Source organism: Polynucleobacter sp. MWH-Aus1W21 (genome assembly GCF_018687275.1).
Taxonomy (GTDB): Bacteria; Pseudomonadota; Gammaproteobacteria; order Burkholderiales; family Burkholderiaceae; genus Polynucleobacter.
In genome coordinates this window covers 113,773-575,145 of the sequence record NZ_CP061287.1, presented here as the reverse complement: position 1 = coordinate 575,145, position 461,373 = coordinate 113,773, and the positions used below count along the sequence as shown (strand labels likewise).

The window sequence follows — 461,373 nt, the reverse complement described above, 5'->3', positions numbered from 1 at the left end:
AACAACGCAATATCTTGGGGTGTAGTAACAATCACTGATCCAGTAACGGGAACTTTTTGCGCCAGAGTCAATTGAATATCACCAGTACCTGGTGGCATATCCACAATTAAATAGTCCAAATCACGCCAACGGGTTTGACGAAGCAACTGCTCTAGAGCAGAAGTCACCATTGGACCACGCCAGACCATTGGAGCATCATCATCAATCAAGAAGCCAATTGAACTTGCCTGCAAGCCGAAAGCCTCCATAGGCTCAATCGTGTTCTCTTCAAGAGAGTCAGGTCTACCAGTGATACCCAACATCATTGGCTGACTCGGACCGTAAATGTCTGCATCCAAAATACCAACCTGTGCACCCTCAGCAGCGAGCGCTAAAGCCAAGTTCACTGCTGTTGTAGATTTACCTACACCACCCTTGCCACTAGCGACTGCAATAATATTTTTTACACCGGGTAATAACTTCACGCCACGCTGAACTGCATGCGCAACTATTTGGCTAGAAACATTGACGCTGACATTTTTAACGCCAGGCAGTTCACGCAAAGCATTAATAACTAATTTGCGAATTGAATCAAACTGACTTTTTGCTGGATAACCTAATACGATATCCAAAGAAATGTCGCCATTTTCTACGCGGAGATTCTTAACGTTTTTTGCAGCAACGAAGTCAATTTTAGTATTAGGATCAACTAAGCCTTTGAGCGCTGCCTGGACCAACTCTGGTGTAACCGACACAACCTTCTCCCGATATGAATAAACCTAGAAGGAGATTCTAGGTTTTGGTATTTTTCTTAATTAGCGCTAGCTTACTCGTAGCCGCAATTATTTGCTGAAAGATTCCCCAGCCACCTGCAATAAAGCGCTTTAGAAAATAAGCAGACTTAAATAATAGACCGCCATAGACATGAGCGCAGTCGCTGGAATGGTGAAGATCCACGCCCAGACGATGTTTCCTGCAACCCCCCAGCGAACCGCACTAGCCCTTTGAGTTGAGCCAACACCCACAATAGCCCCAGTAATGGTATGGGTAGTGGAAACGGGAATACCGATTGCCGTTGCCGCAAATAAAGTTATGGCGCCACCAGTTTCAGCACAGAAACCACCCACTGGCTTCAGTTTGGTGAGCTTCTGACCCATGGTTTTTACAATTCGCCAGCCCCCAAACATTGTTCCCGCAGCAATCGCGATATAACAAGAAATAATTGTCCAAGTAGGCGGCATCTTTGCGCTAGCTTCAGCGTAACCGGTAATGATCAGTAAAAGCCAAATAATACCGATCGTCTTTTGAGCATCATTACCACCGTGACCTAAGCTGTAGGCACTTGCAGAAACCAATTGCAAACGACGGAACCAGCGATCAGTTTTGGCTAAATTTGCATTTCGGCATACCCAAGCAACTATCAACATCATTAAAGAGCCAAGCAAGAAGCCAACAAACGGTGAGATAAAGATGAAGGAAACTGTTTTAATGATTCCTGACCAAACCAAACCATCTGTACCCGCTTTTGGCAACGCAGCACCAACTAAGCCGCCAATTAATGCATGGGAAGAGCTTGATGGAATACCGTAATACCAAGTAATCACATTCCACACAATTGCACCTACCAAGGCGCCAAAGATAACGTGCAAGTCAACTGCTGAGGGATGGACAATGCCTTTGCCCACTGTGGCTGCAACACTTAAATGGAAAATGAAAATCGCCAGAAAATTAAAGAAGGCTGCAAATACTACCGCCTGCTGCGGCTTCAAAACTCCGGTGGAAACTACGGTTGCAATAGAGTTAGCAGCATCATGAAAACCATTCATGAAATCGAATGCAAGCGCTAACGCTACTAAAAGCGCTACAACCCAAAAAGCTACTTCTATCGCTGGCAACTTAATTCGCCTTAAGAGTTTTCAAGAACGATGCCTTCAACCAAATTGGCAACGTCTTCACATTTGTCGGTAACTTCCTCAAGCAACTCATAAATGCGCTGGCACTTAATGAGTTCGCGCACTTCGATATCCTCGCGGAATAAGCGGGTAATCGCAGTAGATAAAAGGCGATCAGCCCCTGACTCTAAATGATCTATCTCGTCACAAGTCTTCAAAGCGGCTTTGGCAACCTCTGGATCAGATATATCTTTTAACGTAGCAACTGCGTTCTTCATACTGATGCAGCACTGATTACAAAGCTCTGCCATTTGCACCATTTCTGGGGTCATTTGCTTTACATCATATAAATGCATCGCCTCAGTACCGTTTTGCAATAAATCGGCTACGTCATCCATCGTATTGATGAGTGAGAAAATTTGATCACGGTCGATCGGGGTGATAAACGTTTTGTGCAAACGACGATGCACTTCTTTTACTACGTCGTCGCAAGCATGCTCTGCTTTATCAACATCTTGCGTGTATTTGGCGCGCAAGGCTTCATCGTTGTAATGCTCGACGAACTTTAAGAAAGATTCGGAGGCGGAAACGATATTGCTAGCGTGCTCGTTAAAAAGCTCGAAGAAATTACCATCGTGAGGCATTAACTTGCTGAAGAACATAAATCACGATCCTTTAGGAACAAAAACTACGGGTTTTGTTAGGTTTAATGACATTCTAAACAATTGCTATTTAGCAACTGGAAAGCCAGCGTCTGTTATGAGTTGACTGGCCTGCGTTTCAGATAATGTCGTTTCTAGATTGACAGTCTGGCTCGCCAAGTCGGCCTGAACTTTGGCTTGAGGGTCCTGGGCCTGGATTGCTCTTGTGACCGCATTAATACAGCCTCCACAAGTCATCCCAGATACTTTTAAAGTCAACATATAGGCCTTTTTGATGTAAATACGGCTTGCATGCAGTAGATTATCTTCTATATGAACCCCCAAATAGACACTAAATCAGAGCTATTTACTCTGGATATCGACGGGATGACCTGCGCCTCTTGTGTAGGCAGGGTTGAAAAGGCTTTGGACAAAATGCCCGGCGTAGAGGCTGCCAGCGTGAATTTAGCAACGGAACAGGCCAAAGTACGCTTAAAAGCAGATTCTGGGCTCAATGCGAATGACCTTATCACCACAGTCCAAAAAACAGGCTATGAAGCAAAAATCAGTAGCCCTCATCAAATTTCAGTAACAGCACCCTCTAAGCTGTTTTGGGGGGCGGATGGTTTGGGGCGTGTATTACTGGGGTTCGCACTCTCTGCCCCACTTTTTCTCCCGATGATCCTCATGCCTTTTGGCATACATTGGGCGCCTTCGCCAAAGTGGCAACTTCTGCTTGCCACTCCAGTGCAATTCTTTTTGGGATGGCGTTTTTATAAAGCAGGCTTCAAATCTCTCATGTCGGGTGTTGGCAATATGGATTTGTTAGTGGCGCTTGGCACAAGCGCAGCATATGGTCTAAGTCTTTATCAAATGATTGCATCACCTCATGCAAATCATGAGCTGTACTTTGAAGGATCTGCAGTCATTATTTGTATGGTCTTACTAGGTAAGTGGTTGGAGGCTAGAGCTAAGCAACAAACCAGTGAAGCGATTCGCGCATTACAAAAGCTATGGCCAGAGCATGCCAAAGTCATTGAACGAGATATTGTCATCACCGAGAACTCTGCCTTAGATCAATTTCGTGATCTACCTTTAGATCAGGTATTTCCGAAAGACCGTGTCTTGGTTCTGCCCGGCGAGCGCATCCCAGTGGACGGCATCATCCTACTTGGCAATAGCCACATTGATGAATCATTACTCACTGGAGAAAGTGATTCAGTCAAAAAACATATCGGAGAAAAAGTCATCGGCGGCTCACTCAATGGCGAAGGTGTCTTGGTCATTGAGGCTCAAGCGGTGGGCGTTGAGAGCGTACTTTCTAAAATCATCTTCCTGGTTGAAGATGCGCAAACCCAAAAGGCACCAATACAAAAGTTGGTTGATCAGGTGAGCGCTATTTTTGTACCAAGCGTGCTCGTGATTGCAATCATGACAGGATTGGCAAACTGGTTGTATTTGGACTCGACATCTATTGCCATATTGAGAGCAGTATCAGTACTTGTGATTGCCTGCCCATGTGCACTAGGACTCGCAACGCCAGCAGCCATCATGGCAGGAACCGGGGTGGCGGCGCGTTTTGGAATTTTAATTAAGGACCCCCAAGTTTTAGAGTTGGCACATCGCTTGAATATTGTCGCGTTTGACAAAACGGGAACACTCACTGCTGGGAAGCCAAGGCTACTCAATGTAATTTCTTTTAGCAGCGCCATTTCTGAGAATGAGATTCTGGCAACAGCTGCAGGCCTTCAACTTGGTAGTGAGCATCCTCTCGCAAAAGCACTTCTGGATGCTGCTAAACATCGTGGTTTGAATCCGATCACGCCGACCGATAGCAGAGCATTGCCGGGCATTGGCATTAGCGGCAAACCTAGCGCTGGCGCTCTTGCTGGGCAGAGCCTTACCCTACAAAGCATTGCATCCCTAGAGAGCAATCACCATCATGCCGAAATTCTAGGGAAGGCTCAGGCTTGTTTTGAGGCCGGTCAGACTGTTTCAATCTTGATGAGCAATGAAGCGCCCACCTCGCCAATTGCCATATTCTCATTTGGGGATGAGCTGAAAGAGAATGCTCAAGAGGCAATTACCTCATTACGCCACCTCAATATTCGCGCTGTAATGCTTTCTGGTGACAACATCGCTGCAGCGAATCGCGTTGCAGGAAAAATTAGTATTGAGGAAGTATTTGCGCAAATTATGCCAAGCGATAAAGCAGAGATTATTCGCAATCTTCAATCTAAAGATGGGCATCGCCAATTTGTTGCAATGGTAGGTGATGGTGTCAACGATGCGCCCGCCTTAGCTACTGCAGATGTTGGTATGGCCATGTCTACCGGTACTGATGTTGCAATGCAGGCTGCTGGCATCACCTTAATGCGAGGCGATCCCACATTGGTTGCAAATGCGATTGATATTTCCAAGCGCACTTGGACAAAAATTCAGCAAAATTTATTCTGGGCTTTTATCTTTAATGCCACCGGGATTCCTTTGGCCGCGCTTGGTTATCTCTCACCAATGCTGGCAGGAAGTGCCATGGCGCTATCTAGCTTTTGCGTTTTGAGCAATGCACTTTTACTCAAGCGCTGGCGCCCTACAAACTACTAAAAATATCTTTTTAATACGTTTTACTTATTTTGTATTCTTGCGAATCAATTCAATATCGCCATAAAACGCGCGCGTCTCTGACTTAGTGTTATCGGTGTCTGTCAATAAGGCGATGCCAATAACTTCACCAGGTGCTTCGCCATACGCACGTTTATAGTCAGCAGCCAAATCGCGCTGGTGTTTATGCCACTGCCCTAAATTATCCCAACCAGAATCGACCACAATCATTTTGATACGAGAAGTATGTGCATTTGTAATGATAGTTTCGATAGGTGATTTTCCAGACCAGATATACATCAGCGTGGCATAAGGCATCTCTTGACCACTAATGAGATTGGCCATCTCAAAAGTCATTTTCTCTTTTAAGGGTAGCTTGGACTTATTGCCATCAAATGCAACCAAAATACGCAGAGGTGCATCGTCAGTATAGCCATCAGCGTTGTCAGCATTGATGATTGGGTTTAATGCTTTCCATTCCCATTGCAGAAGCAAATTTGAGGCCTGACGCGGACGTAGCTTCACTGCCAACCCAGAGGCAGAAGTTTTTGAATTCGCACTCAGTACTGTTTTTCCTTGATAGTTCTCAAGGCGATACACCGTATTCTTTTTAAAGGGTGCTATGCGATAAAAGTTCCAACCGTTTGGCATGCCGTTACGGGCTGTCTCAGCAGAGAACTTTGGCAACTCCTCCTGAGCCGGCAGGAGGTCTGGATTAAACGGTTGACCGGCCTCGTTTTGCACTGAATCACTACTAAAGCCAGCACAGCCGACCAAAATAAGGATCGTGCTGAGAATTAAAAATAAAGGGGCTCGCTTCCACATGCCTTAATTGTCCCAAAGATTGCTCAATGTGAGTCTAAAATCATCTCATGCGCCATCAATCACCCTCAAGCTGGGCCGCAATCTGCGTCTTTATTGCCGCAGCGGTGCATTTAGCCCTAGGTTTTTCAATTGAGTTCTCAGTGGATGAGGCTCACTATGCTTTATATGCTCAACATTTGGCTTGGAGCTATTTCGATCACCCACCTTTAGTAGGCTGGATTCAGTGGCCCTTGGTTGCCCTGACCTCTTTAGAAGGTGTTATTCGTTTTATCCCTGAATTATTGTGGATTATTTCTTGTTATTTGGTTTATCAAGTCACGATTGAGTTGCATCGTCTGATTCAAGGTCGTAATGCTGGCTACCTCACCAGCGCACTTCCATCGGCAAATTTATGCGGACTGTTGGCAGTTTTAATTATCACTGCCGCACCCATGTTACATGTCCTGGCAATTGGCCTATTGCCCGATACCCTGCTAGCGCCGTTAAGTCTTGGCCTGATGCTAATGGCACTTCGTTGGCTAAGGAAAGATCAATTCAGCATTGGTGATTGGGTTATTACTGGTATCTTACTGGGTCTCGCAGGCTTAAGTAAATATACTGCCGCCTTTACTGCGTTTGCATTGTTATTTGTATTCCTTAGTTCTCCGAGCAAATCCTGGCTCACCAAATTGGGCTTCTGGCTAGCAGTGTTGACAGCCTTATTACTCATCTCACCTGTGCTTTATTGGAATTGGGTGAATGACTGGATTTCTTTTAAATACCAACTTGCTCATGGCGGCGGCGGTGAATGGCTTTGGCGTCGATTAGCTGCATACATTGGCATTCAAATTTTCGTCTATGGCCCACTCTTCATCTTGGGCTGCGTAATCTTTATAAAAGACTGCATGCATGGGGCGAGACTTTCTCTAGTTGCACTTTTAGGATTCTTTTTTATTCCTTTTGTAATTTTTACTAGCTTAGCGGGTGGAGGCGGCCTTCCTCACTGGACCTCACCTGCATGGTTCTGTCTCGCTCCTTTTGCCGGAATTGGTTTAGCAAAAGCATGGGCAATGCAACATCGTCATTGGATTCGCATTTTGTTTTTCATCCAAATTGCAATGTGTTGCATCGGCTTTGCTTATGTCTTGTCTGGAGGCATCAATACAGCCTCGATTAAATCCAACCCAATTGCCGATTTATATGGATGGAAAGTTGCCGGCCAGAAAGCAGTAGAGCTTGCTAAAGCCACCAAAGCAAGTGGCATCTCTGTTCAAAACTGGACCTTAGGTAGTCGCGCTGCCTGGTATGCATCACCTAACCCGGTATTTGTCTTAGATCAGAGGCAAGATCAATTCGACCTCTGGTTTGGCGAGATTCCGATTGGGGCAAATATCCTTCTTGTTAGTTGGTCTGGTATGCCTTATTCGCTACCGGTAGGCAATAAATCCTCTTTTGAGGCATGTCAGCCCTTAGAGACCCTTGAAATTGAGCGATTTGGTCGAGTTTTGTCTAAATTCGACTTTAGCCTTTGTACTAATTGGCAGGGCCAAGGCTCTTTGAAGTAATTCCCCCTAAATTCAAGACCATAGGCGCCCAAGGCATTATCCTTACGCTTATGAATTTAAAAGTTCCGCCCACTACAAAAAGCCCATCGCGAGTGAAAGCCATTCTCAAGCGAGCATGGCCCACCATTCGCGTTTTGCTATCCATTGCCTTGCTTTGGAAGGCGACCAGCGGAATTGATTGGCACACGCTCTTTGACACCCATATTCAAATGCAGCCCCTGTGGTTTCTGGCGGCGCTTGTTAGCTTGATGGGGGCCTTTATTTGTGGCGGCTATCGCTGGGCCTTGTTAATGAAAGCGGTGGGATTTCCTCCTCGCATAGGCGCTTATATTGGCCTCTACTTTGCTGGCGGCCTAGTCAATCAAGGTCTTCCAAGCACCTTGGGTGGTGATAGCTATAGAGCCATCACAGCAACTCACTTAACCAACACTGGCAACCTCTCTGAAACTAAAGAGTTAGATGAAGAGCTTCATCATTCAGTAGACCTTGAACACGCCACCCCGAAATTACGCTTAAGTTTTGCAATGGTTTTAGTTGATCGCCTTTTGGGTTTAGCGGGCAATAACTTACTCGGTGCCATTGGCTTGATATTAGGTGGCGCTACTCTTGCAGCATGGGGACAGGACCTAGGCTACGCAGTCATGGCGGTAATGCTGTTAGCTGGCGTAGCTATTGCGCTTATCTTGGCTTGGGAGCCAAGCAAACAGCTTTTACAAAAATTTCTGGATCGCTTCAACATGAATCATGCAATGCCTGGAATTGAGTTAGCTTTTTCATGGCCCAAAAATATTGCCCAAGCAGGCTTAGCTATTGGCATCCACTTCCTCACTATTTTGGCTCTACTTTTTTGCCTTAAGGCTTACGGCGTAAATGCCCCTATTGAAGGCCTCATGATTGGCTTACCAGCGCTTAGCTTATTGCTCATGCTACCCATTAGCATCTCTGGATGGGGATTGCGCGAAGCCACCCTTTCATCAGTCTTGGCCCTATGGGGTGTGAACCCATCATTAACTGTGCTGGCCTCCATCAGCTATGGAGCAATTGGTGTTTTAGCAACCTTGCCAGGCGCCTATTTCTTATTAAAACGAAAATAATTCTGTAGATTGAAGCCATGACTATAAGTGTCAACACTATGCGCGCTATTGACCACTGGGTTGGAGTGCCGCTTTGCGCAGTAGTTAGTCCATTCGTCGCCTTGATTGATGGCATCAAAAATATCTTTAGTCGTGCAACAGGGGCTCCTAAAAAAATACTTTTTATTGAGCTCTCTGAAATGGGTAGCGCGATTTTGGTAGACCCGGCCATGAGAAATGCGCAAGCGCGTGGGGCGGAGATTTTTTTTCTAATCTTTAAAAGCAATCGTGCCAGCCTTACTTTACTCAACACCGTAAAGCCAGAAAATATCTTTACCATCGATTCATCCAGTTTAGGTAGTCTAATAAAAGACACGCTGCTCTTTCTTTTACTAGCTCGCAAAAATCGTATTGATACCGTTATTGATTTAGAGTTATTTTCCCGCTTTACGGCTTTATTAACCGGCATGTGTGGTGCACGACGTCGCGTTGGCTACCACATTTTTCATGGTGAAGGGTTGTGGCGCGGCTTCATGCTGACCCGCAAGGTTCATTACAACCCACACATTCACATTACTAAGAACTTTATTTCACTAATTCATGCGGCCTTTGCACAGGAGATTGAAGTTCCTTTTAGCAAGATTGAAATTCCAGATTCAGAAGTTCGCTTAGAGCAAGCCATTATCAATCCAAGCGCTTTAGAAAAAGTTCGCGCACGAATTGAGAAGCTAGCCAAAGAAGCCAAAATCCATTACGAGCCTAGCAAAAATCGTCTTATTCTGATTAACCCAAATGCAAGCGATCTACTGCCGCAACGCCGTTGGGCACAACAGCGTTTTTCCGAATTGATTCAAGCTATTCATCAAAAATATCCAGATGACCTTATTCTCATCACGGGGTCTCCTGCTGAGTTTGTATATGTAGAAAAAGTTCGTGCGGTAGCTAATGTTAAAAATGCCCTGAACTTTGCTGGACAGGTCAGTTTTGCGGAACTGCCACCCCTTTACACCTTATCTGATGTGATGGTGACCAATGACTCTGGCCCAGGCCATTTTTCAGCGGTAACCCCATTAAGAACTGTTGTTCTCTTTGGTCCTGAAACTCCAGCCCTCTATGGCTCAGTTGGTAACTCTATTGCAATCACCGCAAACTTAGCATGCTCTCCCTGTGTGAGCGCTGCGAATCACCGTAAAACACCTTGCCGTGACAACGTATGCATGCAAGCCATCACTGTCCCGCAAGTACTCGATAAAGTGATTAAGCAACTACATGACGCTGATCTGGCAAAGGCTCGTTAAGCCGGATGAGCAAAAAGGTAATACCTGGATTTGCTTGGTTTATCCCACTAGCTCCGCTCGCACTTGCAGCGATCATCTACTTTGGCGATCTTCAGAGTAGTAGCTTTCTATTCATCAATCAACTTACTCAGCGGCTACCAGACACACTGTGGGCGTGGCTTACTTTTTTAGGTAATGGTTGGGGCGTTTTTGCATTGGCTTTCCCGCTTTTATTGTTAGCGCCAAGAATCTTAATGGCGGGTATATTTGCTGGCGCGATAGCAGCTGTAGCAAGCTCGGCATTGAAAGGTATATTTAATTTACCAAGACCTGCAGGAATTCTGACTGAAGGAAGCTTTTATCGCATCGGTGAAGCACTACTTCACAGGGCCTTTCCTTCCGGTCACACCCTTACAGCATTTGCCATTGCCAGCGCTTTCTATTTTTCAGCGCCCAGAGATAAAAGAGCGCCAGTTCTGCTTTTATTTGTCATTGCTGCGTTAGTTGGGCTTTCGCGTAATGCTGTTGGTGCGCATTGGCTCACCGATGTTTTAGGGGGAGCAGGGCTTGGCATATGGTGCGGCATGATTGGGGCCTTATTAGCCAATCACTTCCCAGAGTCTCAACTGGGCCCCAAAAAAATATGGGCCCATCTCATTGCACTTGGTGGTGTTGTGGCGACCTACTCTCACCTCACCCAACAAATGGATCTTGATTTAAATCAACCGCTGCAATACGGATCCATAGCTATCATCGTGATTACGCTTGCACTCTATGGCAAGGCGCAATTTACTCAAACGCGCCCAAAATGAGCTCGTCCTAATATGTTTAGTTACAGACATGCGTTTCATGCTGGCAGTCATGCAGACATCCTAAAGCATCTCACCCTCATTCATTTAGTTGAGTATCTGCAAGAAAAGCCTGGAGCTCTCACCATGGTGGACACCCATGCTGGTGCAGGTATTTATAGCCTGCAAGACGGCTTCTCGACCGTAAGTAAAGAAGCGGATGGCGGAATTTTTCGCCTCTCGCAATATGTAGAGACCTGCTTACATTCGAATACACCAATTCCAGAAAGTATCTTGGAGTACTTGAAATTCATTAATACAGAGAATGTTGATGAGCAACTAAGCACCTATCCAGGCTCCCCTTTTATTCTGGCTCGCCTATTGCGCCCGCAAGATCGCCTTAAATTATTTGAACTGCATCCGAAGGAGATTGATATTCTTCGCCACAATATTGGTGAGCTCAAGCAATCTAAACAGATTGATATCTATTCTGAGGATAGCTTTGCCAGACTGAAGGGCTTGCTGCCACCCCCAAGTAGACGAGGCCTGGTATTGATTGACCCCTCCTACGAGGACAAACAAGACTATCGCTATCTTGAGGTTGCCCTTGAGGAGGCGTTGCAGCGCTTTGCCACAGGCTGCTATGCAATCTGGTATCCCGTTATTTCCAGAAGAGAATCCATCGCCTTACCTGATCGCTTGAAAAAAATTTCCGCAAACCATAAACGCTCTTGGCTTCATACGGAATTACGAGTTGAAAACGCGCCAGGTGAACGTCGCCTTCAGTCCAGCGGTATGTTTACCATTAATCCCCCCTGGACACTAGAAAAACATTTGACTCAAGCCTTACCTACCCTCACGAAAGCTTTAGGCATTAATGGTGGTGGTCAGTTTTTATTGAAAAGCTTTGAGGCAAAGAACTAGTCACGTAGATTGATCATAATCTCGTTGCGGCGCATGAACGGCAAAGTCCAGGGCGGGTTGTAACGCGCAAAATTCGGTGTTCCGGAACCCTGCAGACCTCTAGACCTCATCCACTGCTCGAGCTCTAGAGTCTTTTCAGACACTTTTTGGTCGTTATAAAAACCACTAAAGCTAATAACAGCCTTTTTCACTGCCGGAATTTGACGTAATTGCACCTGAGAATTAATCGGTTTAGGAATCGTTTCCAAGGTGTACTCAGCGGGCATCACAAATGACACAACCCATTTACCGGCATTTGACTCAATCCCTACAGGAGCAGTCATAGCAATCTTTGCGCTCTTTATTGTTTGATCCACCACCGTCACCGGTGCAGTCATTGCTATTTTTTCACTCACCTGGTTCTGGCCGAAAATATAGGCAGCAATTAGACGAAAGCCCTGGCTAGATGCCCCATCCAAATCGCCGTCAACCTGGACCTCAGCCACAATTATTGGCCCATAAGCTCGGATTTCAAATGGGGATTCTTTTTCAAGAACAGTGTATTTTGGCTCTTCAGTTGCCATAACTGCTCCTGTAAATGTAAATGCAATGAGAACGAGAGTACCTTTTAAAAAAAGGTGACTCAGAAGATTTCTAATAACTACCACTGGGCCTTGAGCTCAAATCCATTTGGGTTGAAGCCCAAATTCGCTGAAGCACCAACAGGCAAAGTTAATTTATTTGCCTGATGTCCAAATGGAAGACCTGTCAAGATCGGCATCTCTTCTGGCAAACGCTTACGAATAGCCTCTATAGCCCGCTCGAGCGAATAACCTTTATCGTTATCATACAAACGGTAAGCGGAGAATCCGCCCAGCAGAATGGCACCCTGATTTGCAAGTATTCCCGCATCCAGAAGCTGCATCATCATTCTCTCAATCCGATAGGGATGTTCATTGACATCCTCAAGGAATAAGATGCCGCCTTGCGTTTGCTTATTGCTGGGAAGGTAAGGCGTACCAACTAATCCCGCTACAACAGTTAAGTTTCCACCCCATAACAGGCCTGTGATGGGGCTAGTCTTGGCTTTACCCAAGAAAGCTTGCGGGGCTGATACTGCACATTCCAACTTGCGGCCTTCAGTAGCATTTTGAAAATGCTGCCACATGAAGGCATCCGGCACCACTGGAGAGCCGTCATCCCCAAGCCGTCCAAAGTCATAATTAAGCATTGGTCCAGCCAATGTCATTGCACCCGTTCTTGCTAATAAACCCAACTGAAATACTGTGAAGTCACTATGACCACATACTTGCAAACCATTTTGAATTGCTTTTGCTATCGCATTCCACTCAATACCCGGGAGTAAGCGATGAAGGCCATAACCGCCTCGCATTGCCATCACCAAGGAATGCGCATCCAAATTGGATAAGTGATTGAGCTCCGCAAGACGTGTGTCATCACTACCTGCAAACCGCTCGTAAACTCGATTCACACAATCTGTATTTTCTACAGCAATACCTTGACCCTCTAACCAGCTGATGCCAGCTAAAGGACTTTTGCTATCTAAGCTTGCTCCAGATGGAGCAATCAGGTGAATGGATTTCAACGTCGTCCCTTAAAAAAATCGCGCAACAACTGACCGCACTCTTCACTCATGATGCCACCTTCTACGCTAGTCTGATGGTTAATTTGCTTGGAGGCAAAGATATCTAAAACACTGCCCGCAGCGCCCGTCTTGGGATCAGGGGCCCCATAGACCACACGACCTATCCTAGCATGGAGCATAGCTCCAGAACACATTGCGCATGGCTCTAGAGTGACATATAAAGTGCTATCTGGAATTCGGTAATTTTCTTGAGCCAGTGCAGCCTCTCTTAGCGCGAGCATTTCAGCGTGCGCGCTAGGATCATGATTTGCAATTGGCTTATTAAAAGCTTTAGAAATAACTTGGCCATCTTTGACTAATATGGCGCCTACAGGAACTTCACCTGATTGCGCCGCCAACTGAGCTTGCTCAATTGCCATACGCATATATTGCTGGTCAAGCTCAGCTTGTGTCATTTAGGTAGAGTGAATATCAGCCCAACAATTGGGCGTCTCATAAAGGCGAATGGCTGAAAGCTCTAAGCGCCCACCAAAAGCCTTACTAAACACAGGTTGCAGAATAGCAAACGCTGCATTCGCGAGGTTTTCTACAGTAGGCACATGCTCCATGATGACGGTCTTATGGTTAGGTAATGTTGCCAAGAAAGCAACCAACCCTTCATCCTCTTTTGCCACCAAAAATGCATGGTCCCACAATTCAACAACGTGTTGATTGGTTAAACGTTTAATATCGCCAAAATCTAAAACCATCCCATCATCCGCTTTACCGGGATGATCTGCCACTTGACCAGTCAATGTCACCTCTATGGCATAGCGATGACCATGAAGATGGCGGCATTGCCCATCATGATTCGGGATACGGTGCCCAGAGTCGAACTCGAGGCGGCGTGTAATGGAGATGGGAGGTTGTTTAGTTGTCATGAAGTACTCAATTAATATGTTTTGGCTTAGCCAGCTTACCGAATCCCAATCAGTTTATGAGACTGCAGACTCAATCTCCATAAAGGACGTTTTTGACAAAGGCCTACGGCTAATTCTGTATTGCTTTTCAGGTTAGGTCCATCCATGGGCTGCAAGAAACGATTGCGATAGTCCATCTTCTCAAAACGAGCCATGATCTTTTCCAAGTCGGAATGACCTTGTTGTGGAATCACCAGCTTTAGCTCATCCGCTTGTAGAACAATCAAATCAGAACCGGCCTTAGGACTTACGCAAACCCAATCAATTCCTTTAGGAACTTTAAGAGTGCCATTGGTTTCTATGGCTATTGCAAAACCTTTTTGGTGAAGCGCTGAGATTAATTCCCCATCCAACTGAAGAAGAGGCTCGCCACCAGTAAAAACGACATAACGTTGCTGAGGTCCTGCGGAAGTACTCCGCCATGAAGTCTCGATTGCATCTGCAAGTGAAATTGCTGTATCGAACTTACCACCACCAAAACCATCACTGCCGACAAAATCGGTATCGCAGAATTGGCAAATAGCAGTAGCGCGATCCTCCTCGCGCCCACTCCAAAGATTGCACCCAGCAAAGCGACAAAATACTGCCGCCCTACCAGCATGTGCACCCTCGCCTTGGAGGGTGGGGAATAGTTCTTTTACGGTATACATAGCAATGCACTTATTTTAAGCGCTTTGCCTATTTCCAGGAGATTAACTCCCACTCCAGGTAATCCTCCCAGTACGCGTCAGCCCAAAATACGCCCAAGGTAACGTAACGACCAGAGCTTCTGCGAATCACCCACCGACCAATCTCCGGCGAAAACCATAACTCCTCGTCCCGAAGGTTGGCCACTCTAAAAAGGTCGTTACTGACAAAATTCGGTATTTCGTTATGAACTCGCAAAACTAAAAACTCACCAGCAGGAGATTTAAGACGCTCCCACTGGGTTGCAGTCATACCAAGACCCCAGTAGTAAGTAGCCCCAGGATAAGTAAGAACCTCATATTGGGAGGTGAAGAATTTATTCCAGCCCACCTGCAATTGCTCGGGCCACAAGGGAATGGCTTTAGTAAATTTCTGAGGAGGCTGCCAGTGCGGATCTTGAATGACATACCCCCAAGGCGACTGAATTTCATCAGGAAGTGGACCTGCTTTAACTCCTGAGCGACTAATGCGAATCTGGTCGCCCACCGATACCACCCTCTCGGTGATGGTATCCACAATCTCTTCGTTGAAAACATTACGAACCTGATAGACCCATTCTTGACCAATCTTTGGTGCTCTGACCGCAGGAGGCGGCATAGGCTGTGCAACAAGCTGACCCCGAGGAAGCGGCTGAGAGGTGATGCAACCTACCAGCAAAGCTGGTAGTACCATCCAAAATAATCTGCGAAAAGTATTTACTTGTACGAAGTCAGTTGCCATTGATAACTATCCTCCAAGATAGGCGTGCCTAACTGGCCCTGAATCATGTACGAGCCAGAGGACTCTTTAGCTACCCAGCGACCAATGCTCGGGGCAAACCATATGGTTTGCTTGCGAATGCAATTCACTTTATTGTCGTCATTACTTTCGTAATTAATCAGGTTTTGATATCGCAAAGTTAAGAAGGTTCCAGCAGGAACGGTAATTTGCTCCCAACCATGTGCACTCATAAATTCTTGCCATGCATAAGCATTTTCAGAATTTCCACCTAAACTGTATTTGGTATTAAATTGCTTGCTCCAGTTTGACGAAAGCTCCTCAGGCCACAAGGGAATTGGCGGTTTAAAACTCGTCAGACGAGGCCATGATGTATCCACTTGAACAACACCCCATGGCCCCTGGATCTCGCCGGGCAATTGACTGCCATTCTCATCCCTGCGCTCCACAACAATAGTGGGGCCAACACTGGCAACTCTTTCCGTAATTAATCCAAGGATCTTTCCATTAAAAACATCGCGCTTGACATAAGCCCACTCCTGACCAACCTGAGGGGCTCTCACACCTGGGGTTGGCTTTGGCTGGGGAACAGGAGTGCCTCTTTGATAGGCTAATGGCGCGACACAAGCGACTGGAGCCAAGGCGGCTGATGCAATAAAAGTACGACGCAATAAATTCATTTTCTTCCTCCGTATTAATCTTCTTACTTCACGAAATAATTTTAAGTCTGAATCCTACGATCAGGCTATAGGTATAGTGAATTCTCTATGAAATTCTTACGGATAGTTGTCTTTGGTATTTCAATTCCTAACCCATCAAACCAAGACTGCGCTTTGATTTCAAAGCCTACCCCATGCATATAGTTATATAACGCCTTCCTCAGGCCCTGACCTAATAGATCATGATCGACCCCAGAAGGGTCAATAAAGGAGACATCATTCTTAGCAAAAGTGATTTCCGGTAAAGGCACCAATTCAATTCCATACTCTTGTGGATTTAGCCCTACCGGGGAATGGACTGTACAGATAAAGCGGTGAAAGAAGCCACTTTGGATGCAGCCATTTTCAAATAGCTGTCGCACATACTCTAATGCGTCTACAGTTTCTTGCACGGTTTGAGTTGGGAAACCATACATTAGATATGCGTGCACCAAGATACCGGCATCCGAAAATCCTTTGGTTACTTGAGCCACCTGCTCGACCGACACACCTTTTTTCATCAGATTCAGCAAGCGATCAGAGGCCACCTCAAGACCACCAGACATAGCAATACAACCACTCTGAGCTAGAAGTTCAGCCAATTCTGATGTGAAAGTTTTTTCAAAGCGAATATTGCCCCACCAGGAAATTACAACTTGACGACGAATAAGCTCCTCAGCCAAAGCCTTTAGTATTTTTGGTGGCGCTGCTTCGTCAACAAAATGAAAGCCCGTCTGCCCAGTCTCGGCAACAATTTTTTCAATCCGGTCAACTAGCAAACTTGCTGATGCAGTTTCGTAGCGAGAAATGTAATCAAGCGACACATCGCAAAAGCTGCATTTCTTCCAATAGCACCCATGCGCAACTGTGAGTTTATTCCAGCGACCATCGCTCCATAGGCGATGCATGGGATTAAGCATGTCTAGAAGTGATAGATAAGAATCTAGCGGCAATCCATCCCAGGTGGCGGTACCAACTTCCTCGAATGGTATATCAAGCTCCTGCCAATTGAGATATTGCACTTGATTATTTACATTACGAATAAACGTGCGAACCAATCGCTCAACAGAACGTTTACCAGCTAGATGTTCTAGCAAAGCCAATAGTGGCCTTTCTCCAGAATCCAATGTAATGAAATCAACATAATTAAATATGCGAGGATCAGATAGCTCGCGCAACTCTGTGTTGACATATCCACCACCCAATGCGATCCGGGTTTGTGGAAAAGCTTTTTTAATGACTTGCGCTATCCGCAAGGCAGCATACATCGCACCAGGAAAAGGTACAGACAAAAGGACTAGGCCAGGCTTATGGCGCTCAATTACCTCAGCGGCAAGTGATTGCAAACGCAGGTCCATTAACGTCGGCTCAGCATTAAGCGCATCGGCTAAAGGCGTGAAAGTAGGCTGACTACTTGCTAGAGATTCCGCATAACGTACGAACTCGAAGCGGTCGTCAATGGCATCACGCAGGACATCAGATAGGTCATTGAGATAGAGCGTTGCCAAATGACGTGCTCGATCCTGGGAACCTAATGCCCCAAAAGCCCAAGCCAATGAATCACCAGCCTCTTCATCTTCAAATGCATCAAGAGATGCAAAACGAGGTCCCTCAGGTAGAAAAGTTCGGCTATTGATGCGATGACTTAGTGTACTATCGCGCCCCTGCAAGAAAGCAATTGCTGGCGAGATTGTGGATTGATATACGGGAAAGTAATCTAGGAAAAAATTAATGCTAGCGCTGCGATTCGCCTCAGGAATAAGCAACGCCTGGGCATGAATTTCAGACAGACCTTCTGGCGTAAAAAAACTGAGTACCAGAGCTAAAGCCAAATCCTCTTGTACAGCATCCACACCACGCGATCGCAAAAATCCGGTAAGGTAAGCCGTAGAGGGATACGGGGTATTAAGCTGTGTCATCGGAGGGATGAGGCTTAATACCTTCATTTGGCTATGCTCCAAGAAGACTTAACTCTTCAGACGTAAAGCCCGCCTGTTTACGAGCCTCGATATTGAAAGGCCCCTTAAGAACAGGTGCCCGATATTTACCAGCCAACTCTCGATAAGCGGCAATCGGAGAAAGATTATCTTTGTCGCATAAGAAATTAAACCAACGATTACCAATCAGCACGTGGCCAATTTCATCATTGAGAATTATCTCTAGAATCTCAACAGCGCGTGCCTCTTTGATCTGCTTAAAGCGATCTCGAATTGAAGGCACTGCATCTAGTCCTCTTGCCTCCATCGTTCTGGGAACAAGCGCCATTCTGGCGATGACTGAATCCGTTGTTCTCTCCACCATCTCCCACAAACTATTGTGAGCTGGAAACTCACCGTATGCAAAGCCAAGCGTATGCAGATGCTCATTAACCAAACTGAAGTGATACGCCTCTTCTTTGGCGACTTTTAGCCAGTCTTCATAGTATTCCTTGGGCATATCTGGAAAACGCCAGATCGCATCCAAAGCCAAATTCATGGCATTAAATTCAATATGAGCTAAGGAGTGCAATAAGCCCGCCCTACCTTCAGGCGTATCCATTCTTCTCTTGGGAACCAGCTTAGGAAGCACTAGCTCTGGCTTTGCTGGGCGCCCAGGAAGAATGAGATCTTGAGAATCAATCTTGCGAGAAGTGTTAAGAGTCACGCGTTGCTGTTGATATCCATCAAACAACTCAAGCAACTGACTGACTTTAGTCTGCGCATCAGCGCTTGCTAGGATTGCGAGTGATGTTGCGCGTAACTCAAGCATAGGAATTAGTAGGCTGGTTTAGCCCACACCTTATTCCCACTCAATCGTTGCTGGCGGCTTTCCACTAATGTCGTATACGACCCGATTGATGCCACGCACTTCATTAATGATGCGATTGGAAACCTTACCAAGTAATTCGTGTGGCAAATGGGCCCAGTGCGCAGTCATAAAGTCTTGAGTTTGTACCGCACGAAGAGCGACAACATATTCATAGGTTCTACCATCACCCATAACACCAACAGACTTCACAGGTAAGAAGACAGCAAATGCTTGGCTAGTAAGGTCATACCAAGACTTCTGACTTGCTTCGTCGATCGTATTGCGTAATTCTTCAATAAAGATGGCATCAGCACGCTGCAAAAGACTAGCAAATTCTGCTTTGACTTCACCTAGGATGCGAACACCAAGCCCAGGACCTGGGAAAGGATGGCGATATACCATTTCGCGAGGCAATCCGAGGGCAACACCAAGCTCGCGCACTTCATCTTTAAAGAGTTCGCGGAGAGGCTCAAGTAATTTAAGATGCATGTCTTCAGGTAAACCACCAACATTATGGTGACTCTTGATCGTATGCGCGCCCTTCTTGCCCTTACCAGCCGATTCAATCACGTCTGGATAGATAGTTCCTTGAGCAAGCCATTTTGCATTCTTAATTTTTCCAGATTCCGTTTGGAAAATTTCAACGAATTCTTTACCAATAATTTTGCGTTTTGCTTCTGGATCGGAAACGCCAGCCAATTCACCCATGAAGGTATCTTTGGCATCGACACGAATGACTTTCACCCCCAAATTACGTGCGAACATTTCCATCACCATATCGCCTTCATTGAGACGAAGTAAGCCATGGTCAACAAATACACACGTCAGTTGATCGCCAATGGCTCGATGAATTAAAGCTGCAGCAACACTAGAGTCAACACCGCCAGACAAACCAAGTATGACTTCCTCATCCCCAACTTGCTTGCGAATATTTTCAACCGCTTCAGCAATGTAATCACCCATCACCCAGTCTGGTTTGCACTGGCAAATCTCATGCACAAAACGATTAATGATTGCAGTGCCTTGGATGGTATGAGTTACTTCAGGATGAAACTGGAATGCATAGAAACGGCGATCTTCATCCGCCATCCCAGCAATAGGGCAAGATTCAGTTGATGCCATTAACTTAAATGATGGAGGCAATGTAGTAACCGAATCACCATGACTCATCCACACCTTGAGAATGCCATGACCTTCGCCAGTAGAGAAGTCCTGAATACCTTTAAGCAAATTGGTGTGACCATGCGCACGTACTTCAGAGTAACCAAACTCACGCGCTTTACCCAATGACTCTGCTGATGCTACTGCGCCACCCAACTGGGTAGCCATGGTTTGCATACCGTAGCAAATACCTAAAACCGGTACGCCAAGCTCAAAAACAATTTGAGGTGCACGTGGACTGCCCTCTTCAGTTACAGAGCTAGGGCCTCCAGAAAGAATAATGCCTTTGCCGCCCTGCTCTTGAATGAACTTGCGGATAAATTCAGGATCGCAATCGTAAGGATGGATTTCTGAATACACACGTCCATCGCGCACGCGCCGAGCAATGAGTTGAGTTACCTGTGAACCAAAGTCGAGAATCAGTATTTTGTCGTGCACGAATGAAGCAATCTTATTTAAGTCTTAATCAATATGGTAATTTGGCGCTTCTTTAGTGATCTTCACATCATGAACGTGTGACTCACGCACACCAGCCGAAGTGATTTCCACAAAATTGGCTTTCTCATGGAGCTCAGCAATAGTTTTGCAACCGAGATAACCCATGGAAGAACGAATACCGCCAGTAAGCTGATGCAAGATTGCTAAAACACTGCCTTTATATGGTACTTGACCTTCAATACCTTCTGGGACAAGCTTCTCAGCATTAGCAACAATATCGCTTTGGAAATAACGATCAGCAGAACCATCGGCCATAGCGCCCAAAGAGCCCATCCCGCGATAACTCTTGTAAGAGCGTCCTTGATAAAGAAATACTTCACCTGGAGCCTCTTCGGTTCCGGCAAACATACCGCCCATCATGACTGAACTTGCGCCAGCTGCCAATGCTTTAGCAACGTCACCAGAGTAACGTACGCCGCCATCAGCAATCAACGGAATGCCAGTACCTTTAAGTGCAGTTGCCACATTCACAATCGCTGTGATTTGAGGAACACCTACACCTGCAACAATACGAGTTGTACAAATAGAGCCTGGGCCAATACCCACTTTCACACCATCAGCACCATGATCGGCTAATGCTTTAGCGGCATCGCCAGTCGCAATATTGCCGCCGATTACTTGCACATGAGGATAGTTTTTCTTAACCCACTTCACGCGATCTAAAACACCTTGACTATGACCGTGCGCAGTATCTACCACGATGACGTCAACACCAGCGCGCACCAACAACTCAATACGCTCGTCGTTATCAGGACCAACACCTACTGCCGCACCCACGCGCAGCTTGCCTTCGCCGTCCTTACAAGCATTTGGATGCTCGGTGGCTTTTAGAATATCTTTTACAGTAATCAGACCGCGTAACTCAAACTTATCATTAACAACTAATACACGCTCTAAGCGATGCTGACTCATCAAGCGTTTTGCTTCATCCAGTGAACATCCCTCTTTCACAGTAATCAAACGCTCACGTGGAGTCATCTTACTTTTTACTGGCGCATCTAGATCTTCTTCGAAACGCAAATCGCGGTTGGTAATAATGCCAACCACTTCTTTGCCAACGAGCACCGGGAATCCAGAGAAGCCATGTTCACGAGAAAGCTGAATGACTTGACGCAAAGTAACATCAGGGCTGATGGTGATCGGATCACGCAGCACACCAGATTCGTAGCGCTTTACTTTCGCTACCTCACGCGCTTGCTCAGCAGGCTTTAAGTTTTTGTGAATGATGCCAATACCACCTTCGCTAGCCATGGCAATTGCCAAACGGCCTTCGGTCACGGTATCCATAGCTGCAGACACCAATGGTGTATTGAGTGAAATTTCTCGAGTTAATTTACTTGCCAAGCTGGCATCTCGAGGGAGTACCGATGAATAGGCCGGTACGAGGAGCACATCGTCAAAAGTGAGTGCTTTTTGAATGAGTCGCATGCAAAACCCCTAGTCGCAAAAACCGATTATAGCCTCCTAGCCTTTCTTTTAGCTGCGGCAGCCTGGAATTTGGCATCCTGGTTCTGGTTAGCCTTTTTACGCCGAACCGTCTTGGGGTCTATTAGCAAGGGTGCATAAAGCTCTAGGCGATCGCCGTCATAAATGGGACTATCCCAGTCTTTACGCTTCCCAAAGACCCCAAAGCAGCCCTTTCTAGCCATAACCGGATCATCGGCTCCAGCCGCAATTCCAGCCTTTACTAAGGCCAACCCCACTGTTGCTGACTGCCCTTGATCGAGAAGCAGATGAAACGGCTTGAGCACTGGCTCCCCTTGCCTGGCATCACAGAGGATGAGATGAATTAGGCGCTCAGCCATAGAGTTCTTCGGCACGCTTAACAAAACAATCCACAAAGGTTCCAGCTATGTGACCAAAGACGGGTCCAATGATCTTGTCTAGGATGGCGCTTTTAAACTCCCAGTGAAGCTTGAACTCAACCTTGCAAGCATCCTCTCGCAAAGGGATAAAGTTCCATTGCCCTGAAAAATGCTTAAACGGACCATCCACAAAGACCATATCAATGGTTTCCGGGCGATGGTTCACGTTTCGCGTATGAAAGTACTGGGTAATGCCCTTGAAATGAATATTGATTTTGGCATCCAGCACAGTCTCAGTTTGCTCAAAAATTTCCACGCCGCCACACCATGGCAAAAACTCAGGATAGCGGGCAACATCCGTCACCAAGCCATACATGCGGTCGGCCGATTGGCCAATTAAAACGGTCTTGTAGACGTCTGCCATAATCGTTCTTGAGAGCTAAATAAATATGAGTATCGTCGATAACAAAAAAGCCTTCTTTGATTATTTTATCGAGGAGCGCTTTGAGGCAGGGCTTGTGCTGGAAGGCTGGGAAGTGAAAGCCATCCGCGCAGGTCGCGTGCACATCAAGGAAGCGTATGTTGTCATTCGCAAGGCGGAGCTATTCCTGATTGGCTGCCATATCACCCCACTCCTATCGGCCTCTACGCATATCGTGCCAGATAACACGCGCACCAGAAAGCTGCTGCTCAACGCCATTGAAATCCGCAAGCTCATAGGAAAAGTAGAGCAAAAGGGTTATACCCTTGTCCCACTCAACCTGCATTTTTCCAAAGGAAATGTGAAGTGCGAAATCGGCCTGGCAAGGGGTAAAAAGCAGCACGACAAACGTGCGGCCACCAAAGAACGCGAATGGGAAGTGCAAAAAGGTCGAATTGCCAGGGGCGATTTAAACGCTTAATAGCCCTAAAACTGGGGTAGACTGGCTTGAGGGCTAGTATCTGAGCATTTATGCACTAATTCGGTGCAATACGGCACCAAGCAGCTTCAAACCATTCATTCCAGCTTTTATAAAGGCATTAGTTTTGTAACTATGAAATTGCCTTTTGACGAAATGCTCGATGCCGCAGGCAAAGCGCGCCCCCACTACCAAATCTTTCACAACTGGTTGAAGCAGCAAAGTGACACCCTCATGGGTCTCAAACGTGCTGAAGCCGACCTCATCTTTAGACGAGTGGGCATTACTTTTGCCGTTTATGGTGACGACCTAGGCTCAGAAAGAACCATTCCTTTCGATCAAGTGCCTCGCATTTTTACTGCAAAGGAGTGGGAGCAGCTTGAAGCAGGTTTACGCCAACGCGTTAAAGCATTAAATAGATTCATCTACGACATCTATCACGATGAAGAAATTATTAAGGCGGGCATCGTTCCAGCGGAACAGATTTATAACAACGCGCAATATCGACCTGAGATGCGCAACGTAAGTGTACCGCGTGACATTTATGCACAAATTGCCGGTATCGATATCGTGCGCGCAGGCGAAGGTGAGTTTTACGTATTAGAAGATAACTTGCGTGTTCCATCAGGCGTTTCGTATATGGTTGAAGATCGCAAGATGATGATGCGACTCTTCCCCGACCTCTTCCAAAAATATCGCATTGCGCCAGTTGAGCACTACCCCGATCTTTTATTGGAATGTCTAAAGTCTGTAAAACCAGATGATGTTAAAAAACCAAATGTAGTGGTGTTAACGCCTGGCATGTATAACTCTGCTTACTTTGAGCATAGTTATCTTGCGCAGCAGATGGGCGTTGAGCTTGTAGAAGGTAAAGACTTATTTGTAAAGAACGAGCAAGTCTTTATGCGCACCACCCAAGGCCCCGAAAGAGTAGATGTCATCTACCGTCGCGTTGATGATGACTTCTTAGACCCATTAGCGTTTCGCTCCGACTCCACTCTAGGTGTTGCAGGCCTCCTATCTGCACATCGTGCTGGTAATGTGACATTAGCTAATGCCATTGGGACTGGCATTGCTGACGACAAATCAATTTACCCTTATGTTCCAGAGATGATTGAGTTCTATCTTGGCGAAAAACCAATTCTCAACAACGTTCCTACTTTCCAATGCCGGAAGACGGATGACTTGGCATACACCTTAGCCAATTTGGATAAGTTAGTGGTGAAGCTGACTCATGGGGCTGGTGGGTATGGCATGTTAGTGGGTCCAGCCTCTACTAAAGCAGAGATTGAAGAATTTAGAACACATCTCATTGCTAATCCAGATAAGTACATTGCTCAGCCCACCTTAGCCCTTTCTACTTGCCCTACTTTCGTAGAGTCAGGTGTTGCTCCAAGACATATTGATTTAAGACCCTTTGTTCTCTCAGGAAAAACCATCAAGATGGTGCCAGGTGGATTGACTAGGGTTGCGCTCAAAGAAGGTTCTTTAGTGGTGAATTCCTCCCAGGGTGGTGGAACTAAAGATACCTGGGTGCTAGAGAAATAAGGAAAGAGTAAACATGCTTAGTCGTACCGCTGATTGTTTGTATTGGATGGCTCGCTATACCGAGCGCGCAGAAAATACTGCTCGTATGCTCGATGTCAATCATCAGACATCCCTACTTCCACAGCCTGCTGAGTTTTTAGAGCAAAGCTGGAAAAAATTGCTAACGATTTCTAAGTTAGAAGAAGCTTTTCTGAGTAAATATGATGTGATTAATCGCGAGAATGTGTTGGATTTCATGATTTATGAAACCAGCAACCCTTCTAGCATTGTCTCGTGCCTTTATGCCGCCCGAGAAAATGCGCGCGTTATTCGCGGCAAAATTACTTCCGAGGTTTGGGAGACACAGAACACTACTTGGCTTGAGCTACAGCGCATCCTAGAAGCGAGACATCAAGCCGACCCCAGTCGCCTTCTAGAGTGGGTCAAACATCGCTGCCACCTCTTTAGAGGCGTTCTCTATGGCACGATGCTCAAGAACGAGGCCTTCTACTTCATTAGCGTTGGAACACTGCTTGAACGCGCCGATAACACTGCCCGTATTCTAGAAACCAAATATGAAGATCAGGCAACCCTAAAGGTGCTTGGCGCCAATAAATCGTCAGACGATGGCACTGATGGGGAGTTCTTTGATTTCTATCACTGGGCTGCACTTCTTCGCTCAGTCTCAGCATTTGAGATTTACCGTCAAATATACTCAGATCAGGTAACACCAAAACAAGTTGCAGAGCTGCTGATCTTTAATAAACAAATGCCGCGCTCTCTAGTGTGCTGTGTGAATGAGCTAATCCCTCTGATCTCTGAAGTAAAGAATCAGCAATCCAAAGAAATTGAACGCTTACTTGGCAAACTCAAGGCAAGCATGGATTACTCCGATATCGATGAAGTTTTTGCACAAGGCCTGGAAGAATATATTGAGTCTTTCTTGGAGCGCATTAATCACATTGCTGATGAATTTAGTAATGCATACCTCATACCATTAGCTGTCGCTTAAGACTTCCCCAAAGAATATATGCACCTAAAGATCCGTCACCGCACTGAATATCGCTATGAAACCCCCGTGCGTTACTCCATTCAGGAATTACGCCTGACTCCGCCAGCAGTCGCAGGTCAACAGATTGATAAGTGGAAGATTAGCACCCCGATTAAGGCGTCCAACTCCATAGATACCTTCGGGAACGTATGCAGCGTCTTTGTGCAAGAGAGTCCATACACCTCGATGATGCTTGAGGCTGAGGGTGAAGTTCATACGCAGGACGCTTTTGAGTTCATCGACGATGCCAGAGCAGTCTCCCCTTATTACCTACTGCAGCAAACCAATCTGACCGAGCCAACAGAAACCATGTTGGAGTATTTCTCATACAGTCTTCCAACGAAAAATTCTGTTGATCAAGTACTTAAGCTCGCCGAGGCCGTTCAAGGCTTGATTGTTTACACCCCTGGACAGACTAACTTTGCAACTACCGCTGCACAATCTTTCGCTATGAAATCCGGTGTCTGCCAAGATCATGCCCATATTATGTTAAGCCTATGTCGTGCCTCCGGAATACCTGCTCGATATGTCAGCGGCTATTTCTTTGCCGAAGAATCTCCAAACCTTGCAAGTCATGCATGGATAGACTTCTGCAGCGACATTGAAAAAGGTATTTGGACGAGCGTTGATATCACCCATGCTTGCCTCATTGATTCACGTCATATCAGGTTGGCAGTAGGCCGTGACTACTACTCTGCAGCCCCTGTAAAAGGAGTGCGCACCGGTGGCGGTGGCGAAGAGCTGAGCGCCAATATCTCCATTCAACAGCTAGGCTAGCCCATCTGGTTTTTAAGAGATAATCACCAGAAATAATGAAGAGGGTTAGAGAATGACGTACTGTGTTGGACTTTGTCTAAAAGATGGTCTTGTATTTTTATCGGATACCCGCACAAATGCAGGTGTCGATCAAATCGGCACCTTTAGAAAGATGACCTTATTCCAAGAAAAGGATCGTTTTTTTACTCTAATGAGCGCAGGTAATCTCGCCATCACTCAAGCTGTTAAAGAAATTCTCTTGCAAGGCCAACTGCTGAACGGCAAGAATCTTTGGACCACCGAGAACTCCCATGATGCTGCTGTTGTCGTTGGCGATGCCATTAAACAGGTTTACGAACGCGACCACAAGGCACTAGAAAAAGCAGGGATCGACTTTAACTGCAACCTCATTTTTGGCGGACAAGTTAAAGGTGAAAGACCGCGCCTATTTAATATTTACTCAGCCGGCAACTTTATTGAGGCTACGCCAGAGACTTGCTACTTCCAGATTGGTGAATCCAAGTATGGCAAGCCAATTCTAGATCGAGTATTGAACTACAACACCTCATTGAATCTCGCAACCAAGTGCGCATTGATCTCAATGGATTCAACTCTAAACAGTAATATTTCTGTAGGCCTACCACTAGATTTACTTGTTTACGAGAAGAACTCCCTCAAAGCCAATAAGCTAGTTACGATGGATGAGTCTAACCCCTACTTCCAGATGATTCATCAACTGTGGGGCGAAAAACTCCGTGCAGCATTTAACTCAATTTCAGAACCAAGCTGGAGTGGCGCCAATAAATCGAGCGCTATCTCAGCGCCAGCCAAAAAGATGGGTGCAGTTCCCATTAATCGCCAGCCTGCAAAATCAAAAGCAAAGGTAGCAACACCAACTGCCAAGAAGTCATCCAGGAAAACCAGCGCTAAGTTAAAAGCAAAATAAATAGCTACAGCGCTCTTCTGCTTCAACAAACAAAAAGGCCTAGAAGAATCTAGGCCTTTTTACTGTTACTCACTTATTAGATATTAGGCTTTTAAATTCTTACCCAACATCTCCCAAGTAGCTACTACGCTATCTGGATTTAATGAAATAGAAGTAATACCTTTCTCAACCAACCAACGCGCAAAGTCTGGGTGATCTGAAGGGCCTTGACCGCAAATACCAACGTACTTGTTTTGCTTGCGGCAAGCATCAATGGAGCGGGCAATCATGAACTCCACTGCAGGATCTCGTTCATCAAAGTCGATTGCCAACAACTCCATGCCAGAGTCACGATCCAGACCCAAAGTTAATTGAGTCATATCGTTGGAGCCGATAGAGAAGCCATCAAAGTATTCGAGGAACTGATCAGCCAAAATAGCATTCGATGGGATCTCGCACATCATGATGAGGCGCAAGCCATTCACACCACGCTTGAGGCCAAACTTCTCCATCATATTGATCACACGCTCCGCCTGCTTGATGGTACGCACAAACGGGACCATAATTTCTACGTTATCCAGGCCCATATCTTCACGTACACGTTTCATTGCTGCGCACTCGAGAGCAAAAGCTTCGCCGAAGTCCTCTGATACATAACGTGATGCACCGCGGAAGCCCAGCATTGGGTTTTCTTCATCTGGCTCGTAACGTGATCCGCCGATCAACTTCTTGTACTCATTGGATTTAAAGTCTGACAAACGAACGATTACTGGCTTTGGATAGAAAGCAGCAGCAATAGTTGCAACACCTTCAACCAACTTATCTTCGTAGAACTGACGTGGGCTAGCGTAACCGCGAGCCACACTCTCAACTGCACGCTTGAGATCTGGATCAATGTTTGGGTACTCCAATACTGCACGTGGATGTACGCCAATGTAGTTGTTAATAATGAACTCGAGACGAGCTAAGCCAACACCAGCATTCGGAATTTGACAGAAATCAAATGCCAATTGAGGATTACCAATATTCATGGTGATCTTCACTGGAATCTCTGGCAATACGCCACGAGATACTTCTGTAACTTCAGTTTCAATCAAGCCATCATAGATGTGACCTTCGTCACCTTCAGCACAAGAAACGGTCACCATCATGCCGTCTTGTAAATGCTCAGTCGCATCACCGCAACCAACTACAGCAGGCACACCCAATTCGCGAGCAATAATCGCAGCGTGACAGGTACGGCCACCACGATTGGTCACAATCGCAGAAGCACGCTTCATGACTGGCTCCCAGTTCGGATCAGTCATGTCTGCAACCAATACATCACCAGGCTGAACACGATCCATCTCGCTTGGATCACGAATGATGCGTACTGGGCCAGCACCAATCTTTTGACCAATTGCGCGGCCTTTTGCCAATACCTTTGAGCTACCTTTTAACTTGTAGCGCATCTCTACTTGGCCTGCTGCCTGACTCTTCACTGTCTCAGGACGAGCTTGCAAGATATAAATACGACCATCTTGACCATCTTTACCCCACTCGATATCCATCGGGCGACCGTAGTGCTTCTCAATGATCATGGCGTATTTTGCCAACTCAGTAATATCAGCATCCTCTAATGAAAAACGATTGCGCTTCTCTGGAGCTACATCTACTGTCTGCACTTTTTCTGCAGAGCCTTTAGGTGCAAATTGCATCTGAATCAACTTGGAGCCTAAAGAACGGCGAATGATTGCTTTCTTATCTTTGGCTAAGGTGGTTTTAAATACATAAAACTCATCAGGATTTACTGCGCCCTGAACAACAGTCTCACCCAAACCATAACTTGAGGTTATGAAAACCACATCCTCAAATCCGGATTCAGTATCCAATGTGAACATCACACCTGCTGCACCTAGATCAGAACGCACCATGCGCTGAATACCGGCAGATAAGGCTACTTCAGCGTGAGCAAAGCCCTTATGAACACGATAGGAGATGGCTCGATCGTTATAAAGAGAGGCAAATACTTCACGTATCTTCTTAAGCACATCATCAATACCTTCGACGTTCAAGAAAGTTTCTTGCTGACCCGCAAAAGAGGCGTCTGGCAAGTCTTCTGCAGTAGCTGATGAGCGAACTGCGAATGAACCTTTACCGGAATCATCCAGCACCGCAAAAGCCTTGCGAATTTCTTCCTCAAGCTTAGGCTGAAATGGTGCTGTTTCGATCCAGTTGCGAATCTCTGCACCAGCTTGCGCCAATGCACGCACATCATCAATATTCAAACCCTCTAAACGCTGTTGAATGCGCTCAGTCAGATTATTGTGTTTTAGAAAATCACGGAATGCCAAGGCGGTGGTAGCAAAACCAGTTGGGACACGAACCCCAGTAGAAGCTAACTGAGAAATCATCTCCCCAAGTGATGCATTCTTACCGCCGACGGACTCAACATCCGTCATGCGAAGTTGCTCAAAAGGCAAAACATAGGCATCAGCCATACTGCTATTTTGTTGCTGTTGGTTGGACATAAAATACTCTCTAAAGATAAGGAAACTGGTGTAGCGGCCATCCTAAACGGGGCATGCTTTAATATGATTCTATTGTAGTGCTGACCCCGACTTTTAAGCCAAATCCATGACTAATGAAACCCGCATTGTTTTTATTGTTTCTGACGGTACCGGCATTACCGCCGAGAACTTCAGCCAGTCGATTTTGGCTCAATTTGAGGCCACTTTTAAGCATATTCGGGTGCCATTCGTCGATAGCGTTGATAAGGCCCATGATGCCGTCAGCAGCATCAATCAAGCGGCCAGCAAGTATGGAGTTCAACCCATTGTTTTCACCACATTGGTGAATTCCGAGCTCAATGCCATTGTTGGGAAGGCAAACGGTCTTATCTTAGATATGTTCCAGACTTTCGTGGCACCGCTGGAGGAGGCTCTCGGCATGAAATCGACCCATGCCATGAACCGACTTCACCACAATGCCGATACCGAGGCCTATAAGAACCGTATTGAGGCGATCAACTATTCCTTGGCACATGATGATGGCCAATCCAATCAAAACTTAGCGGAAGCCGACGTCATTCTGATTGGCATCTCACGAGTAGGCAAAACACCAACCAGCCTCTACCTGGCAATGCAATACGGCCTCAAGGCAGCAAACTACCCACTTATTCCAGAAGACTTTGAGCGGGGGCAGCTTCCGAAAGACCTGGTTCCGTTCCGCCAGAAGATCTTTGGACTGATGATTGATGCAGAGCGCTTATCTGAGATTCGTAATGAACGCAGACCTGGTAGCAATTACGCCAAACTTGAAAACTGTCGCTATGAAATCAATGAAGCGACAGCGATGATGAAAAAACAATCTATTCCATGGGTACTCACAACCAGCAAATCCATTGAGGAAATTGCGACCACTGTTCTACAAGCGATTAAGTCCGACAAAACAATTTTGGGTTAATCGTTTTGAGGTAAAACTAGCTTCGCCTTACACGCATTGTTTCAAACAAACACACAGCTGCTGCCGTTGAGACATTGAGAGACTCTACTCTAGGATCAATTGAAATGGAAATCCCTTTAGCCTGAGCAAGAATGTCCTCAGACACTCCTTGGCCCTCACTACCCATTACCCAAGCAACTGGATGCAGAAGTTCTTTTTTTAGGGAATACAAGTCATGTTCCGCATCGGCTGTAGTTGCCAATAATTGCGCGGTTAAAGCACTCAAGACTTGCTGGTTAGACCAGCCTTCATATAAATCTAGCAATTTGTGAGCACCCATTCCGGCACGCAATACCTTGGTGGACCAAAGATGGGCGCAACCAGACAATGCAATCACTTGTGTAAATCCAGCTGCAGCTGCAGTACGCAAAATCGATCCTACATTTCCGGCATCTTGCACTCTATCCAAGATCACCACATCACCTTCTAAGGTTGCAATTGATTGTGGTGTAGTAATCGTTGATTTAGGAAGGTTTAATAGACCGGCAATATGAGGTGCATTCACTAAATCTGAGAGCAAGCCCCAGAGTGCGCTATCCAACTGAAATACTTTGGTCTCAGGACAAATCTCGAGATGTTCGTAGACTGCTTGAGAGATTTCAATATTCTTTAGACCAATTTCTGAAGTAAGCAAAGTCTTTAACGCTGGATCACCCACCCAGGTTTGCACAAGATGAATGCCCTCCAATAAAGCCTGGCCGCTAGCTAGTCTAGCCTTCTGTCCTTTAGAGCCTGTGGCTTGCAGGTTGCGTATTTCTTTAAATAAAGGATTCTCTTTAGAGGTGATCAGATCAAAGTTCATAACTTATTTATAACTTAGTTTTCAATCGATTCGAGCACTTTACGTACCGGAGAAAAGCTTTTTCTATGTTGATCACATGCGCCATATTGCTTAAGGGCTGCAAAATGAGCTTCTGTTGGATATCCCATATGCTGTGCAAATCCGTACTGTGGATGAAGCTCGTGTAGAGACATCATTTGACGATCACGCGTCACCTTAGCAATGATAGACGCCGCTGAAATCGCCGGTTCTTTAGCATCACCCTTCACAATTGCTTCTGCAGCAATTGGTAATTCTGGGCAGCGATTTCCATCGATCAATGCTTTATCAGGCCAGGCGCCTAAGCGGATTGTGAGGTCTTCAATCGCCCTGCGCATTGCCAACATAGTGGCTTGCAGAATATTGATCTGATCAATCTCTATCGGACTAGCCTCACCAACGCCCCAGGCCTTTGCCTTTTCCATAATTTGCTCATAGAGATATTCGCGACGAGCAGGAGTTAATTTCTTGGAATCTTTTAATCCTTCAATCGGATTGCTGGGATCGAGCACTACAGCGCCAGCTACTACAGCGCCTACTAATGGTCCACGCCCTGCCTCGTCAACACCGCAGACCCAAATGAGACTCATGAACTTGCTTGCTTTTTGCGATTACTGGCAATTGTTTGTGCCACTGCTTGTGCTACCAATAGACCTGTTGGCCGACGTAGAGTTTCATGCATCTGCGCAAAGCGATCTTTTAGTTCGGCCACCTTTACCGGGTGGTTCAACCATTCTTGTAAAGCATTAGCCAACCTCTCTGGCGTAGCATCATCTTGCAAGAGCTCAGGGACAACAAATTCACCGCATAGGATGTTTGGTAAACCCACATAAGGCAAATAGCCTTGACGCTTCATGATTTGCGCAGTTAACCAAGGCACCTTATATGAAATCACCATCGGCTTTTTCCATAAAGCAGCTTGTAATGTGGCCGTACCACTTGCAATCAACACTACGTCAGAAGCTTCTAATACTTCATCGGCCATGCCATCGAGTAAATGGATCTGAACATCAGGAGTAGTGTTTTTAGTCTTGAGCAAAAGTTGCTCAAGAGGCTCACGTAATCGCGGTGTCGCAATCGGAATTAAAAAGTGCAGTTTCTGCCCCTTTAATTGCGCGGCAAGCAACTGCATAGTTTCAAAAAAGACAGGGGCAATAAGCTCGATTTCTGAACTGCGGCTTCCTGGGAGTACTGCAATGACTAAGCCTTCAAGAGAAGATTTTTGAAGTTTCAGGTGATGACAGATTTTTTCTCTTGCCTCCTGGATATTGGGCTCAAGCGGAATCTCACTAGCCAATGGATGTCCCACATAAGTCGAGGCTACACCCGCCTTGTCATAGATTTCAGTTTCAAACGGGAAGATGCACAACATGCGCTCAACAGCTTGCGCAATTTTCTTAATGCGTCCCGCCCTCCAAGCCCAAATCGAAGGAGAAACTAGATGTAAAGTCGGAATACCTGCTTTACGCAACTGTAGCTCGACGCCTAAATTAAAGTCCGGGGCATCTATTCCTAAATAAACATCAGGTCGCCCCTCATTTAGAAGATTCTGAATAAGCTCCTTGCGTAACTTGAGAATAGCTGGAAGTTGTTTAATGGCCTCAACGTAGCCGCGCACACTTAAAGTTTCCATAGGCCAATCAGAACGCATGCCTTCGTCTTGCATCCGAGGACCACCAATGCCGTAAACCTCAAGACCGGACATATCCGGTATCTGGTTTAGCGCACTAAGAGCTGGCGCCGCTAACAGATCGCCGGATGGTTCGCCAGCAACACAAGCTAACTTTGGCAAAGTGATTCCGTTATCGAATAATGCCGCGTGTTGAGGCGGCAATAAAATCGTGGAACTGAGCAATTTTCTCGGAGGTTGCAGGATCGCCCGCAGAAGCAACTACCATCTTCTGAATTTCTACTTTAGCCTCTTCAAAACTCAAGCCATCTTTATAAAGCACCTTATAGGCTTGGCGTAATGCAGAAATTGTTTCGCTTGAAAATCCGCGGCGCTTCAAACCCTCTACATTAATCCCATGGGGTGAGGCCTTATCTCCAGCAGCAATCACAAACGGAGGAATATCCTGAACTAAAGCAGATGCGCCACCCAGCATGGCGTGCTGACCAATGCGAACAAATTGATGTACACCAGACATACCGCCCATAATTGCCCAGTCATTTACTTGAACATGGCCGGCAACTTGAGCATTGCTTGAGAAGATCGTGTGATTACCAACTTGGCAATCGTGAGCAATATGCACATAAGCCATGATCCAATTGTCATTGCCAATGCGAGTTATGCCTTCGTCTTGTGATGTACCTGTATGAATCGTCGTGAACTCGCGAATAGTATTGCGATCTCCAATAATTAATTGGGTTGGTTCCCCGCGGTATTTCATATCCTGCGGAGGACCACCAATGGCAGCAAAGTGCGCGAAATTGTTCTCCTTGCCGATAGTTGTGTAACCTTCGATCACGGTATGAGAGCCAACCTTGGTTCCAGCGCCAATCTTAACGTTGGGTCCAATTACGGAATAAGGACCAACTTCAACATCACTAGCTAGCTCAGCCTTGCTGTCCACTACAGCAGATGCATGAATCCGAGTCATTACGCGCCTTTCGTACGAACCGCACAGGTGATATTCGCTTCTGCAGCAATTTCACCATCAACGGTTGCCTGAACTGCAAACTTGTATATGCCAGCACGGCCGCGTTCTAACTTGGCAGTCATGATCAACTGATCACCAGGCAGTACCGGCTTTTTAAAGCGAGCACCATCAATACCTGCAAAGTAGTAAATCGCATCCTCGGCACGCTCTTCTGAGAATGTTAATAAAGCAGCTGTTTGTGCGAGGGCCTCAATGATGAGCACTCCAGGCATCACTGGGAAGTCAGGAAAATGACCTTGAAAAAATGGCTCATTCATAGTGACATTTTTTAAGGCAGTAATACTTTCGCGCGGGGAAATTTCTAGCACACGATCGACCAATAAAAATGGGTAGCGATGCGGCAACAATTTAAGAATCTTGTTAATGTCGATTGCGATTGGTGTGCTCATAAATGACCTGCTGAAAAGTAAATATTGATTTTAGATTGATAGAATCTTAAGACTCTGAAGATTTGCTCTTATCTAGTAAACGCAAGCGCTGACGTATTTTATCTAGGCCACGTAAAATGGCGGCGTTTTTCTCCCATGCGCCATGGAGCATTGATGGATAAACGCCCGTGAAATGCTGCCCAGGCTCTGTAATGGAGCGGATAATTGAAGTATTACCAGAAACCGTTGTTCTATCGGCAATCGTCAGATGACCTGCAAAGTTAGCTGCGCCACCAATGATGCAGAAATTACCAATCTTGGTACTACCTGAGATTGCAGCACAACCAGCTATTACACAGCAAGCGCCAACGATTACGTTGTGAGCAATTTGCACCTGGTTATCTATCTTGGTACCAGCACCAATCACTGTGTCACTCATTGCACCACGATCAATAGTGGTTGATGCACCGATCTCTACATCATTACCAATAACAACGCGTCCAGTCTGTGGAATCTTGACCCACTCTCCGCCCTTTGCAGAAAAATCAGGGGCAAAACCAAAGCCATCGGCACCAATGACTGCGCCACTATGAATAATGCAGCGTTCGCCAATTTGAGTGCCGTAATAAATTGATGCAGATGGGTAGATCAATGTGTCGCTTGCAATTACACAATCACTAGCAACGCTAGTGTTTCCTAGTATTGAAACGCGCTCACCAAGTTTTACGCCAGCACCAATTTGAACAAATGGGCCAATGTGACAAGTACTTGGAACAATTGCAGTGGAATCAATTACTGCACTAGGATGTACTCCAGGGGAATATTTTGGGCCGTTTGTTTTAGCAAAGTGTTGGGCCATTCTTGCAAAAGTAGCATATGGATTTTTGGCAACGAAATACACGCGCTTTGCTGAGTTGGCGCTAGGGTTGGCCTGTAAAAAGTCGAGATCTGATTGGCTAACGATCAAAGCTCCGGCAGCACTTTCGCTAGCCTGCTGGCGGTAGAGCGGATTGGATAAAAAGGAAATTTGATCCGACTGAGCTCGCTCCAATGGAGCGAGACCGGTAAATTCGTGGGAGGCCTCCCCCACCAAGCTTGCTTGAAACTGTTCGGCCAGCTCGATGGCGGTGGGCATAAAACTTACTTAAGACTATTCAAAGCCTTGATGACATCATCAGTTACGTCAGCCTTTGGGCTCACATAAGCTGCTTCTTGAACAATGACATCAATTTTTCTTTGTTCAGCAATTTGCTTTAAGACTGCATTTGCTTTCTCCGCAATCTTTCCACGCTCTTCGAAAGTGCGCTGATTGAGATCTTCGGTGAACTCACGTTGCTTGCGCTGCAATTCGCGATCTTGGTCAGCCAACTCACGTTGACGACGAATGCGCTCTGCTTCATTCATTACGGCAGCATCGCGATCGAGCTTTTCAGCTGCAGACTTAATCTTTTGTGCGCTATCACGCAAATCATTCTGACGCTTTGTAAACTCATTCTGCAAACGAGTCTGCATTGCTTTAGCGAGATTAGACTCGTTAAATACTTTCTCAGAGTTCACAACCGCAACACGCGTACCGGCATCTTGGGCAAAAACTTGAGGGGCAAGGATTGTAGTTACAGCAGCAATAATGCCAACTTGAATCCATTTTGAAGATTGATAGAGCTTCATAAAGCTTTCCTTAAACAATTAAAACGCTGTACCCACTTGGAACTGCAAACGCTGGATATTATCCGTTGATTGAGACTTATACGGAATACCATAGCTAAACTTTAAAGGCCCTAGCGGTGATATCCATGATAAACCTAATCCATAGGAGTATCTCAGAACTAAATTAATGTTTTCCCCAAAAGCATTACCTCCGTCCACGAAGGTAAAGAGGCGTAGGGTTTTGTCCGCGCCAGAGCCCGGAACCGGGAAGGTGTACTCCACATTTGTCACAATCTTAGACTGACCGCCCGTCGGCTGGAGGGCGCCGACGATAGTGTTGTAGTACTGGGGCCCCAAGGAACCGGGGGCGTATCCGCGAACAGAACCAATACCGCCGACGAAGTAGTTTTTAGTAATTGGGAATGGTTTATTGCCGTACGCCTCGCCATACCCAACCTCACCATTAAAGGACAAAATATTTCCCTTGGAGAATGAATGGTACTTCTGATACTGGCCATAAATTCGATAGAAAGTCAGATCGCCAACTGGGGTTCCCACTTCAGCAGAGAGTTGCTGCATTGAGCCTTCAGATGGAATTAAAGTGCTGTCACGACCATCACGCGCCCAACCAACCGTCAGTGGCACGTTATAAGTTTGTAGACGTCCTGGCACAGTTCCACCATAACTAGTGACATAGTTTTGGTACGGAACTGGCGTATTGGTAGTGGCATAAATACTAAATACCTCTATGCCCGTTCCAAAGAAGACACGGTCTACTTCGGTATATGGGACGCCAAACTTGATATTTGAACCAACCGATTTAATTTGATAGTCAGGGTCGCCTGCGTAGTACAAAGGCTTAGAAGAGCGATAGTACAAATCAGAGTATCGACTAATGCCGTCTTCCGTGAAATACGGATCGTAATTGGAAAGCGTGAAGTTTTGATTGATCTTACCCAGTGATGCGTTTAAGCCAACTGCAGTACCAGTACCAAAGGCATTGTCTTGATTGATACCAGCAGATAAGATAAGTTTTTCAGTTGAAGAGAAACCGGCACCAATTGTGATCGCACCTGTTGGCTTCTCTTTCACCTTCACATTAACGTCCACTTGATCGGGGGATCCGGGCACATCTTCTGCGGTGATATCGGTTTCAGTAAAGTAACCCAAACGACCTAGACGCTTTTTAGATAGGTCGATCTTGTCACTATCAAACCAAGAGCTCTCAAACTGACGCATCTCGCGACGAATAACTAAATCGCGAGTTTTAGCATTTCCAGTGATTGCTACCTGACGAACATATATACGACGTCCAGGGTCCACCACCAATGTGAGGTCAACTTCGGCAACATCACGTCGAATATCGGGCTGGGGATTGATCGTTGCAAAGGCATAACCATAGGATCCTAATATCTCAGCAATTGCTTTGGTGCTCTCAGTAAGCCTTGCAGATGAGAAGGTGTCCCCAGGCTTCAAAACAATCAACTGCATCAACTCAGCTTCTTTACCTAAAGTTTCTCCTGCCAAGCGAACATCTTTAACCGTGAATTTTTTTCCTTCACGAATACTGATGGTGAGGTAGACACCTTTCTTATCAGGAGTAATGGATACCTGTGTAGAGTCAATCACAAACTCAAGGTAGCCACGGTTGAGGTAGTAAGAACGAATACTCTCTAAGTCTGCAGTTAATTTTTGCTTAGAATAAAGATTGTCTTTGCTATACCAGGATAACCAACCGCCTGTTTTTAACTGCATCTCACTTTTTAAAGTGCCTTCGCTAAATACCTCATTACCGATGAAATTAATTTCTTGAATTTTGGCAACAGGACCTTCGTCAATATTGAAGTAAATTGCAACCTGATTGCGCTCAACCGGGGTAACCGTAGCAACAACCTCCGCCGCATACATACCTTTACCAACATACTGACGTTTTAGCTCTTGCTCAGACTTATCGATCAGAGCTTTGTCATAAAAGCGAGCTTCGGCCACGCCTACTGTTCTCAGGGATTTACGAATAATCTCAGGATCAAACTCTTTCATTCCTGTAAATTCAATACGAGAAATTGTTGGACGCTCCTCAACAATGACAATCAAAACACTGCCTTGCGCTTGGATCTGTACATCTCTAAAAAAGCCAGTGCCATAGAGGGCTTTGATCGACTCGGCGCCTTTTTCTTCTGTAAAAGTATCACCTACTTGAACGGGCAAATAACTAAATACCGTACCAGGCTCTACACGCTGAAGACCTTCAATACGAATATCTTTAACCACAAAAGAGTCTGCCGCTGAAACATTCAAACTCAACCCGAGCGCAGAAAGCATCATGACGTGAGCAATGAAACGGGCAAAAATACGGAAAGATAATGTCAGAGAATTCAAGGCGAAATATAGCGTTGTAAATCGTTAAACAATGCCAGTAATGACATGGAAATCAGCAAAATAAAGCCCAGTTTTTGAAACTGTTCCTGCATTGATATCGAAATGCGCTTACCGGCGACCAACTCCCATGCATCATACAGTAGCTGACCCCCATCAAGCATCGGAAAAGGGAGCAAATTTAGCAAGCCAATACTAATGCTCATAAGTGCCAAAAAGGCTAAAAATGGTTGCCACCCTACCTGAGCAGTTTTACCTGCCATATCAGCAATACTGAGAGGTCCACCGAGCTGCTTTAGGGAGGTGCTCCCCGTGAATAAACCGGCCATTAATCTTGCCGATACCTTGGTAATAACCCAGACCCTTTTCGAAGCAAATATGATGGCATCCAGAGGGCCTAATCTCAGTTCCTGCCACTTTTCTAATGGGGTGGGCGCAGGCAGCAATCCCAGAGCCATCATCGGATCCTTTTCAGGGCTGATTTTGGGTAAATCTACGGCATAAAAGGCCTTCAAATACCGAGCGCCAGATGGGGATTGGATCTCAAGCGCAAAACCATCCTCCCCCGTAATGGCATCCATTAGATTCCAGCGCAATGCATTCCAACTAAGAACTGGCTGAAATTCACCAAAAAGGGGCACGCTACCCGATTGCGGAGCCAAATCCTGCCAACCAATTACTCGATCACCCTCAGCAACTCCCAGCTTGGATGCCAACGAGCTTTCAGGGGGAGCCTGCAATATAGCCGGCAACTGGGGGGCGCCAGATAGATAGATAAAGGCAAAGAAAGTAATCGCCAAGAAAAAATTAGCGAGGGGGCCGGCAGCTACAACCAAAGAACGTTGCCAAAGGGGTTTTTTATCAAAAGCCTGGGACTCTTCCGCTGGCGCAATAACTTGCTGACGATCTCTTCCGTCAAGCAATTTCACATAACCGCCTAATGGAATGGAGGCCAGTACCCACTCGGTTTTATTTTTCGCATGATAGGTATAAAGCGGCTTACCAAAACCAATTGCAAAACGAAGTACTCGAACACCACAACAACGAGCTGCTAAAAAATGTCCGAACTCATGAAAACTCACCAGCACACCCAGAGTCAATAAAAAAGCAGTGAGAGTAATCAATGCCTGCAAAGAATCTCCTTTACCACTGCTTGTGCCGCATCCCGCGCACTTGCATCGACATTTAAGATCAACTCAAGAGAATTTGCACTGGATGTGGGAATAGCATTTAACACTTTCTCCACTACAGCTGGAATCTGTAAATATGGCAAGCCTTCATCCAAGAAAGCAGCCACTGCAATTTCATTAGCAGCATTGAGCACTGTTGGGGCAGTACCGCCCACTTTAGCAGCAGCGAATGCTAACGAAAGACAGGGAAAGCGCTCCAAGTCGGGCTCAGAAAAACTCAAGGATGCCAACTGCGTCAAACTCAGTGGCGCCACTCCTGCATCAATACGCTCTGGCCATGCCAAGCCATAAGCAATCGGGGTACGCATATCTGGCTGACCCAGTTGCGCTAATACCGAACCATCACGGTAACGAACCATTGAATGCACTACGCTTTGCGGATGTATTAAAACCTTAATTTTTTCTAATGGCAAACCGAATAGCCAGAATGCCTCGATGACTTCAAGACCTTTATTCATCATGGTTGCAGAATCGACAGAAATTTTTCTGCCCATCACCCAGTTTGGGTGTGCACATGCTTGCTCAGGTGTAATGCTCACCAGTTGATCAAGTGATGTATTTCTAAATGGTCCACCTGAAGCGGTTAACCAAAGCTCTTCGACCCCAAGATGAGGATTTGGCTCTTTGGAAAATTGATCGGGTAGACATTGAAAGATGGCATTGTGCTCACTATCAATTGGGAGTAGTTCACCGCCACCCTCTTTTATTGCCTGCATGAACAAATCACCAGACATCACCAGAGCTTCTTTATTTGCCAACAATACTCTTTTACCTGCCTTCGCGGCAGCCAATGCCGGAACTAATCCAGCCGCACCCACAATTGCTGCCATCACAGTGTCGCAATGAGAATCGGTAATGGCACTCACTAAGGCTTGTGGCCCATACAAAACTTGAGTGTTAATTTTTTTCTCAAGCAAAATCTTACTCAGGCGAGCAGCGCCATCAGCATCAGATACAACGGCGATATGTGGCTTAAATTCAAGACATTGCTGAGCGAGCAAATCAACTTGCTTGGCTGCAGTGAGCGCAACCACATTAAAACGATCAGGATGTGCACGGATCACATCGAGCGTATTGACGCCGATCGATCCGGTTGAACCTAGAATAGCAACCTGCTTTACTGACATCAGATAAGCCCTGCTAAAAGCGCTGCGATCGGCATCGTTGGTATCAAAGCATCTACGCGATCCAATACACCACCATGACCAGGCAATAAATGACTGGAATCCTTAACTCCTGCCAAACGTTTGAGCTGAGACTCAAATAAATCCCCAAAAATACTGAAGGCTGTTAATACTGTCACCATCAAAAACATTGGAATCCAACCAAAGCGAATTGCCCATGCACCAAATAAAGTAGATTCAAAAGATAAGAAGTAAACGCATGCAAAAGCGTAAACATAACAAAGGATTAAGCCGCCAATTGCGCCTTCAATTGATTTACCTGGGCTAATTTGCACAGCAAGCTTACGCCTACCAAATGCCTTACCAACAAAGTAGGCGCCAATATCAGCAACCCAAACCAAGGCCATTGTGCTCAGCAAAAAAATGAGGCCCAGCTCGCGCAAAAACACTAATGCAAACCAAGTGGCAGGCAGCAAAATAAGTCCAAGCACGACATAAAAGGGTTGTAGCTTCTGCAAGGAAAGATTCATTCCCTTAGCCAATATGAATGGTGCAATAAAGAACCAAAAAAGAACTGCTAGTAGCAATAAAGCAAACTGCCAGGAGGCATTTTGCATACCGAGTAAAAACAAAATAATAGTTAAGCAAAATAAAGCATAGAGCCAAGCTGCACGACCTGCTTCAGGAGCAAGCAAGCGACTCCACTCCCAAGCTGCAGCCAACAAAGCCACCAAAAAGAAGCCGCCAATATAAATTGGGGGAAGCAGAAACAAGATGGGCAGAAGCACCGCCAACAAGACAAGGGCGGTAATAACTCTGGTTTTTAGCATGGGAACGGGTTGTTAACGGACTACATCAAACTGCATCGCTCATTGCTTGCGATGCAAGCTGAGCACTGGTACGACCAAAACGACGCTCGCGCTGACTAAACCAGTCGAACGCTTTGTGCAATTCTTTCTCATCAAAATCAGGCCATAGGATATCCGTGAAATACAACTCTGTATAAGCCAGTTGCCATAACAAGAAATTGCTGACACGCTGTTCGCCACCAGTGCGAATAAATAAATCTGGCTCCGGAGCGTAAGCCATTGATAGATGAGGTTGAAGCAACTCTTCAGTGACCTGCTCTGGTTTCAAATTAGGATTTGCCGCCATGCATTGACGCATTGCCTGCAAGATATCCCAGCGACCACCATAATTTGCGGCAATCGTAAAAGTAAGACTTTTGCAACCAGCAGTCTTTTTCTCAGAAAAATCTACCATCTCTTGGATGGCTGAATCAAAGCGACTCAAGTCACCAATTAATCGCAATGCAATATCATTTTCAGCAAGGCGCGACACTTCGCCCTTGAGGGACTTTAAAAATAGCTTCATCAAGAAGCCCACTTCTTCAGGTGGGCGACGCCAATTTTCAGAACTGAATGCAAATACAGTTAGATACTCAACACCAAGCTTGCGACACTCTTGAACAATTCTGCGAACGGCACTTAAGCCTTCTGAGTGCCCCGCAACGCGCGGCATCATCCGCTTAGTAGCCCAGCGCCCATTACCATCCATGATGATTGCCACATGGCGAGGTACAGCACTGACCTCTGGAATGGCTAGAGTTGAACTGGAGTGCTGAGTCATTAGAAGGTGAAGTTCAATCAGGTTTTTAAACCGTCATGATTTCCTTTTCTTTTTCAGCAATGATTTTGTCGATATCGATCACTGCTTTGTCAGTCATCTTCTGAATATCATCAGTAGCACGACGCTCATCATCCTCAGAAATTTCTTTATCTTTAGTTAAACGCTTAAGATGTTCATTGGCATCACGACGCAAATTGCGCACAGCAATCTTGGTATCTTCGCCTTCACTCTTAACAACTTTAGTGAGCTCACGACGACGCTCTTCAGTCAAAGCTGGCATTGGTACGCGAATCACAGTGCCCTGAGATGCTGGATTTAGACCCAAATCAGAATCGCGAATTGCCTTCTCTACAGCAGCAACCATAGTCTTTTCAAATGGCTGAACGTTGATTGTGCGCGCGTCAGCTAAACCCAAGCTAGCAACCTGACTTAATGGCGTTGGATTACCGTAGTAGTCAACATGAATATGCTCCAGAATCCCCGGATTCGCGCGGCCAGAACGAATCTTTGCCAAATTGGTTTTCAAAGCCTCGAGAGACTTTTCCATCTTTTGATTGGTAGTGGTTTTAATTTCTGCTGCTGACATCAGGCCTCCTGTTAAACGTGCACCAAAGTACCTTCAGACTCGCCTTGCACTACACGCATTAATGCACCTGGCTTAAGAATTGAAAATACTTTGATTGGTAATTTACGATCGCGACACAACGCAAATGCAGTTGCATCCATCACTTGTAGATTTTTGATTAACGCTTCATCAAACGTAATCGTTTTATATAAAGTAGCTGTTGGATCTTTTACTGGATCTGCACTATAGATGCCATCCACCTTTGTTGCCTTCAGCATGACTTCAACGCCCATCTCAGCCCCGCGTAGAGCGGCGGCCGTGTCGGTCGTAAAGAAAGGATTGCCAGTGCCCGCAGCGAAGATGACTACCTTGCCTTCACCCATTGCACGAATGGCGCGAGGACGAATGTATGGCTCTACCACCTGATCCATGCGAAGAGCAGATTGCACGCGTGCTTCAACGCCTTTTTGACGCAAGGCATCTTGCAGCGCTAAAGAATTCATCATGGTTGCCAACATACCCATGTAATCGGCAGTTGCACGATCCATGCCGGCAGCACCGCCAGCAACGCCGCGGAAAATATTGCCGCCGCCAATCACAATCGCTAGCTCTACTCCACTATTCACAACCTCGGCGATTTCCTTGACCATGGAATCAATAGTGACTGGGTTAATGCCAAAAGCATCGTCACCCATAAGGGCTTCACCAGATAGTTTTAGGAGGACTCGTTTGTAGGCTGGCATGTTTTTAATTTTCCGTAATTTGCCAAGTAATTAACTTACTTAGCTTATTGATCTTTAAGCACTTTTTAATATCTCCGCCAAATTATAAAGGGCTTGAGAGAGATCAAAGAAAAGGGCACAGAAACTAAGGTTTCTATGCCCTTTAGGGTATTGCCGACCGGCTGGGGCAAGCCCCAAACCAGCTAATTAAGCAGTTGCTTTAGAGGCGGCAGCTACTTGTGCAGCAACTTCAGCTGCAAAGTCATCTTGACGCTTCTCAATGCCCTCGCCTACAACAAACATGGTGAAACCCTTGATTGTTGTATTTGCAGCCTTGAGCATTTGCTCAACAGTTTGCTTGTCGTTTTTAACGAAAGTCTGGTTCAACAGAGAAACCTCTTTGAGGTACTTCTGAATTGAGCCTTCAACCATCTTTTCAACGATTTCTGGTGGTTTGCCAGATTCAGCAGCTTTTTGCACAGCAACGCTACGCTCAACAGCAATCGCTTCAGCTGGAACGTCAGCCATAGACAAAGCCACTGGCTTCATTGCGGCAATATGCATCGCAACGTCTTTAGCAGCAGTGTCGTCGCCTTCGAACTCAACCACTACACCAATACGTGTACCGTGGAGGTAAGAAACCAACTTGTTGCTACCAGCAAAACGCTTGAAACGACGTGGCATGATGTTCTCGCCGATCTTACCGATCAATGCGCTACGAACTTCATCAACAGTTTGACCATTCAATGGCAATGCCAATAATGCAGCAACATCAGCTGGGTTCTTTTCAGCAACCAACTTAACACAATCGTTTGTAAATGCCAAAAAGTCATCGTTCTTAGAAACGAAATCTGTTTCGCAGTTCACTTCTAACAATGCACCAGTAGTGCCATTGATAGAAGCAGCAACAATGCCTTCAGCGGTTACACGAGAAGCTGCTTTACCAGCTTTGCTACCAAGCTTTACACGCAGAATTTCTTCTGCACGAGCCATATCACCATCAGCCTCTGTCAAAGCTTTTTTACACTCCATCATCGGAGCATCAGTTTTGGCGCGTAACTCGCCAACCATTGCAGCGGTAATAGCGGCCATTATTCAGCTTTCCCTTCTTCAACAAACTCTTCTTCACCTTCTTTAACTGCTGTCAAGATTTCTTGAACAGAGTTAGCTTTGCCTTCGAGGATTGCGTCAGCAATACCACGTGCATAGAGGGTTACTGCTTTGCTTGAGTCATCGTTACCAGGGATGATGTAATCAACACCTTCTGGTGAGTGGTTGGTATCCACAACAGCGATGACTGGAATGCCAAGCTTGTTAGCTTCAGTAATAGCAATCTTGTGATAGCCAACGTCCACCACAAAAATCGCATCAGGAACGCCGTTCAAATCTTTGATACCGCCAAGTGCTTTTTGCAATTTGTCGAGATCACGGTCGTTAGTCAAAGCTTCTTTCTTAGAAAGCTTTTCCCAGTCGCCTGCTTCTTTAGCAACTTCCATGTCTTTCAAACGCTTGAGGGAACCTTTAACAGTTTTGAAGTTAGTGAGCGTACCGCCCAACCAACGGCTGTCGATGTAAGGCATACCAGCACGAGCAGCTTCTTCAGCAATAATCTCGCGTGATTGACGCTTAGTACCAACAAATAAAATCGTGCCACGATTTGCAGCAACTTGTTTTGCAAATTTCAGGGCGTCCTGAAACATTGGCAATGTTTTTTCCAAGTTGATGATGTGGATTTTGTTGCGATGACCGAAAATAAATGGGGCCATCTTTGGGGACCAGAAGCGAGTTTGGTGACCAAAATGGCAACCGGCTTCCAGCATTTGACGCATAGTTACTGACATAACTTCTCCTAAGGGTTGGTTCTAAAGTTGAGTCCTAGCTGCGCTAAAAAACGCCACCCTGGAAGGCTCAACTCGCGATTTCAAGTCCAAAATAGACCCGAGACCGAAATTATAGCTTAAATATCAATGCTCTAGCCACCCTGACCCCTAGGCAGAATATGAGGCTTGCCCTCAAAATAGCCTCCAGACGCCCTAAAAATGGGATATTTGCCTAATTTTTAGGCAATTAGAGCAAACCAAAACTCTCCAAGTCGTTGATAATCAAGGCATGAATAGTGTATTTACCGCAGAAAAAGACATCCAAGGGATGCGCGAAGCTGGCCGCTTAGCCAGTGAGGTTCTGGATCATGTAGCGCCCCACGTCAAAGCTGGGGTTACAACAGGAGAGCTGGATCGTATTTGCCATGAATACATGCGCGATGTCCAAAAGACCATTCCCGCTCCACTGAACTATCAGCCGCCCGGCTACCCCCCTTTTCCAGCTTCAATTTGCACCTCAGTAAACGATGTGATCTGCCATGGCATTCCTGGCGACAAAGTTTTGAAGGTTGGTGATGTAGTAAATCTAGACATCACCGTTATTACCCCTGATGGATATTACGGCGATACAAGTCGCATGTTCATGGTGGGTGAAGTTTCCGTCATGGCAAAACGTCTCACACAAATTACTTTTGAATGCATGTGGCTTGGCATTGCCCAAGTGAAGCCAGGCGCATCACTAGGTGACATTGGTCACGTGATTCAGACGCATGCTGAGAAAGCTGGCTACTCAGTAGTACGAGAATATTGCGGACATGGCATTGGTAAAGTGTTTCACCAAGATCCACAAATTCTTCACTATGGAAAACCTGGCACTGGTGAAAAACTAGAAGCTGGCATGACTTTCACGATTGAACCGATGATTAATGCCGGCAAAAGAGATATTCGCACTATGCCTGACCAGTGGACTGTCAAAACAAAAGATCGCAGCCTGTCAGCGCAGTGGGAGCATACCTTGCTGGTAACTCAGACTGGTGTTGAAGTATTGACCTGGTCAGAAGGTAGCAACCCACCACCTGATTGCGTTAAAGGCTTGTCTTTTAGACCCACTCTAGCAAGCGCATAAATCCATGAGCAAGCTCGAGGCAGCCAGCAATATCATTGATGCAGCTAGCCTGCGTGCCGCTCGCGAAGTTGCTTACGACGAATTTAGAAAAACACAAGCAGTAGGTAAGTTAACCAAACAACTTACCAAGATGAGCGATCAAATACTCGCCCATCTCTGGAGTAATAGCGGCTTAAAAAATGAAGCCGCTTTAATAGCGGTTGGTGGCTATGGAAGAAATGCTTTATTCCCATCCTCTGATATCGACATCCTCATCCTTTTGCCGGAAGATGAAAAGCAGGCCATCGCTCTATCAAAGCAAGTTGAACAATTTATTGCCAGTTGCTGGGATGTGGGTTTAGAGATAGGCTCCTCGGTCCGCAATATCGCTGAATGCATGTCTGAGTCTGAGCAAGATGTTACGGTACGTACCTCACTTTTGGAAGCCCGCTTCCTGTGCGGCAAGAAACAGTTATTCAAAGACTTCGCCAAAGCTTTTGAAGCGGCCATGGATCCCAAGGCTTTTTTTCAAGCCAAGCAAGCAGAACAAATTCAGCGTCACTACAAATACCAGAACACCCCTTACTCTCTAGAGCCAAATTGCAAAGAGAGTCCTGGCGGCTTGCGTGATTTACAGGTGATCTCATGGGTCAGTAAGGCTGCGCTATTGGGTGATACCTTTAAAGATCTCCATGAGGCTGGCCTTGTCACACAACGCGAACTGACTGAACTCAACCGCAATCAACGATTTTTAGAAACCTTACGCGCCAACCTCCACCTCCTAGCAAAACGTAGGCAAGATGTTCTGGCTTTTGATTTACAGGCGCCCCTAGCGGCATCTATGGGAATCAAGGAAGAATCCTCAAGGGTTGCTAGTGAAGCAATCATGCGCCGTTACTATTGGGCAGCTAAAGCAGTAACCCAATTGAATGATGTTCTATTACAGAACATTGAGGCCATTCTGTTCCCGCAGGAATCCAAAACTACTCACCCTATTCCAGGTGAAGGTAATGAATATTTTATTGAGCGGCAAGGAGTATTGGATATTACCGACCCGCAGCTCTTTCAAAAACATCCAGAGCAAATTTTAAGAACCTTCCTAGTGTTTGCCCAAACAACTAATGTAAAGAGCTTATCGGCAACCATCTTCAGGGCGCTCTACAACGCCAGAACTAAGATGGATAGCAAATGGCGCAAAGACCCGATTAATCGCGCGCTTTTTATGGAGATCTTGAAGCAGCCCGAAGGTGTAAGCCGTGCTTTCCACCTGATGAATCGTAGCAGCGTATTAGGACGTTACCTTCCAGCCTTCAGAAAGATTGTTGGACAGATGCAGCATGACCTGTTCCATATATACACAGTCGATCAACACATCCTGATGGTGCTACGAAATGTACGCCGCTTCATGGTGATTGAACACACTCATGAGTTCCCTTTCTGCAGCAGTCTCATTGCTCACTTTGAGAAGCCTTGGTTACTCGTCATTGCAGCCCTCTTTCATGATATTGCCAAAGGGCGTGGGGGCGATCATTCGCAACTAGGAAAAGCAGATACACGCAAGTTCGCCAAAGAACATGGCTTAGATAAAAAAGATACTGAGCTTTTAGTATGGCTGGTAGCTGAACATCTTAATATGAGCCAAACAGCTCAAAAGCAAGACATCACTGATCCTGATGTCGTGAAAGCTTTTGCAAAAAAAATGGGTGATGAGCGTCATCTCACTGCGCTCTACTTACTCACCGTTGCTGATGTTCGAGGTACTAGCCCTAAAGTCTGGAATGCCTGGAAAGGCAAACTCCTTGAAGACTTGTATCGCGCAACGCTAAGAGTATTAGGTGGAGCCAAGCCGGATGCCTCCTCAGAGTTAGCGCAACACCAAGAAGAATCTAAAGCAAAGTTGCGCCTCTATGGCATTAACGATGATGCTTATGAAGACCTATGGAAGCAATTGGATGTTGCCTTCTTCTTAAGACAAGACTCTTCCGACATTGCCTGGCTTACACGCCATCTATTTAATAAAGTAAATAGTGAACAGCCAATTGTCAGAGCCAGACTGTCCCCCATTGGCGAAGGGCTGCAAGTAGCTGTCTACGTTAAAGACCAAGAAGATCTCTTTGCCAGAATCTGTGCGTACTTCGAGAGACACGGCTTCTCCATTTGGGATGCTCGTATTCATACGACGCGTCATGGCTATGCCTTGGATAGCTTCCAAATTTCAGGCAGTAACTTGGTGGATGAAGGCGGTAGTTATCGCGACATTATTCAGCTAGTAGAATTTGAACTTACTGCTGCACTTACCAATAGCGAGCCATTACCAACCCCAAGTATGGGTCGTCTATCAAGGCAGTCACGCACCTTCCCAATACAGCCCCGCGTGCATATGGTTCCAGATGAGCGAGGCAGATATTACACTCTCGCACTCTCAGCAAGTGACCGTACTGGTTTGCTCTACACCATCTCTAGGGTGTTGGCTAAACATCAGGTATCAATCCACACAGCACGCATTAATACTCTTGGCGAGCGAGTGGAAGACGTTTTGCTTCTTGATGCCGCTAACTTGGGTAAGAATCCCAAGTTACAGATTCAATTGGAGACGGAATTGCTAGAGGCGTTGGGGGCTTAAATCTTTAGCTTCAATTATTTCAGCAAATCTAGCATTGCAGCTTCATCAATCACTGGCACACCCAATTCTTCTGCTTTAGTGAGCTTGCTACCAGCATCTGTACCGGCAACTACATAGTCTGTTTTCTTGGACACCGATCCAGCAACCTTGGCGCCTGCTTTTTCGAGGAGATCTTTGGCCTCATCCCTTGTCATCGTTGGGAATGTACCGGTCAGAACAAAAGTTTTACCTGCTACTGCAGCACTAATCACTTTTTCTTCTACGGCTAGCTGCATTCCGGATGCTAGCAGTTGCTCAATCACTTCACGATTGTGGGCTTCTTGCATGAAACTCGTGATGGAGTCGGCAACAACAGGACCAACATCTTTTACTGTTAGCAGGTCTTCGAGATTTGTATCCATTAATGCATGCATAGACTGATAGTGATTGGCTAAATCCTTGGCAGTGGTCTCACCCACATGACGAATACCCAAGGCAAAGATAAATCTGGCTAAGGTGGTGTTTCTGGATTGGTTAATTGCTTGAATGAGGTTATCTGCAGACTTCTCACCCATACGTTCAAGATTGGCTAGCGCTGTAAAGCCTAATCTGTAGAGGTCTGCTGGTGTTCTAACCAAATTATTATCCACCAACTGGTCCACAATCTTCTCGCCTAGGCCTTCGATATCAAGTGCTCTTCTATGGGCAAAGTGAATTAAGGCTTGCTTGCGCTGAGCTCCACAGAAAAGTCCGCCACTACAACGAGCCACAGCCTCATCTGCCAGGCGCTCAATATGAGAATCGCAGACAGGGCAACGAATTGGCATGACAAATTCTTTTGCATCTGCTGGACGTCGATCCTTAATTACCGATACCACCTCAGGAATTACATCACCTGCTCTACGTACTGAAACGGTATCGCCAATTCGTACATCTTTGCGTTTGACTTCGTCTTCGTTATGTAAGGTTGCATTAGTGACTGTGACGCCACCCACTTCTACAGGAGCAAGTCTTGCTACTGGAGTGATTGCGCCCGTGCGCCCTACTTGTACGTCAATACCTAAAACGGTAGTGAGGGCTTCTTGAGCGGGATACTTATGGGCCAACGCAAATCTAGGGGCTCTTGATACAAATCCCAACTTAGCTTGCTCGGCGAATGAGTTCACCTTATAGACAATGCCATCAATGTCATATGGCAATGAATCTCTCTTTGCACCTATCTCGTTGTAGAAGGCCAATATCTCTTCCACAGAATGGAGTACTTTGCGCTCCGAGCAAACCGGTAGACCCAATTCAGCATAGGTATTAAGTAGTTCTGCATGGGTTTTAGGCAACCAAGACTGAGGCTCTAGAGCACCCAAGCCATAGGCAAAGAAAGACAATGGTCTTTTGGCGGTAATCTTCGAATCTAGTTGGCGCAGGCTACCTGCCGCTGCATTACGAGGATTGGCAAATTCTTTCTCACCCAACTCTGCTGCCTGTCGATTCATCTTCTCAAAGTCTTTGAGATACATAAAGACCTCGCCGCGCACCTCTAAGACTTGTGGAATGTTTTTTCCAGTTAGCTTGAGCGGAATAGCGCGAATCGTTTTGATGTTGGCCGTGACATCTTCACCGCTAGCTCCATCACCACGAGTTGCAGCGGTAACTAATGAGCCATTTTCATAACGAAGCGATATTGCAAGGCCATCGAACTTGAGTTCACCAGCATAAGTGACATGATCTGAGTGGAGCGCCTCACGACAGCGACGGTCAAAGGCAATCAATTCAGCATCTTCAAAGGCGTTATTCAATGAAAGCATCGGCACTGCATGGGTGACCGAATCAAACTCTTTTAATGCTGCCCCACCTACACGCTGAGATAAAGACTCTGGGGTAACCCATTCTGGATGAGCGGCTTCAATATCCAATAACTCGCGATAGAGGCGGTCATACTCAATATCAGGCAGGAGTGGATTATCTAGAACATAGTAAGCATGCTCAAGGCGCGCGAGCTCGGCCTGCAAGAATGCGTAGCGCTCCGCTAAATTTGTCGGACTTGTGGACGACAAGGCGATTTCCTAGCTAAATAGTCTGCTAGCTGTAGAAGATCCAGCAGGAACGCCAGACTTCTCGAGATTGGCATAGAGAACATCAAGGTGCTGGCGAATACTAATAACCGCAGCTTCACTTAAGTTAATGCTATTGTCATCCACTAAGCGGCCATGAGCGGCTTGTGCAATCTCAACGCCTTCGGAGAGCATTCTTTCAAATGCGCGTTCTTCTTGTGGAACCAAAGGAATTTCCAACAGCAAAGTAACTTGAGTGACAGACCTATTCGGATCCAAGTCGGCGCTATTGAAAAGTACTAAGGCTTTGCTAAGGTATTCATATTGGCGTCCGTTACGAGATAACTTGAAGCCGCGTTGGCGCATGAGGGCATCAAAGTTACCCCAAGGGCATGGTTCATCAAATAGCACATTGATGCTCAATTGAATATCACTCTCAGCAGCCATCACGTCCAATTCTTTAGCGCTCTCCAGCATGGTGCTGACGCTAGGCATATCAATTTGCGAACCTAAAGTTTCGGCAAGAGCCTGGGCACGAGAGCAGAAATCAGAAAGTTCCAAAACACCAATCGGACCTTTGCGGCTAGCCAACTGAATGGCCAGCTGTAACTCTGAATAAGATCCTTCAGGATTTAATTCTTCCCAGTCTTCAGCGGCATCGACATCCGCGTTTAAACCTTCGCACATCCAACGTGCTGTAGATTGTGCTTCAAGGTCGGTCCAAGCGTTAATTTCTGCCAGAATTTCTGCGCCGCTAATAGCGTCATCAAAACGCAAAGTAATAACGCAATCAATGCGAGGATCAATCGCAAACTTTTCTGGGGCGGAGATTGTTGTGAGGATTTCACCAAAGCTTGGCTCTGCTCGACCCGATGCATCAGCATCTGCAAATCCCTGGGTAAAGCTTGGTTCACGTGCAAAGCGATCATCGACAGCATATTCGCTTTGCTCTTTTGCTTTTCGGCGAGCGCGAGCGTACTTAATGTTCAGAACAGCTACGGCTATCAGAATTAAAAGGCCAATAACAGCCAGCGCCAATTGCAAATCAGACAAACCCAACATCGTCATGATTTGTTCTACATACATTTAGGCAGCCTCTACCATTGATACTGCAGAAGAAATATCCACCGCAACAATACGGGATACACCCTGCTCTTGCATCGTGACACCAATCAATTGATGAGCGATTTCCATAGTGATCTTGTTATGGGAGATAAACAAAAACTGTGTCTTATCTGACATTTTGGCCACTAGATTGGCATAACGCAAGGTATTTGCATCATCCAATGGCGCATCAACCTCATCCAGCAAACAGAATGGAGCTGGATTCAAGAGGAATAGTGAGAACACCAACGCGATCGCAGTCAAAGCCTTTTCGCCACCAGAGAGGAGGTAAATAGAGCTATTTTTCTTGCCAGGAGGCTGCGCCATTACTTGAACACCGGAGTCCAGAATCTCTTCCCCTGTCATCACCAACTCAGCATGACCACCGCCGAATAATTCAGGGAATAGCTTTCCAAAGTGGGCGTTAACCTGATCGAAGGTACCTTGCAATAAATCACGGGTCTCTGCATCGATCTTGGCAATCGCATCTGTCAAGGTCTGCATTGCTTCGTTCAAGTCAGCAGATTGAGCATCCAAGAACTGCTTACGCTCACGTGAACTAGACAATTCATCCAAGGCAGCCATATTGACTGGGCCTAGAGATTGAATTTCAGTATTCAAGCGATTCACCTCACTCTGCAATGCACCAACCTTCAGATCAGGGCTGAAACTTGCTTCAAGCGCAGTGAGATCAGCCTCAGCATCAGACAATAAAGTAGCAAATTGCTCAAAGTTCAAGCGTGCAGCTTGTTCACGCAATTGCAAATCTACAACCTTGTCGCGCATAGGTTGCAAGCTACGCTCTACTTGCATGCGAGACTCATCAGCCTCACGCAGTTGATGCAATAAAGCATCTTGCTCAGTACGCGCATTTGCCAAAGCTGCTTCGCGTGCGCTGCGTGCTAGTAATAAGCCCTGCAATTTATCTTGTGCTTCTTCATCACTCAATGTTTCTAACTCTTGAGCGGCTGCATCATGCTTATCTTGAATCTCCATGATTTGTGTACGCGCAGTACTTTGATCACGTTGCAAGTCAGCAATACGCTGCTGCAATGAACGAGTAGCAAATGCCGCCTCTTGTGCAGCCATCTCAGCAGCACGGAGCGATTCACGCAAACGATCACGCTCTTCAGTAGAGTGCTCTAATTTTTCTTGAGCTACTTGTAAAGCCTCTTGCAAGCCTTGCTTGGACTCTTCTGACTCGAGCAACTCAGCAGCAGACTGCTCTTGAGTCTGACTCACTTGCTCCATCTGCTGACGCAATTCACTTAACTCACCCTGAATCTGCGCCGCACGTTGACTGTACTGTTCTTCAGCCTGGGTCAACTGCATTCTTTCTACCTCAAAGCCATGTGATTCTTGAACGGCATGCTCAGCATTTTCACGAGCTTGCTCAGCCGCTTGATGGGCCGCCTGATAGTTCGCTACACACTGATCTAACTCGCCCTTGAGTTCACTTTGCATCAACTGTTGCGCACGTAATTGTTTCTCGAGACTCTCCATCTCTTGAGCACGAGCCAACATGCCGGCTTGCTCAGAGTCTGCCGCGTAAAGCTGCACACCAACACGGCTTACTAAGTGGCCTTGTTGAGTAACAAATGCGCCACCAGCAGGTAGTTTTTCACGGCGATGTAATGCGTCTTCAAGACTGCTAGCAATATAAATATTGTCTAACCACTCTTGTAACACTGATGTGAGTCTTGCTGCGCCGGCACTCTGAACGCGACTTAACAATGGCGTGAAGTCAGCGGGGGCGGATGTATGTGCCGGAGTAATTTCTTCGGTAAGCAAAATTGCCAAACGGCTTGGAGGTGCATCATTAGCCAAAGCCAATGTTTCTTGAACGCTCTTTGCTGTGACTGCAGCCAAACGCTCACGCAATACTGACTCAAGCGCGGCCTCCCAACCACTCTCAACTTTGAGCTCTTGCCAAAGACGCTTGCTTTCTTTGAGGCCCTTGCTTTCTAACCAAGGTCCAATCTTGCCTTGCGCCTGAACGCTAGCCTGCAAGGCTGTTAATGCAGTCAATTTAGCTTCGGTTTGAGCTAAATCCTGATTTGCTTCCTGAATCTTTTGTTGAGCGGCATTACGTGCCTCATCGGCAGCAGGAACGCGTTGCTGGGTTTCACCAGCGCGCTGTTTGGCTTCTTCCACTTTGCGAGCAGCCATTGCTTGACGGTCAATCGCCATCTGCAAAGCCTCAGCATCAGGACGACGTAAACCATCGAATTCACCAACAAGGCGAGTCTCGCGCCCCTTCAATTCATCTGACTGAGCAGACATAGAGCGAAGACGTTCACCCAAACTCGCCAAGCGTTGCTCAATTGAAGCTAATGCATCACGTGCGCTATTGAGTTCGCGTGAGGCATTTTGATACGCCTCTTCACGACTTGGCATTTGCTCTTGCAGACCATTCAAATCCGCTAAGAGTGTTTGCTCTTTTTCAGCGGCTAAAGAAAGCTCATGCTCAGTAGTACGTTGCGCTTGTGCTGCATCAGTTTCTTGCACAGTCCAACGCTGTAATTGCGCCTGCAAATCTTGAGTTTGCTGTTGCAAACGTTGACGCGCTTCTTGCACATAAAGAATCTGTGACTCAACCTGACTCACATCAGAATTGGTTTGATACAAATCACCTTGTGCTTGAGAAACTTTATCTTGTAATGCGTACTGTTGTGTGCGCATTGTTTCTAGCTCAGCTTCGACGTGACGGAGCTTAGCAGTCTGTTCCTCTAGGCCAACTTGCGTATCACGGATGCCATTTGCATGACGCTCTTGCTCTTTACCAGCCTCGGTCTGACGCACAAACCACAAAAGCTGTTGTTGTGATTTCATCTGTGTAGAAAGCTCAGCGTGACGCTCAGCAACAGTCGCCTGTTTTTCTAAGCGTGTTAACTGTTGATCGAGTTCGCGCAAGATATCTTCAACGCGGGTTAAATTTTCTACCGTGTCTTCTAAGCGTGATGCAGTTTCTTTGCGACGCTCTTTATATTTAGAAACACCAGCAGCTTCCTCTAAGAACACACGCAACTCTTCTGGCTTTGCTTCCAAAATTCTGTTGATGGTGCCTTGACCGATGATTGCGTAACCCCTTGGACCCATACCGGTGCCCAAGAAAATATCTTGAATATCTTTACGACGCACTACTTGGTTATTGACGTAATAACTTGAATTTCCATCGCGCGTTAAAACACGTTTGATACCTAATTCTGTAAATGCGCTCCATTGACCTTGAGCACGTCCCTCGGTATTGTCAAAAATGAGTTCTACGCTGGCACGTCCAGATGGTTTACGTAAACCAGAGCCGTTAAAAATAACGTCTTGCATTGACTCGCCACGCAATTCGCTAGCGCGGGATTCGCCTAAAACCCAGCGAACGGCGTCAATAATGTTCGACTTTCCGCAACCGTTAGGACCAACAACACCAATTAATTGGCCAGGCATTTCAAAATGGGTTGGGTCTACGAAAGACTTAAAGCCGGAAAGTTTGATGGATTTCAGTTGCACGGCGTACTTTGCAGGGAAAAAAGGGGTTCAAATAAAGAGGTAAAAATATACAGCTTAAGTGGGAAGATGATAGCAAGCTTGACGGTGCTTAGACGTGTTTTTGCCCCATCTATATAATGATCAATCTACCTTCAGGGACAAAATCCCTTAACAATCTGATAGTTAACCAAAAAGCATGAGCCAATCACCACAAAACATCATTGAACAAGCCTGGGAAAACCGCGCAAACCTGTCCCCAGATAGCGCCCCTGGGGATGTCCGTAATGCCGTAAATGCGGTCCTAGAAGGCCTAAATGCCGGCACTATTCGTGTGGCTGAGCGCCGTGACGTAGGCAAATGGGAAGTTAACCAGTGGGTTAAGAAGGCTGTTTTGCTCTCTTTCCGCCTAGAAGACAACAAACCTATGAGTGCTGGCGGCTTTACCCAGTTCTATGACAAGGTTCCAAGCAAGTTTGAAAACTACACAGCTGCTGACTTTGCTGCTGGTGGTTTCCGAGTGGTACCCCCTGCCGTAGCCCGCCGCGGCTCATTTATTGGCAAAAACGCTGTTTTAATGCCCTCTTACGTCAATATTGGCGCTTATGTAGGTGAAGGCACCATGGTTGATACCTGGGCGACCGTCGGTTCTTGCGCCCAAATCGGTAAAAACGTTCACCTTTCTGGCGGTGTTGGTATTGGCGGCGTTCTTGAGCCAATTCAAGCTGGCCCAGTGATTATTGAAGATAACTGCTTTATCGGCGCCCGCTCCGAAGTTGTTGAAGGTGTCGTGATCGAAGAAAACGCTGTTTTATCTATGGGCGTCTATATCGGCCAAAGCACCAAGATCTACGATCGTGAAACTGGTGAAGTGCACTACGGTCGCGTACCCGCAGGCTCAGTTGTAGTGCCAGGCTCCCTCCCATCTGCATGCGGCAAATACAGTTTGTATGCTGCCATCATTGTGAAGAAGGTTGATGCTCAGACCAGAGCTAAGACCGCCATCAACGAATTACTCCGCGACTAATCCAAATCTATGAGCGCCACACTCGAGCTCACCGAAGCCCTCATCGCCTGCCATTCCGTAACACCGGCTGATGGTGGTTGCCAAGATTTAATTGCCAAGCGTCTTCAGGCTATCGGCTTTCATACTGAGAGCGTGGTGAGCGGACCTGAAAATTTTCAGGTCACCAACTTGTGGGCAATCAAAAAAGGTAAGGCCGGAGATCAAGGCAAAGTCTTGATGTTTGCCGGTCACACTGATGTGGTGCCCACAGGACCACTAGAGAAGTGGACAAGCAATCCTTTTACGCCAACGATTCGTGACGGCATGCTTTATGGACGTGGCGCAGCGGATATGAAAACCTCACTAGCCGGTTTTGTAGTGGCTACCGAAGAATTCGTTACCGCACACCCAAATCATGAAGGCTCTATCGCCTTCTTAATCACCAGTGATGAAGAGGGTCCCGCTAACGATGGCACAGTCATTATGTGTGAGCGTTTACAAAAGCACGGTCAACGCTTGGACTATTGCGTCATTGGCGAGCCTACCTCTGTGGATCAGCTTGGCGACATGATCAAAAATGGCCGTCGTGGATCCCTATCAGGCAAGCTCAAAGTAAAAGGTATTCAGGCGCATATCGCCTACCCTCACTTAGGCAAGAATCCGATTCACCTTTCTGCACCAGCAATTTCTAAATTAGTAGAAGCTGAGTGGGACAAAGGTAATGAATACTTCCAGCCTACGAGCTTTCAGATTTCTAACGTCCATGCTGGCACTGGCGCAAATAACGTCATCCCTAGCGAACTCGTTGTCGACTTTAATTTCCGCTTCTCAACAGAGAGCAAGCCAGAGCAATTGCGTGAGCGCCTAGAAAAAATTCTAAAAGATGCGGGTCTCGAGTTTGAAATTGATTGGGTATTAGGTGGCAGCCCCTTTATTACTGGTGATGGTGACTTGGCTGGCGCATTACGCAAAGCCATCAAAGCAGAAACCCGAGTAGATACTGAGCTCTCAACTACTGGTGGCACAAGCGATGGTCGCTTTATTGCCAAGATCTGCAAAGAAGTTGTGGAATTTGGTCCGCTGAATGCAACTAGCCACAAAATCGATGAGTGTGTCATTGTTGATGACGTGGTGCCACTCAAAAACATCTATCGCAAGACTCTCGAGCAGTTAATCGCTTAATTAATCAATTGCGCGCCTGCTTTCCTCTTTAAAGAACCTCTCCATCATGGACCCTGAGCCTCAGCAACACCTTACAGTGAACCAGTGCATCGATCAGATTGCACAAAAGCTCGAAGCAGCAAACCTGCATTATGGCCATGGGGCAGTTGATGCGCAAAGCGAAGCTTTGTGGATCGTCAGCAAACAACTTGATATCAGCCCAGAGGAAGCACTTGATCATTTAGACAATGCAATCCCTGAAGATCAACAACAAAATGCATTCATTGTTGCTGACACCAGAATCTCTACCCGCAAACCACTTGCCTACATCCTGGGTGAAGCTTGGCTGATGGGTGTGCCATTCTTTTGCAGTGAACAAAGTATTGTTCCGCGCTCTTGGATTGCAGAACTCATTGTTGATGGCTCACTAGAACCTTGGTTACCAGCAGACGGCAAAGCACTAGATCTTTGCACCGGCAATGGCTCACTCGCAATCCTCTTAGCCCTATCTTGTCCTGATATTCATGTAAGTGCGTGCGATATCAGTCTGCCTGCACTATCAGTTGCCGCTCGCAACGTTGATCGCCACAGCTTAAGCTCTCAAGTAGAACTATTGAATGGTGACTTGTGGGATGCGTTACCCGAGCCAAATGATGACAATCTCTTCGATCTCATTATTTGCAATCCGCCCTATGTGAATGCAGCTTCTATGAGTGCGCTTCCAGCCGAATATCACGCAGAGCCAGAGCTGGCATTAGCAGGTGGTGATGATGGCATGGATATCATTAGACGCATTCTTGCTCAAGCCCCCGATTATTTATCGGAGCGCGGCGCCATCTTGCTTGAGATTGGCAATGAGTATGAGAACTTCAAAAAGGCTTTCCCGCAAATTCCGGCAATCTGGATGGAAGTGTCTGCCGGTGAAGAGCAAGTCTTACTAATTCAAGCAGAAGACTTGCGTTAAGGCAAAGAGAGTTAGCTCAACTCTGCTGCTGCCGCGATTGCTTGATCAATTCGCTCGACCGGAATCACCTTCAACCCCGGAATCTTAGTCTTAGGCATATTGGCTTTTGGAATGATGGCTACAGTGAAGCCCAATTTAGCAGCCTCCTTCAAACGTTCCTGACCACGCGGACAGGGACGAATTTCTCCAGCTAAACCAACCTCACCAAAGACAATTAATTCTTTTGGTAAAGCGCGATTTCGGATCGATGACTGAATAGCCAGGAGAACGGCTAGGTCAGCAGCTGGCTCAGAAATTTTGACGCCACCGACCGCATTTAAGAAAACATCTTGATCAAAGCAAGCAACACCAGCATGACGATGTAACACAGCCAAGAGCATGGCTAAGCGGGCCTGCTCTAGACCAACAGCTAAACGTCGAGGATTGGGTACATGCGCTGTATCCACCAAAGCCTGTATCTCCACCAATAAGGGTCTACTACCCTCTTGAGTCACTAGTACGCAGGCACCGGGGACCATTTGCTCATGCTGCGACAAGAAAATGGCAGACGGGTTAGTAACGCCGCGCAAACCTTTCTCTGTCATGGCAAAGACACCCAACTCATTAACAGCGCCAAAACGGTTCTTGATCGAACGCACTAAGCGGAAGGAAGAATGGGTATCGCCCTCAAAATACAACACGGTGTCTACGATATGTTCTAAAACTCTTGGGCCAGCGAGATGGCCATCCTTAGTCACGTGACCAACCATCAATACACAAATACCGCTCGATTTTGCAGCTCGAGTGAGTTGCGCCGCACACTCACGAACTTGCGCAACAGAACCAGGAGCTGAACTCAAAACCTCAGAGTACAAAGTCTGGATGGAATCCACCACCAATACTTGCGGCTTCACGGTATCCATAATGGAAATCAGTTTCTCCAACTGAATTTCAGCCAATACTTCTAGTTGAGGTGCATCCAATGCAATACGTTTTGCACGTAAGGCAATCTGTGCAGCCGATTCTTCACCGCTGCTATAGAGGACATTCATGCCGGCAGCACTCATCTCTGCAAGTGCCTGCAACAGTAGAGTGGATTTACCAATACCAGGATCACCACCCAAGAGCACTACACCGCCTGGAACCAAGCCGCCACCCAGCACGCGATCAAACTCTTCTACGCCCGTGCTAAATCTTGGTAAGTCTTCAGCTGTAATGGCGGAGAGTTTTTGCCTTGGCAATGATTGCGCCAACCCCTGAAAACGAGAATTAGAAGTAGTTTCTGGAAGACCCTCTTCCATGGTGTTCCAGGCCTGACAAGAGGGGCACTGACCTTGCCACTTGGCCGAGGTACCGCCACAAGACTGACAGATATAAACCGTTTTGACTTTAGCCAAGAGTTGCCCAATGAAATTGAAATTAGTAAAACATTAATCGAGCTGAGTGCCCGCTTTATTTTCTTGCGCACGCTTAGGAGCATCTTTGCGACGCTGCTCTAGATCAGCCGCCCTAGTAGCAGCATCTTTTTGCTTCTGCTCAAATTCACGCTGATTTGCAACACGCTCAGCCGCTTTTTCTGGTGACGCTCTCTCGGCAGCGCGCTTGATATCTTCTTGGTTCTTAAGGCTTTCACGCAACTTACGCTGCACCTCATGCAAAGCCACCTCTTGCTCACGAATAGGGTCAATTTCTTTTCGATACAGCGCTCTGGCATCTTTTAAACAAGAATTAACCCAGTACTTTTGATAGCACTCAGACGAGGATTTTTCCCAGCGATACTTTGCCCACTCGCGCTGAATCTCTAACTCCTGTTCAATCCCGTTTAACTGCTCAAGCTCAGCCTCTTCTGCTGGAGTGGCCGATACAACACCGCTCAACGCAGATGACAACAAAAATATTGATATGAATATCTTTGATTGGAGTGAAAGATTCTTTCTCAAATCTCGACCTTCGCACCCAGCTCAACTAATCGATTCGCCGGAATCTTAAAGAAGTCAGATGGTTTAGCGGCATTTTGCATCATCCAACCAAAGAGCTTCTCTCTCCATAAAGCCATACCAGGAGAAGATGAGGGTACGATTGTATCGCGCGAAATAAAGAAAGAGGTGTCCATAACATCAAACTGAATGCCTTCTTGCGCCTCAATTAACTTGAGTACGTTATTAATATCCGGAGTTTCTTTAAATCCATGAACCGCTCGAACCAAATACACGCCGCCACCTAAATCCTTCATCGTAATACGCTGATCATCGTTTACGTATGGAACATCCCATGTGCTCAGCTTGACAAAAAATATACGCTCATGCATCACGCGATTATGTTTTAAGTTATGCAACATTGCCACAGGTACATAATCAACGTGCGCAGTCAAAAAGATGGCGGTACCCTCAACACGATGAGGTGGGTGAGCAAGCAAGCTTTGAACAAAAGCCTGCAAAGGAATAGAACCCTCCACCATCTTTGCACGCAAAAGTTTGCGGCCGCGATACCATGTAATCAGACATGTAAAGATTAAAAGACCGAGGAAGAGTGGATACCAACCACCATCTTTAATCTTAATGAGGTTTGCGCTCCAGAAAGCAAAATCCAAAGTAAAGAAAACTGTAGTAAGTCCGATAACCAATAATAGATTCATCTTCCATTCACGATACATCACCACCGCAAGTAAAACTGCAGTAATCATCATCGTTGACGTTACCGAAATACCGTATGCAGCTGCCAAATTAACAGATGCTCTAAACTCAATAATGGTGATTACCACCATAAACAAGAGAGCCCAGTTCACGACCGGTATGTAAATTTGCCCTTGCTCAGAATCCGATGTGTGCATGATTGTCATCCGCGGCATAAACCCGAGCAAAATTGCTTGGCTCACAAGCGAATATGCTCCTGAGATAACTGCCTGAGATGCAATCACAGTAGCCGCAGTTGCAAGCCCAACCACAGGCCACAGCGCCCAATCTGGAACCATTAAATAAAATGGGTTCGATGCCGCTTCAGGATTTGAAAGTAGCAACGCACCCTGACCAAGATAATTAATCAACAAACTAGGCAGAACAACAAATAACCAGGCATAGCGCACAGGATTGCGGCCAAAGTGACCCATATCCAAATACAAAGCCTCTACACCTGTCACCACGAGCACTACTGCACCCATCACGATATAAGCAGTTGTCGGATGCGCGACCACAAAGCTAACGGCGTGCAATGGGTTAATGGCTCCAATAATTTGAGGTGCCGCGCCAATATTAATTAGACCCAAAATAGCCAACACAATGAACCAGGTTAACGTAATGGGGCCAAAAAGCTTACCTACCGCTGCCGTTCCGTATCGTTGGATTAAAAAAAGTGCCACCAAGATAGCCAAGGAAATTGGAATAATAAATTTATGCAAGCCAGGAGCTGCAATTTCAATACCCTCAACTGCGGACAGAACGGAGATAGCCGGCGTAATTACCGACTCACCTAACAACATACAAGCACCAAGCATGCCAAGGATCATCAAGAAAAAATAGGTCTTGGAATCGCTTTTGTATGAACGCAACGCTAAGGCCATTAAAGATAGAACACCACCCTCACCCTTATTGTCTGCGCGCATCACAAACAGCACATACTTAAAGGTCACCACCAAAATGAGGGACCAAATCATCATGGCAATCACGCCAAAGAGCGCTTCAGGCGTGTATGCAATCCCATGCTCAGGATCAAAGCATTCTTTGAGAGCATACAAAGGACTTGTACCGATATCACCAAAAACTACGCCAATGGCAGCGAGCATCACTGCACCCAAACTTCCTTTTTTATGGCTGTTGGGGTCATCTTGCAAATTGACCGGGTTTAATAGCGTCGAACTGGAAAACTCTGGATTGCTAATTGACATTGCAGGCCTTTGGCTCTTTGTTGCGTGGCAATATATTACTCCCTAAATTGCGCCACCCCTAATGACTTTGGGCAAGCTAAAACCGCGTTTTTTGAGTCAATTTTGCAGAAAAGGTCGACAGTGGACTGCAAAAAATGGTAGAATCTACGCTTCAGACGCGGGGTGGAGCAGTCTGGCAGCTCGTCGGGCTCATAACCCGAAGGTCGTAGGTTCAAATCCTGCCCCCGCAACCAGTAATTCAGTACTAAGCCCTTAATTTTTAAGGGCTTTTTGCTTTTTTGGGTAATAAAAAAGTCTGATTTCTCAGATTTTTGAATTATTAAGTCTTGGGCTTAGCTGAAAAGCGCATCCATCTCGCCCATGTTGGAATGTTGTTATGCATAAAAAGTGGATTGGACGACCAACTTATTCAACTCCACATCTAGCGATGCCACAGTCGTTTTACATTACGCCTCCAAAATTGCGTCGAAGAATTTGCGCCATTCTTAAATAGCCAAGTCTGAAACCCTGTTTCCGGAGATTGATAAAAAGGAATACCTAAATCCTTGTAACGCGCAGTCACATCCGGATGCGGGTGTCCATATCGATTTCGATACCCATTTTGTGCAAATGCTTGATCAGACTCCAATTGCTTTAGAAGCGCCAATGAAGAAGATGTTTTGCTGCCATGATGGGGCGCCATAAATATCAACTCTCTTGTACCAATTTCTTGGAGCATTGCATCATCTAAACGTTCTGTGATCTCAGCTTCACCCTGTTTCTCAACATCGCCCGTTAACCAAAGTGAGCTTTGCGTATTGCGCACCTCAAGCACACAACTCATCTCATTTGGCTTTCCAGAATATTGATTAGAAAATATCGTTTCCTTGTCTGGATGCCAGATTATGAATTCAACACCATCCCATATCCAGCGTTGACCAAATCTACAAGGAATACTTGGGATTTTTCTGGCCCGAAAATTTTCCAGCAGGGGATTGTTAATAGGCAATGACCCCATCATAGAATCAAACTGAATATGTTTTAGCAGTGTCGCAGCACCGCCTACATGATCACTATCGCTATGACTAATTACCATGCGATCAATATGATCCACTCCCCCGCCACGCAAATATGGAAGAATGATTCTATGACCTGCATCATCCTTCTTACCCTGAATAGGCCCGGTGTCATAGAGCAATCTTCTATTTGCAGTTTCAATGAGCACCGCAGTACCCTGACCAATATCCAAAACGCTGGCTCTAAATTCTCCTTGAGCTAGACGAGATGCACTCAATAATTGGAAGATCGGAATAAACAACGGAATAGAAAAAACAATGCCAAGCAATCTCCCTTTCCATGTACCCCCAATATTGCCTGGACGGATCGCATAAATAATTCCCGCACTAGAAATTAGCAACAGCCACCACTCTGGTTGCCTTGACCAAACTACAGACCAACCCCAATTCGCCATCCATTCAAGAGCGATTGCCAAATATTCCATAGCCGCATGGGCAGGCCACATTAACCAGCGACCAATGAATTCGGGAAGCATGGCTCCAACGATTGCTAACGGCGTCACGATATAACTCACCAAAGGTATGGCAAAAGCATTTGCTAGTGGTGAAACAACCGAAACTTGATAAAACCAATACAAGGTAAGTGGTAACAATGCCAGCGTGACAACAGCCTGCACTCGACACGCCTCACGCAAAGCTTGAATCGCACGAAAAGACCAATGAACCTGCAACTCTTTCCCGGTTGGTATACCCAGCAAGCCAGATGAATCACCCATCGCATACAAAATGGCTGCAACCGCACCAAAAGATAGCCAAAAGCCTGGGGTATAGGGAGCCATAGGATCAATGAGCAGCACAAAAGCTAAAGCCCACCACCAGATATCAAACGATCGAGGATTTCTGCCGGTCCATAAAGCAAATGCCACAACACCGACCATGTACATGGTTCTCTGTGCGGGTATCTGAAAGCCGGCCAACCATGCGTAAATAAATGCTGTGACAAATCCAGAGATTGCTGCAACCTTGCTGACCGGCGCAATTAAAGGCCAAGTACGACGACGCCAAATAAAAGCGGCAATAGAAGCGCCCACGCCAGCCAACATCGTGACATGTAGTCCCGAAATTGAAATGAGATGCCCGATGCCAGTGGCATTGAACACTTGCCAGTCATCCTGATCAATTGCGTTTTGATCACCCATCACTAAAGCAATCAACACACCTACATATCTAGCATCGTCCGGCAGCATAGACTGTATCTTTTTTCGTAAGTGCCAACGCATAAGCTCCATACGCAACTCAATCTCAGTCCAGGCGATATCTTTATCCAGCAATAACTCTGCTGTCCTAACTGAACCACTTGCGCCAAAGTCCTGATGAAAGGACCAGCGCTCAAAATCGAAGGTATATGGATTAAGTGAGCCATAGGGACGCTTCAATTTAGACTTGAACCTCCAGCGCTGACCAGGAACAATATCTGGAATTGCCTGAGGATTCCTCCAGGCAGGCTGCCAACTTAAATAAATTCGCCTTGGAGAGTGCTCAAGAAGTTCTTTGCCCACACTAGCCCTATCAACCTCAAAAGCAAACTTTGCTCCCGACGAATTGCTTTGCGGCAATGCCGCTACCCTGCCCTCAAGATTTAACTCTTTGCCCTCCAACTCGAGAGCAAGAATATTCTTTAAGCGGCTTTCAGCATATCGAGCATTCCATACAAATCCCATTGCAAATAGCAAACCGATGATTGCAATCTTTTTAATCAGCGTGGATTGATGGTTAAAGTAAATTACTGACAAACACAGACTGCCGAATGCGATTCCGGCAAACGCCCAATGTTCCGGAACTTGCGGCAAAAAGAGAAGGAGCGACCCCCCGGCGATGAACGCCGTAATGGCTAAACGCAATGAATTAAGGGGCTAGATTGAGATTAGGTAAATCAGCGCAGAGAGCCGACCAGCGCGGTAATACATGCATCGCATTACTCCAAACCGCAGAAGCAAACTCAGCATCATCAACACCCCGAATCGATGCTAATTCTTTTGCAATTCTCTCAACAAAAGCAGGTTCATTAAAGGCAATGCCTTCTTCTCTAAGCCATGCAGGCGGAATATCAGGAGAATCCGTTTCAGTCACGATGCTATCTAGCGGCAACTCTTTTAAGAGTCTTCGAATTTGTAAGGCACGCTCATAGGTAGCTGCACCGCCAAAGCCTAACTTAAACCCAAGCTCAATAAATTGTTCGGCCTGCTGAAAGCTGCCATTAAAAGCATGGGCAATACCACCAGAGATATTGCGACGACGCAAAGCTTTTAGGATTGCGTCCTGTGATCGACGCACATGTAGGATCACAGGCAATTGATACTTCTGCGCTAAATCCAACTGTGCATTGAAAAAGAATTCCTGTTTATGAGGATCCAGATTCTCGACAAAGTAATCCAAACCAATTTCACCCACACCCACAAAACGGCAGTCAGAAAGCGCTTCAACGATATGCTTCTCAAGCGTAGCGATATCACTCTCTTGCGCTTGATTTGTATACAGAGGATGAATTCCAAGGGTGTAAACCAAGCCAGGGATCTCTTGGCTATATTGGTGGGTCAATTCTGTTACATGAGTGCAGTCGGCCGCCTTCACGGCTGGCAGCAATATTGCTTGAACGTTTTTTTCTTTAGCCGCACGGATCACTGCAGGCAATGAGTCTGCATATTCCGGGGCATCCAGGTGGCAATGGGTATCGATCCACATGGGATGTCTACTCACGCTGAAAATGTTTTCAATACTCCGCGCTCTAAATGCAAAATACGATCACAACGTTTAGCGCGCACGGGATCATGAGTCACGATCACAAAGGCAGTGCCTTGGTCGCGAGCTATGTTTAACATTAAATCAAAGACGCCATCAGCTGTCTCAGTATCTAGGTTACCAGTGGGTTCATCTGCCAGAACGCAAGCAGGATTGCCAACCAAGGCGCGAGCAACGGCGACACGCTGACGCTCTCCACCCGACAACTCACCCGGGGTATGTAACTCTCGAGCGGACAAGCCTACTGCTTTGAGCATTTTGCTAGCGCGATCCATCGACTCATCATTACTTAAACCGCGGATACGCAGCGGTAATGCAACATTCTCAGCAGCGCTAAATTCATCTAAGAGGTGATGGAACTGGTAAATGAAGCCCAAACTATGATTACGCAGCTGATCCAATTTCTTCACTGATAAGTTATTCAAGTTAGACCCAGCCAAAATCACTGAACCAGAGCTTGGATTATCTAAACCGCCCAAAAGATGTAGCAAAGTGCTTTTACCAGAACCCGAGGATCCAACAATGGCAAGCTTTTCTGAAGGCGCGACATCTAAATCAATCGCTTTAAGAACCTCAACTGCAGTAGGTCCTTGACCGTATGTCTTAGCCAGGCCTCTGGCTTTGAGCACTAAGTTCTCTAAATTACTCATAACGTAAAGCCTCCGCTGGCTGAACCTTAGCGGCTCTGCGACTTGGATACAAAGTTGCCAACACAGATAGGCCAAAGGCCATTAAGCCAACTGTCAACACATCACTAGCTCTAACATCAGAAGGTAGCTCGCTAATGAAATACACCTCACGCGGCAAAAATTGCACCCGGAATATTGCTTCAATGACAGGAACGATGACATCAATATTGAGCGCTATTAATACGCCTAAAGCAACCCCAGCTAAAGACCCTAACAAACCAATCGACAAACCTTGAATTAAAAATATTCTCTGAATAAGTCCAGGGCTTGCACCCATCGTTCTCAAAATGGCAATATCCGCCTGCTTCTCGTTTACCGTCATCACCAAGGTAGATACCAAATTAAATGCCGCAACAGCAATAATCAAAGTCAGAATGATGAACATCATCTTTTTCTCAGTCTGAACTGCTGCAAACCAATTGCGGTTAGATCTTGACCAGTCAGTCACCCATAATGCTTGAGGAACAATGGCAGCTAATTCATTGGCGATTGCCGGAGCGCGTTGCATATCGTCTACCTTGACACGTAGACCGGATGGATCGCGAAGCCGCAATAAGGCAGCAGCGTCCTTCCAATGCATGATAGCCAGGGAACTGTCATATTCATAATGACCGCTATCCACAATGCCCACTACCTGAAGTGTGCGCATACGAGGCATAGCGCCTGCTGGCGTTAAATCACTTTCAGGAACAATCAAATTAATACGATCGCCCACGTGCGCACCAACAATAGCTGCCAGTTGTGCACCTAGAGCAACCCCAAAACTTCCTGGCTTTAAATCATCAATACTGCCTGCAACAAATTGTTTTGGTAAGTCAGAAACCTTACCTTCCTCGCTAGGTAAGATGCCACGAATTGCTACACCGCGCATCATGCTCTCACGACTAAGAAGTCCTTGAGAGCTCACCATAGGTGCCACACCAACTACATGCGGCTGGGCCGCCACTTTAAGCGCCAGCGGCTCCCAGTTTGCCAAGCCATCAGGTGCGGTAATTTCCACATGGGATAGAACTGACAACATGCGATCTCGCACTTCTTTCTGAAAGCCATTCATGACAGAGAGAACCACGATCAGCGAAGCAACCCCTAAAGCGATACCTGCAGTAGAGATTCCGGAGATAAAGGATAGGAAGCCATCACGCTTTCCCACCGTCTTGCGACGCTTGGATCGGGTGTAGCGCAGGCCAATTTCTAGCTCAATAGGAAGTCTCAACATAGCCACAGTTTAGTGAATCGCGCGGGCAAACTGATGGAATACTCAAATGCCACCTAAAATCAGGGGAATGACTGCTAATTCCACCCCCACCCTAGGCCAACTTCGCCGTTTTACCCTGTTACTTTCAGGGGAAGACGTTTTGGACGAGCCTGAATACAAGGATGGGCCAAGGCAAGGTCTACCCCATGAGCGTTTTTTGCTCGGGGAAGCGGTACCCATTGCTCCGGTATTACTTCTTGGACAATCTGATCAGACAGTCAATCCAACCGAAGTCATTGCATGCCTACAACCAGTTCATCTTCACGCCACACGAGATCATCTCATTTTGATGGGGCAGAACCAGATTGATCTGACGGCAGAAGAATCCGTCCAACTACTCAATGCAGCACTCCCATTGTTAGAAGAAGATTTTCAGAACTCTGTCCTTTTTCAAAACCAGCACTATTGGTTTATGCCTGCAGGACCTTTTTCTAGTCTTGCCAGTTATAGCGTTGATCAAGCGCATGGCCGCAATATTGATTGGTGGATGCCGCGAGATACTCACGAAGAAGGTATTGCTAAGCGTTGGCGCAAACTTCAAAATGAAATTCAAATGCTCTGGCATATTGGTCCAGTAAACGAAGAGCGTGAAGAACGCGGCATGCCCAGCATTAACTCGCTCTGGATTAGTGGCATTGGAAAACTTAACGATGTTCGAGCACCTAAAGCACTGGAAAAATCAAAACGCTTAATTGGCCAGCACCCGATACTGGCTGGCTTAGCAAAGCTATTAGACCTTCCCTACGAAGTGATTTTGAATGGGAATAATCTAGCTGGCGCATTTGCTTGGCTTGAGCAACCTCAATTGGCATGGCCGCAACTCAGTGCAGCACTGCTAAATAAAAAGATTGATGAAGTTGCCCTCATTGACTTTCCAAAAGGTAAAGTTCGTGAGCGCGTTCTCACAATTAAAGATCTTCATAAAAAATCTTGGGCATTCTGGAAAAAGCCAGAGCCATTGACTTGGAAAGAAATTACTCAGCTATGAGTGATGTATGAGTTTTATATGAGTCTATTTTCTCAACGCCCTTTTTCAGAACGCACTGCCACTTGGTTGGCGCAGAGTGGATTGCATCCATTGCTAGCTCGTCTCTATGCTGCACGCGGTCTACAGTCTCCTGAAGAACTCTCACTGGACTTAAAGCAGCTCATTTCACCGGTTGAGCTTATGAATTGCATTAGCACCGCCACGTTGCTTGCAGATATTCTCGAGAAAAAAGAGTCGATGCTCATCGTTGCTGATTACGACTGCGATGGGGCTACCGCCTGTGCTGTTGGTCTCCGAGGCTTACGCATGCTGGGTGGGCCAGAGGCGCCCATTCAGTTTCTAGTTCCCAATCGCTTTACGATGGGATACGGACTCACACCCGAAGTGGTGGAATTGGCTGCACAGCAAAATCCCAAACCAAAATACTTGATTACTGTTGATAACGGTATCGCAAGCGAAGCCGGCGTTAATCGCGCCAAAGAGCTTGGTATGGAAGTTATTGTGACCGATCATCACCTGCCCGGAGACCATTTACCAAAAGCGCTGGCAATCGTAAATCCCAACCAACCGGGTTGCAACTTCCCAAGCAAGGCGCTTGCCGGTGTTGGCGTCATGTTTTATTTACTAGTCGCCCTTCGCGCTGAACTTCGCAAGCGTGGCAAATTTACAAATGAAACTCAACCTAAAGTTGAGAATCTTTTAGACCTGGTTGCTTTAGGAACAGTCGCAGACGTTGCACAACTCGATCGCAACAATCGCGTGCTGGTTTCTAATGGCTTAAAGCGCATTCGCGCAGGGATATCTCAGCCAGGTATTCAAGCGCTATTTCAAGCGGCTACACGTGATCCACGCAAAGCTAATACTTTTGACTTAGGATTTGCTATCGGCCCCAGACTTAATGCAGCCGGGCGTCTGGCGGATATGACTTTAGGCATTCGCTTACTCCTTACAGATAACCCCGATGAAGCCATGACACTGGCACATGAACTTGATCGCATTAATCGTGAACGCAGGGTCATTGAAACGGGAATGCAAGAAACTGCCCTCTCTCACCTAGCCGAAGACCAGCTTGCTGGATCGATACCAGAACGCAACAGTATTTGCTTATGGAATTCAGAGTGGCATCAAGGAGTCGTCGGCATCGTTGCATCGCGCTTAAAAGAACGCTTTAATAGACCGGCAATTGTATTTGCACCTGCTGATGGCAGCACGGGTGAAGAATTGCGTGGCTCAGGTCGTTCACTCACCGGCTTTCATTTAAGAGATGCATTAGACCTTGTTTCTAAACGTGAGCCTGGACTCATTCTGAAGTTTGGCGGCCATGCCATGGCGGCTGGCTTAACCATTCGTAAAAGTGATTTTGAGAAGTTTGATACCTGCTTTCAGGAAGTGGCGAGCAGTTTATTAACGGATGAATTACTAGAGCGTCGCCATGCGCACGATGGCTCTCTCGAGCTTTCTGAATTTACCCCTGAAATTGGCGACCTCCTGGCAGAAGAAATCTGGGGCCAAGGCTTCCCTCAGCCGGTGTTCTACGGGGAATTTGAGATTGCCCAGCAAAGCCTCATGAAAGAAAAACATCTTCGCTTAATGGTGAAGCCCATGGGGGCTGGAGCAAGCCTGAAACCATTAACAGCAGTTTGGTTTAACCGCACGCAAAGCCTGCCGGCCAAAGCCAGACTAGCCTATCGATTGGTAACTGACCGCTATCAAGGTCAAGCTCGCGTTCAGCTGATGATTGAAGCCCATGATGAGGCCTCTGGCGCCTGAGGGTCTGCAGCAATAACCCCCTTATAATCAGGGGATGGAAGCTGAACAACTAAATATTATTTCGAATACCTTGTCCGATCTGCTCACCCGTGAGCAAGCTCTTCGGGGGTATCTTTGACTTCGACGTAAAGTCACGTCGCCTTACCGAAGTTAATTCAATACTGGAAGATCCCACAATTTGGGATGATCAAAAGAAAGCACAAGCGCTGGGCAAAGAAAAGAAATTGCTCGATGGCGTAGTTGCCACTCTTACCGATCTCAATACCAATATTACTAGTGCTCTTGAGCTATTCGATATGGCTAAAGAGGAAAGCGATTTTGAAACAATTGCTGCCATTGAGCAAGATGTTGAAAGCTATAGCAAGATTATTGGCGACCTCGAGTTCCGTCGCATGTTCCACAATGAGATGGATTCTTGTAATTGCTTTATCGATATTCAAGCAGGCGCTGGTGGAACAGAAGCCTGCGACTGGGCCAGCATGCTCTATCGCCAATACCTCAAGTATTGCGAACGCAAAGGCTATAAAACTGAAATCCTCGAAGAATCAGACGGCGACGTTGCTGGTATTAAGAGTGCAACCATCAAGGTCGATGGTGAATATGCTTATGGTCATCTTCGCTCCGAAACTGGTGTGCATCGTCTAGTACGTAAGTCACCATTTGACTCTTCTAACGGACGTCACACTTCGTTTGCTTCTATCTACGTGTATCCAGAGATCGATGACTCGATTGAAATTGAAGTGAATCCAGCCGACATTCGTACCGATACCTATCGTGCCTCTGGTGCGGGTGGACAGCATATTAATAAAACGGATTCTGCAGTTCGTTTAACCCATATTCCAACCGGAATTGTGGTGCAGTGTCAGAACGACCGAAGCCAGCACCGCAACCGTGCTGAAGCTATGACGATGTTGAAGTCTCGCCTCTACGAACATGAGATGCAAAAGCGTCGCGCTGAGCAGGACAAACTAGAGGCTAGTAAGACCGATGTAGGTTGGGGTCATCAGATCCGCTCCTATGTATTAGATCAAAGCCGCATTAAAGATTTACGTACTAACGTTGAGATTTCGAATACCCAAAAAGTATTGGATGGCGATCTCGATGCCTTTATTGAAGCCAGCCTGAAACAAGGCGTATAAAACTAACACCCATTACCGCGTCACTATAGATATGAACGATAAAACTACCCCAGCAGCAACGACTCAAATCGTAGATGAAAATCACATCATTGCGGAGCGCCGTGAAAAACTTGCCAAGCTCCGCGCTGGCGGTGTTGCATTCCCAAATGATTTTGTCCCAACTCATTTATCTGCTGACTTACATGCACACTATGACAGCTTGACCAAAGAAGAGTTGGCTGAGAAGCAAGTTCATGTCAAAGTAGCGGGACGTATGGTTCTTAAGCGCGTTATGGGTAAAGCGAGTTTTGCAACCATCCAAGATCGCAGTGGACAAATTCAGTTCTATATCAATGATGAGCTCAGCGGCGCTGATGTTCATGGCGCCTTCAAGCATTGGGACATGGGCGACTTTATCTCTGCTGAAGGCAATCTCTTTAAGACTAATAAGGGTGAGTTGTCCGTAGAGTGCAGCAATTTACGCCTCTTGAGCAAATCCTTGCGCCCATTACCAGATAAGTTCCACGGCCTCTCAGATCTAGAGACTAAGTATCGCCAACGCTATGTTGATTTAATTGTTAACCCTGAAAGTCGTAATACATTTAAGGCACGTAGTAACGCGATCGCCTCATTACGTCGCCATATGCTAGATGCCGACTTCATGGAAGTTGAAACACCGATGCTTCACCCGATTCCAGGTGGCGCAGCAGCTAAGCCGTTCATTACTCACCACAATGCTCTTGATATGCAAATGTTCTTGCGTATTGCACCTGAGCTTTACCTCAAGCGTTTGGTAGTCGGTGGTTTTGAACGTGTCTTTGAAATCAATCGTAACTTCCGTAACGAAGGCGTAAGCCCACGTCACAATCCAGAATTCACCATGATGGAATTCTATGCAGCCTATACAGATTACCGTTGGCTCATGGACTTCACCGAAGGATTAATTCGTGCTGCCGCAATTGATGCACAAGGCACTGCCGTATTGACACATCAAGGCCGCGAGCTTGATCTGAGCAAGCCATTCCAACGCTTGACCATTACTGAAGCAATCCTCAAGTACTGCGGTCAATCAGGCAAGAGCTATGAAGCGGCCCAGCTTGATGACATCAACTTCATTCGCACTGAATTGAAAAAAGGTGGTGAGAATCCAGATGCCCCTACTCTCAAGAATGCCGGCATTGGCGCCCTTCAATTGGCTCTTTTTGAATTGGTTGCTGAAGAGCACCTCTGGGAGCCGACTTACATCATTGATTACCCAATCGAGGTAAGCCCACTCGCAAGAGAATCCGATACTCGCCCAGGCATTACTGAGCGCTTTGAACTCTTTATTACTGGCCGTGAAATTGCCAATGGCTTCTCCGAGTTAAACGATGCTGAAGATCAAGCCAATCGTTTCCGTAAACAAGTAGAGCAAAAAGAAGCTGGCGACGAAGAAGCAATGTACTTCGATCATGACTTCATCCGCGCGCTCGAGTACGGCATGCCTCCAACTGGTGGTTGCGGTATCGGTATCGATCGCTTAGTAATGCTACTTACAGACGCTCCAAATATTCGTGACGTGATTCTGTTCCCACACTTACGTCGCGAAGAAGAGTAATTAATTCTAGAGTAAGCAAAAGGCACCCTAGGGTGCCTTTTTTATTACTTAGGATTTCCTAAAGAAGGTAATTAACAATATCAATAAGAGAACCGTAAACCACAGCAAGGACCACTCTGGTACTTGCAATCCCAAAATAGCCGGGAGCTTTGCAGAACACAAACCATCTGCCTTAAATAACCAAGGAAAATTATTCGCTAGCTGAAATTGATTAATCCAAGTCTCCAAAGGATCTATTCCGCAGGATTCACTTGGGTGAGACAAGAGCCAAACATGATGGCCAGCTACTGAAGTACCATATCCAGCAGCCAAAATTGCCAAGCTATGAAATAGCTTTCTAAAGGGTGTAATACAGGCAGCAAACAAACAAGAAAAGGCGACCCCGAGATAGCCAACCCTTTGCAAAACACACAAAGGACATGGCATGAAACTGACACCTTGGTACCCAACCTGCTGCAAGACAACGGCAAATATCACCAAGCCCAAAATAAAAAAGGACAGGAATAGGTACTGGATTCTTTTCATTACTAGATGATAGTCAATGGGCTTTAAACCCCCTGTAAATATGTCCTTTATTACTAAAAGTCTGATCTATATCACTACAGAGTCCTATTTTTGCTGGGAATGACCTCAATTTAGACCTACAAGAATGGGATAATTATCTCTTTGCTACCTTCTAATTAATACGCATTTATGGCCGCATACAACACCGAAACCGTTTTATCAGTTCACCACTGGAACGACACTCTTTTTAGTTTTACAACCACCCGCAATAAGGGCTTGCGCTTTCGTAGCGGTCACTTCTTGATGATTGGCCTGGAAGTAGAAGGTAAACCCTTGGTGCGCGCTTATAGCGTTGCTAGCCCTAACTATGAAGAGCATCTCGAGTTCCTAAGTATTAAAGTTCAAGATGGTCCCTTAACTTCACGCCTGCAAAAGATTCAAGTTGGCGACCCAATTCTAGTAAGTGAAAAGTCAGTTGGCACCCTAGTGTTAGATGACTTAAATCCAGGAAAGCATCTTTACTTATTCAGTACTGGCACTGGTCTTGCGCCATTCATGAGCATTATTCGTGATCCCGAAACGTATGAGAAGTTTGAAAAGGTTGTTCTTATCCATGGCGTACGTCTAGTAAGCGAATTAGCTTATGAGGACTACATTAAAAATGAGCTCACTCAAGATGAATACTTGGGCGAACTCATTCGCGAAAAACTCATTTATTACCCAACAGTGACACGCGAGGCTTTCAAGCACACCGGTCGTCTCACTACTGCTATTGAATCTGGTCAACTCTTTAAAGATATTGGCTTGCCACCGCTTGATCCAGCAGTGGATCGCGCCATGATTTGCGGCAGCCCTTCCATGCTTAAGGAAACCTCAGAGATGCTTGATGCCAAAGGCTTTAAGGTCTCTCCAAGCCTTGGTCAACTCGGCGACTACGTCTTTGAACGTGCATTTGTAGAGAAATAAAGATATTCTATATATCTAAAAGTAATTTAGATATCGCTATATATTCCTTGTGGATATATAGCCCCCTTGGTAAATTATTCCTAACAAGATATTTACCAAGGAATTCAAATGTCACCTGTACGTGAACATTACAACCCAGTAATCACAAAATTGTTGCGTGAACACGATCAACTCCCTATTGAACGGGTGGTTGAACGGAAGTCTTTTCAGCGTCAAATTCTGTTCCTCATGAATGCCATCAAGCTCGAAGAGTTTGAACAATCATTTGCCTAAATCGAGGATCATTTCATGCTGCAATTTTTTCAAGAGTCGTCTCAATTTATTATTTCTGGGGCTTTGGTTGGGTTACTAGTAGGGATGACTGGCGTTGGCGGAGGCTCACTAATGACGCCTTTATTAACAATTCTCTTTGGTGTTGCCCCAACAACAGCAGTAGGAACAGACCTTGCCTTTGCTGCGATTACAAAAGGTTTTGGCACTGCCGCGCACCGCTTACATGGCAATGTTCGCTGGGACATAGTTAGATTACTCTGTATAGGTAGCTTGACTACAGCCATCATCTCTATCTTAGCGTTGAAATATATCGGGCCAGTCTCAAAAGACTTTAATCACCTCATTAGCTTTTCCATTGGAGTTTCGGTGCTATTAACAGCAGCTTCACTTCTATTTAGAGCAAAAATTCTGAAGTGGATCCAAGCCAATCCGAAATATCTCCCAACTGGCAAAGCATTACAAATTTCTACCATTAGCGTTGGCGCTGTAATTGGTGTTCTCGTAACGGTTTCATCAATCGGTGCCGGAGCAATTGGTGCAACCTTGATTTTGTTGCTATATCCCCATCTCAAGGCATCTGAAGTCGCTGGTACTGATATTGCTTATGCGGTCCCATTAACAGCACTCGCAGGATTAGGCCACTGGTGGCTTGGCAATGTTCACTTCGACCTTTTATTTGGTTTATTGCTCGGGTCAGTTCCTGCCATATGGTTAGGAGCGAAACTTTCTAGCACCCTTTCAGAGAAAGCCACAAGAACAACGCTTGCTGGCACCCTATTCCTAGTGGGAATCAAGTTAGTCACCTCATGATCGCTCCTGAATTTTGGTCAATTCCACCAAGTACCCTAACCCCTGCGGAGCTTGCCGAAAAGTCTGCCGTTCTAAAGCAGCGTTTAGCTGACATTTCCTCACGCTTCTCTGATGTTCGCTTTGCAACCAGCCTCGCTGCAGAAGACATGGTGATTACCGATGCTATTGCTAAGGCTGGTGCCGAGATTAAGTTATTCACATTAGCGACAGGACGCCTGCATCAAGAGACGGTGGATATGGTCAAAACTACAGAAGATCACTACGGTATAGCTATTGAAAAGGTCTACCCACAAGAAAGCGATGTTCAAGCTTTTATTGATCAATATGGCATGAATGGTTTTTACGATGGTGAAGAGCCTAAAAAAGCATGCTGTGGTGCACGCAAGATTAGACCCCTAAATGCCGCATTACTTGGGGCCGATGCCTGGATCACCGGTCAGCGTCGCGAACAATCTACTACACGTACCGAACTCAATCTAGAAGAGCTTGATGATGCGAGAGGCATCGCAAAGTTCAATCCTTTGTTTGATTGGAGTGAAGAAGATATTTGGGCTTACATCAAACAAGAAAACGTTCCCGTTCATCCACTACACCTCAAGGGCTACCCCAGCATTGGCTGCGAGCCCTGTACCCGTCAGGTGAAGAAGGGTGAAGACATTCGAGCTGGTCGCTGGTGGTGGTTGCAAAGCGATAGCAAAGAATGTGGCTTGCACGTTAATAAATAATTCAATTTCATCATTAAAACTTAGCAGAAATTACTTTCAGAATGTCAGAACAAAAATTACTTGATGATCACTTAGATTGGCTTGAAGCCGAATCGATCTACATCATCCGCGAAGTGGTAGCGCAATGCTCCAACCCAGCTATGCTGTTCTCCGGTGGCAAAGACTCTATTGTGATGTTCCACCTAGCTCGTAAAGCGTTTCAATTTGGCGATCGTCCTGTAAAGCTGCCTTTCCCTATATTGCATATTGATACTGGCCACAACTATCCAGAAGTGATTGCCTATCGTGATGCTGTGGTCGAAAAAACTGGTGTGAAATTGATCGTAGGTCATGTTGAAGACTCGATTAAGAAAGGCACCGTTCGCTTACGCAAAGAAACGGATTCTCGCAATGCGGCGCAAGCAGTAACCCTCTTGGAGGCTATTGCTGAGCATGAGTTCGACGCCTTAATGGGTGGCGCACGTCGTGATGAAGAAAAAGCCCGTGCTAAAGAGCGTATCTTTTCTTTCCGCGATGAATTCGGTCAATGGGATCCAAAGGCACAACGTCCTGAGCTCTGGAACCTCTACAATGCCCGCATCGCCAAAGGCGAGAACATGCGCGTGTTCCCAATCTCCAACTGGACTGAGCTTGATATTTGGCAATACATTTCTCGCGAGAAATTAGAACTTCCAAGCATCTACTACACACATGAACGTGAAGTAGTGAAGAAAAATAATTTACTAGTTCCGGTAACTGACGTAACGCCAAAAGCAGCTGGTGACATCAGTGAAATCCTAAATGTACGTTTCCGTACCGTAGGTGATATCAGTTGCACCTGCCCCGTGTTGAGTACTGCAGGCACCCCTTTAGAGATCATTGCCGAAACCGCGATTACTGAAATCACTGAGCGTGGCGCAACTCGCATGGACGATCAAACCAATGAGGCCTCAATGGAGCGCCGCAAGAAAGAAGGTTACTTCTGATGACTACTAATCAACATCAAAACGTTGTTCGCTTCATTACTGCTGGTAGCGTAGATGATGGAAAAAGTACCCTGATTGGGCGCTTGCTCTATGACACCAAATCTATTTTGGTAGACCAATTAGAGTCTCTCTCTAAAACCAAACATGCACGCGTTACCTCCTCTGATGCAGGCGTTGATCTAGCCCTCCTCACAGACGGCCTAGAGGCTGAGCGTGAGCAAGGCATCACCATTGATGTGGCTTATCGCTATTTCTCTACCCCTAAACGTAAGTTCATTGTTGCTGACGCTCCAGGTCACGAGCAATACACTCGCAACTTAGTGACTGGTGCATCTCAATCTGATGTTGCAGTCATTTTGGTTGATGCAACACGCGTTGATCTCAATACCACTCCAGCCACTTTATTAGCGCAGACTAAACGTCACGCAGCGATTGTGCATTTATTAGGTCTTCGACATGTGGTATTTGCTGTCAATAAGATGGACTTATATGAGTTTGATGAGAAAGTATTTAATACCATCAAGACATCTATTGAAGATCTCACCCAAAAGATTGGCTTACCTAAGCCAACATTGATTCCGATCTCCGCATTGCTTGGGGCCAATGTCGTTACTGCCAGCAAACATACTCCTTGGTACAAAGGCCCTACCCTTTTAGAGTGGCTTGAGAGTTTAGACGCCAGCCCCGAGTCTGAAAAGCTTGCACTCCGTTTCCCGGTGCAGTACGTTGCACGTCAAGACGGCAGTGCTTCAGATGATTTCCGCGGCTACCTCGGAGAAATTGAGTCTGGCAGCATCCGTAAGGGTCAAAAGATTAAAGTTCTGCCAAGCGGGTCTGAAGCGACTGTTACCGAGATTTATTTAGGTAATCGCTCTACCAGCAAGCAAACCAATGGCAGCAATACCGTAGATTCAGCTGAAACGGGTCAAGCAGTTGCCATTCAATTATCTGAAGATATTGATGTATCACGCGGCTCTTTATTTATTAGCGTTGAAGATAGCAATCCACCGGTATTAAGCAAGCAACTTTCTGCTGATTTATGCTGGTTAGATAGCGAACCACTCTCATTGAGTCGTAAATATGCTTTGCGACACACCACCAATACCGTTGGTGCAAAAGTGAAGAACATTCAACAAGTTTTAGATGTTCAAACCTTGTCTCAAGCTAGTGATGTCCACGCACTATCCACCAATGAGATTGGTCGAGTTGATTTCATGCTGCAAAAACCAATCGTTGCGGACTTGTTTGATCAATCCCAGCGTACTGGTGCCTTTATCTTGATCGATGAAGCTACAAACCATACGGTTGCTGCAGGTATGATTCGTGAGGCCGTAGCGCAGTAAGCATTGTTGCCTCGTATTTAAAAAGCCTCGCAATGCGGGGCTTTTTCATTTACCAAAAAGAAAAGCCACCCCGAAGGATGGCTTAAAAGATTTTTTTGGAGGTACTACCTAAAGAATGAACTACGAATTCATACTAATCCTCTAGAAACTTCTGCTTTGTGTCATATGCATGATTGCAGGCATTAATGCTTTATTTTGGTGCGTTAATGGTTCTCTTTGGCGTGATTTATTGAATATTTAGGGATTTCAATTACTAAATCCTGCTTTGCCACAATAGCTTGGCAAGACAAACGGGACTGAGGATTTAAACCCCAGGCGCGGTCAAGCATGTCTTCCTCATTCTCATCAGGAGGATTGAGACTTTGGAAACCCTCTTTCACAATGACGTGGCAGGTGGTACATGCGCAGACCATATCGCAGGCATGTTCAATCGGAATGTCATTCTCTAGCAAAGCTTCACAAATCGAAGTGCCTGGAGCAACTTCTACAACTGCACCTTCAGGGCAATACTCACTATGCGGTAGTACAACGATTTGAGTCATGATTCTTTTCTATTTGTATTTAGTTTGAATTCGTTTTGGTTTTTTGTTTTCTTAAATCTCAGCAACATTCTTACCGGATAAAGCCTTCTGAATGATGGCGTTCATACGTTTTTGCGCAAAGTCATCAGTAGCTTTAGCGGCATGATCAACCGCTTTACGAACTACTGCGCTATCTGTTTCTTCATTGAGTATCTTTTGCAATGCTGCCATCTCTTGATCAATGATTGCCTGCTCTTCTACATTCAGTAGATTGCGATCACTATCGAGAGCTGTTTGTACTGCATCAAGTAATCGCTGGGCATTAACCTGCTCTTCGCGCAAGGATCTTGAGAGCAAATCCTCTTTAGCTGAGGCGAAACCATCCTGCAGCATGCGCGTAATCTCTGCATCAGTTAAGCCATAAGAAGGCTTGATATCAATCGATGCCTTAACCCCAGAACCCTGCTCAGTTGCACTAACAGACAGAAGGCCGTCCGCATCGACCTGAAAGGTCACTCGAATACGTGCTGCGCCTGCAGCCATGGCAGGTATGCCACGCAACTCAAACTTACCTAGTGAACGACAGTCTTGAGCTAACTCACGCTCACCCTGTACCACCTGAATAGCCAAAGCAGTCTGGCCATCTTTAAAGGTCGTGAAATCTTGCGCTCTAGCAACCGGAATCGGTGTATTGCGAGGAATAATTTTTTCCACCAAGCCGCCCATGGTTTCAACGCCAAGAGAAAGTGGAATGACATCTAATAAAAGCCATTCATCGTCTTTACTCTGATTACCAGCTAGTAGGTCAGCCTGCATCGCCGCGCCCAATGCAACGACTTGATCGGGATTGAGATTGTTTAATGGTTGTGTACCAAATAACTCTCCAACAGCACGTTGTACGTTTGGCATACGAGTTGAGCCGCCAACCATGACCACGCCTTTAACGTCTTCAGCCTTGAGACCGGCATCACGCAGTGCTTTTTTACAAGCCATCAAGGTCTTAGTCACTAGATTCTGGGCGATCTCAAAAAATTGAGCCTGGCTAATGCCAACGTTAACTACCGTGCCATCGGCAAGCGTTTCGTGAACGCGCGCCAGAGGGTTGTGACTCAACTGTTCTTTAGCGTGCTTACAAGCTTGCAAGAGTGTTGCATGATCATGAATCGATAGCGGCGGAAGCTTGGCTTGCTCAATCACCCAGCAATACAAGCGATGATCGAAGTCATCGCCACCTAAGGCTGAGTCACCACCAGTAGACAGGACCTCAAATACTCCCCTGCTCATACGCAGTATAGAAATATCAAAGGTGCCACCACCCAAGTCGTAAACGGCGTATACTCCTTCCGAGGCATTATCCAACCCATAAGCAATTGCAGCAGCAGTTGGCTCATTCAATAAACGGAGGACTTCAATACCAGCTAATTTCGCAGCATCTTTCGTTGCTTGACGTTGCGCATCATCAAAGTATGCGGGAACTGTAATGACAGCGCCGACAATTTCATCATTAACAGAGTCTTCTGCTAGCTGACGTAAGCGTGCCAGGATTTCTGCAGAAACTTCAATAGGGCTTTTATCGCCAGCTACTGTTCTTAACTTGAGCATTCCAGGTTGATCAACAAAGTCATATGGAGCACTTTCAATATGCTCGACATCAAGCAAGCCTCTGCCCATAAAACGCTTCACTGAAACAATCGTATTCTTTGGATCAAGCACAACACTCTCGAGCGCCTCAAATCCAGCCTGAGTCCTACCATTAGGCAGATAACGAATGACAGATGGAAGTAGTTCGCGACCCTGCGCATCGGGCAACACCTTAGGCAATGCATCGCGCACAATGGCCACCAAAGAATTAGTGGTTCCCAAATCAATACCAACAGCAATACGCCGCTGATGTGGCGCTAAAGATTTACCGGGTTCTGAGATTTGTAATAAAGCCATAAGAGGTAGATTTTAGCTTGTGAGCGCCTATATCAGGGCTGCAATGCTGTCATCCAGCTCAACTGCAAACTTATCAATAAACAATAGACCACGCAGCAACTCAGCTGCACGCTGATAATTTTTGGCGTCGTCGATTGCCTGGGTAATTTCAGCAAGGGTCTCAGCTTTTGATTGCTCCACTTCTGCCATCAAGGCTTCAAGTGCAGGCAAATCTTCTGACTGATCATCCAAATTCTCGCGCCATTCCATTTGCTTCATGAGAAAAGCAGCGGGCATCGCGGTATTGGTTTCTAGTTTGGCATCAACCCCGTGAAGTTGGCAAATATATAAGCCGCGTTGAATCGGATTCTTAAGGGTCTGAAAGGCGGTATTCGCCAAGGTGGCCATTTGCATAGCAATGCGTTGCTCTGAATCACTACCGCGAGCATGGCGATCGGGATGTACTTCCTTCTGAATCGCTAGGTATGCCTGATCTAGAGCAGGCAAATCAATTATGAATTGCTGATTTAATCCAAAGAAACGAAAGTAATCGTCAGACGCGGAAGGATTCGCCACAACCGCACTCGTCTTTTACGTTTGGATTTTGAAACTTAAAGCCTTCGTTCAAACCCTCACGTACAAAATCTAACTCTGTACCATCTAAGTAAGCCAGACTTTTTGGATCTACAAATACCTTAATACCGTTGGACTCAAATACTTGATCCTCAGCAGCGGGCTCATCAACATACTCGAGTTGATATGCCAAGCCAGAGCAGCCTGTTGTACGAACACCTAGGCGCAAGCCACAACCTTTACCGCGCTTTTCTAAATTGCGGTTAACGTGTGCAGCTGCTTTGTCGGTTAAGGTGATTGCCATAGTTATGCCTGCTTATTTCGCTGGATGCTTTTCTTTGTAATCTGCTACTGCGGCCTTGATAGCATCTTCAGCCAAGATAGAGCAGTGAATTTTTACTGGCGGCAATGCCAATTCTTCGGCGATGAGTGAATTCTTAATCTCAAGCGCTTGATCCAAAGTCTTACCCTTCACCCACTCGGTCACCAATGAGGATGAGGCAATCGCAGAGCCACAGCCATACGTCTTGAACTTCGCATCTTCAATCACGCCCTGATCATTAACCCGGATCTGCAACTTCATTACGTCGCCGCAAGCTGGCGCGCCAACCATGCCGGTGCCTACACTGTCATCGCCCTTTTCGAATGAGCCAACGTTACGGGGATTTTCGTAGTGGTCAATGACCTTTTCGCTGTATGCCATGGTATTTCCTCTTTAATTTCTTTATCTTTATATTTCTTTTAGTGTGCAGCCCATTGAATCGTGCTCAGATCGATTCCATCTTTGTACATTTCCCAGAGCGGTGATAGCTCACGCAACTTGGCAATCTTTTCTTTCACCAACTTAATAGTGAAATCCACCTCTTCTTCGGTTGTAAAGCGACCCAAGGTAAAGCGAATAGAGCTATGAGCTAATTCATCATTGCGACCAAGAGCGCGCAATACATAAGAAGGCTCTAAAGAAGCTGAAGTACATGCTGAACCAGATGAAATAGCCAAATCCTTCAGAGCCATCAACATGGACTCACCCTCAACATAATTAAAGCTAATGTTCAGGTTATGGGGCACTCGATTGTCCATGTCACCATTGACATAGACCTCTTCGATATCTTTCAAACCATTCAATAAACGATCGCGCAAGGCACGGATACGCTTGTTTTCTTGGGCCATATCAATGCGGGCAATACGGAAAGCCTCACCCATGCCTACGATCTGGTGAACAGCTAGGGTGCCAGAACGCATACCGCGCTCATGACCACCACCATGAATCTGGGCTTCAATACGAATGCGGGGTTTGCGGCGAACAAACAAAGCGCCAATACCTTTAGGGCCATAAGTCTTATGAGCAGAGAAGCTCATTAAATCAACCTTGGTCTTCTCTAAATCAATTTCTACTTTGCCTGTTGCTTGCGCCGCGTCCACATGGAAAATGACGCCACGTGAACGACACAACTCACCAATCGCAGGAATGTCTTGAACAACACCGATTTCATTATTCACATACATCACTGAAGCCAAAATCGTGCCTGGCTTCATTGCAGCTTCTAGTTGGGCAAAATCAATCAAACCGTTCGGCATTACATCCAAGTAAGTCACTTCAAAACCTTCGCGCTCTAATTCGCGACAAGTATCTAAAGTAGCCTTGTGCTCAGTCTTTACAGTAATGATGTGATTGCCACGATCTTTGTAAAAATGTGCAGCACCTTTTAATGCCAAATTAATACTTTCAGTGGCACCACTGGTAAATACAATTTCTCTTGGATCAGCATGAACTAAGAGTGCAACCTCTGAACGCGCCCATTCAACCGCTTCTTCTGCAGCCCAGCCATATGCATGACTCCGTGAAGCAGCATTGCCAAACTGCTCGCGCAGATAAGGCAACATTTTGTCGACCACAAGTGGATCAATCGGCGTAGTAGCTGAATAATCCATATATACCGGAAAGTGCTTAGGACTAAACATCGGAACCGGTTGTTGTGGAAGGTCTTTTGGTGCGTTCATGGTTTATTTATCTATAGGTAATACTGTTGTTAACTTTGTCGCGCCAAGTTAAATACGGAGTTCACTAGTGGTAATTTAGGGGCAACATCTTTTTTAGCTGCAAGCGCTGGAGCAGGCTTATCTGCTTTAGAACTTTCAACCTTAATTTTCTTTTGGCGCATATCTTGAATCACAACGCCGCGGCCTTCTTGTTGCTGAACCAAATCTTTTAAGCTCACCGAACTAAGATACTCAACCATCTTGGAGTTGAGATTGCTCCAAAGATCATGTGTCATACAACGACCATGATTTTCTTCATCGCTATGACAATTACCTTTGCCACCACATTGAGTGGCATCAAGAGGCTCATCAACAGCAACAATAATGTCAGCAACGCTCACCTCGGAAGATGGTCGCGCCAGGGTGTAACCACCGCCAGGACCGCGAGTACTCTCCACGATATTGAAACGGCGTAATTTGCCGAACAATTGCTCGAGGTAAGAAAGGGATATTTTTTGTCTTTGGCTAATTCCGGCCAAAGTTACAGGACCATGCGTTTCACGCAGGGCTAAATCAATCATTGCGGTTACTGCAAAACGACCTTTAGTTGTAAGTCTCATATGTCACCTTGGTAATGGATTGTTATGGACAGCTCACAGTCGGGCGGGTAATACCCGACCATTCCGCTCAACTTTAACATAATCCCTAGCAATCTGCTCGGGAATTATCCCAAAAATCCCTCTTACAAGCGAGGAATTGCGGGGTGAATCCTCAGACTGAGTCCCTAGAGCGAGCCCCAAAGGCCATTTCTTTGACCTTGGTGAGCCTATCTCGAGTGCTAGCAGCCTTCTCAAACTCCAAATTCTTGGCCTCGGCGTTCATTTGCTTCTCTAGACGCTTAATTTCGGCTGCCAGGTCCTTCTCGCCCATATCTTCATAGCGAGCCCGCTCCTGCTCAACCTGCATCTCCTGACGCTTCTCTTTGACGTCATAGACGCCATCAATAATGTCCTTAATGCGCTTTTGAACCCCTTTGGGCTCAATGCCATGAAGCTTATTAAAAGCAATCTGTTTGGTACGGCGTCTTTCGGTCTCCCCCATGGCGCGCTTCATGGAGTCGGTAATCCGATCGGCATACAAAATCGCTTTGCCACGAACGTTACGAGCCGCACGGCCAATCGTCTGAATCAAGCTGCGCTCGGAACGCAAGAAGCCCTCTTTATCGGCATCCAAAATCGCAACCAATGAAACCTCGGGAATATCCAAACCTTCGCGTAATAAATTAATACCAACCAACACATCGAAGACACCTAAACGCAAGTCGCGCAAAATTTCGACACGCTCCACTGTGTCGATATCTGAGTGAACGTATCGCACCTTCACGCCGTTATCCGAAAGATAGTCGGTTAATTGCTCGGCCATACGCTTTGTTAATACAGTCACCAATACGCGCTCGCCTACTTTGACACGCGCATGAATTTGATCCAGCAAATCATCTACCTGCGTGCTTGCTGGCAAAACTTCAATTTCAGGATCGACTAACCCGGTTGGTCTAGCTACTTGTTCAACGACCTGACCTTGGTGGGTATTTTCATAATCTGCTGGTGTTGCAGATACAAAAATCGTTTGACGCATCTTCGTTTCAAACTCGGTAAATTTCAGCGGGCGGTTATCCATCGCTGAAGGCAAACGGAAACCAAATTCCACCAAGGTATGTTTACGAGATTTATCGCCGTTATACATTGCATTAAGCTGCCCAATTAAGACGTGGCTTTCATCAAGGAACATCAAAGCATCATTAGGTAGGTAGTCCACCAGCGTAGGCGGAGCTTCGCCAGGCGCGGCGCCAGAGAGGTGGCGCGAGTAGTTCTCGATCCCTTTGCAAAAACCCAATTCATTAAGCATTTCCAAATCAAATCGAGTACGTTGCTCAAGACGTTGCGCTTCAACCAACTTACCATCTTTAACAAACTCATCTAAGCGAGTGCGCAATTCTGTTTTGATTGTTTCAATAGCTTTCAGAACAGTGTCGCGCGGAGTAACGTAGTGCGAACTTGGGTAAACCGTAAAACGTGGAATCTTCTGACGAATTTTTCCAGTGAGAGGATCGAAGAATTGCAAACTTTCGATAACATCATCAAACAACTCAACGCGCACTGCCAACTCATTATGTTCAGCAGGGAAAATATCAATCGTGTCGCCGCGTACTCTGAATACGCCGCGCTTGAAATCCAATTCATTACGGTCATACTGCATAGCAATGAGCCGCATCAAAATATCGCGTTGACTCATCTTGTCACCAGGGCGCAATGTCATCACCATACTGTGATAGTCACCAGGATTACCGATACCGTAGATTGCAGAGACTGTCGCAACAATGATGACATCACGACGCTCTAAAAGACTCTTAGTTGCAGACAAACGCATCTGCTCAATATGCTCATTGATTGAAGAGTCTTTTTCAATAAACAAGTCGCGCTGAGGCACGTAGGCTTCTGGCTGGTAGTAGTCGTAATAGCTGACAAAGTACTCAACCGCATTCTTGGGGAAAAACTCCCTAAATTCACTATAGAGCTGGGCGGCTAAGGTCTTATTGGGGGCAAAAATGATGGCTGGACGACCTGTTCTTGCTATGACATTAGCCATAGTGAAGGTCTTTCCAGACCCAGTAACCCCTAAAAGCGTCTGAAAGGTCAATCCATCCTCTATACCCTCCACCAGGGCATCAATAGCCTGAGGCTGGTCGCCAGCAGGAGCAAACGGCTGATACAGCTGATAAGGGGAGTCTGGAAAGGTCACAAACTTAGCCGGATCAAGGTCATGCCCAACCTCACCCAGAGGATCGGCCGCTGGGTTTTTATTTACCGTTTTTACTTCGGAATTTGGAGCAATTTTGGGTAACTTAGGGGGCATCTCGGCTATCATTTCACCTGTGAGATTTCTTCACAGCGAATTTTGTACAAACAATGATTTTGCCGTTTTTCTTAGGAAATAGTTGATTCTGGCCTCAAAAACCGACAATTAAACTGAATTTAACGTCAATTACAAACAAAACCACCCTTTAACCCTCAATTTCAACCCAAAATGACCCTGTTTGCCTCAGTTCAATTAGCCCCTAAAGATCCTATTTTTGGCCTCACAGAAGCCTACGTTGCAGACCAACGCGCCGACAAAGTGAACTTAGGTGTTGGCGTGTATTACACAGACGAAGGCAAGGTTCCACTTTTAAAAGCAGTGATCAAAGCTGAAGAGGCAATTGTTGCAAAGCACTCACCGCGTAGTTACATCCCTATCGAGGGTCCAAACCCATACAACAGTGCAGTGCAAAATTTATTGTTTGGTGCTGACTCTGCATTAATTAAAGATGGTCGTGTTGTCACTGCCGAATGCCTTGGTGGTACAGGCGCTTTGCGCGTTGGCGCAGACTTTATTAAACGCCTCAACTTAAATGCACCTTGCGCAATTAGCAATCCTACCTGGGAAAACCATCGCGGCATTTTTGAATCCGCTGGCTTTGATGTTGTTGAGTACACCTACTTCGATGGCAAAACACGTGGTGTTGATTTTGATGGCATGGTGAAATCTTTAGAGTCATTCCCAAAGAACACTACCGTGTTGTTGCATGCTTGCTGCCACAACCCAACTGGTGCAGATATTACTGAAGCGCAATGGCGCCAAGTAATCGATATCTGCAAAAACAAGGGCTTGATTCCTTTCTTGGACATGGCTTACCAAGGCTTTGCGGCTGGAATTGAGCAAGACGGTGTTGCGGTTCGCCTCTTTGCTGAATCAGGTATGTCTTTCTTTGTATCTAGCTCTTTTTCCAAGTCATTCTCACTTTATGGTGAGCGTGTAGGTGCATTGTCTATCGTGACACAAAGTAAAGATGAATCTACTCGCGTGCTTTCACAATTGAAGCGCGTCATTCGCACCAACTATTCAAACCCACCAACTCATGGTGCCGCTATTGCTGCTGCCGTATTGAATTCACCAGAATTGCGCAAGCTCTGGGAAGATGAGTTGGCAGAAATGCGTGATCGTATTAAAGCGATGCGTCAAGGTCTCGTTGCAAAACTCGCTGCCGCTGGTGTGAAGCAAGATTTTGCTTTTATCGAGAAGCAACGCGGAATGTTTTCTTACTCAGGCTTAACGGCTGAGCAAGTTGAGCGTTTACAGAAAGAAGATGGTATTTATGCCCTCTCTACTGGACGCATTTGTGTGGCAGCCCTCAATACCAAGAATATTGATAAAGTGGCTAAAGCAATCGCCCGCGTATTGGCTTAACAAAGCGTAATAAGCGGATATCCTGAATTACCGGAGGCACCATGCTATATCAGTTACACGAGTTTCAAAAAGCCTTACTTCAACCCATGAGCTCATGGGCGCGAGCTGCATCTGAAGCCTTTATTAATGCTTCTAATCCAGTATCTAAGGTTCCGGGATCAGAACGCTTGGCTGCCAGCTATGAACTGCTATACAGGCTAGGCAAAGACTATAAGAAACCAGAATTTGGCATTCGTTCCGTTCAGGCGCATGGTCGTGAAGTTGCTATTCATGAAATCACCACCCTTGCAAAACCATTTTGCAAGTTGGTTCGTTTCAAGCGCTTCTCTGATGATGTTGAGGTCATTAAGAAACTCAAAGATGATCCCGTAGTGTTGGTAGTTGCCCCTTTATCAGGACACCATTCCACCTTGCTACGCGATACCGTTCGCACTCTTTTACAAGATCACAAGGTTTACATCACCGATTGGATTGATGCTCGCTTAGTGCCTGTTGAAGACGGAGATTTTGGTCTTGATGACTACGTGCATTATGTACAAGAATTTATTCGCACCATTGGCGCAAAAGATTTGCATGTGATTTCTGTTTGCCAGCCAACAGTACCAACCTTAGGCGCAATCTCCTTGATGGCATCAGCTGGAGAGGCCACTCCAGCATCGATGATCATGATGGGCGGCCCAATTGATGCACGCAAGTCACCGACTGCAGTCAACAACTTGGCTGATCAGAAGTCCTACGAATGGTTTGAAAGCCATGTTATCTATAACGTGCCGCCGAATTACCCTGGCGCTGGCCGTCGTGTGTACCCAGGTTTCTTGCAGCACACGGGCTTTATCGCGATGAACCCGCAAAACCATTTGCAGTCTCATTGGGATTACTTCCAAAACCTGGTACGCGGCGACGAGCAGGATGCTGAATCACACATTCGCTTCTACGACGAGTACAACGCTGTATTAGATTTGGACTCCAAGTTCTACTTGGACACCATCAAGACTGTTTTCCAAGATTACTCATTACCGAATGGTACTTGGGAAGTTGCTGGCGAACTCGTGAAGCCACAGGATATTAAAAAGACCGCTCTTCTAACTGTTGAAGGCGAGCTTGATGATATTTCTGGAAGCGGTCAAACACGTTCAGCCCACACTTTATGTGCTGGCATTCCGAAAGAGAATAAAGACCACTATGAAGTTGCTGGCGCAGGTCACTACGGCATCTTTGCCGGACGCCGTTGGCGCGAGAAGGTTTATCCAAAGATTAAGACGTTCATTCGTGAGCATCAGAACACGAAGAAAACCGCTACTCGGACTACTAAGTCTGTATAAATTAAGGGCTCTTCGGAGCCTTTAATTTTAAGAAAATTCCTGCAAGCAATTTCCATGAGCCAAGCCAATAACCTCGTTGATGAACTTGAGGATGTTCTTCCGCAAACACAATGCACTAAATGCGGCTACCCTGATTGCCGCGGATATGCAGAAGCTATGGCTAGCGGCGAAGTCTTGCCGAATCGCTGCCCTCCCGGTGGCGTAGAAGGCATTAAACGTCTGAGTAAGGTTTTGGTTCCGATTTATCCACAAAATGCTTTTGATCTGCACCCCACTATCAATTCAGAGTGCGGCCTTGAGCGCCCGCGCCCAGTTGCATTCATCGATCCACAAAAATGTATTGGCTGCACGCTATGTATTCAGGCATGTCCTGTTGATGCAATCGTTGGCGCCTCTAAACAAATGCACGTCGTGCTAACAGAGTGGTGTACAGGCTGTGACCTTTGCATTCCACCATGTCCGGTAGATTGCATCAGCATGATCAATGTCACCGAAGATAAAACTGGTTGGGATGCTTGGTCATCCGATCTTGCTGATACTGCTCGCAAGCGCTATCACGATCGTGAGATGCGCCTAGATCGAGAGCAAAAAGATAATGATGATCGACTTGCCAAAAAAGCTGCAGCTAAATTACAGTCTGTAAACAGTGAGTCACCTCATTCTGAAACAGCGTTAAAAGAACAAGAACGCAAGCGCGCCATCATTGCAGCAGCTATAGCGCGCGCGCAAGAAAAGAAATGATGAATCTAGAAAAGCGTCGTGCTTTTTTTGAGCAACTCAAAGCGAATAATCCCAAACCAGAAACTGAGCTGGAATATAGCTCACCATTTGAGTTATTAATTGCGGTGCTATTGTCTGCGCAAGCGACCGATGTATCGGTTAACAAGGGAACACGCAAGCTCTATAAGGTTGCCAATACACCTCAAGCCCTTCTGGATCTTGGTGAAGAAGGGGTCAGGCCCTACATTCAGCATATTGGTTTGTTTAACTCCAAGGGCAAACATATTCAAGAGACTTGTCGACTGCTCCTTGAAAAACATGGTGGTGAAGTTCCTCAAACTCGTGAAGAATTAGAGGCTTTACCAGGTGTTGGCAGAAAAACTGCGAACGTCATTCTCAATACCGCCTTTGGACAACCCACCATCGCAGTCGACACTCACATATTCAGGGTTTCAAATCGCACAGGTCTTGCGCCAGGTAAAGATGTGGTTAGGGTGGAAGAGCAATTGCTTAAACGTGTGCCAAAGGAGTATTTGCACGATGCCCATCATTGGCTCATCCTACATGGTAGATACACTTGTAAAGCGCGCAACCCAGATTGCACACAATGCATAGTAGAGCCACTATGCGGTTTCAAACAAAAAACTGGCAAAGGAAAAGTTCGTGGCGATATTTAATCCAACCCGTGAAGAAGTACGTCGCTTTTTCTGCGATACCTGGAAGAAAAAGACTGAGAATCAGATTCTTGATCCGATGGAGACACTTGCTAGTGACTGGATGGTAGAGCATCCCGAATACCACCCCCTTCTCGCAGACCCAGAAGGTGCTTTAGCGCAGGACTACACTCCAGAGCGCGGAGAAACCAATCCCTTTCTGCATTTGTCGATGCACTTATCAATTAGCGAGCAGATATCCATCAATCAGCCACCTGGGATCAAAGAGATTGCAGAAAAGTTATCCCAAAAATTAGGCTCCATGCATGAAGCCCAACATCTGATGATGGAATGCCTAGGTCGGGTAATGTGGGAAGCGCAACGCGAAGGTAAAGCACTGCATCCTGAAAATTATCTAGAAGCCTTAAAAAACTTAGTCTAAAGATAAATTCTTAGTTGCCGTGACTCCCCAGAATGACCGTAGCCTGACTAGATAGCACCCCGCCATTGCCATGCGCTAAAGCAATCTCACAGTTTGGCACCTGCCTCTCACCACATTCACCGCGCAACTGACGCACAGTTTCAATTAGCAAGAAGAGGCCATACATACCAGGATGGCAATAAGATAGGCCGCCGCCATTGGTATTTACTGGCATGCGCCCACCCGGAGCAATACCACCATTAGCAACGAAATTGCCACCCTCGCCTTTAGGACAGAATCCCAAGTCTTCCAAAAATAAAATCGTATTAATTGTGAAGGCGTCGTACAACATCGCCAAATCAACTTCTTGAGAGGTAATGCCAGCCATTGCATATGCCTTAGGCCCTGAAATCGCTGCGCCACTTACCGTTAAGTCAGGCATCCCCGAAATGCCGATATGCGATAAATCTTCGCCAACACCCAAAACATAGGCGGGCGCATTTTTCAGATCCCTTGCACGAGCGGCACTAGTTAAAATGATTGCACCTCCACCATCAGTCACTAAGCAACAATCACGAATAGTAAGTGGTGAACTCACCATACGCGCATTGATTACCTCATCGATGGTTAATGGTTTTTTCTCCCAAGCTACTGGATTCATTAGCGCCCATTTTCTGGCGGCCACTGCAACCTCAGCCAACTGCTCTCGTGTAGTGCCATATTGATACATATGTCTTGCAGCAACCATTGCATAAGCTGAAGTCGGTAAAAATGGCTTATAGGGTGTTTCATATGCGTTGTATTCTCGGGGGCTTGCAGCAGCACGGCTAACTGATTTCTGGGTACTGCCATAAGCAATCAAAGCAACATCACATAAACCATTATTAATGGCGGCCATCGCATGTGCTACATGGGACATAAATGAGGATCCACCCATCAAGGTATTGTCTTGATAACGAGGCTTTAGCCCTAAGTATTCACAAAGGCCAAGGCTAGAGAATCGGGCTTGAGATGTCGCCGTAAAAACGCCATCGATATCATTTAATTGCAAACCGCAATCGTCTAGCGCGCGATAGGTAGCCTGGGCCATCAAATCGTATGGCGTAGTTCCAGGAGCACATAGGCCTAGCTCAGATTCGGCTGCACCAACAATAGCAACACTGCCACGACGAAGACTATTAGTCATTAAATAGCCTCCTTTACCGGGGAAAATATTGGATACTTCTTTCCATCATCAAAAGTGACCATCTTCACTTGGACGCGCATACCTATGCGAACATCTTCCGGATCTACACCTTCTACACGCGACATCATTCGATAACCCTCGTCCACATCGATTAAAGCGACGTTGTAGGGCTTTTCATCGCGCAAATAGATGACCGTTGTGGAGTAAACCGTACCCAAGCCTTGGCTAACCTCCCAGCTTAAGTTATTGCCCGTCTTGGGCTCTACGATACGCGGGTAAAAAATAGCCTGGCCACTGGGAGAGCGCTGAAAAGCTAATTGATCATTCCGACAATAATCCATGTAAACACTATTGGGGGATGCCTTAGCTAAATCAAAGTCACTCAAAATGGGTCTCCATGTTTACGAATTTGTCTATTGAATTGTTATTTTGACTAAATTATGCACCTTACTTAAAATCAATCGAACAAAAATATATTTAAGACAACGGTACTGCGCTCGTCAGGCAGCCAAATGACGATGACACAGAAAGAAAGTATGCAAAAAGCGATGTTAGTCACGCCTTTGGAAGTACTCAATCAGTTCGAAGCGCATAACTACACTCTTACCGCTGCCTTTGAGAGTAGGCTAAAGGCCAACCCAGACAAAGTATTTTGCTATTTTGATGGCAAAGAACATACCTGGGCAGAATTCGATCGCGATGTGCGCAAGATGGCGGGCTTCTTGCAGGCCAAACAAATTCAAGCTGGTGATCGGGTGGGTATTATTGCCAAGAATCACTATGCTCATTTATTGCTGTTATTTTCTTTAGCGAGACTTTCGGCAATCTTGTTGCCAATTAACCCAGAATTTGGCGCTGCTGAGCTTGGTTATGTTCTTAACAATTCTGAACCGAAATTACTATTCATCGAAAGCGATCTTTTAGAGGTCGTAAAAGTGGCCTGCAATGAAAATAGCTTGAGTCCAATCATTACATTTTTAGATCAATCCCAGAACTCAGATCATCATCAACATCAAAATATTGACGAAATATTAAGTCATTCCGAGAGCTTCAAAAGCGATCTATCAAATGCCCAAGCAGATGACACCTGCGTCATTATTTACACCTCCGGCACTACAGGATTTCCAAAAGGAGTAATGCACAGCCAACGCAGCTTTTTGCTTTGCGGGGAGGCATATATTGAGCGTCTCTACATTCAGAGCAATGACCGCATCATGGTGGTGTTGCCGTTATTTCACATGAATGCATTGTTTTATTCTGTTGCTGGCGCACTCTGCGCAGGCGCCACTCTAGCTGTAATGCCACGCTTTTCTGCATCGCAATTTTGGCGGCAAGCGGTGGAATCCAAGGCTACTACCGTCAATCTCATTGAAGCAGCTTGCAATATCTTAAAGCTACGCCCTAGAAGCGAGTTTCATGCCGAACATCAAATCCGCTGTGCTTATGGAGTTCGTCATAGCGCTCATGATGTCTTCTTGAATGAGTTTCATATTCCTTATTTTGTGAGCGGCTATGGCATGACTGAAATTCCAGGTGTAACGTGCAGTCCTTTTGGAGGCTTACAAAAACCAGGCACTATGGGACCCATTGGCAAGCATCCAAATCCCCATCAATTATGGGCCGAATGCCGGGTGATTGATGAGGCAGGTAATGATGTACCCAATGGGGTTTCTGGCGAAATGATAGTCAAAACCCCCATCATCATGCAGGGCTACTTTCGTGACCCCGAGCAAACGCGGTCCAGCTTCAAGGATGGCTGGTTTTTGACTGGGGACCTGGTCAATAGGGATGAGGATGGCTACTACACGTTTGTCTCCCGTAAGAAAGACATCATTAGGCGTCGAGGTGAAAATATATCTGGGGCTGAATTAGATCGTATCATCAGCACACATCCCAATGTCGCTGAAGTAGCAGCTATTGCTGTTCCTGCAGAACTCGGGGAAGATGAAATCTTAGCAGCCATAGTGCTCAAGCTGAATACTCTAACTAGCCCCCAAGAAATTCAAACTTGGTGCGCCCAACATCTCGCGCCAATGAAAGTACCTCGATATATTGTATTTATGGATGCCCTACCCTACACGCCCACACAAAAAATATCAAAAGCGGTATTGCGCGCTGATAAGGGCCTAATAGCAAAGGCTGTTGACCTATTAAAGCCCAACCCAACGGATCATGGCCTTAAGCATTAGACTGTGACTTAACTAAGACTTATCAACCAATATTGGCAGCTAAAGATTATGAAACTCTCATTCCAAAAAATTAGCCTTGGTCTTCTTCTTTTGTTTTCCTTGGCTTCTAGCTTTGCGGCCGAACCCTATCCCAACAGACCTATTCGCATCATTGTTCCATTTGCCGCAGGTGGAGGTGGAGATTTTTTAGTACGCGCCTGGTCTGAAAAATTTTCTGAAGCACTAAAGCAGCCAGTCATCATTGAAAATCGCGGGGGCGGCAACACCACTGTTGGTACAGAAGCCGTCGCGAGAGCCACACCAGATGGCTATACCCTGCTCTTTGTCAGTACTAGTCTTTCAACAAACCCAACCTTAATGGCAAGTCTTCCATATAAGACTCCTGATGATTTCACACCAATTTCGATGGTACTTTCATATCCGTTTGGCTTGGCGGCAAGAAGCACTCTTCCAGCCAATACGATTGGAGAGCTTGTGGAGTTTGCCAAGAAAAATCCCGGAAAGGTAACTATTGCTAATTCAGGAGATGGATCTGCATCGCACCTATCTGCACTGATGCTAGAGGATATGACCGGAACTGATATGACTACCATCGCCTACCGCGGTGCTGGCCCGGCCATTACCGATGTTGCAGCAGGTCATGTAGATCTCACCTTTACCGGCATGTCTCAGATTAAGCCTTTTTTAGATAACAAGCGTGTAAAGCTTATTGCATCTTCAGGATCCAAACGCCTGCAATCCAATCCAGATCTCAAAACAATTTCTGAGCAAGGTATCAAAGACTACAATTCTTTTGTTTGGTGGGGATTACTAGCGCCTGCTGGAACTCCAAAAGATGTGGTCGATAAAATTTATCAAGCCCTGAAGGTCAGCATTGCATCCCCGGAAGTTGTTAAGAAAATTAACTCTATTGATGGCGAAGTACGACTCTCAAGCCCTCAGGAATTTGATCAGTTTTTGCGCGATGAAATTGCTCGCTGGAAAAAACTACTGACAAAGAAGAAAGTCTCGGGTACTTCTTAAATTTCGCTTTATAACCATAGCCAATACTGTTGATAAGACCATGAATAAGCCCTCCCTAGAGCAGTTGATGCAAGCACGTTACGGTAAGAGCATTCCCCTTGCCTGTGAAATGAATGAAACGCTTGAAACTATTTTTCAGCACCGCTCCATTCGAACATATTGCGATAAAGCGCTACCCAAAGATACGCTTGAACTTTTGATTGCAGCCGGACAATCAGCCTCAAACTCATCGAATCTACAAAGCTGGAGTTTAGTTGCCGTAGAAGATCAGGGTCGTAAAGACCGTCTCTCAAAATTAGCAGGCAATCAAGAACATATCCGCACGTGTCCATTATTTTTAGTTTGGCTAGCCGACCTCTCCCGGCTAGAAGCACTTGGCAAAAAACGTGATCTGCCTCATGAGGGTCTTAACTACTTGGAATTGTTGACCGTAGGAATGATTGATGCAGCGCTAGCCTCACAAAACGCAGCGCTTGCAGCTGAGTCCATTGGTCTGAGCATTGTCTATATCGGTGGAATTCGAAACAATCCAGAGGCTGTTGCAAAAGAACTAAATTTACCGCCAAGAGTCTTTCCCGTATTCGGAATGTGCGTTGGCTACTGTGACCCTGAAAAATCCAGCTCTATCAAACCGAGATTACCTCAAGCCGCAATTGCACATCGTGAGCAATACAACGCACCCAAATCAATTGAGGCGGTAGAGGAATACGTTAATGAAATGAATGCGTTCTACGAGAAAAACAATATGAAAACCAACGGCGACTGGGTACAACATAGTCTCTATCGCATTCGCGGTCCTGAATCCTTAAACGGCAGAGAGCATATGCATGAATGGCTTAAAAAGCTCGGATTCCAAGCCAAGTAATTCGTTACCTAAGTATCAAAACGAGGGTAATTTGAAGGTTCAGCATTTAATAAACGACGCAAAGCATGCCACTCCAAAACCCCATAAGGGCGGCGTGTACCTGGCTGATAGAGATGGGCCGTTTTCTCCAAGACTTCTTTAGACGGAATCAACAAATCAGCGCGTGAGTTCACGGCATCGACTTGAGCTCTGCAAGATAACTCTAGTTGATACATAGTATTAAATGCTTGCTGTATGGTTGCGCCGCATGTAAGCAAACCATGATTGCGCAAAATCATGGCGTCATGCTGACCAAGATCTTGCACCAGTCGCACCCTTTCATCTAAATCAATAGCCGGACCTTCATAGTCGTGATACCCCATATGCCCAACAAAACGCATTGAAGTCTGGGTCATAGGTAACAAGCCATCCTTCATACTAGCCACCGCCATACCTGCCCTAGTATGCGTATGGATAACGCAATTGACATCAGCACGAGCACCGTGAATTGCCCCATGAATAACATATCCAGACTTATTGATTCCATAATCCGTATCCGGCTTGGAAAGAATATTTCCTTCCAGATCAATCTTTACCAAGCTAGAGGCAGTGATCTCTTTATAAAGAAGGCCGTATAGGTTAATTAATAGATGCTCGGTATTGGGAATTTTGGCTGTAATGTGGTTATAGATTAGATCAGTCATTCCATACAGATCCATTAATCGGTAGCAAGCAGCCAAATCAACCCGGGTTTGCCACTCCTCAGGACTCACCGAATCCTTTACAGACTTAAAGCTTGTCTCGTAATTCATTGTTAACCTTTTTGTCCAAGCAACAGAAGAATCTATTTTTTTGTTAGAGTACTCTAAATGAAGATTCTATAACCGATTTGAAATAGCGACCTTTCCCAATAACGATGAAAATTTATATCCTGGACGCATTTCACCCGGCCGGTATTGAGCTAGCAAAACAACATGCTGAGGTAATTTACTGGCCAGACCCTGCAATCTCCAATTGGCCAGAAGAAGCCGATGGCGTCATGGTTCGCATGACACCAATTACAGGGGAACAGATTCTGAGAACTAAAAATCTCAAAGTGATCTGCAAGCAAGGAGTGGGATTTGAGACGATTGATGTTGCAACCGCACATAAAATGGGGATTCCTGTTTGCCGAACTCCTGGAATCAACAGTGAGGCAGTTGCTGAGATGGCGCTCGCCTTATCTCTGGACGTTGCACGCAGAACTTCACGATTTGACAGAATGCTGCGACGCGGCGAAAAAATTATTCGTCCACAACATCTTGGCATTGAAATGCATGGCAAAACCATTGGTATTGTTGGCATGGGTAATATAGGTCGCAATGTTGCCAAAAAATGGATTGGTGCATTTGACGCCAAAATTCTTGCTTTAGACCCCAACGCACCGCCCGATAGATGGGCCGACATCCCTCACCATCGCTGCTCCAGTCTTAATGAACTTCTTCCACAGGTAGATCTTTTATCGCTGCATATACCGATGCGTGAGTCTAATCGCCATATTATTGGCGCAAAGGAAATAGCTCTCATGAAACCAAATGCGATATTGATTAATGTTTCACGCGGAGGTCTAATTGATGAAGCCGCCCTGTTTACATCATTAAAAAATGGCCACCTATTTGGTGCAGGATTAGATGTCTTTGAGGTTGAACCGCCACCACCCGATTACCCTCTACTCTCCCTAGAGAATGTTGTAGCAACACCCCATGCTGCCGGAGGCACTGAAGAGACACAAGAGCGTAGCGCACTCCAAGTGGCTCAACAAGTTATCGATGTGCTAGCAGGAAAACCGCCAACCAATCAAGTGATATAAAACAAACATTCCGTCAAAAAATTAGCCATCAACTATATAAATTATGAGACTACAGAAAATAATAAAGAAAATATTGGTGTTGACACTGCTATTCCCTAGTCTCTGGGTATATAGCGCTAGTGCAGCAACTTTACCTAAGAAAATTCGCATTATTGTTGCCTTCGCACCAGGCGGAAGCAATGATATTGTTGGTCGTGCTCTTGCTCAAGAATTAAGTGCACGCTTGCAACGCACTGTCATTGTTGAAAATAAACCAGGCGCTGGCGGCACTCTTGGGGCAGATCTAGCAGCACATTCCGACCCTGATGGCAGCACACTTCTGCTGGTCTCATCGACCTTTACGATGAACTCATCCATCATGAAATTAAATTACGATCCGAATAAATCATTTGTACCAGTTGCCATGCTAGGTATGGGTCCCAGTGTTATTGCAGTTAACAGCAACTTTCCCGTCAACTCTATGAGTGAATTTGTGGAATACTCCAAAAAGAATCCCGGGAAAGTAAATTTTGGGTCCGCTGGCGTTGCAAGCTTTCAACACTTTGCCCTTGAGCTCATCAAACTGCGTTCAGGCGCTGACTTTGACATCGTCCACTACAAGGGTGGCGGCCCCGCATTGGTAGATTTAGCTGCAGGGCATATTCAGGGTTCGATCGGCAGCTTAATTCAAATGCAAAGCTTCTTAAGTTCTGGACAGATCAAGTTACTTGCAGTAGCAGGACCCAAAAGAATCAGCATCATCCCCAAAGTGCCTACGCTAGCAGAAGGAGGTATTGACGTTGATGCCAGCAACTGGTGGGGAATACTTGCCCCAACAGGCACCCCCCAACCTATTGTTGATCAACTTCATCAGGCAATTAATGCATCTCTCGCTTCAGCTGATATCAAGAGAAGATTTGAGAATGAGGGTGCTGAAGCAATGCCTATGACAAGGGCAAACTTTAAAAAATTTATGGGTGATGAAACCAATAAATGGGCTAAGGTAGCCCGCGAAACTGGAATCAAGGCGGAATAATATGGCGATAGACGTCTCCCCAATAACACCTCATTTTGGGGCGAAAATCACTGCTATAGATCTCAAGAAAGATTTAGATGGCGACCTTCAAATAAAACTCAAATCGTTGTTGAGTGAATATGCCGTTCTAGTATTCCCCAATCAATTCCTAGGTCCAGCAGAGCTCATTAAGGCGGGGGAAATATTTGGTGCTTTGATGCCGCAGCAACTTCAAAAGTATGTACTACCTGACTATCCTCTAGTGGGATATAACTCCACCAAAGACCTGCCCCTAAAGGACGGGAAGCTACAAGTTCGCGGTGAAAATTACCATACCGACCATTCCAACTCAATTTGTCCACCCATGGCTACAGCACTCTCTGCTGTCAACATTCCCAAGATTGGTGGGGACACACAATTTGTGGACGTCCGCCAAGCATATGATGATTTACCATCCAACGTTCAAGAAAAAATTATCCATTTACGATCCTTGCATGTTCATGAGAGCAGTCGAAGCCCCCGCACATTCACCAAGCTAAGTGAGACAGATCTTGCAAAGATTCCTCAAGTATCTCAACCACTGGTTATACGCCATCCTATGAGCCATCGACCAGCCCTTTATCTCAATACAGGACGTATGGAAGGAATAGAGGGAATGAATGCTGATGAAGGGTTTACGCTCATTAACTCCCTTTACGAGCATGCCACTGATAGTAAATACGAATATCGTCACCACTGGATCGAAGGTGATTTTGTTATTTGGGACAATCGTAGCGTGATGCATCAAGCAAATGCAGACTATAACCCCGATGAATTTCGCTATCTCTATCGAATCATGCTAGAGGGCGACGCATTGCAAGCATTCGCACAATGATCTGAATCGCTAAAAATTAACCCGCTTTTAATAATAGGCCACCATCAACCGGAATCAAGACACCGGTCACATAATTAGATTCATCGGAAGCCAAAAAAACTGCTGCATTAGCAACATCCCATGCAGTACCCATTCTCTTCATGGGTACCAATACTTCTCTTTCTGCACGAATAACATCGCGTGATACACCGCGCTCTTCCGCTCTTCGTTCAATCGCCATAGGCGTATCAATAAGTCCTGGCAAAATTGCATTAGCACGAACTCCATAAACAGCATTTTCCATCGCAATATGTTGGGTCATAGTATTGATTGCCCCCTTACTTGTTTTATAAGTAATAGTTGGCCGAGCGGCAAATGATGATGTAGAAGATATATTAATAATGCTTCCCGATTTCTGGGCAATCATTTGTGGCAACACAGCTTTGCATGTCATAAACATGCCTTTGAGATTCATGGCCATGATCTCATCCCACATTTGCGCATCCATATCAATCGTTTTACGATCGCCTCTTGAGCGACCTACGTTGTAATGAAGGACATCAATCCTGCCGTAGCGATCTATGGCTGTTTTTGCAATAGCCTGACAATTCTCCTCCTTAGTAACATCAGCAATCAATATTGATGCTTCGCCACCATATTCTTTTACGGCTGCATAAGTATCATTGACCCATGCGTCATTGATATCAACCAAAAGCAATGTTGCGCCTTCTTGAGCAAAGCGAATTGCAGTTGCCTTGCCATTGCCCGGCGTCTCGCCAGGCTGTTGACCTGCGCCCACAATGATGGCCACTTTGCCATCTAATCTTTTATGAAAAATAGGTGATGCCATCTTCTTTCGTTCTTCCCGAGTTAAATAGTTACTTTGGCCTGACTGACCACTTTCCCCCAACGCTCCTCATCGGTCTTAATTTGACGTGTTAGATCCTGAGGACTGCCAATTGCAACCGTTAAACCTTCTCCTTCAATACGACTTCTGAACTCTTGTGTATTTACCGCGGCTCGAGCTGCGGCGTTTAATTGTTTCACAATCTCAGGGGGCGTTCCCCCCGTAGTAAATAAAGCATACCAAACGTCCGCTTCAAAACCTGGCACACCAGACTCCGCAATAGTTGGAATTTTTGGCCAATTAGGTGAACGAGTTACAGATGTGACTGCGACACCATACATCTTTCCTGCGTCAATAAATTTGCCCACTCCAGCAGCCGTTGCGAATACAAAATCAATTTGACCACCCATTAAATCTACATAGGCTGGACCGGCACCCTTATAGGGTACATGCGTAATATCAACCTTGGCCATTAACTTAAAGAGTTCTGCAGTAAGGTGGACCGCGCTTCCGTTGCCAGAAGATCCATAAGTTAATTTGCCTGGATTAGCTCTGGCCGCAGTAATAATATCTTTAACTGTTTTATAGGGACTATCTGGCCTAGTAACCAAGATGTTGGGCCCCTTGCAAATGAGTGCCACATCAGCAAATGATTTTTCCGTGTTGTACGGAAGGTTTTTAATGAGACTGCTGTTAATTGAATGAGCAGAAGTTGTTAAAAGTAGCGTATATCCATCTGGCGCCGCTTTGGCAACATAATCAGATCCAATGACAGTTCCGCCACCTGGCTTATTCTCATAAATAATGCTTTGACCCAGAATTTGTGACATTGCGGTAGCTAGATTACGCCCAACTAAGTCTGTCCCACCTCCGGGAGTCCAGGGAGAAACCATCTTGATGGGTCGGCTGGGGTAGGCTTGCGCAGCGGCAGGCGCACTTAGAAAAAAGAGGCTGGGTGCACTCAAGCCCGTTAAGGTAGCAGCCCCCAACTTACACCATTCGCGACGGGTTACCAATTTACGCTTCAAAATACACCTCTCGTTTCTGAAAACTTAGACGATATTGAACATTGCTCTTTTGACGTTGGTGAAATGGGGCCTGACCCGATCACTCCATGTCGTCCCTCTTACTTTAAGCCAAGCATCACATCCCAATACTTCTGGATTTATTAGGTCATAAAAAGCAAACGAGAGCGGGCTGTGATCCAAATTAATGCAACGCGTAGCAGAGATACAACCAGGCACACTAGCAAGGCCCGGTAAATGCTCTTGGTCGTACCATGCGAATAACTCCTCCTGCCAGCCTGACTCTGGATCCATCTCTACCACATAGCGATTGAGAGCGTTTTCCCCATCAGCGTTGCCTTTGATGAAGTCCTGAATTACTAAGCGGCTTATTTCTACCTCCGAGAAAGCGCCTACTTGATCAGCTAAAAAGGTATCGGGATCTATTGAAGACAATTCTTCAGGCTCTTTTAGATAAAAGTAAGCATAAACATTTGAAGTTTGAGCGCTATAAGTCAAAATAATTTTTTGATAAAGCCGGATTTTTTGATTCCGTAAGGATGAAAAAATATCACTCACACTTTGTTCTGCCTCAGATTTCAGCTTAGCCCGCAGCAATAACACATGACTTACTTGATCACCCACTTTAGTGCCCTACATCCAAGGCATTTAATAACCGTGAAACCATGTTGTAGGCCGCAATAGTCGCCACCAACTCCAATCTTTGTGTATCGTTGAAGTGAGGCTTTACCTGATCAAATAATTCATCAGAGACCTGAATCTCTTTAGTCATCACGTCAGTTAAATTGAGGACGAGCATTTCTTGCTCGGTAAATATAGCTGGCAACTCCACCTCTCTAATTGCTGCTATCTTTTCTGGGCTTACGCCAGCCTTTAGGGCATGTGGTTCGTGCGAATCAAATTCATAATCAGCTCGATTCAAAATAGCAACGCGCAAAATGATCATCTCCCGAATAGCCGGAGATAAGGAATTTCGGTTACGAATTGCTGTCAGCAAAGCCTCCCAACCCTGAGCTATCTCAGGGGCATTGAGGAGCGTTTGATATAAAGGTGAGATGCGGCCACGTTCCTCAATGATCTTTTTTTCAATCTCCGCCAACTCTGGTCTACTTCCGGGCAAAACCGGACTGATGCGATCACTCATTTTTTTATTCCGCTGTAATTTTCTTCGCTTTAATTAACTGAGACCACTTCGCAGTATCTTTTTTCAGAACATTTCCAAGCTCTTCAGGAGTTGAACCCACTGGCTCGCTGCCAGATTGAGAAAGTTTTGAATTTAAAGGATCCTGCTTTAATATTTTCTTCAAAGCCATGCTCAAACGCTCAACATCCGCCTTAGGGGTTCCCGCTTTAACGAATACCGCATACCAGTTATTCGTATCCACACCTTTAATACCCATTTCATTAAATGTTTTTACATCTGGAATGGCACTATTACGTTTATCAGCAGCAAGTCCAATAGATTTTAGTTTTCCACTCTTAATGTAACCAATGAGACCAGGAATATCGCCAAAGAAACCATCAATATGACCAGCCATCACATCTGTAATGGCCGGAGCAGCACCTTTATACGGAACATGCAAGATTTTTACCCCAGCCGAGTCATTCAACTGCTCTAATGCCAAGTGAGGAACACTACCTGTTCCTGAGGACCCCATAGTCAATTCTTTACTCTTAGCCAATGCAACAAATTCCGCCGCATTATTTGCGGGGCTATTCGGATTAACTACCAATACCTCAACATTGTTTGCCACCAATGATACTGGGGCTAAATCTTTCATCGGGTTGTAAGACAACTTCTCGTATAGACCGGGGTTGATGGCTACAGCTCCAGCACTGGTAAACCAGAGCGTTTTTCCATCAGCAGGATTTGCCGCTAAATATTCTGCAGCGATTGCTCCATTACCGCCAGATTTATTTTCAATCACGATTTGTGCATTGAGCTCTTTGCCAAGAGGTTCGACAAGAGATCGAGCCATGGAATCTACTGGACCACCCGGGGGAAAGGCAACAACCATTTTGATGATGTTATTTGACTGGGCATAGGAAAAGCCTGCGAGAGCACCCAAGAGAACAAAAAGGAAAGTTTTTAAGATTTTCATAATTAATCGCACCTTGCTGACATACCGCCATCTACAACAATTTCAGTGCCGGTAATAAAACGAGATTCATCGGAAGCCAAAAATAATGCCGCATTAGCAGTATCTCGACCATCACCCATAAATGGGAGGGGAATACGGGATTGTCGTTGCTTTAATAGTAATTCAACATCGCCACCAACACGCTGTTTTGCTAGCCGAGTCTCCACCATGGGGGTATGAAGTTGTCCAGGGACGATAGTATTGACTCTAATATTCTGCTTAGCATATTGCACTGCCAAAACTTTCGAGAATTGAATGACACCCGCCTTTGTAGCTGCATAGGCAATTTGTGCTGAACCCGTCCACCGAGTGCCTGATGTGGAGGCAAAATTAATAATTGATCCCTTTTCCCGCTTAATCAATTCTGGCAAAGCATACTTGCAGGTTAAGAAAACGCTTTTCAGGTTGAAATCTACCTGTGCGTCCCAGACCTCTTCAGTCATTTCCACTGGACCACCTTTTGCAGAACCACCCACCACATTTACCAAGATATCCAGAGCCCCATACTTTTGAATACATGCCTGAACACTTTCTTCAATCGCACTAGCTTGAAATATATCCAGCTTCGCGGTAGTTATATTATGTGCCGCATCACCAGCCAAAGCCAATGTTTCATCTAGGTTTGCTAAATTAATGTCCGTAGCAAACACCTTGGCACCCTCTTGCGCGAATCGAATGGCCGTTGCGCGTCCATTTCCCCTGCCAGGACCAACCGATCCCGCCCCCGTGATAAAGGCAATCTTTCCCTCTAATCGTCCAGCCATTGCGCCTTCTCCATTTATTTTTGTATAAAAAACTCGTTACTCAAACCGATAAAATTTTCCGGGATTACTTACCATGAGCTTGCTTACTTTTTCTGTGGTGTCAGCGATCCTGGGGATTAAGTCCACTAAATTACCGTCATCAGGAATATGGTGGTGATTGGGATGCGGCCAATCCGTCCCCCAAACACATCGATCTGTAAATTCATCTACTAAAATTTTTGCAAGGGATATGCCATCTTCATAGGGATGCATTTTTGAGATACGATCTACACCACTTACCTTGACATAAAAATGTGGGTCATCAAGGAGCTTAAGTAAACCTTGAAAATCAGCATGATTGGCACCCAAAGAAGCGTCCACTCGCCCAACATGGTCAACCATCACTGGGACAGCAGATTTCTTTAACAATGGCGCCAATGAATGTACCAAGTCACTGGAAAAATGAACCTGCAAATGCCATCCAAATGGCTCCATCCTTTTAGTCAGCTCCAGGATATCCTCAATAGAATCACTATTCTTCAGATGCGCCATGAAATTAAATCGTATAGCTCGGAAACCTTGCTGATCCATCTCAGCAATTTGTGCACTAGTAGTTTTTGCAGATGCAAGCGCCACCCCAAGATACGCTCCCTTGCGGGCCTGCATTGCATCCACCACCACAGAGTTATCAAAACCATGCAATGCAGTTTGCACAATCACGCAACGCTGAATTCCTAAAGAATCATGCAATGCGAATAATGCTTCCTTGCCTGCGTCAACGGGTGTCCATGATCGTTCTTTTACATAAGGAAACTGACTGGCTGGTCCAAAAATATGGCAATGGGCATCACACGCATTTGGTGGCAATACAAAGGCTGGCTTTCTGGGGTTAGTCAAATATGTTTGTATCAGGCTTGTCATATGTAAGACCTATTTAAATCTTTATTTTGAAGTTAATAACGCGATGATCGGAGCTAAATCAGTCAACTCTTCCATTCGATCCACTAATTGAATCATTTGATTGATTTGTGACTCGCCCAGTATCCCCGATACAACATTGCGGAATTTAAATTGAATATCGTGTTTCGAGAGAGGGTTTTCAGGGCTACCTCTTCTATCTAAAATCTCCTGCAGAAATACCTCGCCCTTGTTTGTCGTTACTTTTACCCTGGAGGCATGTCTATATGCCACGCCCATACTCTCGATGTCTGCGTCCACATATGCGTGGACCTTCTGCATAAATGATTGCAACTTAGGATCAGCTAGCTTTTCACTAGAGTATTGCTCAGTAAAAAGAACTCCATCAAATGCTACGCTTGCCATATTGAAGTAAAGATTCATTTGAGCAGCAGTAACACCTTGAGCCTTATATTCCCAAGCGCAATGAGTGAAGGTCATAGGACTTAGGCCAACATCGATCCTGACTATGTCATCAGGCTTTAACTGATTGCTCTTCATAATAGCCAGTAAAGCATCTAAAGAAGAGTGAATGCTCGTTACGCATGCATAAGGCTTAAATCCAACTTGACCAGATTCCCAAACCTCGCCAAGACCAGATAACAATCGATCTGGCTTGGGCGATGAAGAGTAAGTACTCAAGTAGCCTCCATAGCCCGCCTCAAGTACATTTGAAATGCCAGTTAATCCTTTTTGTGCCAGGAAGGCCGAGTAAATTCCGCTCTGTGCCGCTCTTCCCGAGTGAAAGCGCTTTACCATTGCCCCCTCTTGGGCGGCCATCAAACCACCGGCCTGAGAACCTGCAATGCCCAAGCAATCAAGCATTACAGTAGGACTGAAATTCAGCATACGCCCCGCTGCCGCTGCCCCCACAAATACCCCCGAAGTTCCCTGAGGATGAAAGCCGTCAAAGAAAAGTTGAATAGAGGCGGCATTCCCCACACGAGCACCAATCTCATATCCACTCACCATTGCTGTTAAAAAATCTTTGCCAGTGACCTTGCCTAACTTCTCCACCAAAGCAATTAAAACCGGGATAGCAATAGATCCAGGATGCAAGATGGATTCTTTATGCATATCATCAAACTCAAATGCATGACCTGCAGTGCCATTTACTAAAGCAGCATTTCCAACTGAAGTCTTATGAGAGGTTCCGAAAATAGAAGCGACTGGGGTTGCACCTTCACCCATCGCCATGTCTTCAACCAACTTTGTCCAAGGCAAGGTGACTCCATGCAGACAACAGCCAATACTATCGAGCATGCACATTTTCATGCGCTCGACCACCTCAAGAGGAATATCCTCATACTGAAGTTGACTTGCAAATTCCGCCAAAATTTTGCTTGCATTCTGAACTAGTGGAGGTGTATCCGTACTCATAATTCCTTCGATTTACTTAGCTTAGTTTTTTATTTTGCACATCATCGCTAAAAATCCTACTCAATTGAGATATTGGCTTCTCGTGCAAGTGTGCCAATTCTCACAGTCTCATCTTTTACTAATTTTTCAAATTGCGCCGTGTTGATCGTGGATGGCTCAAATTCCAACTCATTCATTCTGTCTAGAACAGTCTTATTCTTTAGCGCTAGCGCAACTTGATCGGCTAGTTTTTTCACGATGTCTTTAGGAAGATTGGCAGGGCCCCATAAGCCGTACCAAGAATTCATCTCAAACCCTGGGAGCCCACTCTCCGCAACCGTTGCCACATTAGGGTAAGCAGCCATTCTCTTATCGCTCGTAAAGGCAAGGACTTTTAAGTGGCCACTCTTAATAAAGCTCGTAACCCCTGGCAATGGGGATATCGCTGCACTAACGTGCCCTCCCATCACATCCGTTAACTGTGGCACAGCACCTTTATAGGTGATGATCTCCATGTTCAATTTCAATGCTCGATTTAGCATCTCTTCAGATAAATGACTAGCGGTCCCCAATCCTGAAGTCGCCCAGGTATATTTTCCAGGACTCTTCTTAACCAATGTCACGAAGTCTTTAAAATTATTTGCGTCAAACTTTGGGTACGTAACAACAGCCAGTGGAACATAGCCGATCTGAGCAATAGATGTGAAATCTTTTTCAGCGTCATAAGTCTTCTTTTTTACGACTTGCGGCATATACACCTGGCTAGAAGCATGACAAAGCAATGTATAGCCATCTGCTGGAGCACGCATCACCTCAATAGATCCAATTTGGCCTGATGCACCCGGTTTATTTTCAACAACCACAGACTGGCCTAACTGTTTTTGTAATTGATCTGTTATCAATCTACATGTGTTATCTACTGAACCGCCTGGCGTATAGGGAACTATCACCTTAATCGGGCGATTGGGATATGCCTGAGCAAAAATAGGCCCCGTAAAACATTGCAGCCCCAAAAAAATTACCACGAGATACTTGATTTTCATTTTTACCCTTGCCTAAATTAGGATTCTTGAATAACACCAATGCAATAAAAAGTTAATCTGGTACCGCTCCAGATTTTTTGATAACTGTAGTCCATTTTTTGCTTTCCGCCTGAATCAATTTTGAGTACTCGGCACCATTTCCTAATGCCGGTACGGCACCCTCTGCAAGCAATTTGGATTGAAATTCCGGGCCTCCACCGATCTTGAGAATCTGGCTAGACAACTCCTTAGCTATTGCTGGAGAAATTTTGTTCGACGAGAGTACGCCGTAAGAAACTGAACTATCAAAATTATTAAGGGACTTAATATTTGACTCTGCAATCGTTGGCACTTCCGGAAATATCGATAATCTCTTTTTTGAAGTGACTGCAATCGCACGTAACTTTCCACTTTGAATCAAAGCCATTGCCGGAGGAATAACGCTAAACATAAAATCTAACTGTCCCCCAGCAACATCCACCAAGGCTGGACTGGTACCCTTATAGGGAATATGGGACATCTTGACGCCTGTTACTTCTTTAAATAATTCCCCAGTTAAATGGCCACCCGTACCATTGCCACTAGACCCATAATTAAAAGGGATTGTTCGTTGATTTGACAGATCAATCAAGTTTTGAACAGATTTAATCTTAGAGTCTTGCGCCACCACCAGCACCAAAGAGGTGGAAGCTAATAAAGCAATTGGCTCCAAGTCCCGTGTGGCATCCATTCCTGTATTGAGTAAAGCTGGATTAATGGAAACAGTCCCGGTATGCCCTAGCAGCAATGTAATTTCATCTGCTGGCGCTCTCACTACATATTCCGTGCCAATATTTCCTCCCGCGCCTGGCTTATTTTCAACCAAGACACTTTGTTTGCGCAGCTCACTCAATTCTTTGGCTAGCTGTCTAGCAATCACATCATTGCCACCTCCGGGAGCAAACGGGACGACAATTTTAATTGGCCTACTTGATGAAGATTGAGCCCAACCAATTCGACTTATGGATGTCGCAAGCGCTATCAATAAAAAATTTCTACGCAACATATGTGCTCACATTTCGTGTTGATAGCATTATTAAATTAATTACCAAGGTGTTTTGAATAAATCTGTCCAGAAAATTCACAAATCGCATCACACATTGCTTGTGGTTGCTCTGGCGCCAATGAATGCCCAGCATTCAATATGACTCCTTCCGTTACACGATCTCCAAGGTATGGCTTCATGATCTTAGGAATCACCACAGCGTCATATTCAGCCTGTAAATCTAAAATCGGCACTGAATTACCGGCAGAAAAATATTCATCGATTGGCGTATTGATTCTGGCGTAGCTTTGAGCCTCATGTGCCTCCTGAAACCATCCATCAAGCCATACGCCAGGATCATGCCCCGGAGCAAAGAATGCTTTTTGCAGACAAGCAAGCCGCTCATCTTTCGATAAAGATGTATCACCTGCGCCATCAATTTCAGCGCGAAGTCGACTGTATGGCTTTTCATCTGCACCAGGCAACAACTTACCAGCAGACGCTGCTGCCATTACTACAGCCAGCACAAGTTCAGCCCGATCGGCAGCCAACATTCTTGCAGGCTGACTACCCCATGCATGTCCGACTACAACAACGGGTCCTGTTTTTTCTTGATCCAACACTGCCGCCACATCACCAGCAAAGTCATGTATGGATAGTTTTTCCATGGGACCATGACTACCTCGAATACCTCTTGGCTCAGGACGAATGACTCGATACCCTTTAGCAATAATTCGCGAGGCCACATCATCGTAATCTCGCCCTGACCGCGCCAATGATGGCAGCATCACGATAACTGGGCCAGCACCTTGATCTAGATACTGAATAGTCACGGACACCAACTTCCCAGAGGGCTGATAGGTAACCGATTTATAAAGGCTCATAGTCCATGTCTCAAGGTATTTAATTGAAATCCAGTATCACGCAATTCAGCCTGAAGATAAGCCTCTAATTCCACCTGATGGAATCATTTCAAGGTCTGGCGCAGCTCATATACATACGAGATGTACATAGATGGTGCTCTAACTATCCAAATAGGATTAAGACTTGTCTCTTGAGGTTTGAATTGCTATTTTTATTTAACCCAATCTAACACGCTAAGCCAAATTGCATCTTATAAAACCGCTCAGGGATAACCCCATATATCAAGCTATCCATGATCTAATCCGAGTTAAGCTTTCAGAACAAAAATAAACAAAATTTAGGAGACAAAATGAGGCAAACGATTCGTCATGGCCTGCTAGTTTTACTGCTGACCTTATGTGGAACCTTCGCACACGCACAGCCATTAACAAAGGCGCCTCAATACAAAGTAGATCCCTATTGGCCAAAAGCACTGCCCAATAATTGGATTTTGGGTCAGGTAGCCGGTGTTGCTACAGATAAAAATGATCATATTTGGATCATTCATCGCCCCCTAACGATCACCGACGATGAGAAGGGCGCAACCCTTAACCCCAGAAGATCTAAATGCTGCATACCGGCCCCACCCGTACTTGAGTTCGACAAAAAAGGAAACTTACTACAAGCTTGGGGCGGCCCGGGAAGTGGTTATGAGTGGCCAAAAAATGAGCATGGCATCTACATCGATGCCAATGACAATGTTTGGGTGGGCGGCAATGCACAAACAGACCATATGGTCTTGAAATTTACCCCTCAAGGTAAATTTCTATTGCAAATTGGATCCTCTGGCGCAAGCCTTGGGAGCAATGACACGACTCAACTTGGAAGACCCGCTCATATGAACGTTGATCCCGTTGCCAATGAAATTTACATTGCCGACGGATACCTTAATAAACGTATTGCTGTGTTCGACTCCAATACAGGGGCTTATAAGCGTCACTGGGGAGCCTATGGCAATGTCCCTAGCGATGAAAAAATGGCTAGTTTTAACCCCACCTCACCACAATTTTCAAATCCAGTACATTGCGCCCGCCTCATGAAAGACAACACACTATTTGTTTGTGATCGAGCCAATAATCGCATTCAGGTTTTCGAAAAAAATGGGAAATTCATTCGCGAAATTGCTTACGAAACCGAAACTAGAGGTTCTGGTTCTGTATGGGATCTAATTCCCTCTGATGCAAGTCAGAAATACATCTTGATTGCTGATGGAACAAATAATGAAGTGATCGTAATGATGCGAGATACTGGTCAAAAAGTTGGTTCGTTTGGCAGGAGCGGGCGTAACGCCGGTGAATTCCACTGGGTTCATAACATCGCAGTAGATTCGGAGGGGAGCGTTTACACCACCGAAGTGGATACCGGCAAGCGTGCACAACGATTCACCAAAGCCAAATAATTCAGTACAGGGCCTCAATTCTCTGGGGCCCGAATAGCAACTCCCCAACCTCTATTCGCTAGGGAGTTAAATTGAGTGCCTCAGCATAAAGTCAATTTTTATGAATATCCAAAGCAAAAAATTAAAGAATCTATTGCTCACCATTTTGATGGGAGCCAGCATTGCTTCAGCGAATGCAGCTAGCTTCCCACAGAAACCAATCACACTGATTGTGCCGTTTGCACCTGGCGGAGGCACGGATAGTATCGCTAGAGATCTTTCTAAAACCTTAAGCGAGAAATTAGGTCAGTCAGTAGTAGTGGACAACCGAGGTGGCGGTGGCGGCTCCATTGGCGCATCTATGGGCTCAAAGGCAGCGCCCGATGGATATACCCTACTTTTTGTTACTTCGACATTTGTTACGCACGCAGCAACCGATGAATCAGCTGGCTACAACATTGAAAAAGACTATGCCCCAGTGGCGATGATTGGCCGTGGACCACTCTTGGTAGTGAGCAATAAATCTGTTCCGGTCAAAACACTTTCAGAGCTAATTCAATTCAGCAATCAGACTCGTGACATCAATTACTGCTCCGCAGGACTTGGCAGTATCAATCATCTCTCTGGCGAGCTATTTAAGCAAAAGACAGGCGCCAATTTGACTCATATCCCATACAAAGGAAGTGGCCCTGCAACTATTGATTTGCTTGCAGGGAGGGTTCAAGTCTTTTTTGCAACTATTCCAACCATTCTCCCTTATGTAGAGACAGACCGAGTGAATGTTCTCGCCATTACCAGCGAAAAACGCTCCCCACTTTTTCCTAACGTGCCAACTGCAGCAGAAGCTGGTGTGCCAGGATTTAATCTAAGCACCTGGTGGGGAATTGTTGCTCCTGCTGGGACACCCCAGGCAATTGTCAAGAAGCTGAATGAGTCCATCAATGACGCCGCCAGCAAAGACCCCCTGAAATCCAGACTTGCCAAAGAAGGGGCGCAAGCCTATAAGGTCACACCGGCTGAGTTCCAAAAAATATTAAGCAGCGAATTAAAGCTGTGGCAAAGCGTAGTTAAAAGTGCCAATATCAAGATTGATTAAAAGCTACTAGAAAGAAGTGAAATGAAAATAGTAATGATTGCCGGTGATGGGATAGGCCCAGAGATTAGCGCCGCAACTAAAGTGGTTTTAGTAGCTGCAGATAGTATTTTTAAACTCAATCTGCAAATTGAAGATGAGATTGCTGGCCATGAAAGCTTGCAAAAATATGGCTCAACAGTAAGGGATGAGTTGCTTCAAAAAGTGAATGCAGCAGATGGTCTGATACTGGGGCCAATGTCTACTTATGACTTTAAGGATGAGTCAAAGGGCGAGATTAACCCTTCAAAATTTTTCAGAAAATCACTAGATTTATATGCCAATATTCGACCAGCTAAAACCTACCCTGGCCTTAAAGCACCAGTTCATGACTTTGACTTAGTTGTAGTTCGAGAAAATACTGAAGGTTTTTATGCTGACCGAAACATGGCGGAAGGCAATGGGGAAATCTTAGTAACCCAAGATGTAGCAATTTCGTTAAGGCGTATTACTCGCCAGTGTTGTGAGCGTATTGCACGAAGCGCCTTTGAGTTAGCCCGCTCAAGAAATAAGCACGTAACCATTGTTCACAAGGCAAATGTTTTAAAAATTGCCGATGGAATGTTCATCGATATTTGTCATGAAGTGGCTAAAGAATTTCCCGAAGTAAAGGTAGATGACTACATAGTTGATGCCATGGCAGCACATTTAGTCAGGGCCCCACAAAATTTTGATGTGATCGTCACGACAAATATGTTCGGCGACATACTTTCCGACCTCACCGCAGAATTATCAGGAAGTCTTGGGCTGGCCGCATCCGTGAATGCAGGCATAAGTCACGCCATGGCACAGGCAGCCCATGGGTCAGCCCCGGATATTGCTGGAAAAAATATTGCCAATCCATTTTCTTTGATTCTGTCTTCCGCACTACTATTGGATTGGTTCTCGCATCGCTCAAATAAGCCAAACTTTGCGTTAGCCGCAAAATCCATTATGACCTCAGTCGAGCAAGCTATTCTTGCTCAAGAGGTAACAATGGATATAGGCGGAACATTGGGCACTGCGCAAGTCGGAAATGCTCTCGCTAAAAGACTTCACTCAATTGAAATTTTTGATTGAGTAATAATTTTTCGCCACTTTTCAATCTCACTTTTTAATAAGGCTGAAAACTGCTCGGGTGTACCAGGCATTGGATCAGCACCTTGCGCTATCAACTTATCTTTGAATTTAGGGTCAGCCAAAATACTTTGTAATTCTTTATTAAGGCGATTACGAATATCAATCGGAAGATTTGCGGGCGCTACTAAGCCATACCAAGTTGCCATGTCATATCCAGGCAGACCACTCTCAGCGATGGTTGGCACCCCTGGTGCAGCCAATGAAGGTTTGGCGGTAGTGATGGCAATGCCTCGTAAATTGCCAGCCTTTACCTGCGGCAATGCGCTAGGCAAGTTTGGAAATAACATGTCGACTTGGCCTGAAATCACGTCCGGTAAAGCACTGCCAGTTCCTTTGTAGGGAATGTGCACCATTTGAATTCCAGCCATTCTTTGAAACAGCTCAGCCGATAAATGTACTGAAGTGCCACTACCGCTAGATGCAAAAGTCAGCTTGCCGGGATTTGCTTTAGCAGCTGCAATAATTTCACCAACAGACTTATAAGGCGAACTCATTGGCACTACCAACATATTTGGAGCTGAGAATACTCCACCAATAGCAGTAAAGTCTTTGATAGGGTCATAAGGCAGATTTTTGTAAAGCGAAACATTGACTGCATGACCGATCGATGGGAAATATAAGGTATATCCATCTGGCGCTGCGCGTGCAACCGTCTCTGCAGCAATATTGCCATTGGCACCAGCACGATTTTCAACCACTACCGGCTGACCTAATCTCGTAGAAAAGGCTTCCGCCAAAGAGCGACCTACAGCATCAGCAGATCCACCCGGAGAAAAGCCAACAACAATCTTAATAGGCTTTGTGGGGTAATTGGATGCCGCTTGAGCGAATGCCAGCGTACAGGTGAATATCCATAAAATTAAACCCAGCAAATAGGATGTTGTAATTTTCTTCATTTCTTACGCTCCGTCATGGGTACACCACTAATTTCACAAAGATCTGCAAAGCTCAACCCCTCGATCCAATCAATTGCTTCAAGACCATCCTGAGTTACGGCAATAGTCGCCAAATCAGTGTAGATGCAATCTACCGCTGCCAATGCAGTCAAAGGGTAGGTACATTGCGCAACAAGCTTCGATTCACCAGATTTGGTGAGATGCTCCATCATGACGAATAGTTTTTTTGCGCCTAATGCTAAATCCATTGCGCCACCTACAGCTGGAATCGCATTAGGATCGCCTGTACGCCAATTAGCAATATCCCCATTCACGGAGACCTGAAACGCTCCTAGAACGCAAATATCGATATGCCCGCCACGAATCATGGCAAAAGAGTCGGCGTGGCTAAAAATAGAAGCGCCAGGCAACATCGTTACAGGTTGCTTGCCGGCGTTTACGATTTCCTCATCAATTTGATCACCCTTAGCCAAGGGGCCCATTCCCAATAATCCGTTTTCACTGTGCAACAAAATCTCGCGATCAGGCGGCAAGTAATTGGAAATGGTCATAGGTTGACCAATTCCTAAATTCACATGCGCGCCATCTGGAATGTCTTGAACAATTCGTTTGGCAATGTCAGCAGTGGATCGCTTTTGTAGGTTAGATAAATTGATCATGCTTTGCCTCCAACCAAAACTACTCGCTTTACAAATATCCCAGGAGTAACAATATGCTCAGGATCTAATTGCCCCAACTCAACCACTTGATTCACTTGAGCAATGGTGCACCGCGCTGCAGTAGCCATAATGGGGCCAAAGTTTCGGCCGGTACCGTGATATATCAGATTGCCCCAACGGTCACCTTTATCAGCCTTGATCAGCGCATAGTCTGCTTTAATTGCTTTCTCAAAAACATAATTAGTGCCATCAATTTCACGACACTCTTTACCTTTAGCTAAGTCGGTACCAAATCCTGTAGGAGTAAAAAAGCCTCCGATGCCTGCCCCACCAGCTCTGATGCGCTCGGCCAAGGTGCCCTGTGGAACTAACTCCAGCTCAATTTTTCCTTGTCGATATAGATCGTCGAATGCACCAGACTCTGGCTGCCTTGGAAAGGAGCAGATCATTTTCTTTACCCTGCCAGCTGCAACTAATTTTGCGATTCCCACACCTTGATTGCCGGCGTTATTACTCGCCAAAGTTAACTCTTTTGCGCCCTGCTCAAGCAAAGCATCTAGCAAAAATACTGGCAATCCAGCGCCACCGAAACCCGATATTAGTATGGTTGAACCATCAGCAATGTCACGCAGAGCCTCTGTGACATTGGGCATTATTTTTTGAATCACTCAAGTCTCCAATTTTTATTATTTTTTACTACTCAACCCTCTCCGGGATCTCTAAATACTAATTCAATTGAGAGATTTCTTCTCGAATTGCCTGCGGCAGCTCAGTCGCTCGACGTCTACGCTCAGCAATAACAGCCTCCGAAGTTTCCCTCAGCCTGCCTGACCAAACCGAGCCAGGGAAAAAGGCGTCGTCCTTGAATCGCGGAATAACATGCCAATGAATATGGGGAACCATATTGCCCAAAGCAGCAATATTGACCTTATCAGGGTGCATCACATGACGTACAGCCTCTTCAACAGCAAAAACTAAGGTCATGAGATGGTCGCGCTCACCATAAGTAAGCTCTGTCATCTCCGCTAAATGGCGATTCCAAATCACCCTGCAAAAACCAGGTAGATCAGGATCGTTCACGAGAATGATGCGACAGTCATCACCGCGCCAAATGAGCTGCCCCTCTTCGGGCTTGAGTTCGTCTTTACAGAGTGCGCAATTAGTCATGGGAAGAATGTAAACGAAAACGGCATCTAAGTCACCCTTGTGGGGTAATTTAGATGCCGCGGCAGTATTGGTGTGTTACTGCTTGCTACGTACTACTTAGGGATTTCTTAGTGGAACTGCTCTTCTTCAGTAGAACCAGTCAATGCTGTTACAGAAGACTTACCACCTTGGATTACAGTAGTTACATCATCGAAATAACCTGTACCAACTTCTTGCTGATGTGAAACGAACGTGTATCCGCGATCACGAGCAGCGAATTCTGGCTCTTGTACTTTCTCGATGTATGCAGTCATACCGCGCTGCATGTAGTCTTGCGCCAAGTCGAACATGTTGTACCACATAGAGTGGATACCAGCCAATGTAATGAATTGATACTTGTAACCCATTGCACCTAATTCACGTTGGAATTTAGCGATTGTTGCGTCATCCAAGTTTTTCTTCCAGTTGAAAGATGGTGAACAGTTGTAAGCCAACATCTTGCCTGGGAACTTCGCACGAATTGCTTCTGCAAACTGACGAGCAAACTCGAGATCAGGTGTACCTGTTTCGCACCAAACCATATCAGCGTAAGCAGCGTATGCCAAACCACGTGAGATCGCTTGATCCAAGCCTTTACGTGTTTTGTAGAAACCTTCGGCTGTGCGCTCGCCTGTCAAGAATGGCTTGTCATTTGCATCGTAGTCAGAGGTCAACAAGTCAGCAGCTTCAGCATCAGTACGAGCCAAGATAATGGTTGGAACACCCATAACGTCAGCAGCTAAACGCGCTGAGATCAATTTTTGTACAGACTCTGTAGTTGGCAACAATACCTTGCCACCCAAGTGTCCGCACTTCTTAACAGAAGACAATTGGTCTTCGAAGTGAACGCCTGCAGCACCTTGCTTGATCAATGCTTTACTCAACTCAAATGCATTCAATACACCACCGAAACCAGCTTCAGCATCAGCAACGATAGGAGCGAAGTACTCGATGTAACCTGCATCACCCTTGTTAATACCCTTAGCAGTTTGGATTTCATCAGCACGCTGGAAAGAATTGTTGATACGCTCAACCATCTTAGGAACTGAATCTACTGGATATAAAGATTGATCTGGGTACATAGCAGCATAAGAGTTGCCGTCAGCAGCAACTTGCCAACCTGACAAGTAAATTGCCTGCACGCCAGCTTTAACTTGTTGCATTGCTTGACCACCAGTTAAAGCACCTAAACAGTTAACGTAAGCTTCGTTGTTTACTAATTCCCAAAGACGCTCAGCGCCATGCTTAGCCAAAGTGTGCTCAATCTTCAATGAACCACGAAGACGGATAACGTCCTCAGCTGTATAGCCACGTGTAATACCTTTCCAGCGCGGATTGGTATCCCAGTCTTTTTGTAGTGCTGCGATTTCTGCTTTGCGATCTGCCATGTTTTTCTCCCTAAGTTAAACAAGTACTTCAAAATTTGAGGACTCTTAAGACCTGTTCAAGTCTTATGTCTTATATAAGAGTTTAGACAATTCAAAAAAGCAAGCAAGAGAAATATGGGGAATTTTGATAAATATTTAGTTATTTATATTCAATGACTTATGAATATATTTTTATAATGCGGAATAGTAACCCACTGTTTGGAATGAAACTCCATCACTCATGCTGCACCGCATTTTACGCAGTGTAATGATGTTTCACATTGTGAAAAATTTAAGTGTTAAATTGCGATGCTACTTCAAACAGTTTTAGGAGAGCGTCTAGTGGAGACTTTAAATACCGTCGGAATAATCATCAGTTGAAATAAGGCGATGCCTAAGAAGAGTGCCTTGGGGAATCCCGCATCCATAAAAAAGCCGAAGATAAAAGGCCCTACTGCAGCACCTAAGTCAATTCCAGAATAAACAATTCCATAGACGCGCCCCGACACACCTTTTGGCGTCACCGCCTTTACCAAAAGATCACGTGATGGTGCAACAACACCATAACCAAATCCAAGCGCACAAAATATAAATGGAATAACTGCCCCAGAAATCAATCCTGTAGCGAGCAAGAAACACATGGCAATCGTAATGGTTAAGCAAGAGCTAACAATCTTTTCTGGCGCTTGCAACTTCGCCGCAAGATAGCCACCAAATAAAACACCACCAGCGCTACCAAGGGCTAGCAGAGTAATGTAGTAACTACCAATATCTAAAGGCACTTGATAAATATTAAACAATGCACTCGGGGCAAATGATTGCAAACTCGAAGTGGACGCCATGCTAAAGAAAAAGAATACCCAGCATAACCAGACTGCAGGGAGCTTTAAGAATGCAAATGCACTCTCTGGGCTAGATCCTGGATTAGCAGCCTGGATGGTGGCATGGCTTTGCTCGCGGCGCCCTTTGACATCGTCCATTAGATAGCTTTTATTCAACCATAGGATCGTCAAAATACAAGCCTCTAACAAAGCTGCAGATAGGAAGGCTATACGCCAATCACTGAATTGAGCAATTGCAACCATGAAGGCTGGAGCCGCTGCCCAACCTAAGTAGCCTGTAACACCATGCATTGAATAGGCGTACGGAAGATTGGGAGATGAAACCTTGTGATTAATGAGTGTGTAATCCACAGGATGAAAAATACCGTTACCGCACCCAGCTATGACAGCACCCATCAAAAGCATGCCATACCCATTGCTTTGTGAGTAAGTTAGTGCAGCGAGTATTAGTAAACCAACTCCACCAAACAATACTGGCCTAGCACCTATTCGATCCACTAAAAATCCAGAGGAAGCTTGTGCAATACAAGACACCACAAAGAAAACTGACATGAGCAAACCAAGCTCCGCATAACTCAATGCAAAAGCATCCTTCAACCATGGAAACATGGGAGGGAGTACCAAATGAAAGAAGTGGGAGCTGCCGTGAGCTAGGCTAATGAGACCAATAACCCGGACATCACTGGCACGCCCATTAAGCGTAGCAGTCATGTACCGAGTTTACTGGCGCAGGAATTTTCCTGCTGAAATACTTTTTACCGCTTAATGGACCTGTCGAGAAAAGCTAAAGTCGCCCGACTTATCAACATCCACAGGGACTACGTCTTTAGGTCCAAACTTGCCTTCCAAAATCATCTTCGAAACAGGGTTCTCAATATGCTGCTGGATAGCCCGCTTCAAAGGCCTTGCTCCAAAGACGGGATCAAAACCTACTTCTGCAATCTTATTGAGAGCTGCGTCACTAACCTCAAGCTGCATATCAACCTTCGCCAAACGATCCGACAAGTTTTTGAGCAATATCTTTGCGATATTGGCGATATTACCTTTGTCTAAGCCATGGAATACAACGATCTCATCGATACGGTTCAAGAACTCGGGACGGAAATGATTTTTCAATTCCTCAAATACCGCTTCTTTGATTTCAGATTGCTTCTTATCAGTCATTGATTGAATTAAGTGCGATCCAATATTACTGGTCATCACAATCACCGTATTTTTAAAATCTACCGTACGACCTTGGCCATCAGTTAAACGACCATCGTCCAAAACTTGCAATAGGACGTTAAATACATCTGGATGCGCCTTCTCAATTTCATCAAACAAGATAACGCTGTATGGATGACGACGTACCTGCTCGGTTAAATAGCCACCCTCTTCATAGCCAACGTAGCCAGGAGGCGCACCAATTAAACGTGCAACACTATGCTTCTCCATGAACTCACTCATATCAATACGAATAAGGTGATCCTCACTATCAAACAAGAAGCCAGCCAACGCCTTACAGAGTTCTGTCTTACCAACACCAGTAGGCCCAAGGAACAAGAATGATCCGTAAGGACGATTCTCTTCTGCCAAGCCGGCGCGGGAACGGCGAATAGCATCGGACACTGCACGAATCGCTTCCTCTTGGCCAACGACACGCTTATGTAAGAGCTCTTCCATCTTGAGCAATTTATCGCGCTCGCCCTGCATCATCTTAGAAACCGGAATGCCCGTCGCACGAGAAACTACTTCTGCAATTTCTTCTGCGCCTACTTGAGTCCGCAAGAGCTTGTTCTTTACTACGCCATCTTTATCGCCCTTCGCCTCAGCAGCCGCAGCAGATTTAAGCTTAGCCTCCAGCTCAGGGAGCTTGCCGTATTGCAACTCTGCAACTTGCTCTAACTTACCATCACGCTGTAACTTGGCGATATCAGCTCTAACCTTCTCAATCTCTTCCTTAAGGTTGGCAGCACCGAGTACGGCGCCCTTTTCTGCTTTCCAGATTTCCTCTAGATCAGCATATTCGGCACCAAGGCGCTTGATTTCTTCTTCAATGAGGCCAAGTCGTTTTTGAGATGCTTCATCTTTTTCCTTCTTAACCGCTTCACGCTCAATCTTAAGCTGAATGAGACGACGCTCGAGTTTGTCCATTACCTCAGGCTTGGAATCAATTTCCATTCGAATACGTGAACCAGCCTCGTCAATTAAGTCGATTGCCTTGTCTGGCAAGAAGCGATCAGTAATGTAGCGGTGCGATAACTCAGCAGCAGCCACAATAGCTGGGTCTGTAATCTCAATGCCATGATGCAGCTCATAGCGCTCTTGCAAACCACGCAAGATAGCAATCGTTGCTTCAACACTGGGCTCTTCAACCATCACTTTTTGGAAACGGCGCTCTAACGCAGGATCTTTTTCAATGTATTTACGATATTCATCTAAGGTTGTTGCGCCAATGCAATGTAGTTCGCCACGAGCCAAAGCAGGCTTGAGCATATTGCCGGCATCCATCGCGCCATCACCTTTGCCAGCGCCAACCATTGTATGAATCTCATCGATAAAGATAATGGTTTGACCCTCATCTTTAGCAACATCACTGAGCACCGCCTTCAGGCGCTCTTCGAATTCACCGCGATACTTCGCGCCAGCCAATAACAAAGCCATATCTAGAACTAGGACGCGTTTGTTCTTTAGGGTTTCAGGAACTTCGCCATTCACAATGCGCTGGGCCAAACCCTCAACGATCGCTGTTTTACCTACGCCAGGCTCACCAATCAACACAGGGTTATTCTTGCCGCGGCGCTGCAATATCTGAATGGTGCGACGAATCTCATCATCACGACCAATAACTGGATCGAGCTTACCCATACGAGCGCGCTCGGTTAAATCCACGGTGTATTTTTTTAAGGCCTCACGTTGACCTTCAGCATCTGCACTATTCACTGATTCTCCTCCGCGAACTAAATCAATAGCCGCCTCTAACGATTTACGATTTAAGCCATTCTCACGAGCAACCTTGCCGAGCTCGCCTTTGTCATCTGCAACCACCAACAAGAACAACTCACCCGCTATAAATTGATCATTACGCTTATTGGCTTCTTTTTCACATAAGTTCAACCAATTACTGAGATCACGGCCAACCTGAACTTCCCCGCTAGTGCCCTGCACTTCAGGAAGGTTGCTGATTATCTTTTCTACACCTTTTTCAAGGCCGGCCACATTGACGCCTGCTCTTGTTAGCAAGCTCCTTGCACCACCATCGGAATCACGCAACATTGCCAGCAATAGATGGGCTGGCTCAATATATTGGTTGTCTTTGGCTAACGCGATACTTTGAGCCTCACTTAAGGCCTCTTGAAACTTGGTTGTTAATTTATCTATTCTCATTTTTGCACTCCATATATCTATCTATAGAATATAAGGGCAATATCGCTAATTTCAAGGGTTTTACATACCCTTTTTACTCAAATCTGACCCATTTTGACCTGGCTTGTTTACCTCCTGGAATGCTCTGACGGCACCTATTACGCCGGCATTACTAACCGTCTAGAGCACCGCCTAGAAGCCCATAACTCAGGACAAGGCGCACGCTATACAAGATCGCGTCGACCAGTTGCCCTTTTGGCAACCCAAGAGCACCCAGACCGATCTGAGGCCTCAAAGGCAGAGATCAAATTAAAGCAACTTCCCCGTTCTGAAAAGTTGGCATTCTTTAAAAACAAAAACCACCCTTGAGGGTGGTTGGTTTGCTGTTGACTGAATTTTAGAAGGCGTCTTTGACACGCTCGATCGCATAGATTTCTCTTAAATGCAGAGCTTGATAAGCCACCCGATCTTTAAATAATCCTGTAATCGTTTCTGAGCCAGGTGAAAAATTTCTCATAACGTCTGCATTCAGGTTGTATGTAGGCCAATTTTCCTGACCACTCACATTTGGATTGCCGGTTTTGGCAAAAGCCGCCCAGCTGGCAGATAAGCTCTCGGACATTGCTTGATCCTGAGGGCTATTTTTATTCACAATTGGAAACCAATCTTTTGGCCAAACATGTGTTTTCTTGAATCCAGCAATATCCTTTTCAATTCGATCGCATTGATTCTCGCCAGATAAGGCCTGCTTAGGAGCTTGGGTCACTAACCCCAAACTACCGAAGACATAAGGTATCTCGTAAGTATGAGGTGCACCCGGTAAAGTAGCTCGAATATTCTCAGTTAAGTAATCAAAGTAATAGGCATAACCTGGGGCAATACCGTTCATACTATTTGCTAGCAGCTTTGTACTGGCGCGATACATCAAATCCTGAATTACAAAAGAATTCAAAATGCATTTATCTTTTACATTGGCATAGAGCCGCTCAATAATCTTTGGGTCTTCGTGCACATTCTTCAAAAAGATATCTAAGGCTGGCTCACCAGGTAACATGAAATCGCTATCAAATGAGTTTGTACCAATCATGAAAGGTACTTTCGCCTGCTTACCAGCGGCAAATAAAGGAATGGGATCGCCCTTCAAGATCTGACCATCTACAAACGGACCGCCAAACTCACCAGCATAGTAAGAGTTACCATCAAGTATTAATTTTTGAACTGGTAATTTTCTTAATTCAGTCAACGATTTTGCGCCAAGTGCAGACATAAATTTAGCGCCTATATCCACCTCTGGTGTTAAGCCAAAACGCTTTTCAGTCATTCCCCTTAAAGGACTTTGTTGCGCGCTTTGGGCAATCGCCTTGTGAAATAAACCCTTAGCCGCATCTGAAACCATCAGCCAAGTAACACTTCTACCGCCAGCTGATTGGCCAAAGATCGTCACATTATTAGGATCGCCACCAAATACCTCAATATTCTTTTTGACCCACTTTAAAGAGGCAATTTGATCCATAGTGCCGTAATTGCCTACTGGCTCACCCTTGGCTTTTGCTTCCTCAATTAATTCTTTTGAAGCAAAGAAGCCCAATGATCCAAGACGATAGTCAACCGTAATAACGATGACACCATTCTTCACCAAATTGATTGGGGTGAATTGTGGATCTTTAGCACCATCTACGATTAAACCGCCACCATGGAACCAAACCATGACTGGCAAATTCTTATTAGGTTTAGAGGGTGTAAAAACGTTCAGCTTTAAACAATCCTCACTGCCTGGCAACCCAAGACCGTCGTTAAGATTTTTAATATATTGCTGCGGACAAGCACCACCAAACTTACTAGCATCACGTGTTCCATTCCAGGCAAGCGCTGGTTGCGGAGGGCGCCAGCGCAAGTCACCCACAGGAGGGGCTGCATATGGAATATTTTTAAACGCCTGCATGTTGTACTCGATCACACCTTGCAAGCTACCTGTTTCAACCTTTACAACAGGCCTCTCTGCAGCACATACACCAATAGCAATAGCAGTCAACAAAACGGCAACTAATTTTTTCACTTGAAATCTCTCTTACGAAAAATGCAATACAACTTAGGATTTATTCCAGCGGGCCATTGCAGCCTCGTCAGTTACACGGGCATCTACCCACCGAGCCCCTTCAGAAGTGTCTTCTTTTTTCCAAAATGGAGCTGCTGTTTTCAGGTAATCCATAATGAACTCACAGGCGGCAAAGGCCTCTCCTCTGTGTGCACTCGATACAGCCACCAATACAATTTGATCCTCGGGTAAAAGCGGGCCCACTCGATGAATCACTAGAGTTTGATAGATATCCCAACGCGCATTGGCTTGATCCAAAATTTCTTGCAATGCCTTTTCAGTCATCCCAGGATAGTGCTCAAGCGTCATACCTTTTACTTGACTACCGTCATTCATATCGCGAACGGTACCCAAGAAGGACACTACTGCACCAACCCTTGGATCACCTTTACGTAACGCCGCTATTTCAGCACTAAGGTCAAAGTCATTTTCCTGGATACGAATAGATGATTTGGACATACTAGCCCCCAGTTACAGGCGGGAAAAATGCTACTTCAGCACCATCTTGTAATGGGGTAACAGGATCGACCATCTGTTGGTTAAGAGCGCAGCGCAATACCTTGCCTTCGGCCAAAACCTCAGACCAAGGGCTACCGCGCTCAATGAGATATACCCTGAGTTCAGCTATCGTCTTAACTGTTGCCGGAACAGTAATAGTCTCTTGCGAGATGCCAAGCGCCTCACGCAATGAGGCGAAGAATCGTAATTCAAGTTTCATGGGCCAATCGTAAACCGATTATTTGAGAAGTGCATCAAAGGGAATGTATTTCACTAAATCACCCGCTTTGATTGGTTGGTTTGGCGGGCAATCAACTAGACCATCACCCCAAGATGCGCTAGTAAGGACGCCTGAACTTTGATTCGGAAATAAATCTAGGCCGCCTTGATCATTCATCTTAACCCGCAAGAACTCATTGCGACGATCGGCTTTTAGCCAATCAAAATCCGCACGCATTAAATACGATTGCGGGCTCTTCACATCACGCCCTTGCAACTTCAAAATAAAGGGGCGAACAAATAATAAGAAGGTTACAAAGCTAGAAACTGGATTGCCAGGTAATCCAATAAACCAGGCTTCACCGTCTTTAGGCTCGCTTGATTTACGTACCGCACCAAACGCCAATGGCTTGCCAGGCTTAATGGCAATTTGCCATAAGTCCAATCTACCTTCAGCCGTTACGGCTGGCTTGATGTGATCTTCTTCACCAACTGATACACCACCAGAGGTGATGATCAAGTCATGATCTTTACTTGCCTTACGCAGTGCTTCACGAGTGGCATCTAGACGATCAGGAACAATGCCTAAATCCATTGCATCGCAACCTAGCGACTTCAGACAAGCTAATAAAGTATCGCGATTTGAGTTATAGATACCACCGGGCTTTAAAGGCTCGCCTGGGAGCGCAAGCTCATCACCAGTAAAGAACGCTGCGACCCTTACCCTGCGTTTTACATTGAGATGCGTTAAGCCAGCAGAAGCAGCCACCCCTAGCTCTTGTGGACGCAAGAATGTACCCGCTGTCAAACAAGTTTTGCCCTCAGTGAGATCTTCACCTCTGCGACGAATCCACTGACCTGAGTTAGGCGTAATATTGACCTGCACTTGATCAGTAGAGTCCTCGGGAATGGTGCAATCCTCTTGCATGACTACCGCATCTGCCTCGGGGGGCACTGGGGCGCCAGTAAAAATTCTGGCGGCAGTACCGGGCTCTAGTGTTTTGCCAACAGATCCAGCCGGAATACGCTGAGCGATTTTGAGAACACTGCCAGCCGTTTGAGTATCTGCCGTACGCACTGCATAACCATCCATTGAGGTGTTATCCAGTGGCGGAACATCTACCAAACTATTAACACCCTCAGCAAGTACGCGACCCAGGGTCGCTTGCATAGCAACTCTCTCACACTCCTCTACAGGCTTTGCATGGGAGAGCAAGTGATCTAAAGCCTGCTGAGCAGTCAACATCGGAGGCTTAGTCATAGTGCTTTATGTATTTAGTTGAGATGGGTAGTGATGAAGTTTTTAACTTGGCTAACATCCGCATCAATATTCTCTACGCGCTGCGGCTTAGATTTAATATCTTTAAATGCAGGCGGGCATTCAGCAGGTCGACCCAAAGCAACCTCAATCGTTTCTTCAAACTTAATTGGTAATGCCGTCTCAAGAATGATCATTGGGATACCAGCTTGCAAGTGCTCGCGGGCCACTTTCACACCATCAGCAGTATGCGTATCAATCATGACGCCGTAGCGCTTATCAATATCACGAATAGTTTCTAAGCGATTCTCATGAGTGCTACGACCTGATTGAAAGCCATACTTACCTAAATCTTTGAAAACCTTTTCTTTAGAGATATCAAAACCACCAGTTTCATCTACCTGCTTAAACATGCCTGCCGTAGCTTTGCCGTCTTGACCCATGAAATCAAATACAAAACGCTCAAAATTACTGGCTTTTGAGATATCCATGGATGGGCTTGATGTATGAAGTGTCTCAGCAGACTTGCGAGCCCGATATACGCCAGTACGGAAGAACTCGTCGAGGACATCGTTCTCATTGGTCGCCACAACTAGATGCTCAATCGGCAATCCCATCATGCGTGCAATATGACCAGCACAAACATTTCCGAAGTTACCGGATGGCACAGTGAAGGAGACTTTTTCAGCACTAGATTTTGTTGCCAGGAGATAACCTTGGAAGTAGTAGACCACCTGAGCCACTACCCGACCCCAGTTAATAGAGTTCACTGTACCAATCTGATTCTTGGCTTTAAAAGCGTGATCATTACTAACTGCTTTAACAATATCTTGGCAATCATCAAAGACGCCAGCTACTGCCAAGTTAAAAATATTGGGGTCTTGCAAGGAATACATTTGTGCAGATTGGAAGGCGCTCATCTTGCCGCGAGGTGAAAGCATGAACACTTTTACACCCTCTTTACCGCGCATTGCATATTCAGCGGCGCTACCAGTATCACCAGAAGTGGCACCTAAAATATTGAGATGCTGACCTTTTTGCTTGAGAGCATATTCAAAAAGATTGCCGAGCAACTGCATTGCCATATCCTTGAAGGCCAAGGTAGGTCCATTCGAGAGACTCAAAAGGCCAATACGAGTTCCATGCTCTTCACCCAACCAATGTATCGGAGTAATGTCTTTAGCGTTGTCCTGTGGACGCCCATTGCAATAGACCTGCTCGGTATAAGTTTTACGCAAGAGTCCACGCAAATCAGCTTCTGGAATATCGTCGCAATATAGACTTAACACTTCGTAAGCCAAATCTGCATAAGACAAGCCACGCCAAGAATCCAATTGCGCTGCAGTGACTTTTGGATATTGAGTAGGCAAATATAAGCCGCCATCAGGCGCCAATCCACCTAACAAAATTTCTAGAAAAGTTTGTTGTGGGCTATTGCCACGAGTAGATTGGTAACGCATGTAATTTACTGAGTTTTACTTAAGACAGATTTTCTAAACGGATCTTCACTACTTCACCTGCAACAGTTTTAAGAGCTTGAATCTCTTTAATCGCAGCAAGCATGTTTTTTTCTTTGGTTTCGTGAGTCAAGGCAACCAAATCAGTTTGGCTTTCACCTTCGTCAGCCTCTTTCTGCAAGAGCGCATCAATAGAAACACCATGTGAAGCCAAAATTTTGGTGATATCAGCTAAAACACCAGCCTGGTCAGCCACACGCAAGCGCAGGTAGTAGCTAGTGGTGATCTCGCCAATCGGCAATACCGGCGTGTCATGTACAGCATCCGGTTGGAATGCCAAGTAAGGAACGCGATGCTCGGCATCAGCGCTAAGCAAACGGGTGATATCTACCAAGTCTGCAATTACAGCAGAAGCCGTTGGCTCAGAGCCTGCGCCCTTGCCGTAATACAAAGTTGTTCCCACGGCATCACCAAACACCTGCACAGCATTCATGGCGCCTTCAACGTTAGCAATCAAACGCTTAGAGGGAATTAAGGTTGGGTGTACGCGCAATTCAACACCGGTTGAAGTTTTCTTTGCAATACCAAGCAACTTAATGCGATAGCCCAATTGTTCTGCGTACTTAATATCAATCGCATCTAATTTAGTGATACCTTCGATGTGCGCTTTTTCAAACTGCATTGGAATACCGAATGCAATTGCACTCATGATGGTTGCTTTATGAGCAGCATCAACACCTTCAATATCGAAAGTAGGATCAGCTTCGGCGTAACCCAAACGTTGCGCTTCTTTTAAAACAGTTCCGAAATCCAAACCTTTGTCGCGCATCTCTGACAAGATGAAATTTGTTGTGCCGTTAATGATGCCGGCAATCCATTCAATGCGATTAGCTGTTAAGCCCTCACGCAAAGCTTTAATGATTGGAATGCCACCGGCAACAGCAGCTTCAAACGCCACCATCACACCTTTAGCGTGTGCCGCTTTAAAGATCTCATTGCCATGAACAGCGATCAATGCCTTATTGGCTGTCACAACGTGCTTACCAGCAGCGATAGCTTCGAGAACCAAATCTTTAGCAATGCCGTAACCACCAATTAATTCAACAACGATGTCGATCTCTGGGTTATTGATTACAGCACGAGCATCGTTTACCACTTGTGCGCGATCTTTAACAAGCTCCTTAGCGCGCTCTACATTGAGGTCAGCAACCGTATTAATACGAATACCACGCCCAGCACGACGAGTAATCTCATCTTGGTTACGCTCGAGAACAGTGAATACGCCACCACCAACAGTGCCAATACCTAAAAGACCTACTTGAATCGGTTTCATGATGCCTTTGCTGCAGTTGAAGAAGCCTTACGGCTGTGCTTGTTACGATAACGCTCCAGAAAACGTGCAAGGCGGCCAATAGCCTCCTTCAGAACATCTTCGTGAGGCAAGAACACTACGCGGAAGTGATCAGGTTTGCCCCAGTTAAAACCGGAGCCCTGCACTAACAATACTTTTTCCTCTTTTAAAAGATCGGCTACAAATTGCTGATCATCCTCAATTGGATAAACCTCTGGGTCTAACCTTGGAAATAAATACAAAGCTGACTTAGGCTTCACGCAAGTTACACCTGGAATATCGGTAATCAATTTCCAAGCGAGATCACGTTGTTTTGCAAGACGGCCGCCATCGCCCACCAAGTCATTAATACTTTGGTATCCGCCTAAAGCGGTTTGTATCGCATATTGACCCGGTACGTTTGCGCATAGGCGCATTGAGGCCAACATATTTAAGCCTTCGATGTAATCGCGCACCATCTCTTTATCGCCGGAAACAATCATCCAGCCAGCACGATAGCCACATGAACGGTAATTCTTAGAAAGGCCGTTAAAGGTAATAGTGACTACATCAGTCGATAAAGATGCGAGAGAAATATGCTTCTCGCCGTCATACAACATCTTGTCGTAAATCTCATCGGCAAACAAAATCAAACCATGTTCACGAGCAATCTGCGTTAGCTCAAGCAAAACTTCTTTGGAGTAAATTGCACCAGTAGGATTATTTGGGTTGATCACCACAATTGCTTTGGTGCGCGGCGTAATCTTTTTACGCAGATCATTTAAGTCTGGAGCCCAGTCTTTGGATTCATCACAGAGATAGTGCACAGGCGTACCGCTCGACAAACTCACAGCGGCAGTCCACAGCGGGTAATCTGGTGTTGGTACCAAGACTTCATCACCATCATTTAAGAGTGCGTTCATGGAAAGAACGATCAACTCAGAAACACCATTACCGGTATACACATCATCCAAGGTCACGCCTTGAATGCCTTTTTCTTGGCAGTACTGCATGATCGCCTTGCGAGCTGAAAAGATTCCCTTGGAATCCGAATATGCTGAGGCGTTGCTTAAATTACGAATCATGTCCAACTGAATCTCTTCAGGAGGATCAAAACCGAAAACCCCTACGTTTCCGATGTTTAATTTAATGATTTTGTGGCCCTCTTCCTCCATGCGCTGAGCAAGCTCGAGCACCGGCCCACGTATGTCATAACAGACGTTATCGAGCTTTTGGGACTTTCGGATCGGTTTCACAATAAATTAAAGGGTAAGTTCTTGAAATATGAGAAAAAACAGCTAGCTATAATCCACATAATTATGACAGAGAGTCCACTTGAAGCTTCAATCTGACCCCCATTACGGAGCGAATACGATCACCGGCTACGGCGATGGTTACGTAGAGATCAATAAGACTCCTTACGCCCATGCTGTTGTCCTGAGCTCAGATGGCGCCATTACAGAGTGGTCAGTAAAGTCATTTGACGACTTGGAAGCCCATCACTTCTCGCAACTTGTTGATTTAAAACCAGAATTAATCCTTATTGGGACTGGCAAACGCCAGCGCTTTCCTAAGCCAGAACTCCTTAAAGCCCTGATTTCCGCCAAAATTGGCTTTGAAATCATGGATTCTCAGGCCGCCTGCCGTACATACAACATCCTGGTGGGTGAAGGACGTCAGGTCTTGTTGGCCCTGATTGTGGAGACCGATTAATGCAATTTGGTCAAATTCGACAGTCCTCAGCACTGCATCCAGGCAAGATTTTGTTGCTGGTCATTATTTACGGCTTACTGTGGTTTGGCACTCTGAACTATCGCCACCTCATCCCTTCCGACGAGGGACGTTATGCAGAGATCGCTCGCGAAATGCTCGTTACAGGTGATTGGGTTACACCTAGATACAACGGCTACAAGTATTTCGAAAAACCACCATTACAAGTTTGGGCTACTGCTGCAGCATTTCAAGTATTTGGTATTGGCGATTGGCAGGCAAGAATTTGGACTGCGCTTACTGGGTTTCTCACCATGCTCTTAGTTGGATTTACCGGCGCTCGAATTTATAACGCTCGAGCAGGATGGTTGGCGGCCGTTGTATTGGCTTCAAGTCCAATGTGGATTATCAGTGGCCACTTCAATTCACTCGACATGGGCTTGTCCGCTTTTTTAGTCGCTGCACTATGCAGCCTCTTGCTTGCACAAACTTCTCACAATAAAAACAGCTATCGAAATTGGATGTGGGCTTGCTGGCTATTTATGGCTCTCGCCACTTTATCGAAAGGCATCATTGGGGCAGCAATACCTGCGATGGTCTTTGTTGCTTACTCACTAAGCACCTGGGATTGGAAAATTTGGACTCGACTACGCTTATTTAGTGGGACTATTTTGTTCTTAGCAATCACCGCTCCCTGGTTTATTTTGGTGGCACAGCGTAATCCTGAATTTTTAGAATTCTTCTTTATTCATGAACATCTGCAACGCTTCACTCAAGATGCCCACAGTAGAACAGGCCCTATTTATTACTTTGTGCCACTGTTACTGATTGGGCTGCTACCCTGGTTTCTGCAGGTTCCAGGAGCAATTGCACAAGCATGGAATGAGCGCCGCCGCGAGTTTTCAGCTGGGTGGCTGTTGGTTTGCTGGTTTGTAGTGATCTTTGCTTTCTTTAGCGTTTCACGCTCCAAATTGCCCGGCTACATCATTCCTGTTTTTCCTGCGCTTGCTTTGATTATTGGTACTCGCTTAGATCGCTTGCTTGGTCACACTAACACCATGGCATCACCCTGGAAATTACAAACAATAGGCTTCTCGATTTTGGGATGTATTGGGTTTTTCTTTCTGGACACCATTAGCAGACAAGCAAGGCCTGACGAGATTGATGCATATGCGCAATATACATACTGGGTTATTGCTGCATTGTCAGCGCTAATCATTTTTAGCACTTATGCAGCATGGCAAAGTAAACGTAATGGCATACAAAGTATTGTGAGTTTTGCTTGTGGGTTTTTTCTCTGCACCATCATCGCAGGAACAGGTCATGAGACCTTAGGTCGCGCAGTCTCCGGCATTGATCTCGTAGACCGAGTGAAAGCAAGCATTCCTGAGAAAGTAAATTTCTATTCCATCCGTCTTTTAGATCACACCGTGCCTTTCTATTTAGGCAGAACGATGATCATGGTGGAATCTCCTGATGAACTCGAGTTTGGCGTCAATCAAGAACCCGAGCTCTGGATGCCCACCCTAGATGCATTCATAGCTCGCTGGAAAGAAGATCAAACAGCCTATGCCATTATGGTTCCAGAACAGTTTGATGCTCTTCAGGCTCAGAATTTTCCAATGCAAGAAGTTGATCGCGACTCTCGCAGGGTTATCGTGAAACATCCAGATATATCGAATGTGGCACAGTGAAGTAATATAAGAAACATCATGTCTAACAGCCCTGTATTCATTCCCTTTACGCGCCCGAGCTTCAATCAAGAAACGATTGATGCTGTTTCGAAAGTATTGCGTTCGGGCTGGGTTACATCTGGGCCGAAGTTGGCTGAGTTTGAGTTAGCCCTAAGCGAATACTTTGGTGGTCGCCCAGTGCGCTGCTTTGCCAATGGCACCGCAACCATGAAGATTGCTTTACAGGTGGCAGGCATAGGGCATGGCGATGAAGTCATTACTACTCCAATCTCTTGGGTGGCAACATCGAATGTCGTCTTGAGCGTGGGTGCTAAACCGGTGTTTGTAGATATTGATCCAGTCACGCGTAACATTGATCTCAACAAAGTATCCGCTGCAATCACACCAAAGACCCGAGCAATCATGCCAGTCTATCTGGCCGGCCTTCCTGTTGATATGGATCAGCTCTATGCTCTGGCGAAGCAACACAATCTTCGTGTCATCGAAGATGCTGCACAAGCCTTTGGATCCCAATGGAAAGGTAAGAAGATTGGTAGCTTTGGTGACCTAGTCAGCTTCAGCTTTCAGGCCAACAAGAATCTCACCACTATTGAGGGTGGTTGCCTTGTGCTTAATAACGCAGATGAAGCAAAGCTTGCCGAGAAATTCCGTCTTCAGGGGTTAACCCGCCAAGGCATGGATGGTATGGATGTTGATGTATTGGGCGGCAAAGATAATCTGACAGATGTCAACGCAGCCATAGGTCTTGAACAACTTAAACAACTACCCGCATATCAAGCACGTCGCTCAGCATTAGCCCGTCAATACTTTGATGTCATTCGCACTGAATTAAAAGCTGCCGCATTAGAGGATTTGAAGTTGGAGCTTCCAGTTGAAAACTTTACTGAAAGTAACTGGCACATGTTCCAAGTAGTTTTACCGCTTGAACAGTTAAATACTGATCGCGCCCAAGTCATGACTGAATTAAAAGATCTGGGTATTGGTACTGGCGTTCATTACCCCGCTATTACAGGTTTCACTTTATATAAAAACCAAGGCTATAAAACCTCTGATACACCAGTCGCAGAACGAATTGGTAAATCCATCCTCACACTTCCTTTATTTCCTGCGATGGCAGATGAGGATATTGGCCGTATAGCCAGGGGATTGGTCGGAATTTTGCATAAATACCGTAAAAACTGACGTTATTGGGGTTTAGCCCTGAGAATCAGGCAAAATTGCAGCATGACTGCAAATTTAGTTGCCAACCCAACACTCAGCATTGTTATTCCCGTTTACAACGAGGAAGATGGTCTCCAAGCACTCTTTGATCGCCTCTATCCGGCGCTTGATACGCTCGCCGCCAAACGTAAAATTACTTACGAAATTGTTTTCGTAAATGACGGTAGCAAAGATCGTTCCGCCGGCATTCTTTCCAAGCAAGTGGATTTACGCCCAGACGTCACTCGCGCAGTTTTATTTCATAGCAACTTTGGCCAACATATGGCAATCATGGCTGGCTTTGAATACGCCAAAGGCGAATACATCATTACTCTGGATGCGGACTTACAAAATCCTCCTGAAGAAATTGGTGCGCTTACTGAGCAACTATTAAAAGGTCATGACTACGTTGGCACTATTCGCGCAGATCGTCGTGATAGCTTCTTCAGAAGATTTGCTTCACGTGCGATGAATCGTTTGCGCGAAAGCATTACGCGCATCACAATGACCGATCAAGGCTGTATGTTGCGTGGCTACAGTCGCCGCATTATTGATCTAGTTCGCCAATGCGATGAGAGCAATACATTCATTCCAGCGCTGGCATATACCTTTTCTGCAAACCCAGTAGAGATCACTGTTAAACATGAAGAGCGATTTGCAGGTGAATCCAAATACAGCCTATATCAGTTGATTCGCCTGAACTTTGACTTGGTTACCGGCTTCTCCATCATGCCGCTACAGATCTTTTCGATTCTGGGCATGCTTTTATCTCTTGCTGCAGGAAGCTTGTTTGCCTACCTACTAGTGCGTCGCTTTGTTCTGGGCGCTGAGGTTGAGGGTGTATTTACCCTTTTCGCTTTGACCTTCTTCCTAATTGGCGTGATGCTCTTTGGGCTTGGTCTTCTGGGTGAATACATTGGCCGCATTTATCAGCAAATTCGCAAACGTCCACGCTATGTTGTGCAAACTGTTTTAGAGAAAAAATAATTGCGCGCAGTTGTCTTTGCTTATCATGATGTAGGCGTTAATTGCCTAAAGGCGCTTCTTGGCGCCGGCTTACAAGTTGACCTCGTAGTTACCCATCAAGATGATCCCAGTGAAAATGTTTGGTTTGGGAGTGTGGCCAAACTCTGTGCCGAGAAAAATATTCCGTGCATCACACCAAATGCAAATGAATTGGTAGGCCTCATTCCGAGGCTGCAAACACTTGCACCAGATTATATTTTTTCCTTCTACTATCGCTTCATGATTCCGGAGCAGATATTGAAGTGCGCAAAAATTGCCGCACTCAATATGCATGGCTCACTGCTACCAAAATACCGTGGACGTGCGCCAGTGAATTGGGCCATCTTGCACGGCGAAACAGAAACTGGCGCAACCTTACACGTCATGGAAGCAAAGCCAGATGCAGGAGATATTGTTGGGCAGGTAGCCGTCAGCATTGGTCCAGATGAAACTGCCACCGATGTATTTGGCAAGGTAAGCCAGGCTGCCGTAAGCGTTATCGAAAAGGTACTTCCCAGCTTGATACTAGGCAACATCCCCCGCAAGCCCAACGAACTCCAAAAAGGTAGTTATTTTGGCGGCAGAAGGCCTGCTGACGGGGAAATTCATTGGAATCAGAAGGCCAAACAGGTCCACGACCTGGTTAGAGCCGTTGCCCCGCCCTATCCAGGCGCCTTTACAGCTCATGAAGGCAAGGCCATGATAGTTGCCCGCACCAGCCTAAACGGGCCATTTCCAGCCAATCTCACTCTTGAGGTTTGTGGCATCCAAGTGGTTGATAATCGGGTATTCGGCATTTGCGGCGACCATCAAGCAGTAGAAATCTTGGAATGGTTTCCAGCAAGCAAATAAATTAGATTAAAACGAGGCAGTAAAGATGAAAAAAGTACTCATTCTTGGCGTTAACGGTTTTATTGGTCACCACCTTTCCAAGCGCATTCTTGAGACAACCGATTGGGATGTCTATGGCATGGATATGCAAAACGATCGCCTTGGTGACTTGGTGAACCATCCACGCATGCACTTCTTTGAAGGTGACATCACCATCAATAAGGAATGGGTTGAGTATCATATTCGTAAATGCGATGTCATCTTGCCTTTAGTTGCGATTGCAACACCAGCAACCTATGTTCAGCAACCACTTAAAGTATTTGAGCTCGACTTCGAAGCTAACTTACCGATCGTGCGCTCTGCAGTGAAATACAAAAAGCACTTGGTATTCCCCTCAACATCTGAAGTGTATGGAATGTGTGAGGATGGCGAATTCGATCCCGCTCAATCCAATATGGTTTATGGCCCAATCAATAAGCCAAGGTGGATCTACGCGTGCTCTAAACAGCTGATGGATCGAGTAATTTGGGGTTACGGCATGGAAGGCTTACGCTTTACCCTATTCCGCCCATTTAACTGGATTGGCCCTGGTCTCGATAGTATCTACACGCCAAAAGAAGGCTCCTCTCGTGTGGTGACTCAGTTCTTGGGCCATATTGTTCGCGGCGAATCTATCAACGTTGTTGATGGTGGTGCCCAGAAGCGCGCCTTTACTTATGTTGATGATGGTATCGATGCCTTAATGCGCATCATCGATAACAAAGATGGTGTTGCTAACGGCAAGATCTACAATATCGGCAACCCCAAAAATAATCACTCTATTCGTGAACTAGCTAATCAAATGCTGGAAATTGCTCGCAGCATTCCTGAATATGCGAAGACTGCCAATGAAGTAAAGATTGTGGAAACTACTTCTGGCGCCTACTATGGTGAGGGCTATCAAGACGTTCAAAATCGTGTACCAGCAATTGACAATACGATGAGCGAACTAGGTTGGAAGCCAACTACTACGATGTCCGATGCGCTCAAGAATATTTTTGAAGCCTATCGCGAAGACGTAGAAAAAGCGCGCACTTTAGTTGACAAAGAATAAGAGAAAGTAAACCTAAAGGTTCATGGCTAAGATTGCTCTCAAGGTTGATGTTGATACCTTACGCGGCACCAAAGAAGGCGCACCCAATCTAGCTCGCACTCTAGAGCGTTTTGGACTCAAGGCGACCTTTCTTTTCAGCCTTGGACCCGATCACACCGGTTGGGCCTTGAAGCGCGTATTCCGCCCAGGCTTCCTGAAAAAAGTGAGTCGCACCTCTGTTGTAGAGCATTACGGCATCAAGACATTGCTCTATGGCGTGCTCATTCCCGGACCAGACATTGGCAAGAGGGCTGCAGCAGAAATGCGCGCTATTGATCAAGCGGGTCATGAGACTGGCATTCACACCTGGGATCACGTTGCCTGGCAAGATGCAGTACGCACTCAAGATACGCAATGGACAAAGTCCATGATGCAAAAAAGTTGGGATCGATTTGTAGAGATTTTTGGTCATGCACCAGTTACTTATGGCGCCGCTGGATGGCAAATGAATTCGGCAGCTTTTGAACAGCTCGACCAATGGGGGATTGCTTACTCTTCTGATGGTAGAGCCGAACCCAATCTTGTACCCTATCGCCTTGAGCTAACTTCTGGCAAAGCAAGGCATGTTCAATACCCAACAACACTCCCTACTTTTGATGAGCTGATTGGCATCGATGGTGCCGATGAGTTTGGTGCAGTCAAAAAGCTTTTAGAGATTACTCAAAGCAATCCCAACGACCAAGTGTTCACGCTACACGCTGAGCTTGAAGGTCAAAAGTTATTACCCGCATTTGAGCAGCTATTAGCTGGATGGCTAAATCAAGGCCACGATCTGGTCACGATGGGCGAACTTCATAAATCCTGGGAAGCCACCAAACAACTAGATAAAATAGCGGTATTGCCACTGACCTGGGGTGAAATACCTAATCGCAGCGGCGAATTAATCATTCAAAATAACTAATAATTCAATAAGTAGTAGAGACAACCAACGAAAGATCATCATGACAGTAGCTATCGGTAAACCTATGCCGCAGTGTGCGATTCCAGCAACTTCTGGATTGACATTTTCACCTGCATCCGCAAAAGGCAAAAAGCTAGTTCTTTATTTTTATCCTAAAGACATGACTCCTGGCTGCACAGCTGAGTCCGGTGAATTTAGAGACAACATTGAAGCATTCACCAAAGCCAATACTCTAGTAGTAGGGGTTTCCCGAGATAGTCTCAAATCACACGACAACTTCCGTAGCAAATTACAACTTCCTTTTGAGTTGGTTGCCGACACCGAAGAAAAGCTTTGTCAGATATTTGGCGTTATGAAAATGAAGAATATGTACGGCAAACAAGTCCGTGGCGTAGAGCGCAGCACCTTCTTATTTGACTCCTCTGGGAATCTGGTTAAAGAGTGGCGCGGTCTTAAGGTCCCAGGCCATGTGACAGAAGTGTTACAAGCAGCCCAAGCCACCAAATAATTTTTACAACAATTTATTCTGAGGTGCTTGCAAACCCCAAAATTTGGGGTAAAGTGATTCATATGCACCGTAAACGACGGGAAAGTCAGACAATCCGTTTGAATCATAAACCTGAATATCTCAGATCAGGTGCGGAGAGTAACCCTCTCCGTTTTTCAGTCCTCGCTGTAACCAGTTTCGTAATAAACCGTCAATGCACTCCGCTTGGCGGTTTTTTCTTTTAGGAGAGTTCATGCCACTGCCCCCAATCCCCACTCAAATTGCTGATCAAGTGAAACTCAGTCGCAAAGATACTCCCGACTTAAAGAAGCGCCCCGCTCCAGCAAAACCGGTGGTAGTGGAAGCGATTGATTGGACCAATGATGCAGACGAGGATTTGACCGAAGCAGAGGTAGCCCTCGAGAAAATTAAATTAGACCGCAGCCCAATTCGCAGTGAAAGCAAAGCGCCGGCGCCCGCAAAACCAAAGCGTGTCATTCGCACAGGGCCTCCAAGCCTATTCGTTTTAGATACCAACGTATTAATGCACGATCCAAGCTCTTTATTCCGCTTCTCAGAGCATGATCTGTATTTACCAATGACAACTCTAGAGGAGTTGGATAACCATAAAAAAGGAATGACTGAAGTTGCGCGAAATGCCCGTACCGTCAGCAGATCACTCGATCAGCTTATTGCAGGCACTAGCGGCACTTTGGATGAAGGCATCCCCCTCAATAAGTTAGGCAATCAAGATGTGACTGGTCGCCTATTCTTCCAAACAAAACTTGCTACACAAGCATTGCCTGAAGGCCTTCCAGAAGGCAAAGGCGATAACCTCATTCTGGCAGTAGTCAGCGAGCTGCAAAAAACTCGCAAGGGTCAAGAAGTAGTATTGGTATCCAAAGATATCAATATGCGTATTAAGGCACGTGCATTGGGATTGCCTGCTGAAGACTATTTCAATGACCAAGTCTTAGAAGATCGTGACTTGATGTACGCTGGTGTCATGACTTTGCCAGCAGATTTTTGGCCAAAGCATGGCAAGGATATGGAAAGTTGGGCCGACTCTAAATCTGGCACCATGTTCTATAGAGTAACTGGACCATCTGTGCAAAGCATGTTGGTCAATCAGTTTGTCTATCAAGAGAATCCTGATGGCTCTACACCGTTCTATGCCCAAGTTAAGGAAATTAACGGTAAGACTGCTCTCTTACAAACATTAAGGGACTTCTCTCACCAGAAGAATAATGTGTGGAGTGTTACAGCCCGTAATCGCGAGCAAAACTTTGCCATGAACTTACTTATGAACCCAGATGTAGACTTTGTAACTTTGCTAGGTCAGGCGGGAACCGGCAAAACCTTGCTGGCATTAGCTGCTGGCCTTGAGCAAGTTCTCGATAGCAAGCGCTATAACGAAATCATCATCACCCGCGCCACAGTGCCAGTTGGCGAAGATATTGGCTTCTTACCAGGCACTGAAGAGGAAAAGATGCAGCCTTGGATGGGCGCATTTGATGACAACCTTGAAGTCCTTCAACGCAATGATGATGGCGCTGGCGAGTGGGGCCGTGCCGCCACTCAAGAGTTGATTCGTTCACGTATTAAAGTTAAGAGCATGAACTTCATGCGCGGCAGAACTTTTGTCAGCAAGTTTGTCATTATTGATGAAGCGCAAAATCTCACGCCAAAACAAATGAAGACTTTGGTTACCCGCGCAGGACCCGGAACCAAAATTGTTTGTTTAGGAAATATTGCTCAGATCGACACTCCATATCTAACTGAGGGTTCCTCTGGTTTAACTTATGTGGTTGATCGCTTCAAGGGCTGGCGTCATGGTGGTCACGTGACTCTAGCTCGTGGTGAGCGCTCTCGTCTTGCGGATCATGCTGCTGACGCACTCTAAGCAAATCCCCTCATGCCGCACTCTTCTTGGGTGCGGCATTTTTATTTGTAGCTTACTCATCCTAAGCGGATGTAGCACATTCAGCGGGAAGTCCGGCAGCTCAAGAGTTACACAATTTAAGCAAGACACTAGCGTTGGCACTGAAGATATTTCTATTGCAGCGGTAGGCTTAGTAGATGTTCCCTACCGCTATGGCGGCAATACACCTAAGGGTGGTTTTGATTGCAGCGGTCTCATTGTTTACGTCTATAACAAAGCAGCCGGTATCAAGCTGCCTCGCACTATTCAACTGATGAGCACCAAAGGTAAAAGCATAGAAGGCGAAGCACCCGCTCCAGGTGACTTGGTTTTCTTCAATACCACCGGTGAAAAATATTCCCATGCGGGGATCTACGTGGGGCAAGGCAGATTTGTTCATGCCCCAAGCGCGGGCGGAACAGTTCGCCTTGATTACATTACCTCGCCCTACTGGGCGGCGAAATTTACTGAAGCACGAAGAATGGCACCCCAGTAACCAGAACCTTTAGGGTTAATAGCGCTTTCCCTATGTTTTCTAAAACTTAAATTTTGGTTAAAGTGTCTAATCAAACAGCCCATTAACAGGGGTAACCATCCAGGAGAGTAAAGATGAAAAGAATCATCGTCGCTTTAAGCATTGCACTGAGTTTTGCACTTCCTACCTATGCTTTTGCTGATCAAGCAGCATGTGAAGCTAAGGCCCTGAGCAAGGATGGTAAGCCGCTCTATGGCGCAGCTAAAGACGCTTCAATTAAGAAATGTATGAGTGATACAAAGCCGAATGATTGCGAAGCTAAGGCAGTCAGCAAAGATGGCAAGCCACTCTATGGTGCAGCTAAAGATGCTTCTATCAAAAAATGTATGGGCGGAAAATAAGATTCATGATGTGAATCATAAAATGATCTGATTCATTTGATGCATTAAAAAAGCCTCACAGCGTGAGGCTTTTTCTTTATCAATTTTCTTTACTTAGAATGGCTCGTAACCGCCAGAGGAGTAGCCAATTGATCCCATCGCTAAGTTATCAAACTTAGTATATGGACCTTGCCAACTGAGTCTTATCGTGCCGATTGGGCCGTTACGTTGCTTACCGATAATAATTTCTGCCACACCCTTGTCTGTAGTGGTGTCTGGGTGATAAACCTCATCACGATAGATGAACATAATTAAGTCGGCATCTTGCTCGATAGCTCCTGACTCTCGCAAGTCAGACATGATTGGGCGTTTATTGGGACGCTGCTCAAGACCACGATTTAACTGAGATAGCGCCACTACTGGGCATTGCAATTCTTTCGCGAGAGATTTGAGCGATCGAGAGATTTCAGAAATCTCGGTTGCACGGTTTTCAGAACCAGAGCCGCTCATCAACTGCAAGTAATCAATCACAACTAAACCAAGCGTTCCGCCAAAGTTTCTAGCAATGCGACGTGCGCGTGCACGCAACTCTAAGCTGGATAAGGAACCGGTCTCATCAATCAAAATTTGGGTATTACTTAAACGGGCAATAGCATCAGTGACACGTGGCCACTCGTCATCTTGCAACTTACCGGTACGCATGCGACCTTGGTCAACGCGCCCTACTGAACCCAATAAACGGGCAGCCAACTGTTCACCTGACATCTCCATTGAGAAAACCACCACAGGCAAGCCTTCTGCCAATGCAACGTTCTCGGCGATGTTCAAAGCAAATGCAGTGTTGTGTGTAACAACATAGTCATTCGTAACATACGTTCTTTGTGGATGGCTAACCGAAATGCATTGCGCTTCCGATTCCCTTGATAACTCAATACTCTTAAACGTCAATCTACGTTGACGACTCCAGCATGCTCTGAGTCTCTCTCTCTTCTCGGGCAAGCTAAAAGCCTCAAACCCTGAACTAAAGCTCATATTTAAAACATATGACAAACGCCCTTGTTTGCGCTCACCCTTATAGGTATAAGAAGATTGCTTCCGCGAGATTGAGCAAAATCCACCCAAAGATCTCGCTAAAGAAGCAACATCTTCGGACAATTGTTTACTAGAAGTGCAAAAACGAATAGAGCCCCACTTTTCGATCCATCCGTCAGTGTCCATAAGCCCTTGAAACAAAGCTAGACGGGAGGCTTTCCCTGCCTCAAGATACAAAGAAGGGATGAATTTATCAAAACTTCTACAACCTAGTACACCCAATTCATCAAGAGCAGCTCTAAAGTAATTTGTCTTCACCGCCACTCTTTGACCGTTGGCGGCAATTCTTTCTTTAGAGACTAACCTCCAGTCATATGCATTCGCATGCACTAGCTCCATCTCATAGCCTGCAAGCATATTGATACGATCAACAAGCTCAGGTGATTTAGTGGAAAACATCACACTACTATGAGATAAAGCCAGGGTTCCATCACCCAATAAAGCACCAAGTACCCAAGGATGAATTGGAAGCTCTTTTGTGTGTCCAAATTCTCCGCTTACAGGCTCTATCCAAAGCCTATTTTTATATCGTACGGACTTCAACATCTCGACAAGGCGAGAGGTATTGATCACTTTTGGCTCAGACCAATCTCGATACATCACTCGCCAAAGATGTTCATCGCAACACTCAGCTACACGACCATCAGAAAAAGTGACTTTATAAATTTGCTTGATACCTTGCGGGTAAATGCCCGTAACCATAGAGAATTGACCATCAATAGAAGCAAGTCGATCTCCAAACTTGAGGTCGCCCATCAACTTCCAACCATCTACAGTCTTCACTTTTGCATCTAATGGCTGCGCCTTACCCATCGAGGGTCTTCCGGCCACAATGACTAGGTCACCTTTTTGTAAGCCACTAGTTTGTTTATCTAAATCCAGGAAGCCTGTTGCGATACCAGTAATGTCGCTACCACCTTGGCGGTTATAGAGCTCATCAATACGAGCAACTACAGCTTTAAGCAAAGGCTCGATCTCAAGATAGTCAGCCTTACGACTACCCTCCTCACCAATCTGCAGAATGCGTGACTCAGCTTCATCCAAAAGCGTTCTAACAGTACGCCCCTCTGGAACGAATGCTGAATTAACAATGCTGTCTGATACTTCAATTAAGCGACGCAGGATACTGCGATCACGAACAATGTCAGCGTAGCCTTTAATGTTCGCTGCGCTTGGCGTGTTTTGCGCTAATGAATTGAGATAATCAATACTGACTAGGTCACCACCCTGCTCAGACTTCACTGCATCATAGACAGTGATCACATCAGCAGGATGATTGTCACCAACCAAACGTGCGATGACCTTGTAGATCAAAGCGTGCTCAGGGCGATAGAAATCTTTGTCGTTTAGTACTCCACCAAGGTTATCCCAAGAGGAGTTATCGATAAGTAGACCGCCGAGCAGTGATTGCTCGGCTTCTACTGAATGCGGCGGGACTTTTAAAGCCTGCACGACTGCATCCCCAGAACCCATCATGCCGGGATTCAGCGTAACGGAACGTGAACGGGATTCAGCCATGAGGCTAGTTTACAGAGTTAAAACTTAAGCTTGCTCGCCAACTACGCGAATGGTAATGTCTGCAACTACGTCGGTATGAACAGCAACCGCTACAGGGTGATCACCAACCATTTTCAATGGGCCAGTAGGCAAACGAACTGAAGACTTCTCAATTGTGAAACCTTTAGCTTTCAAAGCATCAGCGATGTCATGATTGGTTACAGAACCAAACAAACGACCATCAACACCCGCTTTTTGACTGATTTCGAGAACCATGTCTTTGAGCTTGATGCCAACAGCTTCAGCAGCAGCCAATTTCTCAGCAGCCAATTTCTCTAACTCAGCACGACGAACTGCAAAGTCAGCAATAGCTGCCTCAGTCGCACGACGAGCTTTACGTTGTGGAATTAAGAAGTTGCGAGCGAAACCGTCTTTAACGCGAACGATGTCGCCGAGGTTGCCCAGGTTTGTTACTTTTTCTAAAAGAATGATTTGCATTGAGGGCTCCCAATTATTTCTTATGTTGATCAGAGAATGGCAATAAAGCCAAGTAACGAGCACGCTTGATAGCAGTGTCTAGCTGACGCTGATATTTAGCTTTTGTGCCTGTCAAACGAGCAGGAGTGATCTTGGCGTTTTCGCCAATGAAGTCCTTCAATGTGTCCACATCTTTGTAGTCGATCTGTTCTACGCCAGCAACAGTGAAACGGCAATAACGCTTACGCTTGAACAATGGGTTCTGAGCTGGTTTCTTTTTGAAATCGGGTTTCTTTCCAAACGCCATGATGATTTCCTCTTTAATTTTTCAATTGAATATGGGTAATATGGAAAACAAGTCTTTGATTACGTAGAGTCTTGGGTGCCAAGAATCCTTCAAACACCGCCTCAGTTCCTAAATCCATTCGCTCTAAGTCCTTTTGTATTGGACCGATTGTGATGGCTTCAACGTTCATCTGAATTTTCCTTGCTACTCCTACCTCGTTTGCTTGGCCACTATGTTCTAGCTGGCAATGCATCACAGGTATTCCTGCAGGTGTAAATCGAATCGCGTCTTTAGATACCAAGATCGCAGTGAGGGTGAAATGATTCAACGCCGCTCCGCTTCTCTGATACGTTTTCTAGTCTGTGTATTCCTCTTCAAATTTCTAACTTAGGCTGCCGCTACAGGAGCGTCAGATTGAGCTGATTTGCGCGCTTCTTCACGCTGCACTTCTTTCATCATGATGGAAGGCTCTGTTTCAGCTTTCTTAGTCTTGATGATGAGGTGACGCAAAACTGCATCGTTAAATTTGAACGCATGCTCGAGCTCTTCCAGAGTTTTCTGGTCGCACTCAATGTTCATGCAAACGTAATGGGCTTTAGCAAGCTTGTCGATCATGTAAGCCATCTGACGACGACCCCAGTCTTCCATACGATGAATTTTGCCGCCCGCAGCTGCTAATGTAGCTTTGTAACGATCGATCATCGCTGGCACTTGCTCGCTTTGGTCCGGATGGACGATAAAGACGATTTCATAATGACGCATCAAACACTCCTTAAGGATGAAGTCACCTGGGCGTCTTGCTAAGTTCTGATGGTTGTGAACTCAGCGCCAGTGTGACAAGGTAGTAACAAATTGTAGGTACTGCTAACAACACTTTTACAGCCGCTTTTCAGCGCTTACCGAATTACAGGCAAGACCGCTATTCTAGCAAAAAAATCCTGCCAAGTCAGGGATTTACCTGCTGCTTGGGCTTGTTTTTCCGCATTTAGTGATAACTGAAGGGCAATTCTCGCTCTAGGCGCAGAAAGACTCCCCGAGGCTAAACATCCAGAGATGTCCTTTTCGGGCAAATCCGGCAGAGTTTCGCCTGCACCAGTTCTCGTTGTTCTAACCAAGGCAATTCCATGTTTTACAGCAGCAACCAAGGATTCTTTCCATGCATCATGAAATCCCCCCATTCCAGTGCCAGCAAGTACTAGACCCTTAACCTTGGAATTCAGCCAGTGGGTAATCGTTTCTGAACGTGCTCCTGCATGACTGGTCAATATCTCCACCCAAGGCCACTCAGTTTCTTTGGGAATCGGCAAATCCTCAGTCCACAGCTCCTGAACCGCCTTGACACCTGAAAGCCAAGAGGGGTTGATAAGCCCAACCGAACTACTGGGAGAGCTTTGAATAGGGGCGTTGAGGGCGCTACCATGTCGCTTAGCTAAATCCATGGCTAAACAGCCCCTGCCATCCATGACTGCATAGATGCCGCCTGGGCAGTTATCAATTGGTGTAGAGGCCCAACGAATAGCATCCAAGAGGTTTGATGGGCCATCAGCCTGAAGTGCATTTGCTGGCAACATAGCCCCTGTCAGAATCACTCTTTTGCCTAAATTTTGAGCATATTTACCACACGTGAGCTGTAAGAATACCCCCGTCTCTTCCATTGTGTCCGTTCCGTGAGTGACCACTACGCCTTGAACCAAGGGGTTAGCAAGGGCCTCTCTGACAGCCTCCCCCAAAAGGGTTAACAAAGGCTCGGTGAGATTTCTGCTGTTGACATTGGCCACCTGCTTTGAAACCAGACTAACACCCTCAGGGATGACAGATCGGACATGGGCAACCAAAGAGGCGACTTCTACTTGACCAGCCTCGTATTGCATAGGCTTATCTGCAGGATTGGATGCCAAACCAGCAATCGTGCCGCCCATGCCTAAAACCAGGATGTAGGGGGAATTTTCTGAGAGATTTTCAACGGAGCTCATACCCTCATTATCCCCTTTAAATTGCTTGATCTATCAAAAACTGCTGTATACAATCCCAGTATGGACATAAACACAGTCGATTTTCCTGAGGAGCTGACTGCCCTCCCCAAACTCACTCCGCGTCAGAATGAGATTTTGGAGTTGATTACTAAAGCGATCGATGAAAGCGGCCTTCCGCCAACTCGCGCAGAAATTGCTACGCAACTAGGATTCGCCTCTGCCAATGCAGCAGAAGAGCATCTTCGTGCGCTGGCTAAAAAAGGTTATATCGAATTAACGCCAGGAACTTCACGCGGCATTCGCATTCCGCAACGATTTAATCAAACACACAACAGCAATAAATATCGCCAACTCTCTTTACCATCTGGCGCATTACAACAACTCACATTGCCGTTAATTGGAAGAGTTGCTGCTGGCTCACCCATTATGGCGGTCGAACATATTGAGAAACATGTTCCGATTGATCCGAGCTTGTTCAGTAAAGGTGCTGATTACTTATTAAAAGTAAAAGGCATGAGCATGCGCGATGCTGGAATTTTAGATGGCGATTATTTGGCTGTCAGAAAAACAACTGAGGTCCGCAATGGCGACATCGTGGTTGCTCGACTTGATGATGAAGTAACAGTAAAACGTTGGCAGCAAAAGAAAACTGCAAACGGGATGGTAATTGAACTCCAAGCAGAAAATCCAGACTTCAAAAACATTTTGGTAGATGATCGTCAACCAAACTTTGCGGTTGAAGGTCAAGCCGTTGGCTTAATTAGAGCTGAAGGGCTCTAAGCTAGAGCCACTAAAGCAAAAGGCCTCTTGTTAGAGGCCTTTTTAATTACTATTGCTGCTTAATCCAGTTACTTTCGAGTCGGGGCAACAACATTCGCATTTTTAGGTGATGAAGTAATAACGATGACTGCCTTTGGACCACCAAGCGATCCATCAGATATCTCAATCGTTGCAGTTCTATCACCCTTTGTAAAAACCAAGATACTTGTTTTAGCCTTGACTCCTGTTACTGTCGTCCAGCCATTCTTGGGATATTCAGACTGAAAGAAGGCATAAACATCGGTTGAACCTTGCACAGCATTTACGACTGCTCTACCAACCCATTCATTGCCGCGACCAATGATGATTGAATCACCCCCATTCAATCGCGCACCTTGTGGCAACAGCATGTCACCCAATAGCTGCGATTGAACTTCTTGAACCTCTTGTGGCGAGCCTGATGGGGAGTCACCCGAGCTAGCACATGCGCCTAGGAATGAAGCCAAGAAAAATGCAAGAGCGCTAACTTTGAGAGTTTGAAGTGTGCTCATGTTTGCTTTATTTGAATTGGAGTGGTTGACGCTTTTTGCTAGCAATAATTAAAAGTATTTTAGGTGATGCACCTAATACGTCAAGACAAATTACTGGAGGCGCGTGAGGGAATCGAACCCCCGTACGAAGCTTTGCAGGCTCCTGCCTAACCACTCGGCCAACGCGCCAAACACTTGAATCAAAAATGGGAAGCTTTTTAGGGCTTCCCATCGAACTTGGAGCGGGAAAGGAGGTTCGAACTCCCGACCTATACCTTGGCAAGGTATCGCTCTACCAGCTGAGCTATTCCCGCATAACAGGGCGATAGTTTAACAAACAATCTCGAAGAAAGCATTATTCCTCGTAAAACCTAAAAACCGGGGGAATGCAATTGCCTCGAAAGCCTTAATTGGCTGGGCTTTTGTGCGCCTAGTCGATTTTTCCAACCAACTGCGGCAAAGCCTTTTTCATGTAATAGAACATTGACCAGAGCGTTAAAAAAGATGCAATCCAAATTAACCAGGTACCCACTTGCGCGCAATTGAGCCAACCAAATAAGGTGTCGTTTAGCAATAAAAATGGAATGGCTATGAGTTGAGCGGTCGTTTTAAGTTTTCCAACCATGTGAACCGCCACACTTTTTCCAGCCCCCAGCAAAGCCATCCACTCTCTCAAGGCGGAAATTGTGATTTCTCTTCCAATAATGATGAGTGCTACCCAAACTTGCACACGATCCATATTAAGAAGAACCAATAGTGCAGCAGTAACAATGAGCTTGTCAGCAACAGGATCTAAAAACTGACCGAATGCAGATTCTTGTTTTAAACGACGCGCTAAAAAGCCATCCAACCAATCGGTAATGGCAGCTGAGATAAAGATAATTGCTGCAATTAAATTCTTCTCAAACGGCGTGAGCCAATAATTGGGGAGATAAAAGATTGCCACCAACAGCGGGATTGCTGCAACACGCAACCAGGTCAGGGCTATTGGTAAATTGAAGGGCATTTGTTAAGCATAAACCAAGTGATGTCACCCCTAGTGAAGCTGGCGATAAATTTGTTCAGCCAACGTCAGAGAAACACCCTCTACGCTGGCTATCTCCTCAATACTGGCATTAGCAACCCCTTTAAGACCGCCAAAACGTGCCAACAACTTTTGCCGGCGCTTGGCGCCAATGCCCTCAATTTCTTCAAGACGAGAAATCGTCCTCGCTTTTGCACGCTTGGCGCGCATGCCAGTAATAGCAAAGCGGTGCGCCTCGTCCCGTATCTGTGCCACCAATAACAATGCAGCGCTATCGATACCCAACTCCAAAGGTTCACGCCCATCGGCAAAAATGAGCGTTTCAAGCCCTACCTTACGACCCTCACCTTTAGCAACGCCAACAATCAAACCCACATCCATGCCAAATTCAGATAACACCTGACGTGCCATCTCTACCTGACCTTTACCACCATCAATCAAAATCACTTGCGGAATTTTTTCTACTGGCAACTCTTGGAAATTGGCATAGCGTCTTTGCAATACTTGACGCATTGCTGCGTAGTCATCGCCTGGCGTGATGTCATTGATATTGAAACGTCGATACTCACTCGATTGCATTGCATTCTTGGAATACACCACACACGATGCTTGTGTAGCTTCACCAGAAGTGTGGCTAATATCAAAACATTCAATGCGTAACTGTTCAAGGCTTTCTAATTCAAGACTCAGGATGTCGGCCAAGGCACGGGCCCTTGCTAACTGCCCACCAGTCTCTACTAAGCGTTTCGTTAAAGCAATCTTGGCATTGCCTTCGGCCATCGCCAGCCAGTGACGCCTTTGTCCTTGGGGCTGGTGCAAGAAGGTAATTTTTCTACCGGCCTGTGCATTGAGTAACTCATGCAAATCTTCAGGTGGAGATTCATTTAATTCACCAAGGTCGTCACCTCTTGATTGCAAGGCATGATTCAAAACCAATACTGGAGGAATTAAATTCGTCGTTGCATCTTCTACACGTTCTTCTAGATAATGCTGCGCAATAAATGCTTCCAATATCTCTGCGGAGGATGGTAACTCGCCGGATGTAGTGCGCAATCCCTTAGGGAAATAGGCTCGATCCCCAAGATGACGACCGCCCCGGATCATCGCCAGATTTACACAAACCATTCCCTCCATCTGTGCAACAGCGATTACATCCACATCACCCTCACCTTCGGCAACTGTATCCATCGCCTGCTGTTGTAGAACGCTTGATAGATCAGCGATGCGATCACGCAATACCGCCGCCATCTCAAATTCCATAGCTTCACTATGTTTATGCATTTCTTTTTCAAGCTCGGATAAAACCTGAGTGTGATCACCCTCCAAAAACCGTGTTGCTTGTGCAACGTCCTGCCCATATTGCTCAACACTGAGGCGACCAACGCAGGGAGCGCTACAGCGATGAATTTGATGCAACAAACAGGGGCGACTACGATTCTTAAAAACAGAGTCTTCACATGTCCTCAAGCGAAATACCTTCTGCAAGATCTGCACTGAGTTACGAACTGCCCAGCTATTTGGGAATGGGCCAAAGTAGTGATTGCGCTTATCTACCTTTCCACGATATGAAGCTAACCGTGGGAACTGATGCCCCGTTAACATCACGTAGGGATAAGACTTGTCATCACGAAACAAAATATTGAATGGCGGAGCCAACTCTTTGATGAGATTATTCTCTAGAATGAGGGCTTCGGTTTCAGTCCGTGTTACCGTTGTCTCGTAGCGGGCAATTTTGCCCACCATCAGCTCAATACGCGGTGATAGCTGAGTCCGCTGAAAATAACTTGAAACGCGCTTCTTAAGGTTACGAGCTTTGCCAACATACAGAATATGCCCCGCCTCATCAAAGAAGCGATATACCCCCGGCAATCCGGGAAGCCGTTTAACATCCTGCTGAAGGGTTTCAAAAAGCGAATTACTCATGCGTTGGGATATTTTCTGTCAAATCGTCGATAACTATGGTGATGCCGGTGTTTGCTGGCGTCTAGCCCGAAGCTTAGCAAGCATTCATGGGCAACAGGTACGTATTTTTTGCGATGATCTGCCAACCCTTAATTTACTCGCTTCGGGTGTAGACCCAACGATTAAGCAAAAAATTGATATGCAACCATGGGAAGCTAGCCATACGAATGCCAGGCACCCAGTACAAACACCTGATGTAGTGGTTGAGGCATTTGGTTGTGACTTACCAGAACGCTATCTTGCAGGCCTGTTTATTGCCTCCATTAAACCCATCATCATTAACTTGGAATACCTCAGCGCAGAACCCTGGGTGACCGAGTTCCACGGCAAAGCATCACCACAATCACACGGCATCCCAAAATATTTTTTCTTTCCTGGCTTTCAAGACGATGTAGGCGGGCTATTACTAGACCCCATTCCTGCAGAGGGTCATCTCACAAACCACAAGATCCCTGGGGACCTAAATGCTGCTTGGTCTCAATTGCGGCCCGGGGCAAAACGAATCAGTATTTTTTGCTACCCAGGAGCACCACTCAAAAAATGGCTAGAGGACTTAAGTCATCTTGACGAAAATATCGATGTCTTACTAGCCCATGGTCATGTTGAGCAACTCAACCTATATGGCGAACAACCTATCTCACTACCAAAGAATCTACAACTACTCTCCATGCCATTCGTTTCGCAGGATGAATACGATTGGGTGCTATCACAGTGTGATTTCAACATTGTGCGCGGAGAAGATTCTTTTGTGCGCGCACAACTGGCAGGCAAGCCATTTATCTGGCACATTTACCCACAAGAGGATCGCGCTCATGAGGTGAAATTAGCCGCCTTTTTGGATCTCTATCTTGAAGAGGCTAGCCAGGACGTAAGGCGCGCCACTATTGCAGCAATGACCTGGGCAATGCCCAGCGAATGGTTTAGCAAGTTCGAGGGCTGGGATGCTCATGCCAAGCGCTGGCGCACCCATTTACTTGAAAAACAAGCGGATGGCGGCTTGCCAGCGCGTTTAATCCGCTTTGTCGCCTGATCCCAAGCAATAAAGGCTTGCGGGCGGTTACAATCTTGTTTTTGATAAAAACCGCAGAAAAATAGCTCTGCCCCCAGGAATAGCAAGATGAAAACAGCACAAGAACTCCGCGTTGGTAACGTAGTAATGATCGGCACTGATGCCCAGGTCGTTTTAAAAGCCGAATATAGCCGCTCTGGCCGCAACTCCTCTGTTGTGAAAATGAAATTTAAGAACTTGTTAACTGGCGCGCCGAATGAAGGCGTTTACAAAGCTGATGACAAATTTGATGTTGTGATCCTCGACAAAAAAGAGTGCACATACTCTTACTTCGCTGATCCAATGTATGTATTTATGGATGGTGACTACAACCAATATGAAGTTGAAGCTGAGTTCATGGGTGATGCTTTGAATTACCTCGAAGAAAGTATGCCTTGCGAAGTAGTGTTCTACGAAGGTAAAGCACTTTCAGTAGCAATGCCAAACTCATTGGTTCGCGAGATCATCTATACAGAGCCAGCAGTTAAAGGTGATACTAGCTCTGGAAAAGTATTGAAGAACGCAAAATTGGCAACTGGCTATGAATTGCAAGTTCCATTGTTCTGCAACACTGGTGACAAGATCGAGATCGATACTCGCACAGGTGAATACCGCAGCCGTGCTAACTAATTTGTACTTAGCTAGCTACGATGTAAAAAGCCCGGCATGCCGGGCTTTTTTATTTATACAAATTAATTAAACTTACTCGGCAATTAAACCCAACTGCGCGAGCAATCCTTTGGCATGCTGGTACTGGGTCTCGCCTTGCAATTCGCTCCATGTCAGCGCTGCCGCCAATGGCATGAGTCGGTTTAAACGTATTGCAGATTCTGCCTGTTTTGCTTTTGAGACTTTGAGTTTGGAGAGCAATTGATCAGCAAGATCTGGGCGATTACAGATTAATACTGCGTCACAACCAGCATCTAGCGCCATTTCAGCACCCTTCACTACTGACCCAGCAACACTCGCGCCCTCCATCGAAAGATCATCACTAAAGATCACGCCTTCAAAGCCTAATTCTTGGCGCAAGATAGAGTGCAACCAGACTTTTGAAAAGCCTGCAGGGTTCTTGTCTACCTTCGGATAAATTACATGTGCGGGCATCACTGAAGCCAAACTCAGATCGAGCCACTCATAAGGCTTAGCATCATCATTCAAAATTTCTTTCAGTCCGCGCTCATCAACCGGAATTGCCACATGCGAATCAGCCTCTGCCCAACCATGTCCTGGAAAGTGTTTGCCACAGTTAGCCATCCCTGCAAGACGCAAACCTTCATTCAAACTTTTCGCTAGAGCAAAAACAATTTGTGGGTCACGACTAAAAGACCGATCACCGATCACGCCACTTCGACCAAAATCCAAGTCCAAAACTGGCGTAAAGCTGAAATCAACGCCACAAGCCCGTAACTCGGCCGCCAACACATAACCACAGGCAGTAGCTGCTGCCATAGCAATAGCAGCGGATTCAGCAGAGTGGGTAGATTTAGATTTAGCGCACCACAACTCGCCCAATTTGCGCATTGCAGGCAAATGAGTAAAGCCATCAGTCTTAGCGCGCTGAACTCGCCCACCCTCATGGTCAATTGAAATCAATACATCAGGACGTAGTTTTTTAATGGCGGCAGTCAGTTTTGTCAGTTGCTGACGATTAGCAAAGTTGCGACCAAATAAAATAACGCCGCCCGTCAGTGGGTGCAGAATGCGTCGACGATCTTCAGCATTTAATTCCAAACCAACGACATCTAGGGTGATTGGGCCTGGGGCCATCTTTGACTTACTCATCTCTTCCTCTTATTTTTGAGTAACAATTACATGCGCAATTGCCATATCTTGTTCATCACTCACTGTCACGTGTGCTTCCCAATTTTTTTCTTGCATAAATTGCGCCAAAGCACCTAAATAGCTGGTTACCGGCTTACCGCTAGGTTGATTTAAAGTTTGGAGCGAGCGCCACGTCATCGGCATTCTCATGCCAAGTCCGATCGCTTTTGAAAAGGCTTCTTTGGCCGCAAAACGCGTCGCCAAGAAAGCAATGCCGCGCTTGTGATTTCTGGCGAGGCGATGTTTAAATACCAACATCTCATCAGGCCCCAAGATTTTTTCAGCTAGGCGACCATTAGTGCGATCGTAAGCAGCCTGTAAGCGCTCAATCTGCAGAATGTCTGTGCCGATACCAATGATCATTTTAAAGTTTGTAGCTATTGATTATTCTTAAGAGCTGACTCTACCCTGAGCCATCAAAGCTTTCATATCGACAATTGCTTTTTGCCAGCCTTTGAACAGGGCCTCAGCAACAATAGCGTGGCCAATGTTGAGCTCGGATAGTTCCGCAATAGCAGCAATAGGCTTCACATTACCCTCATGCAAACCATGACCGGCATTTACCCTCATGCCAATACTCTTTCCAAAGATTGCGGCCTTACGAATACGCTCCAACTCTTTAGCTTGATCGGCACCCGATAAATCGGCGTAGCGCCCAGTATGCAGCTCAATGACGGTCGCACCTACATCTTTAGCCGCCTGAATTTGCTTCTCTTCGGGATCAATAAATAATGACACCCGAATACCAGCATCAATGAGCTTTTTGGTGGCAGCTTTAACAGACTCAAAGTGACCAACCACATCCAAGCCACCCTCAGTAGTAACCTCTGCGCGCTTCTCCGGAACCAGGCATACATCATGAGGCTTTACTTGGCATGCAATATCAATCATCTCGGGAGTTACCGCGCACTCTAAGTTCATGCGGGTTTTGATGAGCGGGCGCAATGCCAATAAGTCAGCATCTTTAATGTGACGACGATCCTCACGCAAATGCAATGTAATGAGATCTGCACCGGCTTCTTCCGCTAAAGATGCAGCTCTTAAAGGATCAGGATAAGTCGTACCTCGTGCATTACGTAAAGTGGCGACATGGTCAATGTTGATGCCTAGTTCAAGGCTTGGGTGGCTGCTCATCTCTGTAGATTACTAGATTTTCTTCAGATCAATCAAAATTTGACGTGTTGTTAGAACTTGATCCTGTAAATGCAAACCCAACAGAAAACGCATTAACTGCTTACTTTCTGAAAGCGTCTCTGGATCAGAAAAATCCCCAATAGCAATAGCCAAAAGGGATTTTCCAGTCAAAACTGGCCAGTGCCCAGGATCGTCAACTTGAACAGGGCGAACGCCACGCTCAGGCTGATAAACATATTGCTCATGCGCTAATGGCACTTCATCAGTTTCAACGCAGCGATCCAATGCTGCGGCATAACCAGTTTCCTGTAAGAGTGATAACTCAAAAGGACGTAGGATTTCTTCCAACCCTTTAGACTCAAACTCAAGATTCGATAAGGCATTGATGGTTTCTGCATAACGATCGTAGAGTTTTTCGTAATCATCTTCACGCGCTAAAAACTTGACAAGCAGTTCATTCAAATAGAAACCGCAAAGCAAGGCATCACCAACCAAAGAAGGCATACCGCCCACCCACTCTGACTTTGTTAATGTGCGCAACTCTGATTTGCCACTCCAAGACACTAATAAGGGCTGAAAGCGCTGCAATACAGGCCTCAGTGTTGAGTGCGGACGTTTAGCACCCTTAGCAATTAAGGCCATCCGACCATATTGCCGCGTAAAGACATCCAGAATTAAGCTGGTCTCTTTATAGGGAATGCTGTGCAATACAAAAGCAGGCTCGTCAGCAACACGAATCGAGGCCATTGAATTTATTCCAGACCCTGAGCCCGCAGTTCGGCGCGATCATCGGCCCAGCCACGCTTGACTTTTACCCAGGTCTCTAAAAAGACTTTGCCGTCAAAAAGTTTTTCCATGTCGATGCGGGCATCGGTTGAAATCTTTTTGAGGCGCTCACCTTTTTGACCAATGATCATCGCCTTGTGACTATCGCGATCAACCAAAATAGTTGCAGCAATACGGCGCATCTTGCCATCCATCTTGAACTGATCGATAACTACCGTGCTGGTATAAGGCAACTCCTCGCCAGTAAAGCGGAATACTTTTTCTCGCAAAATCTCAGCGGCCAAGAATCGCTCACTGCGATCAGTAATAGTGTCACCATCGTATACAGCTGGCGCCTCAGGTAAATAACCTTCAAGAACATCCAGCAATCTCTCAATGTCCCCTGGGCTCTTCGCGCTCATCGGAACAATTTCAGCAAACTCGCATTTTTGGTCTTCATGACCGCCTAATTCACACCAAGGGCGAGCCATGTCTTTAATAAAGTTGAGTAGGGCCTGATCGCGCTCTGATGGCGTCTGGAAGCGACTATTAAACAAGTCCAACTTATTAAGGACCAGCACAACCGGTAAATCATCCGGTAGCAACTTCAAAACTTTTTTATCATCTTCACCAAAGTAACCAGCCTCAACCACAAAGCAAGCCACATTCACATCCTGTAATGCAGTCGTTACTGTGCGATTAAGTGCTTTGTTTAAGGTATTCATCAGACGCGTCTGAAAACCTGGGGTATCAATAAAAATAAACTGGGCTTCTTCGCGATTTTGAATTCCCAAAATGCGATGGCGTGTCGTTTGAGCCTTGCGAGAAGTAATGCTGATCTTTTGACCAACCAAAGCATTAAGCAATGTTGATTTACCCATATTAGGACGCCCAACAATGGCGATGGTGCCGCATCTAAACACGATTAGCCCTTTAGCTTAAGATTGAACTGCTCTTCGGTCACTTCTTTTTTTGCTGCTTTCTTTTTTGCTGACCGAGTTTTCTTGGGTTTACGAGACTCTTGTGGCAAAGCCTTAAGCATTGCTATTAAAGCCAGCTTAGCCGCAGCCTGCTCAGCAGCACGACGTGAAGCGCCCTCGCCCTTGACTGCCACCTTATGACTTGGAATTAAACATTCCACCTCAAATTGCTGGTTATGCGCAGCTCCAGTAGTGCCTGTAACGTTATAAGCCGGTAAAGGCAACTGATAGCTCTGCAAACATTCTTGTAAAAGTGTTTTATCGTCTTTACCCAAGGTTTTTGGATCGACGTGCTCCAAGATGATGGAGTAGAGCTTGCGCAAGCTTGCCTTAGCTGCTTCAAAACCACCATCCATAAAAATCGCACCAGTAACAGCCTCCAAGGTATCGGCAAGGATGGATGGACGACGAAATCCCCCGCTCTTCAACTCACCTTCGCCTAGGCGCAAGTAGTCTGATAATGAAAGGGTTTGGGCGATTTCATATAAAGCTTGTTGCTTTACCAAATTCGCACGCACACGAGATAAATCGCCTTCATCCAAATCCGAGTAACGCTCATAGAGCATTTCAGCAACAACGCAATTGAGGATAGAATCGCCTAGAAATTCCAAGCGCTCATTATTTTTTTTGCTATGACTTCGGTGAGTTAAAGCTTGATTCAGTAACTCTGGCTTCTTGAAGGTGTAGCCGAGGCGCTCTTGCAGCGGTCCAGTTTCGATAACGGCGCGCGCATTCATGATATTTACTCGAATCCGCCTATACGACCAAGATTACCGAGGTTAAGCCAAACAAAGAAGGCTTTACCCACAATATTTTTATCCGGCACAAAGCCCCAATAACGAGAGTCGGCACTGTTATCGCGGTTATCGCCCATCGCGAAATAGTGACCTGCTGGCACCTTACAAGTCATACCCGATTGTTGATATTGGCAGAATTCAGAACCCGGAAAACGCTCAGTCGGAAAAACCGTAGCTGGACGGTCTGGATCATTGAGAATCTCATGACGATTGCCGCCTAAGTCCGCAGGGAATGATTCAGTAAAACGCTTGGCATAGCGCATATTCTCTGGATCGAGATAAGGCTCACCACCACTGTATTGCAATGGCTGACCATTAATAATTAGGCGCTTGTTCTCATAGGTGATTTCATCACCCGGCAGCGCTACTACGCGCTTGATGTAGTCAACTGACTCATCACGTGGGTAGCGAAACACCACGACATCACCACGCTTAGGCGTACCTAGGTCGACTACTTTTTGATTGAGCACTGGTAGACGAATCCCATAGGTAAATTTATTTACCAAAATGAAATCACCGATTTGTAAAGTCGGAATCATCGAACCAGAAGGAATCTTAAAAGGCTCTGCAATGAAGGAGCGCAACACAAATACTGCGCATATGACTGGGAAGAAACCAGCGGTGTACTCAAGCCATAAAGGCATACGATCATTGCCCGCTAAACGCCTTTGTGGAGCAAAGTGCAATTTATCAGCAACCCAGGCAATACCAGAAATTATCACCAGGATAAAAAGGACTAGAGCAAAGTTCATTAATCTTCCACCTGCAAAATCGCTAAGAAGGCCTCTTGTGGAATCTCCACATTACCCACCTGCTTCATACGCTTCTTACCTTCTTTTTGCTTCTCTAATAGCTTGCGCTTACGGGAGATATCGCCACCATAGCACTTAGCCAGAACGTTCTTGCGTAACGCTTTGACGTTTTCACGAGCAACAATATTGCTACCAATCGCTGCCTGAATTGCCACATCAAACATTTGACGAGGAATGATGCCGCGCATCTTCGCCACAACTTCACGACCACGATGTTGGCTATTACTACGGTGAACAATCACAGAGAGAGCATCAACACGTTCGCTATTAATGAGGATGTCAACTTTCACCACATCTGCTGGACGATATTCTTTGAACTCATAATCCATAGAAGCATAGCCACGTGAGATTGATTTCATTTTGTCAAAGAAATCCAAAACGATCTCAGCCATCGGCAACTCATAAGTAAGCTTGACCTGACGACCTAGATAATTCATATCCATCTGGATACCACGCTTACCAACACACAAAGTAATAATGGAGCCCACATACTCTTGGGGCATATACAAATTGACTGTCACGATAGGCTCAAGAATTGTGTTGATCTTGCTAGCCTCAGGCATCTTCGACGGATTATCAACAGAAATAATAGAGCCGTCGGATTGCTCGACCTGGTACACCACCGTTGGAGCGGTAGTGATGAGATTCATCCCATACTGACGTTCTAAACGCTCTTGCACAATCTCCATGTGTAATAAACCCAGGAAGCCGCAGCGGAATCCGAATCCAAGTGCCTGCGATACCTCTGGTTCATATAAGAGTGAAGCATCGTTGAGTTGTAGCTTTTCCAAGGACTCTCGGAGCTGATCGTACTCGCTCGATTCAACTGGATATAAACCAGCGAATACTTGCGGCTTCACTTCTTTAAATCCAGGCAATGGCTCAGCCGCTGGCACGCGACCTTGTTGTCCAGGAGAATGCGTGACGGTATCACCAACCTTAGCTGCTTTTAATTCTTTAATGCCAGCAATGACAAAACCTACCTGACCAGCAGATAACTCAGGACGATCTACCGACTTCGGACTAAATACGCCTACATGCTCGACCAAATGACTAGAGCCATTAGCCATTAAAGTAATTTTTTCTTTTGGTTTTAAGGTGCCGTTCACAACACGCACCAGCATGACAACACCAACATAGTTATCAAACCAAGAGTCAATAATGAGAGCTTGTAATGGATCGGCCGCGTTTCCTGTTGGCGGAGGTACTCTGGCAATCATCTCCTCGATCACATCCACAACGCCCATACCTGTTTTAGCTGAGCAGGTGACCGCTTCCGATGCGTCAATACCAATCACATCTTCAATTTCTTTTTTAGCGCGATCGGGATCGGCTTGCGGCAAGTCGATCTTATTCAGTACCGGCACTACTTCAACGCCCAACTCGAGAGCCATGTAACAGTTAGCAACTGTTTGCGCCTCAACGCCTTGGCTAGCATCGACCACCAATAAAGCACCCTCACAAGCAGACAAAGAACGACTGACCTCATAGGAGAAGTCAACGTGGCCTGGGGTATCAATGAGATTGATGTTGTAGATCTTGCCGTCTTTGGCTTTGTAATTTAAAGCAGCGGTTTGCGCCTTAATCGTGATGCCACGCTCACGCTCAATATCCATTGAGTCGAGTACCTGAGCTTCCATTTCGCGATCAGAAAGACCGCCACACAGTTGAATAATGCGATCAGCAAGCGTAGATTTGCCGTGATCGATATGGGCGATGATAGAAAAATTGCGGATTAAATCCATAGCGTCTTAATAGGTCATTCAAAAAACGCCTTGTCAGAACGCACCACAATGATGCGCTGCAAAAAGCCGTCTTAAAGTGATTGTAATGGGTGGCGCCCAAAAGGCGCCAAACCCCATTTCTAATCTCAAAATAGGGTTATTTGGGCCTTACAGGCACTACCAAAGTGCTATCAGCGCGGCGTATAAAGACCGGGACGGCCTTGCTAGCATCCAGACCCTTAACCAGAGCCTCAAATTGCTTAACACTCGCAATATCTGCGTCTGCAACCCGAATAATGACATCGCCAGGACGAATTCCAGCTCTAGCCAAGGGGCCTTCCCCTAAACCAGTAACCTCAACCCCGCCCTTAATATTCAAGTCCTTCTTTTTACTATCGGATAGCTCACTTACAGCCACCCCAAGAGTATTGGCGCTACTAGCGTTTGCAGCTGGAGCATCAGACTTCTTATTTGCTGCTTGAGTGGATTCCGCATCGGTTACCGTGACTGTTAAATCTCGAGTTCCACCTTTACGCCAAACTTGCACCGGCACTGAAGTGCCAGGCTTAGTTTCACCAACCACTCTTGGCAAATCAGTTGATTTAGCAATATCGCGCCCATTAAAGCCCAAGATCACATCGCCGGACTCAATGCCACCTGCAGCAGCTGGACCGCCTGGTTCAACATTACGAACGTATGCGCCGCGAGGTTTACCTAAACCTAAACTCTCAGCCACATCCTTAGTCATTTCACCCAAAGCAACACCAATACGGCCACGAGTCATCTTGCCGTTCGTACGCAATTGATCCGCAACACGGATTGCCTCATCAATTGGAATAGCAAAGGAAATTCCCATATAGCCACCAGAGCGACTAAAGATTTGTGAGTTAATGCCGATCACTTGACCGGCTGTATTTAATAAAGGGCCGCCAGAATTTCCTGGGTTTACAGCAACGTCCGTTTGAATGAATGGCAAATAGTCGCCAGTATCCCGACTCTTAGCAGACACAATCCCTGCGGTGACCGTATTCTCAAGGCCAAACGGTGAGCCAATCGCCAGAACCCATTCACCTACGCGCACTCTTGAAGAGTCGCCCAAAGGCAGTTTAGGTAAATCACGGGCATCAATTTTGACAACCGCCACATCAGTACGTTTATCCATGCCGAGTAACTTGGCTTTGAATTCACGTTTATCAGTTAAGGTCACATAGATCGTAGTAGCACCTTCCACTACGTGAGCGTTAGTCAAAATTAATCCATTGGATTCAATAATGAAACCGGAACCTACTCCACGATCGGCCTCTTGTGGTTTGCCTGGATTTGGTTGCGCTTGTTTTGGGCTATTCGGAAGTCCAGGAATGGGTACGCCAAAGAAGCGACGGAAAAATTCCGCCTGCTCTTCAGGCATTCCAGGAATGCCGCCTTGAGCTTGTTGCGCAACTACTTTCTCAGTGGTGCGAATATTCACCACCGCTGGACTGGCACGCTCAACTAAATCAGCAAAATCAGGAATCGTTACTCGAGGATTTTGCGCCGAGACAGGTGGAGTAAATGCAAACTGCCCAAGACTAAGAATAGTCATGAGCGCAATTAAGTACTTTTTCATAATGCTATAGACCTACTTGGTAAAGACCAACAATGGAGATACTAAGAATATTAGGTCAGTTTGCCAAAAATCAAGGTACCGTTAGTACCCCCAAAGCCAAAATTGTTTTTGACTGCATGGTCTATCTTCACATCCCTAGCGGTATTGGCGCAGTAATCCAAATCACACTCAGGGTCCTGATTGAAGATGTTGATAGTAGGTGGCGACTTCTGGTTATGGAGGGCCAGAATCGTAAATACAGACTCCAAGCCGCCAGCGCCGCCCAAAAGGTGGCCGGTCATCGACTTAGTAGAGTTAATTAAAGCCTTTTTGGCATGATCGCCCAAAGCAGCTTTGATGGCCTCGGTTTCGTTCTTGTCACCCAAAGGCGTAGAAGTTCCGTGAGCGTTGAGGTATTGAATCTGATCTGGATTGAGCTTGGCGTCGCGCATTGCATTGACCATACAACGACGTGGGCCATCCATATTTGGAGCAGTCATGTGATATGCATCACCACTCATACCAAAGCCGAGTAGCTCACAATAAATTTTTGCACCACGTGCTTTTGCATGTTCATACTCTTCGAGCACTACAACACCAGCACCTTCACCGAGAACAAAACCATCGCGGTCTTTATCCCAAGGACGTGATGCAGTTGCAGGATCATCGTTACGTGTTGAGAGCGCTCTTGCGGAAGCAAAACCACCAACACCTAAAGCAGAGATTGTTGATTCAGCGCCACCAGCAACCATCACATCAGCATCACCGTATTGAATTAAACGCGCTGCCAAACCAATGCTGTGCAAACCAGTTGTGCAAGCAGTAACCGCAGCAACGTTTGGACCTTTAAGACCAAACAAAATGCTGAGGTGACCTGAAATCATATTGATGATCGAACCCGGAACAAAGAAAGGTGAAATACGACGAGGGCCACGAGCCAAGAGCTCAGCTCCAGTTTCCTCAATCATTGGCAAGCCGCCGATACCGGAGCCAACCATGACACCTACGCGTTCCGCGTTTTGTTCGGTGATCTCTAAACCACTATCGCGAAGTGCTTGCGTACCAGCAGCGATACCGTAATGGATAAAGGTATCCATATGACGCGCTTCTTTGGCAGAAACATATTCTTCGACGTTGAAATCTTTCACCTCTCCAGCGAAATGAACGCTAAGCGGAGTGTGGTCAAACTTGGTGATGGTAGCAATGCCTGATTTGCCCGCGAGCAAATTAGACCAAGCTACATCAACTGAATTACCAACAGGTGAGATGAGGCCAAGGCCGGTTACTACTACCCGGCGTCGGCCGTTTGATGCTGACACAGTAATACCTAGGCTAGGGAATTAACCCTGAGCTTTTGATTTAGCGAAGTCGATCGCGAGCTGAACTGTGGTGATCTTCTCAGCTTCCTCATCAGGAATTTCGATGCCGAATTCATCTTCCAAAGCCATAACCAACTCAACAGTGTCAAGAGAGTCAGCGCCCAAGTCGTTCACGAAAGAAGATTCATTCTTGATGTCTCCTTCTGCGACGCCTAATTGCTCAGCGACGATTTTCTTAACGCGTTGTTCGATGTTGTCCATTAATTTCCCCAGGGGTTGTAAAAAACGATGAAAAGGATTTTATCAGTTTGGCGGACCGAATTAGCAAATTCGCCTAAAAATGACCAAATCCTTGCTTTGCCGTTAGGCTAAATAGAGTCCGCCATTGACGTGTAGGGTATTACCCGTAATATAGCCAGCAGCTGGAGAGGCCAAAAATGCCACTGCCTGAGCCACATCCTCAGGGCTACCCAACCTAGCCAAGGGAATATTCACTTTTAGGGCATTTTGCTGCTCTTCGCTCAAGGCGCGGGTCATATCAGTATCAATAAATCCAGGAGCCACACAATTAACAGTGATGTTACGGCTACCGATTTCGCGAGCTAAAGCGCGCGTCATACCAGATACGCCTGCTTTTGCAGCAGCATAGTTTGCTTGGCCAGGATTTCCCATATGTCCAACGATAGAGGTGATATTGATAATACGGCCGCCACGAGCCTTCATCATCGGACGCATCACAGCTTGAGAAAGACGGAAAACTGAACTGAGGTTGGTATCAATCACATCAGTCCACTCATCTGACTTCATGCGCATGGCCAAGTTATCACGAGTAATGCCAGCGTTATTTACCAAGATATTGATGCCGCCATACTCTTTCACGATCAAATCAATAATTTCTTCGCAAGCGTTTGGCGCAGTGACATTTAATACCTTACCTGCACCACCGGATGCTTTTAACCGCTCGTCAATGGCTTTAGCTCCACTCTCAGATGTGGCGGTTCCAATCACTTTGGCGCCGCACTTAACTAACTCATCCGCAATTGCTTGACCAATACCGCGTGATGCGCCAGTTACCAAAGCAATTTGCCCACTTAAGTCGAGATTCATATTTGTCTTCCGATGTTATATTTATTTCTGTAATCTGGATTTTATTTAAGGCTTGCGAGAACTTCAGTCAAGCTAGCTTCGTCAAACACTGGCACACCAGTCACTTGATCATTAATACGCTTGGTAAGCCCGGCCAGCACTTTTCCTGGACCGCACTCCACTACCTGAGTAATACCTTGACCAGCCATTGCTTGAATAGTCTCTTGCCAACGCACTGGCTTAGCAGCTTGGCGTACTAAAGCCTCTTTAATGGCGCTTGGATCATTCAGGATTTCAACATCCACGTTATTAATTACCGAAATAGTTGGGATATTAAATTTGATGTTTGCCAAATAGCCTTGAAGTTTTTCTGATGCAGGCTGCAACAAAGAAGAATGGAAAGGTGCAGAGACGGGCAATGGCAGCGCACGTTTAGCGCCAGCAGCTTTTAATAGCTCACATGCTTTGGTAACAGCGTCGCTTGCACCAGCAATCACAACTTGTCCAGGAGCATTGAAATTCACCGCCTCAACAACGCCGCCTGATACAGCGCTAGCTTCAGCACAAACTTGAATCACCGTTGCGTCATCTAATCCCAAAATAGCTGCCATGCCGCCAGTACCAACCGGTACTGCGCTTTGCATTGCTTCAGCACGAAAACGCACCAATGGAACTGCGTCTTTAAAAGAAATGACACCAGAAGCAACCAAGGCAGAGTACTCACCCAGGCTATGACCTGCCATCACCTTAGGCGCGGAGCCGCCTGCTGCCAACCAGGCGCGATAGAAAGCAACGCCAGCCGTCAACATCACAGGCTGCGTATTGGTAGTTAATGCCAAAGCCTCGGCAGGGCCTTCAGCAATCAGCTTTGCAACATCCTCACCCAAGGCTTCAGAAGCTTCTTGTAAGGTTGCACGCACTTCTGAGCGCTGCGCAATGGAGTTGAGCATGCCAACTGATTGAGAACCTTGACCTGGGAATACGAATGCAAATGTCATGTGATTAATTCGCTAAAGAAAAAGAAATTAAAGAAATGAATAAATAAAAGAGTGAATTGTTCTTAATATTTAATGGCAACTGCACCCCATGCAAAACCACCACCAACACCCTCCAACAAGAGATGTTGACCACGCTTAATCTGTCCGGATCGCACACCAGAATCTAGTGCCAACGGAATCGATGCGGCGGAAGTATTGCCATGCTCATGCACAGTTACGATGACTCTATCCATAGACATGCCCATCTTCTTGGCCGTGCCTTCCATGATGCGAATATTTGCTTGATGAGGAACTAACCAGTCGATCTGTTCTGGCTTGAGGTTGGCTTTATCCAAAGCTTCATGAGCCACTTGCTCTAAGACCTTCACCGCCAACTTAAATACTGCCGGACCATCCATTGTCATAAATGGAGAGCCGTGTACTTCGCCGTTTCCTGCTCGTCCCGGAACGCACAAAATATCTCGTTGACTGCCGTCAGCATGCAATGCCGTGGAAAGAATGCCAGCTTCTTTGGAAGCCTCGAGCACAACCGCTCCAGCGCCATCGCCGAACAAGACACAAGTTCCGCGATCCTCGAAATTGAGAATGCGTGAGAAGGTCTCAGCACCAATCACCAATACTTTTTTGTAAGATCCCGAACGAATAAAGGCATCTGCAATAGCAAGTGCATAAGTAAAGCCGGCACAAACAGCCTGCACATCAAATGCTGCACAAGAAGTATGCGCACCTAATTTATCTTGAACCACACAAGCAGTACTTGGAAACCCGCCCAAATGATCAGGTGTGGAAGTTGCTAAAATAATGAGGTCTAGATCTTCAGAAGTAATACCGGCAGATGTGAGGGCTGCTTGCGCTGCTTTTACAGCTAGATCACTTGTGAGTTCATTCTCAGCCGCAAAGTGACGTGCAGAAATACCGCTACGCGTCTTAATCCATTCGTCACTAGTCTCCAGGCCAGTTTTGGCGAGACGCTCCACTAAGTCCTGATTGGTTAGGCGTAGTTCAGGAAGATAGCTTCCAGTACCAGCTACTCTTGCAAAGATACTCATACTTTTGTCTCCACCACAAAGGCTGCGGCAATACGCTCTACCATGCGATTCTTTGCTGCTTCATATGCACGATCCAGAGCAAAACCAAATGCAAAACGATCGGCAGATCCATGACTCTTGATCACGCAACCGCGCAAACCTAACAATACCGCACCGTTATAACGACGATGATCAACACGCTTACGTACTCTGAGTAAAGGAACCATTGCGCAAACAGCCATGATCTTAGTCATCAATGAGCGATTAAATTCTTCACGAATCATTCCACTCATCATCTTAGCCAAGCCTTCACTAGCCTTTAGCACCACGTTACCCACAAAGCCATCACACACCACGATATCAGTGGTGCCCTTAAAGATGTCATTACCTTCTACGTTGCCATAAAAGTTTAAGGAGGTTTGACGCAGCAGCTCGCTGGTTTGCTTCACCACTTCGTTGCCCTTAATCACTTCTTCACCGATATTAAGAAGACCAATCGAAGGGTTTTGCTTGCCATCCACCACTTGAACCATCACGTTTGCCATCTGGGCAAACTGAACTAAGTGCATTGGTTCGCAGTCAGCATTAGCGCCCAGATCCAGCATGGTCGTGCCACGCCCTAATTCATTAGGAATAGCAGTAGCAATCGCAGGGCGATCAACGCCCTCAAGGGTTTTTAAGATGTAGCGGGAAATTGCCATGAGTGCACCAGTATTACCGGATGAGATGACTGCATCGGCAGCGCCCTCTTTTACTTGCTCAATAGCAATGCGCATTGAAGAATCTTTTTTGCGACGCAAAGCAATCTCGATCGGATCATCCATCAAGACAACTTCACTGGCGGGAATAATTTGAATTCGCTCCATCAGAGCTTGAGGAGATTTACTTAAGACTTGCTTGATTAAATCGGGATCGCCTACCAAGGCAATCTTCACATCTGCATGTTTTTCTAGAAAATCGCAGGCAGCTGGAACCGTCACGACGACTCCATGATCTCCGCCCATGGCATCAATAGCAAGAGTAACGCTCATAAACTCATTGGTTGCTGCAAGTGATTTATCCAAGAAAAAAGCGGCTTTTACTGGAGCCGCTTCTATCTGTTTAGACTAAAAAATTAGTCGTTTTTAGTTTTAACAACTTTACGACCACGATAGTAGCCGTTAGGTGAAATGTGGTGGCGCAAATGAGCCTCACCAGTTGTGGCTTCAACAGCCGTAGCAGGTGCGGTCAAAAAGTCGTGCGCACGGTGCATGCCACGTTTGGAAGGTGATTTTTTGTTTTGTTGAACGGCCATATTGAACTCCTAAGCAAGGCGACATTCTAGCATGGAAAAGCACCTAAATGCTTGATTTATTAACAAAAGGCGCCCAAAACAACAATTGAAATATCGGCACTGGTTTCAGTTTTTCTTCATATTTTTCAATATGTTAAAGGGATTTTCACGCTCATTTGACACCTCTTCATCGCCCTCTTCACCAAAAGTAGAGGCATGCGGCTCACAAAAGCCCTCTGGATGCTTAGGAATCAGGGGTAAAGACAGCAAAACCTCATCCTCAATGGTTTCAAGGAGGTTGAAATGCTGATTTACGACCAACGGCTCTTGATCCTCATCCTCAATTGGGTAGTCATCCGCCTCAGCATCAGTCAAAACTAGGATAAAACGACGCTTTTCATCCAAATCCACTGCGCAATCCTGCAAACAACGCTGGCAGACCAGGTGCAGACGGCCTTTTAGCCCTAAATCAAGGATTTGATGCGGCTCACTGCCGAGAGAATCCTCAAAATGCGTTTGAACTGACCAGTCAAACCCGTCACCTGAATTGATGCATGAAGCCTCCTCTGCCACTCTGGGCAAATCCTGGATGCTTAAAAATCCAGCGCCCTTATAGGATTGGGGTGCGCAAAAATCAACCCTCTTTAATGCGCTAGGCTTAGAAGATAGTTCGACTTGGGGTAAAAGTTGATTACGATTCATAGCATCAGTCTAAATGAAGCAGTACTAGAAAGCACAGAACACGATGAGCAGTTTCCAAAACCCACCCTTAATTCTGGCGTCTACCTCCAGATATCGCCGCGAACTATTGGAGCGTCTGCGCATTCCTTTTGAAGTCATTTCACCAAAAGTAGATGAAACACCCCTTACTGGCGAGAGCACCCTAGATTTAGCAATGCGTCTCGCGCATGCAAAAGCAGCTGCGGTTGCCAAAGAACATCCTGATACCTGGGTGATTGGATCTGATCAAGTTGCAGATCTTTGTGGCGCAGCGATTGGCAAGCCAGGTAATTTCGAACGCGCACTAGCGCAACTACAACTCATGCGTGGTCAAACAGTCATTTTTCAAACGGCTCTGTGCTTAATGAAAGGTGATACCCAAACTACTTTATGCGCTCCTACCGAAGTCACCTTTCGCAAACTTCCAGATAATGTCTTAGAGGACTACCTACTAGCTGAGGAACCTTATGATTGCGCTGGTAGCGCCAAATCTGAAGGCCTCGGTATTAGTCTGCTGGAATCCATTAAGAGCGATGATCCTACTGCACTTATTGGTCTTCCACTTATTGCATTAACAGGCTTACTGCGCGATGCAGGATTTGCAATTCCGTCAAAAAACTAAGTAATACAAAAATAAAAGAAGTCACCCATGAGCAAACTCGGCACTCTGTACTTAGTTCCAAACACCTTGGGTGATGATGGCCGTGTAGAGCAATTGCCATGGGTGCTGCCATCCGAAACTATTACGCAATCAGCCAAGCTAAAACATTGGATTGTGGAAGACGCAAAAACAGCGCGCGCTCTATTAAAAGCAATTGATTCTGTTTCACCATTAGCCTGCACTATTCAAGAAATGCAGATGAGCGAATGGCGCGGTGCAGCGCGCAACGCTAAGTATGGCGACTCCGTAAAACCTGCAGATTTACTCAAACCTTTGCTTGCTGGACATGACATGGGATTGATGTCAGAAGCAGGTGTGCCTGGAGTTGCAGATCCTGGTGCAGAGTTGGTGCTGGCAGCTCACAAACTGGGCGCCAGAGTCAAACCACTAGTTGGCCCTAGCTCTATCTTGTTAGGCCTGATGGCTAGCGGACTCAATGGTCAGCGTTTTGCATTTCAGGGATACCTACCGCATGACACCCATGAGCGCATAGCAAAGTTAAAGCAATTAGAAGTAGAGTCTCGTAAATTACAACAAACACAAATTTGGATTGAGACACCTTATCGCAATACAGCTATGCTGATGGCTTGCATCAATTCATTAGCTCCGCAAAGTTTGTTATGTCTTGGGGTGGATCTCAGCCTACCCTCAGAAATGATCACCACACTATCCATTGCCGATTGGCGTAAACGCTACCCGAATGAAGCTGCGTGTGCCTCATTACAAAATAGGCCAACAGTATTTCTACTATTGGCCTAAGTCTTGAATACTTTAGTTTTGCTTTTTGCGTTTTGCTTTTTGCTTCTTTTATTTCAAATCAGGTGTCTTTACCAACGCCTTACCAGCAGCAGCACCAGCCTCAGCTCCAAAGCGTTTAGCAACACGCTCAGCAAAGTTTTCTTTCATGGTGTAGTCCAGAATATCGGGCGCCTTAAAGATATCGCGCGCAACTGTATCAACCGTGCCATAACCATCTGCTAAGCCAATCTTGACTGCTTGCTCGCCATTCCAGATGCGTCCAGAAAATAAATCTGGAACTTCTTTTAAGCGATCGCCTCGCCCTTCTTTAACTACCGCAATAAATTGTTGATGAATTTCATCAATCATGGTTCTCACCATTTCGACTTGCTTGGGATCTTCTTTGCTAAACGGATCTAACATGCCTTTGTTTGAGCCCGAAGTAATCATGCGGCGAGTCACACCTAATTTATCCATCAAACCTGTAAAACCAAAGCCTTCCATGATCACACCAATGGATCCTACCAAGCTTGCCTTGTCTACCAGGATTTGATCTGCCGCTACAGCAACGTAGTAGCCACCTGATGCGCAGATATCTTCCACCACTACATAAAATGGTTTTTTGGGATACAGCTTGCGCAGGCGATGAATCTCATCATTAATCATGCCTGCCTGAACCGGCGATCCACCGGGACTATTGATGCGTAATACAACGCCCGCACTGCTTTCATTCTCAAACGCTGCCAACAAGGATGAATTGACATCCATTGCATTAGCCATTGAGCTCGAGGAGATCTCTCCTTCAAGAGTGACTAGCGCGGTATGTTTTTCAACCCCCATTCCTTTGCCTGGCAGATGAAAATCAAATATCGATAGCAAGACGCCCACGATCACCAGCAAAGTCAGAACTCGCAATACAGCCTTCCAACGGCGCGCTTTACGAGTCTCTTTTAAATTCTCCAACAAGAGATGCTCTAGAGCTTGACGCTCCCAATTTGGGTTTGGATTGTTTTCCATCTTCTACTTCCTTAGTGTTGCAGGTTATTTTTAAGCCATTGAGAGAGTTGCGCAACATCATCAACATGAGTCAATGATGGCGATTCTTTCAGAGTGCTTGGGGGATGGGCGCCATAAGTAACGGCTACAGCATCTACTCCAGCGTTAGCCGCCATATCTAAGTCGTGAGTGGTATCACCAATCATGAGCATGCGGCGCGTAGGCACCTGAGTTACATCCGATAACTCTAACAACATCCCTGGATGAGGCTTAGAGAATGACTCATCGGCTGTACGGGTCTCATGAAAGAGATGGCCGATTTGATGGTGTTTGAGCGAACGATCTAAACCTACGCGAGATTTACCGGTAGCGACACCTAATAAATATTGTTGGGCATGCAATTCTTCTAAAAGTTCACGAATACCAACAAACAAATCGAGCTCGTGATCTTTTGCTAAATAGTGATAGCGAAAACGTTCAGTCAGCTTTTGAAAATGAATCGGCTCAACCCAAGGAACTGCTCTCCTTAATGAATCCTGTATTCCCAAGCCAATCACTGAACTTGCTAGGGTGTCATCTGGCGCCTTAAAGCCCAAATCGCGACAAGCTTGCTGAATGCAATGCACGATCGTTGGTGTGGAATCCATAATAGTTCCATCCCAGTCCCAAACAATCAGGTCATAAGGTCGATTAGATTTACTTGTTTGAGGCATATTGATTTTGATTACTCAAAGGTTTTCATCATGGCGGTAAATTCTGGGGGCAATGGTGATTCAATCCGCATCTTTTCGCCAGTGCGTGGATGCGTAAATCCAGCTAGGTGTGCATGCAGATATAGGCGCTTAGATTTAATCAGCTTATCTAAATCCTCAAAACCATACTTATCATCACCCAAAATTGCATGTCCTAATTTTTGCAAGTGAACACGAATCTGGTGAGTGCGCCCCGTCTTCAGTTGAGCCTCTGCAAGCGTAATAGCAGCCCCTTCACGCTTGAGCGCTTTAGTCACTCGCAAAGCGGTGTGACTTGGTAAGCCATCTGGATCAACGCGCACACGGCGCTCGCCATTCGGTAAAAGATATTTATGTAGTGGGTACTTGAGCTGCATGGTTTGAGCTCCTTGCATGATTTCACCATGTGCAAGCAAGTAATAGCGCTTGTCGGTTTGGCCTTCACGAATTTGGCGATGTAACTCAACCAACGCGCTGCGCTTTTTCGCTAACAATAAAACGCCTGAAGTATCTCGATCTAAGCGATGCACTAATTCCAGAAACTTGAGTTCGGGACGAGTAATGCGCAGGGTTTCGATTACCCCAAGTGCAATGCCGGAACCACCATGAACAGCCAAACCAGCTGGCTTATTCACTATTAAGAGAGTCTCGTCTTCAAACAAGATCGGCATTTTGTCTGAATAGCCATGTGCCCGAGATTTGGTTTGAGCGGTATTGACCGCTGCCATTTGGGCTGGTTCAGCTATTCGAACCGGAGGAAGGCGCACCACATCACCCTCGACTAGGCGAGTTGTTGGTTCAGCCCGCTTTTTATTGACCCGAACCTCTCCCGACCGAATAATTCGGTATACGTGGCTTTTCGGCACCCCTTTAGCCCAACGAAGTAAATAGTTGTCCAAACGCTGGCCAGCCTCTTCCGGACCAATAGTCTGGAGATGAACTGCCGCAGGAGTAGGCGTTTTTGCCTTAGTTGGCTTGGAAATGGGTTCAGATTTCATGATTTATCTCTCTTGTGACCCCGGCGGGGGACGACAAGGGACTCAACAATACCCCATTGTCACGCAACTTGTGCCGTATAATCAACGCTCTAGCCAATTTATTGGCCCGAGACCAACCTGAAATCAGGTTTGACTCGTGGGGCTTGGAGTCGCCCTTTAAAAGACTCCCGGGGTTGCCCCTCCCCCGTTGCAATGAGGCGCAGGGTTGGTGTGCCGTATGCCGCGACCCGCGATTAGAAGACAGTTTTCAGGCGCGCGCCTGCATTGATGACCTAAAGGAGGTCTCTGCGGCGATCGTCAAGTGTGGCACCGATTTAACCAACCGTTAACTGGGTGAACTAAGCAAAAAGTGCTTAGATTTGCATGATCCACACTTATAAACCACCTTAGGCTCAGTCCTAAGTGGCATTTAACTTGTCCCATAACGCAGCGCGCAAGGTCACCCTCCCCCATAGGAGAGTGTTATGAAACGCATGTTGTTTAATGCAACTCAACAAGAAGAGTTGCGAGTTGCCATCGTTGATGGTCAAAAACTCATTGATATCGATATTGAAGCTGCTGGCCGCGAACAACGCAAAGGCAACATCTACAAAGGTGTCATTACCCGCATTGAACCTTCCCTTGAAGCTTGCTTTGTCAATTACGGCGAAGAGCGTCATGGCTTCTTGCCATTCAAGGAGGTAGCCCGCAGTTACTTTAAAGAGGGTATCGATGTCCGCAATGCCTCCATTAAGGATGCCCTGCGCGAAGGTCAAGAAATCATTGTTCAAGTAGAAAAAGAAGAGCGTGGCCAAAAAGGCGCAGCCCTCACATCCTTTATCTCCTTGGCAGGCCGTTATTTGGTCTTAATGCCAAATAACCCACGTGGAGGCGGCGTTTCCCGCCGTATTGAGGGTGAAGACCGTCAAGAGCTCCGTGAAGCGATGTCTCAATTAGAAGTGGCTGATGGCATGAGCATCATTGCTCGTACTGCCGGCATTGGTCGCGATGCTACTGAATTGCAATGGGACTTAAGCTACCTCATGCAATTGTGGAAAGCGATTGATGAAGCCGCTAAAGGCAACTCTGCACCACTATTGATTTATCTCGAATCTAGCTTGGTAATTCGCGCAATTCGCGATTACTTCCAACCAGATATCGGCGAGATTCTCATCGATACCGATGACATCTACGAACAAGCTGCTGCATTTATGTCTGTCGTGATGCCGGACAACTTGCCACGCGTGAAGCGTTATCAAGATGATGTGCCTTTGTTCTCTCGTTTCCAGATTGAGCATCAAATTGAAACTGCGTATTCACGCACTGTGCCTTTGCCATCAGGCGGTGCAATCGTGATCGACCACACTGAAGCTTTGGTTTCCGTGGATGTGAACTCAGCACGCGCAACTCGCGGCTCTGACATTGAAGAGACTGCAACCCGCACTAACCTAGAAGCTGCCGATGAAATCGCTCGTCAAGCGCGTTTACGTGACTTAGGCGGCCTAATCGTCATCGACTTCATCGATATGGAATCGAGCAAGGCTCAGAAGGATGTTGAGAATCGCCTACGCGATGCTCTACGCCATGACCGCGCCCGCGTTCAAATGGGCAAGATCTCTAAGTTTGGCTTAATGGAAATGTCACGCCAACGTTTGCGTCCAGCATTATCTGAAGGTAGCCATGTAACCTGCCCACGTTGTAACGGTACTGGCCACATTCGTGACACTGAATCTTCTGCATTGCAAGTTCTGCGCATCATCCAAGAAGAGGCAATGAAAGAAAATACAGCTGCGATTCATACTCAGGTACCAGTCGAAGTGGCTGCATTCCTCTTGAATGAAAAACGTGCTGAAGTAATTAAGATTGAGACTCGCTTCAAAGTGAACGTCTTGATGGTTCCAAATAAGCATTTAGAAACACCTCATTACAAGTTAGAGCGTTTGCGTCATGACGATCCACGTCTTGATGACCAGAAGGCTAGTTATGTAATGGCTGAAGAAGCTGCTCGCGAACTCGAAACAGACACAACGGTTAGCAAAAAAGATGCTGATGTCAAAGTGCGTCCTGAAGCTGCTGTTAAAGGTATTACACCAACACAGCCTGCACCAATTAGCCAACCACGCCCTGCTCGCACAGAAACAGTAAAAGCAGAAAGTTCTGGTGGTTTCTTTGGATTTATTAAGAGTCTCTTTGGCTCATCTCCAGCGGTTGAAGAAAAGCCAGCACCAAGCAACAATCGTGGCCGCAATCAGGGTCGCAATGGTGATCGCAACCGTGGTCGCAACCGTCGTGGCGAGCGCACTGAACGTCCAGCAGCCAATGCAGCGGAAGGTACGCCAGCAGAAGGTGCTAACAATAATCGCAACCGCAATAACCGTAACGGCAATCGCAATCAAAATGGTCCTAAGCCAGAACGTCAAGAAGGCAATCGCAATCAAGCCAACGCTGCAGCCGTAACACCTGCAACAGAAGCTGCTCCAGGTGGCGAAGCTACTCCGGGCGCAGATGGTGAAGAGCGTCGTGGTCGTGGTCGTAATCGTCGTGGTCGCGGTCGTGGTCAGCGTGAGCGTGGCGAACGCACCGAAGGTGGTAACGATGCTACTGCACCAGCAACATCTACTTCAGCAAGTCCATTTGCAGGCCCTCCAGTAGGAATGGCTGGCGCATCTGCAAGCATGCCGATTCAGAATCTTGCTAATAGCTTTGGAAATGCAAAGCCTGCTGCGGAGAAACAAGAAAGGCAAGAGCGCGCACCACGCGGTCCACGTCAATCCAACCGTCCTGCGCAAAACACTGCACATGCTTCAGCGCCAACTACCCAAGCAGCACCTGCTGCAGTAGTCATGACTGCTTCAGTTGAAGTGATTAGCAAGCCCGCTCCAGAGCTTCCGAAGGTTGCATTCCAAGCGCTTGAGGAAACTCCGCTGCATAGCGTTGTGCAATCCGCCGGCATGATCTGGGTTGCTACAGACTCCTCTAAGCATGCTGAAGCTCAAAATCAGATTCAAGCAGAGCCTGTGGCTCATAACTTAGGCAGAGCACCAAAGCCTGCTGCCCAGCTTCCTGACGGCCCAATGGTTTTAGTTGAAACCGGCGGCCAAGAAAAAACGGTTTAAGCCATCTAAAGCTTTTTCTCCAGACTGTCATTTATCCCAAAAGGATATTTGGCGGTTTGGCAGAAACCCCGTTTCACAGCCATAATTGCGAACATGGTTGAAAAAGTAATCCCCATCCGACTTGATGAAGGCAAAGGCCTAACGCCTTCTATTGGCGCGCAGCTTGTCACGCCCCATAGTCATACCAAAGATACTCGGGGGCGCACTTTAAGAGATCTTCGTATATCCGTTACTGATCGCTGCAACTTCCGCTGCACCTATTGCATGCCTAAAGAAGTCTTTGATCAAAACTATCCATATCTTGCTCACAAAGAATTACTAAGTTTTGAAGAAATCGCCAGACTCACTTCCATCTTCACCACCTTGGGTGTTGAAAAAATTCGACTGACTGGTGGTGAGCCCTTGCTTCGCAAAAACTTAGAAGTGCTCATTGAAATGCTGGCAAAAATTCCGGCAGCCGATGGCAAGCCGCTAGACCTAACTCTCACTACTAACGGCAGTATCTTGCGGAAGAAAGCTGCAGCATTAAAAGCAGCCGGCTTACAAAGATTAACTGTCAGCCTTGATGGTCTGGATGACGAAATCTTCAAGAAAATGAATGATGTTGATTTTCCAGTAGCAGATGTGCTTGATGGAATTAAAGCTGCCCAAGAGGTTGGCTTTCAAAACATCAAAGTCAATATGGTGGTGAAAAGAGGCACCAATGATCATGAGATCGTTGCGATGGCCAAACACTTTAAGGGCAGTGGCGTCATTCTGCGTTTTATTGAATTTATGGATGTTGGCAGTTCTAATGGCTGGAACATGGAGCAAGTACTGCCATCCAAAGAAGTTATTGCCCAGATCAATGAAGCGTTTCCACTGGAAGCAATTGAAGCGAACTATACCGGCGAAGTCGCACAACGCTGGCGCTATGTTGATGGATCAGGAGAGGTCGGCGTCATCTCTAGCGTCACCCAAACCTTCTGCCATGAATGCACTAGAGCGCGTATATCCACCGACGGGCAAATGTATCTCTGCCTCTTTGCTAACGAAGGCTTTGATTTCAAAACACTATTGCGCTCTGGTAAATCCGATTTAGAAATTGCCAACGCTGTAATGAACACATGGGCAGCCCGTGAAGATCACTACTCTGAGATTAGAGGCTCCAATACCGCAAAGCTAGCCTCAGGAAATCGCAAGGTTGAAATGTCTTATATTGGTGGTTAATGATCTCATCTAAAGACATTACTGGACTCATACTCGCTGGCGGACGTGCACAACGCATGGGTGGCATTGATAAAGGCCTCATTCCATTTCGCGGCAAACCACTGATCGAGTCAGCCATTACAAAGCTCAAGCCTCAGGTACAAACCATTGTGATTAATGCCAACCGCAACATCACAAAGTACGCGACTTATGGCTACCCTGTCATCATGGACGATACGCCTGATTTTTCGGGGCCGTTAGCCGGATTCTCTGTGGGTTTGAAGGCATGCAAGACTTCTTTCCTTTTGACATCACCCTGCGACTCACCATTACTCCCCAATAATCTCGCTGAACTATTGGTTGCCGAAATGGAACGGGGTGACTTTCAACTGGTTTATGCATCCAGCAAAGAGGCTGATGGCAAGATATGGGCGCAACCGGTTTTTTGCTTGATGCGCAGCAACTTAAATGACTCCCTAGATCAATTTCTCCAAAAAGGCGATCTCAAAATTGATCGCTGGTTTAAAGAGTTGCGCAGTAGTACGGTGATTTTTAATGATCCTCAAGTATTTGCCAATGTGAATACCCCTGAAGAGCTCACAAAACTTGAAGAAGTGTCTGCATGAGTCACTCCCCAAATCAACCCATTCTTTTAACTTCATCACTGCATGTTGATGATGCTCGCAAAGCGATTGCAGCGTTAGTAGATGACCTAATTCAAGAGTCCAGAGCCATTGATGATCCTGCTGACATTGAAACAGTAGCTCTAGACAAAGCCATTGACCGCATCCTAGCTGTAGACCTACTCTCACCCATTGATGTCCCTGCTGCAGATAACTCAGCGATGGATGGCTTTGCATTTGATGGGCAATGCCTTGATACGAATAGTCCAACAATTTCATTGCGGATCGTGGGCACCGCCTTTGCAGGCAAACCTTATGAGGGCACGATTGGATCTGGCGAGTGCCTAAAGATCATGACAGGCGCAGTGATGCCTGCGGGCTGCGATACAGTAATTCCACAAGAGTTCACTACTGCAAAAGATGAGTTCACCATTGAATTTAAACAAGATCAACTAAAGCTTGGTGAGAACAGACGCTTACGCGGGGAAGATCTTCAACAAGGAAAACCTGCTATTGCAGCGGGTCGCTTGCTCCGCCCGTCCGATTTAGGTCTTGCAGCCTCCTTAGGTATTGCAACACTTCAAGTAAAACGAAAGCTAAGAGTAGCAATCCTGTCGTCCGGAGATGAGCTGCGCTTATTAGGTCAAACATTAGATGCTGGCAGCATTTACGATAGCAATCGCTATAGCCTTACTGGCTTGCTAAATCGCTTGAATCTAGAAATCATTGACTGCGGTATTGTGCGTGACGATCCCGCCTCTTTGAAGCATGCATTTATTGAGGCCGCCAACAAAGCGGATGTATTGATTTCTTCTGGCGGCGTTTCTGTTGGTGAAGCAGATTTCACAAAACAAATCATGCAAGAGTTGGGTGATGTTGGCTTCTGGAAAATTGCCATGCGTCCAGGACGACCAATGGCTTTTGGCGTACTTAAGCCAGTTACTGGAAAATCACCCGCTCGCAAAACCCTATTCTTTGGTTTACCCGGTAACCCGGTGGCAGTCATGGTGACCTTCTATCAGTTTGTTCGCGCCGCCCTTTTGCAACTCAATGGCGCCAATCAAACACAGCCGCCGTTGACTCAGGCAATGGCCGAGGCCCCTATTCGGAAAAAGCCTGGTCGCATTGAGTTTCAGCGCGCTATCTTGGGGCGTAGTGCTGATGGCAAACCAACGGTCAAACTCACTGGCAGCCAAGGTGCCGGGATCTTACGCTCCATGAGTGAAGCAAACTGCTTTGTCATCCTAGGACACGAACAAGGAAATGTTGCCGCTGGAGACTGGGTAGATATAGCGCTTTTTGATGGACTGCTTTAAGATTGCGTCATCATGAAACTAAGCAAAAAAGAACTGGTCTTCCTCGACCCAATGCATACCGCCAAAACCTTGGTTTTGGTTTATCTCTGCTTCTCCGTTCCAATCGTTTTGTTGGCACTATTTGTCGCCTTCATTCGTGATGGCGCCATCCCTGGCTTTACCGTACTGTCAGCACTTATTCTCAATGCTTTATTAGGCTTTGGGTTACTGTGGATCGCGTGTAAAGTCTACAACTGGGTTGCTGGAAAATTCGGCGGTATTGAATTAGCAATGCGCGAATTACCGGAAGAAATTGACGCAGAATAAAAGCCAATATCCGGAGTACCACTCCCAGCAATAAAGCCGAGTTCTCACTCGGCTTTATTTTTTTACTACTTGGTTAATCTAATTTAACTAAGCTTTAAAAACTTCGGCATTAATCAAGCTAGGTGGCTTTTTACCGTCAAGCGCGGCACGTAAATTATCTACTGCTAGATCTACCATCGCTCTACGTGTTTTTTCTGTTGCACTAGCGATATGTGGGGCCAGCACGACATTACTTAACTTTAATAATTCGGGATGCACTTTAGGTTCGCCTTCGAAGACATCTAAACCAGCAGCAAAAATTCGTTTCTCTTTGAGAGCTTGAGCCAAAGCAGCATCATCGACGATACCTCCGCGAGCAATGTTTATAAGGGTTGCAGTCGGTTTCATGAGATCGATTTCTTTGGCGCCAATCGTGTGGTGACTTTCAGCGCTATAGGGCAATACCAAGACAACATGGTCTGCAGTGCGCAGCAATTCTTCTTTGGAAACGTATTTAGCGCCACAGGCTTTTTCATCAGCCTCGGAGAGATGACTGCGATTGTGATAGATCACATTCATTCCAAATCCTAATGCACGCTTAGCAATGCCTTGACCAATGCGACCCATGCCAATAATGCCAACAGTGCTGTGATGTAAATCCATACCAAGGGGATTGTTGACAATTGACCACTTATCCCAATTGCCAGCACGCACCCAATGCTCAGATTCAGTAATACGTCTTGCAGTTGCCATCAGCAATGCAAACCCAAAGTCAGCAGTAGTGTCTGTTAATACATCGGGAGTATTGGTAGCCATCACTCCTGCTGCAGTAATTGCTGGAACATCGAAATTGTTATATCCCACTGAGATATTGGCCACGATCTTCAAATCTTTGGCATGCGCTAGTGCATTTGCATCAATTCTTTCGCTGCCTGCTACTAAAGCCCCCACAACCCTAGAGAGTTCTTTTTGCAACTCTTCTGGACTAAAAATTCGATCCTCTTGGTTAGACCGCACATCAAAAGATTCTTCTAGTTTGGCCAAAGCCTCAGGAAAAATGGCTCTTGCCACCAAAATTTTGGGTTTTTGTATGTTTACTTGGGTATTAGGCTGTGTATTCATAGGGGAACTTTACCTCAAGTAAATTAACCCTTTAGCCTGAAAAATAGGCTATTTCGGCTAAAATTGAGGTTTTATAACTTAGCACCCGGCTTTTTGGGGCTCTTGAAACAAAACTGCCATGACTTACGTTGTTACCGAATCCTGTATCCGTTGCAAATATACCGACTGTGTTGATGTTTGCCCAGTTGACTGCTTTCGCGAAGGCCCTAATTTTTTAGTGATCGACCCGGATGAGTGCATCGATTGCGCGGTTTGTGTGCCAGAGTGCCCAGTAAACGCTATTTATGCTGAAGATGATGTGCCTGGTGATCAACAAGCATTCATCAAACTCAATGCTGAACTCTCCCCTTCTTGGACATCTATCACCAAGTCCAAAGCAGCTCTTCCAGATGCTGAAGAATGGAAAGACGTTAAGAACAAACTCGATCAGCTAGCAAAGTAATTTTCTAGCAAAAGCCTTCGTGTCAAACTCACCCACACAAACCGATGCCGTCATCATTGGCGCCGGTCCTGTGGGTCTCTTTCAGGTCTTTGAGTTAGGCCTTTTAGAAATCAAAGCCCACGTGATTGATTCGCTGCCAGAAGTTGGTGGTCAATGCATCGAGTTATATCCAGATAAACCGATCTACGATATTCCCGCTATTCCAGTGTGTACTGGGCGTGAACTCACAAATAATTTACTCAAGCAAATTCAGCCATTTAATGCACAGTTTCATCTTGGTCAAGAGGTAAGCAGGCTAGAGCAGCAGGCTGATGGTCGCTTTCTAATTAGCACCTCACAAGACAAACACTTCCTCAGTAAGACTGTATTTATTGCTGCTGGCGTTGGCGCTTTCCAGCCTCGCACTCTGAACCTAGAAGGTATAGATCGCTTCTTAGGCAAACAACTTTTTTATCACGTTAAGAATCCCGAGCAATTTGCGGGCAAAAGGGTTGTGATTTGCGGGGGTGGCGATGCCGCACTAGATTGGGCAATTCATTTTGCAGATATTGCAGCGAGCGTTACTTTGATTCATCGTCGCGATGATTTCAAGGCTGCGCCAAAATCGATTGCGAGAATGCGCGAGCTTTGCGCTAGCAATCAGATGGAATTATTAATCGGACAAGTCACCGCTTATGAAGCCCAAAATGATCATCTCGTGGAAATTACCTTCGCTAATATTGACGGTGATACAAAACAGATCCCACTTGATGATCTTTTAGTATTTTTTGGACTTTCCCCCAAATTGGGACCCATCGCTGATTGGGGTCTCAATATCGATCGCAAACAAATTTGCGTGGATACCCAGAAATTCCAAACCAGCATTCCGGGCATTTATGCGGTTGGCGACATCAATGCATACCCAGGCAAGAAGAAACTGATTCTGTCTGGGTTTCATGAGGCTGCATTGGCTGCCTTTGCAGCCGCAGAGTACCTAAACCCAGAAAAACAGATTCCACTCCAATACACGACCACCTCTCCCAAGCTCCACAAAGCATTGGGGGTGAAATCGCCCACATTCGAGTAAGCTATCCTTAATTCGTTAATACATCACCACTTTTAGCCAATATATGCATCAATATCACGATCTCATGAAAGAAGTCCTCGCCAAGGGGGTTCAAAAGTCCGACAGAACCGGAACTGGCACGGTCTCCGTATTTGGACACCAAATGCGCTTTAACTTGGCTGATGGCTTTCCGATGGTGACCACTAAAAAGTTGCATCTCAAATCCATTATTTATGAATTACTCTGGTTCCTCAAAGGAAGCACAAACAATAATTGGCTTAAGGAGCGCGGTGTTTCCATCTGGAATGAATGGGCTGCACCCGATGGTGATCTAGGCCCCATCTATGGTTATCAGTGGCGCTCATGGCCCGCACCAAACGGCCAGCATATCGATCAAATCTCTGAAGTGGTAGAGACTATCAAAAAGAATCCTGACTCACGTCGCATTATTGTTTCTGCGTGGAACGTCGCCGATATTCCGCGAATGGCTTTAGCACCCTGCCATGCCTTCTTTCAGTTTTATGTAGCTGATGGCAAGCTGTCATGCCAGCTTTATCAGCGCAGCGCTGACATTTTCCTAGGAGTGCCATTCAATATCGCCAGCTACGCCTTGCTAACGCACATGATGGCGCAACAATGCAATCTTGAAGTGGGCGATTTTATTTGGACTGGTGGCGATTGCCATTTATACAGTAACCACCTAGAGCAGGTAGAGCTTCAGCTGTCGCGGGATTTTTTCCCATTACCTAAGCTCAATATTTTACGTAAGCCTGATTCAATTTTTGATTACGAGTTTGAAGACTTTGAAATCGTAGGATATGAATCGCATCCCCACATTAAAGCTCCTGTAGCTATTTAAAAATTAAGCATATGACTCAACCTGCTATTTCCATGATTGTTGCGCGCTCACGCAATCACGTGATTGGTCGTGATAATCAAATGCCCTGGAAGATCTCGGCTGATTTGCAATTCTTCAAACGTGTCACGATGGGCCACCCAGTCATCATGGGTCGCAAGACCTGGGAGTCCATTGGGCGCCCCCTTCCAGGTCGTCGTAACATCGTAGTGAGTCGCAACGCAAACTATCCATTAACTGGTGGTGAACTAGTTGGATCTCTGGATGAGGCCCTAAAAAGCCTAAGCGAATTCTCCCGGGTATTTGTTATTGGTGGAGAACAACTCTTTACACAAGCTTTTGATAAGGCAGATCGCCTTTACATTACTGAAATCGATTTAGACATTGAAGATGGGGATACCTTCTTTGAGGTGCCTAATGAATCCGCCTGGAAAGAGATAGAGCGCACCCCCGGATCCGAAGGTGATATCACCTTTAGCTTCATTACTTTGGAGCGCAAATAAAAAGGACCCCGCAGGGTCCTTTTTTCTTTAGAGTGAATTCTGATTATTGAACAATAATCTTTGCGTCTTTTGCAAGCTGACTTAAAAACTCAAACTGCTTTCTTTGCGTCATACCCGCACGAATAGCAGGTTTTGCTTGCTCAAATGAAGGTGGTTTGCTCGACTTCTTATCTTCCAACTTCATCAAGTACCAGCCCTGCTGCATCTGAATTGGCGCCGGAGAAACCTGTCCCTTGGAGAGATTAACAAGCACGGAAGCTAGCTGAGGGCTAACCTGACCAGGCTGGATCCAACCGACTGCTCCGCCTTGAACTTTGTTTGGAGCTAAGGAAATACTCTTGGCAACCTTATCAAATGGCTCACCTTTTTTGATACGCGCCAGAGCAGCTTGCGCATCAGCTTCGGTGGCTACCGCGATATCGCTCACCTTATATTCCACAATCATCCCTTGAGGACCTAGGGAAGCAATCTCTCGATTGTATTCAGCTTGAACATCCGCATCAGTGATTGGATTCCGAGCCATATAAGTAGATAACTCAAGATCAGCCAAATAATTCTGACGAATCATCGCTAGCTGCGTATTGGCCTTCTCAGAATTAGCCAAACCATCTTTTTCAGCTTGCTGAGAAAGCAGCAACACCTCAACAAACTTCTCAATGACCGCGCTACGCAACTGAGGTGATTCTTTTTGACCCTGAGAGATGGCAGCTTTAATTCCCTGCTCAACCATGTCATTGGTGATGATGGTGCCATTAACAGATGCCGCGGCATTAATTGGTAAACCACTCTGCTGCGCAAAGGGGCTGCCAACAAAAGTACTAGCTAAGATACCAGCAGCAATAAAGCGTACGGCCATTGGTTTGAATGCTGAGGAAAAAGGGTTCATAGCGAGAAGATCTTTCAAAAAAAGTAAACTCAATACTACCAGCTGGTATGAGCTCAACCTTAATAAGCCACAGTAAAATGGGCGCATGTGTGTTCAATACCTCGCGACGGTGAATGTAGATTGGGTTAAAACCCACTTTGATCTAGATTTACCGATTTCCCCTGCTCATGATGTGTTTCCAACCTACCCAGGACCCATCATCCTTACAAGCCACAATACAGGTCGCACTGCAATAGGCTTGGCTCGGTTTGGCTTGCTACCATCCTGGGCTAAAGAGGAAACATTTGGAAGAAAGACGTACAACGCTAGGGTAGAAACTGTAGCTGAGAAACCGTCTTATAAGAGCGCATGGGTAAAGCGGCATTACGCACTCGCTTTAGCTGATGTTTTTTATGAGCCATGCTATGAATCTGGCAAAGCAGTGCGAACCGCTATCAAACAAGAAAACAATGAGCCAATGGCGATTGCCTCAATCTGGGACACTTGGACCGAACCAGAAACAGGTGAACTCATTGTTTCTTTCTCCATGCTGACGATTGATGCCGGCGATCATCCAGTAATGAATCGTATGCATAAGCCAGAAGATGAAAAACGTACCGTGGTTCCGCTTCGTCCAGAACTCTTTAAGGCGTGGCTAAACGCCACTCCTGAAGAAGCACAAACATTACTTCAGTTGAATTCAATACCCGAGCTTACGCTTGCTTAGAAAGTTAAAACGGGTCGTGTTGCTCGATATGGATCAGCCGATTGCGTTTCTTGCGCCTCAGCCTCTTGTTCGCCAACTGGTTGACTATAGTATTTTGAATCTAATGCGCGTTCTTTAGATAGGCGCAGATCTTCTGCCCTTGGATCGACCGGTCCAAACGGCCCCTCAACTGGAGAAAGAGTCTGGTTATTAAACCCCTTCATCTGCTGAGCGGAATATGGGGAGTAAGTTGCGGACCCCGGAGGTAATGGTGGCGCTTGTGTACAGGCTGAAATGTTCATCAATATCAAGCAAGATGCTAGCCCTAGGGCGTATGTATTCATGCAAGCCATTGTATGGCAAGATCATGTAAATTTTTTAGATTAATTACAATATCTCGATAAATTTAGACGGCATGATCGCCGTCGACACAATGTGGTTTGGCGGCAATAGTCAGTGCGCCGCTGCCTGCTTATCTACAAGCAATACATCTTTAAATCAAAATCCTTAACAACCACCCAACTGGGTCCAATTTATAAGATCAATCAAACTTATACACTAGGTGCCTCGTACTTTTATGTGGCTGGTGGCGCAACGACAATTGGCAATACGTATCAAAATAATACCGTCAATACTCAACGTTTTTTATTAAGTGCATTAGCCTACTACCCCTTTGGCAGAATTAGCCTGCAATACGGACGCGATACAGAAATCAAAAATAGCTTTATAGAAACAAGGCGCCTTGCCATTCGCTATACGACTGAGTTTTAAGCCCGTAAATTTTTAAGTTCTAAGTCTTTGCAAAAAGTCCTTCGCGATTGGAAATCGAGAAGCAAGCAATAGCAAAATGACTGACCCATATATTGTTACGGTATTCAAATCATTTTTACCGGCTTTATGCCACCAATAGTGAGCTATTGCAGTGCAAGCAATGATGTAGACGAGCTTGTGCAATACAGACCAGCGCTTTCCGAGTTGACGTACTGACCACTGATTGGATGTCAGTGCCAATGGAGTCAGCAGTACCAAAGTCAGAAAGCCCATCGTAATAAATGGACGCTTAATAACATCACTCCACATCGATTGAAGGTCTAGATTTTGATCCAACCAAAACCAGATTGAAAAATGAATGCAGGCATAAAAAAAACAAAATAATCCCAGCATCCGACGCAGCTTAATCCAGACAGTCCAGCCTGTTATTAGGCGCAAGGGCGTCATGGCTAGCGTAATACAAAGAAATACAAGTGCCCAGGTACCGGTTGAGCGAGTAATGAATTCAATTGGATTGGCGCCTAGGCCGCCATCAGCACCAAGCCAAACTAACCGGGCTAACGGTAATAGGGAAAGCAAGAAGATCGATGCCTTAAAAAATCTCATAAGCCATATTAAACGACCCTATTGATTTGCAAACCAATAGGGTCGAATTCTAAGTTAAGGGGATTAGATTGTTAAGCCAAACTTAAGCCTTCCTTGCTTAATGGGAAGTTACGAACTGGCCTACCAATTGCAGCAGAAACTGCATTTGCTACGGCAGGGCCTACTACGCAAATCGTTGGTTCACCTACCCCACCCCAGAAATCAAAACTCGGGACTAAAACTGTCTCAATCCTTGGAGTTGCAGATAACTTCAGTAGCGGATAAGTATCAAGATTTTGCTGTTTGATGCGGCCATTTTCTACAGAGATCTCTGGCAAGAAAATCGCTCCCAGCGCCATCGCTACAGAACCTTCAATTTGCTCTCGAGTCAAATAAGGATTAACAACGTGTCCCGAATTTAGGGCAAAGACAAGGCGTGTAACCTTAACTACATTGTTTTGTACAGTCACCTCAGCCACGCAAGCGGAGTAGCTGGCATACCCCATGAACTGAGCAACACCTCGGAATGTTCCAGCCGGCAATGGCTTATCCCACTCTGCTTTTTTAGCTGCGGCATTTAGAACACCTAGATGCTTTGGATGACTCTGCATCAGTGCTTGTCTAAATTGCACCGGATCCTTTCCGGCAGCTTTAGCACACTCATCCATAAAGCATTCCATGAAGATGCCGTTCTGGTTGGTATTCACACCACGCCATGGACCCACAGGCACATGCGTATTCTTCATCACGTACTCAGTTAAGAGGGTTGGAAAGGTGTAACCAAGTTGTGCATCGGGACCTTTTTCATAGAAGCCCTGGAGTTGACGTTCGTCCTTGCCGTTCTTAATATTCTGCGGTGCCAAGGTGGCATTAATCGATTGGCCTGCAACCTTAATGTGCATACCAGTCAAATTGCCTGAACCATCAATACCAGCCGACATTTTTGCCATTGCTATTGGATGGTAAAAATCGTGAGTCATATCCTCTTCACGACTCCAGATCACCTTGACTGGTTGTCCTGGAAATTTTTGCGCCACTTTAGCAGCAAAAGTTGTGAAGTCTTGTGTAGAGCCACGACGACCCAAGCCACAGCCAGAATCTAATTTATAGACTTCGCAATTGGCAAGCGGAAATCCAGTAGCTTCAGATAAGGCCGCATGTGAGCCTTCACCATTTTGAGTTGGCACCCAAGCCTCAGCACGATCGCCCGTGATTTTGACTGTAGCATTCATAGGCTCCATCGTGACGTGGGCACGGTACGGCGTGTAATAGATTGCCTCCACTTTTTTAGCGGCACTATTAATGGCGGCAGGTGCATCGCCTTCTTTGCGCTGCCAAAAATCACCTTGCTCATCTAAGCCATCTCGCAACATTTTATTAATGCTGTCTTGCGAAACGCTAGCTGCCTTGCCTTCATCCCAAACAATTGGCAATGCATTGAGCGCCGTATTTGCATGCCACCAGGTATCAGCAACAACAGCAAGAGTGTTGTCATTAATTTTGACAACACCTTTTACGCCGCGCATATCCTTGATCTTAGCCTCATCGTAACTCACCAACTTGCCACCAAATACTGGGCAAGACTTTACCGAAGCACAAAGCATGCCTGGAAGCTGCAAATCAACACCATAAACCTTTGACCCATTTACTTTATTAGCCGTATCTAAACGTGCATAAGGCTGACCAGCCACCTTCCAGTTTCTGGGATCTCTTAAAACAATTGATTTTGGATCAGGCGGCGTCAAAGTTGAAGCTAGCTCAGCGACTTTGCCATAAGTAGTTTTACGACCTGTTGCCTTATGGGTGATGACACCCTTATCTACCGTCAACTCTTCAACGGGCACATTCCACTGATTGGCAGCGGCTTGCATCAACATGATGCGCGCAGCCGCAGCACCGCGACGAACATAATCTTCCGAAATCCTAATGCCACGACTACCGCCAGTGCCATGCTCGCCCCATACGCGCTTGCGTGCCAAGCTCTGCCCCGGAGTTGCAGACTGAGTTTTAACTTTCTTCCAATTGCATTCGAGCTCTTCTGTTACCAATTGCGCAAGACCTGTTCGGGTGCCTTGCCCCATCTCCGAACGCGCGATGCGGATGTAAACGGTATCGTCTGGCTTAATACTGACCCAAGCGTTCACCTCAGCCTCGCCAGCTTGTGTTGGAGTATTGGGATCATATTTTGCGCCAGCCTGCGCGTAAGCATCAGGCAAAGCGCCGATACCCAACATCAATCCACCACCAAGCATCGTGCCTTTGATGATGAATTCACGACGGGAAGAGTTTTCTAAATGAGGAGTTTGATTTTTTGTTGTCATCTTTTTCTCCTTAACCACGAGACGCAGGAGTAGCGTTGTACTGCGCCAGAACATCTACTAATTTCTTTTGACCAGATGCAACATGAATTCCATCCCGGATCTTTTGGTAAGTTCCGCAACGGCACAGATTTCCCATCGCATTATCAATATCGGCATCAGTAGGCTTTGGATTTCTCTTTAAGAGAGCTGCCGCTGCCATTACTTGACCAGACTGGCAATAGCCACACTGAGGCACATCCAATGCAATCCATGCTTGTTGTACTGGATGCGTATTATTTTGAGAGAGTGCTTCAATGGTAGTAATTTTGGCCTTACCTACAGCAGATACTGGAATTGAACATGAACGAACAGGCTCGCCATTGAGATAGACGGTGCATGCTCCACATTGGGCTACGCCACAACCGTACTTGGTACCCGTAAGCCCAACCACTTCCCGAATTGCCCAAAGTAGAGGCATATTGGGTTCTACGTCAATATTTTGTATCTTGCCATTAATGTCTAGTTGCATGCTATCTCCTATGGTTTTCTTTTCAAATGACTATAAATCATTCTTAACTTTTTGCACTTGCACATAAACCAACACCAACCCCAGGCGCCGACCCTATCGAATTAGGCTGTAATTTGCTATCCTGAGCCTTCAATTAAGGATGAATATGACCGAAGAGAACCAAACCCAGAACGATGAAGACTTTGATTATGGGTGCGAGTGTGCCATGACCTTGCTTAACGAGCCCACCGAAGACCGTCTGAATGACTTAATTGATGAGCTCGATGAAGATGGCATGATCTCCACCGAAGTGGTCTATGGCTTACTCGCAACTATCCTCATGAGCATGAATGAAGAAGGACATGAGGGTGATGAGCACTAATTATTAGAGTTCACTTGGGCGGCAAAAGCATCCATTGCTTTTGCCAACTGAATATCGAGCTTGGTTAAGGCTTTGGCGGAGTGCGTTGTCAGCGATACCAATACCTTATTCCAAGAGTTGGACCAATCTGGGTGATGATCAATTTCTTCGGCATACCCAGCACATAAGGTCATAAATTCGAATGCTTGCTTAAAGTCCGCAAAGGTAAACTCGCGCCGAATAGCCATGCTATTACCATCTAACGTCCAAAGCGAAATTTCTTTTTCTACATCAAAGCCATCAACTATCAAGACAGACTCCTTTAGTTAGCAACACTTTGTGAAAGTTGCTTTAAGTCTTCCGGGTACAGCCAACGCCATTCACCCTCCGGCAGATCAGCAGGCATCTGATAGGCGCCAATTTCAGTGCGATGCAACTGCGCAACGTGATTTCCAACTGCAGCCATCATGCGCTTTACCTGGTGATAGCGTCCCTCAACAATTGTCATTGCCAAAACATGATCTGAGATTTGTTTACATGCAGTTGCAAAGCAGGGCTTTGGGTCATCATCCAATACAACCCCATTTAATAGATGATCGATTTGCTTCTGGGTAATGGGCTCTGGCGTAGTGATTTGATAGACTTTCCCTGTATTCTTTTTCGGGGTGGTCATCTTATGAATAAATTGACCATCATCAGAGATTAAGAGTAAGCCAGTAGTGTCGTAGTCTAGACGCCCCACACACTGCAGACCTCTTTCAACAAAAGGGGCTGGGAGTAAGCTATACACACTGGGGTGATGCGTTGTTTTATGTGAGCACTCATAATTAGCCGGCTTGTTAAATGCTAGATAAGCCTTCTCGTGATACTCCCAATCCTTACCCTCAACATTGAGCATGAGATTTTCAGTAACAACTCTTTCTTCTGGATCCTCGGCTAATACGCCATTTACCTTTACCAGCTCGGCATACACTAAATCGCTACAGTAGCGTCGAGTACCAAAGCCCTGGCTAAAGAGAATTTTTTCGAGAGAAATAGGTTTTGCCATATGCTGCAAAGGATACTACAGAGCAAGAATGCACTGAGACAGCCAACCATTTCTCTAATTCATTATCATTAGATATTCATGCCATCACAAAAAGCAATTGCCCATGCTATCTACCCCGAAACCACGATCCTTACTACACACACGAGAAATTACTTTTCAAGGGTACACAAGAGAGGATGGGTTATGGGACATTGAGGGTCATCTAAAAGATTTTAAAACCAATCCCTTTCAAACTAGCGCAAAAGTGTGGCAGCCTGGCGAGGCATTTCATGACATGTGGGTGCGCGTCACACTAGATAAAGAATTTGTTATCAAAGATATTGAAGCAGCCATGGATGGCCATCCACACGCAGAGTGCACTGCTGTGATCCCACCAATGGATTCGCTGATTGGATCTCAACTGGGCAAGGGTTGGCGCAAGACAATTGATACTCATCTTGGTGGCATTAAGGGCTGTACCCATTTACGTGAACTTCTTACTAGCCTTGCTACCGCGGCTTATCAGTCCATTCCAGGAGCGTTTTTTGATCCCACAGGTAAAAAGCCGCCACTCTATTTGGGCACCTGTAAATCATGGGACTTTAATGGGCCAGTAGTGATGCGCGTCTACCCCAAGTTCTATCAGTGGAATAAGCCTAAGACCTAAAGCTCACCACGATGAATATTAAAAGGATTAAAAGCTTGCTGAACAGGCATCATCTCTAAAACATTGATGTTCATGTGACTTGGTAAAGTAGCAGACCAATATATAGCTTCTGCTACATCATCAGCACTTAAAGCGTGTACTCCGCTATAAACTTTTTCTGCTTTGTCGTCATCGCCCTTAAAGCGCACATAAGAAAACTCTGTGCCAGCACACATCCCCGGCTCAATACAAGTCACACGCAATGGCGTGCTAATGAGATCGGCGCGCAAATTTAAACTAAATTGCTTTACGAACGCCTTAGTTCCACCATAGACATTGCCACCCGGGTATGGATAGTTAGCAGCGACAGATCCCAAATTAATGACGTGTCCTCGCTTACGCTCCACCATGCCTGGTAGGAGGGCACGAGTCATATGAACGAGCCCCTTGATGTTGGTATCAATCATCTGATCCCAATCACTCAAGAAGGCCTTATGTGCCGGCTCCAAACCCAATGCAAGACCAGCATTATTTACCAATACAGTGACCTGAGAAAATTCCGCTGGCAGAGTACTTGCCAATGCATCTACCTGAGCACTGTCACAAACATCTAAAACCAATGTCAAAAGTTTCTTCTGTTGCTCAGCAGGCAAAGAATCTTTTAAATCACCCAGGCGCTCCGCTCTTCTACCAACAGCAATTACCTGATGGCCATGAGCCAAAAAGCGTCGGGCAGTTGCTTCTCCAAATCCAGCGGTTGCGCCAGTCACTAATACGGTGTGCTCCATACTTCCTCTTTAACTTTTTTGTAAATAATGGTTTGTAATTTAATATTAATACCCATATGCCATTTCTGCGCACGCTCACTTTTTTATTGCTATGTATATCTACCGCTTTAGCGTGTGCTGCTGAGCAAGCTCCTACACCCATTTTAGGGCTCGTTAATGCATCTCAGACGAGATCTCAAGATCGAATCTTGGAATTCTGGGGCTACCATGAGTACGACGGCTCACAAAACTATGCCGATACCCTCAAATTACGTTACTACAACCCTCTAAATATGGGCGACTGGCACGGCACACTGAGACTTGATGCAGCCTACATTGCCCCTTATGGCCCTCTACTGCCTGCGCATTCAACTGGCACTTATTCAGCAGACAATGCAATGGTGACGATATGGGGTGGAAAGGCTGGCTGGCTTGGTAATGTTGGGGCAAGAGTCCTGGCGCCACTTGGCAACACAGGTCAATGGTTAGCTGGCCCTCAAGTTAGCACTTCATTCATACCCGCCGGTAGCGGGCAAAATATTCTGGCGGATATCTCGCCATTAGCGCGCTATATGTTCGGATTTAATGCAAAGGCACCCTCCGACAATAGTCCCCCACCACTAACAAGTCGCCTTGAACTTTATCCAACGGTTGGCCTGAACTTGGGGCCTAGCACCCAAATTCGTTTTTGGGATGAAAACGGCGCGTTTTATAACGCAGCTGGTGGCGGCTGGTTTATACCAATTGATACCATGCTGACCCAAAGGATCAATAAAAATCTTTTATTTGCTGTGGGCGGTTCAAAACAAGTGGTTCAAACCTACCAAGTCTACAACTGGATGGTATACGGAAAAGTTGCGCTTACTTTTTAAAAAAAGTAATCAAGCAAGGTCTACCAATGTTTCGCCTTCTAATTTTGCAGCCCCTGATTTGATCAAGGACTTAGGCAACCACTGAGTAAATTCATCCATACTCATATTGAGTATCTTGGATGCACTGATTAGTGCCGGTGTATTGGCAATCCAATCTTTTACTTGCCCCATCTCACGACTACGCCACTCTAAAAGGCGATATTTCAGCAAGACTTTAGCGCCATGACGTGCATTACGATCTGGATCAGATGCCAAGTAATCTAATCTCGATCGAGCTGTATCTAGTGACTTAGCAACATCTGAGAAAGGTGCGCCATGACCTGGGATAACCAAATCGATCGACAAAGTACTAATCAGGTCTAAAGTTTGCGCTACCTCCTCAAACCCAGCCTCACCCCAGAGCTCAGGAAAGATAACTCCAAAACCCTCTTCCCATAGGGCATCAGCTGAGATCAAAATGCGATGATCCGCTTGATACAACATAATGGAATGGGGATCATGACCCGGCGCAGCTAATATCTTCCAAAAATATCTTCCTAATAAAATTTCCTCGCCAGGAATTAATACATGATGATGAGAAAACTGTGGGCACTCTTGTCCTAAGTTGTCATAGCTCAATAAATTACTATCCCAATTTTTGACTGCCAACTCTTCTGCTACTGGAATATGCACCTCACAACGAAATGCTTCTGCTAGAGCAGCATTTCCACCACAATGGTCGGAGTGAAGATGCGTATTCACCAACTTATTTAATGTACTTAAGCCATGCTTTTGAATGGCGCCACCCACTAAATCTAAAGTCATTTTTTGGTGAGTGCAATAACCCGAGTCAACCAAGGAGACATCATCCTTGCCGTAGTGAAAAATATTATTTGCGGAGAGCCACCCTCTTTCAAAAACCTCAATGCCAGGCGGCAATAAATGCGCTGTCATACTTTAATTCTTTAAAGAGGTAGCTTGGACTGTTAGCTCTAGCTTACGCACATCAAACTGCTGAGCCTGAATGCGCTGCAGCGTTTCGTCATAAACTTTTTTATCCAATTGCGGTGTTCTCGACAAAATCCAGAGATATTCACGTCGTGGATCACTTACCACCGCCACTTGATACTGAGGATCTAGATCAATTACCCAATAATCACCCCATACCAATGGAATGAATGATAGCCAGGCTGGAGCAAAACGTACCTCCAATTTAGGCGAGTCCTTTGCCCCTATTTGGCGAGCAGTACCTTCTGCTTCCGAAACCTCACCTTCAGCAGTTCTGCAGCTATTCAAGACTTTAAGAGTACCGTCGCCCCTAGCTGAATAAACTGCTTTTGTATTGCTCGTGCACTTCTTCTGGAACCAGTTTGGATACTTTGCAATCTCATACCAAGTGCCCAAATAGCGCGGCACATCCAGAGTGGAAATCGTCTTGACTGCTATATCGGATGTCTGGCTATAAGCACAGAAGCTGGATATAAAAATACATACGCCAAATAATGCTGAATAAATTTTGTACATTACTAATAGTACTTCTTCAGATCCATACCGGTATACATACTAGCAACCTGCTCGCCATAGCCATTAAACATTTGGGTTTTAATCTTGGGGGCGAACATGCCTTTAGGATCACCAATACGACGCTCCATTGCCTGACTCCAGCGCGGATGATCCACCTGGGGATTGACGTTGGAGTAGAAGCCGTACTCCCTGGCATCAAACTGACTCCAGCTTGTCTTTGGCATCTCTTCAGTAAAACGAATTTTGACAATGGACTTGGCGCTTTTAAAGCCATACTTCCAGGGCACCACAATTCGGACTGGAGCACCGTTCTGTTTCGGCAGAACCTCACCATATAAACCTAAGGTAAGAAGTGTCAGGGGATTCATGGCCTCGTCCATGCGCAAGCCTTCGCGATAAGGCCATTCGATAATGTTGCTTTTGACTCCCGGCATTTGCTTGCGATCGGCTAATGAGACGAACTCCACATACTTGGCTGATCCCAGCGGCTCTACTTTATTAATCAACTTAGAGAGTGAGTAGCCATCCCAAGGAATGACCATTGACCAACCCTCAACGCAGCGCATCCGATAAATACGCTCTTCTATTGGGGCTAACTTGAGCAGCGCATCAATATCCAAGGTAAGAGGCTTTTTTACCAATCCTTCTATGGAAATTGTCCAAGGGCTAGTTTGCAAACTTCCAGCATGGGCTGCGGGATCTTCTTTACCCGTACCAAATTCATAAAAGTTGTTATAGCCGGTAACGTATTTATATGAGGTCAGTCCATCCTTATCTGCAAAAGCTGGGTTCAGCGTTGCTGCTAGCTTATCCGGGGATGCTGCAAGTGCCTGCCTTGAAAACCAAGGGGCCAAGGCCATGCCAAAGCCACCTGCAGCAGCTTTCTTAATAATATTTCTGCGATTTTCAAAAACAGCTTGTGGAGTAATGTCACTCGCAAGAATAGTCTTATCAATAAAACGCATAACGCACCCCTTAGGAATGTAATGCTTCTATTTTGCTACCGATAAGTATTTCTTGCTTAAGTCTGACTGGCACGCATTCTGTTCATCAAGGCGAGGCTATGCTTATCCATCCCACCAACCATCTGTGTAAGGGCTGGATAGTCTTGAGTGAGTGTTTCGCCGCCATAGAAACGCAATAACCAATCTGGAAAACTACGTTCTGCAATTTCACGAATTTCTAAGAGCTCAACTCGATGATGGCGCCTGTCTTCCTGAATGCGCTTCCAGGCCTTCATCACGCTCGCGCGATCACCTTCAATAATCTGGCCAAACTGCTGGTTGTCATACAAGAGAATTCCGGTAATGCCATTTGCCTGATTAAATGCACGCGCTGACTCTAGCAAACGCATTAAGCCAAGAAAAGACATATCCGAGACAGCTTCGCTCAGATAACTCAATTCAATCAGGTCTTTAGGCTTTGGCATCGCTCACAATTAATAAACAGGGATTTATAAATTAAAAAGGCAAACCCGGAGGTTTGCCTTTCGATGGTAAGCCTAATTTCAATATTAGGCACTTAGCGCTTTTACCTATTAAATTCTTGCCGCCTTGATGGCTGCATTGAAAGTTGGGCTTGGGCGCATCACAGCCTTGCACTTCTCGGAATCCGCTACAAAGTAACCACCGATATCTGCTGGCTTACCCTGCACTGACTTGAGTTCATCTGCAATCTTTTGCTCATTCTCAATCAATGATTTAGCCAAAGGAGCAAAGAAGGCCTGCAATTCCTTATCTTCTGTTTGAGCCGCTAAAGCTTCAGCCCAATACATTGCTAGGTAGAACTGGCTACCGCGGTTATCCAATTCGCCGGTACGTGGTGAAGGTGACTTATTGTTATCCAATAACTTGCCAGTCGCCTCATCCAATGTGCGTGCCAAGATTTTCACTTTATTGTTACCTGTCTTATCACCGATATCCTCGAGAGACACAGCTAAAGCCAAGAACTCGCCAAGTGAATCCCAGCGCAAGTGATTCTCCTCTACCAGTTGTTGTACATGCTTTGGAGCAGAACCTCCTGCACCAGTTTCAAACAAACCGCCGCCAGCCATCAAAGGCACGATAGACAACATCTTTGCGCTAGTACCCAATTCCATAATCGGGAACAAGTCGGTAAGGTAGTCACGCAAAATATTACCGGTTACAGAGATTGTGTCCTTGCCACGAATCACGCGCTCTAAGGTGTAACGCATTGCACGAGTCTGGGACATGATCTGAATATCAACACCCTTCAGGTCGTAATCTTTAAGATAAGTATTTACCTTCTTGATCAACTCCGCCTCATGTGGACGGTACTCATCAAGCCAGAATACTGCTGGAGTATTAGAAAGACGTGCACGATTAACGGCCAACTTGACCCAGTCACGAATCGGGGCATCTTTTACCTGACACATGCGCCAGATATCACCCTCTTCTACATTTTGCTCAAGCAATACCGTGCCGTCATCAGCAACGATACGTGCCACACCAGCCTCTGGAATTTCAAAAGTCTTGTCATGTGAACCGTACTCTTCAGCCTGTTGAGCCATCAAGCCTACGTTAGGTACTGTACCCATAGTTTTTGGATCAAAGTTGCCGTGTGTCTTACAGAAATTAATCATTTCTTGATAGATACGAGCAAAGGTACTTTCTGGGATAACAGCCTTGGTGTCATGTAAACGACCATCCGCGCCCCACATCTTGCCGCCAACACGAATCATGGCAGGCATAGAAGCATCCACAATAACATCGCTCGGGGAGTGTAAGTTGGTAATACCTTTAGCGGAGTCAACCATCGCCAAAGCTGGACGATGTTCGTGGCAAGCGTGCAAGTCTTGAATAATTTCTTCGCGCTTGGATTCTGGCAAAGTTTTAATCTTGTCGTACAAGCTGCTCATACCATTATTGGCATTCACACCCAACTCTTCAAATAACTTAGCATGCTTCGCAAAAGCATCTTTATAGAAAATCTTCACAGCATGACCAAATACGATCGGATGTGAAACTTTCATCATGGTGGCCTTAACGTGCAAGGACAACATCATGCCGGTCTTGTAAGCGTCTTCGATCTCTTTCTCGTAGAACTCACAAAGTGCTTTTTTACTCATGTACATGCTGTCGATAATTTCGCCAGCCAATAAAGAGACTTTTGGCTTGAGGACAATAGTCTTGCCGCTCTTAGTTACCAAGTCCATCTTCACATCACAAGCTTTAGTCATGGTCATGGACTTCTCGCTAGAGTAGAAGTCGCCGCCATGCATGTGAGAGACGTGTGTACGTGAAGCCTGACTCCACTCACCCATGGAATGTGGGTTTTTACGTGCGTAGCGCTTTACAGCAGGTGGTGCACGACGATCTGAGTTACCTTCGCGCAATACAGGGTTTACTGAGCTACCCAAGCATTTGGAATAGCGGGTACGAATAGCTTTTTCTTCATCCGTTTTTGGATCATCAGGGAAATTAGGGATCTTATAACCCTTAGATTGCAACTCTTTAATTGCTGCGAGCAACTGAGGAACTGAAGCGCTAATGTTTGGCAGCTTAATGATGTTGGTGTCAGGCAATAAAGTCATCTTGCCGAGTGCGCCCAAGTTATCAGGAACTTGTTGCTCCGGGGTAAGGCAATCAGAAAACTCAGCCAAGATACGAGCAGCTACAGAAATGTCGCTCGTCACAATCTCTACGCCAGCAGGTGCCGTAAAAGTACGAATAATTGGCAGAAATGCGCAAGTCGCCAAAAGCGGCGCTTCATCTGTCAGCGTATAAATAATCTTTGATTTCTCTGAAGCCATGAATGTTTCCTCAATATTGAAAAAATTACAGAGTCAGGTTTTTACCCTGCCGCTCTCAAATCCTTATTTAGCAAGTCGCTTTTAGCGCACCTGTTGCCAATAAGGCGAGTTCTCCATTTTAAATCATTGGACTTGGCAAAAATGGTGGTTTTGACACCGAAAATGGCCGATAGAGGGCAATTTAAGGGAATCCACCGAGCTAACCGATACTGCAAATTCACCGTAAACTGCAAGCCATGACCAGCAAACATCCCTTACTCAATAGAAACCTGGTGCTGCTGATCATTTGTCAGGGGCTATTTCTCACCAATAATGTCACCTTTATTGCCATTAACGGACTCGTAGGACTTAGCCTTGCTCCGGTGAGTTGGATGGCTACCCTGCCAGTTATGGGCTATGTAGTTGGAGGCGCCTTTTCCACCTCCATCGTAGCCAAATCCCAGAACCATTTTGGCCGCAAGATTTCCTTTCAACTAGGCCTTCTAGTGGCAATGCTGTCCGCTCTTTTATGTGCGTATGCTGCTGTGAGTAAAAACTTTTGGCTTTTGGTCATAGGTACTTTTATTGCCGGCTACTACAGCGCTAATGGTCAGCTTTATCGCTTTGCTGCAGCAGAACTCACAGATCTAAAGCAGCGCGACAAAGCCGTTTCTTGGGTTCTTGCTGGTGGCATCCTTGGTGCCGTCATCGGGCCCAATCTCGCCTCATGGACTCGAGACCTTTTTGATACAGCCTTTTTGGGCGCCTATCTCACGCTTTCTATCGCTGGCTTCATCGGCATCTTTGTAATGCAGTTCATTCACTTTCCCCAAGAGTTAAAAACGCAACACTCACTCTCCGATGGGCGACCCTTAAGCGTGATACTTAGTCAACCCGTCTTTGTGGTTGCCATTATTGGTGCAGCTTTAGGCTATGGGGTCATGAATCTATTAATGGCGGCCACGCCTTTAGCAATGCAGATCTGTGGCTTACCCTTTTCTGACACTGCTTTGGTTCTGGAGTGGCATGTGATTGGAATGTTTGCACCCGGATTTTTTACAGGTTCTCTTATTCAGAGATTTGGGACATTAAAAATTATGGGTGTCGGAGTGCTACTAAACTTCGCCTGTATCGCCATTGCACTTACCGGTACTGACCTGCATCAATTCTTTATCGCTTTATTTTTACTTGGCGTTGGCTGGAACTTTTTATTTACTGGCGCTACATCTTTGGCAATGACTGCCTATCAACCCAACGAACGCGATAAAGCACAAGCAGCAATTAACTTCTTCGTCTTTGGCACCATGGCTTTCACCTCTTTTGGCTCAGGCGCCCTCGTCACCTCTCAGGGTTGGAGCATTCTGAATTGGGGATCACTGGCTCCCGTGGTGATTACTGGGCTTGCACTTTACTGGCTTGCTCAGCAGCGTAAAAAGTCGGCGACTCCAGCTTAAGAAGCTTTTGCTAGCGGCAAGTTAAATAATAGATTTTGAGGTTTTAGCTTGAGCTGCTGCTGATCGTTCATGGCAATAGCCATATAGACTGGCTTACCAGCTTGAGCCTTGGCAACAGCAGCTTCATCAATAAAGTCCAGTCGGAATAAGCAAATCACTTTTTGCAGCTCATCTGCCTCAACCAACTCTTTGTTGTAAAGCTTATTCAGAACTTCAGTTGCAGCCGCATCCAAGCCAACGTGCCATGACCATTTGGGATCGCTAATTTGCTGCATTGGTGTAATGCGCACACTGGCACCTAAAAAGTGCTTGACCCATTTTTCTAAAACGCGACAAAAACGATTAATAGGCTCGTGCCCAAAATTGAGTTGCACTGCCAAATCAAAATCTTCATTACGCGACCAATACTCATCCGCATTGTCTTCATGGAGCACATCTAGATCAGCCGATCTCATGGTCATCGACTTACCCTTTAGTAAATCCATGATGTTGCCTGTATCGCCAGCCTGAGCATTACGTGCAATCACTTCTTCATCCGCGCCCATCACGATGCCATCTTCAATGACGGTGATTTTCTGATTTCTAAAGAAGAGTTCTCCCATGCGCACCTCTAATGGATGCGCCTCATCGCCAAGAATATGTCTGATAAAAATTTGGGCCAGTAAAGATATAAATAAAGGCGGCACATCCACTCCCTCGCCTTTGAAGAGACTCATATAAAAAGCCTCTAGAGAGCTGGCTGACAGCAGGCGCGCCCGGTAGCGCAACCAGACACGATAGTTCTCCTGAATGTCCTCATCAGCCATTGCAGCAATATCTGCTTCAACCACTTCATCGCGAGGGTTATCCATCAAACGCTGATGCAAGGTCCGTTCAGCGGGGCAAGATTCCGACACTAGCGAGAGCTCAGGCCTTGCCATATATGTACGCAAAAAGTCGTCTGTAACCAGCAACTGGCGATCGGGGCTGATTGCCAGGGTCTTATATGCGGAATTTACCCAATAATTTGTCATACGTTTTAACTAAAGTTAGCGTGCCATCAGAATTGATAAAGCTCAGAATATACTAGCCAGTCAATTTGCGTGAAATAGGAAAACATTATGAGTGAACTCAAAAAAATCGATACCGTTGTTGGCGAAGGCAAAGAAGCTGCAGCAGGTAATCATGTGGACGTACATTACACCGGCTGGCTATACGACGAAAAGGCTGCTGATCACAAAGGTCAAAAGTTTGATAGCTCATTAGATCGTGGCCAACTCTTTAGCTTCCCTTTGGGTGCTGGGCATGTCATTAAGGGCTGGGATGAAGGCGTAGCGGGCATGAAAATTGGCGGCAAACGCACTTTGATCATTCCTTCTGAAATGGGCTACGGACCACGCGGTGCTGGCGGCGTTATTCCCCCTAATGCTACTCTCGTATTTGATGTGGAATTACACGGCGTTAATTAAGAGATCTTAGTCAGCGGTAAAGCAAAAGCCACCCTCGGGTGGCTTTTTATATTTTGCAATTCTGAAATCTTAAGAACGAATGTCCTTACCATTTAAGGTTAAGCGATTCGTTGAGCGGTTTTGGCACAAGCTAATGAGGCGATTTCTTTCTGCCATGACCTTGTCAGCGTAACCTCCATCATCCTCAGCATTAGCGGCGCCAACGTAGTACTTCAAGCCATTGCGCAATGAACCAGCTGTAGCAATCAGATACTTCAGGATATAGGCGCCAACACGAATATTGACCTCTGGCTTAACAGCCTCAGAGGTGCCGCCAAAAATTGCATATTTATCTTTATGTACTGAAGTCATTACCTGCATCAAACCTTCAGCGCCAGCATGACTCTTTGTATTTGGATTGAAATTGGATTCCACGGAAATCACTGCCAACAAAAGGACTGGATCAATGTTGACTTCTTTGGCAATCAAGATGGTACTGGAAACATACTCTTCAATCTTCGAGCGATCGAGGCTATATTTCTTCTCAAAGAAATCTGCCACAGCCCGTTGGTTCTGTATGGAACCCATGAGATTACTATCCAAAGCCTGGGGATCAATCTTCGAGGCTGGAATGCGATCAGACAAATGAGAAATTGACTTCACCTGCATTTGCGCTACTGAAGGCATTAACAAAGCAACTGTTTGTTGCTTAGCACTCACCAAACCAGTAGTAGCTGAAAATTTAGACTTGTTATAGATCACTGCTGCGATTTCAGTATCTGCGGCCGGAGCAGCAGCTACTTCATTAGCATCCTTATATTGGTTGAGCATGCCAAAGCCATTGCTCCACACCATGTGCCGAGCTTCATCTGGGACCAGAACGCGCGCCAAGTCGAAAGCACCAGCGTTAGTACCGCTGCCTGAAAGCCAAAGACCAACCACCATAAATACAGTAACAACGAGTAAGCCATTAATAACTCGATAGACCGGAGCCATGGCATGCGCAAGCAGATCTTTGGCAGCCAACATGGTTGACTGTGGATTCTGCATATCGCTCAAATTGTTAGGTAAACATTTACTCATTCATTGTTTGCAAGACCTCAAAAAACTGAACTGCCGTTTTATGCTGCATTGCAATATCTAAAAAACATGGGTCATCCTAAGAAGATTCTTATATCAAGTCAAGAATAAAGAAGCTAAAAACCATAACTTATCCATCTAGAAATCAGGAAACTCCCGTATGTGCACCCCAAAAGCCATATATAAGCTAATTAAATCAAGTACTTATAAATGTTAGGGGGCGCTAATTTCACTCTATAAAAAATTACATAAAACCAGACTTTTTTGTGATTTTCCAAAAAAAATGGAAGCTCAAAAACCATACATCTAGTGTTTTCATGCCTCTCCTTTTCTATGGGTAGTAGGGGATGGGAGTCTATTGCAATGCGCCATCCACAGTGAGAGATACGGCTATAGGCGGCACTTAAGATGCAGAAAACATCCGATCTTGCCCAGATCTCTTATTAGCCATGTAGCTAGCTCTAGATAAAAAGTGGGCCTTGCTATTAGAAGAGGTCCTACACTTAGAACCCATGAAATTTCTACGCAGCCTGCTGTTCCTCGCATCCCTCTCAATCTCACTAACTACTTTTGCAGCCTTTGATGACTGCAAGGGTCTTTTTCCACGCCAGCAAATACCCATTAGCAATCAGGCTGGAAGAGATCTCTGCTTTGATGGTTTCGCGATTTACTACTCCCCTCAAGATAAGAAACCTATTTACACGGTAGAGAAACTTAACAAAGAACAATTTTCTGTCCCGCACCCGCGAAGAACTAATCAGTTTTACGAAGAGGCCAGGTTGCCCTTCTCTGAACGCGCCTTGCTCTCAGATTACCGCGGCAGCGGCTATGACCGCGGCCACAACGCACCCGCAGGTGATATGAGTAATGAACGCTCCATGGCTCAATCATTCTCGTTGGCGAACATGATGCCCCAGGCAAGACAAAACAATCAGGGCATCTGGGCAAAGAATGTTGAGGAGCCCACTCGCGCCTACGTAAAAAGAGCTGCTGGCGATATTTATGTATTTACCGGATCCACTGGCAATAGCGGTAGCATCGGCAGAAGTCGCGTGACAATACCGAGTCATCTCTTCAAGCTGGTTTATGACCCCAGCAAAAATACTGCATGGGCTTATTGGATTGAGAATACCAACGAAGCCAATATGACACCCCCAATTAGCTACAAAGATTTGGTGCAAAAAACGGGGATTGATTTTCAATTACCTGGGGTCGATGATGCAGCTAGCCCGGGTGCCATAGCCTCAGAACCATTGAAAACAAAGGGCCAAAAGCCTTTGATTGGTGGCTGGTATCCAGTATTTTTTGATGCCTATTCATCAAGCAAGCTCAATGAGGTAATTGACAGCATCAAGGCGGGTAAGGTGGAGAGTATTCAAATTCAATACGACCGCAATGAGAGTCTCGCAAAACAAATTTTCTTGCAAATTGAGTCCCAAACGAATCTCAAGACAAACTTGCTACAAAGCAGTCCACCAGAATCAGCAACTACGACTTACGAACGCAACCGCGTTACTCTCATTATTCGCTCAAAGTAATTTGGTTTTAGCCGCAAGGCCATGAGCTCGCTGGATTGGCGCCAGCAGTCCACGCAAACCATTGTGATCAAGGGTGTGCATCAACTCAAGCAATTGACCTAACTCACTCTTAGGAAAACCTTCGCGCGCAAACCAAGCCAAATAATTTCCTGGCAAATCAGCCAAAGCACGCCCTGCGTACTTACCAAAAGGCATTTTCATCAAAACAAGTTTTTCCAGGGACTCAGCGTTCATTGAGGGAAATATTACAAGCAAAGAGGAGTAGAAAGAAAAATTTCATCATTTCTAAGGCTATGGTCATTTATTTAGTTGAGAATCATTCTCATTTGATGTTATATTGAGAACCATTCTCATTTAGATTTTTATCCATCAACCTCAAATGACCATGAAATTGACTATTAATAGACTTCTCGCTTTCAGCATCTTTCTTCTTGCAACCCTACATTTCTCATTTGCCCACGCGGGTGAGGGTGCCTTCGGCTGGATTTACACCCTAGATTTACAACCCAAAGGAAAGCTAGAGTTTGAGCAACGACTACAACTGAATAAGCAACAGGCGTCGGGCACCTACGATGCATGGACCGCAAGAACAGAGTTGGAGTACGGCCTAACCAACGATCTACAAGTAGCAGGTTATATCAACTCTTACTACACCAGCGCCAATCAAAATTACACCAATCCGGAGGCCTGTGGCGACTCCTCAACCTGTACGGGTGGTTACGGGGTACCTTCTGCACATGACCCTGCTACAGCCTATAAAAAAAGTGGCATCGAGGGTGGATCTCTTGAGGCCATCTATCGCATCACCAATCCAGTCACTTCACCAGTCGGCGTTGGGCTTTACCTTGAACCTACTTGGGGTAGAAATAAGGATGAATTAGAAGCAAGACTTTTACTGCAATCGAACTTTATTGATGATCGATTAATTTTGGCAGGCAACGTCGTGGTCGCCAATGAACGCCTAAAGTTTATTGAAAACGGCAATGTTCCAGAATCGATGTTGGACTTCTTAGTTGGCGCAAGCTATCGCTTCGCCCCCAAATGGTCTGCCGGAGTAGAGGCGCGTTTTCATAATGACTATTCCGAATTGAATTTACGCAATCAAGTACAAAGAGCAACATTTATCGGCCCTAACGTGCACTATGCGGCAAAGGATTGGTGGGTAACGGGTGCCTGGCGCTATCAACTTGCAGGCGGAACCTGTATGGGCGGCGGTGAAGCGGAATGCTCAAACGCCCGTGTTTGGGATAGTCACTCAGTAAATGAATTCATTGTCAAAGTTGGCTTCCCCCTTAACTAAAAACCAAATGAAAGAACTTATGGAAATTCAGAATCTATTAGTTGCGGCTCTGACTCACTTAGTCAAATTTCAAGCGACACAATGCCAAACTGCCAAGCAACGAGCGCTCATGATGTTTGAAAAGCTATCTACTCTTCAAGGTGTCAACCCAGAAATCCAAGCGCTTTGTAATGAAGCAAATGAACTACTTACTGCTTAAATTGAAATGATGATTTGGAAACCGAACCCATTGGCCCTTATTGGCCTGGCAATGCTGAGTGCGCCCATGATTGCCCATGCAAAAATTTATGTTTCTGTAGAGCAGGCGCAGAAGATTCTCTTTCCTAATAAAGCGCTCTCAAAGACGCCCATCATCATTACCGATGATCTGCAAGACAAGATGCGTGCGGCATCCAGCATTCGCCATCCTTTTCAAGGAGATCGCATCTGGAAATCATCTGACGGTAGTTGGCTAGTCATTGATGAAGTGGTTGGTAAGCACGAGATGATTACCTATGCAGTTGCCATTAATCCCAATGGCAGCATTGCAGGTATTGAAGTCTTGGAATACGTAGAGTCTTATGGCTATGAAGTAGCTGAGGCGCAATGGCGCAAGCAATTTATTGGCAAGACGGCGAATGACCCTATTAAGCTCAACCAGGACATTCAAAATATTGGGGGAGCTACCCTCTCCTGCAAGCATCTCACTGATGGCGTGAAGCGAGTTGCCGTTTTATATGAGTTAGCCCTGAAAAACACCGCTTCACCAAACGCTCAATCACAAACTATCAAAGCAAAATGATTCGCTGCAAACCCCTGCTTGGAACCTTTGTGGAGATCTCCATTGATGAGGATGATGGGTTAATGGCAATTGACTATGCTTTTGATGCCATTCAGAAAGTCCAAGACCTGATGGGATTTCATAACGCTCAAAGTGAACTTAGCCTAATCAATCAATATTCCCATGCTGAGGCAGTAGAAATTCACCCATGGACTGCGCAAGTTATTAGGATCGCTAAAGAGATTTACCTTGCTTCCAATGGTTTATTTAATTGCGGCATTGGCCATCGCTTAGTTGCAGCAGGCTTATTACCAAGGCACATTACCTTTTCGAATCACGAATTGGGAGGCATTGAGGATATTGAATTTTTGGCGCCAGATCTTGTCAAATCAGTGAGACCAGTCTGCCTTGATCTTGGCGGAATTGCTAAAGGGTTTGCAGTAGATATGGCTGTCAGAGTGCTCATATCGGAAGGAATATGCTCTGGCTCCGTGAATGCGGGCGGCGACCTTCGGGTATTTGGCAATACCTCTTTCCCCATTCAAATTCGCAATCCAGAGCTACCTGAAGAGTTAATAGAAGTTGGCTCTTTAAAGGATGGAGCAATCGCCACAAGCAGCCTTTACTTTGCAAAAAGAGATGGCCAAATTAGTTACATCATTAACCCATTAGCTCAGCATTTCTCTGAAGTACATGCGGAGGTTTCGGGCTCATTTTCGATTTTGGCAAAAGAGTGTATTTATGCAGATGCTCTAACCAAAGTTTTAGCTCTAAGCAACAACGAGAATCACCCATGTTTTGAGCGCTTCTCCGCTCAGGCACTGAGGATTGCAGCATGAGTCGCCTTGGGAAAATGCCTAACTGGCAAAGAACATTCGTTATTTATGGAATGATGGCTTGCTCAGTAACCGGAATCCTGTATTTACTAGGGCATCAATTTCAAATACAGCGTGCAACTCTAGGCACACATAGCATCCTCGCCGCCCACGGTATCGCTGCCATGCTAGCAACCTTGGCTCTTGGCTCAGTACTGCCATTTCATATCAAGGCGGGATATAAGTCAAAGAAGCAATGGTGGAGTGGCTTTAGTCAGCTGGCCTTTCTTGCTGCTCTCCTCATTTCTGGCGCCTTACTTTATTACGGCCCCGAAGAAATAAGAGATGGGGTGATAGATACCCACTGGATAGTGGGCCTACTCTTTTTTACTATTTTTATCTTGCATGCTTTTTCAAAACTTCGTAGCACCAAAAAACTGCATTAATGCGCGTGAGAAGCAGGCATTGGTGCGTCCACTGAATGAGCAGTGCCCTGATAGCCAAGTAAGCCAGGATCAAGCATACCGCTAATCATCGCAATATGCCCAAAGACCAAGAACAGAGCCACACAGATTGCATGAATCTTGAGCTTGCCCTCTTGATTTAATTTCTTATTAACAAAGCCCAATTCTTGCAATGCAATCCAGATCAATGGCAATCCACCAATCAAATAGGACCCAACTGCCACCATATCGATTACCGTTCTCCACTCTCCTGCTTTAGTAATAGGAATTACTGCCGTCAACAGGAGATAGCCAATAACACCAATGAAGTAAATTCCGACGGCCGCGCCAGCAAAGCGGTTCAGGCCCCATACAAAACCATGGAACTTTCTAGTAAATAGAATATAGAGCTCGGTAATTGCTAAAGTTTCGGCTAGAACAATCGGAATCGCCATGAAGATCATCAAATTCCACGGCTGATTCTCTGCCAATAGCTGCATGTAATGGGTCATATTCATATGGGGATCCTATTCCTACTCAAACTAATAGAAAGATATGCTCAGCATACACCCCAAGCAACATAAAACCTAAGGGTTGATATTGTTATCTTTTGCAGTAGTGCTTATAAAGCAGACTCATTACAGCTACGGCAACTTCACTGGCTAGAGAATAGTAAATTTGCTTACCCTCTCTGCGTGTCTTTACCAACTTTTCTGTACGAAGCACAGTTAATTGCTGTGATAACGTAGGCTGATGCAAATCCAAAGCAGCCTCTAACTCGCTGACACACTTTTCGCCTTGGCCGATCTCACACAAGAGCATCATACGGTCGCTATTAGACAAGACTTTCATCAACTTACAGGCATCAGCAGCTGACGCCTGCATTTTCTTTAGCTCAGATTTTGTAATGGTCATGTTAGAGAGCGTTTAATGGGATTTTTAAATAAGATTTACCATTGGCCTCCGGCTCCGGAAGATGGCCTGCACGGATATTGACCTGAATAGATGGCAATATCAGATTAGGCATATCTAGAGTCGCATCCCGCTTAGTGCGCATTTGTACAAATTCCTCCTCAGTTACCCCATCATGCACATGAATATTCGATTTTTTCTCCTCACCCACGGTGGTGCAATAAGCCTCAGGGCGATCCGTAGGCGGATAGTCATGACACATATATAACTTTGTCTCATTAGGGTAAGCCAATACTTTCTGAATAGACCGATATAAAGTCTGAGCACTGCCACCCGGAAAGTCACAACGCGCCGTTCCAACATCAGGCATGAAGAGGGTATCCCCAACAAATAGCGCATCCCCAATTTCATAAGCCATGCAAGCAGGTGTATGGCCAGGCACGTATAGGGCCCTTAAAGAGAGGTCGCCGAACTGCAATGATTCATCATCTTCTAACAAGTAATCAAACTGGGATCCATCAATAGCAAATTTCTCATCAAGATTAAAGACGCCCTTAAATACATTTTGTACATTGGTAATATGATCACCAATGACGATTTTTCCGCCTAACTTATTTTGAATATAAGGCGCCGCAGTTAAGTGGTCAGCATGCGCGTGAGTTTCAAGTATCCAAGTGAGCTGCAATTGCTCACCTTGAATAAAACCAATCACTTCATCGGCAGACCGAGTGGAGGTTCTGCCTGACTTGGGGTCATAGTTCAATACGGAGTCTATAACTACACAGGGACTTTTCTTGCCCGCATAAACCACATAAGTAAAAGTCCAGGTTTCTGGATCAAAAAACGCCTTAATGTTAGGGGTCGAGTTTGGGTTCATGGCAGACTTTCGTAAAAATACCGTCAATATCAATGAAAAATGGCAATTGATATATATATTTATATATTATCTTAATATAAAATTAATTGCAATGGACTACTCAATCTTCATTAGCCCCGCTCTAGGCCTGATCGTGGGCCTACTCATGGGCCTTACTGGTGCAGGGGGCGGCATCCTATCTGTGCCATTGCTAGTTTTTGTCTTGCATCTACCTGTAGCGGAGGCGGCACCAGTTTCTCTCTCCGCTATTGCGCTCTCTGCGGGCGTGGGTGCACTACTGGGTTTAAAAAATAAAATTTTGCGCTACAAAGCGGCTGGCTTCATGGCGTTATTTGGACTCCTCCTCTCCCCGGCTGGACTTTGGGTTGCTCAAAAGATTCCTAATGCACCGCTACTGATGCTCTTTAGTCTGACTCTTTTCTATGTGTCTATTCGCTTATATCGCCAGGCATACAAAGAAATTCGCGGCATACCTGATTTTGAAGGCAAACCTCCACCACCATGCCTATTAGATGCCTCTAGGGGCAAGTTGGCCTGGAATATTCCATGCGCGAGAGCTCTTATGTATTCAGGTGGAGTAGCAGGTTTTCTTTCTGGGCTACTAGGCGTAGGTGGTGGCTTTGTGATTGTTCCCGCGCTGAAACGTTTTACAGATCTACCAGTGCAATCGATTGTTGCCACCTCACTAGGAGTGCTTGCCATTATCTCTGGTGGTGGCGTGGCGTTCTCTGCCATCTCAGGGAATTTAGATTTGGCGCTCGCAGCACCCTTTTCTCTTGGAGCTTTATGCGGCCTTTTAATAGGTCGAGCACTAGGTAAAAAATTAAGTGGCCCAAGGCTACAACAAATTTTTGCCATACTCACGCTTGGCGTTGCGATCAGCCTAACCATTAAAGGCATTAACGCATTTTGAGATTTCCTTTGCAATCTCTCCCTTATCTTTTGTTAGTCATTCTCTTGGGAGTTCTACTGATGTCTATAAGTAAACCAAGCTCTTTGCTATCAAGCTCTATTAGCTCGATTTCTGGCACAGTGAGCAATCTCAACAATGAGCTACTCGAATATGTAAACCCTGAAAAGCCTACACACGACCACTCCTCGGTCTACTACAAGCGCTTTTATATCTCTAAATTTAATTTGGGCGACAAGGCAATCGAAGCCACTTTTTCCTCCCCCATGCAGATTGCTGATGGCGATTTAATTGCCGTGTCGGGATATCAAAAAGGCGACACTCTGCAAGTGCTTGCCTATAGCAACCAAACACAGCAAGTCAGCAGCAATGAAAATTGGATCGTTTTAGGTCTAGGCGCCCTATTCTTCTTTGCAGTGGCAATTGGATTGCTGAATAGCGAGCTGGTTATTGAAGGCGCGCTCATCCCCAAACTTTTTTTATTCGGATTTACTTTAGTGGCTATTTATATGGGTTACCGAGCGCTCTTGATACGTGAAGCTATTAAGCTGATATCAAGCTGATTACACTCTGAAAAAGAAAAAGCCCTTATTACTAAGGGCTTTTTTCACTGTAGCTTGGATAACTACTTAGTGGCCACCAGCACCACCTAAGTAAGCTGCTTTAACAGCTGGATCATCCTTAAGCTTGGCAGCTGGTCCGTGAGTAGCAATCTTGCCATTCTCAAGAACATAGCCATAGTCAGCAACGTTCAAAGCTGCCGCAGCAAACTGCTCAACCAGCAACATAGTGACGCCTTGTGATTTCAAGTTGGAGATGATCTTAAATACTTCTTCAACCAAGATTGGTGCAAGACCCATAGATGGCTCATCCAAGAGAATAATCTCTGGATTGAGCATCACTGCACGGGCCATCGCCAACATTTGTTGCTCACCACCAGATAGCGTTCCAGCCAATTGATTGCGACGCTCTTTAAGACGCGGGAACATTTCGAGAGACTTCTCGAGGTCATTCTTGATGTCACCCTTTGGACGGCTGCCTGTAAAGCGTGGAAACGCGCCCAACAATAAATTGTCGGTTACTGACATAGTCGTAAATACGCGACGACCTTCAGGGCTGTGAGCCAAACCTAAGCGAGCGATTTTATGAGAGTCGTAACCATCAATTTTTTCACCACCTAGAGTGACCTCACCAGCTGTTGGTTTGATCATGCCAGTAATAGCGCGCATGGTTGTTGTTTTGCCGGCGCCGTTTGAGCCAATCAATGTAATCACCTGTCCTTTTGGAACATCAATATTGATGCCGTGGAGGACTTTGACTTTGCCATAGCCTGCTTCAAGATTCTTAATAGATAACATGGTATTTACCGATTCAATATGTTCTAGTGATTAAGTACCCAAGTAGGCATGAATCACCTTCTCGTCTGCCTGAACTTCAGCTGGTTTACCTTCTGCAATCTTCTGACCGAAGTCCAATACAGAAACGGTATCGCAAACTGACATCACCACATCCATGTGATGCTCAATCAGGATGAAGGTAATACCGCTATCGCGGATCTTACGAATAATGCGCAAGAGTTCTTTAATGTCAGGAGCTGTCAAGCCTGCTGCTGGCTCATCCAACAAGAGCAACTCAGGATCCAATGCCAAGGCACGGGCAATCTCGAGTAAGCGCTGCTTACCATATGGCAAGTTACGCGCCTCTTCATTAGCCAAGTCATCCAAACCAACGAACTTGAGAAGCGCCATTGCACGAGCATGAGCTTCAGCCTCTTCACGCTTGTAGCGTGGCAGATTCAAGGCAATTTCCACCATGTTTGACTTGAAGGTGTGATGCAAGCCAACCAAAATATTTTGGATAGCAGTCATTTCACCGAAAAGCTGAACGTTTTGGAAGGTACGTGCAATACCAGATAAAGCGATGTCTGAAGATGTCTTACCAACAACGCTTTCGCCAGCATAGAGAACGTTACCTGCTGTAGGCACGTAAATACCTGTCAACACGTTCATCATCGTGCTCTTACCGGAACCGTTAGGGCCGATCAGACCATGAATAGTGCCGCGCTTGATACTGAGATCAACATTGTTCAATGCCTTCAAGCCACCGAACTGCATCAATACAGAGTCAACTTTCAAGAGCTCAGTACCAGTGTTGGTATTGGCAACAGTGCTAATAAAGCTAATGGAGTCATCAACCACTTCAGCGTCACCGCCACGAGTAGTTTTTGCTTTGCCAACGATTGACTGATAGAAGCTTTTCGCAAAACCAACAATACCGTTTTGCAAGTAGTACACCACCAACAAAATCATAAAGCCGAAAATACTCAAGCGCCAGTCAGAGATGCTATTCAACCAGAATGAAAACGCTGCCAAACCCACTACACCAGCGATAGGCACTGCTACGCGACGTAGAGTTGTGACTTTCTTGGACAGAGCCATTGCTGCTCCAACCACAACAACGATTGCAATAACGGAAGCAACAATACGGAACAAGAAAATATCGTCTAGCAACTTAGGCAGCAAAACAATAATAGCCGCGCCAATGACTGCACCAAGGCGAGACTTACGTCCACCCATGATGATGCCGAGCAAGAACAAAACAGCAAGTTCGTTGTTGTAAGTATTTGGTGAAATATATTGCTCTGAGTAGGCGTACAAGCAACCAGCCAAACCTGCAAAAGCAGCGCTAATCACAAATGCGATCACCTTAAAGCGATATACGGAAACGCCCATACAGTCACAGGCAATCGGGCTATCACGCAAGGCTTCAAAGGCGCGACCAATTTGTGACTTTACAAAACGGTCTACAACGATCATGGAAAGGATCAAGATAACGGAAACCAGCCAGAAGTACTCCGCCTTGGTCATCGGAACACCCATCAACTCAGGCTTTGGAATCTTGATGCCCAATGGGCCCTCAGTCAACCAAGTCATCTCGTTAATCAGAATTTGTGCGATCGTGCCAAATGCCAAGGTCACCATCGCCAAATAAGGTCCAATTACCTTCAAGGCTGGTAATGCCAAGATGCCGCCGAAGATCGCTGTAACAATAATAGCTGCCGGAATATTGACCCAAATTGGTAAACCAAAGTGGAAGTACAAAACACCAGCAGTATAGGAACCGATTCCGAATAAGGCAGCGTGTCCTAAGGAAACCTGACCTACATAACCCACCACGATGTCCAAACCAAATAACAGAATGGTGTAGATCAGAATGGTTTCAACCAAGTGAATGTAATAAGGATTGTGAATAAAGAGGGGCAATACAAAGAGCCCCGCAATTGCAATTAATAGAGGGATTAGAGACTTCTTCATCATTAAACTTTCTTAATTGCAGATTTACCAAAGAGGCCTGATGGTTTGTATGCCAGCACTAGCAAGAGCAAGATCAAACCCGGCACATCTTTATAGCCAGTAGAGATATAAAAGCCTGTAGCTGTCTCCACAATTCCGAGGATCAAGCCACCAACAATAATTCCCATACCGCTTGAGAGACCACCAATAATCGCTACTGCGAAGGCCTTCAAACCTAATGCACCGCCCATAGCGGCGCCAGTCAATGTCAACGGGGCAATTAATACCCCAGCAAATGCTGCGGTCAATGAAGATAATGCGTATGAGAAGGTGATTACAACGCTGGTATTAATACCCATCAAACCAGCGGCATCACGGTCGTTTGCAGTAGCAACAACCGCTTTGCCATAAATTGTTTTGCGGTTAAAAAATTCTACTAACAGCATCATGACCAACGCACCAACCACCACCAATATTTCCATTGGCAAAATATTTGCACCTAGGAATTCCATTGGCTCCATTGGCAAAGGTGATGGGAATGGCAATGCATCGCGACCCCAAATGTTTTCAGCAACGTTCTTGAAAATAATCCCGAGAGCGATAGTGGACATAATCCAACCAAACTCGGATTTAATTTTGATTGCGGGACGTACGCCGATTAACTCAACGAAGCTACCCTGAATCATGCCGAATAAGCAAACGACTGGAATCATTACCCAGTAGTTCATGCCAAAAGTGTCAACGCAGGTTAAACCTACGAGAGCACCCAACATCAGCGCCTCACCTTGACCGAAGTTCAAAGTGCCGGATGTGGCAAAAGTGAGCTGGAAACCGAAAGCGATTACCGCATAGATCATCCCCACAGCGATACCGCTTGAGAGGATTTGTGCAAGCATGTCCATTATTGTTGGCCTAAAAGATACTTAAAACTGTTTTATTAACAAATCCGACATTGTAAGCAAAACGCCGCTTTTTGGGCGGCGCTTTGTTTTAACAATTGCTGCAGTGCAAAATTAAATTATTTTTGCCTGCTTTGCTAGGCTGAATTACTTCTTCTTAGGAGCTGCGTCCTCAGCATTCAAGAACTCAACACGGCCGTTTTCTACAACGCCCATGACTACGTCTTTAGCCTTGATTGCTTCATGGTCAGTTTTGCTAAATGGCTTGTTGTAAGCCATTACAACGCCGTCAACTGGAGCATTCAAGCTCTCCAAAGCAGCCAAAATCTTTGGTCCTTCTGTGCTGTTAGCTTGCTTGATAGCGGCAGCCAAGAGGTATACAGAGTCATAACCTTGAGCTGCTGATACTGGAGAAGCGATGATGCCGTTCTTTGGCTTGAAATCCTTCAGGTATGCATCTACGAAAGCTTTACGCTTTGGTGTAGTTGCAGGGTTCTGAATGAAAGTCTCTGGCATTGTTGCGCCGTTACCGTTCTTACCAGCTGTATCAATGAAGCTAGCCATAGACAATGTCCATGAACCAATCATTGGCTTCTTCCAACCCAACTTCGCCATACCGTTAGCAATTTGTGCCAACTCAGGTCCAATTGCGTAAGTCAAAATCACATCTGCACCAGCATTTTTTGCTTTGAGCAATTGTGAAGTCATATCGACGTCACCAATGTTGAACTTCTCAGTAGCTACTGGAGTTACGCCATAGCCCTTCAAAGCCTTTTCTAAGTCTTCACGACCCAACTGACCGTAGTTTGTAGAGTCAGCCAAGATAGCCACTTTCTTCAAGCCACGCTTCTCAACTGCCTCTTTAGCGATCATTGGTGCTTGAATGTTGTCGGCTGCAGCGTTACGGAAAATATAGTTTTCTGGTGCGTTAGGGAATTGCTTAGTAACAATTGTGCCTGTTGCCACGTTGTTCATTACTGGAATCTTCGCATCTTGATAGAAACGTTGCGCAGCCAATGAAACACCAGTATTAATAAAGCCCAAAGTTGCAACTACTTTTTCGTTGTTGATCAACTCTTGTGCGATTTGCACACCACGCTCATTTTTTGCTTCATCGTCGCGCTCAACCAAAACGATTTTGTTGCCATTGATACCACCAGCAGCATTAATCTCTTTCGTAGCAAGACGCACACCATCACGCATACTTACGCCCATTGAGGCAGAGCCGCCAGTGAAAGGTCCTGAAACACCAAGTTTGATATCGGCAGCGTAAGCACCGGTTGCAAGCATTGCAGTAGCAGCTACTGCAAAAATGTGACGACGAATTTTCATAAAGTCTCCATGACTAAAAATTGCTAATGAATAAATACTTTTTTATGGGTAAAACACAAACGAACAGTTATCTTACTGTTAATACAATGGCAAAAAAAGAGGTATCTATAAGGGTTTTACATTAGCCCTAATGGCCTAGAAAAATCGGTGTTTGAGGCTGCGCTCAATTCCTGGCCAGAATAAATTCACTATCAAGCCAGTGATTACTAACCCCGCAGCCATGATCTTCCATAAGGGCAATGGTTCAGACAAGAAATAAGCCGATGCACCCATACCAAAGATTGGCACTAATAACGGCGCTGGAGCGACTAAAGCGGCAGGGTGTTTCGATAACAACCACCCCCAGGCAGCGTAACCAAACAAGGTATTAGCCCAAGATTGCCAAAGTACGCCCGCCCAAGCCCCCGCAGGAGCTGACAGGGTCACGTCCCACAAATGCGCTGGGCCGCCCTCAAAGATTAGGGAGATCAGTAGCAAGGGGGGAATAGAGAAGGCGCTGGCCCAAACCACATACGAGAGCATATTGATAGAACCGGCTTGGCGGCTAACTGTATTGGCGACCCCCCAGGAAAGTCCTGCAAAGACTACAAGCGCCAAGCCCAGGAAAGTCGTAGTTGCATCTGTGTGCACCGCAATAATTCCAAGACCGACCATTGCTATGGCAACCGCCACGGCCTGATAAAGCCTTAGATACTCTTTGGCAAAAAACATGGCAAAGCCAATAGTGAAGAAGACCTGGGTCTGAACTACCAGGGAAGCCAATCCCGGAGAAATCTGGCTATTTACTGCGTAATACATCACACCGAACTGCCCCACCCCGGTTGCCAAACCATAAATACAGAGATTGCTCCATAACACTTTTGGCCTTGGTATAAAGAAGACCAAAGGCAACAAAACAAAGAAATAACGCAAAGCTGCGAAATAAAAAGGTGGGAACGATCCCAGACTATTTTTGATGACGACAAAGTTGGTACCCCAAACTGCCACAATTCCCAAAGCTAGCAACAAATGACTTGCTGGCAACTGCTGATGATGCTCAGCAGCGCGAGGGCTTTGCAGGCTACTCACTTGTGAGCAATTCAACTGCGCGCTGCGCAATCATCATAGTAGGCGCCGCAGTATTGCCAGAGGTAATCGTTGGCATTGCAGAAGCATCAACTACCCTCAGATGATGAATACCTCTAACCCGCAACTGTGAATCAAGAACCGCCATTGAGTCATCATCGCACCCCATCTTGCAAGTACCCACCGGATGGAAAATCGTAGTACCAATATCTCCCGCCGCCTTTACTAACTCTTCATTGCTTTGGTACTGCGCACCAGGCTTGTATTCTTCTGGATCATAAGGGCCAAGCGCAGCTTGTTGGGCAATTTTGCGAGTTAAACGTAAAGATTCTGCTGCCACCTTGCGATCTTCTTCGGTCGATAAATAATTAGGGCTAATAACAGGCGGCGCCTCTGGATCTCTTGAATTGATGTGCACACTACCGCGTGAAGTGGGACGCAAATTGCAAACGCTCGCAGTAAATGCATTGAATGAATGTAAGTCTTCGCCAAACTTTTCTAGAGATAAAGGTTGAACGTGATACTCCAAGTTCGCACTCTTTTGCTCTGGTGAGCTATAGGCAAATGCGCCGAGCTGTGATGGCGCCATCGACATTGGGCCAGAGCGCTTGAAGAGGTACTCCAAGCCAATCATCATTTTTCCAATAAGCGTATTAGCTTTTGTATTTAGAGTTTTAATACCACTCACTTTGTAAACCATACGAAGCTGTAAATGGTCTTGCAGATTTTCACCAACACCTGGGAGATCAGTGATCACCGGGATGCCTAATTGATTGAGGCGTACTGCAGCCCCAATGCCAGAGCGCTCCAGAATTTGTACGCTACCAATAGCACCGCCACTCAGCAGTACTTCACCGCCCTGCTCAATGGCACACAAGGCATCACATGTTTGAGCATTCTTAATATACTCAACGCCATAACAATTTTTAGTTGCGGGATCGATCTTCAATTTATTCACTACCGCTTCAGTAATAACAGTGAGGTTGCTACGCTTAGCCGCATCTCTTAAAAATGCCTTTGAGGTATTTAAACGCCAACCAGCACGTTGACTTACATCAAAGTAACCCACACCAAAGTTGTCGCCACGATTGAAGTCATCAGATGCTGGAATGCCAGCCTGCACGGCAGCATCCTTAAAGCGATCCATAATGGGCCAACGCAGACGCTGCTTAGATACGGTCCACTCACCACCCTTGCCGTGCCATTGATTGGCAGCACCGTGATAATCCTCGAATGACATGTAACGCTTGAGTGCATTTTCCCATGACCAAGCATCGTCACCCGTTGCTTGCACCCAAGATTCGTAATCACCCGCTTGCCCACGCATATAGATCATGCCGTTAATTGACGAGCAACCACCGAGAACGCGACCACGGGGATATAACAAGGATCTACCGTTTAAACCTTTTTCTGCAGCAGTCTTAAAACGCCAATCTGCTCTTGGGTTATCAATGCAATATAAATAACCAACCGGAATATGAATCCAAATATAGTTGTCGTTCTTACCTGCTTCGATCAGCAAGACCTTCTTGTTAGGGTTTTCAGTCAAACGCTTGGCCAACATGCAGCCGGCACTGCCTGCTCCAATAATGATGTAGTCGTACGTGTTTGTTTGACTTGCTTTACTCATGTCTCTATTTTTTTGTGTCCATTTTTAAACTCTATTATTTACCAAATCTTCGAATTTGAAGAAATTAGGCAATTCAGCTAGAAACCCTAAATACCCGTCTAAAATAGCTAAATGCATATTAATGAGAAGAATCGCACTCCCAAGGTGGTTGACGCCGATGAAGGGCCAAGCAAGTCAGAGCTAAAGCGCCAAATGACTGAGCGCCAGAAGCTGGCCGAAGTGTTGGCTGCCCTCAGTAGCGATGCTTTAAAAACGATTCCTTTAGATGAAGCCATCAAGGCTGCCATTGCAGAAACCAACAAGATTAAAAGTTTTGAGGCGATTCGTCGTCACAAGCAATATCTTGGAAAACTCATGCGCTTTTTGGATGAAGAAGAGTTAGATGCCATTCAGAAACGATTGGATGCCATTCAGGGTGTGAGTAAAGCTGAAACTGCAAAACTGCATTTTCTAGAGAGCTATCGCGATAGACTAATTGCGAATGACGAAGTATTTACCAAGATGATTGAGCAATATCCGGATATGGATATTCAAAATATGCGCACCTTGATTCGAAATGCGCGCAAAGAGAGGGAACAAAACAAACCGCCTAAGGCTTATCGCGAGATTTTCCGCATTCTCAAAGACATGGGTCTTTAAACCTAGCTCGAACTAGACCTTCAGTTTGTTTGCTGGAACCTCTATCCAGCGATAAACATAATTAGCCGCTATCACACTAGTTGTTATAACCCCCAGCATCAATGCAATAGCCAATGAACCACTTTCATGTGCGTGCAAACCAAAGGCAATATAGATTGTGTTTGCCAGCAAGATAAATGCGAAGTGAATTAAGAAAGCAGAGTAGGAGCGCTGACTGCCCCAAGCAATAGCCTTTACGAAGCCCTTCTGAGCAACGGCGTTGGGATATTGAGTGCCGCCCCATAAATACAGGGCTAGAGCTACAAACCAGGCTAGAAAGTTTCTTAACCAAATTTGCTGAAATGATACGGCAGTAATAATCAACCCAATCAAGATCAATGCCGCCTTAGCCAAACGCTGGATGCCTAGATCTTGAAAATGGCTGGCTAAATAAGCTAGCACCCCTAAGCCATATGAGCCAATGAAGTAAATGAAGTAGGCTTCATAGTCAGTCGAGCGATTAAAGAACAGCAAAGAACTAACGGCTAGAACGCTAATTAACCAAATCAAGGCTTGGTAACTCGGAAAAGAGATAAATAAGATTGCAAGCACTGAATACAACTGCCAATCAATTGCTACATACCAAGCGCCAGCAGAAATAGAATCTAAACCTAAGATACCCTGTATAAAAAAAAGGTGCGCTAGAAATTGCGACAGTGTTTCTGATTCGCCAACGAATTCATCATTGACCCAGAAACGAGCAATGTATGCACATGCAATAGTAAAAAGAAGTGCGGCAGCATACGGCGCAAACAAACGTAGATATCGATTCAGTATCAACTTGAGCAAACGATTGGGGTTAAATTTGGCACTGCCGAAACGACTCAAAGATTGAGCGGCCAAATAGCCCGCCATTACCAAAAAGATTTGAACTGCATAGCGCCCGTATTCAAATAGCCAAGTCATTAGACCTGGCAGAACGCGACGAGCATCTTCTGCAATTTGCCCGTAACTTGATAGGTGATGCAGGATGATTAACAGGGCCGCAAAGACCTTGAGGAAATCAATGAGAAAAAGCGGTCCTGTTTGTTTCAAGTATTAGTTACAAATATTATTTAGCTTTGGTTTTGCCCATCAAAGAAGCTAGCAAAGGGTTGGCATTTGCTAATTCTTTTTTCGTTTTTGCCTTCTCATCAGCCCCTAGCTTTGGAGTCTTAGCAGCGTTTTTCATTCCCTGCGCAGTTTTCAAAGCTAAATTCTTATAGAGATCGGTTTTTTTCATTGCCATGACGAATACTCTTTGCTCTGTTTTCTAAATCGAAGATCTACTGAGTTATTTAATGAGCGAGCGCGCTGCAAGGCCCATAAACAACATCGACCACCCTTGCAACAAGAGCTCAATCGCAATCAACATCCCTGGAAGCCAAAGGCTAGATTCTGGATATCCATTCATGATCAGCACACCCATGAGGATAGAGATCGCTGAAGACAATACCAGCCAAAACCATTCACGAAAGTGTCGGTGCTGGAATGCCGAGATTAGACGCAATGCACCCGTAACAAAAAAGATAGCCGCGAGCCATAAGGTAATTGCTTCAAGTGCGGGAATTGGGAAAGCCCAAGTAAAGATAGCTGCTGCAATATAAAGTGCCGCTAAAACAAGCTGCACTCCTACACTTTTCCAGCCCTGCGATTTAAGGGCATGAACACCCTGGAGAAGACCGCCAGCAAACAAGAAAATGCCTAAGACATTCACTGTAATAAATGAGAATAAGGTTTGACCTGCAATTCCAATCATGCCTAGTACGATGAATAAAATTCCAAGACCAATTAAGGCGCCAGGAATTTTGGCAGCTGCGCCCAACACTTTTGTACGGAGCTCCTGAATCTGAGCAGTTGATAGTTCGGCCATATGAGCGCTTTCGAATGAAGTAATTGAAAAGTAGCCTCTACTGTATCAACAAACGCCTTTTGACCTTGAATAATGATGATAGATAAGCCCCAAACCAGCACTAGGCTAGAGAAAAAACAAAAACAGGTATTCTTTAGCCTTTACAGCCAATCCCTTGAGATTGTTAGCAAAGAAAGTTTTGAGTATGGATAACACCCTAACCGTTATTTTAGGTATCGTCGCGATACTCCTACCGCTGGTCGTGGGGCGTATTTTCTGGAAGCGCTTTGACCATTATTTTGGCAGAGGCGATGAAGCCTACATGGACACCTTGGAGTATTTTTTAAAGAAGATTGGCTCAACCGTTTTAGTTGCTTTTGTTATTTTGTGGATTGGCATCAGCCTCGTTTTTAACGGCAGCGCCTCATAAAACCATGGGCGACCAATTTAAGATCATTCTTCTTAAAGCAAAGCTCAATCTTGCGATCCTAGCTTCAATTCTGGTTATTGCAGTTTTGGGAAAGTTCACATACCCCGAGCTCACTAACAGCATATTTGTCATCGCTGATCAGCTCGTTTCGGATCTCTACATTGTGTTTATCGCCATTACCTTAGGCGCTTTCGTGCCTAACTTTAAGCTAGTAGCATTTGGATCGATTGCTGCATTCATTGTTGCTGCAATTCTGGTGCAGATGGGCGTCTACACCTACCTCACTATTGAATATTTATTCGCGGTACTATTCGTTGTTCTTGGGTTTGCCTCTATTGCCAATCTCTACAGGCACTATCGAGAAAACGGACTTTAAAAACCTAGCGCTCTTTTTAAATGAGCGTCAGTAATAAAAAGCCCCGAATATCGGGGCTTTTTATTTAGCTTAGCTACATTACTTTTCTAATGCGCCATAAATCACGGCATTAAGTTGCTCTCGATGCACTTTACGAATGTCTCCTGGTGCCACACCCATCATGACTACTACCATCTGCTCTTTTGGATCAGCCCAAAATACTGTTCCATAAGCACCATTCCAGGTGAAGTCCCCAACATTGCCATTAATTGCTGCTAGCCCTTTGTCAGTTCGAACAGCAACGCCCAGTCCAAATCCATAGCCCACACGCCCTGGCTCAGTGCCGCTCACATTGTTTTTAATATCTTTGTTCAAGTGATTAGAGGTCATAAAGGCAACTGTTTGAGGACCAAGCACACGCTTCCCTTCCAAACTTCCGCCGTTCAACAGCATTTGACCAAAGCGAATGTAGTCGCCTGCAGTCGAATAAGCACAAGATCCACCGCAATCAAACTTTACTTTTTGATTATGTATAGCTACTGTCTGTGGCTTACTAGTGAATGGATCTATTGGTAGTGGTTGCGCCAATCTTGAGCGATCTTTTTCAGCCAACTCAAAAGTGGTGTTTGGCATACCCACTTTATTCCAAATGCGCTCCTGCATAATCGCGCCCAATGGTTTGTTGGCAATTTTTTCTTCAAGAATACCAAGTACATCTAGACCAAAGCCATAATCCCAAGCCGTGCCTGGCTCATACAGCAATGGATTGCTTGCCAGCTTATCTATAAATTCTTGAGCAGTGTATTGGACTGCTGCTGGTGCAGAGCCGGCGGGATAAAACTTATGCACCGGCGTAGCACCGCGACCACCATACGTCAGTCCATTGGTATGGCGCATGAGATCTTGTACGGTAATTTGATTTTTTGCGGGCACTAAATTCAGCTTGCCATCGGCATCTACTTGCCCTACTTTCATATCCTTAAATTGTGGCAACCAATTTGAAATTGGCGCATTTAATGGCAATTTACCCTCTTCATAAAAAGTGAGCGCGCTAACAGAGGCCATCACCTTAGTCATCGAAGCCAAATTAAAAATGGCATCGGTAGTCATGGGTTTGTTATTGGCCTTATCTAAATAACCATAGGGCTTAAAAATGGTGAGCTTGCCATTTTTGGCTACCGCAAGAACAGCACCAGCCATATTATTAGCGGCAATCTGATCGGCAAAAAATCCATCTATTCTTTTGAGACCCTCTTGGGTAAAGCCCTGACCTGGGGTGGCACTTGGGGGTAAAGGGGGTTTTGATGCATTAGCTGCAAATAGGCTAGTGCTGACCAATAAACCAGCAATAAGACTGGTTACCTGCATTGTTCTCATACTGTCTCCATTTTTTATTGTTATTTAATGTGCTACATGAGGGGGCTAGTGCCCTCTATCTAGCATTGAAGCAGACTTTTCAATAAATGATGATTTAGGTCCCTTTTATATGAATTTCGATATATAGGATCAATTTATAATTATTTGTAGAAATATCCATCAAATATGACAATAGCCTCCTTATGTATAAATACGATGCCATTGACCAAACTCTTGTAGATCAACGAGTTGCCCAATTCCGTGACCAAGTTGCCAGACGTCTTGATGGCAGTCTTGCCGAAGAAGAATTCCGTCCTTTACGTCTGCAAAACGGTCTTTACCACCAGCGCCATGCTTACATGCTGCGCGTTGCTATTCCTTATGGCTTGTTTAGCTCAAAGCAGTTGCGCACCCTGGCGCTCATCTCTGAAAAGTATGACCGTGGCTATGGCCACTTCACTACGCGCCAAAATATTCAGTACAACTGGGTAACCCTTGAAGACACTCCAGATATTTTGGCTGAACTTGCCAAAGTAGAAATGCATGCTATCCAAACTTCGGGCAACTGTATTCGCAACATTACGAGCGATGCTTTTGCTGGTGTTGCAGGAGATGAGTATGTCGACACTCGCCCCATCTGTGAATTACTACGTCAATGGTCAACACTACATCCTGAATTTGCTCATCTACCGCGTAAATTTAAATTTGCAGTAAATGGTGCTAAAGAAGATCGCACCGTATTACTTTGTCACGACGTAGGCATTGAACTCAAGAAGAGCTCCGCTAGTGAATTAACCGCTGACATCTATGCTGGCGGTGGCATGGGGCGGACACCAATCCTTGGCTCCCTGATTAAACGAGACCTTCCTTGGAATGTCTTACCTAGTTATCTCACTGCTTTGTTACGTGTGTACAACCGCTTTGGCAGAAGAGACAATCTCTACAAAGCTCGTATCAAAATTTTGGTTAAAGCTTTGGGACCAGAAGAATTTGCTCGCCAAGTTGAAGGTGAGTGGGATCATATTAAAAATAGTGATGATAATTTCACTCAAGCAGAGTGGGATCGTGTTGCACAGCATTTCACCAAACCCGCCTACAAAGCATTGCCTGCATTATCAAATGAGCAGGTAATCAATCTCGCTACAGAAGTAGAAAAAGCAGCATTTGCACGCTGGTTGGAACGCAATGTCAAACCTCATCAGATATCTGGTTATGCAAGCGTGATTTTGTCACTCAAGCCACACGGCACCGTTGCGCCTGGTGATGCTACTACAGCCCAAATGTATGCAATTGCCGATTTAGCCGATCACTATAGTTTTGGAGAATTACGCGCAACTCATGAGCAAAATTTAGTGCTTGCCGACGTTGAGCAATCCAAGCTATACGAACTGTGGCAAGAGGCCAAGAAGCAAAAGGTTTCCTTGCCTAATATTGGCCTACTTACTGACATTATTGCTTGTCCTGGTGGCGACTTTTGTTCCCTCGCTAATGCTAAATCACTCCCCATTGCAAAGGCGATTCAGGAGCGCTTTGATGATTTAGATTATTTATTTGATTTGGGTGACATTAGTTTGAACATCTCTGGCTGCATCAACTCTTGTGGCCACCATCACGTTGGGAACATCGGCGTACTGGGTGTCGATAAAGATGGGGAAGAGTGGTATCAGATCACCCTAGGTGGCGAACAAGGAAACGACGCAGCTATTGGTAAGGTTATTGGTCCATCCTTCTATGCAGATGAGATACCGGATGTCATCACTAATGTGATCAACACTTATGTTGCACAGCGCAATAGTGATGAACCATTTATTGAAACCTATCGTCGGGTTGGCGTTACACCATTCAAAGATGCCGCATACAAAAATGCGAAGAAAAATGAAAAGGTTGAGAAAGTAATTGATGGGGGTACAGCATGAGTCAATTGAATATCACCTCGCATTCTGAAATTGTGCATTTTCCAAAAGACGGTAAGCCTGCTCTAGGTCAAAATGAATGGCAGGTATGGAGTGGCAGCCAAGATGAAGGTGGGTTGCCCGACCTTGAGCACGGCGCTCATAAAGTATTAGTACCCTTTACTTGGTGGCTTGAACACCACCATGAGGCAGACGTCATCGTGAAGGCCAAAAATGGTCAGATCGGCGTTTGGTTTGCAGCAGATGATGACATTCTGAAGCATGCAGATGTTATCGAGGCTGGCAAAACAGTATGGCCTTTAGTGGCAGCACACTTCCCCATTTTTAGAGATGGGCGCAGCTTTAGTACCGCCGCCTTATTACGCGGTCGCTTTGCTTGGCAAGGTGAAATACGCGCAATTGGTGATGTACTCATTGATCAACTCTTACAAGGTGCACGTGTTGGCTTTGATAGCTTCGCCCTGCGTCCAGATCAGAAACTGGATGTTGCTCTCAAGCAATTTGATTTGTATAGCGTGACTACTCAAAACAGCTGGCGCGGTTCAAGAACAACGCGCGCTACGCTCAGCGTCTAAGTTAGATAGCATTGATGACCGATCTATTAAACCAATCACTCGACACCCCAGGCAAGGTTTACTTAGTTGGAGCCGGCCCTGGCGCAGTTGATCTCATTACCTTGCGTGGCGCCAGGCTACTGGAGCGGGCCCATATTGTGTTCTATGATGCTTTGGTTGATCCAGCCATGTTAGAACTCTGCCCTCAGGCAATTCAGGTGGCTGTGGGTAAACGTTGTGGCAAGCTCTCTTCAGCACAACAGTTCATCAATAAGCGCTTGGTAGATGCAGCCCAGAAACATCCAGTGGTTGTGCGTCTTAAAGGTGGTGATCCAATGCTCTTTGGTCGGGCCGATGAAGAAATTCAGGCACTTAAGGATGCTGGTATTAAAGTTGAAGTTGTCCCGGGCATTACGGCAGCACTGGCTGGCGCAGCGAGTATTCAGCAGTCACTCACATTGCGCGGGGTTTCACGTAGCGTGGCGTTTGTCACCTTAGCTCAGGGCGCTGAGAATATTACCCAGGGACAACTAATATCAAATCCTTCTGCCGATACCCTGGTGTATTACATGGGTCGTAAGGATGCCGCTCAGATTGCACAACAATTGATTGAGCAAAGCCCCAATCAGGATGGCAATACACCTGTACAAATACTGGAAGCCGTTAGCACTTCACGCGAGCGCTTATGGACAAGTACTCTAAAAGAATTAGCAGACGGTAAAGCAGATACCTGGTTTGACGCCAGCTCGCCAGCACTCATCATGATTGGTGAAGCCTTAAGGAGCAAAACTCAGGTAAGCGAAAACTTAGAGAGCACTAGCTCCAAAATCGACAATGGCTTGCAAGACAGCCGAGTCCTCGCCAACGGCAGGCGTAGCGCTTAATGCAATGTCGGGGAACTTGCCCCGACACCCTTCCAGCAAAGCCGGAAAATCATTGCGCAGATGACCGCCTTGGCCAAAGAAAACAGGTACTACGGTAATTGCATTAACTCCTTGAGCACTTAAGCTTGCAACCGCCTCTTCTAATGAGGGTTGCATCATCTCCAAAAAGGCGAGCTCTACCGGAGTCTTAGGCTGCTGCTCTCGCCACAATTCGGCTAAGCGATCAAATGGCTCGCGCCAGCGGCTATCTCTTGCTCCGTGCCCAAATAAGATGATGGCTTTCATGGATGGCTATAAACTCTCATTAAACAGTAGATTCACTTGCTAGCTTAACCTTATTTTAAAGATTGCATCGATGTCTGCCTTATTAAGTCAAACCTGGTTCATTGCCATCATGAGCATCACACTGATTGGCGCCGTTCTTTTAGCCGTTCATCATGCCGAGGTGATCGCCCATAAAACAGGTGAACCCTATGGCACCCTAGTCTTATCCATTAGCGTCACGATTATTGAAGTATCACTCATCATCTCGATGATGCTGACAGGCCATGAAGGCTCTCAATTTATTGCTCGCGATGCGGTCTTTGCAACCGTCATGATTGTTATTAATGGTGTTATTGGGTTATGTATTTTTATAGGTGGCCTCACACATCATGAACTGACCTTTCGAAATGAGGGAACCATTTCCGCTCTTGCAGTTTTAACTGCTTTAGCCACTTTCATTTTGGTCATGCCGATAGTTACAGTTAGCACCCCAGGCCCTGACTTTACTAAGAGCCAATTAGCATTTGCAGGAATCACATCATTTGCTCTTTACATTGCATTTTTGTTCTTTCAAACAGTTAGTCATCGCGATTACTATCTCCCCACAACAGAAGACCGGAAGACGGATAGCAATGTGCATGCACGAAAACCAAGCAATGCAAAGACCGCTATCAGCGCGATACTGCTCTTATTTTCTTTGATCACAGTGGTAGGTCTTGCAGAATTACTTAGTCCAGCAATTGAAAGGGCTGTTGCCTCAGCTGGAGCACCGAAGACCATTGTGGGTATTGCCATTGCTTTATTGGTTTTGTTGCCTGAAGGCTTTGCAGCCATCAGGGCAGCAAAAGCCAATCGTTTACAAAGTAGTTTGAACTTAGCCTTAGGGTCGGCACTGGCAAGTATTGGCTTAACCATTCCGACGGTAGCTGCTATCGCCATCTTTTTTGACCTGAGCTTAAGTCTAGGTATTAGCGACCTCAATATGACGCTAATGTATTTGTCATTTTTTATTGGTGCACTGACCCTAGCGATTGGCAGAACGACCCTCTTACAAGGCATGGTTCACATCATCATCTTTTTAGAGTATCTCTTTTTAAGCTTAGTACCCTGAAAGTGAAGCAAAAAATTCACCAAACAATGCTCATAAGGGCTGATAAGATACATTCTTTAGAAACTCTCTCATGAGCCCTGTAATGCGATTAATTATTTTGTCTCTTAGCTTAGCGTTGCTCTTTGGGTGCACCTCGCCTCGCCCAAGCCCAAAAGCATATAAGCCTTATCGCAATTTAGAGACTTACAAAAACGGTGAATGGATATTATTGACTGAATCTAATACCAAGAACTGGTACTACGATCCCAAAACCCTAGATGCTGAAGAGGGTGGCATCGTGCATTTCTCTCTTTTTTGGGCCCCACGATCAGGCGCCAAGCCAACACTAATTAAAGGTATTGACCCCACCACTATCCCACTGAACTCGACTGAAAGTTCAACCGCTAATGAAGAGAAGGCTGAATTTTCGGAAGAATTTAACACTGGCGCAGTCGGCCCTTATAAACAAACAATTCACTGCCCCGGACTGCATCAACTTTCTGAGATACCAGAAAATGGGGCATGTGATATTAGTAATTTAGGTGGATATAACCCCCCCAATTTAAAGCCAGGTGATCCAGAGTGCTGGGTCCCCATTAAACCAAAAACAGCAATGCTTGTCATTGCTGGCAGAGTTTGCGGAAGACCATTACCGCTTCAAAAAACAAAAAATTACTTCCTATACCAAGAGGGTCAACTACCTGTTTCCACTGATAAAAAAATGACTCAATCAGCACCAAATAAGACTGATAGTGATCGTCCTAGTGAGGCTGTTTTTTATGAAGTTTTTAATAACGAATACATTTCTCTCGACTCAAAAAACTCAGTCAGAGAAATGAAAGTTTTATCCGAGCCCTTAGCAAAAAAAGGCGGGCGCACTGAAGATCTCGTCTTTAAAGCAAATTGTCAAAGCAGAACTGCCGCCTTTTACAGACCAGGAGCAGTCAATGCAGACCTGAAGCCTATTGGATCACCTACATCCCTGACTGGAGTGGCCTTCGACAGAATTTGCGGCTCCCATGATAATTACATGAAGCAGGTTAAAAAGTTTTCTTACTAACCTTAGCTAATCTAGAAAACCTTAATCTGACTTATCAAGAGTCCCAACCTTCTTGAATCTAGGCTGGCACCTAAATTTTTAGGTGTAAAACAACTTGAAACACGAATATTGGCATTGATAGGGCCTGCTTTTGGCGAATCAAGTGGCATAAAGCTAACATTGATTTGCTGCACGTCATTTCGGTCTAACTGTATATTTTTTCTTGCCAAAACACCAACGCCGTCTTGAATGATTTGTATCTGGAGATTAACTGGGGCATTAGAAATATTCGCCCTAAGCGGATCAAATTCTACGAGCAGCTTACTTGAATTTTGAGGGATTACTCTCTGATAAAAGCCAGAGGACCAGCCATCCTCAGAAATATCTTTCTGCACAAAGCAAAGCTCTCCATATTTAAAAGGATAGCGGTTTAGTGACAACATAAATTCCCTGCTGGCGAATATAAAAAATACCCCCACAGCAGCATATTTCCAATTGGATCTAAAGAAGTTTGCAATCAAGAGACCAAATTTTGACTGGGTCTTAAATGAGATGGTCGAATATAGCAGCGATAAAAAAACCGTAGCAAGTAGAAAGTTCTCTCGTACCAAAAAGGAGTGGGCGTATAAATTCCCTAAAAATAAACCAAACAATGCAAATAGCGCTGGCCATGCTTGCTTCTGTCGTATTGCCAAAAACATCGGATAAATGATTGCAACAAAGAAAATAAGCCCACCAACTAGGCCGGTCTCAGCAAGCGTCTGTAGAAAATAATTATGAACATTTTCACCACCCAAGGCACGCAAAGTAGGAGAAGAAGTGAGCTGCTCAAAAATAGATTCTCGATAGAAACCGCCCAATCCAACACCCAATACAGGGAAAAAATAGAGCATTCTGAGTGCAGCTCGATAGAATTCTGGACGCCCCCCTAGCGCAATACTGAGCTCATTAAAATGAGAGAGTTCGCGATCCCCTAATTCCAGCGCTAACTGGATCAACCAAGAAGATTTCGATAGCTGACCCCACGGGGATTTTAAAAAGCCATTCAGGTCAGTTTTGTAATACATTGCTAGTTCGTACCAAGCAAAACCAATACCAGCAATAAGCACACCCAAGATGCTAGCTGCCCAGCAAAAGTGCTTTCTATTTCTGAACCAGAGATTCACAAAAATTAGTATCAGCAATACTAATACACCAATCATTAACATTGATCGGGATTTACTTAATATCAATGCAAAAAATGATAGGCCTATAACGCAGTGAATGATTCGCTTTTCAATAGTGCTCTTTGCGCATTTCAAGTATCCAAAAAGACCAACCACCCCGAGCAAAATATATCCCGCAAAAGCATGCAAGTCTGGTTGAAAGCCAAACGCAGGGATTCCAAAAAAGTCACTCCTAAAACCAACGCCGCCGCCAATTCCGGAGCTTGACTGCAGGCAAGCCCAAAGTGAAGATAACAATAATGCCGCAAGAATAGGTCTAAAAATAAGGGTGTTCCTATCATCTCGCTCACGAAGTAGTGGAATTAAAAAGGCAGCAATTGAGCCAGCCATTCCATAAGCAAGCCAGTCAAATAGAGGGCGAAAATCTTCATGCCACCCCAATGTTCTAAAGTGGGTTAAGTTAAAAAAGATCCCATAAGCTGAAGTAACGGTGGCAGACTGCCAAAGATTACGAGCGATTGCCAGGCAACATGAGCTTGTAATCAAAATCAAAACCAGTGATAGCTGCCACGGTAGAGCTGAAGATACAAAATCGTGAGATTTGACAACATACTTTTGCCAGGCGAATCTGAGGCTTAATGAGAGAATAAAACCCAGGGTTAACTCAAAGCCCAGAGCATCAACTGGCAAAATACCGATCCCAAAAAACTGCGATATCTGATAGGGCAATCCCGGCAGGAGAGGCAGAGCAAAAATATAGACAAATAAACCGCTCAATGGCGACTTAAGACCCAACAAAAACATCAAAGAGAAGATCAAAACGGGCAAAGTAATACCATCTTCTCGTATACCAACCGCCATACTTAAGAGAAGAACTGCGTTTGCAGAAAAAATGATTAGCAAGCCCGTTAATGAGAGAAGCTTCTCAAGACCTCCACCCCAAGCGGGTCTGATAAAAAATTGAGAAAGTTTATTCATTACCCTGAATCACAAGCCCCTACTCAGGACTGAGAGCCGGATTTGGCAAGGTGAACCCAATCAACCACCTCTGCACTGGGCTTATATCCATCGACAAGTTGCTGCAAAAATTCCCGCGAATCCACTACCTTATCAGCGTATAAGAGCTCTTGCAGATGGTTAAGATGAAGCTCAAGATCAGACCACGTAATGAAGATTTCTTGAGCCTTCATAATCTTCGGGTGAATTGTTTTTTCTTGGTTGTCGCCTATGAGCAATTCTTCATAGAGCTTTTCACCTGGCCGCAGTCCAGTTACCTGAATTTCGATATCCCCATCCGGCTGATCGGCATTTTTTACAGACAACCCGCTAAGCTCAACCATCTTATGTGCTAAATCTACGATACGGACAGGCTCACCCATATCCAATACAAATACATCGCCACCCTCAGCCATGGCACCCGCCTGGATTACTAGTTGAGCTGCCTCTGGAATGGTCATAAAAAAGCGTGTGATCTCTGGATCTGTTAGGGTGATTGGACCCCCCGCTTTAATTTGAGAGCTAAACATAGGCACAACGGAACCGGAAGATCCTAAAACATTGCCGAAGCGCACCATAGAAAAATTGGTTGTTGAGCCAGAGATAGGGTTGCGAGCAAGCGCCTGCAATATCATCTCTGCCATACGCTTACTAGCGCCCATAATATTTGTTGGGCGCACAGCCTTATCAGTGCTAATCAGTACAAAATTACTAACAGCATACTTTGCGCATAATTTTGCACAATTAAGCGTACCCAAAATATTATTCTTCATACCCTCAATTGGATTATGCTCAACTAAAGGGACGTGTTTATATGCAGCAGCGTGATAAACGATGTCAGGCTTCCAAGTGGAAATGATTTTTGACATGCGCTCTTCATTTTGAATAGACGCCAACAAGGGTACGCATTCAATATTAAATCCATTGCTAGCGATAATTGTTTTTAATTCCTCATGGATTGAATACAGTGCAAATTCGCTACGTTCAACCAACAATAAAATGGATGGATTAAATTGAACAATCTGACGGCATAACTCGCTACCAATTGAGCCACCGGCTCCGGTGACCAAAATCGTTTTGCCGCGCGTATTCTTATTAAGCAAGATCAAGTTCGGCGGTACAGCATCTCGCCCAAGAAGATCATCAATATCGAGATCTCTGAGATCGCTCGCCTTTAACTTTCCAGAAGTGAGATCTCCTAAAGCCGGTAGGGTTCTGACTCTCAACGTATATGGCTGAAGCCCAGCCAAGATAACACCCCGAACAATATGGTTTACAGAAGGCAATGCCAATAGGACATCTGTTACCTCATGTTTTGCTATAACTGTAGGTAAATCGTCTCGACCATATACAGTCAACCCATTGATGGAATTGTTGTGCAATGTTGGGTCATCATCCAAAAATCCAACCACTAAGATATCTTCACTCTGAGCCAATGCGCTGGCAAGTTGTCGACCAGAAGAGCCGGCCCCGTAAATCAAGGCGCGTGGCAAGCTCATTCTTTCCGCTCTACTAAATTCCGCATTTCGTAATAAGTAACGGGCAAATAGACGGCTAGCAACGATTCCAATCAGTAGCAAGATAGGCTGAATAATGCCAATCGTGCGTGGAACACCTTGGACCCCATAGATCACAAATAGACCGATGAAAATAAAACCATAAACTACCAAAGCCCTGACAATTGCTCCTAGAGCAGCTAAGCCAGTATGTCTAAATATAGTGCGGTATAAACCGAATATGTAAAAAATAGGAATAGCTGTTGCAATAGAGATTGCAACAACCCACCACTGATAATTTGACAGACTGCCCCATTGGTCTAGCCGTAATCCAAAGGCTAACCATACCGTGTAGATACACGTAACAATATCAGCAGTGATAGCAATGATTTGCTTAAGAAACCTAGGGAAGCCAATTGCAAACCTAGTGGCTCGATTAATTAGCATCTTGAATCAGTACTCAGTAGTCCATAAAACAATGAGTCATGCCAAAGTCCATTGGCCCAATGAGTCTCGCGATGGCGCCCATCCAAAGTGAATCCCAATTGATCAAAAAAAGCTTTTTTAGGATCGTCAAATGCATAAATTTCTGACCACAGCCGATGAAGGCCTAGCTCTTCAAAGCCATAGCGAATCAATACCTTTGCTGCGTCGGGTGCAAACTTTTCGTCAATGTACAAATCATCTGCGCCAATATAGATTGAAAAATCGGCGGTACGATTAACCCAGTCGATATAACAAAGTCCGCAAGCACCCAGTAAGCGGCCGCTCGATAAATCAATGATGGAGAACATCTTGATGGCTGGATCACCATTTACTTTCTCATCAAACCAGCGCCGCTGTTGCTCAGCATTGAGCTCGCGATATTCACGGAAATACTGACGAAACTCAGGCTTATTGCGCCACTCCAATAGCTGCGGCAAATCAGCAAGCTCTATAGCACGTAAGCCAACATGTTTTCCAGATAACATCATTATTCCAAATCACTTTTAAGTAGAAATTCTCCGCGCTTGCGACCATGAAGCATCTTCTTGCCAATAGCAGTTACTAGCTCATAGGGTTTAAAAGAGTTATCCTGAACAGGTCTTAATGCCTCCACATCAGCTGCAGATAAGATTTCACCGACACCAATATCTCGAGTTAGATACAAGCAACGTTGTTGCAAGCTAGCAGTTTGAGTTTCATTAGGCTCCACCCTCTTGATGCCGTCCCCGAGAGCGTTTTCCAATTCTCGACTACGGTCAACCATTTCACGCCATGTCTTGGGCGTCATGGAGAAACCATGGTCAGGCCCCACTCTTGAGGCGTCATCAGTAAAATGCTTTTCCACTACTCGAGCACCTAAAGCAATGGCACCCAATACTGTCGCATGACCTGGAGAGTGATCTGATAAACCCAATATCATTTCGGGATATTTGAGAGCGTAAGATTTCAAAACATTTAAGTTAATGAATCTGAAATTCTCTAAAGAACCCGTGTAGTTCGTATTACATTGCATGAGTACTAGCTGTCGATTGTGCTGAAGCGCTGCAGCTACTGCCCTTTCTACATCAGCAAGATTACTAGCGCCTGAAGCAATAAACAATGGCTTATTTCTTTTAGCCACATATTCAATAAATTCAATCCATGTGATGTCACCCGAGCCAATCTTATAAGCTGGTAAATAGGGGTCCAACTCATCTACAGCATCAGTATCGTATGGGGTGGTAATGAAATCAATTTTGGCTTGTGCAGCGGTTTCAATTAATTCTTGATTCCATTCGCGATTACATTCGTAGTCTTGGAAAACTTCAAATACAGATTTTTTCCAATTGGCTTGATGGCTCTGTTGCGAGCCAAGTGATTTAAAACCTAAATCACTCACAATTTTTTCCGCTTTAAAATGCTGAAACTTAGCGGCATCAGCACCTGCCTCCTTAGCCAACCATATCAGAGCCTTGGCTCTTTCTAAATCACCATCATGGTTTGCAGCAATGTCTGCAATGAAATAGCTAGGCTGATCGATAGTGATCGATCGACCGTTAACGCTAATAGAACTATCGTATTGCATTTAATCTTTCCCTATATTCCCGAGCCAGCTCAGCAATGACCTCATCCATTTTTGGTAACGGATAACCTAAAATTGTCTCTGCCTTTAAAACATCTAAACCCAGACTATCGGCGCGAAGAACACCCCCGACAGAGTGAACACTACCAAAAGTGCAGCCAGCAACCGGTAACTCCAGTTGATGGGCTAATTTTAATAAAAAATCAGCCTTGCTAACGACTTCTCTGGCAGCTAAATTGAATATTCCTGAGGCATTTTTATCAATTAAATCAAACAGCGAGCCCGCAAAGGCCTTAACGTGAATGCTGGAGGTGAAAAAATCATCAAATAAGGTAACAGGAGAACCCTCAGATAGAGCTGCAATAGCCCACTCCACAAAGGTTGGCCTACCTATCCACCCCCGAAATCCCACTATATTAGTGCGCAAAATAAGACTATTTGGCGCACTTTGAGCAAAAAGCTCCCCTTCATACTTACTTTTGGCATAGGTGTTTAAAAGCTGAACCTCAGCTTGCTCATCATGCAATACCTCCCCATCACCACTGAAATAGTGATCAGTGGAGATTTGAACCAGCTTTACGTCATGCTTTTGGCAATAATTGGCTATATTCTTCACTGCCAAAGCATTGATTTCATGGGCATGAGCAGGATTACGCTCACACTCGTCCAGATTAATCAAAGCGGCTGCATTGATAATGTACTTAGGCCGCACATGACCCAGGGCTTCCAAAAGCTTCTGAGTGTCCTGTATGTCCAAATTGACATCGGCTCCAGAGCGAGCGAGCCCGTAGACTTGATAACCCCTCTTGCAAGCCTCCGATCGAAGTGCTTGACCCAACAAGCCAGTGGAGCCAACGATCACTAGGGGGGCTGAATTGCGGTCAGAATGGCTGCTTAATGCGATCAATGGTATTTGCAAAAATGGAGTGGTAAAAATGTATTATGCCTATAATAATCAATGGGATAGAAAAATTTCCCAAGAACTGAATGATCGAAACCAAATAGAGACAGAAATCCCATTTTGAAAATACTTCTTACCGGCGCTACGGGATTTACCGGTCGTCACTTCAGCAATCTTGCAAAAGCCAGCGGCCATGAAATCGTCGCACTCCAGGCAAACTTGAATGATGCTCTTGCCCTTGAAGCAGAAGTTAACCAAACTTCGCCTGATGCAGTATTGCATTTAGCAGGGAAGAGCTTTGTAGTGAGCAGCGATGATCTGCCCTATTACCAAGTTCATGCCATAGGAACCGTAAACCTACTAAATGCCCTGAGTAAGCTCGCTAAAACCCCCCATAAGGTTGTCATCGCTAGTAGCGCAACAGTATATGGAAATTATGCGTTTGAGCGCATCTCCGAGGATGAGCCAGCCAAACCTATGGGGCACTATGCTGTCAGCAAGCTAGCAACTGAATTTTTGGCATTGAATTTTGCAGATCGTTTACCAATAGTAATTACGCGCCCCTTTACCTACACCGGTCCAGGGCAAAATAATCAGTTCGTGATCCCAAAAATTGTTGAGCATTTTGCGAAACGCTCGGCATACATTGAGCTGGGAAACTTAAATGTTGAACGAGAATTTAACGACGTCAGAATGATTAGCGAAGCTTACTTGCGGCTTTTGCATGACGGTAGAGCTGGCGAGATCTATAACCTCTGCTCTGGTCAGTCGCATACACTCCAGTCGGCCATTCAATTACTTACAAATCTAACTGGTCATTCCATTGAAATTCGAGTAAATCCAGCTTTTGTAAGAAAAAATGAGGTTCACCGTATGTCTGGAAATCCCAGCAAAATCAATAGCCTATTTCTTACCCACAATTCATCACTGAAGCAGTACTCATTACAAGACACGCTCGAAGAAATGCTTAAAGCCTGTTAATTACTCAAGATGAGAACAATTGCTTTTGGAAGCACCAACCTTTACAAAGGTCTGCGTGATGGTGGAATTGACGGCATAGGACGCTACTGTCAGGCACTTATTGAAGAATTTCAAAAAGATACTGGTCTTAAGATAAAGCCATTTACATTTGGTGAGCAGTCTGCAAAAGACTCTATATTGCTTCCAAACTATTACTCGCATGCACTCACCGCTAGCCTGAAAGGTCTCATCGGCCGACAAGATCAATGCTTTTCAGGTGTCGACCTCATTCATGCAACAGATCAGTGGATGCCCCTCGTCAAGGATAGGCCCATTATTGCAACCGTGATGGATACCATACCCTTATCACATCCCCAATATATGAGATCTTCTTTTCGGCACCTCAAGTCATTTTTTTGGAAGCAGCTAACCCGCAAAGCAGATCACATCATCACCATTTCAGAATTTTCTAAATCTGAGATTGCTAAGCACTTTAACTACCCAGAACAAAAAATCTCATCTGTTGCACTTGGTGTTGAAGAGTCTTACCGCATTCCAATTTCACCGACCGAAATTAACGCCACCATTCAAAAGTTTGGACTGCCTGAAAAATTCTTTTTGGCCATCGGAACATTGCAGCCACGCAAAAATATTGCCGCTCTATTAAAGGCGCACTCTCATTTGCCCTCAGGGTTATCAAAGGAATTCCCAATCGTCATCGTAGGGCGCTCTGGCTGGGATGAGAATCAAGAGATTAAAGCTGCAATTCAGGCGGCAAGCGCTAAAGGCGAATGTGTTTGGATTAACTACGTCACCGAGTTTGAGAAGCGCTGCCTTTTACAAAGAGCTGTTGGCATGCCTTTTATTAGCCTATATGAAGGCTTTGGTTTACCAATTATCGAGGCATTTGCAAGCGGTACACCAGTCATTACATCAATTACCACCTCAATGCCCGAGGTTGCTGGTGATGCAGCACTCTTAGTAGACCCTAAAAATCTTGATCAAATTACTCACGCACTTCAATTGCTGATAAAAGATCAGGGGTTAAGGACTTCACTCAAGGAAAAAGGCATTGCACGATCACGGCAGTACTCTTGGAAAAATACTGCTGAAGCAACAAAAAAGATTTATGAGAGATATTGCTAGGTTTTATATAAGCCTACTATCTAAGAACGTAAGCACGGAGCCTATAGTAAATACGACCAATTAACTCACGCATTACCATTTCATTTTGAGCTAAAGCATTTGCGCTGGGCAAAAAATCCATTGGGGTTATCTGATGATCTCTTGATCTCTGAAAATCTACTGGGTATGGAATTACATTTAAGCCGGTCAACTCAAAAAGCTGCCTCGATCTTTCCATGTGGTACGAGGAAGTCACCAATAAAATTCTGACCGGCTTCCCATTGCTCTCCTTATTCAAAAGCTCAGCAACTGCCATAGCCTCCTCAGCAGTATTGAGAACTGGCTTGGTGATCAAAATAGATTCCCTGGGTATGCCCAATTGCATGGCAAATTCAGCAGAGACCTCTCCTTCCGGTCTTGAGTTTGGCTCCCAAGGGGCCCAACCACCAGTAAAAACAAGTCTTGGTGCCTTTTTGGACTTAAAAAGTTCTACACCCCCAAAGAAGCGATTGGCATCACCCCACTCACTAATCTGCGCTTTACCTGGGGCAATCTTGCGCCCGGAACTCAACACCACAATAGCATCGGCATCAGGCACCATCTCAACTGCCACTCGCTCAGGATAGGCAGATTCAATTAACTCCACAGAAAACATGCTAACCACTGGAGAACTTGCAAGCAGTAAAGCAACTATCCCCGCCCAAATGAAAGACTTGCGTTTTAGACAAGCACCAGTAAACAAAAAAGTAAGAATAATCCCAAGCGGCAATATAAAAACAGGCAAAATTTTATGGAGATAAATCATAAATAGATTTAGTCGGTCTACAGATTCTCATAAACCATCAAAGCTTTTGAGCCAAGCGAAGTACATCCTTGACGACTGCCTGTGTTTTGGCGATTTCAGAATCGGTTAATGTTGGGTGTATTAACAGCATGATGCTCGTCTCGCCTAATTCTTTGGCAATTGGGAGGCGCTCTGCTGGCCGAAGAGCTGAACCATCAAAAGCTTTCTCCAAATAAACTTCGGAACAAGTACCCCCATAGCAAGGCACGCCTGCAAGATTAATAGCATCAATAATTTTTTCACGGTCCCAGCCAGAAGCTAGATTCTGGGGTTGCAAATAAAAATAAAACTTATACCTTGCGTGTGTGCAGGCATTTTTTATGGATCCATTACACCCATTACCCTCTTTGCAAGCTGAGTTATCGCAGCCTGCACAAAGATACTGAGGCAATCTAACGATGCCATCCTTACCAGTAAATTCAGATAGAGCTTCATTTAAGAGGCTGGCATTTGCTAAACGTTTTTCAGTCCAGCTCGACATTCGTCTTAACTGTATCCGACCAATCGCAGCCTGAACCTCCAGCATGCGCCAGTTTGTTCCAAAGCTATCATGCAGCCACCGATATCCTGGAGGATGCTGGCGCTCATAAACAGCTTCATAACTTTTACCATGGTCTTTATAGGCCCACATAGATCGCCATAGTGACTCATCATTGGTGGTAACCATGCCGCCCTCACCACCGGTGGTCATAATCTTGTCTTGACAAAATGACCATGCACCAACATGCCCGGTAGATCCAACGCTTCTACCTTTATAGCGAGCGCCATGTGCTTGAGCACAATCTTCAACCACCTTAAATCCATGCTGACTCGATAAAGCCATGATTGCGTCCATGTCACAAGGCCATCCCGCCAAGTGAACGCAAATGACTGCTTTTGTTTTGGGGGTAATCACAGCTGCAATTCCGGCAGGGCTAATATTCCCCGACTCCGGATCAACATCAGCAAAGATGGGCGTTGCTCCTGCGCTGATAACACAAGATATGCTTGCAATAAAAGTACGGGGAGTCACAATCACTTCATCACCGGGCCCAATTCCTAGACCCTGAAGTGCTAAATCTAATGCAACTGTGCCATTGGCAAGCGCTATTGCGTGCTTACTATCAGCCCAGACAGCAAATTCCTTTTCAAATTCTCGGCACTCATTCCCGGTCCAATAGTTCACTTTATTGGAAAGAATGACATTAGCTACAGCATCAGCCTCTTCCGTCGTAAAAGACGGCCATGGTGAAAAAGGAGTATTTAACATATTGCTTGAGTATAAATGCGCGCTAAGCCAAGTTTCTAGCAGGCGAACCCACCTGCACTTGATTATCAGAAATGTTCTTGGTAACTACAGCCCCTGCCCCTACTGTCACTCCATCGCCAATAGTGATACCCGGCAAAATAACTGCCCCCGCACCAATTAAGCAAGACTTGCCAATTCGAACCCCTCCACCCAGAGTGACGTTTGGGGCGCAGTGAGTAAAGGAGCCAATAACGCAGTCATGGTCGACTATAGCGCCGTGATTAATAATGCATGCATTACCTATAGTGGCAGACGGTCCAACTACTGCCGTAGCGGCAACCAAACATCCAGAACCCAAGCTAGCTGAAGGGTAAACAACTGCTGATGGATGAATGGCATTCTCGGGCACAAAACCTAGTGCAATCAATTGATTGAACTTCATTTCGCGGACCTGATTATTACCAATTGCAATATGGAAATGTTGGTCGAGATTGCTTTGAGAATCTGCTTTGGGCATTAAATCAGCCGGAGAGACAACAGGCAAATCACAAAATACCCCCGTTGCCTCATCATCAATAAATCCAGCAGGGGGAATCTTATTGGCTGCGAAGGTATATAAAACCACTTTGCCATGACCGCTAGCGCCATATATATAAATATTTTTCATAAACCTATCGATCGTGAGATTTGTTATCGCCAATAATTGATGATCTAGACGATTGGCCTTGAAAGGGGGTCATCGTTGCTGACCCCACTTCAGAGATGCCTTCTTTAATCAACACCTTCTTGACCGTAAGTAATAGGATCTTGATATCTAACAGCATATTTGCATTGTTAACATACCAAACGTCTAAAGAAAATTTCTCATCCCAAGATATAGCATTACGCCCATTCACCTGAGCCCATCCGGTAATCCCGGGCAATACATCATGTCGCTTAGATTGCTCTTCTGAGTACAGGGGCAGATACTCCATCAGAAGTGGTCTAGGGCCAACCAAACTCATTTCACCAATAAATACATTCCATAATTCAGGCAATTCATCAAGACTAGTAGATCTCAAAAATTTTCCGAATCGAGTTAATCGCTCAGCGTCCGAGAGAGGCGCTCCGTCATTCTGAGCTGCCTCAATCATGGTACGAAATTTCAACATGAAAAAAGGTTTGCCATGCAAGCCAGGACGCTTTTGCACAAAGAGTATCGGTGCACCTAAGTTGATGCGGACAAGAAGCATTATCACTAAAAAAACGGGGCTAAGGAAAAAGAGTCCGCACCCAGAAACAATCAGATCAAAAGTGCGTTTTATGTAGTGATTCATTTTTTTGACAATTCACTAATGCTTACTTGTAAAACATTCTTTTTAATGAAATCAGTATAGTGACGAGTAATCGCCTCCATAGAGAATTTGGAATGCGCCCGTTTTAATGCTGAATCGCCCATTTTAGTTCGCAAGTCAGGATTTATTACCAAGGCTTTCATATTGGCGTGGAGCCCATCTATATCGCGCGCACTACTCATTAGCCCCGTAACATTTTCCTCAACAGCATCAGTTAAACCGTAGATGCGTGATGCAATGGCGGGAAGACCACACGCAGCAGCCTCAATTACGGTACTTCCAAATCCCTCTCGATAACTTGGCAAAACCAAAATATCAGCGCAGGCAAGATAATCCTCTGGACTATTAGTAAAACTAACCTTTTGTACTTTAGTAATGACACCAGAACAGATCCCATCAATCACGCCGGATATATTGCCCTCATCAGGCCCGACAATCAATAAGGTGACATTACTGAATTCGTCAGCCAACCTTGAGAAGGCTGAAGCAAGATCAAGAATGCCTTTATCTCGATTTAAGCGTCCCAAAAAAACAAACACCAATTCATTGGCAGGAATGCTTAACTGGGAGCGAATTTGATCACGCACTATAGAATTTGGCTTAAACCTATTCAGGTCAACGCCGCAGATAGAGCCAATACCCAAAACAGTAGATTGCCCAGGGATAAGCACCTGCTCGGTCTCTAGAAATAGTTTCTGAGATGGACTGTCTACCAACAAATAAGTTGCGTTCATGGCAATCAAACGATCAGCAGCACGCAACAGAGATCTCATAACGCCCTGACGAGTAACCCAAACTTGACCCGTAAACCAGTGAATTCTTTGCTTGATATTCGCTATACGCCCAGCCATCATTGCTAGCAATCCAGCCTTAGGCGTAACGGATTGAATCACATCAAAACGCTCTTTCCTAAATAATTTATATAAGGCGATTAATGCTGAGAGATCAGCCCAGGGACTAATTTCACGTGGAATAGAAATAGCAATAGGATGCAATCCCAAAGTTAGCATCTCCGACTCCTCCTCAGGAGTGAAAGCTGCAATTGCATACACACGATGCTCTTTTGATAGCTCGAGCATGTGGTTTCTCATGAATGCCTTTAGGCTTATGGGAGCGGCGGCAATAAAGGCAATTTTCTTCATACCCCAATACTACAAAACTCTAGTTAGTTATGGAGCATTTGCTGAATTTTTTTGAATCCCTCGGTATCTCTATTAAATAGATAAATCGATACACGCTCACAGTCAACCCTATCGGAGACTTGCCCAAGAGCAGGCAAATCCTCTTCATATAGGTACCCAGGCCATTTTTGAGTTCCCTCAGGCTTATCAACGATAACGCCACTGACTTGAATCATTTTGTATGGGGCCTGATTATTCATCCAATAATAGGGCTTTAAACCTGGGCCTACCTGCAATACGCGAACAGGAGCGCTTGTATAGAGATCAATAGGGCGGGATGTCCAAAAGCTAGCAACAAGATTAATGGATCCCCCCCTAAAGCGCTCATTTACGCAAGCAATTGATTGGGGCAATGAAAAAGAGTGTGACTGGGTCCACCACAGAAATGAGCCAGAACCAGGGCTAACAGAATTAGCAATGAGGGCCAATGCTCCTGGCGCCCCCAGGAAAAAACATACGCATCCAACTAAAAAAGGTTTTGTGCCACGATCTAAAGAATTTACAGCTATACCAATTAAGTAAGCTGTAGCAAGAATCGGGAAAAAAGCCAGTGGCAAAAAATAGCGCATTAAATAATTGCCAGAGGCTAGAACACCGACAGCCGCAAAAAGAGGCGCGATCAAAGAAAAGCTTGCCAGCAAAAGTAGAGGCCTATTGAAAGTACAACTTTCAATAGATACGCCCTTGCGACGCATAAGAAAAGATCGCCAAGCGTGGGCCATGCTGAAACATGCAACACAAATTACCAAAACTATAAGCAAGTACTCGATTTTGCTAACAGGTGAAGACCAAATTAACTTGATATTCTCAGAAAAAAGTTTAGAAGATTGAAAAATTGCCTTGATATCAACATATCGGTCTACAGATCTGCCAATCGAATCACTGAAATACCAGCGCAGACACTGACCCAAAAAAAGACCCATCAACTGCAATCCGATCAACTCAACTAAAGTACGCTTAGAAATGCCTCTAAAGAAATAAATACCAAGCAAGCAAATGAGAAGAGGCAAAGAGCATTGCAACAAAAAAAGTGGGTTAGAGCCATACGTTAATGCGAGTATTAAAACGCCCGCACATGCAAGCAATAGCGAGGATAAGGATCGACCAGAGGAGTCAGAATCATCTTTTAAAAAGCATAGATTAATTGCAAGCACAAAATAGCTAGCAAGAATCACACCGAAGTAATAGGTATTAAAGAGTGATAACGAAACTAATGCAGTCTGATTCACTGCTGGCGTTGGCTCTAAAACAATATATATCGATATGAGAACCGCCCCACAAACAGTAAAGACGAGGCGCCCAATAAAATCCAAGCCAGATAAAGCGCCGATCCAAAGCAACAAGGTAAAAACTAGCAAGAAATTAATAAATGCATTCAGAATCAAGGCCCACTCGACTGTAGGTGTTAGCCCAGCACTCACGAAGTAGAGAAATGCTTCTGGAAAGAAAAATAATTGGGAAGAAAAGCGCCACTCGAATGTCTCGCCAGATAAAATTGACTTCAACAACAATGGCAAGGTGAGTGAATCAGAATTAAAAAAGAAGATATCTCGCCAACTAGTAAGCAAAAGATGGCCAACAACCAAAACAGCCAGTGAGAGCATACAAAAGCTCACCGCCCCAATCAAAGCAGCCTTAAAAAAATGTGAAGCAGATAGATTCAAGTTAAATGCAATCCAAAAAGATTAAAACTTAAACAAAGACTTAAGGCGGATCTTTGGAACTAATATAAAGTTTTTAATAATCGTATTTGCTGGCATTTTCGATTGGCCAAATTCTCGATCGGTAAAGTGAATAGGAATCTCAATTATTTTTTTTGCTAAACGCGCAGCCCGAAACTTCAGATCAATTAAAAAGCCATAGCCAAAGTAATCAATTGATTCAATATCCATTGCTCGAATGAGCTCAATAGAATACATATTGAAACCGCCCGTGTAGTCATGAATTCTGCGGCCCAATATAGAGCAGGCATAAAAATTACCTCCTCTTGAAAGCAATTTGCGATACCAGCTCCAGTCAGGGCTAGAACCCCCTGGAATGTAGCGGGAGCCCACCACAAAATCAACCCCTCGCCGTGCAGCAGCTAAAAATTCAGGGATATATTTTGGGCTGTGGGATAAATCAGCATCCATCTGCAAAATATAGTCCGGTGGGTTAGTTAGCCCCAACATTGACTTGAACCCATCAATGTAGGCTTTTCCTAAACCCTCTTTTTTCACCCGATTGATCACCGAGGTTGAAAAGTTTGGGCAGGCCAATTCTTCAGATAAGGCTTGTGCAACAGCTGCCGTACCATCAGGGGAGGAGTCGTCGATAACATAAACATTAAAATTTACTTGGCAATGCAACCCTGCAATGGTAGAAATTTCACGAAGTAATAACTGAACATTTTTAGCTTCGTTGAAGGTCGGAATAAGGATGGCTAAATTGATTAAATTCACGAAATATTTTTGCTCGAAAAAAAAATGGCTTTAAATGTATAAGGGTTATTATCTCTTATAGCATGAAAATCAGCATTTAAAAATGAAAGCTTTTATATTAATTCCACTCAAACTTAAGCAATTTAAAAGATTGGCAGAATTCACTCTTAAACGGCGAAATTAACTACTCATGCGCATTTGCTTTTTTACAGAAAATTTTAATAAAGGCGGGCTCGACACCTTCCTAATTAACTTAATCAACTTCTGGCCAATTCCCGAAGATGAATTAACTCTCTTATGCAATAAAAATCATCCTGGCATTGAAAGTATTCTTGAAAAAACCGGTGCCAATTTAATTTTAAAAAAATATAACCGCCTCTTTCTTAGCGATTTGTCGAGGGGGTATTGTTTTTTATGGAATGGTCAACTAAAGCCAGTCAAAAAAATATTTGGCGCCATGTATCGAGCGCTTGAATACCCAATCCTCTTTCCATGGTACGTACTCTCTCTAGCATTATTTTTTCGAAAATCTCAATTTGATCGACTGATGGTTGTAAACGGGGGGTATCCAGGAAGTCTCTTATGTAGGGCAGCCGCAATAAGTTGGAAACTTTCAGGTAAAAAGCATTTATGCCTCTTTAATATACATAGCTCTGCCTCTACCCCAAAGAAATTAGTTGCTCCGATAGAAAATTTGATTGATAACCTGCTTGTCAAATCAACAAAATTATTTATTTGCGTATCTAACAACTCTGTTGACTGCCTAAAAAGGCGCAATTCTTTCTCCGCTGTAAACAATATTTTGTATATTTATAATGGCATATCTGACCCAATTGCGAAAGATGCGGTAAGACTTCCAGCCAACAAAAAAACTCAACCCCCTTACATCTTAATGCTTGCAACGTTAGATAAATATAAGGGGCATAAATTCCTTCTAAAGTCTTTTCAAATACTGCTTAAATCAATTCCAAATACTGAATTAAAAATATTTGGACATGGGAGTGAGGAGCAAAAAAGAGAAATACAGAGGGAAATATCAAGCCTACAATTAACTAAAAATGTACTTTTGGGAGACTTTGTTGCCAATCCTAAATCACTCATTCTCAACGCCTCAGTAATGGTAGTTCCATCTCAAGAATATGAAGCTTTTGGATTAACGATCATTGAGGCAATGGCACTACGAACGCCAATCGTCGCCACTAATGTTGGTGGCATGCCCGAAGTTTTGGGGGGATCTGGAGCCGGCTTTATTTGCGATAAAAACGATGCTGAACAATTTGCCGAATACATCTCTCTGATATTGAAAGACCCCATATCAGCCAATAGACTCGGTGAGAATGGAAGAAAAACTTTTGAAGAAAGATTTAACGCTGCAATGATGGCAAATAAATACCATCTAGCAATTCAGTGAGATTCCGATGCCTCCAATAAATTATCACCTTGTTACTACAGCTGTAGAGGGCACTTGTAATACGGACGGGCCAAATTTATTTCTTGGGGAGTGGTGCCGACTATACGATAGAAGAATAATTTGGCAAAACTTAGATTCTCATCTTGCCACACCTTACGGAACTTCTAGGGCGGAAAAGGACTCTGATCAAATTGCTATAACAAAGATCAAAAGTAGTCTATTTCCAATAATTTGTAGCCTATTAAATAAATTGAATGATGCGCAATACACAGACCGGTTTTGGAAAATACTAATTGGCCACTGGTTTGATTACCACACTAAAGTAATCTTTAATCGATTTCGAACATTAGAAAAATGCCTCGCGGATTATTCAATTACCAGCATCACCTTTTTGGACTCAAAATACTCCGAAAGATGCGTGCCTGATACATTCGAAAGTGCTATCAGAAATTACAGCGATCAGAACTGGAACGAATCTATTTATCAATTAATTTTTCATGAACTATCTCGATCTAATACTAAGATTAACCATGTAATGCCCTCTATTGAGGTTCAGAACCATCCATCAATTCATTTCAAAGAAGCACTTTCTAAGAAGCTTTTTAAACTGCTATGGCGATGCCATAGAAAATTTAGAGGTTTTCTTCAGGATCAATCCTCGCCATTCATCATCGGTAGCTACCTTCCAAGATCTGAAGAAAAAAAACTGCTAAATCTTTTTAGATTACCTTCAATACCAGAAAGAAAATATGAATTCAAATCGCAATCGGATCCAGATTTTGAACTGAGAGATAAGCTTTCCCAATCTCTAATCGACCCCGCTCAAGATAAATACACCCAATTCATTGCAAAACTTCTATTTCAGCAAATACCAACCTGCTATCTTGAAGATTTTGATAACTTGATGATAGCCAGCGAGCACCTCCCTTGGCCAAATAGTCCTCAATTTATTTTTACTAGCAATCATTTTGCAACGGATGAGTTATTCAAAATATGGGTTGGTTGTAAAGCCGATAAAGGCGTTCCATATATTACTGGCCAACATGGAAATAATTACGGCACCCATAGATATATGAACCCATCAGTTGAAGAAGAAACAGCGGATCATTTCATAACTTGGGGTTGGAGTGAAAATACGAAAAAGGATATACCTGGATTCGTATTGAAGCTTGATGGAAGAAAGCTACAGAGCTATGATCCAAATGGAGGATTATTACTTCTAGAGCTACATTCAAGCCTGATGGTTTCAACATGGGACGAATGCGCAGAGTTTACAAAATACTATACAGAACAACAGCAATTTGTATTAAAACTTGATGCCTCAATCAAGGATCAATTAACTATTCGTCTACATAATGATTTTTCCAGACTATCCTGGTCGGAACAATCTCGTTGGCATGACTTTGACAATACCCTCAATATCGATACCGGCGTGATTCCACTATCAACAAAAATTGCCGCAACTAGATTAGTAATTTTTAGCTACGATTCCACGGGCATACTTGAAACACTATCGCAAAATATTCCAATGCTAGCTTTTTGGCAAAATGATTTAGACCACCTAAGAGAAAGCGCAATTCCTTACTATCAACTTCTTAAGGAGGCTAAGATCATTCACAATACCCCCGAGTCAGCAGCCTTATTTATTAATACTGTCTGGAATGATATTGAGGGCTGGTGGCAATCTGAGACCGTTCAAGGGGCGCGGATTGAGTTCTGCAAAAAATATGCGAATTTAAGCCACAATCCAGCGAAAGATCTTAAAACCATTCTTGATGGTTTTTAATGGCTATTTTAACTAATGAAGGCCACTCAAATGGGCCCGGATCCATACAGTGGGCAGCTAAAGTCGTTTAAAATAAAAGACTTATTCAACCTGAGTTTTCGTTAAATCTAAGCTAAAACCCCTTAAGAGTAATATTCAATGCCAATCAAAAATCAGGGTTTCTTAAATACATTTAAAAATACTAACGTTGTCATTACTGGGCATACTGGATTTAAAGGCTCATGGCTTGCATCCTGGTTAATCGAATTGGGTGCTAATGTCACCGGCATTGCTCTAGACCCCCCATCCAATCCGAGTCACTTTAATGAAGCTCATTTAGGTAGTTTGATTAAGGATATTCGAATCGATATACGCGATTCTGATGCACTTGAGCGCGCAATTCTGGACGCTCAACCTGACTACGTATTTCATCTAGCGGCACAATCCCTTGTTAGAAAATCTTACGATAACCCAATCGAAACATGGCAAACAAATGTCATGGGCACACTTCATGTTCTGGAAGCTCTTCGAAAATTAAAAAAACCTGTAAATGCCATTATCATAACTAGTGATAAATGCTACGATAATGTTGAATGGGTGTGGGGCTATAAAGAAACAGATAGGCTTGGCGGGGCAGATCCTTATAGCGCATCAAAAGGTGCTGCAGAACTAGCAATTCGCTCTCACATCAAATCCTATTTCTCAAACAACATTAGTAACATACGCATTGTGTCTGCTCGAGCCGGTAATGTAATAGGTGGTGGAGACTGGGCTGACGATCGTATCATCCCTGATTGCGTAAAAGCATGGTCTAAAAATAAGGTTGTTGAGCTACGTAACCCTAATTCAACAAGACCATGGCAACATGTCTTAGAACCGCTCAGTGGGTATCTGAATCTAGCCGTTTCACTCTCCAAAGACAACTCCCTGCATGGCGAAGCATTTAATTTCGGACCGCCAGCTCAGCAAAACCATAGCGTCAAAGAGCTTGTAGAAAAAATGTCAACTTATTGGGATCAAGTTCACTGGAAAGATATTTCACAAAGTGCTGATGGCCCTTACGAATCTACACTACTAAAACTAAACTGCGACAAAGCCCTTCACTATTTGAATTGGCATGCAGTAATGGGGTTTTCAGATACCGTTCGAATGACTGCAGAATGGTATCGTGATTACTATTTAAAATCGACCAACACAATCGACATTACTAGACTGCAAATCAAAGAATATTCAGAAATTGCCAAAGGCCAGGGGTTATTGTGGGCGCAGTAAATTTTGATCAAATTACTCTTACTCCATTAAAGCAAATTTCTACCCCAGGAGGGGATGTCCTTCACGCTTTAAAAAAAAATGATTGTGGCTTTAATGGGTTTGGTGAAGCTTATTTTTCATGGGTACTTCCTAACTCTATAAAGGCATGGAAAAAACATACTCAAATGACGATGAACTTAATGGTGCCTGTTGGTCTAGTAAAATTTGTTTTTTACAATGAAAATAAGCAGTTTCGCGAGGAATGCATAGGTGAGGATTCATATTCACGCTTGACAGTACCCCCTGGGTTTTGGTTTGGCTTTCAAGGAATTTCAAATAAACCAAGCCTAATCTTAAATGTTGCCAACATCCTGCACGACCCCAGTGAGGCGGACCGCCTTAATGCATCAGAAATTCACTACCCCTGGAACTAAGAAATGAAAGTTATATTACTTGCTGGCGGCTTTGGTACACGCTTATCCGAATACACAGATGTCATTCCTAAGCCAATGGTACCTATTGGTGGAAAACCAATTCTCTGGCATATCATGAGAACTTATGCTCATTTCGGCCATAAAGATTTTTTTGTAGCCCTTGGCTATAAATCCGAAGTAATAAAAGACTACTTTTTAAATTACAGATCCCTAAACTCCGATTTTACAGTGGACCTTGCTACTGGCTCTGTAACACCCCATCAAATTGATTCGGTCGATTGGAAAATTACACTTGTAGATACTGGCGATAAGTCTATGACTGGCGGTCGAGTTAAGCGCATGCAACCTTTTATTGGAAAGGAAACATGTATGCTTACTTATGGTGATGGTGTTGCAGATATTGATATCAATGCCCTACTTAGCTTTCATCGCAAACATGGGAAAATGATCACCGTGTCTGCAGTGCGCCCAAATGCACGATTCGGAGAGCTCAGCCTTGAAGGCAATCGAGTTTCAAGCTTTAAAGAAAAGCCTCAATTACATGAGGGCTGGATCAATGGCGGATACTTTGTGATCGAGCCCGAATTTTTTGACTATATCTCAGGGGATGAAACCCTCCTGGAAAGGGAGCCATTAGAACAGGCTGCTGCGGCCGGCGAGCTAATGGCTTATTCCCACGACGGCTTTTGGCATTGCATGGATACAAAAAGAGATCATGAGCTACTAGAATCTCTTTGGGCCGGGAGCGCCCCATGGCGCGTATAGACCACCTATGAGAATTCTGATTACCGGTGGATTTGGATTCATCGGCGGACGCGTTGCTCAGCACCTTGCAAATCTAGGTCATCAAATAACATTGGGCACTCGCAATAGTGAGCATTGTCCAACCTGGCTCAAGACAGCAAAAGTAGCAAAAACAGATTGGCAAAATTTCGATTCCCTAGCATCTCTTTGCAAAGGTATTGATATCATCATTCATGCAGCAGGAATCAATGCGCAAGATAGTGTATTAGACCCCCATTCTGCACATCAATTCAACGGCATTACAACGGGACACCTAGCCAATATCGCGGCCGAAGAAGGTGTTAAGCGCTTTATCTATCTTTCTACAGCACATGTTTACTCCAACCCTCTTCGTGGTGCGATTGATGAATCTACTCACCCTATAAATAAACACCCCTATGCATCATCACACCTGGAGGGTGAAGATGCAATTCGCAATGTCAGTCTTAGGCTCCCTATTGAAACCATTATTGCTAGACTTTCAAACATTTATGGCGCACCAGCCTCACCCAACCCCCAGTGCTGGTCCCTGCTAACAAATGACCTATGCAAGCAGGCGATTGAGAGGGGTGAGTTACATCTAAATACAAGCGGCAATCAAAAGCGGGATTTTCTTGACATGGGTACCGCAACTGAAATGCTTGCATTTTTATGCCAAATGTCAATGAGTCCGAAAAAATCACTTACTTTCAATATTGGCAAGGGAAATTCCAAATCCTTATTTGAGATGGCAACCACCATTCAAAATCGATGCCAAGTCAATTTTGGGTTTACACCTAAAATCTATATCAACGAGAAAAATATTAGTGAAGATAATTCTGATCTGATATTTAAAATTGACCGAATTCGTAATGCGGGATACTCACCTAAAAAAAATGAAGTTAGTGAGATAGATAATCTATTAAATTTCTGCAAAAAACATTTCTAATTACTAAAAACTGTGGACTATATCAACCAACCGCTTGTTTCTGTTGTTATTCCAACATATAACCATGCACTCTTTTTAGAGAGAGCGCTCAAATCAGTTATTGACCAAACGTATAGCAACTGGGAGGCCATTGTTGTCGACAATCACTCCAAAGATCATACTGATGAAGTAGTAGCATCTTTTCCTGATAACAGAATAAAATTGCTAAAAATTCACAATCACGGATCTATTGCAAAATCACGCAACCTTGGCATTAATAACGCAACAGGTAAATGGATCGCCTTTTTAGATTCAGATGACCTCTGGTACAAAGAAAAGCTAGCCCTATCAATTGCTGCAATCTTGAAAAACCCGGCACTTGATGCTTGTAGTACTAATGAACTGCTAGTTGATTCTTCGAACAATGTTTCAAAACCGCTTCACCACGGCCCCTTTTGCAATAATTTTTATAAAACACTTCTTCTTGAGGGAAACAGACTATCTCCATCAGCAGTGATGGTCAAAAAAGAGTTTTTAGATGAGCACCAGATTCTATTTAGAGAGAATGTTGAATTTATTACAGCAGAAGACTTTGATTTTTGGCTACTCATGGCAGAGAAGAATGCCAATTTTTATTTTATAAACTCCATCCAAGGTGAATACACAATTCATCAGAGTAATGCATCCGGGAAATTAGAGTTCCATCTAAACAACGTCAAAAATGTATTAAAAAATCATATATTTCATAGGCAAATATTTACCAACGATAAAAAGAGTCTTTGGAATGCAGTACACAGTAGACTACTAATTGGTGAAAGTAGGAGGTATTTTTCTTCCAAGAATTATGGTCTCGCCATTTCAACACTACTTCAAGCAATCATCAAGTCGCCTCTATTTACAACATCCTATTCCATGAAAAAAATACTTAATCGGCTTGATTTAACAAGTGGTAATTAAAACGATCCTCTCTCAAGCCAACTATATTCTTGGCAACACCTTCATCGACGCCAAAAGAATGTGGTGTCTCAAGGCGAGCTTTGTCTTCAAACTTACGCTAATTTTTATACTTCTCCCTGGAATTGGCGCACTCATTAACCTTAATATTTATCACCTTCCAATATTTATTGGGGGATTCGCCCTTCTATCAATATACGCAACAAATGCAAATTCTTTTTCATTACATGCCCCAAAAAATTTAGAGATACCTGCTTTTGTATTGCTAGTACTATTGATAGCTCAGATTCTTACAGATAGGGGTTTTGGGATCCTTTCGGCTGGCGGATACGTGATCTTGATGGCCATCATTCTCTTTGGAATTCTTAGCGCGCAAAAACCCAGCATCGAAACAATCGTGAGGTGGATTAGTCTAATATTTCAAGTGCTAATGGTAGGCATTGGGATTGAGTTAATCATAATCTTACTGGGGAGACAATCGAGCCTTACTGAGCTTTTCTATTCGGAAGTCACCACTCACTATAAAAACTATAACCCAGCAGATTTAATACATTTTATGGGCTTAGCTATGGACTCTGGGGGACCAAATAGCCCACTACTTGGGTCACAAATCGGAGGTATGGTTTGCCTTTTTTCCACCCTGTGGTTTTTTTTAATCCCACAACTACCGAATGATTTCCAAGAAAACAAGAGAGTCATATTATGGAGATTCATTTCCATAATTCTTTTGCTGGCAACAATGAATGGAACTGCAGCGCTATTGACTGCACTGGGGATTTCAATTCCCTACTTTTTGTCAAAAAATAAACAGCAAAAAGTTAATGCATTGATATTAATACTGCTTTTTTTTATTGCTCTATTTTTTTTAATCTCACAAGGGTATATATTTGAAAGAATATTTTCAAATGAACCTGCTAGCTTTTCACGCGAAACACTAGATATATTTTTGCGTTCGGGTCTAGAGGCTGAAACAAAAGATATTGCAGTTATTGATTTCTATTTCTTCATATTTTTTCGACCAGTTGAAATTTGGCTTAATTCTGATTTTCTTACTCAAATTTTGGGTTCAGGCAATGGGCTTTTTTTAAATGAAGATATTTATATTGGCGGTGACTTTGGCTTTGGCAGCGAGATACTGCTTAAGACAGGATTAATTTGGGCCTGCACCTTCTCATGGGCAGTTTTGTCAACATGCTTTTCAATATATTCCCTGCCCAATAAACTCCCCAAATCTTCAAATGCATGGCTAGTACTAGCAAAAATTAACACCCTTTTTAGTTTCTTATGGCTAGCATCTCTCATACATTACACACCAGCTATTCAGAATGCAGGGGGATACAGTCTTTTTGGGCTTAGTCTTGCGCTAGTAATTTATTGCAAACACTGCGCTATCAAGCTTTTGGAAAATGAAAATGCACAAAGTTCCTAAAGAGATTGATTTTTCATTGGAAAAGAAAATATTATCGCTTTACAGCGAATCGGACAATATTAGATTTTTTAGCCTTGGTAGACATGCCATTAAAGCCGCAATTACTTCAATAGGCATCAAGAAGGGTGATGCAGTTCTATTGCCATCCTTTATTTGCAAAGAAGTTTTGGCTTCGATTTACGAATGTGAAGCTCAACCCATGGTTTATGACCTTAATAAAGATTTACAGCCGATCAGCCTACCAATTAACAATAAAATCAAAGCTCTTATAGCCGTCAATTACTTCGGATTTCCGCAAAATCTAACGATATTTAAACAATATTGCACAGAAAATGATGTTGCCCTTATTGAAGACAATGCGCACAGCTTCTTAAGCGTTGATTCTAGCGGTCAAATACTGGGTACACGAGGTGACTTCGGGATCACGAGCTATAGAAAAATACTCCCCATTAGAGAGGGCGCAAGCCTTCTGTTAAATTCCAAAAAATATCACATTGAAGGCGGGCAACTTCCATCTAATCTTACGAGCTCCTCGAAAATTCAAAAAATTCGCTCATTAATTCAATGGGTAGAAAGAAGGGCTGGAATTAGACTTACCCCTACAGGGAAGGCCTTAATTCGGAAAATACGCAAAGTTAGTTCGGGGTATGAAATTAAACCTTCTGGCGACGAATTCGAGCTAGCAACACCCCAGCCGGAGAACCCACCATCTTACCTAAGAAGGTGCATCAAATATACGGATGCAGGCCTTGAAATTGCAAGGCGGCGCTCGTTGTATATAAAATTCCATGCCCAGCTATCATCAACTGGAATTGAGTCAGTATTTAACGCATTAAATGAAGGAATATGTCCTTACGGCTATCCCTTTTACGCTGACGATGATGTCGCCGCTGAGATAGTTAAAATAGCAAGGGGAGAGGGCTATGATTGCTTTAAATGGCCAGAGCTGCCCTCAACAGTCCCAGTACCTTCACAGCCACACTACCATCAACTATGGGTGATTAATTTTCTATGCTAACCTGGAATCATTATGAAGGAACGGCCGAGGAGTGGAATAACTCACTATCACAGGCGCAAGATAGAAATATCTTTCAAACATATGAATGGGGTCAATACAAAGATTCATCGAAGCTTAAAACACGTCGATATATAGCTCACGACATTAATGGCAACCTATGCGGAATGTGCCAATTCTCTGTAAGACGGCTTCCATTAGGCCTGCACTTTATATGGTCAGCAGGCGGTCCAATCTTCCAATTTAATGGTGTAAAGCAAGAAAATCTTTCGGAATTGCTATCAACACTATTTAAAAAAATTCATGAAGAATATTCCTCGGCATTAATAAGGATTCATAGCCACGTTAGCAACACACCCAATCTAGCCTTTAAGTTTAACCAGGCCGCAACTAGGCCAATTTTTAAATTAAATACTGGCTTTACCATTGCATTTGATGTTCAAAAAATTCCTGATTTCAGGAAAAATATGACGTCAAAGCATCGATATTACACAAAAAAATCATCTGATTCTAATATTCAATGGGTTACGGGCAACAGAGACATCGACCTTAATTATTTGGCCACAATACATCAGGAAATGGTGATAAACAAAAACATTACTAGTTTAGCTATGGGTTTAGATGAATTAGTATTGATGCGTAACTTTTTACCAAATAACTTATCCGTTCTATCTGGTACTTTAGGCGGGACTCCAATCACTTCCTGCCTGATATTAGAGTTCGCTGGAATTGTATTTTACATGATTGCTGCCACTGGGAATAAAGGAAGGCAAGAAAGCGCGGCTTACGCAATGATAGAAAAGTTATTTACACAGTTGCAAGAAAGCAATGTTCAAACCTTTGACTTTGCTGGTGTAGATCCGATAACCAAAGGGGCTGCCGGAGTAAATCATTTTAAGATGGGATTTGGGGGTGAACTTATTGAACATCTTGGTGAATGGGAATCTGCAAGCAATGAATATGTTCGGGTGGCAATCAATTTTGCAATTCGCTTAAAAGGTGGCAGAGCATGAGGTGGCAACAGGCGGCACATAAAATAATCTCCGAGTGCATGGCTCTAGCAAGGCTACCCCTTGAACCAAAACCAGGATTCAGGGTATTGAGCTATCACTCGGTTGGAGGAAATGCACTTGGAGATCATTTGGGTCTAAGCTCTATTTCACCGAAATTATTTAAAAAACATATTTCTAGCCTTTCAGAATATAAAATTGTTGGCACAAACGACGCGGATTTAAATCACAATCAGCTCTCTGTGGGAATAACTTTTGATGATGGATATAGGGACAACCTTTATATTGCCGCGCCTATTTTAGTTGCAAATAATATGCCATTTACGATATTTATTGCGACCGACTTAGTCGCTAATGGCGCGAATGGATTTCTAAGTACTCATGAGTTGAAAGAACTATCAAAACTACCAAATGTCACAATTGGAGCACATGGAAAAACACATACCCACCTTACAAGACTCAAAGAGTCACAAATTTTAATCGAGTTGCAAGACAGTAAATCATATCTCGAGGACTTGTTGGGCGAGTCCATTCAGTCCATGTCTTATCCGTACGGTGACGTTGATGAAAGGGTCCTATATGCTGCTAAAGTTGCGGGATATAAAAATGCATTTACAAGCAACTTTTCGATAAATAATTCGCAAACAGAAGCGTTGAAGCTCAATAGATGCGCAATTTTAAATGGTGACACCACCAGAACTTTAACTCAGAAAATAAATGGCGACTGGGACTGGAGAGGGATATTAGGAGCTTAGTAACAATGAATGGCATCTCGATCATCATCCCGATTTTTAATGAGGCGTCTAACCTTTCGGACTTGCTAGAAGCAATAATGGCGCAGACATTGAAACCTGATGAAGTAATTTTTGTAGACTCAGGGTCGACTGATAAAACCGATCAAATCATTGCTGAATTTTCCAATGGCCCCATCTTTATTCGCCACATAAAAAACCTTGGGGGGATGCCTGGAGGAAATAGAAACAAGGGCATATTAGCATCAAAGTATGATTGGATTGCCTTTATAGATGCGGGAATAATCCCATCAAACAATTGGCTTGAAGAGCTAATGAAATGCGCAAAAAAAAATAATACGAAATCAATCTTTGGTCAATGCCAATTCACAGGCACAACAGCATTCTCACATGCAGTATGCGCAGTATCCTATGGATGCACCAGCCATCCCGTCATACCAGCATCAATATTTCATAAGGACATCTTTAAAGAGGCGGGACTTTTCCCGGAGAATTTAAGAGCAGGAGAAGATACTGTTTGGTTAAAGTCTTTTGATGAAACATTCTATATTAGAATTTCCACCAACATCGTAGTTGCAACTTATGACTCGTTTCCCGATTCCTTATCTTACCTGTCGAGAAAGTACTGGATATATGAAAAAAGTTTATTCAAATCCGGCCTAGGAAAACCCAAAATTATAGGTTTAACCTTATTTTTTATAATTGCTCTCATAGCATTAATTACTAATGCACAATTATTTTTTACAATACTAACTACCTACTTAATTGTTAGGGGCGTTTTAGATCCAGTGAGAAAGAGTAAAAAAATTACTTGGTGGAAGAAATTTCCACGCTCAATCATTCTTGCACCAATTTCTGCTGCGACCATTGATATAACCATAGTTATTTCTAGAAATTATGAGAATTTAAAACTAATTAGGAATCTACTAATCAGACGATAAATTTAGCGCTGGATATAATAAATGAGAACCATAAACTCCCAAGTGGTCTGAATCAAAATATAAAAATTGTCCGTCTTTTGCAAGAGGGCAAATTTCCAAATTACAAATCAGTTTGTCAAAATTAATAATGCTGGCTTTATCGTCATGCTTTCTAATTTCAGCGTTAACATAGCTCTGATTTTGTTCATGCAAATCTCTTGAGACGGAAAATTTATTAATCTCCACATCACTTGGCCCTGCTTTGACTAAAATATCTCTTGGTAGCACGAGTTGCCTTGGGGTATCCTCAACCAAATATACCTTAACACCAATTTCAGAATACTTGGCAATAGTATTCTGAAGCGCCCATGAAAAATCTCTTCTTGAGGATTCAATATTTATAGGTTCCAACTCATCCCTAGAAATATAATTTATCTCATTTGGAGTAACTATGCTGCCGGAGTAATAAACCCATCGATTCGCAAGGATGACCGACTTTATGCCATTACTTCTTACATAACTAAAGATTCGATCATTTAGCTTTCTACAGTTATAAGTTTCGATTCCATTGCCGCGCCTCATCGACTGAATGCCCAACAAAGATGGACATCCAGAGGTCCCGGCAAATAAGATTTTAATCTTTTTATTCAATGCATATTGCTCTAGGACAGGAATAAGACTTAGCGCATGACTATCCCCATAAGCAAATATAGTTGCAGCAGATTGTTTATCTCCGAGCTCACAAAACCATTTGTCACTAATTTTATACGCATATGGAATTTCAAAACATTCAGCCTGCATTTCAGTTCTTCTAATTGAGTCAATGTAAGCGCTGAATTTTTGATGACGTGACCGAATTTCAAAGCCATTATCTTTATACACATACAGCCCCAATAAGGCAGTGAATATCATTAATAGAGCCAAAGTAATTATTGCTGATTTTTTATAAAGTTTAAATCTAATTGGTTTCTCAATCAATTCATAGGTTAGCCATGCTAGTAATACCGAGACCGCAATTATGGATAAGCGAACGTTTCTTGATGGCAATTCTCCCTCAAGCCCTCTCACCATTGACAGCAGAACCCAGTGCCATAGATATAAAGGGTAGCTTATTACTCCAACCCAGACAAGACTTGGGTGTGATAAAAAAACTCTGTTAACCCAGGCATCTCTTCCCGCCACTATTAACAAAATGGCAGCAGAAGCGGGTATTAGCGCCCAATAGCCGGGGAAAGCTAAATCTTTCGTAAACATAAAAACACTTACAACAATTAATATCAATCCGATTAAAGACTGAATATTTCTCCAACCCGCGCCCGCAAGGATCGCCTCACATTTGTTGACTATATGGAAGTATTTGGCACTCAAGTATTTCTTTGGATTCTTATGCGCGCCCTTAAACGCACAAAACCACGCCAAAACACCTCCGAGTATTATTTCCCAAAATCGTGAAAGAGGAGAATAAAATGCGGTGATAGGATCAGCTTGAACAATCGCAATATTAAATATTAGCGAAAGCACCAATATAATAATAATTATAAAAATTAAATTAAATCGCAACTTCCAGGCGGTCCAAATTAAAAAAGGCCAGATTAGATAGAACTGCTCTTCTATTGCCAGACTCCACAAATGCAATAGAGGCTTTTTTTCTGCTGCTGAGTCAAAATACCCAGAATCACCCAATAGCATCAGATTTGTCATAAAAGATGATGCGCCGACAACGTATCTTCCAAGTTGCGCATACTCATCTGCAAGTAGCACAAACCATCCGAGAATCAAGCTAGAAAACAATATGATTAAAAGGGCGGGGAAAATTCTTCGAATTCTATTTGAATAAAATCCGATAAAACTGAATTCGTTATTTTTTAGCGCATGAAAAATGATCAAGGAAATCAAATAGCCTGAAATTACAAAAAAAATGTCTACCCCTATAAATCCACCCTTTAGCCATGTGGGGAAAAAATGATATCCAAGCACGGACACAACGGCAACTGCACGCAAACCATCAATATCTGGTCTGTATGAAGGTTGTTTTTGATAACTAAAACCCGATTGGGAAAAGCGCATCATATTTAAAAATATTTACACTTAATTATTCAAAGCTCTTTTTTTTACCTCTCGCGCTGGACTACCAACACAAATGATGTAATCAGCTAGAACTGTATTTACTTGTGAACCAGCACCCACCACAATTTCCTCTCTTATGATTACACTAGGTAAAATTAAAACCGTTGCACTAATCCATGCATCACTCTCAATAGTAATATTTTCTACAATATCTTTTAGCTCAAGAGTTTTAGGGTCGTGGGCTGCCGTATAAATTTTCACTCCCAGACTAGATGTGACATTATCACCAACTCTAATTTCTGCCCTACCATTCAGAGTAGCTATAAAACATTCACCAGCTCTTTTAGATACCACGCCGTTACCGAAGAAAATGTAACTAGGGAAGGGCTGATATACTATTTAGTCGAGCATGCAATTTTATTTTTAATCCAATTCAATAAACCCTTACTCCCACGGGTATGAAATTAGGGTTTTATTGTTTGTTGCACTAAATTTAAGTACTTTAATATAATATCACCAATCACGTCAATTTAGTTAATTTGCATTCCTTTGCATTTCAACCAGAGCAAAAGATATGAAAATTTGCATTTGCACCACTCCAATTAGGCCAGATCCTACCGATTTTCCACCGCTTGGATCATTAGCTATTATTCAATCTCTTCGTAAAATTGGAATTGAAGCTTTTTTCTTCAATATTGACTTTTTAAGACCAAGTACCGAAGAAATTAAGGCTTATTTTTCTTTGCATCAATTTGATGTAGTAGGTATTAGCGCCGTAGTGTCTACAGCGTACTCATACACCAAGTGGCTATCGTCAATTATTCGAGAATCTCGGAACTCCACTACCATTATTTCAGGAGGCAATCTTTCCGCCAGCGCAGAAATATTGCTTAGAAAAACAGATATCGACGTTTGTGTAGTTGGTGATGGTGAATTTATCATCTTGGATCTTATACGCAAAATACAAGATCATCATCATGATGAACAAAAAAAATACCTTGATGAAGTAAAAGGGATATGCTACTTAAACCAACAAAATGATTTTAAATTTACCGGCTATGGTGCGAAGCCTGATGCAAGTGAAATCGAACACCCTGACTATTCAATTTTAGCTAAAGATGGCTCTCTAGCGCACTATCTCCCTCCAATTGAACCAGAGCATGACGAAAACAATTCGACCTTAGACACTGCTCCCCGTAGGTCCGCAACGGTGATTGCAACCAAAGGGTGCGTTGCAAGATGTACCTTTTGTCACCGCTGGGAAAAAGGTTATCGTGCTCGACCCTTGGAAAACCTTAAACATCATATTCACCATCTAATAAATGACTATGGAGTTACTGATATCACCTTTGGTGATGAAAATTTTGGAGCAGATAAAGAATTAACTAGGGGGCTTGCTCTTGAAATGGGGAAACTAAAACTCTCATGGATTGCAGCGGGGGTAAGAGCAAGAACTGTAAATCTTGAAGATTTAAAGCTTTGGAAAGAGAATGGATGTAAGGCTATTTATTTCGGCATTGAATCAGGGAGCCAAAAAATACTCGACATCATGGAAAAAAAGGCTACTGTTCAAGAAAATATAAATGCATTGAAGTGGACAGCAGAAGCAGATCTTGACACTATTGTTCAACTGGTAATCGGTATGCCAGGAGAAGATGACCTTACCATCAATGAAACAATAGACTTCCTAAAAAATATCTCTAAGGGCATTAAAGGCTGGCATGAATCACCCCCCAGCGGCTCAATTAGCATTAATTATGCTCAAGCATTACCAGGAACTCCATTATATGAATTCGCTAGAGAAAACAACTTTATTGGAAATTCAATTGATTTAGAAGAGAATTACCTAATTCAAATAAGTGATACAGATGCATATAGCGAAGATCACTTCATTAACTATACGGGCTTGCCTACTTTAAAAATACTAGCATGGCGGCCTTTAATACTAGCCAAATTAGATGCGCATCATTACATCCATAACCTAAATAATGAGCAACTACCCCTTTACAAAGTTTTTGGTTATTACATTGGAATTCTATTGGCAAAACTGAATATTAAATTACTTCAACTAAATCCCTCGTTTCTCGAGGGATCAGATAAAAACTATCGCCCTGGATACTTCAATATTCAAAATCATCTGATGCTTGCACCGCTCTTACTTAACAAATATACTAAGCTTGCTTTTACACCATTACTTCTTGTTATAGTTGCAATATGGAGAGGAAAGTCTGCATCGCGAGCTTTAGGTCTAATGATAGAATTTTTATTATGGAAGGTTGGAATTACGCACAGTAAACTTGTTGCTGCTCCGAATAAATCCCTAAGAAAAGTAATTAAGATTCAAAGCATAGGAGAGGAAGAGGGAGATGAAAATGCCAAGCAAATGCTTCCGCTCAGGCTCGGCAGGTAAATGTTATTTACACTCAGTTTAAGCGCTTAAACCCACCATGACATACTGAACTCTTGAGCAGAGTTTTAATATCTCTACCCTCTTCGCATTCTTTAATCATGCCAAAGACTGGATCAAGTGCCTCGAAGAAACCATTCAATACCTCAGGAGTGTGTTCTGTGCAGGCATATGCGGTATTGCTTGCCAAATAACCTTTAACAAGCATCTCTTGAGTAATTAAGGTTTTATAAGCTAGCGCATTCTCACTAACAATCGTAAAACCAGTTAAAGCCGGAAGACCCCAATGCTCAATCTTGATGTCATGCTTGTCAGCCAAGTCTTGCCATCCTTTGCGGATATTTAAGCCAGTCTCGGTAATTTTTTCCCAAGATTTGGTTTTTTCCATAACTTCTAGTGTTTTTAATGCGGCAGCTGGTCCAATACGCTCGGTCCAGAAAGTACTACTAATAAATGTTGTCTGCGCAGCTTCCATCACTGAACGTTTGCCAATAATGGCAGTAATTGCATAACCATTACCCAGCGCTTTTCCAAACATCGCCATATCGGGCTCGACACCATACTTTTTATGAAGCCCACCAAAAGTTTCTCGGAAACCTGAGGTGCACTCATCAAATATGAGAACAATGCCACGATCCGTAGCTAGCTTGCGTACCTTGTGTAGGAAATTATCTTCCGGGCCTTTATTGCGAACGACCTCCATCTTAATCACACCAATATCATGCTCATTCACCAATGCCTCAAGCTGAGCATAATTGTTGTAATTAAAAGGTAAGACTGTGCCACGAAGATCTCTCGGGACGCCATTTGGCTCTAGGCCAGGCAAGAGATGGCCATCCAAATGCTTGTCATCACCTAGATTGGCCGATAAATACCAATCATGCCACCCATGGTAGCCACAAATAGCCACTTTATCTTTGCCTGTTGCAGCTCTGGCAATGCGAATCGCAATCGCATTAGCTTCGCCACCCGACCGCGAGAAGCGGACCATGTCTGCCCAAGGATGTAATTCCACCAAACGCTCCGCTAGGTAGACTTCCTCTGGACAGTTAAATGTAGACATATTGCCTGCATCAACTACTTTTCGAACCGCCTCATCGACCTCTGCATTGCCGTACCCCAGGGTATTGGTGCCAATTCCCATAATGGACATGTCAATATATTCCTTGCTATCGAGATCCCATACCTTGCATCCCTTAGCCTTACTAAAGTAGGCTGGCCACTGATCAGGCAAAAACATTTCTGCACGCTTAGAGAGCAGCATATTCCCACCTGGTATTACCTGCTTAGCTCTTTTCCAGAGTTTTTGTCCAGTACCCATCACTGCTCCCTCATTGCGAATTATGTCTTGATTAAGACTAAACCATTCTGGATGTTCTAACTGTAATTTCAGAACTGTCTTCCAGTCAAAATCTGTGTTTGGATAGAAGTGATTAAATACCTTCTCAACCACAACAAAGTCCACCGGTTCATCTACCGTCCATCTGAGGCTTGAAAAATCCTCAGTATTTTTGATGGTGGCTGTCTTAAATTTACCTGGCTCGCGTAAATATGGTGTGACATGCTCATGATCAAATGGCTTATCGGACTCTTCTTGCGCCCTTTCAAGTGCGGCTAATTTGAAAACTTCAATATCAAGTCCATCTGGCAGCGTTGGCGGGTAGTTATTGCACAAATAATCAACATCTTGATCCAAAAACTGCTGAACACATTCATCCACTAATACGGGATCAACTAGAGGGCAATCGCCAGTGATTCTAATTACAACATCAGCCTGATGTTTTTTAGCCGCCTGAATATAGCGATCTATCACATCATTTTCACTACCCCGCTCACATGCATAGCCAATTTTCTGAACATGATCAACTAAAACTTTATTACGATCATCGATTGAAGTTGCCACCACAATTTGATTTACCAAAGTTGCTTTTGATAATCTTCCCAAAAGTAGCTCAATCATTGGAACGCCATTAATTGGCTTCATCACCTTGTTGGGCAAGCGAGTTGAGCCCATACGCGCCTGAACAATAGCAACAACCTTCAATTGACTCTCCACAAGGATGGGTTAATTAAATCCAAATCCTCAGATTGAATTTCAGAATGAATGACCGATACATCAATCGTCTTGGCTGCGGATAAGATTTCTTTTAGCTGATCAATGCCATCAACCCCTACAACCACGCGATCAACACCATCAAAACTTAAGGGATACGCCAAGCAGTGCTGCAATGCATTTAATGTCGAGCTCTCTAAATCTGCTTGCCAGATATCCCATAATGCATCCCATTTAGAAAAATATTCAGGAATCAATTGGCGATCCATAAGCAACAAACCCTGAAGAAATGCAGAGCGTGTATGAACTTCAATTCCAAGATCCTTTAATCGCCCCAACCAACCGCTAGACACCAATCGCCTGTCAACTAAATTCAAAGGAGCCTGAACAATATCTAAAGGAAATAAAGTCAGAATGGCATCTAGCTCACTAGGGTCATAAATTGAAATACCTATCTTATTAACTAAGCCCTTATCCCTTGCTTGCAATAGAGCTTTAAAAAGATCTGGCCCAATATCGCTCAATAACTGACTAGGTTGATGCAATAAAAGGCCATGCAGCCTATCAATGCGCAAGCGCTTCAATGACGATGCAATTTGGTCACTTACCCAAGAGGCGATCGATTCGCCGTTAGGTGCCGGCGGAAGCTTGCTGATGACGTGAAAGTCTTGGACCCCAATTTCACCCAGACAATCCTCGCTATTGCCATAGGCAATCGCAGTATCGATAGTATCAATACCCTGTGATAACGCCTCATTCAGGATTGCGGAGCCATCGCTCCGTTGAATTTGCCCAGACTGGTTCGCAACGCCATAAGCAAGTCCAAACTGCGCTGTACCCAGCGCAATCCTTGACGTACTTTTTAATAGGTTTTGAACCATGAAGGATTAGATTTGCAACATCTTCTGCTTGTTGGCATCGATCCATGAACGCAATTCTTCCACGCTCATCCAGCTTGGATTGTTATCTGAACTGTAAGTGAAATCAGGCGATACCAATTTACCGTTGTTGATACGGTAAGGATCCTGACTCCAGTCATGAATTGCGGGAAGTATCTTGAAATGCTCTGGATACTCATAGGTATATGGAGCGTCCTCAAACCCAATCATCTGCTCATGCAATTTTTCACCAGGACGAATGCCGATAACTTTTTGCTCAAGCCCAGGAGCAACAGCTGATGCTATATCTGGAATCTTCATTGATGGAATCTTCTTGACATAAATTTCACCACCAACCGCATCATCAAACGCATGCCAAACCAGCTCAACACCTTGCTCCAGGGTGATCATAAAGCGCGTCATACGCTCATCAGTAACCGGAAGTGGCCCACCTTTTTCAGCTTCATTCAGAAAGAATGGAATAACTGAACCACGTGATCCCATGACATTTCCATAGCGTACGACCGCAAATCGAGTTTCATTTTTTCCAGAATACGAATTACCGGCAATAAATAACTTATCGGATGTCAGCTTAGTTGCACCGTATAAATTAGCGGGACTGCTCGCTTTATCTGTAGAGAGGGCAACCACACGTTTGACACCCTGATCAATACAAGCATCGATCAAGTTCATTGCGCCCATTACGTTTGTCTTGACACACTCAAAAGGATTGTATTCAGCTGTAGGAACAATTTTGGTCGCAGCAGCATGCACAACATAATCAATGCCTTGCAGGGCGCGAGATAAGCGATCCTTATCACGCACATCACCAATGAAGAATCGAACTCTATCATCACCACCATATAGTTTTGCCATTTCCCACTGCTTCATCTCATCTCGAGAAAAGATTACCAAGCGACTTGGGTTGTACTTTGCCAAAGTCAGCGGAACAAACATGTGGCCAAAGGAACCAGTACCACCGGTAATGAGAATTGAAGAGTTTTTAAGCATATTTAAGTTGCTCGCTAGTTAAAAAATGTTGCAGTGTTGATTGAAGAATTGTATTACCTGGATCAAAGCCCATCACCTGAGGCGCATAGGTTTGGCAAGTTTTTTGCCATTGGGCATCGCTTTCGCCAGCCAAATAATCCATTACTCGATAAACCTCATCAGAATTCACTGATGAAGCCCAAAAGGGGCCGTTTTCTGGCAGCGATCCCGGCCAACCAAAGCGCCTTGCTGCGCTATTGATGAATTGACCTCGCCCAGCAAAAAAAGCTGTTTTTCCACCTCTAGCTAAAGACTCATAGCCTAAAGTAGAGTCGACAGTCACCACTATATTGGCAGCATCTAATTGTTGGTAACCGCCAAGTGGAGATGATCTGGGCTCATATACCCAAGTAGATTTTGTAATGCGCTCTTTAAAGTATAGGTACTCCGGGCCAAATTTTTCGGTTTCACGACCATAAACTCTGAGGGTTTTGCCATGGTCAGAACACCATAAATCTAGATGCTGAATCAGCAAACCATCTATCGCAAAGAACTCTTCCCAGCCGTACGCCTTTCCATTGGCATCAAACACAATCGGCTTACTAGGGATTGATTTTTGATGGTACTGAGATATATATAAAACCTCATCGCGATACTTTTTCGGATTTATGGGAACTAGATTATTTTTAAGGGACCCGCTTGGAAAGATATTACTGGCAATCCTAGATTGGTAATACTCGCCGATAGATGGATTATGAGCAAAAATTGCATCTACTTTCCAGCTACGATCAATAGAGAAACGATCAAGCCAATTATCTCGAGTGCCGTTTTGCAGCAATATAGTTTTAATTCCCTCAAATTGTCCAGAGATCTCATAAAAGAGCGGATCATTATCAATAAAGCTTGCTACTAATTTAGGTTTAACTACGCTCAAGAAGGACCAAACGTAAGCGCGATCAGGACGGCCAAGCCAAAAATTTTTAGTCAATATAGATTTAATTAAAATGGGGATATTAATAAAGCCACCATCTAATTTAAAAATTTGAGATGATTTCTTTTCAAAATATTTTGATAATAAATCACTTCCAGCAGAATGGAAAATCACTACATCTGTGTGTAGCGGCAAGCTCCACTGCTTTGGCGCAACTATAAAGACTCTATAGATCCAAGTGAGCTTATCTCGCACTTTTAAACTTTACCCTTTGAATTGGCTACTATTTTTGCCAAATGAAAATCTAATTCAGTATCTATATCGATAGCTTCCGCTTCTGACTCAGCAACTAAAGGAGTCACTTCACCACCACCCATAAAGCTTTTGGTTGCGCGTAACAACACAGGAGATATCAAATAAAAGGCACCGCTGATTTGATATGCAAGTGGCAGCTCTTGTGAGCGCTTTGCGAAATCTACACCATCAATAAAAGGAATTAACTTCTTATCGGTAATTTTTAAAGTCCAATGCGGGTGTGTTTTTGCATTAACAACGCCTATCACCGGCAAAAGAGGGTTTTTATCGAATAACGCAATGCCTTTTTGCATCATCTCCTTATTGCGAAACGGAGAGGTTGGCTGTAATAAAAGTACTCCATCAATAAAGCCATTTTCTGACTCATACCAATCCACCGCATGAATCGCAGAATCAACAGAAGAAGATTCATCGGTAGCTAAATGAGCTGGCCGCAACCAAGGAACCAATGCCCCACACTCACGAGAAACGCTTGCAATACCTTGATCATCAGTTGACACCAACACATCACTGATCTGATTTAATTCTTTAGCAGCATCAATTGACCACTGAATTAAAGGTTTTCCACCCAGCGGAAGTAAATTCTTCCCAGGTAAGCGTTTAGAGCCCCCGCGCGCCAAGATCAGAGCGAGTATTTTCAAGAGCGCAATCCCTCTGAAGATCTAGCTTTTGCAAGGTCATCTGGTCTACCAACATCCAACCAAGGCTCGTGCATAGGATATGCCACTGTGCGTTGAGTCTTCTCTTGCAGACGCTCAAAAAGAGTAGGCATGTCACAACGAGCATCCTTCTGCAATTGAGCCAGCGAATCAGGTTCGATAACGTATACGCCAGCATTTACATGTGAACGCGCAATTGGCTTTTCTTCGAAGCCAATAATCTCAACTCCATTAATTTCAACCACACCAAATGGGTGCTGCCATTCATGTACGCGCACTGCCATCGTTGCAGCAGCTTGATGGCGTAAATGAAAATCCAATATTTCTCCATAGCGAATATCTGTAATGACATCGCCGTTTGTCACTACAAATGGATATTTAGGCAAAGGATCCAAAAGACTAAGAGCCCCAGCAGTACCAAGAGGGGCTTTTTCACGCAAATAATCAATGCGCACACCAAACCTACCCCCATCACCAAAATACTCTTCAATCATGTGACCCAAATGATGAATGGCAAGAATGAAATGACTAAACCCTTCAGATTTTGCACGCTCAATAATGTGCTCGAGCATTGGTTTGCCTTGAATGAGCAGCATTGGCTTTGGGCAGCTCTCAGTGTGAGGCAGCAATCTCGTACCCATACCACCAGCCATAATGACCATAGAATTAGGGCGGGCTTGCACACTTGCAACCTCATCCCAAATGTGAAGTCCAACAATTTTTCCGTCATCATCAACTACGGGTATTTGCTGCACCTTATTTGCCGTCATCATGCTTAATACAGTGACCCGAGTCATTCCAGCAGGCACCACCAATGCATTCTGGTGAACAATTGACTGAATAGGGCTGCTAAGCGTTAACCCCTTAAGCAAGCCTCTGCGAATATCGCCATCTGAAAGCGTTCCCTGAAGATGGCCATCTGAATCACTAATCAATACGATTTTGATGGCTGTTTGATTTAGGTTCCGAATAACCTCTTCAATTGTCGAAGAAATGGGGAGGATGGATTTCTGCCAAAACAAGTCGCTCATAACACTCTCTTAAGAATGGATTATCTTTTTGGATAGGTTATAGAAAGGCTTCTTGATAAGCCCCTGTAAATCCGCAGATTCAAGTACTTCCACAATTTTTTCAACAGCCCCGCCATCACCATATGGATTAAGTGCTTCTTGAAGACTTTGCTGAAAACTTTCTGAGTAAAGCGTGTTAATGGCTTCTGCGATTGAATTCTTATTAGGCAAACAATTAATGACGCTTGCCGACATCAACCTACCTCTTTGGCGATCGCCAATATTGACGGTGCCCTTCTTAAAACTAGGTACCTCAGCGAGTCCACTAGAAGAATTACCCACAACACCATCTACAAACTGCAAACAAGATAGGTACCTCAGATGACCCAAAGAAGTAAATAAATGGGCATTACTATGTGTGGAGGAAAAATCTGTTAATTGACCCATCAAAACGCGACCATCAGTGTCAGCATTGGGCATGGTAAATATTAATTGCGTGTCTTTCAGTTGCCCCAAAGCCTCAAGCAAAGCATTCATTTGCGTCTGGGCACTCGCGTTTTCCAAGGTAACTGGATGAAAGGTAACTAAAAGATTCTTTTTGCCAAACTGAAAGCCAAGAGATTCCTCTAGCTCAGCCTTATTAAGTAACTTAATACGTTTGATCGCATCAACCCCCAAACCGCCGACCAAGTGAACTTGCTGAGGCTGTTCGCCTAACTGGATAACTCGATCACGATACTCCTCAGCAGCCACGAAATGCAAATGAGACATCTTTGTAATGGAGTGGCGGAATGCCTCATCAATAGCACCCTCTGTTGCCTCGCCCCCATGTAAATGTGCTACAGGAATACGCGCAACCAATGCAGCCGATACTGCGGCAAAAATTTCAAAACGATCACCTAAAACGACCATGATGTCTGGATTGAGCTGTGCCAGTGCGTCAGCAAAGCCAATCATTCCCAAGCCCATTGACTTTGCAATACCAACCCCAGAGTCAGAACTTGTCAACATCTCAATCTTGCGATCAATGATGAAACCATCATTCTCAATCTCGCGATAGGTCATTCCAAACTCAGGAGACAAATGCATTCCGGTTGCAATGATCTGCAGGTTCAATCGAGGGTGCGATTGAACCTCTTTCATTAAGAATCTCAGCAATCCATACTCAGCGCGAGTTCCCGTTACTACGCACACATTTCGTTTCATAAGTCTATCAATTCATCAATTTTGAAACTACGTTTAGCAGGCATGCCAATTAGCTCCTTAAATCGCATGGGCGAAATCCCATTGCCAGGCCGCTTTGCACATAAATTATCTAAGGAAAATAATTCACCCTTTTGTATAGGTTTGGCAGCAACCAAGGACTTTCTAGCAATTTCAATATTTTTAGCTTCGCTAGGGGTAACCTTTTTGATCCCATCGCCAAGCGATAACTCAATATTACGAATAGAGTTCACCATTAATAACAGCTCATCTGGCTCCAGACTAGCTTTGTGATCTGGTCCAGGTAATTCGCGGTCAAGCGTAAAGTGCTTTTCAATTACTGTGGCACCCAAGGCAGCTGCAGCAATCGCCACCTCAATTCCGTTGGTGTGATCAGAGTAACCCACTTTTACGCCAAACTCCTTGCCAATAGCTTGCATAGCCAATAAATTGACCTCCGATATCGGCGCAGGATATTCAGTCGTGCAGTGGAGAACGGTAATCCTATCTCTTGATTGACCGGCACTCTCCAGAACTTCGAGTGCCTGAGCAATCTGATTCATCGTTGACATACCAGTAGACAGAATTACCTCGCAACCTAAGGCGCCTATTTGCGCTAGAAATGGTCCATTGGTAATTTCACCTGAGGGTACCTTAAATTGAGTCTGCCCTAATTGATGCAAAAAATGAATGCTTTCTGAATCAAATCCTGTTGATAAGAATTGAATATTGTTCGCTTTGCAATGGGCGATAAGCTCATAGTGCATTTCAGGAGAAAGTTCTAGACGCTTTAACATTTCAAACTGGCTCTCACTGCCATCAGTTGAAAGTTTTTGATAGTCAGCTTTTTGCGCATCCTCGGTAACCAAACTTCTTGCATTAAATGTTTGGAATTTAACGATATCAGCACCCGATTGGGCTGCAGCTTCAATCAATTTTTTAGCAAGGAGCATATCCCCATTATGGTTAACGCCTGCCTCAGCGATGATAAGAACATGTTTTCTCAAGATTTGACCCCAGCAAGAATAGAACCATCCTGAAGATTGTGGCGAACTATTTGCCCCATTCCTATTAGACAATTTTTACCTATGGAGACTCCCTCTTTGATTACAGAGCCGCTTCCAACAAAAGATCCCGCGCCTACACTGGCGCCACCATTAACAATCACACCGGTCGATATATGACAATGGTTGCCAACTTTTGCATCATGCTCAATCAGCGCCTTTGAATTAATGATGCAGTTCTCGCCCACAATAGCACCAGCATTAATTAGCGCATCATGCATAACGATTGTTCCGCTATTAACAATGGCATGATCTGATACATAGGCTCTGCTTGAAATAATCACAGGAAAAGCAAAGCCATATCCAAGTAATTTTTCATACAGTTCAATTCGAACCTTTGGTGACTTAATTTGGCCAACGGCAATCAGAGCATTCCGATGTAACTGAGAAAACTTTTCAAGATCCTTATCTGTGCCTATAACTCGACACCCATCAACCGTGGTGCCCAGCTCATCCGGGCCGCCTATTAAACCGGCAATTTCATACGCACTGGCATGGCCAATGACATCTATGCAAGCGCGCGCATGCCCGCCTGCACCAACCAGAATTAGGCCTGCATTGTTCATAGGTTGTAAATATCCGCCTTATACAACTTGAGGTTTTCAGATTTTGTGAACCAGTTTGCAGTTTCTTGCAAACCGCGCTTAAAACCATCGCGCCCTCCATAGGCTGGCTGCCAATTAAAAAGTTTCTTCACTTTCGAGTTATCAGCCCACAGACGCTCGACCTCAGACTTCTCGGGCCGCAATCTAACTTCATCGGTAATGATTTCAACATTCACATTCATGGCCTCAGCAATTAACTTCACCGTATCACCAATCGAAATCTCAAAATTACTACCAAAATTAACAACTTCACCAAGACCTTGATCAGAATTTAAAACTGAAATAAATGCGCTTACCGTATCCATTACAAAATTGAAATCTCGTGTTGGAGAAATTGCACCCAGCTTAATTTCACGCTTTCCATTGGCAATCTGCGTAATGATGGTCGGTATCACGGCACGAGCAGATTGCCGAGGCCCATAAGTATTAAATGGTCTGGCAATTACTACGGGCAACTCGAACGAGGTAAAGAACGAGTTCGCCAACTGATCAGCTCCAATTTTTGTGGCAGAGTAAGGTGATTGACCTTGTAGCGGGTGCTCTTCTGTAATGGGGACGAAACGGGCTGTGCCATACACTTCACTGGTAGAAGTATGAATCACTCTTTTGACACCAAGCTCTTTTGCGGCTTGAAGCACATTTAGCGTGCCCTTGATATTAGTGTCAACATAAGTATCGGGGGAATGATAAGAATATGGGATGGCAATGAGAGCGGCCAAATGGAGAACAGCATCACACCCTCTCATTGCCTCTTTGACGCCATGTGGATCTCGAATATCCCCTGCAAATACCTCGAAATTTCCTCGAACACTTGGATCACAATGATCCAACCACCCCCACGAATTAAATGAGTTGTATAGAACAAATGCGCGCACTTTGTAACCCTGGCGCACTAACTCCTCAGTCAAATGCGAACCGATGAAACCATCAGCCCCAGTAACTAAGATGGTTGAATTGGATGATAGGGGGTTAGATGTACTTGTCATAGAATCGATTTTTTAATTAAACGGGGTTTGCCTGCACAATATCCTGATAACTTCCAGTGCGCGCAATTACGCCATCTGCAAGCTCAATAATTTGGGTGCACTGTCTTAGTGTTGAAATCCGATGGGCGATGATGATGAGCGTCAAATCTTGGTCCAATGCTTCAATAGACTCCATCACTGCAGATTCTGTTTCGTTATCAAGAGCGCTAGTAGCCTCATCAAAAATAATCACATCTGCCTCTTTGTATAGAGCGCGCGCTATTCCAATGCGCTGCCTTTGACCGCCTGATAATCGAGCGCCACGCTCTCCAACCATTGTGTGATACCCATCCGACCAGGTCTCAATAATGGATGCTAGTTGCGCTTTTTCTGCGGCATGGCGTACCTTGACCATATCAATCTCATTCTTCGGCACACCAAATGCAATATTTTCCGCAATAGAGCTATCAGCCAAAAAGATCGACTGAGGAACGTGAGCAATATGCTTTTGCCATGCACGAATGTTGCATGTATTTAAAGCAATCCCATCAATGCTTAGATCTCCAGCTGATGGTGCTAGTAACCCCATCAAAATATCTGTCAATGTACTTTTGCCGCTACCTGTTTTGCCAATTAAACCGAGTCTGGAACCCTTTGCGATCGTTAGCGAAATATTTTTCAGAACAAGATGTGAATTATTACCGTAATAAAAAGAGAGATTACTCAACTTAATGGCTCTCTGAAATGGCAACACCAATGAATCCTCATGATGATTCGTTGGCATAGGCTGGTCCAATAAATCTAGTGAATCCTCTAATGAGGCTTGTCCGCCCTTAACGCTGGACCATGCTCCGTATATTTGCTGTAAAGCTGGCAACATTCTCTGAGCACCCAATGCTAATGCTCCTAGCACTGGGATTGCACTAGAAATTCCTTCTGGTTGAATGGCGAGAAAGTAGGCGAGCACTGAAATGAGCACCATACCCAAAGCTTCAATAGCAAAGCGTGGGGCGCTAATCAAAAACACGCTACTACCCTGCGCGCGCCGCATTGGAATATCAGCATTGAGATAGCTCTGACAGTAAACAGATTGGGTGCCATCGAGCAAAACATCGCGAATGCCCCCTAGCCCCTCTTGTAATGACTTAATCACCTGCGTTGACTGAAGAGCAACCTCACGCCCATCCCTTAATAAACGACCCTTGGTGATCCATGCAATTGCTGTATATATGAGCCCAAATCCCACAAAGGCTGCAATAGCGACCTTGGCACTAATCGAGAGCAATGCCAACAAAATAGCAATTAGGATGATTCCGGAACTCATCATATTTAGCAACATCATGATGGTGCTAATGACATTATTGGTCTTGCTTGCAATGCCATTAATAATCTCACTACTATTGCGAGCGAGATGGACAGAATAAGGTTGGTATAAAGTGCGGCGGTAGATATCAATACTGAGATCCGCTCCAATAGCATAGGTAATTCTTGTGCTGGCCCAAAGCAATGTCAAACGTATGAGCCCAGCCAGCAATGCAAATATTGCGAATATAGCTGCAATAGGAAACAACATTTCCTGAGGAGAGTTAATTCCCAAATAACTAATTAATGGCTGAGCAAGTGCATTTTTGAAAATCACTTCCGGGGAAACAAGCGCAGTTAAAAATGGCAGCACTGCTCCGATACTAATAATTTCAGCAAGAGAAGCCAACAACATAAGCACAAATAAAGACGCGAGTTGACAGCGGCGTCGATGGCTAATGTGCACCCATAGACGCGCAACTAGTTGATTGAGGGGTTGAGGGCTTAATTGAGTCACTTAGCCTGCGCCTCGACCTGCAAGTCCTTCTTCTCCTGCACCGAGGTGCTGGCAGAATTCGCATTTTCTAATTTCAACATCTCTATTTCGGAACGAAGGGATTCATACTCCTCTAGCTTGTGCCTAAGAAAGCTAGTTGTAAGCGCTGCCTTTTGCGCAACGCCTTGTGGCGTTAGTAGATAGGCGTAACCCAATTTATTCTTACTTTTTGCAAAAGATTCAATCTTTACCAGTCCCTTCACTACAAGAGCCTTTAGACAATAGTTTGCCTTTCCAAGGCTGATTCCCAGTACGGCCGCCAACTCACGTTGAGTTAGGTCTGGGTTCTGAGCAATTGCTCTGAGCACCTGAAAGTGAATTTCACTTGAATCCGATTGGTCTACTTCTGGCATGCCACCCTTAAATCTATATTTAGATGACAGTTTATTACATATTGTTCAATTGTTGAACAATGAATTGAAAATTCTAAGTGCTTGAATATGCTACATTATTTGTGAGTAATCACTAACTTAATGGCTTATTTCACGCAGATATGAAGTTTAGGCCAAAATAATAGTTACTTAATACAACAAACCTAAATATAGGGAGATAAAAATGGCAAGTAACCAAAAGATTGATCTTCGCAATTCTGTAACTGAGTGCGCCCAGTCAGTAAAGAAGGAAAATGCTGGAAAGTATTACAACTACGCCATCAAAGACTGTATTAAGTCAACTGCTGCTCAAAAATAATATTTATTGCCCAATAAAAAAGGCTGCCAATTGGCAGCCTTTTTTTCTACATACTGTTACTTGCTAGTTAAGCCTTCTTGGCATAAGCAGAGCACCAGCCTTTACCTGCAACTTGCTTGCCAGCAAACAAAGAGCAGCCGCCTGCAGCAGATCCAGCTTTGCCTTGATAGAGCGCGCAATTGTCACAAACTTGACCGGCAGCGTACTTAGGGAATTTTGCTTTATCTACTTTAGAGGCATCAGCTTTGTATCCCAATGCAGCAGCCTGAGGATCCGTTTCGGCAACCATTGCCTGCGCTTGAGCAGTGTTATTTAATGCTAAGGTTGCAGCACCTGCAGCTGACATAATCATAAATTGACGACGCGTGGTTTTCATATTTACTCCAAGAGGTTGTAGATTCACGATCGATCATAGTGCAGAACGACTTAGTCGACTATTGAGTACTTATCTTATTGATTTATAAGTATTTTTTAATAAGAATAATTCTCAATGCCAATTCTTTTCAAGTCTCTTAATTTCATTCCAGAGCTGCTTGGCTGAATCGCCCCAACTTTGCCAATGCAAGTCAGAGGATTTTGGATGCTGATTGGATCTGTATAAGGCCAACCACTCTAGCACCGCATTAGATAAGTCTTCGGGTGCAAAACCATCAAAGTAATATGCAGCGTTACCGGCTACCTCATTAAAGACCGACAAATTACGCGCAATCATTGGCGTTTGATGTTGTGCAGCTTCTATCAAAGGCAAACCAAAGCCTTCGCCGTATGAGGCAGCAATTAAACAAGTACAAGTTTCGTAAAGCTTCTCAAGAAACTGATCGCTAGCAGAATCTATCCAAAACAGCCGTTTACCAGCTTCGCTATGAGAAATAATTCGCTGGTGCAATTCTTCCACTAACCAACCTTTTTTACCGACTATCACTAAATTGATTTGCTGGTCTTGGCTCCATAGCAACTCAAAAGAATCCAGCACCTGTTGATAGCCCTTGCGAGGTTCCAGTGTACCCACCAATAAAAAACTAGGCCGCTCTTTTAATTGCGCAATGATTGCATCAGCATTTGCTGGCATACCTTGTGTAGGCGAATTACTAATATTGGCGCCCAAGTGAAACCAAGAAGCCTTAAAGTGATCGGCATGAGGAATGGACTCCTGCACAATCCAATTTTCCAACTCATCCGCTACCGCCTTAGAGATCCCAATTGCCGCATCACTTTCGCAAACAACGCGCAACCAATTTTCATGAACTAACTTAACCCCATGCTCACCCGGCCAGAAATGCGGAAATTGAATTGGCAAGAGGTCGTAAACAACAAAGCAAACAAAAACACCATTCCGCCTCATTGCTTTTAAGGTATCGCTTTGAAAGCGTGTCGTGTGATGCTGAAGATCCAAACCTAAAAAGATATCGCCCGAAAATGCCTCTATGACATCATCTACGGCTCCCTTGCTATCTTTGCCTTCAAGCTTCGCAAGAAATTGATTGGCATAACGATATCCACGATTACCCAGCGTTGCATACACTAACTTAACATCATAATTATCGGGAGGAGCTTTTAAAAACTCAGTCAAAATGGATCGCGTAACTCGCTGCACTCCTGTTCCAGCATCGCGCTGAACCAACTCAGAAATATCAATTAATAAATTATTTTTCCTGCCATGCGGGGGAAATGACTGCGCAACAACTTGAGCGCAACACAACATATCGTAGTCACTGGGCTTACGAATATTAATTGCAGCTATTTGATGCAAGGTAGTTTCAATAGATATATCAAACTCAATGGCATTTGGATTGCTATTGAGCAGACCTTGCTGTGCTTTTTCAAATACTTCAATTGCACGCTTAGCAGAAACTTCCCATGAAAACTTCTTGGCTTGAGCATAGCCACACCGAATTAACTCGCTCCGAAAATCACTGTCAATCAGTACACGCTCCAGCTTCCGGGCTAACTCTTCTGGAACATTCGGATTAAACATGCCAGGATGCTCTCCCATTACCTCTGGGATGCTTGTTGTGTTGGAAGCTAGTGTTGGAGCACCAAAGCTCATCGCCTCCAGAGGAGGTAAGCCAAAACCTTCAAAGAAAGAAGGAAAAACAAATACGGCGCAATGTCGATATAAAGCAATTAATTGATCATCGGAAACATAACCCGTCACGATTATTTGCTTATTTCCGCCAAGCCCGAATCCCTTAATATGTTTATGCAACTCAATATTGTGCCCAGAAAGGACTAGCTGGTGGCTAATACGAATATCTTCCGGAAGCTTTTTATATGCGTCTATCAAGCCGGCAATATTTTTGCGAGGATCGCCACCACCGGTATACAAGATGAATGGCTTAGTGATACCCAATTTCTCTAGAGTGCGTTGACTGGCGCCGTCACCTTTGGCCAAATTCTCAGAAGAAAGATCGCTCGCCGCAGAAATATTGACCACATTTTCCGGCCTTACACCTAAAAACTCTACCGCCTGCTGACAAGAGAACTCGGAAATACCCAGCAGCAGATTTGCATTTTTTAATTGCTCAATTCGTCTGAAATAAAAATCTTTGAAGCGTGGCTCCGGATCTAAATATTTCCTAGGATCTAAAAGTGGAATGAGGTCATAAAACATAATGCTAACCGGCACACCAATATCATTAAAGCCCTCAACACTAGTCACCGCGTTATCCCGATAACCCTCAAACAAACTTGAGATATGAATCAAATCAGGTTTGAGTTTGGCAATGAAAGCCTTGCGAATGATTTGATTAACTTGTGTCCGCCAAGCATTGCGTGCATGACCCTCCGACGCTGGAATAACTGGCTGCCATACGCATATATGATCTTGCGGCAAGATTCCATAGAAGGCATCACGAATAGCGTCAATGGATTCCCCAAAGGCACCATTCAGAACGAGAAAAAATTCATGCTGAGGAGCTTGCTCTATCAGCGCCTTAGTAAAAGAAACTGTATAGCGCCCAATACCGCGAAAGCGGCTGTCGCTTTGTGCGCCCTGTAAATCAATAACGATGCGCATACTTAATGCATATCCTGATTGTGCAAATTTTGTAGATCGAAGTAAATCTTCTGAGCTCTAGGACTTAATGCATCCATATCCAGTGTTTTAACCCTTCTGCGCATCAAGGCAAACACTTGCTCATACAAGCCTAACTTGCGAATAATCAAAATAATATAAGCACGTAGGCGCTGCTTAATTGCATTCATAGATATTATTTTTTAAAAAATGGGGCGAAGAGCTTCTTTAGAAAACGTAAAGGGGCCTCTAGTCGAGTGACTCGTCTTTGCTGATCTTGCAATAATGCATAAGCCTGGGCTAACTGCATATCAAAGCGATCAACCATTGCCTCTAAAGAAGAAACATTATTTACATGAACGGCATCCAATAACATTCTCATCGCATCAGAGTTACCAGCCTTTTGCCCAATTACCGCATAGTCCCTGCTTACCCCCGAAAGAAGAACGTTCTGAAGAGACACGTGACTACCCGCATCAACAGAAACATCAGGATTTAGGCCAATTTGTACCGATCTTGAAAAACCAACAAATTCCATCAAAAAAGTCAGTAATTTGGATGGTAACGGAGTGCTATGCGTTGGATCCAAATGAAAAGTTGAGCTGGCAACATGAATGTTTTCAGAATTAGGGGTTTCCAAAATCAAAAGGCCACCGGGAGATAAGACGCGATAAGCCTCTTTGCACAAGGCAATTAATTGATTAAACGGCAAATGTTCAGCAATGTGAAAACCAGTAATCATCTGCAAGCTACCATCGGGGCGCTCTCTTAACGCCCCTAAAGCATCCTGATGCTTTACATTCAATTTATGCTGCCTACAACTCGCTAGCATTGCCTCATCTAAATCAACCCCGGAGGCATTGATACCTTCTTTTTTTAAAAGCTCTAGCCACTCACCTCTCCCACATCCAAGATCAAGTGCATTAAGCTCTGGATAAGAGGCTTTTAAAGATTGCGCATATGGAAGATATGCGGTCTGGCGGAGCTGTATAGATTCAGTCGAACCACGATACTTATTTTCAAAAGCCAAGTAAAAGTCTTGGTCATCCGGGGAATGTGACTGCACTGAGTCTGGATTCGTATTCATCGTGTAATTTTTAATGCTGGATTTAGCCAAGAACTACCTATGAACTCAGGATACTGCATGTTCACAACCGAGAAAATCACCGCAAGCTCCCGCCACTCATAGTTATTAGCAATATGATTGCTAGCGCTATGCAAGGCAACAGCCGCCGAATAGCTTCCGACCCCTAAATTTGCTGGGAATGTCATTGCAATGGCGAGATTCTCGCCGCTTCTCAAGTCATACAACACTTGATTTAAATGATGGGTGTTTGTGCCAAAGATATCTTGACCGAGACGATCCTTGATCAATAAACCCACGACTAACTCTGGAATATCGCTATTAATCTGAATGTTGACTTCCAGTTCAACCGATTGTCCAACGCCGATCACCTCAACAGAATTGCCTTGTGCATCTAATAGGCGGACTCCTTGAATAGAGGCTTCACCAGTACCCGAAACTACCTGCGTCTGTCCGGAGCTTGTTTGATTGAATTCAATTTCGTGACGACCTTTATCTGCTAACAAGGCGTTGTAGTAGTTCATGATGTCTTCGGGCTTACCTTCATGCACAAGGTGGCCACCGTTAATCAAAATTGCACGATCGCATATTGACTGTATTGCCGCTTTATCATGGCTAACAATTAATAAAGTGGTTCCCAGTGCTCGATATTGCCTGATACGTTCAAAGCTTTTGTGCTGAAAATAAGCATCGCCTACCGATAAGGCCTCATCAACCACTAGAACATCTGGTCGGAATGCTGTGGCAACACTAAAAGCAAGCCGCATTTGCATGCCACTACTATAAACACGTACTGGCTGATCGATGTACTCCCCTATTTCCGCAAACTCTAAGATCTCCGGCATTACTTGACGCATTTCTTCGGCGGTATGACCCAACAACTGTCCGGCCATCAACGCATTTTCTCGACCAGTAAAGTCTGGGTGAAAGCCCATACCAAGCTCAAGTAATGCGGCCAATTTTCCGAATACTTGAATCTCACCTAAGGTAGGCTGAATAGTACCCGCTATCATTTTTAATAAAGTACTTTTGCCAGCGCCATTAATGCCAATGATGCCCATTGCCTCACCCGGCTTGAGCGTGAAGTTAATATCCTGCAGCACCCAATGCAAATGATGGCGAGACCGATGACCTGGCGTAACCCACTCAGCCAGTCGAGACCACCGACTTGCGTATTGCTTGTAGGCCTTACCTAAACCGGAGACGATCAGCGAATTCATTAGAGTTCGTCCATCATGTCACCAATATGGCGGCTAAATAAAATTGCAGCAATAGTGCAGACCATTACTGCAATGCTTAGCGGATAAAGAAGGGCAGTCCAATTGGGCCACGCTTGACCGGCAATTGCGTGCTGAAAACCAGTAATAACAGGCTCCATAGGGTTGTATGCAATCCAAGTCTGCACCCAATCAGGGAGAATTGATTTTAGATAGACGATAGGCGTCAACCAAAACCAAAACTGTAGAAAAATATTAAAAAATTGGCCAACATCCCTAAAGAAGACGTTCAGAACCCCCAAAGATATACCGACGCCAATTGCAAAAGAAATCAGAATGATCAGTAGTGGGAATACTGCTAAATAGCTGATTCCTGGAAAATTTCCTGATACCAATAGAAAAATAGTAAAGAGGCCAAAAATAATCAAAAAATTTAATCCAGCATTTAGTATTACGATGATAGGCAAACATACTCTCGGAAAATTGATTTTTTTTAGTAGATTTGCATTATCAATAAAAGTATTGGTAGCACGGGTACTGATTTCACTAAACAATCCCCAGGCCAAAATACCTGAGCATAAATAGATGCTGTAAGTCAGAGAATTTGTTGACCCTGGAAATTTGGCTTGCATTACTTGCGAAAAAATTAAGGTATATACCAAAATCATCGAGAGGGGCTGCAAAACAATCCACAGAATACCTAAAAGTGAATTTTGGTATTTAAACTGGAAGTCCCGCTTAACGCTGCCAAGAATAAATCCGCGGTAATTCCATATGGATTGAATTAATTTCATAACGCCTAATTTTAACCTCGGAAACCCCAAGTATCTGAGCTGTCCTACTTTTCCTTCGGCTTGCTGGCTAATTTGATAATTTTGACTAATTCAGCGTGATCCACATCCAAAACCTCATGATATTCATCTAAGATTGCATTTAATCTTGCGTTTAGCTCTGCATTTTTATCTACTTCTGACTTTGCAATAGGGGTCACCTCAATGGATGGCTTTGTCGGATACGGCTTGCCGGTAAATGAGTTGTAAAGAGCAGCCACAGCACACAAAATAACTGAATCTATCATTACAGGAAAAAAAGCATAGCGATAGCTTAGAGTGTGCCCCATCACTGCAATCAAAGCGACTGCGGCTGCTGGCGGATGCAAGCAGCGCAATAAAAACATTCCTAAGATAGCTGTTGATGCTGCAACCGGCAAAGCGAGCACGGGGTTATCAAATAAATGATTACAGGTAACTCCCACGATGGCAGACAAGACATTTCCACCAATTACCGCCCATGGTTGAGCCATGGGACTGGATGGCAATACAAAAATGAGTAGAGAGCTTGCGCCAAGCGAAGCCATAAACCACTCATCAACCCCAACAAATCCGCCTACAAACTGTCCAAATAAAACGGTACATAGCAACCCAAGAAATGCCCCGAACGATGACCTGAATCTCTCAACCCAAGAAACCCGGGACTGATCTTGACCAAAATATCGAAACCATTTAACCAGAGTCTCGCCTACGGTAGGATTTTTATTATTCATTAATAGCGCAAATCTAGAAGTACTACTGCCATCCTTTAAGATTCATGCAACCTATCCATTGTTTAATATTTAAACCAGAGCCTAATTCTGGATAATCCTCTTTGCACTCTTTTAGATCTTTGTTGTAAGTCGCTTTATTATTTTTAGCAGGGTCCTGATTTACCGATGGAAAAGCAGTGCACCCAAAAAATAAAGTCAAAGAAGTTAATGTAATTAAAAAAATGGGTTTCATTAACTTAGTACGCCCAATTTAAAAGTTACTTACGGTCAATTAATGCCAAAAATTCACGGCGGAGATTCGAATCTTTTAAGAAAGCGCCACGCATCACACTATTAATCATCTTAGAATCACGATCTTTTACGCCGCGCCACTGCATACAAAAGTGGTCAGCGTCCATTACCACCGCAACACCAATTGGCTTGATTTTCTTTTCCAGCATATCGGCCAGCTCCACCACCGCCTCTTCCTGAATCTGTGGGCGGCACATTACCCATTCAGTCAATCGCGAGTATTTAGAAAGTCCAATTAGGGCTGACTCTTTGCTTGGTAGCACGCCAATCCAAATGCGGCCCATAATCGGGCACAGGTGATGAGAGCATGCGCTTCGTACCGTAATGGGTCCAATGATCATCAACTCATTTAAGCGACTCACATTAGGAAATTTTGTTAATGTTGGTTGCTCTACATAGCGCCCATTAAATACTTCTTGGACATACATCTTTGCCACACGACGACTGGTATTTTGTGTGTTGTGATCATTCTCAGTATCGATCACGAGACTTTCTAGTACAGCCTGCATTTTTTCTGCTACTTCATCTACCAAAGCCTCTAGCTCACCCGGCTTAATAAAAGCAGAGATGTTGTCGTTTGCATGAAAGCGGGCCTTTTGTGCCTCGATGCGACGACGAATGACAACAGACAGTGGAGCGCCGGCATCATCTTTCTTGTTATTTTTTTTACTGGGAATACTTTTTTTTGTAGCTGCCAATTTTTGTGTCGGCATTTTTTTTGCTACGGTTTTTTTGACTGGCATAAGAATTGATGTATCTCGAAATTGAATAATTCTGATTATTTATTAATAAGTTAATTGATTCTTAAGGTGCTTTTAAAAATCAAATTTGAAAAAATAGACTCACCACACAAATGATTCCGAATAACCAAACAATCGATCTGGTTGTTGGCCAATTGGCTATATAGCAAATGAGGTAAGCAATTCGGGCAAGCACAAAACCCATCGCTAGCAGATCAATTCTGTCCTGTGGAGCATTTGCTACAGAGGCAATGATTACTGCAGCAAAAAAGAACGGTAGGGACTCAAATAGATTTGCTTGAGCAGCGTTAGCTCTAGCCCTAAAACCGGTTTGCTTAGCAAGCCACTGCCTTGGCATGGCATTGTCATAACCCTCAAATCCTTTTTTGGCGATACCTGCTGCCACATAAGGGAGTAGACCCATAAAGAGAATGCAGGCATATGCAATGGTCATGATGAAATTCTTTCCTGATAGATTTAAATTATTGAGGCTTCTTCTTCGAGCCTATGCGACTCTCTTTGCCATTTAGTAGATTTTGGATGTTGCTACGATGGCGCCATATGAGAAGAAAACAGATCGCTAAGAGAGCGATACCCATTGGCTGAAAACCGAACAAGAACACAAAATAAATTGGGCCAAATATTGCAGCAGCCAAAGCAGCCAATGATGAATAGCGCATAAACGTCGCAACAATAATCCAAGTACTCAGCGTAGCTAATCCTAATATCCAGTTAATGCCAAATAAAATTCCGCAGGCTGTAGCAACACCTTTACCACCTTTAAACCCATGGAATATTGGAAAGAGGTGACCCAAGAAGACAGCCAAGACTACGCCGCAGAGAAGCCAGGAATTTAATGTAGCAGTTAATGAGTCATCGCCCAGCAGGGTGCGTGCGATCATCACCGCAAAATATCCTTTAAGCGCATCGCCAATCAAGGTAAGGACGGCAGCTAGCTTATTGCCAGTACGTAGAACATTGGTTGCACCTGGATTTCCTGAACCATATGAGTGGGGATCGGGTAAGCGCATGCACTTACTGACCACTACTGCAAAAGAAATAGAGCCAATGAGATAGGCAAGAGGGATAAGCAAAAGATCAAAAGTCGATTTCATACCGCTATCTTAAACACTTATGAGCCTCTGGGATGGTGCTGCTGGTGAATTGATTTAAGTCTTTCTCTGGCCACATGGGTATAAATCTGAGTGGTAGAGATATCAGCATGCCCCAAAAGTAGTTGGACCACCCTCAAATCAGCTCCATGATTCAGCAAATGGGTGGCAAACGCATGTCGTAAGGTGTGTGGAGAAAGTGCAACGGCAATATTAGCAACTGTGGCGTAACGCTTAATGAGCGCCCAAAACGCCTGTCTAGTTAAACCAGTCCCCGTATGTCGACCCACAAATACCGCATCGGATGTTTTGCCCTCCAATAAAGGAGTACGGGCTTCGGCCAAGTATTTTCTTAGCCACTGCCCAGCTTCACCACCAAATGGAACTAGGCGCTCTTTTCCACCTTTACCATTCACCACCCTCACTACACCCTCATTCAATCCAAGCGCTACAGTTTTTAATGAAACGATCTCAGATACCCGCAAACCACTGGCGTACATTAATTCCAACATTGTGCGATCACGCAAACCCAAAGAGGTTTCAATATCGGGCGCGTTGAGTAATGCAGTTACCTGATCTTCACTTAATGTTTTCGGAAAACGCAATGCTTGTTTGGCGGCACGCAAACCCATGCAAGGATCGCTCTTCACCAAATTCATGCGCAATGCATGTCGATAAAAACGTTTGAATACTGTTAATCGACGATTTGCAGTAGTTGCCTTATCTGCTCTACGATAGGCAATATAGGCAGTGAGATCTTTTTCGGTAACGCCGTAAAGATCACCACCAGAATCTTTATACAGCCACTGAGCCAATAGCAGGAGATCTCTGCGGTATGCGGCTAGACTGTTTTGCGCCAAGCCATCCTCTAGCCAGCAAGCATCGCAGAAGCGTTCAATAGCTTCCTGGCTTGCTGGGGCGATTACTGGTGCAACATTAGTCACGGAAATTGTTAAAGCCCAATGGCGCTTCTGTTACTTCTTTTTTGAGCAAGGCCATTGTTTCTTGCAGATCATCACGCTTACCACCAGTCACACGAACCGCATCACCCTGAATGCTGGCTTGCACTTTGATTTTGCTGTCTTTAATAATGCGCACTACTTTTTTTGCCAACTCAGAAGTAATCCCCTTCTGGATTTTCATAGTTTGCTTGCGCTTATCACCGCCAATGGTTTCTGTTTTGTCATCTTTAAGATAACGGACATCCACATTACGCTTGGCCATTTTGTTCACCAGCACATCACGTACTTGACCCAATTTAAAGTCATCATCACCAAATAAAATGAGGGCTTCATCTTTTTGCTCTACGCGACTATCAGAACCCTTGAAGTCAAAGCGGTTACTAATTTCCTTATTGGATTGCTCAATCGCATTTTTGAGCTCAACCATATCAGGCTCACAAACTACGTCAAATGATGGCATTTTCACTCCCTATGTTTTTGTAACTATTCTTGTGATCTTTATATTTTCTAGATATTTTGGCGTTTCTTTTTGCTTTTCAACCAAAAAATACATCTTAGATTATTTTACGAATAAGATTGTGGCATGAACCGTGCTCTAAATGCGCTCCAATCCACAAAATCAACCCGCAATTTAGGCTTGAAGCACCGCAATACCTTTGGCTTTGAGGTCAGTGCTGAGCTAGCCTACGACATTACCGTACCCGAGCAAATTCCAGAAGTCATGTCTGAGATTGCCAAGCAAAAACTAGCTTGGCGTGTTTTAGGCGGTGGCAGCAACGTGATTCTCCCTAAGATTCTGGCTGGCGCAACCCTGCTCATGAATATCGCTGGCCAAGAAATCATTTCCGCAGATGATAAAAACACCTACTTATCAGTTGGAGGGGGTGTAAATTGGCATGAATTCGTTGCCTGGACACTAGAGCATGATCTTCCTGGTCTTGAGAACCTAGCACTCATCCCCGGAACTGTTGGTGCTGCGCCAATTCAGAATATTGGCGCCTATGGAGTTGAGGTTGCAGAATACATTGATAGCATCATCGTTTTTGATGTCAAAGACCAAGCCTTTGTCACCCTCACAAAAGATGCATGCTGCTTTGCATATCGCGATAGCTACTTCAAACAAAACCCCCAAAGATTTATCGTGACACAGGTTGTTTTTAAAATTCCAAAGTCATGGAAGCCCCGCATACATTACGCTGATTTAGCGAAGCAATTTTTTGAGAATGCTAATCCAAGTCCTGAAGATATTTTTTTAGCAGTCTGCAAGATCCGCACCCACAAACTGCCAGATCCTAAAGTTATAGGTAATGCAGGCAGCTTCTTTCAGAACCCGATCATCCCCATTGAGCAGTTTGAAGCGCTGCTAAAAAAACATGTTGATCTAGTGTCCTACCCTGATTTACCGGGTAAACGTAAATTGGCTGCGGGCTGGCTAATCGATCAGTGCGGGTTTAAAGGTCAGCGCTTGGGTTCAGTCGGTGTTTATGAAAATCAAGCACTCGTACTTGTTAATCATGGCGGCGGTACTGCTCAAGATGTTTTGAGTCTCGCGCAATCCATTCAGGATAAAGTGCGCGCAGAGTTTGGCGTAAGCCTGGTGATTGAGCCAAATCTTTTCTAAGGCACATCACTCAGTTGCTTGCTTTAAGTCGGTGACTTTAGCTAACTCCACTGAGGTATTTCCTTCAGCAATCTGTATCAGATATTCCTGACCCGCAACTAATTCATCAGGCTTGCGAACCGCATACGATTCACCATTATCTTTACCAAGAATTACGGCATACCCCCGCTCGAGCGTACGTTGTGGATTCAGCATCTCTAGCTGTGATTGATAGTGCGTTTGATTGCGCTTCCAATTTTCCATTCGTACAGACCAAGCCTGATTAAGGCGCTGCTGCCAACTGGTAATTTGCTCACGCATACGATCAGGATTTGGAAGCGCATGACTTAGGCGTAGCGCAAGCTGATCCAAGGTTTGCTCCTCGCGCTCAATGCGTTGGTATATACGCTGCAGCAATGCTTGCATAATCGCATCGAGTTCTTGCAGCATTTGATCTTTGCGGGGCGCCGCTAGTTCCGCAGCACCTGTTGGCGTTGGTGCGCGCAAGTCTGCAACAAAATCCGCAATCGTGAAATCCGTTTCATGACCAACACCGCTCACTACTGGTATTGATGAATCTACTATTGCATATGCCAACCGTTCATCATTAAATGCCCAGAGATCTTCAATGCTGCCACCTCCCCGCACCAACAAAATGACATCGACAGCGTTTTCTTTTTCTGCGGACTTGAGGGCGGAAATAATTCCTGCAGGTGCATCAGGCCCCTGAACTAATGTTGGATAAATCACAATGGGAATGTGGGGAGCCCTTCTTGCCAAAGTGCTTAAGACATCCTTTAGGGCGGCGGCTTGTGGTGATGTGACGATACCAATAGATCTCGGGTGTGAAGGTATCTCACGCTTACGCTCTTCATCAAACAAACCCTCTTTGGCAAGCTTGGCTTTGAGTTTTAAGAACGCTTCGTAGAGACCACCCATGCCAGCGCGTCGTAATGTCTGAATCGTCAGTTGGATATCTCCACGTGGCATATACATCCCTAGGCTGGCGCTCACCTCCACCAAATCACCAGATTGAGGCATAAACCCAACTTGACCATTGCGTCCACGGAACATCACACAGCGAATCTGACCTTCCTCATCTTTTAAGGAGAAATACCAGTGCCCGCTGTCATAAGCCTTGAAGTTAGAAATCTCACCGCTCACCCAGACAGTATCGAAACGATCCTCCAATGAGGCAGCAATGGCGCGATTTAGATCGCCAACGCTCAGAATTTCCCTTGATATTTCCGACATTTTTCCTCTTTAATCTACTAGCCATTGGGCTTGGTGGCGATTACATATCCACAGACCTCAATTCGCCCTGGGTCGAATACACATAAGTAAGTAATTACTGACCCAAAACGTCTCATAAATCCAACACACCAAAACTAAGCCATTGATTTATATATAAATAAATTCAGTCTACTAAGTGAGTTTTAGGCAATAAACGACATCATCCACGAATAATCAAGGACTTACGACTCAATTCCAAAAAAGTTTTGCACAGAGTTATCCACAGGCCGGGTTTCTGAAACAGGCTCATTAATTCAGCTAAAGTACTGAGCTTATGTACTCCATCTTACTATCCGCTGGCTGGCCTATTTGGCCCCTCTTAATTATTTCCATTTTGGGTATGGCCATTACCTTAGAGCGTGCCTGGTATCTGCGTCAAATACATATTTTTCCCAAAAACTCTCTTGAAACTGCTTTTTCGCTTGCCAATCAAATGGTTAGTCACAAATCAGAGGCTGGTGTTAGTGATTTACAGGTAGCAGATTTGGCTCAAATTTCTCCTGCAGGCCCATTGCTGGCATGCACCTTAAAAGAGAAGCTCAATGGCAGCAGCGCCGAGGTCACGCTGGAGGAGTTACAGGCAAGTGCACAAAATACCTGGCTTAAGTTAGATCGCTATCTTGGCGCGCTAGCTACGATTGCTACTATCGCACCATTGCTCGGCCTATTTGGCACGGTAGTGGGAATGATTGAAATTTTTGGCAGTCAAGGTGCGATTAATGGTGCTTCTGGTAACCCGCAACAATTAGCGCATGGAATTTCAGTAGCGCTCTACAACACAGCGTTTGGCTTATTGATTGCAATTCCCGCATTAGCCGCTTGGCGTGGATTGCGTGCCATGGCTAACCAGCGCCAACGCGAATGCGAAGAATTTACACGCCAACTCTTTAAGAAGCTTTACCCAATCGATACGGTTAACTTTGTTAAATGAATTGGTTAGAAAATCGCTCCCAAGCAAATAGAAGATTTTCTCTAGGGAGCAGCTCTGCCCCCGTTGAGCCAGAGATTAATCTCATCCCCTTTATTGACGTGTTGTTGGTGGTATTAATATTTTTGATGATCTCAACCACCTTCACGCGTTACCAAGAACTCGCAATCACCTTACCCACCGCTAACGGCAGCGAAAGCCAAGCAGAAGCGAAACAAATACATATTGCCGTTAGTCGCGACGGTCGTTTTGCAATCAATGGCAAAGTCACGGATCGCTCACAACTAAGTACTGTATTGGCTCAACTCAATGGAAATAGTAGTCAGAGGGAAGGCACAAGCTCTCTGCAAGTCAATATTGATGCAGATGCTAAAGCGCCACATCAAGCAGTGATGAGCGCACTTGAGGCTGCGAGAGACGCCAACATCTCCAATATTGTGTTTAGCAGTCAAACCAAAAAATAAATTACGGGCTTAGAAAACATTCATGTCCTTTTCATTTTTCCGGAAAGCGCCCAAGTTTTGGGAAAGGCGCGGCCCCACCAGCTTATTGCTGTGGCCACTATCTTGGCTATACGGTATTGTTTTGCGTGTACGCAAACTTATTCAAGATACTGGCTTAGTTAGGCCGAAACCTGTTCCTGTACCCGTCATCATCGTTGGCAACATTCGCGTAGGCGGCACAGGCAAGACGCCTATCGTGATCGCTTTAGCTGAGCGATTACAGCAACTTGGCTGGAACCCCGGAATTATTAGCAGAGGTTATGGAGGTAGTAGCTCGTCTACGCAAACCACTCCTTTACAAGTGATCAGCAATTCTGACCCAGCATTAGTCGGTGATGAGCCTGTATTGATTGCCAGACGCACGCACGATCAGTTTCCAATCTGGGTTTTTCCAAAACGCTATCAAAGCATTCGTGCGCTGCTTAAACACTCACCGAATGTCGATGTCATTATTAGTGATGATGGCTTACAACACACCGGCTTAGCCCGCTGGCCTGCCCGTGAAGGCGGTCGCGATATTGAATTGATAGTGCGCGATGGACGCGGAGAAGGTAATCGCTTTCTGCTACCCGCCGGTCCATTACGCGAGCCTGCTACGCGCGAGCGTGATGCAACTCTCTTTACCGGAAATACCAAGAATGGCAATCCACAAATTGGGTTACAGGATGAGTACTTTTTAGGCCGTCGCGCCTTTTCACTCTCGAGCAATCTGGGTCAGGCTTATCAACTCAATAATCCAGCCAATACCCAAACACTTGCCCAAATTTCTGATAACTATTTACCGAACAAGATTACCGCGATTGCAGGCTTAGGCAATCCACAGCGCTTTTTTGATGATCTACTCAAAAATGGCATCGCCGGCAAAACGATCCCTTTACCTGATCATGCAAACTACACAGCTGAGTTTTTCGAAAAAATCAACGCTCAATGCATTCTGATTACTGAAAAAGATGCTGTTAAATGCTCTGGTATTACAGATGAGCGAATTTGGGTAGTACCAATGTCACTCACCTTGCCTGACAGCCTGGCTGAATGGCTGCAATCAATTCTACAAAGGCCCGACCCTTATCGCTACACGTTGTAGTGCTTGTGATATCGGCTGACATAGCACTACACTGTCTCAACACTTATTAAGAAACGCCCTTAAAGAAATCATGGATAAAAGACTGCTCGATATTTTGGTATGCCCTTTGTGTAAAAGCCAGCTACATTTAGATGCAAATAAACATGAGTTAATTTGTAAAGCTGATCGCTTGGCTTATCCCATACGGGATGATGTTCCAGTCATGCTGGTAGAAGAAGCTCGCAGCCTTAGTGCTGATGAAATTTCTTAATTTATTACATGCCCACCTTCCCATGAACGTTGACTCTAAGGTACCAGATTTTTTAGTAGTGATTCCAGCAAGACTGGGGTCTACCCGTTTGCCGCGCAAACCATTGGCAGACATTGGTGGCAAGCCCATGGTGATTCGTGTAGCCGAGCGTGCCAAACAATCACTAGCACAGAGTGTTGTTGTTGCAACAGACTCCACAGAAATACAAGCAGCTTGTGATGAGCATCGTATTGAATGCTTACTTACTAGTGCAGATCATCCAACTGGCACCGACCGCATTGCTGAAGTTGCACAATTATTGAAACTGCCGAGTAATACCCTGATTGTGAATGTTCAGGGTGATGAGCCACTGATTCCACCAGAACTCATTAATCAAGTTGCATGCACATTAGCAAAACATGAGCAATCTGCTATCTCAACAGTTGCAGTCCCCATCACGGATGTCAATGAAATAAACAATCCAAACGTGGTTAAAGTCGTCCTAAATCGCATGGGTGAGGCGCTCTATTTTTCTAGGGCGGCTATTCCATTTGCGAGAGATCTGCAGGCAAATCAAAAAACTGAGCATCTACGTCACCTTGGGATCTACGCCTACCGCGCCGACTTTTTGCAAGCATATAGCCGGTTGGAGCCAGCACCACCAGAACAAGCTGAAGCACTAGAGCAGCTCCGCGCCCTCTGGAATGGCTACCGAATCGCTGTCCACATCGCTCCAGAAGCCCCGCCAGCTGGAGTCGATACACCTGAAGATCTCGATCGAGTCAGGCAATTACTGGGTAATTTTTAAAAAACTGGTTTCAAAGCCTCCGGGAGACTCTTCTCGGGGATAATCCTAGGCATTACTAATTAATGAGCCCAACAAAATACGGGACAATGTCAGCTCTTCTAAGGGGAAAACAATGCGGTTGATTCTGCTCGGTGCACCAGGTGCTGGAAAAGGCACACAAGCTCAGTTTATTTGCGAAAAGTTCGCTATTCCACAAATCTCTACAGGCGATATGTTGCGCGCTGCAGTGAAAGCCGGAACCGAACTTGGCATTGCTGCTAAAAAGATTATGGATGCAGGTGGTCTCGTTTCTGATGACATCATCATTGGTCTCGTGAAAGATCGCCTGACGCAACCAGATTGCAGCAAAGGTTATTTGTTTGACGGCTTCCCAAGAACAATTCCTCAAGCACAAGCCATGAAAGATGCTGGCGTGCCAATCGATTACGTTTTAGAAATCGATGTGCCATTTGACGCCATCATCGATCGCATGGGTGGACGTCGCGTTCATCCGGCCTCTGGCCGTACTTATCACATCAAATACAACCCACCAAAGGTTGAAGGCAAAGACGATGTCACTGGCGATGCACTCATCCAACGTGATGACGACAAGGAAGAAACAGTTCGCAAACGCTTGCAGGTATATGACGATCAAACCCGTCCACTGGTGGAGTACTACTCATCATGGGCTGCGCAAGCCAATTCAGCTGACAAGGTGAAGGCGCCTGCGTACCGCAAGGTCAGCGGCACAGGTAGCGTTGAAGACATTACTGCTTCTATTTTTGCTGAATTGAAATAACTTACTGTTTTGATCAAAAAAAGGACTGCGTTGCAGTCCTTTTTTATTTTGAAGATCTTTATTTAAACTGCTCTTATTTAAACTCTTTTAGGGCGCTCTCGAAAGATTCAATATCGGCAAAGCTTCGATAGACTGAAGCAAAGCGAATATAGGCTACTTTATCTAAGCGCTTGAGTTCACGCATCACCAGCTCACCTACGCGCTCACTAGGAATCTCTTTTTCACCAAGACTGAGGAGCCTCTCTTCAATACGTGCAATTGATTCATCAACAGAGTCAGATGACACAGGGCGCTTACGTAAAGCGAGCTTAATTGAACTGGCCAATTTGTCATGACTATATTCAACGCGACTGCCATTTTTCTTGACGATTGCCGGCAAAGCCAGCTCAACACGCTCATAAGTTGTAAAGCGCTTGTCACATTTGGCACAACGGCGGCGGCGGCGAATAGTATCACCCTCGTCAGATACCCGAGTATCCAGTACTTGGGTATCGTCGTTATGGCAAAAAGGGCAGCGCAATGAACTCTTCTTTTCTTTGTCAGGTTACTTGTTACTTAACCGTAAACAGGGAAACGTTTAGTCAACTCTGATACTTGTGCGCGTACCTTAGCGATATTTTCTGGATCATTTGGATTATCCAAAACATCAGCAATGAAGTTACCTACCTGTCTTGCTTCTGCCTCTTTAAATCCACGAGTAGTCATCGCTGGTGAACCCAAACGAATACCACTAGTCACCATTGGTTTTTCTGGATCATTTGGAATACCGTTTTTGTTACAAGTGATATGCGCTTCACCCAATACACGCTCAGCTTCTTTACCGGTCATTTTCTTTGCACGCAAATCCACCAACATCACATGTGAGTCTGTACCGCCAGAAACAATGCGTAAGCCACGAGCAATTAAAGTCTCTGCAAGCGCTTTCGCATTTGCAACTACTTGCTTTTGATAATCTTTGAAGCCTGGCTCTGCTGCCTCTTTAAATGCCACTGCTTTAGCAGCAATCACGTGCATCAAAGGACCACCCTGTAAGCCTGGGAACACTGCAGAGTTAATTGCTTTCTCGTGTTCTGCCTTCATCAAGATGATGCCGCCACGCGGACCACGCAAGCTCTTGTGGGTTGTAGAAGTCACTATATCTGCATGTGGCACTGGGTTTGGATAAACACCAGCTGCAACGAGACCAGCATAGTGAGCCATATCAACCATAAAGATTGCGCCAACTTCTTTTGCTAATTTACCAATACGCTCAAAGTCAATTTTCTTTGAGTAAGCAGATGCGCCAGCAATAATCAATTTAGGTTTGTGCTCGCGAGCGAGACGTTCCATTTGCTCGTAATCAATCTCTTCGTTTTTATCTAGGCCGTAAGCAATCGGATTAAACCATTTGCCGCTCATGTTCAAAGCCATGCCGTGGGTCAAGTGGCCCCCTTCAGCAAGACTCATACCCATAAAGGTATCGCCTGGTTTTAAGAATGCCAAAAATACTGCTTGGTTAGCAGATGCGCCGCAATGAGGTTGCACGTTCGCTGCTTCAGCTCCAAACAAAGTCTTTACGCGATCAATCGCCAATTGCTCAGCTACATCCACGAATTCACAACCGCCGTAGTAACGCTTACCTGGATACCCTTCAGCGTACTTATTGGTTAATTGGGATCCTTGAGCTTCCATAACCGCTGGAGAGGTGTAGTTTTCAGAAGCAATCAGCTCAATATGGTCTTCCTGACGCTTATTTTCATTCTGAATGGCTTCCCATAACTGGGGGTCGGTTTTGGCTAAAGTGTTTTGACGGTCAAACATGGTGATAATCCTGATGAAGTTCGATTGCTGAGTTGATTAACTTAGTAAAATCAACCTACATCATACAAAATCCACCATGACCTCTACACAAGACCTCTCCTTCCTCTCTCTAGTCCTCAATGCCAGCCTTTTAGTACAGTTGGTAATGTTGTTATTGCTGAGCATGTCCATAGCCTCTTGGACCATTATTTTCAAGAAAACCGCTGTTTTGCGAGGGGTTAGACAAGATACAGAGCGTTTTGAGCGCGATTTCTGGTCTGGTGGTGGCCTAAATACCCTCCTAGAGGCCGCCCAGCGCAATACCCGCAATGACGCGGTCCTGGAGCACATTTTTGAAGCTGGCATGCAAGAGTTCACCAAAGGTCGTGAGATTGACGCTGCTCGCCGTGCCATGAAAGCCACCTACCAGCGTGAAATGGACCTCCTAGAGGCCAATCTACCGTTCTTAGCGTCTGTAGGCTCAGTCTCCCCCTATATCGGCCTCTTTGGCACTGTTTGGGGCATCATGCACGCCTTCCGCGGTTTGGCTAACGTCCAAAACGCCACCTTGGCAGCGGTTGCCCCTGGTATTGCTGAAGCACTCGTTGCAACTGCGATTGGTTTGTTTGCAGCGATTCCAGCGGTTGTTGCCTACAACCGCGCAGCCACTGATGTAGATCGCCTCTCTATTCGCTTTGAAACATTCATTGAAGAGTTCACCAACATCTTGCAGCGTCAAACTGCTGGACGTTAATTGAACAAATAAGTGAATCTATAAGCGAAAAAATTTATGGCCGGATCTTCATTACGCAAAAACAAACGTCGGGCAATGTCTGACATCAACGTCGTACCGTATATCGATGTGATGCTGGTATTACTCGTGATCTTTATGGTTACTGCGCCGATGGTTAATCCTGGCGTTGTCAATTTGCCAACAGTTGGTGGCGCAAAAGTGCAATCTTTGCCGCCAGTCTTTTTAACTATTGATGCTAATGAAAATGTCATTGTGAAAAAAGATGGCGACCCAACACAAACACTCAATAAATTTGAGCTTGGTGCCTTTGCTCGTTCACAAGCAGAAAAGTCTGCTGAGCAACCCATTGTGATTGCAGCTGATAAATCTATTAAGTATGAAACAGTGATGGAAGTTATGTCCAAGCTCAAAGAGAATGGCGTGAAGCGCGTTGGACTTGCGGTCAAGACCCAATAAGGCTTAGAGGCTTGTTTTAATTGCTCATGAATAGCGCTCCGACTTTTCAACCCTCCTTCTCGCCCTTCAAGCGAGGACGCTTTACGAAACAAGAAAGCACCAAACGCGCATTTACTTTTTCGTTAATTGTGCATTTGGGTTTGCTAGCATTTTTAATGATTGGTATTAGCTGGAACAACAACACATCTTCCGGTGTCGAAGTGGAGCTCTGGGATTCGACGCCACAAGTTCAAGCGCCACCAGAGCCCGAACTCAAAACAGAAGTAAAAGAAGAAGCTGCTGATATTGCCATCAAGAAAAAGCTGGTGGAGAAAGAGCCACCCAAAAAAGAAGTGGTAAAAGAAAAACCGAAAGTAGTGAAACCTCCTCCACCAAAAGAAAAGATCAAAGAAAAAGAGTCTGAGAAGCCGAAAAAAGTTGAAGTACCTAAAGCGCAATCTCCTGCAGAAACTAAAGCAAATGCTGCTGCAGAAAAAGCGCGCGCGGATCAACTAGCTCGACTGCGTGCAGCTGCTGGCGCCGAAGGGGGTAGCGGCGGCACCGTTGGCAGCGGTGTTGGCGGTGGCGGCAATGCCCCTCCTGGATGGACCGATAAAGTAATCAAGAAAGTCAGACCCTTGATCGTCTTTAATCCAGAATCCGTCAGCGGCAACCCTGCAGCCGTGATTTTGGTTAACTTAGCGCCCGATGGAGCTATTTTGAGCACCAGTATTCAGTCTTCTAGCGGCAATGCTGGCTGGGATCGTGCGGTGTTACTGGCACTTTCACGTGCAGAGAGCTTACCAAAAGATGACAATGGCAAAATTCCACAACGCGAAGTAAAACTGACTTTTAAACCCAAGGATTAGCGCATGTTGCAAACAGCAAAAAGATTGATATCCAAACTGAACTCTTTTGGCTTAATTGTTATTGCTCTATGCATAAGCCTCGCATCGCCTGCGCTGGCGCAGATGAATATTGAAATCACTGGTGTAGGTCAGTCACTCTACCCAATCGCAGTCATGCGCTTTAAGGATGAGACCAAATTACCAACCAGCGTTACTGAAATCATTCGTCAGGATTTAGCTCGCAGCGGTTACTTTAAAAATACCGAGAATGGTAATGCCGTTGAGAGCGATGAAGGTACTCCGAATTACAAATCTTGGGCAGCACGCGGTGCTGATGCATTGGTAGTGGGATCAGTTGTGCAAACAGGCAATGGTCAATTTGAGATTCACTACAAACTATTTGACATTCGTAAATCGGTCAGTCTTGGCGGCTTAAACCTCAACTCTAGCGCAGACAATTTGCGTGCAGCAGCACATAAAATCGCCGATGACATTATTTATAAATTACTTGGTGAGCGCGGCGTATTTTCCACCCGTCTCTCTTATGTCATCAAGGATGGCAAGCGCTATCGCCTTGTAATTTCTGATGCAGATGGTCAAAATATTCGTAACGCCATGAATAGTGGCGAGCCAATCATCTCACCATCATGGTCACCAGATGGCAAGAAAGTAGCTTACGTTTCTTTTGAAGATCGCAAACCGGTTATCTATGTTCACGAACTCGCCACCGGTCGTCGCATCTCTCTTTCAAATCAGAAAGGTAATAACAGTGCGCCTGCTTGGTCACCCGATGGCAGAAAATTGGCCATTTCACTATCTAAAGATGGCAATACACAGATCTACGGCATCAACGCAGATGGCACAGGCTTACATCGCTTAACTCGTGGCAACACAATTGATACCGAACCACAATACTCTGCTGATGGTCGTTACATCTATTTCACCAGCGATCGTGGTGGCAATCCTCAAATCTATCGTATGAGCGCCGATGGCGAACAGGCCGAAGGTGTAAAGCGCGTAACCTTCAAACAAGGTTTCGTTACCTCTCCTCGCATCTCACCCGATGGCAAATATCTAGCCTACATCGCCAACATTGGTGGTGCCTATCGTCTGTATATTCTCAATTTGGCTACTGGTGATGCGCAAGCCCTCACTGAAGGTACTAGTGATGAATCCCCATCCTTTGCCGCAAATGGTCGCTATGTTCTTTACTCCACAAAAGTAGGTGGTAAGCGAGTTCTAGCTGCCGTTTCTGTAGATGGCAACTCCAAACAAGTACTAAGCATTCCAGGATCCGATGTTCGTCAACCGTCCTGGGGTCCTTTCATGGACTAACCTTAGCTGAGAACAACCCCTTATTAAGGGGTTGAAATAGTTACTTTTGATGATCTTAGGGGCATAATATTAACTATTGACTCATTTTTAGAATCAGCTCGTAGGAAAAAGGAAAATTCATGAAGATTTCTATCGCACGTCGCGCAGCGACATTTGCCCTCATCGGCGCCACAGCATTTTTGATGGCTGCATGCTCTAGCGTTAAATTGGACGATACCGATGGCGCAAATGGAAGCGGTGGCAGCGGCAGATTTGGTTCACAGCCTTGGAATGATCCAAACAGCCCTCTTTTTGAGAAAAGTGTTTACTTCGGTTTTGATGAGTTCACTGTTCAGACTAAATACCAAAAAATGTTGTCGACTCACGCCAGCTATCTAAAGGCTAATCCAAAGCAAAAGATCATCATTCAAGGTAATACCGATGAACGTGGCACAGCAGAGTACAACTTGGCACTTGGCCAACGTCGTTCTGATGCGGTACGCAAGTCATTGAACTTGATGGGCGTTTCCGATGACCAAATGGAAGCGGTAAGCTTTGGTAAAGAAAAGCCAAAAGCAGAAGGTGATAACGAAGCAGCTTGGGCTCAAAACCGCCGCGCTGACATTGTTTACATCACTAATTAATGATGGTGCTTTCTCACTCAACAAAACAAACGCTCTCACGAGCGTTTTGTTTAGGTGCCGCACTCATTTGTTTGAGTGCATCCAACAGTGCCTGGGCCCTTTTCTCTGATGACGAAGCCCGTAAGGCCATTTTAGATCTGCGTAAGTCTCTAGCGACTACCCAGCTTGAGTTGCAGGGTCAAATAGATAAGCTCAAAACTGAAAACGCAGAGCTACGTGGCAAGGTAGAAGAGCTTGAGAAGCAAGGCGAAGATATCAACACCAGTCAAAAAACTTATTACCAAGATTTAGATACGCGCTTAGGTAATTTTGAACCACGCACTGTCACGATTGAAGGCGTGAGTGGTAGTGTTCAACCTGGCGAAAAGAAAGCCTATGAAGATGCACTAAAAGCATTTCAAGCGGGCAACCTGAAAAAGGCTGACGATAGCTTTGCTGCATTCACTACAAAATACCCCAAAAGCCCTTACTTACCACTTGCACTCTACTGGAGTGGCAATAGCAAGTATGCGAATAAGGAATACACAGGTGCAATTAGTCAACTCCAAAATCTGATTAAGAAGTACCCAAACCATCCGCGCATTCCTGCCGCGATGGTTACCTTAGGCAATGCTCAATTAGAAAGCGGCAATAAGGCTGCAGCTAAAAAAACATTTAGCGAAATCATCGCCAAATACCCAGATACGGACGCAGCCAAAGATGCGCAACAAATGATTACTGCGACAAAGTAATTCTTCATCCCTGTCTAAGTATGTCTAAATTATCTGCTGCATATGAATCACTGGCGCCACGTAAGCCCGGTGCTCCTGCAGTCATCTTATTTTCTGGCGGGCTAGACTCCACTACTGTTTTAGCTCTAGCGAAAGATCTCGGTTACACGCCTTACGCCCTTTCTGTGGGTTATGGGCAAAGACACTCCTCTGAGCTTGCAGCCGCAAAACATATCGCAAAGCAAATTGGTATTGCCCGTCATGAAGTGGTGAATTTAGATCTCACTCGCTTCGGGGGTTCTGCTTTAACGGACTCCTCTATCGCAGTTCCTGTTACTCCAGGCAAGGATCAAGAAATCCCTGTGACCTATGTACCTGCACGCAATACGATCTTGCTATCTCTCGCCCTAGGTTGGGCAGAGTCATTGGGCGGCTTAGATGTTTTCTATGGTGCTAATGCAGTGGATTATTCTGGGTATCCTGATTGCAGACCGGAGTACGTAGCCTCTTTTGAACACATGGCCAATCTTGCTACCAAAGCTGGCGTTGAAGCCATTAATGATGAGAATCGCTTTCGGGTACATGCGCCAATCATCAACCTTACTAAGGCTCAGATCATTCAACTAGGCAACACCATGGGTGTGGACTACTCCCAAACGGTATCTTGCTATCAAGCCAATGATTTAGGTGAAGCCTGTGGTGAATGTGAATCTTGCCGCCTAAGGCAAGCTGGCTTTAAGCAGGCTAATGTGAACGATCCTACGCGCTACCAAAAAAACAAATAATTTATCTAAATTATTTTGCTTGCGTCTCAAGCATACGAGCCACGTAGCGCGCGATCAAATCTATCTCTAGATTTACTACATCGCCTTGCACAAGCTTTCCCAGAGTAGTGTTTTCTAAGGTGTGAGGGATGATATTGATGTCGACAATACAAGCAGTGGCACTGTCTTCAGTCTTGTTCACTGTAAGCGATACGCCATTCACAACGATAGAACCTTTGTATGCCAAAAACGGGGCTAGTTCTTTAGGAGCCTCGATCTGAAGCAGCCAAGATCCATAGGCATCGTTAGTCACTTGAGAGAAGTGGGCAACTCTTCCTACGCCATCTACGTGACCGCTCACCAAATGACCACCAAGACGATCATTTAAACGCAGTGCCTTCTCTAAATTAACTGCTCCCACTTTATCCAAACCTACTGTTTTATTCAGTGACTCACGGGAGATATCTAAAGCAAAAGAATTTTTTGTTAATTGGGTAGCTGTCATACACGCACCCTGAATCGCAATACTGTCACCCAAAGCAACATCGTCAAGGTAACCCTCAGGCACCTCTACAAGGAGATGAAGGCCATCGCCTTTTGCTTGGACACTTTTGATTTGGCCGACGGCCGTGATGATTCCTGTAAACATGATCTGATTTTAGTTCTTAATTAGACGTAAGCGCAGATCAGGACAAAAAAGGGTTTGATCTATGATCTGCCAGTTCTGGCGCTGACTTAATTCATTTAATGGGCCAACATTAGCCATGCCAATGCCCTCACCCATTAGGAACGGCGCGTAATAGAGCAACAGCTCATCTACACAATCTTCCCTGAGCATTGAGCTATTGAGCTTAAAGCCAGATTCAATATGGATTTCATTCATCTCACGCTCTTTGGCGAGATAGGAGAATAGGGTCGGCAAATCCACCTTACCAAATGCATTAGCCATTGCGATCACTTGAATGCCGCGCGCCTCAAAATTCTTGGCCTTTGCTTGCGTCTCAGGACTATCTAGATTTGCGCATACGATCAATACACCAGATAGCTCTGGTTTTTGCAAAATCTTAGCTGTTTGTGGAGTCTCTAATTTAGAATCAATAATGATTCGCATCGGCTGTCTTTGAGTCTCAACCTCTCTCACGTTCAGACTAGGATCATCCTCTTTTACGGTGCCAACACCTGTAACGATGGCACAAGCTTGTGCGCGCCAGTGATGACCATCAGCTCGAGCAAGTGGACCTGTAATCCATTGACTATGGCCATCGGGCAAAGCAGTTTTACCATCGAGGCTAGCCGCAATCTTCATGCGTACCCATGGCAAGCCACGTGTCATTCTAGAAATAAATCCACGATTGAGTGATTGCGCTTCTGCCTCTAGCAACCCACATTGCACTTCAATGCCGGCAGCTCTTAGCTTTTCCAAACCTTCACCGGCTACAAGCGGATTAGGATCAGACATCGCAACAATCACCTTTGCTGGCTTAGCTGCTAGTAAAGCGTCCACGCAAGGAGGCGTTCTACCTGTATGACTACATGGTTCTAAGGTCACATAGATTGTTGAGCCTACAACATCGTTACCCTGGGCTTTGGCATCTTCCAATGCTTGCACTTCTGCATGCGCCTTTCCGACCGCTTGAGTAAAGCCGCGCCCAATTACCTTTTCATCTTTTGCAATGACACATCCGACTCGCGGATTCGGATTGGATAGATAAAGTGCTTTTTGAGCTTGGGCCAAAGCCTCGCTCATCATTTGGTGGTCAACTGCGCTGTACATAGGGTCTATTAAACCATTCAATGACAGCGCTTTGTATCCCTAGCGGGATCACAGATACGCCAGCGTCCACCGCTCCCCAAAATCATTTGCCTTTCTAGATGGGAAGCCCTTTGGTGCCCCAATATCAGGCGATTGGCTACAAACCCACCTTTATCGGTCTTGGCGGCGCCAGCAGCATTAAACAAAATCCCTCTCTTGCCGGAATGCGGGTCAGTAAATTGCCTGCCTCCCCCTTTAAAGTACACGGGGCGAATATTGCCCTGGGAAAGCCAATTTTTAGGTTGGCAACTTAAGTTCGCTTGCTTGCTAATGCAGCCACTTTGAATTACCCAACCATCTTCCCAGAGCTCACCATTCACGGGGGCGAGTTTGACGGACTCCCCTGTATGCAAAGCTTGCTGACGCGCGAAGTGCGCATGGGCGATAAATCTGTGAGCAGTAGTATCGATTTCACGAACGGCAATTTGCTCTTGCAAGAGCGGCATACTTATCGTTGCAGCAATAGCAATAATCAGCACAACCGCCATTAACTCCAGCAAGGTTGAACCTTTTTGACGTACGTGGTTTTTACTCAAAGACTTGACGCCAATTTAAACGTGTAACAACACCGGTTTTTTCATCAACTGCAACACCAATCTGTATGCCTGGTTTTTCCTTGCTGGAGATGAGCCAACGATGATTGCCGGCTGGTTGTATAAAACAGAGACTGCTTTTCGCTTGACTTAACGCAGTGATATTTTCTTCGCACTCTTGCACTGCTTTTTCTGCAGCAATAAATTTTTTCTGGGACTCGCTCATAGTATTAACCTCGATGATGCGTAAAGCCCCTAGACGCTCTATGTATGAGATTAGCGAAGAGCAAAGTAATAACAAAGAAATTACCCAGGCTAGAATCATGGCAAATTCCTAGTGGCAAAAGTTCTCTCAAAATCTATATTGATCAAAGCACCATCGGTCATTTGCAGGCTAATCTTATATAGACTGGGAGCCCTATCACCCATACTGCCGGCCCTTTGGGGGGAACTCATGTCCTCAACAAACAAATGATTAATGCCATTCATGAGCGTGGTGTTTTGTACCTTTCCTTGTCGATCTAGCGATTGGCAAATAAGTGAACCTCCGTTTACTTTCGCGCCTTTAGCAATGCCCGCTTGTCGCTCAACAATAAACCCTTGAAACGCCAAATCTTTTTTGGTGCGCTCTTTGCTAAGAATATTGCCAATGCAATCAAAATCTACCCCATCAGATAATTCATATTGAATGCTCAATGAATCTGAACCTCGATAGCCTACTTTTTTATTCACCTGAATAAACCACTTTGCAGCATCGGATTTATTGGAGTCATTTTTGGTTTTGATATTTTGATAACCCGCTATTCGAATCGCACGTCCCATCAGCTCAAAAGCACGCTCCGCTTCTGAGATTAACGATTGAGTCTTTTCATACTCTATTTGCTTAGTTGCTAGTTGAGCGCTTACCTTTAGCAGGGGATTTAGGAGAAGAGCGCAAAGTGTGATTCCGACCAGACACTCCAGCAAGCTCATGCTTTACACCCCCTGCGTTATGTGAAGTAACCGTCTTAGAGTGAATTTCAATTTCATGTGCATCCATTTCTTTCCTAATGTGAGATCTTTTGCTTTCTTGCTGACTTAGGGTCAAAGCCAATCGCTGATAAGTATTGGTGGAGATCATCCAGGCGCCCATAATCAGACTCATTGCGACCAAAACCTCAAGCAAGATGAACCCGTCCGGTCCTGTAACCCGACGAATTAAGTGACAGCAGTTTTGCGTAGTCATTACCCATTTTCTAAGGGCTGTAGGCTGAATAAAACAGTCCCATCTAGCTCTTGCCGTCTGAATGGCTGGATATTGGCGTGAGACCTCACGGCAACCCTGTCCTGAGCTTAAAATAGAGGGCTATGCCAAATACCCTAGCCTCCACCGAAGAAATCATTGCCGACATGCGTGCCGGCAAAATGGTGATCCTTGTCGACGAAGAAGATCGTGAAAATGAGGGGGACTTGGTGCTAGCCGCCGATCACGTAACTGCAGAAGCAGTGAATTTCATGGCCAAACATGGCCGTGGCCTCATTTGTCTCACCCTGACCCGCGAGCGTTGCCAACAGCTCAACTTGCCATTGATGGTGAGAGATAACGGCACCTCTATGGGAACCAATTTCACGGTTTCGATTGAAGCTGCTACCGGCGTTACAACTGGTATCTCTGCAGCAGACCGTGCGCTCACGATTAAAACTGCGGTTGCATCAAATGCAAAGCCCAGTGATTTAGTTCAGCCCGGGCATATTTTTCCATTGATGGCTCAACCTGGCGGTGTATTAATTCGTTCCGGTCACACGGAAGCCGGTTGTGATCTTGCTGCTATGGCTAGTTGCTCTCCCACCTCAGTCATTTGTGAAATCATGAAAGACGATGGCAGCATGGCACGTCTGCCTGACTTGCTAGAGTTCGCAAAAGAACATCAACTGAAGATCGGCAGCATTGCTGACCTTATTCAATATCGCAGCCAACATGAGAGCATTGTGGTGCGCGAAGGTGCTCGTGAATTTGCTACCCCTTGGGGGAAATTCCAGGGAATTATTTATCGCGATACTCCAAGCTCATGCGTGCACGTTGCGTTAGTCCATGGCAAGCCTTCTGAAGCACAAGAAACATTAGTACGCGTACATGAACCTGTCACTGTTCTGGACTTTTTAGACTCGAATGTCAGCACCCATTCCTGGCCACTAGCTCAAGCATTGCAAGCGATTGCTGCAGCCCCCGCTGGCGTGGCTGTCTTGTTAAATGCCTCCGGAATTGCAGCCCCTAGCGATACTGATTGGCTCGCCCAATTTCAAAAAATAAACCGCCCCCATGATGTCGAACAAAAACCTTTGGCACGTAAAACTGATTTCAGAAGCTACGGTATTGGCGCACAAATTCTGAAAGACATTGGCGTAGGAAAAATGCGTCTGCTAGCCAATCCAAGCCCCGTTCCAAGTCTTTCCGGTTACAAGCTCGAAGTAACAGGCTATACCCCATTTAAACCTTCAATCTAAAAATACTATGACTGACTCCACCAATGATTTTGTAGGCGTATTAGAGGCCGATTTAAATGGACAAGATCTACGCATAGGCGTTGTACAAGCTCGCTTCAATGAAGATCATTGTGTAGCACTCACAAATGCCTGCATTAATGAATTGATTTCCCTAGGTGTAAATCAATCCGATATCAAGCTCGTCACCGTACCTGGCGCACTAGAGATTCCATTTGCCCTACAAAAAATGGCTGAGACTGGTGAGTTCGATGGCTTAGTTGCTTTAGGAGCTGTTATTCGTGGTGAGACCTATCACTTTGAATTAGTCTCCAATGAATCTGCGGCGGGTATTACTCGCATCTCTATAGACTCTGGCTTACCAATTGCAAACGGCGTCCTCACCTGCGATACCGATGAACAAGCTCATGCACGCGTGCAAGTAAAGGGTGCTGAATGTGCTCAAGCCGTTGTAGAAATGGCTAACTTGGCACTTGCCCTAACACCAGATATTGATATCGAAATCAATTCGAGCCAAGAGTAAAACATGTCTAAATCTATCCCAAACCCAGAAAACTTAGTGGCAGCCAAGGATGCCAAGGCTCCAGCTAAGCGCTCTTTAACTCCGCGTCGTCGTGCTCGTGAATACGCCCTTCAAGGCGTTTATCAAAGTCTGGTGATGCGTCGCGCTGGCAGCATTCCAAATGGCGCAGCTATTGCTAAGCAGCTATCTGAAGATCCCGCATTTCGCCGTTGTCAACTTGATTTGTTTCAAGGCATCTTTGATGGTGTTCTGGCTCGCACAGATGAGCTAGAGGCAATCATCACCCCGGCTCTTGATCGCCCTATTAATGAATTATCCCCCGTAGAACATGCGGCCCTCTTGATTGGAGCATACGAACTAGCAGCAGATCTCTCAGTGCCCTACAAAGTGGCAATCAATGAAGCGGTTGAGCTCGCCAAAACCTTTGGTGGCACAGATGGTCATAAGTATGTCAATGGCGTACTAGATCTACTCGCTCAAAAGCTACGCACTGCAGAAACACAAGCAAACTAACGCTGCAAACCAAGTAATTCAATAATTTAGTGCCCCAGCCTCTAGGCTCATAAGCCTGGAGGCTTTTTTACTTACAAGGGGATAAAATGATTTGAATTCATATCAAGGTTAGACATCATGCAAAAAGTAGATATTCGTGCCCAACTTAAAGATTCCAGCCTTTTTAAAGAGGCCGCCTTTATAAACGGTCAATGGCTTGACGCTAGAAATACCTTTGCAGTTAACAATCCTGCCACAGAGGAAATTATCGCCAATGTTGCCAATCTTGAATCGAAGGATGCTGAAGTAGCTATCGCCGCCGCAGAAAAAGCCCTGCCAGCATGGCGCAATAAATTAGCAAAAGAACGTGCACAAATCATGCGGAAATGGTTTGATCTGATTATTGAAAACACACAAGATCTCGCCACTTTAATGACACTAGAGCAAGGCAAACCCCTTGCTGAAGCAGCGGGTGAAGTTGTTTATGGCGCTTCCTTTGTTGAATGGTTTGCGGAAGAAGCTAAACGTGTTGAAGGTTCTATTTTGAGCACCACCTGGGGCGATAAGCGCATGATGGTTCTCAAGCAACCAATCGGAGTTTGTGTAGCAATCACGCCTTGGAACTTTCCGATTGCCATGATTACCCGGAAAATTGCTCCAGCAATGGCTGCTGGTTGCACGATTGTGATTAAACCCGCAGAACTGACACCACTATCAGCATTAGCATTGACTGAACTAGCAAAACGTGCTGGCGTACCTGACGGCGTTATCAACATCCTCACAGCCGATGCCAATCAATCGATCGCCATAGGGAAAACACTCTGTGCATCACCTACGGTTCGCCACCTTTCTTTTACAGGATCGACAGAAGTTGGACGCATTCTTATGGAGCAGTGTGCGCCCACTGTTAAGAAATTGGCTCTTGAGTTGGGTGGGCATGCGCCATTCATTGTTTTTGAAGATGCTGATATTGATGCAGCCGTAATTGGCGCCATGTCTTCTAAATTTAGAAACTCAGGTCAAACTTGCGTTTGTGCAAATCGTTTTTATGTTCATAAAAAAGTACAGGGTGCTTTTGTGGAAAAATTTGCCAAAGCCCTTGAAGTGATCAAGGTGGGCAATGGTATGCAAGCAGGTATTACTCAGGGACCATTGATTGAAGCAGCCGCACTTGAAAAAGTAAAAAAGCATGTGGCAGACGCAATTAGCAAAGGTGCCAATTTAGTTACTGGCGGCAAACAATCCATTGAGGGTAAAAACTTTTACGAGCCCACCATCCTATCGAATGTAAATAGCCAAATGCTTATTACCTACGAAGAGACCTTTGGCCCTATTGCACCAATTATTCCTTTTGAAAGCGATGAAGAGGTTATTGAGCTGGCAAATAACAGTCAATTTGGTCTTGCCTCTTACTTCTATAGTCGTGACATCGGTCGCGTCTGGAAGGTAGCCGAGGCTTTGGAATACGGCATGGTGGGCGTGAACACTGGCCTCATCTCCAATGAGGTTGCACCGTTTGGAGGCATCAAGCAGTCAGGCCTGGGGCGTGAAGGCAGCGTCTACGGGATGGATGAGTACCTCGAAATGAAATACGTTTGCGTAGGCCTGTAAACCTACCGCATCAAACACTGCTTATTTTTTCTTGTAAACAAGATCCCAAACACCGTGGCCAAGCTTGATGCCGCGGTTTTCAAATTTCGTAACTGGGCGATAGGCTGGTCGCTCAACATATCCAGAGTGCAGTGCATTTAAATGATCAAGCGTTGGCTTGAATTCATTTGGCGTTTCATTTGGTTTAGCGACATCGGAAACATCAAAGGTTTCAATCTTCACAAAGTCACTCGAAGTATTTTGCAAGGTGGGCTCAGCATTTAATACCAGTAGCATTTGCTCAGCATAGTTATGCCAATCGGTAGCCAAATGCAAATAGCCGTCAGGCTTTAATCTGGATACCAGGAGACGAACAAACTCCGCCTGAATCAAACGACGCTTGTGGTGGCGCTTTTTGTGCCACGGGTCTGCAAAATAAATATGAATGCCATCTAAAGAAGCTGGCGCAATCATCTGCTCGAGCACCTCAACAGCATCGTGGCGGACAAGTCTTAAGTTGGTGAGCTGATTTTCGCCAATGAGTTTGAGTAAGGCCCCAACCCCAGGCGGGTGAACCTCAATTCCTAAAAAATCATCATCCGATCGCAGGGCAGCAATCTTGGCGGTGGTCTCACCCATACCAAAACCAATTTCCAATATTTTTGGCTTAGCAGAGCCTCCAAACGCTACGGCTAAATTGAGAGCAGAGCTTTGATAAGGAAGTAAAAATTTAGGGCCCAGCTCTTCAATGGCGCGTTGTTGACCCGCTGTGGTTCTACCGGCCCTTAGAACAAAGGATCGTATGCGATCAAAATGTTTTTCTTTAGATTCTTGACCCATATTATTCACAGACTAACCATTACTTTCTTAAAGTACGCAATCGTCTCTTTCAGACCATCCTCTAGATTGACCTTGGGTTGCCAACCAAGCTTGGCCTTGGCTAAATCGATATTGGGCCGACGCTGCCTTGGATCATCTGATGGCAAAGATTGATAAATCATTTTTGATTTACTACCAGAGAGTCTCAGAATCGTTTCGGCCAATTGCAGCATAGTGCTCTCACTAGGGTTTCCAATATTGATAGGGCCGGTGAAGCCTTGATCTGAGCTCATCACTTTGACCATGGCATCAATTAAGTCATCCACATAGCAGAAGCTTCTTGTTTGCTGACCATCGCCATAAATGGTGATATCGTCGCCTTTGAGGGCCTGCATAATAAAATTACTCACTACGCGACCATCATTAGGATGCATACGTGGGCCATAAGTATTAAAAATCCGTACAACTTTGATATCTACATTGTGCTGGCGGTTGTAATCAAAAAAGAGGGTTTCAGCACATCGCTTACCTTCATCGTAGCAAGAGCGGATACCAATCGGATTTACTTTGCCCCAGTATCCTTCTGGTTGAGGATGAACCTCTGGGTCACCATAGACCTCACTAGTAGAGGCCTGGAGGATGCGAGCTCTGGTTCTTTTAGCTAGACCCAGCATATTAATGGCACCATGCACACTGGTCTTAGTTGTCTGTACTGGATCATGTTGATAGTGCACTGGTGATGCAGGGCAAGCCAAGTTATAGATCTGATTGGTTTCTACATAAAGCGGAAAAGTTACATCATGGCGCATCAGTTCCAAGCGAGAATTGGGTAACAAATGCGCTAGATTCTCTTTAGTGCCAGTGAAATAGTTATCCACCACTAAAATATCATTGCCCTCCCTGAGGAGTTTTTCAGTTAAATGGGACCCCAGAAATCCTGCGCCGCCGGTGATGAGAATTTTATTCATGCTTAGTCTTTATTGAGGGTATTGTTCGATTAAATCGCCCATTAATCTAATTTTGGATTATTCCACCCTGCGGAACGATAGGCATAAACAATTTCAGCTAAAACAATTGACAACGAGGTCATAAAAAAGATCAAACCCAACACAAAAGTCCAGATTACATACATTGTCTGCAATGAACGCACAGCACCAGCTTGAAAGAAAAATAACTCAAGTACAGTTAGCGAAATAAAGACTCCGCTCAGGACATCAAAAAAGATCGCAGCCGTACAAAGACGACCACGAATCTTGGCCTCTTCAGCCTCTTTATTCATATGCTGCAACAAGACAGCATCTTTTACCAAACCTTTGTCAATGGCCTGCCGAATCTCACGCATACGGTCAACTGAGCGAGCTAGTCGTCCTGAAATTGCGTTAATCAAAGTGGCAACTGCAGTCAATAAAAATACAGGAGCCAAAGCCAGCTGAATATTATTGGTAATTGCGTCAATTGATGCATCCATATTAAATTGCCTCAGCTTTGATAAAGAAGATCGCAGATGTTAGTGAGACCAAGCGATTAAACCGGTATAGGAGGTAAATAAAACCAATAAACCAAAAGCAATACGATACCAAGCGAATGGCATGAAATTGTGATGTGCTACATAATGAATCAACCAACGCACACAAACAAAAGCAGAGATAAAGGCAGCAATAAAACCTACTGCAATAGCAAGCGTAAATTCACCGGAGAAGGCTACAGGATTTTTCCATAACTTTAATAACTCATAAGCAGTAGCGCCACCAATGACTGGAATGGCCAAAAAGAATGAAAACTCTGTTGCAACGGCTCGTGGCAAACCAAATAACATTCCACCAATAATCGTAGCGCCAGAACGCGATGTCCCAGGTATCAGGGCAGCACATTGAGCCAAACCAACCTTGAGTGCATCTAATGGACTTAAATCATCCACAGACTGAATATGTGTGGCTACATTCACAAGCGTCTGTTGGCGATGTTCAGCCCACATGATAATAAGCGCCCCAACAATAAAAGCACTTGCTACTGGAATTGGGGAGAAAAGTACTGTTTTAATGTACTTACCAAAAAGAAAGGCTAAGCCCATTGCGGGAACAGAGGCAATCAGGAGGTTCAAAACAAAACGGCGGGATGCGGGACTGCCAGAAAATGAAGTAGCCACCCTCAGAAGTTTTTCTCGAAACTCCCAGCACACCGCCAAAATGGCGCCAAACTGAATGATCACTTCAAATGCCTTGCCTTGATCATCGTTAAAGTCGAGCAAATCCCCTACCAAAATGAGGTGTCCGGTACTAGAGATCGGTAAAAACTCCGTTAACCCCTCTACCACCCCCAGAATGACTGCTTTAAGTAACAAAATTAGGTCCATAAGCCAAATTTTATAGGCATACCGAAGCAATCCAGCTCTTTTGGCAAAATAGCACCTAAATGAGCAATTTGAATAATTTGGCCTTAAACTTCATGGCACATTAAAAAAGTATCTGAATTACATGACTCCTAGCCGCTTTAGACTATCTCGACTGACCGCCTTTGGTTTGATCCTTAGTCACGCCCTCGGCTGGAACGTCTGGTCTGGCAATGTGATGGCTCAAAGCCCCAATGCATCCGCAAGACCAGCTTTACCAATTCCAATAAGTGCTTCAACCCTCATTGGCCTTGAGCAGCCACCGCAATTAGCTCCACCACCAACTAAGCCAGCATTTCCAGCAATTACAGCCCCATCCAATCTGAATGGAATCAGGGCTGGAGATAACATTGGTCAATTAAATGATCTGCTGCAGCTTTATCAGGAAGCTGCTTTTAGTGATCCCGTTTTAACAGCTGCGCGCTTTAACTATCAAGCTAGTAAAGAGCTCTATTGGCAAGGATTCTCATTGCTGATGCCACAAGCCAATGCCACACCCGGGGGCACACGCTACTATCAACACGGCGCCGGCAGTACTACTGTTTCAAATAACGCTGGTAACTCACGAGTCTTTGATCAAAAGAGCTACACGGTTACCTTAACCCAACCGGTATTTAACGTTGGCGCACTAGAATTATTTAAGCAAGGTGATCTTAATACCAAGTTAGCAGATATGAGGTTTTTCTTGGCGCAACAAGACCTGATATTGCGAGTATCCCAAGCTTACTTTGATACACTGACCAGCCAGGACAATGTAGCGCTTTATAAAAATAAAAAAGATTTGATTAAGCAACAGCTCGAAGTTGCGCAAGCAAAATTTGATGCCGGCTTAGCAACTATCGTGGATGTGAATACTGCGCAAGCAGCAATGGATTTAGCAACCTCACAAGAAATCACCGCTCAAGCGGACTTAATTGTAAAACGTGGCATTCTTGAGCAAATCGTGGGACGTCCTGTGGGCCCATTAAAGCCGCTAGTTAAAGATGCCAAGATTGAGGGCGTATTAAAAGATCCGCGTAGCAAGGCAAAGGACGATAAAGGCTTTCCAATTGCCGATAGCGTCAATCCACACCTGCCACCAGGCCAAACTTTGGATGACTGGATTCTTCAGGCAGAGTCCGCAAACTTCAATGTGCTAGCAGGTCAACTTTCTGTGAATCTTGCGGAGAGCACCTATCGAGGTGCCCAAGCATTAAATTATCCAACTATTAATTTGGTAGGCACTACTGGGTACAACACCTCAAACGGCACACCTAACAACTACACGCCCTCTAACACCAATGTGTATAACAACACAGTGGCACTGCAAATGTCTATTCCATTGGTATCGGGCGGATATAGCAGCTCAGTCATTCGTCAAAATGCTGCCCTTGTTGATGCTGCGAAGGCTAACTATGACAACTCTAGACGGACGGCAGCCCAAAACACGCGCGCTGCATTTACTGGATTCTACGGTGGGCTGGCTAGCGTGAAAGCTTATGAGGCGGCAGAGCGCTCCACATCATCGGCTCTGGAGTCTAGCAAGCTTGGCTTTCAGGTTGGGACCTTAATTAACATCGATGTACTAATCGCATTAGATTCATTAATTAATACCCGCTCATTACTTCAGCAGGCACGCTACAACACTATTCTCAATGCAATTAAGTTAAAGGCTCATGCAGCTGCATTAACAGATGCAGACCTAGTGTCTATTAACGCTTTACTGCGTTAACCCAAGCTATCAATTAAGGTAGCAATTCAAAACTAGCCTGAAGCACTTCGGCTACTGTCGGAGGCTTTTGAATATCTCCTACATTGCGAATATTATTAGACCAATACCCCTCAGTTTTCCAAAGCGGGGAATCACAATAAATTTCAACCGTTGGTTTTTTTAACACCGCTGCCAAGTGCGTTAGGCCGGTATCAACGCCAATAGTTAATTCAGCGCCAGCAATTACACCAAAAGCATCCTCAATTGAAAATGCTGGCGGAACTAATGCATTTGGAACTTGAAAGGCAATTTCCTTGCTGACCGCTTGCTCAGCCAAATTACCCCAAGGCAGTACCACTTGATAACCACGACTAGCCAACTCTTTCCCCAAAGCAATCCAATGGCTGTTAGGCCAGCGCTTTGCCTCTCTAGCTGTCGAGTGAAAACACAGAATGTAGGGAGCAATCAACCGCTCAGATATCGACCTAGCAGACAACTTCAAGGACTGAATATATTCATCTAGGTAAAACTGTGGGGCGCTTGAACGTTCTAGCAAAGGCCAATCTAAAGCCGAGCACATCACATGGCGCGAGCGATCTACTGCATGACTGCGCGTAGGAACCCAAACGGATTGGCTGTAAAACAATCTCGCTAGCGGCTCGTAACCTGAAAATTCAGTGGCATTGGCAAGGCCAACCACCAAGGCATCAGGACTTTTTTTCGCTAGAGCGCAAACTAAAGCAGACTTTAAAAGGCCTTGAGTTTCAATCACAATATCGTATGAGACTGTTTGTAACTGTGCTTTGAATGCAAAAAATTGTCGCCAAGTGCTTAGGCTGAATAATTCTTTTTTCCAACGACGCAAACCAAATGGAATAATTCGATCAATTCCTTTAAAGCCATCTTTGGATAATAGTGGTGTGAGCAAATTTACATAACCTTCTTCTACCACCCAATCAATTTGTGCATGAGGCAAGCGTCTGCGAAGATCCCAAATGATTGGCAGGTTATGCAAAACATCTCCCAAAGATGATAACTTCACCAAAAGGATTTTTGGATTTTGAGAATTGGATTTTAGATAGCCCATAGGAGCTTTATTTTATCTTTTACATTCGCGAGAGGGAATTAAAACTTTGGGGCCACATCCCACGAAAGACCAACTACATCTTTAGCGCTTAAATTTGGCTGAACTCCAACCGGAAGAGGCCACTCAATTCCAATAGCTGGATCATTCCACGCAAGACAAACTTCACTTTGGGGATGATAGTAATTGGTAGTCTTGTAAAGAAACTCAGCAGTTTCAGAGAGCACTAAATAACCGTGAGCTAATCCAGGCGGGATCCAAACCTGCTTTTGGTTATTCGCACTTAATTCAGTGCCAGTCCATTTTCCGTATGTGGGTGAGTCTTTACGAAGATCAACCGCCACATCAAAAACGGCACCAGCTATAACCCTAACTAATTTACCTTGTGTATTTTCCAACTGATAATGCAAGCCGCGCAATGTCCATTGATGAGAAAAAGAGTGTCCATCCTGAACAAAATTAATATCAAGACTAGCCGCACTGACAAAATCATGCGCATTAAAGGACTCAGTAAACCAGCCACGCTCATCCCCAAATACTTTTGACTCCACAGTAAATACGCCATGAATTGCAGTTTGGGTGATTTGTAATTTTGAACTCATGCCTAATTTCTGGACTATTTCTCCGAAAGGGAAATGGGCTGAGTTGTACAAATCAATTCATTCAATATTTTATTCAAATACTGACCATAGCTATTTTTACTTAATAGAGCAGCAACTTTTTGAACTGTCTCCGCACTAATCCAGCCTTGACGATATGCAATCTCCTCGGGGCAAGCCACCATCAGACCTTGACGCTTTTGCAAAGTCGCAATAAATCCAGCGGCATCAAGCAAAGAATCATGAGTTCCAGTATCCAACCAAGCAAAACCGCGACCCATGATCCCCACACTAAGTTCATTCTTTTCCAGATAAACGCGATTAACATCAGTAATCTCAAGCTCACCACGAGCACCCGGTTTAATAGAGGCTGCAATATCGCAGACTTGATTGTCATAAAAATAGAGGCCAGTTACTGCGTAACTACTTCTAGGTTTTAGAGGCTTTTCTTCAATAGAAAGTGCTCTGTAGTCCTTATCAAATTCAACTACGCCATAACGCTCTGGATCATTGACATGGTATGCAAATACAGTGGCACCAATATTGCGATCATTAGCCCCACTCAATTGATGAGCCAATTCATGACCATAGAAAATATTATCACCAAGCACTAAAGCACTTGGATCGTTGCCAATAAAGCCCTTACCCAAAGTAAAGGCTTGCGCCAAACCATCCGGCGAAGGCTGTACACAATATGTAATATTGAGTCCCCATTGCGAACCATCGCCCAATAACTCTGCAAACCGAGGTGTATCGTGCGGGGTAGAAATAAGAAGAATATCGCGAATACCTGCCAACATAAGAGTGGTTAACGGGTAATAAACTATAGGCTTGTCATAAACAGGCATTAGCTGTTTTGATACTGCCTGAGTCACTGGATAGAGTCTAGTACCAGACCCACCTGCCAAGATAATGCCCTTGCGATTTACAGCCATTGATACCCCCTTTAGATATCTCATGCAGTACGAGCAATGGTTAGATCAAACCGTCCTTAGCAAGCTGAGATACATACTCCTGAACCATGCCGTTCCAAGTTTGGAAGTTTGGCATATTTTGATGTTCATTATAAGAGTTTGAAGCGTTGGAAAGACTAGCTATGAGGGCGGCGTGCAATTTAGAGCAATCCATACGAGAATTCTTTGGTCTTGGGGCTGGGCGCGGGTATTCAACAGTCAAAATAGGCTTAATTGCCCCTGGTTCAACTTTGAGAGGGACTCCAGCCTCGATGGCAACCTGAGTTACAAAACAAGCTAAACCATACCAGGTGGTTTCCCCTGCAGGAACAGCATGATATATCCCAGAAACGAACTTTTTAATCATGAAATGCTCATCTAAACTCAGATCCAGACTTAACTTAGCAAGCCATAAAGCACTAGTTGGTACACCATGCTGATCATGAACGACTTTAAGCTCTTCACGCTCTTTGGCCAAGCGCAAGATCGTGCGTATAAAATTTTCACCCTCACCATAGATCCAGCTTGTTCTAAAAATTGCAAACTGTCCCTGAGATGAATTCGAAAAAATATTTTCTATAGCAATCTCGCCAGCTGCCTTACTTTTTCCGTAAACACCCAGTGGATTGAGATCATCCCCCTCCAAATACAACCCATCTTTGCTACCATCAAAAACATAGTCGGTGGAATAATGCAAGAAAGTGGCACCCCTTTGCACGGCGTAATATGCCATCAATTCAGGTGCTCGTGCGTTTATGGCGTATGCCATATTAATTTCTGTTTCTGCGCCATCAACGGCTGTATATGCAGCAGCATTAATTATGAGATCCGGCTTCACTGCATGTAATTTCAACAGAACTGCCGTCTCATTACTCAGATCACAATCAGATCTGCCAAGATAAGTAACTTGCGCATTCACAAAAGATGGCAGTTTTTGAAGTAGAGATGTAAATGCCTTTCCTAGCTGACCATCTTTACCGAAAACTAAAATATTCACTGTTTACTTAATTCATTGCAGTCAGAGTTAGGTATATTGCTTTTGTACCCAGTCGCGATATGAGCCGCTCACTACGCCGTCAATCCAATCGTGGTTATCCAAATACCATTGAATAGTTTTACGGATACCGGTATCAAATGTCTCCGCTGGACACCAGCCTAGCTCACGCTCCACCTTACTAGCATCGATCGCATAACGACGGTCATGGCCAGGGCGATCTTTTACAAACATAATTAGCTCAGCATACGACTGACCATCATTGCGAGGCCTAAGAGAATCAAGCACAGAGCATATGGTATTAACAACTTCTAGATTGGTTTTTTCATTCCAACCGCCAATGTTATAAGTTTCTCCAGCCTGACCGCGCTCTAAAACGCAACGTATAGCTGAGCAATGATCGGCAACATAAAGCCAATCTCGAATTTGTTGGCCATCACCATAGATGGGCAAAGGCTTTTGATTTAAGGCATTCAAGATCACCAAAGGTATGAGCTTTTCTGGGAAGTGATAGGCGCCATAGTTATTGGAACAATTTGTTGTCAAAACTGGCAAGCCGTAGGTATGAAACCACGCCCGTACCAAATGGTCGGACGCAGCCTTGGAAGCAGAATAGGGGCTATTGGGCGCATATACATCAGATTCTCTAAAGGGAGAATCTTCGGCCTTGAGTGAGCCATAAACTTCATCGGTGGAGACATGCAAGAACCGGAATAAAGCCTTTTTTTCAACGGGCAATGAAGCCCAAAATGCTCGAGCACTTTCCAATAAATTAAATGTGCCCACTACATTCGTTTCTATAAAATCAGCAGGGCCATGAATCGATCGATCCACATGACTTTCAGCAGCAAAATTAATAATCGCTCGTGGTTGATACTTCTGCAGTAAATTCTCAACAAGCGCTCGATCTCCAATATCCCCACGTATAAAAATATGTCTCGGGTCATTATCAAGAGAGGCTAGCGTGGACATATTTCCTGCATAAGTTAACTTATCAAGATTAACAATACCCTCTGCCTGGGAATTATTGAGCCAATTGAGAACAAAATTTCCACCAATAAAGCCAGCGCCGCCAGTAACTAAAATCATGATTGAATACGCCTTAAGATTGAATCTGCAAAAGCTTTAGAAGTAAATGAATCGAATCCAGTCGAAGACAAAAAATCTCGACCTGCCTCCTGGTAGTTCAAATAAGTAGCCTCACTCATACTGTTGATGTAATCATATAGCTCCCCATATGGGTCAGGCTTTTGAATAAACTCCCTAAAATCAACGAAACATGCTTTGGGAATAATCCTCTCAATCGTTGGCTCACCCCAATATATTGGGACACAACCTGCAAATAAGCAGTCAAATATCTTTTCAGTTAGATATCCATGGATATCCTTGGCATTTTCAAAACAGATGCTATATCTTGCGCGAACAAAAATATCAAATTTTGTTTTTGCTGGACCTCTATAGCTTGGGAAAGCTTTTTTTCCAAATAAATAAGTGGGAATTTTCTCTAGGCGATACTTCATCTTACCAAGAGCGCCCAAGCGCTTTTGTGGAACTAGCCAGCCACTACCAAAAAGAGAAAAAAAGTTTGTAGTGTTTTTCTCAAACCATCGAATCGCTTTTACTCGCTCTGAATACAATTCCCGAGCATCAAAAATATTGGCATGGCGGTTGCTTCCAATTAATGCACAACCAATATCTCTGCCAGAGAAGCCTGGATTGACAATTTCATTAAATCTATAAGGTAACGGGGGAACGTTTGGGTAGCAAATTGGATAAAGGGGTATTGCCCTAATTTGCTGTCGGAGCAAATTACCACTGTCGGATCCCAGCAAATCTTGGTCCCAAGTAAAAATTCCATCAAATTGATTCAGATAATCCGGATCACCATTAATGGGAACAGTTAGTTCAGTCTCGAATCGGATCAAGTAATTCTTGCAGCCCCCAATAGGGATAATTGGCAAAGACTCTAAATATAGATTAAAGTTTGGCCTAACGCCTCGCTCCAAAAGAACGTCAAGAGTATGAAGTTGAATATCGAGCTTTTGAGCAGCTTCGCGCAAAACTCTAAAAGGCTCTAGACAATCATCACGATTTCTAAGGCTATGATGATCAAATAAATCATCTCGACCCTCTTCCCAGCCGACAATCCCGCCAATTAACATCAATAATCACTCATTTAAAGTCAAGCACTGAGATAAGTTTTTAAACCCGCATTAATGGTCTAATTATAAGGATATGACGATTTACTCCTACCTTCAGGGTGGCCTAGGCAACCAAATGTTCCAATATGCAATAGCCAGGGCACTTTCTGAGCGATATCAAACCAGTTTTGCGCTAAATCGCTCCTGGTTTGATGTGCCTCAAGCCAATGTTACATCCAGAGAACTACAGCTTAATCTTTTAAAGATTAAAGATGTAGATTTTATTAGTGAAGATTTTCCTAAAAAGCCTGGGAGATTAAAGCGTTTGCTTCAAGGTATTACATCAGGCGGCCCGCTTGTCTATTACCAAAAAAATGCATTTGACTTCGATCCGCAACTACTAAATTTAAAAATTAATGTAAGTAGAGATTTGTATCTACTGGGATACTGGCAAGGCTTTTCTTATATCAACTCAATTCGCTCTAATTTGCAAAAAGAATTTCAAGTTGCCAGCAATCTCCCAGATGCATATCAAACATATTTAGAAAAGATAAAGTCAACAGAATCAGTAATGGTGCATATTCGCAGAGGAGACTATGTCAACTCCCCTTCTGCAGCAAAAATTCACGGCGCTCTGCCTATAGACTACTACCTTAAAAGTATCGACGCACTTCTGGAAAGTAATCCTAATGCCCACTTTTTTATTTTTTCGGATGATCTTAAATGGGCAAAGACTGCGCTAAATAATAGTATTGAGAAAACATTTATTGAGGGTGCAGCATCTTCTGACTCAGTTGTCTTTGAATTACAACTGATGATGTCCTGCAAGCATCATATTATTGCTAATAGCTCTTTGAGTTGGTGGGGTGCCTGGCTCAAGCAGGAAGATGGCGGGTTAGTGTTAGCGCCAAGTCGCTGGGTTAATGACAGCAGCCAGAATTTATCAAACCTTTTACCCTCAAACTGGATTAGGATGCAGATCCAATAATTCTATAAGCGCCCATAATGCCCTAGCATGGTCGCACAAGTTGCAACAATCAAACGCTCAATACGTGTAAAAGGGGTTAATAATCCATTACCTCGAAATTGAAAGCGTGCATAAAGCTCACAATTAGCGCCAATTGATATATTTGGAATTTTTTGATTAATCAACTTCATAAAATTCAAGCCGGTACTAATACGCTCACTAAAATTCATGGGCCGCGGCAAACAATCTACTGGAATTTGTATCCTACGAAGATAAGATTCTTGGGCATTGCTGAATACAGCACGCGCAGCCTGAAAATGATTGACGCTAGTTTGCGTTGAATGAAGTCGATATATGATTAAGTTCTTTTTTAGATTTGCAAAACGATACCCTGCTAATGCAATTTCTGTCCATAGACAATAATCCTCTGCATGCAAGTACGTATTTTTATATGGTAACAGTCTAAAAATTTCCGTCTTACCCATTACAGCAGGATTGCACAAAGGACTGCATATTGTTAATAGCGCCTTGATATCAGAATCAGTATGTCTTTGCTTTGACTGCTTGAGAATGCCGGTGCTTTGATTTAACGTCAAATGATCTGCGCCACATAAATCAGCTAATCCAGACTCTAAAAATTCCACTTGCAACTCCAAGCGATTAGGCAGAGCTTTGTCATCGGCATCTAGGAAGGCTAAATACTTACCCTTTGCAATGCTAACAATATGATTTCGCGTAGTAATTAAGCTGCGATTAACATCCGAAAATATTTTGATAATTCTTGGATCGCTGTAGCGTTCAATAATCTTTCGCGTTCCGTCTGTAGAACCATCATCAACAATTATTAATTCAAAGTTTTTATAAGTTTGATTGAGAATACTTTCAATCGCTTCGCCAATATATTTCTCTGCATTAAATGCCGGCATTGAAACGGTCACCAATGGATAGTTACCGACCATATCAGATTTTAAAGGGGTTTGAGGCGCTATCGCCTCAATATCGCTATCAATGTTCATTAGTAGTAGCTGCGCAGGTAACGCAAAAAACGCTTCAATCTTCGCAAAATTCTTGATGAAAAAGATTTGGTGGGGGCTCCAAAATCAAACTCTGATTGCCATGCAGATTGGTAAATAACGCCCATAAAATTTTGCGTAAGCTTTTCCTTGGTTTCCCCTACACGTAGAGATAAATAATATTGCCAATCATAGTGATAGACCCTGAACAATGGCTCAATCATTCTTATTGGAATAGCCTGAAATGCCAATAAAGACTCACCATACAAAAGTGTTTCGGGTTGAGCAGGGGTAACCAAATCCCATAGTGTCATCCCCCGTGGTTGCAAATATTGCTGATCTAAAGACTGCCAAACTTTAGCTGACCAGATAAATGGAGCTGGCGCGCAATAATAGTTTGGTCCAACTCTACCAAATAAAGTCTTTACAGCCTCAGCCTCCAGTCTTAATTCACGCTCTACGCGCATATGACCGCAATTTATTGCTAACTGAAAAAACTCTTTATTTTGATGTAAAACGGTATATGGATCACCATCAGGGGCTAAAAAATCAGACTCTACAAAATCACTGATAAATACACAGTCGGAGTCAATGCATAAGTAATTTTGAGCTATGCCAAGACGCCAAAATTCTGACTTAATGACAGCTTGACTAATGCCCCCTGATTTTGAATGTTGAATGCCCTCCGGCACCCGAGAGTTGGCCTTAATGATTGATTCGTCAGACACCCACTTAAAACTAGCATCATCACCAAATAGTTCAAGCAATTGTTGGTGATCTGCTTCTGGCGTAGATATATAAAATGGAATAGCCTCTACATTGTGCTGCTGCAATGACTGGAGCAAACGCTTAAGTCGCAAAAAATCTTTACGATATGACTTACAGTAGAGAACAAAATTACTCGACATTAAGATTTATACCCTAATGGGTTTTGTGATTGCCAGCGCCAACCATCAGCGCACATCTGCTTCAAAGAACGAACGGCTTTCCAGCCCAATAAAGCCTCCGCACGCGAGGGATCGGCAAAGTAAAGAGCTACATCACCAGGGCGTCGATCAATGACCTTGCATCGAATTGGCTGCCCCACTACATCCTCATAGGCGCGAACCACATCCATAACGCTATAACCTACTCCTGTCCCAAGATTTACAGTTAGTGATGGCTTACCAGAAAAAATATATTCAATAGCCTTGACATGCCCATTCGCAAGATCAACAACATGAATGTAATCACGCACACCCGTTCCGTCAGGAGTATCCCAATCATCGCCGTATATATTGAGTTCATCCATTCTTCCGGCAGCTACACGACTAACCAAGGGTGCGAGATTATTAGGAACCCCCATTGGGTCTTCGCCTATTAAGCCTGACTCATGGGCGCCAATTGGATTGAAGTATCGCAAGTAAGCCACCCTCCATCTGGGATCAGATGCCTCCAAATCACGTAAGATCTGCTCACCCATGAGCTTAGTTTGACCATAAGGATTTTCAGGTTTTAAATCTGAATCTTCTTTTACTGGACTTTTTTCTGGATCACCATATACGCATGCAGATGAACTAAATACAAAATTTCGACAATCGTTTTCCTGCATTATTTGAAGCAAGTTAATCAATCCACCTATATTATTTTCATAGTAAAGAATTGGTTTTGCAGAAGACTCTCCAACCGCTTTTAATGCAGCAAAATGTATTACGCCCTTAATTGCATGCTTTTTAAAGAGCGCCTCTAAAACAATGGGGTCGCAAACATCACCCTGAATAAAATTCAATTTTTTTCCAGAAAGAGCCTCTAATCTTTTGAGGACCACTGGGCTAGAATTGACAAAGTTATCAATGCCTACAACCTGATGGCCGGCCAATAGCAACTCAAGCCATGTATGTGAGCCGATATAGCCAGTTGCACCCGTTAAAAGAATCATTGCAATTTTTCCACTGAATTAAGCCATTTGACTAATCTAGCAAGATTTGAAGCCCATCTGCCTTATTAGACTCTTAGTGAATACCACTTTATGAGCCTAATTTACGCAATTTAGCCGTTATTATTCGATTATATGAAACCCTTTGAGTCAAATCGATTTTTTTCAGCCTTGAGCGTGGTGATGATTTTCATTAGCAGCGTCTTATTGGCAATTTGGTCGATCAAAAATACCATTGCGCTTCGCAATATTCTCCTGATTTCAGGAGTTGTAATCGGCCTGCTGATTCTCAAAAACAATAGAAGGCTGACTCAATTAATCCCAAATCGGCCCACATTCAGCCAATTCACCCCATTGATCTTATCTGCATGCATGTTTATTTGGGTACTTCTACACTTTCTTTTCTTCAGCCAAGATGAAGCCCTTCAAATCCAAGAACTCAGAAGTACATGGTTACGAGTAGTGCAGGCTTGTTTTATTGGAGGCGTTACCGGACTTATCGTGGGCGCCACCTTAAACCGAAGCAAATTTTTATGGCTAGGGATTTTTAGCAGCTTTCTCTATTTGCTTTTTGACTATATTGGCGCGCATATAGATTCAGGACTATTTTTTATGCCGGACTATTATTTTTCAAGTCCTTTTGGCAACAAAATTAATACTGTATTAATGGGGAATATCTTTATAGCAGCAATCTGCGGTAGTTCTGCTTACACATTGACACAAAATCATATAAAACTCCACGTTACAACATATTTATATTGGTTGGCAGGGGTAATAGCAATCTTATTCTGTTTTACTACTGTCATCGATACCCGAAATGGTATTGGTGTTGCCCTTATCCTAATAGGCGCTTGGTTTCTCTATATAGGAGCGATTGCCCTAAAGCATCAGTTTGATGCTCGCAAATTCAATACAAAAGCAGTTTTTATAACTGTTATCCCGCTCCTATTAATCATCTTTTTCATACAGCAGCACTTAAGCATTAATCGCGGATGGATTCATTTCGTCGACGACATCAGTTTGGCCGTACAAATCAAAGATGTGCCCAACTGGCAAGATATTAAAAAATATGGCTATCCCAAATTAAGTTCGGGCGAGATGGTTTATCCGAATAATTATGAGCGTGCAGCTTGGGCAACCGCAGGAATTGAATCCATCTCACAAAACCCTCTGGGTTATGGTCTTCTAGAGCACTCTCTTGGCAGGGTAATACGTCAAACCTACCCTGAATCGGTCATTCAATCCTCCCATAGCGCCTGGATTGACTATGGATTAGCCTTTGGGTTGCCCGGTTTAATTTTTACTTTGGGCGCCTTAATATCCATTCTCAGGTTAGCCACAAGATCTCTATCCCCCAATCGTCTAATTGCTATTTGGGTAACAATGGGATTGCTTATTACATTTACAGTGGCAGAAGTAAGCAGCAAACATGCAATTGAAATTTTATTTTTTTGCATTGGGTTGCTGAACACAATGCTACTTGCGAAATCACCCGAAAAATTCGAGTAAAAAAATCTCGATTAATAGGCGTTTTTATTCACAAAACCGCGAAAAATAGTAAGAAAAATGATCTTCAAATCCAACCATATGGACCAGTTTTCAATGTAATACAAATCATGCTCAATTCGAGCATTTAGGTCAGTATCTCCGCGCCAACCATGAATTTGTGCCCAACCAGTAATACCTGCCTTAACCAAGTGCTTTTTCATATAGCCTGGAATCTTATTTTTAAATTGCTCCACAAACAATGGTCGCTCAGGTCTCGGCCCAACAATAGACATTTTTCCCTGGAGAACATTAATAAATTGAGGCAACTCATCCAAACTGGTTGAGCGCAACCATTTAGAAAATTTTGTAACAGACTTGTCTGCAGACCCACCCCATACAATCTCACCCCTCTCCAGATCTACAGGCATTGTCCTAAATTTATATATCTCAAAAACCTCACCATTCCAACCGACCCGCTCTTGACGATAAAAAACCGGTCCTGGTGAGTTAAGCTTAACGCCAATAGCTAGCAACAGCATTAAGGGGCTAATCAGAATCAATATCAAAATAGATAAGAAAAAATCTTCCATAGACTTAAGGAATAGATTCATTCCCGTCATTGGAGTGCCGTAAAGATCAATCATTTGGACGCCCAAAACTTCACTCACCCCATGATTAATCAGTCGGAAGGAAAACCAATCGGGCACAAATCGAATGCTAGCAGTGCTCGTTTGGAGTTGCTCCATTACCATTCGCATTTGCGCTCCATCACCCATTGGCAGGGCCAACCAAATTTCATTTAGAGGTTGCTTTGACAGTTCGTTCAACCCCTCTTTATTCAAATCTTTTAAATGCCTCTGAATACGATAGCCCGACCATGGTGATTGATTAATTCGATTTACGATTTCATCGGCGGAGTTACCAGAGCCAACTATAGCGATATGCCTTAAATTAGTTCCTTTACTGCGATACCGACTGATTAATAGATAACTAAATAATCTACTGCCGCATAAGACTAAGAGGCTAGCAATGGCCCATGATCCCAACCATAACCGTGAATACATTTCCGTGGATTTACTAAAGACCAACCAAATCAAAATTAAAATCCAGGTCTTCAAAACTCCGCTTGCCACCCGACCAAAAAGCGCCATTAAATTGCCGCCTCGCCAAGAGCGATAAGCTCTATTTGTCAAAAACAAATAGGCCAAGCTAGCTAAAAAAACTAAAGATGCATATCGCTGCAAATCTAAGTCGGCATCTTTAAAAACTTGAATAGCAAAAAACGTAAGTAGTCCGACTAGATTGATAGCAATAAAGTCAAAAATGCGAATTAGATAAGAATTAATAATGAGTGAAGCAGCCATTGGTGTATTTTGCAGTACTAAGCAATGTTTATGGAAAGTTTACGCAAAGCTACTACAACCGCATCTACGGTAATGCGATCCATTAAATAAGTTGGATTCGCTGGGTGCTCAAAACCTAAATTCAAATAAGAGCCCCCTTCTTTTAAGCCGGGACCTAAAACAACCGTATTTTGCTCATTTACGCCGCCTGGATAGATGGGACCCCAACGACTTGGGTTGGTTGGGCCATGCAAAGCCACTAATGGCATATCCAATAATGCTGCGAGATGCATTATTCCAGTATTGACTGAAACAACCCCCGCCGCTCCGCGCAAATAAGCTGCAGTAGTGCGTAAATCAGACTTACCGGCTAAATTCACTAAAGGTCTTGAACCGGCTGCTTCAATTCCCTCAACCAGAGCTCCTGCGCGCACAATATCACTGGGGCCACCGCTAATCACTACACCATACCCCGAACGCATCGCTCGCTGTGCAAGCTCTACCCAGGATGAAAAAGGCCACTCTCTTAACTCATAATGGCTGCCGCTGGCCCAAGGATGAAAAACAAGATAAGGCTGCTTAATATTTAGGCAATCATTAGAAGAAATGGCAGACAAGTTCACCGAAGGTAATGAGCCCGCTGATATTCCAAGAGGCCCCAACAAAGCCCAGAAATTTTGCAATTCGTGAATATTGGATGAATGTTTTACTGAAAAATCATAAGAAAAGTGTCTATTTTGACCGCTAGTCTTAAAGCCTATAGTAAAACCAGCGCCGCTTAAAAGGGTCAATATCGCACCAATCCTCGACCATTGGGAGGTATCAATCAAGACATCAACTGGATGCGCTCTCATTTCCCTTAATGCTGCCATTGGAGAGGTGATAGGCACTAACACCAACTCATCAAAACCGGATACCAAACTAAATATAGGCAGATTTGCTTTGGTAGCAAAAACAATAATTTTTAAGCGGGGATGAGATCGTCTAAGGTCAACTATCAGAGAGGAGGCTAACAATCCATCTCCAATGGCAGCAAATGCACATATTCCAACGGAATTAAAAACCAACGGCTGTACTCTTTTTCGGCGAAAAATGCTTAAAAAACCAAGCAAAGGGATGCCTAGCCACCTATCTAGCCAGCGCAATAAGCCATCACCTCTTTCACCTTTAACCTTCAATTCCAAGCTTTAACCCCAACCTTTATCCAAAACTGTGTAATACAGCCCTAAGGCTACTCTGGCCCCCAATTGTAATTCTTGGGGGCCAGAGGACGATGCTTAAGTCTTTAATTTAAAACGATTTACAATACCCAATCAGCTAATTAACCAGACAAAGAAAACACAATGTCAAAATCTAAAGTTGCCCTTATTACAGGCATTACTGGCCAAGATGGGGCTTATTTAGCCGAACTATTGCTTAAAAAAGGCTATGAAGTTCACGGCATTAAGCGTCGATCCTCTCTTTTCAACACCGATAGGATTGACCATCTTTACCACGATCCTCACATTGAAGGCTCAAAACTTACGCTTCACCATGGCGATTTAACAGATACATCATGCTTAATTCGCATTATTCAGCAGACACAACCAGATGAAATTTATAACCTAGCAGCGCAGTCCCATGTGGCAGTCTCTTTTGAAGAGCCTGAATATACTGCCAACTCCGATGCTCTTGGTGCCCTGAGAATTCTTGAAGCCATTCGCATTTTAAAGCTTGAGAAGAAAACTCGCTTTTACCAAGCATCTACATCTGAGCTCTACGGCTTAGTACAAGAAATTCCGCAAAAAGAAACGACCCCTTTTTACCCAAGAAGCCCTTACGCAGTTGCAAAACTATATGCTTACTGGATTACAGTGAACTATCGTGAGGCCTATGGAATGTATGCCTGCAATGGGATTCTTTTTAATCACGAAAGTCCTATCCGCGGCGAAACATTTGTAACTAGAAAAATTACTCGCGCCTTAGCCCGAATAAAGCTTGGTCTCCAAGAATGTTTATACCTCGGCAATTTAGATGCAAAACGCGACTGGGGTCACGCCCGTGACTACGTAGAAATGCAATGGTTAATGTTGCAACAGGAACAAGCTGAAGATTTTGTGATTGCTACTGGCGTGCAATTTAGCGTTCGTCAATTTATTGACTTTGCAGCCGAAGAGCTTGGCATGAAAATCACCTGGAAGGGTGAGGGCGTTAACGAAAAAGGTTATGACGATCATGGCAAGTGCATTGTTTCTGTTGATCCGCGCTACTTCCGACCAACCGAAGTAGAAACCTTGCTTGGCGATGCTACTAAGGCCAAGGAGAAACTGGGGTGGACGCCTGCAACGTCTTTTGAAGACCTTGTGAAGGAAATGGTACGCGAAGACTTAAAAGGTGCGGAGCGTGACGAATTAGTTAAGAAGCATGGCTACACCTCTTTAAGCAGACATGAATAAGGCAGCAAAAATATATGTAGCCGGTCATCGCGGTATGGTTGGGAGCGCGATCACACGGCTTCTAGCCGCGAATGGGTATCAAAATATACTGACGCGTACACACAACGAACTAGACCTACTCAATCAAGAGGCAGTCAATGAATTTTTGAGTGTGGAGAAGCCGGATTATATTTTTATCGCCGCTGCCAAAGTTGGCGGGATCCAAGCGAATAATATTTATCGGGCGGATTTTATTTATCAAAACTTGATGATTGAGTGCAACTTAATTCACGGCGCCTACCAAGCCGGGATCAAACAGTTGACCTCCTTAGGATCGAGCTGCATTTACCCAAGAAATTGCCCTCAGCCAATTAAAGAGGAATATCTTCTGACTGGCCCTCTTGAGCAAACGAACGAGCCATATGCGCTTGCAAAGATTGCCGGTATCAAGCTTTGTGAAAACTATAACAGACAGTATGGGACTCAATTTATCAGCTTGATGCCGACTAATCTTTATGGGCCCGGCGATAATTATGATCTAAACAACTCTCATGTTCTGCCCGCACTTATTCGGAAGGCTCATGAGGCAAAAATACGCAATGATTCACAATTAATTATTTGGGGATCCGGAAACCCCCGCCGCGAATTTATGCACGTGGACGATTTAGCTAGAGCATCGATAATGCTCATGGAGCAAAACTATGACGGCCCTTTTGTTAATATCGGTTGCGGGTCCGATCTAACTATCAAAGAGCTTGCACAGGAGGTGGTCTCGGTAGTGGGCTTCAAGGGCCAACTGCAATTTGATACATCCAAACCTGACGGCACACCTCAAAAGCTATTGGATGTTCAAAAAATCAATCAGTTAGGCTGGAAAGCGGAAATTGCACTTCGCCCTGGAATTCAAGATGCCTATAGTTGGTTCTTGCAACATATCGCCCCAAGTCTTTATAGTTAGATCAACCTCTCCAAGACCCCCTTAGGGGGTAAGCTGCCCCCTTTATTTTAGGTAAAATTGCTGCATGAAATTAAACTTTTCGACGGTAATTATTTGTGGGGGCGCAGGCTCTCGTCTTTGGCCTGTTTCTCGTGAAAACCGTCCTAAAGTTTTTATGCCGGTCTCTAGCCAGCAATCTCTTTTAAGTGAAACTGCAAGCCGAATTAAATCTGAAAACCCTTGGCTATGCGTTGTCACTTCAGAAAGTCTAGGATTCCAAGTTTTAGCCGATCTAAAAAGCTCTCAACAAGAGGCTAACCTAACAATCATTGAGCCACTTCGACGCAATACTGCTCCAGCAGTTCTTTTTGCAGCCATGGCAGCTAATGATGCAGGACGCGGTGACATTCCTATGCTCGTACTTCCAGCGGATCATGTTATTCAAGATAAGATCGGTTTTGAAATGGCAGTCGCGAAGGCGGTTGATTTTGCGAAATCAGGAAATTTGGTTACTTTTGGAATTCCCCCAACACATCCAGAAACCGGTTATGGATATCTTAAGCTCGGCGGAGTTGCTCTTACGCCTTCCAAATCAGAAGGTCGAGTAGTTGAACAGTTTGTTGAAAAGCCGGCGCTGACCATAGCAGAGCAATACGTTTCGGCAGGTAATTTTCACTGGAATTCGGGGATGTTTTGCTTTACTCCAAAAGCGCTCTTACAGGCCGCCAATCAAATTGCACCAAACCTACTAAACCAAGTAAAAGAATGCTGGCAAGCAAGCGGTTCTGAGGTTAGCAAAGAAAACTCTCTAGCGCTTGATAAAAATACCATGGCCTTGATAGACGATATTTCACTAGACTATGCAATCATGGAAAAAGCATCGAATGTAGTTTCAGTAAATGCCAGTTTCGATTGGGATGATGTTGGATCATGGGATGCCATGGCAAAACATTTCCCTCAAGATGAATTTGGCAATGCGACGCAAGGAAAGGCCATTTTTATAGATTCGAGCAATAACTTTGTATTTGGCAGAGAACGGCTCATTGCTGCAGTTGGTCTAGATAACCTTATCATCGTTGATACACCCGATGCCCTACTCATTAGCGCCAAAGGGCACTCGCAATCTGTTAAAAAAGTTGTTGATCTACTAAACAAAGTACAAGATGAGCGCGCTACCTATCACAGCACGGTCCATCGACCTTGGGGAACCTATACCGTCATTGAGGAAGGGCCAGACTACAAAATCAAACGGATCGTCGTTCAACCTGGCGGCAAGCTATCACTTCAAATGCACCATCACCGTAACGAACATTGGGTGGTAATTTCTGGGAAAGCAGAAATTATTAATGGCGATAAGGTGCTTCATTTGAATGCTAATGAATCCACCTACATCCCCAAAAAAACCCAACATCGCCTCACAAACTTAGGCGATATTCCCCTTGTAATTATTGAGGCTCAAGTAGGTGAATACTTGGGAGAGGATGACATCATTAGATTTGACGACCAGTATGGTCGCCTTTAATCAAATAACTAAGCGCCCCTTTTGGTCCTTAAAGAAAATAATACATAAAGGATTGCTATCCCAAGGCCTGCAATAAGTCCCACTAAAAGACTTTTATTGATATTTGGGGCCACAGGCTTAGCCAAGGTATAAGGCGGAATCAAAAGCTTTGCCTTATATACGTTCGTAAGATTGATCACGTTCTTGAGATTATCTCGCTCGCCGTATAAGCGCCGAATGTCATCGAGATTAAAGAAATAACTCCACGATCCAAGAGGTAACTGCGCAGATTTTTCAAGAATGGCTTGATTAATTTGAATTCGCTTATTAATACCATCAATTTGGTCATTCATTTCTTGAATATACGGCTGAACCAGCTCAATCTCTTGCGCTTGCACCATTGTAAAAATTTCAGCCAAACATGTAATTGCCAAGCTTTCAGATTTGGCCCTAAGCCTGATTTCCAATGTATTAGTTGCACCCTTTGGGATATTCGAATTTACAGCCGCTGCCAAGCTTAAAGGCTGTCCAGATAGTCCACAAACATTCAAGACTGTTTCAGAATAAGTGATTGGAGACTTGAGTCTATTGCTAAGAATCGCAGGATTTTCAACATTAATAATTGAAGCTTCGCCTTCTTTATTTTTATTCGTTACTAATTGCGCAACTTGTAACTGACTTATGGCCTCATATTCTTTTGGAGAAATAATGAGATAGACGATGGACGCCAATAAGCCCAAAAAAGTTCCGATCAATAAAATATGCCAAAATTTCTTTACGAATATATATATATCAGCTAGACCAATTTCATATCCAACATTTGTATCATTCATGAATTTTTTCCATTTTTAACATCTAAAGCACTAAGTGCGATCACGCATCAATCAATATTGAATAATTTTAACTATATATCTGATGGTGATAGTCACGCCAATTTTGGGGGGCTGAAAATGCCTCGAATAGAAATCTATCTTAACTCGATTTGAGCCAGGATTGCCTCTACGGCTTGCTGTACACCAATTGATGTGCCGGCAACTGGGTTTAGGCGTTTCTTTTGCCAGTCACGCCAAATTTTTTCCAGCGAAAGCAAAATCCCAGCATCATTGCAGCTAGCACTTAAATAGGCATTTCTATCGCTCAAAATTTCGTTTAATTGCGGATTACGATGAGTAATAGCCCAAATTGGTCGTCCAGCCCACAGATAGTCATAAAGCTTGGATGGTATATATTCCGCACACTCCTCACCCAACCCATGAAGCAATATTAGTACGTCCGCCTGCTGCATTTTTTCAATCACACGCTCTCTGCCGGATTTACCTAAAGCGGAATCTTTCTCTAAGCGACCATGTGCAATAACAAGATCATCAAACCCAAAACGTTCAATCGCCTGGATCGTTAATGAATCTAAAGGAGCGCCATAAGCATGAATACGAATACTTGTGCGCGCTTCAGGATGCTTTTGTAGTAATGTATTGAGTGCGCCCAAGATGACCGATAGAGAACGATCTTTTGCCAAAGAACCAAAGTGACAAAGATTGAGGTGCTCAGCGTATTGATGCTCAGTTGCAAAATTTGATTGGCTCGGTGGTTGTGCACCAGGCATCACCACAAATCCATGCGCATTTTCTGGGGTGTTGAGATTGGGGTTGCGAACCTTAGCGTAATGCATAGCGCCTTCAGTAAACCACCAGAGGTGATCTGCATGCGCGCACAAATTAGCCTCTAACTTCTGACGAAAAGCAGCATCACGATTACTCGGTTTTGCTAACCCCTGGTCTTCAGGACTCTTGCGAATCACTAAGGGGTCGTGAATTTCAGAAAGCAATTCAATGCCGGTAGATTTTTTTAACCATAGGCCTGCTAAATGCGCCGACCAAGCTCCACCGGTTGAATACACTACATCGACTTTGCCAGATTTAATTAATCGGCGGCCATGGATGTAAGCTGGCAACGCCCAAGACCATTGACTTGAATAGCCTAAACATAGCTTTTCAATTGCAATAAAAGGCGTCAACAACAAAGATACTGTTCTAGTAGTGACTTTATAAAACAAGCCACGCCCATATTTATTAGCTACCCAATGACGAAAATCAAAACGAAAGCCAGATGGACCCCAGGCTAAAAATTGGTGATGCGGAAAGCGCTCGTCCTTAATCCCCGTTATGGCACTAAACACAATAGGTTGAATGCCAGCATCTAGTAAATAGGGAATTTTATCGGTGATCGTTAAACTTGCAGCGCGGCCATCCATATTGAATCCATGGGATAGGATAAGCCAACGTTTACCTGTCGACATATTTGGTTAATTTCCAGCTACGATCGACATGACGGCCATACGTACTGCGATACCAAAAGTAACCTGATTCAAGATGACTGACTGTGGGCCATCTGCGACCACCGAATCAATCTCCACTCCGCGGTTCATAGGGCCGGGGTGCATCACAATAGCATCAGGTTTGGCCAAAGCTAAACGAACTGGCGTTAAGCCGTACTGCTTAAAGAATGCGTCGCCCTCAGGAACCTGGCCAACTTCCATGCGCTCCTTTTGAATGCGTAATGTCATGACAACATCTACGTCTTTCAGCCCCTCTTCCATACTATGGAAGACTTTGACACCCAACATATCTAAATTACTTGGCAAGAGACTCTCTGGACCAATGGCGCGGATATCCTCACAACCCAAAGTCGTTAATGCATGAATATTGGACTTCGCTACACGACTATGCACAATGTCGCCCACAATCGCGACTTTCAAACCTTTAAAACTTTGCTTGAAATGACGCATCGTATACATATCTAGCAAGCCTTGAGTTGGATGCTGATGACTGCCATCACCAGCATTAACCACATGCACATGAGCTGGCACATGATTGGCTATTTCAATGGGAGCTCTAGATACCCCATGACGCACGACAAAAATATCCGCCTGCATTGCCACCAAGTTATCGATGGTGTCGAGTAGGCTTTCGCCTTTAGCAGTAGATGATGTAGAAATATCTAAGTTAATCACATCTGCCGATAAACGCTTTGCAGCAATTTCAAAAGTCGTTCTTGTACGTGTAGAGTTTTCGAAGAAAAGATTAAATACACTCTTACCTCTCAGCAGGGGAACTTTCTTTACTTCACGCGATGGATCGGTAACGCTCACAAACTGCTGAGCAGTATCTAGGATATGAACGATTTGCTCTTTAGGCAGACCTTCTAGAGTAAGAAGATGCGTGAGTTCACCCGCAGCATTAAATTGGTTGACTGGTTTAAATATCGAACTCATTACTCGCGCTCCTCTATTACGAAACTAAACTTACCAGCCGCATCTTTCTCTAAAGCCAAAATTTGATGGTCTGGCACGCTTATTATTTCAGCGGCAAAGTTAGCACTTACTGGAAGCTCTCGGTTACCGCGATCAGCCAACACCATCAACTCGACTTGTGCTGGTCTACCAAAATCAAATAACTCATTTAACGCAGCCCTGACAGTTCTGCCGGTCAATAGAACATCATCAATCAACATCACATTAGCGCCATTCACATCAAATGGCAGATTTGTTGTCATCGTCCTAGCAGTACGAAGTGCTGTCATGCCCTTCTCAGCGTAATCATCTCGATGAAAAGCCACATTAATGACCCCATAGTGCGGCAAGGCTAGATCTTTGGCTAGACGCTCAGCAATCCATGCTCCCCCCATTGCAAGTCCAACCAGCTCAAACGAGCTCACTTGTTTAAGCTCGCGAAGTTTTGCTAGTAATTTTTCGTATAACTGTTCTGCATTCATTCTTTAATCCAAACTGTATCGAAACTGCCTTTTTAATCGGCGACCCTAGCATCTAACTCTAAAAAATATTGCTCCAGAATAAGGGCTGCCGAATGCGCATCTAGATTGTCCCGCATCTGGGCGCCACCCTCCAAAACTGCTGAAGTGTAGCGCTCATCCACCCAAGCTACCGGCAACTGAAAGCGGCCATGTAATTGGTTACCAAAGCGGACTGCCTTGACAGTCATCTCATGGGGTACGCCATCTGGATGGGTGGGCCTACCTATTACCAACTGATTGGGCTGCCACTCTGCCAGGAGCATTTCTATATCTCTAAACAAGACATCGGCACTTGGAGCTGCAATAGTTTTTAAGGGTTCACCTGCCCTCGTTACCGTATTACCTACTGCAACACCTACACGGCGTGTTCCATAGTCAAATGCCATCACCGTCATGGGCGCATTTGAGGCACTAGACTTAAGCATGCCCCGCCTCTCCTGAAAGATCAGATGGATCAAAGCCCAAATGATTCATAGCCTTTTGGTAGCGTTGGCTTGAGGGAGTATTAAAGATGATGTCCATCATTCGCTCACGATTCAGCGGAACGTTGATCCAGCCGTTGAGTGTGATTTCTTCTTCGAGCTGGCCAGCGCCCCAACCCGCATAACCCAAGGTCATCAAAAACTGTTGTGGTCCAGTGCCTCCAGCTACCGCCTCCAACACATCTTTAGAGGTGGTCATGGTTAGACCTCCAGGAATAATCAATGAGGAGCTATAAGACAGGTTGGGGTTGGATTCATGCAAAACAAACCCGCGCTCTACTTGCACAGGACCACCAAAGTAGACCGGTTGATCTAACAACGGAGCAATTTCTAATTTGAGATCAATTTTGTCAAAAAGAGTACATAAATTAACCTCGGTTGGCCTATTCACAACCAAGCCCATTGCACCTCTTTCGGTATGCTCAAAGAGATAAATTACAGAGCCAGCAAAATTAGGATCCACCATGCCTGGCATCGCAACCAAGAGCTGATTGGCAAGGTGATTGGCAGAGAAAGAAATAGATGAATCCGGCATAGATGCTAAGTCTGAAGCAGGGGGTGCTTTTTTGGCCGTAGACATATAGGGACATTTTACCGAAATTGGCCCGTAATCAAGCGCTTTTTACCAATAAACCATAAGATAGGGGCTATGCAAAAAGCACTAGTTTGGCTACGCCGCGATCTCCGTCTTTATGACAATGCCGCCCTACATCACGCCCTCACTGAAAGTGGGCAGGTTTGGCTTACCTTTGTCTTTGATATTGAAATTCTTAAACCACTGCTCGAGGGTGAGCTTGATGCCAAAGGGCTTAAGCACGATCGCCGAGTGGATTTTATTTGGCAAGGTATTAAACAAATTGATGATCAGCTAAAAATACAAGGTGGCGGACTCATTGTTTGTTTTGGCAAACCTACAGACTGCATTCCCCAAATTGCTAAAGATCTTGGCGTTGCTACAGTCTTTACCAATCACGATTACGAGCCATCTGCAATTGCACGCGATGATCAAGTAAAAAATAGCTTGGATACATTAGGCATTGGATTTGAAAGCTTTAAAGATCAGGTAATTTTTGAGAAGAAAGAAATTCTAACCAATTCCAATACTGTATTTTCTATCTTTACACCATACAAAAATAATTGGCTGAAAACACTTCAAGAAAAAGATCTTGCTGCTTACGAATGCAATCCAAAGCCGGGACAACTTGCAGCTATACCTAAAAATTTAAGCCAGCCATTGCCCTCTCTAGAGTCCATGGGCTTTTGCCCTACTGGCATTGAGAGCTACTTGCCGCCTGGCTCAGAGGGCGGTCAAACTTTCTTAGAGGACTTCCTCTCTCGTATTGATCAGTACCAAATTGGCAGAGACTTTCCTGCAATTAAAGGTGTGAGCTATCTATCAACCCACTTACGTTTTGGCATGCTATCGATTCGAGGTTTAGTACGAGAAGCCCATCGTCGCATGTTGGCCGGCAGTATGGGCGCTACCATTTGGTTAAGCGAATTAATTTGGCGTGATTTTTATTTCATGATTCTGGCCAATCATCCGCGCCTCGCTAAAGGCGCATCGTTTAAGCCCGACTACGACAATATTGCGTGGGAGAGTGGCGCCACTGCCAAGAAATTATTTACCGCTTGGTGCGAAGGCAAGACTGGTTACCCACTTGTTGATGCAGCAATGCATCAACTTAACCAAAGTGGCTACATGCACAATCGACTACGTATGGTTGTAGCAAGTTTTTTAACAAAAGATTTAGGAATCGATTGGCGCTGGGGTGAGGCCTATTTTGCCGAACACCTTAACGACTTTGAACTTTCTTCCAATAACGGCGGCTGGCAATGGGCCTCCTCATCTGGGTGTGATGCCCAACCCTACTTCCGCATCTTTAACCCCATTACTCAGTCAGAAAAGTTTGACTCGGAAGGCAAGTTCATCAAACGCTATCTTCCACAACTGGAAAAGCTGTCTAAGAAGTCGATTCATGCGCCCTGGAAGGCTGGCCACATCGAGCTAGAGGCAGCAGGCATCAGCCTCGGAAGAAATTATCCACTGCCAATAGTGGATCATGATGAAGCGCGTAAAAAGACACTAGTGCGCTATAGCGTTGTGAAAAAAATCGCTTAGCAAAGCGTATAAGCGCATATTTCCGCTTTAAGATTAGATATGAGCAAGATCTATGCCGTAGGTGATGTCCAAGGCTGCGCACCTTCGTTAAAAGCCTTAGTGAAAAAACTCCCCGCAAAATCTAAAATGATTTTTCTGGGTGACTTGGTTAATCGTGGACCCGATTCATTGGGTGCATTACGCTATTTAAAAACATTGCAAGAATCGGGTCGTGCGGAGTGCATCTTAGGCAATCATGACTTACACCTTCTGGCGATTGATGCCGGTCTTCGCAAAACCAAAGGACTAGATACGGTTGAGCCCATCTTGAACGCGCCTGATCGCGCAGAGCTCATTGACTGGTTACGAAAGCGTCCTATGGCATTAAGTAACGGCAAAGTACTTACAGTTCATGCGGGGGTGCTACCGCAATGGGATCTACAACAAACCATTGAATGTGCTCAAGAAGTAGAGAAAGCGTTACGTAGTAAGTCTTACAAAAGTTTTCTGGCCAATATGTATGGCAATACTCCAACCAAATGGAGTAAATCTCTCAAGGGTTATGAGCGCTTACGCGTCATCACCAATGCATTAACCCGTATGCGGTTTTGCAGCCCTACTGGTCAAATGGAGTTTGAAAGCAAAGAAGGCTTAGAGGATGGTCCTAAGGGCTACACCCCTTGGTTTATGGCGCCTCACAGAAAGACCACTGATACATTAATTTACTTTGGGCACTGGTCCACATTAGGATTACTACGCAAACACAATGTGATTGGCCTCGATACTGGCTGCGTCTGGGGTGGAAAGCTGACTGCTCTTGAGATTTCGGAATCCAATAAAGACAACAAGAATTCAGACATCGTTCAAGTAGATGGTTATGACCACCCACTCAGAATGTAAGCAATTACATAGCTATATTTTTAAACTTTAAAGATTTTTAAAAGAATTCTCGGCTGCGGCAATAATTTCATCGAGTACAGCGTTGTCATGCGCAATCGATGTAAAACCTGCCTCATATGCAGATGGTGCTAAATACACACCTTCATCTAACATCAAATGAAAGAATTTCTTAAAGGCATCAATATTAGATTTAGTCACCGCTTCAAAAGAAGTCGGAACGTGATCGGTAAAGTAAAACCCAAACATACCGCCCACACTATCTACCGCAAAAGGGATATTGTTTTTATCAGCAGCAGCTTTTAAAGCGGCCATGAGCTTTTGGGTTTGCCCCGTTAAGCACTCGTAAAACCCCTCTCGCGAAATAATCTCGAGAGTCTTTAAGCCTGCAGCTACAGCCACTGGATTACCGGAGAGCGTGCCAGCCTGATACACATTACCCAGGGGCGCAAGCTTGGACATGATTTCTTTCTTACCGCCAAAAGCCGCCATCGGCATGCCGCCGCCCATCACCTTACCTAAGCAAGTCAGGTCTGGGGTAATGCCTTGCAATGACTGAGCACCGCCCAATGCCACTCTAAAGCCGGTCATGACCTCGTCATAGATCAATACAGCGCCATGCTTATCAGTCAGAGATCTGATCGCATCCAAAAATGCTTTAGATGGTTGAATGAGATTCATATTGCCAGCGATTGGCTCGATGATGACTGCAGCAATTTGATCGCACTGCTTTTTAAATACTTCCTCAATCGCAGAGACATCGTTGTATGGCAATACCAAAGTATGTTTAACCAAATCTTGCGGAACACCTCCAGAAGAGGGGGCATTTTGCGTAGAGTCAGCAAACGTCAATAAGCCTGAGCCTGCCTTTACCAAAAGACTATCTGCATGACCGTGATAGCAACCCTCAAACTTGATAATCAAATCCCGTCCGGTATAGCCGCGAGCCAAGCGCAAGGCACTCATCGTTGCCTCTGTACCACTTGATACCATGCGCACTTGCTCAACACTTGGCATCAAAGCGCAAATACGCTCAGCTAACTCAATTTCACCTTCTGTCGGCGCGCCATAGCTAAAGCTAGTTTCTGCAGCTTTCTGAACAGCAGCTACTACTTCAGGGTTTGCATGACCCACAATCATCGGGCCCCAGGACATAATTAAATCGATATAACGCTTGTCATTGGCATCCCAAAAATAAGGGCCCTTGGCTTTAGCAACAAAACGTGGCGTTCCGCCCACTTGACGGAATGCTCTTACTGGGGAGTTCACCCCTCCAGGAATTGTTTTTTGTGCACGTTCAAACAGCGCTTCGTTTTGATCTACTTTTGCCATGGTTATTTCTACTTAAATTGCCATCATTTCAAAATCTTCTTTGCGGGCACCGCACTCTGGGCAGGTCCAATTCATTGGGACATCTTTCCAAAGTGTTCCTGGCGCTATACCTTCATCTGGCAATCCTGCGGCTTCGTCATAAACCCAACCGCAAATTAAACACATGTATGTTTTAAATTCCATTACCTTGCTCTCTGATTTTCTTTAATGTATCTATCGCTACTCTAAGATTCTGTCTTATTTTAAAGTTTTATAGCCACTTAAGTTGGTCGCTTTGCATGCATTTCAAACTTGAATAAACGACATTCGAGGGGGCCATTAAACAAAGGGGTACGCTTAGATTCTTTAATGCGCAATTGGCCTGGAAGCGCCATATCTGCAGTGAGTACAAATATATTCCATCCACCAAAGTCGTCCTTGAGATGCTGTCCAAACTGACGCAAAAACTCCACAAACTTGGGATCCTGCTCTTCTTGAGCTTGCAGCTTTTTCAATGATTCACGACTAGAACGTTTTGCACTTTGGCGACCCGTTTCTAAGTTCAGCTCAAAACGGTTATCCGGTTCATCTGCATCATCAGCGCTCGCAGTGCGATCCTGGCCACGACCACCCTTAATCACTAATCGCTCACCGTAAGGGGGATTTAACAACATCACGCCCTCATTAATACTTCCCGGCGGCTTAGCAGACAAGGCATCAATCTGACGAACTACCGGCTGATCAGGCAATTGCGCCCTTTGCCAATTGCCCTTAAACATGGATACTAATTTTTCATTAATATCGCCGCCAGTAATTTTTAAAGCGTCAACGCTTGGATACTGCTTACGCTTTTCCAACATCTGCGCAAGAGCAGCCTCTTTTAAATCAACCCAACGCTTCTGCTCAGCAGCCTCATTAAAGGGCTTGAGTCGCTGAAAGCCAAAACCATGAGCTGAAGTAACTAAAGGGCGGTAAGCCAATCGGCTTGGCTTGGCATCATCGCCGTACATGCCTGCGCGAATTGCGCCAGGCGGAATTGATAAGCTCATTTGAGCCGCCTCAATTAAAAAGGTGCCACTACCGCACATCGGATCAAACAATGTTTGACCAGGCTTCCAACTAGTAAAAGACAAAATGCCAGCAGCTAAATTTTCTTTCAGAGGCGCATCCCCTTTTTCATCACGCCAGCCACGCTTAAATAAGGCTTCACCAGAAGTATCTAAATAAATAGTCACTTGAGTTGCAGTTAAATGCGCTTGTACTCGTACATCCGGGAAAGCGGTATCAATGCTAGGCCGATCTCCAGTTACATCACGCAAGCGATCCACAATCGCATCTTTAATTTTGAGCGTTGCAAAATTCAGACTTTTCAGTGGAGAGCGATGGGCTGTGACATCAACTCGCAAAGTCTGCTTTGAGGTAAACCACTCTTCCCACGCTAAACCACTAGCCAACTTATAGAGGTCATCCTCTTGTCGATAAGGTGCTTGTGCCATTTGCAGCAATACACGGCTTGCAATACGTGAATGCAAATTCAACGCCATTGCGGCAGATATTGGCGCAGCCAAACCAACACCACCTGTTGGACTTGTAGGCGTTGGATCTATTACCCATGACCCTAAAACCTTACATTCTGGGCGTCCAGCAATCTCTGCCAGCTCCTGGGCAAGCGGCACTTCTAAACCGCCTGGGCATACAACAAAAAATCTCATGGGGCTAACAATCTTTAAATGGTGCTATTAAAAAATAAAAAATGTATCAGTTGGTTTTAAGGTTTAAACAATACCAAAGCAACAATAATGACTAGCAAGATAACTGGCACCTCATTAAACCAACGAAACCAAACTCCAGATCGCTTATTTACTCCAACACGAAACTTCTTGAGCAAGCTCAAACACGCATGGTGATAACCAATAACTAAAATCACAAAAAATAATTTAGCGTGCATCCACACATCGCCACGACCAATTCCGAAGTAGAGCCAAAGTATTAAGCCCAGCATTACCGCTGGAACTGCCAAGATAGTCATGAAACGAAACAGGCGATCAGCCATACCCAGCAAGCGAGCATAAGCCTCAGTATTTTTCTCTTCTGCCAAGTTCACAAAAATTCTAGGCAAGTAAAACAAACCGGCAAACCAAGATGTAATAAATACGATGTGGAAAGTTTTAACCCAGAGGTAAGAATTACTCATATGTTGTGTACTTACTTTTTAATTAAATTAAGTGCGAATCTCACCATGACCCATGACCACATACTTTAAGGAGGTCAAGCCATCCAGGCCAACTGGGCCGCGGGCATGCAGCTTATCATTTGAAATCCCAATTTCTGCGCCCAAGCCATACTCAAATCCATCGGCAAAACGAGTACTTGCATTCACCATTACGCTAGCGCTATCGACCTCGCGCAAGAAACGATCTGCCTGCGCTTTATTGTTAGTAATAATGGCATCAGTATGTTTACTACCGTATTGCTCAATATGATTCATAGCCTCATCTATATTGGCGACCGTTTTAATCGACAAAATTGGGGCTAAGTATTCTGTCTGCCAATCTTCTTCTGTGGCATCGACTAGATTCTGAAAGCCATTCGCCTCGAGCGTTTTGCGGGTCAAACCATCAATACGCAACTCCACACCCTTATCTTGATAAATCTTGCAAAGAGTTGGCAATACTTTCTGAGCGATCTCTTGGTTCACAAGTAAAGTCTCCATGGCATTGCATGGGGCATAGCGTTGTGTCTTGGCGTTATCACATACCTTTATGGCCATTGCTACATCGGCATCCGCATCAATGTAAGTATGGCAAATTCCGTCCAAGTGCTTAATCATTGGTACACGCGCCTCAGCCATCAATCGTGCAATCAAGCTCTTGCCGCCGCGCGGCACGATGACGTCAATATATTGAGTCATAGTGATCATTTCACCAACAGCCATACGATCTGTTATCGCAACCACTTGAACAGCATCCTTTGGTAAACCTGCAGCAGCCAAACCATCTTGAATAATCTGAGCTAGCAATGTATTGGAATCGATTGCCTCAGAGCCGCCGCGCAAAATCACGGCATTACCTGACTTTAAGCACAATGCAGCAGCATCAATAGTGACGTTAGGACGAGATTCATAAATGATGCCAATCACTCCAAGTGGTACACGCATCTGGCCCAACTCAATACCTGATGCTTGCTTCTTTAAAGGGGTGATTTTCCCAATGGGATCATCCAAAGAGACAATTTGCTCTAAACCTAGAGCCATTGTTTCAATGGTTTTAGGTGTCATAGTTAAGCGATCAACAAAAGCTGCATCTTGGCCATTAGCTTTAGCGCGCTCCACATCCACCAAATTAACCTGCTGAATCTCAGCCGCCTTTTGACGAATAACTTTTGCAATATGTAATAAAGCCTGATTTTTTTGCTCGCTCGATGCACGCGCCATTGCCCGCGATGCAGCGCGTGCTCGCATCCCAATGTCTTGCATCATTTCTTTAATAGCTGAACTCATTTTTATTCTCTTATTACTCTCTTGTTACCCTTTAATTCATTATTATTTATTTGCTAGATTTACTTCTTAGCGCAATAAATTACCAACTAGACGAAGACCGTCCCAAGGGTCTGACGGCAACTCTGCTGCGTGCAAACCTTTGACCTGACGATCCAATCCTGCGGCCACTTGCATTGCCCTGCGGAGTTTGAGCGGTTGAACCCTTCTCAATGCCGCTGGGTATAAACGCTCTTTATTGCCCCAAATTCGATTGGCACGCATGAGGTTTTGCACAGACTCCCCCGCATCACTGGCGGCCTTTAGTTTAGATAGTATCCGAAGCTCTTCAGTTACGCTCCACAGAATCAAAACTAGCGGCTCACCCTCACCTTTAAGCCCATCTAACATACGATTGAGCCTCGCTAGATCACCAGCAAGCATTGCTTCGGTTAGCTCGAAGACGTTATAACGTGCCACCTTCAGAATGGAGGAGCGAATCTGCTCCTCGCTTAGTTCTCCAACGGGATAGAGTAGCCCTAATTTCAGGATCTCTTGGTGGGCAGCAATTAAGTTGCCTTCAACTTGATCGGCTATAAATTCGAGTGCACGCTGACCTTCGGGCCCTGCTTCCACTTCTTGCTCTTGACGTTTAAGTCTTCCCGCAATCCAATGGGGCAAATGGCTTCGATCCAAAGAATCAATCTGAATCGCCATACCCACATCATCAAGCGCACTAAACCATGCAGAAGTCTTTGTCTTTCCATCTAGGCGCGGCAAAACAATACAAACTACCGTATCCGGACCTTCAGCGCCTACAGACTGCGCAGCAATTTGAGCGGCAAACTGTTTTAAAGCATCTGCTCCGTCTCGCCCCGGTTTGCCGGTCGGAATGCGCAACTCCACCCAACGTTTATCACCAAACAATGACATGGTCTGACCAGCACTCAATAATGAACTCCAATCAAATCCACGCTCCTGCAGCAAGACTTCACGCTCTGTAAAGTTTTGCTTCTTCGCAGTAACTCTTAATTGATCCATTGCCTCCATCATTAATAGAGGTTCATCGCCACTAAAGATATATAGCGGCAACATGGATCCACCAGCACTCAGGGATTTGAGATGTGCTTGCAGGGCATCAACTTTAACCATGCGAGTCTGATTCCACCCTAGAAAGCTCTAGCTTGTGGTGATTTAGCAGCGGCAGAGACACGCCGCAGAATCTGAATAGCCAAATCTTTACGCATCAGAGCCAAGAATTGCTCAATCTGTGCATCGTTAGCCAAAACTGTAGAAACCGTAAAGTCCATATCGCGAGTCATATAAATCTCAGCCTCTGGGACAATTTCAGCACCAGCTACATCGTAAGCTCTAAAGCCAACACGAATATTCAAGCGGTAAGCTGAAACTTGACCATTGGAGTTATAGGCCAATATTTCACGGCCATTGATGTCATTAGTAATCTCTAAAATAAGGTCAGCATCTTTGGGGTTGATAGCTACCTTCGCATCAGTTCCCCTCAGAATCGCCGTCTGCAAATCAGTGCGCAATGGCGGAGATGGATTGCCTGTAATCGCAATAACCTTGAAAGGCAAATCAACCATACCGCGCAAACGATAGCCACAAGCAATCAAACCGCTTACGGGGGCGGTAGCAATCAAACCTAGCATTGCACGACGCAGGGAATTTACGCTCATGTTTATATTTTCTTTTTAAGCAACAATGTTGACTAAGCGACCAGGCACCACAATCACTTTTTTAGGTGCACCGCCATTTAAAGCCTTTTGTGCGGGCTCGCTTTGCAATGCCAGCGCTTCGATTTGCTCTTTGCTTGCATCTGCCGGCACCTTAATATCGCCACGCAACTTGCCATTAATCTGCATCATTAAAGTGATTTCAGTCTGCACCAATGCAGCTTCATCTATAGCAGGCCATGGGGCATCGAGTAGAGGGCCCATCGTTTTGGCATAGCCAACCTCTTTCCACAAGACATGCGTCAAATGCGGAACTACTGGATATAGAACGCGCAACAAGATGCTTAAACATTCCCGCAATACTGGTGCACTGATTGCAGCATTTTGATCAAACTTAAAGGGCTCAAGAATATTGAGCATTTTCATTGCAGCAGAAACAACTGTATTGTATTGACGGCGCTGATAGTCAAAATTAGCTTGCTTCAAGATTGTGTGCACTTCGCGACGCAATTCTTTTTCAGCATCATTCAAGCTGCTTGGTAATGAATCTGGCACATCCCGCAAAGTGGATGCCTGACTGCTGGAATACATCCATACGCGTCGCAAGAAACGAGAGGCACCATCCACCCCAGCACCAGACCACTCCAACTGCTGCTCAGGAGGAGCAGCAAACATGACGAACAAACGGGCTGTGTCAGCACCGTATTCATCAATCAAGGCTTGCGGATCAACACCATTATTCTTACTCTTAGACATCTTCTCAACACCACCAACTACTACTGGGGTATTTGAAGCATCGCCAATTAACTTAGCGCCTTTAGGACGACCTTTTTCATCGAGGTCTAATTCCACGTCCAATGGATTGAGCCAAGTTTTTTTGCCTGAGGCGTCTTCGGAGTAATAGGTCTCATTCAAAACCATGCCTTGCGTTAATAGATTCTGAAACGGTTCATCAAAAGTGATGAGATTCAGATCACGCATGACCTTAGTCCAGAAGCGCGCATAGAGGAGATGCAAAATCGCATGCTCAATGCCGCCAATGTATTGATCCATTGGCATCCAGTATTCATTGCGCTCATCCACCATAGTCTTTGCATTTGGACCGGTATAGCGCATGAAATACCAAGAAGAGTCAACAAAGGTATCCATGGTGTCAGTTTCACGACGTGCAGACTTACCACACTTTGGACACTTCACATTCAAAAAGTCAGCACGTTTATTGAGTGGGTTACCGCTACCATCTGGCACGCAATCTTCAGGCAATACCACTGGCAAGTCGGCTTCAGGCACTGGGACTGCGCCACAACCAGGATTACTCTCATCACCACAATGAATAATCGGAATCGGTGTTCCCCAATAACGCTGGCGAGAAATACCCCAATCGCGTAAGCGATAGGTTGTCTTGATTTCTCCAATACCGAGTTTTTCTAATTCTTTAGCAACAGCACTCACCGCCTCATCATGAGATAAGCCATCAAACTGCGCACTGTTAAAGCAAACAACGCCCTCCTTTTGGGCATACCAATCTTCCCAGCGAGTGGCATTGAACATCGGCGACTCTTCCTTGAGTGCAATGACTTGCTTAATTGGAAGCTCATACTTCAATGCAAAAGCAAAGTCACGCTCATCATGAGCCGGCACACCCATTACTGCACCGTCACCATAGGACATCAAAACATAGTTACCAACCCAGACTGGCACAGGTTCATGCGTCAAAGGATGTGTGACATACAAGCCAGTAAACATTCCTTCTTTTTCTTGGGTAGCTAAGTCAGCCTCGATCACGCTACCGGTTTTGCATTTCTCAATAAATGCAGCGAGTGCAGGATTATTAGCGGCCGCTTTTGTTGCCAGTGGATGCTCAGCTGCAACAGCGCAGAAAGTAACCCCCATGATGGTGTCGGCGCGCGTAGTAAATACATACAACAAGCCATCTTGAATAAAGTTGCCATGGTCATCAGCGATCTCATGCTTGAATGCAAAGCGCACACCACGACTTTTACCAATCCAGTTTTGCTGCATTGTCTTTACGCGCTCTGGCCAACCCAAAGCCTCTAAGCCAGAGAGCAATGGCTCAGCATATGCTGTGATATTGAAGTAATAACCTGGAATCTCACGCTTTTCGACTAATGCACCAGAACGCCAACCGCGACCATCAATAACTTGTTCATTTGCTAAAACAGTTTGATCAATTGGATCCCAGTTGACTACTTGCGTTTTGCGATAGGCAATGCCCTTTTCCAGCATCTTCAAGAAGAGCCACTGGTTCCAACGATAGTAATCAGGGCTACAAGTTGCTATTTCACGCGACCAATCGATGGCCAAACCCATCGCAGCCATTTGCTTTTTCATATAAGCAATGTTGTCGTAGGTCCATTTTGCTGGAGGTACTTTATTCTGTATCGCTGCATTTTCAGCAGGCATGCCAAACGCATCCCAACCCATTGGCATTAAGACGTTATAGCCTTGCATGCGAAGCTGGCGAGCCATCACGTCATTAATCGTGTAGTTGCGCACATGCCCCATATGGAGCTTGCCAGATGGATAAGGCAGCATAGAACAAGCGTAGTACTTTGGCTTTAGTTTGCCTTGTGCATCAACTGCGTTCTCTGTTACTTGATAGACTTGCGCACTTTCCCAATCAGCTTGCGCTGCGGCTTCAATACTGCGGTAGTCGTAATCCTTGCTCATTCTGCGACAACTCTTTTCTTCTATTTTTAATTGATTAACTAATTATTTGCGTAAGCCAAGAACGTCTTGCATATCAAATAAGCCATTACTTTGGCTTTGCAAGAAACGGGCAGCGCGCAATGATCCTTGCGCATAAGACTGACGACTTGAAGACTTGTGACTAATTTCAATGCGCTCGCCATCACCAGCAAACAACACAGTGTGATCACCTACGATATCGCCACCACGAATAGTTGCAAAACCAATCGAGCCTTCTTTGCGCTCACCGGTATGTCCTTCACGTGCATAGACTGCAACGTCATCCAATTTTTCACCCAACGCATCCGCGATCACTTCACCCATCTTGAGGGCTGTGCCGGAAGGAGCATCCACCTTATGCTTATGATGGGCTTCAATAATCTCAATGTCATAACCTTGATTGAGCATCTTGGCTGCAATCTCGAGGAGCTTAAAAGTAGCATTAACTCCAACACTCATATTCGGAGCAAACACGATTGCTAATTTTGACGAAGCTTTTTTCAAGCTTGCGATTTGATCGACAGTTAGGCCAGTAGTGCCAATAATCATTTTGGTACCAGTCTTTTCGGCAATAGCTAAATGAGCCATTGTGCCTTCCGGTCTAGTGAAGTCGATCAAGAACTGCGCGTCAGCCAATACCTGAGCCACATCAGCAGAAATTAGTACGCCAGTCTTTTTTCCCAAGAATGCGCCAGCATCTTCACCCAGTTGTGGGCAGGAAGTATGTTCAAGCGCGCCCACTAATTGCGCGTCAGTTGTATTGAGGACAGCTTCAATCAACATCTTACCCATACGGCCTGTTGCGCCTGCAATTGCAATCTTCATCATATCCTTCTTCGCTTCTTATTCAAGTGAGCCAAAACGTTGACCTTGGCATCAGTACAAAAGTGAGTTCTACTATTTAGAATCCGCTGCCTTTGGCACATCATTTAAAGTGCCAGGCCCTAGCTGCGGAGACTGTGCAGCAGAGTCATTTTTTGAAGAGCCAAAAAAGTCCCAGAATGAACCGCTGCTTGGTGCTGGAGGTATTGCTGCGCCAGCAGCTAAGTTATCGGTCTTACTTGGAACCAACAATTCTGGACTCTGTAATGGTGGGGTAACCGGCGGCTTATTGGACCCAGTAATAACATCCCAGAATGAACGCTTTGTTTTGGCATAGTTATCAATCTCCGCCACTAACTCCACCTCAGTTGGCAGTGCATCACCCTCAAACTTCACCACTTTGTCACCATCAAAAAATACAGTGACATGACGCTCTTTACCAATAGGTTGACCGGAACGCTTAAATTCAAAAATGTAATCCCAGCGATTTGCGTGGAAGTAACTCGCTAACAATGGTGTGCCTAAAATCTGACGCACCTGTTCGCGATTCATGCCAAGCTGAAGCTTTGCATACTGCTCGCTAGAAATAAAGTTGCCTTGCACGACATCAGGAACATAAGGTCTAAAAATCTTGTTCACCCAAGCGCGCTGAGTATCATCAACCGCAGAAGTGCAGCCAACCACTCCCATCAAACCAAATAGGATGAGAGCCATAGCCCCCAGTCGAATAGGGGAATAAACACCCCTTAAAACTGGATTCAAAAAGCGAGTAAAAAGTTCAAGGCAATTTTGCATGGCTGGCCGTATCATTAAGACATTGATTTTAGCTCCCAATGCCATATATATGACCCAAATCCCTACCCCTGAAAATTTACGTGATATTGGCCTGAAAGCAACAGGGCCTCGGATGAAAATCCTGGATTTTTTTCATCAAAATGGTGGCACCCACTTTAGCGCTGAAGACGTTTTTATGGCGCTAGCCAAAGACGATAAAGAGATCGGCCTGGCCACTGTTTATCGAGTTCTTACCCAATTTGAGCAAGCCGGCCTACTCCTGCGCAGTCATTTTGAATCCAGCAAAGGTGATAGTAGAGCTATCTATGAGCTTAATGAGGGGCAGCATCATGACCACTTGGTATGTATTGATTGTGGCCATGTAGAAGAATTTGTAGATGAAGCCATAGAAAAAAGGCAGCGTGATATTGCCAAAAACCTTGGATTTAAGCTCCAAGAACACTCTTTAGCTATGTATGGCCAATGCCAGAAGAAAAATTGCCGCAATAAACAAGCAAAATAGGCTGATTTAGCCCCTCAAAAGCAAAAAAGACCTCGATTTGAGGTCTTTTTTCGCATAACTAAGCTTAAAAAGAAGATTTAAGCGTTTTTTAGCAACTTTTAGCTGCTCTTAGATACTTTTCCTTACTTTACAGCCATTAATGCTTCGGCAGCATTGAGCATTTGGACTGAATAACCCCACTCGTTGTCATACCAGGCCAATACCTTCACCAACTTGCCGTCTGCTGAAACGCGAGTTTGCGATGCGTCATAAATACTTGGGCGAGGGTCGTGGTTAAAGTCGATTGATACCAATGGCAATGTATTGAAGCCCAAAATGCCTTTGAGTTCGCCCTCGCTGGCCGCCTTGAGAATCGAGTTCACCTCGTCCACGCTAGTAGCGCGGCTTGCAGCAAAAGTGAGGTCCACAACAGAAACGTTGATCACTGGCACACGCATTGCGAAACCATCAAAACGACCTGCCAATGCTGGCAACACTAAACCAACGGCTTTAGCTGCACCAGTTTTTGTTGGGATCATGCTGGTAACAGCAGAACGCGCACGACGCATATCCTTGTGATAAACGTCAGTCAACACTTGATCGTTTGTAAACGCATGAATCGTTGTCATCAAACCAGACTCAATACCGATCTTCTCCAAGAGCGGCTTCACCAGAGGAGCCAAACAGTTTGTTGTGCAACTAGCATTTGATACAACAACATCGCTTGGCTTCAACACGTTTTGGTTTACGCCATACACAATCGTTGCATCCACATCCTTTTCACCTGGAGCAGAAATCAATACTTTCTTCGCGCCCTGCTCAATATGAATCATCGCTTTTTCTTTAGAAGTGAACTTACCTGTGCACTCTAAAACTAAATCAACACCTAATTCACCCCAGGGAGTTTCTGCAGGATTACGTGTACAGAACATCTTGATACGATCACCATTAACTAACATGCAATCACCATCTACCGAGACCTCAGCTGGGAAGCGGCCGTGTGCTGAATCGTATTGAGTCAAGTGAGCATTAATGGCAATATCGCCCATCGCATTAATCGCAACAATCTTGATATCACGACGTGGCTTGCCATTGACTTGATCTTCATACAGGGCACGCAATACCATGCGGCCGATACGTCCATAACCATTAATTGCGACACGAATTGTCATTTATTTCCCCTTACTAATATTGAATTTATTTCGCATTTAAATTACTTCTTTGCGATGCATTGTTTAACTGTCTTCGCTATTTGATCAGCTGTTAGACCAAAGTAATCATAGAGTTGCGGGGCAGGCGCAGATTCACCAAAGGTGTCAACGCCATGCACTGCCGCACAACCATACTTCCACCAGAAATCACTTACGCCTGCTTCAACTGCAATGCGTGGAATATTGGCTGGCAATACTTTTGCTTTGTATGCAGCATCCTGTTGATCAAAGACAGTAGTTGAAGGTATCGATACAACACGAACTCCTAAGCCTTCTTTTTCTAACTGATGCGCTGTTTGCAAAGCGAGAGCAATTTCAGAACCAGTAGCAATAATCACCGCATCAATCTTGCCAGACGGATCACGCAACACATAACCACCGCGAGCAATCTCTTTAATTTGTGCAGGAGTGCGGGAGACAAATGGGCAATTCTGACGACTAAAGATCAAGGCGCTAGGACCATGCTTGCGCTCAATAGCAGAGCCCCAAGCCACAGCGCTCTCAGTGGTATCACAAGGACGCCAAACCATGAGGTTCGGAATAAGGCGTAAGCTGGCAACATGCTCTGCAGACTGATGGGTTGGACCATCTTCACCCAAGCCAATTGAGTCATGCGTAAAGACAAAAATGCTACGCAACTTCATCAAGGCAGCCATACGCAAGGCGTTTCGGCTGTAATCAGAGAAGGTTAAGAAGGTGCCACCAAATGGAATGTAACCACCATGCAAGGCAATGCCATTCATGATGGCGCTCATACCAAATTCACGCACACCGTAGTTAATGTGGTTACCCCACTGATCACCACGAACAGGCTTACATGTAGACCAATTCGTTAAGTTTGAGCCAGTTAAGTCAGCAGAGCCGCCCATAAATTCTGGCAACGCTGGCGCCAAAGCTTCAATCGCATTTTGACTTGCTTTACGAGTAGCAATGGTCTCAGCTTTAGTTTGGCAAGTCTTTAAATAAGCATTTAATGTAGATGAAAAGTCTTTTGACAATTCACCTTCCATGCGGCGCTGCAATTCAGATGCAAGCTCTGGGAATTTGTTTTTATATTTCTGAAATTCTTTATTCCACTCATGCTCAGCTGCTTGACCACGTTTCTTGAAATCCCATGCCGCATAAATATCTTTCGGAATTTCAAATGGAGCATAAGGCCAGTTCAAAGCAACACGCGTTGCTGCAATCTCAGCAGCGCCTAATGGTGAACCGTGTACCTTATCGCTACCAGCCATATTCGGCGAGCCTTGGCCAATCGCGGTCTTGCAACAGATGAGTGTTGGCTTATCGCTCTTTTTAGCCTTAGCTATCGCGGCAGCTACAGCCTCTGCATCGTGGCCATCTACAGCACGAATCACATTCCAGCCATAGGCCTCAAAACGCTTAGGCGTATCTTCGTTAAACCAAGAAACAACTTTGCCATCAATTGAGATACCGTTGTCATCCCACAATGCAATTAACTTATTTAGCTTGAGCGTGCCAGCCAAAGAACAAACTTCATGGCTAATACCTTCCATCAAACAACCGTCACCTAAAAATACATAGGTGTAGTGATCAATGATGTTGTGTCCAGGACGATTAAATTCTTCGGCTAATAATTTTTCAGCAAGCGCCATACCAACAGCGTTCGAAATTCCCTGTCCCAATGGGCCAGTAGTTGTTTCTACTCCAGGAGTGATTCCATATTCAGGGTGCCCCGGTGTCTTGCTATGCAATTGACGGAAATTTTTCAACTCTTCAATTGGCAAGTCATAGCCAGAAAGATGCAAGAGTGAATACAACAACATTGAGCCGTGACCATTGGATAAAACGAAACGATCACGATCAATCCAATGCGGATCGGTTGGATTGTGTTTTAAATGTTCGTTCCAAAGACCTACAGCAATATCTGCCATACCCATTGGCATACCAGGGTGACCTGAATTTGCCTGCTGTACTGCATCCATGGATAAAGCGCGAATGGCATTGGCCATGCGAATTTGAAGGTTTGACATCGTAAAAGTGGTCTCGAGGAAAATAAATTGGCTATATTTCAGTAATGCCTCAATTTTATCTTCCCGGACCATGGGAATCCCAAAAGCCAACTACCCTCACACCCGAGGTTGCCCACCATTTGCGGGTTCGACGCATTCAGACCGGGGAATCCTTCCCTGTATTTGATGGAAAAGGCCAAGTTGCCAAGGGAGAGCTCCTCTCTTTGAGCGGAAAAACTGGTCAAGTTCAGCTAAGCGATATCCGCAAAGATACCCACCGTGAGGCCCCTTATGCCATTACCCTGGCCCAAGGGTTGGCTGGCGGCGACAAAATGGACTGGATTGTTGAGAAAGCAGTCGAGACTGGTGCTCAAAATATCGCGCCCATGCAATGTGAACGCTCTATCTTGAAGCTGACACGTTCAAGCGACCTAGAGCGCGCCCAAAAACGGCTTGCTCACTGGGAAGGCATCATTCAAGCAGCTTGCGAACAATGTGATCGCACTGTCTTTGCTAGTCTAGAGCCCATTCAAACATTTGAAAGCTATTTAAAGGCGACTCCAAAACCAGCTCTCAAGCTCCTGTTAAGTCCCGATGCCACCAAAAGCTTGTATACAGTGCTCATAGAAAATAAACCTCAGGATGTTGTACTAATGATTGGTCCCGAAGGTGGTCACTCTCCCGAAGAAGAGGCTCAGGCAGAGGCTGCAGGCTATCAATTGGTATCGCTAGGTGAGCGAGTGCTGAGAACAGAAACGGCTGGCGTGGTGGCCATTACAGCCGTTCATAGCGTATGGAACCCTGAAATGCAAAATCGCCTCAAATAGAGGCGATTTATGTAACTTCCAAGACTTTTGTTGTTAGGCGAAAGAATAGAAGACGCGATATGGAGTGCGGCGCTCAGCCCAGAAATCAACTGCATCACGGAACACATCCAAAAGAGTTTCACGCGCTTCTTTGTCAAACTTCTGAGTGCAAGGCAAACCTTCAAGCACCACAACAAAGCCAGGCTGCGGGCCAGACTTATCAACCGTAGTGGTCAAAGCATCTAACAAAGGATCGTAGTTTTTTGCTTGTTGCTTAGTAAACGAATAAGCAATCGCAATAGATTCCAAAACCTCACCCTTAGTCATTGCATTGGCGCAATTGGCATAAATGAAGTGTTGACCCAATTCTGTTGCCGCTTCCTGTAAATCAGGTGTACGGAAAGCACGAATCGATTGCACAATATTTGGGCGCACACTGCGCAACATGGCCGGCGGTCCGGCATCGCGAACGGCCAAAGCGGCACGCCAAGAAGCTGTCACTTTTTTCCCCGAAACTTGATTTGCTGCATAGGTTTGTAAACGAGATAACCCGCCTTCAGCATAAATATTGGCAGCGGATGACTCTGTTTCAAGTCGATCATTGCTGTCCCAACTTTCAGCACGGCTATGTTCATCGAAACTGGCTGTATTGCTGTTTTCAGAGCGATTATTCATGATGGGTGCTAGGTTACCCGTAACACGTCATCAAATCAAGCCCAAATACAGTGCATTTTATGTAACGCACTGATTTATATAGAAATAAATTATGTAAGTTATTGCTAACTTACATAATTTATAAGCGCCTAACTAATGCCTCTAGCGTTGCTTGCCGCCTCTACAACTGCCAAAGTCGTCACATTAACGATGCGGCGGACAGTAGCAGCTGGGGTCAGAATATGAATTGGTTTGGCTACACCCAATAACAATGGGCCAATTGCAATGCCATTACCCGCTGCTGTTTTTAGCAAGTTATAGGAAATGTTTGCTGCATCAATATTTGGCAAAACTAAAAGGTTGGCATCACCCTTTAGCGGAGATGACGTTACCGCACCTGCACGAATAGTTTCGTCCAAAGCACTATCGCCATGCATTTCACCGTCAACTTCTAAAGTTGGGTCTGCTTTCTGAATCAACGCTAATACTTCACGCATTTTGATAGCAGATGGTGCGTTGCTTGAACCAAAATTGGAATGAGAAAGCAGCGCTACTTTAGGTACGAGCCCCAGCTTACGCATTTCACTTGCAGCCATCAAAGTCAGCTCGGCTAATTCGCAGGCAGATGGGTCGATATTGATGTGTGTGTCGACCAAAAATACTTGGCGACCCGGCAAGATCAAACCTGACATCGCACCATATACATTGGCACCAGCCTCACGACCAACCACTTCATCCACATACTTAAGATGAGTTGCAGAATTACCTACAGTTCCACAAATCATGCCATCGGCCATGCCTTTGATAATCATGATGGAGCCGATCAAACTATTGCGTCTACGCATCTCTAACTTGGCAAAAGACTCTGTCACACCCTTACGTTCTGTAAGACCAAGATAGGTTTGCCAGAAGTCACGGTAGCGCGGATCATTCTCTGGATTAACAACCTCAAAGTCATCGCCCGCTTTCATACGAAGGCCGAACTTCACAATTCGATGTTCAATCACGGCCGGACGCCCAATCAAAATTGGTGTTGCCAAATGCTCATCGATAATGATCTGTACTGCACGCAATACGCGCTCATCTTCACCTTCGGCAAACACAATGCGTTTTTGATTGGCCGGTACACGCTTAGCAATGCTAAACAGTGGCTTCATCAAAGTACCGGAGTGGTAAACAAATTGTTGCAACTGATTGCGATATGCATCGAAATCTTTAATTGGGCGTGAAGCTACGCCATCATCCATCGCTGCCTTAGCAACTGCTGGAGCAATCACTGTAATGAGGCGAGGATCAAATGGCTTCGGAATTAAATACTCCGGGCCAAAGGAAAGGTTTTCAATACCGTAAACCGACGCTACTACCTCACTCTGCTCTGCTTGAGCTAACTCCGCCACAGCCTTGACCGCTGCGACTTCCATGCCACGAGTAATGGTCGTTGCGCCCACATCCAATGCGCCACGGAAGATGAATGGGAAACACAAAACGTTATTGACTTGGTTAGGATAGTCAGTGCGGCCAGTTGCCATCACGGCATCTGGGCGAACTGCTTTTACTTCTTCAGGCAAGATTTCTGGGGTTGGATTTGCTAAGGCATAAACCAATGGCTTAGGCGCCATCTTCTTCACCATATCTTGCTTAAGAACGCCACCAGCAGAAAGGCCTAAGAAAATATCTGCGCCTTCAATTGCTTGATCGAGCGTGCGTAAGTCTGTGTCTTGGCAGAATGGTTCCTTCTCTGGATCCATCAACTCTTTACGGCCTTTATAAGCAACGCCAGCCAAGTCCGTTACCCAAATATTTTTGCGCTGAATACCCAGATCAACCAATAGATCTAAACAAGCCAGTGCAGCTGCACCTGCTCCAGAAGTAACGAGTTTTACGTCCTCTACTTTTTTACCAACCACCTTCAAACCATTGAGAATAGCGGCTGCAACCACAATCGCAGTACCGTGCTGATCATCATGGAAGACCGGAATCTTCATGCGCGCCTGCAACTTGCGCTCAACTACAAAACAATCAGGCGCCTTAATGTCTTCTAAATTAATACCGCCGAATGTTGGCTCCAGAGCCGCAATAATTTCTACTAACTTATCTGGATCGTTTTCATTCACTTCGATATCAAAGACGTCAATGCCAGCAAATTTCTTAAAGAGAACTGCTTTACCTTCCATCACTGGCTTACTAGCCAAGGGCCCAATATTTCCCAAACCTAAAACGGCAGTGCCGTTAGTGATGACGCCAACTAAATTTCCGCGGGCTGTGTACTTGAAAGCATTCGCTGGATCTTTAACAATTTCTTCGCAAGGAGCAGCAACACCAGGCGTATACGCTAGGGCCAGATCTCGTTGATTGGTGAGTTGCTTTGTGGGGGCAATTTCAATTTTGCCCGGAGTAGGAAACTCATGGTACTGGAGGGCTGCCTCTCTTAAGGCTTCAATTTGTTGCTGTTTATTGTTTTCTTTGCTCATTCACTAACTCGCTAAATGTCGTCTTATCTTTGTTTTATCTAAGACTGTTAAGAGCCTAATTCTATTCCTCTCGGGCGCTCGCCTCATAACCGCCATAAAATGAGGCATGCCTTCTCGTTCCAAACCATTTGGGGAATTTGACCTAATCGAGCGTTTTTTTAAAACGGGGGCAGCTTCATTGCGCACCGATGCAGATCATGCAATCGCTCTAGGCATTGGTGATGACTGCGCCCTAATCAAATCCCAGGCTGATGAAGAAATTGCCATCACCAGCGACATGCTGGTTGAAGGGAGGCATTTTTTTGCAGGCGCTAATCCAGAGCTATTGGGCCGCAAAGCCTTAGCAGTCAACCTTTCAGACTTGGCAGCCATGGGCGCAAGACCCATTGGATTTACGCTGGCAATTGCCTTACCAGCGGTTGAGAGCACATGGTTAGCGGCATTTTCTAAAGGTCTTCTTGCCATGGCAGAAGAGTATTCATGCCCTCTCATTGGTGGCGATACAACTGCTGGCCTGCTGACGATATCAATCACTGCTTTTGGCGCCATTCCCAAAGGAGAGGCCATTCGCAGATCAGGGGCAAAGCCAGGCGATGACGTCTGGGTATCGGGCACCGTAGGTGATGCAAGACTTACTCTTGCTGCACTGCGTCATGAGATAAATCTACCAAATGAAGATTTAAAACAAATAGAACACCGCATGCATCAACCAACCCCAAGGGTTGAACTTGGAATCCATTTAAGAAATATAGCGAGCGCTGCGTTGGATGTATCTGATGGATTACTTGGTGACTTAGGTCACATTTTGAAACAGTCGCAAGTCGACGCTGAAATTCAGTTAGGTACGCTACCAAAATCCATCACGCTACAAAAGCAAGATGTGCAAATTCAAAATCAATTTGCAGCCTGCGGTGGAGATGACTATGAGATTTGTTTTACTGCTCCCACAAGTCAGCGCGACAATATTCAAGCCATCAACAAATTGATCGGCCTGCCACTCACCATTATTGGTAAGACAGTTCAGAAAAAAGATGTTGAAGTAAAGGTGCGCTTATTGGATAAATCGGGCACTCTTTTGGACGATGCTGAAGCTGCACCATTTTTAAAATCATTTGATCACTTTGCATCATGACAAATATTCAGCAATCCGCAGAAGTGAAGCCAACTTTTAAGTGGGTATTTCATACCGCTAGCCGAACCATTGCGTTTGGTTTTGGCAGTGGCCTCAGCCCGGTAGCACCAGGCACTGCCGGCACACTATGGGCCTGGGCGGCTTTTCTGGTTGGTGAATATTTTCTCAGCACAGTAGATTTTCTCTGGATTATTGGCGGTGGCATTTTGCTTGGCTGCTGGATCTGCGGGCAGGTCAGCGAAGAGCTTGGTAAAAAAGATTTTGGTGGAATTGTTTGGGATGAAATCGTTGCCTTTTGGTTGGTGCTCATATTCATCATGCCAACCAATATTTGGATGCAGATCCTAGCATTTGCGCTGTTCCGTTATTTTGATGCGATGAAGCCAGGTCCAATCGGAATGATTGATCGTCATTTTAAAAATACGGTAAACGATCATTCCAAACGCTCTTCTCTATTGCAAATTATTTGGCGCGGTTTTGGCATTGTGATTGATGATCTTGCGGCTGCCTTTTGCACACTTCTCATTATTGCCTTGTTGCAGTTTCTGATTAAATAACGAACATCAATGAAAACAGCGGACCTCACTAAAACATTGGCTGAGATTTTGCTTTCCAGAAATTGGACGGTATCGCTAGCCGAGTCTTGTACTGGGGGCCTAGTCTGCGCCACCTTAACGGAGCTATCAGGATCAAGTGAATGGTTTGAACGTGGCTACATTACCTATAGCAACGAAGCTAAAACAGAATGTCTTGGGGTTCCAGCAGAGGTAATTGAGGCCCATGGGGCAGTCAGTGAGGCCGTAGCCAAGGCAATGGCTGAAGGCGCAAGGATCAATTCGGGAAGCAATGTGGCCATTTCGATCACCGGAGTAGCGGGGCCATCTGGTGGCACACCTGAAAAACCAGTGGGAACTGTTTGGTTTGGCTGGGCTACTGCAAATCAAACTATTGCCAAAACCATGTGCTTTGATGGTGATCGTCAAATGGTGAGAATGCAAGCAACCGAGTTTGCACTTGCTGAGTTAATTGCCTTACTCAGAAGTTAGAAGAAAACCTAAATCGCAGATTACTTCATCCAGCCTTTGCTGTGGAAGTACCAAAGTGGGATGAGCGCAGAAACTAACATCGCGCCAATTGCCATTGGATAGCCCCAAGTCGCATCTAATTCCGGCATGTGCTTGTAGTTCATACCCCAGATACTGGCAAGTAAGGTTGGCGGCATTAAAGCTACGGATACCACCGAGAAGATCTTGATAATTTTGGATTGATTCAAATTAATGAAACCGACAGTAGCATCCATCAAGAAGTTAATCTTGTCGAACAAGAAGGCGGTATGGTTCTCAAGCGAGTCAATGTCGCGCAAAATTTGACGCGCTTCCTCTTGCTGCTCATCAGAGAGTAACTTGCTGCGCATTAGGAAAGATAAGGCTCTGCGGGTATCCATCACATTACGTCGAATACGTCCGTTGGTATCTTCCTCTTTTGCAATTGTCTCGAGAACTTGTTCTGCATCCGCATCATTAATATCGTCTTGCAGGACTCGCTTACCTGCTTGTTCTAGGTTTTCATAAACCTCTTCCAAAGCATCGGCGGAATACTCAGCATCAGTAGAGTACAAATCTAGTAATACGTCTTTTGCATTGCTTACTGATCCTGGTCGCAAACGTGCGCGCAAGCGAACCAAACGGAACACTGGTAAGTCTTCATCATGAATTGAGAAGAGCACTTGCTTGGTAAGAACGAAAGCGACTCGAACGTTACGAGAAGTCTCTTCTTCATCCAACAAGAAATCGGTACGAATATGAAGATGGCCATCGTCTGCTTCGAAGTAACGCGCAGAAGCTTCCAAGTCACCCAAGTCATCCAACTCAGGTAGGAGTACGCCAAATGCCTCTTTAATCCAGACTAATTCCTCTTCTTCTGGATCAACTACGTCAATCCAGATAGGATTGGCATATTGCAACAATTCATTACGATCTTCCACTTGCTCTTGAGAGAGGCGGCCATTTTGCAGGACGAACAAGTTGATCATGGTGAACTCCTAAGGAATGTGCGCTAGTTTATCCTATAGAACATGACAGTTTCACTAAAATAAGCCAAATCCAATGAACTCTCGCTCAAATACCTTTAACCAGCAACTCCAGTCCGCATGGGCTTCCCAAGGCAGCATGCTGTGCGTTGGTTTTGACCCAGACCCAAAGCGCTTACCCCCATCCCTACAAGGGAAACCAGAGGGCATCTATGAGTTCTGTCGCGAAATCGCTGATGTGACTGCGGATTTGGTGTGCGCCTTCAAACCCCAGTTTGCCTACTTTGCCTCCCAAAGAGCAGAGGCTCAACTGGAAAAACTGATTCAGCATCTCAAAGATAAATACCCCCATATCCCAGTCATCCTAGATTCCAAGCGTGGTGATATTGGCAGCACTGCCGACCATTACGCCCTGGAGGCCTTTGATCGCTATGGTGCCGATGCGGTAACCGTGAACCCCTATATGGGCTTTGACACCATTGAGCCTTACCTCAAACACGCAGGTAAAGGCGTCATTGTCTTGTGCCGGACGTCTAACCCAGGCGGATCGGATTTGCAGTTTCTGAACGTAGCGCCGAATGGTGAACCCCTTTATCTTCATGTAGCCAAACTGGCTGCACAACAATGGAATAGCACCGATCAAATCAGCTTAGTAGTCGGGGCAACCTTCCCAGAAGAAATTGCAAAAGTACGAGCCATTGTCGGTGAGATGCCTTTATTAATTCCGGGGATCGGTGCTCAAGGTGGCGACATTGATGCTACTGTCAGCGCTGGAAAAATCGCAGGTAAGCCAGGAACAGGGATGATCATTAACTCATCCAGAGCCATTCTGTACGCTAGCTCCGGAAGTGATTTTGCAGAAGCCGCCAGAGCGGTTGCCCTGAGCACGCGTGATGCTCTCAGAGCTGCAGCAAATAAATAACCATGAAATTGCTAAGCGCTCTTACTTTTTTGGGTAAGGCGCTAATGCAACCCGATCCATGCCTTCCAAGATAAATTCTTGGCGAGCGGAATAGTTAATACTTCCTCGACGGCAATACTGTTGCTTATCAAAACATTTTGGCGCCGGCAGTGCCGAAGCAAGTGCTGCAGCCTGATCTCGATCTAGTCCTGCCGGGCTTGTGGCGTAATAGTGCTGCGAAGCTGCACCAATTCCAAAAATACCCTCGCCCCACTCCACAGAATTCAGATAAATCTCATATAGCCTCTGCTTGGAGAGCATCAACTCTAATAACCCAGTAATGATGAGTTCCTGCCCTTTACGCAAATAGTTTTGCTCCGAAGAGAGAAATAAATTCTTCGCTAACTGCTGCGTAATAGTTGAACCACCTCGCAAAGCTATTTTTGATTTATTGCCTGCTTGGGTTTTTTGCTGATTTTGCTGTTGATTCTTCTGCCATGCTTTTTGCATATCCTCTACCCGCACACCACTGTGCTGAAAGAAGATATCGTCTTCACTGACTAATACAGCACGCTTCAGATTATTCGAGATCTTGTCATAAGACACCCAATGAGATTGCACTGAACATGTCCAGTGCCATGAACATAAGCGCCAACGCTCAGCCCGCTGGAATGCGGTACTACTCGGATCCAGGCCGATCCATAAAGCAATCTGCAAAGCAAAAAAGATTTGCATCGCTACAAATCCTGCTAGCAAACATTTCACTGGATAGAGAAGCCAGCGCATCAGAACAAATCAGCTCCGTAGCTCTGCCAACACTGCGCGAGGATCAATAGAACTTGCCAACTGTGCACCACGCCATAGCAAGAATGCATCAGCCGCCTGCTCGACCAACATACCAAGGCCATCACTAACCCGCGCACCCCGTTGAAGGGCTTGCTGCATAAAGGCAGTGGTTTTGCCATAAACCATGTCATAAGCAAAAGAGCTCGGTACAAAAATATTGCTCACTGCCTGCGAACTCAAAGGCGATTCATCCGTTAGTCCAGCAGCAGTGGCATTGATGACCAAATCAAATGGATGTTGTGTTTTTACGGGATCCTCAAGATCACCTAAAGTCCGAGACTCCAGCGCCACCTCTTTGGAGGTTGCTAGATCTGCAAAGAGTTTGACTAGTTCATCTGCTTTAGCGCTGGAGCGATTGGCAATGATGAGGGCTTTAGGAGCTTGCTCCAACAAAGGACCAATCACGCCACGCGCAGCTCCACCAGCACCAATCAACAAAATGCGGGCGTTATGCAGATCAATACCTTGCGCCAAAAGATCACGCACTAGACCAGCGCCATCAGTATTGTCACCAAAAATTTTGCCCTCTGTTTTCCACAAAGTATTAACGGCGCCCGCCAATTGTGCGCGAGGCGTTAATACATCAGCCAGGTTTTGGGCATCTAACTTAAAAGGTACTGTGACATTCATACCTTTTCCACCTGCGGTAAAAAACGCTTTAGCAGCTTGAGCAAATGAATCTAGTTCAGGTTGAAGACGACCATAGTGCATACGCTGCTTTGCTTGCTCTGCAAAACGTTGATGAATTGCCGGAGATTTGCTGTGAGCAATCGGATTACCAGCTACAGCATAAACATCCACGCCAGCAAAGAGGCTTGGGTCTATATGCAAAGGGGTGGTATTCGTGGAACTCATAATGACTACAGAATAAGCGAAATTCTAAAGTTAGTAATTGCTTTAATGGCGTAACTCTAGACGATCTATTCCATCGCGTGTGAACTCAAAAGTGGAAATCCAATCCAATACATCAATTTGATTGCGCATTTCCGAAGGGAAAGGACCAAAGGGCGCTGAAGCTCTAACGATAGCAAGGGCCTGTCTATCTAACTCAGGGTTACCAGAGCTGCGACCAATAGAAAGTCCATCTTTACCTTGGGCGTTCGTAGTGATTCTTCCTTGGTTATCTACGCTCACCACAATTACCAAGCTGCCATATAAGGGGCGCCCGTTTGCTCTTGGGAAAAACGCACTGCCATATGCCTCAATTTTTTGGCGCATCGCATCGTAATAATGTGCAAAGCTCACCGCCTTTGTATTGGCGCCAGTCAGCACTTTACGTCTTGGTTCTCTACCGTCCGACTGAAGACGCTTAGCCAGCTCTGCCTCTAAAGAGTTGAGTTGTGGAGTAATTTTTTGCTCATCACCACTCTTTCGACCACCCGATCGATTGCGCTGCTCATCTAATTTAGCAAGCATTTGTTTTTGCTGCTTTTCTAAAACTTCTAGTCGGGCTTCGGCACCCAATCTTGCGCGGTGCATTGCTGTGGCATCTTGAGTTTCTGTTTTGCCACCGCTCTGCAAATCAGCTTGTGCCAACTTATTTGCTTTTTGTGGTGGAGATTTATTGCTGGCATTCACTAAAACAACGCTTAATGGCGTATTAAGTCTGCGGCTCTGAAGCTCTCCAACGCCCCAACGAAAAGATAAGAAAACAATGTGAATCAGAATGGAGGCGCAGAGTGCAAAGCGAAACGGATAGCGATTCCAGGCGCTACGCAGGTAACGCAAGACCCTGGCAAGCCTTTCGGGACATGGAAATTTCAGCGATTTAATCTGGGCTAGCATCTTCTTCGGGGCTATCTGAAGGCTTTGGCTCAGCAGCCTTTTCAGGAGCATCGACTTTTGCTTCAATCTCCAACACTCGAACGCCAGCAGTCAGTTGCAATAAATCTAAATCGGCAATTACCACCTCTGCACGAGTCATGCGCGGATGAGTTGCCAATTCTGGAACAGGTAAATGCAGAGGGACTAATTCCACTCTAGACATACCTTCCTTTAAATGACGGACATACACAGTCTTTGATTCACCATCTTGCGTGATCCAACGTAAGCACCAATATTTTTCCAGCCGGTCTTGGAACTCTCCATATGCTTGATAGCAAGATTCGAAGTCGGCCGCAATTCCCATGAGTGTTGCATCACGTGGCGGAAAAGGTGCAACCATTTTGGCAGTCACACCATGCTTTGCAAGCGCTATTAACTGCCATTGATTAACTAAGTCGGAATACCGACGCAAGGGGGAGGTACACCAAGCGTAATAGTCCAAGCCTAAACCTTCATGAGGTCCTGGAGTAGTTTGCATGCGAGTACGCAAAGGGCCCCAGCCCTTCTGGGTTCTAAATAATCCTGGTAGACCGTGATCCGCCAGCAACTGACCTGAAGCACTGTTACAGAAAATCATCCACTCAGCAACAATAGTATCCAAAATAGATCCGCGTTGACGTGGCACGATATCAACACGCTGCACACCATCAACTTCTTGTATCTGAAAATGAAAGTCTCTCGCTAGAGCGTTGAGATCGATAAGACCTAACTGCTCAGCACGCAAACCATTTGCTACGCGCTTTTCTTGGCGACCCGCATGAAGTAGTTTGGCGGCTTGCCACAATATTGACAGCTCTTTGCGATAGGGATAGCTTGCACCCTCATCAAGCAAACTCTCTTCACTCACAAGATGCTCTATATCTTCTAAACGTAAGTTAGCTGCCATCGGCACCATCTCCGTACGCATCTGTAAAGTATCTCGATTTGCTACGCCATCTGCATCTATATCAACATAGATTGATAGAGCGGGCCTAGGCATACCTTCATCCAAGGAGAATTGCTCAATCACTGAATCCGGCAACATCGTTATTTTGTCGCCAGGGAAATAAACCGTAGACATGCGATTACGGGCAACTTGATCAAGAGAATCGTCTTTTGCAATCGCCAACCCTGGAGCAGCAATATGAATGCCCACTCGATGCCCACCCTCAATTGGCGTGACTGATAGAGCATCATCAATCTCGGTAGTGCCAGAATCATCGATAGAAAATGCCTTTACTTGGGCGACTGGAAGCTCGGCAATAGCGGATGTATATGCTGCTTGATCAACCCCAATAGCTGGATTGTGATCCGCACCATTCGGAAAATGGGCCTTGAGAAACATTCCTTGGTGATAGGCCAAAGGCGAATCAATTGCACCACAACGAATCATCAGTTGTGCAGGAGATTCACCAGTCTCAGTGCATGCAGCAATCAGCGCTTTGTACGCAGAAGTATTTTTGTCTGGAGAAAAAAGTAATTGCTTGGCTGAAGACTTGAGCATTTCAGGAAAGGTTCCAGCAACCAACTCTTGCTGCCAAACTGATTGTTGCTCGAGTTCTTTTTGCTTGCGCTCTAAAGCAGCCAACCCGGCCTGAAGCTGCTCTAGCGGCGCCCGCTGGAAACGTCCGCGTCCTTTGCGACGAAAGAAAACTGGTGCCCCCTGCAAAGCAATTGCTAACGCCACTTGTTGCGGAATGCTTGCCTGCGATCCAAAGTACTCATGCGCCACATCAACCAAACCAAACTCTTCATCAGGCGCGCAATCCCAGAGAAACTGCAAATCAATGTCTGCAGTGAGTGTGTTGGCCTCATCCATTGCCATTTGGGCCTCTGGCTTTTCAAAGCGCAGCCATACTTCCTTGGCTTTGAGCTTAATCTTTTTGCCTGACAGACTAGTTGCCTGCCAAGACTCGGCGTCCCCTGCACCTGATGCAGACTGGACCGTGGCGATCTTGATATCGCCACCTTCTTCATATAAAAGATTCATGCTTAGAGCGAGATCCCGCCGCTGGCCTCTAAAGCCACTCCATTGACATAGCTCGCTTCATCACTCGCCAAGAATAAATACACATTAGCCATTTCCGTTGGAGTGCCCAGACGTCCAAGCCAACTACGCTTTTCAATGTCTTGCAAAATATTTTCTGGCATGGCTTTAACCATCTCCGTTGCAATGAAGCCCGGACACACCGCATTGACTCGAATTCCCTTAGGTCCAAGCTCGCGCGCCCATGTTTTAGTAAAGCCGATGACACCAAATTTAGTGGCTGAGTAATTGGTTTGACCAAAATTACCGTATAGACCCACAACGCTAGATGCATTGACTACCGCACCAGAGCCGGCTTCTAGCATATGCGGCACGATCAGTTGGGTGCAATTGAAAACACCCTTTAAATTGACATCGATTACCGTATCAAACTGTGCTTCGGTCATCTTAATTAAGCGCGCATCTTGTGTAATACCAGCGTTATTAATCAAAATATCAATGCGTCCATGCTTTTGCATCACATGATCAACTACCGACTGAATGCTGGCGCGATCAGTCACATTCATAGCATAGCCTTCAGCATTAGGCGTTTGCGCAGCTGCACCGTTAACAGCCTCCTGATTAATATCGGTAATGATGACCTTTGCGCCCTCTTGTGCAAAACGCTGAGCTGTAGCAAAGCCGATACCTTTAGCGGCGCCAGTAATGATGGCTACTTTGTCTTTTAATCTATCGCCCATTGTTTGCTTTCTGTTGTTATTTTTATTGCTTTTTATTTCTGTTGCGCCGAAATGGCTTTTAATAGTTTTTGATGGACACCGCCAAACCCACCATTACTCATAATCAAAATGTGATCACCTGGCTTGGCTTCTTGCGCAACCGCTTTCACCAAAGCTTCAAGATCTTCAAAAGCATGTGCCTTGCCCTGCTCTTTAGTGTTGAGTGGAGATAAAACCTCCGCCAAGTCCCAGCCTAAAGATTCTTTGCCGACATTAGCTCCATAGGCAAAGACTTTGTCGGCTGCCTCTAAACTTCCAGGCAGCTGAGCCTTCATCACACCAAGCTTCATCGTATTCGAGCGTGGCTCTAATACCGCCAAGATCCGCACTTTACCAACGCGACGACGCAGACCATCAACCGTTGTCGTAATTGCTGTTGGGTGATGTGCGAAATCGTCATAAACAGTGATGTCATTTGCGACGCCAATAGTTTCCAAGCGACGCTTCACGTTCTTGAATTCAGCTAAAGCTCGAGCAGAATCTTTTGGAGCAATACCAATGTGATTGGCGGAGGCAATCGCTGCAAGTGCATTTAATTGATTATGTCTACCCATCACACCAGAGTCAGGCGCCCACTTCACCGTTGCCACTTCTTTGCCTGCCTTACGCAAAATAAAGCCATCAGCCTCTTGAGAAATCAAGGACCATTCATTATTCAACTCTTGGCCAAAGCGCTCTACAGGTGCCCAAGCGCCGCGTGTGATCACGCTTGCTAGCGCAGGCTCCTCGCCATTAACTACCAATAAACCATCACCCGGAACAGTACGTACTAAATGATGAAATTGGGTTTCGATTGCAGCAAGATCCGCAAAAATATCTGCGTGATCAAATTCCAAATTATTTAATAAAGCAGTGCGTGGTCGGTAGTGAACAAACTTACTGCGTTTATCGAAAAATGCAGTGTCGTATTCATCTGCTTCAATCACAAAATATTTACTCTCGCCCAAGCGCGCAGATACCGTGAAGTTCAGAGGTACCCCACCAATGAGGTACCCAGGTTTATAACCATTGAATTCCAAAATCCAAGTCAGCATGGCTGAAGTAGTTGTCTTGCCATGTGTGCCGGCAACCGCTAGAACATGCCTTCCGTATAAAACTTGTTCGCCCAACCATTGCGGACCAGAAATATAGGGCAAGCCTTGATTGAGAATCGCCTCCATTAAAGGATTGCCGCGAGAAACCACATTGCCAATTACAAATAAATCAGGCATGGTCTCAAACTGAGATAATTGATCGGGCGAGAACCCCTCAATCAGTTCGATGCCTTGAGCTTCAAGCTGCGTACTCATTGGTGGATACACGTTGGCATCGCAACCCGTAACGCGGTGTCCAGCCTGCCTCGCGATTGCGGCAATGCCGCCCATGAAAGTACCGCAAATGCCCAAGATATGTATATGCATTTACGAATTTTAGCGAAGGAGCTGTAATGAACCGCAGACAATGGATCATCGTCGTCGTAATTAGTCTTTTGGCACTAGTTTCAGGCGTACTAACTTCGCAATGGATTTACAAAACCGGTTTAGCTAGTGACCCTGCCGTAAAAGCGTTTCTTGAAAATCCCTGGCAAACACCAAATGGAAAAGCAGCTAATACCCAAGAATGGCAAGGAAAAGTGCTGGTAGTGAACTTTTGGGCCTCTTGGTGCCCCCCATGCGTGGAAGAAATGCCCACTTTGGACCAGCTTCAAAAGGAGTTTTTGCAGCAAAATGTCTTATTTGTCGGTATCGGTATCGATTCGCCCTCTAATATTCGTGAATTCTTAGAAAAAACCCCGGTTAGCTATCCGATCATGATTGGTGGACTGCAGGGCAGCAATCTTTCTAAGCAAATGGGAAATTCCCAAGGCGCACTCCCTTACACCATCATTATTAATTCAAAAGGGAAATCCAGCTATAGCAAATTAGGCAAGATAAGCGAAGATGAGCTAAGAAGTGCCATTAAATCGGCTTTATGAGTATTTTTAGCTAATTTTATTGCTTCAGGTTTAAAGCTAGATCAATTAAACTTTAGGCAATAAATTCAGTATTTTTCAATATTTTCGCCTAAAAGTTACGAAAATTCTTACTTTTAAGACGACTTCTTGGTCGTATGCCATCCCTATAAAGGTATACTTTGCCCTGTAAGCAATAAAGCAGGAATTTGTATTTGGGGCACAAAGCCCAAATCGTCAATTAACGCTTAACTGCCTCTAAAAACAGGGATCTATGTCGAAAAAAGCTTCAATTCTCGTAATTCAAGGCCCAAACCTAAATCTATTAGGCACCCGTGAACCCGATGTTTACGGCAAAACAACCCTGGAAGATATTCATCAAAAGCTAGGCGAACTGGCAACAGCGCAGTCTGTTGATCTGAGCACCTATCAAAGTAATCATGAAGGCGAACTGATTGATCGCATTCAAAAGGCGAAACAAGATGGAGTTGATTTCATCATCATCAATCCCGGCGCTTTTACCCACACCAGCGTTGCCCTACGTGATGTACTGGCCGGTGTAGCCATCCCTTTTACCGAAGTTCATTTATCAAATATTCACCAGCGTGAAGAATTCCGCAAGCATTCCTACTTGTCCGATATTGCGACTGGGGTTATTTGTGGACTTGGCGCTATTGGATATGAACTAGCACTGCAAGCAGCCATTACTCGTTTAAAGAAGTAAATCTATTCAAAGAATTACAAGAGAGGAAGCACTCGTATGGATCTGAGAAAACTAAAAACCTTGATCGATTTAGTCTCTGAATCAGGAATTTCTGAGCTGGAAGTGAATGAAGGCGAAGATCGCGTTCGGATCGTAAACGCCGGATCTCCAGCGCCTGCTGGCCAGGTGGTTTACGCCAATCACGCTCCCGTACAAACTATGCAAGCTGCGCCAGCTGCTAGCGCACCTTCCCCAGCGGCAGCTGTTGAAGCGCCTGCTGCTGAAACTGGTTTTGTTGCGAAGTCTCCTATGGTTGGCACTTTCTACCGCGCACCAAATCCAGAATCACCAAACTTCGTCAATATTGGCGATACCGTCAAAGTAGGCCAAACTCTTTGCATCATTGAAGCCATGAAGCTACTCAACGAAATTGAATCTGAGCATGCTGGTGTAGTTAAAGAAATCCTCTGTGAAAACGGTCAAGGTGTTGAGTTTGACCAGCCTCTATTCATCATCGCCTAATAGATCGACTTTGATCTATTCCAATTTACTGTTATTTACTCAGAGCCGACATGTTCGATAAGATTCTGATTGCCAATCGGGGAGAAATTGCTCTCCGCATCCAACGCGCATGCCGCGAGCTGGGAATTAAAACTGTTGTGGTGTATTCCACTGCAGACAAAGAAGCAAAGTATGTGAGGCTTGCCGATGAAGCTGTGTGTATCGGTCCGGCGCCATCTCCACTGAGCTACCTCAATATGCCAGCAATTATCTCTGCGGCTGAAGTGACTGATGCAGAAGCGATCCATCCGGGTTATGGCTTCCTTTCTGAAAATGCTGACTTCGCAGAGCGCGTAGAGAAATCTGGTTTTGCATTTATCGGCCCTACAGCCGCTTCGATTCGCTTAATGGGAGACAAGGTTTCTGCTAAACGCGCCATGATTAAAGCCGGCGTACCTTGCGTACCTGGATCTGAAGGTGCTCTGCCCGATAACCCAAAAGAAATTATTGCCACAGCAAAAAAGGTTGGCTATCCAGTCATCATTAAAGCTGCTGGCGGCGGTGGTGGACGCGGTATGCGTGTTGTTCATACTGAGGCGGCCCTGATTAATGCGGTCAATATGACTCGCGAAGAGGCTGGTCGCGCCTTTGGCAATCCAGAAGTCTATATGGAGAAGTTTTTAGAAAAGCCTCGCCACGTAGAGATTCAGATTTTGGCCGATACCCATGGCAATGCGATTTGGTTGGGCGAGCGCGATTGCTCCATGCAGCGTCGCCATCAAAAAGTAATCGAAGAAGCGCCAGCACCCGGCATTGATCGTCGTTTAATCGCCAAAATTGGTGAGCGTTGTGCAGAAGCTTGTCGCAAGATTGGTTATCGAGGCGCGGGTACATTTGAATTCCTCTATGAAAACGGCGAATTCTTCTTTATTGAAATGAATACTCGTGTTCAGGTAGAGCACCCCGTTACCGAAATGATCACTGGTGTGGATATTGTTCAAGAACAGATTCGCATTGCTGCTGGCCTCAAACTCAGCTACCGCCAAAAAGACATTGTTTTCCGCGGACATGCCATTGAGTGCCGCTTAAATGCCGAAGATCCATTCAAATTCACTCCAAGCCCAGGCAAGATTGGTTCATTCCATATGCCAGGTGGTCCTGGTATTCGAGTCGACTCGCATGCATACAGCGGTTATGTAGTGCCGTCTAATTACGACTCCATGATTGGTAAATTGATTTCTTACGGCAATACCCGTGAGCAAGCTATCCGTCGTATGCAAATTGCCCTCTCCGAGATGGTGATTGATGGCATCACAACCAATGTGCCACTCCATCGTGAATTAATGCTGGATCCAAATTTCATTGAAGGCGGAACGAGCATTCACTACTTGGAGCATCGCTTAGAAGAGCAAGCTGCAAGTCGCGGTAAATCCTAATTGAAGCGAGCGACCCATGTCTTATCGTGAACTGGTATTCACGGTAGCAGCCGAAACCGCAGAGCCCTTAGGTGATGCGCTTTTGGACTTGGGCGCCCTATCAGTCACAGTAGAGGATGACGCTGCTGGTGGATACGATGAAAACCCTCTCTACGGAGAGCCTGGCCTATCTCCAGAAGTACAAGCTTGGGATCGATCTGCGGTAACCGTCCTCTTCAATCCTGAGATTGACGCTTCAGGCAGCGCGGAATTTATCCCGGAGCTGCTTGCTTCCTTAAAAGAGGCCGGCTTTAACTTAGCGCCTCCTCAAGAAAAAACAGTTGAGGAGCAGGACTGGGTCAGACTAACTCAAAGTCAATTTGCACCCATTCAGATTGGTGAACGCATTTGGGTGGTGCCCTCATGGCACGATGCCCCAAGCGATCCGAATGCAATCTGTCTTGCCGTTGATCCAGGACTTGCATTTGGCACAGGCAGTCATCCCACCACCCATTTATGTCTTCTTTGGCTTGAACAACAAAACAATCTTCAGAACCAAAGCCTCTTGGATTACGGTTGTGGCTCAGGAATCCTAGCCATTGCTGCAGCCAAGTTGGGCTGTAATCCCGTTATTGGTACTGATATCGACCCACAAGCCATGATTGCTGCTCGTAGTAACGCAGAAATCAATAACACCATCATTCGCTTTGTTCTACCGAACGAAGGTGCGATCGAACTCGCTGCGGAAACCAAATACGACATTGTCATGGCCAATATCTTGGCCAATCCACTGCAAGTGCTTGCACCTGCGCTGGTAAATAAGATGAAATTGGGTGGACGCATTGTTTTATCAGGCGTACTAGCGCGCCAAGCAGAAGAGGTAATCGCTACCTATAGCCAATGGCTCAAACTCTCCGTCTGGAAAGAGAGTGAAGGTTGGGTTTGCTTGCATGGCACCCTCAATCAAGACAAGCAAAGTGGCTCTAACGCTACTTTTGCTTCAACTGCTCAAAAAAAAAGTCTTAAGTTAGTCCTTTACGCTGGCTTATTGCTGCTCTTACTGGTTTTTGGAGAGCATCTCTCAAGAAATTCATTGCTTCCAGCGCTTGCACCACGCGTTGATGGCACATCCAATTCTTTTTTAGTGAAATCATTTTCTGTTTTACAGCGTGTAGATGCAAAGCTTTGTCGTGCACTAGGATGTCTAGATCGCGCTGTAAGCGATTTTGCCGCCTGGAAAATAACTTCAGCCGCACTTTCTCCAGAAAACGCGCGAGAAGGGCTTAAAAGCGTCGCAAATCAATCTATGTTGCAAGTTGAGATACAAAATCGTCTTGCTATTGCCGTTTTACCGCCAAACTTAGAAATTACTTTGACTGATGCAGAAGAATCTGAAATCAAATCACTGCAATTCACTCCGCAAGAATGGCTCCCCAAAACTTGGCAAGAGACTCACCCTGATTTCTTAAAAAAGGGCGTGCCTTCTGGCGAGCTTTTGCAGAATGAACTACCTATTTCATTGCCACCAAATGCTGCGGGTTATCGCGTGCGAGTGGTTTACCCCTAAATCGATTCATTAAATCCACACTTACCTCCCCATTTTTAAAAAGAAAGTAATTTATGGCTAGCTTGATCTGTGGCTCTATCGCCTACGACACCATCATGAACTTTGAAGGCAAATTTGCTGATCAAATCCTGCCTGAGCAGATTCATATCCTGAACGTAGCCTTTTTAGTTCCAACAATGCGTCGTGAATTTGGTGGTTGCGCAGGCAATATTGCCTACAACCTCAATCTTTTAGGAGGCGATCCCATCATCATGGCTACCGTTGGTGGGGATGCTGCGCCGTATATGCATCGTCTTGAACAACTCAAAATTGATGCAAGCCATATTCGTAAGATTGAAAATGCGTTTACCGCGCAAGCCATGATCACCACTGATCAGGCAAATAATCAAATTACCGCCTTCCACCCGGGCGCAATGGGCGAATCACACTTAAATCAGGTTTCTGAAGTTGTTGCAGAGCGCAGCAAAAATGCGAAGGGCACGGCCAAGTTAGGGATTGTTGCCCCCGATGGTCGCCAAGGTATGTGGGAGCACTGCCATCAATTGGCCGATGCCAATATTCCATTCATCTTTGATCCAGGCCAAGGCCTCCCAATGTTCAATGGCCCAGAGTTGCTTGAACTGGTTGATATTGCCAGCTACTTAGCTGTCAATGACTATGAAGGTGAAATGCTTTCGCAAAGAACGGGGTTGAGCTTGGCAAAAGTAGCTGAGCGCGTCAAGGCGCTGATTGTTACTAAGGGTGCCGAAGGCGCTGACATCTATTTTGACGGCAAATGTATTGCCATTCCTCCGGTACCAGCAGCAAAAGTGATTGATCCAACAGGCTGCGGTGACGCATTTCGCGGCGGCTTACTCTTTGGATTAGAAAATGGCATGGATTGGGAAACTACTGGTCGCCTGGCAAGCCTCATGGGATCAATCAAAATTACGCATCAAGGACCACAAAACCACCAATTGAGCAAAGATCAGATTGCTAGCCAATTTAAAGCGGCGTTTGGCTTTAGCCTCTAAGCATTCTTTGGCTTTTCTCTAAGCCATCCAAAATTTTGGCAATAAAAAAAGGGGTCTCGTGAGAGACCCCTTCTAGTAACACCCGTCTGATTAAGGACGTGTGCCAGTTGGGAAGGGCCAAGCAGCGGCAGGATTCAACGCACTAGTCGCTGGTGCAGCTTTCTTAGCCGCGGGCTTTTTTACAGCAGAGCCCGCTTTCTTCGCAGCAGGCTTACTTACTTTTTTTTTGCTACGCGCTTTTTAGCAACCTTTTTTGCAGCTTTTTTAGCAGCAGGCTTCTTTTTAGCTACTTTTTTAGCAGCTGGCTTTTTAGCAGCAGCTTTTTTAGCAGCAGGGCGCTTTTTAGCTACTTTTTTAGCAGCAGGTTTCTTAGCAGCAGCTTTTTTAGCAGCAGGCTTCTTTTTAGCTACTTTTTTAGCAGCTGGTTTCTTAGCAGCTACTTTTTTCTTAGCAGCTGGTTTCTTTGCAGCAGGTTTTTTCTTGGCAGTTGCCATAGTAATGCTCCTTCACGTGAGGATTAGTACAAACTACATTAAGAAGACCCGACCACTCATTTCCGCCTGGTTTTGCAACCTTTTGGATCTGACGAGCGAGCCATTCATCGGCGCGCGGCTTGATACTAAGTGCTGCACGCTAATGAATCCTGGAAAAAAAGCCGTGGCCCCGAAGGACAACGGCTTCTTAAATGTGCTGGAAAAAATAGAGAGAATAGCCCAGGCACCCTTGAGCAAGGGTTTTCGGATTTGAGTCTGGTTTTGCTGACTTCTAAAACTATCCAACCGTCTAATCTCCTATTTAGCCAGTTGTGCGCTTTACTTCCGTCTTACTACTCCCAACTAAGCGCACCACCGGTTTGATACTCAATAACGCGTGTCTCAAAAAAGTTTCGTTCTTTTTTCAGATCAATCATTTCTGACATCCATGGAAATGGATTCTCTTCATTTGGGAACATCGCGTCAAGTCCTATTTGCAAACATCTGCGATTACAGATGTATCTTAGGTACCCTTTGAACATCGGAGCGTTCAATCCGAGCACTCCGCGAGGCATCGTATCTTCGGCATAACGGTACTCTAATTCGACCGCTTTTTCGAAGATAGATTTGATCTCGTCTTTGAACGCGGAAGTCCATAACTGTGGGTTCTCCAGCTTGATTTGGTTAATTAAATCGATACCAAAATTGCAGTGCATAGACTCGTCGCGAAGGATGTATTGATACTGCTCAGCAGCACCCGTCATTTTGTTTTGACGACCCATTGCAAGTATTTGCGTAAAACCAACATAAAAGAACAAACCCTCCATCACACAAGCAAAAACGATGAGTGAACGGAGCAATGTTTGGTCAGCTTCTAGAGTGCCAGTTTTGAAATTTGGGTTAGTAAGCACATCAATATAAGGAATCAAGAATTCATCTTTAGCGCGAATTGACTCAATTTCGTTGTACGCATTGAAGATTTCAGACTGATCTAAACCTAAAGATTCCACAATATATTGGTATGCATGGGTATGGATTGCCTCTTCAAAAGCCTGGCGCAATAGGTATTGGCGGCATTCTGGAGCGGTAATGTGGCGATAAGTACCCAAAACAATATTGTTTGCTGCCAAAGAATCAGCTGTTGTGAAGAAACCAAGATTGCGCTTAATAATGCGACGCTCATCCTCTGTCAGGCCATTTGGATCTTTCCAAAGCGCGATATCGCGGTTCATATTGATTTCTTGCGGCATCCAATGGTTTGCACAACCAGCTAAATACTTCTCCCAAGCCCATTTATATTTAAATGGAACCAACTGATTAACGTCAGTCTTGGCATTAATCACGCGCTTATCAGCGGCATTTACACGCAAAGCTGCGCCGCCAGATAAATTGGCAGCTGCTACTGGTGCTGGTGCAGCAGCTTGTGGCGCCATTGCCACTTGATCTGGCTGTGGACGTTGTGGCTCCACTACAACCGGCTGCGGTGCAAGGCCAGCTTTCGCTAGCGCTGGAGCAACTTCCTCTTCCCAATTCAACATAACTTTCTCCTAATTTCTTCTTTTCTTATATCTGACCAATAAGCAAATGGCTTATTGGCATGCTTCACATTCTTCGAAACCAGCGTCACCTGGGCGCATTGTGCAAACTGGGCCATCAGATTCAACTCCACCAGCGGCAGCAGCGTCCGTGCCATTTACACCGCCACCACTTGAAACAGAGTTCAATTGACCGCTAGCAACAGTTGATTTCTCAACGTGAGTTGCAGCCATTGTGCGGAGGTAGTAGGTTGTCTTCAAGCCGCGCAACCAAGCCAACTTGTAGGTGTCATCCAATTTCTTGCCGGAAGCGCCTGCCATGTAGATATTTAATGACTGCGCTTGGTCAATCCACTTTTGACGACGAGAGGCTGCCTCAACCAACCAGGTTGGCTCAACTTCAAAGGCTGTTGCGTACAAATCACGCAAATCTTGTGGAATGCGATCGATCTTAGACAAAGTGCCGTCAAAGTACTTCAAATCGGCAATCATGACTTCATCCCAGAGGCCACGATCTTTCAAATCACGCACCAAGTACTCATTTACTACCGTGAATTCGCCAGAAAGGTTGGATTTCACGAACAAGTTCTGGAATGTTGGCTCGATACAAGCTGAAACGCCAATGATGTTTGAAATCGTTGCTGTTGGCGCAATCGCTACGCAGTTTGAGTTGCGCATACCGTGTTGCTTAATACGTGCACGCAAACCACTCCAGTCCATAGTGGAGGAGTTGTCCACTTCTACGTAACCGCCACGCTCAGCCGCCAACATTGCTACTGAATCTTGTGGGAGGATGCCGCGGTCCCATAAAGATCCTTTATAGGTGCTGTAAACGCCACGCTCTTCAGCCAATTCATTGGATGCTTGGTAAGCGTAGTAGCAAACCGCTTCCATGGAAGAGTCAGCAAACTTCACAGCCTCATCGCTAGCGTAAGGAATACGCTGCATATGCAAGCAATCCTGGAAGCCCATGATGCCCATACCGACTGGACGGTGCTTCAAGTTTGAATTACGTGCCTTAGCTACTGCGTAGTAGTTGATATCAATCACGTTGTCCAACATACGCATTGCAGTGCGAACAGTTCTCTGGAGTTTCTCGTGATCCAAAATCATTTTGCCATTGGCATCAGTTGTCATGTGAGCAGTTAAGTTCACAGAGCCTAAGTTACAAACCGCAATCTCAGTCTCGTTTGTATTGAGAGTGATCTCAGTACAGAGGTTAGATGAGTGAACTACGCCAATGTGCTGCTGTGGGCTACGAATATTGCAAGGATCTTTGAAAGTGATCCATGGGTGACCGGTTTCAAACAACATACCAAGCATCTTGCGCCACAATTGCTGCGCTGGAATGCGGCGGAATGGCTTCAATTCACTACGGTCGGCTTTTTGCTCATAGGCAACATAAGCCTCTTCAAACGCCCTACCGAATTTGTCATGCAAATCAGGAGTATTGGATGGGGAGAACAAAGTCCAATCGCCACCCTCCATTACGCGCTTCATGAACAAGTCAGGAATCCAGTTGGAGGTATTCATGTCGTGTGTACGACGACGATCATCACCAGTGTTCTTGCGCAACTCTAAGAACTCTTCGATATCTAGGTGCCATGTTTCTAGATAGGCGCATACCGCGCCCTTACGCTTACCACCTTGGTTCACAGCAACAGCAGTGTCATTCACCACTTTCAAGAATGGCACAACGCCTTGTGATTTACCGTTAGTACCTTTGATATGACTGCCCAATGCACGAACGTTAGTCCAGTCATTACCTAGGCCACCAGCAAATTTAGATAACAAGGCATTCTCTTTCAATGCTTCGTAAATGCCATCCAAATCATCATCCACTGTCGTCAAGTAGCAGCTAGAGAGCTGTGGACGAGTCGTCGCTGAGTTGAACAATGTTGGTGTGCTGGACATGAAATCAAATGTAGAGAGGATTTCGTAGAACTCGATAGCGCGACGTTCGCGATCCATCTCATTCAAAGCCAAGCCCATTGCTACGCGCATAAAGAATGCCTGTGGCATTTCAATGCGACGCTCTTCAATATGCAAGAAATAGCGGTCATACAAAGTCTGCAAACCGAGGTAGTTAAATTGCAAGTCACGGCTAGCGTTCAAAGCAGCAGCTAAGCGTGGCAAATCAAACTCACGCATGCGTGGGTCTAACAATTCAGCGGAAATACCTTCATTGATGTACTTCGCAAAGTAAGCGCTGTACTCAGCCTGTGTATCACCTTGCAATACTTCTTTGCCAAAAATTTCTTTACGAATCACGTGCATCAAAATACGTGCTGTTACTTGGCTGTACGCAGGATCTTTCTCAATCAATGTGCGGGAAGCCAAGATTGCTGAGTCATACACTTGGGCCATTGGCACGCCGTCATACAAATTCTTAATAGTTTCAGTAATGATTGGGGTCGCATCAATATGGGTCCCCAATCCTTCGCAAGCAGCCTCAATCACTGTGCGCAAAGCAGCCATATCAAGCCACTTCTCAACACCGTTATCACTAACTTTGATACCAGACTCACCAGCCTGATTGGCGGTTTGCACTTCTTGTGAAACTTCTTGCTGAGCAGCGCGCTCTTGGTTGCGCTTCTCGCGATAGAGAACATAGGCACGAGCAACGTTGTGCTCACCACTACGCATCAAAGCCAATTCAACTTGGTCTTGAATATCTTCAATATGGAACGTTCCACCATTGGGACGGCTGCGCAGCAATGCACGCACAACGGAATGCGTCAATTGCTCAACTTGCTCACGCACGCGAGCAGATGCAGCACCTTGACCACCATTAACTGCCAAAAATGCTTTAGTTACAGCAATGGCAATTTTGGATGGTTCAAATGCGACAACGGAACCGTTCCGGCGGATGATTTTGTAATCAGACAACTGAGTTGCCTGGGTACCACCAACACCACCAGCCACAAAGCCGGCGGAAGGGGCTTGATTCATGGCCCCTGCAGGACTCATTCCTGGGTTATTCGCTCCAGCGGATTGGTCTGCTGTCTGTGGATTAGCGTATGTCATGTTGCTCCTGCGTCTATGTATATAGTTATTTGGACAAAATATCGTTAAAAAACAATGGGGTATTGCTGGATTCAAACACTACATCTAGTGTCTTGAAGTGCATTAGGCACTAAGTATAGGGAAATATTTAGTATTTGGTAAGCTATTTATTACAAATATTTACTAGTATTTTTACTAAGTTTTCCAATTATTTAGGGGTCATTTTGGTGCGGGTTTATTAGCCCTTTTTAGACAAAGGCTGTAAAAGTAAGCGGACGCTCACATACAAAAGTTGCTTACCGAGGATCCAAACCGAAGGGCAGTTTATTGACGGAAATTCCTGTCTCTTTTTGGAACTTTTTCCAATCAAAATATATTCCAGGATCTGTTTTGCGCTCAGGGGCAATATCGCTGTGCCCTGCAAATTGCAAATTAGGAAAGGCGCTGGTCAATTTTCGAATGAGATTTGTTAGCGCTTGATATTGAGCGGCCTCAAATGGTGTATCGCCGTCACCCTCCAACTCAATCCCAATAGAAAAGTCATTGCACTTTTCCCTGCCAAGAAATTCAGAAACCCCAGCATGCCATGCTTTCCTGTGAGCGGATACAAACTGCACCAACGTTCCGGAGCGAGTAATCAAAAAATGGCTTGATACTTTTTGATCGGCAATCTCCGCAAAATAAGGATGACCATTTGGGTCTAGCTTGTTTTGAAAAAAATCTACGATATGTTTGCTGGAGTCGCGTCTTCTAAACTCTCCAGGCGGCAGACTGATGTGGTGAATTACCGCTAGATCAGCTTGTATATTTTCTGGCCTGACATCTTGATTGGGTGAAATACGCCAATGAGCATCTCCAATCCAACCATTCGAATCAAGTGCGTGAAGATGCTCTCTTGAGCAATAAAAACGATCCTCACAAGTTAAGGCTTCTGGCTGGGGAAGATGCACTTTGCAATGTTGACACTGCACCATGACCTCGGGATCAGAAGTCTTCTTTGGCTTATCTTTACTGGGTTTGGGGGGATTTTCCGCATTAAGCTTAGCTTGCTTTTTACCTTTAATCCAAAGATAAACAAGGCCAGCGCCTGCGATTAATAAAAGCCACTTAAACAAGAATTACGCTCTCTGCAAAATGACTTCAAGGACAAAACGACTACCCACATAAGCAAGCAGTAAAGCTGTGTACGCACTTAATACCCAACGAATTGCAGCTCTGCCGCGCAGACCTACTCGCCAGCGCGCTAACAGTAGTCCTGCAAACAAAACCCATGACACCAAAGCAAATATCGTTTTGTGATCAAACACAAGGGGTTTGCCAAACAAAGTTTGAGAAAAGAGTAAACCGGAGAAGACCGTCAAACTTAGAAGTGTAAAACCAACGTAGAGCAAGTTGAATAGGAGGCTCTCCATGGTCATTAAGGGCGGAAGATCCTCCAACCAATGAGCTAGTCTTCCATTGGGAATGATTGCCAATTGGCGATGCAGAGCCCGATCTTGTACGCTCATTAGCATGGCGTGCATAGCCGCCAAACTCAACAGGCCCACTGCAACCGTCGCCACAACAAAATGACCTTTGAACCAGGGGTCTGAAACTGCCTTAGGTGAAATTAAAACTCCGGGAAATAGATTGGGAAGGAATGCGCAAAAAAGGGCAAACATTAAAGCCATCCAACGCAAACTGGAGATTGGCAAAAACCAAGACTGAAACCAATAAAAAGCTAGGCCAACCCAAGCAATCAAAGATAAATCTTGTGCAAAACCAAACACAAAGCCCTCTGGAGTGAAGACAGAGTCATGAAGCTGTGCCCCGTGAATTACCAAAATCACAAAAATAGCGGCTTGTACTAAGGCTGTTGAGAGTCTAGACTCCACGCCGCTCTTGGCTTTGAAGCTCAAAACCAGCAAAAGCGCCAAATAAAGTGCGGAAGGAAGCCATCCGTAACTTGAGTAACCTAAAATATCCATCTGGAAAGTCTAATCGATAAATGCTAGAAAACCTCACCGACCGTCTATCTCGCGTTGTTAAAACAATGCGGGGCCAAGCCCGCCTTACTGAAGCCAATACCGCAGAAATGCTACGGGAAATCCGTTTAGCCCTATTAGAGGCTGACGTAGCGCTTCCAGTAGTGAAGTCTTTGCTTGAGCAAATTAAATTTAAAGCCCTTGGTGAGGAAGTGGTTGGAAGCTTAAGTCCAGGACAGGCTCTTGTTGGCGTAGTTCAACGTGAGTTAGCCCAAGTGATGATGGGTGATACCAATCAAAGTGGTGAACTCAATTTAGCAACTCAACCACCTGCAGTGATTTTAATGGCCGGCTTACAGGGTGCGGGTAAGACCACTTCTGTTGGTAAGCTAGCAAAATGGTTGCAAGAGAAAAAGAAAAAGAAAGTATTAACTGTTTCTTGCGACGTCTATCGTCCGGCTGCGATTGAGCAATTAGAAACTGTTACTAAACAAGTTGGTGCGGAGTTTTTCCCAAGCGATATTAGCCAAAAACCAAATGACATTGCGCTCGCCGCGCTGGATTGGGCTCGTCGCCACTATTTTGATGTTGTCTTAGTCGACACCGCAGGTCGCTTAGGTATTGATGAAGTGCTCATGCAAGAGATTAAAACCTTGCATGCCAGTCTCAATCCAATTGAGACCTTATTTGTAGTCGATGCAATGCTCGGCCAGGATGCCGTCAATACCGCTAAAGCCTTCCACGAAGCGCTGCCATTAACCGGCGTGATTCTAACGAAGCTAGATGGTGACTCCCGTGGTGGCGCGGCCCTATCAGTTCGCCAAGTAACCGGCGTACCTCTCAAATTTATTGGCGTTGCCGAGAAGATGGATGGCCTTGAAGCGTTTGATGCAGAACGTATGGCCAACCGCATCTTGGGCATGGGCGATATTCTGGCTCTGGTTGAACAAGCTCAACAACACGTTGATGTTGCTAAAGCCGAAAAATTAGCCAGCAAGATTTCTAAAGGTGGATTTGATCTAGAAGATTTCCGCGATCAACTCATGCAGATGCAAAAGATGGGTGGTATGGCTAGCTTGATGGATAAGCTGCCGAGCCAAGTGGCGCAAGCTGCTTCCAAAACCAATTTAAGCAACGCCGATAAGCAAACTACACGCATGCGTGGAATTATTGACAGCATGACCCCTCAAGAACGCAGAAAGCCTGAGTTACTGAAGGCTAGCCGCAAACGTCGAATTGCTGCTGGTTCTGGCGTAGAGGTGCAAGAAGTAAATCGCCTACTTGCTCAGTTTGAGCAAATGCAAACTATGATGAAGCAATTCAAGGGTGGAAAAATGGCGCGCACCATGGCAAGCATGGCTGCAAAAGGAGCCGCCAAAGGTATTGGCGGACTCTTTAAGAAGTAACTAAATCTAAAATCTGAAAAGATTACTTAAGCTATTTATTGCTTAAACGATAGCTTGTTTAGCAGCTTGTACTGCAGCGATTACTTTCGCTTTAATTTCGGCCAGCGAGATGTTTTGGGATTCTGCATCAGTACGACCTTTGAACTCCACTTGAGAGTCTGCCAAACCACGATCACCAATAACTACGCGGAACGGCGCTCCGATGAGCTCCCAGTCTGCAAACATCGCGCCTGGGCGTTCGTTGCGATCATCTAAAATCACATCGACGCCTGCAGCCAATAGCTCATCATGCAATTGATCGCACGCTGCTTTCACTGCTTCTGACTTTTCGTAACCCATTGGGCAGATCACTACTTCAAATGGAGCCATGGAGATTGGCCAAATAATGCCCTTCTCATCATGACCTTGTTCAATTGCTGCGCCAAGTAAGCGTGTTACACCGATACCGTAACAACCCATCACCATCGGCTGAGCTTTACCTTGTTGATCCAAATAAGTACAGCCCATAGCTTCTGAATAGCGGGTACCCAATTGGAATACATGACCCACTTCAATGCCGCGGCAAATATCAACAACACCCTTTCCATCCGGGGAAGGATCGCCAATAACAGCATTACGAATATCCAATACCAGTGGCTCTGGCAAATCACGTCCCCAGTTCACACCAGCTATATGATGACCAGCCTCATTAGCACCACAAACAAAATCTGCCATATTGGCAACAGTGCGATCAGCAACAACCGTTACTTCTGCACTCACACCAACCGGGCCCAAGTAGCCCGCAGGTGCATTACAAGCTTGTCTTATCTCTGCTTCTGTAGCAAAACGAGATTCGGCCATACCGGGTATTTTGCTAGCCTTCACTTCATTCAATTCATGGTCGCCGCGTACTAACAACATAAAGAGTTTGGCCGGCCCATTTTCTTGATCGGCAGCAAACAGTAAGGACTTCACAGTGGACTCAAGCGGAATGTTTAAGAACTTAGCCACATCAGAGCAATTGGTTTTATCAGGCGTTGGCACCTTGTTCATTGCTACAGAAGCCGGCGCACGGCTAGCTATCAAAGCCAATGATTCCGCTGCCTCCAAATTAGCGGCGTAATCAGAGCTAGGGCAATACACAATCGCGTCCTCACCAGTATCGGCAATCACGTGGAACTCTTGACTACCGGATCCTCCGATAGCACCATTATCTGCAGTCACCGCGCGGAACTGCAGGCCCATACGCTTGAAGATGCGGGTATAAGCATCAAACATGATTTGATAAGACTTCTTGAGACCCTCAACATCACGATCGAATGAATAAGCATCTTTCATGCTGAACTCGCGACCACGCATGATGCCAAAACGAGGGCGGCGCTCATCGCGGAACTTAGTTTGGATTTGATAGAAATTGACTGGTAATTGCTTGTAACTCTTAATCTCATTGCGAGCCAAATCAGTAATCACCTCTTCAGAAGTTGGCTGAATTAAAAAATCCCGATCATGACGATCTTTGATGCGGAGCAACTCTGGGCCCATCTTCTCCCAGCGACCAGTCTCTTGCCATAATTCGGCGGGCTGAATCATGGGCATGAGTAACTCAATAGCGCCAGCACGATTCATTTCTTCGCGAATGATGTTTTCGACCTTGCGAATTACCTTTAAACCTAGCGGCAAATAGTTATAAACGCCGGCACTTAACTTGCGAATTAATCCTGCGCGCACCATGAGCTTGTGCGAAACCACCTCAGCGTCGGAGGGGGCTTCTTTTAGCGTGGCGAGAAATGATTGTGAGGCTTTCATGTATGGATATAATCAAATCGTTGATTTTAAAGGATTTGAGGCACGATCATGCTTGACCGTGAAGGGTATCGCCCGAATGTCGGCATTGTCCTCCTCAACAGCCGTAACGAGGTTTTCTGGGGAAAACGCGTTGGGCAGCATTCGTGGCAATTCCCACAGGGTGGGATTCAGCATGGTGAAAGCCCTGAACAGGCTATGTACCGCGAATTGCATGAGGAGGTTGGCTTACTGCCGGAGCATGTCCAAATTATTGGACGCACCAGGGATTGGCTTCGTTATGACGTCCCTGAGGAATACCTGCGCCGCCAAAACTCTACCCGCGTCCATCGCGCAGCCTATCGCGGACAAAAACAAATCTGGTTTCTTTTGCGTTTAGTGGGTTTGGATAGCGACATTCAACTGCGCGCCTCAGAACATCCCGAATTTGATGCCTGGCGCTGGGTTCCATTCTGGATTCAATTAGATGCAGTAATTGGATTCAAACGCGAAGTGTATCAATTGGCTTTATCAGAACTAGCGCGCTATCTTTCCAGAGGTATGCGTATGCAACAACTAGCATGGGGGACTCCACTGGATATGATCCAGTCTTTTTATGCTGGACACGAAGATCAATCCAAATCTTCAGAAAAATCAGACAAACCAAAATGAAAAAAATAGCCTCCAGACTTGCCTTCTATCTGAACTGCCTCCTCTTAGCCGCATGCTTGGCTGCCTGTGCCGGAGATCCGCTCCAGAGTGGTTTGGACCCATTCGCACCGATGGTATTCAAAGAGGGTACGACAGCAATGCCCTTAAATCCACCAAGCCAAAAAACACTTATACCCTTCTATGTCTCACAAGGCACTGTTTTCAAATTTGCGGTAGATACAAATTCAATACTAATTGGCGCAGATGGTGTCACACGCTATATCGTTGTCATGACCAACCCAAACGGTGATCAACAATCTCAATATGAAGGTATTCGTTGTGATTCATTTCAGTGGCGCCTCTATGGCACCTTAGAAAATGGAGTGTGGAAAGAAAACCCACTATCTACATGGCGCAATATTCAAAGTAATGTATCGAATCGCTACCAGGCAGCATTAGCCCAAGGGGCTTTTTGTAATTTCAGTTCACAAGAAAAAAATATCAAAACAGTTCTTCAATCACTCAACCCAAATGGATTTACCGGTCAAACACAACCGACCAACTCCTTTGGTGAACGGTTTTAAAAAATTAATTTTTGGTCGGAGCTAAATAGGTGCCAATCTTCTCGCCTGCCACAAGGCGAGTCAGAACATTAGGTTCGCGCCCTGAAGCAATAACTGTCGCTGCACCAGTCTTCACAGCAATCTTGGCAGCCAATACCTTGGTGAGCATTCCACCTTTGCTAAGCTCACTTGCTGCACCGCCAGCCATTTTTTCTAACGCAGGATCGCCAGCAACAGCATCCGTTAGCAATGTGGCATTAGGATTTTGACGTGGATCCGCAGTAAACAAACCGCCTTGGTCAGTCAAAATAACCAGAAGATCCGCTTGAATTAAATTAGTTACTAAAGCAGCAAGGCTATCGTTATCACCAAACTTAATTTCATCAGTAACTACAGTGTCATTCTCATTAATAATTGGCACAACGCCCAATTTCAATAAAGTATCCAGGGTAGCCCTAGCATTGGCATTTCGTTCAGCATCAGCCAAATCCGCATTCGTCAGCAAGATCTGAGCGCTGCGCAAATTAAAGCGCGCAAAACAACTCTCATAAACCTGAACCAAGCCCATCTGACCAACTGCAGCAGCCGCCTGTAGCTGGTGGATTTCTTGAGGACGCTTTGTCCATCCCAAACGTTGCATACCCTCAGCAATTGCACCCGAACTCACCATCAGCACCTCATGACCAGCCCTTAATAGGCCCGCCATTTGCTCGGCCCACATAGCAATCGCAGCGTGATCCAATCCCTCACCATTATTGGTGACAAGACTAGATCCCACTTTGACAACAATCCGTTGAGTTTTTTTAGCGTTCATAGCAAAGAGTAAATAAATATTTAATCTGGTTTTTTATCTTCTGGTTGATCTTGATAACGAGGGTCTTGAGCGCGCTCATCAGCATCATCTCGATCACGACGTACAGAATCTAAATAATCCTGCAAAGAGTAGCAAAGCTTATCGCAGCCCATGCCAGTCAAAGCAGAAATCTCAAATACAGGACCTTTCCACTTAAACTTTTTCACAAAGTCAGCGACAACTTTTTTACGATCATCTTCCGGAATCATGTCGACTTTGTTAAGCACCAGCCAACGTGGCTTCTCAACCAAAGCTTCGTCATACTTGCGTAACTCATTCACAATCGCCACGGCATCAGCCACTGGATCAACATTCTCATCAAAAGGAGCAATGTCAACCAAGTGAAGCAGTACACCAGTGCGCTGCAAGTGCCTTAAGAAACGATGGCCAAGGCCAGCGCCCTCTGCAGCACCCTCAATGAGTCCAGGAATATCGGCAATCACAAAACTTCGCTCAGCGCCCACACGCACTACACCCAAATTTGGATGCAGGGTTGTAAATGGATAGTCCGCAATCTTTGGACGCGCATTCGAAACAGCAGTAATCAGCGTTGATTTACCAGCATTAGGCATACCCAATAAACCAACATCAGCCAATACCTTGAGCTCTAATTTCAATTTACGACGCTCACCAGGCTTACCGTTTGTTTTTTGGCGTGGCGCTCTATTCGTACTGCTCTTGAAATGAATGTTGCCCCAACCACCAACACCGCCCTGCGCCAAACAAAGACGTTCGCCATGCGTAGTTAAGTCGGCTATAGGTTCGCCAGTTTCGTAGTCAGAAATAATTGTGCCAACAGGCATACGCAGCTCAATGTCATCGCCAGCACGGCCATAACAATCAGCACCACGACCAGGCTCACCATTTTTTGCGGTGTGCGTTTTTGCGTAGCGGTAATCAATCAAAGTATTGATATTGCGATCTGCTGTAGCCCAAACACTACCGCCTTTGCCGCCGTCACCACCATCGGGGCCGCCGAATTCAATGAATTTTTCACGGCGCATAGAGGCACTTCCGGCACCGCCTTGCCCGGCAATTACTTCAATACGTGCTTCATCTATAAATTTCATGAATAAAAAAGGCCTCGCTTAGCGAGGCCTGTTCCTAAGAGTTAAATTCGGAATAAATCTGAATCAAACGTTTCTCAGTCAGGCGCCTTATGAACGAGGCAGGACTGAAACTTGGGCTTTCTTCAAAGCACCCTTAACGCCGAATTCCACTTGTCCGTCAATCAAGGCAAACAAAGTGTGATCTTTACCAATACCAACGTTTGCACCTGGATGAACACGTGTGCCACGTTGACGAATGATGATGCTGCCAGCATTAATATGCTCGCCGCCAAATACCTTAACGCCTAAGCGTTTCGATTCTGAGTCGCGGCCATTTCGTGTTGAGCCGCCGCCTTTTTTCTGTGCCATATCTTTCTCCTACCTGAATTAGGCTTTAATCGTGTTGATCAAAATTTCAGTGAAATTCTGACGATGGCCTTGGTGCTTTTGATAATGCTTGCGACGGCGCATCTTAAAGATTGTCACTTTATCGTGACGTCCCTGGGAGACGACAGTGGCCATCACAGCTGCACCATTAACCAATGGATCACCTAATTTCAGTGAAGCGCCTTCGCCAACGGCGAGGACTTGGTCAAGAGTGATTTCGCTGCCGATTTCCGCTGGTATCTGTTCTATTTTCAATTTTTCGCCTGCAGCAACTTTATACTGTTTGCCACCGGTTTTTATGACCGCGTACATGGTTTGAAACCTCAATTAATATCTACATTTAAGCTAATCCACCCTGGACCAGCTAAGCCCATTATTATATCTTGCATGCCTAGCACTGTCAAAACCAATGACTTAAGCCAAATCCTGGCCCCAATTGCCTTAGATTTCAAGGCCTTAGATGAGGTTATCCGTCAGCGTTTGGCCTCAAAAGTGGCCTTAATTGACCAAATTTCGACCTATATCATCCAGGCAGGCGGCAAACGGGTGAGACCCGCACTTTTGATGCTGGTGGCCAAATCCTTAGCCAACGGTAAAGAAACCCCCCACATATTGGAGATGTCCGCTGTAGTTGAGTTCATCCACACCGCCACCCTCCTTCATGATGACGTAGTCGATGAATCCACCCTCAGAAGAGGTCGTGAGACTGCTAATGCGGCTTTTGGCAATGCCGCCAGTGTTTTGGTAGGAGATTTTTTGTATTCCAGAGCCTTCCAGATGATGGTGGGCCCAAATGATCTTAGAGTGATGCAAATCCTATCGGATGCAACCAATACGATTGCTGAGGGTGAAGTCCTGCAACTCTTAAATATGAATGATCCAGAAGTAGACGAAGCTAGCTACCTACAAGTTATTCGCTATAAAACGGCTAAGCTATTCGAAGCCTCTACCGAGTTAGGCGCCATTCTTGCAAACGCTACTGATGCACAACGCGAACAAGCTGCTGCATTTGGGCGTCATATCGGCACCGCTTTTCAGTTAATGGATGATCTTCTTGATTACACCGCCAATGCTGTACAAATGGGGAAAAATGCTGGCGATGATTTGCGTGAAGGCAAACCAACCTTGCCACTCATTTACTTATTAGAAAATGGCACTAACGAAGAACAACTTTTAGTGCGCGCAGCAATTGAGCAAAACCAGGATTTACCACAAGATGTTTTTGCACAAATTTTGGCTGCAGTGCAAAACTCTGGTGCGCTAGATTACACGCAAGCAGCGGCTAAACGTGAAGCAGATCTAGCTCTATCTTATCTCAAAGACTTCCCTGAAAACCCCGCTAGTCAGGCGCTAGAAGCACTCTGCGCCTATTCTCTTACGAGGCAGACTTAAGTCCCTAAGGCCTTAACCCTGAGTTCGCGTGCTGTAATTCGCGTCTGCTCAGCCTCTTCACGCAATCGAGCAATTTCCTGTAAAGACAATCTATCTAAATTGGAGTAATCCATTTTCCAAGAAGGATCATCAGACCATCTCAATGGTGACTGAACAGTTGTGCGTGGTGCAGGAGCAGACTCCAAAAGCCGCAAAGCTAATTGAAAATTGAGATCCTGCGAAGCAACGTCATTCGGCTTTGCTGCAGCATTACCCAAAGGAAAATCACTAAACAACAATCGCGGTACGCCGCAATACTCAACAATATCCTTTGCAGCACCCATCACCACAGTTGAAATTCCCCTAGCCTCCAAATACCGCGCCAATAAACTTTGGCTCTGATGACAGATCGGGCAATTCGGAATCAATACTGCTACATCTACGCCATCCGCTTGAAGCATTTCCAAAATACGTGGCGCATCTATTTCCAATGTATGGCGCTGACTGCGATTAGTAGGCAAGCCATAAAAATGAGGTGAAAGTGCACCCACCGCTCCCGCTGCAGCAGCCCGCTCAGCAGCTTCCAGCGGAAACCAGCAATTGCTATCTTCCATATTGGCATTCTTGCGATCAATGCCGACATGAGCAATCCGTAAATCAACTTCCCCTTCGATGGATTGCTTATACGGCTGATAAAACTTAGCTGTTGAGTTGTAAGCGGCGCCCTGACCCTGCGGACCCTTATCCGAGTCATATGGGACAGCCGTAGTAATGAGCCCCAGCACTGATTGAGTCAGCGGCTTTTTGAGGGGGCTAAATGGAACATCAATGTAGTGAGCCCAAACATAAGGATTTTCATAACCCAAGCCTAAGTAATAACTTCGGGTACGCTCCATATAGCGAACAGGCTGATCCTCTTCTGGTGCAAAGGTAAGTTCAGAAGTCTTAGACATTAAGTCATCCCTGTAAGATATTGCATATCAAATATTTAACTTCATAGGAACTTATTATGGCTCAGTGGCTTAGATTTCAGCATCAAGGAAAAAGTGGTTTAGGGCAGGTACAGGGCGACCAAATCGCCGTGTACGAAGGTGATTTATTCAACGGACCCAAGGCCACCGGTGAAACCATCAAATTATCTGATGTCACTATAGACGTCCCATGCACCCCTTCAAAAATGGTTGCTATGGTGGATAACTTTCATGCCTTAGTCACCAAACTTGAACATGCGGTGCCAGCAGAGCCTTTGTACTTCCTTAAAGGGAATAACTCTTTTTTGGCAGCAAACCAAGTGATTCGCACACCCAAATCCTATTCAGGAAAAGTAGTTTATGAGGGCGAGCTTGGCATTGTGATTGGCAAGCGCTGTCATGAGGCGGATGAGGCAGAGGCTGCAAAAGCGATTTTTGGCTACACCTGCATTAATGATGTAACTGCTATTGAAATTCTGAATCGCGATCCCGGTTATGCGCAGTGGACACGTGCAAAGAGCTTTAATACCTTTGGCGTATTTGGTCCTTACATCACAACTGGTGTAGACCCAAGTAAGTTGAGCATCAAAACGATCCTCAACGATCAAGAACGCCAAAACTATCCAATAGCAGATATGATTTTCCCGCCCGCAAAATTAGTCAGCCTAATCTCGCAAGACGTCCCACTCGAAGCGGGCGACATTATTGCTTGCGGAACTTCCGTAGGTGTCGGCTCAATGAAGCCTGGCAGCAATGTCAGCATCATCATTGATGGCGTAGGACAACTCGATAATCGCTTCGAATAATTTGGCACCTAGAAAAGCAAAAACCCTTGCTATGTCAAGTAGCAAGGGTTTTTTATTTGCAGCAGTTTTACTTTTTAGTAACCTGATACTGAAGGCAACGCTAAGCTGCCTTTAGAAGCTTGGACGTTTTCATCCAGATACTTCGTCAAAGCAAAAACGGTATTCAAGCAAGGGGTTGGAGTTTGTGTGATCTTGCCAAGTTCAATCACTGAACCCAACAAAGCATCAATCTCTAAACTACGACCAGCCTCTAAGTCTTGCAACATGGAGGTTTTGTGCTTGCCAACTTTTTCAGCACCCGCGATTCGACGCTCAATATCAACGCGGAAAGTAACGCCCAACTTCTCAGCAATAGTCTGAGCTTCTGCCATCATGTTGCGCGCCAACTCTTTGGTCAATGGGTATTGGCAGATGCCTTCCAAAGTGCCGTGGGTCAGCGAGCTGATTGGGTTGAAAGTCATATTGCCCCAAAGCTTGAGCCAGATCTCTGAACGAATGTCATCCAAGATAGGTGACTTAAAACCAGCTGCGCTCATCATCTCAGACATCCTCTGAATGCGCTCAGTGGTCTTACCGTCTAACTCTCCCAATGGGAAGCGATTGCCTTCCACGTGACGAATCACGCCAGGCGCTTGAGTAAAGGTTGCTGGATATACAACGCAACCAATAATGTTGTTTGGGTTAATCGCATTTTTAGCAACGCCACCAGCATCCACTGTTTCAACAGAGTGATCTTGATACTCGCCACCCAATTTCTGGAAGTACCACCAAGGAATTCCGTTTTGCATTGGAATTAAAATTGTCTCTGGCCCCATGATTGCAGCTAGATCATCAATGATCGGCTCTACTTGATGCGCCTTTACCGCCAGAATGACTACATCTGGAGTTTCAGCATCACGAATTTTTTCCACCGCTTTTACTTGGGCAACTAAAGGCTCTGGTTGGTCATCCATAATGAGAGCAAGACCACGCTCCTTAATCGCCGCCAAAGTTGCACCACGAGCGACAACAGTGACATCGTTGCCTGCCCGTGCCAACATGACAGCTAGGTAGCCGCCAATAGCGCCACCCCCACCAATCACACAGATTTTCATAGGAACCCCATAAGAACTAAAAATTTTGAATTGAGATTATTTTAATTGGATTTTTGCACTGCAGCAATTAAGGTTGCCTAATTTTTAAGCAATTTTTAGCTTAAACAGCCTTTAATTGATCTCTGGGCACCAGGCTGCCTAAAAGCATGCCTGCAATACTAGCCACCAATCCAGCTAATTGAGGGGGCATGATGGCATCGGGCGCTAATGTTTCACAGCTGATCCATACGGTGAGCCCAGCAACAACCGATAACAGGCCACCTAATGAATTCGCTCTTGACCAATACACACCAAAAGCTAGAGGAACAAATGCAGCTACCAAGGTCACCTTATAAGCATTCTCGACCATCTTGAAGATAGAAAGGCTTGAGTTAATGGCAAAGAATGTCACTACCACCGCAAAACAAAGAACGGTAATTCTCATGACCTTCAGCAAATCCTGGTCGGACAAATGCTTGAAAAAACCTCGCACGATGTTTTCAGCAAACGTGACGGATGGTGCTAATAAGGTAGCACTCGCACAACTCTTAATGGCTGATAAGAGTGCTCCGAAGAACATCACCTGCGCGATCAGTGGTGCATGATTCAGAATTAGCTTTGGCAAAATCATCTGCGGATCAGTTGTGAGATATTGCTTAACTAAATCCGGACTAATTAAGGTTGCAGAATAGGCCAGATACATTGGCACAAAAGCAAAAATGAAATACAAGACACCGCCCAACAAAGCGGCTTGAACGGCAATATTGACGTTCTTGGATGAGGTAATCCGCTGGAATACATCTTGTTGCGGTATAGAACCCAACATCATGGTGCACAAAGCAGCTACAAAACCTAAGATTGAGGCCAAGTTCATATCTGGCCAGAAGTTGCTAAATTGACCAGCTGCAGCCGCATGCTCAATAACTACGCTAATGCCACCAGTCTGCGAAGTCATTTCTCCACCGATATAGAGCATTCCAATCACGATGATGATCATTTGAATAAAGTCAGTAATGGCAACTGACCACATGCCTCCAAACAAGGTGTAAATCAACACGCTACCAGCACCAATCAACATGCCGCCTGTTTGAGAAATACTGCCCTCAGACACAACGTTAAATACAAGACCCAACGCTTTAATTTGCGCAGCCACCCAACCCAAATAAGAAACCACAATACAGAGGGTTACTAAAACCTCTACCGTACGACCATATTTCTCGCGAAAGAAATCGCCAATGGTCAGCATGCGGCGGTTGTAGAGATGTCGCGCAAAAAAGAGACCAACCAAGATCAAACAAAGAGAGGATCCAAACGGATCGGAAACTACACCTCCCAAACCCTCTTTTAGAAAAGTAGCGGGAATTCCTAGAACAGTTTCAGATCCAAACCAGGTAGCAAATACTGTTGCAGTAACGATCGGAAGAGGAAGACTATGACCAGCCGCAGCAAAGTCAGCAGTATTTTTGACTCGTAGGGCGGCCCATAAACCAATCCCCACCGAGACTACCCAGTAAATAATGACGAACCAAATTAGCACGCCTAGATGCTCCTTCTGAAATGTGATGAAATTATATGGCCATGTCACTTTTGGCAGTTAGCAAAAAGTGTTGATTTGGAGCGCTCCGTGAAAGACGCTGGTCTGACATAATTCAAGAGTGAGAGCGCCTAAGCAAACCCCAACATCCAACCCCTCTGCTGATCTGGCATACCAAAAAGCCATCCTAAGCTCTGTATCACGCACTTTTGCCCTCACCATTCCGCTGCTGCCACCAGAAATCGAAAAAGTAGTTGGCAATACCTATTTGCTTTGCCGAATTGTTGACACTATTGAGGATGCAGCAGAATTAAGCGCCCAGACCAAGCAATCACTCTCAGCGCTTTTTTTAGATGCAGTACTTGAAAAAAAGCCAGTTGAAAAATTTGTTGGGTCCTGTCTTGAAGCATTAAAAAATTACAGCAATCCAGACGAACTAGATTTGATTGCGAATACGCCAACGGTTTTACGAATACTTCACACCTGCTCCAACAACGACCAGCAGGCTGTCAGTCGCTGTGTTTCTATCATGTCAGAGGGAATGTCCTTCTTCCATGGCAAACAGAATCAAGCCGGCCTTCAAGATCTCACAGAGTTTGAGAAATATTGCTACGTGGTTGCTGGCGTAGTTGGTGAGCTGCTAACTACTATATTTAGCAATCACTCCCGGGCTTTTGAAAGGGAGCTTGTCGGGCATGAAAATTTAGCCATTGCTTTTGGTCAAGCACTGCAAATGACTAATATTCTTAAAGACTCGCCTGAGGATAAGGCGCGAGGAGTTTCCTGGAAGCCAATCAATGTAAGTCAGTCAGAGCTCTTAAACATTGCCTACCAAAAACTACAAGATTCACTGCAATACATCCTGCTGATTCCTAAACAAGAATTAGGTATGAGACGCTTTTGCTTTCTAGCTTTCGGCTTAGCAGTAATGACGCTTACAAAAATTGCTAAACGGACAGAATTTAACAATAAAGATGAAGTAAAGCTTTCTAAAAGCGCTGTAATGAAGTTTTATGGATTTACGAAGATTGCTGTTAAAAGCAATGCACTGATGAAGGCTTTTTTCTACCTCAACAGCAGAGCCTTGATTAAATAAATACTTACAAAGCGCCTTCATGCTTTAAAAGCCAGAGCTTAATTTGGCGATACAAGCCAGGGGAGCTCTCTTTCATAAACCCCCCAATTCCTTGGGCAGAAACAACTCTATGGCAAGGCGCAATTAAGGGGTAAGGATTTGCCCCACATGCAGTGCCTACTGCCCGTGGACCACTCTTAATTTTCTTAGCCACCTCACCATAAGTTTTTGTTTTACCAGCAGGTATATCTTGAATGCTGGCCCATACTTTTTTCTGATGCTCAGTACCTGCAGGTTTGGTAGGTAAATCAAATTGCCAACTAGGGTCTTTAAAGTAGGCCTTGCATTGACGTGCCACCTCTTTTGCCAGCGCATTTTGTGGGGCTATTAATGCTTCGCCAGCTGGCAAATAGTCAATTTTCGACAACATTAAACTTCCCTCCACCAGCTCGGTCAAAATTCCTAGGCGCCCAAAAGGCGCTGCAATCACACAGTAACTTGAACTATTCATATTGCATGGCTTTGTAGAGGCTGTCATAGGGATTCATTCTCACATAATTAAACAGATTGGCTGACCACTCTTTACGCTGCAGCTATAGCTTGCCATTTGCCAGTTTGCTATATTGACTCATCCTTACTTTTTTAGGCAGACCACATGGACACTTTTTTTGACGATTGGCCGTTTTATGGCCAAGTTGCTCTGGTCCTATTTTTACTCGCACTCTCTGGCTTCTTCTCGATGGCAGAAACCAGCATGCTGTCTTCAAATCGTCATCGCCTCCGCGCAATGGCCAATAGCGGCAATGCAGGAGCGGCACTGGCCGAAAGACTTTTAAAGCGTATTGATTCACTGCTCTCAGTACTACTTATCTCTAACAATCTCATTAATACCGTTTTACCTATCCTGGTCACAGGTATTGCCTTGCATATATTCGGCGACAGTGGTCTTGTACTCTCGATAGCCACTTTAGTAGTTGCACTACTCATTATTATTTTTAGTGAAATTACACCGAAAGTCATCGGAGCAGCATTTCCGGAAAAAATTGCATCTAATGTTGGCTGGCTTATTTTGCCGCTTACATTTTTACTAAAACCTTTGCTCTGGTTTATTAATAGCTTTGTCTCTGGCCTGATGAAAGTTTCGGGCTTGCAATCATCTTCAGATAGTAGGGCCATGAGCAAGGAAGAGTTACGCAGTCTTGTTTTGGAATCAAACCGCTTTGTTTCCAACCATCATCGTAATATTTTGCTTAACTTGTTTAATTTAGAAAACATCACAGTTGATGATGTGATGACACCTAGATCTAAGATTGAAGTTTTAGACCTATCAAGACCTATTGATGAAGTAGTTCAACAGTTAGAAACCTGCTATCACAACAAATTACCAGTATGTGACCAGGACTCTGAGCGAATTGTCGGTATCCTCTCAGTCAAGAAAGCCTTATCGCTCCTGGGCGATACTGATTTAAAGCATGAGGATTTTAGAGTACTGCTTAATGAGCCCTACTTTATTCCGAGCGGCACACCAGTCTTGCAGCAAATGCAGTTTTTCCAAGACAATCAACAACGCCTGAGCTTAGTTGTAAATGAATATGGTGAAGTGCTGGGCCTTGTGACCTTTGAGGATATTGTTGAGGAATTAATTGGTGAGTTCACCACTTCCTTCTCTAATCTTTCAACCGATCCTCATTGGCTTGCAGATGGCACTTATCTAGCAAGTGGTAGCGCCTCACTAAGAGATCTTAATCGCTTACTCAACCTGAATCTTCCTCTGGATGGTCCGCGTACATTAAATGGCATCATTCTTGAAAAACTGGAGGCCATCCCGGATCATGATGTTAGCATTCGCATTGCCGGCATCGTCATGGAAATCGTACAGTTTGATGAGCATGGCGTAAAAACAGTAAAGCTCTATCGCCCTTCCCACGCTCAAGAGCAAGATTGATCGTTGATCAAGATGACTCACTAATCATTCGCACTTGGTATGAAATTGCAGCCCATGCCCTTGACGCTAGAGCGAGTGATATTCACGTTGAGGCTGGGGCTCAAGCCACTCTTGTTCGATTTCGAGTAGATGGCTTACTAAGAGTTCACTCACACTACCCCATTGAACTGCATGAACGTCTTATCGCACGCATCAAAGTTCTAGCTCGTCTAGATCTTGCTGAGAAACGTCTTCCGCAAGACGGGCGTTTTTGTATTGGTCATAACTTTTCCAAGCCTGATCGAGATTGTCGCGTGTCAATTCTGCCTACCCTTCATGGAGAAAAGGGGGTTATTCGAATACTACCAAGCTGCAGTGAAGATCTTGATCTTGAGGAAATTGGCCTTCTTCCGGATCAATTGCACATATTCCAACAAGCACTTACCCAGACCAATGGACTCATCATCGTGACGGGGCCCACCGGCAGCGGTAAGACTCGCACTCTATATAGCTGCCTAAGATATCTCAACCAATCTCATCGCAATCTGTGCTCTATAGAAGACCCAATTGAAATTCGTCTGGGAGGGGTCAATCAAGTTGCCTACCATCCACGGGCAGGACTAGACTTTCCAACCATCATTCGCGCCCTGCTGCGACAAGATCCTGATGTCATCATGATTGGGGAAATTCGCGATACCGCCACAGCATACCTAGCGATTCAGGCGGCACAAACGGGGCATCTCGTTTTAAGTACCTTGCATACCCGTAATGCACGCGGGGCCGTTCCAAGACTTCAACACCTGGGAATCGATCAAGAATCTCTCGTGTCTTGTCTTTTAATTGCAAGTTCACAGCGCTTAGTCAGAATGACGTGCCGTCAATGTCTGAATCTCAATTCGACTGAAAGGCCCCAATGCTTAAACTGTAGAGGTAGCGGTTACTTTGGACGCATCGGGGTTCATGAAGTACTCAATCAAGCCAAGCTCTTTGATTCATCACTTTCATTCGCTTGTATGCGAGAGGCTGGTTTAGCTCACGTACAAGCCGGATTAATTACTCAAGCGGATCTAGAATCAGAAGTGGGTGCATGGCACTAAGCAAGCAAGTTCAATTGCATTTTGCCGACCAACTCCTGACGCTCCTAGAGTCAGGTCTACCACTTCTCAATGCAATGGCGCTGATTTATTCCACCGCACCCAAGTCTTGGCTTACCTGGATTGGCGGGATCTACGTGCAACTCAAAAAGGGTGAAAGCTTTTCTCAATGCCTACGTAGTCAAAAAAATCTGTTTTCAATGGAGTTTGTTAATTTGATTTGGGTTAGCGAGCGTACAGGTGACTTCAATCTAGCGCTTAAAACAATCTGCGTCCAACTTGAGGCCCAAATTGAACTACGTCGCAAAATTCAACAAGCGATGAGTTATCCCATCATTACCCTGACAAGCTCCTGCTTGCTGGTGATTGTGATGATGGTTTGGGTCGTACCAGTCTTTAAGGAGGTTTTTACACATTTTCAAGCAGAGTTACCAGCTCCGACCAAGGTATTGATTGAGCTATCCGCCTGGCTCGAGGCGTTTTATATTGAACTCGTCATGACTCTAGCTAGCATTACTGGGCTCTTTAGTTTTGCGTGGGTCAAGCTTCCTAAGTTACAAAAGCAATGTGATCGACTGAGCCTCTATATACCGCTGATTGGACAACTCCTCAGACTAGCCACACTAACTTATTGGTGTCGTACATTAGGTCATTTACTGAAATCTGGATTGCCTCTGCCTGATGCGCTCAGAGTGACCGCCCAATCATCAAACCATTGGCTTAGCCATGATTTCAGCGCTGAAATATTCAAGCACCTAACACGAGGATGGTCGCTTGGGGATGCAATAGTTAAGACTGATCCACGACATACATTATTTGACCTAGAGACACTGCAACTCCTCAGAATTGCCTCTGAAAGTGGTGCGCTCGCTGATATGCTACAGAGGCGCGCAACTATATTGAGTGCCCAGTTAAGCAATCGCTTAAATACTCTCAGCCATAGTTTGGAACCTATATTGATTATTCTTGTTGGACTCATCATTGGAAGCCTAGTCATCATCTTGTATCTCCCCATCTTTAACCTAGGACAAATTGTTTAATGGGCTATCTTGCTTTTTCAGAATGGACGCAAATATTCTTAATATTGGTCTTGCTGTATTTAGCGTACTTTGATTTGCGTACCTTCCGGCTACCCGACATCATCACCCTGCCACTGATCTTCGTCGGCTTAATATTCAATGGCCTCACAAATCAAGGCTTTGCCTCTCTTCAAGATTCAATCAGTGGCGCCATTCTTGGTTATTCAGGCCTGTGGTTATTAAATTCACTCTATCGCGCACTCAAAAAACAGAACGGCATAGGCATGGGGGATGCAAAACTTCTAGCAGCACTAGGGGCCTGGCTTGGCTTGCATGCATTGCCCAGCATTCTTCTGATAGCGTCCTTGACTGGACTCATTGGTGGTGTTGTTTGGCTGCAATGGAATAAGCAAAATCATCGCGCTGCATTTCCTTTTGGCCCCTTTCTTGCTATTGCTGGCATCATTGAGTTGTTATGGCCACAGACTATACAAACACTCCTGCTGAGCAAGCTAGCCTAGGCGCATTAAAAGGGCGATTACCCCTTGTTGGCCTGACAGGCGGCATTGGCTCGGGCAAAACGGCAGTTAGCGATGAGTTGGCCAAGTTAGGAGCGGGCATAGTTGACGCCGATCTGATTGCCCACCAGACTACCGCCCCAGGTGGTGCGGCCATTCCTTTAATTCAAAAGCAGTTTGGTGCAGAATTTATTGATCGTAGCGGAGCGCTAGATAGAGGCAAAATGCGCAGCCTAGTTTTTGGAGACCTTAAGGCCAGGAAATCCCTGGAGGACATTACCCATCCCTTAATTCGGCAAGAAACGATTAAGCAAGCCCAGCAATTGATGCAACGAAAGGTTCCTTATCTTGTTTTTGTGGTCCCGCTCTTAATTGAATCAGGTGATTGGAAACATCTACTGGATTACTTAGTAGTGGTGGACTGCCCAGAAGAGCTCCAAATTGAACGAGTGATGCACCGCAGCAAATTACCCCGTAATGAGGTTGAGGCAATCATTAACGCCCAAGCAAGCAGAGTAGAACGACTTGCCTGCGCTGATACGGTGATTGAAAACCAAGGCGCTCTAGAGCATCTAAAAGCAGAAGTCTTGAGCTTGCACCAAAAAATCTTGCAGATTCAGAAAGATCACCCCAGTTCGTCATAGAATATGGGCTTGTGATTGTCTACGAATACCCCTTCAATGAATTAGTTCGAAGCATGCTTCGGCTGGAGTATTTGTTCGCCCGCTTTAATCACTTTGTACGCTCAGATGACCCTGAACTACACCACAATGCCATTTCTATTTTGTTTGATCTTGGTGATATTGGCGCTCGCGGCGACATCAAATCATTACTACTCAAAGAATTTGAACGTCAAAAATATGCGCTCAATGGCTTGAAGTCATCACAAAAAGTTGATCAAGAAGCGCTCACACAAACTCTTTCTGAAATTGATGCTGTTGCTGCCAGCATCAACCAATCTGCTGGCAGACCCAACTCCGCCATTACTGAGAGTGAATGGCTAAATGCAATTCGCACTCGCTTAAATATTCCAGGTGGCACAAGCCCTATCGATTTACCTAGTTATCATGCTTGGAAAAATAGCCCCACCTCAGAACGTCGAGAATTACTTGAAAAATATATTGGCCCACTCTTGCCTTGGCAGGAAGCATGTCAATTATTTTTGCGACTACTTCGTCAATCGGGCGAGGCTAAAGATGTAGTAGCTCACAACGGATCTTTTCAACAAGCACCTTCTGGCAAGGTATATCAATTAATGCGTATTGCCGTTGAAGATGACGCCTTATTTTCTGAGATCAGTGCAAACAAATATCTGCTCTCCGTACGCTTCTTAAAGTCAGAACGCGATAAAAAAGCACAGCTCATAAATATAGATGTGCCATTCAAGCTAACGCTCTGTCAGTTTTAAGCTAAAGCCCTTCTAAGGCACTCTAGCATTGGCCAAGCGGCCGGCAGCAACGGCTCGACACTAGGCGATTCAGCACTAATTAACTCCCAAGATAGCGCCTGTCCTTCACACCCCTTGGGCGTACCAGACCAATTTCGAATGATGCTGACATATAAGCGAACATAAGCATGCGGATAATCATGCTCGAGAACCGTTAACTCTTCGCTTGAGTGAATATCGATACCAAGCTCTTCTTGTAGTTCACGTTGCAAAGCCTGAAAAACGGTCTCCCCTTTTTCAACTTTTCCACCAGGAACTTCCCAATAACCTGCGTAAGGCTTTCCTTCAGGCCTCTGACCTAAAAGATAACGCCCCTCAGAATCAATCAATATTCCTGCAGCAACAACAGTAATGGGACGTTGGATTTCAGTCATGCAAGTAATTCATCTAAGCTTTTGAGCCAGCCCAGTGTTTGGCAAATTGCCAGGCTACGCGCCCTGAGCGTGAACCACGCTCTAATGCCCACACCAATGCTTCAGGGCGAGCTGCTTCAATTTCTTTAGAACTTAATCCAAAGTGCTGCAACCAATGCGCCACGATTGCTAGATACTCATCTTGCTTAGGCGGATAAAAAGATAACCAAAGACCAAAGCGCTCAGATAAAGAAATCTTTTCTTCCACTACTTCACCAGGATGAATTTCACCATCATCGTTATGAACATAACTCTCGTTATCTTTCATGTATTCCGGCAACAAATGACGGCGGTTAGAGGTGGCATAAATCAAGATATTGTCGACTTGAGCAGAAACAGAGCCATCTAAGGCTGATTTCATGGCCTTATAACCAGATTCCCCATCCTCAAAAGAAAGATCATCGCAAAAAATAATGAAGCGCTCTGGACGCTCTGCTAAGAGCTCGGTAATGTCTGCTAAGTCTGCCAAATGCTCTTTTTCAACCTCAACGAGGCGTAGACCCTGGCTAGCAAACTCATGCAAGCTTGCCTTAATGAGAGAAGACTTTCCAGTCCCTCTCGCACCAGTCAACAGAATATTATTGGCTGGCTTCTTCTGAATAAAGTTTTTTGTATTGTCACGAATGGCATCACGTTGACGGTCAATGTTTTGCAAGTCTTCGAAGGTGATATCAGACACATGCTTTACAGGCTGCAAAAATCCAATGCTCCCAAAAATACTGTCACGACGGCGCCATCTAAATGCAGTTGAGGATTTCCACTGGACTTCAGTTAACGGCTTGGGCAAAAAAGTATCGAGGTGGTCTAAAAGACGATCTAATTTTTCATTCATATTTCAGGCGGTCTTTTATGAGCGATAGTCTGCATTAATCGATACGTAGTCATGAGATAAATCACATGTCCACATAGTTTGTGTGGCTGTGCCACGACCCAAATCAATCTTGACCGTAATTTCTGGAGCCTGCATTACCCGCTGACCATCCGCCTCTTGATAATCGGGATTACGGCCACCATCTTTCGCAACCCAAACATCGCCAAGCCACATTTGCACATGGTTCACATCTAAGTCAGAAATGCCCGCGTAGCCAATCGCAGCAAGAATGCGCCCTAAATTGGGATCGCTTGCAAAGAAAGCGGTTTTCACTAAAGGTGAATGGGCAACTGCTTTAGCAACCAAGCGGCACTCTTCAGGAGTTTTTCCGCCAACCACTTCAATAGTCATGAATTTGGTAGCGCCCTCGCCATCACGGACGATCATTTGCGCCAGATTGCGAGCTAATGAGATTAACGCATCTTTCAAGATTGCGTAGCTAGGATCATTCGCAGACTGAATCTGAACTGCTGACTGACCAGTAGCCATAATGATGAATGAATCATTGGTCGACGTATCGCCATCAATCGTGATGGCATTAAAAGAAAGGTCTGCAACTTCACGGGTCAGGTTGCCCAGTAGACCTGGTGCAAATCCTGCATCAGTCGCAATAAACCCAAGCATCGTTGCCATATTAGGATGAATCATTCCCGCACCCTTACAGATGCCTGTAATGGTCACTACGCCAGCAGGCGTCTCTACAGTGACTGATGTGGCCTTAGGTTGGGTATCGGTGGTCATGATGGCTTCAGCCGCATCAAACCAGTTGTCCTCACCCAAATTGGATACCGCTTTTGGCAAGGCGGAGACAATTTTTTCAATCGGTAGGGGCTCAAGAATCACGCCCGTTGAAAAAGGCAAAATTTGCTCAGGATTAATCTTCAAATCTTTTGCCAATGCAGCACAGGTTTCCAAGGCATGCTTCATACCTGACTCACCTGTTCCAGCATTAGCATTGCCAGTATTCACTACTAGAGCTCTGATCTCACCATTGCGACCCTCTTGAGCCAAATGCTCACGGCAAACTTGCACAGGGGCAGCGCAAAAACGATTTAGGGTAAAAACACCTGCTACCTGGGAACCAGGCACCAAGGTCATTACCAGTAGATCTTTGCGATTTGCCTTCTTAATTCCAGCTTCTGCGATGCCCATCTCAAAACCTTTAACAGGCTTGAGGTCGGCTTTTTGGGGGAGAGGTAAGTTAACTGTCATAGTCTGATAATTGTAGATGAGGCTTAAAAACAAAGCGCGCCAGATTAAGGCGCGCTTTGTTATATATCCTGCTAACCTTCAAACTAAGCCTTAATTGGAAGCTCTCTTATGCGCTTACCAGTTGCAGCCGCAATCGCATTGACTAAAGCGGGGGCAACCAAGGGAACACCCACCTCACCCAAGCCGCCTGGCTTCTCTTGGCTAGGAACCAAATGGACCTCAATCACCGGAACCTGATTTTGGCGTAAGCTGGGATAATTATTGAAGTTGTTTTGCTGAACACGGCCATTTTCAATGGTGATTTCATTGCTCAAGGCTGCGCTTAAACCGTAAATCACGCCACCAGTAAGCTGAGCCCTAGCTTGGTCTGGATGTACCGTAATCCCACAATCAGAAACAAAGGTGATTTTCTTAACCTTAGCTTCTTTGGCCACAGGATCAAGCTCAAGAATGCAGGCTGAATAAGTGTCATAGCACTCCATCTGCGCAACACCAAAGCGCTTGCTACCAGCTACATAACCGGACTTTTTAACCGCCATCTCGAGAACCGCTTTAGCTCGAGGATGCTTGCTTAATGCTGACATACGATAAGCAACAGGGTCTTTACCAGCAGCTTTGGCAGCTTCATCGATGAAACTCTCGACAGCAAAAGCATTGAGCGCATTGCTGACTGAGCGCCAGTAGCCAACTCGAATACCCGCTCCCTCAATCACATTGGTCATCTCGAGGTTGGGAATGTCATACGTTAAGTTATTTGACCCCTCAACCATAAACGGATCAAATCCATCCTTCACAAATCCCGGGAACGCACGAGCCGTCACCGACTGAGAAACCATTTTTGCTTTCAAGGAAGCTAACTGACCATTTGCACCCAAGATACCATCCACTTTATGAATACTCATTGGACGATAAAAATCGTGAGTAATGTCATCCTCTTTTGTCCAAAGCATCTTGACCGGCATTCCAGCAGCTTTAGAAATCTCTGCAGCCTGACGAATAAAGTCCAGCTCTAGCTTGCGACCAAATCCACCGCCTAAGAAAGTGGTTTCAATAGTGACGTCTTCAGGCTTCACACCTGCCGCTGCTGCGGCAACTGCTTGACCACCCTGTTGAAACTGAATTGGTCCAATGATTCTGCACTTTCCATTTGATACGTCTGCAGAACAATTCACCGGCTCCATAGTGGAATGCGCTAAATACGGTAAAAAATATTGAGCACTTAGAGGCTTGCCATTTGCAACGGTAGCATTAGGGTCGCCCACCGTCTTAATCACTGCGCCCTTTTTAGATAAATTTGCCTCAAGACTTTTACGAACTAATGCAGTACTTAGATTGGCATTTGCCCCCTCATTCCATGTGATTTTCAGAGCATCCCTACCCTTGCGAGCTGCATAAAAATCCTTTGCCAATACCGCAATGCCATCAGAAATTTGCACAACCTTGATTACTCCAGATACCTTCAGCGCAGCTGCTGCATCAAATGCGGTTGGTGTGCCGCCAATAACAGGGCACTGTGCCAAAGATGCGATTGCCATTCCTGGAATCTTTACGTCAATTCCATAAACCGCCTTACCAGCAACTTTGCTTGGCGTATCCAAACGACGCATCGTTTCTTTACCGATCACCATAAAATTCGCAGGTGATTTTAGGGCTGGTTTTTCTGGAAACGGTAACTTAGCTGCATCTGCAGCCAACTCACCGTAGGTAGCTGACTTTCCACTTGAATGAGTCACCTTGCCATTCATAGCCTTACAGTCTGAGGGTGCAACACTCCAACGTTGGGCTGCAGCTTGAACCAAGACCATACGAGTAGCTGCCCCAGCGGTTCTTAACTTATCAAAAGCTTCGCGTACTGAAGTTGAGCCACCCGTTATTTGACCACCCAACATTGCATTAATATAAACAGGAGCTACCCCAGCAATCTCAACCCGAATCATGGAGAGAGGTAAATTTAATTCCTCTGCTAACAAAGCCGGTAAAGAGGTATATACGTCCTGCCCCATTTCTGAGCGTGCGCAGATTAAAGTAATTTGATTATTGGGGGTAATTTGTACCCAGGCATTTGCTAAAGCAGGTTTAACAGAATCCCCTGTAGCGGCTTGGCTTGTTAGAGGGAGGTGCATACCAATAACTAATGCGCCAGTTAAAGCAGAACTTTGCTGAATAAATTGACGACGGCTACTATTTTTTAAAGATTGATTTTTCATTTGATCTTTATCCTTTAAGCCAATTTATCTGCAGCGCGTTTCACTGCTTTTTCAATGCGAGAATAAGTTCCGCAACGACATATATTGCCGCTCATCGCATTCTTAATATCATCGCTACTAGGTTGTTTTTTCTTTGCCAATAAATCTGCAGCAGACATCATTTGACCAGTCTGACAGTACCCACACTGAGGCACATCGAATTCGATCCAAGCATCCTGAAGTGCTTTTCCAACCTTAGCCGCCAAACCCTCAAGCGTTGTTAGTGTCCTTCCTGCGGCAACAGAGACCGGGGTAGAGCAAGAACGGATAGCAGCGCCATCAAGGTGTACGGTGCAAGCACCACAAAGCCCTGCTCCACATCCATACTTTGGACTTGTGACGTCAAGATGGTCTCTCAAGACCCACAAAATTGGAGTTTCAGGATCGCCATCGAAGCTGATAGCTTTGCCATTGAGAGTAAATGAAACGGCCATGATGCCCCCTTGCTTAGATTTGAAAAATGGGAATAAAGCTGAGTATTCAGAACTCATTAATCATGACAGATCTGTAGGATTCTTGGGGACTCCAATCATTAGGGATTCCACCAAGAAAAAAGCTCAGATAAATCTGAGCTTTTTAGAAATTGCGATTGAAGATGAGCACTCTAAGCCAATGCACCGCAACAGTTCTTATATTTTTTGCCACTACCGCAGGTACAAGGATCATTGCGCCCCACTTTTGGCCCCGTGCGAACAGGGGCAGGCTGAATATCCACCGCAGCACCACCAACACCAGTTGATCCAGCGACTTCTTTTTCAGGATCAGCGTGCTGATACTGAACATCGGACAACTTTGCCAAATCCTCATTCATCGATTCAGAGGCTTGATCTAACTCACTTGCGCTACGAATCTGAACTGTCATGATGCTTTTGACAACATCGTTCTTGATGACGTTAAGCAACTCGCCATATAACTCGAATGCTTCACGACGATATTCTTGTTTAGGATCTTTTTGGGCATAGCCACGTAAATGAATACCCTGACGCAAATGGTCTAAAGCAGCCAAGTGCTCACGCCAATGACTATCCAAGCTAAACAACAGAACAGAACGCTCAAAACTAGCAAAAGATTCTCGACCGGAGAGATCTACTTTTGCATCGTAAGCTTCTTTAGCAGCCTGCAATACACGCTCAACAATTTCAGAATCATCTACGCTATCAGCCGCCTCAACCCAATTCTTCAAATCAATAGTAAGGCCCCACTCGCTAGCCAGAACATTCTCTAGTCCGGTAAGATCCCACTGCTCTTCCATAGACTCCAGCGGTACATACACTGAGCAAACTGAACGCAATACATCTTCACGTAAATTAGCAATTAACTCGCCAATATCATTGCTTTCAAGCACTTCATTTCTGAGGCGATAAGTTTCTTTACGCTGATCGTTAGCAACGTTGTCATACTCAAGTAACTGCTTACGAATATCGAAGTTACGACCTTCAACTTTGCGCTGTGCTGACTCAATAGAACGAGTCACCATGCCAGCTTCAATCGGCTCGCCATCCGGCATCTTCAATCGATCCATTACAGCGCGCAAACGATCGCCCGCAAAAATACGAAGAAGTGCGTCATCCAATGAAAGATAGAAGCGGGAGGAACCTGGATCACCCTGACGACCTGAGCGGCCTCTTAACTGGTTATCAATACGACGACTCTCATGACGCTCAGTGCCGATGATGTGCAATCCGCCTGAAGCAAGAACCGCATCATGAATACTTTGCCACTCATCCTGCAATTGCTTAATCTTGGATGCTTTTTCAGCATCGGAAAGCGAGCTATCTGCCTCGATCAAGGAAGATTGCTTGCCCACATTGCCACCCAACACGATATCGGTACCACGACCAGCCATATTGGTGGCGATCGTGATCATTTTTGGACGTCCTGCTTGAGCAATAATTTCTGCTTCGCGGGCATGCTGCTTGGCATTCAATACCTGGTGCGGCAATTTGCGTTGATCTAACAGCTGCGCAATCAACTCAGAGTTTTCAATTGAGGTAGTGCCGACCAATACTGGTTGACCACGCTCATAACAATCTTGTATATCTTTAATGACCGCGTCATAGCGCTCACGAGAAGACTTATAGATTTGGTCTTGCTTATCTTTTCTTTGGCTAATGCGGTTTGGGGGAATCACAACTGTTTCTAAGTTGTAAATTTCTTTAAATTCGTAAGCCTCAGTATCGGCAGTACCAGTCATACCTGCCAACTTGCCGTACATACGGAAATAATTTTGGAAGGTGATCGTAGCTAAAGTTTGATTCTCATTTTGAATCTGCACGCCTTCTTTAGCTTCTACAGCTTGATGTAATCCATCAGACCAACGACGCCCCTGCATCAAGCGACCAGTAAATTCATCAACAATGATCACTTCACCATTTTGAACAACATAATGTTGATCGCGGTGATACAAAGAATGTGCACGCAGCGCTGCATACACGTGATGCATCAAAGTAATATTTTGTGGCGCATAAAGAGAATCGCCATCATTAAGGGCGCCCAACTGAACCAATACTTGCTCAGCTTTATCGTGCCCCTGCTCTGTCAAATAAACCTGCTGAGATTTCTCATCAACCCAGTAATCACCTGGCTTCTCAACACCAGTGCCATCAGCCTTTTCTTCACCAATCTGACGATCTAAATGCGAGGGCAATGAATTAATCTTGATATAAAGATCTGTGTGATCTTCTGCCTGACCAGAAATGATTAATGGGGTACGAGCCTCATCAATCAGAATAGAGTCAACCTCATCCACAATTGCATAAGCCAAACCACGTTGTACGCGCTGGTTCAGATCTTGAACCATGTTGTCGCGCAAGTAATCAAAACCAAATTCGTTATTTGTACCGTAGGTAATATCTGCGGCATAAGCCTCTTGCTTGGTGGTGTGATCCATCTGGGATAAATTCACACCCACCTTCATGCCCAAGAAGTTATATAGCTTGGCCATCCATTCGGCATCGCGCTGTGCCAAGTAATCATTCACAGTTACAACGTGCACACCTTTACCGGTCAGTGCATTTAAATAGACTGGCAGAGTAGCAGTTAAGGTTTTTCCTTCACCAGTACCCATCTCGGCAATCTTGCCTTGATGCAAAGCTAAGCCACCTAAAATCTGGGCATCAAAGTGACGCATCTTCATGACGCGTACGCTAGCCTCACGAACAACAGCAAATGCTTCTGCTGCAATATCATCCAATGACTCACCAGAAGCTAGGCGAGACTTGAATTCAGCTGTTTTTGCGGCAAGCGCAGCATCATCCAAAGATTGCAGGCTCGACTCAAAAGCGCCAACCTTGGCAACGACTTTGCGATACTGTTTTAAGAGGCGGTCGTTACGACTGCCGACCAGGGTTTTAAGAAGACCGATTACCATGGGATATTGAAGAAAATTAAGTCCTTGAGTTTATCACCCGCAACCCCATTTTTTATGAACTTCACCCCTAAATCATCCCGCAAGCACACAGCCCATGACTGGATGGATTACCTACGAGAATCCGATGGGCTTGGGGGGATTTTGGCCAGAACAGAAGATCTGGCAAAACTGAAGGGGTGGATCCACTCAGCACTTACTACCCTGGATTTAGGTCACCTCAGCTCAAAAATTGAAGCTGGATGGCGCTCCGGCTCAAAAGATGAGCTCTTTTTACTGGTGAGCAGTGCCAGCATTGCAAGTCGCTTACAGCAAATTTTACCTAGTCTAATCAAAGAGTTAGCTAATTCTGGCTTAGTCTGTAGCGCAATAACGGTTCGGGTTAAACCAGCCCCGCCAGTCTGGGAGATCAAAGCTAGACAAGCCGAACGGGAAAAGCCAAAAGGCTTAAATGAGGTAGCTAAAAAGTCTTGGGAGTCTCTTTTGGAGAAATTAGGGCCAGAATCAGGCTTGCGCTCATCTATCGAGAAACTACTCAAAAACAAGCCGAAGTAGGCTAAAAGACAACTTCGAAGACCGCTTCGAGCCTCTTAGAAAAAGAGGGGTTGGCTTTCTTGGGAGTAGGCTTCAGGAGCCTTATTTTCAGCGAAGGAGCTAATTTCGTAAGAACTTGGATCTTCCAAAAGCTTACGCAAAAGTGCGTTATTGAGGGCATGCCCTGACTTCTCAGCAACATAAGCACCCACAATTGGATGACCAATAAGGTAGAGATCACCAATCGCATCTAAGATTTTGTGACGCACAAACTCATCTTCGTAACGAAGTTCTTCGTTATTCAAAATGCGGTGCTCATCTAAAACAATCGCATTATCTAAACTGCCACCACGCGCTAAACCCATTTCGCGGAGTGCCTCTACTTCGTGAGCAAAACCAAAAGTACGTGCGCGACCAATTTCACTACGGTAAGCGTGTTCTGCAAAATCCACCACAAAACGTTGCCCCGTTTTATCTACAGCCGGATGTTTAAAGTCAATCGTAAAGTCCAACTTAAACCCAAAGAATGGTTCTAATCGTGCAAGCTTGTCGCCTTCACGAACCTCGACTGGTTTTTTAATAACAACAAATTGACGTGGCGCATCTTGCTCGGCAATACCCGCTGATTCAATTAAAAACAGAAAAGAGGCGGCACTGCCATCCATGATGGGTACTTCTTCGCCATCCAGCTCAATTAATAAATTATCTAAACCTAGCCCAGCACAAGCGGATAACAAATGCTCTACAGTTGAAACACGTACGCCATCTTTCTGAATTACAGAGGCTAGTCTTGTGTCGCAAACAGCTAAGGCAGTTGCTGGAACAACAGACTGCTCAGGCGTATCTACCCTAACAAACTGAACCCCTGAATTCACTGGCGCAGGCTTGATAGAAATCATCACCTTACGACCAGAGTGCAAGCCAATCCCCACGGTTTTTACCGGAGTGGCGATAGTGCGTTGCTTCATCATATGTGGCTATCTAAATTCAGGGGATGTTTGTTTGTGAATTCTGATTACAGCTTTTTCAATATAGAAGCTGCATCACTTACTTCAAACTTACCAGGAGCTTCGCGGTCAAGTGATTTCACAACACCGTCTTCAATAATCATGGCATAACGATCAGATCGCACACCCAATCCACGAGTAGTTAAATCCAACTCTAATCCGAGCTTTTTGGTGAACTCAGCACTGCCGTCACCGAGCATACGAATCTTCTTGCCTACTTTTTGATCACGTCCCCATGCACCCATCACAAATGGGTCATTTACAGAAACGCACCAAATCTCATCAACACCTTTAGCTTTGATCGCATCAAAGTGCTCCACATATCCAGGCACATGCTTAGCAGAACAGGTTGGGGTAAAAGCACCCGGCAATGCGAAGAGTACGATCTTTTTACCTGCAGCCAATTTCTCAACTTCAAACGCATTTGGCCCTAAGGTGCAGCCCTCGGTCTCTTCATTCATAAATTCATAAAGAGTAGCGTTCGGTAATTTTTGTCCAACAGCAATCATGACATCTCCAATAAATAATTGTTAGTAAGCATGCCAACGCAAGCGCGGGATTCGTCGTCCGGAGGGGCGCCGCGCTGGCATTTTGCAATTACCTATTGTATTAAGCAGTCAATTAATCTGCTTGCTTACGTAAAAAGGCTGGGATTTCATAGTAATCAGCCCCTTTGTCCAACATGGATTTAGCCTGTGGAGAGCTATCTGCACCTAATGTAGGCGTAGGAGTCGCTTCACGAGAGCTACGAAAAACACGTGGTAAATCATATTGACTGTAATCAACCCCGGTGCTTGCTGGCTGAGCTGCCATTGCTGGAGTACTACCAACACCAGTCATTGCCAAACCTGCACTAGTTCCCAGAGCGGAATCCATACTTACCTTGCTCATTGCAGCGGAAGGGCTTGCAGGGGCAAAACTATTAAGATCAGCCATTGTTGGCATAGCATCATGAGTACCAGTAGCTTGTCTCCAAACTACTTCAGGCTGGTTATTTTTACGTGCTTGAGGATTATTTAAACCAGTAGCAACTACAGTTACACGCAAGGCATCACCTAAACTCTCGTCATATACGGTACCGAAGATAACTGTTGCATCATCTGCAGCGTAGCCGCGAATCGCAGCCATTACTTCGCGAGTCTCAGACAATTTCAGTGAGCGGCTAGCGGTTATGTTTACCAATACGCCACGCGCACCGGATAAATCTACACCCTCCAATAATGGTGAAGCAACTGCAGCTTCAGCAGCCAAGCGTGCACGATCCATGCCAGAAACAGTTGCTGTTCCCATCATGGCTTTGCCTTGCTCGCCCATTACTGTCTTAACATCTTCAAAGTCAACGTTAATCAAACCTTGAACATTAATGATTTCTGCAATGCCTGAAACCGCGTTATGTAACACGTCATCAGCACAAGCAAATGCCTTATCGAACTCAGCGTCCTCACCCATTACTTCAAAGAGTTTTTCATTGAGCACAACAATAAGTGAATCTACATATGACTCGAGCTCTGAAGCACCGTTCTCAGCAACCTTTAAACGCTTCACACCCTCAAAATCAAATGGCTTACTGATCACACCAACAGTGAGAATGCCCATTTCTTTTGCCACTTGGGCCACGATTGGAGCTGCACCAGTTCCAGTACCGCCACCCATACCAGCAGTGATGAACACCATATGTGCGCCTTGCAAGGTATCAGCAATGCGGGCACGCGCTTCTTCAGCAGACGCAGCACCGATTTCCGGTTTAGCCCCTGCACCCAATCCGCTAGAGCCCAGTTGCAAATTCACAGATGCCTCAGAACGCTGTAAAGCGCCAGCATCGGTGTTCATGCAAATGAACTCTACGCCGTTAACACCACGACGGATCATGTGCTGGACAGCATTACCACCAGCGCCACCAACTCCAACCACTTTAATAATGGTCTTGCCGGCTATTTCTTGATCTAACATTTCAAATTCCATATACCCTCCTAGGTAAATACTTACTACATTGACGACGACGAAAAAAACTAAAAATTACTTAAAAATTTCCTGCAAACCATTCCTTCATGCGCGAGATAACACCTTGTAACGCGCCTGATTGAGAAACACGACGGCCGCGCAATAACTGCGCTTGACCTTCCATCAACAAACCAATGCTGGTGGCATATCTAGGACTACGCAAAACTTCATGTAAATGGCCACGGTACTCAGGCGTGCCGATTCGGGCTGGCCTTAAAAAGACCTGCTCCGCTAACTCCACCATGCCAGGCATGAGCGCAGTGCCACCTGTTAAAACAATTCCTGAAGAAACCATATCTTCGTAACCAGAATCACGAACCACGCCTCGTACGAGGGTAAATAACTCCTCAACTCGTGGCTCGATCACTGCTGCTAAAGCTTGCTTAGACATCGGACGTGGATCACGGTCACCGACGCCTGGAACATCAATCATTGCAGTCGGATCTGCCATATCTTGACGAGCAATGCCATGCGCGATCTTCAAATCTTCAGCATCAATCGTTGGAGTACGTAGCGCCATGGCAATGTCATTAGTAATTTGATCGCCTGCAATTGGAATTACTGCGGTATGACGAATAGATCCCTGGCAGTAAATTGCAATATCAGTGGTACCGCCACCGATATCCACCAACACAACGCCCAACTCTTTTTCGTCCTCAGTGAGTACTGCCAAACTTGAGGCCAAAGGTTGCAAAATCAAATCGTTTACCTCAAGACCACAGCGACGCACGCACTTCACAATATTTTGAGCCGCACTTACCGCACCAGTCACAATGTGCACCTTCACTTCTAAACGAAGGCCGCTCATACCGATTGGCTCGCGCACATCTTCCTGTCCATCAATAATGAATTCTTGAACCAGAATGTGCAAAATCTGTTGATCCGTTGGAATATTGATTGCTTTTGCCGTTTCGAGAACGCGCTCGACATCCCCAGAACCAACCTCCTTATCGCGTATTGCCACCATACCGCTAGAGTTGAAACTCACAATATGGTTACCCGCAATACCAGTAAAGACTTGTACGATCTGACGATCAGCCATTACCTCAGCCTCTTCAAGCGCCTTCTGAATTGACTGAACAGTTGCTTCAATATTGACTACAACACCCTTCTTCAAACCTTTAGAGGCTGTTTGACCAACACCAACCACATTAAATTGACCATCGGGAGCTAATTCAGCAACCAAGGCAACAACCTTGGATGTACCAATATCCAACCCAACCAACACATCACGATTGTCTTTACTCATCACCATTCCTCATTGCTTCAGCTCGCTTTTTTTACCATCCACTTCATTCTTCTTCAAACTTGCAGAAGCAAGATGAACCGCAAAACCATTTGCATATCGCAAATCAATTGCATCAATTCGATTAGCCAACTTCTCTTGTACTTGAGGCCAATATTTTAATAAGCGCACTACACGTTCTTCAGTTAAATTCTTATCAGAGCTTTCTTCATCGCGCCCAAACTCAACTCTCATACCATTAGAAAGTTTGACGTTCCACGCATAGCGCTCTGTTAAAGCAAGGCTAGTTACTTCCGCACCCCATGGCTTAAACCAGTTGTTTGCTTTTTCACAAAGACTCATTACCTCTTTGCCAGAATCTGCAGGACCAGAGAAGTCAACCAGACGGATGTCGTCACCAACCTCAGAGACTCGTCCAACAAATAGCTCCCCATGGGTGTTCATTAAAGTGTGACTCTCAGCACCACCCCATGTACCAAATGGTTTCTGCTCTTCAATGCTGACGACTAATCCATTAGGCCAGACACGGCGTACATTGGCATGTCGAACCCAAGGCATACTCTCAAAGCCACGCTTTACATCCTCTAGACGAACACTAAAGAAATTGCCCTGTACCGTTTCTAAAACTTGCTGCTTCACAATTGGCTTCTTAACGTGCTTTAGCGTTTGTCCAGCGACCGGCTCAATTTGTATTTGCTTTAAAGCAAATACTGGACGTTGACTAAGCCAAACCAAAATACCAATTACTAGCATCACGATGAAGCAACGCATCAAGAAACGGCTCAGCTTCTCCATGCGATCCGAGTGATTCCATAATGGAGCCATCAACATTGAGAAAATTTCACCGAAGCGGTCCATGAAGTTACTCATGCATGAGCACCCTCATTTTGCTGCACTGTTTGGTCCAATAACCAAAGCACTAAATCCGCATAATCAACACCTGCCGCCTTAGCAGCCATTGGCACCAATGAATGAGAAGTCATGCCAGGTGAAGTATTCATTTCTAGCAAATAAGGTTTGCCAGTTTTTTGCTCCAGCATCACATCTGCACGACCCCAAGTCCGGCAACCCAGGGCTTTGTATGCCGCCAAGGCTAATTCTTGAACAGCAGTATTCACCTCTGGCGCTAACCCTGTTGGGCATAAGTACTGAGTTTCATCAGAGAAATACTTGTTATGAAAATCGTAATTTGCTTGCGGTGGAATAATTTTGATCACCGGCAACGCTTCGGCATCCTTACCGTAGCCAACTAATGGGCAAGTTAATTCATCCCCGATGATGCAAGTCTCGGCAATGACTTTTTTATCTAAACCAGCAGCAAGCTTATAAGCGGCCGGTAGTTCATCTACTGACTTTACCTTGGTTAGGCCCAAAGAAGATCCTTCGTTTGCAGGCTTCACAATTAATGGCAAACCTAAGTGCTGAACTACTGCATTCCAATCACTTGTTGCAGTCAGTTCTTCATACTCTGGAGTTGCAAGTCCATTACTAATCCAGACTTGCTTAGTGACAATCTTATTGATCGCTAAAGCAGATGCCAATACACCGCTACCGGTATATGGAAGATCCAGCAATTCAAGCAGACCTTGAATCGTGCCGTCTTCACCAAAGCGGCCGTGCAGCGAAATGAAAATACGATCAAATTTCTCTTGGGCTAGTTCAGTAGGGCAACGCAAACCAGTATCAAAAGCGTGGGCATCCACACCTTTTGAACGCAAAGCCTCCAGCACACCATTACCTGACATGAGGGAAATTTCTCTCTCGCCGGATTTACCGCCAAGCAATACGCCGACGCGACCAAAAAACTTAACATCCATGCTAGCCAAGTCAGCTTTAACGCGATCGCCCCAGGAGCTCAAGTTAGCGTCTACCTTAGACATGCTTTGCCTCCGACAATGTATGTGGCAAAGCAGAAATTGATCCTGCACCCATCGTAATTAATACATCTCCATCTTGTAAAACTTGACTCAATTTTTCTGGCATTTCCGCAATACTTGCAGCGTAAGCAACTGCCGCTGAATTCAACAATGCTGTCGAATTCTTATCTTCAGCAATAGCAGCCTTCATTAAGCTCTTGCCATCAGCGCCTGGAATTTTGGCTTCACCTGCTGGGTAGACATCTGTCAATACCAATGCATCAAAGCTTCGAAGAACTTGTACAAACTCACCAAAACAATCACGTGTTCTAGTAAAGCGATGTGGTTGGAATGCCAAAACTAAACGGCGATCTGGATAGGCGCCGCGAGCAGCAGCTAAGGTTGCTGCCATCTCTACTGGGTGATGACCGTAATCATCAATCAAAGTAAATCTGCCACCTGATGCCAACGGAATCTCTCCATAGCGCTGGAAGCGACGACCAACTCCGCCAAATTCAGAGAGAGCTTTTGTGATTGCTTCATCACCAACACCTAACTCTGTTGCTATACCTATAGCAGCTAAAGCATTGCGTACGTTATGCAAGCCTGGCAAATTAAGAGTGACATTAAGTGGGCCAGGCTTATTGCCATGTCTGCGGACAGTACGGCGATCAACCGTGAAATGCATGCGAGTGCCGTCAGCACGAACATTGCTCGCACGGATATCGGCATCGTCAGATAGGCCGTAGCGCAGTATTGGTTGAGATACAAATGGAATGATGTCGCGCACATTTGTATCATCAATACAAAGCACTGCCACGCCATAAAATGGCATGCGCTGAATAAATTGCACAAATGCTTGCTTTAAGCGAGCCATATCGTGCTGATAGGTATCCATATGATCTGCATCGATATTGGTGACCACTTCCATCGCTGGAAATAACTGCAAGAAAGAAGCATCAGATTCATCAGCTTCAACAACAATAAAGTCGCCATGTCCTAAACGTGCATTTGCTCCAGCTGAATTGAGTTTTCCGCCAATCACAAACGTAGGGTCTAGACCACCCTCAGCCAAAACTGATGCGACCAAACTGGTAGTCGTTGTTTTTCCGTGGGTGCCAGCAATGGCAATACCCTGCTTTAAGCGCATTAACTCGCCCAACATCACAGCACGCTGAATTACTGGAATCTTTGCAGCTCTTGCAGCCAAGACTTCTGGGTTATTCCCAGCAACCGCCGTTGAAATCACTACTGCCTCAGCAGTGCCAATATTTTTAGGGTCATGCCCAATATGAATCACTGCGCCCAACTCTTTAAGACGCTTAGTTACGGCACCCTCAGCAAGATCAGATCCTGAAACTTGGTACCCCAGGTTCAAAAGCACTTCTGCAATGCCACTCATACCCGCACCACCGATACCGATGAAGTGAATTTGTTGAACGATATGTTTCATATACCCACCCCCGCACAATCTGCGCATACCTCAGCCACTCGCTGAGTTGCATGCGGCTTTGCTAAAGCATGTGCACGCAATGCCATCTCTTTTAAGTCCGCACGATTGAAGTTTTGAATCATCAATGCCAAATCCTGCGGGTTCAGCAATGGCTGCGGCAATAAAACTGCCGCATCTGCATTTGACAGAAACTGTGCATTCGCAGTTTGATGGTCATCAATTGCATGAGGAAATGGAATCAAGCAAGAGGCAATGCCACAAGCAGCTATTTCAGAGACTGTCATAGCACCCGAGCGGCAAATGACTAAATCTGCCTGTGAATACGCAGTTGGCATGTCATCAATAAATGGACGAATATCTGCATCTACACCAACATCCGCATATCTTTTTTGCAGATCTGCTAAATGCTTATCGCCCGCCTGGTGAACCACCTTAGGACGTGACTCAGCTGGAATCAATGCTAAGGCAGCTGGAATATTTTCATTTAAGGCTGCAGCGCCCAAGCTACCACCCACCACCAAGATGGAAAGTGGTCCTTGGCGCTGTTCATACCGTGCTGCAGGCGCAAGCATATGATCAAACTCTTCGCGGATCGGATTGCCAACCCACTCTGCGTTTGCCATCGTATGAGGGAATCCAGTGAGAGTGCGCATAGCAATTTTGCTTAATGCACGATTAGCACTACCAGCCACTGAATTTGACTCATGCAAAACCAAAGGACGCTTCAAGAGTTTACTTACCAAACCACCAGGGAAGGTAATGTAGCCACCCATTCCCAAAACAACATTTGGCTTCACGCGGCGCATAATCTTCCAACTCTGAAAACAAGCACGCATGAGGTTAATCGGTAGCATCAACTGTGCTTTTAAACCTTTGCCACGAAGACCGCCAAACTCGACTGCCTCAAACGGAAAGTCACAGGACTTCACAAGGCGATACTCCATGCCAGCTTGATTTCCCAACCAAGAGACACTCCAGCCACAAATCCGCAAGTATTCAGCGACAGCAAGGCCTGGGAAAATATGCCCACCAGTGCCACCTGCCATCACCAAGATTGAGGGTTTTGTCAAAGCTTCCCTCCACGCATCAGAATGCGATTTTCAAAATCAATGCGCAATAGCATTGCCATCGCAACAGCATTCATCAAAATGCCTGAGCCGCCATAACTCACCAATGGCAAAGTCAAACCTTTAGTTGGTAACAGTCCAAGGTTCACGCCCATATTAATAAAGGCCTGCCAACCAATCCAAATTGCAACACCCTTAGCAGCCAGGCCTGCAAAGCTGCGATCCAACTGCAAGGCTGTACGACCAATTAGGAAAGCGCGTCGTACGATCCAATAGAACAAGAAGATCATGACAACCACCCCAACAAATCCCAATTCTTCACCAATCACCGCCATGATGAAATCGGTGTGCGCTTCAGGTAAGTAATGCAATTTCTCTACGCTACCACCTAGACCCGTACCAAACCATTCTCCACGCCCAAACGCCATGAGTGAATGCGTTAGCTGATAACCTTTATTAGCGGCGTTATCCACTTGCCATGGATCCATAAATGCCAACATGCGACCACGACGGAATGGTGAGAGCGCAATCATTGTTGCCCCGCTCATCAAGCCAACCGCAATCAATCCACCAAATAATTTAGCGTTAATTCCACCCAAAAAGAGAATGCCAAATGCGATTAAGGCAACTACTACGAAAGCGCCCATATCTGGTTCAGCCATCAATAAGCCACCAACCAGAGCAACTGCAATGCCCATAGGCAGCATGCCCTTCACAAAAGAATGAAGATACTCTTGGCGTTGCACTGTATAACTTGCCGCAAAGATCACTGCGGCAAATTTCATTAACTCGGAAGGTTGGAAGTTCATTAAGCCCAAAGGAATCCAACGCTTTGCACCATTCACACCTTTACCAACACCAGGAATAAGTACCGCGATAAGTAATAAAACAGTAAATCCAAAAATGACTGGTGAATAACGATCCCATACTTTTGTTGGAATCTTGAAAGCCCAAATCCCCACCCCAATAGCAATCACCAAAGAAATCATGTGGCGGATCAAGAAAAAGTTGCTACTGTAGTTTGCGTACTTAGGCCCATCAGCCAAAGTAATGGAAGCTGAGTACACCATCACTAGGCCAATCAACATGAGGGACAAGATTGCCCAAACAAGCAACTGGTCATACTCCATCATGCGTGAACGGGTTTGCTCTACGCCAGATACTGCATCACGCAAGCCAGTGCGGAAGTTATCAATTCCTCCTCTAGAAAAATTCCAGAAGCGGTTTAATCCAAGGCGATTTTCAGGAAAGAATTTCTCTTTTAAGTTCATGCCTGGACTCCTTCAAAGCGCATTCCCAGCTCTTCGACTTCTGCGACAAATACTTGAGCACGCTCCTTGTAGTCGCGGAACTGATCTAGGCTGGCGCAAGCTGGGGATAACAACACCAAATCTCCAGAGATGGCCTGTGCCGCAGCAGCCTGAACCGCAGACACCAAGTCACCGCAATTGGTAACTGGTATGCCAACACCCAATGCCTCGCCAATTGCAGCGCCATCTTTACCGATTACGAAAGCGCCTTTTACAAAACGCAAAGCTGGCTCACGAAGTGGACTGAAATCTTGCCCCTTACCGTCTCCGCCAGCAATTAACCAAATGCGTTTGCCTGATTCGTTATTACCCAAGCCATTTAATGCAGCAACAGTAGCGCCTACATTAGTGCCTTTACTATCGTCCACATACTCAACGTCTTTAACGATTGCAATACTTTGAACTCGATGAGGCTCGCCATGGTAATCACGCAAACCATGCAACAGAACATTCATTGGCAAATTAGCGGCACGCGCTAAGGCAAGCGCAGCTAAGGCATTTAAGGCGTTGTGACGACCACGTATTCTTAATGCATCAGCTGGAATGAGACGTTTCAATCGTAAAGGCTCATCATCCTCAACAACCGCAGCCTTACGACGACGCTTAGGCTTAGGCTCTACATCCTCATCCACCTCAGCCCACACTAGCCAATCAATGCCACCAGCACGCAAGTCATGCTCAATACCAAAGGCGCCTTGCTCATCTGGACGATTAGAACCAAAAGTCACAATAGTTTTCTCTGCTTTTTGCTCTTCTGAAAGCAAGCTCATTACAAGAGAGTCATCACGATTCAGGATGCATACTGTATCGGCGCCAAATATTTTTGACTTAGCATCTGCATAAGCCTGCATATCCCCATGCCAATCCAAATGGTCTTGGGTAATGTTCAACACAGTTGCTGCAGTTGCATTTAAGGTGTGGGTATAAACCAGCTGGAAACTAGATAACTCCAACACCCAAACATCAGGCATGTCGACAATCTGATCCGCCAAGTCTAAGCAGTTCATTAATTTTTCCAAAGCAGCAGGGCTGATGTTTCCCGCCACAGCAACCTTCTTACCAGCGCGCTCACAGAGTTGCCCTGTTAGTGCGGTGGTCGTTGTTTTGCCATTGGTACCAGTGATTGCCAATACCGCAGCCTCATAACTAGACTCTTGCACCTGAGCCATGCGACCTAAAGCAGAAATTGCACGAGTAAAAAATTCAATTTCGCTCCAAACGTCGATTTCAGCTTCCTCAGCTTTTACCAAGAAAGAATAAATTGGATCTTGCACCGGAGAAAGCCCTGGACTGATACCAATCACATCAATTTCATTGAGTAAGTCATCACTCAAAGGTCCAAAACAAGTATCTTTTAGTCCAGCAAGGTTAAGCTCCTGCAACCAAGCATTCTGACGCTCACTGAATGATGATTGCTCACGAGTGTCGGCGAGACGTACCTCTGCACCATTACGCAAGCACCACTTAGCCATGGCGACACCGGATTCACCCAAACCCAAAATAAGGAATCTGCTTGGTGCTTGATAGCCCTCATCACCCATAAAGGCTGAATTAGCGAAGGTATTTTCTAAAATCAACATATTTACTTTTGGATCACCGTAACTTCAGGCTAGATAAGCCAATTAAGACTAAGAGAATCGTGATGATCCAGAACCGCACAACTACCTGCGTTTCTTTCCAACCACCTAATTCAAAATGATGATGCAATGGCGCCATACGGAAAATACGACGGCCCTCGCCAAAATGTTTTTTGGTTACTTTGAACCAAAGTACTTGCAACATGACTGAAAGGGTTTCGGCAACAAAAATGCCACCCATCACAAACAACACAATTTCTTGACGAACAATGACGGCGATAGTGCCGAGTGCACCACCTAAAGCTAGCGCACCTACGTCGCCCATAAATACTTGGGCTGGATGAGTGTTGTACCAAAGGAAAGCTAATCCTGCGCCGCCCATGGCGCCACAGAAAATCATTAGCTCACCAGCGCCAGGTATATAAGGGAAGAGGAGATACTTAGCATAAATCGCATTACCCATCACATAGGCAAAAGCACCCAATGCAGCACCCACTAGAATGACTGGCATGATGACTAGGCCATCAAGGCCATCGGTTAAATTCACCGCGTTACTACTGCCAACAATTACCAAGTAACTCAAAATAATGAAACCCATAATTCCTAATGGGTAGCTCACTTCTTTCATAAACGGCAATAGCAAGTCAGTCTTTGCAGGAAGATCTAAAGCAAATCCGCTTCTGAGCCACTCGTAGAATAATTGCAGCACCTTGAGGTTGTTGACTTCTGAAACTGAGAACGCAAGATAGATTGCAGCAAACAAACCAATCAAAGTTTGCCAAAAGAATTTCTCTCTAGAGGCCATACCTTTTGGATCTTTGTAGACCACTTTACGGTAATCATCTACCCAACCCACTAAGCCAAAGCCAAAAGTAACAATCATCACAATCCAAATAAATCGATTGCTAAGATCTGCCCACAACATACAAGAAATAAAGATACCAATCAAAATCAATACACCACCCATTGTTGGGGTGCCTGACTTTACTAAATGTGTTTGTGGCCCATCCGTCCTTACTGCTTGACCCATCTTTAAAGCGGTGAGTTTGCGAATGACCCAAGGTCCCGCAGCCAATCCAATTAACAATGCAGTGACTGTTGCCATCACCGCTCTAAAAGTGATGTAGTTAAATACTCGAAAAAATCCGAAATCATCCTGCAGCCATTGCGCCAACATTAAGAGCATGTTTTAGCCTCCTCTAACAAGGCTTGCACTACACGCTCCATGCGCATAAACCGTGAACCTTTAACCAAAATATTTAAATGCTGATTGCTACCAGTGGACTGGGCATGAAGCGCATCTCTTAATTGCGCAATGAGACTATCCATATCCGAAAAATGTTTTGCCTGAGATGTTGTTGCAGCATCTTGACTAACTTCATTAAATCCTTGAAGCGCGAATTGGCATTGCTCGCCTAAGGCAAAAAGTTTGACAACCCCTTGTTCAGCAGCATAGGCGCCAACTTCCCGATGAAACTCTGGCCCCTGATTACCAACCTCGCCCATATCACCCAAAATAAGCCAAGATAAATTGCCTGATTGCTTTAAGGCGTCAATCGCCGCTCTTACAGAGTCTGGATTAGCGTTATAGCTATCATCAATGAGGGTTCGATTTGAATCAATCACCTTAGCTTGCATGCGTCCATTGACTGGTGAGAAGGATTCGAGACCCTGCTTGATTTTTTCGAGACTTACACCAGCTGCAATTCCTACCGCACTTGCTGCTAGAGCATTACGAACATTGTGGCTGCCCAAAGTATTGAGCTGAACTTCAATAATTCCTTGCTCTGTTTGGATTTGCACATGCCCATTACTTAATAAACTTCCAGTCACAGCAGCCGATGCCTTAGTCTGAGTTGATGACAAAACAAAATCAATTACCTTGCGACTAGCAGCAGCCTGGCGCCAAACATTTGCAAACTCAGAATCTGCCGGGAAAACAGCGATGCCATCATCTGGTAACACACGAATTGCATCGGAATGCTCTTCAGCTACAGCAGCTACTGTCGCCATAAATTCCTGATGCTCACGCTGGGCATTATTAATTAATGCGATGTTGGCTTGTGCAATTGCAGCTAACTGTGCCGTCTCGCCTGGATGATTCATGCCAAGCTCAACAACCGCTAGACGATCAGTTGAACGTAGCTTTAAGAGCGTTAATGGCAAACCAATATCGTTGTTCAAATTACCTTTGGTCACTAAGGTATGTTGCTCGCCAACCGCAGCCTTAAAAATAGATGCAATCATTTCCTTAACTGTGGTCTTGCCATTGCTACCAGTAACCAAAGCCAAAGGAATCGGATGATTAGCACGCCATGCTTTGGCTAAATTGCCTAAACCAACGCGTGTATTCGAAACGCAAATTGCTGGCAAGTCGGCGGGGCATTTATCTTGACTACTAATTAGTGCAGCACCTGCGCCTGCCCTCGCAACATCAGATAAGAAGTCGTGCGCATCAAAGCGCTCGCCAACCAAAGCTACAAATAATTCATTGCGCTCTATCTGACGACTATCAGTACCCACTCGAGAAATAGATAACTCCTGAGCAGCACCTGCAGAAGCATTCATTAACTTGCTTCCAGGCAGCATAGCCTGTGCTTGAGCAAGCGTTGTCATGATGGACATTAGATTCCACCTCCGGCTGCCAAGCGAATATGCTCCTGATCAGAAAAATCGAATTTCTTCCCATTGATTTCTTGTGTAGTTTCATGACCCTTACCAGCCACCAAAACTATATCGCAAGGATTCGCATGGCGAACAGCGGCCATAATGGCAGCCGCACGATCGATAATCATCTGAATATTTGTTGCGTCAGCCTTTAAACCAGCCCGAATCATCTGCATGATGGCTTGAGGATCTTCTGAACGCGGATTGTCGCTAGTAATCAAAATTTGATCAGCGTAACGTCCTGCCACAGCTCCCATCAGCGATCGCTTTCCAAAATCCCTATCGCCACCACAACCAAATACACACCAAATACTTCCGCCACGCTGATCTGCAATAGGTCGCAAAGCCTGCAAAGTTTTTTCTAAAGCATCTGGTGTATGTGCGTAATCGACAACCGCCAACAAACCCTCTGCTTTTTGAGGTTTGCCAATCTGAATTAATTCCATACGTCCAAGCACTGGATTTAATTGACTGACTTTTTGCGCTGCAAGCTCACAGCTCATGCCTTGAGTAAGTAATACTGTCCATACTGCCAGCGCGTTACTTAAATTAAATTCACCCAATAGCGGGATGTGCAATTGAACACTTCCTGCGTTGTCATAAACAAAAGTGGAATCGTAGCCTGCACTACTCAGCGCAGTCTCTTTTGCATAAATACGCTGCAATCGGTCGCCAAATTTTTCAAAGCCTTCGAAAACTGATGGCGACAAGGCGTATGCCCACACCTTTAAATCGTTTTTAGCCAATAGATTCATGACTAACTCACGACCAAATGCGTCATCTAAATTAATGACTGCATGCTTAAGTCCAGACTGCTGAAATAACTTCGCTTTCGCCTCAGCGTACTCAACCATACTGCCGTGGTAATCCAAATGATCTTGCGTGAGATTGGTGAAGACCGCGCAATTTAGCTCAGTTCCAGCGATTCGATCTTGTTCTAATGCGTGTGAAGACACTTCCATTGCAACTTGCTTTGCCCCTACGCTGCGCAGCTCTGCCAGCTGAGTTTGTAACTTTGGAGCATCTGGAGTTGTATAGCCAGTTTGAACCATAGCACCTGGAAATCCAGTTCCTAAAGTTCCCAAAACCGCCGTGCGATGATTAGTAGCATCCAAGGCTTGTGCGAGCCACTGCGTAATGCTTGTCTTTCCGTTAGTGCCAGTAACACCAATAATGCTCAATTCCTTACTGGGATTCCCGTACCACTGAGAGCACAATTGGCCCACTTCTGCAGCAAGATTTTCAACTGCAATGCATTGCGGGTGATCTGCAAATTGATTACTCATACCTGCAGGATCAAACACCACAGCTGATGCACCATTTTCTAAAGCAGCATGAATAAATTGACGTCCATCACACAATGCATTGCCATGACCTACCGGATAGGCAAAAAAGATATCGCCAGACTGAATCTGGCGACTATCCGCGCACACTTTTGCGGAGGAATTCGCTAGAGTGTGTAAGTGGTCAATCAAGTGATTGGTGTCTATTTTCAAATCCACCCTCATCGCTTCAAAACCACATGTTGAGCCTGAGCATTTGCAGACTGAATCTCCTGTGGATTCTTATCCTGCATCACCATTTGCTTCACTTTACTATCCGGCAAAACATTTAAGGTATGCAGTGTTTCACTCACAATAGTCGAGAAAACTGGTGCTGCAACATCTCCGCCGTAGTGACTTCCCCCTGTGGGCTCATCAATCATCACCGCAACCACAATACGTGGCGCACTAATTGGAGCCAGGCCAGCAAAGTAAGCACGATATTTATTGCCATACCCTTTGCCAACTAGCTTATGCGCTGTTCCAGTCTTGCCGCCTACACGGAATCCTTCAGCCTGAGCCTTAATGGCAGTACCACCAGGCTCAGTAACAGATTCCATCATGCTGCGCATTTCTATTGCAGTTTGTGGAGAAAGAACTTTTGTGCCCGGCTTAAATTCTGGGCTGCGCTCAATTGTCAGAGGAACTAATTCACCGTCACGAGCAAAAACTGTATAAGCACGAGCCACCTGAAATAACGAAGCAGAAATACCATAGCCAAATGCAATACGCGCTTGATCGGTAGGCATCCACTTTTTAAATGGGTGAACCGTTCCAGCTACCGCCCCAGGGAAACCAATTTTTGGCGCTTGGCCGAATCCAACCGCTGTATAGAAATCCCACATCTCTTCAGCAGAAAGGCTATTCATCGCAATCTTTGCTGTTCCAATGTTGCTAGACTTCTGAATAATTTGAGAAACAGTTAAGTTCCCATAGGGATGTGTATCAGTAATTGGCTTTGGTCCAATTAAATATTTAGCGCCAATCACCATATTGGTATCTGGCTTGACCGCGCCCTTTTCCAATGCAATTGCAATTGTTAATGGCTTCATCGTTGAGCCAGGCTCAAAGGTGTCCGTTAGTACACGATTACGTAATTGCTCGCCAGTCAATACTCGTCGATCATTTGGGTTGTAGCTAGGGTAATTTGCTAGAGCCAAAATCTCACCGGTTTGCGTATCTAACACCACAGCGCCGCCTGCTTTAGCGTGATGCTTTTCAACCGCATCTTTTACAGCGTTGTAAGCCAAGAACTGAATCTTGCTATCAATAGAAAGATTTAAATCTTTTCCGTTTTGTGGCAACTGCAAAATGGCCATTTCATCGACAACGCGTCCGAGACGATCAACGACTACGCGCCTCTGCCCTGGATGTCCGGCAAGATCTTTCTCTCTCGAAAGCTCCATACCCTCTTGGCCTTTATCGTTTACGTTTGTAAAGCCAACCACGTGTGCCATCGCCTCGCCCTCTGGATAGAAGCGACGATATTCATTATTTAATCCAATACCAGGAATTTCTAACTGCTTAATTTGCTGAGCAACTGCTGGATCGACTTGGCGTTTTAAGAAGATTTGCTTGCGCTCTTCTTTTAATTTCTTCCGTAAATCAGATTCACTCATCTGCAAGAGACTTGCCAGCTTTTGCACCTTAGCTGCGGCCAAATCATCCGGCACCGTGTCGTTATAGGCGATAACCGATTTCGCCTCCAGACTAGTTGCAATAACCTGACCATTACGATCCAAAATTTTTCCACGGCTAGCAGGCAACTCTAGCTCGCGCTGAGTACCTCGCACGCCTTTTGCCTCATAGAATGCATTGCCTGGGCCCTGAATCCAAAATGCGCGCAGCAAAAGCATCATGAATACAAAAAATAAGAGGAAGAGCATTAAACGCGAACGCCACATTGGCAGACGCAACACTAAATTTGGCGTAGTAGAAAAACCAACCGGCCTCATTTAGCCTCCTTTAAGTACAAGGTACGTTCAGGAGAAATTGGGGACATACGCAATTGATTTCGCGCAACATCACGGATACGTGCAGACTTCGATAAATTACGTTGCTCAAATTCAAGACGTAACCATTCTTGGTTTAACTTACGCTCTTCAATCTGTGCACGTTCCTGCAGAATGAATAACTTACGCGCACGCTGCTGCGCCGCTACTAAAGATAGAGCGCAAATTAATAACAATGCGAGCAAGGTCAATGTTGCACGATTCATGCAACTGCTCCCATGCGTTTTTCAGCGACACGCATAATTGCTGATCGTGCGCGAGGATTTTCAGACACCTCGGCATCACTAGGTTTGACACGACCAATAATTTCCAAGGCACTTTGCGGCAAATCTTTCTCGCGCACTGGCAAGCCACGAGGAATCTCTACTTTTGCATGGGCCTGCATAAATTGCTTCACGATGCGGTCTTCAAGGGAGTGAAAACTGATCACTGCTAATCTCGCACCAGGCTTTAATAATTTCAAAGCTGCTTTTAAACCAAGCTCCAAATCTTCCAGCTCGCGATTGATAAAAATACGCAGAGCCTGAAATGTTCTGGTTGCAGGATCTTGACCTGCTTCACGTGTACGCACAACGCTAGCAACTAGACTTGCTAATTCTGTTGTAGTTTTTGGTGGCAAACCTTCTTCACGCTTTGCCACAATGGCTTTAGCGATCTGATATGCAAAGCGCTCTTCTCCGTAAGTCTTAATCACGTGCGTGATTTCCTCCGGCGGTGCTTGCTCCAACCACTCTGCTGCAGTTAGACCATGATCGGTATTCATGCGCATATCGAGCGGACCTTCGCGTCGAAAAGAAAATCCCCGATGCGCTTCGTCCACTTGCGGCGAGCTGATACCCAAGTCCAACAAAATTCCATCGACTGATTCTGGTTCCGCGTACTGATCCATCTGCGCAAAGCTGTCGTGCACAACTTTCAAACGCGGATCGTTGATTTTCTGGGCTACTGCGATCGCATCCAAATCCTTGTCGAAAGAAATCATGCGTGCCGATGGATTCAATTCTTTGAGCAGCGCTTGAGTATGGCCGCCTCGCCCAAAGGTTCCATCGATCACTAGAATTTGTTTTTCTGAGTTTTGATTTTGAATCAGTGGGCCGCCAACTAGCGCCGTCACCGCCTCGGCCAGTAACACTGGGCGATGAGATATGTTCATAGCACCCTGTCATCAAAAATTAAATTGCTTGAGTGCTTCAGGCATGCCTTGCGCAATCGCAGCCTGTTCTTTTGCAGCGTATGTTGCCGCATCCCACAATTCCAAGTGACTTCCCATGCCAAGCAAAATCACTTCTTTTTCTATTCCAGCTGCTGCGCGTAATTCTGGACTCACCAATACGCGACCAGCGCTATCCAAATCCATTTCGGCTGCATTACCCAAAAAGATTCGGCGCCACCAATGAGCATCCATTGGAAGTTGTGCAACTCTCGCTCTGAAGGTTTCCCACTCGGGCCTTGGGAAAAGAAGTAGGCAGCCATCGGGGTGTTTTGTGAGCGTGATTCGGCCCTCGCCCTGTACCAACAAGGCGTCACGATGCTTTGCCGGCACAGACATGCGGCCTTTTGCATCTAAATTGAGAGCTGACGCACCTTGAAACACCATTTACCCCACTTTTTCACACTTCCTCCCACTTTAGAGGATCGTACTAAGAGGGTCAAGTGTTTTTAGGGGTTTTTTTAGGAATTTCTCTAGTGTTTACAAACACTTAGCGTCATGTGTTCAGAAAATGGTGTTAGTAAAATAGCTACTTGAAACAATGGCTTGGAAAATATACTTAAGAATAGATCTTAGCTATTGAGCTAGATAATCCCAAAATATACTGTATTTATAAACAGTAATCTCAAAAAAATATATCAAAATTAATCAGAAATTAATTTTCAAAGATTAATCGGATTTCAGTTTTAAATTTTATAAGCAGTAGTGGTCATTACCTTAGACATTGCCTGCATTATTTTTTGAATAGGTTCTGGCAAATTTGCACCGCCTGCATTTTTTGCCGCCTGTCCATGAGCAATTTCATCAACGCGCATTTGATCAACAATTGCGCGCGAACGCTGGTCTTCTTTTGGCAATTTTTCGAGATGACTTTCTAAGTGATTCTCCACTTGTTTTTCTGTTTCAGCAACAAATCCTAAACTCCACTTATCGCCCGCTAAGCCCGCTGCCAAGCCGATTGCAAAGGATCCTGCATACCAAAGTGGATTGAGATAACTAGTGTGAGATCCAAGCTCTTGTAGGCGAGTTTCACACCAGGCAAGATGATCCATTTCTTCGCGGCCAGAGTGATCCAACATCTCTTGAATATCTGAATTTCGTGCGACTAATTTTTGTGATTGATACAACGCTTGCGCACAAACTTCACCAACGTGATTTACACGCATGAGTCCAGCAGCATGTTTTCGTTCGGCAGCATCTAACCCAGAATGACTTGCAAAATCCGACCCTGGCGTAGGTCTTTGAGAATTAGCACCCCCAACCACCGACCGAAGGGCAGTGTCAAACTCCAAAATAAAGCGATCTATCGGGGACATTCGCGACAAAAGTTAGATTAAAACCTCTGCTTTGCTGCTTTGCTTGGTCTTCAGACCCAACTCAGCCAAGAGTGCACGGTCTTGTTCTGCCTCAGGATTACCGGTAGTGAGTAGTTGCTCACCATAGAAAATCGAATTAGCGCCAGCCAAGAAACACATTGCCTGGACAGCCCTACCAAGCTCCTGACGTCCTGCTGACAAGCGCACACGAGCTTTAGGCATGGTGATCCTAGCAACCGCAATAGTTCGAACAAACTCGAGCGGATCTAATGGCTTTTGATCTGCTAATGGCGTGCCAGCCACAGGCACCAAATGATTAATAGGCACTGATTCTGGATATGGGCTTAGATTGGCTAAGCGCGCCAGAAAGGCAGCTCGCTGCTCTCTAGATTCGCCCATGCCCACGATTCCTCCGCAGCAAACTGACATTCCAGCAGCGCGGACATTGGAAATCGTATCCAAGCGATCCTGATAGCCACGAGTAGAAATGACTGAGCGGTAAAAATCTTCGCTGGTATCTAAATTATGGTTATAGAAGTCCAAACCAGCCTCCTGAAGGGCCTGAGCTTGATCAGCTTCCAACATGCCCAAGGTAGCGCAGGTTTCAAGGCCCAGGGCTTTTACGCCCTTAATCATGGCGGTCACTTTTTCAATATCACGATCCTTAGGCTCGCGCCAAGCAGCGCCCATACAAAAACGGTTAGAACCAGCCGCTTTAGCTGCTTTAGCAGCCTCTAAAACCTCTTCCAAGCCCATTAACTTCTCGGCCTTAACATCGGTGTCATAACGAGCGGCTTGCGGGCAGTAGCCGCAGTCCTCAGGACAACCACCTGTCTTGATTGACAACAGGGTAGCCAATTCGACATCACCCTCAGGGAAATAAGCCTTATGAGTCTCTTGGGCTCTCAGCATCAATTCATTAAATGGAAGGGCAAATAAAGCCTCAATTTGAGCTACTGACCACTCTCCAGGCGCTGAAATTTCCTCATGCACCCCTTGATGCAATTCAGCCTTCGATTTGAACTGGGTTAAAGGTTTTTCAACGATTTGAGTGTCCTGCATGGGCAAATTCCAGAAATTAGGTAGATTCAAGGCATAAACATAACAGATACAGGCCTGAAATTGGGAAAACTAGTGGTCAAATATCAAACATGAAGGTTATTTCTGATTTAAATCAAGCCGCACTCATTGATCGCAGCCTAGCCGCCGTTTGGCACCCATGCACTCAGATGAAACAGCATGAGTCCTTTCCGCTAGTTGCCATCACAAAAGGTAAGGGTGCTTGGCTATATGACGAAAACGGAAATGCCCTGCTTGATGCCATTAGTTCATGGTGGACAAATCTATTTGGTCACTCCAATCCACGCATCAATCGAGCAATAACTGAGCAGCTAGAAAAAATTGAGCATGTGATGCTCGCAGGTTTTACACATCTACCTGTAGTGGAGTTGTCTGAAAAACTTTCGGCGTTAACCAGGCAACACTTGGGTCACGTCTTCTACGCATCTGATGGTGCATCTGCTGTAGAGATTGCTCTGAAGATGAGTCATCACTATTGGCAGCTCACTGGCAAATCTCAAAAGAAGAAATTTGTTTGCGTAGAGAATGGTTATCACGGAGAAACGCTAGGTGCATTAGCGGTAACTGACGTAGCCATTTTCAGAGAAGCTTATGGTTCACTACTGCAAGATGTCTACACAGTCGCCTCCCCCGATGCACGCAAAGCAAAAGTTGGTGAGACCGCAGATGATGTGGCAAAACTTGCCGCAAAACAAGTTGAAGAATTATTTATAAAAGAGCATCAACATATAGCTGCGTTTATTGTTGAGCCCTTAGTGCAATGCGCCGGACAAATGGCGATGCACTCTCCCGAATATTTGCGCCTAGTCAGAGAACTATGCAATCGCTATGAAGTGCATCTGATTGCAGATGAGATTGCCGTTGGCTGTGGTCGGAGCGGTAAGTTCTTCGCCTGTGAACATGCGGATATCTGGCCAGACTTTATAACGCTTTCCAAGGGAATTAGCGGTGGTTATTTGCCCCTATCACTGTGCCTTACTACCGATCAGATTTACCAGGCGTTTTATGGCGACCAAACATCGCAAGGGTTTTTACACTCTCACTCATATACTGGCAATCCTCTAGCATGCGCTGCCGCTCTAGCTTGTCTTGAGATTTTTGAATCCGAAAATGTATTAGAAAAGAATCTTGGGCGCTCGCAAGATTTAGCAAAAGCGTTTACATGGGCAAAGACCGATTCCCGAATTGAACATTGGCGCCAACAGGGAATGATTTTGGCATTTGACGTTAAAAACAATTACATCAAAGATCCTAAAATTTTTGCGCGAACCATGTTTACCAATAGCTTAGAAGCGGCTGTACTAATTAGGCCTATTGGCAATACGATTTATGTAATGCCCCCCTATATCTTGTCATCTGAAGAAACGTTGCAATTAGGTAAAGCGGTGCAGCTTGCCTTAGAAAAGACATTGGTATGACGAGTGCATTTAACGCCCTTCATTTTGCGCAAGAGCAAATCGCAGATTTGGATGTACAACTGCTAAAACGAATATTGAGAGCAACTGAATCTCCTTGCGACACCAAGACGCTAGTTAACGGGCGTGAATTAAAAGCTTTCTGCAGTAATGACTATCTGGGTCTGGCAAATCATCCCGAGCTAGTCCAAGCTCTTGCTGAAGGCGCAGCGCAGTATGGTGTTGGTAGCGGCGCCTCACATCTCATTAGTGGCCATAGCATTGCTCATGAGATTCTTGAAAGTAAGTTGGCAGATTTTCAGAAGCAACATATCCCTGATGCACGCGCACTCTTTTTTAGCACCGGCTACCTTGCCAATCTAACAGCAATTACAGCCTTAGCAAGACTTGCGCCACAAGGGTCCACCAGCATTTATTCAGCCAGGTTAAATCATGCGTCTTTGATTGATGGTGTCCGCTTAGCAAGCTCGCAAAATAATGCGCGGGTTCAGTTATTTGATCATGATGACATCAATGCATTAAGTGAATTACTAAAAGCTGATCAAAATCCTCTCAAGATGATTGTCACTGATGGCGTCTTTAGTATGGATGGTGACCTTGCCCCTGTTAAGGGATTATTAGAAATCGCCGAGCAATATGATGCCTTGCTATTGGTGGATGATGCTCATGGCTTTGGAGTTTTAGGTAAACATGGTCACGGCATTTTGGAGCAGGAAAATATTTGCTCAGATCGCATTGTGTATATCGGCACACTTGGAAAGGCTGCCGGTGTCAGCGGTGCTTTTGTTTGTGCGCATGCAACCTTGATTGAATGGCTGATCCAAAAAGGTCGCCCCTTTATTTACAGCACTGCTACGCCACCAGCAATAGCGCACACTCTCTCCAAGAGCTTAGAAATGATTGAGGGAAATGAAGGGGGCAATCGTCGCACCCAACTCAATAAACTCATTCGCATTTGGCAAGATGAAATGCATTTTGCTCAATGGGAAAAAGTATCTTCTTGCACTGCAATTCAGCCTGTTATCTTGGGCAGCAATGCCAATGCCTTGTTGGCAGCCAAATTGTTGGATGAAGCCGGATATTGGATTCCAGCAATTCGCCCACCCACGGTACCCATTGGCAGTGCGCGATTGAGAATTACCTTCTCAGCAAATCATAGTGAAGCAGATTTGTATCAGCTAATCACTACTTTAAAAATGATTGAGCAGATAGCCATCCAAAAGACGTCTCATGAATAAGCCCACTGGATTCTTTGTGACTGGTACCGATACCGAGGTTGGTAAAACCCTGGTAAGCGGTGCGCTCATTGTGAAATTGCGCGAACAAAAAATAAACGCCATTGGCTTTAAGCCCGTTGTTGCCGGAACTTACAAGAACGCAAACGGTACAACCCTCAATGAAGACTTAGAAACACTACGCACTGCGTCCAACCTTGGTCATAACGAATTGAGCTTATGCCCTTATGTATTAGATCAACCATCTGCCCCTCACCTAGTAGCGGCGCAGCAAGGGTTAAAGCTTGAAATGAGTGTAATAACTGAGGCCTTTCAGACTGTTCAACAACATACAGATTGCGTTGTGGTTGAGGGTGCTGGAGGCTTGCTAATACCTTTAAATGAAGATGAAGATTTAGGTGGGTTTGCAAAGAAGATTGATTTACCAATAGTTCTCGTAGTGGGCATGAAATTAGGCTGCCTTAATCATGCCCTACTAACGCATGAGGTAATGAAAGTGCGCAATTTAAAGATTGCTGGATGGATTGCCAACACCCTTACAGAGGAAATGCCGCTGTCGCAAGAAAATCTCCAAACATTGCAAACCAGAATTGAATCTCCATTCTTAGGTCTGATTCCAAGACTGCCAAAAGAGCTACAAAAAACCACTAATAGCCCCTATTCAATTGAGGCTTTGCATTTTGCTGCAAAGCACATTCAATTACCCAATCAATAATCAGCATTAATTGCCCTCTAAAGGCACATTAAAAGACTTTCGGATAAGATGAAGGGATGCATTTACTCCCAGAAATTACCGAATCCGCAGAAGCAATTCAAGAAATTCGACGCAATATTCATGCGCATCCTGAATTGCGTTTCGAGGAAAACCGCACGGCTGACTTAGTAGCAGAGGCACTTTCCAGCTGGGGAATTACTGTTTACCGTGGCATGGGAAAAACTGGAGTAGTCGGTCGCTTAGATGGCGACTTAGGTCCAGGCAAGATGATTGGTCTTCGCGCCGATATGGATGCGTTGCCATTACAAGAACACAACAACTTCGCGCATGCCTCAAAGAACCCAGGAAAAATGCACGCTTGTGGTCATGATGGTCACACTGCCATGCTCCTTGGTGCCGCACAGTATTTATCAAATCATCGTGACTTCAAGGGTACGGTCATTTTTATTTTTCAGCCAGCTGAAGAAGGTGGTGCAGGCGCAAATGAAATGATTAAAGATGGACTCTTCAAAGAGTTTCCATGTGATGCCGTTTTTGGTTTGCACAACTGGCCCGGCTTAGCAGAAGGTCACTTTGGCGTGACTCCTGGCCCCATGATGGCTTCTAGCAATGCCTTCGAAATCAATATTAAGGGCAAAGGTGGTCATGCCGCCCTTCCCCATAACAGCGCAGATCCTGTGTTTGCTGGCGCACAAGTTGTGCTTGCATTACAAAGCATCATTACACGAAATAAACGCCCTGTGGATGCTGCTGTTTTATCCATTACGCAATTTCATGCGGGTGAAACAAGCAATGTCATTCCGGATAGCGCATTCATTGGCGGCACAGTTCGCACATTCACATTAGATGTCCTAGATCTAATTGAGCAACGTCTTCGCGAAATCGCTCACAGTGTTGCAAGCGCATTTGATTGCCAAGCAGAAATTGCATTCTCTCGAAATTACCCACCACTCATTAACCATGCAGATGAAGTGCAATTTGCCACAGAGGTAATGAGTGAGTTGGTTGGCAAGCAGAATGTGAATACCTCAATTGATCCGACGATGGGCGCAGAAGACTTTGCGTTTATGTTGCTGGAAAAGCCAGGTTGCTATGTTTTCCTTGGGAATGGCGATGGGGATCATCGCTCCGTAGGTCATGGCATGGGCCCTTGCCACCTGCACAATCCTTCCTACGACTTCAACGATTCCTTGATTCCAGTAGGCGTGAGCTATTGGGTCAAACTAGCTCAACGCTTCCTAGAAAAAAACTAAATTCTTTTTTGAATTTCTGAAATTAAGAGTTGGTAAATTTGGCTGGGCGCTTTTCCATAAATGCGGCCATACCCTCTTTCTGATCATTTGTTGCGAAACAGGCATGAAAGAGGCGACGCTCAAAATGAATACCCTCAGACAATGTAGTCTCGTAGGCCGTATTGATACTTTCCTTAACCATCATTGCAGTCAATAAAGGCATATCGGCAATTCCTTTAGCAATTGCTTTTACCTCTTTCAATAAATCTGCTTGCGGGAAAATTCTGGCGACCAAACCAGCGCGCTCAGCTTCGGCGGCATCCATCATGCGACCTGTTAAGGCTAAATCCATGGCTTTTGCTTTCGATACTGCACGTGGTAAACGTTGTGTACCGCCAGCACCAGGAATGATTCCTAACTTCACTTCTGGTTGAGCAAACTTCGCATTATCAGCAGCCATAATGGTGTCGCACATCATGGCGAGCTCACAACCACCACCCAGCGCATAGCCGGAGACGGCAGCTATTACAGGCTTGCGGACTTTTTTAATTTCTTCCCAGTTGCGGGTAATAAAGTCACCGCGATAAACATCTTTCAGTCCATACTTCGCCATGGATGCGATATCAGCTCCAGCTGCAAACGCCTTTTCACTGCCAGTAACAATCATGCAACCAATATTGTCATCCGCATCAAAAGCCAATAATGCAGCGCCAAGCTCTTCCATCAATTGGTCATTTAAGGCATTCAATACTTCAGGGCGATTTAAAGTGATGGTTGCGACCTTGCCATCCACTTCAGTCAAAATTGTTTTGTAGCTCATTGATTTCTTTCGGTAGTAAGAATTTATTAACGTGGAAGCAGCAGCCACATCCTGCCATTTTGTTTCATGCGGCCCGCCATCTCTCCAGCAGAATCCCCTGATCCCCAATAGTAGTCTGCCCTGACGCCGCCCACAATCGCCTTGCCAGTATCTTGCGCCATCACCAGCTTTTGCAAGGACTGGTTACTCAATGGCTTTGTTGTAGCCAAAAAGACTGGCGCGCCCAAAGGCAAAGCCTGTAAATCAACAGCGATGCTACGCTCACCAGTAAGCGGCACACCTAAGGCTCCATTAGGGCCTAAATCTGCAGCCACATTACCTGGCAACTCTTTAAAGAAAACAAAACGCGGGTTAGCGTTGAGCATTTCATTGACCCGATCAGGATTACGTTTTGCCCACTGCGAGATACCTTGCATCGTTGCTTCGCTTCGCGTAATTTCTTTTCGATCTAACAACCACTGTGCAAATGACTTAAATGGTTGATCGTTGGTACCTGCGTAGCCGAGACGTACGACGCGCCCATCTTCAAGACGAATCTTTCCGGAACCTTGTATTTGCATGGAAGCTGCCGCTACAGGATCCTGTACCCACGCAATTTCGGATCCCTTTAACACTCCAGAGCTGATGAGCTCTGCACGCGTTGGACCCGGATTCGGTTTTGATTTACGCCACGCACTTGGATAGCTATAGAGCGGTACGTTGTATGTACTAGTGCGAGTGAGTGAGCCATTCATGACAGGCTCGTAGTAACCGGTAATTAAACCCGTATCACTTCCAGAGCTAGTGCGAATTTCATACGCTTGAAAATTACTTTCAAAATATTTGCGAACTGCTTGTGTATCGCGGCCTGAAACAGTGCTCGCTTGAGTGCATACCTCACGCCAACTAACTTCACTATTTTTCTTACGTAAGGCATCACAGCTTTTTAACCACGCGGGCCAAGCTTGAGATAGATCATCGTCGTACCATCCCGGCAAGACCTGCCATGAGACGGCGCTAAAACTAGCAATAGAAGAGCTATAGCTTGATGGCGCTGCACCAGAATTACTGGAGCGATAACCCGTGCCACGAGTGGGGGGAGTGGAACATCCCGCAATCAAGCTAACGGCCAGGATTGCGAATACACTTAATACAACATATTTAAATTTAGAAATCATGATCGCCAATTTACTCGATGAATACCCAATGCTACTGTTTGTCTTTGAGGGTGCCGTTGCCTTAGGACTATTGCTTTTTATTGTCCTCTGGACGGGTAAAGGCAAAAAATAGTCTCTAGAGTCCTGCGCTAGTGCAAGGTACGCGGCATCACCAGGGCAAACTCAGGAATAGGGGCCTGAAAGAACTGAGCCTCCTCAGTTACGCAGAAATACTCCCCACGCATAGTCCCTGCGGGGGTGGGCAAGGTAGCCCAACTGGTGTATTCAAAATGCTCCCCAGAGCGCAAAAGCGGCTGTTGACCTACAACCCCTAGGCCACGAACCTCCTGGACGTCGTTATCCCCATCCGCAATAAACCAATGGCGTGCTATTAGCTGAATACTGGCCGTACCCGTATTTCGTATGGTGACGGTGTAAGCAAAGGCAAATTGGCGGTTATCTGGGTCAGATTGCTCCGGAAGATACTGGGCTTTGACCGTTATGCTGATTTCGTGGGGATTCATGGTCGAATTCTGCTCCATCCTAAGGTCAACTGCAAGCTAGAATCTAGGGATGGAAAGCCAAAAAACATCCTCAAATAGCCAATTTGTTATTGCCCCATCGATTTTGTCCGCTGACTTCGCCTGTCTGGGCAAGGAAGTACAAGACGTTTTAGTGGCGGGCGCCGATTGGATTCACTTTGACGTGATGGATAACCACTATGTACCCAATCTCACCATTGGCCCCTTGGTTTGTGAGGCTATTCGTCCGTATGCAATCAAAGGTGGCAAGCCGGCCGTAATCGATGTGCACCTGATGATCGAACCAGTGGACCGAATTGTTCCTGACTTTGCTAAAGCGGGCGCCAATTTAATTAGCTTTCATCCTGAAGCAAGTCCGCATGTCAATCGCACACTAAACCTCATTCGTGATCAAGGTTGCCAAGCAGGTCTTGTATTTAATCCAGCAACTCCACTAGATCATCTTGATCACACTTTGGAGCTCATTGACTTGGTATTACTCATGTCAGTTAATCCAGGGTTTGGTGGTCAATCATTTATACCAAGCACCCTCAATAAGATTACTCAAGTTCGCGCGCGCCTTGATCGCTACCAAGCAGAGACTGGTCGACACATTCGTCTTGAAGTAGATGGTGGTATTAAGGTCGACAATATTGCTGAAGTTGCAAAAGCAGGTGCTGATACTTTTGTTGCTGGCTCAGCAATTTACGGTAAAGAAAATTATGCGCAAGTGATTGATGCAATGCGTGCTGAATTAGGAAAGTCAGGAAGATCCTAATGCAACGCGAAGAATTCAATGCCCTAGCTAAACAGGGTTTCAATCGCATTCCTCTTATTAAGGAGGTCTTGGCCGATCTTGAAACACCATTATCGCTTTACGTCAAACTCAGCCAAGCGTTTGGCACGAAAAATACTTATCTGCTGGAGTCCGTTTTGGGTGGCGAGCGTTTCGGCCGCTTCTCCTTTATTGGCCTACCCGCCAAGACAATCGTCAGAACTGTTGGCACGCCCACTGCGCCGATCAATGAAGTAGTTACAGATGGAAAAGTCGTTGAAAGTAATACCGATAATCCGCTCGACTTTGTTGATACTTATTTCAAACGCTTTAAGGTTGCTCTACAACCCGATATGCCACGTTTTTGTGGTGGCTTAGCCGGCTACTTTGGGTATGACACAGTACGTTACATTGAATCACGCCTAGCTAAACATCAACTACCCGATGAATTAGGTGTGCCTGATATTCAACTCATGTTGACTGAAGAGTTAGCCGTAATTGATAACGTCGCTGGAAAAATTTACTTCATCGTTTATGCAGATCCAAGCAATACTGATAGCTTTGAAAAAGCCCAAGTACGTTTAAAAGAATTAATGACTTGTCTTGGTAAGCCAGCAAATATGCCAGCATCTTTACCAAGCACTAAGACAGAACTCATTCGCAAATTTAAGGCTGCTGATTTTGAAAATGCAGTCCTTAAAACCAAAGAATATATTTTGGCCGGTGATTGCATGCAAGTGGTGATTGGTCAACGCATCAGCAAACCATTTACAGATTCACCTTTGGCACTCTATAGAGCCTTACGCTCACTCAACCCGTCCCCATATATGTATTTCTATGACTTTGGGGATATGCAAATTGTTGGCTCATCCCCTGAGATTTTGGTTCGTCAAGAAAAACGGGCTGCCGAGAAAATTGTGACCATACGTCCATTGGCAGGCACCCGCCCTCGCGGAGCAAATCCCGAGGAAGATGAGCGCCTAGCCAAAGAACTCTTAGCAGATCCCAAAGAAATCGCTGAACACGTCATGCTGATTGATTTAGCGCGCAATGACGTGGGACGAATTGCTAAAACAGGCTCAGTGAAGGTGACTGACTCTATGTCGATCGAGAAGTATTCACATGTTCAACATATCGTGAGCTCCGTAGAAGGCGATCTTTTAGACAATATGAGCAATATGGATGTATTGCGTGCCACCTTCCCAGCTGGCACCTTGTCAGGAGCGCCAAAAATTCGGGCGATGGAAATTATTGATGAGATGGAAATCGTGAAGCGCGGTGTATACGGTGGTGCGGTTGGCTACCTATCCTTCTCCGGGGATATGGATGTAGCTATTGCTATTCGTACGGGCGTTATCCGCGATGGCATGCTGCACTCTCAGGCAGGCGCAGGTGTCGTAGCCGACTCTGACCCGACAGCCGAATGGAAAGAAACAGAAGCAAAAGCACGTGCAGTATTGACTGCAGCAGATTTAGTACAAGGAGGACTTGATGCTCCTAATGATTGATAACTACGATTCGTTTACTTATAACCTTGTTCAGTATTTTGCAGAACTGGGTGAAGAGGTAAAAGTATTTCGTAATGATGAAATTACCGTTGAGGATATAGCCAAGCTCAATCCTGCGCGTATCTGTATCTCACCTGGGCCATGTAGCCCAGCTGAAGCAGGCATCTCAGTTGAAACCATAAAACGCTATGCCGGACAAATTCCAATTCTAGGTGTTTGCTTAGGCCATCAGGCTATTGGCGAAGCGTTTGGCGGCAAAGTCATTCGCGCTCAAAAGGTGATGCATGGTAAGACAGACAGCATTCATCACACTGGTGTCGGAGTATTTAAAAACTTGCCCGATCCATTTAAAGTAACGCGCTACCACTCGCTTGCTATTGAGAAGAGCTCTCTACCCGCAACGCTTGAAGTGACTGCAACATCTTCCGATGGAGAAATCATGGGCGTTCGCCACAAAGAGCTTGCAGTAGAAGGCGTGCAATTTCATCCAGAGTCCATTCTTTCTGAGCATGGCCATGCCCTTCTCAAGAACTTTTTACAAAACAAATAAGCAACCTTAATTACAGCGCCATGCCAATTACTCCGCAAGAAGCCTTACAACGCTGCATTGAACATCGCGAACTATTTCATGACGAGATGACTGCCATGATGCGTCTCATCATGAGCGGTGAGATGTCACCAGAATTGGTTGCTGGATTATTGGTTGCACTTCGCACCAAAAAAGAAACGGTTGGTGAAATCGCTGCTGCTGCACAAGTCATGCGTGAGTTTGCAACCTCTGTCAAAGTAGAAGACCGCAGCCACTTAGTTGACGTAGTGGGCACAGGCGGCGATGGCGCACACACATTCAATATCTCGACTGCAGCAATGTTTGTGGCAGCAGGTGCGGGAGCAAAGATTGCTAAACACGGCAACCGTAGTGTGAGCAGTAAGTCCGGTAGCGCTGATGTTTTAGAAGCGCTTGGCGTCAATCTTGCGCTGTCCGCTAATCAAGTAGCCAAATGCATCTCAACGGTAGGCGCAGGCTTTATGTTTGCACCAAACCATCATCCAGCAATGAAAAATGTTGTTCCAATTCGCAAGCAACTCGGCGTACGAACTATTTTTAATATCTTGGGCCCCCTCACCAACCCTGCAGATGCTAAGCGCATCTTGATGGGGGTGTTCCACCCTGATCTAGTGGGAATTCAGGCACGTGTATTGCAAGCACTAGGAATGGAGCACGCACTAGTGGTTTACGGACGCGATGGTCTTGATGAAATTTCTTTAGAGGGGCCCACCTTGGTTGGAGAGCTCAAAGATGGTGTGGTGCGTGAATATGAAATTCAGCCACAAGACTTTGGCTTAAATACAGCCCCGACCAACAACTTTAAAGTTGCCAATGCCGACGAGTCCAAGAAAATTGTTCTTGAGGTTCTTGATGGCAAGCCAGGCGCAGCAAGCGACATCGTTTGCCTCAACGCTGGCGCAACACTTTACGTGGCAGGCGTGGCAAAAGATATTGCCAGCGGTGTAGCACTTGCTAAAGCCGCGATTGCATCAGGGGCTGCACGTCAAAAGCTGGACACATTCGTAGCAGCAACACAATCTAAATAAGCCATTATTCATGAGTGATATCCTCGACAAAATTGTTGCAACCAAAAAGCTTGAAGTTGCTAACTGCCTCAAGAAAGTATCTCTCGCCAACCAACGTGAGCAAGCCGAAGCAAACAATCTAGATGCACTTTTGAAACCTAGAGGGTTTATTCAGTCTATAGAGAGAAAGATTTCGGCTGGTAAAGCTGGCGTAATTACTGAAATTAAAAAAGCAAGTCCAAGCAAAGGAATCTTGCGTGAGAACTTCCATCCCGCAGATATCGCCAAGTCGTATGAAAATCATGGCGCTGCCTGCTTATCAGTTCTAACGGATGTAGATTATTTTCAGGGCTGCAATGACTTCCTCCAGCAAGCTCGTGCTGCTTGCAGTATTCCCGTTTTGCGTAAAGACTTCACCATAGACCCATATCAAGTTTATGAAGCCCGCGCGATTGGCGCGGATGCAATCCTGTTAATCGTGGCCTGCCTAGAATCAAATCAAATGAAAGAGTTAGAAGCCTGCGCGCACGAGCTAAGTTTGGATGTATTGGTCGAAGTCCACAATGCCGCAGAACTTGAGCAAGCGTTAGAACTTAAAACTCCGCTACTTGGAATTAATAACCGCAACCTCAAGACTTTTGAGGTAACTCTGCAAACTACGCTCTCTCTGCTATCTATGGTTCCGAATAACAAAACATTGGTAACGGAGTCTGGGATATTGAGTCGTGCCGATGTTCAGCTCATGCGTGAACATCAAGTCAACGCCTTCTTGGTGGGCGAAGCTTTTATGCGCGCAGCCGATCCAGGTGCAGCACTTAGTGAGCTGTTTTCCTAACTTTTTTCAATAGATCTAAGCAGTATTTGATTAAAGTAACCAGTAACAAAGAGCCTAATACATCACCTACAAACATCACCACAAAGTGGTTTACGCTACCGGTATCTTCTAAGGTCATAGTAGAAAACCACCATTGATGCAGGCCTGCTGAAAGCAGGGAGTAAATCAAAATACAAGCAATTAACTTTGGTAAATTGAGATTACTTAAATCTGATTCAAGTCGCAGATTGCTAAATACGAAAAATCGAGCTAAGTACGGGGCAAATCCGGAAATTAGTCCGACGCCAACACACAGCGTTAATTCATGCGGGAAGTCGCCGTAGTAGCTAATCAGGAAAGAGGCGATTGCAATACCGAGCGCACCAGGCAAACCAAAAATTAAAGTTAGAAATAAACGCAAGCCAGCAGGAAGATAAATCCAATTTACCCCCAAACTAAATACCAAGCTATTCGTTAACCAACTATTGAAATAAAAAATAATTGTGTACGCTATCGCACTAATGGCACACCCAATAAACCATTCTGAAGAAATTTTGAAGAGTTTAGACATTGCAGTCAGTATGGATTATTTTTATTTGATGCAAGTCAATTGCTAACATGCGTAGTTAGGAATACACTCATGCTAGCTTAAATGCTAATAACTATTCATTACAAGTGCAGATGCCAACTCTTAAACCTTCGTCCTATATCAAGTTTCTTAATCTGATTGATGCTATTGATCGGATTAATCCAGGGAAAAAACTGGACTGCATCGAAGAGAGTTTGCTAGACAAGATCGTTGCCTGTGCGCATTCAAAGCAGTCAATCTTAGTTGGTGATTTGATTTCTATTGCTGACTTAGGCTCACAAGCCACATTGCATGGTCGACTCAAAAATCTCAGCGCTATGGGTTACATCAAAATGGCCGCCAATGTGGATGGTCGCAAAAAAGAAGTGTTGCCCACCAAAATGGCATTGAAGCGCTATGAAGAAATTTCTAAATGTTTAGAAAAGGCTGTCAAAACCTCTTAATAAAGGTTTTAAATTCTTGAGCTGCATAAACAAAAAGCCCTTTTCAGGGCTTTTTGTTTGGCTGGAATAGATCTTCTTAGACGTTAAACAAGAAGTTCAATACGTCTCCATCCTTCACAACGTATTCTTTACCTTCAGCTCGCATCTTGCCTGCTTCCTTAGCTCCTGCCTCGCCTTTGAACTGAACGAAGTCATCATAAGAAATAGTTTGAGCACGAATAAATCCGCGTTCAAAATCCGTATGAATAACTCCAGCAGCTTGTGGCGCTGTGTCACCCTGATGAATAGTCCAAGCGCGCACCTCTTTAACGCCAGCAGTGAAGTAGGTTTGCAAACCGAGCAATGAATAACCAGCACGAATCACACGATCCAAGCCCGGCTCTTCCATACCTAAATCGGCCAAGAACTCAATCTTGTCAGCCTCATCCAAGTCAGCAATTTCTGCCTCAATTGCGGCGCAAACTGCTACAACCGGAGCGTTTTCTTTTGCAGCATGCTGTTTAACAGCCTCTAGGTGCGGATTGTTTGAGAAACCATCTTCTTTCACATTCGCAACATACATTGCAGGCTTAGCGGTAATCAAGCACAAAGGCTTGATGAGTAATTTTTCGTCATCGCTGAGTTTCAAGCTACGAACTGGTAAAGCCGAGTCAAGATGAGCTTGTACTTTTGTCAGCACAGCAACTAAGGCGGCAGCTTCTTTGTCATTGCCAGACTTTGCAGCCTTACTTGAACGATTCAGAGTTTTCTCTACTGTTGCCAAATCAGACAATGCCAACTCGGTATCAATCACACCGATATCAGCGATTGGATCTATTTTTCCGGCAACGTGAATTACGTTTGGGTCCTCAAAACACCGCACCACATGGGTAATGGCATCTGTTTCGCGGATATTGGCCAAAAACTGATTGCCAAGACCTTCGCCTTTAGAGGCGCCAGCCACTAAGCCAGCAATATCGACAAATTCGACTGCTGCCGGCAGGATGCGCTCAGGCTTCACGATCTCAGCCAAAGCGGCTAAACGGGGGTCAGGAACCTCAACCACGCCTACATTGGGCTCAATCGTGCAGAAAGGATAGTTTTCCGCTGCGATTCCAGCTTTGGTAAGCGCATTAAAGAGGGTAGATTTGCCGACGTTAGGCAGGCCGACGATGCCACATTTCAAAGACATGGCGTTATTGTAAAGGGGCTGGTTTCGATATCATCGAGTTATGTCAGAAGTTCACTTAAATTCCATGCCCAAATCCTCAGGCCACCCCTCCCAAATGCGCACAGCAGATGTCGTTGTGGTCGGCGGAGGCATTGCTGGTAAGGCTTGCGCCCTAGGCTTAGCCCAGCTGGGCCTACAAACCATTGAAATCGCCCCTGATTTAGGACAAATCGTTGCCAGCCCACAGGGCGCCCAATGGGGGCAACGAATCTATGCTTTTTCCCCAAGCACTCAAAAATTGCTGGCTCATTTACAGGTTTGGGATGCTATTGATCACAGTCGCCTCCAGCCAGTCCGAGATATGCGCATCTACGGTGATCGCGGCGAAAAAAATGACCAGCTCCACCTTTCGGCATTTGAAGCGGGAACACCTCAGCTTGCCTGGATTGGAGAATCCAACTTAATTGAACACACACTTGATCAAGCATCACGCTTTCAAAATAAGTTAGAACGCATCAGTGATGTCGTAGAAAAAATTCATGTCAATGCAGATGGAAGTACTTTGCATTTAAAAAATGGTGGCAGCATTCACGCCCAACTTGTGATTGCAGCTGATGGTGCTAACTCCCCTATTCGCAATGAGCTTGGAATTAGTGCTAGCGAAGAAAGTTATTCTCAAAGTGCAGTTGTAGCTAATTGGTTATGCACCTACCCACACTTAGAAACTGCTTTTCAGTGGTTCTTGCCAGGTGGTGACATAGTTGCCATGTTGCCCTTACCGGGCAAACAAGTTTCCATGGTCTGGTCCACCTCTCCCGAACGTGCAGCTGATTTATTAAAACTCGATCAAGACAAATGGCTAGACCAATTCGCATCCATTGCTAATGGTGTCATTCTTAAACAGTTGGGCGAACTCGCACTTAACTCCATACCAGCAGCCTATCCTTTGCGAAAAATTCGAGCCAAACGCTTTATCGGCCCAGAAGCCTCTCCAAAGGTTGTCCTTATTGGCGATGCCGCGCATGTCATGCACCCACTAGCGGGGCAAGGCCTTAATTTAGGCCTGCGTGATGTTGCAGTTTTACTGAATATTCTAGGAAAGCGTGAGTCCTTCCGCTCGCCAAGTGACATCGTCTTACTTCGTCGTTATGAACGTCAACGCCAGGGTGATACCAGCGCCCTTTTGTGGGTTACAGATAAACTGAAGAAACTATTTTCTGCGAGCAGCAACACGGAACGACAACTTCGCAACTGGGGTCTCGGTCTTGTGAACAAAAGCCATTTTATAAAACAGCGCCTAATTGAACGTGCTTTGGGAGAAATTGATTTTGAATAAATTCTTATCGGCGATTGCTTTTGTTGTCACCAGTCTTATTTACGCTGGATTAGCGCATGCGCAACCAGAACAGCAAATCAAAACAGAAATTCAAAAGAAGTTAGGCACTAACGCTAAAGTTAAAAGTGTTTCACCAGCGCCTGTATCTGGCTTGTACGAAGTATTAGTAGGCAACGATATTTTTTATACAGATGCCTCTGGAAAATATCTGATTCAGGGTGAAATCATTGAACTTGCAAGCGGTAAAAATATTACTGAGCAAAGACAGGCAGATTTAAATCGCATTAAATGGAGTGACTTAACCCCTGCCAACGCCATCAAAACTGTTCGCGGAAATGGTAGTCGCCAACTTGCCGTTTTCTCTGACCCTAACTGTGGCTACTGCAAGCGCTTAGAAAAATCACTACAGCAACTGGACAACGTCACCATCTACACCTATCTAATTCCAATCTTATCTCCAGATTCTGCACAAAAATCAAAACAAATTTGGTGCTCTGCTGATCCATATAAGGCCTATATGGATTGGATGATTAACGGTATTACACCTAGTGGCAAGGCAGATTGCAGCACACCACTAGATAAGAATATGGCTTTTGCCAAGACTTATGGGGTTACAGGCACACCAACTTTATTCTTTACAGATGGCAGTCGCTTCCCTGGTGCCGTACAAATTACTGACATTGAAAAGAAATTTAACTCACTGAAATAATCATCATGAATAACGCCGACTTACCTGCAATTCAATATACGGTCTGGCCGGCTGATCTCCATGGTCATCGTTTTCGTGTAAAGCTACACATTACAAACCCCGACCCTAATGGTCAGATACTACAAATGCCGGCCTGGATTCCGGGCAGTTATTTAATTCGGGATTTCAGTAAACATGTAGAGTCACTTGAAGCATTCTCAGGGACGGGCACTAGAAAGAAACTTGCGGTAGAGCGGATTGATAACGACCATTGGCGATTGCCACCAAGCAATGGATCTGTAGAGATCCTGACGACTGTTTACGCCTTTGACTCTTCGGTACGTGCGGCCTATCTCGATACCGAGCGCGCCTTCTTCAATGCAACCAGCCTATGTCTTGCGGTCAAAGGCCAAGAACATTTACCCTGCTCTCTCGCCGTCACTGCGCCTGAGCTTGCTTTTGCAGATCACTGGACAGTGCAAACGACTTTAAGAGCAGCAAAGACTGACGAGCGTGGATTTGGTTTTTATCTAGCAAAAAATTATGATGATTTACTTGATCATCCTGTCGCTATGGGCGAGTTTCAACTGGTGCACTGGAAATCGAATGGTGTACCCCATCGCATGGCTATTCAGGGATGCAATCACATTGTCGACTCTAAGCGCCTGGCTGAAGATCTTCAGGCAATCTGCAGCAGCACTATTGAATTGTTTGAACCTAAAACCAAGCGCGGCCCATTTGGAGAATATCTCTTCTTAGTCAATGCTGTACTAAATGGCTATGGCGGGCTTGAACATCGCAATAGCACTGCATTACTTTGTCGACGCGATCAAATTCCTCAAGAAAATATTCTCTTTGAAGAGTCTACGTATAGAGAATTTCTAGGTCTGTGCAGTCATGAATATTTTCATGCGTGGTTAGTTAAACGTATTCAACCAAAAGCTTTTCAGCCTTACGATCTCGAAAAAAGAAATCACACTCGCTTACTCTGGGTATTTGAGGGTTTCACCAGCTATTACGATGACCTTCAACTATTGCGCAGCAAGCGGATTGATTTAAAAACATATTTAAGGCTCGTTGCGGATAACTGGAATGGCATATTGCGCGGTCCTGGACGCCAAAAGCAAAGTCTTGCTGATAGCTCATTTGATGCATGGACCAAGTACTACCAAGCAGATGAAAACACACCCAATGCCGTTGTTAGCTACTACGGCAAAGGTGCATTACTCGCCATTGGTCTCGATTTGCAAATCCGCGCATTCTCTAAAAATAAACTCTCCCTAGATGATTTAATGCGCCTCATTTGGCGCAAGCATGGCATCACCTTAGATGGCATCGCAGAGGATGGGTTAGATGATTTATTAGTGGAGTTACTAGGAGACGGTTTCAGCAAAATTTGGGCGGATATAGAAGTACGTTACATTTTTGGCGTTGAGGATATTCCGCTACAAAAATGGATTGGATCAAACCTCATTAATGTAAAACTAAAACCCCAATCAACTTTAGAAAAACTCAAGTTGCAATTTGGTATGCGGCACACAGATTCCAATGGCTGGCTGAAAGTGACTCATGTGCTTGATGGCGGTATTGCTCAGGCGGCAGGTCTAGCAGCCGGAGATTTGCTTGCGAGCGTTGATGGTCAAAGGGTCACTAGCGCACGCTGGGATAGGGTTCTAGGCAGTCTTTCTGAAAACTCTCAAACGCGCATCACCTTTTATCGTGATGATCTTGAGTATGAACGCATGGTCTCACTGAGCGCAGCCCAAGCACCTGCGCAGTATGAACTATCGCCAAAGAAAGATGTCTGATCAAAATTGAAGGCGCTATTTTCAAAAGACGATATCCCCAGTGATTGGTGTGCACTACTAGGAAACTATTTTGAGTCAGCAGATTGGCAATCGCTAGAAAAGAATTTGCAGACTGTTTTGAATTCTGATCCAGACGCAGTAAGGCCGGAGCCGCAAAACTTTTTCAAAGCACTCAAACTGACTCCTGTGCATTCAGTTAAGGTGGTAATTCTCGGTCAAGACCCTTATCACTCTCCAGGATTAGCCCAGGGACTTGCTTTTTCGATTCCCGCAGAAATTGCAATCAACTCTCGAGAGTTTCCCAGTTCACTACGTAATATCAGCAAAGCACTTGCGCTAGAAGGTTTTGGTCAGCTACCGAGTGGTGATCTGCATAGCTGGGCCAAGCAGGGGGTTCTACTTCTCAATACTGCATTGAGCGTCAGGCTGGGTGAAGCAGGCAGTCATACCAATTTAGGGTGGAAAAGTTTGATTGATCACTTAATTACTGCACTCTCAAAATCAAAGCCGCATTTAGTCTGGATGCTCTGGGGTGGTCACGCACAATCTAAATTACCCTTGATCGAAGGTGGCCAAGACCAATTGGTGCTGCAATCCTCACACCCTTCAGGCTTAGGGGTATATAAAACCGATAAGCCCTTTTTAGAGCCAGGCGCCAAGGCAAGCTGCAATCACTTTAGCAAAACCAATCAGTGGCTTAAAGAGCACAAAAGCTCACCCATCCGCTGGGTGGAAGTCATTCAAAATGACTTATTTAGCTAAAGCGGTAAATACGCAAGCTAAAGCGCAAGAGGCAAAAATAGCGATAGCCCACTCCAGTATTTGCCCGGACTGAAAAAATCCCAAGTATTGCCCTAAAAACGAGCTGCAGGCAGCTGCCAAAAAGCCAAGCAAGAAGGCTACAAGCATCTTCCTCGGCTTATAGCCCTTTGAGGGTACGGGATAAAAGATCCAGGCTGAGACCCCAGAAATACCCCCAATTACCAGAAAAGCCAAAAACCCCATTGATACCCCCATTAATACTGCCATCAAATCTATAATCGCCATTATGAAGTTGTTGACACTCGGCATCAATCATCACACAGCGCCGGTCGCCATTCGGGAAAAGGTTGCCTTTGACCCTGAATTTCTTCAAGAAGCGTTGCACGATCTACGCCAACATTTGGTTGGCGCGAATCATGCTGGGCTGCCCGAAGCTACCATTTTGTCGACCTGTAACCGTACCGAGTTGTATTGCGCTGCGAATGATGACAATGCTGCGAGCATCTTGCATGAGGCGACCTTTGATTGGCTAGCTAAAACTCAACAACTTGCACCGAGTAGTCTTGAGCCTCATATTTATTCTTTGCCACAATCCGATGCAGTTCGTCATGCCTTCAGAGTTGCATGCGGCTTAGACTCGATGGTCATTGGTGAAACTCAAATCTTAGGTCAAATGAAAGATGCAGTTCGCACTGCAAATGATGCCGGCGTTTTGGGAACGTATCTCAATCAACTTTTTCAGAAAACATTTGCGGTAGCTAAGGAGGTGCGCGGCTCAACTGAAATCGGCGCTCACTCGATTTCAATGGCCGCAGCATCTGTGCGACTCTCTGAGCGCATCTTTGAAAAAATTTCAGATCAAAAGATTTTGTTTATTGGTGCTGGTGACATGATCACCTTATGTGCAACACACTTTGTTGCACGTAAACCGAAAAATGTTGCAATTGCCAATCGTACTATTGAGCGTGGGCAAGAATTAGCAGACTCCATTTCTGCGCAAGATGTAGAGGCTGAATCCTTCAAGCTCTCTGAGTTACCTGGCCGTTTGCATGAATTTGACATCATTGTTTCTAGCACCGCCTCCTCACTGCCGATTATTGGTCTTGGCATGGTAGAAAGCGCCCTCAAGCAGCGCCGCCATAAGCCGATGGTGATGATCGACTTAGCGGTACCACGAGACTTTGAGCCAGAAATCTCTCGCTTAGATGACATCTATCTATACACAGTAGATGACTTGGGGGTCATGATTCAAACTGGCGCTAACTTACGTCAAGCCGCAGTAAGTCAAGCCGAAGCGATCATCGAAGATCGCGTTGGTAACTTTATGCATTGGATGCAGGGTCGAAATTCTGTTCCGCTGATTCAGGATATTCAACAGCAAGGTGAACGCTTGCGACAACTAGAACTTGAGCGTGCAATGAAGCGCTTGATGCGCGGCGATGACCCACAAGAAGTTCTCAATGCCATGGCACAAGGTCTTACAAATAAATTTTTGCATGGCTCACTCCATGCGCTGCAACACTCTAATGGCGCTGAGCGTGACGCCTTGATTAAGTTGTTACCTAAATTATTCGCCTCGCACTCCAAGCCAGAAGACCATTAGATGAAGCCCAGCATGCGGGCTAAGCTAGACCACCTAGACACGCGCTTAGCCGAACTCAACTCCCTATTAACCTCCGAAGAAGCAACCAAAGACATGGATGCCTATCGAAAGCTCACGCGCGAGCATTCTGATATTGCTACGGTGGTAGAGCAATTCGGTCTCTATAAGCAAGCCGAGGCAGATGCTCAGGCAGCAGAGGACATGCGCAAAGATCCGGAAATGAAAGATTTCGCGGACGAAGAGCAAAAGCAGGCTTTGGCGACGATGGAAGCACTAGAGGGCACACTCCAAAAGCTCTTACTGCCTAAGGATGAGAACGATGAACGTAACGTTTTCTTAGAAATTCGTGCAGGTACTGGTGGCGATGAGAGTGCCCTATTCGCAGGTGATCTTTTGCGTATGTATACACGCTTCGCTGAACGCCAAGGCTGGAAGGTAGAAGTTGTCAGCGCCGCCGAATCTGATTTAGGTGGATACAAGGAAGTAGTCTTGCGCCTAGTAGGTCAAGCCGTTTATTCGCGCCTAAAGTTTGAATCTGGTGGTCATCGTGTTCAACGTGTTCCACAAACAGAAACTCAAGGTCGCATCCATACTTCCGCTTGTACTGTAGCTGTGATGCCTGAGGCAGATGAACTTGAGGCAGTCAAGATCAATCCAGCTGAATTGAGAATTGACACTTTCCGTGCTTCTGGTGCTGGTGGTCAACACATTAATAAAACAGATTCTGCGGTACGTATCACTCACTTGCCCACAGGTACGGTAGTGGAATGCCAAGATGATCGCAGTCAACACCGTAATCGTGAGCAAGCCATGAAAGTATTAGTTTCCCGCATCATGGATGCCCGCGAGCGCGAGAAGCATCAACTAGAAGCGCAGACCCGAAAATCTCTAATTGGCTCCGGAGATCGCAGCGATCGTATCCGAACTTATAACTTCCCCCAAGGTCGTATTACCGACCATCGCATCAACCTCACTCTATACAAGATAGATGCCATGATGGATGGTGATATAGACGATCTGTGTAATGCCCTAGCCTCCGAGCATCAAGCTGAATTGCTTGCCGCCCTTGGTGATAACTAAGTCATCAATCGGCGATCACTGAAACTGTGAGTGTAAATTTAAGCCTACGTGCTCTATTGAGAGATTCGGCACTTGCATCTACTGATGCAAAAATTCTTATGGCATATATTCTGGAAAAACATTACCAGCTTCCACGATCTGCTCTACTTTCACGCGATGAATTAGAACTGAATGACATAGCGCTTGAAGACTGGAAAAAACTGGAGTCTAAGAGGTTGCAAGGTGAACCGATTGCCTACCTAATTGGCAAAAGAGGGTTTCACAATATTGAGCTTTATGTTGCCCCTGGCGTTCTGATTCCGCGCCCAGAGACAGAACTGCTTGTTGAAATTGGTCTACGGGAAATAATGCACTTAAATACTCCAGCAAGCATTTTGGATCTTGGTACGGGTTCTGGCGCGATTGCCCTGGCAATTGCAAGTGATGCCCCTCAAGCCATTGTTACCGCTACGGATCAATCTATCGAAGCGTTAGAGATTGCTAAAACTAATGCAAAACAATTGAAGATTGCCGATCGTGTGCAGTTTTTCCAAGGTAGTTGGTATGCAGCTCTAGAGACTGGCGCCTCTTTTGACGTCATCCTGAGCAACCCGCCGTACATTGCCTCCCAAGATTCACACCTCAATCAGGGTGACCTACGTTTTGAGCCCCTTTCAGCCCTCACCGATCATGGGACAGGACTTAGCTGCCTAGAATCTATTATTTCAGGGGCCCAGCAACACCTAAAGCCGAATGGCTTGATTGCGGTAGAGCATGGCTTTGACCAATCAGAAGCGGTCGCATCTTTGATGAAGCTAGCGGATTTGCGCGATATTCAAACCCATCTTGATTTGGGCGGCCATTACCGCGTTGCCTCCGGCAGAAAATAATGCCAAATAACCTTTTTTCACATTAAGTCTTAAAATCGACTAAACCTTATTTTGAAACTGTCTTAAAGACCGCCGCAGTAGAAACTTAGTAGAGAGAACATATGGATACACAAGCCCAAATCAAAGAAATCGTAACTAGCCACCCCGTTGTTTTATTCATGAAAGGGACTGCACAGTTTCCTCAATGTGGCTTTTCCGGAAATGCTGTGAATATCTTGCGTGCTAGTGGCGTTGAAAAACTCCATACCGTAAACGTCTTGGAAGACGCAGGCATTCGTCAGGGCATCAAAGAATATGCAAACTGGCCCACTATTCCCCAGCTCTATATCAATGGTGAATTTATTGGTGGCTCCGACATCATGACTGAAATGTTTCAGTCCGGCGAACTCCAAAAGCTTGTTACAGCTTAATTACTTTTTTTGTAGAGGCTTTTGAAGCTGTGACTTTTGATTTAAGCTCTCTTCTACTGTTTGGCCTGCCATTGGGATTATGTGCAGGCCTTTTAGTTTATGCCCTTAACTTACGCTCCGCCCTTGCTCGCGTTGAGCTCCAGGCCCAGACAGAGGTTGCGCTAACCCAAACTCTTCGCACTGAACGTGATCAAGCATTACAAAATGCAATTCGTCTTGAGACAGAGCTAGATTCGGAACGCAAACAGGGTTTAGGCAGAATTGAGTCACTCAACGAAGCAAAAGAAGCGCTGACAAATCAGTTTAAAAATTTAGCCAATGAAATCTTGGAAGATAAATCTAAGCGCTTTACCGAACAAAATGCAGCAAGCTTAGACGCCCTTCTTAAGCCTTTGCAAACTAAGCTCACTGAATTTAAAGAGCAAGTAAGTAACTCTTATGGCAATGAAGCTCGCGAGCGCCATGCTCTAAAAAGTGAAATTGAACGCTTAGCAAATCTAAATCTGCGTATGTCAGATGAAACACGTTCTCTAACTCAAGCATTAAAGGGCGATTCCAAAGTTCAAGGCAATTGGGGTGAGTTGGTGCTGGAATCGATCCTAGAATCCTCTGGCCTGCGTAAGGGCGAAGAGTACTTAGTTCAGGATAGCCATACACAAAGCGATGGCTCACGGCTACAACCAGACGTTGTTATCAAACTGCCTGAGGGCAGAAGCCTGGTAGTTGACAGCAAAGTATCGATTACGGCCTATGCCAGACATGCCGAAACCACAGACCCTGCAACAGCCGAACAAGAACTGGCCGCGCATATTCAGTCACTGCGCCAACACATTCAAGGCCTGTCTGGAAAGAACTACAGCTCCCTCTATGGGGTAGGCTCAGTCGACTTCGTTTTAATGTTTGTGCCGATAGAGCCCGCATTCTTACTCGCATTAAAGACTGCGCCCAACTTATATCAAGAGGCGCTAGCCAAGAATATTGTTTTAGTTTGCCCAAGCACTTTAATGGCAACACTGAGAACGGTTGCTCATCTCTGGCGACAAGATCATCAAAATCGCAATGCATTGGAGATCGCAAAACAGTGTGGCAATCTGTACGACAAATTTGTTGGCTTTGTAGATGATTTAGAGAAGCTAGGTCAACGATTAGATCAAGCGCAAACTAGCTATCACGATGCATTTAATAAATTAAAAACTGGTAAAGGCAACCTCATTCGCTCCGCTGAAAAAGTTCGCGAGTTGGGAGTCAAACCCAGCAAGAGCCTGGCTTCGCCACTAATTGAATCATCTTCAGACTTTGAATAATTCCACGCCCCTGTCTTAGTAAGTATTCAAAAGACTTAGATAAACAAAAACCCCGCCTAGCTCGCACTAAGCGGGGTTTTTTCTTAAGACTTACTACAAAATTTAGTTCTAAATAAACTCTAAATTAAGCAGCTTTGCGGCTACGTGATGCAGGAGTAGCGGATTTTTTAACTTGAGCAATTTGACCTTGCACAGTTTCGATTGCTTGATCAGCAGTTTTCTCTGCAGTAGCAAAAGCCTCTTTGCTAGCAGCGCGGAACTGTTCAAAACCTTGCAATGCACTACCGTATACAGTTTTGAATGAAGACAAGAAAGCTTCAGATCCTGCAGGTGCATTTGCAGCAACCGTGTTGATCCAATCTTGGAAACCATCTTGCAATTGGTCAATGTTTGCATCAACAACATTTACAAATTCTTTATTGCTATCACGCAATACTTTGCTTACTTTCTTTTGGTAAGCAACAGCTTGATTGCCAGCAGCTTGTAAAGAGTCGGCAGTAAAGATTTCAGTAACTTGCTTTGGATCTTTTGCAGTCAATACTTGCTGAATGCTGTCTTGTGTATTTACCAATGCGTCTTTAGAGGCAGCGTAGTTCAACTCAGCCAATTTCTGAGCATTTTCCAAAGCAGCTTCGCTCAAAGAAAATGTAGCCTCAAGGCCTTTGCTGTTAATTTGGGACAATTTAGCGGTGATTTGATCTTGGTTCATGTATTTCTCCAGAAATTAAGTGGTACAACTGTCAATTAAGTGCATTTAAGGAGAGTTAAGATGCCTTAAATATTGCACTGCACCATGAAACTGTAACTGAATGAAAATGACAAATCAAGAAGTATTTGCTGCTCTGCAACAAATATATCGTTATTTAAATATAAACCCAATAAAATCAATAACTTAATGCAAATTCAGAATTCCCATTCTTATCGAAAAGTAGCAATTGCAGCCTGCTTTGGGACCTTTTTGGAGTGGTACGATTTTTTAACTTTTGCCACTCTGGCCGTTATTTTTGCCCCCCTATTCTTTCCGTCCACAGACCCGAATACAGCCCTTTTAGCAAGCTTAGCGACCTTTGGAGTAGGAATGGTGGTTAGACCCATTGGAGCGGCGTTATTTGGCTCTATGGGCGATCGTATCGGCCGAAAACCCGTATTTATGATCACCATTGCTTTGATGGGTATCGCAACTGTTAGCGTGGGCTTTTTACCTACTTATGCTCAAGCTGGCATTTGGGCTCCCATCTTGCTGGTCAGCCTGCGCCTACTCCAAGGGCTATCTGCAGGCGGGGAGATTGGCGGGAGCGCCGTCTACCTCACCGAACATGCAGGTAATGAACGCAGAGGATTTAAGACAAGTTTTTTGCAGCTGATGGGGCCACTGGGAATCTTATTTTCAACACTGCAAATTGCTTTACTTAGAAACTACTTAACTCCCGAAGAATTTCAGACCTGGGGTTGGCGCGTGCCATTCTGGGTTTCTATTATTTTGCTGATGATCGCTTTTAAAGCTCGCATAGCCCTTGAAGAAACGCCCATCTTTTTAGAGCTGATTAAAAACAATCAGAACGCCACAAGTCCTTTAGTCACTAATTTTCGCGATCCACATACTCGCAAAAGAATGTTTCTTCTCTTCTTTTGCATCTCCTCCGGTGGTGCCGTTCTTTTCTTTTGTGTTCAGGTTTACACGGCAATCTTTTTAAAGACATCCGTTAAATTGGCGCCAGCAACAGTTGATCAACTGAGTCTTTACGCAACCCTCTGCCTTTTACCTTTGACCGTTTTTGCTGGCTGGCTATCAGATAAGGTAGGTCGCAAACCAGTAGTGGTAAGCGGCCTTCTTTTGGGCGCATTTATTATTTTACCGACCTTTCATGCGCTTAAGTATTTTGGCTCGCAATATCTTCAGCTCAGCCATCAAGAAAATATTCTATTGATTGGTTTATTGCTTACTTGTTTATCTCTTGCGCTGGCTTTGGTAGTGGGCCCACAGACCGCACTACTTGCAGAACTATTTCCGGCAAGATCACGCAATAGTGCTGCAACGCTTCCCCACAATCTTGCAGCAGGATGGATAGGTGGTTTACTGCCCCTCACAGTGACTTGGTTAAATCAGAAATGGGGAAATGATATGGCGGGACTTTGGTATCCCACCATCTTCCTAGCGAGCGCAGCAATTCTTGCGCTACTGTATTTGCCAGAAACAAAAAAGATTGATCTGAGTATCTAATCAACGGAATGAAAAAAGCCTCTAAGAAACTTAGAGGCTTTTGAATTTTGGTGCCCCTTGTCCGACTCGAACAGACCACCTACTGATTACAAATCAGTTGCTCTACCAGATGAGCTAAAGGGGCAACGGGATATATTCTAGCCTATTTCACAATCTTCAAGGAAGGTCTCGTAGATTTAGGCTTTTCTGGGGCCCCATCAGTAGCATCGGCAATATGTAGATCCCTAGCTTGCGCTGGGTCAAACGGGAAGGACATACCCTGTCCATTCTCCCTGGCGTAGATTGCTAACACGTGACTCACGGGCACCAAAATCTTTCGTGGAACGCCACCAAATCTTGCCTGGAAACTTATCCAGTCATTTTCCATCTGCAGCTGATGGCAGGCTTCGATGGAGAGGTTTAGGACAATCTCATCATTCTTTACAAACTCCATCGGCACCTCCACCCTAGCATCCACAAAAACAGCAATGAAGGGTGTAAAGCCAAAATCCGTGCACCACTGATGTAGAGCACGGATTAGATAGGGTTTATTGCTTGGGACGTCAGACATGCCGACTAATAATGAACCGCTGGAACTGCTTAGCGGCGCATTACCTTCTCAGAAGGAGTCAAAGCTTCAATGTATGCAGGTCTGCTGAAAATACGCTCAGCGTACTTCAAGAGAGCAGCAGCATTACGAGAAAGATCGATGCCATAGTGCTCAAGGCGCCATAACAATGGAGCAATCGCAACGTCTAGCATTGAGAACTCGTCGCCCAACATGTACTTATTCTTTACAAAAATAGGCGCCAGTTGAGTCAAACGATCACGAATCGCTAAACGCGCTTTCTCATGAACCTTTTCAGCAGCTTTACCTTTTTCATTTTCCAAAGCAGCTACGTGAACAAATAACTCTTTCTCAAAATTAAATAGAAAGAGGCGTGCACGTGCGCGCGCTACCGGATCAGGCGGCATCAATTGTGGATGAGGAAAACGCTCATCAATATATTCATTGATGATGTTTGATTCATACAAAATTAAGTCGCGCTCAACCAAGATGGGAACTTGGCCATATGGGTTCATTACAGAAATGTCTTCTGGCTTATTGAACAAGTCAACATCGCGGATTTCAAAATCCATGCCTTTTTCAAAAAGCACCAAACGGCAGCGTTGCGAGAATGGGCAGTTAGTACCCGAGTACAACACCATCATAAATTTATTTCCTTAAATTTCTACTTCAATACAACAAACGCACAACAGCGTTAAATCTTGACGCCAATAGACCCCGAAGGGTCTATTAAATTCAATTAATGAATGTCTTTCCAATAAGCTTTATTCAAACGCCAAGCTAGGAGAGTAAAGACAGCCAGGAACAGGAGCACGATGACGCCAAGACGTTTGCGCTCCAACTGGACTGGCTCAGCCATCCATGACATGAAAGCAACCAAGTCGGCGATATTGTCGTCGTACTCTTGTGACTTCATAGTGCCTGGGGTTAATTGCTCAAAGCCTACAAATACCTTTTCCATTCTGCTTGGATCATGAGGATCTTTGCGCTCCTCAAACTTCGCAGCACGCTCACCCTGCAACTGCCAGAGTACGTGTGGCATGCCAACGTTTGGATAAACTAAATTATTCCAACCAGTTTGGGTTGTATCGTCTTTATAGAAAGTACGGAAATAGGTATAGAGCCAATCAATGCCACGTGCACGAGCTTCAACCGATAAGTCTGGTGGAGTTTTACCAAAGAACGCCTTTCCTTCTTTAGGCGTCATGGCAATAGTCATCAAATCTCCAACCTTGGCGTCAGTCAAAATCAAATTGTCTTTGATTTGCTGGTCTGTCAATCCAATATCACGCAAACGGTTGTAACGCATGCTTGATGCTGCATGGCAGTTTAAGCAATAGTTGACAAAAATCTTTGCGCCGTTTTGTAACGAGGCATTACTACTTACGCGGTCAGGGGCCTTATCCAAAGGAAAGCCACCTTCATTTGCATTGGCGTTAACACCAAAGCTGAGGGCCGCAACCAATACCGTTGCTTGGCAGACGCCCATCAAAGTTTGCAGAATTCGTTTCATGCTAGTTCCTAGTTTCTCTTTGGTGTCTGAATTAATGGGATTCAAAAGTAACGCGAGTTGGAACTGGCTTGAATGTACCAAGCTTGCTCCAGAAAGGCATTGCCAAGAAAAAGCCCAGATAATAAATCGTACAAATCTGAGAAATCTTTTCAAATACTGGTGATGGCGGCTCAATACCTAAGTAACCCAAGATAATGAAACTCACAACGAACACACCATAAATATATTTATGGAACTGTGGACGATAGCGAATCGATTTCACTGGTGACTTATCAAGCCAAGGCAAGAAGAACATGATCACAACTGAACCGCCCATGATCACAACACCCCAGAACTTAGCGTCAAACAAATAGAAACCAGCGGCCAAAATAACTGCAATTGCGGCACATGCACCCTTCACTTTTTTATCGCTTGAGGTTTTAGCAAACATTCCAAGAATGATGGCCAAGAAGATCCACAACGGCAATAAGAAGTTAGTAGTAGTTGCACGCAACATAGAGTAGAACGGCGTGAAATACCAAACTGGTGCAATGTGTGTCGGCGTTACGAATGGATTTGCAGGGATGAAGTTATTAGCTTCCAAGAAGTACCCGCCCATCTCCGGAGCAAAGAAAACAATGCAAGCAAAAACCATCAGGAATCCGCCCAAGTACATTACGTCGTGAACGCTGTAGTAAGGGTGAAATGGAATGCCGTCAACCGGGTGACCGTTGGCATCCAAGTTCTCTTTAATCTCTACACCATCAGGATTATTTGAGCCAACTTCATGCAAGGCAAGTATGTGAGCAGCAACCAAGCCAATTAATACCAAAGGAATGGCAATCACGTGGAATGCAAAGAAGCGGTTGAGAGTTGCATCACCCACAACGTAGTCACCACGCAACCATAAAGACAGGTCTGGGCCGATGAATGGAATTGCAGAGAACAAGTTCACAATAACTTGTGCGCCCCAATAGGACATTTGACCCCATGGGAGCAAGTATCCGAAGAACGCCTCACCCATCAAGCACAAGAAGATTGCGCAACCGAAAATCCAAATGAGTTCACGTGGCTTGCGATATGAACCGTAGATCAAACCACGGAACATGTGCATGTAAACCACAACGAAGAACATCGAGGCGCCAGTTGAATGCATGTAGCGAATCAACCAACCCCATGGCACTTCGCGCATGATGTATTCAACAGACTCAAATGCTTTAGCCGCATCTGGCTTGTAGTTCATTACCAAGAAAATACCGGTAATGATTTGAATTGCTAAAACAACGATCGCTAATGCACCAAAGATGTAGAAAAAATTCAAGTTCTTAGGAGCGTAGTACTCACTCATATGACGCTTGAATGCGTCCGTAACAGGCAAACGTGAGTCAACCCATGCCATTAACTTTACGGCGGCTGAAGCGTCTGCAGGAACTTCTTTTTCGTGAAATGCCATTTATCTCTCCTTAGGCCTTCTTATCTTCGCCAACCAGAATCTTGGTGTCGCTCAAGTACATGTGTGGCGGCACTTCAAGGTTATCTGGGGCTGGTTTATTTTTAAATACGCGGCCTGCCATATCGAAAGTAGAGCCGTGACATGGGCATAGGAAACCACCTGGCCAAGTATTTGGCAGAGAAGGCTGTGCACCTGATTCAAATTTAGGTGTTGGAGAGCAACCCAAGTGGGTACAAATACCCACAACTACGAGGTACTCTGGCTTAATGGAACGCCACTGATTCTGGGCATAAGGAGGTGTAAATTGAGCTGGATCACGCAATGAGTCTGGATCAGCTAACTCCCCGTCTATCTTGGACAACTCAGCAACTTGCTCAGGGGTGCGACGCACAACCCAAACAGGTTTACCGCGCCATTCAACCATTCTCATCTCGTCTGGCTGCATGCCGGCGATATCGATTTCAACAGCAGCACCAGCGGCTTTTGCACGCTCGGAAGGCTCAAAACTGTCCACAAAAGGGTAAAGGGCTGCAGCTGCACCTACGCCTCCAACCGCCGATGTGGCGATCAGCCAATTGCGGCGATCCTTGTCCATACAGGGCTTGTCACTCATTTACAAAATTCCTAAAAGGGTATTTATGGGTGGAAATTGCTTAAAGGTAGGATTTTAAAGTAAAAAGTGGGGTAAGCAAGAAAGTTATGGGGTTAATCTCGGGTTAATCTGGATCTAAGTTAAAAGGAAGGCATTTATGAGCGTTTTAAAGGAATTTCGGGACTTCGCCGTAAAGGGCAATGTGATTGATTTGGCGGTCGGCGTCATTATTGGCGGAGCTTTCGGGAAAATAGTCGATTCCCTGGTAAATGACATCGTTATGCCGGTTATTTCAAGCCTTTTAGGGGGTCATATCGACTTTACGAACCTTTTTATCGTTCTTGGGCATATTCCAGAAGGCGTTCCGAGAACCTTTGACGCCCTCAAAAAAGCGGGGGTTCCAATTTTTGCTTATGGGAACTTCATCACCATTTCAATCAATTTCATACTTTTAGCCTTTGTCATCTTTCAAATGGTCAAAGTGGTTAACAAGATTCGCATCATGGATGCATTGCCTCCGCCACCAGTACCAGAGGATGTAATGCTGCTTCGCGAGATTCGCGACAGTCTAAAAAAATAATTTATGCAATGGGGATTTAGAGAAAGCTCCATGAGCAGACAGGAATAATTTTTTCATTCAATTGGCTTATATTCAAAACATCTTTCCATGAATTCCCCTCTTCAAAAATACTGGCTCATCTTTGCACAAGCTGTCACTGTGATCTTGGCAGCCTTGTTTGTTGTTGCTACGCTAAAACCAGAATGGCTTTCAGAGTCTCGAGTCGCTTCTTTAGTAAGCACTGCGTCACTCAAAGAAAGTGACTACGATGGACAACTAAGCCCAGGCTCTTATCATGATGCAGTAAAGCGTTCAATGCCTGCCGTGGTCAATATCTTTACCAGCAAAGGCAATGCCAAACCCAAGGCCCGTAAAGGCGCTGGCCCTAATTCAGTCGACCCGCTATTTAAGTTTTTCTTTGGAGAACAGCCGCCCGAGGAAGAGCCTAGTTCAAGTTTAGGGTCTGGTGTATTGGTGAGCCCTGAAGGTTATGTCCTCACTAATCATCATGTAATTAGTGATGCTGATGAAATTGATGTCGCTTTATCTGACGGCAGAAAAGTAAAAGCCCAAGTAATCGGCAGCGATCCAGAAACTGATATTGCTGTTTTAAAAATTGAAACGAAACAGTTACCTACTCCAATTACGCTTGGCAAAGTTGAGTCAGTGCATGTTGGTGATGTGGTACTTGCGATCGGCAATCCATTTGGTGTTGGCCAAACTGTTACTTCTGGAATTGTTTCTGCGCTAGGTCGAGATCATGTTGGTATTAATACCTTTGAAAATTTTATTCAAACTGATGCAGCAATCAATCCCGGAAATTCCGGTGGCGCCTTAATTGATACCCGCGGCAATCTCATCGGCATCAACACAGCGATTTACTCAAATAATGGTGGTTCCATGGGTATTGGTTTTGCCATTCCCATTAACCTTGCAAAACAGGTCATGGAATCTATCTTGGCTAGTGGCAGCGTGACTAGAGGCTGGATTGGGGTTGAGCCACAAAACCTCTCAAAAGAGCTCTTAGAGTCTCTGGGCTTACCTTCCAGCACTCAAGGGGTGCTCATCTCAGGAGTGCTCGAAGGAGGCCCCGCTGCCCGAGGCGGCGTTAAACCTGGTGATGTTCTGATTACAGTCAATGGCAACGCCACCAAAGAAGTCAGGCAGCTTTTAAATCAAATTGCTCAGATTACCCCTGGCAACCAAGCAAAGTTAAAAGTTCTTCGCAAAGACAAAGAAATTGAGTTAACCATTCAAACTGGCAAACGTCCGAAACCTAAAAAACTGGGGCAGTAAAAACCCAATAAAAATTTAGGGGCCTAGTAATTAGTTTGCCAATATTTTTGACAAGAACTCTTTAGCTCTTGGAGCGCGAGCCTCGGGGTTATCAAAAAACTCATGCTTGCTGCAATCTTCAACAATGCTGCCTTGATCCATGAAGATTACGCGATGACTTACCTTTCTAGCAAATCCCATCTCATGAGTGACACAACACATTGTCATGCCTTCATTTGCTAGCTTCACCATGACATCCAAAACCTCTCCAACCATTTCAGGGTCCAAAGCAGAAGTAGGCTCATCAAATAACATGACGATAGGATCCATACTCAACGCTCTAGCAATAGCAACGCGTTGCTGCTGACCGCCTGATAACTGTCCTGGAAATTTATCTTTTTGTGCGATCAAACCAACGCGCTCAAGATACTTCAAGCCATGCTTATTAGCCTCAGCAGCAGAGCGTCCAAGCACCTTAATTTGGGCAAGCGTTAAGTTTTCAGTAACGCTTAAATGAGGAAATAGCTCAAAGTGCTGAAACACCATGCCAACTCTTGCGCGAAGTTTCGATAAGTTTGTTTTTGGGTCATGAAGCTTAACGCCATCTACCGAAATCTCACCGGCCTGAAAAGGCTCTAACGCATTAATAGTTTTAATCAAAGTGGATTTTCCCGAACCGGAAGGCCCACAAATAACAACTACCTCGCCTTTACTGATTGAAGTAGTGCAATCTTTCAAAACCTGAAAGGAGCCATACCATTTAGATACGTTTTGAAGTTCAATCATGATGATTTATTAATATCGAGCAAAAAATTAAAAGGCACTTAACGAATGATGGCAACTTTTGTGTGAATCACCCTCACGACTTTAGAAAGCGAAAAGCAAATAACAAAATATGTTGCGGCAGCTAATAAATAAGTCTCCATTGGGCGCCCGTAGTTCTTGCCGGCAATCTCAAACCCTTTAAGCAAATCATAGGCTCCAATTGCATAAACCAAAGAAGTATCTTGAAACAAAATAATTGTTTGAGTCATAAATACTGGAATCATGTTTCTGAAGGCTTGCGGCAAAACAACCAATCTCATATTTTGACCATAGGTCATGCCCAGCGCCTCAGCCGCATAAGTCTGCCCCCGCGGTACCGACTGAATTCCAGCGCGCACAATTTCTGAAAAGAACGCGGCCTCAAATGCAATAAAGGTAATCGTTGCTGACAAGTCCGCACCAATTGGCTTGCCTATCAACATGGGAATCAATAAGAAAAACCAAAGGATAACCATTACCAAGGGAATGGATCGCATGGCATTCACATAGAAGGTAGCTGGATAAACTAAGAGAGGTTTTCCTGAAAGCCTCATGAGCGCCAAAAATGTACCGACCACAATACCGCCAATAGTCGCAATGATGGTCAGCTGAACACTGAAGAGCAAGCCCTTTAAAATGTAGTTGGTGAAAAGCTCCCAATTGTAGAAACTTAAATCTAAGCTCAACATAGGTTCACCATTTAATGAGCCAAACTGGCATCGTTAGATGCAGAAATAAAGCCAGGAATGCGACTCTTTTTCTCAATCAATGCCATTACACGATTCACGGCAAACGCAGAAAGCGCATACAAGGCGGTGACTGCTAAATAGATCTCCACCCCATGCGAGGTTTCTTCTTGCGCCTGCATAGCAAACAATGTTAGCTCGGGAACAGATACTGCGAACGCTACAGAAGAGTTTTTAATCACATTCATACTCTCTGAAGTAAGCGGTGGAATAACAATACGAAGCGCCATTGGCAAAATGACGTAGCGATATGTTTGCGGTGTTGTTAAACCCAAAGCAGTGGCAGCTGCACGCTGCCCTCCTGGCAATGATTGAATGCCTGCACGCACCTGTTCTGCAATCCTGGCTGATGTAAAAAAGCCAAGCGCAATACTCACTAACCAATAAGACGGTAAAGACTTAAGGGGCAAGAAAAAGGTTGGAATAACGTGATACCAAAGAAACACTTGAACAAGTACGGGGATATTTCTGAATAACTCAACCCATGAGGTAGAAAAACTAACCAGCAATCTACTCAGTCGCCCTGTATTCGGCAACGTTCTCAGGGTACCCATGATTGCACCAACAACCAAGGCAATTACAAGTCCAAGACCAGCCACAGCCAAAGTCCAGCCCCAAGCCTTCAAGAGCCAATCTAAGTAACTCGGATCTGCATTCGAGGTCAGCCCAAAGATAGAGGAGAAGCAGTGGTCAACTACTTCTCCATCTAAGGTGCTTTTACAAAAAACACCTAAATCTAAAGCCATAAATTACTTCTTCTGTTGATAATCTTCAGCTGGCTTGTCATTCAAATTTGCCCAAGCATTTTTAGTTGCTGGTGACAACTCAAGACCAACAACGATATTCTTTGGCGGAATTGGCTTTAGGAACCACTTATCCCATAAGGCAGGCATTTTTCCGTTTGCAACGATCTTGGCAATAGCAGCATTTACTGCAGCCTTAAATTCTGGATCATTCTTAGGAACCATAATAGCGATCGGCTCAGTGCTCAACACTTCACCAACAATTTTGAAATCTTTTGGATTCTTTGCATTCGCAATATTGCCGGCCAAAATAGATCCATCCATCACAAATGCATCAGCGCGACCTGACTCGAGCAACAAGAAGCTGTCTGCGTGATCCTTACCAAATACCTCATCA

465 protein-coding genes, 4 tRNA genes and 2 pseudogenes (2 of these 471 cut by a window edge) are annotated in these 461,373 nt (G+C 45.1%); 181 read left to right on the top strand and 290 right to left on the bottom strand.

Going from position 1 to position 461,373, the window contains the following annotated elements; genetic code table 11:
- From apbC to ICW03_RS02985, 4 genes are all read right to left on the bottom strand, one after another.
- Window positions 1-734: the 5' portion of an iron-sulfur cluster carrier protein ApbC gene (gene apbC / locus ICW03_RS03000; RefSeq protein ID WP_215348809.1), read on the bottom strand. Its footprint begins 355 nt before the window's first position; 734 of the gene's 1,089 nt are visible here — the first part of the coding sequence; it begins with the start codon at window positions 732-734; its stop codon lies off the left edge, out of view.
- A 129-nt stretch (window positions 735-863) separates the two neighbouring features.
- Complete coding sequence (locus tag ICW03_RS02995) at window positions 864-1,805, bottom strand: anion permease (protein ID WP_371819920.1); 942 nt, start codon at window positions 1,803-1,805, stop codon at window positions 864-866.
- Between the two features lie 80 nt (window positions 1,806-1,885).
- Entirely contained in the window at window positions 1,886-2,533 is a 648-nt protein-coding gene (locus tag ICW03_RS02990) for a DUF47 domain-containing protein (RefSeq protein ID WP_215348804.1), read from the bottom strand.
- A 66-nt stretch (window positions 2,534-2,599) separates the two neighbouring features.
- Window positions 2,600-2,794: a heavy-metal-associated domain-containing protein gene (locus tag ICW03_RS02985; RefSeq protein ID WP_215348801.1), complete on the bottom strand. Its 195-nt coding sequence runs from the start codon at window positions 2,792-2,794 to the stop codon at window positions 2,600-2,602.
- A gap of 51 nt (window positions 2,795-2,845) precedes the next feature.
- Between ICW03_RS02985 and ICW03_RS02980 the strand changes: the two genes are divergently transcribed.
- Entirely contained in the window at window positions 2,846-5,116 is a 2,271-nt protein-coding gene (locus ICW03_RS02980) for a cation-translocating P-type ATPase (protein WP_215348798.1), read from the top strand.
- A gap of 24 nt (window positions 5,117-5,140) precedes the next feature.
- Here ICW03_RS02980 and ICW03_RS02975 read toward each other — a convergent pair whose 3' ends face one another.
- Window positions 5,141-5,938, bottom strand: a complete 798-nt coding sequence (locus tag ICW03_RS02975) for a DUF3047 domain-containing protein (protein ID WP_215348795.1) — start codon at window positions 5,936-5,938, stop codon at window positions 5,141-5,143.
- A 47-nt stretch (window positions 5,939-5,985) separates the two neighbouring features.
- Here ICW03_RS02975 and ICW03_RS02970 point away from each other — a divergent pair, with 47 nt between their 5' ends.
- From ICW03_RS02970 to ICW03_RS02950, 5 genes are read left to right on the top strand one after another with little or no spacing between them, the layout of a single operon-like run.
- The gene (locus ICW03_RS02970; protein ID WP_215348791.1) at window positions 5,986-7,482 is read left to right on the top strand and encodes a glycosyltransferase family 39 protein; all 1,497 of its coding nucleotides are present in this window, start codon (window positions 5,986-5,988) and stop codon (window positions 7,480-7,482) included.
- 50 nt (window positions 7,483-7,532) lie between these two features.
- Window positions 7,533-8,576, top strand: coding sequence for a lysylphosphatidylglycerol synthase transmembrane domain-containing protein (locus ICW03_RS02965; protein ID WP_215348789.1), 1,044 nt, complete (start codon window positions 7,533-7,535; stop codon window positions 8,574-8,576).
- Window positions 8,577-8,593: 17 nt separating this feature from the next.
- Window positions 8,594-9,853, top strand: coding sequence for a glycosyltransferase family 9 protein (locus tag ICW03_RS02960; RefSeq protein ID WP_215348787.1), 1,260 nt, complete (start codon window positions 8,594-8,596; stop codon window positions 9,851-9,853).
- 5 nt (window positions 9,854-9,858) lie between these two features.
- Window positions 9,859-10,644 (top strand): phosphatase PAP2 family protein, encoded by a 786-nt coding sequence (locus tag ICW03_RS02955; RefSeq protein WP_215348784.1) that lies wholly within the window; start codon window positions 9,859-9,861, stop codon window positions 10,642-10,644.
- A gap of 12 nt (window positions 10,645-10,656) precedes the next feature.
- A complete protein-coding gene (locus ICW03_RS02950) occupies window positions 10,657-11,544 on the top strand; it encodes a 23S rRNA (adenine(2030)-N(6))-methyltransferase RlmJ (protein WP_215348781.1) in 888 nt (295 codons plus the stop codon).
- Here the strand turns inward: ICW03_RS02950 and ICW03_RS02945 are convergent.
- From ICW03_RS02945 to ICW03_RS02885, 13 genes are all read right to left on the bottom strand, one after another.
- Window positions 11,541-12,107 (bottom strand): heme-binding protein, encoded by a 567-nt coding sequence (locus ICW03_RS02945; protein ID WP_215348778.1) that lies wholly within the window; start codon window positions 12,105-12,107, stop codon window positions 11,541-11,543. The two genes, ICW03_RS02950 and ICW03_RS02945, sit on opposite strands and share 4 nt — an antisense overlap.
- Before the next feature lie 77 nt (window positions 12,108-12,184).
- Window positions 12,185-13,129, bottom strand: coding sequence for an LD-carboxypeptidase (locus ICW03_RS02940; protein ID WP_215348775.1), 945 nt, complete (start codon window positions 13,127-13,129; stop codon window positions 12,185-12,187).
- Complete coding sequence (gene tadA / locus ICW03_RS02935; protein WP_215348773.1) at window positions 13,126-13,584, bottom strand: tRNA adenosine(34) deaminase TadA; 459 nt, start codon at window positions 13,582-13,584, stop codon at window positions 13,126-13,128. The genes ICW03_RS02940 and tadA overlap by 4 nt, the downstream gene beginning before the upstream one ends.
- Entirely contained in the window at window positions 13,585-14,049 is a 465-nt protein-coding gene (queD, locus tag ICW03_RS02930; protein ID WP_215348770.1) for a 6-carboxytetrahydropterin synthase QueD, read from the bottom strand. It abuts the gene before it with no gap.
- 35 nt (window positions 14,050-14,084) lie between these two features.
- The gene (gene queE / locus ICW03_RS02925; protein ID WP_215348768.1) at window positions 14,085-14,738 is read right to left on the bottom strand and encodes a 7-carboxy-7-deazaguanine synthase; all 654 of its coding nucleotides are present in this window, start codon (window positions 14,736-14,738) and stop codon (window positions 14,085-14,087) included.
- A gap of 28 nt (window positions 14,739-14,766) precedes the next feature.
- On the bottom strand, window positions 14,767-15,495 hold the full coding sequence (locus ICW03_RS02920) for a hypothetical protein (RefSeq protein WP_215348766.1): 729 nt from the start codon (window positions 15,493-15,495) through the stop codon (window positions 14,767-14,769).
- Window positions 15,471-16,172, bottom strand: coding sequence for a hypothetical protein (locus ICW03_RS02915; protein ID WP_215348763.1), 702 nt, complete (start codon window positions 16,170-16,172; stop codon window positions 15,471-15,473). Before ICW03_RS02915 ends, ICW03_RS02920 begins: the two co-directional genes overlap by 25 nt.
- A gap of 65 nt (window positions 16,173-16,237) precedes the next feature.
- A complete protein-coding gene (locus ICW03_RS02910; protein WP_215348760.1) occupies window positions 16,238-18,136 on the bottom strand; it encodes a radical SAM protein in 1,899 nt (632 codons plus the stop codon).
- Between the two features lie 4 nt (window positions 18,137-18,140).
- Window positions 18,141-18,938, bottom strand: a complete 798-nt coding sequence (locus ICW03_RS02905) for a ferritin-like domain-containing protein (protein WP_215348757.1) — start codon at window positions 18,936-18,938, stop codon at window positions 18,141-18,143.
- A gap of 30 nt (window positions 18,939-18,968) precedes the next feature.
- Window positions 18,969-20,576 (bottom strand): glutamine-hydrolyzing GMP synthase, encoded by a 1,608-nt coding sequence (gene guaA / locus ICW03_RS02900; protein ID WP_215348754.1) that lies wholly within the window; start codon window positions 20,574-20,576, stop codon window positions 18,969-18,971.
- 24 nt (window positions 20,577-20,600) lie between these two features.
- Window positions 20,601-22,064, bottom strand: coding sequence for an IMP dehydrogenase (gene guaB, locus ICW03_RS02895; protein ID WP_215348751.1), 1,464 nt, complete (start codon window positions 22,062-22,064; stop codon window positions 20,601-20,603).
- A 26-nt stretch (window positions 22,065-22,090) separates the two neighbouring features.
- Complete coding sequence (locus ICW03_RS02890) at window positions 22,091-22,441, bottom strand: RnfH family protein (protein WP_215348748.1); 351 nt, start codon at window positions 22,439-22,441, stop codon at window positions 22,091-22,093.
- A complete protein-coding gene (locus tag ICW03_RS02885; protein WP_215348746.1) occupies window positions 22,434-22,865 on the bottom strand; it encodes a type II toxin-antitoxin system RatA family toxin in 432 nt (143 codons plus the stop codon). Before ICW03_RS02885 ends, ICW03_RS02890 begins: the two co-directional genes overlap by 8 nt.
- A gap of 25 nt (window positions 22,866-22,890) precedes the next feature.
- On the opposite strand from ICW03_RS02885, the gene smpB reads away from it, so the two are divergent.
- The 5 genes from smpB to ICW03_RS02860 all read left to right on the top strand — a co-directional run bounded on the left by smpB (window position 22,891) and on the right by ICW03_RS02860 (window position 27,620).
- Window positions 22,891-23,343, top strand: coding sequence for an SsrA-binding protein SmpB (smpB, locus tag ICW03_RS02880; protein ID WP_068321829.1), 453 nt, complete (start codon window positions 22,891-22,893; stop codon window positions 23,341-23,343).
- Between the two features lie 132 nt (window positions 23,344-23,475).
- Window positions 23,476-24,888, top strand: a complete 1,413-nt coding sequence (locus tag ICW03_RS02875) for a circularly permuted type 2 ATP-grasp protein (RefSeq protein WP_215348743.1) — start codon at window positions 23,476-23,478, stop codon at window positions 24,886-24,888.
- A 13-nt stretch (window positions 24,889-24,901) separates the two neighbouring features.
- On the top strand, window positions 24,902-25,879 hold the full coding sequence (locus ICW03_RS02870) for an alpha-E domain-containing protein (protein ID WP_215348742.1): 978 nt from the start codon (window positions 24,902-24,904) through the stop codon (window positions 25,877-25,879).
- 18 nt (window positions 25,880-25,897) lie between these two features.
- The gene (locus ICW03_RS02865) at window positions 25,898-26,695 is read left to right on the top strand and encodes a transglutaminase family protein (protein ID WP_215348739.1); all 798 of its coding nucleotides are present in this window, start codon (window positions 25,898-25,900) and stop codon (window positions 26,693-26,695) included.
- Between the two features lie 52 nt (window positions 26,696-26,747).
- On the top strand, window positions 26,748-27,620 hold the full coding sequence (locus ICW03_RS02860) for a peptidase (RefSeq protein ID WP_215348736.1): 873 nt from the start codon (window positions 26,748-26,750) through the stop codon (window positions 27,618-27,620).
- Window positions 27,621-27,703: 83 nt separating this feature from the next.
- On the opposite strand, the gene ppsA is transcribed toward ICW03_RS02860, so the two are convergent.
- On the bottom strand, window positions 27,704-30,109 hold the full coding sequence (ppsA, locus tag ICW03_RS02855; RefSeq protein WP_251374444.1) for a phosphoenolpyruvate synthase: 2,406 nt from the start codon (window positions 30,107-30,109) through the stop codon (window positions 27,704-27,706).
- Window positions 30,110-30,215: 106 nt separating this feature from the next.
- On the opposite strand from ppsA, the gene ICW03_RS02850 reads away from it, so the two are divergent.
- Window positions 30,216-31,043 (top strand): pyruvate, water dikinase regulatory protein, encoded by an 828-nt coding sequence (locus ICW03_RS02850; RefSeq protein ID WP_215348733.1) that lies wholly within the window; start codon window positions 30,216-30,218, stop codon window positions 31,041-31,043.
- Between the two features lie 16 nt (window positions 31,044-31,059).
- On the opposite strand, the gene ICW03_RS02845 is transcribed toward ICW03_RS02850, so the two are convergent.
- From ICW03_RS02845 to rpsB, 16 genes are all read right to left on the bottom strand, one after another.
- Complete coding sequence (locus ICW03_RS02845; RefSeq protein WP_215348730.1) at window positions 31,060-31,884, bottom strand: RNA methyltransferase; 825 nt, start codon at window positions 31,882-31,884, stop codon at window positions 31,060-31,062.
- A 14-nt stretch (window positions 31,885-31,898) separates the two neighbouring features.
- Window positions 31,899-32,492: a ribonuclease HII gene (gene rnhB / locus ICW03_RS02840; protein WP_215348727.1), complete on the bottom strand. Its 594-nt coding sequence runs from the start codon at window positions 32,490-32,492 to the stop codon at window positions 31,899-31,901.
- On the bottom strand, window positions 32,489-33,694 hold the full coding sequence (gene lpxB, locus ICW03_RS02835) for a lipid-A-disaccharide synthase (RefSeq protein WP_215348724.1): 1,206 nt from the start codon (window positions 33,692-33,694) through the stop codon (window positions 32,489-32,491). Before lpxB ends, rnhB begins: the two co-directional genes overlap by 4 nt.
- 10 nt (window positions 33,695-33,704) lie before the next feature.
- On the bottom strand, window positions 33,705-34,502 hold the full coding sequence (lpxA, locus tag ICW03_RS02830) for an acyl-ACP--UDP-N-acetylglucosamine O-acyltransferase (RefSeq protein ID WP_215348721.1): 798 nt from the start codon (window positions 34,500-34,502) through the stop codon (window positions 33,705-33,707).
- Window positions 34,502-34,951: a 3-hydroxyacyl-ACP dehydratase FabZ gene (gene fabZ, locus ICW03_RS02825; protein ID WP_215348718.1), complete on the bottom strand. Its 450-nt coding sequence runs from the start codon at window positions 34,949-34,951 to the stop codon at window positions 34,502-34,504. Before fabZ ends, lpxA begins: the two co-directional genes overlap by 1 nt.
- 46 nt (window positions 34,952-34,997) lie before the next feature.
- Window positions 34,998-36,065 (bottom strand): UDP-3-O-(3-hydroxymyristoyl)glucosamine N-acyltransferase, encoded by a 1,068-nt coding sequence (gene lpxD / locus ICW03_RS02820; RefSeq protein ID WP_215348716.1) that lies wholly within the window; start codon window positions 36,063-36,065, stop codon window positions 34,998-35,000.
- A 5-nt stretch (window positions 36,066-36,070) separates the two neighbouring features.
- Window positions 36,071-36,598: an OmpH family outer membrane protein gene (locus ICW03_RS02815; RefSeq protein ID WP_215348714.1), complete on the bottom strand. Its 528-nt coding sequence runs from the start codon at window positions 36,596-36,598 to the stop codon at window positions 36,071-36,073.
- Window positions 36,599-36,616: 18 nt separating this feature from the next.
- Window positions 36,617-38,902: an outer membrane protein assembly factor BamA gene (bamA, locus tag ICW03_RS02810; RefSeq protein ID WP_371819919.1), complete on the bottom strand. Its 2,286-nt coding sequence runs from the start codon at window positions 38,900-38,902 to the stop codon at window positions 36,617-36,619.
- A gap of 50 nt (window positions 38,903-38,952) precedes the next feature.
- Window positions 38,953-40,086: an RIP metalloprotease gene (locus ICW03_RS02805; RefSeq protein ID WP_215348712.1), complete on the bottom strand. Its 1,134-nt coding sequence runs from the start codon at window positions 40,084-40,086 to the stop codon at window positions 38,953-38,955.
- Complete coding sequence (gene ispC / locus ICW03_RS02800) at window positions 40,074-41,270, bottom strand: 1-deoxy-D-xylulose-5-phosphate reductoisomerase (RefSeq protein ID WP_215348710.1); 1,197 nt, start codon at window positions 41,268-41,270, stop codon at window positions 40,074-40,076. Before ispC ends, ICW03_RS02805 begins: the two co-directional genes overlap by 13 nt.
- On the bottom strand, window positions 41,270-42,097 hold the full coding sequence (locus ICW03_RS02795) for a phosphatidate cytidylyltransferase (protein WP_215348708.1): 828 nt from the start codon (window positions 42,095-42,097) through the stop codon (window positions 41,270-41,272). Before ICW03_RS02795 ends, ispC begins: the two co-directional genes overlap by 1 nt.
- A 25-nt stretch (window positions 42,098-42,122) precedes the next feature.
- Window positions 42,123-42,896 (bottom strand): polyprenyl diphosphate synthase, encoded by a 774-nt coding sequence (uppS, locus tag ICW03_RS02790; protein ID WP_215348706.1) that lies wholly within the window; start codon window positions 42,894-42,896, stop codon window positions 42,123-42,125.
- Window positions 42,897-42,921: 25 nt separating this feature from the next.
- A complete protein-coding gene (gene frr / locus ICW03_RS02785; protein WP_215348704.1) occupies window positions 42,922-43,482 on the bottom strand; it encodes a ribosome recycling factor in 561 nt (186 codons plus the stop codon).
- Window positions 43,483-43,493: 11 nt separating this feature from the next.
- Window positions 43,494-44,204 carry a UMP kinase gene (gene pyrH, locus ICW03_RS02780; RefSeq protein WP_215348702.1) on the bottom strand — a complete coding sequence of 237 codons (711 nt, stop codon included), beginning with the start codon at window positions 44,202-44,204 and terminating at the stop codon, window positions 43,494-43,496.
- Between the two features lie 186 nt (window positions 44,205-44,390).
- Window positions 44,391-45,275 carry a translation elongation factor Ts gene (tsf, locus tag ICW03_RS02775; RefSeq protein WP_215348693.1) on the bottom strand — a complete coding sequence of 295 codons (885 nt, stop codon included), beginning with the start codon at window positions 45,273-45,275 and terminating at the stop codon, window positions 44,391-44,393.
- The gene (gene rpsB, locus ICW03_RS02770) at window positions 45,275-46,024 is read right to left on the bottom strand and encodes a 30S ribosomal protein S2 (RefSeq protein WP_071467757.1); all 750 of its coding nucleotides are present in this window, start codon (window positions 46,022-46,024) and stop codon (window positions 45,275-45,277) included. The genes tsf and rpsB overlap by 1 nt, the downstream gene beginning before the upstream one ends.
- A 214-nt stretch (window positions 46,025-46,238) precedes the next feature.
- Here rpsB and map point away from each other — a divergent pair, with 214 nt between their 5' ends.
- Both map and ICW03_RS02760 read left to right on the top strand, forming a co-directional pair.
- Window positions 46,239-47,129 (top strand): type I methionyl aminopeptidase, encoded by an 891-nt coding sequence (gene map, locus ICW03_RS02765; protein WP_305849372.1) that lies wholly within the window; start codon window positions 46,239-46,241, stop codon window positions 47,127-47,129.
- Window positions 47,130-47,133: 4 nt separating this feature from the next.
- A complete protein-coding gene (locus ICW03_RS02760) occupies window positions 47,134-49,731 on the top strand; it encodes a [protein-PII] uridylyltransferase (protein ID WP_215348689.1) in 2,598 nt (865 codons plus the stop codon).
- Window positions 49,732-49,745: 14 nt separating this feature from the next.
- Here ICW03_RS02760 and ligA read toward each other — a convergent pair whose 3' ends face one another.
- Genes ligA through smc form a run of 3 tightly spaced genes read right to left on the bottom strand, consistent with a single transcriptional unit; the run spans window position 49,746 to window position 56,366 of the window.
- Window positions 49,746-51,761, bottom strand: a complete 2,016-nt coding sequence (gene ligA / locus ICW03_RS02755; protein WP_215348687.1) for an NAD-dependent DNA ligase LigA — start codon at window positions 51,759-51,761, stop codon at window positions 49,746-49,748.
- A gap of 9 nt (window positions 51,762-51,770) precedes the next feature.
- Window positions 51,771-52,844, bottom strand: coding sequence for a cell division protein ZipA C-terminal FtsZ-binding domain-containing protein (locus ICW03_RS02750; RefSeq protein WP_251374443.1), 1,074 nt, complete (start codon window positions 52,842-52,844; stop codon window positions 51,771-51,773).
- The gene (smc, locus tag ICW03_RS02745) at window positions 52,845-56,366 is read right to left on the bottom strand and encodes a chromosome segregation protein SMC (RefSeq protein WP_215348685.1); all 3,522 of its coding nucleotides are present in this window, start codon (window positions 56,364-56,366) and stop codon (window positions 52,845-52,847) included.
- A 175-nt stretch (window positions 56,367-56,541) separates the two neighbouring features.
- Here smc and dapD point away from each other — a divergent pair, with 175 nt between their 5' ends.
- Genes dapD through prmB form a run of 3 tightly spaced genes read left to right on the top strand, consistent with a single transcriptional unit; the run spans window position 56,542 to window position 59,473 of the window.
- A complete protein-coding gene (gene dapD / locus ICW03_RS02740; protein WP_068322474.1) occupies window positions 56,542-57,369 on the top strand; it encodes a 2,3,4,5-tetrahydropyridine-2,6-dicarboxylate N-succinyltransferase in 828 nt (275 codons plus the stop codon).
- 9 nt (window positions 57,370-57,378) lie between these two features.
- Window positions 57,379-58,530, top strand: coding sequence for a succinyl-diaminopimelate desuccinylase (gene dapE, locus ICW03_RS02735; protein ID WP_215348683.1), 1,152 nt, complete (start codon window positions 57,379-57,381; stop codon window positions 58,528-58,530).
- Between the two features lie 46 nt (window positions 58,531-58,576).
- Window positions 58,577-59,473, top strand: coding sequence for a 50S ribosomal protein L3 N(5)-glutamine methyltransferase (gene prmB, locus ICW03_RS02730; RefSeq protein ID WP_215348681.1), 897 nt, complete (start codon window positions 58,577-58,579; stop codon window positions 59,471-59,473).
- A gap of 11 nt (window positions 59,474-59,484) precedes the next feature.
- On the opposite strand, the gene radA is transcribed toward prmB, so the two are convergent.
- Genes radA through ICW03_RS02715 form a run of 3 tightly spaced genes read right to left on the bottom strand, consistent with a single transcriptional unit; the run spans window position 59,485 to window position 63,230 of the window.
- A complete protein-coding gene (radA, locus tag ICW03_RS02725) occupies window positions 59,485-60,849 on the bottom strand; it encodes a DNA repair protein RadA (RefSeq protein WP_215348679.1) in 1,365 nt (454 codons plus the stop codon).
- A gap of 33 nt (window positions 60,850-60,882) precedes the next feature.
- A complete protein-coding gene (locus ICW03_RS02720) occupies window positions 60,883-61,392 on the bottom strand; it encodes a hypothetical protein (protein WP_215348677.1) in 510 nt (169 codons plus the stop codon).
- Entirely contained in the window at window positions 61,389-63,230 is a 1,842-nt protein-coding gene (locus ICW03_RS02715; protein WP_251374484.1) for a potassium transporter Kup, read from the bottom strand. Before ICW03_RS02715 ends, ICW03_RS02720 begins: the two co-directional genes overlap by 4 nt.
- A 258-nt stretch (window positions 63,231-63,488) precedes the next feature.
- Between ICW03_RS02715 and ICW03_RS02710 the strand changes: the two genes are divergently transcribed.
- Window positions 63,489-63,565: transfer RNA gene (locus ICW03_RS02710), tRNA-Met, on the top strand.
- 188 nt (window positions 63,566-63,753) lie between these two features.
- Here the strand turns inward: ICW03_RS02710 and ICW03_RS02705 are convergent.
- From ICW03_RS02705 to ICW03_RS02690, 4 genes are all read right to left on the bottom strand, one after another.
- Window positions 63,754-66,120, bottom strand: a complete 2,367-nt coding sequence (locus tag ICW03_RS02705) for a DNA internalization-related competence protein ComEC/Rec2 (RefSeq protein ID WP_251374442.1) — start codon at window positions 66,118-66,120, stop codon at window positions 63,754-63,756.
- A gap of 112 nt (window positions 66,121-66,232) precedes the next feature.
- Window positions 66,233-67,069: a TatD family hydrolase gene (locus ICW03_RS02700; RefSeq protein WP_215350130.1), complete on the bottom strand. Its 837-nt coding sequence runs from the start codon at window positions 67,067-67,069 to the stop codon at window positions 66,233-66,235.
- 11 nt (window positions 67,070-67,080) lie between these two features.
- Entirely contained in the window at window positions 67,081-67,776 is a 696-nt protein-coding gene (locus ICW03_RS02695) for an ABC transporter ATP-binding protein (protein WP_215348673.1), read from the bottom strand.
- Complete coding sequence (locus ICW03_RS02690) at window positions 67,769-69,031, bottom strand: lipoprotein-releasing ABC transporter permease subunit (protein ID WP_215348671.1); 1,263 nt, start codon at window positions 69,029-69,031, stop codon at window positions 67,769-67,771. The genes ICW03_RS02695 and ICW03_RS02690 overlap by 8 nt, the downstream gene beginning before the upstream one ends.
- 46 nt (window positions 69,032-69,077) lie before the next feature.
- On the opposite strand from ICW03_RS02690, the gene ICW03_RS02685 reads away from it, so the two are divergent.
- From ICW03_RS02685 to lysS, 4 genes are all read left to right on the top strand, one after another.
- Window positions 69,078-70,058: a hypothetical protein gene (locus tag ICW03_RS02685; protein WP_215348670.1), complete on the top strand. Its 981-nt coding sequence runs from the start codon at window positions 69,078-69,080 to the stop codon at window positions 70,056-70,058.
- A gap of 18 nt (window positions 70,059-70,076) precedes the next feature.
- On the top strand, window positions 70,077-71,828 hold the full coding sequence (gene recJ / locus ICW03_RS02680) for a single-stranded-DNA-specific exonuclease RecJ (RefSeq protein WP_215348668.1): 1,752 nt from the start codon (window positions 70,077-70,079) through the stop codon (window positions 71,826-71,828).
- Window positions 71,829-71,862: 34 nt separating this feature from the next.
- Window positions 71,863-72,967 (top strand): peptide chain release factor 2 gene (gene prfB, locus ICW03_RS02675; RefSeq protein ID WP_215348666.1). Its coding sequence is split into 2 segments (ribosomal slippage): window positions 71,863-71,943 and window positions 71,945-72,967, totalling 1,104 coding nucleotides; the frame shifts between segments, so codons are not numbered across the junction.
- A 31-nt stretch (window positions 72,968-72,998) separates the two neighbouring features.
- Window positions 72,999-74,543 carry a lysine--tRNA ligase gene (gene lysS, locus ICW03_RS02670; protein WP_215348664.1) on the top strand — a complete coding sequence of 515 codons (1,545 nt, stop codon included), beginning with the start codon at window positions 72,999-73,001 and terminating at the stop codon, window positions 74,541-74,543.
- Window positions 74,544-74,591: 48 nt separating this feature from the next.
- On the opposite strand, the gene ICW03_RS02665 is transcribed toward lysS, so the two are convergent.
- Window positions 74,592-75,068, bottom strand: coding sequence for a disulfide bond formation protein B (locus ICW03_RS02665; protein WP_215348662.1), 477 nt, complete (start codon window positions 75,066-75,068; stop codon window positions 74,592-74,594).
- A gap of 168 nt (window positions 75,069-75,236) precedes the next feature.
- Between ICW03_RS02665 and ICW03_RS02660 the strand changes: the two genes are divergently transcribed.
- From ICW03_RS02660 to ICW03_RS02635, 6 genes are all read left to right on the top strand, one after another.
- Entirely contained in the window at window positions 75,237-76,013 is a 777-nt protein-coding gene (locus ICW03_RS02660; protein WP_215348661.1) for a ferredoxin--NADP reductase, read from the top strand.
- A 108-nt stretch (window positions 76,014-76,121) separates the two neighbouring features.
- Window positions 76,122-76,286: a hypothetical protein gene (locus ICW03_RS02655; RefSeq protein WP_215350355.1), complete on the top strand. Its 165-nt coding sequence runs from the start codon at window positions 76,122-76,124 to the stop codon at window positions 76,284-76,286.
- A gap of 15 nt (window positions 76,287-76,301) precedes the next feature.
- Window positions 76,302-77,096, top strand: a complete 795-nt coding sequence (locus tag ICW03_RS02650; RefSeq protein WP_215348659.1) for a sulfite exporter TauE/SafE family protein — start codon at window positions 76,302-76,304, stop codon at window positions 77,094-77,096.
- Window positions 77,093-77,821: a phosphoadenylyl-sulfate reductase gene (locus ICW03_RS02645; RefSeq protein WP_215348657.1), complete on the top strand. Its 729-nt coding sequence runs from the start codon at window positions 77,093-77,095 to the stop codon at window positions 77,819-77,821. The genes ICW03_RS02650 and ICW03_RS02645 overlap by 4 nt, the downstream gene beginning before the upstream one ends.
- Before the next feature lie 41 nt (window positions 77,822-77,862).
- Window positions 77,863-78,786 (top strand): sulfate adenylyltransferase subunit CysD, encoded by a 924-nt coding sequence (gene cysD / locus ICW03_RS02640; protein ID WP_215348655.1) that lies wholly within the window; start codon window positions 77,863-77,865, stop codon window positions 78,784-78,786.
- Window positions 78,786-80,129: a sulfate adenylyltransferase subunit 1 gene (locus tag ICW03_RS02635; protein WP_215348654.1), complete on the top strand. Its 1,344-nt coding sequence runs from the start codon at window positions 78,786-78,788 to the stop codon at window positions 80,127-80,129. The genes cysD and ICW03_RS02635 overlap by 1 nt, the downstream gene beginning before the upstream one ends.
- A 203-nt stretch (window positions 80,130-80,332) precedes the next feature.
- Here ICW03_RS02635 and fdx read toward each other — a convergent pair whose 3' ends face one another.
- The 8 genes from fdx to uvrB all read right to left on the bottom strand — a co-directional run bounded on the left by fdx (window position 80,333) and on the right by uvrB (window position 88,045).
- Window positions 80,333-80,671 (bottom strand): ISC system 2Fe-2S type ferredoxin, encoded by a 339-nt coding sequence (fdx, locus tag ICW03_RS02630; RefSeq protein WP_215348652.1) that lies wholly within the window; start codon window positions 80,669-80,671, stop codon window positions 80,333-80,335.
- Window positions 80,672-80,722: 51 nt separating this feature from the next.
- Complete coding sequence (hscA, locus tag ICW03_RS02625; protein ID WP_215348650.1) at window positions 80,723-82,588, bottom strand: Fe-S protein assembly chaperone HscA; 1,866 nt, start codon at window positions 82,586-82,588, stop codon at window positions 80,723-80,725.
- Window positions 82,589-82,615: 27 nt separating this feature from the next.
- Window positions 82,616-83,143: a Fe-S protein assembly co-chaperone HscB gene (hscB, locus tag ICW03_RS02620; RefSeq protein WP_215348648.1), complete on the bottom strand. Its 528-nt coding sequence runs from the start codon at window positions 83,141-83,143 to the stop codon at window positions 82,616-82,618.
- On the bottom strand, window positions 83,121-83,444 hold the full coding sequence (gene iscA / locus ICW03_RS02615) for an iron-sulfur cluster assembly protein IscA (protein WP_012357505.1): 324 nt from the start codon (window positions 83,442-83,444) through the stop codon (window positions 83,121-83,123). Before iscA ends, hscB begins: the two co-directional genes overlap by 23 nt.
- A 12-nt stretch (window positions 83,445-83,456) precedes the next feature.
- A complete protein-coding gene (iscU, locus tag ICW03_RS02610; protein WP_068322308.1) occupies window positions 83,457-83,843 on the bottom strand; it encodes a Fe-S cluster assembly scaffold IscU in 387 nt (128 codons plus the stop codon).
- A gap of 38 nt (window positions 83,844-83,881) precedes the next feature.
- Window positions 83,882-85,141 carry an IscS subfamily cysteine desulfurase gene (locus ICW03_RS02605; RefSeq protein WP_371819900.1) on the bottom strand — a complete coding sequence of 420 codons (1,260 nt, stop codon included), beginning with the start codon at window positions 85,139-85,141 and terminating at the stop codon, window positions 83,882-83,884.
- Between the two features lie 29 nt (window positions 85,142-85,170).
- Window positions 85,171-85,740, bottom strand: a complete 570-nt coding sequence (locus tag ICW03_RS02600; RefSeq protein WP_215348646.1) for a Fe-S cluster assembly transcription factor — start codon at window positions 85,738-85,740, stop codon at window positions 85,171-85,173.
- Window positions 85,741-85,891: 151 nt separating this feature from the next.
- A complete protein-coding gene (uvrB, locus tag ICW03_RS02595; RefSeq protein ID WP_251374441.1) occupies window positions 85,892-88,045 on the bottom strand; it encodes an excinuclease ABC subunit UvrB in 2,154 nt (717 codons plus the stop codon).
- A 159-nt stretch (window positions 88,046-88,204) separates the two neighbouring features.
- Here uvrB and ICW03_RS02590 point away from each other — a divergent pair, with 159 nt between their 5' ends.
- From ICW03_RS02590 to ICW03_RS02570, 5 genes are read left to right on the top strand one after another with little or no spacing between them, the layout of a single operon-like run.
- Window positions 88,205-89,404: an amino acid aminotransferase gene (locus ICW03_RS02590; protein ID WP_215348644.1), complete on the top strand. Its 1,200-nt coding sequence runs from the start codon at window positions 88,205-88,207 to the stop codon at window positions 89,402-89,404.
- A 41-nt stretch (window positions 89,405-89,445) separates the two neighbouring features.
- On the top strand, window positions 89,446-90,726 hold the full coding sequence (locus ICW03_RS02585) for a polyhydroxyalkanoate depolymerase (RefSeq protein WP_215348642.1): 1,281 nt from the start codon (window positions 89,446-89,448) through the stop codon (window positions 90,724-90,726).
- Window positions 90,727-90,780: 54 nt separating this feature from the next.
- A complete protein-coding gene (gene rsxB / locus ICW03_RS02580) occupies window positions 90,781-91,467 on the top strand; it encodes an electron transport complex subunit RsxB (protein ID WP_215348640.1) in 687 nt (228 codons plus the stop codon).
- Window positions 91,467-92,123 (top strand): endonuclease III, encoded by a 657-nt coding sequence (gene nth / locus ICW03_RS02575; protein ID WP_215350123.1) that lies wholly within the window; start codon window positions 91,467-91,469, stop codon window positions 92,121-92,123. Before rsxB ends, nth begins: the two co-directional genes overlap by 1 nt.
- Window positions 92,116-92,541 (top strand): DUF1841 family protein, encoded by a 426-nt coding sequence (locus ICW03_RS02570; protein WP_215350125.1) that lies wholly within the window; start codon window positions 92,116-92,118, stop codon window positions 92,539-92,541. The genes nth and ICW03_RS02570 overlap by 8 nt, the downstream gene beginning before the upstream one ends.
- Before the next feature lie 10 nt (window positions 92,542-92,551).
- On the opposite strand, the gene ICW03_RS02565 is transcribed toward ICW03_RS02570, so the two are convergent.
- Both ICW03_RS02565 and ICW03_RS02560 read right to left on the bottom strand, forming a co-directional pair.
- The gene (locus ICW03_RS02565; RefSeq protein ID WP_215348638.1) at window positions 92,552-93,706 is read right to left on the bottom strand and encodes a thiolase; all 1,155 of its coding nucleotides are present in this window, start codon (window positions 93,704-93,706) and stop codon (window positions 92,552-92,554) included.
- A complete protein-coding gene (locus tag ICW03_RS02560; protein ID WP_251374440.1) occupies window positions 93,706-94,092 on the bottom strand; it encodes a Zn-ribbon domain-containing OB-fold protein in 387 nt (128 codons plus the stop codon). The genes ICW03_RS02565 and ICW03_RS02560 overlap by 1 nt, the downstream gene beginning before the upstream one ends.
- 126 nt (window positions 94,093-94,218) lie before the next feature.
- On the opposite strand from ICW03_RS02560, the gene ICW03_RS02555 reads away from it, so the two are divergent.
- From ICW03_RS02555 to ICW03_RS02545, 3 genes are read left to right on the top strand one after another with little or no spacing between them, the layout of a single operon-like run.
- On the top strand, window positions 94,219-95,895 hold the full coding sequence (locus ICW03_RS02555) for a class I adenylate-forming enzyme family protein (RefSeq protein ID WP_251374439.1): 1,677 nt from the start codon (window positions 94,219-94,221) through the stop codon (window positions 95,893-95,895).
- Between the two features lie 48 nt (window positions 95,896-95,943).
- A complete protein-coding gene (locus ICW03_RS02550; RefSeq protein ID WP_215348636.1) occupies window positions 95,944-96,918 on the top strand; it encodes a tripartite tricarboxylate transporter substrate binding protein in 975 nt (324 codons plus the stop codon).
- A gap of 40 nt (window positions 96,919-96,958) precedes the next feature.
- Window positions 96,959-97,783, top strand: coding sequence for an NADPH-dependent oxidoreductase (locus ICW03_RS02545; RefSeq protein ID WP_251374438.1), 825 nt, complete (start codon window positions 96,959-96,961; stop codon window positions 97,781-97,783).
- Window positions 97,784-97,791: 8 nt separating this feature from the next.
- Here the strand turns inward: ICW03_RS02545 and ICW03_RS02540 are convergent, their stop codons facing one another.
- Window positions 97,792-98,574, bottom strand: a complete 783-nt coding sequence (locus ICW03_RS02540; protein WP_215348634.1) for a class II aldolase/adducin family protein — start codon at window positions 98,572-98,574, stop codon at window positions 97,792-97,794.
- A 104-nt stretch (window positions 98,575-98,678) separates the two neighbouring features.
- On the opposite strand from ICW03_RS02540, the gene ICW03_RS02535 reads away from it, so the two are divergent.
- From ICW03_RS02535 to ICW03_RS02525, 3 genes are all read left to right on the top strand, one after another.
- Window positions 98,679-99,611 carry a D-isomer specific 2-hydroxyacid dehydrogenase family protein gene (locus ICW03_RS02535; RefSeq protein WP_215348632.1) on the top strand — a complete coding sequence of 311 codons (933 nt, stop codon included), beginning with the start codon at window positions 98,679-98,681 and terminating at the stop codon, window positions 99,609-99,611.
- Between the two features lie 76 nt (window positions 99,612-99,687).
- Window positions 99,688-100,626 (top strand): tripartite tricarboxylate transporter substrate binding protein, encoded by a 939-nt coding sequence (locus ICW03_RS02530; protein WP_215348630.1) that lies wholly within the window; start codon window positions 99,688-99,690, stop codon window positions 100,624-100,626.
- 1 nt (window position 100,627) lies between these two features.
- Window positions 100,628-101,479, top strand: coding sequence for a TauD/TfdA family dioxygenase (locus ICW03_RS02525; protein WP_215348629.1), 852 nt, complete (start codon window positions 100,628-100,630; stop codon window positions 101,477-101,479).
- A gap of 16 nt (window positions 101,480-101,495) precedes the next feature.
- On the opposite strand, the gene ICW03_RS02520 is transcribed toward ICW03_RS02525, so the two are convergent.
- From ICW03_RS02520 to ICW03_RS02470, 11 genes are read right to left on the bottom strand one after another with little or no spacing between them, the layout of a single operon-like run.
- Window positions 101,496-102,308, bottom strand: coding sequence for an SDR family NAD(P)-dependent oxidoreductase (locus ICW03_RS02520; RefSeq protein ID WP_215348627.1), 813 nt, complete (start codon window positions 102,306-102,308; stop codon window positions 101,496-101,498).
- 20 nt (window positions 102,309-102,328) lie between these two features.
- Complete coding sequence (locus tag ICW03_RS02515; RefSeq protein ID WP_251374437.1) at window positions 102,329-103,333, bottom strand: tripartite tricarboxylate transporter substrate binding protein; 1,005 nt, start codon at window positions 103,331-103,333, stop codon at window positions 102,329-102,331.
- A gap of 24 nt (window positions 103,334-103,357) precedes the next feature.
- Complete coding sequence (locus ICW03_RS02510; RefSeq protein ID WP_215348625.1) at window positions 103,358-103,954, bottom strand: hypothetical protein; 597 nt, start codon at window positions 103,952-103,954, stop codon at window positions 103,358-103,360.
- Between the two features lies 1 nt (window position 103,955).
- Window positions 103,956-104,474, bottom strand: a complete 519-nt coding sequence (locus ICW03_RS02505) for a carboxymuconolactone decarboxylase family protein (protein ID WP_215348623.1) — start codon at window positions 104,472-104,474, stop codon at window positions 103,956-103,958.
- A gap of 4 nt (window positions 104,475-104,478) precedes the next feature.
- Window positions 104,479-105,432, bottom strand: coding sequence for a tripartite tricarboxylate transporter substrate binding protein (locus ICW03_RS02500; RefSeq protein ID WP_215348622.1), 954 nt, complete (start codon window positions 105,430-105,432; stop codon window positions 104,479-104,481).
- A gap of 2 nt (window positions 105,433-105,434) precedes the next feature.
- Window positions 105,435-106,235 carry an SDR family NAD(P)-dependent oxidoreductase gene (locus tag ICW03_RS02495; protein ID WP_215348620.1) on the bottom strand — a complete coding sequence of 267 codons (801 nt, stop codon included), beginning with the start codon at window positions 106,233-106,235 and terminating at the stop codon, window positions 105,435-105,437.
- 36 nt (window positions 106,236-106,271) lie between these two features.
- Window positions 106,272-107,135 (bottom strand): amidohydrolase, encoded by an 864-nt coding sequence (locus ICW03_RS02490; protein ID WP_215348618.1) that lies wholly within the window; start codon window positions 107,133-107,135, stop codon window positions 106,272-106,274.
- 21 nt (window positions 107,136-107,156) lie between these two features.
- Entirely contained in the window at window positions 107,157-108,551 is a 1,395-nt protein-coding gene (locus tag ICW03_RS02485) for an MmgE/PrpD family protein (RefSeq protein WP_215348616.1), read from the bottom strand.
- Between the two features lie 56 nt (window positions 108,552-108,607).
- Complete coding sequence (locus ICW03_RS02480) at window positions 108,608-109,573, bottom strand: tripartite tricarboxylate transporter substrate binding protein (RefSeq protein ID WP_215348615.1); 966 nt, start codon at window positions 109,571-109,573, stop codon at window positions 108,608-108,610.
- Window positions 109,574-109,625: 52 nt separating this feature from the next.
- Window positions 109,626-110,597, bottom strand: a complete 972-nt coding sequence (locus tag ICW03_RS02475) for a tripartite tricarboxylate transporter substrate binding protein (protein ID WP_215348613.1) — start codon at window positions 110,595-110,597, stop codon at window positions 109,626-109,628.
- 35 nt (window positions 110,598-110,632) lie between these two features.
- Window positions 110,633-111,460 (bottom strand): alpha/beta fold hydrolase, encoded by an 828-nt coding sequence (locus ICW03_RS02470; RefSeq protein WP_215348611.1) that lies wholly within the window; start codon window positions 111,458-111,460, stop codon window positions 110,633-110,635.
- A gap of 329 nt (window positions 111,461-111,789) precedes the next feature.
- On the opposite strand from ICW03_RS02470, the gene ICW03_RS02465 reads away from it, so the two are divergent.
- The 3 genes from ICW03_RS02465 to ICW03_RS02455 all read left to right on the top strand — a co-directional run bounded on the left by ICW03_RS02465 (window position 111,790) and on the right by ICW03_RS02455 (window position 115,048).
- On the top strand, window positions 111,790-112,878 hold the full coding sequence (locus tag ICW03_RS02465) for a hypothetical protein (RefSeq protein ID WP_215348609.1): 1,089 nt from the start codon (window positions 111,790-111,792) through the stop codon (window positions 112,876-112,878).
- A 100-nt stretch (window positions 112,879-112,978) separates the two neighbouring features.
- Window positions 112,979-113,953, top strand: a complete 975-nt coding sequence (locus ICW03_RS02460; protein ID WP_251374436.1) for a tripartite tricarboxylate transporter substrate binding protein — start codon at window positions 112,979-112,981, stop codon at window positions 113,951-113,953.
- A gap of 21 nt (window positions 113,954-113,974) precedes the next feature.
- Entirely contained in the window at window positions 113,975-115,048 is a 1,074-nt protein-coding gene (locus ICW03_RS02455) for an isocitrate/isopropylmalate dehydrogenase family protein (RefSeq protein ID WP_215348607.1), read from the top strand.
- Here the strand turns inward: ICW03_RS02455 and ICW03_RS02450 are convergent.
- The 7 genes from ICW03_RS02450 to clpB form a co-directional block, all read right to left on the bottom strand.
- A complete protein-coding gene (locus ICW03_RS02450; protein WP_215348605.1) occupies window positions 115,024-116,004 on the bottom strand; it encodes a tripartite tricarboxylate transporter substrate binding protein in 981 nt (326 codons plus the stop codon). The two genes, ICW03_RS02455 and ICW03_RS02450, sit on opposite strands and share 25 nt — an antisense overlap.
- Window positions 116,001-116,663, bottom strand: a complete 663-nt coding sequence (locus tag ICW03_RS02445) for a 3-oxoacid CoA-transferase subunit B (protein WP_215348603.1) — start codon at window positions 116,661-116,663, stop codon at window positions 116,001-116,003. Before ICW03_RS02445 ends, ICW03_RS02450 begins: the two co-directional genes overlap by 4 nt.
- Entirely contained in the window at window positions 116,660-117,331 is a 672-nt protein-coding gene (locus ICW03_RS02440) for a 3-oxoacid CoA-transferase subunit A (protein WP_215348601.1), read from the bottom strand. The genes ICW03_RS02445 and ICW03_RS02440 overlap by 4 nt, the downstream gene beginning before the upstream one ends.
- 58 nt (window positions 117,332-117,389) lie before the next feature.
- Window positions 117,390-117,830, bottom strand: coding sequence for an HIT family protein (locus ICW03_RS02435; RefSeq protein WP_215348599.1), 441 nt, complete (start codon window positions 117,828-117,830; stop codon window positions 117,390-117,392).
- Between the two features lie 107 nt (window positions 117,831-117,937).
- Window positions 117,938-119,236 carry an isocitrate lyase gene (gene aceA / locus ICW03_RS02430; RefSeq protein WP_215348597.1) on the bottom strand — a complete coding sequence of 433 codons (1,299 nt, stop codon included), beginning with the start codon at window positions 119,234-119,236 and terminating at the stop codon, window positions 117,938-117,940.
- 296 nt (window positions 119,237-119,532) lie between these two features.
- Window positions 119,533-120,768: an MFS transporter gene (locus ICW03_RS02425; protein ID WP_215348595.1), complete on the bottom strand. Its 1,236-nt coding sequence runs from the start codon at window positions 120,766-120,768 to the stop codon at window positions 119,533-119,535.
- A gap of 51 nt (window positions 120,769-120,819) precedes the next feature.
- The gene (clpB, locus tag ICW03_RS02420; RefSeq protein ID WP_215348593.1) at window positions 120,820-123,423 is read right to left on the bottom strand and encodes an ATP-dependent chaperone ClpB; all 2,604 of its coding nucleotides are present in this window, start codon (window positions 123,421-123,423) and stop codon (window positions 120,820-120,822) included.
- Between the two features lie 93 nt (window positions 123,424-123,516).
- Here clpB and ICW03_RS02415 point away from each other — a divergent pair, with 93 nt between their 5' ends.
- Complete coding sequence (locus ICW03_RS02415) at window positions 123,517-123,771, top strand: GIY-YIG nuclease family protein (protein WP_215348591.1); 255 nt, start codon at window positions 123,517-123,519, stop codon at window positions 123,769-123,771.
- Between the two features lie 28 nt (window positions 123,772-123,799).
- Here ICW03_RS02415 and ICW03_RS02410 read toward each other — a convergent pair whose 3' ends face one another.
- From ICW03_RS02410 to ICW03_RS02380, 7 genes are read right to left on the bottom strand one after another with little or no spacing between them, the layout of a single operon-like run.
- On the bottom strand, window positions 123,800-125,458 hold the full coding sequence (locus tag ICW03_RS02410; RefSeq protein ID WP_215348589.1) for a carboxylesterase/lipase family protein: 1,659 nt from the start codon (window positions 125,456-125,458) through the stop codon (window positions 123,800-123,802).
- Between the two features lie 33 nt (window positions 125,459-125,491).
- Window positions 125,492-125,956 carry a molybdopterin synthase catalytic subunit MoaE gene (moaE, locus tag ICW03_RS02405; protein WP_215348588.1) on the bottom strand — a complete coding sequence of 155 codons (465 nt, stop codon included), beginning with the start codon at window positions 125,954-125,956 and terminating at the stop codon, window positions 125,492-125,494.
- A 1-nt stretch (window position 125,957) separates the two neighbouring features.
- Window positions 125,958-126,215, bottom strand: a complete 258-nt coding sequence (gene moaD, locus ICW03_RS02400) for a molybdopterin converting factor subunit 1 (protein ID WP_215348586.1) — start codon at window positions 126,213-126,215, stop codon at window positions 125,958-125,960.
- An 18-nt stretch (window positions 126,216-126,233) separates the two neighbouring features.
- On the bottom strand, window positions 126,234-127,475 hold the full coding sequence (gene glp / locus ICW03_RS02395; protein WP_251374435.1) for a gephyrin-like molybdotransferase Glp: 1,242 nt from the start codon (window positions 127,473-127,475) through the stop codon (window positions 126,234-126,236).
- A gap of 14 nt (window positions 127,476-127,489) precedes the next feature.
- Window positions 127,490-128,932 carry a threonine synthase gene (gene thrC, locus ICW03_RS02390; RefSeq protein ID WP_215348584.1) on the bottom strand — a complete coding sequence of 481 codons (1,443 nt, stop codon included), beginning with the start codon at window positions 128,930-128,932 and terminating at the stop codon, window positions 127,490-127,492.
- Between the two features lie 19 nt (window positions 128,933-128,951).
- Window positions 128,952-130,262, bottom strand: a complete 1,311-nt coding sequence (locus ICW03_RS02385; protein ID WP_215348583.1) for a homoserine dehydrogenase — start codon at window positions 130,260-130,262, stop codon at window positions 128,952-128,954.
- On the bottom strand, window positions 130,259-131,515 hold the full coding sequence (locus tag ICW03_RS02380; protein ID WP_215348581.1) for a pyridoxal phosphate-dependent aminotransferase: 1,257 nt from the start codon (window positions 131,513-131,515) through the stop codon (window positions 130,259-130,261). The genes ICW03_RS02385 and ICW03_RS02380 overlap by 4 nt, the downstream gene beginning before the upstream one ends.
- Before the next feature lie 79 nt (window positions 131,516-131,594).
- Between ICW03_RS02380 and ICW03_RS02375 the strand changes: the two genes are divergently transcribed.
- From ICW03_RS02375 to ICW03_RS02325, 11 genes are all read left to right on the top strand, one after another.
- Window positions 131,595-131,972, top strand: a complete 378-nt coding sequence (locus ICW03_RS02375; protein WP_215348579.1) for an Mth938-like domain-containing protein — start codon at window positions 131,595-131,597, stop codon at window positions 131,970-131,972.
- Window positions 131,972-133,663, top strand: coding sequence for a glycosyltransferase family 39 protein (locus ICW03_RS02370; protein WP_215348577.1), 1,692 nt, complete (start codon window positions 131,972-131,974; stop codon window positions 133,661-133,663). The genes ICW03_RS02375 and ICW03_RS02370 overlap by 1 nt, the downstream gene beginning before the upstream one ends.
- 18 nt (window positions 133,664-133,681) lie before the next feature.
- Entirely contained in the window at window positions 133,682-134,845 is a 1,164-nt protein-coding gene (locus ICW03_RS02365) for a DegT/DnrJ/EryC1/StrS aminotransferase family protein (RefSeq protein WP_215348575.1), read from the top strand.
- 42 nt (window positions 134,846-134,887) lie between these two features.
- Complete coding sequence (locus ICW03_RS02360; RefSeq protein ID WP_215348573.1) at window positions 134,888-135,850, top strand: glycosyltransferase; 963 nt, start codon at window positions 134,888-134,890, stop codon at window positions 135,848-135,850.
- Window positions 135,851-136,720: a formyltransferase gene (locus ICW03_RS02355; RefSeq protein ID WP_215348571.1), complete on the top strand. Its 870-nt coding sequence runs from the start codon at window positions 135,851-135,853 to the stop codon at window positions 136,718-136,720.
- Window positions 136,721-136,745: 25 nt separating this feature from the next.
- Complete coding sequence (locus ICW03_RS02350; RefSeq protein WP_215348569.1) at window positions 136,746-137,792, top strand: bifunctional UDP-4-keto-pentose/UDP-xylose synthase; 1,047 nt, start codon at window positions 136,746-136,748, stop codon at window positions 137,790-137,792.
- A 22-nt stretch (window positions 137,793-137,814) separates the two neighbouring features.
- Window positions 137,815-138,732, top strand: a complete 918-nt coding sequence (locus ICW03_RS02345; protein ID WP_215348567.1) for a polysaccharide deacetylase family protein — start codon at window positions 137,815-137,817, stop codon at window positions 138,730-138,732.
- Between the two features lie 40 nt (window positions 138,733-138,772).
- Complete coding sequence (locus ICW03_RS02340; protein WP_215348566.1) at window positions 138,773-139,240, top strand: peroxiredoxin; 468 nt, start codon at window positions 138,773-138,775, stop codon at window positions 139,238-139,240.
- A 232-nt stretch (window positions 139,241-139,472) separates the two neighbouring features.
- Window positions 139,473-141,122 carry a PhoH family protein gene (locus ICW03_RS02335; protein WP_215348564.1) on the top strand — a complete coding sequence of 550 codons (1,650 nt, stop codon included), beginning with the start codon at window positions 139,473-139,475 and terminating at the stop codon, window positions 141,120-141,122.
- The gene (locus ICW03_RS02330; RefSeq protein WP_371819898.1) at window positions 141,079-141,636 is read left to right on the top strand and encodes a C40 family peptidase; all 558 of its coding nucleotides are present in this window, start codon (window positions 141,079-141,081) and stop codon (window positions 141,634-141,636) included. Before ICW03_RS02335 ends, ICW03_RS02330 begins: the two co-directional genes overlap by 44 nt.
- Before the next feature lie 113 nt (window positions 141,637-141,749).
- Entirely contained in the window at window positions 141,750-142,016 is a 267-nt protein-coding gene (locus tag ICW03_RS02325; protein ID WP_215348562.1) for a hypothetical protein, read from the top strand.
- Window positions 142,017-142,109: 93 nt separating this feature from the next.
- Here ICW03_RS02325 and dnaB read toward each other — a convergent pair whose 3' ends face one another.
- From dnaB to ICW03_RS02295, 6 genes are all read right to left on the bottom strand, one after another.
- Window positions 142,110-144,560 carry a replicative DNA helicase gene (gene dnaB / locus ICW03_RS02320; protein WP_371819918.1) on the bottom strand — a complete coding sequence of 817 codons (2,451 nt, stop codon included), beginning with the start codon at window positions 144,558-144,560 and terminating at the stop codon, window positions 142,110-142,112.
- 69 nt (window positions 144,561-144,629) lie between these two features.
- Window positions 144,630-145,082, bottom strand: coding sequence for a 50S ribosomal protein L9 (rplI, locus tag ICW03_RS02315; protein ID WP_215348560.1), 453 nt, complete (start codon window positions 145,080-145,082; stop codon window positions 144,630-144,632).
- Window positions 145,083-145,095: 13 nt separating this feature from the next.
- Window positions 145,096-145,368 carry a 30S ribosomal protein S18 gene (rpsR, locus tag ICW03_RS02310; protein ID WP_011902267.1) on the bottom strand — a complete coding sequence of 91 codons (273 nt, stop codon included), beginning with the start codon at window positions 145,366-145,368 and terminating at the stop codon, window positions 145,096-145,098.
- 13 nt (window positions 145,369-145,381) lie between these two features.
- Complete coding sequence (gene priB, locus ICW03_RS02305) at window positions 145,382-145,675, bottom strand: primosomal replication protein N (RefSeq protein WP_072583120.1); 294 nt, start codon at window positions 145,673-145,675, stop codon at window positions 145,382-145,384.
- 59 nt (window positions 145,676-145,734) lie between these two features.
- Window positions 145,735-146,109, bottom strand: coding sequence for a 30S ribosomal protein S6 (gene rpsF, locus ICW03_RS02300; protein ID WP_068322189.1), 375 nt, complete (start codon window positions 146,107-146,109; stop codon window positions 145,735-145,737).
- Between the two features lie 134 nt (window positions 146,110-146,243).
- Entirely contained in the window at window positions 146,244-147,320 is a 1,077-nt protein-coding gene (locus ICW03_RS02295) for an asparaginase (protein ID WP_215348558.1), read from the bottom strand.
- 60 nt (window positions 147,321-147,380) lie between these two features.
- Between ICW03_RS02295 and lexA the strand changes: the two genes are divergently transcribed.
- Window positions 147,381-148,100 (top strand): transcriptional repressor LexA, encoded by a 720-nt coding sequence (gene lexA / locus ICW03_RS02290; RefSeq protein WP_068322174.1) that lies wholly within the window; start codon window positions 147,381-147,383, stop codon window positions 148,098-148,100.
- A gap of 68 nt (window positions 148,101-148,168) precedes the next feature.
- Here lexA and ICW03_RS02285 read toward each other — a convergent pair whose 3' ends face one another.
- From ICW03_RS02285 to uvrC, 5 genes are all read right to left on the bottom strand, one after another.
- Window positions 148,169-148,630: a hypothetical protein gene (locus ICW03_RS02285; protein ID WP_215348556.1), complete on the bottom strand. Its 462-nt coding sequence runs from the start codon at window positions 148,628-148,630 to the stop codon at window positions 148,169-148,171.
- Between the two features lie 94 nt (window positions 148,631-148,724).
- A tRNA-Cys gene (locus ICW03_RS02280) sits at window positions 148,725-148,798 on the bottom strand.
- A 49-nt stretch (window positions 148,799-148,847) separates the two neighbouring features.
- Window positions 148,848-148,923 (bottom strand) — tRNA-Gly (locus ICW03_RS02275).
- 116 nt (window positions 148,924-149,039) lie between these two features.
- Window positions 149,040-149,615, bottom strand: coding sequence for a CDP-diacylglycerol--glycerol-3-phosphate 3-phosphatidyltransferase (gene pgsA / locus ICW03_RS02270; RefSeq protein WP_215348554.1), 576 nt, complete (start codon window positions 149,613-149,615; stop codon window positions 149,040-149,042).
- Between the two features lie 30 nt (window positions 149,616-149,645).
- On the bottom strand, window positions 149,646-151,556 hold the full coding sequence (gene uvrC / locus ICW03_RS02265) for an excinuclease ABC subunit UvrC (protein ID WP_215348552.1): 1,911 nt from the start codon (window positions 151,554-151,556) through the stop codon (window positions 149,646-149,648).
- Here uvrC and earP point away from each other — a divergent pair.
- Together earP and efp are read left to right on the top strand one after the other, a co-directional pair.
- Complete coding sequence (gene earP / locus ICW03_RS02260; protein WP_215348551.1) at window positions 151,555-152,625, top strand: elongation factor P maturation arginine rhamnosyltransferase EarP; 1,071 nt, start codon at window positions 151,555-151,557, stop codon at window positions 152,623-152,625. The genes uvrC and earP overlap by 2 nt on opposite strands.
- Before the next feature lie 87 nt (window positions 152,626-152,712).
- Complete coding sequence (gene efp / locus ICW03_RS02255) at window positions 152,713-153,273, top strand: elongation factor P (protein ID WP_012357464.1); 561 nt, start codon at window positions 152,713-152,715, stop codon at window positions 153,271-153,273.
- Window positions 153,274-153,345: 72 nt separating this feature from the next.
- Here efp and nagZ read toward each other — a convergent pair whose 3' ends face one another.
- The 17 genes from nagZ to ICW03_RS02170 all read right to left on the bottom strand — a co-directional run bounded on the left by nagZ (window position 153,346) and on the right by ICW03_RS02170 (window position 168,667).
- Window positions 153,346-154,425, bottom strand: coding sequence for a beta-N-acetylhexosaminidase (gene nagZ / locus ICW03_RS02250; RefSeq protein WP_215348549.1), 1,080 nt, complete (start codon window positions 154,423-154,425; stop codon window positions 153,346-153,348).
- Between the two features lie 9 nt (window positions 154,426-154,434).
- The gene (gene acpS, locus ICW03_RS02245) at window positions 154,435-154,827 is read right to left on the bottom strand and encodes a holo-ACP synthase (RefSeq protein WP_215348547.1); all 393 of its coding nucleotides are present in this window, start codon (window positions 154,825-154,827) and stop codon (window positions 154,435-154,437) included.
- 27 nt (window positions 154,828-154,854) lie between these two features.
- The gene (pdxJ, locus tag ICW03_RS02240) at window positions 154,855-155,598 is read right to left on the bottom strand and encodes a pyridoxine 5'-phosphate synthase (RefSeq protein WP_215348545.1); all 744 of its coding nucleotides are present in this window, start codon (window positions 155,596-155,598) and stop codon (window positions 154,855-154,857) included.
- A 12-nt stretch (window positions 155,599-155,610) separates the two neighbouring features.
- Window positions 155,611-156,345, bottom strand: coding sequence for a DNA repair protein RecO (gene recO, locus ICW03_RS02235; protein WP_215348543.1), 735 nt, complete (start codon window positions 156,343-156,345; stop codon window positions 155,611-155,613).
- Between the two features lie 5 nt (window positions 156,346-156,350).
- The gene (era, locus tag ICW03_RS02230; RefSeq protein ID WP_215348541.1) at window positions 156,351-157,286 is read right to left on the bottom strand and encodes a GTPase Era; all 936 of its coding nucleotides are present in this window, start codon (window positions 157,284-157,286) and stop codon (window positions 156,351-156,353) included.
- A 2-nt stretch (window positions 157,287-157,288) separates the two neighbouring features.
- Complete coding sequence (gene rnc / locus ICW03_RS02225) at window positions 157,289-158,080, bottom strand: ribonuclease III (protein ID WP_068322137.1); 792 nt, start codon at window positions 158,078-158,080, stop codon at window positions 157,289-157,291.
- Between the two features lie 5 nt (window positions 158,081-158,085).
- Window positions 158,086-158,892 carry a signal peptidase I gene (lepB, locus tag ICW03_RS02220; RefSeq protein ID WP_215348539.1) on the bottom strand — a complete coding sequence of 269 codons (807 nt, stop codon included), beginning with the start codon at window positions 158,890-158,892 and terminating at the stop codon, window positions 158,086-158,088.
- On the bottom strand, window positions 158,892-160,697 hold the full coding sequence (gene lepA / locus ICW03_RS02215) for a translation elongation factor 4 (protein WP_215348537.1): 1,806 nt from the start codon (window positions 160,695-160,697) through the stop codon (window positions 158,892-158,894). Before lepA ends, lepB begins: the two co-directional genes overlap by 1 nt.
- A gap of 136 nt (window positions 160,698-160,833) precedes the next feature.
- Window positions 160,834-162,282, bottom strand: coding sequence for a DegQ family serine endoprotease (locus ICW03_RS02210; RefSeq protein ID WP_251374434.1), 1,449 nt, complete (start codon window positions 162,280-162,282; stop codon window positions 160,834-160,836).
- Window positions 162,283-162,332: 50 nt separating this feature from the next.
- Entirely contained in the window at window positions 162,333-163,580 is a 1,248-nt protein-coding gene (fabF, locus tag ICW03_RS02205; protein WP_068322121.1) for a beta-ketoacyl-ACP synthase II, read from the bottom strand.
- Window positions 163,581-163,601: 21 nt separating this feature from the next.
- On the bottom strand, window positions 163,602-163,841 hold the full coding sequence (gene acpP, locus ICW03_RS02200; RefSeq protein ID WP_028819177.1) for an acyl carrier protein: 240 nt from the start codon (window positions 163,839-163,841) through the stop codon (window positions 163,602-163,604).
- 102 nt (window positions 163,842-163,943) lie between these two features.
- Window positions 163,944-164,687, bottom strand: coding sequence for a 3-oxoacyl-ACP reductase FabG (gene fabG, locus ICW03_RS02195; protein ID WP_068322118.1), 744 nt, complete (start codon window positions 164,685-164,687; stop codon window positions 163,944-163,946).
- Between the two features lie 41 nt (window positions 164,688-164,728).
- A complete protein-coding gene (gene fabD / locus ICW03_RS02190; RefSeq protein ID WP_215348535.1) occupies window positions 164,729-165,664 on the bottom strand; it encodes an ACP S-malonyltransferase in 936 nt (311 codons plus the stop codon).
- Between the two features lie 62 nt (window positions 165,665-165,726).
- Window positions 165,727-166,713, bottom strand: a complete 987-nt coding sequence (locus ICW03_RS02185) for a beta-ketoacyl-ACP synthase III (RefSeq protein ID WP_251374433.1) — start codon at window positions 166,711-166,713, stop codon at window positions 165,727-165,729.
- On the bottom strand, window positions 166,710-167,723 hold the full coding sequence (plsX, locus tag ICW03_RS02180) for a phosphate acyltransferase PlsX (protein WP_215348534.1): 1,014 nt from the start codon (window positions 167,721-167,723) through the stop codon (window positions 166,710-166,712). Before plsX ends, ICW03_RS02185 begins: the two co-directional genes overlap by 4 nt.
- A gap of 83 nt (window positions 167,724-167,806) precedes the next feature.
- Entirely contained in the window at window positions 167,807-167,986 is a 180-nt protein-coding gene (gene rpmF, locus ICW03_RS02175) for a 50S ribosomal protein L32 (protein ID WP_011902241.1), read from the bottom strand.
- Between the two features lie 105 nt (window positions 167,987-168,091).
- Window positions 168,092-168,667: a DUF177 domain-containing protein gene (locus ICW03_RS02170; RefSeq protein ID WP_215348532.1), complete on the bottom strand. Its 576-nt coding sequence runs from the start codon at window positions 168,665-168,667 to the stop codon at window positions 168,092-168,094.
- 43 nt (window positions 168,668-168,710) lie between these two features.
- Here ICW03_RS02170 and ICW03_RS02165 point away from each other — a divergent pair, with 43 nt between their 5' ends.
- Window positions 168,711-169,307 carry a Maf family nucleotide pyrophosphatase gene (locus ICW03_RS02165; protein WP_215348530.1) on the top strand — a complete coding sequence of 199 codons (597 nt, stop codon included), beginning with the start codon at window positions 168,711-168,713 and terminating at the stop codon, window positions 169,305-169,307.
- Between the two features lie 27 nt (window positions 169,308-169,334).
- Window positions 169,335-170,105: an SAM-dependent methyltransferase gene (locus ICW03_RS02160; RefSeq protein ID WP_215348529.1), complete on the top strand. Its 771-nt coding sequence runs from the start codon at window positions 169,335-169,337 to the stop codon at window positions 170,103-170,105.
- Between the two features lie 48 nt (window positions 170,106-170,153).
- On the opposite strand, the gene ICW03_RS02155 is transcribed toward ICW03_RS02160, so the two are convergent.
- Genes ICW03_RS02155 through ICW03_RS02145 form a run of 3 tightly spaced genes read right to left on the bottom strand, consistent with a single transcriptional unit; the run spans window position 170,154 to window position 172,809 of the window.
- Entirely contained in the window at window positions 170,154-171,101 is a 948-nt protein-coding gene (locus tag ICW03_RS02155) for a S49 family peptidase (protein ID WP_215348527.1), read from the bottom strand.
- A gap of 11 nt (window positions 171,102-171,112) precedes the next feature.
- Complete coding sequence (locus ICW03_RS02150) at window positions 171,113-171,793, bottom strand: HAD-IA family hydrolase (RefSeq protein WP_215348525.1); 681 nt, start codon at window positions 171,791-171,793, stop codon at window positions 171,113-171,115.
- A gap of 11 nt (window positions 171,794-171,804) precedes the next feature.
- Entirely contained in the window at window positions 171,805-172,809 is a 1,005-nt protein-coding gene (locus ICW03_RS02145) for an RluA family pseudouridine synthase (protein WP_215348523.1), read from the bottom strand.
- Between the two features lie 464 nt (window positions 172,810-173,273).
- Here ICW03_RS02145 and ICW03_RS02140 point away from each other — a divergent pair, with 464 nt between their 5' ends.
- From ICW03_RS02140 to ICW03_RS02120, 5 genes are all read left to right on the top strand, one after another.
- The gene (locus tag ICW03_RS02140; protein WP_215348522.1) at window positions 173,274-175,904 is read left to right on the top strand and encodes an Rne/Rng family ribonuclease; all 2,631 of its coding nucleotides are present in this window, start codon (window positions 173,274-173,276) and stop codon (window positions 175,902-175,904) included.
- A 93-nt stretch (window positions 175,905-175,997) separates the two neighbouring features.
- Window positions 175,998-177,113 (top strand): GTP 3',8-cyclase MoaA, encoded by a 1,116-nt coding sequence (moaA, locus tag ICW03_RS02135; RefSeq protein ID WP_215348520.1) that lies wholly within the window; start codon window positions 175,998-176,000, stop codon window positions 177,111-177,113.
- The gene (mobA, locus tag ICW03_RS02130; RefSeq protein ID WP_215348518.1) at window positions 177,113-177,718 is read left to right on the top strand and encodes a molybdenum cofactor guanylyltransferase MobA; all 606 of its coding nucleotides are present in this window, start codon (window positions 177,113-177,115) and stop codon (window positions 177,716-177,718) included. The genes moaA and mobA overlap by 1 nt, the downstream gene beginning before the upstream one ends.
- Complete coding sequence (gene glp / locus ICW03_RS02125; protein ID WP_215348516.1) at window positions 177,715-179,031, top strand: gephyrin-like molybdotransferase Glp; 1,317 nt, start codon at window positions 177,715-177,717, stop codon at window positions 179,029-179,031. Before mobA ends, glp (ICW03_RS02125) begins: the two co-directional genes overlap by 4 nt.
- 12 nt (window positions 179,032-179,043) lie before the next feature.
- A complete protein-coding gene (locus tag ICW03_RS02120; RefSeq protein ID WP_215348514.1) occupies window positions 179,044-179,337 on the top strand; it encodes a hypothetical protein in 294 nt (97 codons plus the stop codon).
- Between the two features lie 87 nt (window positions 179,338-179,424).
- On the opposite strand, the gene ICW03_RS02115 is transcribed toward ICW03_RS02120, so the two are convergent.
- Window positions 179,425-180,438: a 2-hydroxyacid dehydrogenase gene (locus ICW03_RS02115; protein ID WP_371819896.1), complete on the bottom strand. Its 1,014-nt coding sequence runs from the start codon at window positions 180,436-180,438 to the stop codon at window positions 179,425-179,427.
- Between the two features lie 118 nt (window positions 180,439-180,556).
- Between ICW03_RS02115 and fdxA the strand changes: the two genes are divergently transcribed.
- Genes fdxA through ICW03_RS02095 form a run of 4 tightly spaced genes read left to right on the top strand, consistent with a single transcriptional unit; the run spans window position 180,557 to window position 183,284 of the window.
- Complete coding sequence (gene fdxA, locus ICW03_RS02110; protein ID WP_215348513.1) at window positions 180,557-180,880, top strand: ferredoxin FdxA; 324 nt, start codon at window positions 180,557-180,559, stop codon at window positions 180,878-180,880.
- Between the two features lie 19 nt (window positions 180,881-180,899).
- Window positions 180,900-181,946: an NAD(P)/FAD-dependent oxidoreductase gene (locus ICW03_RS02105; RefSeq protein ID WP_215348511.1), complete on the top strand. Its 1,047-nt coding sequence runs from the start codon at window positions 180,900-180,902 to the stop codon at window positions 181,944-181,946.
- 43 nt (window positions 181,947-181,989) lie between these two features.
- On the top strand, window positions 181,990-182,784 hold the full coding sequence (locus ICW03_RS02100) for a thymidylate synthase (protein WP_215348509.1): 795 nt from the start codon (window positions 181,990-181,992) through the stop codon (window positions 182,782-182,784).
- A gap of 11 nt (window positions 182,785-182,795) precedes the next feature.
- Entirely contained in the window at window positions 182,796-183,284 is a 489-nt protein-coding gene (locus ICW03_RS02095) for a dihydrofolate reductase (protein WP_215348507.1), read from the top strand.
- A gap of 43 nt (window positions 183,285-183,327) precedes the next feature.
- Here the strand turns inward: ICW03_RS02095 and ICW03_RS02090 are convergent, their stop codons facing one another.
- Window positions 183,328-184,170, bottom strand: coding sequence for a peptidylprolyl isomerase (locus ICW03_RS02090; protein ID WP_251374432.1), 843 nt, complete (start codon window positions 184,168-184,170; stop codon window positions 183,328-183,330).
- Window positions 184,171-184,255: 85 nt separating this feature from the next.
- Between ICW03_RS02090 and ICW03_RS02085 the strand changes: the two genes are divergently transcribed.
- Window positions 184,256-184,876 (top strand): SOS response-associated peptidase, encoded by a 621-nt coding sequence (locus ICW03_RS02085; protein ID WP_215348505.1) that lies wholly within the window; start codon window positions 184,256-184,258, stop codon window positions 184,874-184,876.
- On the opposite strand, the gene ICW03_RS02080 is transcribed toward ICW03_RS02085, so the two are convergent.
- Window positions 184,873-185,199 (bottom strand): hypothetical protein, encoded by a 327-nt coding sequence (locus ICW03_RS02080; protein WP_251374431.1) that lies wholly within the window; start codon window positions 185,197-185,199, stop codon window positions 184,873-184,875. The two genes, ICW03_RS02085 and ICW03_RS02080, sit on opposite strands and share 4 nt — an antisense overlap.
- 112 nt (window positions 185,200-185,311) lie before the next feature.
- Here ICW03_RS02080 and ICW03_RS02075 point away from each other — a divergent pair, with 112 nt between their 5' ends.
- Window positions 185,312-185,626: a hypothetical protein gene (locus ICW03_RS02075; RefSeq protein WP_215348503.1), complete on the top strand. Its 315-nt coding sequence runs from the start codon at window positions 185,312-185,314 to the stop codon at window positions 185,624-185,626.
- Between the two features lie 12 nt (window positions 185,627-185,638).
- Here the strand turns inward: ICW03_RS02075 and msrQ are convergent, their stop codons facing one another.
- The 3 genes from msrQ to ICW03_RS02060 form a co-directional block, all read right to left on the bottom strand.
- Complete coding sequence (gene msrQ / locus ICW03_RS02070; RefSeq protein WP_215348501.1) at window positions 185,639-186,232, bottom strand: protein-methionine-sulfoxide reductase heme-binding subunit MsrQ; 594 nt, start codon at window positions 186,230-186,232, stop codon at window positions 185,639-185,641.
- A gap of 71 nt (window positions 186,233-186,303) precedes the next feature.
- Window positions 186,304-188,532, bottom strand: coding sequence for a molybdopterin cofactor-binding domain-containing protein (locus ICW03_RS02065; protein WP_215348499.1), 2,229 nt, complete (start codon window positions 188,530-188,532; stop codon window positions 186,304-186,306).
- Between the two features lie 10 nt (window positions 188,533-188,542).
- A complete protein-coding gene (locus tag ICW03_RS02060; protein WP_215348497.1) occupies window positions 188,543-189,040 on the bottom strand; it encodes a (2Fe-2S)-binding protein in 498 nt (165 codons plus the stop codon).
- Window positions 189,041-189,185: 145 nt separating this feature from the next.
- Between ICW03_RS02060 and ICW03_RS02055 the strand changes: the two genes are divergently transcribed.
- Window positions 189,186-189,401 carry a hypothetical protein gene (locus ICW03_RS02055; protein WP_215348495.1) on the top strand — a complete coding sequence of 72 codons (216 nt, stop codon included), beginning with the start codon at window positions 189,186-189,188 and terminating at the stop codon, window positions 189,399-189,401.
- Here ICW03_RS02055 and ICW03_RS02050 read toward each other — a convergent pair.
- Both ICW03_RS02050 and ICW03_RS02045 read right to left on the bottom strand, forming a co-directional pair.
- A complete protein-coding gene (locus tag ICW03_RS02050; RefSeq protein ID WP_215348493.1) occupies window positions 189,398-189,691 on the bottom strand; it encodes a 4a-hydroxytetrahydrobiopterin dehydratase in 294 nt (97 codons plus the stop codon). The two genes, ICW03_RS02055 and ICW03_RS02050, sit on opposite strands and share 4 nt — an antisense overlap.
- Window positions 189,692-189,702: 11 nt before the next feature.
- Entirely contained in the window at window positions 189,703-190,428 is a 726-nt protein-coding gene (locus ICW03_RS02045) for a pseudouridine synthase (RefSeq protein WP_215348491.1), read from the bottom strand.
- Window positions 190,429-190,531: 103 nt separating this feature from the next.
- On the opposite strand from ICW03_RS02045, the gene ICW03_RS02040 reads away from it, so the two are divergent.
- Entirely contained in the window at window positions 190,532-191,074 is a 543-nt protein-coding gene (locus ICW03_RS02040) for a DUF2889 domain-containing protein (RefSeq protein ID WP_215348490.1), read from the top strand.
- On the opposite strand, the gene ICW03_RS02035 is transcribed toward ICW03_RS02040, so the two are convergent.
- The gene (locus ICW03_RS02035) at window positions 191,071-191,841 is read right to left on the bottom strand and encodes an SDR family NAD(P)-dependent oxidoreductase (protein ID WP_215348488.1); all 771 of its coding nucleotides are present in this window, start codon (window positions 191,839-191,841) and stop codon (window positions 191,071-191,073) included. The genes ICW03_RS02040 and ICW03_RS02035 overlap by 4 nt on opposite strands.
- 56 nt (window positions 191,842-191,897) lie before the next feature.
- Here ICW03_RS02035 and ICW03_RS02030 point away from each other — a divergent pair, with 56 nt between their 5' ends.
- Complete coding sequence (locus tag ICW03_RS02030; protein WP_251374429.1) at window positions 191,898-192,692, top strand: hypothetical protein; 795 nt, start codon at window positions 191,898-191,900, stop codon at window positions 192,690-192,692.
- A 9-nt stretch (window positions 192,693-192,701) separates the two neighbouring features.
- On the opposite strand, the gene ICW03_RS02025 is transcribed toward ICW03_RS02030, so the two are convergent.
- From ICW03_RS02025 to ICW03_RS02005, 5 genes are all read right to left on the bottom strand, one after another.
- On the bottom strand, window positions 192,702-193,625 hold the full coding sequence (locus ICW03_RS02025) for an MBL fold metallo-hydrolase (protein WP_215348486.1): 924 nt from the start codon (window positions 193,623-193,625) through the stop codon (window positions 192,702-192,704).
- Between the two features lie 3 nt (window positions 193,626-193,628).
- Window positions 193,629-194,195, bottom strand: a complete 567-nt coding sequence (locus ICW03_RS02020) for a lipocalin family protein (protein WP_215348484.1) — start codon at window positions 194,193-194,195, stop codon at window positions 193,629-193,631.
- A gap of 2 nt (window positions 194,196-194,197) precedes the next feature.
- Window positions 194,198-195,160 carry a protein-methionine-sulfoxide reductase catalytic subunit MsrP gene (gene msrP, locus ICW03_RS02015; RefSeq protein WP_215348482.1) on the bottom strand — a complete coding sequence of 321 codons (963 nt, stop codon included), beginning with the start codon at window positions 195,158-195,160 and terminating at the stop codon, window positions 194,198-194,200.
- Between the two features lie 56 nt (window positions 195,161-195,216).
- The gene (locus tag ICW03_RS02010) at window positions 195,217-195,624 is read right to left on the bottom strand and encodes a BLUF domain-containing protein (protein ID WP_215348480.1); all 408 of its coding nucleotides are present in this window, start codon (window positions 195,622-195,624) and stop codon (window positions 195,217-195,219) included.
- Window positions 195,625-195,732: 108 nt separating this feature from the next.
- Window positions 195,733-197,967, bottom strand: coding sequence for an NADP-dependent isocitrate dehydrogenase (locus ICW03_RS02005; protein WP_215348479.1), 2,235 nt, complete (start codon window positions 197,965-197,967; stop codon window positions 195,733-195,735).
- A gap of 236 nt (window positions 197,968-198,203) precedes the next feature.
- Between ICW03_RS02005 and ICW03_RS02000 the strand changes: the two genes are divergently transcribed.
- Complete coding sequence (locus tag ICW03_RS02000) at window positions 198,204-199,400, top strand: MFS transporter (protein ID WP_215348477.1); 1,197 nt, start codon at window positions 198,204-198,206, stop codon at window positions 199,398-199,400.
- Here ICW03_RS02000 and ICW03_RS01995 read toward each other — a convergent pair.
- Window positions 199,397-200,413 carry a DUF6352 family protein gene (locus ICW03_RS01995; RefSeq protein ID WP_215348475.1) on the bottom strand — a complete coding sequence of 339 codons (1,017 nt, stop codon included), beginning with the start codon at window positions 200,411-200,413 and terminating at the stop codon, window positions 199,397-199,399. The genes ICW03_RS02000 and ICW03_RS01995 overlap by 4 nt on opposite strands.
- An 87-nt stretch (window positions 200,414-200,500) precedes the next feature.
- Here ICW03_RS01995 and ICW03_RS01990 point away from each other — a divergent pair, with 87 nt between their 5' ends.
- Window positions 200,501-200,848, top strand: coding sequence for an FKBP-type peptidyl-prolyl cis-trans isomerase (locus tag ICW03_RS01990; RefSeq protein WP_072583173.1), 348 nt, complete (start codon window positions 200,501-200,503; stop codon window positions 200,846-200,848).
- 69 nt (window positions 200,849-200,917) lie between these two features.
- Here the strand turns inward: ICW03_RS01990 and ICW03_RS01985 are convergent, their stop codons facing one another.
- Complete coding sequence (locus ICW03_RS01985; protein WP_251374483.1) at window positions 200,918-201,877, bottom strand: transglycosylase SLT domain-containing protein; 960 nt, start codon at window positions 201,875-201,877, stop codon at window positions 200,918-200,920.
- 542 nt (window positions 201,878-202,419) lie between these two features.
- Between ICW03_RS01985 and ICW03_RS01980 the strand changes: the two genes are divergently transcribed.
- Entirely contained in the window at window positions 202,420-203,445 is a 1,026-nt protein-coding gene (locus tag ICW03_RS01980) for a DNA/RNA non-specific endonuclease (RefSeq protein WP_215348471.1), read from the top strand.
- On the opposite strand, the gene ICW03_RS01975 is transcribed toward ICW03_RS01980, so the two are convergent.
- Entirely contained in the window at window positions 203,437-203,679 is a 243-nt protein-coding gene (locus ICW03_RS01975; RefSeq protein WP_215348469.1) for a DUF3820 family protein, read from the bottom strand. The genes ICW03_RS01980 and ICW03_RS01975 overlap by 9 nt on opposite strands.
- A 151-nt stretch (window positions 203,680-203,830) precedes the next feature.
- Here ICW03_RS01975 and ICW03_RS01970 point away from each other — a divergent pair, with 151 nt between their 5' ends.
- Genes ICW03_RS01970 through ICW03_RS01950 form a run of 5 tightly spaced genes read left to right on the top strand, consistent with a single transcriptional unit; the run spans window position 203,831 to window position 206,766 of the window.
- Window positions 203,831-204,745: a DUF6662 family protein gene (locus tag ICW03_RS01970; protein WP_215348467.1), complete on the top strand. Its 915-nt coding sequence runs from the start codon at window positions 203,831-203,833 to the stop codon at window positions 204,743-204,745.
- Between the two features lie 7 nt (window positions 204,746-204,752).
- Entirely contained in the window at window positions 204,753-204,944 is a 192-nt protein-coding gene (locus ICW03_RS01965) for a hypothetical protein (RefSeq protein ID WP_215348465.1), read from the top strand.
- A 6-nt stretch (window positions 204,945-204,950) separates the two neighbouring features.
- Window positions 204,951-205,526: an FMN-binding protein gene (locus ICW03_RS01960; protein ID WP_251374428.1), complete on the top strand. Its 576-nt coding sequence runs from the start codon at window positions 204,951-204,953 to the stop codon at window positions 205,524-205,526.
- The gene (locus ICW03_RS01955) at window positions 205,523-206,344 is read left to right on the top strand and encodes an FAD:protein FMN transferase (protein WP_215348463.1); all 822 of its coding nucleotides are present in this window, start codon (window positions 205,523-205,525) and stop codon (window positions 206,342-206,344) included. The genes ICW03_RS01960 and ICW03_RS01955 overlap by 4 nt, the downstream gene beginning before the upstream one ends.
- Window positions 206,341-206,766 carry a hypothetical protein gene (locus ICW03_RS01950; protein WP_215348461.1) on the top strand — a complete coding sequence of 142 codons (426 nt, stop codon included), beginning with the start codon at window positions 206,341-206,343 and terminating at the stop codon, window positions 206,764-206,766. The genes ICW03_RS01955 and ICW03_RS01950 overlap by 4 nt, the downstream gene beginning before the upstream one ends.
- Here the strand turns inward: ICW03_RS01950 and ICW03_RS01945 are convergent.
- The 3 genes from ICW03_RS01945 to ICW03_RS01935 all read right to left on the bottom strand — a co-directional run bounded on the left by ICW03_RS01945 (window position 206,763) and on the right by ICW03_RS01935 (window position 208,552).
- Window positions 206,763-207,281: a DUF6803 family protein gene (locus tag ICW03_RS01945; RefSeq protein ID WP_215348459.1), complete on the bottom strand. Its 519-nt coding sequence runs from the start codon at window positions 207,279-207,281 to the stop codon at window positions 206,763-206,765. The two genes, ICW03_RS01950 and ICW03_RS01945, sit on opposite strands and share 4 nt — an antisense overlap.
- An 85-nt stretch (window positions 207,282-207,366) precedes the next feature.
- Window positions 207,367-207,678 (bottom strand): metalloregulator ArsR/SmtB family transcription factor, encoded by a 312-nt coding sequence (locus ICW03_RS01940; RefSeq protein WP_215348458.1) that lies wholly within the window; start codon window positions 207,676-207,678, stop codon window positions 207,367-207,369.
- A gap of 1 nt (window position 207,679) precedes the next feature.
- Window positions 207,680-208,552, bottom strand: a complete 873-nt coding sequence (locus ICW03_RS01935; protein ID WP_215348457.1) for an MBL fold metallo-hydrolase — start codon at window positions 208,550-208,552, stop codon at window positions 207,680-207,682.
- A gap of 91 nt (window positions 208,553-208,643) precedes the next feature.
- Here ICW03_RS01935 and ICW03_RS01930 point away from each other — a divergent pair, with 91 nt between their 5' ends.
- Together ICW03_RS01930 and ICW03_RS01925 are read left to right on the top strand one after the other, a co-directional pair.
- Window positions 208,644-209,465, top strand: coding sequence for a sulfite exporter TauE/SafE family protein (locus tag ICW03_RS01930; RefSeq protein ID WP_215348456.1), 822 nt, complete (start codon window positions 208,644-208,646; stop codon window positions 209,463-209,465).
- Window positions 209,466-209,524: 59 nt separating this feature from the next.
- Window positions 209,525-210,025 carry a hypothetical protein gene (locus tag ICW03_RS01925; protein WP_215348455.1) on the top strand — a complete coding sequence of 167 codons (501 nt, stop codon included), beginning with the start codon at window positions 209,525-209,527 and terminating at the stop codon, window positions 210,023-210,025.
- A 66-nt stretch (window positions 210,026-210,091) separates the two neighbouring features.
- Here the strand turns inward: ICW03_RS01925 and ICW03_RS01920 are convergent, their stop codons facing one another.
- From ICW03_RS01920 to ICW03_RS01895, 6 genes are all read right to left on the bottom strand, one after another.
- On the bottom strand, window positions 210,092-210,820 hold the full coding sequence (locus tag ICW03_RS01920; RefSeq protein ID WP_215348454.1) for an ABC transporter ATP-binding protein: 729 nt from the start codon (window positions 210,818-210,820) through the stop codon (window positions 210,092-210,094).
- A 30-nt stretch (window positions 210,821-210,850) separates the two neighbouring features.
- Window positions 210,851-212,779, bottom strand: a complete 1,929-nt coding sequence (locus tag ICW03_RS01915; protein ID WP_215348453.1) for an ATP-binding cassette domain-containing protein — start codon at window positions 212,777-212,779, stop codon at window positions 210,851-210,853.
- The gene (locus tag ICW03_RS01910; protein WP_215348452.1) at window positions 212,779-213,657 is read right to left on the bottom strand and encodes a branched-chain amino acid ABC transporter permease; all 879 of its coding nucleotides are present in this window, start codon (window positions 213,655-213,657) and stop codon (window positions 212,779-212,781) included. Before ICW03_RS01910 ends, ICW03_RS01915 begins: the two co-directional genes overlap by 1 nt.
- 144 nt (window positions 213,658-213,801) lie before the next feature.
- Window positions 213,802-214,986, bottom strand: coding sequence for an ABC transporter substrate-binding protein (locus ICW03_RS01905; protein WP_215348451.1), 1,185 nt, complete (start codon window positions 214,984-214,986; stop codon window positions 213,802-213,804).
- Window positions 214,987-215,121: 135 nt separating this feature from the next.
- Window positions 215,122-216,009 (bottom strand): EamA family transporter, encoded by an 888-nt coding sequence (locus ICW03_RS01900; protein ID WP_215350091.1) that lies wholly within the window; start codon window positions 216,007-216,009, stop codon window positions 215,122-215,124.
- 37 nt (window positions 216,010-216,046) lie between these two features.
- On the bottom strand, window positions 216,047-217,681 hold the full coding sequence (locus ICW03_RS01895) for a GMC family oxidoreductase (RefSeq protein WP_215348450.1): 1,635 nt from the start codon (window positions 217,679-217,681) through the stop codon (window positions 216,047-216,049).
- A 111-nt stretch (window positions 217,682-217,792) separates the two neighbouring features.
- Between ICW03_RS01895 and yjgA the strand changes: the two genes are divergently transcribed.
- Window positions 217,793-218,320 (top strand): ribosome biogenesis factor YjgA, encoded by a 528-nt coding sequence (gene yjgA / locus ICW03_RS01890; protein ID WP_215348449.1) that lies wholly within the window; start codon window positions 217,793-217,795, stop codon window positions 218,318-218,320.
- 12 nt (window positions 218,321-218,332) lie between these two features.
- Here yjgA and ICW03_RS01885 read toward each other — a convergent pair whose 3' ends face one another.
- The 3 genes from ICW03_RS01885 to ICW03_RS01875 are packed head-to-tail and all read right to left on the bottom strand — an operon-like array spanning window position 218,333 to window position 220,211.
- Window positions 218,333-219,394 carry an acyltransferase gene (locus ICW03_RS01885; RefSeq protein ID WP_215348448.1) on the bottom strand — a complete coding sequence of 354 codons (1,062 nt, stop codon included), beginning with the start codon at window positions 219,392-219,394 and terminating at the stop codon, window positions 218,333-218,335.
- Window positions 219,395-219,410: 16 nt separating this feature from the next.
- Window positions 219,411-219,587, bottom strand: a complete 177-nt coding sequence (locus tag ICW03_RS01880) for a hypothetical protein (protein WP_215348447.1) — start codon at window positions 219,585-219,587, stop codon at window positions 219,411-219,413.
- Window positions 219,588-219,632: 45 nt separating this feature from the next.
- Window positions 219,633-220,211, bottom strand: coding sequence for an HdeD family acid-resistance protein (locus tag ICW03_RS01875; RefSeq protein ID WP_215348446.1), 579 nt, complete (start codon window positions 220,209-220,211; stop codon window positions 219,633-219,635).
- A 184-nt stretch (window positions 220,212-220,395) separates the two neighbouring features.
- On the opposite strand from ICW03_RS01875, the gene ICW03_RS01870 reads away from it, so the two are divergent.
- Both ICW03_RS01870 and ICW03_RS01865 read left to right on the top strand, forming a co-directional pair.
- Entirely contained in the window at window positions 220,396-220,620 is a 225-nt protein-coding gene (locus ICW03_RS01870; protein ID WP_215348445.1) for a hypothetical protein, read from the top strand.
- Window positions 220,621-220,624: 4 nt separating this feature from the next.
- Window positions 220,625-220,996, top strand: a complete 372-nt coding sequence (locus tag ICW03_RS01865) for a hypothetical protein (protein ID WP_215348444.1) — start codon at window positions 220,625-220,627, stop codon at window positions 220,994-220,996.
- A 78-nt stretch (window positions 220,997-221,074) separates the two neighbouring features.
- On the opposite strand, the gene ICW03_RS01860 is transcribed toward ICW03_RS01865, so the two are convergent.
- The gene (locus ICW03_RS01860) at window positions 221,075-222,352 is read right to left on the bottom strand and encodes a serine hydrolase (protein WP_215348443.1); all 1,278 of its coding nucleotides are present in this window, start codon (window positions 222,350-222,352) and stop codon (window positions 221,075-221,077) included.
- Between the two features lie 182 nt (window positions 222,353-222,534).
- Here ICW03_RS01860 and ICW03_RS01855 point away from each other — a divergent pair, with 182 nt between their 5' ends.
- Genes ICW03_RS01855 through cobA form a run of 3 tightly spaced genes read left to right on the top strand, consistent with a single transcriptional unit; the run spans window position 222,535 to window position 225,682 of the window.
- On the top strand, window positions 222,535-224,247 hold the full coding sequence (locus ICW03_RS01855; RefSeq protein ID WP_215348442.1) for a nitrite/sulfite reductase: 1,713 nt from the start codon (window positions 222,535-222,537) through the stop codon (window positions 224,245-224,247).
- Entirely contained in the window at window positions 224,244-224,819 is a 576-nt protein-coding gene (locus ICW03_RS01850; RefSeq protein ID WP_215348441.1) for a DUF934 domain-containing protein, read from the top strand. Before ICW03_RS01855 ends, ICW03_RS01850 begins: the two co-directional genes overlap by 4 nt.
- Before the next feature lie 14 nt (window positions 224,820-224,833).
- A complete protein-coding gene (cobA, locus tag ICW03_RS01845) occupies window positions 224,834-225,682 on the top strand; it encodes a uroporphyrinogen-III C-methyltransferase (RefSeq protein ID WP_215348440.1) in 849 nt (282 codons plus the stop codon).
- Here cobA and ICW03_RS01840 read toward each other — a convergent pair.
- The gene (locus ICW03_RS01840) at window positions 225,605-225,967 is read right to left on the bottom strand and encodes a sirohydrochlorin chelatase (protein ID WP_215348439.1); all 363 of its coding nucleotides are present in this window, start codon (window positions 225,965-225,967) and stop codon (window positions 225,605-225,607) included. The two genes, cobA and ICW03_RS01840, sit on opposite strands and share 78 nt — an antisense overlap.
- A 70-nt stretch (window positions 225,968-226,037) precedes the next feature.
- Here ICW03_RS01840 and ICW03_RS01835 point away from each other — a divergent pair, with 70 nt between their 5' ends.
- Window positions 226,038-227,057, top strand: coding sequence for a calcium:proton antiporter (locus tag ICW03_RS01835; RefSeq protein ID WP_215348438.1), 1,020 nt, complete (start codon window positions 226,038-226,040; stop codon window positions 227,055-227,057).
- Between the two features lie 70 nt (window positions 227,058-227,127).
- Window positions 227,128-228,096: a hypothetical protein gene (locus tag ICW03_RS01830; RefSeq protein ID WP_215348437.1), complete on the top strand. Its 969-nt coding sequence runs from the start codon at window positions 227,128-227,130 to the stop codon at window positions 228,094-228,096.
- 11 nt (window positions 228,097-228,107) lie between these two features.
- Here ICW03_RS01830 and ICW03_RS01825 read toward each other — a convergent pair whose 3' ends face one another.
- The 5 genes from ICW03_RS01825 to ICW03_RS01805 are packed head-to-tail and all read right to left on the bottom strand — an operon-like array spanning window position 228,108 to window position 234,699.
- Entirely contained in the window at window positions 228,108-230,219 is a 2,112-nt protein-coding gene (locus ICW03_RS01825) for an O-antigen ligase (protein WP_215348436.1), read from the bottom strand.
- Between the two features lie 23 nt (window positions 230,220-230,242).
- Window positions 230,243-232,180, bottom strand: coding sequence for a nucleoside-diphosphate sugar epimerase/dehydratase (locus ICW03_RS01820; RefSeq protein WP_215348435.1), 1,938 nt, complete (start codon window positions 232,178-232,180; stop codon window positions 230,243-230,245).
- Window positions 232,174-232,704: a GNAT family N-acetyltransferase gene (locus ICW03_RS01815; RefSeq protein ID WP_215348434.1), complete on the bottom strand. Its 531-nt coding sequence runs from the start codon at window positions 232,702-232,704 to the stop codon at window positions 232,174-232,176. The genes ICW03_RS01820 and ICW03_RS01815 overlap by 7 nt, the downstream gene beginning before the upstream one ends.
- A gap of 2 nt (window positions 232,705-232,706) precedes the next feature.
- A complete protein-coding gene (locus ICW03_RS01810; RefSeq protein ID WP_215348433.1) occupies window positions 232,707-233,783 on the bottom strand; it encodes an N-acetylneuraminate synthase family protein in 1,077 nt (358 codons plus the stop codon).
- Window positions 233,770-234,699, bottom strand: a complete 930-nt coding sequence (locus ICW03_RS01805; protein ID WP_215348432.1) for an SDR family oxidoreductase — start codon at window positions 234,697-234,699, stop codon at window positions 233,770-233,772. Before ICW03_RS01805 ends, ICW03_RS01810 begins: the two co-directional genes overlap by 14 nt.
- A 102-nt stretch (window positions 234,700-234,801) precedes the next feature.
- Here ICW03_RS01805 and ICW03_RS01800 point away from each other — a divergent pair, with 102 nt between their 5' ends.
- Both ICW03_RS01800 and ICW03_RS01795 read left to right on the top strand, forming a co-directional pair.
- Window positions 234,802-235,662 (top strand): GDP-mannose 4,6-dehydratase, encoded by an 861-nt coding sequence (locus tag ICW03_RS01800; protein ID WP_215348431.1) that lies wholly within the window; start codon window positions 234,802-234,804, stop codon window positions 235,660-235,662.
- Window positions 235,663-235,671: 9 nt separating this feature from the next.
- Entirely contained in the window at window positions 235,672-236,787 is a 1,116-nt protein-coding gene (locus ICW03_RS01795; RefSeq protein ID WP_215348430.1) for a glycosyltransferase family 1 protein, read from the top strand.
- Window positions 236,788-236,803: 16 nt separating this feature from the next.
- On the opposite strand, the gene ICW03_RS01790 is transcribed toward ICW03_RS01795, so the two are convergent.
- From ICW03_RS01790 to ICW03_RS01760, 7 genes are all read right to left on the bottom strand, one after another.
- Window positions 236,804-237,421: a YdcF family protein gene (locus ICW03_RS01790; protein ID WP_215348429.1), complete on the bottom strand. Its 618-nt coding sequence runs from the start codon at window positions 237,419-237,421 to the stop codon at window positions 236,804-236,806.
- Window positions 237,422-237,608: 187 nt separating this feature from the next.
- Window positions 237,609-238,859, bottom strand: coding sequence for a DegT/DnrJ/EryC1/StrS aminotransferase family protein (locus ICW03_RS01785; protein ID WP_215348428.1), 1,251 nt, complete (start codon window positions 238,857-238,859; stop codon window positions 237,609-237,611).
- Between the two features lie 22 nt (window positions 238,860-238,881).
- Window positions 238,882-239,505 (bottom strand): acetyltransferase, encoded by a 624-nt coding sequence (locus ICW03_RS01780; protein ID WP_215348427.1) that lies wholly within the window; start codon window positions 239,503-239,505, stop codon window positions 238,882-238,884.
- Window positions 239,506-239,509: 4 nt separating this feature from the next.
- Complete coding sequence (locus ICW03_RS01775; RefSeq protein ID WP_215348426.1) at window positions 239,510-240,154, bottom strand: sugar transferase; 645 nt, start codon at window positions 240,152-240,154, stop codon at window positions 239,510-239,512.
- Window positions 240,151-241,314, bottom strand: a complete 1,164-nt coding sequence (locus ICW03_RS01770; RefSeq protein ID WP_215348425.1) for a glycosyltransferase family 4 protein — start codon at window positions 241,312-241,314, stop codon at window positions 240,151-240,153. The genes ICW03_RS01775 and ICW03_RS01770 overlap by 4 nt, the downstream gene beginning before the upstream one ends.
- Before the next feature lie 23 nt (window positions 241,315-241,337).
- Window positions 241,338-243,017, bottom strand: coding sequence for a hypothetical protein (locus ICW03_RS01765; protein WP_215348424.1), 1,680 nt, complete (start codon window positions 243,015-243,017; stop codon window positions 241,338-241,340).
- 21 nt (window positions 243,018-243,038) lie between these two features.
- Window positions 243,039-243,794, bottom strand: coding sequence for a polyprenol monophosphomannose synthase (locus tag ICW03_RS01760; RefSeq protein ID WP_215348423.1), 756 nt, complete (start codon window positions 243,792-243,794; stop codon window positions 243,039-243,041).
- Between the two features lie 169 nt (window positions 243,795-243,963).
- On the opposite strand from ICW03_RS01760, the gene ICW03_RS01755 reads away from it, so the two are divergent.
- From ICW03_RS01755 to ICW03_RS01700, 12 genes are all read left to right on the top strand, one after another.
- Window positions 243,964-245,184, top strand: a complete 1,221-nt coding sequence (locus ICW03_RS01755; RefSeq protein WP_215348422.1) for a glycosyltransferase family 4 protein — start codon at window positions 243,964-243,966, stop codon at window positions 245,182-245,184.
- Between the two features lie 7 nt (window positions 245,185-245,191).
- On the top strand, window positions 245,192-246,970 hold the full coding sequence (locus ICW03_RS01750; RefSeq protein WP_215348421.1) for an LIC12162 family protein: 1,779 nt from the start codon (window positions 245,192-245,194) through the stop codon (window positions 246,968-246,970).
- A gap of 138 nt (window positions 246,971-247,108) precedes the next feature.
- Window positions 247,109-248,221, top strand: a complete 1,113-nt coding sequence (rfbG, locus tag ICW03_RS01745) for a CDP-glucose 4,6-dehydratase (protein ID WP_215348420.1) — start codon at window positions 247,109-247,111, stop codon at window positions 248,219-248,221.
- Window positions 248,209-248,634, top strand: a complete 426-nt coding sequence (locus ICW03_RS01740; protein ID WP_215348419.1) for a dTDP-4-dehydrorhamnose 3,5-epimerase — start codon at window positions 248,209-248,211, stop codon at window positions 248,632-248,634. Before rfbG ends, ICW03_RS01740 begins: the two co-directional genes overlap by 13 nt.
- Window positions 248,635-248,637: 3 nt before the next feature.
- A complete protein-coding gene (gene rfbF / locus ICW03_RS01735) occupies window positions 248,638-249,399 on the top strand; it encodes a glucose-1-phosphate cytidylyltransferase (protein WP_215348418.1) in 762 nt (253 codons plus the stop codon).
- A 7-nt stretch (window positions 249,400-249,406) separates the two neighbouring features.
- Window positions 249,407-250,345: an SDR family oxidoreductase gene (locus tag ICW03_RS01730; protein ID WP_215348417.1), complete on the top strand. Its 939-nt coding sequence runs from the start codon at window positions 249,407-249,409 to the stop codon at window positions 250,343-250,345.
- A 12-nt stretch (window positions 250,346-250,357) separates the two neighbouring features.
- Complete coding sequence (locus ICW03_RS01725) at window positions 250,358-251,281, top strand: glycosyltransferase family A protein (RefSeq protein ID WP_215348416.1); 924 nt, start codon at window positions 250,358-250,360, stop codon at window positions 251,279-251,281.
- A complete protein-coding gene (locus ICW03_RS01720) occupies window positions 251,271-252,707 on the top strand; it encodes a hypothetical protein (protein WP_215348415.1) in 1,437 nt (478 codons plus the stop codon). Before ICW03_RS01725 ends, ICW03_RS01720 begins: the two co-directional genes overlap by 11 nt.
- Window positions 252,691-253,725 carry a DegT/DnrJ/EryC1/StrS family aminotransferase gene (locus ICW03_RS01715; RefSeq protein ID WP_215348414.1) on the top strand — a complete coding sequence of 345 codons (1,035 nt, stop codon included), beginning with the start codon at window positions 252,691-252,693 and terminating at the stop codon, window positions 253,723-253,725. The genes ICW03_RS01720 and ICW03_RS01715 overlap by 17 nt, the downstream gene beginning before the upstream one ends.
- Window positions 253,719-254,735: a peptidoglycan bridge formation glycyltransferase FemA/FemB family protein gene (locus ICW03_RS01710; RefSeq protein ID WP_215348413.1), complete on the top strand. Its 1,017-nt coding sequence runs from the start codon at window positions 253,719-253,721 to the stop codon at window positions 254,733-254,735. Before ICW03_RS01715 ends, ICW03_RS01710 begins: the two co-directional genes overlap by 7 nt.
- A complete protein-coding gene (locus ICW03_RS01705) occupies window positions 254,732-255,487 on the top strand; it encodes a polysaccharide deacetylase family protein (protein ID WP_215348412.1) in 756 nt (251 codons plus the stop codon). Before ICW03_RS01710 ends, ICW03_RS01705 begins: the two co-directional genes overlap by 4 nt.
- A gap of 5 nt (window positions 255,488-255,492) precedes the next feature.
- The gene (locus ICW03_RS01700) at window positions 255,493-256,425 is read left to right on the top strand and encodes a glycosyltransferase (protein ID WP_215348411.1); all 933 of its coding nucleotides are present in this window, start codon (window positions 255,493-255,495) and stop codon (window positions 256,423-256,425) included.
- On the opposite strand, the gene ICW03_RS01695 is transcribed toward ICW03_RS01700, so the two are convergent.
- Together ICW03_RS01695 and ICW03_RS01690 are read right to left on the bottom strand one after the other, a co-directional pair.
- A complete protein-coding gene (locus ICW03_RS01695; RefSeq protein WP_215348410.1) occupies window positions 256,411-258,474 on the bottom strand; it encodes an acyltransferase family protein in 2,064 nt (687 codons plus the stop codon). The two genes, ICW03_RS01700 and ICW03_RS01695, sit on opposite strands and share 15 nt — an antisense overlap.
- Before the next feature lie 18 nt (window positions 258,475-258,492).
- Window positions 258,493-258,825: a hypothetical protein gene (locus ICW03_RS01690; RefSeq protein ID WP_215348409.1), complete on the bottom strand. Its 333-nt coding sequence runs from the start codon at window positions 258,823-258,825 to the stop codon at window positions 258,493-258,495.
- Between the two features lie 220 nt (window positions 258,826-259,045).
- Here ICW03_RS01690 and ICW03_RS01685 point away from each other — a divergent pair, with 220 nt between their 5' ends.
- Window positions 259,046-260,881: a B12-binding domain-containing radical SAM protein gene (locus ICW03_RS01685; protein WP_215348408.1), complete on the top strand. Its 1,836-nt coding sequence runs from the start codon at window positions 259,046-259,048 to the stop codon at window positions 260,879-260,881.
- 13 nt (window positions 260,882-260,894) lie between these two features.
- Here ICW03_RS01685 and ICW03_RS01680 read toward each other — a convergent pair whose 3' ends face one another.
- Genes ICW03_RS01680 through ICW03_RS01625 form a run of 12 tightly spaced genes read right to left on the bottom strand, consistent with a single transcriptional unit; the run spans window position 260,895 to window position 273,762 of the window.
- Window positions 260,895-262,922: an aminotransferase class III-fold pyridoxal phosphate-dependent enzyme gene (locus tag ICW03_RS01680; protein ID WP_215348407.1), complete on the bottom strand. Its 2,028-nt coding sequence runs from the start codon at window positions 262,920-262,922 to the stop codon at window positions 260,895-260,897.
- Complete coding sequence (locus ICW03_RS01675) at window positions 262,919-263,812, bottom strand: aldo/keto reductase (protein ID WP_215348406.1); 894 nt, start codon at window positions 263,810-263,812, stop codon at window positions 262,919-262,921. The genes ICW03_RS01680 and ICW03_RS01675 overlap by 4 nt, the downstream gene beginning before the upstream one ends.
- 6 nt (window positions 263,813-263,818) lie before the next feature.
- Window positions 263,819-264,820, bottom strand: a complete 1,002-nt coding sequence (pseB, locus tag ICW03_RS01670; RefSeq protein ID WP_215348405.1) for a UDP-N-acetylglucosamine 4,6-dehydratase (inverting) — start codon at window positions 264,818-264,820, stop codon at window positions 263,819-263,821.
- Window positions 264,813-265,985 carry an LA_1612 family putative O-antigen biosynthesis protein gene (locus tag ICW03_RS01665; protein ID WP_215348404.1) on the bottom strand — a complete coding sequence of 391 codons (1,173 nt, stop codon included), beginning with the start codon at window positions 265,983-265,985 and terminating at the stop codon, window positions 264,813-264,815. The genes pseB and ICW03_RS01665 overlap by 8 nt, the downstream gene beginning before the upstream one ends.
- A 2-nt stretch (window positions 265,986-265,987) precedes the next feature.
- Window positions 265,988-266,686 (bottom strand): cytidylyltransferase domain-containing protein, encoded by a 699-nt coding sequence (locus ICW03_RS01660; protein WP_215348403.1) that lies wholly within the window; start codon window positions 266,684-266,686, stop codon window positions 265,988-265,990.
- Window positions 266,683-267,735 (bottom strand): nucleotidyltransferase family protein, encoded by a 1,053-nt coding sequence (locus ICW03_RS01655; protein WP_215348402.1) that lies wholly within the window; start codon window positions 267,733-267,735, stop codon window positions 266,683-266,685. The genes ICW03_RS01660 and ICW03_RS01655 overlap by 4 nt, the downstream gene beginning before the upstream one ends.
- 9 nt (window positions 267,736-267,744) lie before the next feature.
- Window positions 267,745-268,920, bottom strand: a complete 1,176-nt coding sequence (gene neuC / locus ICW03_RS01650; RefSeq protein ID WP_215348401.1) for a UDP-N-acetylglucosamine 2-epimerase — start codon at window positions 268,918-268,920, stop codon at window positions 267,745-267,747.
- Window positions 268,917-269,924, bottom strand: coding sequence for an N-acetylneuraminate synthase (neuB, locus tag ICW03_RS01645; RefSeq protein WP_215348400.1), 1,008 nt, complete (start codon window positions 269,922-269,924; stop codon window positions 268,917-268,919). The genes neuC and neuB overlap by 4 nt, the downstream gene beginning before the upstream one ends.
- Window positions 269,921-270,547, bottom strand: a complete 627-nt coding sequence (locus ICW03_RS01640; protein WP_215348399.1) for an acetyltransferase — start codon at window positions 270,545-270,547, stop codon at window positions 269,921-269,923. The genes neuB and ICW03_RS01640 overlap by 4 nt, the downstream gene beginning before the upstream one ends.
- Window positions 270,544-271,572 (bottom strand): NAD-dependent 4,6-dehydratase LegB, encoded by a 1,029-nt coding sequence (locus ICW03_RS01635; RefSeq protein WP_215348398.1) that lies wholly within the window; start codon window positions 271,570-271,572, stop codon window positions 270,544-270,546. The genes ICW03_RS01640 and ICW03_RS01635 overlap by 4 nt, the downstream gene beginning before the upstream one ends.
- Window positions 271,573-271,588: 16 nt before the next feature.
- Window positions 271,589-273,370 carry an ABC transporter ATP-binding protein gene (locus ICW03_RS01630; RefSeq protein ID WP_215348397.1) on the bottom strand — a complete coding sequence of 594 codons (1,782 nt, stop codon included), beginning with the start codon at window positions 273,368-273,370 and terminating at the stop codon, window positions 271,589-271,591.
- Window positions 273,367-273,762: a MarR family EPS-associated transcriptional regulator gene (locus tag ICW03_RS01625; RefSeq protein WP_215348396.1), complete on the bottom strand. Its 396-nt coding sequence runs from the start codon at window positions 273,760-273,762 to the stop codon at window positions 273,367-273,369. The genes ICW03_RS01630 and ICW03_RS01625 overlap by 4 nt, the downstream gene beginning before the upstream one ends.
- Before the next feature lie 202 nt (window positions 273,763-273,964).
- On the opposite strand from ICW03_RS01625, the gene ICW03_RS11645 reads away from it, so the two are divergent.
- Complete coding sequence (locus ICW03_RS11645; RefSeq protein WP_256441447.1) at window positions 273,965-274,099, top strand: hypothetical protein; 135 nt, start codon at window positions 273,965-273,967, stop codon at window positions 274,097-274,099.
- A 67-nt stretch (window positions 274,100-274,166) separates the two neighbouring features.
- On the opposite strand, the gene ICW03_RS01620 is transcribed toward ICW03_RS11645, so the two are convergent.
- The 13 genes from ICW03_RS01620 to ICW03_RS01560 all read right to left on the bottom strand — a co-directional run bounded on the left by ICW03_RS01620 (window position 274,167) and on the right by ICW03_RS01560 (window position 284,521).
- Window positions 274,167-274,475 carry a high-potential iron-sulfur protein gene (locus ICW03_RS01620; RefSeq protein WP_215348395.1) on the bottom strand — a complete coding sequence of 103 codons (309 nt, stop codon included), beginning with the start codon at window positions 274,473-274,475 and terminating at the stop codon, window positions 274,167-274,169.
- 111 nt (window positions 274,476-274,586) lie between these two features.
- Window positions 274,587-277,115, bottom strand: a complete 2,529-nt coding sequence (locus ICW03_RS01615) for a glycosyltransferase family 1 protein (protein WP_215348394.1) — start codon at window positions 277,113-277,115, stop codon at window positions 274,587-274,589.
- A 2-nt stretch (window positions 277,116-277,117) separates the two neighbouring features.
- Complete coding sequence (locus tag ICW03_RS01610; protein ID WP_215348393.1) at window positions 277,118-277,303, bottom strand: hypothetical protein; 186 nt, start codon at window positions 277,301-277,303, stop codon at window positions 277,118-277,120.
- Between the two features lie 5 nt (window positions 277,304-277,308).
- Window positions 277,309-278,199, bottom strand: coding sequence for a bifunctional 2-polyprenyl-6-hydroxyphenol methylase/3-demethylubiquinol 3-O-methyltransferase UbiG (locus tag ICW03_RS01605; protein ID WP_215348392.1), 891 nt, complete (start codon window positions 278,197-278,199; stop codon window positions 277,309-277,311).
- Window positions 278,196-279,416, bottom strand: coding sequence for an ABC transporter ATP-binding protein (locus ICW03_RS01600; protein WP_215348391.1), 1,221 nt, complete (start codon window positions 279,414-279,416; stop codon window positions 278,196-278,198). The genes ICW03_RS01605 and ICW03_RS01600 overlap by 4 nt, the downstream gene beginning before the upstream one ends.
- A complete protein-coding gene (locus ICW03_RS01595; protein WP_215348390.1) occupies window positions 279,416-280,207 on the bottom strand; it encodes an ABC transporter permease in 792 nt (263 codons plus the stop codon). The genes ICW03_RS01600 and ICW03_RS01595 overlap by 1 nt, the downstream gene beginning before the upstream one ends.
- Before the next feature lie 44 nt (window positions 280,208-280,251).
- Window positions 280,252-280,956, bottom strand: a complete 705-nt coding sequence (locus ICW03_RS01590) for an HPP family protein (protein WP_215348389.1) — start codon at window positions 280,954-280,956, stop codon at window positions 280,252-280,254.
- 22 nt (window positions 280,957-280,978) lie between these two features.
- On the bottom strand, window positions 280,979-281,188 hold the full coding sequence (locus tag ICW03_RS01585; RefSeq protein ID WP_215348388.1) for a hypothetical protein: 210 nt from the start codon (window positions 281,186-281,188) through the stop codon (window positions 280,979-280,981).
- A 25-nt stretch (window positions 281,189-281,213) separates the two neighbouring features.
- On the bottom strand, window positions 281,214-281,990 hold the full coding sequence (gene folE / locus ICW03_RS01580; protein ID WP_371819892.1) for a GTP cyclohydrolase I: 777 nt from the start codon (window positions 281,988-281,990) through the stop codon (window positions 281,214-281,216).
- Between the two features lie 79 nt (window positions 281,991-282,069).
- The gene (locus tag ICW03_RS01575) at window positions 282,070-282,441 is read right to left on the bottom strand and encodes an MAPEG family protein (protein WP_215348387.1); all 372 of its coding nucleotides are present in this window, start codon (window positions 282,439-282,441) and stop codon (window positions 282,070-282,072) included.
- A 28-nt stretch (window positions 282,442-282,469) separates the two neighbouring features.
- On the bottom strand, window positions 282,470-283,102 hold the full coding sequence (gene plsY, locus ICW03_RS01570) for a glycerol-3-phosphate 1-O-acyltransferase PlsY (protein ID WP_215348386.1): 633 nt from the start codon (window positions 283,100-283,102) through the stop codon (window positions 282,470-282,472).
- A 17-nt stretch (window positions 283,103-283,119) separates the two neighbouring features.
- Window positions 283,120-284,043 carry a site-specific tyrosine recombinase XerD gene (gene xerD, locus ICW03_RS01565; RefSeq protein WP_215348385.1) on the bottom strand — a complete coding sequence of 308 codons (924 nt, stop codon included), beginning with the start codon at window positions 284,041-284,043 and terminating at the stop codon, window positions 283,120-283,122.
- Window positions 284,036-284,521 (bottom strand): YajQ family cyclic di-GMP-binding protein, encoded by a 486-nt coding sequence (locus ICW03_RS01560; RefSeq protein WP_215348384.1) that lies wholly within the window; start codon window positions 284,519-284,521, stop codon window positions 284,036-284,038. The genes xerD and ICW03_RS01560 overlap by 8 nt, the downstream gene beginning before the upstream one ends.
- Before the next feature lie 123 nt (window positions 284,522-284,644).
- On the opposite strand from ICW03_RS01560, the gene murB reads away from it, so the two are divergent.
- Window positions 284,645-285,682 carry a UDP-N-acetylmuramate dehydrogenase gene (gene murB, locus ICW03_RS01555; RefSeq protein WP_215348383.1) on the top strand — a complete coding sequence of 346 codons (1,038 nt, stop codon included), beginning with the start codon at window positions 284,645-284,647 and terminating at the stop codon, window positions 285,680-285,682.
- Between the two features lie 6 nt (window positions 285,683-285,688).
- Here murB and xseA read toward each other — a convergent pair whose 3' ends face one another.
- Window positions 285,689-286,915 carry an exodeoxyribonuclease VII large subunit gene (gene xseA / locus ICW03_RS01550; RefSeq protein WP_215348382.1) on the bottom strand — a complete coding sequence of 409 codons (1,227 nt, stop codon included), beginning with the start codon at window positions 286,913-286,915 and terminating at the stop codon, window positions 285,689-285,691.
- A gap of 313 nt (window positions 286,916-287,228) precedes the next feature.
- On the opposite strand from xseA, the gene ICW03_RS01545 reads away from it, so the two are divergent.
- The 6 genes from ICW03_RS01545 to adk all read left to right on the top strand — a co-directional run bounded on the left by ICW03_RS01545 (window position 287,229) and on the right by adk (window position 291,284).
- Window positions 287,229-287,885 carry a MotA/TolQ/ExbB proton channel family protein gene (locus ICW03_RS01545; protein WP_215348381.1) on the top strand — a complete coding sequence of 219 codons (657 nt, stop codon included), beginning with the start codon at window positions 287,229-287,231 and terminating at the stop codon, window positions 287,883-287,885.
- A complete protein-coding gene (locus tag ICW03_RS01540; RefSeq protein WP_215348380.1) occupies window positions 287,882-288,346 on the top strand; it encodes a biopolymer transporter ExbD in 465 nt (154 codons plus the stop codon). The genes ICW03_RS01545 and ICW03_RS01540 overlap by 4 nt, the downstream gene beginning before the upstream one ends.
- A 22-nt stretch (window positions 288,347-288,368) precedes the next feature.
- Window positions 288,369-289,469, top strand: a complete 1,101-nt coding sequence (gene lpxK, locus ICW03_RS01535; RefSeq protein ID WP_215348379.1) for a tetraacyldisaccharide 4'-kinase — start codon at window positions 288,369-288,371, stop codon at window positions 289,467-289,469.
- A gap of 70 nt (window positions 289,470-289,539) precedes the next feature.
- On the top strand, window positions 289,540-289,719 hold the full coding sequence (locus ICW03_RS01530; protein WP_215348378.1) for a Trm112 family protein: 180 nt from the start codon (window positions 289,540-289,542) through the stop codon (window positions 289,717-289,719).
- A 22-nt stretch (window positions 289,720-289,741) separates the two neighbouring features.
- Window positions 289,742-290,506 carry a 3-deoxy-manno-octulosonate cytidylyltransferase gene (gene kdsB / locus ICW03_RS01525; RefSeq protein ID WP_215348377.1) on the top strand — a complete coding sequence of 255 codons (765 nt, stop codon included), beginning with the start codon at window positions 289,742-289,744 and terminating at the stop codon, window positions 290,504-290,506.
- Between the two features lie 112 nt (window positions 290,507-290,618).
- Window positions 290,619-291,284 carry an adenylate kinase gene (gene adk, locus ICW03_RS01520; RefSeq protein ID WP_215348376.1) on the top strand — a complete coding sequence of 222 codons (666 nt, stop codon included), beginning with the start codon at window positions 290,619-290,621 and terminating at the stop codon, window positions 291,282-291,284.
- Between the two features lie 73 nt (window positions 291,285-291,357).
- Here the strand turns inward: adk and nrdR are convergent, their stop codons facing one another.
- Window positions 291,358-291,804 carry a transcriptional regulator NrdR gene (gene nrdR, locus ICW03_RS01515; protein ID WP_215348375.1) on the bottom strand — a complete coding sequence of 149 codons (447 nt, stop codon included), beginning with the start codon at window positions 291,802-291,804 and terminating at the stop codon, window positions 291,358-291,360.
- Between the two features lie 35 nt (window positions 291,805-291,839).
- Complete coding sequence (gene glyA, locus ICW03_RS01510) at window positions 291,840-293,084, bottom strand: serine hydroxymethyltransferase (protein WP_215348374.1); 1,245 nt, start codon at window positions 293,082-293,084, stop codon at window positions 291,840-291,842.
- A 76-nt stretch (window positions 293,085-293,160) separates the two neighbouring features.
- Between glyA and tolQ the strand changes: the two genes are divergently transcribed.
- From tolQ to queC, 7 genes are all read left to right on the top strand, one after another.
- The gene (gene tolQ, locus ICW03_RS01505; protein ID WP_215348373.1) at window positions 293,161-293,817 is read left to right on the top strand and encodes a protein TolQ; all 657 of its coding nucleotides are present in this window, start codon (window positions 293,161-293,163) and stop codon (window positions 293,815-293,817) included.
- A 36-nt stretch (window positions 293,818-293,853) separates the two neighbouring features.
- Complete coding sequence (gene tolR, locus ICW03_RS01500; protein ID WP_215348372.1) at window positions 293,854-294,273, top strand: protein TolR; 420 nt, start codon at window positions 293,854-293,856, stop codon at window positions 294,271-294,273.
- A gap of 26 nt (window positions 294,274-294,299) precedes the next feature.
- Window positions 294,300-295,121 carry an energy transducer TonB gene (locus ICW03_RS01495; RefSeq protein ID WP_215348371.1) on the top strand — a complete coding sequence of 274 codons (822 nt, stop codon included), beginning with the start codon at window positions 294,300-294,302 and terminating at the stop codon, window positions 295,119-295,121.
- A gap of 3 nt (window positions 295,122-295,124) precedes the next feature.
- Window positions 295,125-296,435 carry a Tol-Pal system beta propeller repeat protein TolB gene (gene tolB, locus ICW03_RS01490; RefSeq protein ID WP_215348370.1) on the top strand — a complete coding sequence of 437 codons (1,311 nt, stop codon included), beginning with the start codon at window positions 295,125-295,127 and terminating at the stop codon, window positions 296,433-296,435.
- A 119-nt stretch (window positions 296,436-296,554) separates the two neighbouring features.
- Complete coding sequence (pal, locus tag ICW03_RS01485) at window positions 296,555-297,058, top strand: peptidoglycan-associated lipoprotein Pal (protein ID WP_215348369.1); 504 nt, start codon at window positions 296,555-296,557, stop codon at window positions 297,056-297,058.
- Entirely contained in the window at window positions 297,058-297,789 is a 732-nt protein-coding gene (ybgF, locus tag ICW03_RS01480; protein ID WP_215348368.1) for a tol-pal system protein YbgF, read from the top strand. Before pal ends, ybgF begins: the two co-directional genes overlap by 1 nt.
- A 20-nt stretch (window positions 297,790-297,809) precedes the next feature.
- Window positions 297,810-298,553, top strand: a complete 744-nt coding sequence (gene queC / locus ICW03_RS01475) for a 7-cyano-7-deazaguanine synthase QueC (protein WP_215348367.1) — start codon at window positions 297,810-297,812, stop codon at window positions 298,551-298,553.
- 10 nt (window positions 298,554-298,563) lie between these two features.
- Here queC and ICW03_RS01470 read toward each other — a convergent pair whose 3' ends face one another.
- The 6 genes from ICW03_RS01470 to ICW03_RS01445 all read right to left on the bottom strand — a co-directional run bounded on the left by ICW03_RS01470 (window position 298,564) and on the right by ICW03_RS01445 (window position 302,103).
- Complete coding sequence (locus ICW03_RS01470; protein ID WP_215348366.1) at window positions 298,564-299,181, bottom strand: riboflavin synthase; 618 nt, start codon at window positions 299,179-299,181, stop codon at window positions 298,564-298,566.
- A 9-nt stretch (window positions 299,182-299,190) separates the two neighbouring features.
- Window positions 299,191-300,306: a bifunctional diaminohydroxyphosphoribosylaminopyrimidine deaminase/5-amino-6-(5-phosphoribosylamino)uracil reductase RibD gene (ribD, locus tag ICW03_RS01465; protein WP_215348365.1), complete on the bottom strand. Its 1,116-nt coding sequence runs from the start codon at window positions 300,304-300,306 to the stop codon at window positions 299,191-299,193.
- A 17-nt stretch (window positions 300,307-300,323) separates the two neighbouring features.
- Complete coding sequence (locus ICW03_RS01460) at window positions 300,324-300,881, bottom strand: GspH/FimT family pseudopilin (protein ID WP_251374426.1); 558 nt, start codon at window positions 300,879-300,881, stop codon at window positions 300,324-300,326.
- On the bottom strand, window positions 300,874-301,203 hold the full coding sequence (locus ICW03_RS01455) for a hypothetical protein (RefSeq protein WP_215348364.1): 330 nt from the start codon (window positions 301,201-301,203) through the stop codon (window positions 300,874-300,876). The genes ICW03_RS01460 and ICW03_RS01455 overlap by 8 nt, the downstream gene beginning before the upstream one ends.
- On the bottom strand, window positions 301,200-301,700 hold the full coding sequence (locus tag ICW03_RS01450) for a hypothetical protein (RefSeq protein ID WP_215348363.1): 501 nt from the start codon (window positions 301,698-301,700) through the stop codon (window positions 301,200-301,202). The genes ICW03_RS01455 and ICW03_RS01450 overlap by 4 nt, the downstream gene beginning before the upstream one ends.
- Window positions 301,701-301,761: 61 nt before the next feature.
- Complete coding sequence (locus ICW03_RS01445; RefSeq protein ID WP_215348362.1) at window positions 301,762-302,103, bottom strand: hypothetical protein; 342 nt, start codon at window positions 302,101-302,103, stop codon at window positions 301,762-301,764.
- Window positions 302,104-302,225: 122 nt separating this feature from the next.
- On the opposite strand from ICW03_RS01445, the gene ribBA reads away from it, so the two are divergent.
- From ribBA to ICW03_RS01425, 4 genes are all read left to right on the top strand, one after another.
- Complete coding sequence (gene ribBA, locus ICW03_RS01440) at window positions 302,226-303,362, top strand: bifunctional 3,4-dihydroxy-2-butanone-4-phosphate synthase/GTP cyclohydrolase II (protein ID WP_215348361.1); 1,137 nt, start codon at window positions 302,226-302,228, stop codon at window positions 303,360-303,362.
- Between the two features lie 7 nt (window positions 303,363-303,369).
- The gene (ribH, locus tag ICW03_RS01435) at window positions 303,370-303,882 is read left to right on the top strand and encodes a 6,7-dimethyl-8-ribityllumazine synthase (protein WP_215348360.1); all 513 of its coding nucleotides are present in this window, start codon (window positions 303,370-303,372) and stop codon (window positions 303,880-303,882) included.
- A gap of 3 nt (window positions 303,883-303,885) precedes the next feature.
- The gene (nusB, locus tag ICW03_RS01430) at window positions 303,886-304,395 is read left to right on the top strand and encodes a transcription antitermination factor NusB (RefSeq protein ID WP_215348359.1); all 510 of its coding nucleotides are present in this window, start codon (window positions 303,886-303,888) and stop codon (window positions 304,393-304,395) included.
- Between the two features lie 117 nt (window positions 304,396-304,512).
- Window positions 304,513-305,985, top strand: a complete 1,473-nt coding sequence (locus ICW03_RS01425) for an NAD-dependent succinate-semialdehyde dehydrogenase (RefSeq protein WP_215348358.1) — start codon at window positions 304,513-304,515, stop codon at window positions 305,983-305,985.
- Window positions 305,986-306,006: 21 nt separating this feature from the next.
- On the opposite strand, the gene trmB is transcribed toward ICW03_RS01425, so the two are convergent.
- From trmB to ICW03_RS01405, 4 genes are read right to left on the bottom strand one after another with little or no spacing between them, the layout of a single operon-like run.
- Entirely contained in the window at window positions 306,007-306,804 is a 798-nt protein-coding gene (trmB, locus tag ICW03_RS01420) for a tRNA (guanosine(46)-N7)-methyltransferase TrmB (protein ID WP_215350085.1), read from the bottom strand.
- A gap of 5 nt (window positions 306,805-306,809) precedes the next feature.
- Entirely contained in the window at window positions 306,810-307,751 is a 942-nt protein-coding gene (locus ICW03_RS01415; protein WP_215348357.1) for a UDP-glucuronic acid decarboxylase family protein, read from the bottom strand.
- A gap of 41 nt (window positions 307,752-307,792) precedes the next feature.
- On the bottom strand, window positions 307,793-308,251 hold the full coding sequence (locus ICW03_RS01410; RefSeq protein WP_215348356.1) for a DUF2721 domain-containing protein: 459 nt from the start codon (window positions 308,249-308,251) through the stop codon (window positions 307,793-307,795).
- 39 nt (window positions 308,252-308,290) lie between these two features.
- Entirely contained in the window at window positions 308,291-309,136 is an 846-nt protein-coding gene (locus ICW03_RS01405) for an undecaprenyl-diphosphate phosphatase (protein ID WP_215348355.1), read from the bottom strand.
- A 121-nt stretch (window positions 309,137-309,257) separates the two neighbouring features.
- Here ICW03_RS01405 and ICW03_RS01400 point away from each other — a divergent pair, with 121 nt between their 5' ends.
- On the top strand, window positions 309,258-310,883 hold the full coding sequence (locus ICW03_RS01400) for a TolC family protein (protein WP_215348354.1): 1,626 nt from the start codon (window positions 309,258-309,260) through the stop codon (window positions 310,881-310,883).
- Between the two features lie 13 nt (window positions 310,884-310,896).
- Here the strand turns inward: ICW03_RS01400 and waaC are convergent, their stop codons facing one another.
- From waaC to ICW03_RS01370, 6 genes are all read right to left on the bottom strand, one after another.
- A complete protein-coding gene (gene waaC / locus ICW03_RS01395) occupies window positions 310,897-311,904 on the bottom strand; it encodes a lipopolysaccharide heptosyltransferase I (protein ID WP_251374425.1) in 1,008 nt (335 codons plus the stop codon).
- Window positions 311,905-311,987: 83 nt separating this feature from the next.
- Window positions 311,988-312,548, bottom strand: coding sequence for a dTDP-4-dehydrorhamnose 3,5-epimerase (gene rfbC, locus ICW03_RS01390; protein ID WP_215348352.1), 561 nt, complete (start codon window positions 312,546-312,548; stop codon window positions 311,988-311,990).
- Window positions 312,549-312,562: 14 nt separating this feature from the next.
- Window positions 312,563-313,480 carry a glucose-1-phosphate thymidylyltransferase RfbA gene (rfbA, locus tag ICW03_RS01385; RefSeq protein ID WP_215348351.1) on the bottom strand — a complete coding sequence of 306 codons (918 nt, stop codon included), beginning with the start codon at window positions 313,478-313,480 and terminating at the stop codon, window positions 312,563-312,565.
- Between the two features lie 40 nt (window positions 313,481-313,520).
- Window positions 313,521-314,495 (bottom strand): dTDP-4-dehydrorhamnose reductase, encoded by a 975-nt coding sequence (rfbD, locus tag ICW03_RS01380; RefSeq protein ID WP_215348350.1) that lies wholly within the window; start codon window positions 314,493-314,495, stop codon window positions 313,521-313,523.
- A 27-nt stretch (window positions 314,496-314,522) separates the two neighbouring features.
- A complete protein-coding gene (gene rfbB, locus ICW03_RS01375; protein WP_215348349.1) occupies window positions 314,523-315,581 on the bottom strand; it encodes a dTDP-glucose 4,6-dehydratase in 1,059 nt (352 codons plus the stop codon).
- Window positions 315,578-316,654: a glycosyltransferase family 10 domain-containing protein gene (locus tag ICW03_RS01370; protein WP_251374482.1), complete on the bottom strand. Its 1,077-nt coding sequence runs from the start codon at window positions 316,652-316,654 to the stop codon at window positions 315,578-315,580. The genes rfbB and ICW03_RS01370 overlap by 4 nt, the downstream gene beginning before the upstream one ends.
- A gap of 115 nt (window positions 316,655-316,769) precedes the next feature.
- Here ICW03_RS01370 and ICW03_RS01365 point away from each other — a divergent pair, with 115 nt between their 5' ends.
- Window positions 316,770-317,621 carry an alpha-1,2-fucosyltransferase gene (locus ICW03_RS01365; RefSeq protein ID WP_215348347.1) on the top strand — a complete coding sequence of 284 codons (852 nt, stop codon included), beginning with the start codon at window positions 316,770-316,772 and terminating at the stop codon, window positions 317,619-317,621.
- A 2-nt stretch (window positions 317,622-317,623) separates the two neighbouring features.
- On the opposite strand, the gene ICW03_RS01360 is transcribed toward ICW03_RS01365, so the two are convergent.
- From ICW03_RS01360 to galE, 3 genes are read right to left on the bottom strand one after another with little or no spacing between them, the layout of a single operon-like run.
- Window positions 317,624-318,616, bottom strand: a complete 993-nt coding sequence (locus ICW03_RS01360; protein WP_215348346.1) for a glycosyltransferase family 2 protein — start codon at window positions 318,614-318,616, stop codon at window positions 317,624-317,626.
- Window positions 318,616-319,521, bottom strand: coding sequence for a DUF6492 family protein (locus tag ICW03_RS01355; protein ID WP_215348345.1), 906 nt, complete (start codon window positions 319,519-319,521; stop codon window positions 318,616-318,618). The genes ICW03_RS01360 and ICW03_RS01355 overlap by 1 nt, the downstream gene beginning before the upstream one ends.
- Entirely contained in the window at window positions 319,521-320,531 is a 1,011-nt protein-coding gene (gene galE, locus ICW03_RS01350) for a UDP-glucose 4-epimerase GalE (protein WP_215348344.1), read from the bottom strand. The genes ICW03_RS01355 and galE overlap by 1 nt, the downstream gene beginning before the upstream one ends.
- A 132-nt stretch (window positions 320,532-320,663) precedes the next feature.
- Here galE and ICW03_RS01345 point away from each other — a divergent pair, with 132 nt between their 5' ends.
- Window positions 320,664-322,037: a hypothetical protein gene (locus tag ICW03_RS01345; protein WP_215348343.1), complete on the top strand. Its 1,374-nt coding sequence runs from the start codon at window positions 320,664-320,666 to the stop codon at window positions 322,035-322,037.
- Between the two features lie 11 nt (window positions 322,038-322,048).
- Here ICW03_RS01345 and ICW03_RS01340 read toward each other — a convergent pair whose 3' ends face one another.
- On the bottom strand, window positions 322,049-323,380 hold the full coding sequence (locus ICW03_RS01340; protein WP_215348342.1) for an undecaprenyl-phosphate glucose phosphotransferase: 1,332 nt from the start codon (window positions 323,378-323,380) through the stop codon (window positions 322,049-322,051).
- Window positions 323,381-323,397: 17 nt separating this feature from the next.
- Window positions 323,398-324,426 (bottom strand): glycosyltransferase family 9 protein, encoded by a 1,029-nt coding sequence (locus tag ICW03_RS01335; protein ID WP_215348341.1) that lies wholly within the window; start codon window positions 324,424-324,426, stop codon window positions 323,398-323,400.
- Between the two features lie 276 nt (window positions 324,427-324,702).
- Between ICW03_RS01335 and gmd the strand changes: the two genes are divergently transcribed.
- The 3 genes from gmd to ICW03_RS01320 all read left to right on the top strand — a co-directional run bounded on the left by gmd (window position 324,703) and on the right by ICW03_RS01320 (window position 328,232).
- Window positions 324,703-325,794, top strand: a complete 1,092-nt coding sequence (gene gmd, locus ICW03_RS01330; RefSeq protein ID WP_215348340.1) for a GDP-mannose 4,6-dehydratase — start codon at window positions 324,703-324,705, stop codon at window positions 325,792-325,794.
- Window positions 325,787-326,731 (top strand): GDP-L-fucose synthase, encoded by a 945-nt coding sequence (locus ICW03_RS01325; RefSeq protein WP_215348339.1) that lies wholly within the window; start codon window positions 325,787-325,789, stop codon window positions 326,729-326,731. The genes gmd and ICW03_RS01325 overlap by 8 nt, the downstream gene beginning before the upstream one ends.
- Window positions 326,732-326,795: 64 nt before the next feature.
- Window positions 326,796-328,232: a mannose-1-phosphate guanylyltransferase/mannose-6-phosphate isomerase gene (locus ICW03_RS01320; protein WP_215348338.1), complete on the top strand. Its 1,437-nt coding sequence runs from the start codon at window positions 326,796-326,798 to the stop codon at window positions 328,230-328,232.
- 8 nt (window positions 328,233-328,240) lie between these two features.
- On the opposite strand, the gene ICW03_RS01315 is transcribed toward ICW03_RS01320, so the two are convergent.
- The 6 genes from ICW03_RS01315 to ICW03_RS01290 all read right to left on the bottom strand — a co-directional run bounded on the left by ICW03_RS01315 (window position 328,241) and on the right by ICW03_RS01290 (window position 333,038).
- A complete protein-coding gene (locus tag ICW03_RS01315) occupies window positions 328,241-329,044 on the bottom strand; it encodes a hypothetical protein (protein ID WP_215348337.1) in 804 nt (267 codons plus the stop codon).
- Window positions 329,045-329,178: 134 nt separating this feature from the next.
- A complete protein-coding gene (locus ICW03_RS01310; RefSeq protein ID WP_215348336.1) occupies window positions 329,179-330,507 on the bottom strand; it encodes a hypothetical protein in 1,329 nt (442 codons plus the stop codon).
- 6 nt (window positions 330,508-330,513) lie between these two features.
- The gene (locus ICW03_RS01305) at window positions 330,514-331,482 is read right to left on the bottom strand and encodes an aspartate carbamoyltransferase catalytic subunit (RefSeq protein ID WP_215348335.1); all 969 of its coding nucleotides are present in this window, start codon (window positions 331,480-331,482) and stop codon (window positions 330,514-330,516) included.
- Window positions 331,482-331,982, bottom strand: coding sequence for a bifunctional pyr operon transcriptional regulator/uracil phosphoribosyltransferase PyrR (gene pyrR / locus ICW03_RS01300; protein ID WP_215348334.1), 501 nt, complete (start codon window positions 331,980-331,982; stop codon window positions 331,482-331,484). The genes ICW03_RS01305 and pyrR overlap by 1 nt, the downstream gene beginning before the upstream one ends.
- Window positions 331,983-332,014: 32 nt before the next feature.
- Window positions 332,015-332,446 carry a Holliday junction resolvase RuvX gene (ruvX, locus tag ICW03_RS01295; protein ID WP_215348333.1) on the bottom strand — a complete coding sequence of 144 codons (432 nt, stop codon included), beginning with the start codon at window positions 332,444-332,446 and terminating at the stop codon, window positions 332,015-332,017.
- On the bottom strand, window positions 332,439-333,038 hold the full coding sequence (locus ICW03_RS01290) for a YqgE/AlgH family protein (protein ID WP_215350083.1): 600 nt from the start codon (window positions 333,036-333,038) through the stop codon (window positions 332,439-332,441). The genes ruvX and ICW03_RS01290 overlap by 8 nt, the downstream gene beginning before the upstream one ends.
- A 114-nt stretch (window positions 333,039-333,152) precedes the next feature.
- Between ICW03_RS01290 and ICW03_RS01285 the strand changes: the two genes are divergently transcribed.
- A complete protein-coding gene (locus tag ICW03_RS01285; protein ID WP_215348332.1) occupies window positions 333,153-334,625 on the top strand; it encodes a deoxyribodipyrimidine photo-lyase in 1,473 nt (490 codons plus the stop codon).
- A 39-nt stretch (window positions 334,626-334,664) separates the two neighbouring features.
- Window positions 334,665-335,504 (top strand): symmetrical bis(5'-nucleosyl)-tetraphosphatase, encoded by an 840-nt coding sequence (locus ICW03_RS01280; RefSeq protein ID WP_215348331.1) that lies wholly within the window; start codon window positions 334,665-334,667, stop codon window positions 335,502-335,504.
- Between the two features lie 27 nt (window positions 335,505-335,531).
- On the opposite strand, the gene hemL is transcribed toward ICW03_RS01280, so the two are convergent.
- From hemL to ICW03_RS01230, 10 genes are all read right to left on the bottom strand, one after another.
- Complete coding sequence (hemL, locus tag ICW03_RS01275; protein WP_215348330.1) at window positions 335,532-336,833, bottom strand: glutamate-1-semialdehyde 2,1-aminomutase; 1,302 nt, start codon at window positions 336,831-336,833, stop codon at window positions 335,532-335,534.
- 12 nt (window positions 336,834-336,845) lie between these two features.
- Complete coding sequence (locus tag ICW03_RS01270; RefSeq protein WP_071464595.1) at window positions 336,846-337,016, bottom strand: rubredoxin; 171 nt, start codon at window positions 337,014-337,016, stop codon at window positions 336,846-336,848.
- A gap of 77 nt (window positions 337,017-337,093) precedes the next feature.
- The gene (locus ICW03_RS01265) at window positions 337,094-338,524 is read right to left on the bottom strand and encodes a class I SAM-dependent RNA methyltransferase (RefSeq protein WP_215348329.1); all 1,431 of its coding nucleotides are present in this window, start codon (window positions 338,522-338,524) and stop codon (window positions 337,094-337,096) included.
- Between the two features lie 56 nt (window positions 338,525-338,580).
- Window positions 338,581-339,006 carry a CopD family protein gene (locus ICW03_RS01260; protein WP_215348328.1) on the bottom strand — a complete coding sequence of 142 codons (426 nt, stop codon included), beginning with the start codon at window positions 339,004-339,006 and terminating at the stop codon, window positions 338,581-338,583.
- Window positions 339,007-339,033: 27 nt separating this feature from the next.
- Window positions 339,034-340,311, bottom strand: coding sequence for a glutamate-5-semialdehyde dehydrogenase (locus tag ICW03_RS01255; protein ID WP_215348327.1), 1,278 nt, complete (start codon window positions 340,309-340,311; stop codon window positions 339,034-339,036).
- 66 nt (window positions 340,312-340,377) lie between these two features.
- Window positions 340,378-341,439 (bottom strand): DNA polymerase III subunit delta, encoded by a 1,062-nt coding sequence (holA, locus tag ICW03_RS01250; RefSeq protein WP_215348326.1) that lies wholly within the window; start codon window positions 341,437-341,439, stop codon window positions 340,378-340,380.
- Window positions 341,440-341,456: 17 nt separating this feature from the next.
- A complete protein-coding gene (lptE, locus tag ICW03_RS01245) occupies window positions 341,457-341,984 on the bottom strand; it encodes an LPS assembly lipoprotein LptE (RefSeq protein ID WP_215348325.1) in 528 nt (175 codons plus the stop codon).
- Window positions 341,985-341,999: 15 nt separating this feature from the next.
- Entirely contained in the window at window positions 342,000-344,672 is a 2,673-nt protein-coding gene (gene leuS / locus ICW03_RS01240; RefSeq protein ID WP_215348324.1) for a leucine--tRNA ligase, read from the bottom strand.
- A gap of 42 nt (window positions 344,673-344,714) precedes the next feature.
- Entirely contained in the window at window positions 344,715-345,515 is an 801-nt protein-coding gene (gene dapB / locus ICW03_RS01235) for a 4-hydroxy-tetrahydrodipicolinate reductase (protein WP_215350081.1), read from the bottom strand.
- 72 nt (window positions 345,516-345,587) lie between these two features.
- Window positions 345,588-346,226 carry an outer membrane protein assembly factor BamE gene (locus ICW03_RS01230; protein ID WP_251374424.1) on the bottom strand — a complete coding sequence of 213 codons (639 nt, stop codon included), beginning with the start codon at window positions 346,224-346,226 and terminating at the stop codon, window positions 345,588-345,590.
- Window positions 346,227-346,365: 139 nt separating this feature from the next.
- Here ICW03_RS01230 and fur point away from each other — a divergent pair, with 139 nt between their 5' ends.
- Window positions 346,366-346,809 (top strand): ferric iron uptake transcriptional regulator, encoded by a 444-nt coding sequence (fur, locus tag ICW03_RS01225; RefSeq protein ID WP_215350077.1) that lies wholly within the window; start codon window positions 346,366-346,368, stop codon window positions 346,807-346,809.
- A 122-nt stretch (window positions 346,810-346,931) separates the two neighbouring features.
- On the opposite strand, the gene gap is transcribed toward fur, so the two are convergent.
- Together gap and tkt are read right to left on the bottom strand one after the other, a co-directional pair.
- Window positions 346,932-347,960: a type I glyceraldehyde-3-phosphate dehydrogenase gene (gene gap / locus ICW03_RS01220; RefSeq protein WP_215348323.1), complete on the bottom strand. Its 1,029-nt coding sequence runs from the start codon at window positions 347,958-347,960 to the stop codon at window positions 346,932-346,934.
- Between the two features lie 41 nt (window positions 347,961-348,001).
- Window positions 348,002-349,993 carry a transketolase gene (gene tkt / locus ICW03_RS01215; protein WP_215348322.1) on the bottom strand — a complete coding sequence of 664 codons (1,992 nt, stop codon included), beginning with the start codon at window positions 349,991-349,993 and terminating at the stop codon, window positions 348,002-348,004.
- Between the two features lie 44 nt (window positions 349,994-350,037).
- Between tkt and ICW03_RS01210 the strand changes: the two genes are divergently transcribed.
- On the top strand, window positions 350,038-350,799 hold the full coding sequence (locus tag ICW03_RS01210) for a 16S rRNA (uracil(1498)-N(3))-methyltransferase (RefSeq protein ID WP_215348321.1): 762 nt from the start codon (window positions 350,038-350,040) through the stop codon (window positions 350,797-350,799).
- A 33-nt stretch (window positions 350,800-350,832) separates the two neighbouring features.
- Here ICW03_RS01210 and ICW03_RS01205 read toward each other — a convergent pair whose 3' ends face one another.
- Window positions 350,833-351,453, bottom strand: a complete 621-nt coding sequence (locus ICW03_RS01205) for a barstar family protein (protein WP_215321414.1) — start codon at window positions 351,451-351,453, stop codon at window positions 350,833-350,835.
- A gap of 128 nt (window positions 351,454-351,581) precedes the next feature.
- Window positions 351,582-353,903 (bottom strand): NADP-dependent malic enzyme, encoded by a 2,322-nt coding sequence (locus ICW03_RS01200; RefSeq protein WP_215348320.1) that lies wholly within the window; start codon window positions 353,901-353,903, stop codon window positions 351,582-351,584.
- A gap of 106 nt (window positions 353,904-354,009) precedes the next feature.
- On the opposite strand from ICW03_RS01200, the gene thiL reads away from it, so the two are divergent.
- Genes thiL through ICW03_RS01185 form a run of 3 tightly spaced genes read left to right on the top strand, consistent with a single transcriptional unit; the run spans window position 354,010 to window position 356,081 of the window.
- A complete protein-coding gene (thiL, locus tag ICW03_RS01195; protein ID WP_215348319.1) occupies window positions 354,010-355,035 on the top strand; it encodes a thiamine-phosphate kinase in 1,026 nt (341 codons plus the stop codon).
- Window positions 355,032-355,592, top strand: coding sequence for a phosphatidylglycerophosphatase A (locus tag ICW03_RS01190; RefSeq protein ID WP_215348318.1), 561 nt, complete (start codon window positions 355,032-355,034; stop codon window positions 355,590-355,592). The genes thiL and ICW03_RS01190 overlap by 4 nt, the downstream gene beginning before the upstream one ends.
- Window positions 355,593-355,601: 9 nt before the next feature.
- Window positions 355,602-356,081: a CinA family protein gene (locus ICW03_RS01185; protein ID WP_215348317.1), complete on the top strand. Its 480-nt coding sequence runs from the start codon at window positions 355,602-355,604 to the stop codon at window positions 356,079-356,081.
- 20 nt (window positions 356,082-356,101) lie between these two features.
- Here ICW03_RS01185 and corA read toward each other — a convergent pair whose 3' ends face one another.
- Window positions 356,102-357,067: a magnesium/cobalt transporter CorA gene (gene corA / locus ICW03_RS01180; protein WP_215348316.1), complete on the bottom strand. Its 966-nt coding sequence runs from the start codon at window positions 357,065-357,067 to the stop codon at window positions 356,102-356,104.
- A gap of 73 nt (window positions 357,068-357,140) precedes the next feature.
- On the opposite strand from corA, the gene pyrF reads away from it, so the two are divergent.
- Window positions 357,141-357,986: an orotidine-5'-phosphate decarboxylase gene (gene pyrF / locus ICW03_RS01175; protein ID WP_215348315.1), complete on the top strand. Its 846-nt coding sequence runs from the start codon at window positions 357,141-357,143 to the stop codon at window positions 357,984-357,986.
- Between the two features lie 21 nt (window positions 357,987-358,007).
- Here the strand turns inward: pyrF and mtgA are convergent, their stop codons facing one another.
- Genes mtgA through mpl form a run of 6 tightly spaced genes read right to left on the bottom strand, consistent with a single transcriptional unit; the run spans window position 358,008 to window position 364,780 of the window.
- Entirely contained in the window at window positions 358,008-358,751 is a 744-nt protein-coding gene (gene mtgA, locus ICW03_RS01170) for a monofunctional biosynthetic peptidoglycan transglycosylase (protein WP_215348314.1), read from the bottom strand.
- Window positions 358,752-358,760: 9 nt separating this feature from the next.
- Window positions 358,761-359,666: a shikimate dehydrogenase gene (gene aroE, locus ICW03_RS01165; RefSeq protein WP_215348313.1), complete on the bottom strand. Its 906-nt coding sequence runs from the start codon at window positions 359,664-359,666 to the stop codon at window positions 358,761-358,763.
- Window positions 359,667-359,708: 42 nt separating this feature from the next.
- Window positions 359,709-360,596, bottom strand: coding sequence for an energy transducer TonB (locus ICW03_RS01160; RefSeq protein ID WP_215348312.1), 888 nt, complete (start codon window positions 360,594-360,596; stop codon window positions 359,709-359,711).
- Complete coding sequence (locus tag ICW03_RS01155; protein ID WP_215348311.1) at window positions 360,580-362,604, bottom strand: ribonuclease catalytic domain-containing protein; 2,025 nt, start codon at window positions 362,602-362,604, stop codon at window positions 360,580-360,582. Before ICW03_RS01155 ends, ICW03_RS01160 begins: the two co-directional genes overlap by 17 nt.
- Before the next feature lie 2 nt (window positions 362,605-362,606).
- On the bottom strand, window positions 362,607-363,341 hold the full coding sequence (gene fabG, locus ICW03_RS01150; protein ID WP_215348310.1) for a 3-oxoacyl-ACP reductase FabG: 735 nt from the start codon (window positions 363,339-363,341) through the stop codon (window positions 362,607-362,609).
- Between the two features lie 32 nt (window positions 363,342-363,373).
- On the bottom strand, window positions 363,374-364,780 hold the full coding sequence (gene mpl, locus ICW03_RS01145; protein ID WP_215348309.1) for a UDP-N-acetylmuramate:L-alanyl-gamma-D-glutamyl-meso-diaminopimelate ligase: 1,407 nt from the start codon (window positions 364,778-364,780) through the stop codon (window positions 363,374-363,376).
- 26 nt (window positions 364,781-364,806) lie between these two features.
- On the opposite strand from mpl, the gene ICW03_RS01140 reads away from it, so the two are divergent.
- From ICW03_RS01140 to ICW03_RS01115, 7 genes and pseudogenes are all read left to right on the top strand, one after another.
- A complete protein-coding gene (locus ICW03_RS01140) occupies window positions 364,807-365,334 on the top strand; it encodes a TlpA disulfide reductase family protein (protein ID WP_215348308.1) in 528 nt (175 codons plus the stop codon).
- A gap of 250 nt (window positions 365,335-365,584) precedes the next feature.
- The gene (gene aroQ / locus ICW03_RS01135) at window positions 365,585-366,034 is read left to right on the top strand and encodes a type II 3-dehydroquinate dehydratase (RefSeq protein WP_215348307.1); all 450 of its coding nucleotides are present in this window, start codon (window positions 365,585-365,587) and stop codon (window positions 366,032-366,034) included.
- Between the two features lie 36 nt (window positions 366,035-366,070).
- Window positions 366,071-366,535 (top strand): acetyl-CoA carboxylase biotin carboxyl carrier protein, encoded by a 465-nt coding sequence (gene accB / locus ICW03_RS01130; protein WP_215348306.1) that lies wholly within the window; start codon window positions 366,071-366,073, stop codon window positions 366,533-366,535.
- Between the two features lie 50 nt (window positions 366,536-366,585).
- The gene (accC, locus tag ICW03_RS01125) at window positions 366,586-367,950 is read left to right on the top strand and encodes an acetyl-CoA carboxylase biotin carboxylase subunit (protein WP_215348305.1); all 1,365 of its coding nucleotides are present in this window, start codon (window positions 366,586-366,588) and stop codon (window positions 367,948-367,950) included.
- A gap of 16 nt (window positions 367,951-367,966) precedes the next feature.
- Window positions 367,967-368,887: pseudogene (prmA, locus tag ICW03_RS11600) on the top strand (50S ribosomal protein L11 methyltransferase); the annotation flags it as partial.
- Window positions 368,876-369,496: a DUF3426 domain-containing protein gene (locus ICW03_RS11595; protein ID WP_251374481.1), complete on the top strand. Its 621-nt coding sequence runs from the start codon at window positions 368,876-368,878 to the stop codon at window positions 369,494-369,496. The pseudogene prmA and the gene ICW03_RS11595, both read left to right, overlap by 12 nt.
- Before the next feature lie 53 nt (window positions 369,497-369,549).
- Window positions 369,550-370,509 carry a carbohydrate kinase family protein gene (locus ICW03_RS01115; RefSeq protein WP_215348303.1) on the top strand — a complete coding sequence of 320 codons (960 nt, stop codon included), beginning with the start codon at window positions 369,550-369,552 and terminating at the stop codon, window positions 370,507-370,509.
- A gap of 215 nt (window positions 370,510-370,724) precedes the next feature.
- On the opposite strand, the gene ICW03_RS01110 is transcribed toward ICW03_RS01115, so the two are convergent.
- The 5 genes from ICW03_RS01110 to ICW03_RS01090 all read right to left on the bottom strand — a co-directional run bounded on the left by ICW03_RS01110 (window position 370,725) and on the right by ICW03_RS01090 (window position 377,490).
- Window positions 370,725-371,003 (bottom strand): hypothetical protein, encoded by a 279-nt coding sequence (locus tag ICW03_RS01110; RefSeq protein WP_251374517.1) that lies wholly within the window; start codon window positions 371,001-371,003, stop codon window positions 370,725-370,727.
- A 332-nt stretch (window positions 371,004-371,335) separates the two neighbouring features.
- Window positions 371,336-372,520 carry a ribonucleotide-diphosphate reductase subunit beta gene (locus ICW03_RS01105; RefSeq protein WP_215348302.1) on the bottom strand — a complete coding sequence of 395 codons (1,185 nt, stop codon included), beginning with the start codon at window positions 372,518-372,520 and terminating at the stop codon, window positions 371,336-371,338.
- A 51-nt stretch (window positions 372,521-372,571) separates the two neighbouring features.
- Window positions 372,572-375,487 carry a ribonucleoside-diphosphate reductase subunit alpha gene (locus ICW03_RS01100; protein WP_371819917.1) on the bottom strand — a complete coding sequence of 972 codons (2,916 nt, stop codon included), beginning with the start codon at window positions 375,485-375,487 and terminating at the stop codon, window positions 372,572-372,574.
- 332 nt (window positions 375,488-375,819) lie between these two features.
- Window positions 375,820-376,638, bottom strand: coding sequence for a 1,6-anhydro-N-acetylmuramyl-L-alanine amidase AmpD (gene ampD / locus ICW03_RS01095; RefSeq protein WP_256441446.1), 819 nt, complete (start codon window positions 376,636-376,638; stop codon window positions 375,820-375,822).
- A gap of 3 nt (window positions 376,639-376,641) precedes the next feature.
- Window positions 376,642-377,490 carry an inner membrane protein YpjD gene (locus ICW03_RS01090; RefSeq protein WP_215348300.1) on the bottom strand — a complete coding sequence of 283 codons (849 nt, stop codon included), beginning with the start codon at window positions 377,488-377,490 and terminating at the stop codon, window positions 376,642-376,644.
- A gap of 20 nt (window positions 377,491-377,510) precedes the next feature.
- Between ICW03_RS01090 and ffh the strand changes: the two genes are divergently transcribed.
- Window positions 377,511-378,893, top strand: coding sequence for a signal recognition particle protein (gene ffh / locus ICW03_RS01085; protein WP_215348299.1), 1,383 nt, complete (start codon window positions 377,511-377,513; stop codon window positions 378,891-378,893).
- 42 nt (window positions 378,894-378,935) lie between these two features.
- Here the strand turns inward: ffh and ICW03_RS01080 are convergent, their stop codons facing one another.
- Complete coding sequence (locus ICW03_RS01080; RefSeq protein ID WP_215348298.1) at window positions 378,936-380,678, bottom strand: proline--tRNA ligase; 1,743 nt, start codon at window positions 380,676-380,678, stop codon at window positions 378,936-378,938.
- 48 nt (window positions 380,679-380,726) lie between these two features.
- On the opposite strand from ICW03_RS01080, the gene ICW03_RS01075 reads away from it, so the two are divergent.
- Together ICW03_RS01075 and ICW03_RS01070 are read left to right on the top strand one after the other, a co-directional pair.
- Window positions 380,727-381,326 carry an RNA pyrophosphohydrolase gene (locus tag ICW03_RS01075; RefSeq protein WP_215348297.1) on the top strand — a complete coding sequence of 200 codons (600 nt, stop codon included), beginning with the start codon at window positions 380,727-380,729 and terminating at the stop codon, window positions 381,324-381,326.
- A complete protein-coding gene (locus ICW03_RS01070) occupies window positions 381,323-381,889 on the top strand; it encodes a CNP1-like family protein (protein WP_215348296.1) in 567 nt (188 codons plus the stop codon). The genes ICW03_RS01075 and ICW03_RS01070 overlap by 4 nt, the downstream gene beginning before the upstream one ends.
- A gap of 13 nt (window positions 381,890-381,902) precedes the next feature.
- Here the strand turns inward: ICW03_RS01070 and proB are convergent.
- From proB to rplU, 4 genes and pseudogenes are all read right to left on the bottom strand, one after another.
- Window positions 381,903-382,682: pseudogene (proB, locus tag ICW03_RS01065) on the bottom strand (glutamate 5-kinase); the annotation flags it as partial.
- Window positions 382,683-382,702: 20 nt separating this feature from the next.
- Window positions 382,703-383,791, bottom strand: coding sequence for an Obg family GTPase CgtA (gene cgtA / locus ICW03_RS01060; protein ID WP_215348294.1), 1,089 nt, complete (start codon window positions 383,789-383,791; stop codon window positions 382,703-382,705).
- 87 nt (window positions 383,792-383,878) lie between these two features.
- Complete coding sequence (gene rpmA, locus ICW03_RS01055; RefSeq protein WP_011902041.1) at window positions 383,879-384,139, bottom strand: 50S ribosomal protein L27; 261 nt, start codon at window positions 384,137-384,139, stop codon at window positions 383,879-383,881.
- Between the two features lie 18 nt (window positions 384,140-384,157).
- Window positions 384,158-384,469: a 50S ribosomal protein L21 gene (rplU, locus tag ICW03_RS01050; protein WP_011902040.1), complete on the bottom strand. Its 312-nt coding sequence runs from the start codon at window positions 384,467-384,469 to the stop codon at window positions 384,158-384,160.
- A gap of 75 nt (window positions 384,470-384,544) precedes the next feature.
- Between rplU and ICW03_RS01045 the strand changes: the two genes are divergently transcribed.
- Window positions 384,545-385,549 (top strand): polyprenyl synthetase family protein, encoded by a 1,005-nt coding sequence (locus ICW03_RS01045; protein WP_215348293.1) that lies wholly within the window; start codon window positions 384,545-384,547, stop codon window positions 385,547-385,549.
- Here ICW03_RS01045 and ICW03_RS01040 read toward each other — a convergent pair.
- Window positions 385,546-386,481, bottom strand: coding sequence for a reductase (locus ICW03_RS01040; protein WP_215348292.1), 936 nt, complete (start codon window positions 386,479-386,481; stop codon window positions 385,546-385,548). The genes ICW03_RS01045 and ICW03_RS01040 overlap by 4 nt on opposite strands.
- 56 nt (window positions 386,482-386,537) lie before the next feature.
- Between ICW03_RS01040 and ICW03_RS01035 the strand changes: the two genes are divergently transcribed.
- Window positions 386,538-387,305, top strand: coding sequence for a fumarylacetoacetate hydrolase family protein (locus ICW03_RS01035; protein ID WP_215348291.1), 768 nt, complete (start codon window positions 386,538-386,540; stop codon window positions 387,303-387,305).
- 74 nt (window positions 387,306-387,379) lie between these two features.
- Here ICW03_RS01035 and ICW03_RS01030 read toward each other — a convergent pair whose 3' ends face one another.
- Window positions 387,380-388,399, bottom strand: coding sequence for a 2-dehydropantoate 2-reductase (locus ICW03_RS01030; RefSeq protein ID WP_215348290.1), 1,020 nt, complete (start codon window positions 388,397-388,399; stop codon window positions 387,380-387,382).
- Window positions 388,400-388,499: 100 nt separating this feature from the next.
- Window positions 388,500-389,915, bottom strand: a complete 1,416-nt coding sequence (locus ICW03_RS01025; protein ID WP_215348289.1) for a sodium:solute symporter family protein — start codon at window positions 389,913-389,915, stop codon at window positions 388,500-388,502.
- Window positions 389,916-390,033: 118 nt separating this feature from the next.
- Between ICW03_RS01025 and ICW03_RS01020 the strand changes: the two genes are divergently transcribed.
- The gene (locus ICW03_RS01020; protein ID WP_215348288.1) at window positions 390,034-391,008 is read left to right on the top strand and encodes a squalene/phytoene synthase family protein; all 975 of its coding nucleotides are present in this window, start codon (window positions 390,034-390,036) and stop codon (window positions 391,006-391,008) included.
- 4 nt (window positions 391,009-391,012) lie between these two features.
- Here the strand turns inward: ICW03_RS01020 and ICW03_RS01015 are convergent, their stop codons facing one another.
- On the bottom strand, window positions 391,013-391,525 hold the full coding sequence (locus ICW03_RS01015; RefSeq protein WP_215348287.1) for a methylated-DNA--[protein]-cysteine S-methyltransferase: 513 nt from the start codon (window positions 391,523-391,525) through the stop codon (window positions 391,013-391,015).
- Between the two features lie 117 nt (window positions 391,526-391,642).
- Here ICW03_RS01015 and ICW03_RS01010 point away from each other — a divergent pair, with 117 nt between their 5' ends.
- Genes ICW03_RS01010 through zapD form a run of 6 tightly spaced genes read left to right on the top strand, consistent with a single transcriptional unit; the run spans window position 391,643 to window position 396,950 of the window.
- Window positions 391,643-392,932, top strand: a complete 1,290-nt coding sequence (locus ICW03_RS01010; RefSeq protein ID WP_215348286.1) for an HlyC/CorC family transporter — start codon at window positions 391,643-391,645, stop codon at window positions 392,930-392,932.
- Complete coding sequence (locus ICW03_RS01005; RefSeq protein WP_215348285.1) at window positions 392,929-394,008, top strand: GspE/PulE family protein; 1,080 nt, start codon at window positions 392,929-392,931, stop codon at window positions 394,006-394,008. The genes ICW03_RS01010 and ICW03_RS01005 overlap by 4 nt, the downstream gene beginning before the upstream one ends.
- Entirely contained in the window at window positions 393,999-395,045 is a 1,047-nt protein-coding gene (locus tag ICW03_RS01000; protein ID WP_215348284.1) for a type II secretion system F family protein, read from the top strand. The genes ICW03_RS01005 and ICW03_RS01000 overlap by 10 nt, the downstream gene beginning before the upstream one ends.
- Entirely contained in the window at window positions 395,045-395,545 is a 501-nt protein-coding gene (locus ICW03_RS00995; RefSeq protein WP_215348283.1) for an A24 family peptidase, read from the top strand. Before ICW03_RS01000 ends, ICW03_RS00995 begins: the two co-directional genes overlap by 1 nt.
- Window positions 395,546-395,577: 32 nt before the next feature.
- Window positions 395,578-396,186, top strand: coding sequence for a dephospho-CoA kinase (gene coaE, locus ICW03_RS00990; RefSeq protein WP_251374480.1), 609 nt, complete (start codon window positions 395,578-395,580; stop codon window positions 396,184-396,186).
- A gap of 11 nt (window positions 396,187-396,197) precedes the next feature.
- A complete protein-coding gene (gene zapD / locus ICW03_RS00985) occupies window positions 396,198-396,950 on the top strand; it encodes a cell division protein ZapD (protein WP_215348281.1) in 753 nt (250 codons plus the stop codon).
- Here the strand turns inward: zapD and ICW03_RS00980 are convergent.
- The 6 genes from ICW03_RS00980 to secA all read right to left on the bottom strand — a co-directional run bounded on the left by ICW03_RS00980 (window position 396,947) and on the right by secA (window position 405,101).
- A complete protein-coding gene (locus tag ICW03_RS00980) occupies window positions 396,947-397,363 on the bottom strand; it encodes an NUDIX domain-containing protein (RefSeq protein WP_215348280.1) in 417 nt (138 codons plus the stop codon). The genes zapD and ICW03_RS00980 overlap by 4 nt on opposite strands.
- Before the next feature lie 13 nt (window positions 397,364-397,376).
- Window positions 397,377-398,234 carry an ATP-binding protein gene (locus ICW03_RS00975; RefSeq protein WP_215348279.1) on the bottom strand — a complete coding sequence of 286 codons (858 nt, stop codon included), beginning with the start codon at window positions 398,232-398,234 and terminating at the stop codon, window positions 397,377-397,379.
- Between the two features lie 15 nt (window positions 398,235-398,249).
- The gene (gene argJ / locus ICW03_RS00970; RefSeq protein ID WP_215348278.1) at window positions 398,250-399,485 is read right to left on the bottom strand and encodes a bifunctional glutamate N-acetyltransferase/amino-acid acetyltransferase ArgJ; all 1,236 of its coding nucleotides are present in this window, start codon (window positions 399,483-399,485) and stop codon (window positions 398,250-398,252) included.
- Window positions 399,486-399,568: 83 nt separating this feature from the next.
- Window positions 399,569-401,692, bottom strand: a complete 2,124-nt coding sequence (locus ICW03_RS00965) for a molybdopterin cofactor-binding domain-containing protein (protein WP_215348277.1) — start codon at window positions 401,690-401,692, stop codon at window positions 399,569-399,571.
- Between the two features lie 14 nt (window positions 401,693-401,706).
- Window positions 401,707-402,165 (bottom strand): (2Fe-2S)-binding protein, encoded by a 459-nt coding sequence (locus ICW03_RS00960; RefSeq protein ID WP_215348276.1) that lies wholly within the window; start codon window positions 402,163-402,165, stop codon window positions 401,707-401,709.
- Window positions 402,166-402,335: 170 nt separating this feature from the next.
- Entirely contained in the window at window positions 402,336-405,101 is a 2,766-nt protein-coding gene (secA, locus tag ICW03_RS00955; RefSeq protein ID WP_215348275.1) for a preprotein translocase subunit SecA, read from the bottom strand.
- 54 nt (window positions 405,102-405,155) lie between these two features.
- Here secA and ICW03_RS00950 point away from each other — a divergent pair, with 54 nt between their 5' ends.
- Entirely contained in the window at window positions 405,156-405,653 is a 498-nt protein-coding gene (locus tag ICW03_RS00950; RefSeq protein WP_215348274.1) for a hypothetical protein, read from the top strand.
- Window positions 405,654-405,688: 35 nt separating this feature from the next.
- On the opposite strand, the gene lpxC is transcribed toward ICW03_RS00950, so the two are convergent.
- The 19 genes from lpxC to bioB all read right to left on the bottom strand — a co-directional run bounded on the left by lpxC (window position 405,689) and on the right by bioB (window position 426,738).
- Complete coding sequence (gene lpxC, locus ICW03_RS00945; RefSeq protein ID WP_215348273.1) at window positions 405,689-406,603, bottom strand: UDP-3-O-acyl-N-acetylglucosamine deacetylase; 915 nt, start codon at window positions 406,601-406,603, stop codon at window positions 405,689-405,691.
- Window positions 406,604-406,647: 44 nt separating this feature from the next.
- The gene (locus tag ICW03_RS00940; protein WP_215348272.1) at window positions 406,648-407,148 is read right to left on the bottom strand and encodes a peroxiredoxin; all 501 of its coding nucleotides are present in this window, start codon (window positions 407,146-407,148) and stop codon (window positions 406,648-406,650) included.
- A gap of 112 nt (window positions 407,149-407,260) precedes the next feature.
- Window positions 407,261-408,601, bottom strand: a complete 1,341-nt coding sequence (gene ftsZ, locus ICW03_RS00935; protein ID WP_215348271.1) for a cell division protein FtsZ — start codon at window positions 408,599-408,601, stop codon at window positions 407,261-407,263.
- Window positions 408,602-408,659: 58 nt separating this feature from the next.
- Complete coding sequence (gene ftsA, locus ICW03_RS00930) at window positions 408,660-409,889, bottom strand: cell division protein FtsA (protein ID WP_215348270.1); 1,230 nt, start codon at window positions 409,887-409,889, stop codon at window positions 408,660-408,662.
- A gap of 9 nt (window positions 409,890-409,898) precedes the next feature.
- Window positions 409,899-410,756, bottom strand: a complete 858-nt coding sequence (locus ICW03_RS00925) for a cell division protein FtsQ/DivIB (protein WP_215348269.1) — start codon at window positions 410,754-410,756, stop codon at window positions 409,899-409,901.
- Window positions 410,753-411,766, bottom strand: a complete 1,014-nt coding sequence (locus tag ICW03_RS00920) for a D-alanine--D-alanine ligase (RefSeq protein ID WP_251374422.1) — start codon at window positions 411,764-411,766, stop codon at window positions 410,753-410,755. Before ICW03_RS00920 ends, ICW03_RS00925 begins: the two co-directional genes overlap by 4 nt.
- Entirely contained in the window at window positions 411,759-413,195 is a 1,437-nt protein-coding gene (murC, locus tag ICW03_RS00915) for a UDP-N-acetylmuramate--L-alanine ligase (protein ID WP_215348268.1), read from the bottom strand. Before murC ends, ICW03_RS00920 begins: the two co-directional genes overlap by 8 nt.
- The gene (gene murG / locus ICW03_RS00910) at window positions 413,192-414,241 is read right to left on the bottom strand and encodes an undecaprenyldiphospho-muramoylpentapeptide beta-N-acetylglucosaminyltransferase (protein ID WP_215350071.1); all 1,050 of its coding nucleotides are present in this window, start codon (window positions 414,239-414,241) and stop codon (window positions 413,192-413,194) included. The genes murC and murG overlap by 4 nt, the downstream gene beginning before the upstream one ends.
- A 20-nt stretch (window positions 414,242-414,261) precedes the next feature.
- Window positions 414,262-415,533: a putative lipid II flippase FtsW gene (ftsW, locus tag ICW03_RS00905; RefSeq protein ID WP_215348267.1), complete on the bottom strand. Its 1,272-nt coding sequence runs from the start codon at window positions 415,531-415,533 to the stop codon at window positions 414,262-414,264.
- Window positions 415,530-417,152: a UDP-N-acetylmuramoyl-L-alanine--D-glutamate ligase gene (gene murD, locus ICW03_RS00900; protein WP_251374421.1), complete on the bottom strand. Its 1,623-nt coding sequence runs from the start codon at window positions 417,150-417,152 to the stop codon at window positions 415,530-415,532. The genes ftsW and murD overlap by 4 nt, the downstream gene beginning before the upstream one ends.
- A 13-nt stretch (window positions 417,153-417,165) precedes the next feature.
- Window positions 417,166-418,335, bottom strand: a complete 1,170-nt coding sequence (mraY, locus tag ICW03_RS00895; RefSeq protein ID WP_215348266.1) for a phospho-N-acetylmuramoyl-pentapeptide-transferase — start codon at window positions 418,333-418,335, stop codon at window positions 417,166-417,168.
- Complete coding sequence (gene murF, locus ICW03_RS00890; RefSeq protein ID WP_215348265.1) at window positions 418,326-419,774, bottom strand: UDP-N-acetylmuramoyl-tripeptide--D-alanyl-D-alanine ligase; 1,449 nt, start codon at window positions 419,772-419,774, stop codon at window positions 418,326-418,328. Before murF ends, mraY begins: the two co-directional genes overlap by 10 nt.
- On the bottom strand, window positions 419,774-421,324 hold the full coding sequence (locus ICW03_RS00885; RefSeq protein ID WP_215348264.1) for a UDP-N-acetylmuramoyl-L-alanyl-D-glutamate--2,6-diaminopimelate ligase: 1,551 nt from the start codon (window positions 421,322-421,324) through the stop codon (window positions 419,774-419,776). Before ICW03_RS00885 ends, murF begins: the two co-directional genes overlap by 1 nt.
- Window positions 421,321-423,093 (bottom strand): penicillin-binding protein 2, encoded by a 1,773-nt coding sequence (locus ICW03_RS00880; RefSeq protein WP_215348263.1) that lies wholly within the window; start codon window positions 423,091-423,093, stop codon window positions 421,321-421,323. Before ICW03_RS00880 ends, ICW03_RS00885 begins: the two co-directional genes overlap by 4 nt.
- Window positions 423,090-423,356 (bottom strand): cell division protein FtsL, encoded by a 267-nt coding sequence (gene ftsL, locus ICW03_RS00875; RefSeq protein WP_215348262.1) that lies wholly within the window; start codon window positions 423,354-423,356, stop codon window positions 423,090-423,092. Before ftsL ends, ICW03_RS00880 begins: the two co-directional genes overlap by 4 nt.
- Entirely contained in the window at window positions 423,353-424,303 is a 951-nt protein-coding gene (gene rsmH / locus ICW03_RS00870) for a 16S rRNA (cytosine(1402)-N(4))-methyltransferase RsmH (RefSeq protein ID WP_215348261.1), read from the bottom strand. Before rsmH ends, ftsL begins: the two co-directional genes overlap by 4 nt.
- Before the next feature lie 12 nt (window positions 424,304-424,315).
- Window positions 424,316-424,744: a division/cell wall cluster transcriptional repressor MraZ gene (gene mraZ / locus ICW03_RS00865; RefSeq protein WP_068320686.1), complete on the bottom strand. Its 429-nt coding sequence runs from the start codon at window positions 424,742-424,744 to the stop codon at window positions 424,316-424,318.
- 302 nt (window positions 424,745-425,046) lie between these two features.
- A complete protein-coding gene (coq7, locus tag ICW03_RS00860; RefSeq protein WP_215348260.1) occupies window positions 425,047-425,676 on the bottom strand; it encodes a 2-polyprenyl-3-methyl-6-methoxy-1,4-benzoquinone monooxygenase in 630 nt (209 codons plus the stop codon).
- A gap of 12 nt (window positions 425,677-425,688) precedes the next feature.
- Window positions 425,689-426,738: a biotin synthase BioB gene (gene bioB, locus ICW03_RS00855; RefSeq protein ID WP_215348259.1), complete on the bottom strand. Its 1,050-nt coding sequence runs from the start codon at window positions 426,736-426,738 to the stop codon at window positions 425,689-425,691.
- A gap of 89 nt (window positions 426,739-426,827) precedes the next feature.
- Between bioB and bioA the strand changes: the two genes are divergently transcribed.
- Genes bioA through ICW03_RS00835 form a run of 4 tightly spaced genes read left to right on the top strand, consistent with a single transcriptional unit; the run spans window position 426,828 to window position 431,374 of the window.
- Complete coding sequence (gene bioA / locus ICW03_RS00850) at window positions 426,828-428,174, top strand: adenosylmethionine--8-amino-7-oxononanoate transaminase (RefSeq protein ID WP_215348258.1); 1,347 nt, start codon at window positions 426,828-426,830, stop codon at window positions 428,172-428,174.
- A complete protein-coding gene (locus tag ICW03_RS00845) occupies window positions 428,171-429,409 on the top strand; it encodes an 8-amino-7-oxononanoate synthase (RefSeq protein ID WP_215348257.1) in 1,239 nt (412 codons plus the stop codon). The genes bioA and ICW03_RS00845 overlap by 4 nt, the downstream gene beginning before the upstream one ends.
- The gene (gene bioD, locus ICW03_RS00840) at window positions 429,402-430,121 is read left to right on the top strand and encodes a dethiobiotin synthase (RefSeq protein ID WP_215348256.1); all 720 of its coding nucleotides are present in this window, start codon (window positions 429,402-429,404) and stop codon (window positions 430,119-430,121) included. Before ICW03_RS00845 ends, bioD begins: the two co-directional genes overlap by 8 nt.
- Window positions 430,122-430,177: 56 nt before the next feature.
- Window positions 430,178-431,374 (top strand): M20 aminoacylase family protein, encoded by a 1,197-nt coding sequence (locus ICW03_RS00835; protein ID WP_215348255.1) that lies wholly within the window; start codon window positions 430,178-430,180, stop codon window positions 431,372-431,374.
- A gap of 22 nt (window positions 431,375-431,396) precedes the next feature.
- Here ICW03_RS00835 and ICW03_RS00830 read toward each other — a convergent pair whose 3' ends face one another.
- The 3 genes from ICW03_RS00830 to apaG form a co-directional block, all read right to left on the bottom strand.
- The gene (locus ICW03_RS00830; protein WP_215348254.1) at window positions 431,397-432,173 is read right to left on the bottom strand and encodes an enoyl-CoA hydratase; all 777 of its coding nucleotides are present in this window, start codon (window positions 432,171-432,173) and stop codon (window positions 431,397-431,399) included.
- Between the two features lie 26 nt (window positions 432,174-432,199).
- Window positions 432,200-433,330 (bottom strand): murein transglycosylase A, encoded by a 1,131-nt coding sequence (locus tag ICW03_RS00825; RefSeq protein ID WP_215348253.1) that lies wholly within the window; start codon window positions 433,328-433,330, stop codon window positions 432,200-432,202.
- A gap of 128 nt (window positions 433,331-433,458) precedes the next feature.
- Window positions 433,459-433,833: a Co2+/Mg2+ efflux protein ApaG gene (gene apaG / locus ICW03_RS00820; RefSeq protein WP_215348252.1), complete on the bottom strand. Its 375-nt coding sequence runs from the start codon at window positions 433,831-433,833 to the stop codon at window positions 433,459-433,461.
- A 49-nt stretch (window positions 433,834-433,882) separates the two neighbouring features.
- Here apaG and rpe point away from each other — a divergent pair, with 49 nt between their 5' ends.
- Genes rpe through trpC form a run of 5 tightly spaced genes read left to right on the top strand, consistent with a single transcriptional unit; the run spans window position 433,883 to window position 438,523 of the window.
- Window positions 433,883-434,608, top strand: coding sequence for a ribulose-phosphate 3-epimerase (rpe, locus tag ICW03_RS00815; RefSeq protein WP_215348251.1), 726 nt, complete (start codon window positions 433,883-433,885; stop codon window positions 434,606-434,608).
- Window positions 434,608-436,113, top strand: coding sequence for an anthranilate synthase component I (gene trpE / locus ICW03_RS00810; RefSeq protein WP_215348250.1), 1,506 nt, complete (start codon window positions 434,608-434,610; stop codon window positions 436,111-436,113). Before rpe ends, trpE begins: the two co-directional genes overlap by 1 nt.
- A complete protein-coding gene (locus ICW03_RS00805; protein WP_215348249.1) occupies window positions 436,097-436,663 on the top strand; it encodes an aminodeoxychorismate/anthranilate synthase component II in 567 nt (188 codons plus the stop codon). The genes trpE and ICW03_RS00805 overlap by 17 nt, the downstream gene beginning before the upstream one ends.
- A gap of 20 nt (window positions 436,664-436,683) precedes the next feature.
- Window positions 436,684-437,709, top strand: coding sequence for an anthranilate phosphoribosyltransferase (trpD, locus tag ICW03_RS00800; RefSeq protein WP_215348248.1), 1,026 nt, complete (start codon window positions 436,684-436,686; stop codon window positions 437,707-437,709).
- A gap of 10 nt (window positions 437,710-437,719) precedes the next feature.
- The gene (gene trpC, locus ICW03_RS00795; RefSeq protein WP_215348247.1) at window positions 437,720-438,523 is read left to right on the top strand and encodes an indole-3-glycerol phosphate synthase TrpC; all 804 of its coding nucleotides are present in this window, start codon (window positions 437,720-437,722) and stop codon (window positions 438,521-438,523) included.
- On the opposite strand, the gene ICW03_RS00790 is transcribed toward trpC, so the two are convergent.
- Window positions 438,504-439,073: a hypothetical protein gene (locus tag ICW03_RS00790; protein WP_215348246.1), complete on the bottom strand. Its 570-nt coding sequence runs from the start codon at window positions 439,071-439,073 to the stop codon at window positions 438,504-438,506. The two genes, trpC and ICW03_RS00790, sit on opposite strands and share 20 nt — an antisense overlap.
- Before the next feature lie 110 nt (window positions 439,074-439,183).
- Between ICW03_RS00790 and ICW03_RS00785 the strand changes: the two genes are divergently transcribed.
- Window positions 439,184-439,534 (top strand): hypothetical protein, encoded by a 351-nt coding sequence (locus ICW03_RS00785; RefSeq protein WP_215348245.1) that lies wholly within the window; start codon window positions 439,184-439,186, stop codon window positions 439,532-439,534.
- Window positions 439,535-439,610: 76 nt separating this feature from the next.
- On the opposite strand, the gene ychF is transcribed toward ICW03_RS00785, so the two are convergent.
- Window positions 439,611-440,705: a redox-regulated ATPase YchF gene (gene ychF / locus ICW03_RS00780; RefSeq protein ID WP_215348244.1), complete on the bottom strand. Its 1,095-nt coding sequence runs from the start codon at window positions 440,703-440,705 to the stop codon at window positions 439,611-439,613.
- Window positions 440,706-440,745: 40 nt separating this feature from the next.
- Here ychF and ICW03_RS00775 point away from each other — a divergent pair, with 40 nt between their 5' ends.
- Genes ICW03_RS00775 through ICW03_RS00760 form a run of 4 tightly spaced genes read left to right on the top strand, consistent with a single transcriptional unit; the run spans window position 440,746 to window position 445,278 of the window.
- The gene (locus ICW03_RS00775; protein WP_215348243.1) at window positions 440,746-442,020 is read left to right on the top strand and encodes an FAD-dependent monooxygenase; all 1,275 of its coding nucleotides are present in this window, start codon (window positions 440,746-440,748) and stop codon (window positions 442,018-442,020) included.
- Window positions 442,013-442,729 carry a DsbC family protein gene (locus ICW03_RS00770; RefSeq protein WP_215348242.1) on the top strand — a complete coding sequence of 239 codons (717 nt, stop codon included), beginning with the start codon at window positions 442,013-442,015 and terminating at the stop codon, window positions 442,727-442,729. Before ICW03_RS00775 ends, ICW03_RS00770 begins: the two co-directional genes overlap by 8 nt.
- A gap of 5 nt (window positions 442,730-442,734) precedes the next feature.
- Entirely contained in the window at window positions 442,735-444,516 is a 1,782-nt protein-coding gene (locus ICW03_RS00765; protein ID WP_215348241.1) for a M61 family metallopeptidase, read from the top strand.
- A 6-nt stretch (window positions 444,517-444,522) separates the two neighbouring features.
- The gene (locus ICW03_RS00760) at window positions 444,523-445,278 is read left to right on the top strand and encodes a uracil-DNA glycosylase (RefSeq protein WP_215348240.1); all 756 of its coding nucleotides are present in this window, start codon (window positions 444,523-444,525) and stop codon (window positions 445,276-445,278) included.
- Here the strand turns inward: ICW03_RS00760 and ICW03_RS00755 are convergent.
- On the bottom strand, window positions 445,267-445,563 hold the full coding sequence (locus ICW03_RS00755) for a hypothetical protein (RefSeq protein WP_251374419.1): 297 nt from the start codon (window positions 445,561-445,563) through the stop codon (window positions 445,267-445,269). The genes ICW03_RS00760 and ICW03_RS00755 overlap by 12 nt on opposite strands.
- Window position 445,564: 1 nt before the next feature.
- Between ICW03_RS00755 and hemA the strand changes: the two genes are divergently transcribed.
- The 5 genes from hemA to ICW03_RS00730 all read left to right on the top strand — a co-directional run bounded on the left by hemA (window position 445,565) and on the right by ICW03_RS00730 (window position 450,544).
- On the top strand, window positions 445,565-446,881 hold the full coding sequence (gene hemA / locus ICW03_RS00750; RefSeq protein WP_215348239.1) for a glutamyl-tRNA reductase: 1,317 nt from the start codon (window positions 445,565-445,567) through the stop codon (window positions 446,879-446,881).
- Window positions 446,882-447,961, top strand: a complete 1,080-nt coding sequence (gene prfA, locus ICW03_RS00745) for a peptide chain release factor 1 (RefSeq protein WP_068320237.1) — start codon at window positions 446,882-446,884, stop codon at window positions 447,959-447,961. It abuts the gene before it with no gap.
- A gap of 26 nt (window positions 447,962-447,987) precedes the next feature.
- The gene (gene prmC / locus ICW03_RS00740; protein ID WP_215348238.1) at window positions 447,988-448,830 is read left to right on the top strand and encodes a peptide chain release factor N(5)-glutamine methyltransferase; all 843 of its coding nucleotides are present in this window, start codon (window positions 447,988-447,990) and stop codon (window positions 448,828-448,830) included.
- 101 nt (window positions 448,831-448,931) lie between these two features.
- Window positions 448,932-449,240, top strand: a complete 309-nt coding sequence (gene grxD / locus ICW03_RS00735; protein WP_215348237.1) for a Grx4 family monothiol glutaredoxin — start codon at window positions 448,932-448,934, stop codon at window positions 449,238-449,240.
- Between the two features lie 29 nt (window positions 449,241-449,269).
- Window positions 449,270-450,544 (top strand): DNA recombination protein RmuC, encoded by a 1,275-nt coding sequence (locus tag ICW03_RS00730; RefSeq protein WP_215348236.1) that lies wholly within the window; start codon window positions 449,270-449,272, stop codon window positions 450,542-450,544.
- A gap of 124 nt (window positions 450,545-450,668) precedes the next feature.
- Here the strand turns inward: ICW03_RS00730 and ICW03_RS00725 are convergent, their stop codons facing one another.
- Complete coding sequence (locus ICW03_RS00725) at window positions 450,669-451,253, bottom strand: phasin family protein (RefSeq protein ID WP_215348235.1); 585 nt, start codon at window positions 451,251-451,253, stop codon at window positions 450,669-450,671.
- A 186-nt stretch (window positions 451,254-451,439) separates the two neighbouring features.
- On the opposite strand from ICW03_RS00725, the gene ICW03_RS00720 reads away from it, so the two are divergent.
- The gene (locus ICW03_RS00720) at window positions 451,440-452,765 is read left to right on the top strand and encodes an MFS transporter (protein ID WP_215348234.1); all 1,326 of its coding nucleotides are present in this window, start codon (window positions 451,440-451,442) and stop codon (window positions 452,763-452,765) included.
- Between the two features lie 48 nt (window positions 452,766-452,813).
- Here the strand turns inward: ICW03_RS00720 and ICW03_RS00715 are convergent.
- From ICW03_RS00715 to petA, 6 genes are all read right to left on the bottom strand, one after another.
- Window positions 452,814-452,889 (bottom strand) — tRNA-Thr (locus ICW03_RS00715).
- 18 nt (window positions 452,890-452,907) lie between these two features.
- The gene (locus ICW03_RS00710) at window positions 452,908-453,315 is read right to left on the bottom strand and encodes a ClpXP protease specificity-enhancing factor (protein ID WP_215348233.1); all 408 of its coding nucleotides are present in this window, start codon (window positions 453,313-453,315) and stop codon (window positions 452,908-452,910) included.
- A 29-nt stretch (window positions 453,316-453,344) separates the two neighbouring features.
- Window positions 453,345-453,956 (bottom strand): glutathione S-transferase N-terminal domain-containing protein, encoded by a 612-nt coding sequence (locus tag ICW03_RS00705; protein ID WP_068320223.1) that lies wholly within the window; start codon window positions 453,954-453,956, stop codon window positions 453,345-453,347.
- A gap of 95 nt (window positions 453,957-454,051) precedes the next feature.
- Window positions 454,052-454,825 carry a cytochrome c1 gene (locus ICW03_RS00700; RefSeq protein WP_371819888.1) on the bottom strand — a complete coding sequence of 258 codons (774 nt, stop codon included), beginning with the start codon at window positions 454,823-454,825 and terminating at the stop codon, window positions 454,052-454,054.
- Between the two features lie 31 nt (window positions 454,826-454,856).
- Window positions 454,857-456,257, bottom strand: a complete 1,401-nt coding sequence (locus ICW03_RS00695) for a cytochrome bc complex cytochrome b subunit (RefSeq protein ID WP_215348232.1) — start codon at window positions 456,255-456,257, stop codon at window positions 454,857-454,859.
- Window positions 456,258-456,267: 10 nt separating this feature from the next.
- Complete coding sequence (petA, locus tag ICW03_RS00690; RefSeq protein WP_215348231.1) at window positions 456,268-456,870, bottom strand: ubiquinol-cytochrome c reductase iron-sulfur subunit; 603 nt, start codon at window positions 456,868-456,870, stop codon at window positions 456,268-456,270.
- Window positions 456,871-457,006: 136 nt separating this feature from the next.
- Here petA and mscL point away from each other — a divergent pair, with 136 nt between their 5' ends.
- Both mscL and ICW03_RS00680 read left to right on the top strand, forming a co-directional pair.
- Window positions 457,007-457,429, top strand: coding sequence for a large conductance mechanosensitive channel protein MscL (gene mscL, locus ICW03_RS00685; RefSeq protein WP_215348230.1), 423 nt, complete (start codon window positions 457,007-457,009; stop codon window positions 457,427-457,429).
- An 87-nt stretch (window positions 457,430-457,516) separates the two neighbouring features.
- Window positions 457,517-458,704: a Do family serine endopeptidase gene (locus ICW03_RS00680; protein WP_215348229.1), complete on the top strand. Its 1,188-nt coding sequence runs from the start codon at window positions 457,517-457,519 to the stop codon at window positions 458,702-458,704.
- 30 nt (window positions 458,705-458,734) lie between these two features.
- On the opposite strand, the gene ICW03_RS00675 is transcribed toward ICW03_RS00680, so the two are convergent.
- The 4 genes in view from ICW03_RS00675 to ICW03_RS00660 are tightly spaced (at most 38 nt apart) and all read right to left on the bottom strand, a layout consistent with a single transcriptional unit that may run on beyond the window.
- Entirely contained in the window at window positions 458,735-459,469 is a 735-nt protein-coding gene (locus ICW03_RS00675; protein ID WP_215348228.1) for an amino acid ABC transporter ATP-binding protein, read from the bottom strand.
- Window positions 459,470-459,507: 38 nt separating this feature from the next.
- Window positions 459,508-460,176: an amino acid ABC transporter permease gene (locus ICW03_RS00670; RefSeq protein WP_215348227.1), complete on the bottom strand. Its 669-nt coding sequence runs from the start codon at window positions 460,174-460,176 to the stop codon at window positions 459,508-459,510.
- 11 nt (window positions 460,177-460,187) lie between these two features.
- Entirely contained in the window at window positions 460,188-460,979 is a 792-nt protein-coding gene (locus ICW03_RS00665) for an amino acid ABC transporter permease (protein ID WP_215348226.1), read from the bottom strand.
- A gap of 3 nt (window positions 460,980-460,982) precedes the next feature.
- On the bottom strand, window positions 460,983-461,373 hold the 3' portion of the coding sequence (locus ICW03_RS00660; protein ID WP_251374418.1) for an amino acid ABC transporter substrate-binding protein. It continues 545 nt past the right edge of the window; the window shows 391 of its 936 coding nt (coding positions 546-936); its start codon lies off the right edge, out of view — the gene reads right to left on this strand; the stop codon is at window positions 460,983-460,985.

What these genes read in the sequence shown, in the direction of transcription:
- leuS (WP_215348324.1), bottom strand. Translation starts at nt 344,672, where the DNA reads ATGAGCAAGGATTACGACTACCGCAGTATTGAAGCCGCAGCGCAAGCT.
- ICW03_RS01955 (WP_215348463.1), top strand. Translation starts at nt 205,523, where the DNA reads ATGATTCGCTGCAAACCCCTGCTTGGAACCTTTGTGGAGATCTCCATT.
- lptE (WP_215348325.1), bottom strand. Translation starts at nt 341,984, where the DNA reads ATGAGCGTAAATTCCCTGCGTCGTGCAATGCTAGGTTTGATTGCTACC.
- ICW03_RS02965 (WP_215348789.1), top strand. Translation starts at nt 7,533, where the DNA reads ATGAATTTAAAAGTTCCGCCCACTACAAAAAGCCCATCGCGAGTGAAA.
- ICW03_RS02455 (WP_215348607.1), top strand. Translation starts at nt 113,975, where the DNA reads ATGAAAATAGTAATGATTGCCGGTGATGGGATAGGCCCAGAGATTAGC.
- dapD (WP_068322474.1), top strand. Translation starts at nt 56,542, where the DNA reads ATGAGCCAATCACCACAAAACATCATTGAACAAGCCTGGGAAAACCGC.
- accB (WP_215348306.1), top strand. Translation starts at nt 366,071, where the DNA reads ATGGATCTGAGAAAACTAAAAACCTTGATCGATTTAGTCTCTGAATCA.
- murF (WP_215348265.1), bottom strand. Translation starts at nt 419,774, where the DNA reads ATGTCCATCATGACAACGCTTGCTCAAGCACAGGCTATGCTGCCTGGA.
- ICW03_RS01830 (WP_215348437.1), top strand. Translation starts at nt 227,128, where the DNA reads ATGAGCCCTGTAATGCGATTAATTATTTTGTCTCTTAGCTTAGCGTTG.
- ftsL (WP_215348262.1), bottom strand. Translation starts at nt 423,356, where the DNA reads ATGAATCGTGCAACATTGACCTTGCTCGCATTGTTATTAATTTGCGCT.
- cysD (WP_215348655.1), top strand. Translation starts at nt 77,863, where the DNA reads ATGTCAGAACAAAAATTACTTGATGATCACTTAGATTGGCTTGAAGCC.
- ICW03_RS02335 (WP_215348564.1), top strand. Translation starts at nt 139,473, where the DNA reads ATGCCACTGCCCCCAATCCCCACTCAAATTGCTGATCAAGTGAAACTC.
- ICW03_RS00920 (WP_251374422.1), bottom strand. Translation starts at nt 411,766, where the DNA reads ATGTCTAAGGTAGACGCTAACTTGAGCTCCTGGGGCGATCGCGTTAAA.
- ICW03_RS02295 (WP_215348558.1), bottom strand. Translation starts at nt 147,320, where the DNA reads ATGAGCTCCGTTGAAAATCTCTCAGAAAATTCCCCCTACATCCTGGTT.
- ICW03_RS01140 (WP_215348308.1), top strand. Translation starts at nt 364,807, where the DNA reads ATGAACCGCAGACAATGGATCATCGTCGTCGTAATTAGTCTTTTGGCA.
- ICW03_RS00720 (WP_215348234.1), top strand. Translation starts at nt 451,440, where the DNA reads ATGCAAATTCAGAATTCCCATTCTTATCGAAAAGTAGCAATTGCAGCC.
- coq7 (WP_215348260.1), bottom strand. Translation starts at nt 425,676, where the DNA reads ATGTCCCCGATAGATCGCTTTATTTTGGAGTTTGACACTGCCCTTCGG.
- pyrH (WP_215348702.1), bottom strand. Translation starts at nt 44,204, where the DNA reads ATGCCAGCCTACAAACGAGTCCTCCTAAAACTATCTGGTGAAGCCCTT.
- earP (WP_215348551.1), top strand. Translation starts at nt 151,555, where the DNA reads ATGCGTTGGGATATTTTCTGTCAAATCGTCGATAACTATGGTGATGCC.
- tkt (WP_215348322.1), bottom strand. Translation starts at nt 349,993, where the DNA reads ATGTCAAACCTTCAAATTCGCATGGCCAATGCCATTCGCGCTTTATCC.
- ICW03_RS01980 (WP_215348471.1), top strand. Translation starts at nt 202,420, where the DNA reads ATGAAATTTCTACGCAGCCTGCTGTTCCTCGCATCCCTCTCAATCTCA.
- ICW03_RS11645 (WP_256441447.1), top strand. Translation starts at nt 273,965, where the DNA reads ATGGCAAGTAACCAAAAGATTGATCTTCGCAATTCTGTAACTGAGTGC.
- ICW03_RS01625 (WP_215348396.1), bottom strand. Translation starts at nt 273,762, where the DNA reads ATGCCAGAAGTAGACCAATCGGATTCAAGTGAAATTCACTTTCAGGTG.
- ICW03_RS00695 (WP_215348232.1), bottom strand. Translation starts at nt 456,257, where the DNA reads ATGGCATTTCACGAAAAAGAAGTTCCTGCAGACGCTTCAGCCGCCGTA.
- rpmA (WP_011902041.1), bottom strand. Translation starts at nt 384,139, where the DNA reads ATGGCACAGAAAAAAGGCGGCGGCTCAACACGAAATGGCCGCGACTCA.
- thrC (WP_215348584.1), bottom strand. Translation starts at nt 128,932, where the DNA reads ATGCGTTACCAATCTACTCGTGGCAATAGCCCACAACAAACTTTTCTA.
- ICW03_RS02565 (WP_215348638.1), bottom strand. Translation starts at nt 93,706, where the DNA reads ATGACTAATAGTCTTCGTCGTGGCAGTGTTGCTATTGTTGGTGCAGCC.
- ICW03_RS01825 (WP_215348436.1), bottom strand. Translation starts at nt 230,219, where the DNA reads ATGAATAAACTTTCTCAATTTTTTATCAGACCCGCTTGGGGTGGAGGT.
- ICW03_RS00885 (WP_215348264.1), bottom strand. Translation starts at nt 421,324, where the DNA reads ATGAGGGTGGATTTGAAAATAGACACCAATCACTTGATTGACCACTTA.
- pyrF (WP_215348315.1), top strand. Translation starts at nt 357,141, where the DNA reads ATGAACTCTCGCTCAAATACCTTTAACCAGCAACTCCAGTCCGCATGG.
- ICW03_RS01990 (WP_072583173.1), top strand. Translation starts at nt 200,501, where the DNA reads ATGAGTGAACTCAAAAAAATCGATACCGTTGTTGGCGAAGGCAAAGAA.
- ICW03_RS01450 (WP_215348363.1), bottom strand. Translation starts at nt 301,700, where the DNA reads ATGGGACGTGCGATTCGAATAGCGGGTTATCAAAATATCAAAACCAAA.
- murD (WP_251374421.1), bottom strand. Translation starts at nt 417,152, where the DNA reads ATGTTGATTTTAGAAAATACCTTCGCTAATTCAGCCTTTATGGGTGAT.
- ICW03_RS01710 (WP_215348413.1), top strand. Translation starts at nt 253,719, where the DNA reads ATGCTAACCTGGAATCATTATGAAGGAACGGCCGAGGAGTGGAATAAC.
- lpxK (WP_215348379.1), top strand. Translation starts at nt 288,369, where the DNA reads ATGTCCTTTTCATTTTTCCGGAAAGCGCCCAAGTTTTGGGAAAGGCGC.
- ICW03_RS01675 (WP_215348406.1), bottom strand. Translation starts at nt 263,812, where the DNA reads ATGGTTCAAAACCTATTAAAAAGTACGTCAAGGATTGCGCTGGGTACA.
- accC (WP_215348305.1), top strand. Translation starts at nt 366,586, where the DNA reads ATGTTCGATAAGATTCTGATTGCCAATCGGGGAGAAATTGCTCTCCGC.
- rpe (WP_215348251.1), top strand. Translation starts at nt 433,883, where the DNA reads ATGGAAAGCCAAAAAACATCCTCAAATAGCCAATTTGTTATTGCCCCA.
- murB (WP_215348383.1), top strand. Translation starts at nt 284,645, where the DNA reads ATGAACCGTGCTCTAAATGCGCTCCAATCCACAAAATCAACCCGCAAT.
- trpC (WP_215348247.1), top strand. Translation starts at nt 437,720, where the DNA reads ATGAGTGATATCCTCGACAAAATTGTTGCAACCAAAAAGCTTGAAGTT.
- bioD (WP_215348256.1), top strand. Translation starts at nt 429,402, where the DNA reads ATGAATAAGCCCACTGGATTCTTTGTGACTGGTACCGATACCGAGGTT.
- queD (WP_215348770.1), bottom strand. Translation starts at nt 14,049, where the DNA reads ATGACAACTAAACAACCTCCCATCTCCATTACACGCCGCCTCGAGTTC.
- ICW03_RS01925 (WP_215348455.1), top strand. Translation starts at nt 209,525, where the DNA reads ATGTCTATAAGTAAACCAAGCTCTTTGCTATCAAGCTCTATTAGCTCG.
- ICW03_RS01585 (WP_215348388.1), bottom strand. Translation starts at nt 281,188, where the DNA reads ATGAAACCCATTTTTTTAATTACATTAACTTCTTTGACTTTATTTTTT.
- ICW03_RS02905 (WP_215348757.1), bottom strand. Translation starts at nt 18,938, where the DNA reads ATGCTTGAGTTACGCGCAACATCACTCGCAATCCTAGCAAGCGCTGAT.
- glp (WP_215348516.1), top strand. Translation starts at nt 177,715, where the DNA reads ATGAGTCACTCCCCAAATCAACCCATTCTTTTAACTTCATCACTGCAT.
- ICW03_RS00705 (WP_068320223.1), bottom strand. Translation starts at nt 453,956, where the DNA reads ATGATGGTGTTGTACTCGGGTACTAACTGCCCATTCTCGCAACGCTGC.
- ICW03_RS00830 (WP_215348254.1), bottom strand. Translation starts at nt 432,173, where the DNA reads ATGAGCTACAAAACAATTTTGACTGAAGTGGATGGCAAGGTCGCAACC.
- ribBA (WP_215348361.1), top strand. Translation starts at nt 302,226, where the DNA reads ATGCCAAATACCCTAGCCTCCACCGAAGAAATCATTGCCGACATGCGT.
- ICW03_RS02475 (WP_215348613.1), bottom strand. Translation starts at nt 110,597, where the DNA reads ATGTTGCGTAGAAATTTTTTATTGATAGCGCTTGCGACATCCATAAGT.
- ICW03_RS02535 (WP_215348632.1), top strand. Translation starts at nt 98,679, where the DNA reads ATGAAAATTTATATCCTGGACGCATTTCACCCGGCCGGTATTGAGCTA.
- ICW03_RS01495 (WP_215348371.1), top strand. Translation starts at nt 294,300, where the DNA reads ATGAATAGCGCTCCGACTTTTCAACCCTCCTTCTCGCCCTTCAAGCGA.
- ICW03_RS02120 (WP_215348514.1), top strand. Translation starts at nt 179,044, where the DNA reads ATGAAACTAAGCAAAAAAGAACTGGTCTTCCTCGACCCAATGCATACC.
- ICW03_RS02495 (WP_215348620.1), bottom strand. Translation starts at nt 106,235, where the DNA reads ATGGCTGGACGATTAGAGGGAAAGATTGCCTTTATCACGGGGGCGGGA.
- ICW03_RS00980 (WP_215348280.1), bottom strand. Translation starts at nt 397,363, where the DNA reads ATGACTGAAATCCAACGTCCCATTACTGTTGTTGCTGCAGGAATATTG.
- ICW03_RS01410 (WP_215348356.1), bottom strand. Translation starts at nt 308,251, where the DNA reads ATGGATGCATCAATTGACGCAATTACCAATAATATTCAGCTGGCTTTG.
- msrP (WP_215348482.1), bottom strand. Translation starts at nt 195,160, where the DNA reads ATGCGTTTTATTGATAAGACTATTCTTGCGAGTGACATTACTCCACAA.
- ICW03_RS01635 (WP_215348398.1), bottom strand. Translation starts at nt 271,572, where the DNA reads ATGACAAGTACATCTAACCCCCTATCATCCAATTCAACCATCTTAGTT.
- ICW03_RS01605 (WP_215348392.1), bottom strand. Translation starts at nt 278,199, where the DNA reads ATGAATACGAATCCAGACTCAGTGCAGTCACATTCCCCGGATGACCAA.
- rsmH (WP_215348261.1), bottom strand. Translation starts at nt 424,303, where the DNA reads ATGAACATATCTCATCGCCCAGTGTTACTGGCCGAGGCGGTGACGGCG.
- ICW03_RS01855 (WP_215348442.1), top strand. Translation starts at nt 222,535, where the DNA reads ATGTATAAATACGATGCCATTGACCAAACTCTTGTAGATCAACGAGTT.
- ICW03_RS02750 (WP_251374443.1), bottom strand. Translation starts at nt 52,844, where the DNA reads ATGTATGTAGAACAAATCATGACGATGTTGGGTTTGTCTGATTTGCAA.
- nusB (WP_215348359.1), top strand. Translation starts at nt 303,886, where the DNA reads ATGTCTAAATCTATCCCAAACCCAGAAAACTTAGTGGCAGCCAAGGAT.
- ICW03_RS01290 (WP_215350083.1), bottom strand. Translation starts at nt 333,038, where the DNA reads ATGCCGGATTCATCTATTTCTTTCTCTGCCAATCACCTTGCCAATCAG.
- yjgA (WP_215348449.1), top strand. Translation starts at nt 217,793, where the DNA reads ATGCATATTAATGAGAAGAATCGCACTCCCAAGGTGGTTGACGCCGAT.
- ICW03_RS02850 (WP_215348733.1), top strand. Translation starts at nt 30,216, where the DNA reads ATGACTAATGAAACCCGCATTGTTTTTATTGTTTCTGACGGTACCGGC.
- aroQ (WP_215348307.1), top strand. Translation starts at nt 365,585, where the DNA reads ATGTCGAAAAAAGCTTCAATTCTCGTAATTCAAGGCCCAAACCTAAAT.
- ICW03_RS01425 (WP_215348358.1), top strand. Translation starts at nt 304,513, where the DNA reads ATGCAAAAAGTAGATATTCGTGCCCAACTTAAAGATTCCAGCCTTTTT.
- ICW03_RS00790 (WP_215348246.1), bottom strand. Translation starts at nt 439,073, where the DNA reads ATGTCTAAACTCTTCAAAATTTCTTCAGAATGGTTTATTGGGTGTGCC.
- ICW03_RS02435 (WP_215348599.1), bottom strand. Translation starts at nt 117,830, where the DNA reads ATGACTAATTGCGCACTCTGTAAAGACGAACTCAAGCCCGAAGAGGGG.
- ICW03_RS02920 (WP_215348766.1), bottom strand. Translation starts at nt 15,495, where the DNA reads ATGGCAACTGACTTCGTACAAGTAAATACTTTTCGCAGATTATTTTGG.
- grxD (WP_215348237.1), top strand. Translation starts at nt 448,932, where the DNA reads ATGGATACACAAGCCCAAATCAAAGAAATCGTAACTAGCCACCCCGTT.
- ICW03_RS02605 (WP_371819900.1), bottom strand. Translation starts at nt 85,141, where the DNA reads ATGAACGCACCAAAAGACCTTCCACAACAACCGGTTCCGATGTTTAGT.
- ICW03_RS01305 (WP_215348335.1), bottom strand. Translation starts at nt 331,482, where the DNA reads ATGAGTTCGATATTTAAACCAGTCAACCAATTTAATGCTGCGGGTGAA.
- ICW03_RS01200 (WP_215348320.1), bottom strand. Translation starts at nt 353,903, where the DNA reads ATGAGCAAAGAAAACAATAAACAGCAACAAATTGAAGCCTTAAGAGAG.
- ICW03_RS01985 (WP_251374483.1), bottom strand. Translation starts at nt 201,877, where the DNA reads ATGCAGAATCCACAGTCAACCATGTTGGCTGCCAAAGATCTGCTTGCG.
- ICW03_RS02960 (WP_215348787.1), top strand. Translation starts at nt 8,594, where the DNA reads ATGACTATAAGTGTCAACACTATGCGCGCTATTGACCACTGGGTTGGA.
- trpE (WP_215348250.1), top strand. Translation starts at nt 434,608, where the DNA reads ATGCAACGCGAAGAATTCAATGCCCTAGCTAAACAGGGTTTCAATCGC.
- ICW03_RS02690 (WP_215348671.1), bottom strand. Translation starts at nt 69,031, where the DNA reads ATGTTGAGACTTCCTATTGAGCTAGAAATTGGCCTGCGCTACACCCGA.
- uvrB (WP_251374441.1), bottom strand. Translation starts at nt 88,045, where the DNA reads ATGATAGCCGAGATGCCCCCTAAGTTACCCAAAATTGCTCCAAATTCC.
- ICW03_RS01895 (WP_215348450.1), bottom strand. Translation starts at nt 217,681, where the DNA reads ATGAGTAAAGCAAGTCAAACAAACACGTACGACTACATCATTATTGGA.
- argJ (WP_215348278.1), bottom strand. Translation starts at nt 399,485, where the DNA reads ATGACAGTTAACTTACCTCTCCCCCAAAAAGCCGACCTCAAGCCTGTT.
- rplI (WP_215348560.1), bottom strand. Translation starts at nt 145,082, where the DNA reads ATGCAAATCATTCTTTTAGAAAAAGTAACAAACCTGGGCAACCTCGGC.
- ICW03_RS02140 (WP_215348522.1), top strand. Translation starts at nt 173,274, where the DNA reads ATGAAACGCATGTTGTTTAATGCAACTCAACAAGAAGAGTTGCGAGTT.
- ICW03_RS02845 (WP_215348730.1), bottom strand. Translation starts at nt 31,884, where the DNA reads ATGAACTTTGATCTGATCACCTCTAAAGAGAATCCTTTATTTAAAGAA.
- prmB (WP_215348681.1), top strand. Translation starts at nt 58,577, where the DNA reads ATGGACCCTGAGCCTCAGCAACACCTTACAGTGAACCAGTGCATCGAT.
- ICW03_RS00710 (WP_215348233.1), bottom strand. Translation starts at nt 453,315, where the DNA reads ATGTCTGACGTCCCAAGCAATAAACCCTATCTAATCCGTGCTCTACAT.
- ICW03_RS01870 (WP_215348445.1), top strand. Translation starts at nt 220,396, where the DNA reads ATGGATAACACCCTAACCGTTATTTTAGGTATCGTCGCGATACTCCTA.
- ribH (WP_215348360.1), top strand. Translation starts at nt 303,370, where the DNA reads ATGACTGACTCCACCAATGATTTTGTAGGCGTATTAGAGGCCGATTTA.
- guaB (WP_215348751.1), bottom strand. Translation starts at nt 22,064, where the DNA reads ATGCGACTCATTCAAAAAGCACTCACTTTTGACGATGTGCTCCTCGTA.
- ICW03_RS02585 (WP_215348642.1), top strand. Translation starts at nt 89,446, where the DNA reads ATGCTATATCAGTTACACGAGTTTCAAAAAGCCTTACTTCAACCCATG.
- lpxD (WP_215348716.1), bottom strand. Translation starts at nt 36,065, where the DNA reads ATGCCCACCGCCATCGAGCTGGCCGAACAGTTTCAAGCAAGCTTGGTG.
- ICW03_RS02995 (WP_371819920.1), bottom strand. Translation starts at nt 1,805, where the DNA reads ATGAATGGTTTTCATGATGCTGCTAACTCTATTGCAACCGTAGTTTCC.
- glyA (WP_215348374.1), bottom strand. Translation starts at nt 293,084, where the DNA reads ATGTTTGACCGTCAAAACACTTTAGCCAAAACCGACCCCCAGTTATGG.
- ICW03_RS01995 (WP_215348475.1), bottom strand. Translation starts at nt 200,413, where the DNA reads ATGACAAATTATTGGGTAAATTCCGCATATAAGACCCTGGCAATCAGC.
- ICW03_RS01785 (WP_215348428.1), bottom strand. Translation starts at nt 238,859, where the DNA reads ATGTTAAATACTCCTTTTTCACCATGGCCGTCTTTTACGACGGAAGAG.
- ICW03_RS02660 (WP_215348661.1), top strand. Translation starts at nt 75,237, where the DNA reads ATGGCCGCATACAACACCGAAACCGTTTTATCAGTTCACCACTGGAAC.
- lpxA (WP_215348721.1), bottom strand. Translation starts at nt 34,502, where the DNA reads ATGACTCGGATTCATGCATCTGCTGTAGTGGACAGCAAGGCTGAGCTA.
- ICW03_RS01965 (WP_215348465.1), top strand. Translation starts at nt 204,753, where the DNA reads ATGAAAGAACTTATGGAAATTCAGAATCTATTAGTTGCGGCTCTGACT.
- rsxB (WP_215348640.1), top strand. Translation starts at nt 90,781, where the DNA reads ATGAGCCAAGCCAATAACCTCGTTGATGAACTTGAGGATGTTCTTCCG.
- murG (WP_215350071.1), bottom strand. Translation starts at nt 414,241, where the DNA reads ATGGCAGGTGGCACTGGTGGGCATATTTTCCCAGGCCTTGCTGTCGCT.
- apaG (WP_215348252.1), bottom strand. Translation starts at nt 433,833, where the DNA reads ATGAATCCCCACGAAATCAGCATAACGGTCAAAGCCCAGTATCTTCCG.
- nagZ (WP_215348549.1), bottom strand. Translation starts at nt 154,425, where the DNA reads ATGAGTAAGTCAAAGATGGCCCCAGGCCCAATCACCCTAGATGTCGTT.
- plsX (WP_215348534.1), bottom strand. Translation starts at nt 167,723, where the DNA reads ATGAGCGTTACTCTTGCTATTGATGCCATGGGCGGAGATCATGGAGTC.
- nth (WP_215350123.1), top strand. Translation starts at nt 91,467, where the DNA reads ATGAATCTAGAAAAGCGTCGTGCTTTTTTTGAGCAACTCAAAGCGAAT.
- ICW03_RS02045 (WP_215348491.1), bottom strand. Translation starts at nt 190,428, where the DNA reads ATGGCAAAACCTATTTCTCTCGAAAAAATTCTCTTTAGCCAGGGCTTT.
- tadA (WP_215348773.1), bottom strand. Translation starts at nt 13,584, where the DNA reads ATGACACAAGCTGAGCTTGACCAGCAATATATGCGTATGGCAATTGAG.
- queE (WP_215348768.1), bottom strand. Translation starts at nt 14,738, where the DNA reads ATGTATACCGTAAAAGAACTATTCCCCACCCTCCAAGGCGAGGGTGCA.
- ICW03_RS01160 (WP_215348312.1), bottom strand. Translation starts at nt 360,596, where the DNA reads ATGCTAGCCCAGATTAAATCGCTGAAATTTCCATGTCCCGAAAGGCTT.
- ICW03_RS02055 (WP_215348495.1), top strand. Translation starts at nt 189,186, where the DNA reads ATGACCGAAGAGAACCAAACCCAGAACGATGAAGACTTTGATTATGGG.
- ICW03_RS02090 (WP_251374432.1), bottom strand. Translation starts at nt 184,170, where the DNA reads ATGAACCCTTTTTCCTCAGCATTCAAACCAATGGCCGTACGCTTTATT.
- ICW03_RS02470 (WP_215348611.1), bottom strand. Translation starts at nt 111,460, where the DNA reads ATGAGCCTTTATAAATCGGTTACCTATCAGCCCTCTGGGAAGTTGGTG.
- galE (WP_215348344.1), bottom strand. Translation starts at nt 320,531, where the DNA reads ATGATTCTTTTAACGGGTGCAACTGGCTATATCGGCTCACATACATGG.
- ICW03_RS01365 (WP_215348347.1), top strand. Translation starts at nt 316,770, where the DNA reads ATGTTCCAATATGCAATAGCCAGGGCACTTTCTGAGCGATATCAAACC.
- ybgF (WP_215348368.1), top strand. Translation starts at nt 297,058, where the DNA reads ATGATGGTGCTTTCTCACTCAACAAAACAAACGCTCTCACGAGCGTTT.
- ICW03_RS01265 (WP_215348329.1), bottom strand. Translation starts at nt 338,524, where the DNA reads ATGAGATTTTTTGTTGTATGCCCAGGCGGTTTAGAAGTGCCGCTTGCC.
- ICW03_RS02060 (WP_215348497.1), bottom strand. Translation starts at nt 189,040, where the DNA reads ATGCAACTAGACATTAATGGCAAGATACAAAATATTGACGTAGAACCC.
- ICW03_RS01000 (WP_215348284.1), top strand. Translation starts at nt 393,999, where the DNA reads ATGGCACTAAGCAAGCAAGTTCAATTGCATTTTGCCGACCAACTCCTG.
- ICW03_RS00765 (WP_215348241.1), top strand. Translation starts at nt 442,735, where the DNA reads ATGAATAACGCCGACTTACCTGCAATTCAATATACGGTCTGGCCGGCT.
- ICW03_RS01595 (WP_215348390.1), bottom strand. Translation starts at nt 280,207, where the DNA reads ATGAAATTAATTCAATCCATATGGAATTACCGCGGATTTATTCTTGGC.
- pgsA (WP_215348554.1), bottom strand. Translation starts at nt 149,615, where the DNA reads ATGCCCTTCAATTTACCAATAGCCCTGACCTGGTTGCGTGTTGCAGCA.
- ICW03_RS02325 (WP_215348562.1), top strand. Translation starts at nt 141,750, where the DNA reads ATGAAAAGAATCATCGTCGCTTTAAGCATTGCACTGAGTTTTGCACTT.
- ICW03_RS01930 (WP_215348456.1), top strand. Translation starts at nt 208,644, where the DNA reads ATGGACTACTCAATCTTCATTAGCCCCGCTCTAGGCCTGATCGTGGGC.
- lysS (WP_215348664.1), top strand. Translation starts at nt 72,999, where the DNA reads ATGAACGATAAAACTACCCCAGCAGCAACGACTCAAATCGTAGATGAA.
- ICW03_RS02185 (WP_251374433.1), bottom strand. Translation starts at nt 166,713, where the DNA reads ATGAGTATCTTTGCAAGAGTAGCTGGTACTGGAAGCTATCTTCCTGAA.
- ICW03_RS01775 (WP_215348426.1), bottom strand. Translation starts at nt 240,154, where the DNA reads ATGAATCACTACATAAAACGCACTTTTGATCTGATTGTTTCTGGGTGC.
- ICW03_RS01920 (WP_215348454.1), bottom strand. Translation starts at nt 210,820, where the DNA reads ATGTTATCTATTAAGAATCTTGAAGCAGGCTATGGCAAAGTCAAAGTC.
- ICW03_RS00940 (WP_215348272.1), bottom strand. Translation starts at nt 407,148, where the DNA reads ATGATTGCTGTTGGACAAAAATTACCGAACGCTACTCTTTATGAATTT.
- ICW03_RS01910 (WP_215348452.1), bottom strand. Translation starts at nt 213,657, where the DNA reads ATGGACATGCTTGCACAAATCCTCTCAAGCGGTATCGCTGTGGGGATG.
- ispC (WP_215348710.1), bottom strand. Translation starts at nt 41,270, where the DNA reads ATGTCAGTAAAGCAGGTTGCTATTCTAGGTTCAACCGGATCGATCGGC.
- ICW03_RS01415 (WP_215348357.1), bottom strand. Translation starts at nt 307,751, where the DNA reads ATGAATAAAATTCTCATCACCGGCGGCGCAGGATTTCTGGGGTCCCAT.
- ICW03_RS01875 (WP_215348446.1), bottom strand. Translation starts at nt 220,211, where the DNA reads ATGGCCGAACTATCAACTGCTCAGATTCAGGAGCTCCGTACAAAAGTG.
- ICW03_RS01470 (WP_215348366.1), bottom strand. Translation starts at nt 299,181, where the DNA reads ATGTTTACAGGAATCATCACGGCCGTCGGCCAAATCAAAAGTGTCCAA.
- ICW03_RS02465 (WP_215348609.1), top strand. Translation starts at nt 111,790, where the DNA reads ATGAGGCAAACGATTCGTCATGGCCTGCTAGTTTTACTGCTGACCTTA.
- ICW03_RS01230 (WP_251374424.1), bottom strand. Translation starts at nt 346,226, where the DNA reads ATGGCTCTCATCCTATTTGGTTTGATGGGAGTGGTTGGCTGCACTTCT.
- ICW03_RS02700 (WP_215350130.1), bottom strand. Translation starts at nt 67,069, where the DNA reads ATGTGGATCGATACCCATTGCCACCTGGATGCCCCGGAATATGCAGAC.
- ICW03_RS02860 (WP_215348736.1), top strand. Translation starts at nt 26,748, where the DNA reads ATGACGTACTGTGTTGGACTTTGTCTAAAAGATGGTCTTGTATTTTTA.
- ICW03_RS02815 (WP_215348714.1), bottom strand. Translation starts at nt 36,598, where the DNA reads ATGAAGCTCTATCAATCTTCAAAATGGATTCAAGTTGGCATTATTGCT.
- iscA (WP_012357505.1), bottom strand. Translation starts at nt 83,444, where the DNA reads ATGGCAATCACCTTAACCGACAAAGCAGCTGCACACGTTAACCGCAAT.
- ICW03_RS01285 (WP_215348332.1), top strand. Translation starts at nt 333,153, where the DNA reads ATGCAAAAAGCACTAGTTTGGCTACGCCGCGATCTCCGTCTTTATGAC.
- ICW03_RS02590 (WP_215348644.1), top strand. Translation starts at nt 88,205, where the DNA reads ATGACCCTGTTTGCCTCAGTTCAATTAGCCCCTAAAGATCCTATTTTT.
- corA (WP_215348316.1), bottom strand. Translation starts at nt 357,067, where the DNA reads ATGATCAACTTGTTCGTCCTGCAAAATGGCCGCCTCTCTCAAGAGCAA.
- ICW03_RS00975 (WP_215348279.1), bottom strand. Translation starts at nt 398,234, where the DNA reads ATGAATGAAAAATTAGATCGTCTTTTAGACCACCTCGATACTTTTTTG.
- cgtA (WP_215348294.1), bottom strand. Translation starts at nt 383,791, where the DNA reads ATGAAATTTATAGATGAAGCACGTATTGAAGTAATTGCCGGGCAAGGC.
- ICW03_RS02695 (WP_215348673.1), bottom strand. Translation starts at nt 67,776, where the DNA reads ATGAGTAATTTAGAGAACTTAGTGCTCAAAGCCAGAGGCCTGGCTAAG.
- ICW03_RS00950 (WP_215348274.1), top strand. Translation starts at nt 405,156, where the DNA reads ATGAACTTCACCCCTAAATCATCCCGCAAGCACACAGCCCATGACTGG.
- ICW03_RS01770 (WP_215348425.1), bottom strand. Translation starts at nt 241,314, where the DNA reads ATGAAGAAAATTGCCTTTATTGCCGCCGCTCCCATAAGCCTAAAGGCA.
- ICW03_RS00700 (WP_371819888.1), bottom strand. Translation starts at nt 454,825, where the DNA reads ATGAAACGAATTCTGCAAACTTTGATGGGCGTCTGCCAAGCAACGGTA.
- ICW03_RS01970 (WP_215348467.1), top strand. Translation starts at nt 203,831, where the DNA reads ATGAAATTGACTATTAATAGACTTCTCGCTTTCAGCATCTTTCTTCTT.
- fabZ (WP_215348718.1), bottom strand. Translation starts at nt 34,951, where the DNA reads ATGAGCACACCAATCGCAATCGACATTAACAAGATTCTTAAATTGTTG.
- recJ (WP_215348668.1), top strand. Translation starts at nt 70,077, where the DNA reads ATGAGTCTATTTTCTCAACGCCCTTTTTCAGAACGCACTGCCACTTGG.
- ICW03_RS02555 (WP_251374439.1), top strand. Translation starts at nt 94,219, where the DNA reads ATGACGATGACACAGAAAGAAAGTATGCAAAAAGCGATGTTAGTCACG.
- ICW03_RS01110 (WP_251374517.1), bottom strand. Translation starts at nt 371,003, where the DNA reads ATGGCAACTGCCAAGAAAAAACCTGCTGCAAAGAAACCAGCTGCTAAG.
- rpsR (WP_011902267.1), bottom strand. Translation starts at nt 145,368, where the DNA reads ATGGCGTTTGGAAAGAAACCCGATTTCAAAAAGAAACCAGCTCAGAAC.
- ICW03_RS01010 (WP_215348286.1), top strand. Translation starts at nt 391,643, where the DNA reads ATGGACACTTTTTTTGACGATTGGCCGTTTTATGGCCAAGTTGCTCTG.
- ICW03_RS01590 (WP_215348389.1), bottom strand. Translation starts at nt 280,956, where the DNA reads ATGAATAATAAAAATCCTACCGTAGGCGAGACTCTGGTTAAATGGTTT.
- ICW03_RS02870 (WP_215348742.1), top strand. Translation starts at nt 24,902, where the DNA reads ATGCTTAGTCGTACCGCTGATTGTTTGTATTGGATGGCTCGCTATACC.
- ICW03_RS02025 (WP_215348486.1), bottom strand. Translation starts at nt 193,625, where the DNA reads ATGACAGCGCATTTATTGCCGCCTGGCATTGAGGTTTTTGAAAGAGGG.
- ICW03_RS02165 (WP_215348530.1), top strand. Translation starts at nt 168,711, where the DNA reads ATGAGCAGTTTCCAAAACCCACCCTTAATTCTGGCGTCTACCTCCAGA.
- folE (WP_371819892.1), bottom strand. Translation starts at nt 281,990, where the DNA reads ATGCCAGTCAAAAAAACCGTAGCAAAAAAAATGCCGACACAAAAATTG.
- ICW03_RS01205 (WP_215321414.1), bottom strand. Translation starts at nt 351,453, where the DNA reads ATGAATAATCGCTCTGAAAACAGCAATACAGCCAGTTTCGATGAACAT.
- ribD (WP_215348365.1), bottom strand. Translation starts at nt 300,306, where the DNA reads ATGTACAGCGCAGTTGACCACCAAATGATGAGCGAGGCTTTGGCCCAA.
- ftsA (WP_215348270.1), bottom strand. Translation starts at nt 409,889, where the DNA reads ATGAGTAAAGACAATCGTGATGTGTTGGTTGGGTTGGATATTGGTACA.
- ICW03_RS02370 (WP_215348577.1), top strand. Translation starts at nt 131,972, where the DNA reads ATGCAATTTGGTCAAATTCGACAGTCCTCAGCACTGCATCCAGGCAAG.
- ICW03_RS02160 (WP_215348529.1), top strand. Translation starts at nt 169,335, where the DNA reads ATGAGCAAACTCGGCACTCTGTACTTAGTTCCAAACACCTTGGGTGAT.
- ICW03_RS02065 (WP_215348499.1), bottom strand. Translation starts at nt 188,532, where the DNA reads ATGACAACAAAAAATCAAACTCCTCATTTAGAAAACTCTTCCCGTCGT.
- bamA (WP_371819919.1), bottom strand. Translation starts at nt 38,902, where the DNA reads ATGATGCTTTCTGCGCTCGGGTTGAGTTTGAATGTTTCAGCGGCAGAC.
- ICW03_RS01615 (WP_215348394.1), bottom strand. Translation starts at nt 277,115, where the DNA reads ATGCGCATCGTTATTGATTTACAGGGCGCACAAAGCGACAGCCGCTTT.
- ICW03_RS01935 (WP_215348457.1), bottom strand. Translation starts at nt 208,552, where the DNA reads ATGAACCCAAACTCGACCCCTAACATTAAGGCGTTTTTTGATCCAGAA.
- ICW03_RS01105 (WP_215348302.1), bottom strand. Translation starts at nt 372,520, where the DNA reads ATGTTGAATTGGGAAGAGGAAGTTGCTCCAGCGCTAGCGAAAGCTGGC.
- ICW03_RS02445 (WP_215348603.1), bottom strand. Translation starts at nt 116,663, where the DNA reads ATGATCAATTTATCTAACCTACAAAAGCGATCCACTGCTGACATTGCC.
- aceA (WP_215348597.1), bottom strand. Translation starts at nt 119,236, where the DNA reads ATGGCAGATCGCAAAGCAGAAATCGCAGCACTACAAAAAGACTGGGAT.
- ICW03_RS02885 (WP_215348746.1), bottom strand. Translation starts at nt 22,865, where the DNA reads ATGGCAGACGTCTACAAGACCGTTTTAATTGGCCAATCGGCCGACCGC.
- ICW03_RS01100 (WP_371819917.1), bottom strand. Translation starts at nt 375,487, where the DNA reads ATGAGTCCTGCAGGGGCCATGAATCAAGCCCCTTCCGCCGGCTTTGTG.
- ICW03_RS02450 (WP_215348605.1), bottom strand. Translation starts at nt 116,004, where the DNA reads ATGAAGAAAATTACAACATCCTATTTGCTGGGTTTAATTTTATGGATA.
- ICW03_RS02360 (WP_215348573.1), top strand. Translation starts at nt 134,888, where the DNA reads ATGACTGCAAATTTAGTTGCCAACCCAACACTCAGCATTGTTATTCCC.
- ICW03_RS02085 (WP_215348505.1), top strand. Translation starts at nt 184,256, where the DNA reads ATGTGTGTTCAATACCTCGCGACGGTGAATGTAGATTGGGTTAAAACC.
- mtgA (WP_215348314.1), bottom strand. Translation starts at nt 358,751, where the DNA reads ATGCGCTGGCTTCTCTATCCAGTGAAATGTTTGCTAGCAGGATTTGTA.
- ICW03_RS02635 (WP_215348654.1), top strand. Translation starts at nt 78,786, where the DNA reads ATGACTACTAATCAACATCAAAACGTTGTTCGCTTCATTACTGCTGGT.
- ICW03_RS01905 (WP_215348451.1), bottom strand. Translation starts at nt 214,986, where the DNA reads ATGAAAATTCGTCGTCACATTTTTGCAGTAGCTGCTACTGCAATGCTT.
- ICW03_RS02865 (WP_215348739.1), top strand. Translation starts at nt 25,898, where the DNA reads ATGCACCTAAAGATCCGTCACCGCACTGAATATCGCTATGAAACCCCC.
- hemA (WP_215348239.1), top strand. Translation starts at nt 445,565, where the DNA reads ATGAAGTTGTTGACACTCGGCATCAATCATCACACAGCGCCGGTCGCC.
- adk (WP_215348376.1), top strand. Translation starts at nt 290,619, where the DNA reads ATGCGGTTGATTCTGCTCGGTGCACCAGGTGCTGGAAAAGGCACACAA.
- uppS (WP_215348706.1), bottom strand. Translation starts at nt 42,896, where the DNA reads ATGACTCAGCACTCCAGTTCAACTCTAGCCATTCCAGAGGTCAGTGCT.
- ICW03_RS01640 (WP_215348399.1), bottom strand. Translation starts at nt 270,547, where the DNA reads ATGAACAATGCAGGCCTAATTCTGGTTGGTGCAGGCGGGCATGCGCGC.
- ICW03_RS01835 (WP_215348438.1), top strand. Translation starts at nt 226,038, where the DNA reads ATGTCTGCCTTATTAAGTCAAACCTGGTTCATTGCCATCATGAGCATC.
- ICW03_RS02030 (WP_251374429.1), top strand. Translation starts at nt 191,898, where the DNA reads ATGCCATTTCTGCGCACGCTCACTTTTTTATTGCTATGTATATCTACC.
- rfbF (WP_215348418.1), top strand. Translation starts at nt 248,638, where the DNA reads ATGAAAGTTATATTACTTGCTGGCGGCTTTGGTACACGCTTATCCGAA.
- ICW03_RS02760 (WP_215348689.1), top strand. Translation starts at nt 47,134, where the DNA reads ATGAGCAAGCTCGAGGCAGCCAGCAATATCATTGATGCAGCTAGCCTG.
- ICW03_RS00755 (WP_251374419.1), bottom strand. Translation starts at nt 445,563, where the DNA reads ATGGCGATTATAGATTTGATGGCAGTATTAATGGGGGTATCAATGGGG.
- ICW03_RS01700 (WP_215348411.1), top strand. Translation starts at nt 255,493, where the DNA reads ATGAATGGCATCTCGATCATCATCCCGATTTTTAATGAGGCGTCTAAC.
- recO (WP_215348543.1), bottom strand. Translation starts at nt 156,345, where the DNA reads ATGGCCTCGATTCGTGTTGCTGACGAGCCTGCTTTTGTATTGCACAGC.
- ICW03_RS00880 (WP_215348263.1), bottom strand. Translation starts at nt 423,093, where the DNA reads ATGAGGCCGGTTGGTTTTTCTACTACGCCAAATTTAGTGTTGCGTCTG.
- kdsB (WP_215348377.1), top strand. Translation starts at nt 289,742, where the DNA reads ATGAACGTTGACTCTAAGGTACCAGATTTTTTAGTAGTGATTCCAGCA.
- smpB (WP_068321829.1), top strand. Translation starts at nt 22,891, where the DNA reads ATGAGTATCGTCGATAACAAAAAAGCCTTCTTTGATTATTTTATCGAG.
- ICW03_RS02385 (WP_215348583.1), bottom strand. Translation starts at nt 130,262, where the DNA reads ATGAAACCGATTCAAGTAGGTCTTTTAGGTATTGGCACTGTTGGTGGT.
- ICW03_RS01950 (WP_215348461.1), top strand. Translation starts at nt 206,341, where the DNA reads ATGAGTCGCCTTGGGAAAATGCCTAACTGGCAAAGAACATTCGTTATT.
- ICW03_RS01030 (WP_215348290.1), bottom strand. Translation starts at nt 388,399, where the DNA reads ATGAAAATCTGTGTGATTGGTGGGGGTGGCGCTATTGGCGGCTACCTA.
- ICW03_RS01880 (WP_215348447.1), bottom strand. Translation starts at nt 219,587, where the DNA reads ATGGCAATGAAAAAAACCGATCTCTATAAGAATTTAGCTTTGAAAACT.
- ICW03_RS02500 (WP_215348622.1), bottom strand. Translation starts at nt 105,432, where the DNA reads ATGAAAATCTTAAAAACTTTCCTTTTTGTTCTCTTGGGTGCTCTCGCA.
- fdxA (WP_215348513.1), top strand. Translation starts at nt 180,557, where the DNA reads ATGACTTACGTTGTTACCGAATCCTGTATCCGTTGCAAATATACCGAC.
- ICW03_RS00785 (WP_215348245.1), top strand. Translation starts at nt 439,184, where the DNA reads ATGCCAACTCTTAAACCTTCGTCCTATATCAAGTTTCTTAATCTGATT.
- ICW03_RS01115 (WP_215348303.1), top strand. Translation starts at nt 369,550, where the DNA reads ATGGCTAGCTTGATCTGTGGCTCTATCGCCTACGACACCATCATGAAC.
- rpsF (WP_068322189.1), bottom strand. Translation starts at nt 146,109, where the DNA reads ATGCGTCATTATGAAATCGTCTTTATCGTCCATCCGGACCAAAGCGAG.
- hscA (WP_215348650.1), bottom strand. Translation starts at nt 82,588, where the DNA reads ATGGCTTTATTACAAATCTCAGAACCCGGTAAATCTTTAGCGCCACAT.
- ICW03_RS02040 (WP_215348490.1), top strand. Translation starts at nt 190,532, where the DNA reads ATGCTATCTACCCCGAAACCACGATCCTTACTACACACACGAGAAATT.
- ICW03_RS02285 (WP_215348556.1), bottom strand. Translation starts at nt 148,630, where the DNA reads ATGAGCACACTTCAAACTCTCAAAGTTAGCGCTCTTGCATTTTTCTTG.
- ICW03_RS01610 (WP_215348393.1), bottom strand. Translation starts at nt 277,303, where the DNA reads ATGAATGCAATTAAGCAGCGCCTACGTGCTTATATTATTTTGATTATT.
- ICW03_RS02365 (WP_215348575.1), top strand. Translation starts at nt 133,682, where the DNA reads ATGTCTAACAGCCCTGTATTCATTCCCTTTACGCGCCCGAGCTTCAAT.
- ICW03_RS01655 (WP_215348402.1), bottom strand. Translation starts at nt 267,735, where the DNA reads ATGAGCGACTTGTTTTGGCAGAAATCCATCCTCCCCATTTCTTCGACA.
- moaA (WP_215348520.1), top strand. Translation starts at nt 175,998, where the DNA reads ATGGTTGAAAAAGTAATCCCCATCCGACTTGATGAAGGCAAAGGCCTA.
- ICW03_RS01945 (WP_215348459.1), bottom strand. Translation starts at nt 207,281, where the DNA reads ATGAATATGACCCATTACATGCAGCTATTGGCAGAGAATCAGCCGTGG.
- ICW03_RS01355 (WP_215348345.1), bottom strand. Translation starts at nt 319,521, where the DNA reads ATGTCGAGTAATTTTGTTCTCTACTGTAAGTCATATCGTAAAGATTTT.
- ICW03_RS01255 (WP_215348327.1), bottom strand. Translation starts at nt 340,311, where the DNA reads ATGAGTTCAGCTATTAAAGAAATGATGCAAGACATTGGGATGCGAGCA.
- ICW03_RS02080 (WP_251374431.1), bottom strand. Translation starts at nt 185,199, where the DNA reads ATGAATACATACGCCCTAGGGCTAGCATCTTGCTTGATATTGATGAAC.
- ICW03_RS02540 (WP_215348634.1), bottom strand. Translation starts at nt 98,574, where the DNA reads ATGAATTACGAGACAAGCTTTAAGTCTGTAAAGGATTCGGTGAGTCCT.
- ICW03_RS00665 (WP_215348226.1), bottom strand. Translation starts at nt 460,979, where the DNA reads ATGGCTTTAGATTTAGGTGTTTTTTGTAAAAGCACCTTAGATGGAGAA.
- ICW03_RS01040 (WP_215348292.1), bottom strand. Translation starts at nt 386,481, where the DNA reads ATGTCTAAGACTTCTGAACTTACCTTTGCACCAGAAGAGGATCAGCCT.
- ICW03_RS02945 (WP_215348778.1), bottom strand. Translation starts at nt 12,107, where the DNA reads ATGGCAACTGAAGAGCCAAAATACACTGTTCTTGAAAAAGAATCCCCA.
- ICW03_RS01960 (WP_251374428.1), top strand. Translation starts at nt 204,951, where the DNA reads ATGATGATTTGGAAACCGAACCCATTGGCCCTTATTGGCCTGGCAATG.
- rplU (WP_011902040.1), bottom strand. Translation starts at nt 384,469, where the DNA reads ATGTACGCGGTCATAAAAACCGGTGGCAAACAGTATAAAGTTGCTGCA.
- tolB (WP_215348370.1), top strand. Translation starts at nt 295,125, where the DNA reads ATGTTGCAAACAGCAAAAAGATTGATATCCAAACTGAACTCTTTTGGC.
- glp (WP_251374435.1), bottom strand. Translation starts at nt 127,475, where the DNA reads ATGACTAAGCCTCCGATGTTGACTGCTCAGCAGGCTTTAGATCACTTG.
- ICW03_RS02545 (WP_251374438.1), top strand. Translation starts at nt 96,959, where the DNA reads ATGAATAAGCCCTCCCTAGAGCAGTTGATGCAAGCACGTTACGGTAAG.
- ICW03_RS02020 (WP_215348484.1), bottom strand. Translation starts at nt 194,195, where the DNA reads ATGTACAAAATTTATTCAGCATTATTTGGCGTATGTATTTTTATATCC.
- ICW03_RS02005 (WP_215348479.1), bottom strand. Translation starts at nt 197,967, where the DNA reads ATGGCTTCAGAGAAATCAAAGATTATTTATACGCTGACAGATGAAGCG.
- ICW03_RS02425 (WP_215348595.1), bottom strand. Translation starts at nt 120,768, where the DNA reads ATGACTGCTACGCTTAATGGGCGTGCCAGTGATGTCCGGGTTATTGGT.
- ICW03_RS02340 (WP_215348566.1), top strand. Translation starts at nt 138,773, where the DNA reads ATGACAGTAGCTATCGGTAAACCTATGCCGCAGTGTGCGATTCCAGCA.
- ICW03_RS02600 (WP_215348646.1), bottom strand. Translation starts at nt 85,740, where the DNA reads ATGAGACTTACAACTAAAGGTCGTTTTGCAGTAACCGCAATGATTGAT.
- ICW03_RS01575 (WP_215348387.1), bottom strand. Translation starts at nt 282,441, where the DNA reads ATGACCATTGCATATGCCTGCATTCTCTTTATGGGTCTACTCCCTTAT.
- prfA (WP_068320237.1), top strand. Translation starts at nt 446,882, where the DNA reads ATGAAGCCCAGCATGCGGGCTAAGCTAGACCACCTAGACACGCGCTTA.
- ICW03_RS01915 (WP_215348453.1), bottom strand. Translation starts at nt 212,779, where the DNA reads ATGATGAAGAAGTCTCTAATCCCTCTATTAATTGCAATTGCGGGGCTC.
- murC (WP_215348268.1), bottom strand. Translation starts at nt 413,195, where the DNA reads ATGAAACATATCGTTCAACAAATTCACTTCATCGGTATCGGTGGTGCG.
- ICW03_RS01155 (WP_215348311.1), bottom strand. Translation starts at nt 362,604, where the DNA reads ATGAATCTTTTATATGAAGAAGGTGGCGATATCAAGATCGCCACGGTC.
- ICW03_RS00995 (WP_215348283.1), top strand. Translation starts at nt 395,045, where the DNA reads ATGGGCTATCTTGCTTTTTCAGAATGGACGCAAATATTCTTAATATTG.
- queC (WP_215348367.1), top strand. Translation starts at nt 297,810, where the DNA reads ATGTCTAAATTATCTGCTGCATATGAATCACTGGCGCCACGTAAGCCC.
- fabG (WP_068322118.1), bottom strand. Translation starts at nt 164,687, where the DNA reads ATGAATCTCGACTTAAGTGGGCAAATTGCTTTGGTAACTGGCGCATCA.
- ruvX (WP_215348333.1), bottom strand. Translation starts at nt 332,446, where the DNA reads ATGCTTAAGTCTAGTGCCTCAAATGCGCCCATGACGGTGATGGCATTT.
- ICW03_RS02345 (WP_215348567.1), top strand. Translation starts at nt 137,815, where the DNA reads ATGGCTAAGATTGCTCTCAAGGTTGATGTTGATACCTTACGCGGCACC.
- ICW03_RS02210 (WP_251374434.1), bottom strand. Translation starts at nt 162,282, where the DNA reads ATGAAAAAGTACTTAATTGCGCTCATGACTATTCTTAGTCTTGGGCAG.
- ICW03_RS01820 (WP_215348435.1), bottom strand. Translation starts at nt 232,180, where the DNA reads ATGCTAATTAATCGAGCCACTAGGTTTGCAATTGGCTTCCCTAGGTTT.
- ICW03_RS01840 (WP_215348439.1), bottom strand. Translation starts at nt 225,967, where the DNA reads ATGAAAGCCATCATCTTATTTGGGCACGGAGCAAGAGATAGCCGCTGG.
- msrQ (WP_215348501.1), bottom strand. Translation starts at nt 186,232, where the DNA reads ATGAGATTTTTTAAGGCATCGATCTTCTTGCTTTCCCTATTACCGTTA.
- ICW03_RS01560 (WP_215348384.1), bottom strand. Translation starts at nt 284,521, where the DNA reads ATGCCATCATTTGACGTAGTTTGTGAGCCTGATATGGTTGAGCTCAAA.
- ICW03_RS02955 (WP_215348784.1), top strand. Translation starts at nt 9,859, where the DNA reads ATGAGCAAAAAGGTAATACCTGGATTTGCTTGGTTTATCCCACTAGCT.
- ICW03_RS01360 (WP_215348346.1), bottom strand. Translation starts at nt 318,616, where the DNA reads ATGAACATTGATAGCGATATTGAGGCGATAGCGCCTCAAACCCCTTTA.
- ICW03_RS02980 (WP_215348798.1), top strand. Translation starts at nt 2,846, where the DNA reads ATGAACCCCCAAATAGACACTAAATCAGAGCTATTTACTCTGGATATC.
- trpD (WP_215348248.1), top strand. Translation starts at nt 436,684, where the DNA reads ATGCCAATTACTCCGCAAGAAGCCTTACAACGCTGCATTGAACATCGC.
- ICW03_RS01345 (WP_215348343.1), top strand. Translation starts at nt 320,664, where the DNA reads ATGAAACCCTTTGAGTCAAATCGATTTTTTTCAGCCTTGAGCGTGGTG.
- ICW03_RS00835 (WP_215348255.1), top strand. Translation starts at nt 430,178, where the DNA reads ATGCATTTACTCCCAGAAATTACCGAATCCGCAGAAGCAATTCAAGAA.
- ICW03_RS02505 (WP_215348623.1), bottom strand. Translation starts at nt 104,474, where the DNA reads ATGAGTGATCGCATCAGTCCGGTTTTGCCCGGAAGTAGACCAGAGTTG.
- ICW03_RS02645 (WP_215348657.1), top strand. Translation starts at nt 77,093, where the DNA reads ATGATCGCTCCTGAATTTTGGTCAATTCCACCAAGTACCCTAACCCCT.
- ICW03_RS02875 (WP_215348743.1), top strand. Translation starts at nt 23,476, where the DNA reads ATGAAATTGCCTTTTGACGAAATGCTCGATGCCGCAGGCAAAGCGCGC.
- ICW03_RS02145 (WP_215348523.1), bottom strand. Translation starts at nt 172,809, where the DNA reads ATGAAATCTGAACCCATTTCCAAGCCAACTAAGGCAAAAACGCCTACT.
- ICW03_RS02490 (WP_215348618.1), bottom strand. Translation starts at nt 107,135, where the DNA reads ATGACAAGCCTGATACAAACATATTTGACTAACCCCAGAAAGCCAGCC.
- ICW03_RS01540 (WP_215348380.1), top strand. Translation starts at nt 287,882, where the DNA reads ATGAATTGGTTAGAAAATCGCTCCCAAGCAAATAGAAGATTTTCTCTA.
- rfbC (WP_215348352.1), bottom strand. Translation starts at nt 312,548, where the DNA reads ATGAGTTCAAAATTACAAATCACCCAAACTGCAATTCATGGCGTATTT.
- ICW03_RS02155 (WP_215348527.1), bottom strand. Translation starts at nt 171,101, where the DNA reads ATGGAAAACAATCCAAACCCAAATTGGGAGCGTCAAGCTCTAGAGCAT.
- hemL (WP_215348330.1), bottom strand. Translation starts at nt 336,833, where the DNA reads ATGGCAAAAGTAGATCAAAACGAAGCGCTGTTTGAACGTGCACAAAAA.
- mpl (WP_215348309.1), bottom strand. Translation starts at nt 364,780, where the DNA reads ATGCATATACATATCTTGGGCATTTGCGGTACTTTCATGGGCGGCATT.
- mobA (WP_215348518.1), top strand. Translation starts at nt 177,113, where the DNA reads ATGATCTCATCTAAAGACATTACTGGACTCATACTCGCTGGCGGACGT.
- ICW03_RS01455 (WP_215348364.1), bottom strand. Translation starts at nt 301,203, where the DNA reads ATGATTCTAGCCTGGGTAATTTCTTTGTTATTACTTTGCTCTTCGCTA.
- ICW03_RS01280 (WP_215348331.1), top strand. Translation starts at nt 334,665, where the DNA reads ATGAGCAAGATCTATGCCGTAGGTGATGTCCAAGGCTGCGCACCTTCG.
- ICW03_RS02550 (WP_215348636.1), top strand. Translation starts at nt 95,944, where the DNA reads ATGAAACTCTCATTCCAAAAAATTAGCCTTGGTCTTCTTCTTTTGTTT.
- fdx (WP_215348652.1), bottom strand. Translation starts at nt 80,671, where the DNA reads ATGACTCAAATCGTTGTACTACCGCATAGTGAGTATTGCCCTGAAGGT.
- rpmF (WP_011902241.1), bottom strand. Translation starts at nt 167,986, where the DNA reads ATGGCCGTTCAACAAAACAAAAAATCACCTTCCAAACGTGGCATGCAC.
- ICW03_RS01445 (WP_215348362.1), bottom strand. Translation starts at nt 302,103, where the DNA reads ATGACTACGCAAAACTGCTGTCACTTAATTCGTCGGGTTACAGGACCG.
- moaD (WP_215348586.1), bottom strand. Translation starts at nt 126,215, where the DNA reads ATGAAACTTGAATTACGATTCTTCGCCTCATTGCGTGAGGCGCTTGGC.
- holA (WP_215348326.1), bottom strand. Translation starts at nt 341,439, where the DNA reads ATGGTTAAAGTTGATGCCCTGCAAGCACATCTCAAATCCCTGAGTGCT.
- ICW03_RS01975 (WP_215348469.1), bottom strand. Translation starts at nt 203,679, where the DNA reads ATGAACGCTGAGTCCCTGGAAAAACTTGTTTTGATGAAAATGCCTTTT.
- ICW03_RS01080 (WP_215348298.1), bottom strand. Translation starts at nt 380,678, where the DNA reads ATGAAAGCCTCACAATCATTTCTCGCCACGCTAAAAGAAGCCCCCTCC.
- ICW03_RS01685 (WP_215348408.1), top strand. Translation starts at nt 259,046, where the DNA reads ATGAAAATTTGCATTTGCACCACTCCAATTAGGCCAGATCCTACCGAT.
- ICW03_RS00805 (WP_215348249.1), top strand. Translation starts at nt 436,097, where the DNA reads ATGCTCCTAATGATTGATAACTACGATTCGTTTACTTATAACCTTGTT.
- moaE (WP_215348588.1), bottom strand. Translation starts at nt 125,956, where the DNA reads ATGTCCAAATCATCTATTCGTATCCAGGAAAATGACTTTGACCTTAGT.
- ICW03_RS01325 (WP_215348339.1), top strand. Translation starts at nt 325,787, where the DNA reads ATGAATAAGGCAGCAAAAATATATGTAGCCGGTCATCGCGGTATGGTT.
- dnaB (WP_371819918.1), bottom strand. Translation starts at nt 144,560, where the DNA reads ATGGGTTCTGGGGATGCAGTCGTGCAGGCTTTAAAAGTCCCGCCGCAT.
- ICW03_RS01705 (WP_215348412.1), top strand. Translation starts at nt 254,732, where the DNA reads ATGAGGTGGCAACAGGCGGCACATAAAATAATCTCCGAGTGCATGGCT.
- mscL (WP_215348230.1), top strand. Translation starts at nt 457,007, where the DNA reads ATGAGCGTTTTAAAGGAATTTCGGGACTTCGCCGTAAAGGGCAATGTG.
- pyrR (WP_215348334.1), bottom strand. Translation starts at nt 331,982, where the DNA reads ATGAATGCAGAACAGTTATACGAAAAATTACTAGCAAAACTTCGCGAG.
- lepB (WP_215348539.1), bottom strand. Translation starts at nt 158,892, where the DNA reads ATGAACTTTGCTCTAGTCCTTTTTATCCTGGTGATAATTTCTGGTATT.
- pseB (WP_215348405.1), bottom strand. Translation starts at nt 264,820, where the DNA reads ATGCTTAAAAACTCTTCAATTCTCATTACCGGTGGTACTGGTTCCTTT.
- dapB (WP_215350081.1), bottom strand. Translation starts at nt 345,515, where the DNA reads ATGAAGATTGCAATTGCAGGCGCAACAGGCCGTATGGGTAAGATGTTG.
- ICW03_RS01090 (WP_215348300.1), bottom strand. Translation starts at nt 377,490, where the DNA reads ATGGATATTTTAGGTTACTCAAGTTACGGATGGCTTCCTTCCGCACTT.
- ICW03_RS01530 (WP_215348378.1), top strand. Translation starts at nt 289,540, where the DNA reads ATGGATAAAAGACTGCTCGATATTTTGGTATGCCCTTTGTGTAAAAGC.
- ICW03_RS02350 (WP_215348569.1), top strand. Translation starts at nt 136,746, where the DNA reads ATGAAAAAAGTACTCATTCTTGGCGTTAACGGTTTTATTGGTCACCAC.
- ICW03_RS01850 (WP_215348441.1), top strand. Translation starts at nt 224,244, where the DNA reads ATGAGTCAATTGAATATCACCTCGCATTCTGAAATTGTGCATTTTCCA.
- rfbG (WP_215348420.1), top strand. Translation starts at nt 247,109, where the DNA reads ATGCCAATCAAAAATCAGGGTTTCTTAAATACATTTAAAAATACTAAC.
- fabG (WP_215348310.1), bottom strand. Translation starts at nt 363,341, where the DNA reads ATGGGCGATAGATTAAAAGACAAAGTAGCCATCATTACTGGCGCCGCT.
- ICW03_RS01015 (WP_215348287.1), bottom strand. Translation starts at nt 391,525, where the DNA reads ATGACAGCCTCTACAAAGCCATGCAATATGAATAGTTCAAGTTACTGT.
- ICW03_RS02665 (WP_215348662.1), bottom strand. Translation starts at nt 75,068, where the DNA reads ATGAAAAGAATCCAGTACCTATTCCTGTCCTTTTTTATTTTGGGCTTG.
- ICW03_RS02975 (WP_215348795.1), bottom strand. Translation starts at nt 5,938, where the DNA reads ATGTGGAAGCGAGCCCCTTTATTTTTAATTCTCAGCACGATCCTTATT.
- thiL (WP_215348319.1), top strand. Translation starts at nt 354,010, where the DNA reads ATGCCTTCTCGTTCCAAACCATTTGGGGAATTTGACCTAATCGAGCGT.
- ICW03_RS01035 (WP_215348291.1), top strand. Translation starts at nt 386,538, where the DNA reads ATGGCTCAGTGGCTTAGATTTCAGCATCAAGGAAAAAGTGGTTTAGGG.
- lexA (WP_068322174.1), top strand. Translation starts at nt 147,381, where the DNA reads ATGGACATAAACACAGTCGATTTTCCTGAGGAGCTGACTGCCCTCCCC.
- ICW03_RS01320 (WP_215348338.1), top strand. Translation starts at nt 326,796, where the DNA reads ATGAAATTAAACTTTTCGACGGTAATTATTTGTGGGGGCGCAGGCTCT.
- ICW03_RS01310 (WP_215348336.1), bottom strand. Translation starts at nt 330,507, where the DNA reads ATGTCGACAGGTAAACGTTGGCTTATCCTATCCCATGGATTCAATATG.
- ICW03_RS01600 (WP_215348391.1), bottom strand. Translation starts at nt 279,416, where the DNA reads ATGAATTCGCTGATCGTCTCCGGTTTAGGTAAGGCCTACAAGCAATAC.
- ICW03_RS02150 (WP_215348525.1), bottom strand. Translation starts at nt 171,793, where the DNA reads ATGCCTCAAACAAGTAAATCTAATCGACCTTATGACCTGATTGTTTGG.
- ICW03_RS02685 (WP_215348670.1), top strand. Translation starts at nt 69,078, where the DNA reads ATGCCACCTAAAATCAGGGGAATGACTGCTAATTCCACCCCCACCCTA.
- ICW03_RS01340 (WP_215348342.1), bottom strand. Translation starts at nt 323,380, where the DNA reads ATGGCTGCTTCACTCATTATTAATTCTTATCTAATTCGCATTTTTGAC.
- ICW03_RS02715 (WP_251374484.1), bottom strand. Translation starts at nt 63,230, where the DNA reads ATGCTCGCTGCCATTGGCGTAGTTTTTGGTGATATCGGTACAAGTCCT.
- ICW03_RS01750 (WP_215348421.1), top strand. Translation starts at nt 245,192, where the DNA reads ATGCCTCCAATAAATTATCACCTTGTTACTACAGCTGTAGAGGGCACT.
- ICW03_RS01940 (WP_215348458.1), bottom strand. Translation starts at nt 207,678, where the DNA reads ATGACCATTACAAAATCTGAGCTAAAGAAAATGCAGGCGTCAGCTGCT.
- aroE (WP_215348313.1), bottom strand. Translation starts at nt 359,666, where the DNA reads ATGAGTTCCACGAATACCACCCCTTTGCATATAGACCCAAGCCTCTTT.
- ICW03_RS00960 (WP_215348276.1), bottom strand. Translation starts at nt 402,165, where the DNA reads ATGGCCGTTTCATTTACTCTCAATGGCAAAGCTATCAGCTTCGATGGC.
- acpS (WP_215348547.1), bottom strand. Translation starts at nt 154,827, where the DNA reads ATGATCATTGGTATCGGCACAGACATTCTGCAGATTGAGCGCTTACAG.
- cobA (WP_215348440.1), top strand. Translation starts at nt 224,834, where the DNA reads ATGACCGATCTATTAAACCAATCACTCGACACCCCAGGCAAGGTTTAC.
- ICW03_RS02095 (WP_215348507.1), top strand. Translation starts at nt 182,796, where the DNA reads ATGACTCAACCTGCTATTTCCATGATTGTTGCGCGCTCACGCAATCAC.
- ICW03_RS01755 (WP_215348422.1), top strand. Translation starts at nt 243,964, where the DNA reads ATGCGCATTTGCTTTTTTACAGAAAATTTTAATAAAGGCGGGCTCGAC.
- ICW03_RS02100 (WP_215348509.1), top strand. Translation starts at nt 181,990, where the DNA reads ATGCATCAATATCACGATCTCATGAAAGAAGTCCTCGCCAAGGGGGTT.
- fabD (WP_215348535.1), bottom strand. Translation starts at nt 165,664, where the DNA reads ATGACATTTGCATTCGTATTCCCAGGTCAAGGTTCTCAATCAGTTGGC.
- rnhB (WP_215348727.1), bottom strand. Translation starts at nt 32,492, where the DNA reads ATGAGTCTCATTTGGGTCTGCGGTGTTGACGAGGCAGGGCGTGGACCA.
- ICW03_RS01370 (WP_251374482.1), bottom strand. Translation starts at nt 316,654, where the DNA reads ATGTTAATTGGCGGGATTGTCGGCTGGGAAGAGGGTCGAGATGATTTA.
- ICW03_RS02655 (WP_215350355.1), top strand. Translation starts at nt 76,122, where the DNA reads ATGTCACCTGTACGTGAACATTACAACCCAGTAATCACAAAATTGTTG.
- ICW03_RS02910 (WP_215348760.1), bottom strand. Translation starts at nt 18,136, where the DNA reads ATGAAGGTATTAAGCCTCATCCCTCCGATGACACAGCTTAATACCCCG.
- bioA (WP_215348258.1), top strand. Translation starts at nt 426,828, where the DNA reads ATGAAGGTTATTTCTGATTTAAATCAAGCCGCACTCATTGATCGCAGC.
- ICW03_RS00775 (WP_215348243.1), top strand. Translation starts at nt 440,746, where the DNA reads ATGTCAGAAGTTCACTTAAATTCCATGCCCAAATCCTCAGGCCACCCC.
- ICW03_RS02890 (WP_215348748.1), bottom strand. Translation starts at nt 22,441, where the DNA reads ATGGCTGAGCGCCTAATTCATCTCATCCTCTGTGATGCCAGGCAAGGG.
- ICW03_RS02485 (WP_215348616.1), bottom strand. Translation starts at nt 108,551, where the DNA reads ATGAGTACGGATACACCTCCACTAGTTCAGAATGCAAGCAAAATTTTG.
- ICW03_RS00680 (WP_215348229.1), top strand. Translation starts at nt 457,517, where the DNA reads ATGAATTCCCCTCTTCAAAAATACTGGCTCATCTTTGCACAAGCTGTC.
- ICW03_RS01815 (WP_215348434.1), bottom strand. Translation starts at nt 232,704, where the DNA reads ATGTTATCTGGAAAACATGTTGGCTTACGTGCTATAGAGCTTGCTGAT.
- lpxC (WP_215348273.1), bottom strand. Translation starts at nt 406,603, where the DNA reads ATGATGAAGCAACGCACTATCGCCACTCCGGTAAAAACCGTGGGGATT.
- ICW03_RS02985 (WP_215348801.1), bottom strand. Translation starts at nt 2,794, where the DNA reads ATGTTGACTTTAAAAGTATCTGGGATGACTTGTGGAGGCTGTATTAAT.
- uvrC (WP_215348552.1), bottom strand. Translation starts at nt 151,556, where the DNA reads ATGAGTAATTCGCTTTTTGAAACCCTTCAGCAGGATGTTAAACGGCTT.
- rnc (WP_068322137.1), bottom strand. Translation starts at nt 158,080, where the DNA reads ATGAATGCGCGCGCCGTTATCGAAACTGGACCGCTGCAAGAGCGCCTC.
- neuC (WP_215348401.1), bottom strand. Translation starts at nt 268,920, where the DNA reads ATGAAACGAAATGTGTGCGTAGTAACGGGAACTCGCGCTGAGTATGGA.
- ICW03_RS02970 (WP_215348791.1), top strand. Translation starts at nt 5,986, where the DNA reads ATGCGCCATCAATCACCCTCAAGCTGGGCCGCAATCTGCGTCTTTATT.
- ICW03_RS02480 (WP_215348615.1), bottom strand. Translation starts at nt 109,573, where the DNA reads ATGAAAATCAAGTATCTCGTGGTAATTTTTTTGGGGCTGCAATGTTTT.
- ICW03_RS01790 (WP_215348429.1), bottom strand. Translation starts at nt 237,421, where the DNA reads ATGTTTTCTGTGGAGTTAATTGAATCTGCCTATCCTGAGCGAGTGGCA.
- ICW03_RS00675 (WP_215348228.1), bottom strand. Translation starts at nt 459,469, where the DNA reads ATGATTGAACTTCAAAACGTATCTAAATGGTATGGCTCCTTTCAGGTT.
- tolR (WP_215348372.1), top strand. Translation starts at nt 293,854, where the DNA reads ATGGCCGGATCTTCATTACGCAAAAACAAACGTCGGGCAATGTCTGAC.
- ICW03_RS00670 (WP_215348227.1), bottom strand. Translation starts at nt 460,176, where the DNA reads ATGTTGAGCTTAGATTTAAGTTTCTACAATTGGGAGCTTTTCACCAAC.
- ICW03_RS01715 (WP_215348414.1), top strand. Translation starts at nt 252,691, where the DNA reads ATGCACAAAGTTCCTAAAGAGATTGATTTTTCATTGGAAAAGAAAATA.
- ICW03_RS01075 (WP_215348297.1), top strand. Translation starts at nt 380,727, where the DNA reads ATGCTTGACCGTGAAGGGTATCGCCCGAATGTCGGCATTGTCCTCCTC.
- lepA (WP_215348537.1), bottom strand. Translation starts at nt 160,697, where the DNA reads ATGGATTTAATCCGCAATTTTTCTATCATCGCCCATATCGATCACGGC.
- iscU (WP_068322308.1), bottom strand. Translation starts at nt 83,843, where the DNA reads ATGGCATACAGCGAAAAGGTCATTGACCACTACGAAAATCCCCGTAAC.
- gmd (WP_215348340.1), top strand. Translation starts at nt 324,703, where the DNA reads ATGTCAAAATCTAAAGTTGCCCTTATTACAGGCATTACTGGCCAAGAT.
- ICW03_RS01865 (WP_215348444.1), top strand. Translation starts at nt 220,625, where the DNA reads ATGGGCGACCAATTTAAGATCATTCTTCTTAAAGCAAAGCTCAATCTT.
- ICW03_RS02915 (WP_215348763.1), bottom strand. Translation starts at nt 16,172, where the DNA reads ATGAATTTATTGCGTCGTACTTTTATTGCATCAGCCGCCTTGGCTCCA.
- ICW03_RS01810 (WP_215348433.1), bottom strand. Translation starts at nt 233,783, where the DNA reads ATGCAATACGATAGTTCTATTAGCGTTAACGGTCGATCGATCACTATC.
- tolQ (WP_215348373.1), top strand. Translation starts at nt 293,161, where the DNA reads ATGACCTCTACACAAGACCTCTCCTTCCTCTCTCTAGTCCTCAATGCC.
- ICW03_RS02010 (WP_215348480.1), bottom strand. Translation starts at nt 195,624, where the DNA reads ATGCCAAAGCCTAAAGACCTGATTGAATTGAGTTATCTGAGCGAAGCT.
- ICW03_RS01860 (WP_215348443.1), bottom strand. Translation starts at nt 222,352, where the DNA reads ATGAGAACAATGCAGGTAACCAGTCTTATTGCTGGTTTATTGGTCAGC.
- pal (WP_215348369.1), top strand. Translation starts at nt 296,555, where the DNA reads ATGAAGATTTCTATCGCACGTCGCGCAGCGACATTTGCCCTCATCGGC.
- tsf (WP_215348693.1), bottom strand. Translation starts at nt 45,275, where the DNA reads ATGGCCGCTATTACCGCTGCAATGGTTGGCGAGTTACGCGCCAAAACT.
- bioB (WP_215348259.1), bottom strand. Translation starts at nt 426,738, where the DNA reads ATGCAGGACACTCAAATCGTTGAAAAACCTTTAACCCAGTTCAAATCG.
- ICW03_RS00825 (WP_215348253.1), bottom strand. Translation starts at nt 433,330, where the DNA reads ATGATTTCTAAATTTAAATATGTTGTATTAAGTGTATTCGCAATCCTG.
- ICW03_RS01270 (WP_071464595.1), bottom strand. Translation starts at nt 337,016, where the DNA reads ATGGAATTTAAAACATACATGTGTTTAATTTGCGGTTGGGTTTATGAC.
- ICW03_RS02035 (WP_215348488.1), bottom strand. Translation starts at nt 191,841, where the DNA reads ATGGAGCACACCGTATTAGTGACTGGCGCAACCGCTGGATTTGGAGAA.
- plsY (WP_215348386.1), bottom strand. Translation starts at nt 283,102, where the DNA reads ATGAAATCGACTTTTGATCTTTTGCTTATCCCTCTTGCCTATCTCATT.
- rfbA (WP_215348351.1), bottom strand. Translation starts at nt 313,480, where the DNA reads ATGGCTGTAAATCGCAAGGGCATTATCTTGGCAGGTGGGTCTGGTACT.
- ICW03_RS01780 (WP_215348427.1), bottom strand. Translation starts at nt 239,505, where the DNA reads ATGAAAAATATTTATATATATGGCGCTAGCGGTCATGGCAAAGTGGTT.
- ICW03_RS00845 (WP_215348257.1), top strand. Translation starts at nt 428,171, where the DNA reads ATGACGAGTGCATTTAACGCCCTTCATTTTGCGCAAGAGCAAATCGCA.
- ICW03_RS01190 (WP_215348318.1), top strand. Translation starts at nt 355,032, where the DNA reads ATGACAAATATTCAGCAATCCGCAGAAGTGAAGCCAACTTTTAAGTGG.
- ppsA (WP_251374444.1), bottom strand. Translation starts at nt 30,109, where the DNA reads ATGTCCAACCAACAGCAACAAAATAGCAGTATGGCTGATGCCTATGTT.
- efp (WP_012357464.1), top strand. Translation starts at nt 152,713, where the DNA reads ATGAAAACAGCACAAGAACTCCGCGTTGGTAACGTAGTAATGATCGGC.
- ICW03_RS02170 (WP_215348532.1), bottom strand. Translation starts at nt 168,667, where the DNA reads ATGAATCGTAATCAACTTTTACCCCAAGTCGAACTATCTTCTAAGCCT.
- ICW03_RS02460 (WP_251374436.1), top strand. Translation starts at nt 112,979, where the DNA reads ATGAATATCCAAAGCAAAAAATTAAAGAATCTATTGCTCACCATTTTG.
- ychF (WP_215348244.1), bottom strand. Translation starts at nt 440,705, where the DNA reads ATGTCTTTGAAATGTGGCATCGTCGGCCTGCCTAACGTCGGCAAATCT.
- ICW03_RS00725 (WP_215348235.1), bottom strand. Translation starts at nt 451,253, where the DNA reads ATGAACCAAGATCAAATCACCGCTAAATTGTCCCAAATTAACAGCAAA.
- acpP (WP_028819177.1), bottom strand. Translation starts at nt 163,841, where the DNA reads ATGGACAACATCGAACAACGCGTTAAGAAAATCGTCGCTGAGCAATTA.
- gap (WP_215348323.1), bottom strand. Translation starts at nt 347,960, where the DNA reads ATGACAATTCGTGTCGCAATTAATGGTTATGGACGTATCGGCCGCATG.
- xseA (WP_215348382.1), bottom strand. Translation starts at nt 286,915, where the DNA reads ATGTCGGAAATATCAAGGGAAATTCTGAGCGTTGGCGATCTAAATCGC.
- ICW03_RS01730 (WP_215348417.1), top strand. Translation starts at nt 249,407, where the DNA reads ATGAGAATTCTGATTACCGGTGGATTTGGATTCATCGGCGGACGCGTT.
- ICW03_RS01070 (WP_215348296.1), top strand. Translation starts at nt 381,323, where the DNA reads ATGAAAAAAATAGCCTCCAGACTTGCCTTCTATCTGAACTGCCTCCTC.
- trmB (WP_215350085.1), bottom strand. Translation starts at nt 306,804, where the DNA reads ATGGGTCAAGAATCTAAAGAAAAACATTTTGATCGCATACGATCCTTT.
- dapE (WP_215348683.1), top strand. Translation starts at nt 57,379, where the DNA reads ATGAGCGCCACACTCGAGCTCACCGAAGCCCTCATCGCCTGCCATTCC.
- ffh (WP_215348299.1), top strand. Translation starts at nt 377,511, where the DNA reads ATGCTAGAAAACCTCACCGACCGTCTATCTCGCGTTGTTAAAACAATG.
- ICW03_RS02115 (WP_371819896.1), bottom strand. Translation starts at nt 180,438, where the DNA reads ATGAATACACAGCCTAATACCCAAGTAAACATACAAAAACCCAAAATT.
- pdxJ (WP_215348545.1), bottom strand. Translation starts at nt 155,598, where the DNA reads ATGAGCAGCCACCCAAGCCTTGAACTAGGCATCAACATTGACCATGTC.
- ICW03_RS02000 (WP_215348477.1), top strand. Translation starts at nt 198,204, where the DNA reads ATGACCAGCAAACATCCCTTACTCAATAGAAACCTGGTGCTGCTGATC.
- ICW03_RS01185 (WP_215348317.1), top strand. Translation starts at nt 355,602, where the DNA reads ATGAAAACAGCGGACCTCACTAAAACATTGGCTGAGATTTTGCTTTCC.
- ICW03_RS02520 (WP_215348627.1), bottom strand. Translation starts at nt 102,308, where the DNA reads ATGGCATCACCTATTTTTCATAAAAGATTAGATGGCAAAGTGGCCATC.
- ICW03_RS02795 (WP_215348708.1), bottom strand. Translation starts at nt 42,097, where the DNA reads ATGCTAAAAACCAGAGTTATTACCGCCCTTGTCTTGTTGGCGGTGCTT.
- secA (WP_215348275.1), bottom strand. Translation starts at nt 405,101, where the DNA reads ATGGTAATCGGTCTTCTTAAAACCCTGGTCGGCAGTCGTAACGACCGC.
- ftsW (WP_215348267.1), bottom strand. Translation starts at nt 415,533, where the DNA reads ATGAACTTAAAAGAGAAATTCTTTCCTGAAAATCGCCTTGGATTAAAC.
- ICW03_RS01795 (WP_215348430.1), top strand. Translation starts at nt 235,672, where the DNA reads ATGAGAACAATTGCTTTTGGAAGCACCAACCTTTACAAAGGTCTGCGT.
- mraY (WP_215348266.1), bottom strand. Translation starts at nt 418,335, where the DNA reads ATGCTCTTAATGTTGGCGCAATGGCTGCAGGATGATTTCGGATTTTTT.
- ICW03_RS01045 (WP_215348293.1), top strand. Translation starts at nt 384,545, where the DNA reads ATGCCTAGCACTGTCAAAACCAATGACTTAAGCCAAATCCTGGCCCCA.
- ICW03_RS00925 (WP_215348269.1), bottom strand. Translation starts at nt 410,756, where the DNA reads ATGAGTAACTTCATGGACCGCTTCGGTGAAATTTTCTCAATGTTGATG.
- frr (WP_215348704.1), bottom strand. Translation starts at nt 43,482, where the DNA reads ATGTCAGCAGCAGAAATTAAAACCACTACCAATCAAAAGATGGAAAAG.
- ICW03_RS01695 (WP_215348410.1), bottom strand. Translation starts at nt 258,474, where the DNA reads ATGATGCGCTTTTCCCAATCGGGTTTTAGTTATCAAAAACAACCTTCA.
- ICW03_RS00965 (WP_215348277.1), bottom strand. Translation starts at nt 401,692, where the DNA reads ATGAAAAATCAATCTTTAAAAAATAGTAGCCGTCGTCAATTTATTCAG.
- ICW03_RS01260 (WP_215348328.1), bottom strand. Translation starts at nt 339,006, where the DNA reads ATGAGTAATTCTTACCTCTGGGTTAAAACTTTCCACATCGTATTTATT.
- ICW03_RS02990 (WP_215348804.1), bottom strand. Translation starts at nt 2,533, where the DNA reads ATGTTCTTCAGCAAGTTAATGCCTCACGATGGTAATTTCTTCGAGCTT.
- ICW03_RS02950 (WP_215348781.1), top strand. Translation starts at nt 10,657, where the DNA reads ATGTTTAGTTACAGACATGCGTTTCATGCTGGCAGTCATGCAGACATC.
- ICW03_RS02650 (WP_215348659.1), top strand. Translation starts at nt 76,302, where the DNA reads ATGCTGCAATTTTTTCAAGAGTCGTCTCAATTTATTATTTCTGGGGCT.
- clpB (WP_215348593.1), bottom strand. Translation starts at nt 123,423, where the DNA reads ATGAGAATAGATAAATTAACAACCAAGTTTCAAGAGGCCTTAAGTGAG.
- ICW03_RS01620 (WP_215348395.1), bottom strand. Translation starts at nt 274,475, where the DNA reads ATGAAAACCACGCGTCGTCAATTTATGATTATGTCAGCTGCAGGTGCT.
- ICW03_RS01400 (WP_215348354.1), top strand. Translation starts at nt 309,258, where the DNA reads ATGACTCCTAGCCGCTTTAGACTATCTCGACTGACCGCCTTTGGTTTG.
- rpsB (WP_071467757.1), bottom strand. Translation starts at nt 46,024, where the DNA reads ATGTCAGTAACTATGCGTCAAATGCTGGAAGCCGGTTGCCATTTTGGT.
- ICW03_RS01315 (WP_215348337.1), bottom strand. Translation starts at nt 329,044, where the DNA reads ATGAATGATACAAATGTTGGATATGAAATTGGTCTAGCTGATATATAT.
- ICW03_RS01545 (WP_215348381.1), top strand. Translation starts at nt 287,229, where the DNA reads ATGTACTCCATCTTACTATCCGCTGGCTGGCCTATTTGGCCCCTCTTA.
- rfbB (WP_215348349.1), bottom strand. Translation starts at nt 315,581, where the DNA reads ATGATTTTAGTTACTGGCGGCGCTGGCTTTATTGGTGGAAATTTTGTT.
- ICW03_RS02525 (WP_215348629.1), top strand. Translation starts at nt 100,628, where the DNA reads ATGGCGATAGACGTCTCCCCAATAACACCTCATTTTGGGGCGAAAATC.
- petA (WP_215348231.1), bottom strand. Translation starts at nt 456,870, where the DNA reads ATGAGTGACAAGCCCTGTATGGACAAGGATCGCCGCAATTGGCTGATC.
- ICW03_RS01405 (WP_215348355.1), bottom strand. Translation starts at nt 309,136, where the DNA reads ATGGACCTAATTTTGTTACTTAAAGCAGTCATTCTGGGGGTGGTAGAG.
- ftsZ (WP_215348271.1), bottom strand. Translation starts at nt 408,601, where the DNA reads ATGGAATTTGAAATGTTAGATCAAGAAATAGCCGGCAAGACCATTATT.
- ICW03_RS01210 (WP_215348321.1), top strand. Translation starts at nt 350,038, where the DNA reads ATGCCTCAATTTTATCTTCCCGGACCATGGGAATCCCAAAAGCCAACT.